This window comes from Nocardioides marmorisolisilvae, from assembly GCF_003725775.1.
Lineage (GTDB): Bacteria > Actinomycetota > Actinomycetes > Propionibacteriales > Nocardioidaceae > Marmoricola > Marmoricola marmorisolisilvae.
This window is the reverse complement of sequence record NZ_RJSG01000002.1, coordinates 1-449,586: the sequence shown is the minus strand read 5'-3', so window position 1 is coordinate 449,586 and position 449,586 is coordinate 1. Positions and strand designations below refer to the sequence as shown.

At 69.2% G+C, this 449,586-nt stretch carries 451 protein-coding genes, 3 tRNA genes and 1 riboswitch (1 of these 455 only partly in view); of the genes, 192 read left to right on the top strand and 262 right to left on the bottom strand.

Annotated elements, in window-relative coordinates; translation table 11 throughout:
- Positions 1-88, bottom strand: partial view of a dienelactone hydrolase family protein gene (locus tag EFL95_RS05910; RefSeq protein WP_221176337.1) — the start only. The gene continues 656 nt to the left of window position 1, outside the view; the window shows 88 of its 744 coding nt (coding positions 1-88); it begins with the start codon at positions 86-88; the stop codon falls past the left edge of the window.
- Positions 89-93: 5 nt separating this feature from the next.
- The gene (locus EFL95_RS05905; protein ID WP_123233121.1) at positions 94-486 is read right to left on the bottom strand and encodes a DUF5709 domain-containing protein; all 393 of its coding nucleotides are present in this window, start codon (positions 484-486) and stop codon (positions 94-96) included.
- 73 nt (positions 487-559) lie between these two features.
- Here EFL95_RS05905 and EFL95_RS05900 point away from each other — a divergent pair, with 73 nt between their 5' ends.
- The 6 genes from EFL95_RS05900 (at position 560) to EFL95_RS05875 (ending at position 6,853) form a co-directional block, all read left to right on the top strand.
- Entirely contained in the window at positions 560-997 is a 438-nt protein-coding gene (locus EFL95_RS05900; RefSeq protein ID WP_123233120.1) for a hypothetical protein, read from the top strand.
- Positions 998-1,170: 173 nt separating this feature from the next.
- Positions 1,171-1,776 carry an RNA polymerase sigma factor gene (locus EFL95_RS05895; RefSeq protein ID WP_221176336.1) on the top strand — a complete coding sequence of 202 codons (606 nt, stop codon included), beginning with the start codon at positions 1,171-1,173 and terminating at the stop codon, positions 1,774-1,776.
- Positions 1,776-2,285, top strand: coding sequence for a hypothetical protein (locus EFL95_RS05890; RefSeq protein WP_123233118.1), 510 nt, complete (start codon positions 1,776-1,778; stop codon positions 2,283-2,285). Before EFL95_RS05895 ends, EFL95_RS05890 begins: the two co-directional genes overlap by 1 nt.
- Before the next feature lie 9 nt (positions 2,286-2,294).
- Complete coding sequence (locus EFL95_RS05885) at positions 2,295-4,082, top strand: S8 family peptidase (protein ID WP_123233117.1); 1,788 nt, start codon at positions 2,295-2,297, stop codon at positions 4,080-4,082.
- 6 nt (positions 4,083-4,088) lie between these two features.
- The gene (locus EFL95_RS19830) at positions 4,089-6,524 is read left to right on the top strand and encodes a CHAT domain-containing protein (RefSeq protein WP_123233116.1); all 2,436 of its coding nucleotides are present in this window, start codon (positions 4,089-4,091) and stop codon (positions 6,522-6,524) included.
- Positions 6,521-6,853, top strand: coding sequence for an AAA family ATPase (locus EFL95_RS05875; RefSeq protein ID WP_246004823.1), 333 nt, complete (start codon positions 6,521-6,523; stop codon positions 6,851-6,853). The genes EFL95_RS19830 and EFL95_RS05875 overlap by 4 nt, the downstream gene beginning before the upstream one ends.
- A 6-nt stretch (positions 6,854-6,859) precedes the next feature.
- Here EFL95_RS05875 and EFL95_RS05870 read toward each other — a convergent pair whose 3' ends face one another.
- Entirely contained in the window at positions 6,860-8,029 is a 1,170-nt protein-coding gene (locus EFL95_RS05870; protein ID WP_183407058.1) for an acyl-CoA dehydrogenase family protein, read from the bottom strand.
- A 99-nt stretch (positions 8,030-8,128) separates the two neighbouring features.
- Here EFL95_RS05870 and EFL95_RS05865 point away from each other — a divergent pair, with 99 nt between their 5' ends.
- Positions 8,129-8,542: a CoA-binding protein gene (locus tag EFL95_RS05865; protein ID WP_123233114.1), complete on the top strand. Its 414-nt coding sequence runs from the start codon at positions 8,129-8,131 to the stop codon at positions 8,540-8,542.
- Positions 8,543-8,557: 15 nt separating this feature from the next.
- Here EFL95_RS05865 and EFL95_RS05860 read toward each other — a convergent pair whose 3' ends face one another.
- Genes EFL95_RS05860 through EFL95_RS05835 form a run of 6 tightly spaced genes read right to left on the bottom strand, consistent with a single transcriptional unit; the run spans position 8,558 to position 12,947 of the window.
- Positions 8,558-8,998: a hypothetical protein gene (locus EFL95_RS05860; protein WP_123233113.1), complete on the bottom strand. Its 441-nt coding sequence runs from the start codon at positions 8,996-8,998 to the stop codon at positions 8,558-8,560.
- A gap of 2 nt (positions 8,999-9,000) precedes the next feature.
- On the bottom strand, positions 9,001-9,546 hold the full coding sequence (gene purE, locus EFL95_RS05855) for a 5-(carboxyamino)imidazole ribonucleotide mutase (protein ID WP_425463956.1): 546 nt from the start codon (positions 9,544-9,546) through the stop codon (positions 9,001-9,003).
- Positions 9,510-10,682 (bottom strand): 5-(carboxyamino)imidazole ribonucleotide synthase, encoded by a 1,173-nt coding sequence (locus tag EFL95_RS05850; protein WP_123233111.1) that lies wholly within the window; start codon positions 10,680-10,682, stop codon positions 9,510-9,512. The genes purE and EFL95_RS05850 overlap by 37 nt, the downstream gene beginning before the upstream one ends.
- Before the next feature lie 17 nt (positions 10,683-10,699).
- Positions 10,700-11,716, bottom strand: coding sequence for an adenylate/guanylate cyclase domain-containing protein (locus EFL95_RS05845; RefSeq protein ID WP_123233110.1), 1,017 nt, complete (start codon positions 11,714-11,716; stop codon positions 10,700-10,702).
- On the bottom strand, positions 11,703-12,212 hold the full coding sequence (locus EFL95_RS05840) for a PH domain-containing protein (protein ID WP_123233109.1): 510 nt from the start codon (positions 12,210-12,212) through the stop codon (positions 11,703-11,705). The genes EFL95_RS05845 and EFL95_RS05840 overlap by 14 nt, the downstream gene beginning before the upstream one ends.
- Positions 12,213-12,224: 12 nt before the next feature.
- Complete coding sequence (locus EFL95_RS05835; RefSeq protein ID WP_183407057.1) at positions 12,225-12,947, bottom strand: biotin--[acetyl-CoA-carboxylase] ligase; 723 nt, start codon at positions 12,945-12,947, stop codon at positions 12,225-12,227.
- Positions 12,948-13,099: 152 nt separating this feature from the next.
- On the opposite strand from EFL95_RS05835, the gene EFL95_RS05830 reads away from it, so the two are divergent.
- The 3 genes from EFL95_RS05830 to EFL95_RS05820 are packed head-to-tail and all read left to right on the top strand — an operon-like array spanning position 13,100 to position 15,525.
- On the top strand, positions 13,100-14,689 hold the full coding sequence (locus EFL95_RS05830; RefSeq protein ID WP_183407186.1) for an acyl-CoA carboxylase subunit beta: 1,590 nt from the start codon (positions 13,100-13,102) through the stop codon (positions 14,687-14,689).
- Positions 14,686-14,907 (top strand): acyl-CoA carboxylase subunit epsilon, encoded by a 222-nt coding sequence (locus EFL95_RS05825; RefSeq protein ID WP_123233106.1) that lies wholly within the window; start codon positions 14,686-14,688, stop codon positions 14,905-14,907. The genes EFL95_RS05830 and EFL95_RS05825 overlap by 4 nt, the downstream gene beginning before the upstream one ends.
- 21 nt (positions 14,908-14,928) lie before the next feature.
- Positions 14,929-15,525, top strand: coding sequence for a Maf family protein (locus tag EFL95_RS05820; RefSeq protein ID WP_123233105.1), 597 nt, complete (start codon positions 14,929-14,931; stop codon positions 15,523-15,525).
- A gap of 14 nt (positions 15,526-15,539) precedes the next feature.
- On the opposite strand, the gene EFL95_RS05815 is transcribed toward EFL95_RS05820, so the two are convergent.
- The 3 genes from EFL95_RS05815 to EFL95_RS05805 all read right to left on the bottom strand — a co-directional run bounded on the left by EFL95_RS05815 (position 15,540) and on the right by EFL95_RS05805 (position 18,327).
- The gene (locus EFL95_RS05815) at positions 15,540-16,076 is read right to left on the bottom strand and encodes a GtrA family protein (protein WP_183407056.1); all 537 of its coding nucleotides are present in this window, start codon (positions 16,074-16,076) and stop codon (positions 15,540-15,542) included.
- A complete protein-coding gene (gene rfbB / locus EFL95_RS05810) occupies positions 16,069-17,052 on the bottom strand; it encodes a dTDP-glucose 4,6-dehydratase (protein ID WP_123233103.1) in 984 nt (327 codons plus the stop codon). The genes EFL95_RS05815 and rfbB overlap by 8 nt, the downstream gene beginning before the upstream one ends.
- Positions 17,053-17,148: 96 nt before the next feature.
- On the bottom strand, positions 17,149-18,327 hold the full coding sequence (locus EFL95_RS05805) for an acyl-CoA dehydrogenase family protein (RefSeq protein WP_123233102.1): 1,179 nt from the start codon (positions 18,325-18,327) through the stop codon (positions 17,149-17,151).
- Positions 18,328-18,390: 63 nt separating this feature from the next.
- On the opposite strand from EFL95_RS05805, the gene EFL95_RS05800 reads away from it, so the two are divergent.
- The 3 genes from EFL95_RS05800 to EFL95_RS05790 all read left to right on the top strand — a co-directional run bounded on the left by EFL95_RS05800 (position 18,391) and on the right by EFL95_RS05790 (position 21,474).
- The gene (locus EFL95_RS05800; RefSeq protein WP_123233101.1) at positions 18,391-18,840 is read left to right on the top strand and encodes a hypothetical protein; all 450 of its coding nucleotides are present in this window, start codon (positions 18,391-18,393) and stop codon (positions 18,838-18,840) included.
- 2 nt (positions 18,841-18,842) lie between these two features.
- Positions 18,843-19,601, top strand: a complete 759-nt coding sequence (locus EFL95_RS05795; protein ID WP_123233100.1) for a hypothetical protein — start codon at positions 18,843-18,845, stop codon at positions 19,599-19,601.
- An 88-nt stretch (positions 19,602-19,689) separates the two neighbouring features.
- Positions 19,690-21,474: an acetyl/propionyl/methylcrotonyl-CoA carboxylase subunit alpha gene (locus tag EFL95_RS05790; RefSeq protein ID WP_425463955.1), complete on the top strand. Its 1,785-nt coding sequence runs from the start codon at positions 19,690-19,692 to the stop codon at positions 21,472-21,474.
- A gap of 3 nt (positions 21,475-21,477) precedes the next feature.
- On the opposite strand, the gene EFL95_RS05785 is transcribed toward EFL95_RS05790, so the two are convergent.
- Positions 21,478-22,083: a TetR/AcrR family transcriptional regulator gene (locus EFL95_RS05785; RefSeq protein WP_123233099.1), complete on the bottom strand. Its 606-nt coding sequence runs from the start codon at positions 22,081-22,083 to the stop codon at positions 21,478-21,480.
- 60 nt (positions 22,084-22,143) lie between these two features.
- Here EFL95_RS05785 and EFL95_RS05780 point away from each other — a divergent pair, with 60 nt between their 5' ends.
- Positions 22,144-23,352, top strand: coding sequence for an oxygenase MpaB family protein (locus EFL95_RS05780; RefSeq protein ID WP_123233098.1), 1,209 nt, complete (start codon positions 22,144-22,146; stop codon positions 23,350-23,352).
- A complete protein-coding gene (locus EFL95_RS05775; RefSeq protein WP_123233097.1) occupies positions 23,349-24,311 on the top strand; it encodes an oxygenase MpaB family protein in 963 nt (320 codons plus the stop codon). The genes EFL95_RS05780 and EFL95_RS05775 overlap by 4 nt, the downstream gene beginning before the upstream one ends.
- Here the strand turns inward: EFL95_RS05775 and EFL95_RS05770 are convergent.
- Genes EFL95_RS05770 through EFL95_RS05760 form a run of 3 tightly spaced genes read right to left on the bottom strand, consistent with a single transcriptional unit; the run spans position 24,253 to position 27,720 of the window.
- Positions 24,253-25,053, bottom strand: a complete 801-nt coding sequence (locus EFL95_RS05770; protein ID WP_123233096.1) for an SDR family NAD(P)-dependent oxidoreductase — start codon at positions 25,051-25,053, stop codon at positions 24,253-24,255. The two genes, EFL95_RS05775 and EFL95_RS05770, sit on opposite strands and share 59 nt — an antisense overlap.
- A gap of 24 nt (positions 25,054-25,077) precedes the next feature.
- The gene (locus tag EFL95_RS05765) at positions 25,078-26,298 is read right to left on the bottom strand and encodes a SpoIID/LytB domain-containing protein (protein ID WP_123233095.1); all 1,221 of its coding nucleotides are present in this window, start codon (positions 26,296-26,298) and stop codon (positions 25,078-25,080) included.
- 21 nt (positions 26,299-26,319) lie between these two features.
- Positions 26,320-27,720, bottom strand: coding sequence for an NAD(P)H-quinone dehydrogenase (locus EFL95_RS05760; RefSeq protein WP_123233094.1), 1,401 nt, complete (start codon positions 27,718-27,720; stop codon positions 26,320-26,322).
- Positions 27,721-27,765: 45 nt separating this feature from the next.
- On the opposite strand from EFL95_RS05760, the gene EFL95_RS05755 reads away from it, so the two are divergent.
- Genes EFL95_RS05755 through EFL95_RS05745 form a run of 3 tightly spaced genes read left to right on the top strand, consistent with a single transcriptional unit; the run spans position 27,766 to position 30,197 of the window.
- Positions 27,766-28,221, top strand: coding sequence for a gamma-glutamylcyclotransferase family protein (locus EFL95_RS05755; protein ID WP_123233093.1), 456 nt, complete (start codon positions 27,766-27,768; stop codon positions 28,219-28,221).
- Positions 28,222-28,230: 9 nt separating this feature from the next.
- On the top strand, positions 28,231-29,025 hold the full coding sequence (locus EFL95_RS05750) for a purine-nucleoside phosphorylase (RefSeq protein WP_123233092.1): 795 nt from the start codon (positions 28,231-28,233) through the stop codon (positions 29,023-29,025).
- A 5-nt stretch (positions 29,026-29,030) separates the two neighbouring features.
- Positions 29,031-30,197 carry a hypothetical protein gene (locus tag EFL95_RS05745; protein WP_148044986.1) on the top strand — a complete coding sequence of 389 codons (1,167 nt, stop codon included), beginning with the start codon at positions 29,031-29,033 and terminating at the stop codon, positions 30,195-30,197.
- On the opposite strand, the gene EFL95_RS05740 is transcribed toward EFL95_RS05745, so the two are convergent.
- Entirely contained in the window at positions 30,194-30,640 is a 447-nt protein-coding gene (locus tag EFL95_RS05740; RefSeq protein WP_183407055.1) for a cyclic nucleotide-binding domain-containing protein, read from the bottom strand. The genes EFL95_RS05745 and EFL95_RS05740 overlap by 4 nt on opposite strands.
- Positions 30,641-30,753: 113 nt before the next feature.
- Here EFL95_RS05740 and EFL95_RS05735 point away from each other — a divergent pair, with 113 nt between their 5' ends.
- From EFL95_RS05735 to tpx, 5 genes are read left to right on the top strand one after another with little or no spacing between them, the layout of a single operon-like run.
- Entirely contained in the window at positions 30,754-31,152 is a 399-nt protein-coding gene (locus EFL95_RS05735) for a MerR family transcriptional regulator (RefSeq protein ID WP_246004822.1), read from the top strand.
- Positions 31,153-31,195: 43 nt separating this feature from the next.
- The gene (locus tag EFL95_RS05730; RefSeq protein WP_123233088.1) at positions 31,196-32,188 is read left to right on the top strand and encodes an aldo/keto reductase; all 993 of its coding nucleotides are present in this window, start codon (positions 31,196-31,198) and stop codon (positions 32,186-32,188) included.
- A 46-nt stretch (positions 32,189-32,234) separates the two neighbouring features.
- Positions 32,235-33,038, top strand: a complete 804-nt coding sequence (locus tag EFL95_RS05725) for a crotonase/enoyl-CoA hydratase family protein (RefSeq protein WP_123234816.1) — start codon at positions 32,235-32,237, stop codon at positions 33,036-33,038.
- The gene (locus EFL95_RS05720) at positions 33,038-33,703 is read left to right on the top strand and encodes a DNA alkylation repair protein (protein WP_123233087.1); all 666 of its coding nucleotides are present in this window, start codon (positions 33,038-33,040) and stop codon (positions 33,701-33,703) included. The genes EFL95_RS05725 and EFL95_RS05720 overlap by 1 nt, the downstream gene beginning before the upstream one ends.
- Before the next feature lie 9 nt (positions 33,704-33,712).
- On the top strand, positions 33,713-34,207 hold the full coding sequence (tpx, locus tag EFL95_RS05715; protein ID WP_123233086.1) for a thiol peroxidase: 495 nt from the start codon (positions 33,713-33,715) through the stop codon (positions 34,205-34,207).
- Here the strand turns inward: tpx and EFL95_RS05710 are convergent.
- Entirely contained in the window at positions 34,200-34,658 is a 459-nt protein-coding gene (locus EFL95_RS05710; RefSeq protein ID WP_246004821.1) for an SRPBCC family protein, read from the bottom strand. The genes tpx and EFL95_RS05710 overlap by 8 nt on opposite strands.
- 23 nt (positions 34,659-34,681) lie before the next feature.
- On the opposite strand from EFL95_RS05710, the gene EFL95_RS05705 reads away from it, so the two are divergent.
- Positions 34,682-36,319 carry a phospho-sugar mutase gene (locus EFL95_RS05705; RefSeq protein ID WP_123233085.1) on the top strand — a complete coding sequence of 546 codons (1,638 nt, stop codon included), beginning with the start codon at positions 34,682-34,684 and terminating at the stop codon, positions 36,317-36,319.
- On the opposite strand, the gene EFL95_RS05700 is transcribed toward EFL95_RS05705, so the two are convergent.
- On the bottom strand, positions 36,316-36,939 hold the full coding sequence (locus tag EFL95_RS05700) for a hypothetical protein (protein ID WP_123233084.1): 624 nt from the start codon (positions 36,937-36,939) through the stop codon (positions 36,316-36,318). The genes EFL95_RS05705 and EFL95_RS05700 overlap by 4 nt on opposite strands.
- 61 nt (positions 36,940-37,000) lie before the next feature.
- On the opposite strand from EFL95_RS05700, the gene deoC reads away from it, so the two are divergent.
- The 9 genes from deoC (at position 37,001) to EFL95_RS05655 (ending at position 44,851) form a co-directional block, all read left to right on the top strand.
- Positions 37,001-37,957: a deoxyribose-phosphate aldolase gene (gene deoC, locus EFL95_RS05695; RefSeq protein WP_246004820.1), complete on the top strand. Its 957-nt coding sequence runs from the start codon at positions 37,001-37,003 to the stop codon at positions 37,955-37,957.
- Positions 37,958-37,959: 2 nt separating this feature from the next.
- The gene (locus tag EFL95_RS05690; protein WP_123233082.1) at positions 37,960-39,390 is read left to right on the top strand and encodes an aldehyde dehydrogenase family protein; all 1,431 of its coding nucleotides are present in this window, start codon (positions 37,960-37,962) and stop codon (positions 39,388-39,390) included.
- On the top strand, positions 39,387-40,262 hold the full coding sequence (locus tag EFL95_RS05685; RefSeq protein ID WP_123233081.1) for an aldehyde dehydrogenase family protein: 876 nt from the start codon (positions 39,387-39,389) through the stop codon (positions 40,260-40,262). The genes EFL95_RS05690 and EFL95_RS05685 overlap by 4 nt, the downstream gene beginning before the upstream one ends.
- A gap of 12 nt (positions 40,263-40,274) precedes the next feature.
- The gene (locus EFL95_RS05680; protein ID WP_246004819.1) at positions 40,275-40,868 is read left to right on the top strand and encodes an ATP-binding protein; all 594 of its coding nucleotides are present in this window, start codon (positions 40,275-40,277) and stop codon (positions 40,866-40,868) included.
- Positions 40,869-40,888: 20 nt separating this feature from the next.
- Positions 40,889-41,401, top strand: coding sequence for a mycothiol transferase (locus EFL95_RS05675; RefSeq protein ID WP_123233079.1), 513 nt, complete (start codon positions 40,889-40,891; stop codon positions 41,399-41,401).
- A gap of 80 nt (positions 41,402-41,481) precedes the next feature.
- Entirely contained in the window at positions 41,482-42,801 is a 1,320-nt protein-coding gene (locus tag EFL95_RS05670) for an HNH endonuclease signature motif containing protein (protein ID WP_123233078.1), read from the top strand.
- 53 nt (positions 42,802-42,854) lie between these two features.
- Positions 42,855-43,469 carry a TetR/AcrR family transcriptional regulator gene (locus tag EFL95_RS05665; protein ID WP_123233077.1) on the top strand — a complete coding sequence of 205 codons (615 nt, stop codon included), beginning with the start codon at positions 42,855-42,857 and terminating at the stop codon, positions 43,467-43,469.
- Positions 43,469-44,380 carry an oxygenase MpaB family protein gene (locus tag EFL95_RS05660; protein WP_123233076.1) on the top strand — a complete coding sequence of 304 codons (912 nt, stop codon included), beginning with the start codon at positions 43,469-43,471 and terminating at the stop codon, positions 44,378-44,380. The genes EFL95_RS05665 and EFL95_RS05660 overlap by 1 nt, the downstream gene beginning before the upstream one ends.
- A 48-nt stretch (positions 44,381-44,428) precedes the next feature.
- Positions 44,429-44,851: a hypothetical protein gene (locus tag EFL95_RS05655; RefSeq protein ID WP_123233075.1), complete on the top strand. Its 423-nt coding sequence runs from the start codon at positions 44,429-44,431 to the stop codon at positions 44,849-44,851.
- On the opposite strand, the gene EFL95_RS05650 is transcribed toward EFL95_RS05655, so the two are convergent.
- On the bottom strand, positions 44,820-45,902 hold the full coding sequence (locus EFL95_RS05650) for an adenosine deaminase (protein ID WP_123233074.1): 1,083 nt from the start codon (positions 45,900-45,902) through the stop codon (positions 44,820-44,822). The genes EFL95_RS05655 and EFL95_RS05650 overlap by 32 nt on opposite strands.
- Positions 45,903-45,936: 34 nt before the next feature.
- Between EFL95_RS05650 and EFL95_RS05645 the strand changes: the two genes are divergently transcribed.
- Positions 45,937-46,389 (top strand): MaoC family dehydratase, encoded by a 453-nt coding sequence (locus EFL95_RS05645; protein ID WP_123233073.1) that lies wholly within the window; start codon positions 45,937-45,939, stop codon positions 46,387-46,389.
- 21 nt (positions 46,390-46,410) lie between these two features.
- Here the strand turns inward: EFL95_RS05645 and EFL95_RS05640 are convergent, their stop codons facing one another.
- The 11 genes from EFL95_RS05640 to EFL95_RS05590 all read right to left on the bottom strand — a co-directional run bounded on the left by EFL95_RS05640 (position 46,411) and on the right by EFL95_RS05590 (position 60,612).
- Positions 46,411-47,706, bottom strand: a complete 1,296-nt coding sequence (locus EFL95_RS05640) for a thymidine phosphorylase (protein WP_123233072.1) — start codon at positions 47,704-47,706, stop codon at positions 46,411-46,413.
- A complete protein-coding gene (locus EFL95_RS05635) occupies positions 47,703-48,875 on the bottom strand; it encodes a cytochrome P450 (RefSeq protein WP_123233071.1) in 1,173 nt (390 codons plus the stop codon). The genes EFL95_RS05640 and EFL95_RS05635 overlap by 4 nt, the downstream gene beginning before the upstream one ends.
- The gene (locus EFL95_RS05630; protein WP_246004818.1) at positions 48,847-49,233 is read right to left on the bottom strand and encodes a cytidine deaminase; all 387 of its coding nucleotides are present in this window, start codon (positions 49,231-49,233) and stop codon (positions 48,847-48,849) included. The genes EFL95_RS05635 and EFL95_RS05630 overlap by 29 nt, the downstream gene beginning before the upstream one ends.
- Positions 49,230-50,504, bottom strand: coding sequence for an ABC transporter permease (locus tag EFL95_RS19825; RefSeq protein ID WP_123233069.1), 1,275 nt, complete (start codon positions 50,502-50,504; stop codon positions 49,230-49,232). Before EFL95_RS19825 ends, EFL95_RS05630 begins: the two co-directional genes overlap by 4 nt.
- Positions 50,501-51,589: an ABC transporter permease gene (locus tag EFL95_RS05620; RefSeq protein WP_123234814.1), complete on the bottom strand. Its 1,089-nt coding sequence runs from the start codon at positions 51,587-51,589 to the stop codon at positions 50,501-50,503. Before EFL95_RS05620 ends, EFL95_RS19825 begins: the two co-directional genes overlap by 4 nt.
- Positions 51,590-51,600: 11 nt before the next feature.
- Positions 51,601-53,121 carry an ABC transporter ATP-binding protein gene (locus EFL95_RS05615; protein ID WP_183407054.1) on the bottom strand — a complete coding sequence of 507 codons (1,521 nt, stop codon included), beginning with the start codon at positions 53,119-53,121 and terminating at the stop codon, positions 51,601-51,603.
- A 110-nt stretch (positions 53,122-53,231) separates the two neighbouring features.
- Positions 53,232-54,302, bottom strand: coding sequence for a BMP family lipoprotein (locus tag EFL95_RS05610; RefSeq protein ID WP_246004817.1), 1,071 nt, complete (start codon positions 54,300-54,302; stop codon positions 53,232-53,234).
- A gap of 179 nt (positions 54,303-54,481) precedes the next feature.
- A complete protein-coding gene (locus tag EFL95_RS05605) occupies positions 54,482-55,669 on the bottom strand; it encodes an amidohydrolase (protein ID WP_221176333.1) in 1,188 nt (395 codons plus the stop codon).
- Positions 55,670-55,683: 14 nt separating this feature from the next.
- Positions 55,684-56,673 (bottom strand): methylmalonyl Co-A mutase-associated GTPase MeaB, encoded by a 990-nt coding sequence (meaB, locus tag EFL95_RS05600; RefSeq protein ID WP_123233066.1) that lies wholly within the window; start codon positions 56,671-56,673, stop codon positions 55,684-55,686.
- On the bottom strand, positions 56,663-58,828 hold the full coding sequence (scpA, locus tag EFL95_RS05595) for a methylmalonyl-CoA mutase (protein ID WP_123233065.1): 2,166 nt from the start codon (positions 58,826-58,828) through the stop codon (positions 56,663-56,665). The genes meaB and scpA overlap by 11 nt, the downstream gene beginning before the upstream one ends.
- On the bottom strand, positions 58,825-60,612 hold the full coding sequence (locus EFL95_RS05590; protein WP_123233064.1) for a methylmalonyl-CoA mutase family protein: 1,788 nt from the start codon (positions 60,610-60,612) through the stop codon (positions 58,825-58,827). Before EFL95_RS05590 ends, scpA begins: the two co-directional genes overlap by 4 nt.
- 134 nt (positions 60,613-60,746) lie before the next feature.
- Here EFL95_RS05590 and EFL95_RS05585 point away from each other — a divergent pair, with 134 nt between their 5' ends.
- On the top strand, positions 60,747-61,757 hold the full coding sequence (locus tag EFL95_RS05585) for a glycosyltransferase (protein WP_123233063.1): 1,011 nt from the start codon (positions 60,747-60,749) through the stop codon (positions 61,755-61,757).
- Here EFL95_RS05585 and EFL95_RS05580 read toward each other — a convergent pair whose 3' ends face one another.
- The 5 genes from EFL95_RS05580 to EFL95_RS05560 form a co-directional block, all read right to left on the bottom strand.
- Positions 61,758-62,393, bottom strand: a complete 636-nt coding sequence (locus EFL95_RS05580; protein ID WP_123233062.1) for a hypothetical protein — start codon at positions 62,391-62,393, stop codon at positions 61,758-61,760.
- Complete coding sequence (locus tag EFL95_RS05575) at positions 62,390-63,109, bottom strand: ribbon-helix-helix domain-containing protein (protein ID WP_123233061.1); 720 nt, start codon at positions 63,107-63,109, stop codon at positions 62,390-62,392. Before EFL95_RS05575 ends, EFL95_RS05580 begins: the two co-directional genes overlap by 4 nt.
- 140 nt (positions 63,110-63,249) lie before the next feature.
- Positions 63,250-64,026 (bottom strand): succinate dehydrogenase/fumarate reductase iron-sulfur subunit, encoded by a 777-nt coding sequence (locus EFL95_RS05570; protein ID WP_123233060.1) that lies wholly within the window; start codon positions 64,024-64,026, stop codon positions 63,250-63,252.
- Positions 64,026-65,915 carry a fumarate reductase/succinate dehydrogenase flavoprotein subunit gene (locus tag EFL95_RS05565; RefSeq protein WP_246004816.1) on the bottom strand — a complete coding sequence of 630 codons (1,890 nt, stop codon included), beginning with the start codon at positions 65,913-65,915 and terminating at the stop codon, positions 64,026-64,028. The genes EFL95_RS05570 and EFL95_RS05565 overlap by 1 nt, the downstream gene beginning before the upstream one ends.
- The gene (locus EFL95_RS05560) at positions 65,915-66,631 is read right to left on the bottom strand and encodes a hypothetical protein (protein WP_246004815.1); all 717 of its coding nucleotides are present in this window, start codon (positions 66,629-66,631) and stop codon (positions 65,915-65,917) included. Before EFL95_RS05560 ends, EFL95_RS05565 begins: the two co-directional genes overlap by 1 nt.
- Positions 66,632-66,921: 290 nt before the next feature.
- Between EFL95_RS05560 and EFL95_RS05555 the strand changes: the two genes are divergently transcribed.
- The 3 genes from EFL95_RS05555 to EFL95_RS05545 all read left to right on the top strand — a co-directional run bounded on the left by EFL95_RS05555 (position 66,922) and on the right by EFL95_RS05545 (position 70,498).
- The gene (locus tag EFL95_RS05555; RefSeq protein WP_246004814.1) at positions 66,922-67,635 is read left to right on the top strand and encodes a succinate dehydrogenase cytochrome b subunit; all 714 of its coding nucleotides are present in this window, start codon (positions 66,922-66,924) and stop codon (positions 67,633-67,635) included.
- An 18-nt stretch (positions 67,636-67,653) separates the two neighbouring features.
- Positions 67,654-69,681, top strand: a complete 2,028-nt coding sequence (locus EFL95_RS05550) for a fumarate reductase/succinate dehydrogenase flavoprotein subunit (protein ID WP_221176412.1) — start codon at positions 67,654-67,656, stop codon at positions 69,679-69,681.
- A 73-nt stretch (positions 69,682-69,754) separates the two neighbouring features.
- On the top strand, positions 69,755-70,498 hold the full coding sequence (locus EFL95_RS05545) for a succinate dehydrogenase/fumarate reductase iron-sulfur subunit (protein WP_123233056.1): 744 nt from the start codon (positions 69,755-69,757) through the stop codon (positions 70,496-70,498).
- Between the two features lie 83 nt (positions 70,499-70,581).
- On the opposite strand, the gene EFL95_RS19410 is transcribed toward EFL95_RS05545, so the two are convergent.
- Positions 70,582-70,728 carry a hypothetical protein gene (locus tag EFL95_RS19410; protein WP_183407053.1) on the bottom strand — a complete coding sequence of 49 codons (147 nt, stop codon included), beginning with the start codon at positions 70,726-70,728 and terminating at the stop codon, positions 70,582-70,584.
- Between EFL95_RS19410 and EFL95_RS05540 the strand changes: the two genes are divergently transcribed.
- Entirely contained in the window at positions 70,727-71,653 is a 927-nt protein-coding gene (locus tag EFL95_RS05540) for a CAP domain-containing protein (protein ID WP_183407052.1), read from the top strand. The two genes, EFL95_RS19410 and EFL95_RS05540, sit on opposite strands and share 2 nt — an antisense overlap.
- On the opposite strand, the gene EFL95_RS05535 is transcribed toward EFL95_RS05540, so the two are convergent.
- Positions 71,650-72,195 carry a 2'-5' RNA ligase family protein gene (locus EFL95_RS05535; RefSeq protein ID WP_123233054.1) on the bottom strand — a complete coding sequence of 182 codons (546 nt, stop codon included), beginning with the start codon at positions 72,193-72,195 and terminating at the stop codon, positions 71,650-71,652. The two genes, EFL95_RS05540 and EFL95_RS05535, sit on opposite strands and share 4 nt — an antisense overlap.
- A gap of 4 nt (positions 72,196-72,199) precedes the next feature.
- Positions 72,200-73,219, bottom strand: coding sequence for a tryptophan--tRNA ligase (gene trpS / locus EFL95_RS05530; protein WP_183407051.1), 1,020 nt, complete (start codon positions 73,217-73,219; stop codon positions 72,200-72,202).
- Positions 73,220-73,282: 63 nt separating this feature from the next.
- On the opposite strand from trpS, the gene EFL95_RS05525 reads away from it, so the two are divergent.
- On the top strand, positions 73,283-74,416 hold the full coding sequence (locus tag EFL95_RS05525) for a GNAT family N-acetyltransferase (protein ID WP_123233052.1): 1,134 nt from the start codon (positions 73,283-73,285) through the stop codon (positions 74,414-74,416).
- Positions 74,417-74,423: 7 nt separating this feature from the next.
- Here the strand turns inward: EFL95_RS05525 and EFL95_RS05520 are convergent, their stop codons facing one another.
- Complete coding sequence (locus tag EFL95_RS05520; RefSeq protein ID WP_123233051.1) at positions 74,424-76,616, bottom strand: NADP-dependent isocitrate dehydrogenase; 2,193 nt, start codon at positions 76,614-76,616, stop codon at positions 74,424-74,426.
- A gap of 119 nt (positions 76,617-76,735) precedes the next feature.
- On the opposite strand from EFL95_RS05520, the gene EFL95_RS05515 reads away from it, so the two are divergent.
- The 4 genes from EFL95_RS05515 to EFL95_RS05500 all read left to right on the top strand — a co-directional run bounded on the left by EFL95_RS05515 (position 76,736) and on the right by EFL95_RS05500 (position 81,103).
- Complete coding sequence (locus EFL95_RS05515; RefSeq protein WP_123233050.1) at positions 76,736-77,371, top strand: MIP/aquaporin family protein; 636 nt, start codon at positions 76,736-76,738, stop codon at positions 77,369-77,371.
- Between the two features lie 63 nt (positions 77,372-77,434).
- Positions 77,435-77,869: a Fur family transcriptional regulator gene (locus EFL95_RS05510; protein ID WP_183407050.1), complete on the top strand. Its 435-nt coding sequence runs from the start codon at positions 77,435-77,437 to the stop codon at positions 77,867-77,869.
- Positions 77,870-77,896: 27 nt separating this feature from the next.
- Positions 77,897-80,029 (top strand): catalase/peroxidase HPI, encoded by a 2,133-nt coding sequence (gene katG, locus EFL95_RS05505; RefSeq protein WP_123233049.1) that lies wholly within the window; start codon positions 77,897-77,899, stop codon positions 80,027-80,029.
- Between the two features lie 78 nt (positions 80,030-80,107).
- A complete protein-coding gene (locus EFL95_RS05500; protein ID WP_123233048.1) occupies positions 80,108-81,103 on the top strand; it encodes a malate dehydrogenase in 996 nt (331 codons plus the stop codon).
- 19 nt (positions 81,104-81,122) lie between these two features.
- Here the strand turns inward: EFL95_RS05500 and EFL95_RS05495 are convergent, their stop codons facing one another.
- The 6 genes from EFL95_RS05495 to EFL95_RS05470 all read right to left on the bottom strand — a co-directional run bounded on the left by EFL95_RS05495 (position 81,123) and on the right by EFL95_RS05470 (position 86,728).
- Positions 81,123-81,965, bottom strand: coding sequence for a Gfo/Idh/MocA family protein (locus tag EFL95_RS05495; protein WP_221176331.1), 843 nt, complete (start codon positions 81,963-81,965; stop codon positions 81,123-81,125).
- 1 nt (position 81,966) lies between these two features.
- Entirely contained in the window at positions 81,967-82,275 is a 309-nt protein-coding gene (locus tag EFL95_RS05490) for a DUF3017 domain-containing protein (RefSeq protein ID WP_123233047.1), read from the bottom strand.
- Positions 82,275-83,129 carry a bifunctional methylenetetrahydrofolate dehydrogenase/methenyltetrahydrofolate cyclohydrolase gene (locus tag EFL95_RS05485; protein WP_123233046.1) on the bottom strand — a complete coding sequence of 285 codons (855 nt, stop codon included), beginning with the start codon at positions 83,127-83,129 and terminating at the stop codon, positions 82,275-82,277. Before EFL95_RS05485 ends, EFL95_RS05490 begins: the two co-directional genes overlap by 1 nt.
- A gap of 32 nt (positions 83,130-83,161) precedes the next feature.
- The gene (gene purH / locus EFL95_RS05480; RefSeq protein WP_123233045.1) at positions 83,162-84,739 is read right to left on the bottom strand and encodes a bifunctional phosphoribosylaminoimidazolecarboxamide formyltransferase/IMP cyclohydrolase; all 1,578 of its coding nucleotides are present in this window, start codon (positions 84,737-84,739) and stop codon (positions 83,162-83,164) included.
- A 40-nt stretch (positions 84,740-84,779) separates the two neighbouring features.
- Positions 84,780-84,857: riboswitch (ZMP/ZTP riboswitch) on the bottom strand.
- Positions 84,858-84,868: 11 nt separating this feature from the next.
- Positions 84,869-85,489, bottom strand: coding sequence for a phosphoribosylglycinamide formyltransferase (gene purN, locus EFL95_RS05475; RefSeq protein ID WP_123233044.1), 621 nt, complete (start codon positions 85,487-85,489; stop codon positions 84,869-84,871).
- Between the two features lie 9 nt (positions 85,490-85,498).
- A complete protein-coding gene (locus EFL95_RS05470; protein ID WP_123233043.1) occupies positions 85,499-86,728 on the bottom strand; it encodes a cell division protein PerM in 1,230 nt (409 codons plus the stop codon).
- 68 nt (positions 86,729-86,796) lie between these two features.
- On the opposite strand from EFL95_RS05470, the gene EFL95_RS05465 reads away from it, so the two are divergent.
- Both EFL95_RS05465 and kynU read left to right on the top strand, forming a co-directional pair.
- Positions 86,797-88,578 (top strand): SigE family RNA polymerase sigma factor, encoded by a 1,782-nt coding sequence (locus tag EFL95_RS05465; protein WP_123233042.1) that lies wholly within the window; start codon positions 86,797-86,799, stop codon positions 88,576-88,578.
- Positions 88,578-89,744, top strand: coding sequence for a kynureninase (gene kynU, locus EFL95_RS05460; RefSeq protein ID WP_123233041.1), 1,167 nt, complete (start codon positions 88,578-88,580; stop codon positions 89,742-89,744). Before EFL95_RS05465 ends, kynU begins: the two co-directional genes overlap by 1 nt.
- Here the strand turns inward: kynU and EFL95_RS05455 are convergent.
- A complete protein-coding gene (locus tag EFL95_RS05455) occupies positions 89,741-91,303 on the bottom strand; it encodes a phytoene desaturase family protein (RefSeq protein WP_123233040.1) in 1,563 nt (520 codons plus the stop codon). The two genes, kynU and EFL95_RS05455, sit on opposite strands and share 4 nt — an antisense overlap.
- 32 nt (positions 91,304-91,335) lie before the next feature.
- Complete coding sequence (locus tag EFL95_RS20000) at positions 91,336-91,944, bottom strand: TetR/AcrR family transcriptional regulator (RefSeq protein ID WP_123233039.1); 609 nt, start codon at positions 91,942-91,944, stop codon at positions 91,336-91,338.
- Positions 91,945-92,000: 56 nt separating this feature from the next.
- On the opposite strand from EFL95_RS20000, the gene EFL95_RS05445 reads away from it, so the two are divergent.
- Genes EFL95_RS05445 through EFL95_RS05435 form a run of 4 tightly spaced genes read left to right on the top strand, consistent with a single transcriptional unit; the run spans position 92,001 to position 93,092 of the window.
- Positions 92,001-92,504: a DUF2834 domain-containing protein gene (locus EFL95_RS05445; RefSeq protein WP_123233038.1), complete on the top strand. Its 504-nt coding sequence runs from the start codon at positions 92,001-92,003 to the stop codon at positions 92,502-92,504.
- 34 nt (positions 92,505-92,538) lie between these two features.
- On the top strand, positions 92,539-92,712 hold the full coding sequence (locus EFL95_RS19405; protein ID WP_183407049.1) for a hypothetical protein: 174 nt from the start codon (positions 92,539-92,541) through the stop codon (positions 92,710-92,712).
- 6 nt (positions 92,713-92,718) lie between these two features.
- A complete protein-coding gene (locus EFL95_RS05440; RefSeq protein ID WP_123233037.1) occupies positions 92,719-92,913 on the top strand; it encodes a hypothetical protein in 195 nt (64 codons plus the stop codon).
- Positions 92,913-93,092 carry a hypothetical protein gene (locus EFL95_RS05435; protein WP_221176330.1) on the top strand — a complete coding sequence of 60 codons (180 nt, stop codon included), beginning with the start codon at positions 92,913-92,915 and terminating at the stop codon, positions 93,090-93,092. Before EFL95_RS05440 ends, EFL95_RS05435 begins: the two co-directional genes overlap by 1 nt.
- A 56-nt stretch (positions 93,093-93,148) precedes the next feature.
- Here EFL95_RS05435 and EFL95_RS05430 read toward each other — a convergent pair whose 3' ends face one another.
- The 5 genes from EFL95_RS05430 to EFL95_RS05410 all read right to left on the bottom strand — a co-directional run bounded on the left by EFL95_RS05430 (position 93,149) and on the right by EFL95_RS05410 (position 97,282).
- Complete coding sequence (locus EFL95_RS05430; RefSeq protein WP_148044985.1) at positions 93,149-93,712, bottom strand: hypothetical protein; 564 nt, start codon at positions 93,710-93,712, stop codon at positions 93,149-93,151.
- Positions 93,709-94,479: a hypothetical protein gene (locus tag EFL95_RS05425; RefSeq protein WP_148044984.1), complete on the bottom strand. Its 771-nt coding sequence runs from the start codon at positions 94,477-94,479 to the stop codon at positions 93,709-93,711. The genes EFL95_RS05430 and EFL95_RS05425 overlap by 4 nt, the downstream gene beginning before the upstream one ends.
- 196 nt (positions 94,480-94,675) lie before the next feature.
- Positions 94,676-95,557: a succinate--CoA ligase subunit alpha gene (sucD, locus tag EFL95_RS05420; RefSeq protein WP_123233033.1), complete on the bottom strand. Its 882-nt coding sequence runs from the start codon at positions 95,555-95,557 to the stop codon at positions 94,676-94,678.
- A 15-nt stretch (positions 95,558-95,572) separates the two neighbouring features.
- Positions 95,573-96,739, bottom strand: coding sequence for an ADP-forming succinate--CoA ligase subunit beta (sucC, locus tag EFL95_RS05415; RefSeq protein WP_123233032.1), 1,167 nt, complete (start codon positions 96,737-96,739; stop codon positions 95,573-95,575).
- Positions 96,740-96,892: 153 nt separating this feature from the next.
- Positions 96,893-97,282 (bottom strand): cobalamin B12-binding domain-containing protein, encoded by a 390-nt coding sequence (locus tag EFL95_RS05410; RefSeq protein ID WP_123233031.1) that lies wholly within the window; start codon positions 97,280-97,282, stop codon positions 96,893-96,895.
- Between the two features lie 122 nt (positions 97,283-97,404).
- On the opposite strand from EFL95_RS05410, the gene EFL95_RS05405 reads away from it, so the two are divergent.
- Positions 97,405-98,337, top strand: coding sequence for a M23 family metallopeptidase (locus EFL95_RS05405; RefSeq protein WP_221176329.1), 933 nt, complete (start codon positions 97,405-97,407; stop codon positions 98,335-98,337).
- A gap of 3 nt (positions 98,338-98,340) precedes the next feature.
- On the opposite strand, the gene EFL95_RS05400 is transcribed toward EFL95_RS05405, so the two are convergent.
- Both EFL95_RS05400 and EFL95_RS05395 read right to left on the bottom strand, forming a co-directional pair.
- Positions 98,341-99,813, bottom strand: a complete 1,473-nt coding sequence (locus EFL95_RS05400) for a HAMP domain-containing sensor histidine kinase (protein ID WP_123233029.1) — start codon at positions 99,811-99,813, stop codon at positions 98,341-98,343.
- A gap of 3 nt (positions 99,814-99,816) precedes the next feature.
- A complete protein-coding gene (locus tag EFL95_RS05395) occupies positions 99,817-100,770 on the bottom strand; it encodes a response regulator (protein WP_123233028.1) in 954 nt (317 codons plus the stop codon).
- A gap of 184 nt (positions 100,771-100,954) precedes the next feature.
- On the opposite strand from EFL95_RS05395, the gene EFL95_RS05390 reads away from it, so the two are divergent.
- Positions 100,955-101,329, top strand: a complete 375-nt coding sequence (locus tag EFL95_RS05390) for a response regulator (protein ID WP_123233027.1) — start codon at positions 100,955-100,957, stop codon at positions 101,327-101,329.
- Positions 101,330-101,332: 3 nt separating this feature from the next.
- Positions 101,333-101,977, top strand: a complete 645-nt coding sequence (locus tag EFL95_RS05385; RefSeq protein WP_123233026.1) for a response regulator transcription factor — start codon at positions 101,333-101,335, stop codon at positions 101,975-101,977.
- A gap of 6 nt (positions 101,978-101,983) precedes the next feature.
- Here EFL95_RS05385 and pcrA read toward each other — a convergent pair whose 3' ends face one another.
- The 3 genes from pcrA to EFL95_RS05370 all read right to left on the bottom strand — a co-directional run bounded on the left by pcrA (position 101,984) and on the right by EFL95_RS05370 (position 106,179).
- A complete protein-coding gene (gene pcrA / locus EFL95_RS05380; RefSeq protein ID WP_425463963.1) occupies positions 101,984-104,422 on the bottom strand; it encodes a DNA helicase PcrA in 2,439 nt (812 codons plus the stop codon).
- Between the two features lie 65 nt (positions 104,423-104,487).
- Complete coding sequence (locus EFL95_RS05375; RefSeq protein WP_221176328.1) at positions 104,488-104,985, bottom strand: DUF4234 domain-containing protein; 498 nt, start codon at positions 104,983-104,985, stop codon at positions 104,488-104,490.
- A gap of 39 nt (positions 104,986-105,024) precedes the next feature.
- Positions 105,025-106,179 carry an MBL fold metallo-hydrolase gene (locus EFL95_RS05370; RefSeq protein ID WP_221176327.1) on the bottom strand — a complete coding sequence of 385 codons (1,155 nt, stop codon included), beginning with the start codon at positions 106,177-106,179 and terminating at the stop codon, positions 105,025-105,027.
- 111 nt (positions 106,180-106,290) lie between these two features.
- On the opposite strand from EFL95_RS05370, the gene EFL95_RS05365 reads away from it, so the two are divergent.
- From EFL95_RS05365 to EFL95_RS05350, 4 genes are all read left to right on the top strand, one after another.
- A complete protein-coding gene (locus EFL95_RS05365; RefSeq protein ID WP_123233023.1) occupies positions 106,291-106,680 on the top strand; it encodes a DUF2237 family protein in 390 nt (129 codons plus the stop codon).
- A 142-nt stretch (positions 106,681-106,822) separates the two neighbouring features.
- The gene (locus EFL95_RS05360) at positions 106,823-107,200 is read left to right on the top strand and encodes a YciI family protein (protein WP_123233022.1); all 378 of its coding nucleotides are present in this window, start codon (positions 106,823-106,825) and stop codon (positions 107,198-107,200) included.
- A gap of 116 nt (positions 107,201-107,316) precedes the next feature.
- A complete protein-coding gene (locus EFL95_RS05355) occupies positions 107,317-108,594 on the top strand; it encodes an RNA polymerase sigma factor (protein WP_123233021.1) in 1,278 nt (425 codons plus the stop codon).
- Positions 108,595-108,668: 74 nt separating this feature from the next.
- Positions 108,669-109,481 (top strand): alpha/beta fold hydrolase, encoded by an 813-nt coding sequence (locus EFL95_RS05350; RefSeq protein WP_123233020.1) that lies wholly within the window; start codon positions 108,669-108,671, stop codon positions 109,479-109,481.
- A 12-nt stretch (positions 109,482-109,493) separates the two neighbouring features.
- On the opposite strand, the gene EFL95_RS05345 is transcribed toward EFL95_RS05350, so the two are convergent.
- The 3 genes from EFL95_RS05345 to EFL95_RS05335 are packed head-to-tail and all read right to left on the bottom strand — an operon-like array spanning position 109,494 to position 112,767.
- Positions 109,494-109,763, bottom strand: a complete 270-nt coding sequence (locus EFL95_RS05345) for a hypothetical protein (RefSeq protein WP_123233019.1) — start codon at positions 109,761-109,763, stop codon at positions 109,494-109,496.
- Between the two features lie 9 nt (positions 109,764-109,772).
- Positions 109,773-110,201 carry a hypothetical protein gene (locus tag EFL95_RS05340; protein WP_148044983.1) on the bottom strand — a complete coding sequence of 143 codons (429 nt, stop codon included), beginning with the start codon at positions 110,199-110,201 and terminating at the stop codon, positions 109,773-109,775.
- A gap of 52 nt (positions 110,202-110,253) precedes the next feature.
- A complete protein-coding gene (locus tag EFL95_RS05335; protein WP_281272195.1) occupies positions 110,254-112,767 on the bottom strand; it encodes a nuclease-related domain-containing protein in 2,514 nt (837 codons plus the stop codon).
- A 57-nt stretch (positions 112,768-112,824) separates the two neighbouring features.
- Between EFL95_RS05335 and EFL95_RS05330 the strand changes: the two genes are divergently transcribed.
- The gene (locus tag EFL95_RS05330; protein ID WP_123233016.1) at positions 112,825-113,589 is read left to right on the top strand and encodes an enoyl-CoA hydratase-related protein; all 765 of its coding nucleotides are present in this window, start codon (positions 112,825-112,827) and stop codon (positions 113,587-113,589) included.
- Between the two features lie 53 nt (positions 113,590-113,642).
- Here EFL95_RS05330 and EFL95_RS05325 read toward each other — a convergent pair whose 3' ends face one another.
- The 3 genes from EFL95_RS05325 to EFL95_RS19400 form a co-directional block, all read right to left on the bottom strand.
- On the bottom strand, positions 113,643-115,535 hold the full coding sequence (locus tag EFL95_RS05325) for an RICIN domain-containing protein (RefSeq protein WP_123233015.1): 1,893 nt from the start codon (positions 115,533-115,535) through the stop codon (positions 113,643-113,645).
- Between the two features lie 147 nt (positions 115,536-115,682).
- Positions 115,683-117,917: a putative Ig domain-containing protein gene (locus EFL95_RS05320; protein ID WP_123233014.1), complete on the bottom strand. Its 2,235-nt coding sequence runs from the start codon at positions 117,915-117,917 to the stop codon at positions 115,683-115,685.
- A gap of 200 nt (positions 117,918-118,117) precedes the next feature.
- Positions 118,118-118,276, bottom strand: a complete 159-nt coding sequence (locus EFL95_RS19400) for a hypothetical protein (RefSeq protein WP_183407047.1) — start codon at positions 118,274-118,276, stop codon at positions 118,118-118,120.
- Positions 118,277-118,412: 136 nt separating this feature from the next.
- On the opposite strand from EFL95_RS19400, the gene EFL95_RS05315 reads away from it, so the two are divergent.
- Positions 118,413-120,431, top strand: coding sequence for a TolB-like translocation protein (locus EFL95_RS05315; RefSeq protein WP_148044982.1), 2,019 nt, complete (start codon positions 118,413-118,415; stop codon positions 120,429-120,431).
- Here the strand turns inward: EFL95_RS05315 and EFL95_RS19995 are convergent.
- Genes EFL95_RS19995 through EFL95_RS05305 form a run of 3 tightly spaced genes read right to left on the bottom strand, consistent with a single transcriptional unit; the run spans position 120,428 to position 122,944 of the window.
- Positions 120,428-120,556: a hypothetical protein gene (locus EFL95_RS19995; RefSeq protein WP_281272194.1), complete on the bottom strand. Its 129-nt coding sequence runs from the start codon at positions 120,554-120,556 to the stop codon at positions 120,428-120,430. The two genes, EFL95_RS05315 and EFL95_RS19995, sit on opposite strands and share 4 nt — an antisense overlap.
- Before the next feature lie 14 nt (positions 120,557-120,570).
- Entirely contained in the window at positions 120,571-121,794 is a 1,224-nt protein-coding gene (locus EFL95_RS05310; RefSeq protein ID WP_183407046.1) for a site-specific DNA-methyltransferase, read from the bottom strand.
- Positions 121,787-122,944, bottom strand: coding sequence for a site-specific DNA-methyltransferase (locus EFL95_RS05305; RefSeq protein ID WP_183407045.1), 1,158 nt, complete (start codon positions 122,942-122,944; stop codon positions 121,787-121,789). Before EFL95_RS05305 ends, EFL95_RS05310 begins: the two co-directional genes overlap by 8 nt.
- 241 nt (positions 122,945-123,185) lie before the next feature.
- Between EFL95_RS05305 and EFL95_RS05300 the strand changes: the two genes are divergently transcribed.
- The 7 genes from EFL95_RS05300 (at position 123,186) to EFL95_RS05270 (ending at position 129,955) form a co-directional block, all read left to right on the top strand.
- Positions 123,186-123,710 (top strand): TasA family protein, encoded by a 525-nt coding sequence (locus EFL95_RS05300; protein WP_221176326.1) that lies wholly within the window; start codon positions 123,186-123,188, stop codon positions 123,708-123,710.
- 89 nt (positions 123,711-123,799) lie between these two features.
- Complete coding sequence (locus EFL95_RS05295) at positions 123,800-124,462, top strand: signal peptidase I (RefSeq protein ID WP_123233011.1); 663 nt, start codon at positions 123,800-123,802, stop codon at positions 124,460-124,462.
- 215 nt (positions 124,463-124,677) lie between these two features.
- On the top strand, positions 124,678-126,504 hold the full coding sequence (locus tag EFL95_RS05290) for an Ig-like domain-containing protein (RefSeq protein ID WP_123233010.1): 1,827 nt from the start codon (positions 124,678-124,680) through the stop codon (positions 126,502-126,504).
- Complete coding sequence (locus EFL95_RS05285; RefSeq protein WP_123233009.1) at positions 126,504-126,923, top strand: hypothetical protein; 420 nt, start codon at positions 126,504-126,506, stop codon at positions 126,921-126,923. The genes EFL95_RS05290 and EFL95_RS05285 overlap by 1 nt, the downstream gene beginning before the upstream one ends.
- Before the next feature lies 1 nt (position 126,924).
- Complete coding sequence (locus EFL95_RS05280) at positions 126,925-127,617, top strand: response regulator transcription factor (RefSeq protein ID WP_246004813.1); 693 nt, start codon at positions 126,925-126,927, stop codon at positions 127,615-127,617.
- A gap of 3 nt (positions 127,618-127,620) precedes the next feature.
- Complete coding sequence (locus EFL95_RS05275) at positions 127,621-128,802, top strand: histidine kinase dimerization/phospho-acceptor domain-containing protein (protein WP_123233007.1); 1,182 nt, start codon at positions 127,621-127,623, stop codon at positions 128,800-128,802.
- Positions 128,789-129,955, top strand: coding sequence for a GAF domain-containing sensor histidine kinase (locus tag EFL95_RS05270; protein ID WP_183407044.1), 1,167 nt, complete (start codon positions 128,789-128,791; stop codon positions 129,953-129,955). The genes EFL95_RS05275 and EFL95_RS05270 overlap by 14 nt, the downstream gene beginning before the upstream one ends.
- A gap of 118 nt (positions 129,956-130,073) precedes the next feature.
- Here EFL95_RS05270 and EFL95_RS05265 read toward each other — a convergent pair whose 3' ends face one another.
- The 6 genes from EFL95_RS05265 to EFL95_RS19395 all read right to left on the bottom strand — a co-directional run bounded on the left by EFL95_RS05265 (position 130,074) and on the right by EFL95_RS19395 (position 134,014).
- Positions 130,074-130,289, bottom strand: a complete 216-nt coding sequence (locus tag EFL95_RS05265) for a hypothetical protein (RefSeq protein WP_123233005.1) — start codon at positions 130,287-130,289, stop codon at positions 130,074-130,076.
- 168 nt (positions 130,290-130,457) lie between these two features.
- Entirely contained in the window at positions 130,458-131,402 is a 945-nt protein-coding gene (locus EFL95_RS05260) for an alpha/beta fold hydrolase (protein ID WP_183407043.1), read from the bottom strand.
- Positions 131,403-131,485: 83 nt separating this feature from the next.
- Positions 131,486-132,073, bottom strand: a complete 588-nt coding sequence (locus EFL95_RS05255; RefSeq protein WP_123233003.1) for a TetR/AcrR family transcriptional regulator — start codon at positions 132,071-132,073, stop codon at positions 131,486-131,488.
- Positions 132,074-132,139: 66 nt separating this feature from the next.
- Positions 132,140-132,862, bottom strand: a complete 723-nt coding sequence (locus EFL95_RS05250; protein ID WP_123233002.1) for a superantigen-like protein SSL4 — start codon at positions 132,860-132,862, stop codon at positions 132,140-132,142.
- Positions 132,859-133,407 carry an RNA polymerase sigma factor gene (locus EFL95_RS05245; protein WP_183407042.1) on the bottom strand — a complete coding sequence of 183 codons (549 nt, stop codon included), beginning with the start codon at positions 133,405-133,407 and terminating at the stop codon, positions 132,859-132,861. Before EFL95_RS05245 ends, EFL95_RS05250 begins: the two co-directional genes overlap by 4 nt.
- A gap of 52 nt (positions 133,408-133,459) precedes the next feature.
- Entirely contained in the window at positions 133,460-134,014 is a 555-nt protein-coding gene (locus tag EFL95_RS19395; RefSeq protein WP_183407041.1) for a hypothetical protein, read from the bottom strand.
- Positions 134,015-134,189: 175 nt separating this feature from the next.
- On the opposite strand from EFL95_RS19395, the gene EFL95_RS05240 reads away from it, so the two are divergent.
- From EFL95_RS05240 to EFL95_RS05205, 8 genes are all read left to right on the top strand, one after another.
- Entirely contained in the window at positions 134,190-134,603 is a 414-nt protein-coding gene (locus EFL95_RS05240) for a TA system antitoxin ParD family protein (protein WP_123234806.1), read from the top strand.
- Positions 134,600-135,175: an ATPase gene (locus EFL95_RS05235; RefSeq protein ID WP_123233000.1), complete on the top strand. Its 576-nt coding sequence runs from the start codon at positions 134,600-134,602 to the stop codon at positions 135,173-135,175. The genes EFL95_RS05240 and EFL95_RS05235 overlap by 4 nt, the downstream gene beginning before the upstream one ends.
- Positions 135,176-135,219: 44 nt before the next feature.
- Positions 135,220-136,809, top strand: a complete 1,590-nt coding sequence (locus tag EFL95_RS19990) for a LuxR family transcriptional regulator (protein WP_281272193.1) — start codon at positions 135,220-135,222, stop codon at positions 136,807-136,809.
- Positions 136,810-136,988: 179 nt separating this feature from the next.
- Entirely contained in the window at positions 136,989-137,261 is a 273-nt protein-coding gene (locus tag EFL95_RS05225) for a DUF4242 domain-containing protein (protein WP_123232998.1), read from the top strand.
- Between the two features lie 209 nt (positions 137,262-137,470).
- Complete coding sequence (locus tag EFL95_RS05220) at positions 137,471-139,552, top strand: sensor histidine kinase (RefSeq protein ID WP_123232997.1); 2,082 nt, start codon at positions 137,471-137,473, stop codon at positions 139,550-139,552.
- Positions 139,549-140,247 carry a response regulator transcription factor gene (locus EFL95_RS05215; RefSeq protein WP_123232996.1) on the top strand — a complete coding sequence of 233 codons (699 nt, stop codon included), beginning with the start codon at positions 139,549-139,551 and terminating at the stop codon, positions 140,245-140,247. Before EFL95_RS05220 ends, EFL95_RS05215 begins: the two co-directional genes overlap by 4 nt.
- Positions 140,248-140,379: 132 nt before the next feature.
- A complete protein-coding gene (locus EFL95_RS05210; RefSeq protein ID WP_123232995.1) occupies positions 140,380-140,772 on the top strand; it encodes a response regulator transcription factor in 393 nt (130 codons plus the stop codon).
- Between the two features lie 67 nt (positions 140,773-140,839).
- Positions 140,840-141,295: an SRPBCC family protein gene (locus EFL95_RS05205; RefSeq protein WP_183407040.1), complete on the top strand. Its 456-nt coding sequence runs from the start codon at positions 140,840-140,842 to the stop codon at positions 141,293-141,295.
- Between the two features lie 9 nt (positions 141,296-141,304).
- Here the strand turns inward: EFL95_RS05205 and EFL95_RS05200 are convergent, their stop codons facing one another.
- From EFL95_RS05200 to EFL95_RS05185, 4 genes are all read right to left on the bottom strand, one after another.
- Positions 141,305-141,832, bottom strand: a complete 528-nt coding sequence (locus EFL95_RS05200; protein WP_123232993.1) for a hypothetical protein — start codon at positions 141,830-141,832, stop codon at positions 141,305-141,307.
- Positions 141,829-142,992 (bottom strand): serine/threonine-protein kinase, encoded by a 1,164-nt coding sequence (locus tag EFL95_RS05195; RefSeq protein ID WP_123232992.1) that lies wholly within the window; start codon positions 142,990-142,992, stop codon positions 141,829-141,831. Before EFL95_RS05195 ends, EFL95_RS05200 begins: the two co-directional genes overlap by 4 nt.
- A gap of 391 nt (positions 142,993-143,383) precedes the next feature.
- Positions 143,384-145,174 (bottom strand): bifunctional metallophosphatase/5'-nucleotidase, encoded by a 1,791-nt coding sequence (locus EFL95_RS05190; protein WP_123232991.1) that lies wholly within the window; start codon positions 145,172-145,174, stop codon positions 143,384-143,386.
- Positions 145,175-145,323: 149 nt separating this feature from the next.
- Positions 145,324-145,962: an SHOCT domain-containing protein gene (locus EFL95_RS05185; RefSeq protein ID WP_123232990.1), complete on the bottom strand. Its 639-nt coding sequence runs from the start codon at positions 145,960-145,962 to the stop codon at positions 145,324-145,326.
- A gap of 504 nt (positions 145,963-146,466) precedes the next feature.
- Here EFL95_RS05185 and EFL95_RS19185 point away from each other — a divergent pair.
- The gene (locus tag EFL95_RS19185; protein ID WP_148044981.1) at positions 146,467-147,243 is read left to right on the top strand and encodes a hypothetical protein; all 777 of its coding nucleotides are present in this window, start codon (positions 146,467-146,469) and stop codon (positions 147,241-147,243) included.
- Positions 147,244-147,357: 114 nt separating this feature from the next.
- On the opposite strand, the gene EFL95_RS05175 is transcribed toward EFL95_RS19185, so the two are convergent.
- On the bottom strand, positions 147,358-148,764 hold the full coding sequence (locus EFL95_RS05175) for an MFS transporter (RefSeq protein WP_221176325.1): 1,407 nt from the start codon (positions 148,762-148,764) through the stop codon (positions 147,358-147,360).
- A 203-nt stretch (positions 148,765-148,967) separates the two neighbouring features.
- Here EFL95_RS05175 and EFL95_RS05170 point away from each other — a divergent pair, with 203 nt between their 5' ends.
- A complete protein-coding gene (locus tag EFL95_RS05170) occupies positions 148,968-149,531 on the top strand; it encodes a TetR/AcrR family transcriptional regulator (RefSeq protein WP_183407039.1) in 564 nt (187 codons plus the stop codon).
- 74 nt (positions 149,532-149,605) lie between these two features.
- Positions 149,606-149,824 carry a hypothetical protein gene (locus EFL95_RS19180; RefSeq protein ID WP_148044980.1) on the top strand — a complete coding sequence of 73 codons (219 nt, stop codon included), beginning with the start codon at positions 149,606-149,608 and terminating at the stop codon, positions 149,822-149,824.
- Between the two features lie 10 nt (positions 149,825-149,834).
- Here EFL95_RS19180 and EFL95_RS05165 read toward each other — a convergent pair whose 3' ends face one another.
- Together EFL95_RS05165 and EFL95_RS05160 are read right to left on the bottom strand one after the other, a co-directional pair.
- Positions 149,835-152,825, bottom strand: a complete 2,991-nt coding sequence (locus EFL95_RS05165; protein ID WP_148044979.1) for an AAA family ATPase — start codon at positions 152,823-152,825, stop codon at positions 149,835-149,837.
- A gap of 88 nt (positions 152,826-152,913) precedes the next feature.
- Entirely contained in the window at positions 152,914-154,086 is a 1,173-nt protein-coding gene (locus tag EFL95_RS05160; protein WP_123232985.1) for a hydroxymethylglutaryl-CoA reductase, read from the bottom strand.
- A 228-nt stretch (positions 154,087-154,314) separates the two neighbouring features.
- On the opposite strand from EFL95_RS05160, the gene EFL95_RS05155 reads away from it, so the two are divergent.
- The gene (locus EFL95_RS05155) at positions 154,315-156,285 is read left to right on the top strand and encodes a DUF262 domain-containing protein (RefSeq protein WP_123232984.1); all 1,971 of its coding nucleotides are present in this window, start codon (positions 154,315-154,317) and stop codon (positions 156,283-156,285) included.
- Between the two features lie 37 nt (positions 156,286-156,322).
- On the opposite strand, the gene EFL95_RS05150 is transcribed toward EFL95_RS05155, so the two are convergent.
- The 8 genes from EFL95_RS05150 to nrdR all read right to left on the bottom strand — a co-directional run bounded on the left by EFL95_RS05150 (position 156,323) and on the right by nrdR (position 169,766).
- Positions 156,323-159,259: a type I restriction endonuclease subunit R gene (locus EFL95_RS05150; RefSeq protein WP_123232983.1), complete on the bottom strand. Its 2,937-nt coding sequence runs from the start codon at positions 159,257-159,259 to the stop codon at positions 156,323-156,325.
- A complete protein-coding gene (locus EFL95_RS05145; protein WP_123232982.1) occupies positions 159,259-160,428 on the bottom strand; it encodes a restriction endonuclease subunit S in 1,170 nt (389 codons plus the stop codon). The genes EFL95_RS05150 and EFL95_RS05145 overlap by 1 nt, the downstream gene beginning before the upstream one ends.
- Positions 160,425-161,918, bottom strand: coding sequence for a type I restriction-modification system subunit M (locus EFL95_RS05140; protein WP_123232981.1), 1,494 nt, complete (start codon positions 161,916-161,918; stop codon positions 160,425-160,427). Before EFL95_RS05140 ends, EFL95_RS05145 begins: the two co-directional genes overlap by 4 nt.
- Positions 161,915-163,417, bottom strand: a complete 1,503-nt coding sequence (locus EFL95_RS05135; RefSeq protein WP_123232980.1) for a type I restriction-modification system subunit M — start codon at positions 163,415-163,417, stop codon at positions 161,915-161,917. The genes EFL95_RS05140 and EFL95_RS05135 overlap by 4 nt, the downstream gene beginning before the upstream one ends.
- A complete protein-coding gene (locus tag EFL95_RS05130) occupies positions 163,414-165,369 on the bottom strand; it encodes an N-6 DNA methylase (protein ID WP_183407038.1) in 1,956 nt (651 codons plus the stop codon). Before EFL95_RS05130 ends, EFL95_RS05135 begins: the two co-directional genes overlap by 4 nt.
- A gap of 107 nt (positions 165,370-165,476) precedes the next feature.
- A complete protein-coding gene (locus tag EFL95_RS05125; RefSeq protein ID WP_123232978.1) occupies positions 165,477-165,977 on the bottom strand; it encodes an NYN domain-containing protein in 501 nt (166 codons plus the stop codon).
- A 207-nt stretch (positions 165,978-166,184) separates the two neighbouring features.
- A complete protein-coding gene (locus tag EFL95_RS05120) occupies positions 166,185-169,142 on the bottom strand; it encodes a vitamin B12-dependent ribonucleotide reductase (RefSeq protein ID WP_123232977.1) in 2,958 nt (985 codons plus the stop codon).
- 123 nt (positions 169,143-169,265) lie between these two features.
- Positions 169,266-169,766 carry a transcriptional regulator NrdR gene (nrdR, locus tag EFL95_RS05115; protein WP_123232976.1) on the bottom strand — a complete coding sequence of 167 codons (501 nt, stop codon included), beginning with the start codon at positions 169,764-169,766 and terminating at the stop codon, positions 169,266-169,268.
- Positions 169,767-170,121: 355 nt separating this feature from the next.
- Here nrdR and EFL95_RS05110 point away from each other — a divergent pair, with 355 nt between their 5' ends.
- The 3 genes from EFL95_RS05110 to EFL95_RS05100 all read left to right on the top strand — a co-directional run bounded on the left by EFL95_RS05110 (position 170,122) and on the right by EFL95_RS05100 (position 172,062).
- Positions 170,122-170,433, top strand: a complete 312-nt coding sequence (locus tag EFL95_RS05110) for a hypothetical protein (protein ID WP_148044978.1) — start codon at positions 170,122-170,124, stop codon at positions 170,431-170,433.
- A 121-nt stretch (positions 170,434-170,554) separates the two neighbouring features.
- On the top strand, positions 170,555-171,469 hold the full coding sequence (locus EFL95_RS05105; protein WP_123232974.1) for an ROK family protein: 915 nt from the start codon (positions 170,555-170,557) through the stop codon (positions 171,467-171,469).
- A gap of 5 nt (positions 171,470-171,474) precedes the next feature.
- Positions 171,475-172,062 carry a phosphoribosyltransferase family protein gene (locus tag EFL95_RS05100; protein ID WP_123232973.1) on the top strand — a complete coding sequence of 196 codons (588 nt, stop codon included), beginning with the start codon at positions 171,475-171,477 and terminating at the stop codon, positions 172,060-172,062.
- On the opposite strand, the gene EFL95_RS19175 is transcribed toward EFL95_RS05100, so the two are convergent.
- On the bottom strand, positions 172,059-172,922 hold the full coding sequence (locus EFL95_RS19175) for an aminoglycoside phosphotransferase family protein (RefSeq protein WP_148044977.1): 864 nt from the start codon (positions 172,920-172,922) through the stop codon (positions 172,059-172,061). The two genes, EFL95_RS05100 and EFL95_RS19175, sit on opposite strands and share 4 nt — an antisense overlap.
- 61 nt (positions 172,923-172,983) lie before the next feature.
- Positions 172,984-173,823 (bottom strand): class II fructose-bisphosphate aldolase, encoded by an 840-nt coding sequence (locus EFL95_RS05095; RefSeq protein ID WP_183407037.1) that lies wholly within the window; start codon positions 173,821-173,823, stop codon positions 172,984-172,986.
- A 340-nt stretch (positions 173,824-174,163) separates the two neighbouring features.
- Between EFL95_RS05095 and EFL95_RS05090 the strand changes: the two genes are divergently transcribed.
- Complete coding sequence (locus EFL95_RS05090) at positions 174,164-174,514, top strand: VOC family protein (protein WP_123232971.1); 351 nt, start codon at positions 174,164-174,166, stop codon at positions 174,512-174,514.
- A 24-nt stretch (positions 174,515-174,538) separates the two neighbouring features.
- On the opposite strand, the gene EFL95_RS05085 is transcribed toward EFL95_RS05090, so the two are convergent.
- Together EFL95_RS05085 and EFL95_RS05080 are read right to left on the bottom strand one after the other, a co-directional pair.
- Positions 174,539-175,696 carry a DUF2235 domain-containing protein gene (locus EFL95_RS05085; RefSeq protein WP_123232970.1) on the bottom strand — a complete coding sequence of 386 codons (1,158 nt, stop codon included), beginning with the start codon at positions 175,694-175,696 and terminating at the stop codon, positions 174,539-174,541.
- A 71-nt stretch (positions 175,697-175,767) separates the two neighbouring features.
- Positions 175,768-176,163, bottom strand: a complete 396-nt coding sequence (locus EFL95_RS05080) for a DUF3052 domain-containing protein (RefSeq protein ID WP_123232969.1) — start codon at positions 176,161-176,163, stop codon at positions 175,768-175,770.
- A gap of 116 nt (positions 176,164-176,279) precedes the next feature.
- On the opposite strand from EFL95_RS05080, the gene EFL95_RS05075 reads away from it, so the two are divergent.
- From EFL95_RS05075 to EFL95_RS05065, 3 genes are all read left to right on the top strand, one after another.
- Positions 176,280-178,250, top strand: coding sequence for a hypothetical protein (locus tag EFL95_RS05075; RefSeq protein WP_123232968.1), 1,971 nt, complete (start codon positions 176,280-176,282; stop codon positions 178,248-178,250).
- Between the two features lie 35 nt (positions 178,251-178,285).
- A complete protein-coding gene (locus EFL95_RS05070; RefSeq protein ID WP_123232967.1) occupies positions 178,286-178,969 on the top strand; it encodes a lysoplasmalogenase in 684 nt (227 codons plus the stop codon).
- A 366-nt stretch (positions 178,970-179,335) separates the two neighbouring features.
- Positions 179,336-179,569 (top strand): hypothetical protein, encoded by a 234-nt coding sequence (locus EFL95_RS05065; RefSeq protein WP_123232966.1) that lies wholly within the window; start codon positions 179,336-179,338, stop codon positions 179,567-179,569.
- Positions 179,570-179,701: 132 nt separating this feature from the next.
- On the opposite strand, the gene EFL95_RS05060 is transcribed toward EFL95_RS05065, so the two are convergent.
- Positions 179,702-180,061, bottom strand: a complete 360-nt coding sequence (locus EFL95_RS05060; protein ID WP_123232965.1) for a LysM peptidoglycan-binding domain-containing protein — start codon at positions 180,059-180,061, stop codon at positions 179,702-179,704.
- Positions 180,062-180,285: 224 nt separating this feature from the next.
- Here EFL95_RS05060 and EFL95_RS05055 point away from each other — a divergent pair, with 224 nt between their 5' ends.
- The 4 genes from EFL95_RS05055 (at position 180,286) to EFL95_RS05040 (ending at position 183,305) form a co-directional block, all read left to right on the top strand.
- A complete protein-coding gene (locus EFL95_RS05055; RefSeq protein ID WP_123232964.1) occupies positions 180,286-180,492 on the top strand; it encodes a hypothetical protein in 207 nt (68 codons plus the stop codon).
- Positions 180,493-180,607: 115 nt separating this feature from the next.
- Positions 180,608-181,195, top strand: coding sequence for a hypothetical protein (locus tag EFL95_RS05050; protein WP_148044976.1), 588 nt, complete (start codon positions 180,608-180,610; stop codon positions 181,193-181,195).
- 103 nt (positions 181,196-181,298) lie between these two features.
- Positions 181,299-182,012 (top strand): transcriptional repressor LexA, encoded by a 714-nt coding sequence (gene lexA / locus EFL95_RS05045; RefSeq protein ID WP_123232962.1) that lies wholly within the window; start codon positions 181,299-181,301, stop codon positions 182,010-182,012.
- 39 nt (positions 182,013-182,051) lie between these two features.
- Positions 182,052-183,305 (top strand): MFS transporter, encoded by a 1,254-nt coding sequence (locus tag EFL95_RS05040; RefSeq protein WP_123232961.1) that lies wholly within the window; start codon positions 182,052-182,054, stop codon positions 183,303-183,305.
- Here EFL95_RS05040 and EFL95_RS05035 read toward each other — a convergent pair whose 3' ends face one another.
- On the bottom strand, positions 183,306-183,809 hold the full coding sequence (locus EFL95_RS05035; protein ID WP_123232960.1) for a hypothetical protein: 504 nt from the start codon (positions 183,807-183,809) through the stop codon (positions 183,306-183,308).
- A gap of 97 nt (positions 183,810-183,906) precedes the next feature.
- Between EFL95_RS05035 and EFL95_RS05030 the strand changes: the two genes are divergently transcribed.
- From EFL95_RS05030 to EFL95_RS05015, 4 genes are all read left to right on the top strand, one after another.
- Positions 183,907-184,815 (top strand): carbohydrate kinase family protein, encoded by a 909-nt coding sequence (locus EFL95_RS05030; RefSeq protein WP_123232959.1) that lies wholly within the window; start codon positions 183,907-183,909, stop codon positions 184,813-184,815.
- Positions 184,812-185,726 (top strand): pseudouridine-5'-phosphate glycosidase, encoded by a 915-nt coding sequence (locus EFL95_RS05025; RefSeq protein ID WP_246004812.1) that lies wholly within the window; start codon positions 184,812-184,814, stop codon positions 185,724-185,726. The genes EFL95_RS05030 and EFL95_RS05025 overlap by 4 nt, the downstream gene beginning before the upstream one ends.
- A gap of 184 nt (positions 185,727-185,910) precedes the next feature.
- Positions 185,911-188,016, top strand: a complete 2,106-nt coding sequence (locus EFL95_RS05020; protein ID WP_183407036.1) for a fibronectin type III domain-containing protein — start codon at positions 185,911-185,913, stop codon at positions 188,014-188,016.
- A gap of 68 nt (positions 188,017-188,084) precedes the next feature.
- Positions 188,085-190,514 (top strand): fibronectin type III domain-containing protein, encoded by a 2,430-nt coding sequence (locus EFL95_RS05015; protein WP_123232957.1) that lies wholly within the window; start codon positions 188,085-188,087, stop codon positions 190,512-190,514.
- Positions 190,515-190,596: 82 nt separating this feature from the next.
- Here the strand turns inward: EFL95_RS05015 and EFL95_RS05010 are convergent, their stop codons facing one another.
- Positions 190,597-192,528, bottom strand: coding sequence for an ATP-dependent DNA helicase (locus EFL95_RS05010; RefSeq protein WP_246004811.1), 1,932 nt, complete (start codon positions 192,526-192,528; stop codon positions 190,597-190,599).
- A gap of 183 nt (positions 192,529-192,711) precedes the next feature.
- Here EFL95_RS05010 and EFL95_RS05005 point away from each other — a divergent pair, with 183 nt between their 5' ends.
- Genes EFL95_RS05005 through EFL95_RS04990 form a run of 4 tightly spaced genes read left to right on the top strand, consistent with a single transcriptional unit; the run spans position 192,712 to position 196,664 of the window.
- The gene (locus EFL95_RS05005) at positions 192,712-193,788 is read left to right on the top strand and encodes an ABC transporter ATP-binding protein (protein WP_123232956.1); all 1,077 of its coding nucleotides are present in this window, start codon (positions 192,712-192,714) and stop codon (positions 193,786-193,788) included.
- Entirely contained in the window at positions 193,785-194,969 is a 1,185-nt protein-coding gene (locus EFL95_RS05000; RefSeq protein ID WP_123232955.1) for an ABC transporter substrate-binding protein, read from the top strand. The genes EFL95_RS05005 and EFL95_RS05000 overlap by 4 nt, the downstream gene beginning before the upstream one ends.
- 25 nt (positions 194,970-194,994) lie before the next feature.
- The gene (locus tag EFL95_RS04995) at positions 194,995-195,861 is read left to right on the top strand and encodes an ABC transporter permease (RefSeq protein WP_246004810.1); all 867 of its coding nucleotides are present in this window, start codon (positions 194,995-194,997) and stop codon (positions 195,859-195,861) included.
- On the top strand, positions 195,858-196,664 hold the full coding sequence (locus tag EFL95_RS04990; RefSeq protein ID WP_123232954.1) for an ABC transporter permease: 807 nt from the start codon (positions 195,858-195,860) through the stop codon (positions 196,662-196,664). Before EFL95_RS04995 ends, EFL95_RS04990 begins: the two co-directional genes overlap by 4 nt.
- Positions 196,665-198,073: 1,409 nt before the next feature.
- On the opposite strand, the gene EFL95_RS04980 is transcribed toward EFL95_RS04990, so the two are convergent.
- Positions 198,074-198,796 carry a LemA family protein gene (locus EFL95_RS04980; RefSeq protein ID WP_123232952.1) on the bottom strand — a complete coding sequence of 241 codons (723 nt, stop codon included), beginning with the start codon at positions 198,794-198,796 and terminating at the stop codon, positions 198,074-198,076.
- Between the two features lie 72 nt (positions 198,797-198,868).
- Positions 198,869-200,611 (bottom strand): DUF2207 domain-containing protein, encoded by a 1,743-nt coding sequence (locus EFL95_RS19385; RefSeq protein ID WP_183407035.1) that lies wholly within the window; start codon positions 200,609-200,611, stop codon positions 198,869-198,871.
- Positions 200,612-200,732: 121 nt separating this feature from the next.
- Between EFL95_RS19385 and EFL95_RS19380 the strand changes: the two genes are divergently transcribed.
- Positions 200,733-202,229 (top strand): Ig-like domain-containing protein, encoded by a 1,497-nt coding sequence (locus tag EFL95_RS19380; protein ID WP_183407034.1) that lies wholly within the window; start codon positions 200,733-200,735, stop codon positions 202,227-202,229.
- 44 nt (positions 202,230-202,273) lie between these two features.
- On the opposite strand, the gene EFL95_RS04965 is transcribed toward EFL95_RS19380, so the two are convergent.
- Both EFL95_RS04965 and hflX read right to left on the bottom strand, forming a co-directional pair.
- Positions 202,274-202,834: a TetR/AcrR family transcriptional regulator gene (locus EFL95_RS04965; protein ID WP_148044975.1), complete on the bottom strand. Its 561-nt coding sequence runs from the start codon at positions 202,832-202,834 to the stop codon at positions 202,274-202,276.
- 42 nt (positions 202,835-202,876) lie between these two features.
- On the bottom strand, positions 202,877-204,370 hold the full coding sequence (gene hflX, locus EFL95_RS04960) for a GTPase HflX (RefSeq protein ID WP_123232950.1): 1,494 nt from the start codon (positions 204,368-204,370) through the stop codon (positions 202,877-202,879).
- A gap of 72 nt (positions 204,371-204,442) precedes the next feature.
- Here hflX and EFL95_RS04955 point away from each other — a divergent pair, with 72 nt between their 5' ends.
- Positions 204,443-204,655 (top strand): hypothetical protein, encoded by a 213-nt coding sequence (locus EFL95_RS04955; RefSeq protein ID WP_123232949.1) that lies wholly within the window; start codon positions 204,443-204,445, stop codon positions 204,653-204,655.
- 80 nt (positions 204,656-204,735) lie between these two features.
- On the opposite strand, the gene EFL95_RS04950 is transcribed toward EFL95_RS04955, so the two are convergent.
- Together EFL95_RS04950 and EFL95_RS04945 are read right to left on the bottom strand one after the other, a co-directional pair.
- A complete protein-coding gene (locus tag EFL95_RS04950; protein ID WP_123232948.1) occupies positions 204,736-205,512 on the bottom strand; it encodes an SDR family NAD(P)-dependent oxidoreductase in 777 nt (258 codons plus the stop codon).
- Positions 205,513-205,535: 23 nt separating this feature from the next.
- Positions 205,536-206,186 (bottom strand): winged helix-turn-helix transcriptional regulator, encoded by a 651-nt coding sequence (locus EFL95_RS04945; RefSeq protein ID WP_123232947.1) that lies wholly within the window; start codon positions 206,184-206,186, stop codon positions 205,536-205,538.
- A gap of 76 nt (positions 206,187-206,262) precedes the next feature.
- Here EFL95_RS04945 and EFL95_RS04940 point away from each other — a divergent pair, with 76 nt between their 5' ends.
- Together EFL95_RS04940 and EFL95_RS04935 are read left to right on the top strand one after the other, a co-directional pair.
- Positions 206,263-207,714 (top strand): DHA2 family efflux MFS transporter permease subunit, encoded by a 1,452-nt coding sequence (locus EFL95_RS04940; protein WP_123232946.1) that lies wholly within the window; start codon positions 206,263-206,265, stop codon positions 207,712-207,714.
- Positions 207,711-208,160 carry a PaaI family thioesterase gene (locus EFL95_RS04935; protein WP_123232945.1) on the top strand — a complete coding sequence of 150 codons (450 nt, stop codon included), beginning with the start codon at positions 207,711-207,713 and terminating at the stop codon, positions 208,158-208,160. The genes EFL95_RS04940 and EFL95_RS04935 overlap by 4 nt, the downstream gene beginning before the upstream one ends.
- Here the strand turns inward: EFL95_RS04935 and EFL95_RS04930 are convergent.
- The 4 genes from EFL95_RS04930 to EFL95_RS04915 all read right to left on the bottom strand — a co-directional run bounded on the left by EFL95_RS04930 (position 208,157) and on the right by EFL95_RS04915 (position 212,328).
- Complete coding sequence (locus EFL95_RS04930; protein WP_221176324.1) at positions 208,157-208,627, bottom strand: hypothetical protein; 471 nt, start codon at positions 208,625-208,627, stop codon at positions 208,157-208,159. The two genes, EFL95_RS04935 and EFL95_RS04930, sit on opposite strands and share 4 nt — an antisense overlap.
- Positions 208,628-208,692: 65 nt before the next feature.
- On the bottom strand, positions 208,693-209,520 hold the full coding sequence (gene dapF, locus EFL95_RS04925; RefSeq protein ID WP_123232943.1) for a diaminopimelate epimerase: 828 nt from the start codon (positions 209,518-209,520) through the stop codon (positions 208,693-208,695).
- 66 nt (positions 209,521-209,586) lie between these two features.
- Positions 209,587-210,111, bottom strand: coding sequence for a dihydrofolate reductase family protein (locus EFL95_RS04920; protein ID WP_123232942.1), 525 nt, complete (start codon positions 210,109-210,111; stop codon positions 209,587-209,589).
- 216 nt (positions 210,112-210,327) lie between these two features.
- Positions 210,328-212,328 carry a DUF7507 domain-containing protein gene (locus EFL95_RS04915; RefSeq protein ID WP_183407033.1) on the bottom strand — a complete coding sequence of 667 codons (2,001 nt, stop codon included), beginning with the start codon at positions 212,326-212,328 and terminating at the stop codon, positions 210,328-210,330.
- 181 nt (positions 212,329-212,509) lie between these two features.
- On the opposite strand from EFL95_RS04915, the gene EFL95_RS04910 reads away from it, so the two are divergent.
- On the top strand, positions 212,510-213,187 hold the full coding sequence (locus EFL95_RS04910; protein WP_123232940.1) for a hypothetical protein: 678 nt from the start codon (positions 212,510-212,512) through the stop codon (positions 213,185-213,187).
- Between the two features lie 2 nt (positions 213,188-213,189).
- Here the strand turns inward: EFL95_RS04910 and EFL95_RS04905 are convergent, their stop codons facing one another.
- Genes EFL95_RS04905 through EFL95_RS04895 form a run of 3 tightly spaced genes read right to left on the bottom strand, consistent with a single transcriptional unit; the run spans position 213,190 to position 216,231 of the window.
- On the bottom strand, positions 213,190-214,632 hold the full coding sequence (locus tag EFL95_RS04905; protein ID WP_123232939.1) for a sigma-70 family RNA polymerase sigma factor: 1,443 nt from the start codon (positions 214,630-214,632) through the stop codon (positions 213,190-213,192).
- A 53-nt stretch (positions 214,633-214,685) separates the two neighbouring features.
- Positions 214,686-215,600 carry a tRNA (adenosine(37)-N6)-dimethylallyltransferase MiaA gene (miaA, locus tag EFL95_RS04900; RefSeq protein WP_123232938.1) on the bottom strand — a complete coding sequence of 305 codons (915 nt, stop codon included), beginning with the start codon at positions 215,598-215,600 and terminating at the stop codon, positions 214,686-214,688.
- Positions 215,601-215,604: 4 nt separating this feature from the next.
- Positions 215,605-216,231 carry a hypothetical protein gene (locus EFL95_RS04895; protein ID WP_123232937.1) on the bottom strand — a complete coding sequence of 209 codons (627 nt, stop codon included), beginning with the start codon at positions 216,229-216,231 and terminating at the stop codon, positions 215,605-215,607.
- Positions 216,232-216,356: 125 nt separating this feature from the next.
- Between EFL95_RS04895 and EFL95_RS04890 the strand changes: the two genes are divergently transcribed.
- Positions 216,357-216,563, top strand: a complete 207-nt coding sequence (locus tag EFL95_RS04890) for an antitoxin (protein ID WP_123234802.1) — start codon at positions 216,357-216,359, stop codon at positions 216,561-216,563.
- A 141-nt stretch (positions 216,564-216,704) separates the two neighbouring features.
- Positions 216,705-216,845, top strand: coding sequence for a hypothetical protein (locus tag EFL95_RS19375; protein WP_183407032.1), 141 nt, complete (start codon positions 216,705-216,707; stop codon positions 216,843-216,845).
- A 3-nt stretch (positions 216,846-216,848) separates the two neighbouring features.
- On the opposite strand, the gene EFL95_RS04885 is transcribed toward EFL95_RS19375, so the two are convergent.
- Together EFL95_RS04885 and miaB are read right to left on the bottom strand one after the other, a co-directional pair.
- The gene (locus tag EFL95_RS04885) at positions 216,849-217,220 is read right to left on the bottom strand and encodes a hypothetical protein (protein ID WP_123232936.1); all 372 of its coding nucleotides are present in this window, start codon (positions 217,218-217,220) and stop codon (positions 216,849-216,851) included.
- 64 nt (positions 217,221-217,284) lie between these two features.
- Entirely contained in the window at positions 217,285-218,775 is a 1,491-nt protein-coding gene (miaB, locus tag EFL95_RS04880) for a tRNA (N6-isopentenyl adenosine(37)-C2)-methylthiotransferase MiaB (protein ID WP_123232935.1), read from the bottom strand.
- A 139-nt stretch (positions 218,776-218,914) separates the two neighbouring features.
- Between miaB and EFL95_RS04875 the strand changes: the two genes are divergently transcribed.
- The 4 genes from EFL95_RS04875 to EFL95_RS04865 all read left to right on the top strand — a co-directional run bounded on the left by EFL95_RS04875 (position 218,915) and on the right by EFL95_RS04865 (position 220,806).
- The gene (locus EFL95_RS04875; RefSeq protein WP_123232934.1) at positions 218,915-219,217 is read left to right on the top strand and encodes a DUF4333 domain-containing protein; all 303 of its coding nucleotides are present in this window, start codon (positions 218,915-218,917) and stop codon (positions 219,215-219,217) included.
- 29 nt (positions 219,218-219,246) lie between these two features.
- Positions 219,247-219,828, top strand: coding sequence for a DUF2238 domain-containing protein (locus EFL95_RS04870; protein ID WP_246004809.1), 582 nt, complete (start codon positions 219,247-219,249; stop codon positions 219,826-219,828).
- 40 nt (positions 219,829-219,868) lie between these two features.
- On the top strand, positions 219,869-220,006 hold the full coding sequence (locus tag EFL95_RS19370; protein ID WP_183407031.1) for a hypothetical protein: 138 nt from the start codon (positions 219,869-219,871) through the stop codon (positions 220,004-220,006).
- Between the two features lie 98 nt (positions 220,007-220,104).
- Positions 220,105-220,806 carry a L,D-transpeptidase family protein gene (locus tag EFL95_RS04865; RefSeq protein WP_123232933.1) on the top strand — a complete coding sequence of 234 codons (702 nt, stop codon included), beginning with the start codon at positions 220,105-220,107 and terminating at the stop codon, positions 220,804-220,806.
- Here EFL95_RS04865 and EFL95_RS04860 read toward each other — a convergent pair.
- The 5 genes from EFL95_RS04860 to EFL95_RS04840 all read right to left on the bottom strand — a co-directional run bounded on the left by EFL95_RS04860 (position 220,803) and on the right by EFL95_RS04840 (position 224,361).
- Positions 220,803-221,261, bottom strand: a complete 459-nt coding sequence (locus tag EFL95_RS04860; protein ID WP_123232932.1) for a hypothetical protein — start codon at positions 221,259-221,261, stop codon at positions 220,803-220,805. The two genes, EFL95_RS04865 and EFL95_RS04860, sit on opposite strands and share 4 nt — an antisense overlap.
- Before the next feature lie 67 nt (positions 221,262-221,328).
- Positions 221,329-222,021 carry a gamma-glutamyl-gamma-aminobutyrate hydrolase family protein gene (locus EFL95_RS04855; protein ID WP_123232931.1) on the bottom strand — a complete coding sequence of 231 codons (693 nt, stop codon included), beginning with the start codon at positions 222,019-222,021 and terminating at the stop codon, positions 221,329-221,331.
- 2 nt (positions 222,022-222,023) lie between these two features.
- A complete protein-coding gene (locus tag EFL95_RS04850) occupies positions 222,024-222,422 on the bottom strand; it encodes an MAPEG family protein (protein ID WP_123232930.1) in 399 nt (132 codons plus the stop codon).
- Positions 222,407-223,402, bottom strand: a complete 996-nt coding sequence (gene gshB, locus EFL95_RS04845; RefSeq protein WP_123232929.1) for a glutathione synthase — start codon at positions 223,400-223,402, stop codon at positions 222,407-222,409. The genes EFL95_RS04850 and gshB overlap by 16 nt, the downstream gene beginning before the upstream one ends.
- The gene (locus tag EFL95_RS04840; RefSeq protein ID WP_183407030.1) at positions 223,399-224,361 is read right to left on the bottom strand and encodes a glutamate-cysteine ligase family protein; all 963 of its coding nucleotides are present in this window, start codon (positions 224,359-224,361) and stop codon (positions 223,399-223,401) included. Before EFL95_RS04840 ends, gshB begins: the two co-directional genes overlap by 4 nt.
- 85 nt (positions 224,362-224,446) lie before the next feature.
- Between EFL95_RS04840 and EFL95_RS04835 the strand changes: the two genes are divergently transcribed.
- Complete coding sequence (locus EFL95_RS04835; RefSeq protein ID WP_183407029.1) at positions 224,447-224,866, top strand: MarR family winged helix-turn-helix transcriptional regulator; 420 nt, start codon at positions 224,447-224,449, stop codon at positions 224,864-224,866.
- Here the strand turns inward: EFL95_RS04835 and EFL95_RS04830 are convergent, their stop codons facing one another.
- On the bottom strand, positions 224,867-227,860 hold the full coding sequence (locus EFL95_RS04830) for an MMPL/RND family transporter (protein WP_123232927.1): 2,994 nt from the start codon (positions 227,858-227,860) through the stop codon (positions 224,867-224,869).
- A gap of 116 nt (positions 227,861-227,976) precedes the next feature.
- Here EFL95_RS04830 and EFL95_RS04825 point away from each other — a divergent pair, with 116 nt between their 5' ends.
- Both EFL95_RS04825 and EFL95_RS04820 read left to right on the top strand, forming a co-directional pair.
- Entirely contained in the window at positions 227,977-228,870 is an 894-nt protein-coding gene (locus EFL95_RS04825; protein WP_246004969.1) for a D-alanyl-D-alanine carboxypeptidase family protein, read from the top strand.
- Between the two features lie 55 nt (positions 228,871-228,925).
- Positions 228,926-230,263, top strand: a complete 1,338-nt coding sequence (locus EFL95_RS04820) for a M15 family metallopeptidase (protein ID WP_123232925.1) — start codon at positions 228,926-228,928, stop codon at positions 230,261-230,263.
- Between the two features lies 1 nt (position 230,264).
- Here the strand turns inward: EFL95_RS04820 and EFL95_RS04815 are convergent, their stop codons facing one another.
- Complete coding sequence (locus tag EFL95_RS04815) at positions 230,265-230,750, bottom strand: hotdog fold domain-containing protein (RefSeq protein WP_123232924.1); 486 nt, start codon at positions 230,748-230,750, stop codon at positions 230,265-230,267.
- 12 nt (positions 230,751-230,762) lie between these two features.
- Entirely contained in the window at positions 230,763-231,455 is a 693-nt protein-coding gene (locus EFL95_RS04810) for a GNAT family N-acetyltransferase (RefSeq protein WP_123232923.1), read from the bottom strand.
- Positions 231,456-231,489: 34 nt separating this feature from the next.
- Here EFL95_RS04810 and EFL95_RS04805 point away from each other — a divergent pair, with 34 nt between their 5' ends.
- Complete coding sequence (locus tag EFL95_RS04805) at positions 231,490-231,984, top strand: nuclear transport factor 2 family protein (RefSeq protein WP_123232922.1); 495 nt, start codon at positions 231,490-231,492, stop codon at positions 231,982-231,984.
- Between the two features lie 78 nt (positions 231,985-232,062).
- Here EFL95_RS04805 and EFL95_RS04800 read toward each other — a convergent pair whose 3' ends face one another.
- The 5 genes from EFL95_RS04800 to EFL95_RS04780 form a co-directional block, all read right to left on the bottom strand.
- Positions 232,063-232,602: a regulatory protein RecX gene (locus tag EFL95_RS04800; RefSeq protein ID WP_123232921.1), complete on the bottom strand. Its 540-nt coding sequence runs from the start codon at positions 232,600-232,602 to the stop codon at positions 232,063-232,065.
- Positions 232,586-233,659 (bottom strand): recombinase RecA, encoded by a 1,074-nt coding sequence (gene recA / locus EFL95_RS04795; RefSeq protein ID WP_123232920.1) that lies wholly within the window; start codon positions 233,657-233,659, stop codon positions 232,586-232,588. Before recA ends, EFL95_RS04800 begins: the two co-directional genes overlap by 17 nt.
- Positions 233,660-233,961: 302 nt before the next feature.
- Complete coding sequence (locus EFL95_RS04790) at positions 233,962-235,224, bottom strand: MFS transporter (protein ID WP_123232919.1); 1,263 nt, start codon at positions 235,222-235,224, stop codon at positions 233,962-233,964.
- Positions 235,224-235,418 (bottom strand): DUF3046 domain-containing protein, encoded by a 195-nt coding sequence (locus EFL95_RS04785; protein WP_123232918.1) that lies wholly within the window; start codon positions 235,416-235,418, stop codon positions 235,224-235,226. The genes EFL95_RS04790 and EFL95_RS04785 overlap by 1 nt, the downstream gene beginning before the upstream one ends.
- Positions 235,415-235,960 (bottom strand): DinB family protein, encoded by a 546-nt coding sequence (locus EFL95_RS04780; RefSeq protein ID WP_123232917.1) that lies wholly within the window; start codon positions 235,958-235,960, stop codon positions 235,415-235,417. Before EFL95_RS04780 ends, EFL95_RS04785 begins: the two co-directional genes overlap by 4 nt.
- Positions 235,961-236,010: 50 nt before the next feature.
- On the opposite strand from EFL95_RS04780, the gene EFL95_RS04775 reads away from it, so the two are divergent.
- Positions 236,011-236,514: a GNAT family N-acetyltransferase gene (locus tag EFL95_RS04775; RefSeq protein WP_123232916.1), complete on the top strand. Its 504-nt coding sequence runs from the start codon at positions 236,011-236,013 to the stop codon at positions 236,512-236,514.
- Here EFL95_RS04775 and EFL95_RS04770 read toward each other — a convergent pair.
- The 14 genes from EFL95_RS04770 to EFL95_RS04705 all read right to left on the bottom strand — a co-directional run bounded on the left by EFL95_RS04770 (position 236,511) and on the right by EFL95_RS04705 (position 251,714).
- Entirely contained in the window at positions 236,511-237,536 is a 1,026-nt protein-coding gene (locus tag EFL95_RS04770) for a hypothetical protein (protein WP_123232915.1), read from the bottom strand. The genes EFL95_RS04775 and EFL95_RS04770 overlap by 4 nt on opposite strands.
- A 24-nt stretch (positions 237,537-237,560) precedes the next feature.
- Positions 237,561-238,343: an ABC transporter permease gene (locus EFL95_RS04765; protein ID WP_123232914.1), complete on the bottom strand. Its 783-nt coding sequence runs from the start codon at positions 238,341-238,343 to the stop codon at positions 237,561-237,563.
- A complete protein-coding gene (locus tag EFL95_RS04760) occupies positions 238,340-239,113 on the bottom strand; it encodes an ABC transporter permease (protein WP_246004808.1) in 774 nt (257 codons plus the stop codon). Before EFL95_RS04760 ends, EFL95_RS04765 begins: the two co-directional genes overlap by 4 nt.
- A 47-nt stretch (positions 239,114-239,160) precedes the next feature.
- Complete coding sequence (locus tag EFL95_RS04755; RefSeq protein WP_425463954.1) at positions 239,161-240,099, bottom strand: ABC transporter ATP-binding protein; 939 nt, start codon at positions 240,097-240,099, stop codon at positions 239,161-239,163.
- Between the two features lie 189 nt (positions 240,100-240,288).
- On the bottom strand, positions 240,289-241,824 hold the full coding sequence (locus EFL95_RS04750; RefSeq protein ID WP_221176323.1) for a phosphate ABC transporter substrate-binding protein PstS: 1,536 nt from the start codon (positions 241,822-241,824) through the stop codon (positions 240,289-240,291).
- The gene (pstA, locus tag EFL95_RS04745; protein ID WP_123232910.1) at positions 241,821-242,990 is read right to left on the bottom strand and encodes a phosphate ABC transporter permease PstA; all 1,170 of its coding nucleotides are present in this window, start codon (positions 242,988-242,990) and stop codon (positions 241,821-241,823) included. Before pstA ends, EFL95_RS04750 begins: the two co-directional genes overlap by 4 nt.
- A complete protein-coding gene (gene pstC / locus EFL95_RS04740) occupies positions 242,990-243,994 on the bottom strand; it encodes a phosphate ABC transporter permease subunit PstC (RefSeq protein WP_123232909.1) in 1,005 nt (334 codons plus the stop codon). The genes pstA and pstC overlap by 1 nt, the downstream gene beginning before the upstream one ends.
- Positions 243,991-244,827, bottom strand: a complete 837-nt coding sequence (locus tag EFL95_RS04735) for a phosphate ABC transporter ATP-binding protein (RefSeq protein WP_123232908.1) — start codon at positions 244,825-244,827, stop codon at positions 243,991-243,993. The genes pstC and EFL95_RS04735 overlap by 4 nt, the downstream gene beginning before the upstream one ends.
- 34 nt (positions 244,828-244,861) lie before the next feature.
- On the bottom strand, positions 244,862-245,755 hold the full coding sequence (locus EFL95_RS04730; protein WP_148044973.1) for a sortase domain-containing protein: 894 nt from the start codon (positions 245,753-245,755) through the stop codon (positions 244,862-244,864).
- On the bottom strand, positions 245,740-247,917 hold the full coding sequence (locus tag EFL95_RS04725; RefSeq protein ID WP_123232906.1) for a type 2 periplasmic-binding domain-containing protein: 2,178 nt from the start codon (positions 247,915-247,917) through the stop codon (positions 245,740-245,742). The genes EFL95_RS04730 and EFL95_RS04725 overlap by 16 nt, the downstream gene beginning before the upstream one ends.
- Before the next feature lie 87 nt (positions 247,918-248,004).
- A complete protein-coding gene (locus tag EFL95_RS04720) occupies positions 248,005-248,403 on the bottom strand; it encodes a hypothetical protein (protein ID WP_123232905.1) in 399 nt (132 codons plus the stop codon).
- Between the two features lie 84 nt (positions 248,404-248,487).
- Positions 248,488-249,159, bottom strand: a complete 672-nt coding sequence (locus tag EFL95_RS04715) for a substrate-binding domain-containing protein (protein ID WP_123232904.1) — start codon at positions 249,157-249,159, stop codon at positions 248,488-248,490.
- A gap of 32 nt (positions 249,160-249,191) precedes the next feature.
- Positions 249,192-250,988 (bottom strand): hypothetical protein, encoded by a 1,797-nt coding sequence (locus EFL95_RS04710; protein WP_148044972.1) that lies wholly within the window; start codon positions 250,986-250,988, stop codon positions 249,192-249,194.
- Positions 250,989-251,150: 162 nt separating this feature from the next.
- Positions 251,151-251,714: a TetR/AcrR family transcriptional regulator gene (locus tag EFL95_RS04705; RefSeq protein WP_123232902.1), complete on the bottom strand. Its 564-nt coding sequence runs from the start codon at positions 251,712-251,714 to the stop codon at positions 251,151-251,153.
- A gap of 65 nt (positions 251,715-251,779) precedes the next feature.
- Here EFL95_RS04705 and EFL95_RS04700 point away from each other — a divergent pair, with 65 nt between their 5' ends.
- The 3 genes from EFL95_RS04700 to EFL95_RS04690 are packed head-to-tail and all read left to right on the top strand — an operon-like array spanning position 251,780 to position 254,444.
- Complete coding sequence (locus tag EFL95_RS04700) at positions 251,780-253,054, top strand: oxygenase MpaB family protein (RefSeq protein WP_123232901.1); 1,275 nt, start codon at positions 251,780-251,782, stop codon at positions 253,052-253,054.
- A gap of 2 nt (positions 253,055-253,056) precedes the next feature.
- On the top strand, positions 253,057-254,106 hold the full coding sequence (locus EFL95_RS04695) for a hypothetical protein (protein ID WP_246004807.1): 1,050 nt from the start codon (positions 253,057-253,059) through the stop codon (positions 254,104-254,106).
- Entirely contained in the window at positions 254,103-254,444 is a 342-nt protein-coding gene (locus EFL95_RS04690; RefSeq protein WP_123232899.1) for a DoxX family protein, read from the top strand. The genes EFL95_RS04695 and EFL95_RS04690 overlap by 4 nt, the downstream gene beginning before the upstream one ends.
- On the opposite strand, the gene EFL95_RS04685 is transcribed toward EFL95_RS04690, so the two are convergent.
- The 9 genes from EFL95_RS04685 to EFL95_RS04645 form a co-directional block, all read right to left on the bottom strand.
- Positions 254,441-254,764 (bottom strand): hypothetical protein, encoded by a 324-nt coding sequence (locus EFL95_RS04685; RefSeq protein ID WP_123232898.1) that lies wholly within the window; start codon positions 254,762-254,764, stop codon positions 254,441-254,443. The two genes, EFL95_RS04690 and EFL95_RS04685, sit on opposite strands and share 4 nt — an antisense overlap.
- 69 nt (positions 254,765-254,833) lie before the next feature.
- Positions 254,834-255,913 carry an MCE family protein gene (locus EFL95_RS04680; RefSeq protein WP_123232897.1) on the bottom strand — a complete coding sequence of 360 codons (1,080 nt, stop codon included), beginning with the start codon at positions 255,911-255,913 and terminating at the stop codon, positions 254,834-254,836.
- Complete coding sequence (locus tag EFL95_RS04675; RefSeq protein WP_123232896.1) at positions 255,910-257,028, bottom strand: MCE family protein; 1,119 nt, start codon at positions 257,026-257,028, stop codon at positions 255,910-255,912. Before EFL95_RS04675 ends, EFL95_RS04680 begins: the two co-directional genes overlap by 4 nt.
- Positions 257,025-258,197, bottom strand: a complete 1,173-nt coding sequence (locus EFL95_RS04670) for an MCE family protein (RefSeq protein ID WP_123232895.1) — start codon at positions 258,195-258,197, stop codon at positions 257,025-257,027. The genes EFL95_RS04675 and EFL95_RS04670 overlap by 4 nt, the downstream gene beginning before the upstream one ends.
- Positions 258,197-259,165: an MCE family protein gene (locus EFL95_RS04665; protein WP_123232894.1), complete on the bottom strand. Its 969-nt coding sequence runs from the start codon at positions 259,163-259,165 to the stop codon at positions 258,197-258,199. Before EFL95_RS04665 ends, EFL95_RS04670 begins: the two co-directional genes overlap by 1 nt.
- Positions 259,162-260,211 carry an MCE family protein gene (locus tag EFL95_RS04660; protein ID WP_183407027.1) on the bottom strand — a complete coding sequence of 350 codons (1,050 nt, stop codon included), beginning with the start codon at positions 260,209-260,211 and terminating at the stop codon, positions 259,162-259,164. The genes EFL95_RS04665 and EFL95_RS04660 overlap by 4 nt, the downstream gene beginning before the upstream one ends.
- Before the next feature lie 8 nt (positions 260,212-260,219).
- Positions 260,220-261,356, bottom strand: coding sequence for an MCE family protein (locus EFL95_RS04655; protein ID WP_183407026.1), 1,137 nt, complete (start codon positions 261,354-261,356; stop codon positions 260,220-260,222).
- Positions 261,353-262,177: an MlaE family ABC transporter permease gene (locus EFL95_RS04650; RefSeq protein WP_246004806.1), complete on the bottom strand. Its 825-nt coding sequence runs from the start codon at positions 262,175-262,177 to the stop codon at positions 261,353-261,355. The genes EFL95_RS04655 and EFL95_RS04650 overlap by 4 nt, the downstream gene beginning before the upstream one ends.
- A 4-nt stretch (positions 262,178-262,181) precedes the next feature.
- Complete coding sequence (locus EFL95_RS04645; RefSeq protein ID WP_246004805.1) at positions 262,182-262,973, bottom strand: MlaE family ABC transporter permease; 792 nt, start codon at positions 262,971-262,973, stop codon at positions 262,182-262,184.
- Positions 262,974-263,102: 129 nt separating this feature from the next.
- Here EFL95_RS04645 and EFL95_RS04640 point away from each other — a divergent pair, with 129 nt between their 5' ends.
- From EFL95_RS04640 to EFL95_RS04630, 3 genes are read left to right on the top strand one after another with little or no spacing between them, the layout of a single operon-like run.
- Positions 263,103-267,614, top strand: coding sequence for an ATP-dependent helicase (locus EFL95_RS04640; RefSeq protein ID WP_246004804.1), 4,512 nt, complete (start codon positions 263,103-263,105; stop codon positions 267,612-267,614).
- Positions 267,607-268,383, top strand: coding sequence for an Fpg/Nei family DNA glycosylase (locus EFL95_RS04635; protein ID WP_123232891.1), 777 nt, complete (start codon positions 267,607-267,609; stop codon positions 268,381-268,383). The genes EFL95_RS04640 and EFL95_RS04635 overlap by 8 nt, the downstream gene beginning before the upstream one ends.
- 43 nt (positions 268,384-268,426) lie before the next feature.
- Positions 268,427-269,365: a hypothetical protein gene (locus EFL95_RS04630; RefSeq protein WP_123232890.1), complete on the top strand. Its 939-nt coding sequence runs from the start codon at positions 268,427-268,429 to the stop codon at positions 269,363-269,365.
- Between the two features lie 91 nt (positions 269,366-269,456).
- On the opposite strand, the gene EFL95_RS04625 is transcribed toward EFL95_RS04630, so the two are convergent.
- Positions 269,457-270,098, bottom strand: coding sequence for a LuxR C-terminal-related transcriptional regulator (locus EFL95_RS04625; RefSeq protein WP_123232889.1), 642 nt, complete (start codon positions 270,096-270,098; stop codon positions 269,457-269,459).
- Positions 270,098-271,375 carry an ATP-binding protein gene (locus EFL95_RS04620; protein ID WP_123234796.1) on the bottom strand — a complete coding sequence of 426 codons (1,278 nt, stop codon included), beginning with the start codon at positions 271,373-271,375 and terminating at the stop codon, positions 270,098-270,100. The genes EFL95_RS04625 and EFL95_RS04620 overlap by 1 nt, the downstream gene beginning before the upstream one ends.
- Before the next feature lie 122 nt (positions 271,376-271,497).
- On the opposite strand from EFL95_RS04620, the gene EFL95_RS04615 reads away from it, so the two are divergent.
- Genes EFL95_RS04615 through EFL95_RS04605 form a run of 3 tightly spaced genes read left to right on the top strand, consistent with a single transcriptional unit; the run spans position 271,498 to position 273,424 of the window.
- Complete coding sequence (locus EFL95_RS04615; RefSeq protein ID WP_183407025.1) at positions 271,498-272,844, top strand: PspC domain-containing protein; 1,347 nt, start codon at positions 271,498-271,500, stop codon at positions 272,842-272,844.
- Positions 272,841-273,182 (top strand): hypothetical protein, encoded by a 342-nt coding sequence (locus tag EFL95_RS04610; RefSeq protein ID WP_123232887.1) that lies wholly within the window; start codon positions 272,841-272,843, stop codon positions 273,180-273,182. Before EFL95_RS04615 ends, EFL95_RS04610 begins: the two co-directional genes overlap by 4 nt.
- Positions 273,179-273,424, top strand: a complete 246-nt coding sequence (locus EFL95_RS04605) for a PspC domain-containing protein (protein ID WP_123232886.1) — start codon at positions 273,179-273,181, stop codon at positions 273,422-273,424. Before EFL95_RS04610 ends, EFL95_RS04605 begins: the two co-directional genes overlap by 4 nt.
- Before the next feature lie 64 nt (positions 273,425-273,488).
- Here EFL95_RS04605 and EFL95_RS04600 read toward each other — a convergent pair whose 3' ends face one another.
- Entirely contained in the window at positions 273,489-274,223 is a 735-nt protein-coding gene (locus EFL95_RS04600) for a MerR family transcriptional regulator (protein WP_246004803.1), read from the bottom strand.
- A gap of 161 nt (positions 274,224-274,384) precedes the next feature.
- Between EFL95_RS04600 and EFL95_RS04595 the strand changes: the two genes are divergently transcribed.
- Genes EFL95_RS04595 through EFL95_RS04570 form a run of 6 tightly spaced genes read left to right on the top strand, consistent with a single transcriptional unit; the run spans position 274,385 to position 281,654 of the window.
- A complete protein-coding gene (locus EFL95_RS04595; protein WP_123232885.1) occupies positions 274,385-275,524 on the top strand; it encodes an acyl-CoA dehydrogenase family protein in 1,140 nt (379 codons plus the stop codon).
- 22 nt (positions 275,525-275,546) lie between these two features.
- Positions 275,547-276,725 (top strand): acyl-CoA dehydrogenase family protein, encoded by a 1,179-nt coding sequence (locus tag EFL95_RS04590; RefSeq protein ID WP_123232884.1) that lies wholly within the window; start codon positions 275,547-275,549, stop codon positions 276,723-276,725.
- An 11-nt stretch (positions 276,726-276,736) separates the two neighbouring features.
- Positions 276,737-278,590, top strand: coding sequence for an AMP-dependent synthetase/ligase (locus EFL95_RS04585; RefSeq protein ID WP_123232883.1), 1,854 nt, complete (start codon positions 276,737-276,739; stop codon positions 278,588-278,590).
- A gap of 1 nt (position 278,591) precedes the next feature.
- Positions 278,592-280,196, top strand: a complete 1,605-nt coding sequence (locus EFL95_RS04580; protein WP_123232882.1) for a succinic semialdehyde dehydrogenase — start codon at positions 278,592-278,594, stop codon at positions 280,194-280,196.
- Complete coding sequence (locus EFL95_RS04575) at positions 280,193-281,062, top strand: oxygenase MpaB family protein (protein WP_123232881.1); 870 nt, start codon at positions 280,193-280,195, stop codon at positions 281,060-281,062. The genes EFL95_RS04580 and EFL95_RS04575 overlap by 4 nt, the downstream gene beginning before the upstream one ends.
- A gap of 22 nt (positions 281,063-281,084) precedes the next feature.
- On the top strand, positions 281,085-281,654 hold the full coding sequence (locus EFL95_RS04570; RefSeq protein ID WP_148044971.1) for a hypothetical protein: 570 nt from the start codon (positions 281,085-281,087) through the stop codon (positions 281,652-281,654).
- Positions 281,655-281,725: 71 nt separating this feature from the next.
- Here the strand turns inward: EFL95_RS04570 and EFL95_RS04565 are convergent, their stop codons facing one another.
- Entirely contained in the window at positions 281,726-282,685 is a 960-nt protein-coding gene (locus tag EFL95_RS04565; RefSeq protein ID WP_123232879.1) for a glycerophosphodiester phosphodiesterase family protein, read from the bottom strand.
- 77 nt (positions 282,686-282,762) lie between these two features.
- Positions 282,763-283,533 (bottom strand): DUF2510 domain-containing protein, encoded by a 771-nt coding sequence (locus EFL95_RS04560; protein ID WP_183407024.1) that lies wholly within the window; start codon positions 283,531-283,533, stop codon positions 282,763-282,765.
- A 31-nt stretch (positions 283,534-283,564) separates the two neighbouring features.
- On the opposite strand from EFL95_RS04560, the gene EFL95_RS04555 reads away from it, so the two are divergent.
- The 7 genes from EFL95_RS04555 (at position 283,565) to EFL95_RS04525 (ending at position 294,143) form a co-directional block, all read left to right on the top strand.
- Complete coding sequence (locus EFL95_RS04555; RefSeq protein WP_123232877.1) at positions 283,565-284,110, top strand: YbaK/EbsC family protein; 546 nt, start codon at positions 283,565-283,567, stop codon at positions 284,108-284,110.
- A gap of 73 nt (positions 284,111-284,183) precedes the next feature.
- A complete protein-coding gene (locus tag EFL95_RS04550) occupies positions 284,184-286,349 on the top strand; it encodes an MMPL family transporter (protein ID WP_123232876.1) in 2,166 nt (721 codons plus the stop codon).
- Positions 286,350-286,423: 74 nt separating this feature from the next.
- Complete coding sequence (locus EFL95_RS04545) at positions 286,424-288,160, top strand: ABC transporter ATP-binding protein (protein ID WP_183407023.1); 1,737 nt, start codon at positions 286,424-286,426, stop codon at positions 288,158-288,160.
- Positions 288,157-289,971 carry an ABC transporter ATP-binding protein gene (locus tag EFL95_RS04540; protein ID WP_123232875.1) on the top strand — a complete coding sequence of 605 codons (1,815 nt, stop codon included), beginning with the start codon at positions 288,157-288,159 and terminating at the stop codon, positions 289,969-289,971. Before EFL95_RS04545 ends, EFL95_RS04540 begins: the two co-directional genes overlap by 4 nt.
- Positions 289,972-290,016: 45 nt before the next feature.
- Complete coding sequence (locus tag EFL95_RS04535) at positions 290,017-290,406, top strand: hypothetical protein (protein ID WP_123232874.1); 390 nt, start codon at positions 290,017-290,019, stop codon at positions 290,404-290,406.
- A 73-nt stretch (positions 290,407-290,479) separates the two neighbouring features.
- A complete protein-coding gene (locus EFL95_RS04530) occupies positions 290,480-291,526 on the top strand; it encodes an LLM class F420-dependent oxidoreductase (protein ID WP_123232873.1) in 1,047 nt (348 codons plus the stop codon).
- Positions 291,527-291,614: 88 nt separating this feature from the next.
- Positions 291,615-294,143: a bifunctional FO biosynthesis protein CofGH gene (locus tag EFL95_RS04525; RefSeq protein ID WP_123232872.1), complete on the top strand. Its 2,529-nt coding sequence runs from the start codon at positions 291,615-291,617 to the stop codon at positions 294,141-294,143.
- On the opposite strand, the gene EFL95_RS04520 is transcribed toward EFL95_RS04525, so the two are convergent.
- The 3 genes from EFL95_RS04520 to EFL95_RS04510 form a co-directional block, all read right to left on the bottom strand.
- Positions 294,140-295,573: a sugar ABC transporter permease gene (locus EFL95_RS04520; protein WP_123232871.1), complete on the bottom strand. Its 1,434-nt coding sequence runs from the start codon at positions 295,571-295,573 to the stop codon at positions 294,140-294,142. The genes EFL95_RS04525 and EFL95_RS04520 overlap by 4 nt on opposite strands.
- 9 nt (positions 295,574-295,582) lie before the next feature.
- On the bottom strand, positions 295,583-296,362 hold the full coding sequence (locus EFL95_RS04515) for an ATP-binding cassette domain-containing protein (protein ID WP_123232870.1): 780 nt from the start codon (positions 296,360-296,362) through the stop codon (positions 295,583-295,585).
- Between the two features lie 101 nt (positions 296,363-296,463).
- Positions 296,464-297,591 (bottom strand): substrate-binding domain-containing protein, encoded by a 1,128-nt coding sequence (locus tag EFL95_RS04510; protein WP_221176322.1) that lies wholly within the window; start codon positions 297,589-297,591, stop codon positions 296,464-296,466.
- Positions 297,592-297,772: 181 nt separating this feature from the next.
- Here EFL95_RS04510 and EFL95_RS04505 point away from each other — a divergent pair, with 181 nt between their 5' ends.
- On the top strand, positions 297,773-298,948 hold the full coding sequence (locus EFL95_RS04505; protein WP_123232869.1) for an ROK family transcriptional regulator: 1,176 nt from the start codon (positions 297,773-297,775) through the stop codon (positions 298,946-298,948).
- 97 nt (positions 298,949-299,045) lie between these two features.
- Here EFL95_RS04505 and EFL95_RS20140 read toward each other — a convergent pair whose 3' ends face one another.
- The 3 genes from EFL95_RS20140 to EFL95_RS04495 form a co-directional block, all read right to left on the bottom strand.
- Positions 299,046-299,441, bottom strand: coding sequence for a DUF6281 family protein (locus tag EFL95_RS20140; protein ID WP_221176321.1), 396 nt, complete (start codon positions 299,439-299,441; stop codon positions 299,046-299,048).
- A 9-nt stretch (positions 299,442-299,450) separates the two neighbouring features.
- Positions 299,451-300,323, bottom strand: coding sequence for a matrixin family metalloprotease (locus EFL95_RS04500; protein ID WP_221176320.1), 873 nt, complete (start codon positions 300,321-300,323; stop codon positions 299,451-299,453).
- Positions 300,324-300,698: 375 nt separating this feature from the next.
- The gene (locus EFL95_RS04495; protein ID WP_123232868.1) at positions 300,699-301,970 is read right to left on the bottom strand and encodes a cytochrome P450; all 1,272 of its coding nucleotides are present in this window, start codon (positions 301,968-301,970) and stop codon (positions 300,699-300,701) included.
- Positions 301,971-302,158: 188 nt separating this feature from the next.
- On the opposite strand from EFL95_RS04495, the gene EFL95_RS04490 reads away from it, so the two are divergent.
- Entirely contained in the window at positions 302,159-303,415 is a 1,257-nt protein-coding gene (locus EFL95_RS04490; RefSeq protein ID WP_123232867.1) for a saccharopine dehydrogenase family protein, read from the top strand.
- A gap of 39 nt (positions 303,416-303,454) precedes the next feature.
- Complete coding sequence (locus EFL95_RS04485) at positions 303,455-303,721, top strand: hypothetical protein (RefSeq protein WP_123232866.1); 267 nt, start codon at positions 303,455-303,457, stop codon at positions 303,719-303,721.
- A gap of 8 nt (positions 303,722-303,729) precedes the next feature.
- Here the strand turns inward: EFL95_RS04485 and EFL95_RS04480 are convergent, their stop codons facing one another.
- The 11 genes from EFL95_RS04480 to EFL95_RS19365 form a co-directional block, all read right to left on the bottom strand.
- Positions 303,730-305,160, bottom strand: a complete 1,431-nt coding sequence (locus EFL95_RS04480; protein ID WP_123232865.1) for an ABC transporter substrate-binding protein — start codon at positions 305,158-305,160, stop codon at positions 303,730-303,732.
- A gap of 79 nt (positions 305,161-305,239) precedes the next feature.
- Entirely contained in the window at positions 305,240-306,223 is a 984-nt protein-coding gene (locus tag EFL95_RS04475) for a collagen-like triple helix repeat-containing protein (protein WP_123232864.1), read from the bottom strand.
- A 174-nt stretch (positions 306,224-306,397) separates the two neighbouring features.
- Positions 306,398-306,598 carry a tautomerase family protein gene (locus tag EFL95_RS04470; RefSeq protein ID WP_123232863.1) on the bottom strand — a complete coding sequence of 67 codons (201 nt, stop codon included), beginning with the start codon at positions 306,596-306,598 and terminating at the stop codon, positions 306,398-306,400.
- A gap of 2 nt (positions 306,599-306,600) precedes the next feature.
- Positions 306,601-307,332 (bottom strand): SDR family NAD(P)-dependent oxidoreductase, encoded by a 732-nt coding sequence (locus EFL95_RS04465; protein WP_123232862.1) that lies wholly within the window; start codon positions 307,330-307,332, stop codon positions 306,601-306,603.
- Positions 307,333-307,388: 56 nt separating this feature from the next.
- Entirely contained in the window at positions 307,389-307,979 is a 591-nt protein-coding gene (locus EFL95_RS04460; protein ID WP_123232861.1) for a TetR/AcrR family transcriptional regulator, read from the bottom strand.
- Positions 307,980-308,047: 68 nt separating this feature from the next.
- Positions 308,048-308,809, bottom strand: coding sequence for a trypsin-like serine peptidase (locus EFL95_RS04455; RefSeq protein WP_123232860.1), 762 nt, complete (start codon positions 308,807-308,809; stop codon positions 308,048-308,050).
- A gap of 42 nt (positions 308,810-308,851) precedes the next feature.
- The gene (locus EFL95_RS04450) at positions 308,852-309,178 is read right to left on the bottom strand and encodes a hypothetical protein (protein WP_148044969.1); all 327 of its coding nucleotides are present in this window, start codon (positions 309,176-309,178) and stop codon (positions 308,852-308,854) included.
- Complete coding sequence (locus EFL95_RS04445; RefSeq protein ID WP_123232858.1) at positions 309,157-309,348, bottom strand: hypothetical protein; 192 nt, start codon at positions 309,346-309,348, stop codon at positions 309,157-309,159. Before EFL95_RS04445 ends, EFL95_RS04450 begins: the two co-directional genes overlap by 22 nt.
- An 84-nt stretch (positions 309,349-309,432) precedes the next feature.
- Positions 309,433-311,223: an N-acyl-D-amino-acid deacylase family protein gene (locus tag EFL95_RS04440; protein ID WP_123232857.1), complete on the bottom strand. Its 1,791-nt coding sequence runs from the start codon at positions 311,221-311,223 to the stop codon at positions 309,433-309,435.
- A gap of 401 nt (positions 311,224-311,624) precedes the next feature.
- On the bottom strand, positions 311,625-312,866 hold the full coding sequence (locus tag EFL95_RS04430; RefSeq protein ID WP_123232855.1) for an ABC transporter substrate-binding protein: 1,242 nt from the start codon (positions 312,864-312,866) through the stop codon (positions 311,625-311,627).
- A gap of 151 nt (positions 312,867-313,017) precedes the next feature.
- Positions 313,018-316,197: a hypothetical protein gene (locus tag EFL95_RS19365; protein WP_183407022.1), complete on the bottom strand. Its 3,180-nt coding sequence runs from the start codon at positions 316,195-316,197 to the stop codon at positions 313,018-313,020.
- A gap of 336 nt (positions 316,198-316,533) precedes the next feature.
- Here EFL95_RS19365 and EFL95_RS19985 point away from each other — a divergent pair, with 336 nt between their 5' ends.
- On the top strand, positions 316,534-316,662 hold the full coding sequence (locus tag EFL95_RS19985) for a hypothetical protein (RefSeq protein ID WP_281272192.1): 129 nt from the start codon (positions 316,534-316,536) through the stop codon (positions 316,660-316,662).
- Between the two features lie 69 nt (positions 316,663-316,731).
- Here the strand turns inward: EFL95_RS19985 and EFL95_RS04420 are convergent, their stop codons facing one another.
- The 14 genes from EFL95_RS04420 to EFL95_RS04360 form a co-directional block, all read right to left on the bottom strand.
- Positions 316,732-317,121, bottom strand: coding sequence for a hypothetical protein (locus tag EFL95_RS04420; RefSeq protein WP_123232854.1), 390 nt, complete (start codon positions 317,119-317,121; stop codon positions 316,732-316,734).
- Positions 317,122-317,154: 33 nt separating this feature from the next.
- Entirely contained in the window at positions 317,155-318,711 is a 1,557-nt protein-coding gene (gene guaA / locus EFL95_RS04415; protein WP_123232853.1) for a glutamine-hydrolyzing GMP synthase, read from the bottom strand.
- A gap of 77 nt (positions 318,712-318,788) precedes the next feature.
- Complete coding sequence (locus EFL95_RS04410; RefSeq protein WP_148044968.1) at positions 318,789-319,205, bottom strand: hypothetical protein; 417 nt, start codon at positions 319,203-319,205, stop codon at positions 318,789-318,791.
- Positions 319,206-319,537: 332 nt separating this feature from the next.
- Entirely contained in the window at positions 319,538-321,259 is a 1,722-nt protein-coding gene (locus EFL95_RS04405) for a GMC oxidoreductase (RefSeq protein WP_123232851.1), read from the bottom strand.
- Entirely contained in the window at positions 321,256-322,857 is a 1,602-nt protein-coding gene (locus tag EFL95_RS04400; protein ID WP_123232850.1) for a succinic semialdehyde dehydrogenase, read from the bottom strand. The genes EFL95_RS04405 and EFL95_RS04400 overlap by 4 nt, the downstream gene beginning before the upstream one ends.
- A 67-nt stretch (positions 322,858-322,924) precedes the next feature.
- On the bottom strand, positions 322,925-323,605 hold the full coding sequence (locus EFL95_RS04395; RefSeq protein WP_123232849.1) for a hypothetical protein: 681 nt from the start codon (positions 323,603-323,605) through the stop codon (positions 322,925-322,927).
- A 7-nt stretch (positions 323,606-323,612) separates the two neighbouring features.
- Positions 323,613-324,014, bottom strand: coding sequence for a hypothetical protein (locus tag EFL95_RS04390; RefSeq protein WP_123232848.1), 402 nt, complete (start codon positions 324,012-324,014; stop codon positions 323,613-323,615).
- A 21-nt stretch (positions 324,015-324,035) separates the two neighbouring features.
- Complete coding sequence (gene ligD / locus EFL95_RS04385) at positions 324,036-324,992, bottom strand: non-homologous end-joining DNA ligase (protein ID WP_123232847.1); 957 nt, start codon at positions 324,990-324,992, stop codon at positions 324,036-324,038.
- 87 nt (positions 324,993-325,079) lie between these two features.
- Entirely contained in the window at positions 325,080-325,958 is an 879-nt protein-coding gene (locus tag EFL95_RS04380; RefSeq protein ID WP_123232846.1) for a siderophore-interacting protein, read from the bottom strand.
- A complete protein-coding gene (locus EFL95_RS04375; protein WP_123232845.1) occupies positions 325,958-326,773 on the bottom strand; it encodes an ABC transporter ATP-binding protein in 816 nt (271 codons plus the stop codon). The genes EFL95_RS04380 and EFL95_RS04375 overlap by 1 nt, the downstream gene beginning before the upstream one ends.
- Complete coding sequence (locus EFL95_RS19700; protein ID WP_246004802.1) at positions 326,770-327,801, bottom strand: FecCD family ABC transporter permease; 1,032 nt, start codon at positions 327,799-327,801, stop codon at positions 326,770-326,772. The genes EFL95_RS04375 and EFL95_RS19700 overlap by 4 nt, the downstream gene beginning before the upstream one ends.
- Positions 327,798-328,844 (bottom strand): FecCD family ABC transporter permease, encoded by a 1,047-nt coding sequence (locus tag EFL95_RS19695; protein ID WP_246004801.1) that lies wholly within the window; start codon positions 328,842-328,844, stop codon positions 327,798-327,800. Before EFL95_RS19695 ends, EFL95_RS19700 begins: the two co-directional genes overlap by 4 nt.
- Positions 328,841-329,884 (bottom strand): ABC transporter substrate-binding protein, encoded by a 1,044-nt coding sequence (locus EFL95_RS04365; RefSeq protein ID WP_123232844.1) that lies wholly within the window; start codon positions 329,882-329,884, stop codon positions 328,841-328,843. Before EFL95_RS04365 ends, EFL95_RS19695 begins: the two co-directional genes overlap by 4 nt.
- 117 nt (positions 329,885-330,001) lie before the next feature.
- Positions 330,002-330,370, bottom strand: a complete 369-nt coding sequence (locus EFL95_RS04360) for a cupin domain-containing protein (RefSeq protein ID WP_123232843.1) — start codon at positions 330,368-330,370, stop codon at positions 330,002-330,004.
- Positions 330,371-330,475: 105 nt separating this feature from the next.
- Between EFL95_RS04360 and EFL95_RS04355 the strand changes: the two genes are divergently transcribed.
- Entirely contained in the window at positions 330,476-333,592 is a 3,117-nt protein-coding gene (locus EFL95_RS04355) for an ATP-binding protein (protein ID WP_148044967.1), read from the top strand.
- Here the strand turns inward: EFL95_RS04355 and EFL95_RS04350 are convergent.
- From EFL95_RS04350 to EFL95_RS04325, 6 genes are read right to left on the bottom strand one after another with little or no spacing between them, the layout of a single operon-like run.
- A complete protein-coding gene (locus EFL95_RS04350) occupies positions 333,579-334,337 on the bottom strand; it encodes a class I SAM-dependent methyltransferase (protein WP_183407021.1) in 759 nt (252 codons plus the stop codon). The two genes, EFL95_RS04355 and EFL95_RS04350, sit on opposite strands and share 14 nt — an antisense overlap.
- Entirely contained in the window at positions 334,334-335,320 is a 987-nt protein-coding gene (locus tag EFL95_RS04345; protein ID WP_123232841.1) for a phosphotransferase, read from the bottom strand. Before EFL95_RS04345 ends, EFL95_RS04350 begins: the two co-directional genes overlap by 4 nt.
- On the bottom strand, positions 335,313-335,729 hold the full coding sequence (locus EFL95_RS04340; protein ID WP_148044965.1) for a hypothetical protein: 417 nt from the start codon (positions 335,727-335,729) through the stop codon (positions 335,313-335,315). Before EFL95_RS04340 ends, EFL95_RS04345 begins: the two co-directional genes overlap by 8 nt.
- Positions 335,730-335,776: 47 nt before the next feature.
- Positions 335,777-336,571: a 3'(2'),5'-bisphosphate nucleotidase CysQ gene (locus EFL95_RS04335; protein WP_123232839.1), complete on the bottom strand. Its 795-nt coding sequence runs from the start codon at positions 336,569-336,571 to the stop codon at positions 335,777-335,779.
- A gap of 18 nt (positions 336,572-336,589) precedes the next feature.
- The gene (pth, locus tag EFL95_RS04330) at positions 336,590-337,183 is read right to left on the bottom strand and encodes an aminoacyl-tRNA hydrolase (protein WP_123232838.1); all 594 of its coding nucleotides are present in this window, start codon (positions 337,181-337,183) and stop codon (positions 336,590-336,592) included.
- A 37-nt stretch (positions 337,184-337,220) separates the two neighbouring features.
- The gene (locus tag EFL95_RS04325) at positions 337,221-337,904 is read right to left on the bottom strand and encodes a 50S ribosomal protein L25/general stress protein Ctc (RefSeq protein ID WP_123232837.1); all 684 of its coding nucleotides are present in this window, start codon (positions 337,902-337,904) and stop codon (positions 337,221-337,223) included.
- Between the two features lie 452 nt (positions 337,905-338,356).
- Here EFL95_RS04325 and EFL95_RS04320 point away from each other — a divergent pair, with 452 nt between their 5' ends.
- Complete coding sequence (locus EFL95_RS04320) at positions 338,357-339,190, top strand: hypothetical protein (protein ID WP_148044964.1); 834 nt, start codon at positions 338,357-338,359, stop codon at positions 339,188-339,190.
- A gap of 61 nt (positions 339,191-339,251) precedes the next feature.
- Here the strand turns inward: EFL95_RS04320 and EFL95_RS04315 are convergent, their stop codons facing one another.
- Both EFL95_RS04315 and glmU read right to left on the bottom strand, forming a co-directional pair.
- Positions 339,252-340,223: a ribose-phosphate diphosphokinase gene (locus tag EFL95_RS04315; RefSeq protein WP_123232835.1), complete on the bottom strand. Its 972-nt coding sequence runs from the start codon at positions 340,221-340,223 to the stop codon at positions 339,252-339,254.
- A 62-nt stretch (positions 340,224-340,285) separates the two neighbouring features.
- A complete protein-coding gene (gene glmU, locus EFL95_RS04310) occupies positions 340,286-341,782 on the bottom strand; it encodes a bifunctional UDP-N-acetylglucosamine diphosphorylase/glucosamine-1-phosphate N-acetyltransferase GlmU (protein ID WP_123232834.1) in 1,497 nt (498 codons plus the stop codon).
- A 77-nt stretch (positions 341,783-341,859) separates the two neighbouring features.
- On the opposite strand from glmU, the gene EFL95_RS04305 reads away from it, so the two are divergent.
- The 3 genes from EFL95_RS04305 to EFL95_RS04295 are packed head-to-tail and all read left to right on the top strand — an operon-like array spanning position 341,860 to position 345,898.
- Positions 341,860-342,876 carry a hypothetical protein gene (locus EFL95_RS04305; RefSeq protein WP_123232833.1) on the top strand — a complete coding sequence of 339 codons (1,017 nt, stop codon included), beginning with the start codon at positions 341,860-341,862 and terminating at the stop codon, positions 342,874-342,876.
- A gap of 17 nt (positions 342,877-342,893) precedes the next feature.
- Positions 342,894-344,303, top strand: coding sequence for an NAD(P)-binding protein (locus EFL95_RS04300; protein ID WP_148044963.1), 1,410 nt, complete (start codon positions 342,894-342,896; stop codon positions 344,301-344,303).
- Between the two features lie 17 nt (positions 344,304-344,320).
- Positions 344,321-345,898 (top strand): HD domain-containing phosphohydrolase, encoded by a 1,578-nt coding sequence (locus EFL95_RS04295; protein WP_123232831.1) that lies wholly within the window; start codon positions 344,321-344,323, stop codon positions 345,896-345,898.
- Positions 345,899-345,902: 4 nt separating this feature from the next.
- Here EFL95_RS04295 and EFL95_RS04290 read toward each other — a convergent pair whose 3' ends face one another.
- The 3 genes from EFL95_RS04290 to EFL95_RS04280 form a co-directional block, all read right to left on the bottom strand.
- On the bottom strand, positions 345,903-346,715 hold the full coding sequence (locus EFL95_RS04290) for a class I SAM-dependent methyltransferase (RefSeq protein ID WP_123234789.1): 813 nt from the start codon (positions 346,713-346,715) through the stop codon (positions 345,903-345,905).
- 28 nt (positions 346,716-346,743) lie between these two features.
- The gene (locus tag EFL95_RS04285) at positions 346,744-347,124 is read right to left on the bottom strand and encodes a cupin domain-containing protein (protein WP_123232830.1); all 381 of its coding nucleotides are present in this window, start codon (positions 347,122-347,124) and stop codon (positions 346,744-346,746) included.
- A 98-nt stretch (positions 347,125-347,222) separates the two neighbouring features.
- Positions 347,223-348,791: a GMC oxidoreductase gene (locus EFL95_RS04280; protein WP_123232829.1), complete on the bottom strand. Its 1,569-nt coding sequence runs from the start codon at positions 348,789-348,791 to the stop codon at positions 347,223-347,225.
- Between the two features lie 162 nt (positions 348,792-348,953).
- On the opposite strand from EFL95_RS04280, the gene EFL95_RS04275 reads away from it, so the two are divergent.
- Entirely contained in the window at positions 348,954-349,883 is a 930-nt protein-coding gene (locus EFL95_RS04275; RefSeq protein WP_221176319.1) for a homocysteine S-methyltransferase family protein, read from the top strand.
- Here EFL95_RS04275 and EFL95_RS04270 read toward each other — a convergent pair.
- The 3 genes from EFL95_RS04270 to EFL95_RS04260 form a co-directional block, all read right to left on the bottom strand.
- Positions 349,872-349,950: transfer RNA gene (locus EFL95_RS04270), tRNA-Gln, on the bottom strand. The two genes, EFL95_RS04275 and EFL95_RS04270, sit on opposite strands and share 12 nt — an antisense overlap.
- A gap of 14 nt (positions 349,951-349,964) precedes the next feature.
- Complete coding sequence (locus EFL95_RS04265; RefSeq protein ID WP_123232827.1) at positions 349,965-350,957, bottom strand: 2-dehydropantoate 2-reductase; 993 nt, start codon at positions 350,955-350,957, stop codon at positions 349,965-349,967.
- Positions 350,958-351,014: 57 nt separating this feature from the next.
- Positions 351,015-351,854 (bottom strand): thioesterase family protein, encoded by an 840-nt coding sequence (locus EFL95_RS04260; protein ID WP_123232826.1) that lies wholly within the window; start codon positions 351,852-351,854, stop codon positions 351,015-351,017.
- A 116-nt stretch (positions 351,855-351,970) separates the two neighbouring features.
- Between EFL95_RS04260 and EFL95_RS04255 the strand changes: the two genes are divergently transcribed.
- Positions 351,971-352,927 (top strand): acyl-CoA desaturase, encoded by a 957-nt coding sequence (locus EFL95_RS04255; RefSeq protein ID WP_123232825.1) that lies wholly within the window; start codon positions 351,971-351,973, stop codon positions 352,925-352,927.
- On the opposite strand, the gene EFL95_RS04250 is transcribed toward EFL95_RS04255, so the two are convergent.
- Positions 352,924-353,499: a DinB family protein gene (locus EFL95_RS04250; protein ID WP_123232824.1), complete on the bottom strand. Its 576-nt coding sequence runs from the start codon at positions 353,497-353,499 to the stop codon at positions 352,924-352,926. The genes EFL95_RS04255 and EFL95_RS04250 overlap by 4 nt on opposite strands.
- A 97-nt stretch (positions 353,500-353,596) precedes the next feature.
- Here EFL95_RS04250 and EFL95_RS04245 point away from each other — a divergent pair, with 97 nt between their 5' ends.
- Positions 353,597-354,193, top strand: coding sequence for a TetR/AcrR family transcriptional regulator (locus tag EFL95_RS04245; protein WP_123234788.1), 597 nt, complete (start codon positions 353,597-353,599; stop codon positions 354,191-354,193).
- Position 354,194: 1 nt separating this feature from the next.
- Here EFL95_RS04245 and EFL95_RS04240 read toward each other — a convergent pair whose 3' ends face one another.
- Genes EFL95_RS04240 through EFL95_RS04225 form a run of 4 tightly spaced genes read right to left on the bottom strand, consistent with a single transcriptional unit; the run spans position 354,195 to position 356,463 of the window.
- On the bottom strand, positions 354,195-354,416 hold the full coding sequence (locus tag EFL95_RS04240) for a hypothetical protein (protein ID WP_123232823.1): 222 nt from the start codon (positions 354,414-354,416) through the stop codon (positions 354,195-354,197).
- 10 nt (positions 354,417-354,426) lie between these two features.
- Positions 354,427-355,116 (bottom strand): alpha/beta fold hydrolase, encoded by a 690-nt coding sequence (locus EFL95_RS04235; RefSeq protein WP_123232822.1) that lies wholly within the window; start codon positions 355,114-355,116, stop codon positions 354,427-354,429.
- A gap of 30 nt (positions 355,117-355,146) precedes the next feature.
- Positions 355,147-355,623, bottom strand: a complete 477-nt coding sequence (locus EFL95_RS04230; protein ID WP_123232821.1) for a hypothetical protein — start codon at positions 355,621-355,623, stop codon at positions 355,147-355,149.
- A gap of 12 nt (positions 355,624-355,635) precedes the next feature.
- Positions 355,636-356,463 carry a methyltransferase domain-containing protein gene (locus EFL95_RS04225; protein WP_123232820.1) on the bottom strand — a complete coding sequence of 276 codons (828 nt, stop codon included), beginning with the start codon at positions 356,461-356,463 and terminating at the stop codon, positions 355,636-355,638.
- Positions 356,464-356,546: 83 nt separating this feature from the next.
- On the opposite strand from EFL95_RS04225, the gene EFL95_RS04220 reads away from it, so the two are divergent.
- Positions 356,547-357,044: a MarR family winged helix-turn-helix transcriptional regulator gene (locus tag EFL95_RS04220; protein WP_123232819.1), complete on the top strand. Its 498-nt coding sequence runs from the start codon at positions 356,547-356,549 to the stop codon at positions 357,042-357,044.
- A 3-nt stretch (positions 357,045-357,047) separates the two neighbouring features.
- Here the strand turns inward: EFL95_RS04220 and EFL95_RS04215 are convergent, their stop codons facing one another.
- Positions 357,048-357,689, bottom strand: coding sequence for a LysE family translocator (locus EFL95_RS04215; protein ID WP_123232818.1), 642 nt, complete (start codon positions 357,687-357,689; stop codon positions 357,048-357,050).
- 4 nt (positions 357,690-357,693) lie between these two features.
- Positions 357,694-358,263: a carboxymuconolactone decarboxylase family protein gene (locus EFL95_RS04210; protein WP_183407020.1), complete on the bottom strand. Its 570-nt coding sequence runs from the start codon at positions 358,261-358,263 to the stop codon at positions 357,694-357,696.
- A gap of 77 nt (positions 358,264-358,340) precedes the next feature.
- On the opposite strand from EFL95_RS04210, the gene EFL95_RS04205 reads away from it, so the two are divergent.
- Positions 358,341-358,691, top strand: coding sequence for a winged helix-turn-helix transcriptional regulator (locus EFL95_RS04205; protein ID WP_123232817.1), 351 nt, complete (start codon positions 358,341-358,343; stop codon positions 358,689-358,691).
- A gap of 4 nt (positions 358,692-358,695) precedes the next feature.
- Here EFL95_RS04205 and EFL95_RS04200 read toward each other — a convergent pair whose 3' ends face one another.
- The 6 genes from EFL95_RS04200 to rsmI form a co-directional block, all read right to left on the bottom strand.
- A complete protein-coding gene (locus tag EFL95_RS04200; protein WP_123232816.1) occupies positions 358,696-360,525 on the bottom strand; it encodes an ABC-F family ATP-binding cassette domain-containing protein in 1,830 nt (609 codons plus the stop codon).
- A gap of 13 nt (positions 360,526-360,538) precedes the next feature.
- Entirely contained in the window at positions 360,539-361,435 is an 897-nt protein-coding gene (locus EFL95_RS04195; protein ID WP_123232815.1) for a 4-(cytidine 5'-diphospho)-2-C-methyl-D-erythritol kinase, read from the bottom strand.
- Entirely contained in the window at positions 361,432-362,292 is an 861-nt protein-coding gene (gene rsmA / locus EFL95_RS04190) for a 16S rRNA (adenine(1518)-N(6)/adenine(1519)-N(6))-dimethyltransferase RsmA (protein ID WP_123234786.1), read from the bottom strand. The genes EFL95_RS04195 and rsmA overlap by 4 nt, the downstream gene beginning before the upstream one ends.
- A gap of 117 nt (positions 362,293-362,409) precedes the next feature.
- On the bottom strand, positions 362,410-363,546 hold the full coding sequence (locus EFL95_RS04185) for a resuscitation-promoting factor (RefSeq protein WP_281272190.1): 1,137 nt from the start codon (positions 363,544-363,546) through the stop codon (positions 362,410-362,412).
- Between the two features lie 286 nt (positions 363,547-363,832).
- Complete coding sequence (locus EFL95_RS04180; RefSeq protein WP_123232813.1) at positions 363,833-364,705, bottom strand: TatD family hydrolase; 873 nt, start codon at positions 364,703-364,705, stop codon at positions 363,833-363,835.
- The gene (gene rsmI, locus EFL95_RS04175) at positions 364,702-365,553 is read right to left on the bottom strand and encodes a 16S rRNA (cytidine(1402)-2'-O)-methyltransferase (RefSeq protein WP_123232812.1); all 852 of its coding nucleotides are present in this window, start codon (positions 365,551-365,553) and stop codon (positions 364,702-364,704) included. Before rsmI ends, EFL95_RS04180 begins: the two co-directional genes overlap by 4 nt.
- A 49-nt stretch (positions 365,554-365,602) precedes the next feature.
- Between rsmI and EFL95_RS04170 the strand changes: the two genes are divergently transcribed.
- Both EFL95_RS04170 and EFL95_RS04165 read left to right on the top strand, forming a co-directional pair.
- Positions 365,603-367,381: a dolichyl-phosphate-mannose--protein mannosyltransferase gene (locus tag EFL95_RS04170; protein WP_246004800.1), complete on the top strand. Its 1,779-nt coding sequence runs from the start codon at positions 365,603-365,605 to the stop codon at positions 367,379-367,381.
- 7 nt (positions 367,382-367,388) lie between these two features.
- A complete protein-coding gene (locus EFL95_RS04165) occupies positions 367,389-367,763 on the top strand; it encodes a hypothetical protein (RefSeq protein WP_123232810.1) in 375 nt (124 codons plus the stop codon).
- Here the strand turns inward: EFL95_RS04165 and EFL95_RS04160 are convergent.
- The 3 genes from EFL95_RS04160 to EFL95_RS04150 all read right to left on the bottom strand — a co-directional run bounded on the left by EFL95_RS04160 (position 367,760) and on the right by EFL95_RS04150 (position 369,149).
- Positions 367,760-368,284: a ferritin gene (locus tag EFL95_RS04160; protein WP_123232809.1), complete on the bottom strand. Its 525-nt coding sequence runs from the start codon at positions 368,282-368,284 to the stop codon at positions 367,760-367,762. The two genes, EFL95_RS04165 and EFL95_RS04160, sit on opposite strands and share 4 nt — an antisense overlap.
- 22 nt (positions 368,285-368,306) lie before the next feature.
- Positions 368,307-368,573 (bottom strand): hypothetical protein, encoded by a 267-nt coding sequence (locus EFL95_RS04155; RefSeq protein WP_123232808.1) that lies wholly within the window; start codon positions 368,571-368,573, stop codon positions 368,307-368,309.
- Between the two features lie 69 nt (positions 368,574-368,642).
- Positions 368,643-369,149: a nitroreductase family deazaflavin-dependent oxidoreductase gene (locus EFL95_RS04150; protein ID WP_123232807.1), complete on the bottom strand. Its 507-nt coding sequence runs from the start codon at positions 369,147-369,149 to the stop codon at positions 368,643-368,645.
- A 58-nt stretch (positions 369,150-369,207) separates the two neighbouring features.
- Between EFL95_RS04150 and EFL95_RS04145 the strand changes: the two genes are divergently transcribed.
- A complete protein-coding gene (locus EFL95_RS04145) occupies positions 369,208-370,815 on the top strand; it encodes an AMP-binding protein (protein WP_123232806.1) in 1,608 nt (535 codons plus the stop codon).
- Here the strand turns inward: EFL95_RS04145 and EFL95_RS04140 are convergent.
- A complete protein-coding gene (locus EFL95_RS04140; protein WP_246004799.1) occupies positions 370,812-371,429 on the bottom strand; it encodes a TetR/AcrR family transcriptional regulator in 618 nt (205 codons plus the stop codon). The two genes, EFL95_RS04145 and EFL95_RS04140, sit on opposite strands and share 4 nt — an antisense overlap.
- Positions 371,430-371,558: 129 nt before the next feature.
- Here EFL95_RS04140 and EFL95_RS04135 point away from each other — a divergent pair, with 129 nt between their 5' ends.
- Positions 371,559-372,794 carry a lipase family protein gene (locus EFL95_RS04135; RefSeq protein ID WP_123232804.1) on the top strand — a complete coding sequence of 412 codons (1,236 nt, stop codon included), beginning with the start codon at positions 371,559-371,561 and terminating at the stop codon, positions 372,792-372,794.
- A gap of 58 nt (positions 372,795-372,852) precedes the next feature.
- The gene (locus EFL95_RS04130) at positions 372,853-373,110 is read left to right on the top strand and encodes a DUF3263 domain-containing protein (protein ID WP_123232803.1); all 258 of its coding nucleotides are present in this window, start codon (positions 372,853-372,855) and stop codon (positions 373,108-373,110) included.
- Here the strand turns inward: EFL95_RS04130 and EFL95_RS04125 are convergent.
- Genes EFL95_RS04125 through EFL95_RS04115 form a run of 3 tightly spaced genes read right to left on the bottom strand, consistent with a single transcriptional unit; the run spans position 373,107 to position 375,590 of the window.
- Entirely contained in the window at positions 373,107-373,754 is a 648-nt protein-coding gene (locus EFL95_RS04125; RefSeq protein WP_123232802.1) for a hypothetical protein, read from the bottom strand. The genes EFL95_RS04130 and EFL95_RS04125 overlap by 4 nt on opposite strands.
- Before the next feature lie 41 nt (positions 373,755-373,795).
- On the bottom strand, positions 373,796-374,977 hold the full coding sequence (locus EFL95_RS04120) for a sulfotransferase family protein (protein WP_123232801.1): 1,182 nt from the start codon (positions 374,975-374,977) through the stop codon (positions 373,796-373,798).
- A gap of 10 nt (positions 374,978-374,987) precedes the next feature.
- Entirely contained in the window at positions 374,988-375,590 is a 603-nt protein-coding gene (locus EFL95_RS04115; RefSeq protein WP_123232800.1) for a TetR family transcriptional regulator, read from the bottom strand.
- Between the two features lie 81 nt (positions 375,591-375,671).
- Here EFL95_RS04115 and EFL95_RS04110 point away from each other — a divergent pair, with 81 nt between their 5' ends.
- Positions 375,672-376,700, top strand: coding sequence for a quinone oxidoreductase family protein (locus EFL95_RS04110; protein WP_123232799.1), 1,029 nt, complete (start codon positions 375,672-375,674; stop codon positions 376,698-376,700).
- Here the strand turns inward: EFL95_RS04110 and EFL95_RS04105 are convergent.
- Both EFL95_RS04105 and EFL95_RS04100 read right to left on the bottom strand, forming a co-directional pair.
- The gene (locus EFL95_RS04105) at positions 376,697-377,188 is read right to left on the bottom strand and encodes a hypothetical protein (protein ID WP_123232798.1); all 492 of its coding nucleotides are present in this window, start codon (positions 377,186-377,188) and stop codon (positions 376,697-376,699) included. The two genes, EFL95_RS04110 and EFL95_RS04105, sit on opposite strands and share 4 nt — an antisense overlap.
- Before the next feature lie 60 nt (positions 377,189-377,248).
- On the bottom strand, positions 377,249-378,031 hold the full coding sequence (locus tag EFL95_RS04100) for an enoyl-CoA hydratase/isomerase family protein (RefSeq protein WP_123232797.1): 783 nt from the start codon (positions 378,029-378,031) through the stop codon (positions 377,249-377,251).
- Positions 378,032-378,173: 142 nt separating this feature from the next.
- Here EFL95_RS04100 and EFL95_RS04095 point away from each other — a divergent pair, with 142 nt between their 5' ends.
- From EFL95_RS04095 to EFL95_RS04070, 6 genes are all read left to right on the top strand, one after another.
- Positions 378,174-378,941 carry a hypothetical protein gene (locus EFL95_RS04095; RefSeq protein ID WP_123232796.1) on the top strand — a complete coding sequence of 256 codons (768 nt, stop codon included), beginning with the start codon at positions 378,174-378,176 and terminating at the stop codon, positions 378,939-378,941.
- A 103-nt stretch (positions 378,942-379,044) separates the two neighbouring features.
- Positions 379,045-379,578 (top strand): hypothetical protein, encoded by a 534-nt coding sequence (locus EFL95_RS04090; RefSeq protein ID WP_123232795.1) that lies wholly within the window; start codon positions 379,045-379,047, stop codon positions 379,576-379,578.
- A gap of 46 nt (positions 379,579-379,624) precedes the next feature.
- Complete coding sequence (locus EFL95_RS04085; RefSeq protein WP_183407019.1) at positions 379,625-380,086, top strand: acyl-CoA thioesterase; 462 nt, start codon at positions 379,625-379,627, stop codon at positions 380,084-380,086.
- Positions 380,087-380,251: 165 nt separating this feature from the next.
- On the top strand, positions 380,252-381,211 hold the full coding sequence (locus tag EFL95_RS04080) for a DUF5995 family protein (RefSeq protein WP_123232793.1): 960 nt from the start codon (positions 380,252-380,254) through the stop codon (positions 381,209-381,211).
- Between the two features lie 20 nt (positions 381,212-381,231).
- Positions 381,232-382,125, top strand: coding sequence for a sensor histidine kinase (locus EFL95_RS04075; protein ID WP_123232792.1), 894 nt, complete (start codon positions 381,232-381,234; stop codon positions 382,123-382,125).
- Positions 382,122-382,307, top strand: a complete 186-nt coding sequence (locus EFL95_RS04070; protein WP_123232791.1) for a DUF1059 domain-containing protein — start codon at positions 382,122-382,124, stop codon at positions 382,305-382,307. The genes EFL95_RS04075 and EFL95_RS04070 overlap by 4 nt, the downstream gene beginning before the upstream one ends.
- Positions 382,308-382,371: 64 nt before the next feature.
- On the opposite strand, the gene EFL95_RS04065 is transcribed toward EFL95_RS04070, so the two are convergent.
- The 8 genes from EFL95_RS04065 to EFL95_RS04030 all read right to left on the bottom strand — a co-directional run bounded on the left by EFL95_RS04065 (position 382,372) and on the right by EFL95_RS04030 (position 388,741).
- Positions 382,372-383,346: a glycoside hydrolase family 26 protein gene (locus EFL95_RS04065; RefSeq protein WP_183407018.1), complete on the bottom strand. Its 975-nt coding sequence runs from the start codon at positions 383,344-383,346 to the stop codon at positions 382,372-382,374.
- A 190-nt stretch (positions 383,347-383,536) separates the two neighbouring features.
- Positions 383,537-383,612 (bottom strand) — tRNA-Ala (locus EFL95_RS04060).
- Between the two features lie 48 nt (positions 383,613-383,660).
- Positions 383,661-384,470, bottom strand: a complete 810-nt coding sequence (gene sepX, locus EFL95_RS04055) for a divisome protein SepX/GlpR (RefSeq protein WP_148044961.1) — start codon at positions 384,468-384,470, stop codon at positions 383,661-383,663.
- Positions 384,471-384,553: 83 nt separating this feature from the next.
- Positions 384,554-385,105, bottom strand: a complete 552-nt coding sequence (locus tag EFL95_RS04050) for a GNAT family N-acetyltransferase (protein ID WP_246004798.1) — start codon at positions 385,103-385,105, stop codon at positions 384,554-384,556.
- A 38-nt stretch (positions 385,106-385,143) separates the two neighbouring features.
- Positions 385,144-385,626, bottom strand: coding sequence for a MogA/MoaB family molybdenum cofactor biosynthesis protein (locus EFL95_RS04045; RefSeq protein ID WP_123232787.1), 483 nt, complete (start codon positions 385,624-385,626; stop codon positions 385,144-385,146).
- On the bottom strand, positions 385,611-386,108 hold the full coding sequence (gene moaC / locus EFL95_RS04040; RefSeq protein ID WP_123232786.1) for a cyclic pyranopterin monophosphate synthase MoaC: 498 nt from the start codon (positions 386,106-386,108) through the stop codon (positions 385,611-385,613). Before moaC ends, EFL95_RS04045 begins: the two co-directional genes overlap by 16 nt.
- On the bottom strand, positions 386,108-387,349 hold the full coding sequence (gene glp, locus EFL95_RS04035; RefSeq protein ID WP_123232785.1) for a molybdotransferase-like divisome protein Glp: 1,242 nt from the start codon (positions 387,347-387,349) through the stop codon (positions 386,108-386,110). Before glp ends, moaC begins: the two co-directional genes overlap by 1 nt.
- A gap of 9 nt (positions 387,350-387,358) precedes the next feature.
- Complete coding sequence (locus EFL95_RS04030) at positions 387,359-388,741, bottom strand: UTP--glucose-1-phosphate uridylyltransferase (protein WP_123232784.1); 1,383 nt, start codon at positions 388,739-388,741, stop codon at positions 387,359-387,361.
- A 27-nt stretch (positions 388,742-388,768) separates the two neighbouring features.
- On the opposite strand from EFL95_RS04030, the gene EFL95_RS04025 reads away from it, so the two are divergent.
- The 4 genes from EFL95_RS04025 to mscL all read left to right on the top strand — a co-directional run bounded on the left by EFL95_RS04025 (position 388,769) and on the right by mscL (position 390,807).
- Complete coding sequence (locus EFL95_RS04025; RefSeq protein ID WP_123232783.1) at positions 388,769-389,350, top strand: 5-formyltetrahydrofolate cyclo-ligase; 582 nt, start codon at positions 388,769-388,771, stop codon at positions 389,348-389,350.
- A gap of 47 nt (positions 389,351-389,397) precedes the next feature.
- The gene (locus EFL95_RS04020; protein WP_123234785.1) at positions 389,398-389,700 is read left to right on the top strand and encodes an FmdB family zinc ribbon protein; all 303 of its coding nucleotides are present in this window, start codon (positions 389,398-389,400) and stop codon (positions 389,698-389,700) included.
- Between the two features lie 51 nt (positions 389,701-389,751).
- Positions 389,752-390,390: an SAF domain-containing protein gene (locus tag EFL95_RS04015; RefSeq protein ID WP_123232782.1), complete on the top strand. Its 639-nt coding sequence runs from the start codon at positions 389,752-389,754 to the stop codon at positions 390,388-390,390.
- A 69-nt stretch (positions 390,391-390,459) separates the two neighbouring features.
- Positions 390,460-390,807, top strand: a complete 348-nt coding sequence (mscL, locus tag EFL95_RS04010) for a large conductance mechanosensitive channel protein MscL (RefSeq protein WP_123232781.1) — start codon at positions 390,460-390,462, stop codon at positions 390,805-390,807.
- A 12-nt stretch (positions 390,808-390,819) separates the two neighbouring features.
- Here mscL and EFL95_RS04005 read toward each other — a convergent pair whose 3' ends face one another.
- The 3 genes from EFL95_RS04005 to EFL95_RS03995 are packed head-to-tail and all read right to left on the bottom strand — an operon-like array spanning position 390,820 to position 393,129.
- A complete protein-coding gene (locus tag EFL95_RS04005; protein ID WP_123232780.1) occupies positions 390,820-391,020 on the bottom strand; it encodes a hypothetical protein in 201 nt (66 codons plus the stop codon).
- Positions 391,017-391,931 carry an NAD-dependent epimerase/dehydratase family protein gene (locus EFL95_RS04000; RefSeq protein ID WP_183407017.1) on the bottom strand — a complete coding sequence of 305 codons (915 nt, stop codon included), beginning with the start codon at positions 391,929-391,931 and terminating at the stop codon, positions 391,017-391,019. Before EFL95_RS04000 ends, EFL95_RS04005 begins: the two co-directional genes overlap by 4 nt.
- Positions 391,932-391,980: 49 nt before the next feature.
- Positions 391,981-393,129, bottom strand: a complete 1,149-nt coding sequence (locus EFL95_RS03995; RefSeq protein WP_123232778.1) for an LCP family protein — start codon at positions 393,127-393,129, stop codon at positions 391,981-391,983.
- Between the two features lie 182 nt (positions 393,130-393,311).
- Here EFL95_RS03995 and EFL95_RS03990 point away from each other — a divergent pair, with 182 nt between their 5' ends.
- From EFL95_RS03990 to EFL95_RS03975, 4 genes are all read left to right on the top strand, one after another.
- Positions 393,312-394,415 carry a ferredoxin reductase gene (locus tag EFL95_RS03990; RefSeq protein ID WP_123232777.1) on the top strand — a complete coding sequence of 368 codons (1,104 nt, stop codon included), beginning with the start codon at positions 393,312-393,314 and terminating at the stop codon, positions 394,413-394,415.
- 75 nt (positions 394,416-394,490) lie between these two features.
- Positions 394,491-395,714, top strand: a complete 1,224-nt coding sequence (locus EFL95_RS03985) for a fatty acid desaturase family protein (protein WP_123232776.1) — start codon at positions 394,491-394,493, stop codon at positions 395,712-395,714.
- Positions 395,711-396,013 carry a hypothetical protein gene (locus tag EFL95_RS03980; RefSeq protein WP_123232775.1) on the top strand — a complete coding sequence of 101 codons (303 nt, stop codon included), beginning with the start codon at positions 395,711-395,713 and terminating at the stop codon, positions 396,011-396,013. The genes EFL95_RS03985 and EFL95_RS03980 overlap by 4 nt, the downstream gene beginning before the upstream one ends.
- Before the next feature lie 39 nt (positions 396,014-396,052).
- Positions 396,053-396,125 (top strand) — tRNA-Arg (locus tag EFL95_RS03975).
- A gap of 25 nt (positions 396,126-396,150) precedes the next feature.
- Here EFL95_RS03975 and EFL95_RS03970 read toward each other — a convergent pair.
- Together EFL95_RS03970 and EFL95_RS03965 are read right to left on the bottom strand one after the other, a co-directional pair.
- Positions 396,151-396,753, bottom strand: coding sequence for a TetR/AcrR family transcriptional regulator (locus tag EFL95_RS03970; protein WP_123232774.1), 603 nt, complete (start codon positions 396,751-396,753; stop codon positions 396,151-396,153).
- Between the two features lie 84 nt (positions 396,754-396,837).
- Positions 396,838-398,379: a calcium-binding protein gene (locus EFL95_RS03965; RefSeq protein ID WP_123232773.1), complete on the bottom strand. Its 1,542-nt coding sequence runs from the start codon at positions 398,377-398,379 to the stop codon at positions 396,838-396,840.
- Between the two features lie 191 nt (positions 398,380-398,570).
- Here EFL95_RS03965 and efeU point away from each other — a divergent pair, with 191 nt between their 5' ends.
- Genes efeU through efeB form a run of 3 tightly spaced genes read left to right on the top strand, consistent with a single transcriptional unit; the run spans position 398,571 to position 401,901 of the window.
- The gene (efeU, locus tag EFL95_RS03960; RefSeq protein WP_123232772.1) at positions 398,571-399,434 is read left to right on the top strand and encodes an iron uptake transporter permease EfeU; all 864 of its coding nucleotides are present in this window, start codon (positions 398,571-398,573) and stop codon (positions 399,432-399,434) included.
- A gap of 29 nt (positions 399,435-399,463) precedes the next feature.
- Positions 399,464-400,621: an iron uptake system protein EfeO gene (gene efeO, locus EFL95_RS03955; protein WP_246004797.1), complete on the top strand. Its 1,158-nt coding sequence runs from the start codon at positions 399,464-399,466 to the stop codon at positions 400,619-400,621.
- Positions 400,618-401,901 carry an iron uptake transporter deferrochelatase/peroxidase subunit gene (gene efeB / locus EFL95_RS03950; protein ID WP_123232771.1) on the top strand — a complete coding sequence of 428 codons (1,284 nt, stop codon included), beginning with the start codon at positions 400,618-400,620 and terminating at the stop codon, positions 401,899-401,901. The genes efeO and efeB overlap by 4 nt, the downstream gene beginning before the upstream one ends.
- Positions 401,902-402,003: 102 nt before the next feature.
- On the opposite strand, the gene EFL95_RS03945 is transcribed toward efeB, so the two are convergent.
- The 3 genes from EFL95_RS03945 to EFL95_RS03935 are packed head-to-tail and all read right to left on the bottom strand — an operon-like array spanning position 402,004 to position 405,711.
- Positions 402,004-403,173, bottom strand: a complete 1,170-nt coding sequence (locus tag EFL95_RS03945) for a saccharopine dehydrogenase family protein (protein WP_123232770.1) — start codon at positions 403,171-403,173, stop codon at positions 402,004-402,006.
- 13 nt (positions 403,174-403,186) lie between these two features.
- Positions 403,187-404,227: an SMP-30/gluconolactonase/LRE family protein gene (locus tag EFL95_RS03940; RefSeq protein WP_123232769.1), complete on the bottom strand. Its 1,041-nt coding sequence runs from the start codon at positions 404,225-404,227 to the stop codon at positions 403,187-403,189.
- On the bottom strand, positions 404,224-405,711 hold the full coding sequence (locus EFL95_RS03935; protein WP_123232768.1) for a flavin monoamine oxidase family protein: 1,488 nt from the start codon (positions 405,709-405,711) through the stop codon (positions 404,224-404,226). Before EFL95_RS03935 ends, EFL95_RS03940 begins: the two co-directional genes overlap by 4 nt.
- Before the next feature lie 56 nt (positions 405,712-405,767).
- Between EFL95_RS03935 and EFL95_RS03930 the strand changes: the two genes are divergently transcribed.
- Genes EFL95_RS03930 through EFL95_RS03915 form a run of 4 tightly spaced genes read left to right on the top strand, consistent with a single transcriptional unit; the run spans position 405,768 to position 408,352 of the window.
- A complete protein-coding gene (locus EFL95_RS03930) occupies positions 405,768-406,436 on the top strand; it encodes a TetR/AcrR family transcriptional regulator (protein ID WP_123232767.1) in 669 nt (222 codons plus the stop codon).
- Entirely contained in the window at positions 406,433-407,110 is a 678-nt protein-coding gene (locus EFL95_RS03925) for a class II aldolase/adducin family protein (protein WP_183407016.1), read from the top strand. The genes EFL95_RS03930 and EFL95_RS03925 overlap by 4 nt, the downstream gene beginning before the upstream one ends.
- The gene (locus tag EFL95_RS03920; protein WP_123232766.1) at positions 407,110-408,045 is read left to right on the top strand and encodes a carbohydrate kinase family protein; all 936 of its coding nucleotides are present in this window, start codon (positions 407,110-407,112) and stop codon (positions 408,043-408,045) included. The genes EFL95_RS03925 and EFL95_RS03920 overlap by 1 nt, the downstream gene beginning before the upstream one ends.
- Positions 408,046-408,082: 37 nt before the next feature.
- The gene (locus EFL95_RS03915; protein WP_123232765.1) at positions 408,083-408,352 is read left to right on the top strand and encodes a DUF2277 domain-containing protein; all 270 of its coding nucleotides are present in this window, start codon (positions 408,083-408,085) and stop codon (positions 408,350-408,352) included.
- Here EFL95_RS03915 and EFL95_RS03910 read toward each other — a convergent pair.
- A complete protein-coding gene (locus EFL95_RS03910) occupies positions 408,340-409,032 on the bottom strand; it encodes an iron-dependent transcriptional repressor DtxR (RefSeq protein WP_123232764.1) in 693 nt (230 codons plus the stop codon). The genes EFL95_RS03915 and EFL95_RS03910 overlap by 13 nt on opposite strands.
- Positions 409,033-409,044: 12 nt before the next feature.
- Complete coding sequence (locus EFL95_RS03905) at positions 409,045-409,425, bottom strand: hypothetical protein (RefSeq protein ID WP_123232763.1); 381 nt, start codon at positions 409,423-409,425, stop codon at positions 409,045-409,047.
- Between the two features lie 182 nt (positions 409,426-409,607).
- Here EFL95_RS03905 and EFL95_RS03900 point away from each other — a divergent pair, with 182 nt between their 5' ends.
- A complete protein-coding gene (locus tag EFL95_RS03900; RefSeq protein WP_123232762.1) occupies positions 409,608-410,249 on the top strand; it encodes a response regulator in 642 nt (213 codons plus the stop codon).
- A gap of 112 nt (positions 410,250-410,361) precedes the next feature.
- On the opposite strand, the gene EFL95_RS03895 is transcribed toward EFL95_RS03900, so the two are convergent.
- The 9 genes from EFL95_RS03895 to EFL95_RS03850 all read right to left on the bottom strand — a co-directional run bounded on the left by EFL95_RS03895 (position 410,362) and on the right by EFL95_RS03850 (position 420,617).
- The gene (locus EFL95_RS03895; RefSeq protein ID WP_221176318.1) at positions 410,362-413,286 is read right to left on the bottom strand and encodes a GAF domain-containing protein; all 2,925 of its coding nucleotides are present in this window, start codon (positions 413,284-413,286) and stop codon (positions 410,362-410,364) included.
- Positions 413,283-413,741: a chemotaxis protein CheW gene (locus tag EFL95_RS03885; RefSeq protein ID WP_123232761.1), complete on the bottom strand. Its 459-nt coding sequence runs from the start codon at positions 413,739-413,741 to the stop codon at positions 413,283-413,285. The genes EFL95_RS03895 and EFL95_RS03885 overlap by 4 nt, the downstream gene beginning before the upstream one ends.
- Positions 413,741-415,999, bottom strand: coding sequence for a chemotaxis protein CheA (locus EFL95_RS03880; RefSeq protein ID WP_123232760.1), 2,259 nt, complete (start codon positions 415,997-415,999; stop codon positions 413,741-413,743). The genes EFL95_RS03885 and EFL95_RS03880 overlap by 1 nt, the downstream gene beginning before the upstream one ends.
- Before the next feature lie 91 nt (positions 416,000-416,090).
- Positions 416,091-417,056, bottom strand: coding sequence for an SGNH/GDSL hydrolase family protein (locus EFL95_RS03875; RefSeq protein ID WP_123232759.1), 966 nt, complete (start codon positions 417,054-417,056; stop codon positions 416,091-416,093).
- A gap of 66 nt (positions 417,057-417,122) precedes the next feature.
- Positions 417,123-417,359 carry a carbon storage regulator CsrA gene (gene csrA, locus EFL95_RS03870; protein ID WP_123232758.1) on the bottom strand — a complete coding sequence of 79 codons (237 nt, stop codon included), beginning with the start codon at positions 417,357-417,359 and terminating at the stop codon, positions 417,123-417,125.
- 88 nt (positions 417,360-417,447) lie between these two features.
- Positions 417,448-417,846, bottom strand: a complete 399-nt coding sequence (gene fliW / locus EFL95_RS03865) for a flagellar assembly protein FliW (protein ID WP_123234781.1) — start codon at positions 417,844-417,846, stop codon at positions 417,448-417,450.
- Positions 417,847-417,854: 8 nt separating this feature from the next.
- Positions 417,855-418,745, bottom strand: coding sequence for a flagellar hook-associated protein FlgL (flgL, locus tag EFL95_RS03860; protein WP_123232757.1), 891 nt, complete (start codon positions 418,743-418,745; stop codon positions 417,855-417,857).
- Positions 418,745-420,136, bottom strand: coding sequence for a flagellar hook-associated protein FlgK (gene flgK, locus EFL95_RS03855; protein ID WP_123232756.1), 1,392 nt, complete (start codon positions 420,134-420,136; stop codon positions 418,745-418,747). Before flgK ends, flgL begins: the two co-directional genes overlap by 1 nt.
- Position 420,137: 1 nt before the next feature.
- Positions 420,138-420,617: a flagellar protein FlgN gene (locus EFL95_RS03850; protein ID WP_123232755.1), complete on the bottom strand. Its 480-nt coding sequence runs from the start codon at positions 420,615-420,617 to the stop codon at positions 420,138-420,140.
- Positions 420,618-420,813: 196 nt separating this feature from the next.
- Here EFL95_RS03850 and EFL95_RS03845 point away from each other — a divergent pair, with 196 nt between their 5' ends.
- The 6 genes from EFL95_RS03845 (at position 420,814) to EFL95_RS03820 (ending at position 425,738) form a co-directional block, all read left to right on the top strand.
- Positions 420,814-421,656 carry a sigma-70 family RNA polymerase sigma factor gene (locus EFL95_RS03845; protein WP_123232754.1) on the top strand — a complete coding sequence of 281 codons (843 nt, stop codon included), beginning with the start codon at positions 420,814-420,816 and terminating at the stop codon, positions 421,654-421,656.
- Positions 421,657-421,684: 28 nt separating this feature from the next.
- Positions 421,685-422,719 (top strand): acyltransferase family protein, encoded by a 1,035-nt coding sequence (locus tag EFL95_RS03840; protein WP_123232753.1) that lies wholly within the window; start codon positions 421,685-421,687, stop codon positions 422,717-422,719.
- Between the two features lie 64 nt (positions 422,720-422,783).
- On the top strand, positions 422,784-423,566 hold the full coding sequence (locus tag EFL95_RS03835) for a flagellin N-terminal helical domain-containing protein (RefSeq protein ID WP_123232752.1): 783 nt from the start codon (positions 422,784-422,786) through the stop codon (positions 423,564-423,566).
- Between the two features lie 85 nt (positions 423,567-423,651).
- Positions 423,652-425,013: a flagellar filament capping protein FliD gene (gene fliD / locus EFL95_RS03830; RefSeq protein WP_123232751.1), complete on the top strand. Its 1,362-nt coding sequence runs from the start codon at positions 423,652-423,654 to the stop codon at positions 425,011-425,013.
- A gap of 16 nt (positions 425,014-425,029) precedes the next feature.
- Complete coding sequence (fliS, locus tag EFL95_RS03825) at positions 425,030-425,419, top strand: flagellar export chaperone FliS (RefSeq protein WP_246004796.1); 390 nt, start codon at positions 425,030-425,032, stop codon at positions 425,417-425,419.
- A 1-nt stretch (position 425,420) separates the two neighbouring features.
- Positions 425,421-425,738: a hypothetical protein gene (locus EFL95_RS03820; protein ID WP_123232749.1), complete on the top strand. Its 318-nt coding sequence runs from the start codon at positions 425,421-425,423 to the stop codon at positions 425,736-425,738.
- Between the two features lie 3 nt (positions 425,739-425,741).
- On the opposite strand, the gene EFL95_RS03815 is transcribed toward EFL95_RS03820, so the two are convergent.
- Positions 425,742-426,191 carry a molybdenum cofactor biosynthesis protein MoaE gene (locus EFL95_RS03815; RefSeq protein WP_246004795.1) on the bottom strand — a complete coding sequence of 150 codons (450 nt, stop codon included), beginning with the start codon at positions 426,189-426,191 and terminating at the stop codon, positions 425,742-425,744.
- A 46-nt stretch (positions 426,192-426,237) separates the two neighbouring features.
- On the opposite strand from EFL95_RS03815, the gene EFL95_RS03810 reads away from it, so the two are divergent.
- The 4 genes from EFL95_RS03810 (at position 426,238) to EFL95_RS03795 (ending at position 430,827) form a co-directional block, all read left to right on the top strand.
- Complete coding sequence (locus EFL95_RS03810; RefSeq protein WP_123232748.1) at positions 426,238-427,590, top strand: zinc-dependent metalloprotease; 1,353 nt, start codon at positions 426,238-426,240, stop codon at positions 427,588-427,590.
- A complete protein-coding gene (locus EFL95_RS03805) occupies positions 427,587-428,135 on the top strand; it encodes an NUDIX hydrolase (RefSeq protein WP_123232747.1) in 549 nt (182 codons plus the stop codon). Before EFL95_RS03810 ends, EFL95_RS03805 begins: the two co-directional genes overlap by 4 nt.
- The gene (locus EFL95_RS03800; protein ID WP_123232746.1) at positions 428,135-428,962 is read left to right on the top strand and encodes an alpha/beta fold hydrolase; all 828 of its coding nucleotides are present in this window, start codon (positions 428,135-428,137) and stop codon (positions 428,960-428,962) included. Before EFL95_RS03805 ends, EFL95_RS03800 begins: the two co-directional genes overlap by 1 nt.
- 65 nt (positions 428,963-429,027) lie before the next feature.
- Positions 429,028-430,827, top strand: a complete 1,800-nt coding sequence (locus EFL95_RS03795; RefSeq protein ID WP_123232745.1) for a phosphatidylglycerol lysyltransferase domain-containing protein — start codon at positions 429,028-429,030, stop codon at positions 430,825-430,827.
- Position 430,828: 1 nt separating this feature from the next.
- Here the strand turns inward: EFL95_RS03795 and EFL95_RS03790 are convergent, their stop codons facing one another.
- The 3 genes from EFL95_RS03790 to EFL95_RS03780 form a co-directional block, all read right to left on the bottom strand.
- Positions 430,829-431,344, bottom strand: a complete 516-nt coding sequence (locus tag EFL95_RS03790) for a M48 metallopeptidase family protein (protein WP_123232744.1) — start codon at positions 431,342-431,344, stop codon at positions 430,829-430,831.
- Between the two features lie 26 nt (positions 431,345-431,370).
- Entirely contained in the window at positions 431,371-432,411 is a 1,041-nt protein-coding gene (locus EFL95_RS03785) for a PHP domain-containing protein (protein WP_123232743.1), read from the bottom strand.
- Positions 432,412-432,672: 261 nt separating this feature from the next.
- A complete protein-coding gene (locus EFL95_RS03780) occupies positions 432,673-433,479 on the bottom strand; it encodes an enoyl-CoA hydratase/isomerase family protein (protein WP_123232742.1) in 807 nt (268 codons plus the stop codon).
- Between the two features lie 228 nt (positions 433,480-433,707).
- On the opposite strand from EFL95_RS03780, the gene EFL95_RS19360 reads away from it, so the two are divergent.
- From EFL95_RS19360 to EFL95_RS03770, 3 genes are all read left to right on the top strand, one after another.
- Entirely contained in the window at positions 433,708-433,866 is a 159-nt protein-coding gene (locus EFL95_RS19360) for a DUF5679 domain-containing protein (RefSeq protein WP_183407015.1), read from the top strand.
- Between the two features lie 170 nt (positions 433,867-434,036).
- Positions 434,037-434,927, top strand: coding sequence for a hypothetical protein (locus EFL95_RS03775; protein WP_148044960.1), 891 nt, complete (start codon positions 434,037-434,039; stop codon positions 434,925-434,927).
- Positions 434,924-436,249, top strand: a complete 1,326-nt coding sequence (locus EFL95_RS03770) for an ABC1 kinase family protein (RefSeq protein ID WP_123232740.1) — start codon at positions 434,924-434,926, stop codon at positions 436,247-436,249. Before EFL95_RS03775 ends, EFL95_RS03770 begins: the two co-directional genes overlap by 4 nt.
- A gap of 42 nt (positions 436,250-436,291) precedes the next feature.
- Here the strand turns inward: EFL95_RS03770 and EFL95_RS03765 are convergent, their stop codons facing one another.
- The 4 genes from EFL95_RS03765 to EFL95_RS03750 all read right to left on the bottom strand — a co-directional run bounded on the left by EFL95_RS03765 (position 436,292) and on the right by EFL95_RS03750 (position 440,040).
- Entirely contained in the window at positions 436,292-436,663 is a 372-nt protein-coding gene (locus EFL95_RS03765; RefSeq protein ID WP_148044959.1) for a hypothetical protein, read from the bottom strand.
- Entirely contained in the window at positions 436,660-436,821 is a 162-nt protein-coding gene (locus EFL95_RS19355; RefSeq protein ID WP_183407014.1) for a hypothetical protein, read from the bottom strand. Before EFL95_RS19355 ends, EFL95_RS03765 begins: the two co-directional genes overlap by 4 nt.
- A gap of 419 nt (positions 436,822-437,240) precedes the next feature.
- Positions 437,241-437,516: a WhiB family transcriptional regulator gene (locus EFL95_RS03755; protein WP_123232737.1), complete on the bottom strand. Its 276-nt coding sequence runs from the start codon at positions 437,514-437,516 to the stop codon at positions 437,241-437,243.
- Between the two features lie 436 nt (positions 437,517-437,952).
- Entirely contained in the window at positions 437,953-440,040 is a 2,088-nt protein-coding gene (locus EFL95_RS03750) for an ATP-dependent DNA helicase UvrD2 (RefSeq protein WP_183407013.1), read from the bottom strand.
- A gap of 65 nt (positions 440,041-440,105) precedes the next feature.
- Between EFL95_RS03750 and EFL95_RS03745 the strand changes: the two genes are divergently transcribed.
- Positions 440,106-440,396, top strand: coding sequence for a mycoredoxin (locus EFL95_RS03745; protein ID WP_123232736.1), 291 nt, complete (start codon positions 440,106-440,108; stop codon positions 440,394-440,396).
- Here the strand turns inward: EFL95_RS03745 and EFL95_RS19170 are convergent.
- From EFL95_RS19170 to EFL95_RS03710, 8 genes are all read right to left on the bottom strand, one after another.
- Positions 440,356-440,622, bottom strand: coding sequence for a hypothetical protein (locus EFL95_RS19170; RefSeq protein ID WP_148044958.1), 267 nt, complete (start codon positions 440,620-440,622; stop codon positions 440,356-440,358). The genes EFL95_RS03745 and EFL95_RS19170 overlap by 41 nt on opposite strands.
- A gap of 14 nt (positions 440,623-440,636) precedes the next feature.
- Positions 440,637-441,035 (bottom strand): DUF5990 family protein, encoded by a 399-nt coding sequence (locus EFL95_RS03740; protein WP_123232735.1) that lies wholly within the window; start codon positions 441,033-441,035, stop codon positions 440,637-440,639.
- A gap of 39 nt (positions 441,036-441,074) precedes the next feature.
- On the bottom strand, positions 441,075-441,971 hold the full coding sequence (gene nudC / locus EFL95_RS03735; protein ID WP_246004794.1) for an NAD(+) diphosphatase: 897 nt from the start codon (positions 441,969-441,971) through the stop codon (positions 441,075-441,077).
- A complete protein-coding gene (locus EFL95_RS03730) occupies positions 441,968-443,875 on the bottom strand; it encodes a M3 family metallopeptidase (protein ID WP_123232733.1) in 1,908 nt (635 codons plus the stop codon). The genes nudC and EFL95_RS03730 overlap by 4 nt, the downstream gene beginning before the upstream one ends.
- A gap of 42 nt (positions 443,876-443,917) precedes the next feature.
- A complete protein-coding gene (locus tag EFL95_RS03725; RefSeq protein ID WP_183407012.1) occupies positions 443,918-444,370 on the bottom strand; it encodes a class F sortase in 453 nt (150 codons plus the stop codon).
- Positions 444,371-444,603: 233 nt separating this feature from the next.
- The gene (locus EFL95_RS03720; RefSeq protein WP_123232731.1) at positions 444,604-446,388 is read right to left on the bottom strand and encodes a hypothetical protein; all 1,785 of its coding nucleotides are present in this window, start codon (positions 446,386-446,388) and stop codon (positions 444,604-444,606) included.
- 95 nt (positions 446,389-446,483) lie between these two features.
- On the bottom strand, positions 446,484-447,584 hold the full coding sequence (locus tag EFL95_RS03715) for a glycosyltransferase (RefSeq protein ID WP_123232730.1): 1,101 nt from the start codon (positions 447,582-447,584) through the stop codon (positions 446,484-446,486).
- 8 nt (positions 447,585-447,592) lie between these two features.
- Entirely contained in the window at positions 447,593-448,024 is a 432-nt protein-coding gene (locus tag EFL95_RS03710; RefSeq protein ID WP_148044956.1) for a DUF6941 family protein, read from the bottom strand.
- Between the two features lie 61 nt (positions 448,025-448,085).
- Here EFL95_RS03710 and deoD point away from each other — a divergent pair, with 61 nt between their 5' ends.
- Positions 448,086-448,796 (top strand): purine-nucleoside phosphorylase, encoded by a 711-nt coding sequence (deoD, locus tag EFL95_RS03705; protein ID WP_123232728.1) that lies wholly within the window; start codon positions 448,086-448,088, stop codon positions 448,794-448,796.
- Between the two features lie 52 nt (positions 448,797-448,848).
- Here the strand turns inward: deoD and EFL95_RS19690 are convergent, their stop codons facing one another.
- Positions 448,849-449,115: a hypothetical protein gene (locus tag EFL95_RS19690; RefSeq protein WP_221176317.1), complete on the bottom strand. Its 267-nt coding sequence runs from the start codon at positions 449,113-449,115 to the stop codon at positions 448,849-448,851.
- Positions 449,116-449,586: the final 471 nt, after the last annotated feature.

Here is a 449,586-nt window from a genome sequence, read left to right as displayed (position 1 = left end):
GGACGCCCGGGTGGTCGGCATCGTCGTCAGGTCGGCCCGAGAACGCCTCGACCGAGGCGGTGCCGACCGGGATGGTGAAGGTGGTCACGCTCGTCAGGTTAGAGGACCACGGTCCGGTTCTGTCTCGGGTCCGACTTCGTCCTCCTCGACGACGTGCACGGCGGCCTCCTCGGCGCTCGCGCCGGCTCCGTCGATCCCGACGTCCTCGGCCACGGAGTCCTTCTCGGTGTCCGCGGCCAAGCCCTCATCGGGCGCCACCAACCGCCCGGCGCGCGGGTCGGCCCGCCCCGGGTCGTGGTCCGCCTCGGCGTACGGGTCGGGTTCGGGTTCCTCCGCCGCCAGCCGGTCGTCCAGGCTCGGCTCCGCTCCGGGATCGCGGCGCAGGTTCGCCGGCTCCCGGTCCGGGGGCGAGTAGCCCTCGTCGAGCACGTCCTCGACACCCCGGTCCTCCAGGGTGTCCTCGGGTTGAAGCTGGTCCTCCGTCATGCCTGCGCAATACCCGGGACACCGAGTCTCAACCGAGATGTATCAACCCCCTCGGCTCCGCCTCTTGACCGGTGTGAGCCAGCACCCCGCCACCCAGAGGACGACCGAGTGGGCCAACGCCCTGGACGTCGCCCACCCCGCTGACGTCAGCGACGACAACGTCGTCGACCTGACCCTGGTCATGCACGACCACGAGAGCGTGCGGACCGCCATGTTGCAGACCCCGAACGAGGTCGGCACCTGGTCGCTGGAGTACCTCGGGCCCGGGTTCCACGTGCAGCTGCGGATCGCGCGCCGCAACCGGCAGGCCCGGTTGGACGGGTGGATGTCGCCGGCGCGACCCGTGAAGGTCCTGCTGAGCACCCTGCTGCACAAGCCGACGATCCTGGAGGCCGAGGTCAGCGAGAGCGGCCGCTTCGAGTTCCCGATCGCGCCGACCGGCGCCTGCCGGATGAGCTTCGCCACCGATGGACCAGGGCGGCACCCAGCCACGCCGCCCTTCTGGATCTGACGGCCGCCGTGCGGAGGATTTCGGGCACCTGCGGGGATATGCCCGGGTTTGGACCCACGGCGGTCGTCGCCCACCTCGCCAGCCACCGCAGAAACAGTGGCCCCTCACGTTCAGCACGCACTAGATTTTGCGCTGGATGTATCAACCGGCACCGCAGGTGCCTCGTTGGGGGCGTGGTCACCATTTCCGAAGGTTCCGGCACCGAGAAGAGCGCCGAGGGGGGCGCGCGCTGGAGCGCGTCCGCGGCCGCCTTCACGGCCTGGCGGGACGGCGACCGCGAGGCTCTCGACGAGCTGGTGCGCCTGCTCTCCCCCACGCTGTGGCACGTCGTGCGTGCGACCGGCCTCGACCGCGCCAGCGCCGAGGACGTCGTGCAGAGCACCTGGCTCGCCCTCGTCGACAAGGCCGACACCATCGCGAACCCGATGGCGGTCGCCGGCTGGCTGTGCACCACGGCCCGCCGTGATGCCTGGAAGATCAGCAAGAACTTGCGCCGCGAGCTCGCCACCGAGGACGACTCGCTCGGCTGGTCGCTGCCCAGCATGGAGGGTCCCGAGGCCGGCGTCGTGCTCCGTGAGGACCACGCCCGACTCCGCACCTGCCTGACCCGGCTCAACGAGCGCTGCCAGGCCTTGCTCCGGATGCTGGCCGCAGGCCCACGTCCGGACTACGCCGAGGTCTCCGACGCCCTCGACATGCCGGTCGGCAGCATCGGCCCGACCCGGGCCCGTTGCCTCGACAAGCTGCGCGTCGAGCTGCTCGCGGAAGGAGCGGTGTGATGGCTGACGAACCGCTCACCCCGGAGGAGTCCGCAGCGGACGCCGAGCTCCTCGACGCGATCTCCGATCTCTGGGACGTGCTCGACCCGCCGCCCGAGGACCTTTCCGAGGGCGTGCTCGCCCGCATCGAGACCAACGACCTCGACGCCGAGCTGCTCACCCTCGTCGAGTGGGACAAGGAGCTCTCCGGCGTCCGCTCGGTGACCATGCTGCGCGCCCCCGACGAGGTCGGCACCTGGTCGCTGGAGTACCTCGGGCCGGGCTTCCGGGTCCAGGTCCGGATCTCCCGCAGCGCCCGTCAGGCCCGCCTCGACGGCTGGGTGCTCCCGGCCCAGCCGATGACGGTGCACCTGACCTCGATGGGCAAGAACAGCACCAGCGACGAGACCCGGGTCAGCGACTCGGGCCGCTTCGAGTTCCCGGTCACGCCGACCGGTGCATGTCGACTCACCTTCATCTCGGATCCCAGCGGCAGCCGTCCGCTGGTCACCCCTCCCTTCTGGATCTGAGGTTCCGTCATGGCCGCCAAGAAGACTGCTGCGAAGAAGACTGCCTTCAAGAAGACCGTCGCCAAGAAGACCACCGCGAAGAAGACCACCGCGCGGGCGTCGAAGAAGACGGCATCCAAGCGGCCGACCGCTGCTGACATCGACCGCGAGCTGAACCGGCGCATCGCGGCCCGGGAGCGGGCGGAGAGGGCGCGGATCGCTGCGTTCGAGGCGCTGTCCCCGCGCATCCTGAACACGGTCACCGCGCTCCAGGCCAACGGCAAGGCGCCGATGCCGACCGCGTACGCCGGCACGCGCGTCCTGGTGTCCCGCAGTGCGATCACTCCGGAGCTGATCGCCGAGCTGACCAACGTGGCGACCGGCCTCGGCTGGACGCTGGACGCGCGGGACGCGGTGAACCCGCCGAAGCAGGCGCACCGCGCAGCTCTGGGGGTCGCGCGTCTCGAGCTCGGCGTACCGAACGACGGCGTGCTGAAGAAGCCCGACGCCTGGGCCTTCATGCAGGCCGTGAAGTCCAGCCGGAAGAAGGTCCTCAAGGCCGCGAGCGTCGGCCTGGACCACGTCATCTCGATCGGCGACGTCGCCGGCAACCCGTACAACGTCGGGAACCCCTACAACGTGGGCAACCCGTACAACGTCGGGAACCCGTACAACGTCGGGAACCCCTACAACGTGGGCAACCCGTACAACGTGGGCAACCCCTACAACGTCGGGAACCCGTACAACGTCGGGAACCCGGCGCCCCCGAGCCCGGGCGTGGCCGCGTACGGATACCCGGGGACGGGCGGTCGGCAGCCCGTGGCGTACGTCGGCCCGAAGCCTGCCCGCAAGCCCAACGCCGACTACAAGAACAAGAACCAACGTCGGCCCGTGGTGGCGATCCTGGACTCCGGGTGCGGCAAGCACCCGTGGCTGGACGGCATCGTCAACACCGACGTCAAGCTCGACGGCAAGCCGATCGGCTACACCGACAAGCGCACCAACCCCGAGCTGCACGCCGACCTGGTCGGCCCGGCCGACGGCGTGATGGATACCTACGCCGGACACGGCACCTTCATCGCCGGCCTGGTCCGCCAAGCGAACCCGGACGCCGACATCGTCTCCTGGCGCATCACCCCGTCCGAGGGTCCGATCGTCGAGAGCGACCTGATCGACGCGCTCGCGGACATCGCCGAGCTCGCGCGCCGACACCGCGACGGCGAGCGTGGCGGTCACCCGATCGACGTGCTCAGCCTGTCGCTGGGGTACTACCACGAGTCCGCCGACGACGTGGATTTCGACAGCACCATCTACGCACCGCTGCGCCTGCTCGGCGAGTGCGGCGTCGCCGTGGTCTGCTCGGCCGGCAACGACTCGACCACGCGTCCCGAGTACCCCGCCGCCCTGGCCCCGTGGACGAACGGGAAGGGCATGACCAAGCCGGAGAAGGACGTCATCCCGGTCGTCTCGGTCGGCGCCCTGAACCCCAACGGGTCGGACGCGATGTTCAGCAACGCCGGACCGTGGGTCCGCGCTCACGCGCCCGGCGCCTCGGTGATGAGCACCGTCCCTGCGTTCAACAGCGGTTTCCAGCCGATGTCCCAGCTCACTCTGGACGGGCGGGTGCGGCAGTCGCCGGACGTCGACGACTTCCGCAACGGGTTCGCTCTCTGGAGCGGAACGTCGTTCGCCGCTCCGCTCTTCGCCGGCTGGATGAGCGCCGAGATCGACTCGATCGGTCTGCGCGGCGACCACCGCAAGGCCGCGATCGCGCGGATCTGGCCCCTGGTGACGCGGGGAGCGAAGATCAAGCCATGAGGACCCGTGGACGCTGAGTCCCTGCACCAGGACGCCGTCGTTGCCGTCAACGCCGGCAAGTGGGGTTTGGCGCTCGAGATCATCGCCCAGGCTCGGGACCTGACCGACGACGAGAACCTGCTGAGCAGACTCGACATCACCGCGACGTACAGCATGGCCGAGACCGGCGACCACGCCGGCGCCGTCGCGCTGTGCAGGGACGTGCTCACCCGAACCGGGATCGAGACCCTCACGGCCGGGCTCGCCGAGTCGCAGCTCGGCCTGCTCTACATGCGCAACGCCGAGCCGAACGCTGCCCTGGGTGCGTTGGACCGGGCCCTGGAGGCGCTGGCGGGTGAAACGCTCTACCGCGGTCGTGCCCTGTTGAACCGCGGGACGGTGCACCTGGACCGACGCGACCCGAACGCAGCAGCGACAGACCTGGCAGAAGCCGCAGAGCTGCTGCTGCGCGAGGGCGACGTCATGGGTCATGCGAAGGCCCTCTTCAACAACGGCTACGCCGAGCTCCTGCGCAACGACCTGGTTGCCGCGATGCGGGGCATGGACGAGGCCTTCGAGACCCTCGCCGCCGATTCGCCGGTGAACCGCGCGATCGGCCAGCAGGACCGGGCCGAGGTGCTGCTCGCCTCGGGTCGGGCTCGGGAGGCCGCCGAGGCGCTCGAAGCTGCAGCCGAGGCGTACGGAGCCGAGAAGCTGCGCCGACTCCAGGCCGAGTGCGAGCTCATCCTCGCCCGGACGCTGGTCGCCGACGAGCCGGAGCGCGCCAAAGCCATCGCGCTGCAGGCCGCACGCCGGTTCGAGGCCGAGAAGCGCGAGGTCTGGGCTGCGCGCGCACGGGCGATGGCCACCGTCGCTGACATCGAGGCCGGCAGCAAGGCACCCGCGACGTTGCGTCACGCCGACGAGCTCGCCGAGGTCCTGCGCAAGGCCGGCTACCGGGAAGAGGCAGACCGGCTCGCCCTGCACGCCTCCCGCCTCTCGATCCGCCGCGGCGACATGGCCGACGCATCCACGCGCATCGCGAAGGTGCGGACCACCGAGTACTCCCCGGTCACCACCCGGCTGCTCACGCGCGAGGTGCGGGCCGAGCTGGCAGCCGCGCAGGGCCAGCCCACCAGGGTCCGCACCTATGCCCAGCAGGGCCTCTCCGCCCTGCACACGTGGCAGGCCACCTTCGGCAGCTTCGACCTGCAGTCCTCGTCGGTCGGCCACGGTCAGCACCTGGCACGCCTGGGACTCCGGGCCGCGATGGACGACGGCTCCCCCGAGGTCGTCTTCGAGTGGTCGGAGCGGGCGCGCGCCCTGGCCTCGCGGGTGACCGCCCTGCGTCCGCCACCCGACCCGGCGCTCGCCGCCGACCTCACTGCGCTGCGCGTCACCGATCCCAAGGATGCGGCCGCAGTCCGCGCCCTGAAGGACCGGATCCGGTCGCACTCGTGGTTCGCCGCGGCCGGCACCATCGGCGAGCCCGTCGAGCTCGACGCCCTGCGCGCCCGCCTCGCCGAGGACAACGCAGCCCTGGTGGCCCACATCGTCCTCGACGGCCAGCTGACCGCGCTCGCCGTCACGACCGACTCGGCGGCGATCATCCCGCTCGGCGAGGCAGAGCCGGTCCGCACGCTGCTCGACCGCGTGGCCGCCGACCTCGACTTCGCCGCGCAGCACCGCAGCGACGAGCTGGCCGCTCCGGTGCGGGCGTCGCTGCGCACCGATCTCTCCGCGCTGGCCGACGTCCTGGTCCGGCCGCTGCTCGCGACGATCGGCTACCGACGCCTGGTGCTGACACCCTCCGCCATGCTGGCCGGCACTCCGTGGACCTGCCTGCCCGGGCTGATCGGTCGCCCGCTCACCATCCCGACCTCGGCGACGCGCTGGGTCGAGCAGACCGCGGTGAAGGCGGTCCCGCCCCGGATCGCCGGGTTCGTCGCCGGCCCCCGGCTCGAACGCGCCGAGGAGGAGATCCAACGCTCGGCCGGCACCTGGCCCACGGCCCAGGTGCTCTCCGGGGACACCGCGGACTCGGCCCGCGTCGGCTGGCTCGCCTCCCAGGTCGACCTCTTCCACGTCGCCGGCCACGGCCTGCACCCGGGCGACCACCCGCTGTTCTCCGCGATCGAGCTCGCCGACGGACCCTGGTTCGGCCACGACGTCGACCTGCTCCCCCGTACGCCGGAGCTCGTCGTGCTCTCCGCCTGCGACCTCGGCCGGGTCACGGTCCTGCACGGCGAGGAATCGGTCGGCATGACCGCCGCCTGGCTGCACGCGGGAGCGCGGACGGTGATCTCGTCCCCCGCCCTACTCGCTGACGAGCTGGCCTGCGAGGTGTTCGCCTCGTGGCACCGGTTGGTGGGCGCAGGAACAGCGCCCGCCGACGCGCTCGCTCAGGTGTGCGCGTCGACCGACGAGGTGGTGCCGCTGCTCAGCTTCGGAGCGGGCTGGTGAGCGAGGAGGACGACCGGGAAGCGGTCATCGCCCGACTTCTGGACGACGGTGCGCTGACCATCGACGCGGATGTCTACCGAATCGACCTGAGCGCCGTGGTGAGCAAGTACATCGGTGAGACCGAGAAGAACCTCCGCAGGCTCTTTGACGCTGCCGAGAAAGGCGGCGCCATCCTCCTGTTCGACGAAGCAGATGACCTGTTCGGGAAGCGCACCGGCGTGAAGGATTCGCCCGACCGCTACGCGAGCATCGAGCTGAGCCCCCTGCTCGAGCGGATCGAGGTCTTCGACGGCATCGTCCTGCTCAGGAGGTGGCCGGACGACGACTGATCAGGTTCAGATCTCGGCCTGCACGCCGGCCAGCAGCTGGCGGGCCATCACGATCCGCTGGACCTGGTTGGTGCCCTCGTAGATCTGGGTGATCTTGGCGTCGCGCATCATCCGCTCGACCGGGTAGTCCCGGGTGTAGCCGTAGCCACCGAGCACCTGGACCGCGTTGGTGGTGACCTCCATCGCCACGTCCGAGGCGAAGCACTTGGCCGCGGCACCGAAGAACGTCAGGTCGGAGTCACCGCGCTCGGAGCGACCGGCGGCGGCGTAGGTCATCTGGCGAGCCGCCTCGACCTTCATGCCCATGTCGGCGAGCAGGAACTGCAGGCCCTGGAACTCCGAGATCGACTTACCGAACTGGCGGCGCTCCATCGCGTACTCCAGGGCGTAGTCGAGGGCACCCTGCGCGACGCCGACGGCCTGGGCCGCGATGGTGACGCGGGTGTGGTCGAGGGTGCGCATCGCGGTCTCGAAGCCGGTGCCCTCGGCACCGATCAGGCGGTCGGCGGGGATCCGGACGTTGTCGAGGTAGACCTCCTTGGTCGGAGATCCCTTGATGCCCAGCTTCTTCTCGGGGGCTCCGAAGGAGACGCCCTCGTCGGTCTTCTCGACCACGAACGCGGAGATGCCGTGGGTCCGGGAGTCGGGGTTCGTCACCGCCATGACGGTGTAGTACTCGGACTCGCCGGCGTTGGTGATCCAGCGCTTCACACCGTTGAGCACGTAGTGCTCGCCGTCGCGGACCGCGCGCGTCGTCATGCCACCGGCGTCCGAGCCGGCGTCGGGCTCGGAGAGGCAGTAGGAGAACCCGCCCTCACCCTTGGCCAGCTTCGAGAGGTACGTGGCCTTGAGCTCTTCCGAACCCGAGATCTGCACCGGCAGCGAGCCGAGCTTGTTCACGGCGGGGATCAGGCTCGAGGAGACGCACACGCGGGCGATCTCCTCGATGACCAGCACCGTGGCCAGCGCGTCCGCACCGGCGCCGCCGTACTGCTCGGGCACGTGCGGGGCGTGGAAGTCGGTCTCCAGGAGCGCCTGCGCGGCCTCGACCGGGTAGCGCGCCTCCTCGTCGACGGCCGCCGCGTGCGGGGCGATCTTCGCCTCGGCGATCTCGCGGACCGCCTTGCGGATCTCGCGGTGCTCCTCGGACAGGCCGTACATCGGGAAGTCAGACATGGGTTCGATTCTAGGTTCGCAGTGAACGCTCATTAACCGGCTCCGGGGTGATATCCGTCTCCCGGGAAGCCTTCGTCGCGACCTGTTGTTGTCATCAGAGTGAGCACCGACTGGCAGGAGCAGAAGTACGTCGACCTGATGCTGGACGAGCTCGAGACCTGGGCGATCGTCGGGCTCTCCGGAGATCCGTCACGGACCGCGTACAGGATCGCGCTGGCTCTGCAGAACGCCGGCAAGCGGATCGTCCCGATCCACCCGGACACCCCGGTCGTGCTCGGCGAACAGGGCTACGCCACGCTCGCCGACGTGCCTTTCCCCGTCGACGTGGTCGACGTGTTCCGTCGCTCCGAGGCCGCCGGTCAGTTCGTCGACGAAGCCATCGCCGTCGGTGCGAAGGGGGTGTGGCTCCAGCTCGGAGTCATCGACGAGGACGCCTTCGAGCGTGCCGCCGAGGCGGGACTGCCGATGGTGATGGACACCTGCCCGCTCATCGAGTGGGACAGGCGCCGCTGATCAGCTCCTCGGAGATCACCAGAACCGGTACACGTGCATCTTGAGGTCGCACCAGCCCGCTGCTCCGTCCGGGCGCAGTCGCGCTGTTCGATGAGTGCCGTCGTCGGTGTCTCCCAACGTGGCCGCGGCGACCAGGAGTTCGGGAACGGGCGGGGCCTTGAGGCTTGAGTCCGCGGCCTCGCCGTACCGACCCCAAACAACGCGCCAGCCTCGCTGCTTCGGGTCGTCGATGACGACCGTGGTGTTCACGCCCGACGACTCCACCCAGATCGTCCCGGTGACCTTGGCTCCGGAACACGTCGTGGCGAACGACCTGACACCGGGATCCAACAGTTGCTTTCCTGCCCAGGTCAGGCCGAGGACAACCATCGTTATGACGACGCCGAGGACGAAACCTCGCAGGACCGGACGGCGACGCGTCGGGGCCGCGTCAGCCGGAGCCGCGGCGTCAGTCATGGTCAGAAGCCGGCGCGCCGCGGGGCGGCCTGGTCGCGGACGACCTTGCCCTTCTCGTGGGCGGAGTCGCGTAGCGTGGACTGGAACTCGGTCATCTTCTGCTGGAGATCCGGGTCGGTAGCTGCCAGGATGCGGACGGCCAGCAGGCCGGCGTTGCGGGCGTTGCCGACAGCGACGGCTGCCACCGGGACGCCGGCGGGCATCTGCACGATGGAGAGCAGCGAGTCCATGCCGTCGAGGTACTTCAGCGGCACCGGTACGCCGATCACCGGCAGCGGGGTCACCGAGGCGAGCATCCCGGGCAGGTGGGCCGCTCCCCCGGCGCCGGCGATGATCACCTGGATCCCACGACCGGCGGCGTCCTTGCCGTAAGCGAGCATCTCCTCCGGCATCCGGTGCGCGGAGACGACGTCGGCCTCGAACTCGATGCCGAACTCGGTGAGCGCCTCAGCGGCGTCCTTCATCACCGGCCAGTCGGAGTCCGACCCCATCACGATGCCGACGCGCACACTCATTCGCTTTCCTCTCCCAGCTCTCCTGCGAACCATGCTGCCGCATGACGGGCCCGTTCGAGGCAGTCCTCGAGGTCCTCGCCGTAGGCATTCACGTGGCCGACCTTGCGGCCCGGTCGCAGTCCTTTTCCGTACAGGTGCACGCGCAGCCGCGGATCGCGGGCCAGCGCGTGCGGGTAACCGTCGTAGAGACGGGCCGTGCTCGCCGAGTCCTGGCCGGCGCCTCCGAGGATGTTGACCATCACCGTCCACGGCGCGCGGGCGTCCGGCGCACCGAGCGGCAGGTCCAGCACCGCGCGCAGGTGGTTCTCGAACTGCGAGGTCACCGAGCCGTCCTGGGTCCAGTGCCCGGTGTTGTGCGGGCGCATCGCCAGCTCGTTGACCAGCACCCGGCCGTCGTTGGTCTCGAAGAGCTCGACCGCCAGCACGCCGGTGACGCCGAGCTCGCCGGCGACCCGCATCGCGATCTGCTGGGCCTCGATGGCCAGGTCCGGGTCCAGGTCAGGCGCCGGGGCGATCACCTCGCGGCAGATGCCGTCGCGCTGCTCCGAGGCGACCACCGGCCAGGCAGCGACCTGACCGGAGGGCGAGCGGGCCACGAGGGCGGAAAGCTCGCGGCGGAAGTCGACCCGCTCCTCGGCCAGGATCTGCACCCCGGTCGCGGCTGCTGCCTCGAACGGCTCGGCGGCGTCCTCGGCCGACCGGACGAACCAGACGCCCTTGCCGTCGTACCCGCCCCGGGTCGTCTTGAGCACGCAGGGGAAGCCGAACGCCTCGGCCTCGGCAACGTCCGCGACGATCGCGTTGCGCGGGCACGGGACGTCGAGGGCACCGAGCGCCGCCCGCATGACGCCCTTGTCCTGCGCGTGCACCAGCGCCTCGGGGCCGGGCCGGACGGCGATCCCGTCTTCCTCCAGCGCGTGCAGGTGCTCGGTCGGGACGTGCTCGTGGTCGAAGGTGACCGCGGCACAGCCCTGGGTGATCCGGCGCAGCGCGTCGAGGTCGCGGTAGTCACCGACCTCGTGGTCGACGATGACCTGGGCCGCGGAGACGCCGTCCGCCTCGGCCAGCAGCCGCAGCGGGATCCCCAGCGCGGCGGCGGGCTCGGCCATCATCCGGGCCAGCTGTCCACCGCCGATCACGGCGATCTTGGGCGCGAGCTCCTCAGGCACAGGGGTGACCCTATCGGTCAGTGTCGCGGCCTCGTACGACGCACCGTCACCGGCTCGATGTCGCCGAACCCGCGGATCGGGCGGGCCGGCAGCGGACGCGTCTCGAACTCGGTCGGCGGCAGCAGCTCGGCGGTTCGGGAGTCGATGATCACCCGGTTGCGCCGGGCCACCGCCGTGAAGCGAGCGGCCAGGTTCACCGGCGGGCCGTAGACGTCGCCCATCCGCATCACGACCGGGCCCGTCGCCAGCCCCAGCCGGACGTCGGGCAGCCGCTCGTCCCCTCCGATCACAGCGATGATGTCCAGCGCGATGTCGATGGCCTGGACCGGGTCGGACTCGATGAACAGCACCGAGTCACCCAGCGTCTTGATCACCCGGCCGTTGTGGTCGGCGATGACGTCGGAGCAGCGGGTCTCGAAGACCTCCACCAGCTCGCCGATCTCGTTCTCGTCCAGCTCGTTGGACAGGGCGGTGAAGGAGACCAGGTCGGCGAACCCGACGGTCGCCTGCGGGACGTGCAGGTCCTCGTCAGCCTGACCGAGCAGGTCGATCCGGCCCACGGCCGCGGCCAGGTGCCTGCGCCAGGCGTAGACGAGCAGCGCGTCGAAGTTCGGCACCTGACCTTCGACCAGGGCCAGCGCCGCCTTCATCGCCTCGGGCGAGGACAGGTCCTTCTGGGTGAACTCCTCCAGCGCGGTCGCCAGGGTCGCGGTCTGCCAATCCGCGAGCCGGGCCACGGTGTGGCCGATCGCGCGGACCAGGCGGAGCATCGTCTCGAAGTCGATCCCGGAGTCGGCGACCGTGTGCGCCACCAGCTCCAGCGCGTGCTGGTCAGCCAGGGTGAAGGCCACCTGGTTGGTGGCGTCGGGGAAGCCGAGGGCGCGCCACAGACGCCTGGCCTCGTCGGTGCTGATCCCAGCGGCAGCGGCGATCTCGCTGCCGAGCATGGACGGCGCCTCGCCGAGGATCGCGTTCTCGAGGTCGGAGACGGTCGGGCCGAGATCCGGCGACTCAGGCAGCTCAGGTCCCGTCATCGTGCTTGGGGTCCTGCTGGGCGCCACCGTGGAACAGCAGGTCGGAGAGCTGCAGCTGGCGCTTCTCGACCTGCGGCACGTCCGTCAGCTGCACGCGGCCCTGCTCGCTGGCGTCGGAGACGACCAGCGTTCCGCAGCCGAGGAGTCGGTCGAGCAGGCCCTTCTCGTAGGACACGTCGCTGATCCGGCTGAGCGGGATGTCGTGGCCGGTCCGGGAGATCACGCCCTGGTGGGTGGTCAGTCGGCGGTTGGTCACGGTGTAGGTGGCGGTCATCCACTTCAGGAACGGCCACAGCGTGTAGACGACGATGACCACGAGCGCGACGGCCGCGATCACGTAGCGCACGATCTTGTTGTCGATCTGGCCCATCCCGTAGCCGGCCGCACCGGCCACCACGATGAGGACCAGCGCCGGCACGAAGAGCGCCTTCACGTGCGTGCGCGTGGAGAAGACGATGCTCTCGCCCTCGTTCAGGAGCTTCTTGTTGATCGCCACGCGCCGATCATGTCACGCGGGACGGACGTGCACGACGTCTCCGGCACCAATCGTCCGGCTCCCTCCGGGGCCGTCCACGACCAGGCGGCCGCCGCGGTCCAGCCCGCTCGCCGTCCCGGAGAAGGTCTCACCGTCCGGCAGCTGCACGGTGACCTGGCGCCCGACGGTGTCGCACTCCGAGCGGTAGCGCTCCAGCACGGCCCCCGGCTCGGCGCGCAGCGCGTCCAGGATCGTGGCCAGCGCCGGAACCACCTCGGCGAAGACTGCGGTCCGGTCGACCGGGGAACCGGCGATCGAGAGCGACGACGCCGTGGGCACCGGCAGCTCGTCCGGGCCGAGCGCGACGTTGATCCCGATGCCGATCAGCGCCAGGGCCCGGCCGCCGGGTCCGGAGACCCGCTCGAGCAGGATGCCGGCGATCTTGCCCTGCCCGCCGTCGGGCGTGGGCACGAGCAGGTCGTTGGGCCACTTCACCGCGACCGGCAGCCCGCTGGCCGACCGGACCCCGTCCGCGGCGGCGAGCGCGACGGCCAGCGGCAGCAGCGGCCAGTCGGCGTCCGCGAGCCCGGGGTCGACCACCGCGGTGAAGGTCAGCGCGGAGCCCGGCGGCGTGTCCCAGGTGCGGTCGAGCCGGCCACGGCCTGCGGTCTGGTGGTCCGCGACCACCAGCGTGTCCGGCTGCGGGTCCGCGGCGGCGACCGCGTTGGTCGACTCGGCGGTCGGCAGCAGCCTCACCGCCCAGCCGGTGCCAGCCGCGCCCGTCAGGGCGTCGAGTTCGAGGGGTGACCGGGAGGAATCAGGTGTCGGCACAGGCACTACCCTGACCCAGGATCCACCCTTTGAGAAGGAGTCTTCGCGTGAGTGCAGTTCCCGGCCAGGGCACCGAGGTGCCGGCGGACATCGACATCCACACCACGGCGGGCAAGCTGGCCGACCTGGACCGGCGCATCGACCTGGCGGTGCACGCTGCCGGCGAGAAGGCGGTCGAGAAGCAGCACGCCAAGGGTAAGAAGACCGCCCGCGAGCGGATCGAGGCGCTCTTCGACGAGGGCAGCTTCGTCGAGCTCGACGAGCTGGCCCGGCACCGCTCGGTCGCTTTCGGGCTGGAGAAGAACCGCCCGTACGGCGACGGCGTGATCACCGGGTACGGCACCATCGACGGCCGCCAGGTCTGCGTGTTCTCCCAGGACTTCACCATCTTCGGCGGATCCCTCGGCGAGGTCTACGGCGAGAAGATCACCAAGGTGATGGACCTGGCCATGAAGACCGGGTGCCCGATCATCGGCATCAACGAGGGTGCCGGCGCCCGCATCCAGGAGGGCGTGGTCTCCCTCGGCCTGTACGGCGAGATCTTCCGCCGCAACGTGCACGCCTCGGGCGTCATCCCGCAGATCAGCCTGATCATGGGCAACTGCGCCGGCGGCCACGTGTACTCCCCCGCGGTCACCGACTTCACGATCATGGTCGACCAGACCTCGGCGATGTTCATCACCGGTCCGGACGTCATCAAGACCGTCACCGGTGAGGACGTCACCATGGAGGACCTGGGCGGCGCCCGGGCCCACAACACCAAGTCCGGCAACGCGCACTACATGGGCGCCGACGAGGACGACGCGCTGGAGTACACCAAGGCGCTGCTCTCCTACCTGCCGCAGAACAACATGGACGAGGTGCCGTCCTTCGACGAGGTCGCCGACCTGACGGTCACCGACGAGGACCTGGCGCTCGACACGATCATCCCGGACTCGCCGAACCAGCCCTACGACATGCACGACGTGATCAACACCGTGCTCGACGACGGCGAGTTCCTCGAGGTCATGCCGCTGTTCGCGCCGAACATCCTGATCGGCTACGGCCGGGTCGAGGGCAAGTCCGTCGGCATCGTCGCCAACCAGCCGATGCAGTTCGCCGGCACCCTGGACATCGACGCCTCCGAGAAGGCCGCGCGGTTCGTGCGCACCTGCGACGCGTTCAACATCCCGGTGGTGACCTTCGTCGACGTGCCGGGCTTCCTGCCGGGCACCGACCAGGAGTGGAACGGCATCATCCGCCGCGGCGCGAAGCTGATCTACGCCTACGCCGAGGCGACCGTCCCGCTGGTCACGATCATCACCCGCAAGGCCTACGGCGGCGCGTACGACGTGATGGGGTCCAAGCACCTCGGCGCCGACATCAACCTGTCCTGGCCGACCGGCCAGATCGCGGTGATGGGTGCGCAGGGCGCGGCCAACATCGTGCACCGCAAGACCCTGGCCGCGGTCGAGGCCGACGGCGGCGACGTCGAGGGCAAGCGCGCCGAGCTGATCCAGGAGTACGAGGACACCCTCGCAAACCCCTACATCGCGGCCGAGCGCGGCTACGTCGACGGGGTCATCCCGCCGCACGAGACCCGCGCCGAGATCGTGAAGGCGCTGCGGTTGCTGGCCACCAAGCGCGAGACGCTGCCGCCGAAGAAGCACGGGAACATCCCGCTGTGAGCACCGAGGAGTCCGGCTCCGCGCCGGTCCTGCGGGTCGTCAACGCCGACGCCACCCCGGAGGAGATCGCCGCGATCGTCGCGGTGTTCTCCGCGCTCGGGGGTGCCGCGCCGGCGGCGAAGAAGCCGGTGCCGGCGTGGGCGGCCAACGCCCGCAAGATGCGCGCCTCACACCCGCACGGGCGCTCCGGCTGGCGCGCCAGCGGCCTGCCGCGCTAGTTCGCGGCCATAATCGCGGGCATGACCGCTCCGATCCGACTGATCCTGGCCTCGGCCTCTCCTGCCCGGCTGGCGACGCTGCGGGCGGCCGGTCTGGACCCCGAGGTCATCGTCAGCGGGGTCGACGAGGACGAGGTCGAGCTGGACACCCCGGCCGAGTACGCCCTCAAGCTCGCCCAGCTCAAGGCGGTCGCCGTCGCTGCGGACCAGCCGCGGGCGCTGGTCATCGGCTGCGACTCGGTGCTGGAGTTCGAGGGCGAGATCTTCGGCAAGCCCGAGGACGCCGCCGACGCGACCGCGCGCTGGAAGCGGATGCGCGGCGGGACCGGCGTGCTGCACACCGGCCACTGCGTGATCGACACCCACCGCGAGGTCTGGCTCGGCCGCTCGGCGGCCACCCAGGTGCGCTTCGCGATGATCGACGACGAGGAGATCGCCGCCTACGTCGCGACCGGTGAGCCTCTCAAGGTGGCCGGCGCGTTCACCCTGGACGGCCGCGGGTCGGCGTACGTCTCGGGGATCACCGGCGACCCGCACAACGTGGTCGGGATCAGCGTGCCGCTGCTGCGCCTGATGTTCGACGAGCTCGGCTTCGTCTGGCACGAGTTCTGGAGCTAGGCCGCTCCGGCGGGCTACTCGCTGGTGCGAGCGGGCTCGACCTCGACGTCCAGCAGCTCACCGGTCGCCGGGTCCAGCACCGGCTCGGCCAGGTGCTCGACCACCAGCGGCGAGCGACCGGTGAAGACGAAGCGCCGGAACGCCCAGAACCGGAAGGCGTTGCCCAGCAGCGCCCCGATCACGTTGCCCGACATGTTGTCGGCGTAGATGCTGTCCCAGCCGATCACGTTGCGGCTGAGGAACAGGCAGGTCACCGGGATCACGAACGACAGCAGGTTGATGACCACGTAGTTCACCAGCCCGCCGCCAGGACCGGCCGCGTGCCGGTGCCGGAAGGCGTAGTAGCGCGCTCCGTAGTAGCTGACGAACATGCCCACGCTGTTCGCGACCAGGTACGCCGGGATCGGCTGGCTGTTCATGATGCCGTCGAACCAACCCTGGACGCCGTGCACGAGAGCGTTGAACAGGAACAGGGCGACCAGGGTCGCCACGGTGTTCACCGCGGAGAACCGGGCGACCTCACCGGTGATCCTCTTCAGCCGGTTACCCACGCGCTGACTCCTTGAGCGGCTCCCACCAGGCACGGTTCTCCCGGTACCACTCGATCGTCGCAGCCAGGCCCTCGGAGAACTGGACCTGGGGGCGGTAACCGAGCTCGGAGCTGATCTTCGAGATGTCGACCGAGTAGCGCAGGTCGTGGCCGGGGCGGTCCGCCACGTTCACGACCCGGTCCCAGTCCGTGCCGGTGGCCTCGAGCAGCAGCCCGGTCAGCTCGGCGTTGGTCAGCTCGGTGCCGCCGCCGATGTTGTAGATCTCGCCGTCGCGCCCACCGGTGAGCACCAGGTGCACGGCGCGGCAGTGGTCGTCGACGTGCAGCCAGTCGCGGACGTTCGCGCCCTCGCCGTACAGCGGGACGTCCTCGCCGTCGATCAGGTTGGTCACGAACAGCGGGATGACCTTCTCCGGAAACTGGTACGGCCCGTAGTTGTTGGAGCAGCGCGTCACGCAGACCGGGACCCCGTAGGTCTGGTGGTACGCCCGCGCGATCAGGTCGCTGGAGGCCTTCGAGGCGGAGTACGGCGAGTTCGGCAGCAGCGGCTGCTCCTCGTCCCAGGAGCCGACGGCGATCGAGCCGTAGACCTCATCGGTGGAGACGTGCACGAACTTCTCGACGCCGACGGTCCGGGCGGAGTCGAGCAGCGTCTGGGTGCCGACCACGTTGGTGGTCACGAACTCGTGGGCCCGGCGGATCGAGCGGTCGACGTGGGTCTCGGCCGCGAAGTGCACCACGGCATCGACGCGCGAGACCAGGTCGTCGACCAGCTCACGGTCGACGATGTCCCCCTCGACGACCTCGAGGCGCGGGTCCCCGGCGACCGGGTCCAGGTTCGCGCGGTTGCCGGCGTAGGTGAGCTTGTCGAGCACCAGGACCTGCTCGGGTTCGGTCTCGCCCCAGGCGCCGGACAGCACCGTGCGGACGTAGTGGCTGCCGATGAAACCGGCGCCACCGGTGACCAAGAGCCTCATGCTCTACCTCTCGCTTGCCGTCCCCCGACTCACGAGCACCGACTCTATCCGCCGACTCGGGCCCCTTGGCTGCAAGAACCCGTCTTTGACCTGCGGTTATTCCACGGGCAGGCCGAGGCCCCGGGCGATCAGCATCCGCTGCACCTCGGAGGTGCCCTCGCCGATCTCCAGGATCTTGGCGTCGCGGTAGAACCGGGTGACCGGGTACTCCTCCATGAAGCCGTAGCCGCCGAAGACCTGGGTGGCGATCCGGGTCGCGGTCACCGCGGACTCGGTGGCGTAGAGCTTGGCGATCGAGGCAGCCTGCTTGAACTCGGCCTTCGGGGCACCGGCGTCCTTCATCGCGGCGGCCTTGTAGACCAGCATCCGGCTGGCCTCGAGCATCACCTGGAGGTCGGCGAGCTGGAAGGCGACGCCCTGCTTGCGCCCGATCGGAACGCCGAAGGTGGTCCGCTCACCGGCGTACTCGACCGCCATGTCCAGGCACGCCTGGATGCAGCCGAGGGCGACGGCGGCGATGGCGACGCGGCCGTCGTCGAGGGTGGCCAGGAACTGGGCGTAGCCGCGACCACGCTTGCCGAGCAGGTTGGCCTCCGGGACGCGCGCGTCCTCGAAGGAGAGCGGGTGCGTGTCCGAGGCGTGCCAGCCGAGCTTGTCGTAGGCCTTCTCGGCCACGAAGCCCGGGGTGTCGGACGGGACGATGATCGCCGAGATCTCCGGCCTGCCGTCGACCTCACCGGTCCGGGCGGTGACCGTGACCAGCGAGGTCAGCGTCGAGCCCGAGTTGGTGATGAACTGCTTGGAACCGTTGACGACCCACTCACCGTTGTCGAGAACGGCCTTGGTCCTGGTCGCCGAGGCGTCCGAACCGGCACCGGCCTCGGTCAGCCCGAAGCCCGCCAGCGCGCGACCCGCGACGAGGTCGGGCAGCCACTTCTCCTTCTGCTCCGGGGTGCCGTACGCCAGCAGCGGCGTGATGCCGAGTCCGACGGCCGCCTCGAGCGTCACCGACATCGACTGGTCCACGCGGCCGAGCTCCTCGATCGCCAGGCACAGGCTGGTGAAGCCGCCGTCCTCGCCCGTCAGCCCCGCGCCGCCGTACTCCTCCGGCGCGATCAGGCCGAACAGCCCGAGGTCGCCCATCTTGGCCACGACGTCGGTCGGGAAGTGGTGCTCGCGGTCCCACTGGGCCGCGTGCGGCGCGATCTCCTTCTCGGCGAAGTCGCGGACCGTACGGCGGAACTGCTCGAGTTCGGGGGACAGCTGGAAGCTCATGGACCCATCGTAAGCCAGGAGGTTAACGTTTGTTAACCCGACGTCCCGCGTTAGCCTCCTCACGTGTTCAAGATCTTCCTCGCCCTGCACCTGCTCGCCGCCGTCTTCGCGATCGGCCCGCTGGTCCACGCCACCACGACCGCCTCGCGCGGCCTGCGCACCGGGGACGGAGCGGCCACCGCTGCCTCCGCACGGATCGCGACGCTGTACTCCTACGCCTCGGTCGGAGTGATCGTCTTCGGCTTCGGGCTGATGTCGATGGACAACCCGTACGGCCCGGGCAAGGTCGCGGACATGGGCGACCCGTTCATCTGGGGCTCGCTGGTGCTCTGGCTGGTCGCGCTCGGTCTGACCCTCGGCGTGATCGTGCCGACCCTGCAGCAGGCGACCGTGAACATCACCAACGGCGTGGGCGTCGACGGGCTGACCGCCCGGGTCGCCTCCTGCGGCGGGCTCGTCGGGCTGATCTTCGCCGCGATCATCTTCCTGATGGTCTACAAGCCGGGCAGCTGAGCTTGCGGCTGATCGCGGCGGTGGCCGCCGGGCTGCTGGTCCTCGCGGGCTGCGGCGGGTCGCCGGCGCACTCCCCCGGATCGGCGCCGTCGACGACCGCAGCTCGAAGCCTCGGCGAGGACGCGGTGCGCGAGGCACTGCTGACCCCGGAGGTCATCGGCACCGACTTCGTGGCGCGGTACTCGCCCTCGAACCCGGGGCTCAACGTGAACGACCGCGGTCCCGGGTGCCTCAAGCCCCTGGACGCGATCACCTGGGAGTCGGTTCCGGTGCGCGAGCAGCAGGTCGTGATCAGCGCCGGCTCGAACCACGACTACCCGATCATCAGGTCGTCGGTCGCGACCTTCGGCACCGAGCGCGAGGCAGCGGTAGCCGTCCCCGCCTTCCGGAAGGCGCTCGCGAGCTGCACCCGGGTCGACGCGGACGTCGACTCCCTCCGGTGGGTGCTCGAGGTGCGTCAGGACGACAAGCGCCTGGGCGGGGCGGTGGACGACGAGCTCAACGTCTCGGCCACCGGCTACCTCCGCTCCCGCGCCGCGAGGTTGACGATCAGCATGACCTCGAACGTGGTCCGGGTGGGCAACAACGTCACCCTGACCACCGTCGTCTCCGGCGACCGCTCCGTGGACGACAAGGCTGCAGCCGTGTGCACGGCCGCGGTCGAGCGCCTCAAGGCGGTGGTCGGCGGCAAGCCGGTTCCCGGCACCAGTCTCGGCTTCGAACGCTGGGACCCGGACGCTGCGCCCGGACAGGCGGCATGAGCCGGTAACTGAGACCCCGGCACGACCACTCCGAGCCGACCAATAGACTCCCGGAGGATTCGAGAAGACACCAGGAGTGAGCGTGCCCGTGACCGGTTTGCAGAAGGTTCTGATCGCCAACCGTGGTGAGATCGCAGTGCGCGTCATCCGCGCCTGCAAGGACGCCGGCATCGGCAGCGTGGCGGTGTACGCCGAGCCCGATCGCGACGCGCAGTTCGTCCGGCTGGCCGACGAGGCCTACTCGCTGGGCGGCGCCACCCCGGCCGAGACCTACCTCGACATCGCCAAGATCATCGACGTCGCGAAGACCTCCGGCGCCGACTCCGTGCACCCGGGCTACGGCTTCCTCGCCGAGAACGCCGACTTCGCGCAGGCCGTCCTCGACGCCGGCCTGATCTGGATCGGCCCCTCCCCCGCCGCGATCGAGGGCCTCGGCGACAAGGCCAAGGCCAAGCAGATCGCCCTGGCCGCCGGCGCGCCGCTGGCCCCGGGCCTGAAGGACGCGGTCAAGGACGCCGACGAGATCGTCGCGTTCGCGAAGGAGCACGGCCTCCCGGTCGCCATCAAGGCGGTCTTCGGCGGCGGCGGTCGCGGCCTCAAGGTCGCCCGCACGCTCGAGGAGATCCCCGAGCTCTACGAATCGGCGACCCGTGAGGCGATCAGCGCCTTCGGTCGCGGTGAGTGCCTGGTCGAGAAGTTCCTGGACAAGCCGCGCCACGTCGAGACCCAGTGCCTGGCCGACGCGCACGGCAACGTCGTGGTGGTCTCCACCCGCGACTGCTCGCTCCAGCGCCGCCACCAGAAGCTCGTCGAGGAGGCCCCGGCGCCGTTCCTGACCGACGAGCAGAACCAGCGCCTCTACGAGTCCTCGAAGGCGATCCTGCGCGAGGCCAAGTACGTCGGCGCAGGCACCTGCGAGTTCCTGGTCGCCGCTGACGGCACCATCTCCTTCCTCGAGGTCAACACCCGCCTCCAGGTCGAGCACTGCGTCTCGGAAGAGGTCACCGGGATCGACCTGGTCCGCGAGATGTTCCGCATCGCCGCGGGCGAGGAGCTCGGGTACGGCGACCCGGAGATCCGCGGCCACTCGATCGAGTACCGGATCAACGCCGAGGACGGCGGCAACAACTTCATGCCCGCCCCCGGCACGCTGACCAAGTGGAACCCGCCGCAGGGCCCGGGCGTCCGCGTCGACGGTGGCTACGCCGTGGGCGAGACCGTCCCCGGCGCCTTCGACTCCCTGATCGCGAAGCTCATCGTCACCGGTCGCGACCGCACGCAGGCGATCGAGCGCTCCCGGCGCGCGATCTCCGAGTTCGAGGTCGACGGCATGCCCACCGCCCTGACCTTCGATGAGGTCATCGTCAACGACCCCGCCTGGGTCGGTGCGTCCAACCCTTCCGGCGAGGGCTCGTTCGACGTCTACACGACCTGGATCGAGACCGACTTCAACAACACCATCACGCCGTACGGCGGCGCGGCCGGCGAGGCTGAAGAGGCCGGCGAGCGGCAGAAGGTCACCGTCGAGGTCGGCGGTCGCCGTCTCGAGGTCGTCCTGCCCGCTGGTCTCGGTGGCATCGGCTCGGCTGCTCCCGCGGCGGCCAAGAAGCCGAAGCGCGCGGCGGGCAAGAAGGCCGGCGCTGCGGCATCCGGCGACTCGGTGACCAGCCCGATGCAGGGCACCATCGTCAAGGTCGCCGTCGAGGAGGGCGCTGAGGTCGCCGAGGGCGACGTGGTCGTGGTCCTGGAGGCGATGAAGATGGAGCAGCCGCTGAAGGCGCACAAGGCCGGCACCATCACCGGCCTGACCGCCGAGGTCGGCGCCACCGTCGGCAACGGCGAGGTCCTCTGCGAGATCAAGTCCGCCGAGTAGCGCCTACGCGCTGAGTCCCAGCGCCAGCATCCCGGCCACCAGGTCGATCAGGTGGTCCTCGTCCAGCTCCGGCGGTCGCTCCAGCGCGATCCGCAGGCAGCTGTTCAGCGTGATGCCCATCGCCAGGTAGATCCGGGCGTCGAGCTCGGCGGCCGACAGGTGCGGCGCCTGCTGAGCGGCGTACATCCGGGTGAACTGCGCCAGCGTCCGCTCGATCTCGGGCAGCACGTTGGCCTGGGTGCCCATCGGCATCTCGTTGACCAGGGCCCGCGCCACAGCCTCGTGCCGCTGCAGCGAGCCGACCAGGGCGGCCACCAGTCCGCGGACGCCGACCATCGGCGGCTGACCGGAGGCGCGGACGATCGCGTCGGTGAGCTCGCGCATGATCTCGTCGGTCGCCCGGGCCCGGAGCTCGTCGAAGATCTCCTCCTTGTCGCCGAAGTACCGGTAGAGCGACCCCACGCTCACCTCGGCCTCGTCGGCGATCCGGTTGGTGCTCATCTGGGCGTATCCGGAGCTGCTCAGAACGCGAGTCGCGGCCTCGAGGATCTGCTCGACCATCGCCCGCGACCGCTCCTGGACGGGCGCTCTGCGGCGGGAGGTCGCCATCACGACACTCCGGGAAAACGCGAGTAGAACCTGAGCATTTACTCATCTTATCGTAGGAGCATGACCGCAGAGGCCACCGACGTCCGCTCCGTCCCCACGCGCTACGGCGCGGCCCGCGACTGGTCCGAGCGCTTCGCCAAGCCGATGTTCGCGCTCGCGGGTCCCCACGCGCGGATGCGCGGCGAGGAGCTGGAGGACCTGGTCGGCGGGCTGCTGAGCCGCGACCAGCTCGCCGACGACCTGGTTCGGGCCGTCCGCGAGGAGCACGCGCTGACGATGCCGCAGGTCCGCGCGGCGATGGCCGGCGGCCTCGACGCGGTCCCCGACCCCCACCCTGCTCTGGTCGCGTTCTTCGACCGCGTCGAGCACCGCCCGGACTGGGTCGACGACGCACTCCTCGAGCAGGGAGCTGCGGCGGCCCGTCGGATCGGGAAGGACGGCTTCGACATCCTCGCCTTCGGGTCACTGCTCGGTGGCTACCGCTCCGGCGGTGCCCTCCAGCCGCTGGTCCGCACCGGCCGCTTCGACGACACCCTGAACCGGGTCGGCGAGACCGGCCAGTGGTGGCTGGCCTGCACCGCCCCGGGAGGCATGGCGCGCGACGGCGAGGGATGGCGCCTCTCGGTGCACGTGCGGGTGATGCACGCCTTCGTGAACTACCAGCTCGAGCGCGACCCGTCCTGGGAGTGGGAGTTCCGCGGCGTCCCGATCAACGACCACGACCGCGCCGGCACCATCGGCTCCTTCAGCACCAGCTACCTGCTCCAGGCCCGTGCCCTCGGCATCCGGATCCCGCGCGAGGACGCCGCGGCGATCATGCACCTCTGGTCCTACGTCGGCTGGCTGATGGGCGTCCCGGAGCGGTGGCTGCCCCACACCGAGCGCCAGGGCCGGCGGGTGCTGGCCAACGTGATCGCCGGCTTCTCGGCCCCCGAGCCCGCCTCGGTCCAGCTCGGGTCCGGGCTGATCACCATGCACGACAACGCCCCTGGCATCAGCCCGCTGCGCCGCTGGTACGAGCGGGAGCGGTCGTTGAGCATGGCGACCTACCTCAACCTCGGCATCGGGATGAAGGACGTCGGCCAGCCGGCACGCCCGCCCTGGTACCCGGCGTACCGGGTGGCCTCCAACGTCTTCTGGTCGCACCTGGTCGGACGCCTCCCCGGCGGGAAGCGGATCCTGGACCGGCGCGCCGAGCGGGCCCTGGTCCGGATGGAACGACTCCAGTACGCCGGGAGCCGACCCCCGATCGCCGAGGTCCCCGCGTGACCGGGTACTTCCCGGAGACCTCGATCGCCGTCCGGGCCCTCCGGCAACGGGCGGTCGGCCTCACCTGGGGCCAGCGGGCCCTGGTCGTCGGCGCGACCCACCCGGTGCTCTTCGTCGGCACGGCCCAGCACACCACCCACCGGGAGACCCCGTGGACCCGGCTGGCGCTGACGGCCCGGTTGTTCGAGGCGGTGTTCCTCGGCAGCAAGGAGGAGGCCGACAAGGCGCTGCTGTTCACCGCACGTAAGCACGCGTCGGTGGTCGGGACCACCCAGGTCGATGGCGGCGTGCACGCCCCGCTGGGCACCCCGTACGACGCCGGGCGGGGCGACCTGATGTGGATGACGGCCGCGTTCGCCCTCGACTCCGTCGAGGTGATGCACGACCTGCTGGTCCGACGTCTCAGCACCGGCGAGCGCGAGGCGCTGCTGGCCGACTTCGTCGACTGGGCGTGCCTGTTCGGGATGCCCCGCGACGCCGCGCCGACGACGTACGCCGAGTTCCGGGCCCGGATGGACGCCCGCCTGGTCAACGGGGAGGTGTTCCTGACCGAGGAGGCCCGGCTGGTCGGCTCCTACCTCGCCGGAACCGCGGGCTACCCGCTGCCCGGGCCGGCGATGATCGGCTCACCGGCGCTGGCCACCGTGGTCGTCGGCAGCCTGCCGGTACCGGTGCGCGACCTGTTCGGGCTCCGTTGGACCCCGGCCCAGGAGCTGGCGTTCCGGACGATCGCCCGCGGCAGCAGGATCGCCCACGCTGCGCCGGGGCTGCCGCGGACCGCCCTGCTGTCCGGCCCTTCGAAGGACTTCTACCGCGCGGTCGCGGCGACCGAGCGGCACCACCTCCGGCACGGACGGGTCAGCATGCCCGGGGTCTCGGACGTGCCGGCCCCGTACGCCGCTACTGCAGGCCCGGGTGCTGCTTCGCGAGGATCGGGATCAGCAGACGCTTCGGGGTGATCTTGGCGAAGGCCGCGCCGGCCTTGTTGCCGACGCCGGGGATGACGACCAGCTTGCCGCTCGCCAGACCGTCGACCGCCTCCTTGGCGACCCGGTCGGCCGAGATCCACATGAAGGCCGGGAGTGCGTCGTCGGCCTGCTCCTTGGTGAAGCCGGCGGCCTCGCCGAAGCCGGTGTCGACCGGCCCCGGGCACAGCACCGTGACGGCGACACCGCTGCCCTTGAGCTCGCCGGACAGGCTCTGGCTGTAGGAGAGCACGAACGCCTTGCCCGCGCCGTACCCGGCCTGACCGGGCAGCGGCTGGAACGCCGCGGTGGAGGCGACGTTGAGCACCGCGCCGGTGCCGCGCTCGACCATGCCCGGCAGGAACCGGCTGCACAGGTCCACGACACTGACCACGTCGACCTCGACCATGTTCATCTCGGCCTCGGGGTCGCTCTTCGACACCGGGCCCAGCGTCGACAGACCGGCGTTGTTGACCAGGATGTCCGGGGTCAGGCCGAGCGCGGTGATCCGGTCGAGCAGACCTGCGCGGGCGGCGCGGTCGGAGAGGTCCGCGGCGAGCACGTGCGCGCCGGCCCCGAGCTCGTCGGCGAGCGCCTTCAGCTTCGACTCGGTGCGGGCGACCAGGACGACCTGGTGGCCACGGCGGACCAGGTCGCGCGCGATCTCGGCGCCGATGCCCGAGGAGGCGCCGGTGACGACGGCGGTGCGGTCAGGTGCAGGGGTGGGAAGGGCCATGGACGAACCGTAGAGCCCCGGGGGTCAGGGGGCTAGTTGGAACCAGGTCGAGCGGAGCCCGATCGCGAACCGCAGGTCCGAGCCGCCGACGACGATGCTGGCCTTCGTGCCGATCAGCCGGATGTCCAGCACGCGGCCGCCCCACTCGCCGTGCCCGTCCCGATCGACGACCTGGAGGTACTTCAGGGTCCCGATGTCGGTGCCCTTGTCCGAGGCGAGGGCCTCGAGCTTGGTCTGCAGGGTCGACTGCGAGGGCGCGTAGGTCCAGTTCGCGTACGGGTTGCTCCCGTACTGCTCGTAGGTGTCCTGCGCAGCGACCAGGTACGGCTTGGTGTCGCCGGCGACGGTCCAGCCGCCGTTCGAGGAGGAGAACTGCGTGTACGCCGGGCCGCCGTTGTCCGGCGCTCCGGCGTAGGTCAGGATCTTGCCGGCGGTTCCGACGACGGCCTGGTTGGTCCGGCTCGTCTCCGCGGCGAGGCCGCCGTAGACCTGGTAGTTCGTGGTGTCGTCGACGTTCCAGGTGTCGCTCGGCCCCGAGCTCGTCGCCTTCGAGTAGGCACCGAACGTCCGCGCGGCGATCGCCTGCGACTTCAGCGCCTCCATCGGCCAGGTCGGCGGCATCTCGGCGGCCACGACACCCTTGACGTAGCTGTCGAAGCTGGTGCGGTTGATGGTGTGGCCGTTGCGGCGCTGGATCGCGCCCCGGTAGCTCTTGTTGCCCCCGGGCATCTTCACCGTGATCGTGTACGCCGACGTCCGGAACTCCCCGTAGCCCGAGAGCGAGTGGCCACCAGGGAGGTAGCTGTGCCAGCCGTTCTTCGAGTAGCTCAGCTTGAAGCCCGAGCTCGCACCGCTGCCGGTCAACCGCCACGAGGTCGCGCCGATCGTGGTCGGCAGCTTGTAGGTCTTGCCGGTCGCGGAGTCGGTGATCGAGAGGCCGGCCTTGGGCAGCACGATCGTGTCGCTGTCGATGTCACCCTTCAGCCAGATCCGGATGTCCCCGCTCGCGTTCGAGAGCGTGGTCCCCGGGTAGTAGAAGTTCAGGATCGACGAGGCCTTCCACGCCTTGATGGCCCGACCGCGTGCGCCGTACTGGGACATGCCGCGTCCGTGGCCGAACCCGTGCCCCGTGAACGTCGTGGTCCCGTAGACCGAGACCTTGGGCTCGTCCGCGTGGGCGGGCGCCGCACCGAGGAACGTGGTGCTGACGAGAAGGGTGAGAACCAGAGTGAACCGAGAACGCATGCAGCCAGGGTAGGCGACCGCTCAACGCGGGTGGTGCAAACGCCGAGCCGCCTCCGCGACCGACCCGCTGTTGGACGGGTAGACGGTGAACGCGTTGGCCACCTGGTCGGCGGTCAGCGACTCAGCCACCGCGAGCGAGACCGGGTGGATCAGCTCGCTGGCCCGCGGTCCCACGACCACGCCGCCGACGACGATCCCGGTGCCCGGGCGGCAGAACAGCTTCACGAAGCCGTCGCGGACGCCCTGCATCTTCGCCCGCGGGTTGCCCGCGAGCTGCAGGGTCACCGACTCCGCGACGATCTCCCCGGCGTCGACGGCCTGCTGGGACCAGCCGACGGTTGCGATCTCGGGCGCGGTGAAGACGTTCGAGGAGACCTTCTTCAGGTCCAGCGGCGCGACCGCGTCGCCGAGGAAGTGCCACATCGCGATCCGGCCCTGCATGGCGGCGACCGAGGCCAGCATCAGCACGCCGGTGCAGTCGCCCGCGGCGTACACACCCCGGGCACTGGTGCGCGAGACCCGGTCGACCACGATGAAGCCGCCGTCGTCGGTCTTGACCCCGGCCGACTCCAGGCCCAGGCCCGCAGTGTTCGGCACCGAGCCGAGCGCGAGCAGGCAGTGCGACCCGGTGACCGAGCGGCCGTCGGTGAGCGCGACCGTGACGGTGTCGCCGTCGCGGGTGACCGACTCCATCCGGGACTTGCCCATCACGTTCATGCCGCGACGGGTGAGCACCTGCTCGAGCACCTCAGCGGCGTCGGCGTCCTCGCCGGGCAGCACCCGGTCCCGCGAGGAGACCAGGACGACCTCGATGCCGAGCGCGAGGTAGGCGCTGGCGAACTCGGCGCCGGTGACACCGGAGCCGACCACGATCAGCTTCTCGGGCATCTCGGTGAGGTTGTAGACCTGCTCCCAGGTCAGGATCCGCTCGCCGTCGGGCTCCGCGGTCGGCAGTGTTCGCGGGGCCGCACCGGTGGCCACCAGGACGGCGTCGGCGTCGATCTCCTCGATCACGCCCTCCTCGCCGGTGACGACCACGCGCTCGGGACCGTCGAGCCGGCCGCGACCCACGACGACGCGGACGCCCTCGCGCTCCAGCCGGTTCCCGATGTCCTCGGACTGCTCGGCGGCCAGGGCCAGAACCCGGGCGTTGACGCGAGCGAGGTCGACCTCGACCTGCGCTGCGGCCGAGGACGGGTCGGCGAGGCCGATGCCGAGCTCGGGAGCCGTGGCCATGTCGGTCATCAGCTCGGCGGTGGCGATCAGCGTCTTGCTGGGCACGCAGTCGGTCAGCACGGCGGAGCCACCGAGTCCGTCGGAGTCGACGACCACGACCTCGGCACCCAGTTGGGCCGCCACCAGGGCGGACTCGTAGCCGCCGGGACCGCCTCCGATGATCACCACTCGCGTCACGGACGCCATTGTGTCGCACGTCCGCGGACCTGCCGACTCCCCTACCCTTGACCCGTGACCCTGTACGCCGCCTACGGGACCAATCTGGATCCCGCGCGCATGAGCGAGCGGTGCCCGCACTCCCCGCTGCACGGGACCGGGTGGCTCCAGGGCTGGCGGCTGACCTTCGGCGGCGAGGACCACGGCTGGGACGGCGCCCTGGGCACGATCGTGCAGGACCCCTTCGAGCAGGTCTTCGTCGCGGTCTACGACGTCACCGACGAGGACATGGCCAACCTCGACGGCTGGGAGTCCGCGGACACCGGGCTCTACCGCAAGACCAAGGTCCGGGTCTCGACCCTGACCGAGGAGGTCGTGGCCTGGGTCTACGTGCTGGACGCCTTCGAAGGCGGGCTCCCCTCGGCGACGTACCTGGGCACGCTGGCCGACTCGGCCGAGGCCGCGGACGCCCCTGACGACTACGTCGCAGCGCTGCGACGCCGTCCGTGCCGGAGCACCTTCGGCGGTTAGAGTCCTGCGGTGACTTCCTACACCGAGCAGGCTGCCCAGGCCGCCGCCGTCCTGGCCGAGAAGACCGGCGTGGCCTCCCACGACATCGCCCTGGTCATGGGCTCCGGCTGGCTGCCGGCCGTGGACGCCCTGGGCGAGGCCGTCGCCGAGATCTCCACCACCGACCTGCCCGGCTTCGCCCCGCCCGCGGTCGCCGGTCACGCCGGCAAGATCCGCTCGGTGCGCAGCGGCGAGAAGAACCTGCTCGTGTTCCTCGGCCGCACCCACTACTACGAGGGCCTCGGCGTCCGAGCCGTCGTGCACGGCGTGCGCACCGCTGCCGCCGCCGGGTGCGGGGTGGTCGTGCTGACCAACGGCTGCGGCGGCCTGAAGCCGACCTGGACGCCGGGCACTCCGGTGCTGATCCGCGACCACATCAACCTGACCGCGACCTCACCGATCGAGGGTGCCAACTTCGTCGACCTGACCGACCTCTACAGCCCGCGGCTGCGGGCGCTGTGCCAGGAGGTCGAGCCGGGGCTCGACGAAGGCGTCTACGTCCAGTTCCCCGGCCCGCACTACGAGACCCCGGCCGAGATCGGCATGGTCCGTGCGATCGGCGGCGAGCTGGCCGGGATGAGCACGACGTTAGAGGCGATCGCCGCCCGCGAGGCCGGCATGGAGGTGCTCGGCATCTCGCTCGTCACCAACCTCGCGGCCGGGATGACCGGCGAGCCGCTGAACCACGCCGAGGTGCTGGAGGCAGGAAACGCAGCGGCCACCCGGATGGGCGAGCTGCTCTCCGCGATCGTGCCGCGTATCTAGTGGTGGTGTTCTCGGGCAGGCTCACGCTGGTCGCGCTGCTCGCGATCCCGGTTCTCACCGCCTGCGGTTCGAAAGCCGATCCTGCGGTGTCGCAGGGCGACCCGGTCGACGCCACCCCGCGCGCGCTCGCTGCGGTGCTGATCGACCACGTGCACGGCTCGGAGCCCCGGCGCGAGACCGGATCCTGGTCTGACTACGACGACCCGCTGAGCATCGGTGCCCAGGTCGACTACGGCGTCGACCCCGAAGGCAGCGAGTCGGGCCCGACCAGGACCGTGCGGATCGAGGTCGGCAAGATCGCGTCCTACGCGAAGGACGAGCGCGCGTTCCTGACCTGCCGTGACACCGACGAACGGTGCGAGCAGCACGAGGTCGACGGCGTCCCGCTGGTGTTCCGGTGGGATCGCGGCGCGGAGGAGGAAGAACCCGGAACCTACTCCTGGACCGTGGTCCGCGAGGACGAGGTCGTGCGCGTCGCCTACGAGGGCAGCGGGCTGTTCTCCGCCGACCCGCGCACCGTGGACCTGACGATCGACCCCGACGACCTGCGGGCCGCAGCGCTGGACCCGGCGATGAGCCTGCGCACGACGACCGGAGCGATCGCGGCCGGCGCTGTCCTGAAGGACTACTCCGGGCCGGAGCATTCCCCGGCGAAGCCCGTCGTGAGAGCCAGCACACCGGCCGAGCTGGCCGAGCAGTTCGAGGACCTGGCCCAGCTCAAGGCAACCTCGGTGAAGCCGTCCACCCGGACGGAGTTCGGACCGGACGCCGTGGGTGCCCATCTGTCCTACCCGGGAACCGATGCCTACGAGCCCTTCACCGTGGATGTCCTGACGACGGTCGGCACGGTGCCTCAGCTCGACCCGCCGCCGTGCGCGGTGCAGAGCCAGGCCACGGCCCGCCACGGCTGCTTCGGCCTGGACGAGCACACCTACGTGACCTGGACGCTTGCCGAGGGCGACCGTCCCGGCGTGCTGTGGATCATCAGCTCCCAGGAGAACGAGGACTTCAATCGGGTCGAGTCCAGCGGGATCCGCTTCCAGTCGACCGGCCTGACGCAGAACTTCTACACCGATGCGACGTGGACGGCACGGTTCCCGCTGCAGGTGTGGAGCAACGTGCTGTACCTGACGTTCCGGCCCGAGATCCGGATCGGTCAGGGCGCGGGCTAAGCGCTCTTGCGGTCGACGGCCTCGCCCACGAGGTCGCGGAAGTACCGGTGCTCGGCGCGCAGCTGCTCGAAGGCCGGGACGCTCAGGTGCAGCACGGTGGCCTCGGTCGCGGTGACCACGGTCGCCGAGCGCAGCCGGTTCCGGACGATGCCCAGCTCGCCGAGGATCTCGCCGCTGCGACAGCGACCCAGGTCCTCGCCGTCACGGCGGACGTCGACCTCGCCGTGCAGCAGCACGTAGGCCTTCTCCGGAGCGGTCTTCTCGGTCAGCAGCGCCCAGCGCGGGCGCACCGGGACGACGTGTCCCAGGTCGACCATCGCGGCCAGGAGGCTCTCCGGAGCCTGGGTGAGGCTAGGCACCGAGGCCAGCAGCCTCATCTCGGCGCGAACGTCACCGCGGGGTGCGGGGCCGTGGCTGGTCATGTAGCGGTGTCGGTAGCTCATCGGGGCTGTCCTGTCGGGAGGGGAACGTGGGACGCCCATCCAGAGCGCACGTCCCTGCCCCTGATACATCGCCGCCTTGACTTAGAGTGGGCTCGAAGGATCAGACTGGGCGGGTGACCACTGTGCAGACCCCGGGGACCACGTCCCTGAGCATCGCCGAGGCGGCCGAGCACACCGGGCTGACCGCGCACACGCTGCGCTACTACGAGCGCGACGGCCTGCTGCTGGAGTCCGTCGAACGCTCGACCTCCGGGCACCGCCGCTACACCGAACGCGACCTCACGTGGATCCAGCTGATCACCCGGTTGCGCTCGACCGGCATGCCGATCCGCGACGTCCGCCGGTACGCCGCGCTGGTGCGGGCCGGCGACGGCAACGAGGCCGAGAGGCTCGCACTGCTCAAGGCGCACCGCGAGCGGGTCGAGGTCCAGCTCGCCGAGGTGACCGGACACCTGCGCGCCATCGACGTGAAGATCGGCATCTACGAGGGCAAGCTGGAGAACATCGGCTGAACGGCCTTGACTTGGAGTGCGCTCTAAGGAGTTGGCTGAAGGCATGACTCTCTCCACACGCACTCTCGGGACCACCAGTCCCCTCACCGTCTCGACCCTGGGCCTCGGCTGCATGGGCATGTCGGAGTTCTACGGAGCCACCGACGAGGCGACGGGCATCGAGACCATCCACCGGGCACTCGACCTCGGGGTGTCGTTCCTCGACACCGCCGACATGTACGGGCCCTTCACCAACGAGATGCTCGTCGGCAAGGCCATCGCCGGCCGCCGCGACGAGGTCCAGCTGGCGACCAAGTTCGGCAACGAGCGGCTGCCCGACGGCACCCGGGTCGGCATCAACGGCAAGCCGGAGTACGTCCGGGCTGCGTGCGACGCATCGCTGCAGCGCCTCGGCGTCGACCACATCGACCTCTACTACCAGCACCGTGTCGACCAGAGCGTGCCGATCGAGGAGACCGTCGGTGCGATGGCCGAGCTGGTCGAAGCGGGCAAGGTGAAGCACCTCGGACTCTCCGAGGCCTCGGCCGAGACGATCCGCCGGGCGCACGCGGTGCACCCGATCACGGCGCTGCAGACCGAGTACTCGCTGTTCACACGCGACATCGAGGACGAGATCCTCGGCGTGATCCGCGAGCTCGGCATCGGCCTGGTGCCCTACTCCCCGCTCGGTCGCGGGATGCTCACCGGCAAGCAGGAGTGGACCACCCTGGAGCAGGGCGACGGCCGCGCCTCGGCGTACTTCCCGCGCTTCCAGGGCGACGCCCTCGAGGCGAACCTGCGCCTGGTCGACGAGATCGGCAAGGTCGCCGCGGACAAGGGCTGCACGCCGGGCCAGCTGGCGCTGGCGTGGGTGCTCGCCCAGGGTGACGACGTGGCGCCGATCCCCGGCACCAAGCGCGTCAAGTACCTGGAGGAGAACGTCGCCGCAGCCGACGTCGAGCTGACCGAGGCGGACCTGACCCGGCTCACCGAGGTCGTGCCGCGCGACGCCGTCCAGGGCGACCGGTACGGCGACATGAGCTCGATCGACCGCTGATCGGCCTCTGACGGCTCCCGGCGTACTGGCGGGTAACATGGTCGCCATGACCCGCCAGTACGTCGCCCACGAGATCGCCGACGGCATCGCGCACGTCCGCCTCACCCGTGCGGACAAACTCAACGCGCTCACCCTGCAGACGCTGGACGAGCTGATCGCGACCGCGAACGAGCTGCGCCGCGACCGCACCCTGCGCGCCGTGGTGATCAGCGGCGAGGGCTCCTCGTTCTGCGCCGGCCTCGACTTCGCCTCTGCGCTGAAGTCGCCCGCCGGCATCGTGAAGGCCTTCGTCCCGCTCCCCTGGCGCGGCACCAACGCGTTCCAGGAGGCCTGCTGGGCCTGGCGTCGCCTGCCGGTCCCGGTGATCGCCGCCGTCGACGGCCACTGCTACGGCGGTGGCGTGCAGCTCGCGCTGGCCGCCGACTTCCGGATCGCGACCCCGGACTCGGAGTGGTCCGTCCTCGAAGCACGTTGGGGTCTGATCCCGGACATGACCGGCGTGCGGTCGCTGGCCGAGCTGGTCGGCATCGACACCGCGAAGCGGCTCACCATGACCGCGCAGATGCTGTCCGGCAAGGAGGCCGCCGACCTCGGCCTGGTGACCGAGCTCGCCGCCGACCCGGTCGCTGCTGCGTTCGACCTGGCCGCCGAGATCAGCAAGCGCTCGCCGGACTCGGTGGCAGCGACCAAGCGACTGTTCAACCAGACCTGGACGTCCTCGCCGCGGGCGACCTTCGCCCGCGAGCGGGCCGAGCAGCTCCTGCTGCTCTCGCTCAAGAACACCGCGGCCGCCCGCAACGCCGCCTTCAAGAAGGTCGCTCCGGTCTTCGGCGGCCGCTTCCTGCGCTGATGCCGGCTGCCGCCATCGTCGGAGCGCTCCGGGACCTCGCGGACCCGGAGCTCGCCGGGCCGATGGCGGCGTACATGAAGGTGGCCGAGAACGGCGGCCTGCCGTTCCTGGGCATCCGCCGCCCGGTCGTACGGCGCACCACCCGCGGCCTCGCCCGGGGCTCCTCGCCCGCCGAGCTGCTCGACGCCGTCGAAGCGCTCTGGGACGGCGCCGACCACCGCGAGGAGCGCTACGCGGCCCAGGACCTGCTCGGCCTGGCCTGGACCCGCGGCCGCCTGGACCTGCTGGGGCTGCACGAGCACCACATCGTCACCGGCGCCTGGTGGGACCACGTGGACGAGACCGCCCACCGGATCTCCGATCTGGTCACCACCCACCCGGCCGAGCTCGCCCCGGTCCTGGTCCGCTGGAGCACCGCCGAGGACCGGTGGCTGCGCCGCTCCGCGATCATCAGCCAGCTCGGCCGCAAGGACGCGATCGACCTCGACCTGCTGGCCACGTTGATCGAGCCGAACCTGGCCGACCGGGAGTTCTTCATCCGCAAGGCGATCGGCTGGGCGCTGCGCGAGGTCGCCCGCTGGAACCCGGACTGGGTCCTCGCCTACGCCGACGGTCACGATCTCAGTCCGCTGTCCCGGCGCGAGGCGTTGAAGCACGTCCTGTAGAAAAGCCCTATGGCAACCATTGCGTTCGGTGACTCCACCGCTAACACTGTCGGCGACCTCCCCGCAGAGGGCTCGAAGGCTCCGTCCTTCACCCTGGTCGGCGCCGACCTCGCGGAGCTCAGCTCCGCCGACCTGACCGGCAAGACGGTCCTCAACATCTTCCCGAGCATCGGCACCGGCGTCTGCCAGGCCAGCGTCCGGAAGTTCAACGAGCTGGCCGCCGGCCTGGAGGGCACCACCGTCCTCAACGTCTCGATGGACCTCCCGTTCGCGCTGGCCGGCTTCTGCGGCGCCGAGGGCATCGAGAACGTCACCGTGGCCTCGGGCTTCCGGTCGACGTTCGGCCAGGACTACGGCATCACCCTGACCGACAGCAAGTTCCAGGGCCTCTACGGCCGCGCGGTCGTCGTCGTCGATGCCGACGGCACCGTGATCCACAGCCAGCTGGTCCCGGCCGTCGGCCAGGAGCCGGACTACGACGCGGCCATCGCGTCGCTCAGCTGACCCGTCCGAACTTCCTCGCCAGACCTTCCTCCGCGCCGGCCATCATCCGGTGGTGGTTCCAGCGGAGCAGGGGCTTGAGGACGTAGGACGCCAGGACGAACGAACGGTCCTCGGCGCGCACCCGCTGCTCGAAGTCGAGCCGGGTGCCGCCGGGGGCCGTTCGCACGTCCACCGGCGACAAGGTCCACTGCGCGTAGCCGCGGATCGGTCCGTCGATCGCGACCCGCAGCAACCACGGTTCGCGGCTCTCCGCGTGCAGGTGCAGCTCCAGGTCGTAGGGCAGCACCGAGCGGCACACCACCAGAGCGTCGTCCGGCCCGAGGCTGGCGACAGCACGGACCTGGGGCCACCACGACCCGAAGTACTCCAGGTCGACGAGCACGGCGTGCACGTCCTCGGGTGGGGCAGCCAGCACCATCGAGTGCTCGAAGTCGAAGTCCGCGACGCCCACACGAGGAGGCTAGTGTCGCGGGCATGACGGATGCACTGATCGAGGCAGCCCGGGCGTGGGCGGCCGAGGACCCCGATCCCGCCACCAAGTCCGAGCTCGAGGCCCTGATCGAGGCCGGCGACACCGAGGAGCTCGCCGACCGGTTCCGGGGGACGCTCGAGTTCGGCACCGCGGGTCTGCGCGGCGCGCTCGGCGCCGGCCCGAACCGGATGAACCGCGTCGTCGTGCTCCGCGCCGCGGCCGGCTTGGCGGCCTACCTGCGGGCCGAGGGCGCCGGCCCGGACGCCTCCGTCGTCATCGGGTACGACGCCCGCCACAACTCCGACGTGTTCGCGCGCGACACCGCCGAGGTGATGACCGGGGCCGGGTTCGCGGCCTACGTGCTCCCCCGGCCGCTGCCGACTCCGCTGCTCGCCTTCGCGATCCGCGATCTGGGCTGCGTGGCCGGCGTGATGGTGACCGCCAGCCACAACCCTCCGCAGGACAACGGCTACAAGGTCTACCTCGGCGACGGGAGCCAGATCGTCCCGCCGGCCGACGAGCAGATCGCCGCTCAGATCGCCGCGGTCGGCGCGCTCGCCGACATTCCCCGCGGCACGTCCGGGACGGTGCTCGGCGACGACGTGCTGGACCGCTACCGCAGCACCGTGGCGAGCCTGGTCGGTCCCGGCCCGCGGGACCTGAAGATCGTCTACACGCCGCTGCACGGCGTCGGCGGCCACACCGTCGCCCAGGTGCTGAGCGAGGCCGGCTTCGCGCACCCGCACCTGGTCGCGCGTCAGGCCCAGCCCGACCCCGAGTTCCCGACGGTGGCGTTCCCGAACCCCGAGGAGCCGGGCGCGATGGACCTCGCGATGGAGCTCGCGGCGCAGGTCGGCGCGGACATCGTGGTGGCGAACGACCCGGACGCAGACCGGTGCGCGGTCGCGATCCCCGGTCCGCACGGGTGGCAGATGCTGCGCGGCGACGAGGTCGGCGCGCTCCTCGCCCAGCACCTGATCAACCGGGGCAAGCACGGTGTCTACGCGCAGTCGATCGTCTCCTCCAGCCTGCTGGGCGCGATGGCCGCGGCGGCCGGCGAGCCTCATCAGGAGACGCTGACCGGCTTCAAGTGGATCGGCCGGATCCCCGGCCTGGCCTTCGGCTACGAGGAGGCGCTCGGCTACTGCGTCGACCCCGACCACGTGAAGGACAAGGACGGGGTCTCGGCCCTGCTGCTGGTCTGCGAGCTGGCCGCCGAGGCCAAGGCCGCTGGACGAGGCGTGCGGGACCTGCTCGACGACATCGCCCGGCAGCACGGCCTGCACGCCACCGACCAGCTCAGCGTCCGGTTCTCCGACCTCGCCCAGATCCCCGCGACGATGCAGCGCCTGCGCGAACAGCCGCCGACCAGCCTCGGCGGGCTCGACGTCCTGAAGGTCGACGACCTGGCCGAGGGCTCGGCCGAGCTGCCCCCGACCGACGGCCTGCGGTTCACGCTGGCCGACCGGGCGCGGGTGATCGTGCGCCCGTCCGGGACCGAGCCGAAGGTGAAGTGCTACCTGGAGGTCGTGATCCCGGTCGAGGCCGACACCGAGGACGGCGTCGACGCTGCCCGCATCGCCGCCGTGGGTCGCCTCGACGCGATCAGGGCCGGGGTCCAGCAGGCAGCCGGCCTCTAGACGACGTAGGTGACGGCGAACCCGATCGCGACCGCCGCGAACAGCACCAGCTCGGGCCAGGCCCAGCTGCGGCGTACCGGGTCCGTCGGCTGACCTGCATCCCGGGCGCGCTCGGCAGCAGCCAGGACCTGCTCGGTGACGAGGTCGGCGATCGCCTCGGGGCTGTTCGCGCTGGGGTGCTTGCGCTCGCGGCGCGGCGGGTCACCGAGTGCCCGTCCGGCGTCCGCGAACCCGTCGCCTCGCTTGATCACCTGACCACGCACCATGTTCCGGACCCGGCGGCCGACCCCGATCCCGTCGTACGGGGTGTCACCGAGGTGCACGCGGGTGATCGCCTTGACCCCGACCCGGGTGATCGCGGCCAGCGGCAGCTCCCAGGTGGAGACGGCGTTGCGCAGCAGCAGGGTGTTCGGCTCGCGCACGATCACCCGCGGCCGCAGCACGAAGCACCAGACCAGCAGCGCGACCACGCCCAGCACCAGGGCGAACCTGAGGGTCGCGTGCGTGGGACCACCGGTCAGCAGCGCGGCGATCGAGCCCAGGCAGAGCACCAGGCCGACCCAGCCGGTGAAGGCACCGGTCGTCGGCCCGTACTTCTGCTCGGTGATCGTGACTGCCACGGGCACAGCCTAGGCAGTCGTGCGATTAGCCGTCCTCCGGGCGGGCTCCTAGACTGACCGGGTGACGATCCTGAACTCAATGGCGAGTTCGGTGTCCGAGGCGACCTCCTCCGACGCTGCGCTCCGCCGCTTCCTGCACGGGCTCCCCGGCGTCGACCAGGTCGGTGCCGAGCAGCGCGCTGCGGGTCTCGGAACCCGGTCCATCAAGACCACCGCGAAGGCCTGGGCGATCGACCTGGCCATCCGGATGGTCGACCTGACCACCCTCGAGGGCAACGACACCCCCGGCAAGGTCCGCGCGCTGGCCAACAAGGCCATGCATCCCGACCCGCTGGACCCGACCTGCCCGAGCACCGCTGCCGTCTGCGTCTACCCGGACATGGTGGCGACCGCGAAGAAGACCCTCGGCAGCTCCGGGGTCAAGGTCGCCGCGGTGGCCACCGCCTTCCCGAGCGGCCGGGCCGCGATGCCGGTCAAGCTCGCCGACACCCGCGACGCCGTGGCCGCCGGGGCCGACGAGATCGACATGGTGATCGACCGCGGGGCGTTTCTCTCCGGGCGCTACCTGGAGGTCTTCGAGGAGATCGTCGCGGTCAAGGAGGCCTGCGGTGACGCCCACCTCAAGGTGATCCTCGAGACCGGCGAGCTGCAGACCCTCGACAGCGTCCGCCGGGCCAGCTGGCTGGCGATGATGGCCGGCGGGCACTTCATCAAGACCTCCACCGGCAAGATCCAGCCGGCCGCGACCCTGCCGGTCTCGCTGGTGATGCTCGAGGCGGTCCGCGACTTCCGCGAGGCGACCGGCCAGATGGTCGGTTACAAGCCGGCCGGCGGCATCCGGCACTCCAAGGACGCCATCAAGTACCTGGTGATGGTCAACGAGGTCGCCGGCGAGGACTGGCTGGACCCGGACTGGTTCCGGTTCGGCGCCTCCACCCTGCTCAACGACCTGCTGATGCAGCGCAACAAGCTCAAGACCGGCGCCTACTCCGGTCCCGACTACGTGACCTTGGACTGACGATGACCAAGTTTGAGTACGCACCCGCCCCCGAGTCCCGCGCGATCGTCGACATCAAGCCGTCGTACGGGCTGTTCATCGACGGCGACTTCGTCGACGGGCACGGCAAGTCGTTCAAGACGATCAGCCCGAGCACCGAGGAGGTGCTGGCGGAGATCGCCGAGGCCGATGACGCGGACGTCGACCTCGCCGTGAAGGCCGCCCGCCGCGCGTACACCCGGGTCTGGTCGAAGATGTCCGGCGCCGAGCGCGGCAAGTACCTCTTCCGGATCGCCCGGATCATCCAGGAGCGGGCGCGCGAGTTCGCGGTGCTGGAGTCGATCGACAACGGCAAGCCGATCAAGGAAACCCGCGACGTCGACGTCCCGATCGTCGCGGCGCACTTCTTCTACTACGCCGGATGGGCCGACAAGCTCTCCTACGCCGGCTACGGCCCGGACCCGCAGCCGCTGGGCGTGGCGGGTCAGGTCATCCCGTGGAACTTCCCGCTGCTGATGCTGGCCTGGAAGATCGCCCCGGCGCTGGCCTGCGGTAACACCGTGGTGCTGAAGCCGGCCGAGACCACTCCGCTGACCGCGCTGCTGTTCGCCGAGGTCTGCCAGCAGGCCGACCTGCCGCCGGGTGTCGTCAACATCGTCACCGGTGCCGGCGAGACCGGCCGGGCGATCGTCTCGCACCCGGGCGTCGACAAGGTCGCCTTCACCGGCTCGACCGACGTCGGCCGTGCGATCGCGAAGGCGGTGGCAGGGAGCAACAAGCGGGTCACCCTGGAGCTGGGCGGCAAGGCCGCGAACATCGTCTTCGACGACGCCCCGGTCGACCAGGCCGTCGAGGGCATCGTCAACGGCATCTTCTTCAACCAGGGCCACGTCTGCTGCGCGGGTTCGCGGCTGCTGGTCCAGGAGTCGGTGGCCGAGGAGGTACTCGCCAAGCTCAAGCGTCGGATGAAGACCCTGCGCGTGGGAGACCCGCTCGACAAGAACACCGACGTCGGCGCGATCAACTCCGCCGAGCAGCTGGCCAAGATCCGCGAGCTCTCCGAGATCGGGGAGGCCGAGGGCGCCGAGCGCTGGTCGCCGAAGTGCGACCTGCCGCAGAACGGCTTCTGGTTCCCACCGACGATCTTCACCGGCGTCAGCCAGGCCCACCGGATCGCGCGCGAGGAGATCTTCGGCCCGGTCCTGTCCGTGCTGACCTTCCGCACGCCCAAGGAGGCGGTCGAGAAGGCGAACAACACCCCGTTCGGCCTCTCCGCGGGCATCTGGACCGACAAGGGCTCCCGGATCCTCTGGATGGCCTCGCAGCTGCGCGCCGGCGTCGTCTGGTCCAACACGTTCAACAAGTTCGACCCGGCCTCGCCGTTCGGCGGCTACAAGGAGTCGGGCTACGGCCGCGAGGGCGGTCGCCACGGTCTGGAGGCGTACCTGCGATGAGCCCCTCTTCAACGACACAGCGACTGGACGTCAAGAAGACCTACAAGCTGTACATCGACGGGCAGTTCCCGCGCTCGGAGTCCGGACGCTCGTACGTCGTGAACGACAGCAAGGGCAAGTTCCTGGCCAACGCCTCGCAGGCCTCCCGCAAGGACGCCCGCGACGCCGTGCGCGCCGCGCGTGCTGCCTTCGGCGGCTGGTCCGGGCGGACCGCCTACAACCGCGGCCAGGTGATCTACCGGATCGCCGAGGTCCTCGAGGGGCGTCGCGACCAGTTCGAGGCCGAGCTGCGCGCCGCTGAGGGCATCAGCGCGGCGATGGCCCGCAAGTTCGTCGACGCCTCGATCGACCGCCTCGTCTTCTACGCCGGCTGGGCCGACAAGGTCGCCCAGGTCGTCGGGGGTGCGAACCCGGTCGCCGGCCCGTACTTCAACCACTCCGCGCCGGAGCCGTCCGGCGTGGTCGCGATCGTGGCACCCGACCGACCGCTGATGGGCCTGATCAGCGTCGTCGCGCCGGTGATCACCACCGGCAACACCTGCGTCGTCATCGCCTCGGAGAAGTACCCGCTGCCCGCGATCACCCTCGGCGAGGTGATGGCCACCAGCGACCTGCCCGGCGGTGTGGTCAACGTGCTCACCGGGTCGGTCGCCGAGATCGCGCCGTGGCTGGCCTCGCACCTCGACGTCAACGGCATCGACCTGACCGGCGTCGAGGACGCCGAGCTCGCGGCCGACCTCGAGGTCTCCGCGGCAGAGAACCTCAAGCGCGTCCGCCGGCCCGGGCTGGAGGATCTGGTGGCCCCGCCGCCGCTGGACCGGATGACGAAGTTCCTGGAGACGAAGACCGTCTGGCACCCGATGGGCATCTGAGTCTTGGCTCAGGTGATCGTTGTTGCTGGTCCGTCAGGCTCTGGCAAGTCCCGGCTCGCACGCCGGCTGGGCCTGCCCGTCCTGATGCTCGACGACTTCTACAAGGACGGCGACGACCCGACCCTCCCCTGCCTCGAGCTCGCCGGTGGCGCACCGATCGTGGACTGGGACGACGCCGGGTCCTGGAACGCCGAGGACGCGGTCGAGGCGATCGCCGCGCTGTGCTCCACGGGCACCGCGGACGTGCCGGTCTACGACATCTCCCAGAGTCGCCGTGTCGGGCACCAGGTGCTGAACCTGGAGGGCGCCGGCCTCTTCCTGGCCGAGGGCATCTTCGCCCAGGAGATCGTTGCCGAGTGCCGCAGCCGCGGCCTGCTGGCGGACGCCATCTGCGTCACCCAGCACCCGCTCGTCACCTTCACCCGTCGCCTGATCCGCGACCTCAACGAGCACCGCAAGCCACCGCTGGTGCTCGTCCGCCGCGGCCTGCACCTCGCGCGGCTCCAGGGCCGGGTGGTCTCCCGGGCCGTCTCGCTGGGCTGCCGGGTGGTCAGCCCGGAGACGGCGTACGCCGAGCTGAGCGGAATGCAGCAGCGCCTGTCCTAGGCCCGGCGTAGGTTCGGCGCATGACTCTCGGTCGCACCAACCTCATCGACGAGCTGAACTCCACCCGTAGGCACGTGCTCGGGATCCTGGACGGTCTCGACGAGGACTCCCTGAACCGCTCCGTGCTGCCGTCCGGCTGGACGTGTGCCGAGCTCGTCCAGCACCTCGCGCTCGACGTGGAGCGGTTCTGGTTCCGGCAGGTGATGGCCGGAGCCGAGACCGCTGAGCACGTGCCCGGCTCGCTGCAGGACCTGGAGAACGCCTGGAAGCTGGCTCCCGGGACTTCTGCGGCCGAGGTGATCGCCGGCTACCGCCGCGAGATCGAGCTCGCGGACGCCGCCATCGCCGACCTCGCCCTCGACGCGCCGCCCGGGTGGTGGCCGGACTTCTTCGGCGACTACCGGATGCACAGCCTCGAGGAGGTCATCCTGCACGTGATCGTCGAGAACGCTGCCCACGCCGGTCACCTCGACATCGTCCGCGAGCTCATCGACGGTCGGCAGTGGATGGTGCTGACGGACGAAGCCGAATGAGACCGAAGCGTGACCTGAGGAAGGCACTTTCCCCCTGTGGACAAGGGTTTTCGGTCGGTTCGGGCTCATAGAATTCTTGCATGACCTCGACGATCGACCTCGACACCGCAGCCGTTCTCGCGGCTGCGCGGGCCGATCGTGCCGAGGCCGATGCGGCCGAGTCACGGCTGCTGCAGCGGGCGCTCACCTGGTCGCAGCTGCACCAGGTGGTCGACCCCGAGAACACCACGATCGCCACCTACGGCGACTCCCCGGTCTCCCTGGCTGGCCAGGGCGCCCCGCACGTCTCCCACTTCGCTGTCCTGGAGTTCGGAGCAGTCCTGAGGATGAGCCGCCGCTCGGTCGAAACCCTCTTTGCCGAGGTCATCGAGCTGGGCCACCGGCTCCCGCTGACCTGGTCGCACGTCACCGCCGGAACGTTGCGAGCCTGGCGCGCCCGACAGATCGCCCACGCCACCCAGTCCCTGTCCCCCGAGGCCGCCGCGTTCGTCGACGCCCGGGTCGCCCCGGTCGCTGACCGGATCGGTCCCGCCGAGCTGCAGCGGCTCATCGACGCCGCGATCGCCCAGTTCATGCCCGTCCACGCCGAACAGATTGCCGCCGCAGCCGAAGAGACCCAAGACGTCGAAATCCTCTACGACCAGCCCTCGTACACCGGCACCTGCCGCATCCTTGGCGAGCTCGATCTCGCCGATGCCCAAGACCTCGAACAAGCCATCCAAGCCGGAGCCGACCAGCAGAAGCAGCTCGGCTCCGAGCTGCCCCTCGGAGCCCGACGCGCCAAAGCCCTGGGCAACCTGGCCCGTGGGGAGATCGTCTTCGACTACAGCTCCGGACTCCCCGACCCGGACAAGAGCTCAACGGAACCGATCAAGCCCCCCACCGTTGCCCCACGGCAGGTCATGCTCTACGTCCACCTCAACGCCGACGACACCGCCGTCGTCGAGAACGCCGGGCGCCACCTCGTCACCGTCGACCAGGCCCGCGAGTGGTGCCGCACCGCCGGCAACGTGACCGTCCGCCCGGTCATCGACCTCGCCCAGGAGATCACCACTCCCGGCTACCGACCCTCCGAGCGCCTCAACGAACAGGTCACCCTGCGCGACCGCTGGTGCCCCTTCCCGTTCTGCGAGCGCAACGCCCGGCACTGCGACAAGGACCACATCGAGCGCTACGACCCCAACGGCCCACCCGGCCAAACGACCTCCAGCAACCTCGGCCCACCCTGCCGCACCCACCACCGCGTCAAGACCTTCAGCACCTGGACCTACACCCGCGTAGGGCCCGACGCCTACCTCTGGCGAAGTCCGCACGGCTACGTGTTTCTCAAGGACAAGACCGGGACCCGCGACCTCACCCCGAGACCCGTCGAACCGCCCGGATCCAGCCGAAGTCCTTGACCTACCCCTGACAGAGTGAGAGAGTTTTCGTACTTTCTCTCACAGGGGTAGGGATGACCACCAGCACGGACCTCACCACCGCGGCCGACTCGGTCGACGACCGCGATCCGGTGCTGGATGCTGCCCTGGCAGCCTTCCTCGACTTCGGGATCCGGCGCACCAGCATGGGCGAGATCGCCCGTCGTGCCGGCATCAGTCCCGCCACCCTCTACCGCCGTTACGCGCAGAAGTCCGACGTCGTGATGGCCGTCGGGCTGCGCGAGGCCCAGCGCGAGCTCTCCTACGTCGACCACAAGGTCGACCCGACCGCTCCCGCCCTTGAGCAGCTTGTCCAGCTCTACAGCGCCGTCGCGCACCGGCTGCGCGACAACCAGCTGCTGCAGCGCGTCCTGGCCACCGAACCCGAGTCCGTCCTCCCCCGGCTAACGCTCGAGGCCGCCCCGCTGCTGGAGATCGGTCGCGGGTACCTCGCCGCGTTCATCACGCGGCTGCAGACCGACGGCCACCTGCCGGCGTACGACGTGAACCCGGTCGCGGACTTCCTGACCCGGGTAGCGCAGTCCGAGATCCTCACCCCGGCGACCACGCAGCTGACCGACGCCGAGACCCGCGCCTTCGTCCAGAACCACTTGGCCCCGTTCATCCGCCTCACAGAAGGAACCGCCTGATGACCGCCACCCTGCCTTCCAACACCGAGGCCGTCGAACCGGCCGAGCGCCCGCGGCGCTGCGCCGAGCCCGGCGGGATCCTCTGGGAGAGCGTCGGCATGGTCACCTTCTCCTTCACCACCGGGAGCGCGTTCCTGCTCCAGACGATGGAGCCGTCGATCGCCGCGGTGGTCGACAAGCACTCGACCTTCCGCACCGACCCGATCGGCCGCGGGCTGCGCAGCCTCGCCTCGGTGATGATGTGGGTCTACGCCGACGAGGAGTCGCTGCTCGAGGTCGAGCGCCTGCGCGAGCTGCACTCGACGCTCGACGCCGTCGACGAGAACGGTGTCCGGCACACCGCTCTCTCCTCCGGCCCGTGGGCCTGGGTGCTGCTCACCGGCGTCTACGCCTACTCCGTCGGCGAGAAGTACTTCGGCACCCACAAGGACGCCCCGGACGCCGAGGCCATGTACGAGGAGATGAAGCAGCTGATGCGCGGCTTCAAGGTCGCCGAGAAGGAGATCCCGCCGACGTACGCCGAGTTCGAGACCTTCTTCGCCAACAAGATCGAGGAGCAGCTCGACACCAACATCGTGGCGCGCGACTTCCTCACCGGTGTCCGCCGCCCGGCTCCCCCGCTCGGTACGCCGAAGGTCCTGCGCCCGGTCTGGAACGCGCTCATCAACCCCATCGGCTACCTGCAGTACCTCTCGGTCGTCGGCACGCTCCCCGAGGCCGCCCGTCGCAAGCTCGGCGTCACCTGGACCCGCCGCCAGGAGGCCCAGCTGCGGATCTTCGGCCGAGTGGTGGCGTTGACCGTGCCGCTGCTGCCCGAGCGGCTGCGCTACTTCCCGATCGCCTACGAAGCCCGACGCCTGGAGCGCGACAAGCAGCGGCTGCGCAAGGTGATCGACATCCGGCCGATCTGAGTACCTGCGCTCATGCGCACCGCCCCGGCGGTGCGTGATCGTCGAGGCATGGACAGAAACCAGTACGAGATCGTTCCGGGCACCCGGCTCGCCAACCGCTTCCTGTGGCTCGTCGTGGTTCCCACGGGGGCCTGCCTCGCCGTCTGGGCGGTGGTGATCCTGGGGACCTCCAACGCCCCGATCGGGTCGGCCATCCTCGCCGCGCTGTGCCCGGTGGCCGGCCTCGCGTGCGTCGTCGGATACCGGTGGCTCACGCGCGACGTGGTGAAGCTCGTCGCCTACCTCCCGGTCGCGCTCGGCGCCCTGGTGTTCGGGCCGTCGATCATCGAGCTCGGCTATGAGGTCGCCCGAGAGCCGGACGGGGCCTTCATCCCGGTGCTGCCCTACGGCGTGGGCTTCCTGCTCCCCTTCGTCGCGTTCGCCTGCGGCCTGGCCGCGTTCACCCGCGTAGAGCGGCGTACCCGGGCTTGATGACCTCGTTGATGATCTGCAGCCGGTGCTCGAACCCGAGGAACGCTGACTTCATCGCGTTGACGGTGACCCACTGCAGGTCGTCCAGCCCCCAGCCGAAGGCGTCGACCAGGGCGGCGAGCTCGTGCGTCATCGACGTACCGCTCATCAGGCGGTTGTCGGTGTTCACCGTGACGCGGAAGCGAAGCTTGGTGAGCAGCCCGATCGGGTGCTCCGCGATCGAGGCGGCGGCACCCGTCTGGATGTTGGAGTGCGGGCAGAGCTCAAGCGGGATCCGCTTGTCCCGCACATACGCCGCCAGCCGACCCAGCCGCGCCGAACCGTCGAGGTCGATGGTGATGTCGTCGACGATCCGGACGCCGTGGCCGAGCCGGTCCGCGCCGCACCACTGCAGCGCTTCCCAGATCGAGGGCAGCCCGAAGGCCTCGCCTGCGTGGATCGTGAAGTGGGCGTTCTCCCGCTGCAGGTACTCGAACGCGTCCAGGTGCCGGGTGGGCGGGTAGCCGGCCTCGGCACCGGCGATGTCGAACCCGACGGCGCCGGTGTCCCGGTGCGCGACTGCGAGCTCGGCGATCTGGCGGGAGTTGGCCTGGTGCCGCATCGCCGTGAGCAGCTGTCGCACGACGATCGTTCTGCCGGAGTCGGCGACCAGCGCCTCGCCCTCGTCGAAGCCCGCCTGGACCGCGTTGACGACCTCCTCCAGGGTCAGCCCGCCCTCCAGGTGCTGCTCGGGGGCGTAGCGGATCTCGGCGTAGACGACGCCGTCCGCCGCCAGGTCCTCGACCGCCTCGCGCGCCACCCGCTGCAGGTTCTCGGCCGTCTGCATCACCGCGACCGTGTGCTGGAAGGTCTCCAGGTAGCGCTCGAGCGATCCGGAGTCGGCCGCGTCCGTGAACCACTGGCCGAGCGCCTCGGCATCACCGGCCGGTAACGCGTGGCCGGCCTCGGCAGCGAGCTCGACGATCGTCGCCGGACGCAGTCCCCCGTCCAGGTGATCGTGCAGCAGCACCTTCGGTGCCGAGCGGATGACCTCCCTAGTAAGTTCTCCCATGCCGTCATCCAAGCACGAGAGGCCCTGGGACATCATGCGAACTTTCACCACCTTCGAAGAGCTCGAGGCCGCGGCCGGCGAGGAGATCGGCACCACCGACTGGGTCCAGATCACCCAGGAGCGCGTGAACCAGTTCGCGGAGGCCACCGGCGACCACCAGTGGATCCACGTCGACGTCGAGGCGGCGAAGGCGGGTCCGTTCGGCGGCACCATCGCGCACGGCTACCTGACGCTGTCCCTGGTGCCGTGGCTCGGCTCCCAGGTCTTCGACCTCGCCACTCCCGGCGCCAAGCTCAACTACGGCGTGAACAAGGTCCGGTTCCCGAACCCGGTGCTGGTCGGCTCCAGCGTCCGCGCCAAGGTCTCGGTCAAGGAGGTCATCGACATCCCGGCCGGCAAGCAGCTGACCCTGGGCTACGTCGTCGAGATCGACGGGCAGGACAAGCCGGCGTGCGTCGCCGAGACGGTCGTCCTGCTGCTCCCCTGAGACCTCCGACGCGGGGAGCCTTCAGCCCGCGGAGATCCGGTCGATGATCAACGGCGTCGCCTCGTACGGCGTACCGGCGGGCGACACGTCGTAGCCGCCGTCCAGGGCCGCCAGGGCGCGCTCGAAGCGCTCCGGCTCGTCGGTGTGCAGGGTCATCAGCGGCTGGCCCGCGGTGACGGTGTCTCCCGGACGGGCGTGCCAGACCACGCCGGCGCCGGCCTGGACCGGGTCCCCGAGCGCCGCCCGACCAGCACCGAGGCGCCAGGCGGCGAGTCCCACGGCCATGGCGTCCAGGCGGGTCAGCACGCCGTCCGCGGGCGCGGTCACCACGTGGTTCTCCCGGGCGACCGGCAGGGTCGCGTCCGGGTCGCCGCCCTGGGCCGCGATCATCGCCTTCCAGGCGTCCATCGCCGCGCCGGAGGCCAGCACCTCGGCCGGGTCCACATCGCTCTTCCCGGCGCCGGCGAGCATCTCCCGCGCCAGGGCCAGGGTCAGCTCGACCACGTCCGCCGGTCCGCCGCCGGCCAGCACCTCGACGGACTCGGTGACCTCGAGCGCATTGCCCGCGGTGAGTCCGAGCGGCGTCGACATGTCGGTGAGCAGCGCAACGGTGTTCGTGCCGGCGTCGGTGCCGAGGGCGACCATCGTCTCGGCCAGCTCACGGGCCTTCGCCAGGTCCTTCATGAAGGCTCCGGTCCCGACCTTCACGTCAAGCACCAGCGCCCCGGAACCCTCGGCGATCTTCTTGCTCATGATCGAGCTGGCGATCAGCGGGATCGCCTCGACGGTGCCGGTGACGTCACGCAGCGCGTAGAGCTTCTTGTCCGCCGGCGCGAGCCCGGCACCCGCGGCGCAGATGACCGCCCCGACGCTCTCGAGCTGGGCGTGGAACTCCTCGTTGCTGATCGCGGCGCGCCACCCGGGGATCGCCTCGAGCTTGTCCAGCGTGCCGCCGGTGTGCCCGAGACCGCGCCCGGAGAGCTGCGGGACCGCCACGCCGCAGGCCGCGACCAGGGGCGCCAGCGGCAGGGTGATCTTGTCGCCCACGCCGCCGGTGGAGTGCTTGTCCGCGGTCGGCCGGCTGATCGCCGACAGGTCCATCCGCTCGCCGGAGCTGATCATCGCGTCGGTCCACCGGGAGATCTCGTGGCGCGACATCCCGTTGAGCAGGATCGCCATCGCCAGCGCCGACATCTGCTCGTCGCGGACCACCCCGCGGGTGTAGGCGTCGACGACCCAGTCGATCTGGGAGTCGGTCAGCGGGTCACCGCCGCGCTTGGCGATGATCACCTCGACGGCGTCGTGCGGCTCGGTCATCGGGCGGATACCTCCACTGAGTGGTAGCCGCGGAGCACGAAGGTGCCCCGGGACTCGGGCTCGCCGACCAGGGTCAGCGAGGCGAACGTGTCGAACAGGTGCGTGACGGACTCGAAGAGCTCCATCCGGGCCAGCGGGGCTCCGAGGCAGAAGTGCACACCGACGCCGAAAGCGACGTGGTTGTTCGGGGTGCGATCGACCCGGAACTCCCCCGGCTGCGCGAAGACCTCCGGATCCCGGTTCGCGGAACCGAGCAGGACGGCGATCTTCTGTCCCGCCTCCACAGTGAGGTCTGCGACCTGCACGTCCTCGGTCGCGGTCCGCTCGAAGAGCTGCAGCGCCGAGTCGAAGCGCAGCATCTCCTCGACCGTCAGCGCGACGTCCTCACCCGGCCGCAGGCCGCGGCGCAGCATCGCCACCAGCCCGTTCCCGAAGACGTTCACCGACGCCTCGTGCCCGGCGTTCAGCAGCAGCACCACCGCTGCGACAACCTCGTCGTCGGTCAGCTCGGTCGCGACCAGGTCGGTGATCAGGTCGTCGGCCGGGGTCGCCCGGCGTGCCGTCGCGAGGTCCCGGACCAGCCCGGCGAAGTCCCCCGCGGCCTCGACGGCGGCGTCGACCACGGCCTGGGACGGCGACGGCTCGTACATCTTCACGATCGCCTGGGACCAGTCCCGCAGGTCCTGCACGTGTGAGGCCGGGACGCCGAGCAGCTCGGCGATGACGAGCACCGGGAGCGGCTCGGCGAAGGCGCCGATCACGTCGAACCCGGCCGGGTCGACCTCGGTGAGCAACGACGCGGCGAGCTCGCGCACCTGCGGCCGGAGCCGTTCGATGTGACCGCGTCCGAACGCCTGCGCGACGGGCCGCCGCAGGCGGGTGTGCTCCGGCGGCTCGTTCTCCATCATCTGGTTGCGGTGCAGCAGGTTGAAGGGCTCCAGATACTGCGCTGGCTTTCCGGGGGCCGGCTGCTTGTCGACCCACAGGCGCCCGAGCCGCCGGTCGCGCTGGACAGCGCTCACGCTGGCGTGGTCGAAAGCCAGGTACATGCCCAGTCCCTCGTGCCAGGCCACCGGGTGCTCGGCACGCTCGGCGTCGAAGAACGGGTACGGGTCGGCGATGACCTCGGCAGCGGTCAGGTCAAGCGAGGTCGTCGGCACCGAAGGCATCGGGCAGCACCTCATCCATCCGCTTCACGCCCGCCTTGGTCAGCACCTCGAGCTCCGGCCCGCCGTGCTCCCACAGCAGCTGGCGGCAGCGACCGCAGGGCATCAGCACCTCGCCCTCGCCGTTGACCGCGACGAAGTGGGTCAGCCGACCGCCACCGGAGAGCACCAGCTGCGAGATCATGCCGCACTCGGCGCACAGGGCCACCCCGTACGCCGCGTTCTCGACGTTGCAGCCGGTGACGAAACGGCCGTCGGTGGTCCGACCGGCAGCGCCCACCGGGAACTTCGAGTACGGCGCGTAGGCGTTGCGCATGGCCTTGGTGGCAGCGTCGACGAGCTGGTCCCAGTCGAAGTTCACCCGGCCGACCCCTTCCGGTAGATCTGGCCGTCCGCCTTGGGCATGCGTAGTCGTTGGGCGAACAGCGACACGGCGAGCAGGGTCGCGACGTACGGGGTCATCGAGGTGAAGTCCCGCGGGACCGTGTCGGTGACGGCGTACCAGACCAGGAACAGCGCCCCGAAGACGGCGATCATCACCGCGCCCACGTACTTGCGCTGGTAGAGCCGCCAGAGCGCGAACAGCAGCAGCCCGATGCCGATCAGCAGCAGCAGCGCGTGGATCGTCGACGGGTCGCGGAGCCGGAGGCTGTCGGTGTAGCCGAACATCAACGACCCGATCAGGCCGCCGCCCGGACGCCAGTTGCCGACGATCATCGCGGCCAGGCCGATGAAGCCGCGGCCGTTGGTCTGGTTGGTGTGGAAACCGGGTGAGGAGACCATGGCCAGGTAGCCGCCGCCGAGACCGGCCAGGCCTCCGGAGACGAGCACCGCGGCGTACTTGTGCAGGATCACGTTCACGCCGAGGCTCTCGGCCGCCTGCGGGTTCTCACCGCAGGAGCGCAGGCGTAGGCCGAAGGTGGTGCGCCACAGCACGATGCCGGTCACCGCGACCAGCGCGAAGGCCAGGTAGGTGACGATCGAGACCTGGGTGGTCGCCGCGGCCACGAACGCCGCCACGTCGGAGACCACGAACCAGTGCTTGTCGGCCAGGTCCGAGGCCGCGTTGGACAGCCACGGGATGTGGTCGAGCACCGGTGGTTTCTGGATGCCCGTGAGCTGCTGGGCGCCGCCGTGGCCGTACTCGGAGTTCAGGTCGGAGAAGAACGCCTCGGCCAGGAACGTGGTGAGGCCGAGCGCGATCGTGTTCAGGGCGACGCCGGAGACGATGTGGTCGACCCCGAACGTGACCGTCGCGATGGCGTGGATCAGGCCGCCGAGGACACCGAAGCCGATCGCGCCGAGCAGGCCGATCGTCGGGCCGTACCAGTAGGTGCAGTACGCGCCACCCCAGGTGCCGAGCAGCATCTGACCCTCGAGACCGATGTTGACCACACCGGCGCGCTCGCTCCACAGGCCGCCGAGCGCGGCGAGCAGGATCGGGCAGGTCGCCGTGATGGCGGCCGCCAGGCTGCCCGGCGAGTCCAGCTCGTTGGCACCGGTCGTGACCCGGACCGCGGCGACGAGCGCCAGGGTGAACAGGCCCATCACCAGGTAGAGCTTCCAGCGGGAGATCCCCGCACCCGCGCGGACGGCGTTCCCCACGGCCTTGACTGCGGTCGGCGTGCTCATGCGCGGGCCTCCGCTCCGAGGGCGACCTTGAGCTCACGTTGCTCGTGGGCGGCCATCCATCTCCTCACGACCTCGTAGGCGACCACGACCGCGAGCACCACCACACCCTGGGTGATCTGCACGATCGACGGCGAGATGTCGGCGACCAGGGCCAGGGGGTTGGCCTGCTCGGAGAGCCAGGCGAACAGCACCGCGCCGAAGGCGATGCCGAGCGGCCGGTTGCGTCCCAGCAGCGCCACCGCGATGCCGGTGAAGCCGAGCTGGTGCTGGAACGGCGGGCCGTAGTAGTCGGCCTGCCCGAACAGCGCCGGCATCCAGACCAGTCCGGCGATCGCACCGGAGATGAGCATCGAGATCAGCACCATCCGCTTGACCTTCACGCCGGAGGCGATGGCGGCGTTCTCGTTCTGCCCGGTGGCACGCAGGTCGAAGCCGAACCGGGTCCGGCTGATCACGAAGGACATCGTCAGGCCGGCGAGAACCGCGAGGATGGTCAGCGTCCAGATGGAGCCGTCCACCGCGTCCCACGGGGTCCAGCCGGCGAGCTGGCTCGACTCGGGGATCGGCGTGGTGCGCCGCCCCTGGCCGTACTGCTGGCCGTGGTTGTTGAGCAGGTAGCCGATCAGCGTGCCCGCGATCGCGTTGAGCATGATCGTCGAGATGACCTCACTCACGCCACGCGTCACCTTGAGCAGACCGGCGATCCCGGCCCAGAGCGCACCGGCGACCATCGCGGCCAGCACCGCGGCGACCACGTTGAGCTTGCCCGGGAAGAAGCCGGTCCCGGCGACCACGGCGCCGACGAACGCGCCGACGGCGTACTGGCCCTCGACGCCGATGTTGAACAGGTTCATCCGGAACCCGATGGCCGCGGCCAGCGCCGCCAGGAACAGCATCGAGCTCTGGTTGGTGATGTTGACCAGGTTGCGGTGGCTGGGCACCGTCAGGATGACGTTCCAGAAGTCGCTCACCGACGCGCCCGCGATCACCACCACGATGCTGGTGACGATCACCGAGACGACCACAGCGATCAGCGGCGCGAGCAGGGCCTGGGCGAGGGTGCGCAGCACCTTGGTGCCGTTCACGCTCGGCCCGTTCACGACTTGCCTCCCGTCATCGCCTCGCCGAGATCCTGCGGCGTGACCGTCCGCGGGTCGAACCGACCCACCAGCTCACCGCGCAGGATCACCTCGATGGTGTCGGACAGGCCGATCAGCTCGTCGAGGTCGGCGGAGATCAGCAGCACTGCCAGGCCCTCCCTGCGGGCGCGCTTGATGTGGTCCCAGATGGCCGCCTGGGCGCCGACGTCGACGCCGCGGGTCGGGTGCGAGGCGATCAGCAGCACCGGGTCGCCGCTCATCTCGCGGCCGACGATCAGCTTCTGCTGGTTGCCGCCGGACAGCGCCCGGGCGTGGGTGGTGATCGAAGGTGTGCGGACGTCGTACTCGGAGACGATCCGCTCGGTGTCCGACTTCGCGTCCCCGGCCGCGATCAGGAAGCCGTTGCTCGACGGCTTCCGGGTCTGGTGGCCGAGCACCCGGTTCTCCCACAGCGGCGCATCGAGCAGCAGGCCGTGGCGGTGCCGGTCCGCGGGGATGAAGCCGATGCCCGCCTCGCGCCGGTCCCGGGTGTCCCAGGAGGCGATGTCCTTGCCGTCGAGCTGGATCGTCCCGGTGCCCTTGCGCATCCCCATGATCGTCTCGACCAGCTCCTCCTGGCCGTTGCCCTCCACGCCGGCGATGCCGAGGACCTCGCCGCGGTGGATCTGGAAGGAGATCTTCGACAGCAGGGCGCGGTCGTTCTCGTCGACCAGGCCCACGTCGTTCAGGTCCAGCAGCACGTGGTCGGTGACCGTCGACTCCTCGGTCTCCGGCGACGGCAGCTCGGAGCCGACCATGAGCTCGGCGAGCTGCTTCTTGGTGGCGGTCTTCGGGTCGGCCTCCCCCACCGTCTCGCCGCGGCGCATCACGGTGATGTCGTCGGCGATCGCCAACACCTCGTCCAGCTTGTGGGAGATGAACAGCACCGAGTGCCCGGAGTTGCGCAGCTCGCGCAGGTTCACGAAGAGCGCGTCCACCTCCTGGGGAACCAGCACAGCGGTGGGCTCGTCGAGGATGATGATCTTCGCGCCCCGGTAGAGGACCTTGAGGATCTCCACGCGCTGGCGCTGGCCGACACCGAGTCCCTCGACCAGGACGTCGGGGTCCAGGCCGAACCCGTAGGCGTTGGAGATGCGCTGGATCTCCGCGCGCGCCTTCTCCCCGATGCCGAACAGCTTCTCGGCGCCGAGCACGACGTTCTCCAGCACGGTCAGGTTGTCGGCCAGCATGAAGTGCTGGAACACCATCCCGATGCCGACCTTGATCGCGTCGGTCGGCGAGGAGAAGTGCACCGGCCGGCCGTCGACCTCGATGGTGCCGCCGTCCGGCTTCTGGACGCCGTACAGGATCTTCATCAGCGTCGACTTGCCGGCGCCGTTCTCGCCGATCAGCGCGTGCACGGTGGCCGGACGGATGGTCAGGTTGACGTCGTGGTTGGCGACCACCCCGGGGAACTGCTTGAGGATGTCGCGTACGACGATCCCGCCCGTCGGCGTCTCGGTGGCAGCAGCGCTCACAGAACCTCCTGGTCGCGGAAAGAGCCCAGAAATGATCCGAGCCCGGATCCAAACGTAGCGTCTGGATCCGGGCCCGGCGTCACCTCACGGGTGAAACTTCCCGGTCGGGACTACGGCTTGACCGGAACCTTGATCTCGCCCGACTTGATCTTCGCGGCGAGGTCGTCCAGCTGCGACTTGATGTCGTCGACGAAACCACCCGAGGTCGAGTAGCCGACGCCGTCGTGCGCCAGGTCGTAGGTCTGGTAGCTGGTCAGCGGCTGACCGTCGGAGACCGACTTGATCATGTTGAAGGTGGCCACGTCGACCCGCTTCAGCATCGAGGTGAGGATGTGCGGCTGCTCGTTCGCCGGGGCGGTGAGGTACTGGTCGCTGTCCACACCGATCGCCCACTTGCCGTCACCGGCGTCGGCGGCGGCCTCGAAGACACCCGAGCCCGAGGCACCGGCGGCGTGGTAGACCACGTCGGCACCGGCCTGGTACTCGGCCGCAGCGGCAGCCTTGCCACCCGCCGGGTCACCGAAGCCGGACAGGTCGGTCTCCTCGATGTACTTCACGTCGACCTTGATGTCGGCCTTCACGGACTTGGCGCCCGCGACGTAGCCGGCCTCGAACTTCTTGATGAGGTCGTTGTGCACGCCACCGACGAAGCCGATCTGGCCGGTCTTGGACTTCAGGGCCGCAGCGGCACCCACGAGGTAGGAACCCTCGTTCTCGGCGAAGCCGAGGTAGGCGACGTTGGCGTTCGGCTTGGTGTCGGGGTCGAAGCCGTCGATCACGCCGAAGTTGATGTTCGGGTAGTTCGGGGCGACCGCGTTCACCGCGTCGCTGTAGGCGAAGCCGACACCGATGATCGGGTTGAGGCCGGCGTCAGCCATGTCCTTGAGGCGGGTCTCGCGAGCGGACTCGGCCTCGCCGTCAGCGGCTTCACCGGTGACACACGTGGCCTTGAGGTCCTCGACGGCCTTCTTCAGGCCGGCGTAGGCGGAGTCGTTGAAGGACTGGTCACCGCGGCCTCCCACGTCGTACGCGAGGCCCACCTTCGGTCCGTCGCCCTTGGCGGTCTTGCAGACGTCCTGGTTGGCGTTCGACTTGCCGTCGTTGCCGGTCTTGTCGTTGTTCTTGCCACAGCCGGTCAGCGCCAGGGACGCGACGACGGCGACGACAGCGATCTTGCTCAAGCGGCGCAAGATGCCCTCCTCGGGTGTTGGGGCGCACCGCATCGGCACGCCGCGGATTCGCCGTCACCCTATGTGCGGGGACGCGGTGGCGATAGGACGATTCGAAGGTCTGCCTGCTTTGTTATCTATCGGTGACCATCACGTGCAGAAATAGGGTCTTTCACCGCGAATCTTGCGGGTCAAAGGTCCCGGGTGAGGGCTCCGAGGGCCGCCACGGCGAGCACCTTGGCCGCGATCGCGACCGCACGGTCGTCCACGCGCAGGTTCCCCTGGTGCAGGTCGTACGTCGGACCGCCGGGGGTCCTGGTGCCCAACCGGGCCATCGCGCCGGGGACCTGCTCGAGGTACCAGGCGAAGTCCTCACCGCCCAGGCTCTGCGTCGTCGGCAGCAGCCCGTCGGCGCCCACCACGGTCTCGATCGCCTGCCCGAGCAGCACCGTGGAGGCGTGCTCGTTGATCACCGGAGGGACGCCGCGCACGTAGATGACCTCGGGCTTCACCCCGTAGGGCTCGACCAGCTGCTGGATGATCTCGGTGACCAGCGTCTCGGCGTCCGCCCAGGCCACCGCGTCGAGCATCCGGACGGTGCCGGCGGCACGGCCGATCGCCGGGATGACGTTCATCGCCGACCCGGCGCGGACCAGGCCCCACACCACGCTGACCCCGGCCCGCGGGTCGAGGCGGCGGGACAGCACCGCGGGCAGCTCGGTGATGAGCTTGCCGAGCGCGAAGGTCAGGTCCTCGGTCAGGTGCGGGCGCGAGGTGTGACCGCCGTTGCCGGTCAGGCGCACGTCGAGGGAGTCCGCGGCTCCGGTGATCGGCCCCTCGCGCAGCCCGAGGCTGCCGACGTCGACCCCGGGGTCGCAGTGCAGGCCGAAGATGCTGGTGACCCCGTCCAGGGCGCCGGCCTGGATCGCGGCCAGCGCACCGCCGGGCATGATCTCCTCGGCCGGCTGGAAGACCAGGCGGACCCGGCCGGGCAGCTCGTCGGCGACCGAGGCCAGCGCGATGCCCGCGCCGAGCAGGCCGGTGGTGTGCACGTCGTGGCCGCAGGCGTGCGCGACGCCCTCGACGGTGCTGCGCCACGGGTCCTCGGTCAGGTCCGGTACCGGCAGGGCGTCCAGGTCGGCCCGCAGCGCGACGACGGGTCCCTCGTTCGACCCGATGTCGACGAGCACCCCGGTGTCGCCGATCGGGACCGGGGACAGGCCGGCGGCGGTGAGCCGGTCGAGCACGCGGCGCGAGGTGCGCTGCTCGTTCCAGGAGAGCTCGGGGTTGGCGTGCAGGTCGCGCCGGATCTCGACGAGCTCGCCGGACAGCTCATCGGCGCGCGCCAGCACGCGCTCGGTGAGAGTCAGGTCGGCCACGAGCCTGAGGTTACTCAGTCCTCGTCGTACGCCGCGAGCAGGCGGTCCGCAGCGACGGGTGCGGTCAGGTCGCCGCTGAGGACCTCGGTGCGGATCTGCTCCCGGATCGCCTTGACCCCGGGCGAGCGTCGCAACCGCTCGGCGAGCTCGTCGCGGACCAGCGCCCAGGTGAACTCGAGCTGCTGCTCGGCCCGCTTGGCGGCGAGACCGGCAGCGCCGAGGTGTTCGCGGTGGTCGGTGATCCGCGTCCAGACGTGGTCGACGTCGCGGCCCTCGAGGCCCGAGCAGGTCAGCACCGGCGGGACCCAGTTCTCTCCCCCGGCGTAGACGAGCCGCAAGGCGCCGGCGAGCTCCTTGGCCGCCGACTTCGCCTCGATCTCCCGGTCGCCGTCGGCCTTGTTCACCGCGATCACGTCGGCGATCTCGAGGATGCCTTTCTTGATGCCCTGGAGCTGGTCGCCGGTGCGGGCCAGGGTCAGGAACAGGAAGGTGTCGACCATGCCGGCGACGGTGACCTCGGACTGGCCGACACCGACGGTCTCGACCAGGATCACGTCGAAGCCGGCGGCCTCGAGGACCAGCATCGCCTGGGTGGTGGCCCGGGCGACGCCGCCCAGGGTGCCGGCGCTCGGTGAGGGCCGGATGTAGGCGTTCGGGTCGGTCGAGAGCTGCGCCATCCGGGTCTTGTCGCCGAGAACCGATCCGCCGGTGCGCACGCTGGACGGGTCGACCGCGAGGACGCCGACCTTGAGGCCCTGGCCCGTGAGGTAGGTGCCGAGCGCCTCGATGAACGTCGACTTGCCCACGCCCGGGACGCCGGAGATGCCGACGCGGACCGTCGGGCTGTCCGAGCTCGGCGCGAGCGCCGTCAGCAGCTCGCGCGCCTTCTCCCGGTGGTCGGCCCGCGAGCTTTCGACGAGGGTGATGGCGCGGCTGACGTCACCGCGCCGGCCGGCGCGGATGCCCTCGGCCAGCGCCCGGACGTCCACGGTGCTAGTGACCAAGCTGCTTCGAGAGCTTGTCCAGCAGCTCGAGCGCCGACTGGGCGATGACGGTGCCTGGCGGGAACACCGCCGCGGCGCCCATCTCCTTCAGCGTCGGTACGTCGTCCGGCGGGATCACGCCACCGACCACGACCATGATGTCCTCGCGCCCGAGGTCGGCCAGCGCCTGCTTCAGCGCGGGGACCAGGGTGAGGTGGCCGGCAGCCAGCGAGTTCACGCCGACGATGTGCACGTCCGCGTCGACCGCCTGCTGGGCGACCTCCTCGGGCGTGGAGAACAGCGGTCCCACGTCGACGTCGAACCCGAGGTCGGCGAAGGCGGTGACGATGACCTTCTGACCGCGGTCGTGGCCGTCCTGTCCCATCTTCGCGACCAGGATGCGCGGGCGACGGCCCTCGTCCTCGGCGAACTTGTCGGTGGCGGCGAGCACCTTCTCCACGTCCTCGTTCGAGCCGGACTCGCGCTTGTACACACCGGAGATCGTACGGATCACGGCCTGGTGACGGCCGTAGGACTTCTCCATCGCCTCGGAGATCTCGCCGACGGTCGCCTTGGCGCGGGCCGCGTCGACGGCCAGGGCGAGCAGGTTGCCGTCCAGCGATCCCTTGCTCGCGCCGCGGACGGCGGACTCGGTGATCGCGTGCAGGGCAGCCTGGACGTCGTCCTCGTTGCGCTCGGCGCGGAGCCGCTCCAGCTTGGCGATCTGCTGCTTGTAGACCTCGTTGTTGTCGACCTTGAGAACCTCGAGCGGGTCCTCGTCGGCCAGCCGGTAGGTGTTCACGCCGATGACCTTCTGCTCACCGGAGTCGATCCGCGCCTGGGTGCGCGCGGCGGCCTCCTCGATGCGCAGCTTCGGGATGCCCTGCTCGATGGCCTTGGCCATGCCGCCGGCCGCCTCGGCCTCGACGATGTGCGCCCAGGCGCGGTTCGCGAGGTCGTGGGTGAGCTTCTCGACGTAGTACGAGCCGGCCCACGGGTCGATCGTGCCGGTGGTGCCGGACTCCTGCTGGAGCAGCAGCTGGGTGTTGCGCGCGATCCGGGCCGAGAAGTCGGTCGGCAGCGCGATCGCCTCGTCCAGGGCGTTGGTGTGCAACGACTGGGTGTGGCCCTGGCTCGCGGCCATCGCCTCGATGCAGGTGCGCTGGACGTTGTTGAAGACGTCCTGCGCGGTCAGCGACCAACCGCTGGTCTGGCTGTGCGTGCGCAGGCTCAGCGACTTCTCGTTCGTCGGGTCGAACTGGGCGACCAGGCGGGCCCAGAGCGCGCGGGCCGCACGCATCTTGGCGATCTCCATGTAGAAGTTCATGCCGATGGCCCAGAAGAAGCTCAGTCGCGGCGCGAAGGCGTCGATGTCGATGCCCGCGTCGAGACCCGCGCGGATGTACTCAACGCCGTCGGCCAGCGTGTAGGCGAGCTCGAGGTCGTTCGTCGCCCCGGCCTCCTGCATGTGGTAGCCGGAGATCGAGATCGAGTTGAAGCGCGGCATCTTCTGCGAGGTGTAGGCGAAGATGTCGGAGATGATCCGCATGCTCGGGGCCGGCGGGTAGATGTAGGTGTTGCGGACCATGAACTCCTTGAGGATGTCGTTCTGGATGGTCCCTGCGAGCTGCTCCGCCTTCACCCCCTGCTCCTCGGCCGCGACGATGTAGAGGGCGAGCACCGGGAGCACCGCACCGTTCATCGTCATCGACACCGACATCTCGTCCAGCGGGATGCCGTCGAACAGGACGCGGGTGTCGTAGATCGAGTCGATCGCCACGCCGGCCATGCCGACGTCACCGCGGACCCGCGGGTGGTCGGAGTCGTAGCCGCGGTGGGTCGCCAGGTCGAACGCGACCGAGAGGCCCTTCTGACCGGCGGCCAGGTTGCGGCGGTAGAACGCGTTGGACTCCTCGGCGGTCGAGAAGCCGGCGTACTGGCGCACCGTCCAGGGCTGGGTCGTGTACATCGTCGGGTACGGCCCGCGCAGGAACGGGTTCAGGCCCGGGAAGGTGTCCAGGGCGTCGAGGCCATCGAGGTGCTCGGGGCCGTAGACGGGGAGGACCGAGATGCCCTCGGGGCTCTCCCAGCTCTCGGTGGTCGAGCTCGTCCCCGTGTTGGTTGAGCCTGTCGAAACCCCGAGCGGGAGCCCGGCGAAGGAACTAGGAACGCTCATGCCAGCTTCTCCCGGGTCCGGTTGAGGAAGTCCAGGGTGTTCACGCCCATCGCGCAGCTGTCGTCGGTCTCGACGCCGTCGACCGGCTTGCCGGCCAGGATGATCCAGCGGGCGCCCGCCTCGCGCAGGGCTGCGACCAGGTCCGCACCCCACTCGGCGTACGCCTTGTCGGCGCCGGTCAGGCAGACGACCGGCTGGCGGCCGTCCGGACCCTGGTAGGCCGCCACGACCGCGGCGACGTCGTCGTTGCGACCCGGGTTGACGGTGGCGATGCCACCGGCGGCGAGCAGGTTGCTCGCGAACGTCGCCCGGGCGGTGTGCGCAGCGACGGTGCCCATGGTGGCCAGGAAGACGGTCCCGGCCGGGTTGTCGCGCAGGGCCTCGAAGTCGTGACCCCAGGAGCGGACCGCGCGGGCGCCCGCGGCGTACGGGCGTCGCTCGGGCAGCGTCTCGTCCAGGTTCGGGAACTCGGAGAGCCCGGTCAGCGGGCGCTTGCGCAGCGCGATCTGCAGCTCGCGCTCGGTCACGACCTCGTCGATCCGGGCCTGCAGCGAGCCATCGGCGATCGCGGCTGCGGCGCCGCCCGCTGCCTCGAGCGTGCCGAGCTCGGCCCAGCCCGCGACCGCCAGATCGTCGGTGAGCTTCTCGATCGCGTAGGCACCGCCGGCCGGGTCGGAGACCTTGGCCAGGTGCGACTCGTGGATCAGCAGCGCCGAGGTGTTGCGGGCGATCCGGCGGCTGAAGGCGTCGGGCAGTCCGAGGTGCGCGTCGAACGGCAGCACCGTGAGGGCGTCCGCGCCACCGACACCGGCGGAGAAGGCCGCGACGCAGGTGCGCAGCATGTTCACCCACGGGTCGTACTTGGTCATCATCGGCCGCGAGGTGACGGCGTGCTGGCGCTGACGCCGGTCGCCCTCGACGCCGCTGAGCTCGAGCACGCGGTCCCAACCGCGGCGCGCGGCACGCAGCTTCGCGATCGTCGGGAACTGCTCGTCGGTGGCGGCGTAGCGGAATTCGATCAGCGCGGCTGCGGCCTCGACCGAGTGGCCGGCTGCGACCAGGGCCCGCAGGTAGGCGGCGCCGACCGCGAGCGACCAGCCGAGCTCCTGGACGTCGGAGGCACCGAGGTCGTGCACGGCGGTGCCGTCGACCACGAGGGCGCGGCAGCCGAGCTCACCGGCCGTGGCGGCCACCTGGGCGACCACGGAGTCCACGTCGACGTCCGCTCCACGCAGGCGCGCGCCGAGCGGGTCCGCGCCGAGGTTGGTGCCGTCGGCGAGCGTCGTACCGGACGCGACGGCGGCGAAGGCGGAAGCAGCGGCGACCGGATCGTCGGAGTCGAGGATGACCGGCGCGACGTCGAGCAGCACGCCCTTGAGGGCCGCGGCGAGGTCGTCGGTGGCAACACCGCCGGCGCCGACCTCCAGCCAGACGGAGGTGACCCCGTTGTCGAGGTCGGTCTGCACGTCGTTGGCGGTCAGGGTGGCGTCCGGGTCGGCGAAGTAGCCGCGGACGTCCCACTCGCCGGCCCGGTCGGGGCGACCGGCAGTGGTCAGGTTGCCGACCAGCGCGGGCGTGCCGAGCGGGGTGATCGCGATCCCGTCGAGGGTGCGGCGGGTGAGCTTGTCCCAGACCAGCGCGTCGGCGTCGCCCTCGGCGATCCGGCCGGACTTGCGCAGCACGCCGGCGGCGAGCTTCTCCCAGTCCTCGCGGGTGTGCTCACGACCGGTCGCGAGCGCGACCGTCGGCGCGTCCTGGGGCGCATCCTGAGGCGTGTGCGTCATGGTTCGCAGGATAAGTGCCGCGCGCGGTCACCCTCTACGCGATGGTCGTCCGTGAGATGTAGTTCACTCCCCCGTTCACGTGACACTCACCGGGTGTTCAACATCGGTCCAGCAGGCCCGGTCACGCTCGAGACATGCGCATCCTGCTGGTAGCCGACACCTTCGCCCCGGCGATCGACCCGGTCGCCGATGCTGCGCGTCACGTCACCGACGCGCTGGTCAGCGGTGGGCACGAGGTCCTCGTGGTGACCACGACGCCCGGACAGGGCACCTACCGCGGCGCGACGGTGCTGCGGACCAAGACGCTGCTGCCGGTGGCCGAGGTCCGGGCCGCAACGGAGCAGTTCGCTCCCGACGCCGCCTGGTTCCTCGCCCCGCGCGCCATGGGCGCCGCCGCGATGCGGGCCCTCGAGCCGAGCTGCGTCCCCATGATCGTCGTCGACCCGACGCCGCTGCACCCGCGCGCCGGCACCGTGCTGGCCACCAGCCGCTCGACCGCCCGCGTCCTCGCCGCGGCCGGCATCAAGGCCGGCGTGTGGCTCCCCGGGGTGCGGACCGACGAGCACCACCCGGGTCTGCGCTCGACCGAGCTGCACGACCGGTGGGCCAAGGTCGGGAAGCCGGAGGGCCCGCTGACGGTCGTCGGGTACGTCGGCCCGGTCGGCCTACCGACCAGCAAGCGCGTCCGCCGCCTCTCCCGCATCGCTGCGCTGGACGGCGTCCGCCTCGTCGTCCTCGGCTGCGGTGCCGGTACGGCGACCTTGAAGGACGCGGGCGCGAAGATCATCGGCGACAGCAACGGCCTCGAGCTGGCCCGCGCGATCGCCTCCCTCGACGTCCTGGTCCAGCCGCGCAAGCAGGACAGCAGCCTGGGCCCGGTCCGCAAGGCCTTGGCCAGCGGCGTCCCGGTGGTCGCCTTCGACAGCGGCGCCACCGCCGACGTGGTCCGCGACCGCGAGACCGGCCTGCTGGTTCGCTCCGGCACCGGCGGCCTGGTCACCGCGGTCGGGCGCCTCGCCTCAGACGAGGTGCTGCGGGCCCGGCTCGCGGCCAACGCCCGCGAGTCGGTCAGCGACCGGACCTGGTTCGACGCGGTGGCCGAGCTGCTGGCGCACTCGTCTCCGCGTCACGCCACCGCGGTCTGATCAGCTCCGCCCGCAGACGGATCGGATGAGGTCAACCGCGCGGGTGACCTTCGGGATGGTCCCGGCGCCGTCGTTGTAACCGTCCGGGTCGTCGAGGTAGTCGACGAGCTGGCCCGCCGGCGACCAGAGCTTCTTGGTCTGGGACATCACCACGGCGCTCAGCCGTTCCTGAAGCTCCCACGTCGTCCGATCGTCCCGATCACCCTGGGCGCGGTGCCCGAAGTCGAGGGTCCGCTGCACCAGGTCGCCCTTGCCGACCAGGATCGCGCAGGCTCCGGCGGTCGTGGCCGGGTCAGGGGTCCGGTCGGACGCCTCGGCCCGCGACCACGAGCACCGGTCGGCGAAGAAGAACTCGCCGCGGTGCAGCACGATCCGGTGCACGTCCCCGACCAACACGGCACCGCCCACGTAGTCGTCGGGATCGCCCGAACCCTCGATGTCGAAGTCCCGCGTCCTCGCGACGTAGCCGAGGCACTCGCCCGGGTCGGAGGTGATCCAGACCCCCGGTTCGATGTCCTTGCCCACCTCGTACGGTCCGGAGTCGCGCACGTGGGTGTGAGCGGATCCAGCCGGGTCAGGCGACGTGCCACATCCGGCGAGCACGACGAGGGCGGCGACCAGCGCCCCGACCCTCACGACCGCACCTGGGAGCCCAGGTAGTGGTCGACCGCCTCGGCCACGACGGCGTCGACCGACCGTCCGGTCCGCTGGGCGAGCTCAGAGACCCTGGCCGCCTGGTCCTCACCGAGGGTGAGCTGGACACGACCGGGGCGTGGCGTCTCGGCGTGATGACCGAACTTCGCCAGCGCGATGGTGACCAGCGTGCCGAGCACGTCGAGGATCGCGGCCACGCCGAACTCGCGCCAGATGTCGTTGCCGTCGATCGCGCCGGTGATCATCCCGCTGACGATCACCGCGACCACCACGGCGAGCACGACCGTTCCCCAGAGGACCAGGCGCAGCGACTCCCGCGCACCGGCCAGGGCCAGCAGCAGGCAGATCTGCGAGAGCGTGACCGCCGCGACCACGCCCACCCCGAAGACCTTGAGCTCCTGGTCCGGGACGTGGTTCCAGTCCTGCCAGACCAGGTGCAGGGCCGTCGCCGTGGGCACCGCGGTGGCGATCGCGCCGATCAGGCCCACGGGCCCCCAGCGCGTGCCGGAGGTGGCGAGGTCGCACAGCGTGCAGATGCTGGCGCAGCCGACGATCAGGGTCGTCAGCAGGATCTTGCCCTGGGTCTCGCCGAAGTCACCCGCGCCGAGGAGCGCCGCGATGCCCATCAGGGCCGCGATGGAGAAGGAGCCGATGGTCAAGGTGGCCGCCACACGGCGGAAGGTGCTGGTCTCGATCATGGGTCCAGCCTGTCCCAGCGATCGCATCCGTCGCATGAGTGCAGGTACTCATTTCCGACCCGTTCCTTGCAGAACGACCCGATGCAACCGGTCGGGGGTGCTGGTTTCACGTCTTGCCTAGGGAAACCAGCACCGCCGCCTCAGACCTCGGTACGCCCCTCGCGGTCCTTGTCCCGGATCCCGATCTTCGAGCCGAGCCAGACCAGCGGGTCGAACTTCTTGTCGGCCACGCGCTCCTTCATCGGGATGATCGCGTTGTCGGTGATCTTGATGCCCTCGGGGCAGACCTCGGTGCAGCACTTGGTGATGTTGCACATGCCGAGGCCGGCGGCACCCTGGGCCAGCTCACGCCGGTCGTGGGTGTCCAGCGGGTGCATGTCGAGCTCGGCGTACCGGAGGAAGAAGCGGGGGCCGGCGAAGGCGGGCTTGTTCTCCTCGTGGTCACGCACGACGTGGCAGGTGTTCTGGCACAGAAAGCACTCGATGCACTTGCGGAACTCCTGGCCGCGCTCCACGTCGACCTGGGCCATCCGGCGCTTGCCGTCCGCGTCGCGCGGCGGCAGCTTGGCGTACGGCAGCTCCTTGGCCTTCTCGTAGTTGAACGAGACGTCGGTGACCAGGTCGCGGATGACCGGGAAGGTCCGCATCGGCGTGACCGTGATGGTCTCGTCCTCCTCGAAGTCCGAGAGCCGGCACATGCACATCAGCCGCGGCTTGCCGTTGACCTCGGCGCTGCACGAGCCGCACTTGCCGGCCTTGCAGTTCCAGCGGACCGCGAGGTCGCCTGCCTGAGTGCCCTGGACGCGGTGGATCGCGTCCAGCACGACCTCGCCCTCGGACACCTCGACGGGATAGTCCTTGATCTCGCCGCCGTCCTTGTCGCCGCGCCAGATCCGCAGCTTCAGGGTGTAGGCCATCAGTTCTTCCCCTCCTCGGGCTTGGCTGCCGCGTCGAAGTACTTCGTCAGCTCCTCGGGCATCACCGGGAGCGGCTTCTCGGCCAGGTCGACCCCGGTGCCGGCGGCGTTGAGGGTGACCACCAGGTTCTTGGTGCCCCAGACCGGGTCGGTCTTCGGGTAGTCGTTGCGGGTGTGACCGCCGCGCGACTCCTGGCGGGCCAGCGCCGCCTTCGCGATCGACTCGCTGACGATCAGCATGTTGCGCAGGTCGATGGCCAGGTGCCAGCCCGGGTTGTACTGCCGGTGGCCCTCGACCTTCATCGTCTTGGCGCGCTCCTTGAAGCCCTCGATCGCGACCAGCGACTGCTCCAGCTCGGAGCCGTCGCGGATGATGCCGACCAGGTCGTTCATGGACTGCTGCAGGTCGGTCTGGATCGAGTACGGGTTCTCGCCACCCTCGACCTCGAACGGCGCCAGGGCGCTGGCCTGCGCGGCGGCGACGTCCGCGTCGCTGACCTTCGGCCGGTTGGCTCCCAGTCCGTTCGCGTAGGCGGTCGCGGCGTCGCCGGCGCGCTTGCCGAAGACCAGCAGGTCACCGAGCGAGTTGCCGCCGAGCCGGTTCGAGCCGTGCATGCCGCCGGAGCACTCGCCGACGGCGTACAGGCCGGTCACCGAGGACTCCTGGGTGTCGGCGTTCACCTCGACGCCACCCATCACGTAGTGGCAGGTCGGGCCGATCTCCATCGGCTCGGAGGTGATGTCGACGTCCGCCAGCTCCTTGAACTGGTGGTACATCGACGGCAGCCGCTTCTTGATGAACTCCGGCGTGCGCCGCGAGGCGATGTCGAGGTAGATGCCGCCGTGCGGGGTGCCGCGGCCGGCCTTGATCTCGGAGTTGATCGCGCGGGCGACCTCGTCACGGGGCAGCAGCTCGGGTGGGCGCCGGTTGTTCTTCTTGTCCTCGTACCAGGCGTCGGCCTCCTCGACGGTGTCCGCGGTCTCCGCCTTGAAGAAGTCCGGGATGTAGTCGAACATGAACCGCTTGCCCTCGGAGTTCTTCAGGATGCCGCCGTCACCGCGCACCGACTCCGTCACCAGCAGGCCCTTGACCGAGGGCGGCCAGACCATGCCGGTGGGGTGGAACTGGATGAACTCCATGTTGATCAGCGAGGCCCCGGCGCGCATCGCGAGCGCGTGGCCGTCGCCGGTGTACTCCCAGGAGTTCGAGGTGACCTTGAACGACTTGCCGATGCCGCCGGTGGCCAGGATGACCGTCGGGGCGTCGAAGACGATGAAGCGGCCGGACTCGCGCCAGTAGGCGAAGCAGCCCGCGATCGCGTCGCCGTCCTTGAAGAGGTCGGTGACGGTGCACTCCATGAACACGTCGATGCCGAGCTCGACGGTGCGCTGCTGGAGGGTGCGGATCATCTCCAGGCCGGTGCGGTCGCCGACGTGGGCGAGCCGGGCGTACTTGTGACCACCGAAGTCGCGCTGGCTGATCAGCCCGTCGTCGGTGCGGTCGAACAGCGCGCCCCAGTCCTCGAGCTCCATGACCCGCTCGGGGGCCTCCTGGGCGTGCAGCTGGGCCATCCGCCAGTTGTTGAGCATCTTGCCGCCGCGCATGGTGTCCCGGAAGTGCACCTCCCAGTTGTCCTCCGGCCAGCGGTTGCCCATGGCGGCCGCGATGCCGCCCTCGGCCATCACCGTGTGGGCCTTGCCGAGCAGCGACTTGCAGACCACGGCGACCTTCGCGCCCGCGTCGTGCGCGGCGATCGCAGCCCGCAGGCCCGCACCTCCGGCGCCGACCACGACCACGTCGTAGGTGTGCCGTTCCATGCCACCGGCAGCATCCCCGTCCAGGGCGTTGCCGGTCATCGGGTGACGGCCTTCAGCAGGTGCCGCGGTCATCAGAAGAACCTCGCTTCGGAGATGGTGCCGTTGGACAGCAGGTAGATGTAGAGGTCGGCGAACGCGACCGAGAACAGGGAGTACCAGGCGAACTTGGCGTGGTGGACGTTGATCTTCGAGACCCAGGTCCAGAGCTTGTAGCGGACCGGGTGCTTGGAGAAGTGCCGCAGCCGGCCGCCGACCGCGTGCCGGCAGGAGTGGCACGACAGCGTGTAGAGCCAGATGAAGACGACGTTGACCAGCAGGATCAGCGTGCCCAGACCGACGTGGCCGCTGCGGTGGCCGTCGACGCCGAACTTCTGGAACGACAGCACGACGTCGTAGGTCAGGATCACGCCGACCACGATCGCGGCGTACCAGAAGTAGCGGTGGATGTTGTTCAGGATCAGCGGCAGCCGGGTCTCACCGGTGTACTTGGTGTGCGGCTCGGCGACGGCGCAGGCCGGCGGGGAGAGCCAGAACGCCCGGTAGTAGGACTTCCGGTAGTAGTAGCAGCTCATCCGGAATCCCAGCGGGAAGATCAGGATGATCAGCGCCGCCGAGAGCGGGAAGCCGTTGAACGGGGTGCCGAAGTCCGCCGCCGAACCGCACTTGTCGGTCAGGCACGGCGAGTAGAACGGCGACAGGTAGTCACCGACCATGTAGTGCCCCTGCTCCGGGTTGCCGCCGGCGAAGGCGCGCCACGTCGCGTAGACGACGAAGGAGCTGAAGACCACGAAGGTCGTGAGCGGCGCGAGCCACCAACGGTCCGTCCGTAGCGTCTTGACACCGATCGCAGCCCTGGTGGGCCCGTTGACTCCAGCGGGTGCCTTCGTCGACGCCATTCCTACCTCCGTCATGTGTTCCGGCTCACGTCCGGAGTTGACTATGTATGCAAAGGGCCGGAGTTGGAAGAGGGCACGACGGACCTGGTGGAACAGGTTTCATTGTTTTCCGTGGGACTGGTGGGAGAAAGATCACTCCCTACGGGTCAGTAGGGCCCGGTGACCAGCGATACGGTGCCAGCGTGGCAATCCAGAATTCCGGGCCCACCCTTGTCCAGGGTGCCCGAGCAACGCAGAGCACCATCTTCCTGAAGATCCTGATGGCTGCCAGCGGCGCCGTCTTCATCGCCTTCGTGCTCCTGCACATGTACGGCAACCTCAAGGCCTTCAACGGCCACGACGCCTACAACGAGTACGCCGAGCACCTGCGCGAGCTGGGCACCCCGATGCTCCCCCACAGCGGTGCGCTGTGGATCATCCGGGCGGTGCTGATCCTCTCGCTGGTCGTGCACGTCTACTGCGCGGCAACCCTGTGGAAGCGCGCCAAGAAGGCCCGCACCGTGCGGTACCAGGTGAAGAAGCACACCGGCGCGATCTTCGCGAGCCGGATGATGCGCTGGGGCGGCGTCACGCTGCTGCTCTTCATCATCTGGCACCTGCTGAACTTCACCATCGGCAAGGTCAACGTCACCGGCGGCGCCACCAACGACCCGTACAACCTGGTCGTCGACTCGTTCAGCACCTGGTGGCTGACGGTGATCTACCTGGTCGCGATGGCGATGCTCGGAGCGCACCTGCACCACGGCATCTGGAGCGCCACCCAGACCCTGGGTCTGACCAACTCCGACCGCACCCGCAAGCTGGCCAAGAACTCGGCGTTCACGCTCGCCGTCGTCATCGCAGGCGGGTTCTCGCTCGTCCCGATCTTCGTCCTCGCCGGCGTCATCAACAAGTAAGGCAGCTCCATGACCGACATGCCGGACACCACCCTGACTCCGGACCCCTCCCACGTCGCCGAGGGACACCCGAGCAGCGATGACGCCGCGGGCTACTACACCCCGGGTACGCCGCTGACCGACACCAAGGCGCCGGGCGGCCCGATCGCCGACCGCTGGCAGACCCGCAAGTTCGAGGCCCGCCTGGTCAACCCGGCCAACCGCCGCAAGCTCGACGTGATCATCGTCGGCACCGGTCTGGCCGGCGCCTCCGCGGCCGCGACCATGGGCGAGGCCGGCTACAACGTGAAGTCCTTCTGCTACCAGGACTCCCCGCGCCGGGCGCACTCGATCGCCGCCCAGGGCGGCATCAACGCGGCCAAGAACTACAAGGAGGACGGCGACTCCGCGCACCGTCTCTTCTACGACACCGTCAAGGGCGGCGACTACCGCTCGCGCGAGTCGAACGTCTACCGGCTGGCCGAGGTGTCGGTGAACATCATCGACCAGTGCGTCGCCCAGGGCGTCCCGTTCGCCCGCGAGTACGGCGGCCTGCTCGACAACCGCTCCTTCGGCGGCGTGCAGGTCTCCCGCACCTTCTACGCCCGCGGCCAGACCGGACAGCAGCTGCTCATCGGCGCCTACCAGGCCCTCGAGCGCCAGGTCGCGGCCGGCACCGTGGAGACCTTCACCCGCCACGAGATGCTCGAGCTGATCGTGGTCGACGACGGTGACGGTCCTCGGGCCCGCGGCATCATCGTGCGCGACATGGTCACCGGCGAGATCGAGACCCACCTGGCCGACGTGGTGGTGCTCGCCAGCGGGGGCTACGGCAACGTCTTCTTCCTCTCCACCAACGCGATGGGCTGCAACGTCACCGCGGCCTGGCGCGCGCACCGCAAGGGCGCCTACATGGCGAACCCCTGCTACACGCAGATCCACCCGACCTGCATCCCGGTCACCGGCTCCCACCAGTCGAAGCTGACGCTGATGTCGGAGTCCCTCCGCAACGACGGCCGCATCTGGGTGCCGAAGAAGAAGGAGGACTGCGACAAGGACCCGCGGTCCATCGCCGAGGAGGACCGCGACTACTTCCTGGAGCGGATCTACCCGAGCTTCGGAAACCTGGTCCCCCGCGACATCGCCTCGCGCGCCGCCAAGTACATGTGCGACGAGGGCCGCGGTGTCGGTCCCGAGGTCGACGGCGTCCGCCGCGGCGTCTACCTGGACTTCCAGGACGCCATCGCCCGCCTGGGCAAGGAGGGCGTGGAGGAGAAGTACGACAACCTCCTCGACATGTACGAGCGGATCACGGGCGAGAACCCGTACGAGGTGCCGATGCGCATCTACCCCGCCGTGCACTACGTGATGGGCGGCCTGTGGGTCGACTACGACCTGCAGTCCACGATCCCTGGCCTGTTCGTGACCGGTGAGGCCAACTTCTCCGACCACGGCGCCAACCGCCTGGGCGCCTCGGCGCTGATGCAGGGTCTGGCCGACGGCTACTTCGTGCTGCCGCACACCATCCGCGACTACCTCGCGGACGCGCCGTTCGAGAAGATCCCCGAGGACCACCCGGCCGTCGTGGAGGCCAAGCAGGCCGTCACCGAGCGGATCGAGCACTTCCTCACCGTCAACGGCACCCGCAGCGTCGACTCGTACCACCGCGAGCTCGGCAACATCATGTGGGAGTACTGCGGCATGGAGCGGACCGAGGACGGGCTGAAGAAGGCCATCGACCTGATCCGCTCGCTGAAGGACGACTTCTACCGCAACGTGAAGGTGCTCGGCACGGCCGACAGCCTCAACCAGAGCCTGGAGAAGGCCGGCCGCGTCGCCGACTTCTTCGAGCTCGGCGAGCTGATGTGCATCGACGCGCTGAACCGGCGCGAGTCCTGCGGCGGTCACTTCCGGGCCGAGTCGCAGACCGAGGACGGCGAGGCGCTGCGCCACGACGACCAGTTCGCGTACGTCGCCGCCTGGGAGTTCGCCGGCGAGAAGCCCGTGCTCCACAAGGAAGAGCTGACCTACACCGCCATCGAGATGAAGCAGCGGAGCTACAAGTGAGCGAGCGCAGCGAGCGAACCATCCAACACAGCGAAACCGGTTTCACTGAAGCCGATGCGAAGCGAGGCCTTCTGTGAAACTGACTCTCAACATCTGGCGGCAGACCGACGCCAACGACGCGGGTGCGATGCACACCTACCAGGTCGACGACGTCTCCCCCGACATGTCGTTCCTGGAGATGCTCGACGTCCTCAACGAGGACCTCAACGCGAAGGACGAGGAGCCGATCGCGTTCGACTCCGACTGTCGCGAGGGCATCTGCGGCATGTGCAGCCTGATGATCAACGGCGAGCCGCACGGCCCCGAGGTCACCACCACCTGCCAGCTGCACATGCGCTCGTTCAAGGACGGCGACACCATCACCATCGAGCCGTGGCGGGCGAGCGCCTTCCCGGTGCTCAAGGACCTCTGCGTCGACCGCAGCGCCTTCGACCGGATCATCCAGGCCGGCGGCTACATCTCGGTCAACACCGGTTCGGCTCCCGAGGCGCACTCGGTGCCGGTGCCGCGTGACGACGCCATGCGCGCCTTCAACGTGGCGACCTGCATCGGCTGCGGCGCCTGCGTGGCGGCGTGCCCGAACGGATCGGCCTCGCTCTTCATGGGCGCAAAGATCACCCACCTCGGCGAGCTCCCGCAGGGACAGCCGGAGCGGGACAGCCGGGTGACCAACATGGTCGCCCAGCACGACCACGAGGGCTTCGGCGGCTGCACCAACATCGGCGAGTGCGCCGCGGCGTGCCCCAAGGAGATCCCGCTCGACGTGATCAGCCAGCTGAACAAGGACCTCCGGACCGCCATCAAGCACGGTCACTGACGGCCGATCTGCACCTCACTGAATACCGAACTCGGTCCGGACCCCCAGGACCGGACCGAGCCCGAGTAGGGACTAAAGTACCATTATTCGGGACCAAACTGGTCAAATCGGACATTTAGGGCATATAGTTCTTCCATGAGGGAGAACACTGGACGACGGAACGTCAGACGCGCCGGCACCATCGCGAGTGCCACGGCCGTGATTGCATCGATGGTGACGGGGCTGGTCATGACGACCTCCTCCCCCGCCGGCGCCTCCGACGGGGGCAGCACCGCCTACCGGACGACCTACCGCTGGAGCGGCGCGGTCAACACCGGCAGCAAGACCGCGGTGAACTCGGCGTACTGGTCGCAGTACGCCCCCAAGTACAACGTGCTGGTCGACTGGCTCGGCGGCAGCATCCTGGGGTGCCTGCCCGGCCTGACGTCCTCGACGACGAACTCGGCCACCCTGAGCGCGCTGAACTACGTGCGCTCGCTGGCCGGCCTGGCCCCGGTCAGCTTCTCCTCCACCCTGAACGCCAGCGCCCAGCGCGCGGCACTGATCATGGCGGCCAACAACGCGCTCAGCCACGCGCCGAGCAGCGGCTGGAAGTGCTGGAGCTCCAGCGGTGCGGCCGCGGCCGGCAGGTCCAACCTCGCGCTCGCCTACCCGTCCCTGCGGGCCGGCCAGATCATCGACCTGTACATGGACGACAAGGGCGACAGCAACGTCGCCGTCGGCCACCGCCGCTGGATCCTGAACCCGTTCTCGACCGTGATGGGCAGCGGCACCACCGACACCGCGAACGCGCTCACCGTGATCGGGCCGACCAGCTCCTCGCGGCCGAACCCGCGCTACGTCGGCTGGCCGACCGCCGGGTACTTCCCGAACGCGCTCGAGCCCGGCGGCCGCTGGTCGCTCTCGTCCGGCTCGAAGGGCACCAGCTTCCAGTACGCCCGGGTCTACGCCTACAACCACGACGGCGTGCGGATCCCGGTGCGCAAGTACTCGGTGCACAGCGGCTACGCCCAGCCGACGATCGTCTGGCAGATGCCGTCGTGGATCGGCAAGTCGGGCACCTACAAGATCACCGTCACCGGCATCAAGCGGTCCGGTTACTCGGGGACGACGTCGACGTCCTACACGGTTCGGCTGTTCACCCCCAGCCACTAGTCGGCTGGGGGGTGGGCTCCTCCCTCGTGCCTGCCCCCCAGCTCGAAGGCCTGGGTCGGCTGCCAGCCCTCCACCTCGTCGTGCACGTAGAGCCAGAACTCGGTGACGTCGAAGTGGGTGCGGTAGCCCGACAGGTCCTCGAAGGCGTGGTCGAGCTGCTCGGCCGGGAGATCGTGCGCGACGGTGACGTGCGGGTGGTAGGGGAACGCCACCTCCACGGCCAGCGGTCCGGTGCGGATCGCCTCGGCCAGCAGCTCGCACCCCGCGATGCCCTCGACCACGCCGATGAACACCACCGGGGAGACCGGCCGGAACGTCCCGGTGCCGCGCAGGCTCACCCGGTAGGACTGGTGCTCCCCGGCAACCCGGGCCAGGTGCTCGCGGATCGCGTCGAGGTCGCCCTCGGCCACCTCGGTCGGCGGCACCAGGGTGATGTGGGTGGGGATGTGCCGGGCGGTCTCGTCGCCCAGGGACACCCGGTACTCCTGGAGGGACAGCCCTTCAGGCTCCGGGACCGCTACCGAGACCCCGATGGTCAGCACGCGCCTAGCCTCGCAGGAATCCGACGTGCTCGTACACATCCGCGAGCGTCCGGGAGGCGACCTCACGGGCCTTCTCGGCGCCGCGACGCAGGATCGCGTCCAGCTCGGCGGTGTCCGCCAGCAGCTCGGTGGTCCGGTCGCGGAACGGCGTCACGAAGTCGACCACGACCTCGGCCAGGTCGCCCTTGAAGTCGCCGTACCCCTTGCCCTCGTAGGCCTTGACCAGGTCGTCGATGCTGCGCCCGGTCAGCGCGGAGTAGATGTTCAGCAGGTTGGAGACGCCGGGCTTGTTCTCCTCGTCGAAGCGGACGACGGTCTCGGAGTCGGTCACCGCGGAGCGGATCTTCTTCGCCGAGACCTTCGGGTCGTCGAGCAGGTCGATGATCCCGGTCGGCGAGGACGCCGACTTCGACATCTTCTTGGTCGGGTCCTGGAGGTCGGTGATCTTCGCGGTCTCCTTGAGGATGTAGGCCTCGGGGAGCCGGAAGGTCTTCTTGTAGCGGTGGTTGAACCGCTGGGCCAGGTCGCGGGTCAGCTCGAGGTGCTGGCGCTGGTCCTCCCCGACCGGCACGTACTGCGGCCGGTAGAGCAGGATGTCGGCGGCCTGCAGGATCGGGTAGGCGAACAGCGCGACCGAGGCGGCACCCTCGCCGCCCTTGGCCGACTTGTCCTTGAACTGGGTCATCCGGCGGGCCTCGCCGAAGCCGGTCATCGAGTTCAGCACCCAGGCCAGCTCGGCGTGCTCGGGCAGGTGCGACTGCACGAAGATCGCCGAGCGCTCGGGGTCGATCCCGGCCGCGATCAGCTGGGCGGCGGCCACCCGGGTCCGGGTCGCCAGCTTCTTCGGGTCGTGCTCGAGCGTCAGCGCGTGCAGGTCGGCGATGAAGAAGAACGGCTCGAAGTCGTCCTGGAGCGCGACCCACTGCCGCAGCGCACCCAGGTAGTTGCCGAAGTGGAACGAGTCCGCCGTCGGCTGGATGCCGGAGAGGACGCGCGGCTTGGTCGCAGGGGGCTGATCGGGCATGAGGGACATTGTTCCAGTTCCGGGTAGCGGTTTTCGCCCGGGTGCTCCGCCTAGGATCGCCGCGTGGATCCCCGGTCGCGTGTCCCGACCCTCACCGACGGCGTCGTTACGCTCCGCGCGCACACCGATGACGACGTCGAGTCCGTCCTGGAGCAGTCCCTGGACCCGGCCAGCCTCACCTGGACCAACATCCCGATCGGCTACACCCGCGACGACGTGAAGCGCTACGTCCGCGAGCTGCTCCCCGGAGGCTGGGAGACCGGCCGGGAGTGGGCCTTCGCCGTCGAGGTCGCCGGCACGTACGCCGCCACGGTGCTGCTGCGCGACGAGGGCGAGGGCCGCGCCGAGATCGCGTACGCCGCCCACCCGCGCTCCCGGGGCACCGGGTCCGTCGATCGGGCGCTGCGGTTGCTGCTCGCTTGGGGGTTCAGCCCCGAGAGCGAGGGCGGCCGCGGTCTGCGCACGGTGATCTGGCGGGCCTTCGTCGGCAACTGGGCCTCCCGCAAGACCGCCTGGCGCCTCGGCTTCAGCTGCGACGGCACCGTCCGCGACGCGATGGTCTACCGCGACACCCTGGTCGACGGCTGGATCGGCACGTTGCTCGCCACCGACGAGCTCGCGCCCCGCAACGCCTGGCTCGACGTGCCCCGCATCGTGGGTGCCGACGTGGTGCTGCGGGCGCACGCCGAGCACGACGCCGAGCGCGCCCAGCAGGCCTGCTCGGACGAGCGGACGGCGTACTGGCTCGGCAGCCTGCCGACGCCGTACACGCTCGAGGACGCCGAGGCGTACGTGCGCTCACGCCCCGAAGGCATGGCAACCGGTACGGCGCTGCACTGGGCGATCGCCGACCCGGCCACCGACGACCTGCTCGGCAGCATCTCGATCATGGACCTGACCGGACAGGCCGGGCCGGAGGTCGGGTACTGGGCGCACCCGGACGCGCGCGGTCGCGGCGTGATGACCGCCGCGGTCCGCCTCGCCGTCCGGCACGCGTTCATCGACGAGGTCGACGGCGGCCTGGGCCTGGACAAGCTCCGGCTGGTCTCCGCGGTCGACAACACCGCGTCTCGCCGGGTGGCCGAGGCCAACGGCTTCCGCGAGGGCGGCATCGAGCGGCTGGGCACGGTGTGCCGCGACGGCCGGCACGACACCGTGGTCTACGACCTGGTGCCGGCCGACCTCCGCGTCAGCTGATCCGCGCTCAGAGAGCGGCGAGCGCCTCGTTGAGTGTCGTGGACGGACGCATCACGTTGTTCGCCTTGTCCTCGTCCGGGCGGAAGTAGCCACCGATGTCGGCGGGCGAGCCCTGGACCGCGAGCAGCTCCTCGACGATCTTCTGCTCGTTGCCCACCAGCGCGGCCGCGAGACCGGCGAAGGCCTCGGCCAGCTCGGCGTCCTGGGTCTGCCCGGCCAGCTCCTGGGCCCAGTACAGGGCCAGGTAGAAGTGGCTGCCGCGGTTGTCGATGGTGCCCAGCCGGCGACCCGGGGACCGGTCCTCGTTGAGGAAGGTGCCGGTGGCCCGGTCCAGGGTGTCGGCCAGGATCTGCGCCCGGGCGTTGCCGGTCACGCCGGCGAGGTGCTCGAAGCTCGCGGCCAGCGCGAAGAACTCGCCCAGGCTGTCCCAGCGCAGGTAGTTCTCCTTGACCAGCTGCTGCACGTGCTTCGGCGCCGAACCGCCGGCCCCGGTCTCGAACAGGCCACCGCCGTTCATCAGCGGGACGATCGAGAGCATCTTCGCGGAGGTGCCGAGCTCGAGGATCGGGAACAGGTCGGTGTTGTAGTCGCGAAGCACGTTGCCGGTCACCGAGATGGTGTCCTCTCCCTTGCGGATCCGCTCCAGCGAGTACGCCGTGGCCAGCTCCGGGGACAGGATCTTGATGTCCAGGCCGGAGGTGTCGTGCTCGGGCAGGTACTCGTTGACCTTGGCGATCAGGTTGGCGTCGTGGGCACGGGCCTCGTCCAGCCAGAAGATCGCCGGCGAACCGGTGGCCCGGGCGCGGCTGACGGCCAGCTTGACCCAGTCGCGGATCGGGGCGTCCTTGGTCTGGCAGGCGCGCCAGATGTCGCCGGCCTCGACGTCGTGCGAAAGCAGCACGGTGCCGTCCGAGGCCAGCACCCGGACGGTGCCGTCGACGGCGATCTCGAAGGTCTTGTCGTGCGAGCCGTACTCCTCGGCCGCCTGCGCCATCAGGCCGACGTTCGGGACCGAGCCCATCGTCGCGGGGTCGAAGGCGCCGTGCTTGCGGCAGTCCTCGATGACGGTCTGGTAGACCCCGGCGTAGCTGGAGTCCGGGATCACCGCGAGGGTGTCGTCCTCGTTGCCGTCCGGGCCCCACATGTGGCCCGAGGTGCGGATCATCGCCGGCATCGAGGCGTCGATGATCACGTCGCTGGGCACGTGCAGGTTGGTGATGCCCTTGTCGGAGTCGACCATCGCCAGCCGCGGGCCGTTCGCGATCCCGGCCTCGAAGGCGGCCTTGATCTCGGCGCCGTTGGGCAGCGCGTCCAGGCCGGCGTAGATCGCGCCGAGGCCGTCGTTGGCGGACAGGCCGGCCGCGGCCAGGTCGTCGCCGTAGGTGGCGAACACGTCGGCGAAGAAGGCCTTCACCACGTGGCCGAAGATGATCGGGTCGGAGACCTTCATCATCGTAGCCTTCAGGTGGGCGGAGAACAGCACGTCCTCGGCCTTGGCCTTGGCGATCGCGTTGACCAGGAACGCACGCAGGTGCGCGACCTGCATCGCGGTGGCGTCGACGACCTCACCGGCGAGCACCTTCAGTCCGTCCTTGAGCACCGTGGTGGTGCCGTCGGAGGCCTCGAGGACGATCGAGAGGGTGTCGTCGGCGGCGATGACCACGGACTTCTCGTTGGACTTGAAGTCGTGCTCGCCCATGGTGGCGACGTTCGTCTTGGAGTCACCCGACCAGGCGCCCATCGAGTGCGGGTGGGTCTTCGCGTAGTTCTTCACCGAGGCCGGTGCGCGGCGGTCGGAGTTGCCCTCGCGCAGCACCGGGTTCACGGCGCTGCCCTTGACCTTGTCGTACTTGGCGCGGGCGTCCTTCTCGGCGTCCGACTGCGGGTTCTCCGGGTAGTTCGGGATGTCGAAGCCCTGGCTCTGCAGCTCGGTGATCGCGGCCTTGAGCTGCGGGATCGAGGCGGAGATGTTGGGCAGCTTGATGATGTTCGCCTGCGGCGTCTTGGCCAGCGCGCCGAGCTCGCCCAGAGCGTCGTCGGCCAGGCCGAACTGGGCCAGGATGCGGGCCGCGACGGAGATGTCCCGGGTCTCGACGGCGACACCGGCGGTGCCGGCGTACGCGGAGATGATCGGGAGGAAGGAGTGGGTCGCGAGGAGCGGAGCCTCGTCGGTGTACGTGTAGATGATCGCGTCGGTCACCCCAGAACGCTATCGGCCCGACTCGCCGCGCTCAATGTCGGGTCGGACGCGCCCGAACCGAGAAGATTGTCGGTGGCCGTACGCACTCCCCTGCAGCGCGCTGCTGAAAGGAACATGTCATGTCTGATTCCGCACGGAAGTACGTGACCGAGCTGATCGGCACCTTCTTTCTCGTCTTCACCGTGATCTCGGCGGTGAGCACCAAGGCCGAGCTCGCTCCGCTCGGCATCGGCGCCGTCCTGATGGTGATGATCTTCGCCGGTGGCCACATCTCCGGTGCCCACTACAACCCGGCCGTCTCGATCGCCGCGTTCGTCCGCGGTCGCCTGGACTCTTCCGACCTGGCGCCGTACATCGTGTCCCAGCTGATCGGCAGCACGCTGGCCGCACTGCTCGGGCTCTGGATGTTCGACAACACCGCTCCGGACAAGTGGACGGGCAAGCCGCTCGGGATGGCCCTGGTGGTCGAGATCCTGTTCACCTTCGCCCTGGCCTACGTGGTGCTGAACGTGGCCACCTCCAAGGACCACCCGGACAACTCCTTCTACGGGCTGGCGATCGGTTTCACCGTCGCCGCCGGTGCGGTCGCCGTCGGCGCCATCAGCGGTGCCGCGTTCAACCCGGCCGTCGCCTTCGGCGTCTCGCTCACCCAGCTCTCGCCGTGGGCCAACATCTGGGTCTACTGGCTCGCCCAGGTGATCGGCGGCATCCTGGCCGGCGTGACCTTCAAGGCGCTCAACCCGAGCGACGCCTGATCCACTTCGCACACCCTCCCTCCTTTTCTTGACTCATTCAAGAAAAGGAGGGAGGGTGTTGCTGTGCCCGACTCCCCCGCCGCACCGGACTTCTCCGCACAGCTGCGCAGCGCCGCACTGCGCGTGACGCAGCCGCGGGTCGCGGTCCTGGCCGCGGTGCACGAGCACCCGCACGCGAGCACCGATGCACTGATCGACGCCGTTCGGGGAACCCTGCCCGACGTGTCCCACCAGGCCGTCTACGACTCGCTGCACACGCTGACCGCGGCCGGGCTGGTCCGCAAGATCCAGCCGTCCGGCTCCACGGCCCGCTACGAGTCCCGGATCGGGGACAACCACCACCACGTGGTCTGCCGCTCCTGCGGCGCCGTGGCCGACGTCGACTGCTCGACCGGCCACGCCCCCTGTCTCACCGCATCGCAGAGCCACGGCTTCGTCATCGACGAGGCCGAGGTCATCTACTGGGGACTCTGTCCCCAGTGCTCGACCGCTGTTTGATCCCAACCCCACTCGGAAGGTTGCACCATGTCTGAAAGCGAGAACCCCGTGCTCGACGCTCCCACCACGGAGTCGCCGGCCCCGCGCACCAACAAGGACTGGTGGCCCAACGCCCTGGACCTGACCGTGCTGCACCCGAACCACCCGAAGGGCAACCCGCTGCCCGCCGACTTCGACTACGCCGCGGCCTTCGCCGGCGTCGACGTCGAGGCGCTCAAGGCCGACGTCACCGAGGTGCTCACCACCTCCCAGGACTGGTGGCCGGCCGACTTCGGCCACTACGGCGGCCTGATGATCCGGCTGTCCTGGCACGCGGCCGGCACCTACCGGATCGAGGACGGCCGCGGCGGTGCCGGCGACGGCAACCAGCGTTTCGCCCCGCTGAACTCCTGGCCCGACAACGGCAACCTGGACAAGGCCCGCCGGCTGCTGTGGCCGGTGAAGAAGAAGTACGGCCAGTCCGTGTCCTGGGCCGACCTGCTGGTGCTCGCCGGCAACGTCGCGCTGGAGTCGATGGGCTTCACGACCTTCGGCTTCGGCTTCGGGCGCGAGGACGTCTGGGAGCCGGAGGAGGTCGACTTCGGCGGCGAGGGCGAGTGGCTCGGCGACGAGCGCTACTCCGGGGACCGCCAGCTGGCCAAGCCGCTGGGTGCGGTCCAGATGGGCCTGATCTACGTCAACCCCGAGGGCCCGAACGGCAACCCGGACCCGCTGGCCTCGGCCCGCGACATCCGCGAGACGTTCGCCCGGATGGCGATGAACGACGAGGAGACCGTCGCGCTGATCGCCGGCGGCCACACCTTCGGCAAGACCCACGGCGCCGGCAACCCCGACCTCGTCGGCCCCGAGCCCGAGGGAGCGCCCATCGAGCAGCAGGGCTTCGGCTGGAAGAGCACGCACGGCTCCGGCAAGGGCGCCGACGCGATCACCTCCGGCCTGGAGGTCACCTGGACCGACAAGCCCACGCAGTGGAGCAACCGCTTCCTGGAGATCCTCTACGGCTACGAGTGGGAGCTGGCCGAGAGCCCGGCCGGCGCCAAGCAGTGGGTGGCCAAGGACGCCGAGGCGATCATCCCCGACGCCCACGGCGGCGCGAGCAAGAAGCCGATGATGCTCACCAGCGACCTGGCGCTGCGCTTCGACCCGGCGTACGGCGAGATCTCGAAGCGCTTCCTGGACAACCCCGACGAGTTCGCGCTGGCCTTCGCCAAGGCCTGGTACAAGCTGCTGCACCGCGACCTGGGGCCGGTCACCCGCTACCTGGGCCCGTGGGTCGCCGAGCCGCAGCTGTGGCAGGACCCCGTTCCCGCGCACGAGGGCGCCCTGATCGGCGACGCCGAGATCGCCGACCTCAAGGCCGCCGTGCTCGACACCGGCCTGAGCATCCAGCAGCTGGTTTCCACCGCGTGGGCCTCGGCGGCGACCTTCCGCTCCACCGACAAGCGCGGTGGTGCGAACGGGGCGCGGCTGCGCCTGGCCCCGCAGAAGGACTGGGCGGTCAACGCCGGCACCGGCGAGGTGCTCGACGCCCTGGAGAAGGTGCAGGTCGACTTCAACGGCCGCGGCGGCGCCCAGGTGTCCCTGGCCGACCTGATCGTGCTGGCCGGTTCGGCGGCGGTCGAGAAGGCCGCCGCGGACGCTGGTACTCCGGTGACGGTGCCGTTCCACCCGGGTCGGACCGACGCGACCCAGGAGCAGACCGACGTCGACTCCTTCGCGGTGCTCGAGCCGCGGGCCGACGGCTTCCGCAACTACCTGCGTGCGGGCGAGAAGGTGCAGCCCGAGAAGCTGCTGGTCGAGCGGGCCTACCTGCTCGGCCTCAACGCACCGCAGCTGACCGCGCTGGTCGGTGGTCTGCGCGCCCTCGGCGTCAGCGAGGGTGGCCACGGCGTCTTCACCGATCGGCCCGGGCAGCTCACCACCGACTTCTTCACCAGCCTGCTCGACACCGTGAGCACCTGGAAGGCGTCGGACGAGCACGTCTACACCGCCGAGGACGGCCGCACGGCCACCGCCGTCGACCTGATCTTCGGCTCCAACTCGGTGCTCCGGGCGCTGGCTGAGGTCTACGCCTCGAACGACGGCGGGCAGAAGTTCGTGTCCGACTTCGCCGCCGCCTGGGTCGCGGTCATGGAGGCCGACCGGTTCGATCTGGCCTGACCGCGTCTCAAGCGGTACCCGCACGAACCGACGCCGGCGCACCTGCGCTAGCGTCGGTTCGTCGTATCCGCCTCTTCCATGGAGTCTCACGTGACCGCACCTCTCAAGGTGGCCGTGACCGGCGCTGCCGGCCAGATCGGCTACAGCCTGCTCTTCCGCATCGCCAGCGGTGCCATCGCCGGTGACCGTCCCGTCGAGCTCCGCCTGCTCGAGATCGAGCCGGCCCTCAAGGCGCTCGAGGGCGTCGTGATGGAGCTCGACGACTGCGCGTTCCCGAACCTCGCCGGCATCGAGATCGGCCACGAGCCGGAGAAGATCTTCGACGGCGTGAACCTCGCCCTGCTCGTCGGCGCCCGTCCGCGCGGCCCGGGCATGGAGCGTGGCGACCTGCTCTCGGCCAACGGCGCGATCTTCACCGCCCAGGGCAAGGCCCTGAACGCGGTCGCCGCCGACGACGTGCGCATCGGCGTCACCGGCAACCCGGCCAACACCAACGCGCTGATCGCGCTGAAGAACGCCCCGGACATCCCGTCGGAGCGCTTCTCCGCGCTGACCCGCCTGGACCACAACCGGGCGATCTCGCAGCTGGCCGCCAAGACCGGCGCGGCCGTGACCGACATCAAGAAGGTCACCATCTGGGGCAACCACTCGGCCACCCAGTACCCGGACCTGTTCCACGCCGAGATCGGTGGCAAGAACGCCGCCGAGGTCGTGGGCGACCAGGCCTGGGTGGAGGACTACTTCATCCCGACCGTCGCCAAGCGCGGTGCCGCGATCATCGACGCCCGGGGTTCGTCCTCGGCCGCCTCGGCCGCGTCCGCGACCTGCGACGCCGCCCGCGACTGGCTGAACGGCAGCCCGGCCGGCGACTGGGTCTCGATGGCGGTCGTCTCCGACGGCTCCTACGGCGTCCCGGAGGGTCTGGTCTCGTCCTTCCCGGTCACCACCTCGGGTGGCAACTGGGAGATCGTCCAGGGCCTGGAGATCGACGACTTCTCCCGCGCCCGGATCGACGCCTCGACCGCCGAGCTCGCCGAGGAGCGCGACGCGGTGACGGAGCTGGGTCTGATCTGAACCAGCTCGACGCGAACAGCTACCGACGCGGGTCCAGGGCAACCTGGGCCCGCGTCAGTACTTCCACGACCTGGCGGCCGAACCGCACGTCGACCCGGTGCCGGGTCTCCCCCGAGCGGATGTTCGCGACCAGCTCGCTGACCGCGCGGGAGTAGGCGTCATGCACGTCCCGGGTGTGCTCGGGCTGCTGGAGCCACCCGTCGGCGCCGTAGAACTCGACGGTGATCCGGGTCGTGCCCGGCGGCATCGTCAGGCTCAGCGACATCCGGCTGGTGGCACCGCTGTCGTGGGTGAGCACCAGGTGCACCAGATCTCCGGCACCGCGCGTTCCCGTCACCTCGGCGACCGGGCCGAGCGCGGTGATCAGCTGGGCCAGCTGGTGCGGGCCGACGTCCCAGAGCGCGCCGTGCTGCTGGCGCCACACGGATCCGGCGTACGGGCTGTCGCTGCCGGCCTGGGCGCTGAGCCAGTCGGCGCGACCGCCGAGCGGAGCTGAGGCGGCGACCTCGCTCAGCCATTCCTCCCACGGCGGCACGAACCGCTGGGTGAAGAACACCACCGAGGACAGGTCCCGGGCATCCACCTCGGCGACCAGTGCGTCCGCGGCGGCCAGATCCAGGGCGATCGGCTTCTCCAGCAGCAGGTGCTTGCCTGCCCGAGCGGCGCGCAGGGCGATCTCGGCCTGCACGGACGGCGGCACCGCGAACGCGACCGCGTCGACCTCGGCGAACCGGGCCTCGTAGTCGGAGTCGCGGCCCCACATCCCGACGAACTCGACGTCCGGGTGCGCAGCCAGGCCCGCGGCATGCACCTCGCGCGCCCAGTAGCCGGTGCCGACCAGTCCGAAGCGGAGCGGTTCCACGTCAGAGCCCGGGCTGGTCCGGGATGTTCGCGGCGAGCACGATCAGTGCGATGCCGACCCCGGCCAGGGCGGTCACGTCGAACCACTTGCTCCGCACCCGCAGCATCCCGGCCTCGCGCTCGTCGAGCAGCACCCGCGACCCGGAGGCCACCACGAAGGCCGCCCCGACCAGGGCGATCCCGCGGCGCCAGGGGCCGAACGCGACCAGGCACAGGCCGGCGATGGTGAGCCCGACCAGGATCAGGTAGATCAGTCCGCCGACCGTCGAGGGTCGACGGCGTCGCTCGGTCTCGGTCGCAGGCGGGGTCATCAGGCCGACAGGCTCTTCTCGGCGATCGAGACCACGTTGGCCAGCAGCATCGCCCGCGTCATCGGGCCGACCCCGCCCGGGTTCGGCGAGACCCAGCCGGCGACGTCCCAGACGTCGTCCGCCAGGTCACCGGCGATCTTGCCGTCGACGCGGGAGACGCCCACGTCGAGCAGCGCGGCGCCCGGCTTGACCATGTCCCCGGTGATGATGCCGGGCACGCCCGCCGCAGCCACGACGATGTCGGCGTTGCGCGTGTGGGCGGCCAGGTCCCGGGTGCCGGTGTGGCACAGGGTGACGGTCGCGTTCTCCGAGCGGCGGGTGAGCAGCAGGCCCATCGGACGGCCGACGGTGACCCCACGGCCGACCACGCAGACCTCGGCACCGGCGATCTCGACGCCGTGGCGACGCAGCAGCTCGACGATCCCGTACGGCGTGCAGGGCAGCGGCGCCTCCTTGCCGAGCACCAGCCAGCCGAGGTTGGTCGGGTGCAGGCCGTCGGCGTCCTTGGCCGGGTCGATCAGCCCGAGGACCCGGTTCTCGTCGCGGCCCTTCGGCAGCGGCAGCTGGACGATGTAGCCGGTGCAGGCCGGGTTGGCGTTGAGGCCGGCGACGGCCTCCTCGATCTCCTCCTGCGTGGCGGTCTCGGGCAGGTCCACCCGGATCGACTCGATGCCGACCTCGGCGCAGTCCTTGTGCTTGCCGTTGACGTACCAGCGCGAGCCCGGGTCGTCACCGACCAGGACGGTGCCCAGGCCGGGCACGATCCCCTTCTCGCGGAGCGCCGCGATCCGGGACTTGAGCTCGTCCTTGATCGCGGCGGCGGTGGCCGAGCCGTCGAGGGTCTGTGCGGTCACAAGCGCATCCTGCCTGTCGTTCCTGTGAGAGATCAGTGGAAGAAGTGCCGCGTGCCGGTGAAGTACATCGTCACGCCATGCTGCTTGCAGAGCTCGACGGTCAGCTCGTCGCGGACCGAGCCGCCCGGCTGCACGATCGCCTTCACGCCGGCCTCGATGAGGATCTGCGGACCGTCCTCGAACGGGAAGAAAGCGTCGGAAGCGGCGACCGAGCCACGCGCCCGCTCCTCTCCCTCGACCAGGCTGTTCGCGCGCTCGACGGCGAGCTTGCAGGAGTCGACCCGGTTGACCTGGCCCATGCCGATGCCGACCGAGCCGCCGTCCTTGGCGAGCAGGATCGCGTTCGACTTGGCCGAGCGGCACGCCTTCCAGGCGAAGGCCAGGTCGGCGAGGGTCGCCGCGTCGGCGGGCTCGCCGGTCGCGAGCGTCCAGGACTCGACGTCGTCGCCCTCGGCGTCCACGTGGTCGACGGTCTGCATCAGCAGGCCGCCGGAGATCGGCCGGGTCTCGACCGGGGACCCGCCGACGGTGGTCGCCACCAGGATCCGGATGTTCTTCTTGCCCTGGAGGATCTCGACGGCGCCGTCCTCGTAGCCCGGGGCGACGATCACCTCGGTGAAGACGTCCGCGACCTGCTTGGCCATCTCGACGGTGACCGGGCGGTTGGCCGCGATCACGCCGCCGAACGCCGAGACCGGGTCGCACTCGTGCGCCCGGCGGTGCGCCTCGGCGATGTCCTCACCGACGGCGATGCCGCACGGGTTGGCGTGCTTGATGATCGCGACCGCCGGCTCGGCGAAGTCGTTCGCGGCGCGCCGGGCGGCGTCGGTGTCGACGTAGTTGTTGTACGACATCTCCTTGCCGTGCAGCTGCTCGGCCTGGGCCAGCCCGGCCGGGCCGAAGCCGTTCAGGTAGAGCGCGGCATTCTGGTGCGGGTTCTCGCCGTAGCGCAGCACCGCGGCCTTGTCGTAGGTGCCGCCGATCCAGGCCGGGAAGCCGGTGCCCTCCGAGGAGTCGACCAGCACGCTGCCCATCCAGCTCGCCACGCCCACGTCGTACGTCGCCGTGTGGACGAACGCCTTGGCGGCCAGCGCCTTGCGCTCCTCGTAGGTGAAGCCACCGTTCCTGGCGGCCTCGAGCGCGCGGCCGTAGTCGGCGCCGTCGGTGATGATCGCGACGCTCGGGTGGTTCTTCGCAGCGGCGCGGACCATGGAGGGACCGCCGATGTCGATCTTCTCGATGATCTCCTCGACGGTGCCGCCGGCGGCGACCGTCGCGGCGAACGGGTACAGGTTCACGACCACCAGGTCGAAGGGCTCGACGCCGAGGTCCGCCAGCTGCGCGACGTGGTCGTCCAGGCGGCGGTCGGCCAGGATGCCGGCGTGCACCCGCGGGTGCAGCGTCTTGACCCGGCCGTCCAGGCACTCCGGGAAGCCGGTCAGGTCCTCGACCTTGGTGACCGGCAGGCCCAGGCCCTCGATCAGCGACGCGGAGCCGCCGGTGGAGACCAGCTCGACGCCGGCCTCGGCGAGGCCGCGGACCAGGTCCTCGAGGCCGGTCTTGTCGAAGACGGAGACCAAGGCGCGCTTGATCGGGATCTGGTCGTTCATCGTGACTCCTGGGGCTGTGACAGGGGTGGGGCGGTCGGGCTGAGGGCACCCAGGCGTTCGATGCGGCCTCGACTCACTCCCTGGTGGTTGCCCACCTGCGCCAGTCGTGTGCCGCGATCCTATGTGTTTTCAGGAGCCGAATCGAACCCGGCGCCCGGTCACGGAGATCCCCTCGCGCGCCATCCGTCCCACGTTCTCCACGAGCATCTCCCGTTCGGCGACCTTGATCCGCTCGTGCAGGCTCTCGACGTCGTCGGCATCCTCCACGGGGACCACCGCCTGGGCGATGATCACGCCGGTGTCCACGCCCGCGTCGACCACGAACAGGGTCGCGCCGGTCACCTTCACGCCGTACTCGAGGGCGTCTGCCGGACCGCTGACGCCGGGGAACGAGGGGCACAGCGCCGGGTGGGTGTTGACCACCTTGTTCTCGAACCGGCCCAGGAAGTCCGCGCCCACCAGCTTCATGAAGCCGGCCAGCACGACCACGTCCGGCTCGAAGGCCGCGACGGTGTCGGTCAGGGTGTGGTCCCAGTGCTCGCGGGAGGTGAAGTCGCCGACCTTGCGCACGAACGTCGGCACTCCGGCCCGCTCGGCACGGGCGAGACCCTCGATGCCCTCGCGGTCCGCACCGACGGCGACCACCTTCGCGCCGTACGCCGGGTCCTCGCAGGCGTCGAGCAGGGCCTGCAGGTTCGTGCCGGCGCCGGAGACGAGGACGACCAGGCGGGCAGGGACGTTGTCAGGCACGGGAGCAGGCTACCGGGGGCCTGCGCCCACCTCGGCCGGCCGTCTGCGGCGTGACCACCACTCGTGGACGACGGCGCCGATCAGGCCGCCGACCATCATCGTGCCGGTCGCGAAGACCAGGACGCGGGCCGTCGGCGCGCCGATGTCGGCCATCCGACCGGTCCCGGCCGGACCGCCGGCGAACGAGATCGCGACGGTGATCAGCACGCCAGCGAAGAAGCCGGCCGCCGCACCGCGCAGGGCGGCCAGGTCGAGCGGCTGCGACTCGCCGTCGCGCCGGCCGATGCCTGCGCCGATCGCCGCGGCGAGTGCCGGCACCGCCATCAGCACGACCAGCCACCCGGGAGTCGGGCCATCGCCGGGAAGTGCCGCCAGCACCGGGAACGCCGGAACGGCCCCGAGCGAGACTGCGGTCGGCGAGACCGTGGTGCCGGTGCCGATCGCGAAGCCTGGCCCGAGCAGGTAGGAGCTCCCGAGCAGCGCCAGGTTCGGCGCGACCAGCGCCATCACCAGCGTGTAGGTCAGCGCGTCACCGGTGGAGAGGTCGAGCTTGGAGAGGATCTCGGAGGCCTCGTTGAAGGAGAAGAGCAACGAGACCGCGACCAGCACCGCGCCGGAGGCGAGCAGCAGTAGGGCACCGCAGACCGCGCCGAGCGCGACCTCGCGGATCCAGGCGGGCACCTGGTCGAGCCAGAAGTCGAGCCGACCGGTGCCGACGCCCTGACCGAGCCCGCCTGCCAGTGCGGAGATGAGCAGGGCCCCGAGAACGGTGCGCGACATCCCCGGGGTGGCCCCGGTCGTGGTGGCCAGGGTGCAGACGATCACCGCGATCACGACGTAGGCGCCGGCGAACGTGGCCACGCCCCCGACGAGCACCCGGTCGTCGGTGACGGTGTGCGCGTTCCGACCGGCCCAGCGACCGCACCGGAACGCGACCAGGACCAGCATCATCGTCAGCGCCAGCGGGGTGAGCCCGAGCGGCAGGCCGGTGAGGGTCAGGTGCGAGCCGTGGCCCATCAGCCAGGCGTCCGAGCCGACCCGGAGCGCGTCCTTGGTGTTGCCGTGCGCGCCGCCGTCGGCGAGGAACCAGGCGGTCAGCGCCAGCGACATGCAGAGCACCAGGGTGATCCCGACCGCCATCGCGCCGCCCATCGCCGCGGTCGCGCTCAGCGGCCGTCCCGGCTCGGGGGTACGCGGGGCGGGCTCCCGCCGCAGGCGGATGGTTACGTCGTCGGACATCGCCCGCCCATCCTCACCCATGGGGGATTGGCATCCCCGCCGCACACGCGGGATAACCTCGACCTGCCATGCCAACAGCCGAGGAATTCGACGAGTTCTACGTCAGCACCCGTCGCGGGCTCGTCCTGCAGACGTTCGCCCTGACCGGGGACCTCTCGGCCTCGCGCAGTGCGGTGCGGGACGCGTACGTCGCCGCCCGGCACCACTGGGACAAGGTCGGCAAGGACGCGGACCCCGAGGCCTGGGTCCGCCCGCGCGCGATGTCCGCCGCCGTGCGCCGCCACACCGCCCGGCCCTGGCACAAGGAGCGGCACCTCGACCCCGAGCAGGCCCGGACCCTCGAGGCGCTGCACGAGCTCAACGACTCCCAGCGCAGGACACTCGTCCTGACCCACCTCAGCCCGCTGCGGGCCGAGGACGTCGCACGCGAGGTCGGACTGCCGCTGGCCCGGACCGCCGACCTGCTGGAGGAGGCGACCAACACCGTCGCCGACGGACTCGACTGCCCTCCGGCCGAGATCGCCCAGCGACTCGACGACCTCGGTTCGGTCGCCGACTCGGTCAAGCTGCCGCGCGCCTCGATCGTGCGCCGCAACGGCGTCCGGCGACGCCGGAACTTCGCTGCCATCGGCGCCGTCCTGATCGCCGCGACCACCATCGTGGCCGGCAGCTTCGTCCTGGTCACCGCCCCGGCGGCACCGGCACCGAAGGCCGACACCCTGGTCAACACGCAGATGCTGCTCACCGCCGAGCAGCTCGCACCGCTCACACCCAAGCAGGCCTGGTCCGAGGTCTCGACGGGTGACAACACCAAGGGCAGCGGCAAGAACAACGTCTGCCAGACCTCCCGGTTCGCCGACGACGAGGGCTTGGGCACCTGGGTCCGCAAGTTCACCGCGGCCGGCAGCCCGACCCAGAACCTCGTGCAGACCGTCGAGATCTCCAACTCGCCCGGAGCCGCCCGGCAGGCCTACGACACCACCCTCGGCTGGTACGCCGGGTGCACCGTCGCCCGCCTCCAGCTCGTCGACGCCTACAAGGTCGCCGGCGTCGGAGACCAGGCCCAGGTGCTGCGCCTGCGGATCCCCGCCAAGCGGGACAAGGTCTTCGTGGTCGGCATCGCCCGCACCGGCGCGCTGACCACCTCCACCGTGCTCGACTCCAGCGCCAGCACGCCGTTGGCGGCCAGCCGGCTCGCCGCGACCCTGGCCGCCTCGGTGCGCGACCTGTGCAAGTCCAAGGTGGCCGGCACCTGCGTGGGCACGATCAGGACCAGCGCGACACTCCCGCCGCCGTCGGGCGAGACGGCCGGCATGCTCGCCGTCGCCGACCTCCCGGTGATCCCCAAGGTCGACGACGCCTGGGCCGGCACCGACGCCTCCTCGGCAGCGACGAACCCGGCAGCGACGCCGTGCGACAAGGCGAACTTCGTGAAGAGCGGGGGCAGCAAGGCGCAGACCCGCACCTACCTGATCCCCGCGGCGAACCTGCCGCAGCGCTTCGGCCTCACCGAGACCATCGCCACCTTCTCCTCCCCCGCCGCGGCCGAGAAGTTCGTCAGCACCATCGCCAAGCGGATGAAGTCCTGCCCGCACGACGAGCTCAGCAGCACCGTGACCAAGGCGGTGATCCACCAGGCCGGACCCGGCTCGACGGCGTACGCGCGCTGGCGGCTCCAGAGCCAGGTCAACAAGAAGAACGTCCGGATCAGCTACTGGATGGGCGTCGCCCGGGTCGGCAACGCGGTCGCGCAGGTGACGCTGACCCCGGTCGGCAGCTACGACATCACCGGGACGCAATTCACCGCGCTGCTGAAGCGGGCCCGGGACCGTCTCAACGAGGTCAGCTGATGAGCGGGTTCCACCTCCCCGAGGGCGTGATCTACCTCGACGGCAACTCGCTGGGCGCACTGCCGGCCGGCGTACCGGGGCGCCTGGCGGACGTGGTGGAGCGCGAGTGGGGCGAGGGACTGATCCGCTCCTGGAACGACGCGCGTTGGATGGAGCTGCCGGCCCGGATCGCCGACCGGATCGCGCCCCTGGTGGGTGTTCGTGGGGAGGACGTCCACGTCGGTGAGTCCACCAGCGTCTCCTTGTTCAAGACGATGGTCGCCGCTGCTCGGCTGCGCCCGGACCGCACGGTCCTGGTGGTCGAGCCCGGCACGTTCCCGACCGACGGCTACATCGCGGCGGGCGTCGCCGACCTGCTCGGCCTGGAGCTGCGCTGGTGCGACCCGGCCGACCCGACCGCCGCGCTCGGCGACGACGTCGCGCTGCTCTCGCTGACCCACGTCGACTTCCGCTCCGGCGCGATGTTCGACCTGCCGACGATCACCGCCGCAGCCCACGCAGCGGGCGCCCTGATGCAGTGGGACCTGTGCCACTCGGCCGGCGCGGTCCCGGTCGACCTGACCGCCGCCGATGCGGACTTCGCCGTCGGGTGCACCTACAAGTACCTCAACGGCGGACCGGGCTCCCCGGCGTACACGTGGATCAACCCGCGCATCCAGGGCCAGGTGCGCAACCCGATCACCGGCTGGATCGGCCACAGCGCGCCGTTCGCGATGGCGCGCGACTTCGACGCGGCGCCCGGCATGCGCGGCTGGGCGACCGGCACCCCGCCGGTGCTCGCGCTCTCGGCCCTCGAGGCGGCGCTGGAGGCGTTCGACGGCGTCTCGGTCGCCGACCTGCGCACCCGCTCGCTCGAGCTGACCGACCTCTTCATCGCCCAGCTCGACGAACGCGTCACCGGGATCGAGATCGTCACCCCGCGCGAGCACGCCCGCCGCGGCAGCCAGGTCTCGTTCCGCCACCCGCAGGCCTACGGCATCGTGCAGGCGCTGATCGCGCGTGGCGTCATCGGCGACTTCCGCGACCCCGACATCGCCCGCTTCGGGTTCGCCCCGCTCTACCTGACCACCGACGACGTGCGCGCCGCGGTCGACCACCTGGTGGCGGTGCTGGAGAACGAGGAGCACCTCGACCCGGCGTACGCCGAGCGCAACGCGGTCACCTAACCCCGGTCGGTCAGCACCGCCTGCGCCGCGTTGTAGCCCGGGATGAACGTGATGCCCGGGCCGCCGTAGCAGCCGGCGCTGCCCAGGTAGAGCCCGGCGATGCCGTGCGGCTGGTCGACGTACCCCTTCGGGCCCGGCCGGTACGGGCCGAGCAGGTCGGGGTGGATCAGGCCGTGGCAGTAGTCGCCGCCGGGGGCGCCGAACATCGTGCCCATGTGCTTGGGCGTGAACGTCGTGTGCTTGAGGATCAGGCTCTCGAAGTTCGGCGCGAACCGGCTGATCTTCTCGATCACCCGCTGTCCCATCTCGGCCTTGAGCCGTGCGTACTCGGACGGGTCCTCCTCGACCGGGAACCAGAGTGAGAACGCTGAGGCCGCGGCCTTGCCGGGCGGGCAGAGCTCGGGGTCGGAGGCCGACGGGATCTGGAAGGCGACCGCCGGGTCGGCGGGGACGATGCCGCGCCGGCTGTCCTCGAACTGGCGCTGGAGGTCTTCGGGGGTGGCGAAGAACCCGATCGCGCTCTGCATCTTCGGGTCGTTGAGGAACTCGTACGGCGCCACGAACTCCGGGACCCCGTCCAGGGCGAAGTGCATCTGCACGTACGAGCCGCGGTGGTCGATGTTGGCCAGCCGGGCGCTCAGACCTGCCTCCACCGACCCGTCGGTGGCGAGCGTGTTGAGGGTCAGGTCCGGGGCGACAGCCGAGACGACCGTGCTGGTGGCGATCCGCTCACCGTCGGCCAGCACGACCCCGACGACCTGGCCGTCCTCGACGACGAGCTCGGAAACGGCAGCGTCCAGGCGGAGCTCGCCGCCGGCGTCGGCGTACTGCTTCTCGAGGTGCTGGGTGAGCACGCCGATGCCGCCCTTGAGCTTCTTGGTCAGCACGGTGTTCTCGTCCGGCACGGCCATGCCGAAAGCCAGGCCGGCGGCGCTGCCCGGGCTGGAGGGTCCGCGGTAGGTCGAGTTCACGGCCAGGAAGGCGAGCATGCCGCGCAGGGCCGCGTGCTTCTCCTTCTCGGGCAGGTAGCGGTCGAGCACGTCGGTGCACGAGCCGAACAGCATCTCGGTGATGCTCGCGCGCTCGGCGTCCGTGGTGGCGCACGCGTACATCTCGTCGATGCTCTTGGGCAGCGTGCCGGCCTCAAAGCGGCCCAGCGCTCGGGTCGGTGCCGCGCTCCACCCGGTCATCTCGGCCATGCCGAGCAGGACCTCCATGCCGTGGACCTCCATCATGTGGTTCGCCGCGGCCTCGAGGTCGGTGTAGTAGATGAGCGGGGTGGTCGCCTCGTCGATCAGCGAGACCGACATGACCTCGAGGTCGACCTGCGGCAGCTCGTCGAGGCCGAGCTCCTTACTGACCACGGCCGAGGTCGGCAGCTGCACCGAGCCGGCGATCTCGAACTTGTAGCCGTCGAAGAGCTCCACGGTCGAGGCCATGCCCCCGGCGTAGCGCTTGGACTCGAGGCAGAGCGTGCGCAGCCCGGCACGCTGGAGCAGGACTGCGGCGGTCAGGCCGTTGTGGCCCGCGCCGATCACGATCGCGTCGAAGTCGGTCATGCCGGGAGACTCACATGGCCTCCCAAGTTTCGTCAATAGTGACGAAACATTCCATCGGCACCAAGCCCGCTCTCCAGCGCGGCCAGGGTCGCCTGGGTGACATCGGCGAGATCGGCCATCGACCGGGACTCGCGCTGCATCCAGACCTCCATCGCGCCGAACACTGCCGCGGCGATCACGCGTGAGGTCACAAGCACGTCGAGCCGGCGGTCCGGATCGGCGCCCCGCTCCAGGTGCTCGGTCACCGCGTCGGCCAGGTCGGCCTCGACCTGGTGCAGGTGGCCCACGATCCGCTCGGGGTCGAGCTCCTCGGCCCGGAACGCGGCCATCTGCGTCAGCGCCTGAACGTCGTACGGGAAGGCGAAGATCGCCGCACGCACGGACTCCAGCACCGGCTCCCCGGCCGGGCGGCCGGCCAAGGCCTTGCGGAACCACTGCAGCCCGGTGTCGTAGTCGGCGAACAGCAGGTCGTGCTTGGACGGGAAGTGCCGGTAGAAGGTCCGCACGGTGACCCCGGCAGCCTCGGCGATCTGCTCGGCCGAGGTGGCCTCGACACCCTGGGACGCAAACAGCTCGGTGGCGGCACGTCGCAGCGCTACGCGGGTGCGCTCGCTGCGGACGGTCTGCGGGTTCCGGGCCACCTGCGCATGCTATGTCACTGTTGACAAAACTTGGGAGCCACAGCGACGGTGTCCGCATGGTCTCCCTCATCGTCCACGGCCTGCTCGGCATCGGCACCGTGGTTCTCATCGTCCGTTCGAATCCGGCGATCTTCCGCCGCACCGCGACCGGGCCGCTGCTCTCGAACCTGGAGCTCGCGCTCTACGGGATCGGCATCGCCTCGGTGATCGCCGGCTGGTCGTTCAACGTCACTTTCGTGCTCGACAACACCGACGGCTGGTTCAACAACCCGTTCGTCGGCGACGGCAGCTGGGCGCAGTACATGCAGCTGATGTTCGACAATCCGGCTGCCGGTTCCGCGGGCATCGACTTCTCGATCGCGAACGTGCTGATCCTCCCGATCGTGGCCGTGGTGTGGGGACGACGTCAGGGCATCAACAAGCCGGTGCTCTACTTCGTGGTCACCCTCTTCGCCAGCTTCACCTTCGGCTGGGCCTTCTTCGCCGCCACGCTTGAACGGCAGCGCCGCTTGGCCCAGGACGACACGGTTCCGGAAACCGTTGCGAAAGTCGGGGCTTGAGCGCACGCTGAAGTCCTAACGAAAGAGGTGGCCCATGTTCTGGCTCATCGTCGGAGCAGTCATCGTTGTCGGGTTCGCGCTGGCCTGGTGGTCCAGCGGGCGCTCGAAGGGAACCCTGCGGATGGATCCCCAGGAGGCGATCCGGCGCACGCAGGGCGAGGTCGCGACCGACCGTGCCTCGCACCAGGGCCCGAACCCGGTTCCGTAGGTCGGCATGTTCCTCACCGTCGTGGCGCTCCTGGGCGCCCTGCTCGTGATTGCGCTCGTCCTCGCCTGGCGCGCTGATCGGCGCGGCACCGGACGCGACAAGCACATCCGCCCTCCGGGCGACGACTCCGCAGTCGGACGGGCGAAGGCGTCCCGGTGGAACCGCGGCCTCGGCGGCATGGGACCAGGACGGGGGCCGTGATGTTCTGGCTGATCGTCGGGATCGCCTTCGCTGTGGTGCTCACCCTCGCGTGGCTGCACGACCACCGCCGCAGCGGTCACAAGTACATCCCGCCGCCGACCAACGACTCGGCGGTCGGCGACGCCAAGGCGATGCGCTACTTCCGCGTCATGGGTGGGATGGGGCCGACCAAGCGCTGAGGAACGACGCAGGCCCCCCGGTTTCCCGGAGGGCCTTCGGCTCAGTTTGAAATCGATCACCTGATCCAGCGACAACCCAAGCACTCATCGGTGATTTCGCCGGTGACGGCATCAATGATCGCGCTGTAGCCCGGCACAGACCGAGGCGCGGCCGCAGGGCTGCCGTCGGTAAGGACATTCGTGTCCAGGGATACGACCCAGACCGGACGCGACTCGTCGATCTCTGGCGATCGAGACTGACCCGCCAGGGAAGCAGCAGCGGATCCGCTCATCTTCTCCGCAACACCGGGTGCCGCAGAGCTGCCTGCCATCTTGCGAGCGATCGCCAACGCTTCCGCCTGGTCGACCGATCTGGAAGTGTCAGCCGGCTCGGACAACGGCCCGTGGTCGCCCGAATCAGCAGCCGGGTTGCACACGACCTCGCGCTGCATGCAGGTCAGCAGCTTGGGGTCGTTGATGCCCGCATAGCCGAGAGGCACGGGGGCATTGCCGTGTACGGGTACTCCCGCATCGACCGTTGGGTCAGACATCGAATTCGCAGCGACCGGGATCAGTACGCCGGCAAGCACGATCCCGCAGATCGAGGCAACACGTCGTGTCGAGAACCGTCCAGCCTTCATCCCTTTGCCGCCTTCCACACGTCGTACTCTCCTGTGGCGTACCCGGTCATGCAGGTCGCACCTGTGCTGGTTCCGGAGCAAGGCTGATCCCTCCAATGGCGTTCGTATGAGTAGTGAACGAACGCTCCCGCCGCGTTCATGTACTCCAGCGGAGAGTGATTGGCCAGCCCGCTGGAGGTGGTGGTATTTAGCGCGGTGGTTTCCAGGCCGTTCTCGATCTCGTAGCCGGTCGCGCTGTTCTGGTACGTGGCCTGTCCCTTGAGGTTGTAGTCGACATAGACGTTCCATCTGGTGTGATCGGACGTTGAACGCAGAATCTCGTAGGTGTGCTCACCGTTGGGAGCTGCAGGCGTGGTCAGCGTGTGCCGCATCTCTGCGCCGGACGAGGTGAATTCTGCCCAGTAGCGGGTGTACTTGACGCAACTACAAGGAACCCAATAACCGCGCCGGATCCCTAGTTCGACCCACTGCGAGCCGTCGCTGTGGGTGTACAGCCACATTGCTTGATTGGTATGCACCGGATTAGACGAGCTAGCACCACTGGCCTCGAGCGCAACATCGACGAAGTCGTCGAACGCACCGTAGAAGCGCTCGTTGTTCTGGCCGTTGACGCACTTGACCGACCCATAGTTACCGCCGTGGGTGCAGGCCGTACCCGAGCCAACCGCAAAAGCGCCGGGAGCGACCGCCAGGGAGATGAAGATCGCGAGCGCCAAGGCACGCCCGGCTCTCCTGAGATGGAGTGTGATGCTGATCGGTTTCGACATGTGACCCCTTGCGTTCCGGACCTGGTGCGCCACGGTGCACGACCTCGGTCAGGCCCTTGGCTCGGGCCCTGAAACGCCGACGGTCCAGCGGGCGAATACTTACGCCCCAGAACGACGAAGGCCCCCCGGTTTCCCGGAGGGCCTTCGTCTCGACTCTGCTCGACGGACGAGCGTTCTGCTCGACCAGCGAGCGAGGTCAGAGGTTCTTCATGATCTCCCGCATCAGCTCGGCGGTCTCGGACGGCGTCTTGCCGACCTTCACGCCGGCGGCCTCGAGGGCCTCCTTCTTCGCCTGCGCGGTGCCCGAGGAGCCCGAGACGATGGCGCCGGCGTGGCCCATGGTCTTGCCCTCCGGGGCGGTGAAGCCCGCGACGTAGCCGACGACCGGCTTGGTCACGTTGGCCTGGATGTAGGCCGCGGCCCGCTCCTCGGCGTCGCCGCCGATCTCGCCGATCATCACGATCGCCTTGGTCTCCGGGTCGTTCTCGAAGGCCTCGAGGGCGTCGATGTGCGTCGTACCGATGACCGGGTCACCGCCGATGCCGATCGCGGTGGTGAAACCGAAGTCCCGCAGCTCGTGCATCATCTGGTAGGTCAGGGTGCCCGACTTCGAGACCAGGCCGATCGGCCCGCGGCCCGCGATGGTGTGCGGGGTGATGCCGGCCAGCGACTGCTCCGGGCTGATGATGCCGGGACAGTTCGGGCCGATCATCCGGGTGGACTTGCCCTCGAGGTATGCGAAGACCTCGGCGGAGTCCTGGACCGGGACACCCTCGGTGATGACCACCAGGAGCGGGATCTCGGCGTCGATCGCCTCGATGCAGGCGTCCTTGGTGAAGGCCGGCGGCACGAAGGCGACGGACACGTTCGCGCCGGTCTCCTTCATCGCCTCGGCGACGCTGCCGAAGACCGGCAGCTCCTTGCCGCCGAGCTCGACCGACGTACCGGCCTTGCGAGCGTTGACACCGCCGACGATGTTCGCGCCGGACTCGACCATCAGGGTGGTGTGCTTGGCACCCATCCCGCCGGTCATGCCCTGGACGATGATCTTGCTGTCAGAGTTCAGGTAGATCGCCATGTTCGTTCAGTCTCCTCAGGCGTTCGCCAGCTCGGCGGCCTTGTCGGCCGCACCGTCCATGGTCGCGACCACGGTGACGAGCGGGTGGTTCAGCTCGTTCAGGATCGCGCGGCCCAGGTCGACGTTGTTGCCGTCGAGGCGGACCACCAGCGGCTTGGACGCCGCGTCACCGAGGATCTCCAGGGCACCCTTGATGCCGTTGGCGACCTCGTCGCACGCGGTGATGCCACCGAAGACGTTCACGAAGACCGACTTGACCTGCGGGTCGTTCAGGATGACGTCGAGGCCGTTGGCCATCACCTGGGCGTTGGCGCCACCGCCGATGTCCAGGAAGTTGGCCGGCTTCACGCCACCGTGGTTCTCACCGGCGTACGCGACGACGTCCAGCGTCGACATGACCAGGCCGGCACCGTTACCGATGATGCCGATCTCGCCGTCGAGCTTCACGTAGTTCAGACCCAGGTCCTTGGCCTTCGCCTCGAGCGGGTCAGCCTCCTCGCGGATCTCGAAGGCCTCGTGGTCCTCGTGACGCACCTCGGAGGCGTTGTCGTCCAGGGAGACCTTGCCGTCCAGCGCCTCGAGCTTGTCGCCGGCCAGGCGGGCCAGCGGGTTCACCTCGACCAGGGTGGCGTCCTCCTCGACGAACACCTCCCACAGCTTCTGGACCATCTCGATGGCCTGGTCGCGCAGCTCGGCCGGGAACTTGGCGTCGTCCACGATGAACGCGGCCTTCTCGGCGGTCACGCCCTCGAGCGCGTTGATCGGGATCTGGCGCACGGCGTCCGGGTTGGTCTTCGCGACCTCCTCGATCTCGACACCACCCTCGACGCTGGCGATGCAGAGGTAGGAGCGGTTCGACCGGTCCAGCAGGAAGGAGAAGTAGTACTCCTCCTCCGGCGGGGTGGCCGGGGTGACCAGGACACGGTTGACCGTGAGGCCCTTGATCTCCATGCCGAGGATGTTGCTGGCGTGCTCGAAGGCCTCGTCGGCGGTCTTGGCGAGCTTGACGCCGCCGGCCTTGCCGCGGCCTCCGGCCTTGACCTGCGCCTTGATGACGGTGACTCCACCGATCTCCTCGGCGGCGGCGCGAGCGGCCTCGGCGGTCTCGACGACGACCCCGAGGGTCGTGGCTACGCCGTGCTTGGCAAAGAGCTCCTTTGCCTGGTACTCCATCAGATCCACGGTCTTACCCATCCTTGATCGATGTCTAGGGAGCGCCGAAGAGAGTTCAGGCGCACCGCTGACCATAAACCCGCCCGAGGCGGGTCAGCGATCCAGGGTCGGGAGATGGACTGTGGGATGCGCTACACGCGCAGAGCCCCGACGGGAGCCTTCTCAGGCGTCCGGGAACTCGGCCGCGACCCAGTCGGTGATCTCGGTGGTCGTGGCTCCCGGGGTGAACACCTTGGCCACGCCCAGCTCCTCGAGCACCGGCAGGTCCTCGTCGGGGACGATGCCGCCGCCGAAGACCACGATGTCGCGGGAGTCGCGCTCGTCGAGCAGCTCGATGAGCCGCTTGAACAGCGTCATGTGGGCACCGGAGAGGACCGAGAGGCCGATCAGGTCGGCGTCCTCCTGGATCGCGGTCTCGACGATCTGCTCCGGCGTCTGGTGCAAACCGGTGTAGATCACCTCGTGTCCGGCATCCCGCAGCGCGCGGGCGACGACCTTCGCCCCACGGTCGTGGCCGTCCAGGCCCGGCTTGGCGACAACGATGCGCAACATGGGGCAGAGGCTATCGCCCCGGGACCGTCATTTAGTAGGAAGTCCTACTAGTTACAGGAGTGACTCGTCGCACGTTCCCTCGTTGAACTCCCCGAGGTGGGCTGGTCCGGATTTCACCCCTTGTGATCGTTCCGTTACAGTTCACCGGTCATCTGCAGAACTCTCTGGGCCACAAGCACTCCGAGCGACGTAAGGACACCATGGGCAACCACCGGGCAGACCGCCGCGGCTCCGAAGGGACCGCCAGCGAGTCGACCCCGGTTGCGGGTGCCCGCGCCGCAGGCCGTCGCAAAGCGACCCGCCGCCAGGCCAACCCGTTCCGCAAGATCCCGGCCGTGCCGACCATCGTCGGCGCGGTCGCCATCATTGCGGCCGCCGGCGGTGCCGTGGGCATGGGTGGCGGCCAGCTCGACGGCAGCCAGAGCCTGCAGCTCTCGGCCGGCGCAGCAGACGCCTTCAACGGCACCGACGCCTTCAACTTCACCGGCGAGGACCCGCGCGCGCAGGCGATCAGCCGCGACGCCGACCGCCTCCAGCAGGCCCAGCAGGCCGCCGCGGACCTGAAGGCCTCGGTGAACCAGCAGTCCGAGCAGCGCAACGCCGAGCTCGCCTCGCTCGCCAAGTCGGCGCAGAACCGGGCCGACGAGATCGCCAAGAACCTCTGGGTGCTGCCGACCGTGGGTTACCACCTGACCGCCCGCTTCGGTCAGTCCAGCGGACTGTGGTCGCACAACCACACCGGCCTGGACTTCGCCGCCCCCACCGGTACGCCGATCTTCGCCATCGCCAACGGCGTCATCACCTTCACCGGCTGGGACGGCTCCTACGGCTACAAGACCGTCGAGACCCTGCCCGACGGCACCGAGATCTGGTACGCCCACCAGTCGGCCATCGAGGTCAGCGTGGGCCAGAAGGTCATCCAGAGCGCCGAGATCGGCAAGATCGGCAGCACCGGCAACGTCACCGGCCCGCACGTGCACATCGAGGTCCGCCCCGGCGGCGGTGACCCGGTGGACCCGTACCCGGCGTTCGTGTACCACGGCGTCACGCCGTAGCTCTCAGGTCGGCTCGACCCGCGGCACCGACCCGCTGACCTTGGTGCCCTGTCCCGGGACCGAGTCGACGAGCATCGACCCGTTCAGCGCACCGATCCGGTCGCTCATGTTCTGGAACGAGTCCTGGGACACCGTCTCGGGATCGAACCCGCGGCCGTTGTCACGCACCTCGAACTGCAGGCTGCTCCCGCGTCCGTCCAGCCGCACCCAGATCTTGGCGCCCTCGCCGGCGTGCTTGGCAGCGTTCTGGATCGCCTCCAGGCAGCAGAAGTAGATCGCTGCCTCGACCTCGGTGGCGTAGCGGCCGAACTCCCGGCACTCCAGGCGCGACATCTGCGCCCCACCGACGCTCTTGAGCGCCGCCGGAACGCCATCGGAGACCAGGATCTCCGGGTAGACGCCGTGGGCGAGGTCCCGCAGCTCCTTGAGCGCCTGGCTCAGGTCCACGCGCGCCTCGGCCAGCATCGCGGCGGCCGCCTGAGGATCGTCGTGGAAGATCCGCTCGATCATCCCGAGCTTGAGGTTCAGGAGCAGCAGGCTCTGCTGGGCCCCGTCGTGCAGGTCGCGCTCGACCTTGCGGCGGGCCTGGTCCGAGGCGACCTGCACCCGCGTCAACGAGGCGCGGAGCCCGTCCGAGGTCGTCTGCAGGGCGCTGATCATCGAGTTGAACGTGGCAGCCAGCTCGCCGAGCTCGTCGGCGCTGGACACCGGCACCCGGAACTCGTGGTCACCGGCGGTCACGGCCCGGGCCCCGGCGATCAGCTGCCGGACCGGATTGCGCACCGCCATCGTGGCCGGGATCGTCACGGTGAGCAGGAACACGATCGCGACCGCGATCGACAGGCCGTACGTGCGCAGCAGGGCTCCGGGGTCGCCGGGCGTGATCGTCAGGGCGCCCACGACCGAGCCGCAGGTCGTGCTGAGCACCCCGAGGTACAGGGCGAGCCGCGGCGCCAGACCGAGGTCGGCGTGCGCCGGTCGGTCGAGGTTCAGCGTCTTCGCCGCGATCAACCCGGTCATCGTGGACGCAGCGGCGTAGATGCCGGCGGCAGCGGTCGCGATCGTGATCAGTGCCCCTCCGGCGGTCCCGGCCAGGGTGACCAGCGTCCAGTCGTCGGCCGCGACCGCGTAGGTGATCATCAGCGCCGGCACCGTCAGCGGGATCAGCCTCGGCGCGACCGCGCGCACCAGGCGGATCGGGAACTCCAGGAGCAGGCCACCCTCCCCCGACACGTTCTCGCCGATGTCCCGCCGGAAGGCCGCCATGCTCCAGATCGTGGAGACGATCAGCACGGCGAAGATGATCGAGGCGCACACCAGCGACCGGACCAGGCTCAGGCCCAGGTAGCGGCTCTGCAGGCTGAGTCCGACGGCGGTGGCGATCGGCACGATCATCCACATCAGGCGGAACAGCGCGTCGACCGCTCCGCGACGCTCGTACAAGCCGACGAGCCAGGCCTCGATCCCCCGTTCCAAGGCCTAGCCCGTCAGCTCCGCAACAACGTCCGGATCGATCGCAGATCCGCCCTGGGCCACCGTCCGCACCGCCTCAGCCAGCTCGGAGACGTCGCCCACCCGGTCCTTGAGCAGGTAGCCGATGCCGTCGCTGCCGTCGGCCAGCAGCCGGGCGGCCGCCTTCGCCTCGACCTGGGCGGACAGCACGAGGATGCCGGTGCCGGGGTGCTCGGCCCGGATCCTGGCGGCGGCGTCCAGGCCTTCGGTGGTGTTCGTCGGAGGCATCCGTACGTCGACGATGACCACGTGCGGTCGGATCACGCTCAGGCTGTCGAGCAGGCTCTCGGCGTCCCCGACCTGCAGCACGATCTCGAAGCCCTCGTGCTCCAGGACGCTCGCGATGCCCTGGCGGAGCAGCGCGGAGTCGTCGGCCAGCGCCACCCGGAGTGCGCTGTCGCCCTCGTTGTCCCAGCCCACCTCGCAGACCTGAAGTGGCGCCGGCAGGCCCTTCAGGTCGAAGTGCCCGAGCGTCGTGAACTGGTGGATGCCACTGGTCGCACCGGCCAGCAGGCGCAGCAGCTCGGAGCACAGGATCTGGCTGCCCCCGGCTGCCCCGCACAGCCGGCTCGCCTCGATGACCGGGATGCCGAAGTAGTCGCCCGCCTCGACGGTCACCTCCCCTGCGCTGAGGCCGATCCGCATCACCAGTGCATGTTCCTCGCGCTCCCGATCGCGGGACATGGTCCGTTGGAGCGTGACGGCGCACGCGATCCCGTCGGCCGCGCTCTCGAAGACGGCCATGAAACCGTCACCGAGCGTCTTCACCTCCTGGCCGTGGTGGACGGCCAGGACGTTGCGCACCTTGGCGAAGTGGCGCGCACGGATCGCATCGGCGGTCGCAGCGGAGACCCGCGCGATCGTCTCGGTGGAGCCGACCAGGTCCGTGAAGAGGACCGTGGCCGTCCGTGAGCTGACCATGTACTGACGATCCCATCCGTGATGCCGGTCACGCAGCGGTGCGGGCACCGAAATCGCACTCGGTGCTGGCGCTGAGATATCCGGTCGCCCCGTGAGCCCCCGGTGTGCACGGGAGCCCCACACCTTCAAAGATCAAGTGCCAGCACTGATTACTTCAATGGCCTAGACGGGCCATCATGGCGACATGAACGGAAATCCCGGGCGCAGTCTGCTGATCGTCGACGATCACGCCCAGTTCCGCCGGTTCGCCCGGTCGGTGCTGAGCGCCGACGGCTTCGATGTGCGGGGCGAGAGCGAGGACGGCGAGTCCGCCATCGAGGACGTCCAGCGCCTGCACCCCGACCTGGTGCTGCTCGACGTGCAGCTTCCCGGGATCGACGGGTTCGAGGTCGCCGAGCGACTCCACGCACTCGCGGACGCGCCCGCGGTCATCCTCACCTCCAGCCGGGACGCCGCCGACTACGGGTCGCGGCTCCAGGACGCCCACGTCCTCGGGTTCGTGCCGAAGTTCGAGCTTTCCGGAGAAGCTCTGGACGCGCTGACCGCGAAGCTCGGGTGAGCAGTGCGCGCGGTCGTGGCCGATGACTCGGTGCTGTTCCGCGAGGGCCTGGTCCGACTCCTCACCGAGTACGACATCGAGACCGTCGGGCAGGCCAGCAACGCCGAGGACCTGCTGACCCTGGTCGCCGCGCACGAGCCCGACGTCGCCGTCGTCGACATCCGGATGCCTCCGACCCACACCGACGAGGGACTCCTGGCCGCCCAGGAGATCGGCGAGCGCCACCCCGGCATCGGTGTCGTGGTGCTCTCGCAGTACATCGAGTCGGCGTACGCGGTGCGGCTGCTCAAGGACGGCGGCGCCGGCCGCGGCTACCTGCTCAAGGACCGGGTCGCGGACCTGGACACCTTCATCGCCTCGATCCGGCAGGTGGCCGAGGGCGGCTCGGTGGTGGATCCCGAGGTGGTCAACGTCCTGGTCGGGCGGTCGGCCGAGGGCTCGTTGCTCGACCGGCTCTCCGACCGCGAGCGGGACATCCTGGCGCTGATGGCCGAGGGCCGCTCCAACCAGGGGATCTGCGACCGGCTGTTCCTCAGCACGCGCACCATCGAGAGCCATGTGCGGACCATCTTCCGCAAGCTCGACCTGCCGCAGGCCGAGGACGGTCACCGTCGGGTGCTCGCGGTCCTCGTCTACCTCAACGGCTGAGAGACGCTAGAGCTTCTCGACCGGCGCGTACCGCAGCAGCAACCGCTTCACGCCCTCGGACCCGAAGTCGATCGAGGCCACCGCCTTCTCGGCCGCACCCTCGACGCTGATCACGGTGCCGAGGCCGAACGAGTCGTGCTGCACCCGGTCGCCCGGGTCGAGCGACGGGACGTCGCGCCCCGCCATCGCCTTCTTGGACGCGTCGGCGCTCGCGGAGGCCGAGCTGAAGCGCGAGGCCATCTGCTGGCGCCCGCGGCCGGTCAGCGAGCCGCCGCCGTAGCTGGAGCCGCCCAGGTCCTGACGGGTCCAGCTGGTCTGCTCGGCGGCCGTGCGCTTCCAGTCGACCAGGTCGACCGGGAGCTCGTCGATGAAGCGCGACGCCGGGTTGTGCGCGGGGGCGCCCCAGGCCGAGCGGACGATCGCCCGGGAGATGTAGAGCCGCTCGCGTGCCCGCGTCAGGCCGACGTACGCGAGCCGGCGCTCCTCCTCCAGCTCGGGTTTGTCCCCCAGCGAGCGCATGTGCGGGAAGACGCCGTCCTCCAGACCGGTGAGGAAGACGATCGGGAACTCCAGACCCTTGGCCGTGTGCAGGGTCATCATCGTGACCACGCCCGGGGCGTCTTCGCCCTCGGGGACGTCGGGGATCTGGTCGGAGTCGGCGACCAGCGCGACCCGCTCCAGGAAGTCGGTCAGCCCCGGCGGCGGCGCGTCCGGGTCCGGCTCGTCGGCCGGGTCGGCGCTCGGCCCGACCTGGGGGTCCTCGGCGAACTCGCGGGCCACCGCGACGAGCTCGGCGAGGTTCTCCACCCGGGTCTCGTCCTGCGGGTCGTCGGACTCCTCGAGCTCCTTGAGATAGCCGCTGCGGGTCAGGGTCTGCTCGAGGATCACGTCGACCCGCTCCCCCGCGACCACCATCGACTGCAGCTGCTCGATCAGCTCGACGAACGACCTGATCATCGTCAGCGACCGGGTCGCGATGCCCGGTGCCTGGTCCGCCTGCTGCAGGCCCTCCCAGAAGGTGATCCGCTCGCGGGTGGCGTAGGCGTCGATGCAGGCCTCGGCCCGCTCGCCAATGCCGCGCTTGGGCACGTTCAGGATCCGGCGCAGCGAGACCAGGTCCGCCGGGTTCGCGATGGTGCGCAGGTAAGCCAGCGCGTCCTTGACCTCACGACGCTCGTAGAAGCGGACACCGCCGACGACCTTGTAGGGCATCCCGACCCGGATGAACACCTCCTCGAACACCCGGGACTGCGCGTTGGTCCGGTAGAAGACCGCCACGTCCTTGGCACGCGCCTTGCCCTCGTCGGAGAGCCGGTCGATCTCCTCGGCGACGAACCGCGCCTCGTCGCGCTCGTCATCCCCGACGTACCCGGTGATCTTGGCCCCGTCGCCGGCGTCGCTCCACAGCTTCTTCGGCTTGCGGCCCTCGTTGTGCCCGATCACCGAGTTCGCCGCGGTCAGGATCGTCTGCGTCGAGCGGTAGTTCTGCTCGAGCAGCACGGTCTCCGCGTTCGGGAAGTCCTGCTCGAAGTCCATGATGTTGCGGATGTTCGCGCCGCGGAACGCGTAGATCGACTGGTCCGCGTCACCGACCACCATCAGCTCCGCCGGCGGCACCCGCTCGGCGCCGCTCTCGGCGGTGGTGAGCTCTTCCATGCTGTCGGCGCAGAGCTCGTGGATCAGCGCGTACTGGGCGTGGTTGGTGTCCTGGTACTCGTCGACCAGCACGTGCCGGAACCGTCGCCGCCAGTTCTCCCGTACCTCGGGGAACGCCCGGAACAGGTGCACGGTCATCATCAGCAGGTCGTCGAAGTCCAGCGCGTTCGCCTGGCGCAGCCGCTCCTGGTAGATCCGGTACGCCTCGGCGTACGTCTCCTCCTGGGTGTTGCGGGCGTCCTTCGCTGCTTCCTCGTGGTCCTGGAGCTCGTTCTTCGCGTTCGAGACCCAGTTCAGGATGGCCCGCGGCTGGAAGCGCTTCACGTCCAGGTCGAGGTCGCGGCAGACCAGGGTCATCAGCCGCTTGGAATCGGCCGCGTCGTAGATCGTGAAGTTCGACTTGAACCCGAGGTTGGCCGACTCCTTGCGCAGGATCCGGACGCAGGCGGAGTGGAAGGTGCTGACCCACATGATCCGGGCACGGCCACCGACCAGCTCCTCGACCCGCTCACGCATCTCGGCCGCGGCCTTGTTGGTGAAGGTGATCGCCAGGATCGAACCCGGGTGCGCACCGCGCTCGGAGATCAACCAGGCGATCCGCCGGGTCAGCACCCGGGTCTTGCCCGAGCCAGCACCGGCGACGACGAGCAAGGGGGCGCCCTCGTGCACCACGGCCTGGCGCTGCGGCTCGTTCAGCCCGGCCAGCAGTTCGTCGCGGCTCGGCCGGCGTCGCTTCTGCGAGGGCTCCTCGGCCTCGACGGACGGGAGGCCGGGAATCGGGAACTGCATGCTCATGTCCGGGCAAGACTACGGCCCCGGACCGACGGTCCGGGGCCGCAGTGCACGTGCGTTGATCAGGCGGGAGCGCCCATCGACTTCCAGTACTCGTTCAGAGCGCCGTTGACCTTCACGAACCAGACGATCAGGCCGATACCGAGAAGGAAGCAACCGGGGATGTACCAGAGCCCGGTGACGGCGGAGACCGGCTTCTGCTGGCCGCGCAGCTCGTACATCTTGCCGACCTCGTCGGCGGTAATGAAGGCCATCACCGGCGCGATGATGAACGCGATGACGAACGCCAGCGGGCCACCCAGGCCGTTGCCGGTGTGGGCCTTCATCTCGTCGTGGGTCTTCCACCACCAGACGTATCCGTAGATGCCGAAGGTGACGATGAACAGGAGGATCGACAGGCCCGTGCCACGGACCTTGCCGATCGGGCCCGGACCCATCGGGACCGGGGCGCCGTACGCCGGCGGGGCCGGCGGCGCGGGAACGTACTGCGTTTCAGGCGCCGACGGGGCCGGAGGTGCCGGCGGCGGGGGCGGCGGAGGCGGCGGTGTCTGATCAGTCATGCCGACACCGTAGACCGCGGCCACCCCCGTTGTGGGGATCTAGGAGGCCCGTATCGCCTTCGCGGAAGCGCGCCACCAGTCGGCGGTGGGGATGTTGTCCGTTTCGAACCGTTCGCCCGGGCGCGGTAGTGCGACGGTGACGCCCTTGGCCGCGGCTTCCTCGACGAGCCACTCGACCGGGGCCGCCCAGCTGTGGAAGGCGAGGTCGAAGGTCGCCCAGTGGATCGGCAGCAGGATCCCGCCGCGCACGTCGAGGTGGGTCTGCACCGCCTCCGGCGGGTTCATGTGGATGTCCGCCCAGCGGGCGTCGTACGCGCCGATCGGCAGCACGGTCAGGTCGAACGGGCCGTGGTCGGCGCCGATGTCCTTGAACGCCGGGGTGTAACCGGTGTCGCCGCCGAAGAACACCCGCCTGCGCGACTCGGCCGGGCCGGCGGCCGCGACCCAGGAGGACCACAGCGTGTGATTGCGCGTCAGGCCGCGTCCGGAGAAGTGCCGCGCCTCGGTGCAGGTCAGCGTCAGGTCGGTGCCGTCGGCCGAGGGCAGCACGTGCGACTGCTCCCAGTCGAGCTCGATGATCCGGTCGTCCGGGACGTTCCAGCGACGCAGGTGCTGGCCGATGCCGAGCGGCACCACGAACGGGACCGACTGGTGCTCGGTCAGCCAGTCGATGGTCGCGGTGTCGAGGTGGTCGTAGTGGTCGTGCGAGATCAGCACGGCCGCGAGCTCCGGCAGCCCGTCGAGCTCCATCGGCACCGGGTGGCTGCGCTTGGGGCCGACGGTCGCCGACGGGGAGACCCGGTCGCTCCAGACCGGGTCGAGCAGCACCCAGTTGCCGGCGATCTCCAGCAGCACGGTGGCGTGGCCGAGCCAGGTCGCGGCCAGGTCGGCGGCCTGGGCGGGCAGCTCGGGGGTGACCAGCGGTACCGGGGCGGCCGGGCGACCGACGTCGCCCTTCTTCGCGAACTCGATCGCCATCGAGCCCTGGCCGCCGACCTCGACGACGTAGGACGGCAGCCGGTTCTGGAAGGCGCCGTCCTTGTACTGGGGCGAGTCGTCGTACTTCCCGGTGATGGCACCCGGCATCGCGCCCATCGCGCGGCGCAGACCACGGGTGGCGTTGGTGACCGGGGAGACCAGGGCCGCGGACATGCCGACGGCGGTGGCCAGGAAGGGGACCTTGAAGCGACTCACGGTTCCATTGTGTCCCCATACCGGTTGCTTTCCCCCGCAAGCGCCGCCAACGGAATCCGAACGACGGACGAACACTGCCGAACCGTCCGTCCCGTCTGAGAAGGTCGGTGTATGAGCAAGAAGAACGTCCTCGGAGGCGAGCTCCAGCCGTGCGGCACCGATCCGCTCACCGGTTTCTACCGCGACGGCACCTGCACGGTCGGGCCTGAGGACTTCGGCGTGCACGGGGTCTGCGCGGTGATGACCACCGACTTCCTGGCCCACCAGCAGCAGGTCGGCAACGACCTGGTGACCCCGCGCCCGGAGTGGCAGTTCCCCGGCCTGGTGCCCGGCGACCGCTGGTGCGTGGTGGCCGCGCGCTGGGAGCAGGCGTACGCCGACGGGATGGCGGCCCCGGTCGTGCTGGCCTCGACCACCGAGAAGGTGCTCGAGGTCGTGCCGTTCGAGCACCTGGCCGAGCACGCGGTCGACGTCCCCGACGATCCGAGCGCGCTGGGGTGAGCCCGGGTCTGGACCTGGCGCCGGCGAACAGGTATCTCTACAGACTCCAGAAAAAAGTCTCGGGGTCGATGTCGAAAGCGCCGTGACCCGTCCGACGTACGTGCACAAGAGCAACCCCCCTCAAGCAGAAGGACTGATCAAGATGCCGCGTTTCATGGGATTGGTACGGATGGACGGCGACCAGGGCATGCCCCCGCAGGCGCTGTTCGACGCGATGGACGTCTACATCGGCGAGCAGGCCCAGCAGGGCCACTTCCTCGACGGTGGCGGGCTGTTCGGCCTCGAGGACGCCGTGAACTTCGTGGTCCGCAAGGGTGAGTACACCCGGGTCGACGGCCCGTACGCCGAGGCCAAGGAGGTCGTCGGAGGCTGGGCGCTGCTCCAGTACGACACCCTCGAGGACGCCATCAAGGGCCAGGAGGAGTTCGCCGAGCTGCACGCCAAGCACTGGCCCGAGTGCTCGATGGTCGCCACCCTGCGCCAGATCTCGGACGAGGCTCCCGAAGCCTCCGACGCCTGACGAAGGTCCGTTCGTCGAGACAGATTTGTTCGTCGAGACGGGTCTTGTTCATCGAGCTTGTCGAGATGCCGTGAGCGTCTCGACAAGCTCGACGAGCGGACTCGTAGGCTGGCCGCGTGCCAGCCGATGCCACTGCCGACGCGATCACCGCCACCTGGCGTGAGGAGTCGGCACGCCTGGTCGGCGCCCTGACCCGGATGACCCGGAGCGTGGAGCTGGCCGAGGACCTCGCCCAGGACGCGCTGGTCGCTGCCCTCGAGCAGTGGCCCGACCAGGGCATCCCGTCGAACCCTGCCGCATGGTTGATGACCACCGCCAAGCGCCGCGGCATCGACCACATCCGTCGTGCGGACACCCTGCGCCGCAAGACCGAGGAGATCGGTCACGCCCTGGGAGAGGAGGATCCGATGCCGGACCTCGACGCCCAGGTCGACTACATCGAGGACGACGTCCTCCGGCTGATCTTCCTGTGCTGCCACCCCTCGCTGACCCCGGAGTCGCGCGCCGCGTTGACGCTGCGGATGGTCGGCGGACTGACCACGACCGAGATCGCCCGCGGTTTCCTCGCCGCCGAGAGCACGATGAGCCAGCGCATCTCCCGCGCCAAGAAGACCCTGACCGAGGTCCAGGCCGAGTTCGAGCTGCCCACCGGCGCTGACCGCGAGAAGCGGCTCGACGACGTGATGGCCGTGATCTACCTGATCTTCAACGAGGGCTACAGCGCCACCGCCGGCGACGACTGGATGCGCCCCGAGCTCGCGAACGAGGCGATGCGACTGGCCCGGATGCTGGCCCACCTCGCACCGGAGGAGCCGGAGGCGCACGGGCTGCAGGCACTGCTGGAGATCCAGGGCTCGCGGATCCCGGCCCGCACCGACGACGCGGGCCAGCCGGTGCTGCTCGAGGACCAGGACCGGACCCGCTGGGACCAGCTGCTGATCAAGCGCGGGCTGACCGCGCTCCAGCAGGCCGAGCTGCTCGCCGCCCGCGGCAAACCCGTCGGTCGGTACTACCTCCAGGCCGCGATCGCCTCCCAGCACGCGAAGGCGGCCCGTCCCGAGGACACCGACTGGCGCCAGATCGCGATCCTGTACGACGTCCTCGCCCAGGCCGCGCCCGGACCGGTCGTCGAGGTGAACCGAGCCGTCGCGCACGGACGGGCGTTCGACGCCGGCGCCGGGCTCGCCGTCCTGGAAGCCCTGGCCCCCGACGCGCTGGGCGACTCCCCCCTGATCCCGAGCGTCCACGGCGATCTGCTCTCCCGCGCCGGCCTGCACGCGGACGCGGTCGAGGCCTTCACCGAGGCCGCGCGGCGCACCCGCAACGAGGGCGAGCGCACCTTGCTGGAGAAGCGCGCTGCAGAAAGTCGCCGAGCCATGTCGAAGTCCGGCTGAGCCGTTCGACGTACGGGCAGGAACCAGCCTCGGTCGTCGAGCTTGTCGAGACGCCGCTACCCCCAGGAGTACCGATGACCACCACCCAGTTCGCCACGTCGGCCGACGGCACCCAGATCGCCTACGAGTCGGTCGGGCAGGGCCCGGCTGTCCTCATCGTCGAAGGAGCGCTCTGCTCACGCGCGATGGGCGGCTACAAGGAGCTCGCCCCGCAGCTCGCGAAGACCTTCACCGTCACCGGGTACGACCGGCGCGGACGCGGCGAGAGCGGCGCCGGCGAGTCCGCGTACGAGCCGCAGCGCGAGGTCGAGGACCTGATCGCTGTTCTCGAGGCGATCGGACCGGACGTTTTCGTCTTCTCGGCCTCCTCCGGCGCGGCGCTCGCCCTCGAGGCGGCCCGCCAGGGAGTGAAGATCCGCGCCCTCGCGGCGTACGAGGCGCCCTTCATCGTCGACGACACCCACGCGCCCAACGACGCGGACCTGCCGCAGCAGCTCGAGGCGCTCATCGCCCAGGACCGTCGCGGCGACGCGGTGAAGAAGTTCATGAAGGTGGTCGGCGCCCCGGCTCCGATGGTCGCGGTCATGTCACTGCTCCCGGTCTGGAAGAACCTCAAGGCCGTCGCCCACACGCTCCCCTACGACCTGACGATGGTGGTCGGCTTCCAGCAGTCGAAGCCGCTGCCGGACGGCTACTACTCCGACGTGGCCGTGCCGACGATGGTGATCGCCGGCGGGAAGAGCCCCGAGTACATGCGCAACTCCCAAGCCGCGATCGCCGCGCAGGTCCCCGGCGGGCGCCTGGAGACGCTGCCTGGTCAGACGCACATGATCCGGGCCAAGGCGACCGTCCCGGCGCTCCAGGAGTTCTTCGGCCACGCTGGTTGAGCCTGTCGAAACCTACTCGGGCGGCCCGATCATCACGTCGCCCACCTCCGGGCTGTCCAGGACCCCACCCCGACTGCTCCACGACAACGCGGAGAACAGCGAGCGTCCCGACAACGCCGACCCGATGCTGGCGATGGAGCCGATCGAGAAGGCCGACGCGATCGAACCGATCGACCCCACCGACAGGATCGACCCGGCGCTGCCGATCGAGAGGATCGACCCCTTCGACCCGATGGACAGGATCGAGTCCTCGGACCGGAACGACAGCCAGCTCTCCGCCATGGCGCGATGCTAACGACGCCGGGCTGGCAGGCGGAAGCGTTCGACCACCTGGCTGTGCGCGAGGTGGACCGGCCAGACCGGCGGTCCGAGCTCCTCGGCACCCCGGGTCAGGAACCGACCCCAGGCACGGTCGCTGACCGTCCACGGCGCTCCACCGGCGCGGCTCATCAGCATCGCGACCGAGCCACCGCCGCCGGGGCCGTCGAGGATGCCGCGGCACAGGTCGACGAGCTCGTCGAGACCGACCGCGTACGGCCCGTCGGCCACGTCATCGATGGTGATCAGCGGACCGGACGGACGCGCCCGGGCGTCGATGAACAGCAGCCAGATGCTGCGGACCCGCAGCGGCTCCCACGCCACGGTCCGCTGCCACAGGGCGGTCAGCGCCGTCGTCGACGCGAGCGGGGTCTGGTCCTGGGGCGGTCGGCGCACACTCACGCGGACATGGTGCGGATTCCGGCCACCAGGGCGCGGCCGGAATCCACAACGCCTACTTGGTGCCGGTCACCGCGTTCCAGAGGTGGGCCTGCTCGGACTTCGCGAACGTCACCTGGACCGAGCTGATCTCGCGACCGTTCTGGATCGCGAAGACGACCATCCCGTTGATCAGCCGGCCCGGCACCAGGGTCACGCGCGACCCCAGCACCTTGCCGGAGCGCACCCGGGTGACCTTGCCGTCGGGAGCGTGTGTGATGCCGAGGGTGTCAACGACCCGGACGGCGGTGGCCACCGGCATCGACCAGTTGGTGCTGCCCTGGCTCGTCGCCCGGATCGGTACGCCGACCAGGTGGCGGCCCTTGCCGGCGCTGATCCCGTTCGCCGACTTCACGTCCAGCGGGATCCCGGCCATCATCTCGATCGCCGGGTGCGAACCGGTCTGGGCGACGATGGTGGTCTGACCCAGGCTCGGCGGCGCCGGGGTGACGAAGAAGGACTTGCCCCAGGCGTAGGCGTCCGGGAGCCGCGGCGCCACGCCGAAGATCACCGCGATCACGGCGGCGGCGACGACGGCCGGCATCAAGGAGATCCGACGCTTCTTGGTCGGCTCCTCCTCGACCGGCTCCTCGGCTGCCTGAGCGGCCGCCGGCACTGGGGCCTGCGCACCGAACCAGGCCGGCAGCGAGCTGCGGACGGGCTCGTCCTCCTTGAGGGCGGTCTCGATCTCGGCGAGGTCGAACTCCGGCTCCTCGTCCTTGCGCGCGAACGCGGCGCTGACCATCTTGATCGCCGACTTCATGTCCACCCGCTTCGCGGCGGGGCCGATCGGGCGCCAGATCGGGTCGCTGGAGTCGCGGCCGCGGGTCTGCCGGGCAACCGGTGCAGCCTCGGGCTCGATCGCGACGGGCTCTTCCTCGACCTCGACGAAGGCCACCGGCTCCTCGACGTAGGGGTCGGGCTCGACGACCTCGTCCTCGTACGTCTCGACGGCGACCGGCTCGACGGCGACCGGCTCGACGGTCCGCTTGACCCGCGCCGGGGTTGGGCGCACTCGCTCCGCCTTCTCGGCCTGGATGCGCGCTGCCTCGGCCCGGGCTGCGTCCAGCGCAGCGGCCTCGATCCGGGCTGCCTCCTCGGCGGCCAGGCGCTCCGCCTCGACGCGCTCGGCCTCGAGCCGTGCGGCCTCTGCTGCAGCCAGACGCTCGGCCTCCAGGCGGGCGGCCTCCTCGGCCGCTACACGCTCGGCTTCCAGACGCGCTGCCTCCTCGGCAGCCAGACGCTCAGCCTCAAGCCGCGCAGCCTCCTCGGCAGCCAGACGCTCAGCCTCAAGCCGTGCAGTCTCCTCGGCAGCCAGACGCTCAGCCTCAATACGAGCCGCCTCTTCCTCAGCGAGTCGTGCGGCTTCTTCAGCGGCGAGGCGCTCGGCCTCAACACGAGCCGCTTCCTCAGCAGCGAGCCGCTCGGCTTCAACACGAGCCGCTTCCTCGGCAGCCAGACGCTCAGCCTCAATACGAGCCGCCTCTTCGGCCGCGAGCCGCTCCGCCTCAAGCCGGGCAGCCTCTTCCGCGGCAACACGCTCGGCCTCAACACGAGCAGCCTCTTCGGCAGCCAGACGCTCAGCCTCAAGTCGCGCAGCCTCTTCCGCGGCAACACGCTCTGCCTCAACACGAGCAGCTTCCGCAACGGCCAGACGCTCAGCCTCAAGCCGCGCAGCCTGTTCAGCGGCGACACGCTCGGCCTCGACGCGCTCGGCCTCGACGCGCTCAGCATCAGCGCGCTCCGCCTCCGCCCGAGCAACCTCGGCCTCATCGATAACCGGCTCGACCAGCGGCGCCACGACACTCAGCTCGACCGGACCTTCGTCGTCCGCGGCGGACCGTCCGAAGCTCAACAGCCGCTTGCGCACCTTGACCCGGTGCTTCGGCTCGACCTGGGGCGCGTCGGGGACGCTCGTCACGGCACGCGCGACCGTCTGCCGCCCTAGCGTGCCGGTCAGCGTCCGCATCACCTCGTTGGCGGCGACAGCGTCGAGCACCTTCGGCTGGCCGTTGAGCAGCTCGAGGATGTTCTCGGTCGAGCACACCGCGACCTTGGTGACCACGCCGGCGACCTCGTCGGGCCGCTGGAAGCACAGGATCGGCACCACCGGGCGTCCGCCGATCGCCTCACGCAGCGCGAGCGCGGCAGCGGCGACGTCCTCGACGTGCGCGTACTGGGAGACGCCCGCGACCAGCAGGCTGTTCTCCCCCATCCGGATCGATCCCGAGCCACCGACCGTGTTGATCACGTAGACCCCGGACGGTCCAGCCAGCACGTGGTCGATCGGCACCTCGACCTCACCCGGGACCGCCACGTCGTGGAGCACGAGCCAGCCGACCGCACGGAGCAGGTCGAGCCCGGCGATTGCCGCCGCTCGATCGTCCCCTCGTTCAGCTTTCCGCGCCCCCGAGCGCCCGGTCCGCTCCGCCGATTCGGCGTGAACTGACACGTCAAACCCTCCCCGTAAAATCCCCTTTTCGTAGGTTAAGGCATATTTCGGACAAATGTCGATGACTTGGAGGGTCATCTCGCCCCCATCCATCGGGACTAGTCCCCCACGCCGGGAGCCCTAGCCTGGTCCCTTGTGAGTACCGACGAGCTCCTGGTGACCCGACGCGAGGGCGTCGTCGAGGTCGTCTTCAACCGTCCCGAGCGCCGCAACGCGTTCACGAGCGCTATGTACGCCGACATGCGCGCCCTGTGCGACGAGCTGGCGCAGACCCCCGAGGTCCGCGTCCTGGTGCTCCGCGGCTCGGGCGGCAAGGCGTTCGCCGCCGGCAACGAGATCTCCGACTTCCTCGACCGCGAGGTGGTCGCCTACGAGGAGAGCATCCGCGAGCTGCTCGTCGCCCTCTTCGAGCTCCCCCAGGTCACCATCGCTGCCGTCGAGGGCGCCTGCGTCGGCGGCGGCCTGGCGGTCGCCACGCACTGCGACCTGCGGATCGCCACGCCCGACGCCAAGTTCGGCTACCCGATCGCCCGCACGCTGGGCAACGCCCTCTCGGCCTCGATCGTCTACCGCTGCGCCAGCGTCTTCGGTGAGTCCCTGACCCGGGAGATGCTGTTGACCTCGCGGTTGACCACCGCCGATCGCGCCCACGCCGTCGGCGCGGTGATGTCGGTCGTCGAGGACCTCGACGCCGAGCTGACGGCCGTGGTCGACGGCCTGCTGGCGGCGTCCGGAGTCACGATGCGCGCGACCAAGCGCCAGCTCGCCGCCAGGGCCGCGCTGCTCGAGGCCGAGCCCGACTTCGACGCCGAGCTGCTCACCGAGGTCTACAGCGGACCGGACTTCGCCGAAGGTGTGCGCGCGTTCCTGGCCAAGGAGCGCCCGGCCTTCGGTTCCTGACACGCGAAGGTGCGGGCCGCCCCCGCGGCCCGCACCTCCGGCTCCTCCCGCCGTCAGGAGACCTTTTTGAACGTCCAGGCGAAGGTATTGCCCGTGTGCACCAACCGGTTGTCAGTGCCTTGGGGCGCCAACGCGAAACCGCTGGTCTGGTTGATCAGCGCATAGCCGGTACCGCTTCCGACCAACGTCCAGCGCTGGTTGATGCCGCTGGTGCAACCCCACTGGATCACCGGCTTGTCGGCAACGGTCCGCACCGCCTCGTTGTCCAGGCACTTCTGCGAGGCCACGTTCCTGAGCTGGTAGACGCCTGGTGAGACCTCGATGACCTGCCACTGGGTGTTGGTGGTGGCATCGCCCGCGACAGCGATGGCCTGGGTGTTGGACGACGCCGTCGTCGGGCCTTGGTTGGAGACCAGCAACCCGCCGCTCACGCTTCGGATCTCGTACGTCGCCCCCTTGACCAGCGTCCCGGTGTACCCCTGGCCGACGACCACCGCGTTCGAGGTCGCGGTGCGGTCCTCGTAGCTCTCCCGGGATCCCGTCACCTGTGCCGTGATCTGGTGCCCGTGGCTGCCGGCCGGGATCTGGTACGTCGGCCCCGCACCGACCACGGTGCCGTTGTCGAGCCACTGGACCCGCCCCAGGGTCGCGTCATCGGCCCAGCCGGAGGTGGTGGCGGTCAGCGTGCTTCCCTCGTCTCCCTTGTTGTTGATCGCGACGGCGCCGGAGTCCTGCACGAACAGCGGGACGTTCGGGTTGGTCAGCGTGATCCGAACCTGGGCGACGTCGTCAGCCGTACCGTTGAGCTGCATCGAGGTGACGCTCAGCTTCACGCCGCCCTGCTCGAACGGCACCTCTCGCGGATCGGCCGTCAGTGCGTAGCGGTAACCGGCGTGGTCGAGCTGCGGGTAGGTCTGCAGGGTCGACTCCCCGGAGAGGTAGTCGACACCCTTCGAGTTCGTCTTCACGTCGACCTGCTCGACCGTCACGCCGCGGTTCCAGACGAAGGCACCCGAGGTGAACCAGGTCATGTACTGGGACTTCTCGTCGGCGCCGAACCCGTTGCGGAAGTCGATCCAGTACTTCTTCCACGGGTCGGTCGGGTCGACGACCGAGACCCCCCGCAGTCCGTTCTGGCTGCTACGAGGGTGCAGGTCGAAGACCAGCGTCCGGGTGCGCTGGTTCTCCGGGAGCGCGAAGGACTGCAGTTCCCCGGGCGCGGCGACGCCCAGCCGGTCGCGCTCGAACGAGCTCAGCGCCGGCTCGTCGGGACCTTCGGAGCTGGACCCGCCGGGGAAAGAACCAGACATCGGCGCGTAGTTGTTCGCGTAGCCCTTGCGGACGCACCCGTCCACATCGGTGCACTTGATCGCGTTGGCGTGGTCGAGGCCGAAGTTGTGGCCCAGCTCGTGCACGACCGCCTGGAACAGGTTGTTGGTGGTGAGCGAGAGGAAGACGCCGCCGGTCGTGTTGAACCCGCCTCCCAGCAGGCCGAACCCGTCGTGGGTGCAACCAGGCGGAACGATCACCATCACATGTTCGGCAGTCGTCATCCCGCCGTCGATGTTGATCCCGTGCAGCTCCGGGATCTTCGCGGCGGCGTCGTGCAGGATGTCTCCCGCGTGATCGCAGTCGTAGCTGGTCGCGAAGTCCAGGGTCGGCTTGCGCGTGAAGGCGATCCGGTTGTCGGTCGCCGTCTCCCAGTAGCGCAGACCACGATCGACCTGAGCCTCGATCGCCTCCTTGGTGAAGACTTTCGTCTTCCCGTCGTCGAACGTCTTGGTGTAACTGCCCAGGTTGGTGACCCGTACCAGGTACAGAGTCTCCTTGATCGGGGCCGGGGCCGCGGTTGCGTCCGCGACGGCCTGAGTGGTGAGCCCCAGAGGCAACGGCGCTAGCGCCGTCAGCAGGGCCGAGGCCAGCAGAGCCTTCTTCGATGTGTTCACAACACCCTCCCTTGGTGTGAGTGATATCGGCTGATTCCTCAGCGCGCCGGACGGTCTCGATCCTTTATGTCCCTTTTGTCCAACGCGTTGGCGTACAGACGCAGAAGGGCCGGCCCGCTTACGCGGACCGGCCCTTCTTTTTGGTGACTACTTGCTGATCACCACGGTGAACTGCTGGGTGATCACCGCGCCCTTGGAGTCGGTGACCCGGAGGGTGAACTTGAAGGTCCCCGCCTTGTTCGGCTTCCCGGACAAGGTTGCAGTGGTGCCGCTGAAGACGAACGACGTGCCACCCGGCAGGCTGCCCGAGGTGCGCAGCCACGAGTAGTTCGCGGTTCCGCCCGTGATCTTGATCTGGGTGCTGTAGGCGGTCCGAGCCTTGCCACTCGGCAGCGTCGGACCGGTCACCCAGGCCAGCGGCGTGGCCGCCGGGGCGATCGTCACGGTCACCGTGGCCGACCCGTTGTTGCCACCACTGCTCGCGATCGCCGTGAACGTGAAGGTTCCGGCCGCGGTCGGCGTACCGGACAGCAAGCCGGACGCGCTCAGACCCAGCCCCGGAGGCAGGGAGCCGGACGAGGACCAGGTGAAGCTTCCCGTGCCACCGCTGGCGACCAGCTGCTTGGAGAACGCGGTGCCGACCGTGCCCGAGGCGGACTGGTTCTGGACCACCACCGGCGGGATCGGTGCCGGGTCGACGGTGATCGCCCCGGCCTGCGACGCGGTGCCGCCGACGTTGTCGGTGACCTTGAACGTCGGCGTGTAGCTGCCCGCCGTCGTCGGCGTACCGGTGACGGCGCCCGTCGAGGCGTTGATGCTCAGGCCGGCCGGGAGTCCGGTGGCGCTGAACGTGTACGGCGCGGTGCCGCCCGAAGCCGAGACGGGGCTGGCGGCGTAGCCGGTGCCGACAGTCGCGTTGGCCATCGTGCCGACGGCGATGCCCAGCGGCGTCCCGGTGGTGGGCTGCCCGGTCGCCAGGCCGACCGTGTAGTTGCCGATCGACGCGTACGCCGAGTAGCCGCCGGCCACCGCCGGGTCGCCCTGGCCGGAGCCCTGGATGGTCGCCGTGTACGTCGCACCCGTCGCCGGGGCGTCGAACGTCGCGCTCGCCCCCATGCCGTTGGCCAGGTTGCCACTGGCCACCGTGGTCGTCGGGTTGGACGAAGCCACCACGACGCCGTTGGAGTCGAGGATGTTCAGCTGCACGTCGAGGTCGGAGAACAGCGTCCCGGCCACGTTCACGGTCGTCGTACCGGCCGCCGTGAAGGTGTAGCGGTCCACGTCCGTGGCGCCCGTGATGATGCCGTTGGCCGAGGCGCCGTTGGCCAGCGCCAGCGGTCCGGACGCGTCCTCGTCGGTGCGCACCGGCGCGCCGGTCGCGATCTGCGCCAGGTCGTCCTGCTGGTTGTTGGCGCCCGGGTACTCGCCCTTCGACCACTGCGTCACCGGCTGGTAGTAGCTCGCGCCCATGATCGGAGCCCACGGCGCGGAACCGGTGTAGTAGCCCGAGCTCGCGGTGCCGTCGTGGTTCAGGCCGAAGTTGTGGCCGACCTCGTGGGCCGTGGCCTCACCGACGTTCTTGCCGTTCTTGCCGGTGCCGTTCGAGAAGATCAGCGCCGGCTGGTAGTAGCCGTGGTTCGTGCCCGAGGTGTTGAAGACACCGACGTAGGCGATGCCGCCGCAGCCGCACTGGGTGTAGACGGTGCCGCCGTTGGTGATCAGCGCACGGGTGCCGTAGACGGTGTCGCTCGAGCTGGTGCGGTCGATCGCCGCGGCGCCCGGATCCTTAAGGGTGACGTTGACGTCGAAGGCTGCATAGTCCTCGGCGACCGACTGCCAGATCTTCTGGATCTCGGTGAGCTCGGCGTCGGAGAAGTTGGTGTCGACGGTGCTGTCGATCGAGTACGGCTCGAAGGTCAGCGTGCTGCCGTAGGTCTGGTTCCAGGCAGTGCCGGTGATGGTGCCGCCCTTGACGTCCAGGTAGATGGTGCGGTTCGAGCCGGGCTTCGACTCCAGCGTGAACGTGTCCGCCAGCGGGACGCCGGCCAGCGGCGCGGACGCAGCCATCGCGGCAGCGCCGGCCTGCTGCTGCGCGGCGCTCGCGGTGTTCTCGACGTAGTACGCGGTCGCGCACTGGTCGAGCCACAGGGTCTTGTCGGACTTCGCGGTCTTGGCGAAGTTCTTCATCCGGCCGGCGTTGCGCGCCTCAGCCTTCTTGAACGCGGCCGGGTTGCTCTTGGCGACGTCGCCGGCACGCGATGCCTTGCTGAGCTCCTGGGTACACCGTGCCGACGAGGCGGCTTGGGCGGGTACGGCGGTGAAGGTGCCGACGGCGGCCAGCAGGCCGGCGATTCCGAGCGCGACGGTACGGCGAGAGGTCATGGCGATTACGTCCTTCGGGTCCCAGAAACATGAGGGCGTTCTGGACGAAAGGTACGACCTGGGGACGCTTGTGGATAGAGAAACCGAAAGTGTCGATAACGCCGTTCAGCCGACCCTGGGCCGATATGGGCTTGGAGACCTGGTGAGACTCCCCTGCGAGTCCCACCAGGCGTCGAAGCCCACCTCGACGGGCTCGGCGCCTAGCGCAGCTCCGCCTGCTGGACCGGAACCGGCCGGTCCGGGTCGCTCACCGCGCTGGCGAGCAGCGCCGCGGCCACGAGCACCGTCCCGAGGACCTGGATGCTGATCTGGCACCAGAACGGAACGTTCGACGAGCGGTGACTACCAATACGTCGCATGCCCATGGACTACCCGGGCAGGGCCGACCCCACGCGCACGAGGGCTTGTTATCCACAGATGTTCGGATCCCTATTACGCAATTGTGGGAACTTAAAGGAATATCAGGGCACTCGTCCTGTTCCCCTGGAGGTCCTGATGCTTCTCTCACCCGCTCGCGCAGTCCGGCTGGCCGGACTCACAGTTCTTGTCTTCAGCCTGGCCCCGTTCACGTCGGCGCAAGCGGCCACTTGCCGCCCCGGCGGCTACACCGAGGCAGGAACCTGCGCTCCGGTTGTCGCCGATCCTCCGATGACTGCCTCGCAGCGCTCCCAGCAGCAGTCGAAGGATTCGCAGCTGGCAGCCATGAACGGGTCGACGTCCGGTTCTTCCGGTGCTGTCCAGCCGTACTCGACCAATCCGGGAGAAGGTGGCGACCCCCCGGTGTCGTACAAGCTTCCCGAGGTGCAGATGATGAGCATCTATCGAGAGGGCCAGGGCAACGGCAAGAAGGCGTATACCTGTGGACCGAGCGCGACGCGCAACATGGTGTCCGCGATGTACCGGTACAAGACCGGTGCCTACAAAGACTTCACCGAGCAGGCCTTTGCAAGCTGGGAGGGCACAAAAGAAGGCGTCGGAACATCCCGCGCAAACGTCGCTAGTGCCCTCAACGCTAACTTCAGCAGCTTCGGCCACTGGACAACCTCGCGGCCAACCAGCGCGACGTCCTACTTCAACACCGTCACGATGGACACCTATTCGTTCCACCAGTCCGTGATCGCAAACATCGACACCATGTACCTGTCGTTCTTTCCGACCAATCACAACTTGAAGCACTTCGACTTCGTCTACGGCTACGAGATGGTCGGCTCGACCCACTATCTCTGGATCGGCGAGGAGTGGGACCCGGTTTACATCTACGGGCAGTCGAACTACCAGTCGTACGGTAAGCACCGTGAACTGCTGACCAATCGCGTTCACCGCGATCACGACGGACTCCATCCATGGAATCGTTTCGTGAGAGCCAAGAGCGCGCATTGTCTGTTGATCGCGTTCATCCTGATGGGATTGAGCGGATGCGACCGGGGTCACGGCCCGCCGAAGCACGCGCTTCAGTCACAGAACCCTGAAACCACCGATCGTGGAGTTGTTCGCCCACCGATTGCGCGGACAGTCAAACAAATCGACCTCGGGGGCTCCGTGGGGGCGATCAGCGGAGACTCGAAACGGCTCGTGTATCCGTCCCGACAGGAGGGCGACCTGGACCGGGCATCGGTCATGTCTGTCGATCTGACGACGGGTAAACGCAGGCGGGTAGCACATTCGGCGTTTCCTCACGGCTATGTCGGCTGGGCCGGGGTGTCAGGCTCCTGGACCGTTTTCGTGGATCAGTCCAAGGCGCAAGGCGACGGCGACATGGACGTTCTTTGGCGAGTCGTAGCCGCCAATCCCGAGACTCACCAGCTGTTGACCCTGCTCAGCAACGGGCAAACACCAGACCCGTGGGTGCCGTGGATGAGCGCCGGCGACGACTACATCGCCTGGTCGTCGGCCGAAAGAGACGGCAAACGAACGGCGCACGAATGGCTGTGGCGTCATGATTGGAGTTCGCCAAGAACTGTGATGCGTCATGCAGTTCTCACCCCTGGCACTGAATCGGTGAGCGGCGACTCGTTGATCTACCTCGGCCCAAGTACGGGGCCCCACCGACAGCCCGAGGTGGGTGGCGACTGTTGGCAAGTTCCTCTCGCGGGAGGGTCTCCGACTCCGCTCACTCACACCGGACTCGCGATGGGATGCGCCGCCAACGACACCTGGCTCGTTTGGACGCAACACATCGACCCGGAAACGAAGTCACCCCCGCCCGATGGCATCTTCGACGATCCGTATGAAATCTGGTCTGAGCCGATCGGAGGAAAACCGATGCTCTTGCACCACGGCTACAGCGCTGGATACTGGCCGATCGTCGCTGGCCATTTCACAATCTGGGGCACGCAGGACGGCAGACGGGTTGTGCAAGACCTGGGAGACCCGCGATCGGTCCTGTTCCTCGCCCGTACCAACTATTGGGACCTCGGAGCGGCGCTAGACCGATCGCGATTTGCACTTCCAAACGAGAACAAGCCCGATGATCACGCCGTCGTCGACTTAGTCGACGTTGCCCGGAGAAGCTAGCGCATCGCGGCCTGCTGGACCGGGATCGGGCCGTCCGGGTCGGCGACCGCGTTGGTCAGAGTCTGGAAACCGGGCTGGGCCAAGCCGAGGAAGGTTCGAGAGCTTCCTTCCGGGTTCTGAGCCACGCGGTAGCGGTAGCTCAGTCCGCTACGAGTTTCAGCGTCCTTGGAGGTAATGCCTCGACGTCATCTGCCGCGGCCCGCACCCGCGCCAAGCCAATCTCGGCGACGGTGCTGAAACCCGCCAGCGCGGCGCCGGTGCCGGCCGCGACCGGATGGTCGGAGGTGACCAGCACGTAGCTGACATCCCGACCGGTCTCGGCCCGCCAGGACAGCACGGCATCCCCCGTCGTACCGGAGCCGGCGAAGAAGTCGAGCACGACATCGCCGTCGCGCAGGTCGGAGATGTGCAACAGGTAGTGGATCAGCTCGACCGGCTTCGGGTTCTCCAGCACCACCGAGCCGAGCAGTGCCTTGAGCCGTTCAGTGCCACGCGTCGACGGGATCTCCAGGTAGTTGCCGGCGTTGGTGGTCTGCTTGGCGACCTCCAGCTGCTCGATCTTCCAGCGCCCTCGGATGATCCGGCCGCGCAGCTCGCCGGCATCGATCCGTTCCGCGGTCGTCGGCACGCCGTTCTCCCAGAAGCCCTCCTCCCCCGTCGCGTCGGTCGGGTGCACCGCGATCGCCCCTGGGCTCTCGGTCAGCGAGACCGAGCCGTCGGGTAAGACCCAGAGCGGGAAGAACTGCTTGGGCCGGTAGCGCCGCTGCCACTGGCCTCCCGCCTTGCGGAAGTCACGCCAGCGCGCGGTGCCGTGGTTCTCGTTCGGCAACCCCACCAGCCGAAGCTGGGCAGCGTCGCGGGCGAAGCAGACGACGTACTCGACCTGGTTGATGATCGCGTTCTTGGCGACCTGTCCCCCGGTTCCGCGCTTGCGCCAGTTGAGGATCGTGATGAAGTTCTTCTCCCCGAAGACCTCGTTCATCACGGTGACCAGGTGGTGCAGCTCGTGGTCGTCGATCGAGACGGCGATCAGGCCGTCGGGCGTGAGCAGGTCACGGGCGCGCACCAGCCGCGGGTAGATCATCGAGAGCCAGCTGGAGTCGCGGTAGTCGTCGCCGTAGACCGGGTCGTTGCCGGTGTTGTACGGCGGGTCGACGTAGATCAGCTTCACCGCGTCGGCGTACTCGGGGGTGAGCAGCTTGAGGACCTCGAGGTTCTCGCCCTCGATGAACACGTCACCCAGTGACCGTTCGACGGTGTCCAAGCGACCGTTCGGCGTACTCAAGTGACCTTTCGGCGGGGTGTGGGCCAGGGCGAGGGCGTCCTTCTTGCCCGGCCAGGTCAGGCCGTAGGTCTCAGCCAAGGCGCACCACCGTCGGCTCCGCGCCCGCGACCGCGCGCAGGCGGGCGGCAGTGATCTCGTCCAGCGTGGAGAACCCGGCCTTGGCCGCGGCCGAGTCGCCGGGCACCGGGTCAGTCGACTGCACCGAGATCGACCGGCGCTTGCCACCGTCGGCGCAGTTCTCCAGCAGCACGGCGTGCGCGGTCGAGCCGGAGCCGGCGAAGAAGTCGAGGACCAGGTCGTCCGGTCCGGTGAACAGCTGCAGCACACGCCGGATCAGCCGGGTCGGCTTCGGGTTCTGGAAGACGCCTCCCAGCCCGAGGTCCTTGAGCTCGGTGTTCGCCTCGTGGGTGTTGCCGACCTCGGTGTGCAGCCACAGCGTGGTCGGGGTGACCCGTTCGGCGAGGTCGGCCAGATAGGTCTTCCGGTTCGGCTGCGCCTGCCCGTCCCGGCCGAACCAGATCGCGCCCTCGGCTTCGAGCAGATCCAGTCGTTCGTGACTGAACCGCGGGAAGGTGCCCGGCAGCGGCGACCACACCACCCCGTTGCTGAAGGTGTGGGTGAAGTCCGGGTCGTTGCCGCTCTTGGCGTGGATCGGCGTCGCCTTCCACGGACCGCGCGGGTCGCCGTCCGGGTTCGTGTAGGCGGAGTTCTGCGCCTCCGAGCGCGGCTCCCCCTGCATCGCGAGCTGCTCGAGGTCGCGGGCGTAGACGAAGAGGTACTCGTGGTTGTCGGAGAAGAACCGGGCGTCGTTGGCGCGGGTGTACTTCTTCTGCCAGACCACGTCGGCCACGTGGTTCTCCGCGCCGAAGACCTCGTCGAGCAGCAGCCGTAGCGTGTGCGACTGGTCGTCCCCGATCGAGACGACGATCGCGCCGTCCTCGGTGAGCAGGTCGCGAGCGAGCAGCAACCGCGGGTAGATCATCGAGAGCCACTCGTCGGTGCTGAAGCTGTCGGCGTACACGAAGCGGCGGTGGGTGTTGTACGGCGGATCGATGTAGATCAGCTTCACCGCCCCCGCGTGCGCCGGCGCGAGGAGCTTGAGCGCGTCCAGGTTGTCCCCGGCGATCAGCAGGTGATCCGCCTCGGGGATCTCGACCGACGCCTGGGGCGGGGCGGTGGAGAGCGCGGCGGCGGCGTCCTTGCCGGGCCAGTCCAGGGCCACACCCATCCGCTCACCTCCGCTCCAGCGTTGTCCCGCCGAGCGTAGTGCGGCGCGCGCCTCGAGCGGCTCGTCCACACGTGGGCAACAGGACCGTTCCTGACTGGTACCGGAGTGTGGAAATAGCGAGCAGTTCGCGTTACCAACCCGTGGATCTGGCCTCCGTAGCGTTCTGGTCATCGGGAAAAACCCGCCAAGAACCTTCACAACAGCAACCGACCGGTTGCCACCAACAAGGAGCCAGATCGACATGAAGAACACCCGCAAGCTGCTCGTCCCGCTCGCCACCCTCGCTGCCGCCGCCGCTGTGGCCGTCGGCTCGGGCGCCACCTTCACGAGCACCAGCGGCAACACCATCTCCGCGGTGACCGCCGGCACCCTGACGCAGTCGAACAGCAAGGCCGACCAGGCGATCTTCAACCTGTCGAACATGAAGCCGGGCGACACGGTCACCGGCACGCTGACCCTGACCAACACCGGCTCGCTGGCCGCCGCGTTCTCGCTGGTCGAGGTCTCCTCGGCCAACACCTTCGCCGGCAGCGACCTGACCCTCGACATCACCGACACCACCACCGGCACCTCGGTCTACTCCGGCACCTTCGGCGGTCTCGTCGACGGCGCGAAGACGGACCTGGGCACCTGGGCCTCCGGCGCGGCGCACTCCTTCAAGTTCGTCGTGAAGCTCGACACGAACGCCGGCAACGGCGACCAGGGCAAGACCGCCAACGCGGTCTACCGCTGGGACTCGGTCCAGCTCAACGGCCAGGACTTCTGATCGAAGAGGCCGGGCGCGCACAGGGGACGCGCCCGGCCACTTCGACCACTCCCCTGATCCAGAACCCGCATCACGAGTAGGAGCCCGCGATGAGCAATCACCTCCAGATCACCCCCGTTCGCCGCGCCAGCGGCTGGGCGATCAACACTGCGGTCCTGCTCGTGATGCTGGCTGGTCTCGCGTGGGTGGCGCCGAGCCTCTTCGGCTACAGCCGCTACGTGATCACCGGCGGTTCGATGACCGGCACCTACGACATCGGCTCGGTCGTCTTCGAGAAGAAGACCCCCGTCGAGGACCTGAAGGTCGGGGACGTCATCACCTACATGCCGCCCGCCGACTCCGGCGTGAACCACCTGGTCACGCACCGGGTGATGAAGATGGAGCCGGCCGAGGGTGGCGGAGTGCTGTTCACCACCAAGGGTGACAACAACCCGGACCCCGACCCGTGGCACTTCAAGCTCCTCGGTCAGGAGCAGCCCGTCGTGCAGTTCAGCGTCCCGAAGGCCGGCTGGGTGTTCATCGCCCTGGCCGACCGCACCACCCGGATGCTGTTCATCGGCGGCCCCGCAGCACTCATCGCACTGGCTGCTCTCGGGCAGCTGCTCAAGGAACTTCGTGGCTCCCGGATCTGGGAGGAGAAGGCAGCCGCGAAGGCGCCCGAGACGCGGCGACGGGTCCTCATCCCGCCGCAGCGCACAGCGCCGGCCGCGGGTGGTCACGACGAGCTCCAGGAAGCCCCTGAGCTCGTCTGACCCCCCGCGGTCACCCCCTGGGGGGCTGCAGGTCGGTCGCCGCGACCTGCACAGGGTTCCACCGTCCCGCGCGCACCCGGCGCGCGCGGGACGGTGGTCTTTTCACGCCACCGCGACAGCTGTTACCGAGTTGTGGAACTCCAGCGCCCGCTTGTTGCCGGGCCGTGTACCGCGACTTTCTAGCGTTGAACCAACGACTTCCCGAAGGAGAACCGATGTCCCGCCGCCCGCTCACCCTGATGGCCCTGATGGCCGTCCTGGGCGTGGCCGTCTTCGGGATGCCGAGCCTCTCCGGCGCGACCTTCACCTCCACCTCGCGCAACACCGCCAGCAGCATCAGCGCCGCCTCCGACTGGGTGCCGCCGACGGTGACGATGATCAACCCGGGCACGACGGTCAGCGGCACCGCCGCCACCATCGCCGCGAACGCCTCGGACACCGGTTCGGGCATCGCGAGCGTCGTCATCCAGTACCTCGCCCCGGGCGCCTCGACCTGGACCACGATGTGCACCGCGTCCGGCTCGCCGTACTCGTGCAGCTGGAACACCAAGCTCGTCGCGGACGGCAGCTACGACCTGCGCGCGATCGCCACCGACAACGCCGGCTACCAGACCACCTCGGACACCGTCACCACGCAGGTCGCGAACAACCTGCTGCTGGTCCTCAACGACCCGGGCGACGTCGTCAAGGGCAACGTGACCCTCAACGCCGCGATCTACAACCCCGGCTCGCTGGTCTACGTGGTCTCGGTGCAGTACCTGGTCACCGGCAGCACGGGCAGCTGGAAGACGCTCTGCACGATGACCGTCACCGCGCCGTACACCTGCACCTGGGCCACCGCCACCGGCTACACCCAGGGCGAGTCCTACGACCTGCGGGCCGTCGCCACCAGCGGCACCACCACCGTCTACTCGGCCACCGTCACCGACGCGCTGATCGACAACGTCGCCCCGGTGACCGCGATGACCGACCCCGGTACGCCGCTGCGCGGCACCGCGACCTTCACCGCGACCGCATCGGACGCCGACACGTCGGTGACCAGCGTGCAGATCCAGTACCAGAAGAGCGGCACCGGCACCTGGACGACCATGTGCACGCTCTCGGTCGACCCGTACACCTGCCGCTACGACACCACCAAGCTCTCCGACGGCGTCTACTCGTTCCGCTCGTTCGCCACCGACCAGGCCGGCAACACCACGGCCTCCACGGTGATCGCGAGCCGCACGGTCGACAACACCGTCTCCTCGGTCTCCATGGAGGACCCGGGCGCCTACCTGTCCGGCACCGTCACCCTGACCGCCACCGCTGCCTCCACCGCCGGCGTCACCTCGGTCCGCATCGACCGCGCCCCGAACGGTTCGAGCACCTGGACCACCGTCTGCACCGACACCACCTCGCCGTACAGCTGCAGCCTGAACACCACCACGCTGGCCGACGGTCTCTACGACTTCCGCGCCACGCTGGTCGACGGCGCCGGCAAGACCACGGTCTCGACCACGATGGCCGCCCGCCGCATCGACAACACCCCGCTGAAGGCGTACGACGTCCAGGCGACGAACGGTGGCGCGAAGGTCGGCCGCCTGGATGCCGGCGACAAGCTCACCTTCACCTTCACCGACCAGGTCAACCTCGCCTCGATCATGACCGGTTGGACCGGTACGTCGACCGCGGTCAGCCTGCGCCTGCGCGACGGCAACGCGGTCACCTCCGGCCTGGGCGGCAGCAACGACACCGTGGACGTCCTGAGCGGCTCCACCGTGCTGAACCTCGGCTCGGTGAACCTCAAGGGCAACTTCATCAAGAACAACAAGACGGCTGTCTTCGCCGCCACCATGGTGGCCTCCACCGCCACGGTCAACGGCACCAGCGCGACCGTCGTCACCGTCACGGTCGGTGCGATGACCAGCGGCGGCAGCCTGCGGACCGCGACCTCGAGCCAGGCCTCCATCTGGACCCCGTCGGTCTCCGCACTCGACACCAACGGCCGTCCCTGCTCCGCGGCTCCGGCCACCGAGCTCGGCACGAACGACAAGGACTTCTGATGAGCACCACCCTCCGCCAGCCCGCGAAGCGTCGCGCCGTGCGCCTGACCCGTACATCGCGCTTCGCCGCGATCGCCACCGCCTCGATGGCCGGCTCGGCGCTCGGGGAGCTCGCGGGTGGCAGCACCCACGGTTACAGCGTGCTGCTGGTCGGCGCACTCGCCCTCGGCGCCCTGGTCGCGGCCGGACGGATGTGGCAGCGCAACTGCTTCGAGTCCCGGTTCGCCGTCGTCGTCCTCTCCGGCCTCATCGTGGCCGGCCAGGCGATGGTCGCGTTCATCGGCAGCCCGAGCACCGGCAGCGTCTCCTGGACCCCGGCGGCCACCATGGTCGTGGTGTTCGCGTTCCTTGCCGTCGCCCTCGTCGTGGCCGATGCGCGGGAGCGTCCGGTGCGGCCGGAGCACCCCTATGCTCTCTGAGGTGACCCACCTCATCCTCGTCGTCGAGGACGACGACGGCATCGCCGTCCCGCTGGTCCGCACCCTCGAGCGCGAGGACTACCAGGTCGAACGGGTCGACACCGGCACCGCCGGTCTCGAGCGCGCCGCCGCCGGCGACATCGACCTGGTGCTCCTCGACCTCGGCCTGCCCGACCTGGACGGCCTGGACGTGTGCCGCCAGCTGCGCAGCAACGGCTACGAGGGTGGCGTGATGATCCTGACCGCGCGCGGCGGCGAGCTCGACCGGGTGGTCGGCCTGGACGTCGGCGCGGACGACTACCTCGGCAAGCCGTTCGCGCTCGCCGAGCTGCTGGCACGCACCCGGGCACTGCTGCGTCGCGCCGGTCGCGGCACCGGTACTCCGGCACCGGCTGAGGCAACCACCGAGAGCGGCATCCGGGTCGACCGTGGCTCGCGCCGGGTCTGGGTCCAGGACGCCGAGATCTCCCTGACCTCCAAGGAGTTCGACCTGCTCGCGCTGCTCGACTCCGAGCGCGGCACCGTCTTCACCCGCGAGCGGCTGATGGACGAGGTCTGGGACGAGAACTGGTTCGGTTCCACCAAGACCCTCGACGTCACCATCGGTCGGCTGCGGCAGAAGCTCGAGGAGAGCAAGGCACCGGTCGCCATCGTGACGGTGCGCGGCGTCGGCTTCAGGCTCGAAGAGAGCTGAGTCGTGCGTGAGCGCCTGGTTGCCGCATTCGTAGGCCTGACCGTCCTGGTCGTGGCCCTCTACGGCATCCCCCGCGCTTACTTCCTCGCCGACCTGGTCCGCACCCAGGAGCAGCACCGCGTCGACCGGACCGTCGAGCTGGCCCGGGTCGCCATCGACGAACGGGTTGCCGCGCACCAGAAGGTCACCCCCGCGTTCCTCGACCGCCTCGCCGATGAGGACGAACGGATCCGGATCGACACCGGAGGCACGCTGATCGACTCCACCGACGGACCGAGGTCCGCGAAGGGCAACGTCACCGCTTCGGCGAAGCTCGCGAACGGCGACACCGTCTGGGTCCTGCGTTCTGCTGACGCTGTCGACGCCGAGATCGCCCGGGCGCTGCTGCCGCTGGTGGTCCTGGGCCTGGTGCTCGCGGTCCTGGCCGGAGCCGCCGGGTTCGTGATCGCCCGGCGGATGTCGCGGCCCTTCCAGCAGCTCGCCGAAGCGGCGCGCGGACTCGGCGCCGGACGGTTGCACCCGAACCTGCCGGCGTACCGGGTGCCGGAGGCGCAAGCGATCGGCGAGGCCCTGCGCTCCAGCGGCGAGAAGCTGGACGCACTGCTGACCCACGAGCGCGAGCTCGCGGTGCACGCCTCGCACGAGCTCCGCACGCCGGTGACCGCGCTCAAGCTCGAGCTCGAGGACCTCGCGCTGTGGCCGGAGACCCCGGAAACGGTCTCGGCCCAGCTGGGCAAGGCGACGGCCGAGCTGGACCGGCTCTCCGAGGCGATCGCCGAGCTGCTGGCCTCCTCGCGCGAGGTGCTGTCGTCCGAGGAGATCGACCTCGACCTGGACGCTCTGCTCGCCGACACGGTCGAGCGGCTCAACAACGCCGGCATCGCCGTGATCCACGACCCGAGCGGACCGATGCCGACCCGCCTCGACCCGCAGCCGCTGATCCGGGTGCTCGCGATGGTGATCACCTCGGGCCAGGGCGCCGCGTTCGTGTCCGCGACCGACCGCAGCACCCACCTCGAGGTGCGCGTCGGCTGGTCCGGCACTCCGCCGAAGAGCGCATCTGCTGCCACCAACGAGCTCGCCGCCTCGATCGGCGGCAACCTGTCCCTCGACGGACAAGCCATCACCCTGCGACTGCCCAAGCGGGCGGTCTCGTCTCGGAAGGATGACGATGTCGATCGCTGACGCGCAGCTCGAGGAGTACGGCGTCCTGGAAGAGCCGGGCGGTCGCGACCTGCAGGCGCTGGTCGACATCGCGGCGACGATCTGCAACGTGCCGACCGCGGCGATCAACCTGATCAGCACCGGACACCAGCACCAGGTCGCGACCTCGGGCTTCGACCCCTCGGTGTGCCTGCGCAGCGACTCGATGTGCGCCGCGGTGCTCGACGACTCGAGAACGGTGATCGCCGAGGACGCCAGCAAGGACCCGCGCTTCGCCGACAACCCGTTCGTCACTGGAGTGATCGGCGACGTCCGGTTCTACGCCTCTGCCCCGCTCGACACCCCGTCCGGAGTGCGCATCGGCCGGCTCTGCGTCTTCGACGAGGTCCCGCGCCCGCTCGACGAGGACCAGGCCGAGGTGCTGCACGTGCTCGCCGAGCGGGTCGTCGACGTGCTCGAGCTGCGGCTCCGCAGCCGTCAGCTTGAGGAGGCCCGCGACGAGCTGCACCGCTCGAACGAGCTGCTCAGCATGTTCGCCAGCCAGGTGAGCCACGACCTCCGCACTCCCCTGACCGCGGTCCTCGCCAACGCCGAGCTGCTCGCCGGCGAGCCCGTCGTGCAGGCGGACCGCGAGATCGAGCAGCTGGTCACCGCCACCGTGGCCGCCGGCCACCGGATGGCGACCCTGATCGAGACGATCCTCGGCTACGCACGCGTCGGCGCGGCACTCGAGCGGACCGACGTCTCCCTGACCGCCCTGGTCGAGCACGCCATCAGCGACCTCGGGCCCGCGCTGCGCGACCGCGGCGCCGAGCTGGTCTTCGAGGATCTGCCAACCGTGCTCGCCGATGAGCAGCAGCTGTACGCCGTCCTGCTCAACCTGATCTCCAACGCCGTGAAGTTCACCCCGGCCGGCACCAAGCCGCGCGTCGTCGTGGCCGCCTCCCGTGGGGGCCAGACGTGGCGGATCTCCGTCACCGACAATGGCCGCGGCATCCCGGCCAACCAACGCGACGGGCTGTTCGAGCTCTACGCCCGCGGCGACAGCACCGTGGACGGCACCGGCATCGGTCTTGCCACCGCGCGCCGCGCTGTCGAGGCGCACGGCGGCGAGATCGGGATCGACGACGCCGACGGCGGCGGTACGACGGTCTGGTTCACGCTCCCGGCCTAGCGGTGGTTTAGGTGCGAGGAGCGCTCAGACCCTCGCGGTGGTTGAGGTGCGAGGAGCGCTAGCGACGAGCCTCGAAACCCGGCGACCCGGACCCACTGGCGGTCAGGACGCCAACGATTCAACGACTCTCGCGCCCAAGACGAATGATGTCGACGATCTCGTCGGTCGTGACGTCTTCGCGCCTGCCGTCCTTGGCGGCCTTCCGCAGGGTCTCCGCGATCGGCGGCTTAGGTCCCCCATCAGCCTGCTCGCTGAGCAAGTACGCGGACACAGACATCCCCAATGCGGCAGCCCGTGAGCGCAGTTCAGCTACCGGATCGTCAGAATCGACCATGACGGAATTCTGATCGTTTTGCGCAGGTCCTTGCCGCGTGAGTCCACAGCAGCCGTCAGGCCGCCGGATCGACCTTCAGGTCGAAACCGTTCTCGAACGGCCATCCCGGCGGCGTGCTCGCGAGGAACTCGTCGACCCATGCTTCCAACCAGCTGCCCTCGCTGCCGTTCATCCCGCTACCTCCATCCAGTCGTCGTCCTGCCCGGACGTTTTGTCGCCATCGCCGCCGTCGGTTGTTGAGCTTGTCGAAACAAACTCGACGACCCGCTTGATCACCTCGGGGTCGCGCAGCACCTTGCGGTGGCCCAGCCCCTCGGTCCCCATGAACTCCGCACCGACCGCGCTCGCGAACGCCTTGGCGTCGGCGTACGGGGTCTGCCGGTCGTCGCGGTCGTGCACCACGAACGTCGGCAGCGGCTCGTCCAGGTAGCGCGACTGCAGCGTCGCGTCGAACTCGGTGACCGGCAGCCCGGTGAAGTCGCGCGTCGCTGCCTCCATCGCGGCGCGGGTCCGCGGTCCGAACCCGAGCGCGGCCTGGAAGCCGTCGAAGAGCGACATCGCGTCGGTCATCGGCGCGATGAACACCAGACGGTTCGTGCCGAGCCAGCCGAAGCGCAGGTCCAGGTACGTCGAGATGGTGCCCAGCGAGTGCGCGATGACGGCCTCGGCCGGACCGAACTCGTCGAAGACCGCGTCCAGCGCACGGGCGAACTCGATGCCGTGAGTGCGGCGCTCGCCGGTCCGCTCGACGATGCCCGAGTCGCCGTGCGAGGGGGCGTCGAACATGACGACCTGGTACCCGGCCTCGACCAGCGGCTCGACCAGGGCACCGAACTGTGCGCCGCGTCCGCCCCAGCCGTGCATCAGGTAGACGGTCTTCGGAGCCCGCGCAGTGGTTGGTTGAGCTGCTTGTGCTGGTTGAGCCTGTCGAAACCCCTCACCCCAGACCTGCCCGACGACCGTCGCGCCCTGCGACAGCACCGAGAAGGACCGGCCTCCGGCCGGTACCGGCAGGTCACCCATCCGCGGGGGCGCGGTGAACCAGAGGTCGTTGGCGACCCGGCCCGCATAGCCGGGTGCGACGTGCTCGGCGTACTTGAAGAACGCCTGCATGGCTAGATTCCTGATACGAACGGTCGTGCTTTTCTGTAGTCCGGTCATTGCCCTGTCCTTCTCTCTCGAAAATTGGGTGGTGGTTAAGCGGCTGCGTCAGCCAGGAGGTTCTCGAAGCCGGCCCGCAGCTTCTCCTCCGCCTTCGGGTCCTGGAGCAGGCGCGAGAGGTGGTGGAACGCGTAGATCAGGCCCTGGAGCGAGAAGCCGAACTGCTCGACGTCGAGATCGGCGCGGAAGTCGCCCTCGGCGATCCCGGTCCGTACGACGACCTGGATCGTCTCGGCCCAGTCCGACTGGTTGCGCACGAGCGCGTCGTGCAGCGCGCCCGGCTGGTCGTCGAATTCGATGGATCCGGTCACAAAGACGCAGCCGCCCTCGAGCGCCTGGGTCTCCCAGACCAGCCAGTGGTCGAGCATCGCGCGGACCCGCTGGACGCCCCGCGGAGTGGCCAGGGTCGGGCGGATCACGATGTCGGTGAACCTCTCCCGGCCGCGCTCCAGCGTCTCGAGCTGGAGGGCTTCCTTGGACTTGAAATGCGCGAACAGGCCGGACTTGCTCATCCCGGTCTGCTCGGCCAGCTGCCCGATGGTGAGCGCGTTGAAGCCGATGCGGGACGCGATGCCCACGGCTTCGTCGAGGATGGCGAGCTTCGTCGCCTGGCCCTTGCTCATGTCCCGAGAATAGAACGATCGTTCTTTTCTCGTCAATGCCTTTTCAGTGATCAGTTCCGGGCCGGCTCAGTCATCGAGTCCATCCCCGCCGCCGTCGTCTCCGGAGCTAGTGCCGGAACCGCTGGAGGTCCCGCTGCTGGAGTCGGACCCGCTGCCGGACCCGCTGCCGGATCCGCTGCCGGATCCACCGCCGCGCTCGCCGTCGTCGCTGCCCGGGCCGCTCGATCCGCCGGATCCGTTTGATCCGCGGGAACCGTCGTCGCTGGTCGAGGAACCGGAGGTACTCGTTCCCGACGACTCGTGCTCGTCGTCCGACCCGCTCGACGTCGTGTCGTCGCCGCGGTCCCCGCTCGTTCCCGAGCCGTCGTCGGACCGGGTCGACGGGGTCGGCCGTACGACGGGGCCACCGGAGGGCTGGGGCGCCTGAGCCGGTCCGGAGTGCTCGGCGGGCGGGGTCGGGGCGACCGGCAACGGCCGTGGCGCCTTGGCATCGTCAGCCGGGGTCGGCAGGTCGAACGGAGTCAGCGTGCGGACCACGCCCGCCACAATGCGTTGCGCCGGACCCGGCAGCGAATTCGCGGCAGCGGTCCCGACGGTGCCGCCGAGCACGGCCGCGCTGACCAGGGCGATGACGGCAGCCTTGCGGCCGGTCCGAGTGATCGGCACAGCCCCGGCGAACAGCGCAGCGAGGTCGTCCCCGATGGGCGGCGGGGGTCCGTCGCCCAGGGAGCGCAGCTCGTCGAACAACCCGGCCAGAGCCGGATCGTCCAGAAGATCGATGTCGGTCATCGCCCCACCTCATCCAGGTCCTTGGGTGCAGACTCGCTGGTGCTCACGAGTCCGCGCAGCGCGAGGACCGCACGCTGCTGAAGCTTCTTGACCCGCGCCTCGGTCGTCCGAAGCGCGAGTGCGGTCTGCGCGACCGACAGGTCGCCGAGGACGCGGAGCATGACGACGGTCCGCTGCTCGTCGGGTAGCAGGGCCAACAGTTGGCTGGCCTCCCCGTCATCCATACCCGCGAGGGCCTGCTGCTCGGCCGACGAGTCGGCGCGTCCGTCGTGCTCCGCGTCGTACTCGGAGTGCCGCGGCTGCCGCGCCTGCCGCCGCAGGTCGTCGACCGCCCGGGAGTGGGCGATCGTGAACGTCAGGGCCCGGAATCCGGTCCACCCGCCGGTCAACCGGTCGAGCCGGGTGAACACCGCCAGGAACACGTCGTTGGTCAGACCCTCCGGATCCTCGGCGCCCCGCAGCCGCAGGTAGGCGACGATCTTCGGCGCCAGGGCGTCGTACAGCCGACGCAACGCGACGCCGTCGCCCGAGGCGGCGTCGCGCACGTCGTCATCGAGCTCCGGCGTGCTCCGGAGCCCGTGTCGCTGGGTCCGGTTCTCAGTCGTCGCCGCCGCCGGAGTGGTCGCCGCCGTCGCTCGAACCCGAGGAGTCACCCGAGTCAGGGCCGTCGGTCTCACTCTGGTCGCCGGAGTCGTCCGATCCGGGCGAGTCCGTCTCGGAGCTGTCGCCGGCATCCTCGCCCTGGTCGTCGCCCTGGTCGTCACCCTGGTCGTCGCCGGCGTCCTCGCCCTGGTCATCGCCGTGGTCATCGCCGTGCGAGGCGTGGGTCGGCGGGTTCGACGGCTGGTCGACCTGGTTGTCGTCGCCCTGGTCGTTCTGGTCGCTCTGATCGCTCGAGCCATCCGGCGTGTCGGTGGCGTCCGGGGTGTCGGTCGGCTCCGGGGCCTCGGTCTCGGGGGTCTCGGTGTCCGGCGCCTCGGGCGACTCGGTCGCCGGAGCGTCCGGTGTGGTCGCATCGGGTGCGTCGGTGTGCTGGACGACCTTGTTCGCGTGGTGCGCCGGCGCCGCGGTTGCCGCCGCCACCCCGGTGACCAGGGCCGCGCTGGAGATCGCCGCTGCGACGGCGATCCGCTTCCTCGTGCTGAGCTTCATGTGTTCTCCCCTTGGTTCGCTCCGAACTTGCATCGGGTGAACCGATCCCCACTCAAGGGACGGACCCCAACTATCTCACCAAATGAGACAAATAGGGCACGCAGACAGGACCTGCTCGGTGTAGCAGACTGCTACACTTCAAGTACCTGAGATCTCCGGAAGGGACGTGATGACGATGGCCACGACAGCCACGACTCCGACCCGGTTCGACTCCGACCTCTTCGCAGCGGCCAAGGCCGCCGGCGGGCGGGCGCATCGCAGCGCAGCCCAACAGCTGGCGCACTGGGCCCGCCTGGGCCAGGAGCTCGAGGCGTCGGCGGGCGTCTCGCAGCGCGACATCGACCGGGTGCTCGCCGGCCAGATCCAGTACGACGAGGTCGGGACGCACACCCAGGCCGCCGTCCGCACCGCGTGGCGTGAACAGCTCGAGGACGACCTCGCCGCGCTCGACCTGCGGGCACGCTTCGAGGCTGAGGGCCGCACCCGCTGGTCCGAGGCGGATGCAACAGGTGAGGTCACCGTCGAGATGCCGGCACCGAAGAAGCCGGCGAAGAAGGTGGCATCCCGCTCGCCGAAACGAGCTCGGTGACCACACCGGTCCTGCACCTGCTCGCAGGGTCGAACGGATCCGGCAAGTCCACCTTCGCCGATCTGCTCGTGGCCCGGACGCATCTTCCGTTCGTCAACGCGGACCTGATCGCCGAGCAGCGGTGGCCGGGCGACCGCGACCGACAGGCCCGGGAGGCGACGACGGTCTCGGCGCTGGCCGCAGGCGAGAGAGAGCGGTTGCTGGAGGCCGGGCGCTCGTTCGTCACCGAGACGGTCTTCAGCCACGAGAGCAAGGTCGATCTGGTCAGGAGCGCCGTCGCGCACGGTTACACGGTCCATCTGCACGTGATGCTGGTGCCTGTCGAGCTCGCCGTCGCGCGCGTCGCCGACCGTGTCGAGTTCGGCGGCCACCACGTGCCTGAGGCGAAGATCCGCGGCCGCTTCGACCGCCTGTGGGCGCTGGTCGCCCAGGCGCGCGACCTCGTCGATCGGGCTGACTTCTACGACAACTCCAGCATCGACCGGCCGTTCCTGCGGGTCGCCGCCTTCGAGTACGGCCAGGAGATCGGCACGTCGACCTGGCCCATCTGGACACCGGCCGCCCTCCGCTGATCATGAGCCTGCCGTCTCGCCCTCCGCAGTGTCAGAATCCCCAGGTGGGGACACGGGCCGAGGCCGATGAGCTGCGCCGCCGACGCGACTGGTCGGCGGCGTACGAGGCGTACGCCGGCATCCAGCCGCAGGACGGGCCGGTCACCGAGGGCCTGGCCGAGTCGACCTGGTGGCTGGGCAACATGGAGGAGGCGATCCGCCTCTACGCCGACGCCTACCGGTTGCACGTCGACGCCGGTGACCTCGAGTCCGCCGCACGCACCGCGGTGCTGCTCTCCATCCACTGCCGGCTGGTCGGTGAGTCGGCCCAGAGCGCCGGCTGGGACTCCCGGGCACAACGGGTGCTCGAGGACCTGCCCGAGTGCGCGGCCCACGGCTACCCCCTCTACCTCGGCACCGCCGGCCTGACCGGCTCGGACCTCGACGCCGCGGATGCGTCGGCGCGCCGGATGCAGGACCTGGGCCGCAACCACGGCGACCCGAACCTGGTCGCGCTCGGCGTCTACTTCGAGGGCCGGATCCGGATCAAGCAGGCCCGGGTGGCCGAGGGCCTGGCACTGCTCGACGAGGCGATGGTCGCCGCGCTGTCCGACGACCTCGACACCTTCTGGACCGGCGCCATCTACTGCGGGCTGATGGACGCCTGCAACGAGCTGCGCGACCTGCGCCGCGCGAGCGAGTGGACCGAGGCGACGCGTCGCTGGTCCGACCCGCTGCCGCTGGCCTCCCTCTACCCGGGCATCTGCCGGGTGCACCGAGCCCAGGTTCTCCAGAGCCGCGGGTCGTGGGCCGAGGCTGAGCAGGAGGCGCTCGGCGCGTGCGAGGACATGGCCGGCATCGACGTCTTCGCCGTGGCCGATGCCTACTACGAGGTTGGCGAGGTACGGCGGGTGCGCGGTGACCTAGCCGGCGCCGAGCAGGCCTACCACCAGGCGCACGACCACGGTCGTGACCCGCAGCCCGGGATGGCGCTGCTCCGACTCGCCCAGGGGCGACCCGACGAGGCGGCCGCCTCGATCTCGGCGGTGCTGTGCGCCGGCGGACGCAGTCGGCTCGACCGGGCGTCCCTGCTCGCAGCGCAGACCACGATCGCGCTGGCCTCCGGTGACCTCGACCTGGCCGAGGAGGCGTCCGGCGAGCTCGCCACCACCGCGCACGACTTCGACTCCCCCGGCCTGCGCGCCGACTCCCACCGCTCGTGCGGCTCGGTGATGCTCGCCCGCGGCCGGACGATGGAGGCGCTCGCCGAGCTGCGGCTCGCGTTCAACGCCTGGAACCAGCTCGACGTCCCCTACGAGGCGGCCCGCACCCGGATGCTGCTCGCCCAGGCGTACCGGGCCTGCGGTGACACCGATGCCGCGGTGCGCGAGGAGTCCGCCGCGCAGGCATGCTTCGAACGGCTCGGCGTACTCACCGTCGAGACGTCCGACTCCCCCGACGGGCTGACCGCGCGCGAGATCGAGGTGCTCCGCGTGCTGGCCACCGGCAAGAGCAACAAGGAGATCGCCGAGGAGCTGTTCCTCTCGCCGAAGACGGTGGCGCGGCACTTGTCGAACATCTTCGCCAAGACCGGAGCCACCTCGCGGGCCGCCGCCACGGCGTACGCGTACGACAGCGGCCTGATGGCTCGCTGACCTCGCTGGTTGAGGTGCGAGGAGCGCCAGCGACGAGCCTCGAAACCCGGTGGGTCAAATGACCCATGTGACTTCGCACCCCGAAATGGGTCGTGCGCCCGATGAGCGGCACCCGCCTGGGTTCGTAGTTTCGTGATCAGTCGATCGGAGAACGCCGGTCACGAAACAAGGAGAATGCAATGCCGAAGTACGTCATCGAGCGCGAACTCCCGGGTGCCGGTCAGCTGTCTGCCGACGAGCTGCACGCCATCTCGGTGAAGTCCAACGAGGTCCTGGCCGGTATGGACGGGCGGGCCAAGTGGCAGCAGAGCTACGTCACCGACGACAAGATCTACTGCGTCTACTTCGCCGACAACCCCCAGGCCGTACTCGAGCACGCTGCTGCCGGCGGTTTCCCCGCCAACAAGGTCAGCCTCGTCGCGAGCGTGATCGACCCCGGCTCGGGCGAGTGACCGCTCCATCGGCGGTTGAAGTGCTGGCGCCCTGGCGCGAGCCTCGAACCCCGGTGACCTCACGTCTGAAGGTCGGTCGGCCCTGCCGACCGACCTTCAGCCCGTCCGGACACCCTCCGTGCTCCGCCCCGGCAGCGCTTGACTAGTCCGGTTTGCCCGTCTTGGGCCTATCGAGGACGCCGTGGTGGTTTCGGACCTACGGTTGCTCCATGGTCGCCGGGGAGGGCGGCATCGCGAGGAATGCCGAACCGTTGGAGGGATTCAGCCGCGCAGTGGCCCGGCTGGTCCTTCTGCTGGCGTGCGGGGTGATCCTCGGCTGGTTCCTGGGAATCCGCACCCTGACCTCGGTCGTGCCGAACTACAACACGATGAAGTTCAACACCGCCGTGTGCCTGGCGGTCCTGGCGTGCGCCCTGCTGGTACGACGGCGTGCCTTGGCTTGGGCCGGCGTCGCCCTGGTCGTGACGATCGCCGGCCTGAGCCTGGTGGAGATCGTCGCCAGCACCAGTTTGGGGGTCGACCAGCTCGTGGTCGCGGACCACAGCAGCAGCCCCACGGCCGCACCGGGCCGGATGGCGCCCGCGACCGGTCTCGCTCTGCTTGCCCTGGCGCTGGCTCTGGGCCTTCTGCTGATCCGGCGGACCCGGGATGCACAGGTACTCCTCGTCGTCCCACTGGCGATCAGCCTCACCGCTCTTCTGGGCTACGTGTTCGGGGTCGAGCAGCTCTACCGTGTCGCCAGCCTGTCGAGCATCGCGGTGCACACCGCCGCAGGCATCTTGTTGGTGTCCCTGACGATCGCCAGCAGGGTTCCTGGCGGAGCTCTGCCGTGGGCGATCCGGGGGCGCGGTCCCGGTGCGGCGATGGTTCGCCAGACCGCACCGGTCATCACCGTGGGTCTGATCGCCCTGGGGCTGGCGCGCAAGCACCTCGGCGACGCCGGAGCCTTCGGGGAGCACTTCGGGATCGCCCTGATGGTGATGCTCGGGATCGTGATCGCCGTCGGCGCCACGGTGCGGGCCGCTCTTCACCTCGAGATCGCCGATGAGCAGCGAAGTGCCGCGGAGCAGTCGCTGCGCGAGCTCAACCTGACTCTGCGCGAGGGCCGGGACGAGGCGTGGTCGCGCGCGGAAATGTTGGGGGACGAGCTCGCGGCCGAACGAGGACGATTCGACCGGGCCATCTCCGCGACCGACGCGGTCATCTGGACCGTCCAGATCGTCACACCGCAGGACCTGCACCCGGCCTACGTCAGCCCCAACATCGAGCGGGTCTTGGGTGCGCACCTGTTGAGGGGCGAGACGGCGCCGGAGGCGCTGCGCCGGCTGGTCGACGAGGACCAACGCGAGGCCGCGACGCGTTTCGAGCAAAGTGTGCGGCTCGGCAACGCCGCCGAGATCGAGCTGCGACTCTCGGTCGCCGGACGCGCCAAGTGGGTCCGGGTCTCCGGCCTCCCACGGTTCGAAGGATCGCTCACCTTCTACGACGGTTTCTTGAGTGACACCACCGAGCAGCACACCATTGCCGAGCAGCGGGAGATGCTGCTCGCTCACGAGCAGCTGCAAGTCGAGAAGCTCTCCGAGCTCAACCGCGTGCGGGACGAGTTCATCGCGATCGCCGGGCACGAGCTCCGCACGCCGGTCGCGGTCATCCTCGGCTACCTGGAGATGCTGGCAGATCCACGCACGGACGAGCAGACACGACGAGACGGCGTCGAGGTCATCACCCGCCGCGCGCACCAGCTGAGCGAACTGGTCGAGCGGGTCTTCGACCTGGCCCGGATCGACGCCGGCGCGATGGATTTGGTCATCGCGCCGGTGTCGGCCGACGGCCTGCTGACCAACCTGATCGCCGAGCACCAGGCGGCGGCCGAGTCGAGCGGGATCGCGCTGAGCGTCGAACCCACCACTGCTGTGATGCTCGGCGACGCGGCGCGGCTCCAGCAGGTCTTCGACAATCTGGTCTCGAACGCACTCAAGTACACCCCGCGCGGCGGCGCGGTGCGGATCGAGGCGACGAGCAGGGCCGACGAGGTCGTCATCACCGTCGCCGACAACGGCATCGGGGTCGAGCCGGACGAGCTACCCCACCTCTTCGACCGCTTGTTCCGCTCGGCCGGGGCACGGGAGTCGCGGATCCCAGGCACCGGCCTCGGGCTAGCCGTGGCGAAGGCACTGGTCGAGGGCCATGGTGGCACCCTCTCGGTCGTTCCGAACTCCCCGAGCGGGTTGGTGTTCTCGGTAGCGCTGCCCAACGCCCGTAGCCCCCTGGTCGCCGGGGATGCCCGATGACGGCCCACGCCCTGGTCGTCGAGGACGATCCCGACCTGCAGAACCTGCTGCGCAGCGTCATGACCAACGCGGGCTTCGAGGTGGCCGTCAGCTCGACCCGGGCCGAGGCGCTGGCCGCCGTCCAGGACCGCGAACCGGAACTGATCACCCTCGACCTGAACCTTCCCGACGGGGACGGCCTGACCCTGTGCCGTGAGCTGCGCCAGGTCACCGATGCCTACGTCATCATCCTGACGGCTCGCAGTGAGTCGAACGTGGTGCTGCTCGGTCTGGAGAGCGGGGCCGACGACTACCTCCGCAAGCCGTTCTCCACCCTGGAGCTGAATGCGCGCGTGAACGCACTGCTGCGTCGACCGCGAGTGCTGGAAACCGCTGGACGCTCGAGCACGGGCGGTGTTCTGGCGCACGGAGACCTGGTCATGGACACCGACAGGCGCACCATCGAGGTCGGCGGCAGCGAGCTCGGGCTGACCAAGCTGGAGTACGACCTGCTGGCAGCGCTGGCTGCCCGTCCGGAACAGTTGGTGTCCCGCGAGGAGCTCATGATCGAGCTCTGGGGAGCATCCTGGCGCGACCGACACCTGGTCGACGTGCACGTCGCCAACCTGCGCCGCAAGATGCGGCCCGCCGGGTCCCGCGTGCAGATCCTCACCGTGCGCGGTCTGGGCTACCGGCTCCACGAACCCGCCTCCTGACGAGGCTCCTTGACGATTTCTTGAGGAACTCTTGCGTCTCTGTACGGCGCGACCACGTCGGGTTCTCTCCTACCGTCGTTCCAGTGGGAGGACGGTGACCAAGCACCGTCTCCGGGAGACGAGGTGGGGCAGATGGTCAGCATCGTGGTGATCGACGACGACGAGGACCTGCGGGACCTGATGGAGCTGCGGCTCAAGGCCAGCGGCTACGACGTGCACCCGGCGGGTGACGGGCTGATGGGACTGGAGCTGATTCGTTGGCGCCGACCCGACCTGGTCGTCGTCGACTGGACCATGCCGCGGATGGACGGCATCGCGATGTGCCGGGAGATGCGCAACGACCCGGCGCTCGCCGAGATCCCGGTGCTGATGGTCAGCGCCCGCACCACGGCAGCGGACCGGCGCGTCAGCATGGCCGCCGGGTGCACCGCGCTCCTACCCAAGCCGTTCAGCCTGAGCAGGCTCGCGGACACCGTCCGGAGCCTGTTGGACAAGGACGAGCCGCTGGTCGGGTGCCGCTGCTGATCCCGTCGCGCGAAGTTGGGGAATTCACCCCATGCCCGGACCCGTGCCCAGGCGGCACGGTGAACCCATGGGAATCATCGAGTTCGAGCTCCAGAAGGTCGTGAACGCACCGGCCGACCAGGTCTTCACCCGCTTGGCCGACATCAACGGCCACAACGACTGGATGCCCGCCAAGGGCAGCATCCGCAAGCACTCCGAGCAGACCTCACCCGGGGCTCCGGGTCCTGGGACGACGTACGTCGACCAGACCAAAATGGGCGAGGCCCCCGGCGAGATCGAGGTCTTCGAGCCGTCGCGCCGGCTGGTCTACCACTGGTGGGACCAGGGTCGCGGCGGGCGGCTGAAGTACGAGGGCTGGCCGGCGTACACCCTTGAGGAGCAGGCCGACGGCACCACCTTGGTCCGGCACGACGCCCGGATCCAGACCTACGGGATCTACAACCTGGCCGTCCCGATGTTCCGGGTGATGGCGAAGAAGGAACGGACGGTCACGCTCGGAGCGCTGGCGGCTTCGTTCGACTGACCAAACGCTTCACGGCGTCGGCGGGGTCAGGACGGCCGGCGACGCGGTGCTCGTCGGGGTCGGCGAGGGGTCGGGCGTCGGTGTCGGGGTCGAAGCGGAGCTCGCCGTCGGCGTGGGAGCGATCAGTCGTTGATCGCCCTCCTGGTTGTCGGACTTCTTGTGCTTGTCCTCGTGCTTCTTGGGCGGGCCCTTGCGCTCCGGCTGCTTCTGCGGAGTCGGCGTCGGAATCGGGGTGACCGTCGGCTTCGGCTTGGGCAGCTCGGCCAGCAGCGCCCGGGCCGCGGAGATGATCCGGTTCGCGGCGGCGTCCGAGAGGGTGCCGTTGCGCTGCGCAGACTCGGCACCGGTGATCATCGAGTACAGCGCCCGGCGTGCGGCCGAGTACTGGTGGTGAGCCAGATAGCCGTCGACCTTGCCCAGGGTCGTGTTCAACGCCGGCACCTCGTCGGCCGCCGTGAGCGCGGCCTGGGCTCCGCAGCCGCTGAGCACCAGCGCGCTCCCGAGGATGATCGAGGGAAGGATCGTGCGGGCCTTCATCGCGCCGCTCCGTTCAGAGCGTCGTGCAGGTCGGACAGCGGACCCTGGTACTGGGCCGGCACGTTCGCCGGAATGCCGTTGTCGGACTTCGTGTCGTTGCCGCCGTTCAGCAGGACGACGAGCGCGATCACGATCGCCACGCTGATCACCGCCAGCACACCGATCTGCCACCACAACCAGTTCCGGGTGTGCGCGGGGTCCACCAAGTAGGTCGTGGCGCGCTCGACGGGCCCGTCGACGTACGGCGCAGCACCGGTGGTCGCCGCGGCGTCGAGGGCGCCGAGTTCCAGCACCGCCGTGTGCTCGACCTCGGACTCGTCTGGAGTTCGTTGAGCTTGTCGAAACGCGGTTCCGGTTCCCTCGAAGGGAGTGGACGAGAGCAGGTCGGCCACCTCCACCGCATTCGGCCTGTTCTCCGGGACCCGGTGCGTCATCTGCTGGATCAGTTCACGCCACTCCGGCGAGAGCGAGTCCGGGATCGCCGGGGCCGCGTTCAGTCGCGCGACCGCCGCCTCGACCGGCGTACCGGGGTAGGCGCGCTGCGCCGTCAGCGACTCGAGCAGCACCAGTCCCAAGGAGTAGATGTCCAGCGCCGGGGTGAGCTCCTCCCCCGTCACCTGCTCCGGTGACAGGTACGCCGGGGAGCCGATCGCGTCCCCGGTGCGGGTGTGGTGCTCGGTCGCGCCCACCAGCCGGGCGATACCGAAGTCGGCGAGCAGCGCTCGGCCGTCGCCGCAGAGCAACACGTTGCTCGGCTTCACGTCGCGGTGCACGACGCCCTGGCCGTGCGCGTACGCCAGGGCACGGGCGACCTGGGCCCCGAGAGCAGCCACCTCGTCGGAGTCGAGCGGGCCGACCGAGATCCGCGCGGACAACGTCGCATCCTCCACGAGCGTCATCACCAGGTACGGCCGTTCTCCCCGGATACCGGCGTCAAGCAGCGTGATCAGGCCAGGGTGGTCGAGGCCGGCCAACGTCCGGGCCTCGTCGATGAACCGGGTCCGCTGGAGCGGGTCGGTGACCTCGCGCAGCACCTTCACCGCGACCTGCCGCCCCAGCACCTCGTCGGTGGCGCGGTACACGTCGGCCATCCCGCCGGTCCCGATGCGTTCATCGAGTCGGTACCGGTCGTCCAGCATGGTGGACTGATCGATCGTCATGCGGGTTCCTCTTCCCAAGGGCCGGGTGCCGAAACACCCGTACCCCTCCGCGGCATGGTTCACCCCTCCTGAGCGTGTGTCGCGAGCCACCCTGACCCTGGCGCGTTTGGCCGTGGACCGCGGTCAGCACACGGCGAGCCCGCGCAGGCGTTTGAGGGTCGCGGGCGCGGGCACCGGAGGGTCAGGTTTCGCGAGCCTGCCTCGCGATCGAGAGATGGGACGCCGTCACGCCATGAGCCTGCACCCCGACGAACCCAACGAGGGCCCGCTGGTCGAGCCCGACCAGGACCCGATCCCGCCCGGCGAGGACCCCTCAGACGACCCGAGCCCGGAGCCTGACCTGGTCTAGGACCGGTGCCACCGGGCCCGAGGGCCCGGTGGCGACCGACGCCTACGCGATCTTGGTGATCCGGTTCATCGGCCCCGGCGCGATCGGCCCGGTGGCCAGGTACGCCGTCAGTGCGTCGACGTCGAAGCCGGGAGCGTAGACCCGGTTCGTCGACGGACCAAAGTTCGTGAATCCGTCACCGCCGTTGGCCACGAAGTCGTTCGTCGAGACCCGGTACGTCGCCGCCGGATCCATCGGAACCCCGTTCAGCTGCATGTTGCTGATCCGGTCACCGAGCGCCCGCGTCGTGTCGTAGGAGTACGTGAACCCGGCCGAGACCTGCAGGAACTTGGTGCTGCCCTGGCCGGCGTACCCGGTGAACTGCTGCTCAAGAACCTCCTTGAGCTGGGCTCCGGTGATCGACACCGTCACCACGAGGTTGTTGAACGGCTGCACGCTGAAGGCCTCCCCGTACGTCACCTGCCCTGGCGCCTCTCCTCCGGGCGAGAACGCATAGCTGAGGCTGGCGCGGATGCCGCCGGGATTCATCAGACCTATCTGGGCTCCGGCTGATTGCGTCCGGGCGAGCATGCCGTCGGCGATCACGTCACCCAGCGCGCTCTCACCGGCGGCGTTCGACGCGTTCGTGATGTCGGCGGTGATGCCGCCCACCACCTGGTTCGCGAGCGGTGCCACTGCGGTTCGGTACTTGTCGGCGATCACCTTCGCCGGACCGTCGACGAGCGCCGGGTTCTTCACGAAGACGCCGGACGCGTCCTTCTGGTAGGTGCCGTCGGGGTTCTTGATCCCGTTCTCGACGATCGAGTTCACCGCGGAGGCGGACACGAACTGCTTGCTCGTGTGCCCCAGGGTGAACGTGACATCGGTGAGTAGGGTGCCGGCCGAGCCCGCGCTGGTGACCAGCGAGTTCTTGCCCGAGGAGTTCGGCAGGTTGCACACGTAGGAACGGTGGGTGTGGCCGCTGATCACGATGCCGAACGCCGGGTCGAGCCGCTTCACGATGTCGGTCACCGCGCCGCTGAAGTTCGCGCACCCGTTCGGGTCGGCCGCGGCAGGCGGCGGGTTCTGCTGGCCACCCTCGTGCAGCAGCAGGACGAACGCCTTCACGCCCTCGGTCTTGCGCAGCAGCTTCGCGTACTTGTTTGCCGTGTCCGCCTCGTCGAGGAAGTTGACGGTCTGGATGCCGGCCGGGTTCACGATCGACGGGGTGCCCTCGAGGGTCTCGCCAATGAACGCGATCTTGGCGTTGCCGACCTTCTTGATCACGTACGGCGCCAGGATCGGCTGCCCGGTGACCTTGTCGACCACGTTCGCCGCCAGCATCGGGTAGTTGGCACCGGCGAACCCGTCGCCGTCCTGACAGCCGTCGACCGGGTGGCAGCCGCCGTTCTGGAGCCGCTTCAGCTCGGTGACGCCCTCGTCGAACTCGTGGTTGCCGACGCTGGTGACGTCCAGGCCGAGCGAGTTCATCTCCTCGACCGCCGGCTCGTCGTGGAACGCCGCGCTGACCAGCGGGCTGCCGCCGACGATGTCACCGGCAGCGACCGTGTAGACGTACGGCGTCTTGGTCTTGTCGGTGGCCCGCTGCGCCTTGACGGCGTGGGCGAGGTACTCGACACCGCCCGCCGGTACGCCGTTGACCAAGCCGCCGCTGCCGGAGGGCGGGTCGATGTTGCCGTGGAAGTCGTTGAAGGCGAGCAGGTGGACGGTGGTGTCCTTCGCTGGAGCACCCTTCGCGCTCGCGGTCGGCGTGCCAGCCAGCGCGCTGGCTCCGGTGATCGCCAGGGCGGCTGCTGCCGCGACGGCGAGCAGGCGTGGACGGTTGGTCTGCATTGACGCACTCCCTCGTGTCAGCCACCCCCGCCGGGCAACACCTTGCCTTGGATCGGCGGTGATGTGAAGGCCGGACGGGTGACGAGGCGCGGAACGCGGAGCCAACTCCCATGGGAAGTAGTCCGGAGCACGAGCTTCCTGCGCTTGAGTCAGAAGCGCTTGAGAAGTTCAGCCTTCTTGTCCGAAAACTCCGTGTCCGTAATCAAGCCTTGGGCGTGAAGCGAGGCAAGCTTGGCGATCTGCTCGGCCGGATCAGGGGCAGGCGCACCGCTGTCAGCCTCCGCGGCTTGCCTGCGTCGCGCGAAAGCTGTGGACGCGAGGTCGGCGATCTTCCCTGCCATGCCGGCTGCCGGAGGAGCTTCCTCCGATTCGGCGGGCGTCTCCGGGATCACCTGACAGTCCTTGAGCAAGATGCTGAGCACCATGAACTGCTTCTCGGGAAGCTCGACGACAGACTGCTTTCCATCGGCCCAGACGACGCGAAGCGTGTGTCCGGAGTCGAACGCCGCTCCCAGGCTGGCTCCGACCGCCTTGCCGACGGCTCCCGGGAGTGCCGCTCGTGCGGCTGCTTGGCCCATTGCGCCGGCGAGGCCCTTTCGGGGGTCCAGTTCTTCCCACTCAGTGATGGTCTCGGCGTTGATCTTGTGCCGCTTGAATGGGTTGGACGAATGCTGAATCGACAGGTCCCCGTTCTTGGAAAACCCGCCCCTCCCGGAGAACACGGTGCCGCCGGCAAGGTGTCCACCAACGACACGACCCTGGCCCGTCAGCTCCTGATATAGCGCCATGCGAGGACTTTAGGACAACTCCAGAGGTGGCCGTCGCAAACGTCGGCAACCTTGTCCCTCCCGTTGTCCCCTCAGGACAAATACGGAGACGGACGGAGGTTTCGTCGTCACCGTCGTGAACGTGGATGAGCGTGCTCTTCACTGTCCTTACTGGAGATCAACAAAGCGGCGAGAATCGCCCCGGCTACGGCGAAGCAGGCCCCGACGGTTAGCCCTGCGGGCGTTTCGGCACTTTCTCCATCCAGATCGCTCTCATCGGGAGCGCCTCCCGGAATCCACAGCGTTTCGTCCTCAATCGTCAGCCGACGACATTAACTTGAGCCTGAGTCGAGCTGGGAGTTCTAGATGGTTCACAAATATGGCCGCGAAGCGACCTCCGTATTCGACCTCCTTGGACGCGATGAGGTCGACCTGACAGCGTCGCTTGGGTGGACTCTTTCGCGTTCACCGGCGCTCCTAAACGAGCTGTTGAGGCACGTAGGCGTCCAGGCCAAGGCCGAGGACGTGACCGTCACTCTGGAAGAGGTCGTCTCTGGAGGGCGAACCGACATTGAGTTGACGGCCCCAGGGGCGCGGATCATCGTCGAAGCCAAACAGGGCTGGCTCCTGCCGAGCGAAGACCAGCTGCGGCGATATCACCCGCGCTTCCACGGGTTCGATCAGCAGATCTTCGTCACGCTTTCCGATGCATCGGAGCGATGGGCCACGACCGAACTGCCAAAGCAGGTCGAGGGAACTCCAGTCGTCCATCTCTCCTGGGACACCGTCCGAAGCCTGGTCAAAACCAGCCAGGGCTCTGTTGCTGGTAGGCAACGGCTATGGCTTGACGAATTGGAGGAGTACATGGGCAAGACGACGTCTTCAGTTCCATTTGAAGATCAGTGGGTGTTCTGCGTGGTCGTGTCGAACTCGCCGTTCGGCCACCGCACCTTTCGCGAGTACGTGACCAACGAACGCGTGTACTTCCACCCGTACGGCACGAACGGCTGGCCGAAGATTGCGCCAAACTTCCTGTGCTTTCGGTGGAACGGTGTCGTCCAGCAGGTAAATCGTGTCGCAAGCTTCGAAGTCGTTCCGACTCTGACCGAGCGCTGGCCATCTGTCGCGGGAGAGGAAGGCGATGGCGCGCACATTGTCTATGAGCTAGGCCCTGACATTCCTATTCCATCAATCAGCACCAAAGGCACCTTTGCAACAGGTCGGGTTTGGTCGTTGCTCGACCAACTTTTGGTCAGTCCAACTCTGGCAGCAGCTGTGAGTGCCAGCAAGGCAGCGCGTTAGAGGATTCAAGAGTCCTTCGCATAGGTCCGTACTCCGCCTGCGGGCAGGGGCCGGTCCTGGGTGAAGTGGAGGCGATACCGAAGACTCTCTCGGTACCGCCTCCACTCTCTATCGCTACGCCGCGACCGGCTCCAGCGCACCGCTCCGCGCAGCCTCGGCGTGCTCCGCACTGTCCTTGCTGGAGATCAGCACAGCAGCGAGGATCGCACCCGCCACCGCGAAGCAAGCCCCGACTGTGAACGCGTCCGAGAACCCGTTGGTCAGTGCGGTCGCCTTGTCGGCACCGGTCTTGAACGCGTCGTTGGTCGACGCGTTCGCGATCGAGGCAAGGATCGCCAGGCCGAGCGCGCCACCGACCTGCTGGGCGGTGTTGATCAGACCCGAAGCCAGGCCGGCTTCGTGCGCCTCGGTCCCGCTGACAGCGGCGATCGTGACCGGCACGAACGAGAACCCAAGGCCGATTCCGGCCAGGATCGACGGTCCGAGGACGTCGACGGCATACGAGCCGTCCGGGCTGATCTGGCTGAACCAGGCGAGCGCCACGGCCACGAACACCATGCCAACGATCAGCATGTTCTTGAACCCGACCTTGGTCACCAGGGCGCTGGCTGCACCGGCAGCCAGGATGATCGCGATCGCCAGCGGCAGGTAGGACAGGCCGGCCTTGAGCGCGGAGTCTCCCAGCACCTGCTGCAGGTAGAGCGTGATCAGGAAGAACATCGAGAACAGCGACATTCCGATCAGGATCCCGACGAGGTTCGCACCGCGCAGCGTGCGCTTGCGGAAGATCGAGAACGGGATCAGCGGCTTGCGGGTGCGCAGCTCGATGACCACGAAGGCGACCAGCAGAACCGCAGCACCGATCAGGCGCAGGATCGTGTCCGTCGAGCCCCAGCCGACCTTGATCGCGTCGACCATGGCGTAGACGAGGAGTGCCGAGCCGGCTGAGACCGTCACCGCACCAGGCAAATCGAGCGTGCGGTCGCTCTCCTCTTCCGAGGTCGACTCGACCAGGCGCTTGGGCGCCTGCCACACGATGAACAGGCCGATCGGGACGTTGACGAACAGAACCCACTCCCAGCCGGCCCACTCGGTGAGCACGCCGCCGAGGAGCACACCTGCTGCGCCACCAGCTCCGGCCACCGCACCCCAGATGCCGAGAGCGTTGTTGCGCTCCTGACCCTCCTCGAAGGTGGTGGTGATGATCGAGAGGGCTGCCGGCGAGGCGATCGCAGCACCGAGGCCCTGGACCGCACGGGCGGCGATCAGCCAGGTCTCGTTCTGGGCGAAGCCGCCGGCCAGCGAGGCAAGCGCGAACAGGGTCATGCCGATCATGAACACGCGGCGGCGGCCGAGGTAGTCGGCCAGACGCCCACCGAGCAGCAGGAAGCCGCCGAAGGTGAGCGTGTAGGAGTTCACGACCCAGGACAGGTCGTTCTGGGAGAAGTCGAGCGCCTTGCCGATGGACGGCAGGGCGACGTTGACGATGGAGGCGTCGATCACGACGACGAACTGGGTCATCGCCAGCAGCGCGAGAGCAAGGTTCCTCGCCCGCGGCGTTGAAAGGTCTGGCTGGAACATTCTGAAGTCTCCTGAGGTTATCTGGAACCGTAGTTCCGGTTCCGATTGAGACGTTACGGAACCTGGATTCCGCTTGTCAACGGATTAACGGAGGTAGGATTCCGGATATCGCTGACAGCGAACGCTCACCACTAAGGACATCAGTGACCACCGACATTCGCCCTCTGCGCGCCGACGCCAGGCGCAATCTCGAGCGGATCCTCGCCTCCGCGCGCGCGCTTTTCGCCGAGCGCGGACCGGGCGCGCAAATGGAGGACATCGCGGCCCACGCCGGCGTCGGGATCGGCACGCTCTACCGCCGCTTCCCCACCAAGGAAGCCCTGGTCACCGAGCTGGTCCGAGAGCGCTTCCAGGAGTTCGCGGGCATCGCCGCCGAGTGCGAGGACATCGAAGGCCCGTACGACGCCCTGGCGACGATGATGCGCCGGCACGGCGAGGCCGTCGAGCACGACATCGCCTTCCAGCTCGCGATGATGCAGCTCAACGAGTTTGAGTGGCAGGGCATCGAGGACGACAAGGCCGCCCTGAACGCCGTCGTCTCCCGGATCATCGAGCGGGCGCAGGCGGCCGGCGAGGTCCGTGACGACCTCAAGGTCGAGGACTACGGGATGGTGATGTGCGGCATCACGGCGACCATGCACTTCATGAGCGGGACGCACGAGTGGCGGCGGCACCTTGACCTGATTTTGGCTGGCCTGAGGGCCTGAATGGTGCCGACCCAAGAACTGTCCGCAACACTACGTCGTTGCGGATCATCACTAGAGGTGCGTCCAATTGCCGAATGGAACCGTTCGCGGACCGCTTGGAAGCCGATCCCGAAGACTGGATCTTTGACGTGCTTTCAGTTGAGCTGCTCCGGTCGGACAATCTTCCCCGTCGTAGTCGCGTCATTGTCTCGCGGGCAGAATATCCAAACTGGGTCATCGCCTCCGAAACTGCTGCTCTGATTGTTGCGGCCGTCCATCGGTCCACGCCGATACGTGTCGACCCCGTCTATTGAGGTGTGGCCGTCACTTAGGATTTCCCCGCTGGCGCGTCGCGCGTCTGGGGCGCCTCTGCGACGCGTCTCTTTTGTCAAACGTCGCGCTCCGCACTAGCGCTCTGGCCTTTTCTGTCCCGTCCAACTCCAGGTCAACTACCAGCCGGGCTCCGACGCTCACACTATTCCAGTCCCTTCGGTCTTCGAAGATCCTTGCCGAGAGATACACATCAAGCCCTGTGTAAGAATCCACCGCGAACCCGAAGTTCCTCCCGGGTTCGCGCTTCACGACTTCGACTTGACGACCCTTAAGCGCGGCGGCGTCCGCCTCGGTGCCGGGTGCGAGCGAAACGTAGGTTGCCCTCATACCCCGCGGACCCGGTTCGGCGTTGAATGCAACGGCAGCTCCCCGCTTCATGAACAACAGATTGTTGCGCGGTTTCACGGCTGTGAAATGAAAGAAGACGTCACCCAGCGCACTCGAAATGAAGCCAAAGGGCTTGCCCTTCGTAAGGTCCTTGATCGAACCGAGACTTCTTGTCCCAGCCGCTTGTGGTCCCTCATCGATCTGCCCGTCTAGCAGGTCGACGAGCCTTGTTCGATGTGGGCTGTCAGCGCCTTCAAGTTCGAGAAGGGCTGAGGCCCGCTGCACGATCCCTGCATAGGAATTGGCGTACTGGAGGGCCTCGCGGTGCTCGATTGCAAGCGCAAGTAGCCTGTCGAGCACGTGTCGCAACTTGGTCCGCGACGTTGCCCTGACGGCAATAGCCAGACCCTCTTGAATGCACTCGGCGGTCGTCTCAATCATGCGAGTGTCGCTGATGCCAACTCGCAAAAATGACGCGCCGAGATCGGCGGCGTTGCAGCACTCTTCGATAGCTTGTCGCGGCGAGGCGGCCTCACGCGCCAGAATCTCCGCTCTACGCCTCCGCGCTTCCATCATCTGGGTCGCTGCTATCCTCTGGGGCTTGCCCGTTGCAGTCGCGACCAACGGCTCGAGCATGGAGATTGCAGTGTCGAGCTCGCCCAGGAACATGTGTAGAGCGGCCACCTGAACGCTTGTCTCAACAGTGTCGAGAATCTGGTCAGCAAATCTCGCGTGGGTGAGTGCTTCCGCACTCTCTCCTTCGTTCCGGGCGAGGTGCCCCGCGAATATATGTGCGACCCGAGCTCGGTGTAGATCATCAGGCGCCTGTTCGAGGGCGCGACGGTAGGCGACTGTTGCCGCCGCTGACCGTCCTGCGTTTGCAAGTATGAAGCCTCGTACGCGCTCGACTTCAAAGTAGCCGGGGCTGAGTTCCGCCGCCTGATCAACCATGCCGAGACAGGTCTCAAAGCCCTCAGGTCCCCGCCTCAATCGGCGCAAAGCGTGCAGGGCATCGCGAAGGACGAGGGCTGCAGGTTGGTCGACCTCGTTGATCACAAAGACTGTTGCCGGCGCAAGAGGGGCCCTGCCCTCATCCAACCTACGACGCTCCTCTGACGCGTTGATGAGGCGCTGCTTACGCTCGATAGTCTCCCCAGACGTATCTGCCGGTCCGAATCTAGCGATGTAACGAGCGGCAGTATCGGTCACCACAAATGCTTCGCCGATGTCAGCGGTCAACGCAACGGAACGAACCAGTGCACGCCTTTGCAGCCCATGCACGTCTCGTCGCAGTTCATCTGGACCGGCGTCTAGATACAGGGACAACTCTTGGACGGTGACAGGGTGTTCAAGTTGGAAGATCGCCTGAGCGACCTCGCGTTCCTCATCCGTAAGTGCGTCCCAGACATTCGCAACACAGAAACGCAATAGATCGTCTTGATTCTCAAGGATCGCTTCCGGTCGCTGTCCTGCTTCAACCGAAAGGACGAACCACCGGATCGCCAATGGATTGCACGCAAGGCGTCGCACTACCTTTGTCGCCTGCTCCGGCTGCATTGCGTAGAGCGCTTCAAGGTCCCGTGCTCGAGCGGTTCGCCGCAAAAGGTCGACAGCATAAGACTCGTCGAGCGGGCCTATCGGGAGCGTCCGCTCGATCTGTCCCAGACCAACCCGACTGGTGAACAGGAATCGAGTCGATGCAGGCAACGCTTCAATGAGCTGTATAGCTTCATCGCCACTAGCCGTCTCCAGATTGTCCACACACAGGAGGACCGTGAGACCTTCCAAGACGTCCGCTAGATCTGCGATAGTTCCGGCAAAATCCTCTTCCAGAGGTTCGGCAATTTCTCGAACGATCTCAGCGAAGCTTGTAAGCGGGGCTCGCAACTGAGCAATACCTGAGGCTGTCAGGCGCTCGGTTTTGAGCGATGTCCACAGTATGGCGTCGAATGGACATGCAGGATCGTCGGCCAAGTCGTAGAGCGTTTGAACTGCCAGAGCCGTTTTCCCGATTCCCCCGGGACCCAGGACCGTGATCGCTGGATAGCGAGCATCCGTGAGTAGTTTGCGAAGGCGATTAATGTCTCCTCGGCGACCTAGTAGGCCCGTTTCGTCGTACTCCGGAAGGGGCAGGTTGTGAAGAGTTCGAGCAACATCCGTGAGATGGTGCTGCGGGATCGAAGGACTCCAATCTGGATCCTGATGAATTGCCTTGGAAATGCGTGCGACGTTGGGGAGAGGCACGCCATGGGCCGTTGCCTCACCGAGCGCCGCAAGAAGGCGATCCAGGTCGTCAGGTAGCAACGGTTTAAAATGCATCACCCGATTCCGGGCTGGGACAGCCCCCTTTAATGCGCCCGTAGACCGCTTCAGGGCGACACCCAGATCGACAGGAAGCAACTCTCGTCTCTCGTTCAGAAGATCGATCTCGTCTCCGAGATCCAGGTAGTGAACGAGCTCGGCACCTGCAGTCTCCGCGTCGGGGTCGTTAAGCCGATTTGTCACTGCCTTATCCGAGTACGAACCAAGATCGACAACTCCGTCGGCTTCAAGATAGTGCTGGATGTGGTTTCGGAGATCTGTCTCAAGAGCCTCTATAAGAGCGTAAAGACGGTACCGATCGATCTCGGCTGCTCCAGGGATGAACGAAGTCACGTCACGAGCGTAGAAGGCGCGAGACGATCTGGTCGACGAATCGGTACGACTTTCGATGTCGCCATGCCTTGCTTCCTAATGAGCTGGTCTACGGCCGATTGCGCCCCAGGTCGTCGTGCGCCTGCACCCACTCCTCGGCCACGACGGCAGATCCCAACGACAGCTCGCCGGCGAGCACCGTCGCGGCCATGATCTCGGCCAACTTGTAGACCTTGCCCGCGCCGTAGCACCCCAAGATGTCGAGGCACTCCCGCTGCGTCGCCAGCCCTGTCCCTCCGCCATAAGTCGCGATAATCAGCGCCGGGATAGTGATCGAGGCGTAGAAGTCGCCGTTCGGCAGCAACTCCGAGAAGCCGTAGAGCGCCGAGGACTCCGCGATGTTGGCCACGTCCTGCCCGGTCGCGATGAACATCGCGGTCAGCCCGTTCGCGCTGTGGTTCCCGTTGTTGTTCGTCACCGACATGATCGAGCCGAGCTGGCCGCGCATGCGGGCGGCGTACAACTTGTCGGTGCTGACGTGCATCTGCTCCTCGACCAGCGTGGCCGGCAGGGTGATCTCGGCGACGACCCGCTTGCCGCGGGTGTGCAGCATGTTGACGACCGAGGTCTTCTTGTCGGTGGCGAACTGGCCCTCGAGCAGGAAGTGCAGCTCGCCCGGGTAGTTCTGTTTGATCCAGGCGCACGCCGCGAAGGTGGCCTTGCCGGTCATGTTTTGCCCGGCCGCGTCCCCGGTGGTGTAGTTGAACCGGGTGTAGAGCAGCTTGGAGACCGGGAACTTCTGGATCCCGATCAGCTTGCCCGAGCTTGTGGTCGTCTGCGCCGCCGCGGCGATCGGCTCGAAGTTCGCATCGAGCCACTCCGAGAACGCCTTGGCCTCGCGCGCGTTGTTGAAACTGAAGACGGGCGCTCGCTGCATCTTGTCGTCCAGGACGGTGGTAGTGATCCCACCGGCCTCGCGGCACAGCTTCATCCCGCGGCTGTAGGAGGCAACCAGGGTGCCTTCGGTCGTCGCCAGCGGTACGAAGAACTCGCCCTGGGCGTGTTCGCCGTTGACCAGGACAGGGCCGGCCAGTCCGATCGGCACCTGGGCGACTCCGAAGAAGTTCTCGACGTTGCCCGGCAGCGTGCACGGGTCGAGCGAGTAGTGCGTTACATGCTCGGCCGGGCTATCCGTCTGATCCCTAATGAACTCCTGGCGCGCCTTGATCGCGGCCCGGCCGTAGTCGTTGTCGCGTTCGCGCGGAATCCTGATGGAGTTCATGAGGAGGAGGATCCCACGTCCCCTCATCTAAGCATCGGACCGACGTGAGCTCATCGGCTCACCGAGCCACGTTGACCCAGGCTCGAACGACGGGGTAACGGACGCGTACGGGCCCGCCCTCGGCCCGATACTCGCGATTCTCACGTTTTCAAGACGCGCCAAACTGCCTTCTGCAAGCCTGGACTCAGCTTTCCAACGCACGGGCCGCGGGAGAGAAAGGCATGTTTGATGCAGGTTGCTGAGCTCGACCTCGAAAAACTTTTGACCTCCAGTACATGGGAAGTACCCGTCTTTCAACGTTCGTATCAGTGGGACGACGAGTTGTTGGAACAACTTTGGCTGGACATCGGTGAGCTCTACCGCTCGCCGCGGGCAGCAAAGCATTTCATGGGCATCCTCCTTACCGAAGGCCCGCGCCAACACCGCTCCTATCCGACACTAGATTCGAACGACCTGATCGACGGCCAGCAGCGACTAATCACTCTCTTCGTCCTCTTCTCTGCGATGCGCGACCACTTTGGAGACGCACCGCGTCGAGCGGATTCGTATGCAAGCCTTCTGCTCGCTCAGACGTCACCGGTGTTGCAGGAACGGCTTGTCGCTCAGCGAGCGGACAGGGAAGCGCTTCAAGCGTGTATACGCGGCGAAATGAAAGACTCGATCAAGGGCCGATTCTTGGCTTCGCGCGTATCTGACGCGTACTGGTACTTCCGCTATCAGCTGCAGGACGGCGAGCGGACGCTCACAGACTCGCCAGCAGCTTCACTTCGGCTAAGAAGGCCTCGAGGTCGGGCAGCGGGTAGCGATGTTTCGGTCACCTTTGAACGGCATCGGCGAAAGGGAATCGATGGCGCGAAGTTGAAGCGCGCTTTGCTCAAGAAGCTGAACTTTGTGCGCATATCAATTCAAAAGGGAGACGAGCCTCCCGCATCTGTATTCGAATCCATAAATGGCCTACGACTCGACCTTTCGCAGTTTGACCACATCAGAAACGCGCTATTCGTTCGACTTGGGACGGAGGCGGAGCCGCTCTTTTTCTCTGAGTGGGAACCGATGGAGAAGCGTCTTGAATCTGTTGCATCGCGCTTCGTTGGCGCACGACGAACCAAGATTGGCGACCTATTCCTTCAATCCTATCTCGTCTCCGAAGGTGTTCGGGCGACCCAGAACGACATCTTCGGCTCGGTCACAGCGCGACTACAGAGGGATGAGCAAGGTCGAACTGGGATTGCAGCGGCGAAGGGATTCCTCGCGGATCTCCTGGATGCGCTTCCCCTCTTCGACGCTGCTGTAGCGGTCCCGAGTCCAGACTTGTTGGCGTCCCAGCCAACGCCGATCGCATCGAACCAGTTTGTGTTGCCTCCCAAGATGGCGCGCCGAGTTGAAAACATTCAGGTGCTGTCCGCCGGGCCTCCAGCACCCTTCGTGATGCTCATCATGCGTCTTTACGCCAACACGTCTGGTCCGAAGCTGACTGGACTCCAGGCAGCTCGACTTCTCCGACTGGTTGAGACGCTCCTTGTCCGTCAGACCCTCGCGGGGATCAACTTGAGTCCACTTCGCGGATGGTTCACCGGTCTAACCGCCAAGCTGGCCATCGACATCCGGAAAGCAAAGCCGGCCGACACCTACAGCATCATCGACCAAGAACTTCGCACGCGGCTCAATGCTCCGGACTTCTGCCCGGACGATGACACCGTGATCGACGCGATGCGAGACGACCCGGATGCGTTCAATGGGCTGGGCAGCGATGTGACGTTCCTGCTACTGCGCGGGATCAATGACGCCCTGGTGGGTTCTGATGCCACAGAGATGACACGAGCCCAGTGGCAAGTGGAGCATGTCTTTCCGCAGAGCATCTCGAGCCTGGAACGATTGAAGAAGTCGGCTTGGGCAAACGAGGTTGATGCTTGGGGGCTCGACCTGGAAGCTCGGCGCCGCCTTATAGACTCGCGGCACCATTTAGGGAATCTCACCCTGCATCGCTTGAATCAGTCCCTGAGCACGAAGAGTTTCGCTCTCAAGAAACCAACTCTGCAAAACGAGTCCCTGACAATCTCTTCCGGTGGCTCCGTCAAGAACCTGAGCATCGTGAAGCGTCAGAAGTGGCGAGGCAACGAAATAGATCAGCGTTCGGATGCACTGCTATCTGAAGTCTGCAAGGCTTGGCCGAAGCCAAAGGCGCCGCGCAAACGCTAGTGCAGATACTCCTTGATCGGGGCTTTCGCCCACTGGATCAGTAGTACTCGCGCACGTAACCCAAGGCTCTCTCGTACACGTCGCCGTCACGAATTTTGAACTGCACGTAGAGCGTTTGCCGAAGAGCCTTGCGAACCTCTTGGTCGCCTGCGATGGTCGACTGCCAGCCCACGAACCGTACAGCGCGGACGACCTCATCAATGCGGTCCACCACGTTGGAGACGATGATCGGAGTCTCGTCGCCCTTTAACGCGTCAAATAGCTCCGTGAGGGCCGCCTTGCCCCTCTCTTCGCGGGGAACTTCTTCCTCGGCCTTTTCGGCCGCAACGGTGTCCTTGGCCAGGTCCAGAAGCTCGCGGAGGAAGTCGAGGCTGGACTGCTGGATGTCGGCGTACTTCTCACGCAGGGCGTTGAGCCGCTGGCCGAGTTCGATGAAGACCGGGTTGTTCAAGTGGCGAGCGATCCGTGCCGTGATCTGCTTCTCGATCTGCTCGACAGGCACGTCCTTCCTGGCGCCTGCCATCAGGTCTTCGATCGTCTGCGCGTCTAGAACGACTGTCTCGTCACCCTGCGGGATCTCAACCTGGATGTTCTCGTTGATCAGCTCGATCGTCTTGGCGCCCAGAGCGTGCCAGACCAGGCGTCCGGTGATGTCAGCCGGCCGTACGGACTCATAGACGTCGGTGAGCCACTTGTAGTCGTCACGGAAGGACTTCAGCATCGGGTCGGGGCTCAATGCCTCCCACAGCTGGGACACCACGCTGTATGCGGAGCCGAACGCGTCCTTGGTGACGTCGTCGGCGATCGCCGCCTGCGCCTGGATCAGCCCTTCGTAACCTCCGATCGAGCGGTCGACGCCCGGGAAGAAGGCGATCGCTGTGGCCATCGCCGGTGCAAGCTGGTTCTTCAACTCCGCGATGTTGGAGATGACCTGCTGCACAGCGGTTTCGTCGAAGGCGAGCGACTTGGCTACGTCGTCGAAGATGCCGAGGTAGTCGACGATCAGGCCGTGGGTCTTGTTCGGGGGGTAGACCCGGTTTGTCCGAGTGATGGCCTGAAGCAGCGTGTGCTCCTTGAGCGGCTTGTCGAGGTACTGGGTCTGGAGGATCGGCGCATCGAAGCCCGTCAGCAGTTTCGCGGTGACGATGATGATTTTCAGCGGGTCAGCAGGGTCGTTGAACCTGGCCACTACCTGCTCCAGCTCATCGGCGCCCGGAGTCCATGCCGACCAGGAGGGTGGGTCTGTTCGCGACTTGGACATCACGATTGTCGACGCCTCGAACGGCAGCATCGTGTCCAGTGCTTCCTTGTATGCCACGCACGACGCCTTGTCGTAAGCGACGAGCTGCGCCTTGAAGCCCTCTGGCTCCACCTTGGCGCTGAAGTGTTCGACCACGTCAGCTGCAACCTGGCGGATCCGGTCCGGTGCCTTGATAAGCACCTCGATGGATGCCGCCTTCTTCGACAGCGTGATCTTCTCGCTCTCGGTCAGGTTGCGATCCGCCGCGAGCTCCTCGAAGGCGGCGTCGATCTTCTCCTGGTCGAGGTGGATCTCGGACAGGCGGGGCTCGAAGTGCAGCGGCAGCGTGGCACCATCACGGATCGAGTCCTGGAACGAGTAGCGCGACAGGTAGCCTCCCTCGTCCTCCGCTGACCCGAACCACATGAACGTGTTGCGGTCCCGCTTGTTGATCGGCGTGCCGGTCAGTCCGAAAAGGAACGCGTTGGGCAGTGCCTCGCGCATTTTCTGCCCGTAGTCGCCTTCCTGGGAGCGGTGCGCTTCGTCGACCATCGCGATGATGTTCTGGCGGTCGTCGAGGACTCCGTCTGCCTCCCCGAACTTGTGGATCGTCGTGATGATGACCTTGCGCGCACCCTGGCTCAGAAGCGTCTGCAGTTCCTTGCGAGAGTCAGTTGACACGAGTCCGGGCACATCGGAAGCGTTGAACGTCCCAGTGATCTGGGTGTCGAGGTCGATCCTGTCAACCACGATCAGGATCGTCGGATTCGTCAGCTCCGCCATCGCGCGGAGCTTCAGGGCGCTGAACACCATCAGCAACGACTTGCCGGATCCCTGGAAGTGCCAGATCAGACCCTGCTTGATCTTGCCGTGAAGAACGCGCTGAACAATCAGATTCGTGCCCTGGAACTGCTGGAACCGGGCAATGATCTTGATCTTGCGATGCTTCTTGTCGGACGCGTAGATCGTGAAGTACCGCAGGAAATCCAGCACCGCGGCGGGTTTAAGAACGCCGTTCACCGCGTCCTTGACTACCTCCAGCCCCACCTTCGCGGGAGCGTCCGGATCGGATTCATCATCACGCCACGGCCCCCACAGCTCGACCGGCATGCCAACGGTGCCGTAGCGGAAGTCCTTGCCCTCGGTGGCGAAGGAGAACACGTTAGGCACGAAGAACTGCGGCACACTCTGCTCGTAATCGTCGTGAACCTGCGCGGCACCGTCGATCCACGTGTACGCCGACCGGATGGGCGTCTTCGCCTCCCCCACGACAAGGGGGAACCCATTGCACCACAGCACAAAGTCGAAGCGCTTCCCGACCCGGCCTTGCTGCATCGGGACCTCAGTCGAAACCACCCAGTGATTCGACGAGTCGTCATAGAGCTGATCGAAATCAATAAGCCGCACAGTAATGTGCTCACCTGTCGGCCCGAACGGCATCGACTTCTGGCCGGTAAGCCACGCCACGAACTCCTCGTTCGCGACAACGGGGTGCGGGCTGGTGCGGGCCGAGATCAGGATCGCTCGGAGGTTGTAGATCACTTCGTCGGCCTTTGCCGGATCAGCGGCGATCTCGGGATTCAGTCGGATCAGCGCCGTCTTGACGGCGCCCTCGAGAAGCACTTCGTCAGCCCGGCGAGGCAGCTCGTTGCCCGCGACGAACTGAACATCGGGAGATGTCACTAGATCGCGAACGAAGTCGCGCACGGTGTTGCCCTCGTTGAACAGCGCCATCAGTTGCCTCCGAAGACGTCGGCCGAAAAGCTCGATTGGAGCTGCTTAATGGACCTGATCTCCGAACCAACCTGCTCTGCGGCAAGGCGCATCGAGCGAAAGTCATCCACGATGGCCGTACGCTCGGCCGCGCTGCTGGGAAGGGGCAGCGTGAATTCGCGAAGCGCCTTCAGTCCGACTTCGCGAATGGTTGTGCCTTTTGCGACACGATCAAGCTCCGATTGCGTCCGTTGGGCCATCAGGACCTCAAATAGGTAGCCGGCGCTCACCTTCTCGAAGTCCGGCGCAATCTTGGCCACGCCTTGAGCGATATTGCAGCCGTCGAGCTCGGTCGGGACGATGTGACAGAGACCAATCTTGCTTCGGAGGGCCATGACGATGTCTCCGGACCGCATGAGAGACGCACGATTGCTCGCAGCAAGGTCCGTCCCCATCCGCAACATGCCCTCACTGGTCAGGCCATGTTGGGTCATGTCACTTACGCGAACATAGGGCACGCCACCTTCGATGTTCCCGCCCTTCTCGCGGACGCCGTCAGTAATCGACTCGCGTACGAGGTCCACCAGAGGAGTTCGGCCGTCGCGTGACTCCACGTCCGCCAACACCACGTCAGCCCGTGCGACGTGTGCAGCCCCAAGGCAACTCCGCAAATCCCGGGCCGCCTGTTGCGCGTTCTCGAGGGCCCACAAGAGGTCGGCGATCCGCCTCTGCTCGTCGATTGCCGGTATTTGGAACTCGAAGTTGGCGAGGTCACGCCAGTTGGTGCGCGGCGACAACGAGCCCGCCGAGGTGCCGAGGGCGTGATCGAAAAACTGGTTGGACTGAACAACGAATGGCAAGAAGTCGCCGAGCAGCTGGCTCTCGTCGGCTTCGAAGGTGTAGATGTCACCGGAGCAGATAGCGTCGAACTCGGCGTAAGCCACTTTGCGCTGGTAGGCGCGACGCTTTCCGAAAAGCGTCTGGCCCGGTTTGACTCGTCGAGTGAAGGTGGTGCCGTCCTCGACGGCGCCCCAGCGCTTGATCCGTAGCTCGCCAGGGTCCATGTGTTCCATCGCGATAATGCGGTCGATGCCTGATCCGCTCGGATCACGCACGGTTTGGTTGGCGTTGTTGACGACGTCTCCGAAGGCGACGCGCCCCCAAGTGGACTTGTCGAGGTTGAGGCTCACGCGGTCACCTCCGGACGCAGAAGGGCGAGAACGTCGGTGATCGCAGTCTCACACTCGTCAGCAGCTGCCCGCCACACCGAGAGCGCGTCGGTGACATCGATCTGCCCGCCACCGTCGGCTGCCTTCGCGCCCGCGACGTACAGCGGGATAGCCAGGCTAAAGCGCTTGTCTGCGATCTCGTCGAGGGTGGCGAGCTTTGCGAACTGATCGGTGTCTGCGAAGCTCTGGTAGGCGCCGAGGATCTTCTGCTGGTGGGACTCGCGCAGGAAAGACTGCGCCTGTTCGCGAGCGACCTCGCTGATGGCGTTGATGAACAGGACCTTACCCTTGCGCTCAGCTGGCTTGCTGGCGCGGAGAGTGACGACCACAGCTTCCATCGGGCTGTTGTAGAACAGACCGGCACCCAGGCCGAGGACGCATTCGATCAGGTCGGATTTGATCAGCTCTTTACGCAGTGCGGCTTCCTCACGTCGGAAAAGGACGCCGTGAGGGAAGAGGATCGCGGCGCGACCATTCCTGGGTTCGAGGCTCTTCGCGATGTGCTGGAAAAACGCAAAGTCGGCGCGGCCCTGGGGTGGAACGCCCCACACGTTGCGGCCGTAGGCATCCGAGGCGAAGGCCTCGCGGTTCCAGGCCTTGATGGAATAGGGCGGGTTGGCGAGAACGACATCGAACGTCTCCAACTCTCCCATCTTGTTGAGAAAGGCCGGACGCGCGAGGGTGTCGCCGTGCGCGACGTGTCCATCGGTGATGCCGTGCAGGAACAGGTTCATCCGCGCGATGGCAGAGGTCCCGTAGTTGAGCTCCTGCCCGAAAAGCCGGACGCTGCGCCACTCCTTACCCTGGCGCTTCAGCTCGGCGACAGCGGAAATGAGCATGCCTCCGGTCCCACAGGTCGGGTCGTAGACCGACTCGCCCGGCTGCGGCTTGAGCATCAACGTCATCAAATGCACCAACGTGCGGTTGGTGTAGAACTCCTGAGCCGTGTGGCCAGAGTCGTCGGCGAACTTCTTGATCAGATACTCGTACCCGTTACCGAGTTCGTCCTCAGGCAGGTTCGTGATCGACAGAGTCTTAGTGGAGAAGTGCTCGATCAAGTCCGCCAGCGTGGAGTCGGGCAGCAGGTTCTTGTTGCCCCAATCGCCGTCGCCGAAGACGCCAGGAAGGGTGTCGGGGTTGGCGGACTCGATCGCTCGCATCGCCTTGAGGATTGTGGCGCCGATGTTCTCGGCGACGGAGCGGATGTCGTCCCAGTGGCAGCCGTCGGGGATGGCGAAGCGGTGATTCTCCGGGAGGTCGGCGAGGTCTTCGTCGCCGTACGTTTCCATCGCAGCGGCGTGTTCTTCGTCGTACACGTCGGAGATCCGCTTCAAGAAGACCAGGGGGAAGATGTACTGCTTGTAGTCGCCGGCGTCGATGAGGCCGCGCAGCACGATCGCCGCGCCCCACAGGTAGGACTCGAGCTCCCGCTGGGTGATCTGCTTGCTCATGCGCTCAACCCCCATTTCGCCAGCTGCGCTTCGAGAGCAGAGCGCGTCTGCTGCGCATTGGCGTGGGCCGCTTCGAGGTTGGCAAGCGCGTCGCCCAGGGTGAGCTTCTCGCCGGCGTCGGCCGGTGCGACATAGAGCGGGATGTTGAGGTTGAAGTCGTTGCCCTCGATCTCCTCCAGCGTGGCGACGTGGGCGCGCCCGTCGAGGTCGGCGAACCCGGTGTACGCCTCGAAGAGCTCGCTCCCGTGCTCAGGCTCCAGGGTGTTTTGGTTGCGGCCCTTCTTCATCAAGTTCTCGCCGTTGATGAAGAGCACCGTGCCCCTGCGGGCGGTGGGCTTGTTGTGGCGCAGGATCAGGACACACGCGGCGAGGCTGGTGCCATAGAACAGGTTCGGCGCGAGTCCGATGACGGCCTCGATCTTGTCGGCTTTGAGGACGTGGGAGCGGATGCGCGCCTCGGCTCCCTGGCGAAACAGAGCGCCCTGCGGGAGGACGACCGCAACTCGTCCGCTCTTAGGGTTGGCAGAGGTGAGCATGTGCTGGACCCAGGCCCAGTCGGCGTACCCCTTCGGCGGGACGCCGCCGAGCTGGTTGCGGCCCCACTTGTCGCTCGTCCACTCGGCGTCGCCCCACGCCTTGAGCGAGAACGGCGGGTTGGCGACAACGCAGTCGAACTGGGCGAGGTGGTTGCCGGCGTAGAAGGCTGGATTGCGCAGCGTGTCTTCGCGGATGATCTTGAAGTCCTCGACACCGTGGAGCAGCAGGTTCATCCGTGCGATCGCGGAAGTCGCGAGCACCTTCTCCTGGCCGTAGAGCTTGCCCCAGAGGGTCTTGGGGCTGCCGCCAGCAGCTTTCACATGCTCGATCACCTCGATCAGCATGCCGCCCGTCCCGCACGCCGGGTCGTAGACGAACTCGCCCTCTTGGGGGTCGAGGATGTTGATCAGCAGGCCGACGACCGAGCGCGGGGTGTAGTACTCGCCAGCTTTCTTGTTCGAGGCGTCGGCGAATCGCTTGATGAGGTACTCGTAGGCGTTGCCGAATACGTCCGGCGCTACGTTCGCGTTGCTCAGGGTCTTGGTCGAGAAGTGCTCGATCAGGTCGGCCAGCTTGCGGTCGGGCAGCTTGTCCTTGTTGGTCCAGTTGGCGTTGCCAAAGATGCCGTACAACGTCTCCGGGTTGGCCTTCTCGATCTCGCGGAACGCGGTCTGCAAGGCGGTGCCGATGTTCTCGGTCTTGTTCCGCACGTCCGACCAATGGTTGCCCTCGGGAATGGAGAATCGGTGGTTCTCGGCAAACGCCGCGAATTCGTGGTCGCCGCCGGATTCCTCTATCGCGCGGTCGAACTCCTCGATGTACACGTCGCTGATCCGCTTAAAAAACATCAGCGGGAAGATGTATGCCTTGAAGTCAGCCTGGTCGATGCTGCCCCGCAGAAGGTCTGCTGCACGCGCGAGATATGCCTCGAGCTCAGCGAGGTCGATTAGACTTTCCCTCACTTGTCCTCCAATTGCCGAGATCGAACACTGAACGCTCCGACGAAGTCGGACGTGTCTAGTGGAACGTTGTAGCGGAGGGCGTTGAGGATCGCGTCATTTACTTCCGTCGCGTGTGCGTTCAGCGCAGCGGCGTGCTCCTGGATGAGACCTACGGCCACCCGAGCCAGGGCTACCTTCGCCTGGTCCTCAACTGGAATCAGAGGAATCTCAAGGTCGCGAACCTTTGCACGTTGAATGGTCGTACCGGACTGCAGCCGCGCATTCCACGATCCGGTGATGACGCTAGCCAGATAGTGAGGACCGAGAACCGCTCGATCCAGGATCCGCAGCCGGTCAACTCCGGTCGACGGAAGGTGACCGCCAGTTTCATCCACGAGTGCACGTATCTCGTTCATGGACGTGACCAGCACGTCCCCCTCTTCAGTGAGGTCTCTGTGATCAAACGCCGGAAGGTCGTCGATAGAAGGCAGACGGCGAGACTTTACGTCAGAAGCTCTGGCGATCCTCTTGGCGGCAAGTTCGCCCACTTCACGACTCTTGTCTGGGCGGCCGGGACGCAACTCGACGACGCCGTTTCCGATGAGCTCTTGCACTGTAGCCATACGCGGCTTCGGTAGGTTGGCGAGTTGCTCAAACGCCAGTGACGAGTTGCTGATCCAGTTGATGGCCTGAGCCATTTTCCCAGAAGCGTCCGTGAAGGATGCGGCGATGGCAGCAGAGTCTGGCGCTGCAGCGGCGATCCAGTTCACTGGCGCCAGAACAGCGTCGGCCGCTAGCAACTCCCTCACTGGCACAACCGCATGCGGAACCTCGATCGCGACGGCGCCTTCACTATTGAGCCAGCCAGCGACCTCGTCTTCTACATCGCGCACTTCGCTGGCGTCGATTAGAAGCACGTCTCTTGCAGCCCTCGGGGGCCTAACGACCCAGAGTGCCGGGCCAACGGACGTATGCGGCAGCATTTTCGAAGGCAGGCCAACGACCGCCTCGATGCAGCCTGCGGAAAGTAGGTTCATGCGAACGTGGCGCTCGACGCCTGACCTAAATAGGGCCCCGGGGGCAGTAAGAATGAATCCGCGGCCCTCCGGAGTCAAGTGTGCGATTGCGTGTTGCACCCAGGCGAGGTCGGCCGCCACCTTGGGGGGAACGCCAAACGCAAAGCGCGGATCTGCGACCTTTGCGGTTGGGTCCCAAGACATCCCGAACGGAGGCTCGGCAAGCACGATATCTGCAAGCAATCCAGGAGTCGGGTCGGTCGCCAACACGTCACCAAGGACCAGGTCGATGTTCAAATTCCGAAGGTACGCGCGTTGCGAGGCAACCCCAAGCGCCTCGCGGTTGATCTCGGAACCAACGAGGCGCAGACCACCGTTAATGGTCCCGATGCTCGTCAGCACATTCGCGATTCCGCAGGCCGGATCGTAAACAGTCCCGGCCGGAATCATCAGCCCCAGGCTCGAGAGCAACTTCGACGTGCGAGATCCGACAAACCCTGTGTCCGCCCCTCCCTTGATTTGCCATCGTGCAAGCCTCTCCAGAACGAAGTCGACAGCAACCGGGAGTTTCCTCTCTTCGAGCTCTGCGATCGCCCGGACGAGACGTGCAACGTTCGGATCATTCATCGGCACAGAAGTGGGCGGAATTTCAACGCCACGCAGGCCCTCTACGTTCTGCAGCGTGGCCACCGCGCGCTCGAGCCGGTCAGAAAGATTGTCCAATCCAGCAGTGGCGACCTGTTCGAAACCAGCCGGATACGCCGCCCTCAGTGTTGCCAAAAGCAAGACGAGATCACCGAGGTCGTACGGTGGGGCGAGGTGGCGAATCGAGTTCAGAACTGACCAGATTCTTTCGCCTCCGGATTCCTCCGCAATGGCATGTCCGCGCTCCTGGAGCCACAGAACGACCTCAGCTCGGTCAAAGAGCGGCTTGTTCTCGCTGCCAGATACCGCCACGGGGAAGTCCTGGTGACGCTTTCGCCAGTTCGAGACGGCCCCACGACTGACTCCGACCATGTCCGCTATGTCACTCGGAGACAAGAGGCCCTGACTGCTGTCGAGGCTCAAGCGACACCCCCAAACTCGCCAACGTTCATATCAACAAGGACGGTCTGGTCTGCCGCAAGCCGCAGTCGCTTCGAGCACGCATCGTTTCGAGACACAACAGTGACGAATACCCCGGCTTCACGGAGCACCAGAACCGCGTCCGTGAAAATGCCATCTCCACTGACGATGACCACCTCGTCGAATCGCTCCTCGATGTGCTCATCCTTCAGGACTTCGAGCAGCGCCAGGTCAGCCCCGTCCTTCCCGGAGCGAACGACCATCCGTGGCCCTCTCCAACCGATGCCCGACGACAGTAGACCTACATGGCTGGTGCCGATGATTACCTGTTCGCCGGGACGCATGGCCACTGCGGACGTAACACATCGATGCGCGGCAGCCGCCTGAGCCTGCGTGATACCGGCTCCCCCGACAAGGTTTTCGATGTCGACAACAATGAGGCGGCGACCTCGCAACACGCGCTTCTTAAGCGGGAGCGCCACCGCCTCTCGTGAAACCATTTTGCCCTCCAAGCATCTGTGAATCAAGTTGTCATCAACTCTATGTCTGGATTGGCCATCTGTCAAGCGTGGATCGGATTCACAACCTCTAGCCGACCTCGTGCAGTACACAGTACGACGACTCCGCACAACCTCCTGCCGGTTTAGGCCCGTCTAAACGCGGGACGGGCCCGGCTCAGTGAGCCGGGCCCGTCCGCTTCATCGCGATCAGCTGCAGCCGCTGGTGCTCCCGCAGCCCTCGCACACGTAGCAGCTCCCGGCCGGCCGCATCTTCGTCCCGCAGGTCATGCAGAGCGGGCTGTCGACGGCGGTGCCGGTGATCTTCTCGAGGAGCTCGGCGGAGGTGTGGGCTTCCTTGGGGGTTTCGACAGGCTCAACCAGCGCGGAAGCGGGCTCAACCGACGAAGCATCGGCGGCCGAGTCCGAAGCGTCCTCGCGGACGTACGGGTTGGCCTTGACGATCTGCGCCAGGGTCGGCACCTCGTTCTCCTGGATTTCGACAGGCTCAATCACCGAGGACTGCTCGATCACGTGCGCGATCAGCTCCTCGGCGGAACCGGTCTCCTCGACCGGCTCGTAGGAGCCGGTCTCGAGGTGACGCTGGCGCTCCTCGGCGGAGTAGATGCCGAGCATCGAGCGCTCCTCGAAGGACAGGTAGTCCAGGGCCAGCCTGCGGAAGACGTAGTCCATCAGGGACTGCGACATCCGGACGTCCGGGTCGTCGGTCATGCCGCTCGGCTCGAAGCGCAGGTTGGTGAACTTCGAGACGTAGGTCTCCAGCGGCACGCCGTACTGCAGGCCGATGCTGACCGCGATCGAGAAGGCGTCCATCACGCCGGCCAGGGTCGAGCCCTGCTTGCCGAGCTTGAGGAAGACCTCGCCGAGCTCGCCGTCGTCGTGCGCACCGGAGGTCATGTAGCCCTCGGCGCCGCCGACCGTGAAGGACGTGGTCCGCGAGACCCGGCTCTTCGGCAGGCGCTTGCGGAACGGCTTGGGGACCTCGACGACCTTGATGGTCTCCGCGACAGCCTCGCCCTGGTCCTTCTTGGCCGAGTCCGACTTGCCGTCGGACAGCGGCTGGCCGACCTTGCAGTTGTCCCGGTAGACCGCCGTGGCCTTCAGGCCGAGCTTCCAGGACTGCAGGTAGATGTCCTCGATCTCCTCGACCGTGGCCGTCTCCGGCAGGTTCACGGTCTTGCTGATCGCGCCCGACAGGAACGGCTGGGTCGCGGCCATCATCCGCACGTGGCCCATCGGGGCCAGCGCCCGCGCGCCCATGGCGGTGTCGAAGACCTCGTAGTGCTCGGTCTTCAGGCCCGGGGCGTCGATGACGTGACCGTTCTCGGCGATGTACTCGACGATCGCCTCGACCTGCTCCTCCTGGTAGCCCAGCTTGCGCAGCGCCCGCGGGATCGTCTGGTTGACGATCTGCATCGAGCCGCCGCCGACGAGCTTCTTGAACTTGACCAGCGAGAAGTCCGGCTCGATGCCGGTGGTGTCGCAGTCCATCATGAAGCCGATGGTGCCGGTTGGCGCGAGCACGCTCGCCTGCGCGTTGCGGAAGCCGTTCTTCTCACCGGTCTTCAGCACCTCGGCCCACGCCTTGGTGGCCAGCTTGTGGACCTGCGAGTCCGCAACCCCGAGGGTGCGGACCACGTCGTTCGCGGCCTGGTGCTTGCGCATGACCCGCTTGTGGGCCTCCGCGTTGCGGGCGTAGCCGTTGTAGGCACCCACGACGCCGGCCAGCTCGGCCGACCGCTTGTACGACGTACCGGTCATCAGCGAGGTGATGGTCGCCGCCATCGCCCGGCCACCCTCGGAGTCGTAGCCCAGACCCATCGCCATCAGCAGCGCGCCGAGGTTGGCGTAGCCGATGCCGAGCTGGCGGTAGTCCACCGTGGTCTTGCCGATCGACTCGGTCGGGAAGTCCGCGAAGCAGATCGAGATATCCATCGCGGTGATGATCAGCTCGACGGCCTTGGCGAACAGCGGGGCGTCGAAGGTGTCGTCGTCCTTGAGGAACTTCAGCAGGTTCAGCGACGCCAGGTTGCAGCTGGAGTTGTCCAGTGACATGTACTCCGAGCACGGGTTGGACGCCGTGATCCGGCCGGTCTCCGGGTTGGTGTGCCAGTCGTTGATGGTGCCGTCGTACTGGATGCCCGGGTCGGCGCACTCCCACGCGGCCTGGGCGATCTTGCGCCACAGGTCACGGGCGTCGACGGTCTCGATGACCTCGCCGGTGCTGCGCGAGCGCAGACCGAACTCGGTGCCGTCCTCGACCGCGCGCATGAACTCGTCGCTGACGCGGACCGAGTTGTTGGCGTTCTGGTACTGGACGCTGGTGATGTCGGCGCCGCCGAGGTCCATGTCGAAGCCGGCGTCACGCAGGGCGCGGATCTTGTCCTCCTCGCGCGCCTTGGTCATCACGAACTCTTCGATGTCCGGGTGGTCGACGTCCAGGACGACCATCTTGGCCGCCCGGCGGGTGGCGCCACCGGACTTGATGGTGCCGGCGGACGCGTCCGCACCGCGCATGAAGGAGACCGGCCCGGAAGCCGTTCCTCCGCTCGACAGGAGCTCCTTGGAGGAACGGATCCGGGACAGGTTGAGTCCGGCGCCCGAGCCGCCCTTGAAGATGAAGCCCTCTTCCTTGTACCAGTTCAGGATCGAGTCCATCGAGTCGTCGACGGACAGGATGAAGCACGCGGACACCTGCTGGGGAGAGGCGGTGCCGACGTTGAACCAGACCGGGGAGTTGAAGCTGAAGTACTGGTTGACCAGCAGCCAGGTGAGCTCGTGCTCGAAGAGCTCGGCGTCCTTGACGGTGGCGAAGTAGCCGTGGTCCTCGCCGCCCTTGCGGTAGGTGAGCACGACGCGGTCGATGAGCTGGCGCAGGCTCCACTCACGGGCGTCGGTGCCGACCGCACCGCGGAAGTACTTGGTGGTGACGATCGTGGAGGCGTTCACGCTCCAGGTGTCGGGGAACTCGACACCGCGCTGCTCGAAGACGGTCTCGCCGGTCTTCCAGTTGGTCTGGACGACGTCGCGACGCTCCCAGTTGAGCTCGTCGTAGGGGTGCACGCCCTCGGTGCTGAAGACACGTTCGATCTTCAGTCCCTTCGAGGTACGACGGGTCCCGGCCTTCGGGTTGGCGGTCTCGGTCATGCGGTGTTCCCCTGTCTTCGGCTTCGTTGTCTTCATCGGCGGTGGTGCTGGTGCTGCGTTGTTTCTCTGCTTGGTGGCCCCGGCGCGGTCGCTTCCCCACGAACACGCCGGGGCTGACTGTGGTCAGCCCGTGGGCTGAGGTGATCGCTCACCATCTGGGTGGTTGAGCTCCGTCGAAACCCGCTCGGCGCGGAGCATCGCGATCTCGGTCTCGAAGTCGTCAGCCGACTCGAAACCGCGGTAGACGCTGGCGAAGCGGAGGTAAGCCACCTCGTCCAGCTCGCGCAGCGGGCTGAGGATGGCCAGCCCGACCTCGTGGGCGGGCACCTCGGCCCACCCGCCGGCGCGCAGCGTGTCCTCGACGGTCTGGCCCAGGCGGGCCAGGTCGTCCTCGGAGACCGGGCGGCCCTTGAGCGCCTTGCGGACGCCGGAGACCGCCTTGTCACGGTTGAACGGCTCGCTGCAGCCGTTGCGCTTCAGCACCGTCAGCTGCATCTGCTCAACCGTCGTGAACCGCTTCTCGCAGGCCGGGCAGGTACGCCGGCGGCGGATCGCGGAACCGTCCTCGGCGACCCGGGAGTCGAGGACCCGGGTGTCGGTGCTGCGGCAGAACGGGCAGTGCATCTGGATCCTCTCCTCTCGTCCTTCCGACCCTGTGGAAAACGACTCTCCACTTAGGTAAAACCGGGCGCTGTAGCTGTGGATTCCGAGGTAAAACCCCGAATTCTGTGGACAAGCCACCTGTTCCTGTGGAACTAGATGTGGACAGAACTACAACGTTGTAACACTAGATGTAGGGGTACGTTAGACCTCGGTCCGTGACCCACGCAACATTTCGATCAGAAATCTTCAGAAGTTGCCCAACTATCTGCAAACGCGCAGGTCAACGGGCCTGAGGCGGCAAGTCACCGGCGTGTCATTCCAAAGTCCCAGCCCCCACCGACAGTTCTCTTTGCCCGGTTCGGACAGAATGCGCGTCGTGAGCAAGCACTACGGCGACCCTGTGGAGGAGCCCCCGCGCGTAGTGCATCGCAACCGGCTGCTGAAGCTCGGCCTAGGGGTCACGCTGGCCGTCGTCGCCTGGGGCTACCTGGTCTCCGCGGCGATCCATTTCGGGGGCCAGGGCCGGGACGGTGAGAGCGGTGCTTGGGTCTTCATGGCGTTCGCGACGATCGGCGCGACGGCCTGCATGTTCGTGATGCTGATCCTGGCCAGCAAGGTGCTCTCAACGCTGCGCGGTGAGGTGCCGATCCGCCCGGCTCCGGGCGGCGGGAAGCGCGCTAGGCGCTAACTCGTGCCAACCTCCAACACAGCCTCACGCGATCGGCGCTGGAGGCGGCAGTCCTTCGACGAGTCCGTAGCCGTAGCGCGGAACGTAAGGTGCCCGCGCCTTCGACCAATATGCTCCCCGCGTGTCAGATGAATGTGCCATCGCCATCGATATCGGCGGCACCACGACAAAGATCGCACTCATCCGTCGGAATGGCGCCATCGAAAATCAGGTCAACCTGCCCATGGCCGGTTTCGCATCGGTCGAGTTCTTCCTGCGTGAACTCACCCAAGCCGTAGCCGGCCTCCCAAGCGACACCGGGTACGTAATGGAAACCATCGGTGTTGCATGCCCAGGACCCGTCAACCTACGCGGCCAGACCGGCGATCTCGCGACGCTGCCTTTCCTATCCAACTGCGACCTCCGGTCGCTTCTGTCGGGGGCACTGGAACGCGCGGTTCGTGTCGATCACGACGCAAAACTCGCGGTTTATGCGGAGTTTCACACCCGCGAACCGGCGAGTCCCAACTTGTCCTCAATCGTGATTGGCACTGGTGTCGGCGTTGGAATGATTTGTGACGGCCGCGTCATTCGCGGAGAAGACAATGCCGCGGGCGAACTCGGACATGTGGGCTACCCAGCCGCGTCTGCACTACCTCAGGTCAGCGGATGCCAATGCGGCCGGATTGATTGCCTCCATAATGCTCTAGCGGCACCAATTATCGCCCGCCGGCTCGGCGTCATGATCGGCACTGTGGTCGAACCGTCAGCGGTCTTTCGTTTGGCAGCGTCAGGTAACCCGCACGCCGGCGTCGCTCTTGACGAAGCAGCCCGCGCGCTTGACTGGCTGTGCCAAACAATCACCCTGGGCACCGGGATCCGAGAGCACGTGGTTACCGGAAGTTTTGGCCACCCCTTAACCGACGTCCTTGCCCAGGACCAGGCGCGGCAGAAGGAGCAGATGTTCGCGTACAAGGTGCAATCATCACGTCTCATGGAAGTTGCATCTCTGGTAGGCGCAGGACTCTCTATTCTTTTGGCACCGGAGCTGCGCTAGCAGCCATGCCGACCATCGCGAGATCGGAGAAAACTTTGGAGATTGCCGGTTTCGTACTCAGCGTGGCTGGCCTACTCGTCGGCCTGGTGGGTTTGACCGCTTGGCGGCTAAGGATTAGTCGGCCTCGAACGTTTCGGCGAGTACTAAAGGCGATCAAGAAACTCGAACCCGAGATTCGCGCTTACAACCCTGATGTGGTGGTCGGGCTCGCTGACGGACTGGTTGTGGCAGCCATCTTGGTACTGAACTTCAAGATCGATCAGCTACTTGCTATCGAAGCCCCCGTCCGAGCGCAGGGCGATATGCGACAGACTCAGTTCTATAGAACGTTCCCGGATCTCAGTGGCAGGAAGGTCCTGATCGTCGACCTTCACATCTACACAGGGAGCAATCTGAAGGCAGCCGTCGACCTTGTGCGCCTTAGCCAGCCTGACCAGATCAAGACTCTTGTTCTGTTTAGACACGATGTCCAGAACCGAGCGATTGAGCCGAACATGGTCGCTCAAGACGCACCGGGCACAAAGGCCAAAGTGCCGTGGAGCATGACGCCCGAGCACCGTGAGACCTACTTGACCAGCGGACCGAAAATCTAGCTCCGATCCGCGAGCAGTTGCTTGCCAACATCTAACGCACCCTGCGCGAGCAGCGCAAATCTCTCAGGCTCGTGCAAGTGGTGCGGCAGGAGACAGACCGCATGGACACTCTCGGCGACGAGGGCATCCGACAGCGCCCCGACTCCCCAACGATTGACGATTTCGGAGCAGATCCACCGATATTGCCAACTATGTCTGTTTGCGCTTGAGTCAACGGGTTCTCCGCCCGACATGATGCGGTCATAACCTAGGTGAACACTCTGAAGCAGCTTTCCCAGGTCATATGAGATGGGCAGTTCATCAAAGCTCGCCGGATCAACGAAGAGCGCCGAACGCGTCGAGCGGTTCACCCAGATGTTGCCGAAATGCGCATCGCCCGGAACTGGCCCTCGCCCGAGGTGAGCCCAGCTGACGGCCGACAGAGCGGCGGCCACGTTCTCGAATGCCTCGTTCGCAGTTCTAAAAGTGACGTCCGATACCTGGCCTCGCGTCGCAGTCAACAGCTCGGCCCAACGTTGGGACAAGCGCTCGACATACGCGATTTCATGAGCAACGAAGCCGTCATACGTAAGGGGCACCCGGCAAAGTCCAGAAATAGCAGCATCGAGATCAGCCGTACTCAGACTGCCGTCTAGCAAGAGTTGATCGAGAGGCTCATGGTCAACAATCTCAAGGGTCAAGTAATAGTGGGCATCGAAATCCGTCAGCGTGCCAGAGGCGAGAACAGGGGGACCTAGGCCAAGGAGGTACAGTTCGCGCACTCTCAACGACTCCGTATGGAAGCCTTGTCCGAATCCGACTTTGAGGAAGCCGCGGCGATCTCCGTCTGAAACCCAGGCATTGATGGTGCCGCTGTTCACTCGCAGCTTTGATGAGAAGAGGGGTGGGTCTCCAAGCGCCGAGAGAGCCGCTTGAAGAGCGTCAGCGTACGGATCCATCGAGCCCGGCCGTTATGGCTTCCACCCGCTCAACAACCCAATCGCCCAGGTTGCCGGACACCCATGCCATTGGGTCGCGAAAGTCGTCCCCATCGAACTCGGCCTTTGCAAGAAGTGACGAGTACGCCGTCCGATACTCCGGACCGATGTTGATCTTTGCTGCGCCTGCCGCAGCAGCTGCGTGAAGTTCCAGGTCGGTCCTAAAGTCCGCGCCATGGAGGGTGAGGGGCACAGGACTGACAGCGTGAAGCAACGCGATGCGGTCAACATCAAGAGAGGGCAGAACGGTGTCGGGAGCAGAACGCAGATGGAAGTTGTTGACAGATACGCCGAGCAAATCGCAGCCACTCAACTCGACGAACATCTCGACCTCGTCGGCACTGGTGAGTGATGAGGTAAACGGCGACTCACCGACGAGCCCGATGGCCCCCTCCACGAGTACATGAGCTGGAAGCAGACGCTTGGCTGAACGGATCCAATCAATGTTCTCCTCTACCCCGCGCTCACTGCCGTCGATCATGACGATGTCAACAGTTCCAACGAAGTCGCGGTGTCCCAAAACGTCTTCCAGATCGGCAGATGATGAGACGTGATCGACTGTGATCGCCAAGTCGGGCACTTCTGACTTCAGCACCCCGGAAATCGCGCTCCAAAACCGTGCCCCCGTGTAGGAAATCCCACGCTTAGACAAGAGCATCCCCACCGATCCGGGGTGTTTTCGTGCGGCCGATAGGAGCGCACGAGCGTCCACCAGGTCGTTTGCACTGAAGTGCACCGACGAATGGCGCACGAACCCTGCGAGCAAGTCAGACTTGGAAGCCACGGCCGCAAGACTAACCACGAAGAGCCCAATGAATCGGTGCTTCGAATCACCGGCTCACTCTTTTCTTCCGCTCCAAAGAACCTGACTCAGAGCGCGGGCCGCTCACGCGCGACGTCTACCTCAACCGGTGGGATTCGCGCGCCTTGGATGGCCCTCGAGCGGCGCCTGCGAGGGCCGGACCTTTGTCGGCCGGAGCCCCCCCGGTCAACCAATCCCACAGTAGCTTCACATCAACCGCCCTAAGTTCGCCTTCGACGAACTGTCGATTCAGCCCTAGGTCGTCCGTCATCGACGTGAAGCCACCCACCCGGGCGGCTCACCCGAGACCGGAGGTCACGCCATGCACCCCATCGTTCACGCCGAGATCCGCTCGTCCGACCCCGACGCCACCCGCGCCTTCTTCGGCGACCTGTTCGGGTGGACCTACCCGACCGAGGGCGCCTACCCGGGCTACACGTTCGTCGACACCGGCGTACCGGACGCGCTCTACACCGCGATCAGCCCGCTTCAGGACGACGGCGACCTGGTGACGTTCTTCGTGGGCGTCGAAGACATGGAGGCAGCCGTCGCGAAGGCTGTTGTTCTCGGCGGCAAGGTCGTTCAGGAGCCGACCGAGGTCCCGGGTGTCGCGTTCGCGCTGATCGCCGACCCGCTCGGGCACATCGTCGGGCTGGCCCAGCAGCTCGGCTGAGCCGCCCGGATCGGGCCGACGCGCTCAGGGCAGCGGTTTCCCGAGTTCGCTGATATCGGTCCCCGCCTCGGGAAGGGCTACGACCGACTCGATGACGCCGGCGAAACCGTTCGTTGCTGCGTCGAAGGCCTTGAGGTTCTTCGGGACGTAGCGTCCTTCCAGGTAGTGGTTCACGACGCTGCTGGCGACGCGAACGCCTAACGCCCGCTCGTTGGTCAGGCGGCGCCGGCCGCCGTCGAAGGCGTCCGTCCTCCCGATCCCGAGCTTCCATTTCGCCTTGAGCAGCGCGTTGTCGATCTTGTACGTCGCTTTCAACGGGTCGTGCAGGAAGGGGTCCTCGCCGCTGTTGATGTAGAGGTTGAGCAAGGGGACGTCGAAGACGAGGCCGGTGGCGTGCGCCTCCTTGACCATCCAATACAAGGTCGTGTCGGACAAGCCCGTCCTGCGGTAGCCCCCGCCGATGTCGGAGTGCACGCCCTCGAACCAGACCTGCTTCACGTCCTGGGGCGGTGGCACCTGGGCTCCCGGCTTGATGACCGGGGCCTCCCAGAGCGTGGGCTCGAACTTCAGCCTGGTCTCATCGATCGCGAGGGCATGTCGAGCCCGCAGGACCTGATTGCTCAGCTGAAGCTCGTGGAAGTGAGGCGCGAACTTCTGGAACCCCGGTACGCCGAGAGCGCCGACGGTATCGAAGACGCCGAGGAAGTTCACCTTGGCCGAATGGCAGTGGTCGTGCCGGAACTCATCGATGCTCTCGCCCAGAACGCCTTCCGAAATCGCAGCGCGTTCGTACAACTTGACTACGTCGGACAGTCGGTTCTGGACCAGCGCCAAGCGAGTGAGCAGCCCGACGCGTCCGATCATCCCCGCGAGCGAGCGCGCAGTGAACGCGCCGCGGCTGAACCCGAAGATGTAGATCTCGTCGTCCGGCTCGTAGTTCAGCGCCAGGAACCGGTAGCACGCGATGACGTTGCGCATCAGGCCGAATCCGAACGCGCCCCCGAGGAACTTGTCCGCCTTGTAGTCCCCGGTTCCAACCCCGCCGAGGTAGTAGACGAGTTGCTGCTCGCCGGCAGCATCCGGGTCGATCTGGACCGTGCGGGCGATCTTCTCGATGTTCGTGATGTTTTCGCTGTCCGGCTTGTTCCAGGTGCCGTCGCAGCAGACCACCAGGCGCTTCATGTCTACGAGACTCCCCGACCAGACGGCTCTCGTCCACAACCTGACTCCGTGGGTCGTGCTGGAGACCAGCCTCAGGTGCGGTCGCTCAACCGCCGTACGAACTTCAACCCCGACCAGATCTCGTCCACCGCGCACACCTTCACGTCGACGACCCCGGAATCGAGGCCGATCTGGCGCACCAGGTTCTCGTCCAGGTCCGAGGTGTAGCCGAGCTTGGCGGACGCCTTCTTCGGCCAACAGACCCAGATCATCCCGGCCTGGGTGGTGTGTTCGATCAGCACCGGCAGCCTCGCCGCCAGCCGTTCGGGCGAGGTGTGGAAGGTCAGGGAGATCTCCATCGACTTCGGCAGGCGGGCAGTGGTCGGGCAGGAGAGGAAGAACCCGTTGGGGGCGCCGTCGAGGTAGACGCGTTGTCCGTCCTTGACGCCCAACTTCTTCTCGAGCGAATTGCCTGAGTACCCCGCCATGGCCACACGGTAGGCGACCGGGAGCGCCCGCTAGACCGGTTGCTCATTTCGCCACGAGTTACGGAACTGGCGTGCTTTGATTCGTCCGCCCTACCGCCGCACAACACGAGGAAGACATGAGCATGCAGGATCCGGGAACCAGCGCTCAAACCGACGAGGACTTCGCCGTCCCCGTCCCCCGCGCTCCAGGGAAGGGCCGCCGCTACGTGGCGTCCTTCGCCGCCGCCGCGCTCTCGCTCGGCGCTGTTGGCGCCGGCGTCTGGGCATGGCGGTCCTTCATGGACCAGGGCGCTCAGCCTGCCGAAGCGCTCCCGGCCAACACGCTGGCGTACGCCGCCCTGGACCTCGATCCCCCGGGCGGCCAGAAGGTCGAGGCGTTCAAGACGCTCCAGAAGTTCCCTTCGATCAAGAAGGAGCTCGGCCTGGACAGCGTCGACGACGTGCAGAAGTCGGTCGTCGACGAGATCACCTCAGACAGTCACTGCGGCATGAGCTACAGCACGATGAAGCCCTGGCTCGGTGACCGGATGGCTGTTGCCCTCGTGCAGGAGAAGAACCCCGAGGGGGTTGTCGTTCTGCAGCTGGCTGACGCCGACAAGGCGAAGGCGAGCCTCGCCGCCAAGACCAATGCCTGCCACTTCGGCTTCGCGATCAACGGCGACTGGGCAATCCTCGCCCGCAGCACGACCGTCGCCGAGGAGGTCAAGAGCGCGGCCTCCCCCGGGAGCACGTTGAGCGACCACGCCGACTACAAACGCCTCACCAAGGCGGCAGGTGACCCCGGCCTGGTCACTCTGTACGCGGCCCCCGAAGCCGGCCAGGCCCTGCTCGACGCGGTCGACAAGGACCCCTACTCCGCGATCGGAGTGATCGCGATGGTGAACGCCGGGCTGGACCCGGTCACCTCGTTCATCACCACCTTTGGCCTGCTTTACGCCGTCGTGCCCGAGGGCCCTTTCTCCTCCTCGTCGGACGACTACGGAAGCTCCGACTACGCGCCGCACATGACCCCGGCGCAGAAGAAGGAGCAAGCTCGCCTCGACGAGCAGTTCGCTCACTACGACGAGCTCACACCGGCGCAGCGGAAGGCGCTCGACAAGGAGCAGCAGAAGTTCTTCGAGGAGCTCTTCGGTCCTAACGGGGAGAACATTCCCGGGATGAACGACGGCGACAGCTCGAGCAGCTCGAGCTCGGGCGGCGTTCGGTTCAGTGGTTCCGGACCGATCGAAGTTGGACCGGGCAACTCGGCTCCGATCAGGACCGGCGCCCGCTCCGACGACGAATTCCCGACCCCGACCATCAACCCCGCACTGCGCGAGGCCCTGAAGAACTTCAAGGGGCTTGGCGGAGTCGGCCGGATCACTGACGGAACAGTCGAGGTCGAGATCGTCGGCGACCCGCTGAAGGGGACCGCGGCCTCGATGTATGACGGGGACAAGGCCGACAGCCTGGTCTCCGACCTCCCGAGCGATGTCGCGGCAGTCTTCGGAGCCGGACTCGCCCAGGGTTGGGTCGACCTGCTGTTCGACCAGATCGACAACCAGTTCATGTTCGGCGGCAGCAGCCAGGGCACGGCCGCGAAGTCGTTCGAGAAGGCCACCGGGCTCACCGTGCCGACCGACCTCGAAGCGCTCGGTGGTGACGGAGTCAGCATCATCGCCGGGTCGGGCGTGAACCTCGACGACATCGCCGTGAAGCCCGAAGACGAGCCAGTCGCCGCCCGGGTCACCGGCAACCCGGACAAGGTCGAGGCCGCCCTGGACAAGCTGCGGAAGCACCTGGGCAGCGGCGGGGACAAGATCCTCTCCCACCGCGTCGGGAGCGACGTCTTCATCAGCGCAAGTGCCGATTTCCTCAAGCAGCTGGAGAAGTCCGGCGACCTGGCCGGGACCGACACGTTCAAGAAGGTTGTTCCGGACGCCGACCACGCGGCCAGCATTCTGTTCATCAACTTCAACGCCGGCGACTGGCTCGCCAAAGAGGCGGGAAGGGACAAGGCTGACGTCGCGCCGCTGCGCGCGTTCGGCCAGTCGGTGACCAAGAGCGATGGCGTGCAGCACATCCGGATCCGGCTGAGCTTCGACTGATCGTGGAGCACGGGCTGAGCGACTAGATTCAGCCCGTGCTCACCTCTCGCAAGCTCAAGCTCGCCTTCCTCGGCCTGGCTGCTGCTGACACCTGGCTCTCCGGCTCGGCCGACCACCGCCTGCACAAGGCACGCGTGCTGACCAAGCCGCTGCTGATGCCGACGCTGATGGCGTCGCTGATCACCGACGAGCGCGCCGCGAACTCGCCGCTGCGGACCAGCACCCTGATCGCCCAGGCCGGTGGTTGGGGTGGGGACCTGTTCCTGATGGGCGACGGCTCGTCGAACTTCGTGAAGGGTGCTGGGTCCTTCGCGGTAGGCCACACCGCCTACATCTCCGGCTTCCTGGCCAACCGCAGCAAGACCCGACGGCCCGGGCCCAAGGCCGTGGCCGCACTGTGGGCGACTACCGCACCGGGCATGGTCTTCGGGGCTTCGCGGCTGGACCGGAAGCTCGGACCGGCGATCGCCGGCTACTCCGGGATGCTCGCCGGCACCGTCGCCGCGGCAACCCAGCTCGACCCGGCCCTGCCGAAGTCAGCGCGCCGCGCGACCATCACCGGGGCTGCGCTGTTCATGCTCTCGGACTCGTTGCTCGGCACCCGGAAGTTCTTGCTGAAGAACCCGCCGCCGCGGCTCGAGTCGGCTGTGATGGCGACGTACACGGCGGCCCAGTTCCTGCTGAGCGAGGGCGCGGCGCGGGCCGGGTCGCCGGCGTAGGGAGCGGACATGACGACGGAAGCGGGCCGGCGATGCCAACGATGCGATTTCGCCTGGTACGCCATGCCCCCGGGTCGAAACCCGGGGAAGCCTCGATTCTTTGACGAGACGGGCTCGTTCTGGACAGACGGACAAGCACGAATGGCTAGGCGTACTGCGAACTTCGATCGGCACCTGAAGGCGAAAGACGAATGGGACCGCTGCCCGAACTGCGGGTCGCGCACGGTCAAGACCGACAACAGCCGCGATTTTCGCCCCACTGGCTCGATCACTCCTGCGGCGCCGATGCCCGGATCAGTCCCACCTGCGAGCACCCCGACCCCCGCACAGTCCACCCCTGAGCCGCCTGTTCACTCTGGTCCAACCATGTGGCAGCGATTGGCGGCCTTCCACGGAAAGCATTGGCGCATCATCTGGGCGGTGATATTCGCAATCGCACCTCTCGGATCGATCGGTGACGACACGACCTATACCGGCAGCACAGCGGAGAACATTCTGAAGTTCATCGGCATCCTGACCGCATGCTGGCTGGCCGCGGGGATCTTCTTTGCGCTCTTCCTCCGTCAGCGCAAACAGCAGAGCGTCCAAGACCACCGGTAGCGAGTGCCTTCAACGCCGGGCGGACAACAACAAAGGGTGGGCCAGCGCTGGCCCACCCTCTGTGCTTCCCACACTGCCGACGACCCGGGTCGAGGGAGCCATCGGACGTATTCAGTTATCGAAGGCGCTTCCTTACTGAACGGGGAGCGCAAGCTTCTGGCCGACCTGGAGGCCGCCGCCTGAGAGCGAGTTGAGCTGCTGGATCTGGTGGACCATCTCGCGGATCTTGCCGGGCTTCGCCAGGTCGCCGGCGATCCCGTACAGGGTGTCGCCCGGCTGGACCTCGACGATGCGGACCTGCGGGGGCGCGCCACCCTCACGAGAGGCGGTCGCCCAGCCGCTGAGGCTGAGGGAGACGATCATGGCGATCGCGAGGAAGGCGAGCAGGAAGACCACACGGCCACGACGGGTCAGCCGGACGGTCGAACGACGGGCCAGTCGCGGTGCGACCGGAGCCGAGACGAATGCGGGAGAGATGCTCAGCGTGCTCATGGGGACTACCTCCTGGGGAAGATCCGGTCCGTTGACCGGTGGTCGGTTCTCGCGACCCCTCTGTTTGTGTTTGATCTAGTTCTACGGCTGACCACCGACACTTCTCGGCGGCCGGTCGATCAGACGTTCGATCGAACACATGTACGAAGTTAGAGCAGGTGTTCGAACAAGTCAAGAACATATGTTCGAACACCGACATTCCTGATCGGCGTACCGTTCAGGGCGTGAGTGAGCGCAAGAGCTGGTTCCGGCGGATGGCGGAGGCGTTCCGGCCGTTGGGCGATGTGGCTGACACTCTGCGGCCCCTCGAGGGGTCTGCCGCCTACCCCGAGCCGCCACGGCTGGTGGTCCCCGAGGACCTCAAGCGCGCCATCGACGAGGAGAACCTGAAGAAGGCTCGCCGGAAGGCACGCGAGGGCAAGCGCGACTGAGGTCCCTGTCCGATTCGGGCCCTTTCGGGCTGCCTGACCCGGGTCTAGCGTCGAACGCCTCGGGCTGTTCCACCCCGGGCGGCCCGTTGGGAGGGGAGGCCCGATGTTCATTCAGATGGTTCAGGGAGAGTGCTCGCGGCGTACCGAGATGCGCACGCTCGTCGAGAGCTGGTGCTCCGGCATCGCCGACGAAGAAGGCTGGCTCGGCGGGACCTACGGGTTCACCGACGACAACCGGTTCGTCGGCATCGTCCGGTTCACCGACAGCAGGTCCTGCATTGCCGCGGCTCAACGACCTGGGGCAGCCGCGTTCTGGGCGGAGGCGCTCGAGCTCCTCGACTCCCCCGTCGACATCCACCAGTCCGACGACGTCACCCTGATGTTCGACGGCGGCGCCGACGACGCCGGCTTCGTGCAGGTCCTCACCGGCCAGCTCAAGGACGCCGCCCAGATGCGCTACCTGATGGCCGACCAGGACATGACCGCGATGCTGCCCGCGTCCCGGCCGGAGATCCTCGGCGCGACCCTGGCGATCAGCCAGGACGGCACCTTCACCGAAACGATCGCGTTCACCGACGAGGCGCTGGCCCGCCAGGGCGAGACGATCCGGATGCCCGAGCAGGTGCAGCGGACGCTGAACGACGCCGTGGCCGACGTCGCCTACCTCGACCTGCGCAATCCCTGGTTCGCATCCCACCGTTGACCGGGGGCGTGAGGCGCCGCGCGGAAATCGCCGCCGCGCGGCGCCGACACGCCGTTCGAACACATGTTTGAACTCAGAGCCCTTTTAGGTCTACCGTCGATCCATGGCGACCGATGGCAACAACATCTCCGAACTGCCCGACGCTCCCCCGGACGCGACGGGTCTGACGCCGCGCCAGCAGCGGATCCTCACGACGCTGCGCGACGCCATCGAGCTGCGCGGCTACCCGCCGAGCATCCGCGAGATCGGCGAGGAGGTCGGGCTCGCGAGCTCTTCCAGCGTCGCCCACCAGCTGCGCGTGCTGGAGCAGAAAGGCTTCATCAAGCGCGACCCGAACCGACCGCGCGCTCTCGAGGTGTTCCTGCCCGAGCTGATGGCCGCTCGCCGCTCGATCTCTGGCGCCGACGACGTCGACGTCACCGACATCGGCGACTTCATGCCGACGGCGGTCAACGTCCCGATCGTCGGTCGCATCGCCGCCGGTGGGCCGATCCTGGCCGAGGAGCAGGTGACCGACGTCTACCCGCTGCCCAAGGACCTCGTCGGCGAAGGCACCCTCTTCATGCTCGAGGTCGTCGGTGACTCGATGATCGACGCCGCCATCTGCAGCGGTGACTTCGTCGTCGTTCGCCAGGCGCAGACCGCCGAGAACGGCGACATCGTCGCCGCGCTGCTCGACGGCGAGGCGACCGTGAAGACCTTCAAGCGCAAGGACGGCAACGTGTGGCTGATGCCGCACAACGAGGCGTTCGAGCCGATCGACGGCAACAACGCCACGATCCTCGGCATCGTCACGGCGGTCCTCCGCAAGGTTTAACCAGTGGCAGGTCGGAGACCTGCTGACTAGGTTCGAAGCGTGACCTCGGAGGTACTCGCACCGCTGACCAAGCGAGGCGTGCCTATCGATCCGACGCTTCGAGTACTCGCCGCTGGCACCTTCGTGAACCGCGCCGGCAGCGGCGCACTGGTCACCGTCTTCGCGCTGTTCTTCACCCGCAAGGTCGGGCTCGAGCCGTCGCAGATCGGTGTGGCGCTGAGCGTCGGCGCTTTCGTCGGGATGCTCACCCAGGTGCCGTTCGGGCACCTGGGCGACATCCGCGGTCCGCGCGAGGTGATGCGCGGGCTGATGTTCGTCACCGGCTTGCTGTCCCTGACCCTGCTGGTCATCCGCGACTTCTGGTTGCTCATCTTGCTGATGGCCGTCTTCACCGGGGTCGAGGCCGGTGCGAACGGAGTCCGCAACGGCTACATCGCCCGGATCGCCACCGGCGGGCAGGGCGTCCGGTTCAAGGCGTACCTGCGCGCGATCACCAACGTCGCCATCGGCATCGGCGCACTGCTCGGCGGCCTCGCTCTCGCCGTCGACGAGACCTGGGCCTACCTGTCCGTGATCGCCCTCGACGGCATCGGCACGATCGGCGCCGGACTCCTCTACGCCTCGCTCCCCCACATCCCGCCGGCCCCGGAGCGTGCCGAGGGCGAGCCTCGGCTCGGCGTCCTGCGCGACCTCCCGTACGTCGTGGTGACACTCCTCGCGGGGATCATCGCGATGCACTTCGTGATCATCGAGGTCGGCATCCCTCTCTGGGTTGCCGAGCACACCGCAGCACCCAAGTCGATGGTCGCGGTGCTGCTGGTGCTCAACACAGCAGCCGTCGCGCTGTTCCAGGTCAGGCTGGCCCGCGGCTCCGACAAGGTGATGTCGTCGGTGAAGCTCGCGATCTACGGCGCAGCCATGATCGCCGGCGGCTTCGCGATCATCTCCTTCGCGAGCGGCGTCGGCCGTACGGCGGCGATCCTGATCCTGCTCGTCGGTTCCGGCGTGCACGTGGTCGGCGAGATGCTCACCAGCGGTGCGAGCTGGGGCGTCTCGATGGGCCTGGCACCCGTCGAGCGACAGGGGCAGTACCAAGGCTTCGCCGGGCTCGGCTTCTCGATCGCAAACGTCGCCGCTCCGACGCTGACCACGTTGCTCTGCATCGAGTGGGGTCGGCCGGGGTGGTTCATCCTCGGCGGATTGATCCTCAGCGCGGCTCTGCTCAACCAACCGGTGTGTGCCTGGGCGCTGCGGACGCGCGAGAAGTACGGCGCCGCGACCGCGTCCGGTTGATCAGACCGAGACCCAGCAGTAGAGCGTCTCTCCGCTGCCCTCGCGGACGAAGTCGGCCAGGTCGATCAACCACTCGGCAAGGTCGGAGGGATCCGCGTCGCCCCAGAACTCCTCGGTCTGCGACCACGGCACGGCGACCTCGCGGAGTCGGGTCTCGGTTGCTCGTTCGAGTGCCCGGGTCAGCGCGTCCGGGAGCCGGACGACGAGACCCTCGCCTCCGTCGCGGCTGGCGATGACGAGGTCGATCGCATCGTGCTCGTCGAAGAGCTCGTCGATGTCGCGCCCGGTGAGCAGAGCCTCGAGGCTGCTCAGCTGGACGGTCGGCTCGATCCCGTTGCCGTCCAGGACGGAGTAGGAGATCGCCGACCGGGTGTCGGGTGCGCGCCGGCCGAAGAGCTCGGCCGACTCCTCGGCCGCGTCCGGGGGCGCGCTCGGCCCGCCCGTGCGATCGATCGTCTCGGCCGCCGCGTCGTCGTCCGATGCCATGAAGTACTCGGTGATCACGGACCAATCATCCACACATTCGGCGACAGCGGGTTTCGAGGCTCGTCGCTGCGCTCCTCACACCTCAACCGACCCAGGGCAGCCGTAGGGTTTCCCCGTGAGCGGAACTGTGGTCGTCGTCGGCGGCATCAACCTGGACACGCTCGCGCGCATCGAGGCTGACACCGTTCGCGGGAGCAGCAACCCGGGCCGCACGGTCACCGCTCCCGGCGGTGTCGGGCGCAACGTCGCGGAGAACCTGGCCCGGCTCGGATCCCCCGTCACGCTGGTCGGGACCGTCGGACGTGACCACGCCGGCGACCTGCTGCTTCAGGCGCTCGGCCGGCACGACATCGACACCAGCCGGGTCCAGCGTCACCGCACGATCCGGACCGGCACCTACACCGCCGTCCTCACCTCGACCGGCGACCTGGACATCGGCGTCGCGGACATGGCCGCGACCGAGAGCATCGTCCCGGCCGACCTCGGCGGCAGCCTGCTGGCCGACGCGAGCTGGCTGGTCCTCGACGGCAACCTGCGCACCGACACGATCGCCCACGGGCTCCGGCTCGCAGCCGCTGCCGGCGTACCGGTGGCTCTGGACCCGGTCGGGGTCGCCAAGGCCGCACGGCTCGGGCCGATCCCGGGTGTCCACACCTTCACTCCGAACGCGGCCGAGCTTGCCGCCTGGGCCGGGACCGAGGACATCTACGAGGCGATCGCCGCCGCCTTCGCCCAAGACATCCAGGCCCTCTGGCTGCGGGCAGGCGCCGCGGGCAGCACGATCCACCGTCCTGACCAGGACGCCGTCACCATCGCCCTGAACCCGGCCGAGGTGGTCGACGTGACCGGCGCCGGCGACGCAATGCTGGCGGCGTACGTGCACCGGATGAGCCAGGGAGACGACGTCGAGACCGCGACCTGGTTCGCGACCGCTGCCGCGTGGCTGACTGTCCAGTCCCCCAGCGCCGTGCGCGATGACCTGACCGAAGCATTGGTGACGAAGACCCTCGAGGAGCAGCGTTGATCGACCTGGCCATCACCGACGAGGTGCGCACCGCCCTGGCCGAGAACCGGCCGGTCGTCGCGCTGGAGTCGACGATCATCAGCCACGGGATGCCCTACCCGGCCAACGTTGCGATGGCGCGCGAGGTGGAGGAGATCATCCGCGAGCACGGCGTCACTCCGGCGACGATCGCGGTCCTCGACGGCGTTCCTCGGATCGGCCTGGACGACGACGGGCTCGAGCTGCTCGGCTCCGGAGAAGGCACGATCCGCAAGGTCAGCATCCGCGACCTGCCGTACGTCGTCGCGCGCGGCGAGCACGGCGCCACCACCGTCGCAGCGACCATGCGGCTGGCCAGCCTGGCCGGGATCCGAGTCTTCACCACCGGCGGCCTCGGTGGCGTGCACCGCGGGGCGGCGAGCAGCTTCGACGAGTCAGCCGACCTCACCGAGCTCGCGCTGACGGCGGTCACCGTGATCTCCGCAGGCGTGAAGTCGATCCTCGACATCGGCCTGACGCTGGAGCGGATGGAGACCCTTGGTGTCCCGGTGCTCGGGTACCGCACCGACGACTTCCCCGCCTTCTATACCCGCACCTCCGGGTACGCCGTCCCGCTGCGCGTTGACTCCGCCGAGGAGATCGCGGCCCTCATGAAGGCCAAGGACGAGCTCGGCATCGCCGGCGGGATCAGCGTCGCGAACCCGATCCCCGAGGCGGACGAGATCCCGCACGAGCGGATCGACGCGATCATCGAGCAGGCCCTCGGCGACCTGGACCGGCTCGGGATCACCGGCAAGGACACCACGCCCTACCTGCTGGGCCGGATCGTGGAGATCACCGGCGGGGACTCGCTCACCGCGAACATCGCGCTGGTGAAGAACAACGCCCACCTCGGGGCCGAGATCGCGGCTGCGTTCTCGAAAATGTCCTGATTGCGAAGATTGGATTTGTCGGCACTTTTCGGGGCACCATGGGCATATGACTCTGGGGCGAGCGTTTCTCGTGGCTGCCGTGTGCGCGGCTACGGCGGTTGCGTCACCGGGTTTCGAGGCTCGCGCTAGCGCGCTCGCACCTCAACCAACGAAGGCAGCCGGCGCGCTCGCACCTCAACCAACGGTGCCCACTGCACAGTCGTGGCTGACAGCCGACGAGATGGCCAAGCCGCACGCCCGCCTCGCCCAACAGGCAGACGCCAGCCAGGCCGCCGTCGACGCGGCGCTCTCCCTGCACAGCCGCTCCAGCTCGAGCAAGAAGATCTACCTCGACTTCGACGGCTTCAACGTCGCCGCCGGCACCGCCTGGGCGAGCACCATCTCCACCGGCAACAAGGGCGGCTTCAGCCTCGACGGGTCCGCGAACCCGGGCTTCACCCAGACCGAGCTCGACTACATCACCAAGGTCTGGACGATCGTCGCGGAGAAGTACTCCCCGTTCGACCTCGACGTCACCACCGAGAACCAGAGCGACGACGCGCTGACCCGGACCAGCGCCGGGGACACCGCCTACGGCACCCACGTCGTGTTCACCGACGACCAGACCGCCCGGCCCTCCGGTTGCGGCGTCGCCGGGTGCGCGGGCATCGCCTGGGTCGGGGTCTTCGACAACGTCGAGACGCTGAACAAGTACGAGCCCGCCTGGGTCTACACGACGCTGAACTTCGGCTCCGGCGATGTGCAGCAGACCGCCGGTCAGGCCGCGAACTCTGCGGCCCACGAGGTCGGTCACACCCTGGGCCTGCACCACGACGTCACCAACGCCCAGCCGAGCGGCTACTACGGCGGCCACGACATCTGGAGCCCGATCATGGGTTCCTCCAGCCGCGCGGTCCAGCAGTTCGACGACAACGGCTACCCGGACGCGGCCACCCCCGGACAGGTTGACCCGACCGACGGCACCACCGCGGACCCGGACGACTTCGACGTGATGACCAAGTCCGGGATCAGCTACCGCCCCGACACCGAAGGCGGAGCGCTCGGTGCGCCGTACACGGCGGACGGGGTGATCACGACCGACGCGGACACCGACACCTACACGGTCAACCGTTCCGCATGCACAGGCGCGGTCACGGTCGCCGCGACCGGCATCGGGATGGGTCAGACGCTCGACCTCAAGCTCACCATCGGCGGACCGAGCGGCACCCTGACCGACTCCCCCACCACCGGGTCGGTCTCCACCCTCCCGAACACGCCCACCGGGATGGACGCCTCGGTCAACGTGCCGAGCGCCTCCAGCGGGACGATGTCGATCCAGGTCGAGGGCGTCGGCGACGCGACCTCCGGCTACTCCGGGTACGGAAGCGTCGGGCAGTACCACCTCGCGGTGACGGGTTGTCAGTCGAGCGGGGCGATCGCCCCCACCGCGCCGACGTCGGTGACCACCACCCCGAACGCGCACACCACGACCGGGTCGGTCTCCTGGAGCCCGCCGAACGACCCGGGCACCTCGCCGGTGACCAGCTACACCGTCTCCGGCGTCCCCGGCGGCCCGTACGTCGTCAACGCGCCGACGACCAGCAAGTCGCTGACCGGGCTCAACCCGGGAACGACGTACACGGTCGGCGTCACCGCCTCGAGCAACGACGGCACCTCGCCGGCGGCGACCAAGTCGCTGCGCGTCGCGACCTGGGCGCCGACCGCGACTCCCGGTCTCACGCTGACGCCGCACAAGTCGAGCGTCGACGTCGCCTGGACCGCGCCGTCGAACCCGGGCAACGCGATCCCGACCGGATGGCACGTCACCCTCTACAGCGCCAGCCACGTCGCCCTGCTCACCGCACCGGAGACTCTGGCCACGACCGGTACGACGATCACCGGACTCTCGCCGGGCAGCTACTCGGTCGAGGTCTACCAGGACGCCACCTCCGACGACGGGACCAAGTCGGCGACCGCCTCGAAGTCGTTCAAGACCCTCACGGCGCCGAGCGCCCCGAAGATCGGGACGGCGGCCTCCGGCGCGAGCGGCGGGGCCGTCAACGCGCTGGCCCGCTGGGGTGCGCCGTCGAGCACCGGTGGGTCGGCGATCACCGGTTACCGGGTCTACGCCTACAAGCTGAGCTCGAAGGGCACCGTGGTCAGTTCCAAGTACTCAGCGATGCTCGGGGCGAGCACGCGCAGCTACCGCTTCACACTCTCCGCCGGGACGTACAGGTTCCGGGTCGCTGCCTATAACGCCGTTGGAAAGTCCTCGTACTCGGCGTACTCAGCGAAGGTTTCCGCGCGATAGCGCGGTGTTCCTCAAAATTCATCGGGGTTCCGGCACCAACTCGACCCGGATGTTGCAGGATTCTCCGCATGCGCATCTCTCGGTGGACGTTGGGGCCTGCACTCGCCCTGTCCCTCTCCCTCATCACGTACCCGGCTGTCGGTCAGAGCTCGACGCCGACCAACCCGTCGCCCGCGAAGGTGGCCGTCCACGGCAAGGCGACCGCTCTCGCCAAGCCGTCGGTCAAGCTCGACGGCCCCAAGCGCGGCAAGGCCGCACTGAAGGCGCTCGGGAGCCAGCTCTCCACGGCCGCGAAGATCAACGGCAAGAGCACCGCGAACCTGCAGCGCGTGCTCGGCCACGACCCGACGGCCTGGCTCAACCCGGAGGGCCGGCTGTTCTACGCCGACAAGTTCGACCGCCCCAAGCTGTCGGCGCGCACCACCACCGGTAGCGCGGCCGCGTCCGTCCCGCCGGCGCCGAAGCCGCTGAGCCAGACGTTCCTGCTGCACAGCATCCCGGGCGGCGCCGACCACACCATCTACCTGGACTTCAACGGCGTCTCCCTGAGCAGCAACAGCGACTGGACCCAGGTCGGCTGGAAGACCGGCACCTACCAGGGCTTCAGCCTGGACTCGGACTACTCCACGTTCTCCGACGCCGAGAAGGCCTACATCCAGCACGTCTGGGACGTCGTCGCCGAGAAGTACTCGCCGTTCGACATCGACGTGACCACCCAGGACCCGGGCACCGCGGCGTACAACCGCGCCGGCTCCGGTGACCCGACGTACGGCGACCACGTGGTCTTCACCGACGTGAAGACCGGTAGCGGCGCCAAGCCCAAGGCGGTCTGCCCCGACGGCTGCGACGGCATCTCCTTCACGGGCTCGTTCGACGACGTGAACGACAACTCGAACGCCGGCGAGCCGACCTGGATCTACACCGACTCCTACGACTGGTACTCCGGGATGGCCGGCGAGATCGCCTCGCACGAGATCGGCCACACCCTCGGCCTCGAGCACGACGGCCTCGGGACCGGCGACGGCGACTACGGCTCGGGCAACGACGCCTACTACCAGGGCAGCGACCTGTGGTCCCCGGTCATGGGCGCCGGCGTCGGCGCGCTGCAGCAGTTCAGCAAGGGCGAGTACGCGAACGCCTCGAACACCGAGGACGACTTCGCGGTCATGCAGACCCACGGCGTCTCGCTGCGGACCGACGACCACGGCGGCCTCGACACCCCGACCGACCTGGGGTCCCAGCTGACGTACGACGTGCACGGCGTGATCGAGAGCGCAGCGGACACCGACGTCTTCAAGATCACCCGGTCGTGCGGGACCAACACGCACTTCCGTCTGGTCGGTGAGGGCGGCGACCAGACGCTTGACCCGCACGTGATCGTCTGGAACAGCACCGGCACCAGCCAGCTCTTCGACAGCGCGGCCTGGATCTACGCGGACACGACCAGCTACCCGCGCGGCCAGCGCGGCCAGGTCGCCCAGTTCCAGACAGCGCTCGCCGCGGGCACGTACCTGGTGCAGGTCGAGGGGACCAACCAGGGGACCTTCGCTGACGGTGGTTTCTCCGACTACGGCAGCGTCGGCCAGTACGAGCTCACGGTCAGCGGTTGCGCCGGCGTGACCGGTGCGGCTCCGGACGTCCCGGCGTCGCTGACCGCGACCCAGACCCCGAAGACCGGCACCGTGACCCTGAACTGGGACGCGCCGCCCTCCCCGGGTGACGGCCCGGTCACGTCCTACCGGATCACCGGTGGCCCGTCGGGTCCGGTCAACGTCGCCTCCACCGACCGTTCCGTCGTGCTCACCGGGCTCGACCCGGGCGTGAACTACGAGTTCGGCGTCGCCGCGGTGAACGCATTCGGTCCCGGGCAGCCGTACACGCTCGAGTACCAGCTGCAGACCTGGGTGCCGACGACGGCTCCGAAGATGACGGCCACGGCCTACGGCACCACGGTGACGCTGAAATGGACCGAGCCGTCCAACGCCGGCCGGGCCGTCGGTGACCACTGGCAGGTCAACGTGTTCGTCGGATCGAACGCGGTCGACTCCTTCCCGGTGGAGTACGGGAGCCCAGGCGTGAAGTACACCGGCGTCCCGCCGACCCGCCTCACGATGACGGCGCAGCTGTACTACACCGCCGACATCGGCACCCGGAGCCCGACCGTGAAGAAGACCTTGGACGTCGGCCCGTCCACGCCGCACATCGGCACCGCGTCCAGCGGGGCCAGCGGTGGGGCGATCAACGCGGTCGCCCGTTGGGGAGCTCCCACGGCGCTGCGCGGCTGCAAGATCACCTACTGGGTGGTCGCGGCGTTCAAGGTCAGCAGCACCGGCCACACCGCCACGAACCCGTCGTACGTGTCCGGGCACAAGTCGTCGAGCACCCGCTCGCTGACGGCGCCGCTGTTCGCGGGCAAGTACCGGTTCCGGGTGCAGGCGGCCGCCTGTGGAGGCTTCACGAACGTGTCGTCGGCCTCCAACATCGTGACCGCGCGCTAGCAGCTCCGAACGGGGTTTCGACAGGCTCAACCAGCTCGCTGGTTGGGCCTGTCGCGTGCTGGTTGAGCTTGTCGAAACCGCTCTAACGCCCGCTGAGCCGGGTCAGCGCCTTGCTCACGACGTCCGGGTCGGTGGTCATCCACATCGGCGGCAGGCTGGCCCGCAGGAAGCCGCCGTACCGGGCAGTGACCAGGCGCGGGTCCAGGATCGCCACGACACCGCGGTCGGTGGTGGTCCGGATCAGCCGGCCGGCGCCCTGGGCCAGGAGCAGCGCCGCATGCGTCGCGGAGACGGCCATGAAGCCGTTGGCCCCGGCCTTGTCCGCGGCCAGCGCCCGTGCGGACATCAGCGGGTCGTCGGGGCGCGGGAACGGCACCCGGTCGATCAGCACCAGCTGGCAGGTCTCCCCCGGCACGTCCAGTCCCTGCCACAGCGACAGTGTGCCGAACAGGCAGGTGTGCGGGTCCCCGACGAACTGGCGGGCGAGCTCGGGCAGCTGGGCGTCGCCCTGGCAGAGCGTGGTCAGGTGCGGCAGGCGTTCGCGGACCTCCTCGGCCGCCGCCTCGGCGGCGCGGCGACTGGAGAACAGCCCCAGCGTGCGGCCGTCGGCGGCGTCGACCAGGTCGACGATCTCGTCGAGCTGCGCCTTCTGGAGGCCGTCGCGTCCCGGTTGGGGCAGGTGCTTGGCGACGTACAGGATCGACTGCTGGCCGTAGTCGAACGGCGAGCCGACGTCGATGCCCTCCCAGCTCTCGCCCTCGGCCTTGGGGCTCAGCCCGAGCGAGCCCGCGACGACACCGAAGTCGCCGCCGAGCTTGAGGGTGGCGGAGGTGAACACCGCAGTCTTGTCGGCCAACAGCTTGTCGCGCATCGGGCCGGCGACCTCGAGAGGCGCAACGCAGAGCCGGTTGCCGCCCCGCTTCGCCTCGGCCTGGGCGACCCAGAGGACGTCGCGGTCCGAGGCCGCGGCCATCCGCTCGGCGGTCTTGAACAGCTCCTGGGTCCAGCCCTTGGCCTGGGTGATGCCCGCGTCGTCGCCGGTGTCTTTCGGGAACGCGCTGACGCACGCCCGAGCAGCGTCGCGCACCAGGATCAGCGCGTCGGACAGGTCCTGCGGGATCGGGTCCAGCCGTCCCGACGGAGCCGCGTCGACCGCGAGCCGCAGCGCATCGGCGGCGTCGGCCAGGTCGTCCGCCTCGCCGTCGGTGTGCTTCACCGCGCGACGGGCGGTCCGCTCGACCTCGTTCGCGGACAGCTCGTCGGTGGCGGCCTGGGTGACCCGGGCGGTCAACTCGTGCGCCTCGTCGATGACCACGACGTCGTAGTCCGGGATCATCGGCACGCCCTCGATGGCGTCGATGGCCAGCAGCGAGTGGTTGGTGACGATCAGCTGCGAGCGGGCCGCCTTGTCGCGAGCGCGCTCGGCGAAGCACTCGGTGCCGTAGGGGCACTTGGCCGCCCCCAGGCACTCGCGGTGGCTGACGCTGACCTGGCGCCAGACCCGGTCGGTGTGCCGGGGGGCATGGTCGCGCTCGCCGGTGCCGCCGCCCTTGGCCTCGTCCTCGATCCACTCGCGCATCGCGACGACCTCGGCGCCGATGGAGCCCTCGGGCAGGTCGACGAGGGTGCCCTGGTCGTCCGGGACGCCCTCGCGGACCCGGTGCAAGCAGGCGTAATTCGAACGGCCCTTGAGCACCGCGTACGTCGCGTCCTCGTGCAGCACCTCGGAGGCTGCCTCGACCAGCGCCGGGATGTCCCGCTCGACCAGCTGGTGCTGGAGCGCGAGCGTCGCGGTGGCAACCACCACCCGGTCCTTGTGCAGGAGCGCGGGCACCAGGTACCCGAGCGACTTGCCGGTGCCGGTTCCCGCCTGGACGAGCAGGTGCCGGCCGGACTCCATCGCGTCGACGACCGCCTCGGCCATCTGGATCTGACCGGGTCGTTCCTGCCCGTTGACCGCCTCGACGGCCGCTGCGAGCACCTCGCGGACGGACGGGCGATCGGTTTCGGGCACGGGGGAACCTTACGTCCCTTCCTCATCGAGCCTGTCGAGATGTCCGCAGGTCAGCGGGTGGTTTCGACAGGCTCAACCAACACAACCCATCAGGCTCAACCAACAAGGCGCGGGGTCACCGTTGCGTCTCGGTCTAGCGCGGATGCTTGTCGTTCAATGGTCTGCCCCCATACCTTCTGATTCATGCGAGACGGTGCGGTTTCGCCATCGATCCGGTTGACGGATCTGGCCAAGTCCTTCGGATCCGTGCGCGCGGTGGACGGGGTCAGCCTCGAGATCGCGGACGGTGAGTTCTTCTCCATGCTCGGACCTTCGGGTTCCGGCAAGACCACCGTGCTGCGGATGATCGCCGGGTTCGAGCAGCCGACGGCCGGCTCCATCGAGCTCGCAGGGCAGTCCGTCACCGACCTGCCGCCGTTCGCCCGCGACGTGAACACCGTCTTCCAGGACTACGCGCTCTTCCCGCACATGAGCGTGGCCCAGAACGTCGAGTACGGCCTGCGGGTCAAGAAGGTGAAGAAGGCCGAGCGCCGTGCCCGGGCCGCCGAGGCCCTGGAGACCGTGCGCCTCTCCCACCTCGCCGACCGTCGACCCACGCAGCTCTCCGGCGGCCAGCGCCAGCGCGTCGCCCTGGCCCGCGCCCTGGTGAACCGACCCAAGGTGCTGCTGCTCGACGAGCCGCTCGGCGCCCTGGACCTCAAGCTGCGCCGCGAGATGCAGATCGAGCTCAAGCAGATCCAGCGCGACGTCGGCATCACCTTCGTCTTCGTCACCCACGACCAGGAGGAGGCACTCACGCTCTCCGACCGGATCGCGGTCTTCAACGACGGCCGGATCGAGCAGGTCGCCACTCCGCGCGAGCTCTACCAGAACCCGAAGAGCTCGTTCGTCGCCGCCTTCGTCGGCACCTCCAACATGCTCACCGGCCCGGCCGCCCGCGCGGTGTTCGGCCGCGAGGGCACCCTCAGCATCCGGCCCGAGAAGATCCACCTCGGCGACGTACCGGACCCGGGCGCGTCCACCGTCACCGGAACCGTGCGGGAGGTCGTCTACCTCGGCTCGGCCAACCACTACGTGGTCGACGTCGACATGCCCTGGGCGGGTGATGCCCCCCAGCTGGTGGTGATGCGCCAGAACTTCCACGACTCCGACGACCAGCTGAGCAGGCGCGGCGAGAAGGTCCGCCTGGCCTGGTTGCCGGAGCACGTGATCGAGCTCCCGGGAAGCAGTGAATCCACACCGATTGAGGAGACCGCATGAGATCCGTACGCACACTGGCCACCGCTGCCGCCGTCGGGGCGATGATCCTGACGTTCGGGGGTTGCGGTTCGTCAGACGACAACAAGTCGAGCAACGGCGGCGCGACGTTCACCCCGCCCGACCTGCCGATGAAGAAGTCGCTCGGCAAGGGTGAGGGTGCGGTCAGCATCCTGGCCTGGGCCGGGTACGCCGAGAAGGAGTGGGTCACTCCCTTCGAGAAGGCGACCGGCTGCAAGGCCACGGTCAAGTACTTCAACACCTCCGACGACGCCGTGAACCTGATCAAGAGCGGCGACTACGACGTCGTCTCGGCCTCCGGTGACGCGAGCCTCCGGATGATCGCCGCGGGTTCGGTCGAGCCGGTCAACACCGACCTGGTGCCGAACTACAAGGACGTCTACCCGTTCCTCAAGGACCGGCCGTGGAACTCGGTCAACGGCCAGATGTACGGCATCCCGCACGGCTACGGCGCCAACCTCCTGATGTGGAACAAGAAGGACGTGAACCCGGCCCCGACCGACTGGAGCGTCGTGTTCGGCCCGGACGCGGCCAAGTACAAGGGCAAGGTCACCGCGTACGACTCGCCGATCTACATCGCCGACGCCGCGCTGTACCTGATGAACACCAAGCCCGACCTCAAGATCAAGGACCCGTACGCCCTGGACCAGAAGCAGCTCGACGCCGCAGTCGCGCTGCTGAAGGAGCAGAAGAAGAACGTCGGTGAGTACTGGTCGGACTACGCCAAGGAGCAGTCGGCCTTCGAGACCGGCGACACCGTGGTCGGCACCACCTGGCAGGTCATCGCCAGCGCCGTCGACCCGAAGAAGGCCGACGTCGAGGCGATCCTGCCGGACAGCGGTTCCACCGGCTGGTCGGACACCTGGATGGTGGCGACGAAGTCGAAGCACAAGAACTGCGCCTACCTGTGGATGAACGACATCATCAGCCCGAAGGCGAACGCTGCCGTCGCGCAGTACTTCGGTGAGTCGCCGTCCAACCCGAAGGCGTGCGAGTTCGCTGCGAAGGGCTTCTGCGACACCTACCACGCAGGTGACGCGGCGTACGCGGCGAAGATCCACTACTGGAACACGCCGACCGCGGCGTGCCTGGACGGTCGTAAGAACGTGAAGTGCACCGACTACCAGCAGTGGACGCAGGCCTGGACCGAGGTCAAGGGATAGCCACCTGACCGCGACCCCAGCACCGGTGCAGGACGTCCCGCGCAAGCGGGGCGTCCTGCACCGCCATCCCCGGCTCCGGCTGGGACTGCTGCTCTCTCCCCCGATGCTCTGGCTCGGGGTCGCCTACCTGACCTCGCTCGCCGTCCTGCTGATCACCGCGTTCTGGACGACGAACACCTTCACCACCGAGATCGAGCGCGTCTGGAACCTCGACAACTTCCGCCAGCTCTGGAACATCGACGTCTACCGGACGATCACGATCCGCACGCTGTGGATCGCGGTGCTGGTCACCGTGGTCGACGCACTGATCGCGTTCCCGATCGCGTTCTTCATGGCCAAGGTCGCCTCCCGCCGCTGGCAGCGGGTACTGCTGATCGCCGTCCTGATGCCGCTGTGGGCCTCCTACCTGGTCAAGGCTTACGCCTGGCGCGCGATGTTCTCCGGCACCGGCCCGCTGAACTGGGCGCTCGACCCGATCGGGCTACACCTCGGCTACGGCCTGACCGCCACGGTCATCACGTTGGCTTACCTCTGGCTCCCCTACATGATCCTGCCGATGTACGCCGGGCTGGAGCGCGTCCCCGACTCGGTCCTGGAAGCCTCGGCGGACCTCGGAGCCAAGGGCGGTACGACGATCCGCCGCGTGGTGCTGCCGATCCTGTGGCCGGCCCTCTTCGCCGGCTCGATCTTCACCTTCTCGCTGACGCTCGGTGACTACATCACCGTCAAGATCGTCGGCGGCACCAACCAGATGATCGGCAACGCGGTCTACGACAGCGCCCTGACCGGCAACAACCTGCCGTTCGCCGCAGCGCTGGCCTGCGTGCCGGTCGTCATCATGCTCGTCTACCTGGCCGCGGTCCGGCGGACCGGAGCCCTGGACAACCTATGACCATCTCCCGGACCACCAAGATCGTCCTCGGCGTGCTGACCGCGCTGGTGCTGGCGCTCGTCTACCTGCCGCTCGGCATGGTCATCCTCAACTCGTTCAACACCTCCAGCTCGTTCAGCTGGCCGCCGAGCGGTCTGACGACCAACTGGTGGCACGCCGCCTGGCACAACCCGGACGTGCGCGACTCGCTGCGGCTCTCCCTCGAGGTCGCCGCGATGTCGACGGTGATCGCGCTGGTGCTCGGCACGATGGCGGCCCTCGCGCTGGCCCGCTACCGGTTCTTCGGCCAGGACGCAGTCTCCTTGCTGATCATCCTGCCGATCGCGCTGCCCGGCATCGTCACCGGCCTGGCGTTCCAGAACCTCTTCCGCAGCATCCTGAACATCGACCTGGGCTACTGGACGATCGTGGTCGCGCACGCGACGTTCTGCATCGTCACGGTGTTCAACAACGTGCTCGCGCGGCTGCGACGCGTCGGCGGCAACCTCGAGGAAGCCTCGATGGACCTGGGCGCCGGCACGTTCACCACGTTCCGGCTGGTCACCTTCCCAGCGCTGCGCTCCGCGTTGCTGGCGGGCGGCCTGCTGGCCTTCGCGCTGAGCTTCGACGAGATCATCGTGACCACGTTCACCGCCGGCGGCGGCACCCGCACGCTGCCGCTGTGGATCTACGACCACATGTTCCGACCGAACGACGCCCCGGTGGTGAACGTCGTCGCCGCCGCCCTGCTGGTGCTGTCGATCGTGCCGATCTGGCTCGCGCAGCGGCTCAGCCAGGGCGAGGAGATGGTCGGCGCCCGCTGACCAAGTGCCGCGTCCGCTCGGGTTCCCGCAGTCCAGCCGTGTGTGAACCTGCGGTTATCCACAGGCGCGATTTCTCGTTGCCCGCCGCCGTCTCGACTCTTGCTACGTTCCCGGATCTCATCCAGTCGTTCGACTGAATGAGTTCGTCCACGAAAAGGAGACGCGGGGGATGTTTGGTCCGAGACTAGGTTATCGACGATGGCTTCTTCCAGTGATTGCGCTGGCCGCGGTCGCGGGGTCCGTCGGAGCATCGTTCGCATTGTCCAGCGCTGACCGGGACCCGGTGCGCACCGCCGATCAGGTCTACTCCAAGAGCATGTCTTTGGAAACGATTTCCAAACTCTCGCAAGGAAAGCCGGGACAAGTCGCTCCGCCCTGTCCGGATGAAGAGACGGTGAACGAGCTCAAGATCCGGAACCTTCCCATCGGACCCTGCGACCCATTGCCGGAACCAGGCCAACCAGTCGTGCTCCCGAAAGAGGGTTCCACGACACCACCGTCTGAGGATGGACCGAATGCTGTTCTCTGCGGCCGCGTCATGGCGGGGGCGTTGAGCGTCACCTTGCCCTGCAGTGCCGGTCTCCGCGTGCTCGAGACCTCCTACCCAACGGTTGCCGGCGAGAAGTGCGCTCGCGTCTCCTGGATTCCGCAGACGGGCGCCAGTCCCATCGTCGACACCCTCTGCCCAAGCAGCCCGAAGGCCACGAGCGGGGCGGCACTCACCGCTGCCGATGCTCATTCCCCGACGAGCAGCGTCGGTGTTCGATGATGCGGCGACCGGCGTTCATTTCCGTCGCGACCGTCGTGATGCTTGCAGTGTCGATGGCAAGCTCTGCCGCTGCTAACCACTGGAACCACGACCCTGGCCACAATGTCCACTGGACCAACAGCAGTCCTTCCTTCCCTCGCGGCTACGTCTACTGGGCGGACCTCACGGGCCCGGAGTGGCCTGTGTACTCGGCAGCCATCGAGTGGGACCGCTCCACGAGGCTGGACGCGGTCTACGTTGGGGCGGGCTCGTCGTGTCCGAGTACTCCGCACTGCGTCACGGTGAGGCAAACCGCGCTCGGCACTTCGTGCAGCGGCACGCTCGGTCAAACGAACGTTTCGTACTACTCGGCGACCGGCCATTTGGAAACGTCGACTCGCGTCGACCTTAGTTCCGCTTGCTCGACGTCAAGCGCGTCCAAACGGCGAACCATCACGTGCCACGAGCTCGGACACTCGATCGGCATGGACGAACAGAGGACCGCTGACGACAGCTGCATGGTGGACCCGTACGTCACGCCGCACACACTCCCTAGCGCGCATGACTTCCAATCGATCGCAACCGTCTACAACCACGACGACTAAGGCCGTTCATGGGAAAGGCCGGCCCGATCCGTGAGGATCGGGCCGGCCTTTATCGATCAGGCCGGCGGTGCGCTCGGCGGCTCGGGAGCGGGCGGCGGCTCGGAGGCAACGGGCGGCGCCGCGGGAGCAGCCGGAGCTGCCGGGGCCGCGGGAGCAGCCGGAGCAGCCGGAGCGGCGGGTGCGGCCGGCGGCGGCGGCGCCGCGGGCGGCGTACTGGTGCCGAAGTCCACGGTCGGCGGAACGTTCTGGCCGGCCGGGGCTTCGTAGAACTGGCGGGTGCCGACGCCGGCCATTCCGGAGAAGAACATCCACGGGATCGTGCGCACCAGCTTGTTCAGCGTCGCGACCGCGTCGTTGTAGTACTGACGCGCGAACGAGATCTGGTTCTCGGTGTCGGTCAGCTGCTTCTGCAGGTCGAGGAACTGGACGTTCGCCTTGAGGTCCGGGTACGCCTCGGCAACGGCGTTGACCTTGACCAGCGCCTGCTGCATCGCGGCGTCGGCGGCGGCCTTGGCCGGCACGTCGTCGCTCTTGGCGGCCGCGGCCAGACCGGCCCGGGCGGCGGTGACCTCGTCGAAGACGGCACGCTCGTGAGCGGCGTACCCCTTCACGGTCTCCACCAGGTTCGGGATCAGGTCGGCACGACGGGTCAGCTGCACGTCGATGCCACCGAGCGCTTCCTGGGCGCTGATGTCCGTGCTGCGCAGCTTGTTGAAGCCCGTGATGCCGAAGATGACCAGCAGCACCAGGACGACGACCACGATGATCGCGATCAGCATCGCTTACTCCCTCTGTTTGGGTTCACACCATCTAACTAGAACTTGGATCGGTTTGGTTCCCCAGCAACCGCTCTACCAGGACCCGCCGCCGCCCCCGCCGCCTCCGCCGCCACCGCTGAAGCCACCACCGCCGCCGCCCGAGGACGACGAGGACTGGGTCGCCTCGTAGGAGGAGATCGCGGAGTTCACGGTCGAGTCGAAGCTGTCGACCATCTGGTTCACGTAGTTGCCGGTGTGCGCGCCGTAGTACACCGGGAGCCAGCTCGGCGCGGGCGGCTCCTCACCGGTCTCCACGCGGTACTTCTTGGCCCACTCGTCGGCGCAGTCGAAGGCCACCGCCCACGGCAGGTACGCCGTGTAGAGGTCCTTGCGGCCGGAGAAGTCGAAGCGGTCCTGCGCCGACGGTGTCGACAGGATGCGCTTGAACCCGCCGACCCGCGACCAGACGTCGCGACCCGCCGGGGTGCGCTTCGTGCCGGCGCCGGAGAAGCCGACCGCGACCGCGCCGACGGCGAACAGGCCCGGGACCAGCGCCAGGATCGACATGTTGAACGGATTCCACGCGCCGAGCGCGATGGTGGCCGCACCGAGCACGATCAGCACGAAACACCCGGCTCCGCCGAGACCGCTGGTGATCATCAGCCCGGAGGTCTTCGCCCACGCCTTGGTGTTGGCATCGAAGGAGGCGAGCGTGTTCTTGAGCTTGAGGCCGGCCGAGACCGACTTCGACGAGGCGCTGAACGACTGGCCCGCGCCGACGACGTTGAGCTGCGAGCCGACGAGCTGGGTGACGCCGTCGACCTTGTTCCAGGCGTCCGCGTCCTCGGTCCCGGTCAGGCTCCAGGACTTGTCGGCCTGGTCGAGCTTCACCGCGCCCTTCTCGGCGGCGTACATCATCGTCGCCACGAACGCCTTGCGCTCGACCTTCTCGGTCAGCAGGTACGCCGCCTGCGCCGGACCGATACCGTCCGGCGGCGCGTACATCAGCGGGAAGGACGGGTCCTTCTCCTTCGTGGACTGGCTCAGCGCCGTACCGGCTCCGCCGAGCAGCACCGAGGCGACCAGGACGATGCCGAGCAGCACCGGGTGGGTGCCCAGGATCGGGTCGTACTTGTCCGCCCACGGCAGCGAATCGGTCGACGGGGTGGGAACGTCCTGGTCGACCTTGATGGTGACCGGGGTGTGCGGCGCCAGCTCGCCGGTCTTCACCTCGAGCTTCTTGGTCCCGCTCCCCTCGGCCGAGCACGGGGTGCCCGTGCCCAGACCCACCGCGCACTTGAGGTTCTCCCCGTCGGCGGGCAGGGTCACCACCAGGTCGGACTTCGCGATCGGCATCAGCCAGCCGGACGGGATCAGCTGCCAGTAGAACTGCGACTTGGCACCGTGGAAGCCCGGGGTCATCGCGCCCTCGATGACGTAGCTGATCCGGTAGTCGTGGGTCCCGGTGAACGTGACGCCCGCGCTGCCGATCTTGATGTTGCGGTACCGCCCGCGGCTCTCCTTGAGCACCTGGAAGGGCTCAGGGTTGCCGTCGCGGGTGACGCGGATGTCGGTGGGGATGAGCCGGTTCTTGGTGACGTTCGGGTCGCGGGTGTCGAAGAACCGGAAGATGCCGTGCCGGTACTCCGGGAACGTCACCGTCAGGTCCTCGGTGACCTGGAGCCTGCCGTCCGCCTTGAGCGTGAAGTCGGCGAGGTAGTTGTCGATCCGCGCGGTCTCGTTGGAGTCGCCGCCGGAGCTGAAGTCGATCGCGCCGCAGGCCACGACCGCGGCGAGCACCAGGAGTCCGAAGATCGTGGCCACGAGACGCTTCATGGCGCTGACCCTACGAGATCGGGGGGCCGAGATGGTCTAGATCACAGTCCGGTTTCGCGTGATGCATCCGGAGTTCGCCCGTGAGACACCGAACACCACTACCTCACAAGGAGAACTCACCATGACCCGAGACCTGTGGAGCCGGAAGGCACGGTTGGCCATGGCCACCCTGCTGGTCGGCGCTTGGGGATCACTCGCGACGGTCATCACGCTCGGCCCCGCTGGCGCAGCCGACCCGTGCACACCGACGCAGCACTCCGACGCGATCAAGACCTTCACCCTCGACGACACCACCCTCCAAGGCAGCCAGACCGTGCGCGTCGACTTCACGGGCGCGCTCCCGGACGGTTCGTGCGCCGGTGACACGGTGGTCATCACCGCCCCGTCGAACTTCCCGTTGCGCAACGGCACGACGCCCCTGCTCGATGCCGACGGCGTGCAGCTGGGCACGATGACGGTGGCCGACGACAACGTCGTCACGATCGTCTTCAACGACTACGTGGAGACGCACGACAACGTCACCTTCGGCGGTCACTTCTACGGCAGGCTCACCGGCGGGCAGCCCGAGCAGGGGTACGACCTGCGCTGGGATCTCGGCGACGGGCAGTCGATCGCGACCCCGGTCACCACCAACACGTGCACCGGGTGCACGGATCCGCGGACGAGGGGCCAGAAGTCGGTCGCCCTCACGGCCGATCATGAGATCCACATCTTCTTCGACTCGCCGATCACCACCGCGGCCGACCAGGTCGTCACGTTCACCGACGTCGTCGGCCCCGGCCAGCGGATGGACTGCACCCGGTTCAGCGGCTCCGTCGGGACGATCGCTCCTTGGGGGAACCTCGTGCTCACCGGGAGCGCTCCGTTCACCCTGGTCTCCTGCGACGAGGCCGGCTTCACCGCCACGATGACCTCGACCGCAGCTGGTCAGTACCTCGACCTGCAGGGGTATGCGATCACGACGGAGGACCGCGCGACGTACCCGGACTCCGGAACGGTGACCCAGAACGGACACACCGACCAGGTCAGTGCGGTCGCGCGTGAATACACCGTCGGCGCCAACGGCTCCGGCGACGTCAAGCCGGGCGACGAGAGCGAGGAGCCGACGCCGACTCCGACCGACACCCCGACCACGGACGTCCCCACCCCGACCGACACCCCGACGACCGACACTCCGACCACGGACGTCCCCACCCCGACCGACACCCCGACGCCGACCGACACTCCGACCACGGAACCTCCGACGCCGACGGACTCGCCGACGACCGGCGAGCCCACAGGCGAGCCGACGACCGAGCTGCCGACCGACGGCCCGGGCACCGACCTGCCCACGGACGGGCCGGCGACCGATCCCACCTCGTTGCCCGGAGGGAACGAGTCCACACCGCCGACCACCGAGCCCACCGACCCGACTGAAAGCCCGAACACCGGAGGCTCCACGCCGCCTCCGCCTTCGGAGAGCCCCAACCAGCCGGAGATCAACGTCGGCGGCGGCAACCTGCCGCCAACCGGACTCGGCTCCAACACCGCAGCTCTCGCCACCGGTGGAGCAGCCCTCCTCGCAGGAGGCGTCGTCCTCGTCTGCGCCAGCCGTCGTCGTCGCGTCAACCCGAGCTAGCGGCGACGACTGAGCCCGCCGTCCCCGCACCAGGGGCGGCGGGCTCACCCCTTTCCGGAGATCAGTCGCCTCAGGGTCGCGCGCAGCGCGTGCTCACCGGCCTCTCCATCCGCGACTCCCGACAGCTCGAGGCTGACCAGGCCGTGGACCGTGCTCCACAGCTGGCGCGCCAAGACGCCTGGGGTCTCCGCGCCGACGCCGCTGTCCAACGTCCTGGCCGCTGCCGCGGTGAGCAGGTCGAGGGTCCCCTTGGCCTGCTCAGCACGATGGGCGCTCTCGCCGTTGGCGGCGTACATGATCGAGTACAGGTGCGGGTTGTCGACGGCGTTCGCCCGGTAGGCGACGGCCAGCGCGATCAGGTCAGCCGCCGGGTCCGCGCTCGCGGCGACCGCGTCCAGACGAGCCGCCTGCCGGTCGAACCCTTCGGTGACCACGGCTTCCATCAGCTCGGGCATGGACCCGAACCGGGTGTAGACGACCATCGTGGAGACACCCAGGGAGCTGGCCAACCGGCGCGTGCTCAGCCCGCCCAGGCCCTCCTCGGCGAGGATCCGGGCCGCGGCCTCGATGAGCTGGTCCCGGGTAGCAACTTCCGCACGTGCCATGTACACACCGTTGCCACAACGGGCCCAGAGCAAACGCTCCGGTTACTCGCCCTCGGTCAGACCCGCGAGCGTGTAGAGCTCCAGCTCGCCAGCGATGGCCTCGCTGACCCGGGCATGGACGAGCGTGCCGTCAGCGGTGTGCTCGACACTCAGCACCTCGGCCTTGTCGTGCAGCCGGCTGACCAGGTCACCGCGGCTGTAGGGAAGCAGCACCCGCAGCTCGACCGCGCCGACGGGCAGGTCTGCCTCGATCGCCGCGAGCGCCTCGGCGATGCCCTCGCCCGTCTTCGCCGAGCAGACCACCGAGTGCGGCTCGCGCTGCAGCAGTCGCGCGATGACCATCGGGTCGGCCGCGTCGGACTTGTTGATCACGATCAGCTCGGGGATGTTCTTCGCGTCGATCTCGGCGAGCACCTCGCGGACCGCAGAGATCTGCCCCTCCGGATCGGGGTGCGAGCCGTCGACCACGTGCACGATCAGGTCGGACTCGGCGACCTCCTCGAGCGTGCTGCGGAACGCCTCGACCAGCTGGTGCGGCAGGTGCCGGACGAACCCGACGGTGTCCGACAGCGTGTAGATCCTGCCGTCCGCGGTCGTCGTGCGGCGCGTCGTCGGGTCCACGGTCGCGAACAGCGCGTCCTCGACGAGGACGCCGGCGCCGGTGAGTCGATTGAGGATCGAGGACTTGCCCGCGTTGGTGTAGCCGGCGATGGCCACGCTCGGGATCGCGTTGCGACGGCGCTCGCTGCGCATCGTGGTCCGGGTCGTCTTCATCCCGGCCAGGTCGCGGCGCAGCTTGGCGATCTTGGTGTTGATCCGGCGGCGGTCGTTCTCGATCTTGGTCTCACCGGGACCACGGCTACCGATGCCGGCACCGCCGGCGACCCGACCACCGGCCTGACGGGAGAGGCTTCCACCCCAACCACGCAGACGCTGCTTCATGTAGTTCAGCTGGGCCAGCTCGACCTGCGCCTGGCCCTCCTTGGACTTCGCGTGCTGGGCGAAGATGTCGAGGATCAGCGCGGTCCGGTCGACGACCTTGACCTTGATCTTGTCCTCGAGGTTCCTCAGCTGGCTGGGCGCGAGCTCGCCGTCCATGATCACGGTGTCGGCACCGGTGGCCTCGACGATCTCGCGGACGCCCTCGACCTTGCCGCGGCCGATGTAGGTGGCCGGGTCCGGCTTGTCGCGGCGCTGGTAGACGTTCTCGAGCACCTGCGAGCCGGCGGTCTCGGCGAGCGCGGCCAGCTCGGCCATCGAGTTCTCGGCGTCCTCGACGCTGCCCTCGGTCCATACGCCGACGAGCACCACGCGCTCCAGGCGGAGCTGGCGGTACTCGACCTCGGTGATGTCCTCGAGCTCGGTGGACAGGCCGACGACCCGACGCAGCGCGTGCCGCTCGGCGAGGTCCATGGACCCGGTGGTCTCTTCGGGGTCCGGCTCGTCGTACGGGTCGGTGGTCGGGGTCTCGTCGTCCCAGCTGTCGGTGTCCGCCAGCTCGTCGTCGAGATTGAAGTCGTCAGGTGCGTTCGTCATACAGGTTCAAGGGTAGGCCCGGACCTCAACAGGTTTTGAATGAAGTCCGCGTACGGCGGGTAGGTAAGCAGAATGGGCGACGACGAGGACCTGACCAGCACGATCGAGGAGCAGCTCGCCGAGGAGTCGCGCGACGACCCGCAGACCCAGCCGAGCTCAGAGGAGACCCAGCCCCTCTCGGCGCAGGACCTCAAGGATCCGGCGGTCGAGCCGCACTCCGAGGACGAGATCGCCGAGGAGAACGCGGAGTCCGCTCTCGACCAACCCTCGGACGACGTGTCGTGAACCGCTAGGAGGCGGGCGCACGAACGCCCGGCAGACCCCTTACGCAGAGGGTCGGCCGGGCGTTCGGATGAGTTCAGTGCCTACTTCGGAGGCATCCGGATGCCGCCGTCGACGCGGACGACCTCAGCGTTCATGTAGGAGTTGGTGATCAGCTCGACGACCATGCTGGCCAGCTCGTCACCGATGCCGAGGCGCTTCGGGAAGAGCACGTTCTGACCGAGGTTGGCCTTGAACGCCTCCGACTCCGGGCCCTCGCCGTAGATCGGGGTGTCGATCAGGCCGGGGGCGATGGTGTTCAGGCGGATGCCCGAGGAGGACAGGTCGCGCGCCACCGGCAGGGTCATGCCGACCACGCCGCCCTTGGACGCCGAGTACGACGCCTGGCCGATCTGACCGTCGAACGCGGCCACGGAGGCCATGTTCACGATCGCGCCGCGACCGCCGTCGGCGTCCGGCTCGTTCAGGCTCATCGCGGTGGCCGCGAGGCGGACCGCGTCGAAGGTGCCGATCAGGTTGATCGCGATGACCTTCTTGAAGGCGTCCAGGTTGTGCGCCGAGTCCGGGTTGCCGTCGCGACCGATGGTGCGCTGGGCCCAGCCGATGCCGGCCGAGTTGACCAGCGCCCGCAGCGGGGCGAGCTCGACGGCGGTGTTGACCGCGTTCTGGATCTGCTCGGTGTTGGTGACGTCGACCGCGACGAACGCGCCGCCGATCTCCTTGGCGATGGCCTCGCCCTTCTCGGCGTTCAGGTCCGCGATGACGACGACTGCACCCTTGGCGGCGAGCTGGCGGGCAGCGGCCTCGCCGATGCCCGAAGCGCCGCCGGTGACGATTGCACTGGCTCCGTTGATGTCCATGCGGGCGATACTAGGGCTCCGCGTCAGACTCCGGTCAGGTGGTCGGATGGCGGGAAGCAACGCCGGAACAACGCCTTCGCCTCGGGGCTGCCCGTGACGATCATCGCGGACAGACCGTCGAGATCGGCGCCTCGGTTGATCTCGAACAGGGCGGCGGCGGTGCCGGTGAAAGTCAGGTCGGGCTCCTGGGTCTGGTCGGCCCGGGCCAGCTTGCCGTCGCGCACCTCCAGCCAGTGCTCCTCACGGTCCAGCACGAACCGGACACGCAGGTTGGCGCCGACCGCGCCGACGGGGTCGAAGAGCGCCCCGCTGCCGCCGAAGACCGCGACCCGGGGCCGGACGTCGGCCGCGCTCGGCGCGTCCAGGTAGGGCATCCCGAACTTGGCCAACGCCCGCAGCACCGGGCGGATCCGGACGCCGTCCTTGGTCAGCCGGTAGACGGAACGGGCGGCTGGCGCGGGCAGCTCGACCTGCTCGACCAGGCCGACGCCCTCGAGGTCGCGCAGCCGGTCGGTCAGCAGGTTGGAGGCGATGCCCGGCAGCGCCGTGCGCAGGTCGGTGAACCGCTGCTCGCCGAAGGAGAGCTCGCGCAGGATCAGCAGGGTCCACCGATCGCCCACCCGGTCCAGGGCGGTGGCGATGGTGCAGTACTGGTCATAGGTCTTGCTGGCCACGTGACGTACCTTACGTTGGTTGCTTCTTTATTCTAATTAGTTGATTTTTTAAAGCAACTCCTTCTACCGTCGGACCATGACTCCAGACACCCCGACGGCAAAGACGCCGGTCAACCCGTGGGCCGTGCTCGGCGTGGCCAGCCTGGCCGCGTTCATGGTCTTCCTCGACACCCAGGTGCTGTTCGTCGCCTTCGACGACATCCGCAGCTCGTTCCCGACGGTGTCCTTCGCGACGATGTCGTGGACCCTGTCGGCGTACACGATCGCGCTGGCCGCGGCCCTCGTCCCCGCCGGCCGCCTGGCCGACCGGTACGGGCGCAAGCGCGTCTTCACGATCGGCCTGGTCGCCTTCACCCTCGCCTCGGCGCTGTGCGCGGTGGCGAACTCCCCCGCGCTGCTGGTGATCTTCCGGGTGGTGCAGGCCCTCGGCGCCTCGGCGCTGGTGCCTGCCTCGCTGGCCATCGTGCTCTCGGTCTTCCCCTCCGAGAAGGTGCCGGCCGCCGTGGCGATCTGGGGCGCGATCGCTGCCCTCGCCGCCGCCGTCGGCCCGACCATCGGCGGTCTGCTGGTCAACCAGTGGGGTTGGCGCTCGGTGTTCCTGGTGAACGTCCCGGTCGGCATCGTCGCCTTCCTGCTGGCCCGGCGCGTGATGCCGGAGTCGCGCGAGTCCCAGCACGGCGCCCGCTTCCCCGACCCGGTCGGCATCCTGCTCCTCGCCGGTGCCCTCAGCCTGCTCGCGCTCGGCATCGTCCAGAGCAACCAGTGGCACTGGGGTTCGACGCGGACGATCATCGCGCTCTCCAGCGGCGTGATCGTGCTCGGCGCCTTCGTCGTGCGGACCCTCGACCACCCGCACCCGGCGCTCGACCTGACCTTGTTCGGCGCCCGGTCGTTCCGCTGGGCCAACATCGCCACCGCTGCCTTCACCATCGGCTTCACCGCGATGTTCTTCGCCCAGGTGCTGTTCCTGACCCAGGTCTGGGGCTACGGCATCGTCAAGACGGGCGTCGCGATGATGCCCGGCCCGGCCGTGGTGATGATCCTGGCGCCGTACTTCGGCCAGCTCGCCGGCCGCATCGGTCAGCGCAGCCTGCTCGTGCCCGGAGGACTGATCTACGCCTCCAGCGGCATCTACTTCATCCTCGTCGTCACGGTCGAGCCGCACTGGACCCGGGAGATGCTGCCCGGTGCCCTGCTGGCCGGTCTCGGCGTCTCGCTGGTGATCCCGCACCTGACCAGCGCAGCTGTGCAGGGCCTGCCGGCGGACCGCTTCGGAGCGGGTTCGGCCGTCAACCAGGCGATCCGTCAGCTCGGCGCGACGTTCGGAGTGGCGCTGACGGTCGCGCTGCTCGGCAACCTCACCCCGGAGACCGTGCTCGACAAGTTCCACGACGTCTGGTGGATGCTCGTGATCTCCGGCGTGGTCACCTCGGCGGCAGCGTTGGCGCTGCCCAAGGTCGCCCGCGCAGCAGCCCCGGCGACGCTCGACCCGACCCCCACGACCGAGCCGATCGGAGAAGCAGCATGACCGCGGTAACCCTGGAGGACATCGCCCGGATGTCCGGGCTGGAGCAGCTCGAGCTGTGGCGCGACGGCGCGTTCCCCGTCCCCACCATCGGCGACCTGTTCGGGTTCGCGATGACCGAGCTCACCGACGGGCAGGTGTCGTTCGAGATGACGCCGGACGACCGGCTGCTCAACCCGCTCGGCACGATCCACGGCGGCGTGACCGCGACGCTGCTGGACTCGGCGATGGCGTGCGCGGTGCACAGCACCTTGGCGCCTGGGTCGAGCTACACGACCGCGCAGCTCAACGTGCACTACCTGCGCGCGATGTCGCCGGGCTACGGCCCGGTGCGGGTCACGGGGACCGTGGTTCACCGCGGCCGCAAGCAGAGCACGGCGGAAGCACGGCTCGTGGGACCGGACGGGAAGCTGATCGCGCACGGGACGAGCGCGTGCCTGATCCTCTAGGTCTGGGCCAGACGCTCGCGAAGACCGGCCGCCATCCCGGCGATCGTCAGGGCGTCGAAGAACTCCCCGACCGACTCGGCCAGCCACCGGCGCTTGATCGGCGCCAGCCGGAGCCGGAAGAACACCCGGGTCAGCCCTGGGCCTTGCTCGGTCAGGGTGATCGACCAGGTCAGCCGGGTGCGCCCGCGCTGCGAGCCGTAGACGATCGAGCGTCCCGGGTCCAGGGCCAGGACCTCGAACGTCTCGTGGGCACCTCCCCAGTCCGGTACGACGTCGCCGACGGCGAGCCCTTGCCAGCGGGGCTCGACGTGACGGAGCGCTCGGCGCTTCCGGGGCAGAACCCTCTCGATACGGCGCCGCAGGTACCAACCGGAGCGCTGCTTCCCGAGCTGGACCAGCCACGGCCAGAGCACCTCGGCAGGAGCCGCGAACGTAGCGCCGCGGTCCATGACCACATCGGCAGGCACGACGACCTCGTCACCAGGGCGCGGTGCTGCGCGCTCGGCCTCCGTCACGGCGACCGAGGGAAACATCAGAGGTCGGTCATTCCTTCGGCCACGAGGACGGCCGGGCCGGTCATCAGGATCCGGTCGTCCTCGGTCCAGACGATGTCGAGACTCCCACCCGGTACGTCGACCTGGTACGACGTCCCCCGCTCGGCACCGTCGGACAGCGCTGCGGCGACCATCACGGCACACGCTCCCGTCCCGCACGACCGGGTCTCGCCCGATCCGCGCTCGTGCACCCGGAGAGCCACGTGGTGGTCGCCGCGGCGTACGACGAACTCGAGGTTCACGCCCTCGGGGAAGTGACCGTGGTCGTAGTCGGGCTCGGTCAGCAGCGAGCCGGCGTCGTCCAGGGAGTCGACGAAGGCGACCGCGTGCGGGTTGCCCATGCTGATCCGGGTGGCGGCCCAGGAGCGGTCGTCGATCGACACCTTGGTGTCGCCCAGGACCTCGGGCTTGCCCATGTCGACGGTGATCTTGTCGCCCTCGAAGGTCAGCACCTTGATCCCGGCCCGGGTCGCGATCTTCAGCGGTTCGCGCGGGTCGACGTCGGCGTGGGTGACCAGGTAGAGGCCGAGGACGCGGATTCCGTTGCCGCACATCTCCGACAGCGAACCGTCGCTGTTGCGGTAGTCCATGAACCAGCGCGCCTCGCCCCGAGCGGCCACCGCCGCGGGGTCCTCGGTCGCGTCGGTGCGCACGACCCGGATCACGCCGTCGCCGCCGATGCCGGCGCGGCGGTCGCAGATCCGCGCGACCTGCTCTGCAGTGAGCTCGTGGCGGCCGTTGGCGTCGGGGATCAGCACGAAGTCGTTCTCGGTGCCGTGTCCCTTGACGAAGGCGTAGTCGTTCACAGGGTCAAGTCTAAGTGGGTCGTTCACGGCGTTTCGACAAGCTCAACGACCGCGGTCAGCAGGACATCAACGTTTCACGCGCAGCCTGCGGCACGAGAACTCGCCGTTCTGGTCGTGCTCGATCTGCTCGAACTCGATCCGCCGCGGCAGCAGCGGCGCCCCGGCTCCCAGGGTGAGCGGCGCGTACTGGATCCAGATCTCGTCCAGCAGGCCGTGGTCGGCGAACTGTCCGACCAGCTCTCCCCCGCCGACGACCCACACGTTCTTACCCGCGGCCGCCTCGACCATCTGCGCGTGGATGGCGGTAACCGGCTCGGACGTGAACCGGATGTCGTGCTCGGTCGCCGGGAACGTCCGGTGGGTGAAGACCCAGCAGGGCATGTCGTAGTACCACTCGCCCGGCGCGTGGTCGAGCAGCCACTGGTAGGTCGTCGCGCCCATGCACAGGGCGCCGATCTCCGCGATGAACCCGTCGTAGCCCTGCGGCCCCTTCGCGTCGACGTCGCGGGTCAGCAGCCAGGCGAGCCCGTCCTCCGGCTCAGCGGCGATGAATCCGTCCAGGCTCGAGGCCGTGTAGTACTGGGTGAGCATGCGGCGAGCCTGTCACCGACCGCCGACATCGAGAAGACCACAGGACGCGCCACCCGTATGGGGTTCGGGTGGCGCGCCCTGGGCCGGTGGTGCGAGCTCGGTTCCTCCCAACCGGGCTCACCCCACGTGATCGGGCCGATCAGGCGGAGCCCTAGATCCTCACTTCCGAGGCTCGACCCCTGAGCACCTCGGCCCGTCGGTCCGGGGAACGCCACGTCAAGGACGTCCCCTGGCCGTCAGTGCGACCGGGATCCGGTCGCCGATCATCGTCGTCACGGTGCTGGTGGACGACTGGAGCGTGCTCCCCACGATGTTCAGCCCCTCGGCGTGCGCCCCGAGCTCGAGCTGGCCTGCAGTCACGTCCGCGTCCGAGACGACGTACGGGGCGTGGGCGACGCAGGTCGTGCTGACCGCTTGGGCGAGCTGCGTCTGAGGGCACACCACCGCGCCGAGAACCGCGCTGACGAGCATCACGTTGTGGAGGGTGAAGCCCGACAGGTTGGTGACGTCGTACGCGTAGATCACGGTGTCGCCCGCGCTGAGCCGGCCGTCGCCGTCGACGTCCTGGATCGCCTCGATCCGGCCGGCGACCGCGATCGGGTCGACCGAGATGGGCGTGAACAGACCGGGCGGTGTGACCGGGTTCGCGGCGATGTACACGATGCAGGACGTCGCGGTCTCCGGACGGGCCTCGACCTGGAACCCGCCGGCTGCGTTGGTCACGGCGATCGGCACCCCGGTGCCGAGGTCGTGGCAGGCGGCGTTCTGTCCGCCCTGGGTCACGACGTGGTACCCGCTGGCCACGGACGGCGAGACCGCGAGGGCGGCTGACGAGACCCCGGACCCGAACCCGATCGGGAAGGTCACCGCACCGGTCCCGTCCTCGGTGGTCGTGACGGTGCTCGGCAGCCCGCTCACGCCGCTTGTCGTGGTCGAGGTGGTGACGCCCCAGCCGGCACCGACGGGGGACGCGCCGGAAACGTCCTCCCCCGAGTTGCCGGCTGGGACGAGCTCAGTCACGACCGACAGCGAGCCTTGGCACAAGCTGGTCGCCAGGTCGTGAAGTGCGGCGCCGGCGGCCGCGTAGTCCGCCAGCGCGAACCGGTCCGCTTGAAGTGGGTTGCTGCCGTCGTACAAGGTCGGGCCGGAGATCGGAGCAACGCCGATGCCGGAGCCGACACCGATGGCGATGACGCGGGTGCCCTTCGCCTTGAGCGCGTTGGCGGACGCGATGCCGTACTCGAGCTCCTTGAACCGGGTGGCCTTCACCGACCGGGTCACCGGGCGCGGGTCGCCGTACAGGTCGGGGTTGCCGTCGGTGATGATCACCGCGACGTCGTAGTGCTCGGGCGCGCTGGCCGCTGCGAACAGGCCACGGTCCCAGCTGGTGCCGGTACTGATGCCCCAACCCGCGTACTGCTGCTTGAACACCGACGCGCCGTCCGCGGTGGAGATCGAGGTCAGCTCGGCATGGTTGGGCCCGGCGTTGGCACCCGGAGACAGGGCTGCGAATGAGAAGGCAGCAGCCCTGCTCCGGGTACCGGTCAGCGCGTCGACGAGGCTGTCGGCCGCGTCGACGAGCTGTGGCATGGCCGATCCGACCGAGCTCGAGGTGTCGAGGATGATCGCGACGTCGAGGCCGCACCGGTCCACGACCGCCGGGTTGTCGCGCTCGAGCAGGGAGACGCCGCTGGAGGCGGTGGCGACGTCGAGGTTGTCGGTCGTCGCGGGCGCGTACATGAAGTCGGACGTCGACACGTAGGTCGACCCGGCGCGCAGCTCGGGCCCCGTGAGGAACTGGTAAGCCGTCGTCTGGGTGCCGCCGGCCGCGGTGTGCGTGCGCAGGCTCGTGGCGGTCGACCAGCCGGCCGGTGCGCTCAGCTGCTTCACCGTGAACCGGGCGTCGCGGTGGGCGCCACCCACCTGGGTGTCGGGGACCACGAACGAGCAATCGCCGTCGGCGTCCGAGATGCAGCTCGCCCAGGGCGCGGAGATCGGCGAGCCGTCGGTCGGCGCCGCGAACAGGCCGAGGCGGGCGCCGGCGAGCCCGCTGATCGCCGCATCGGCGGGTCCGGTGTCGGTGATGGCGCCGGAGAGGCGGTCGCCGCCGACCCGGACGGTGATCACAGCCTCGTCGGCGCCCGGCGCGGGCACGACGGCCTGCACACCGAGAGGTGCGAGCGCGACCGCGACGCCGATGCCGGCGATCAGGGCCACTGGGCTGCGAAGCTGCAAGGGGAGGCTCCGGGGATCTGGCCGGCCGGGACCGGCTTGGTGAGGACTACCCGGTAGAAACGGCCCACGCACGCTGTTATTACGCGGGAAACCGGACTTTTTCGGTACACGTGTGCACCGACCTCGGCGCGTAATGGTTCGAACGGCGGCTCGTCGGGTGGGCATGCGCGCCACCGACCGAACTCAGCACACTCCCCTGGCTCTGCCGTCCAGCGGCCTGGCCGGCCCGGCGGTCCGCGAAGCCGCCCGCCAGTACGTCCGCGACGGCGAACCGCTGGCGACGTTCCTCGGCGACCTCGAAGTCGCCTACCAGGTCCTCAATCTCCCGCCGCCGAGCCTCGACCTGGTGAAGCAGGCAAGCATCGCCTGGGCCGACGAGTTCCTCGGGAAGCTGGACGGCCTCGCCTGCGAGGACCCGCTCACCGGGATGTCGAGCGCCCAGCACGCGCGGGTGCACCTGCAGTCGCTGTACCGCTCCTGCGCGGATCGAGGCGAGCACCCCGACGACGCCCACGCCCTGGTGATCGTCAGCCTCGTCGAGGCCTGCCCCACGCCCGAGGCCGACGTGCTCGAGGCCGCCTTCCACCAGTCGCTCCGGCTCGCCACGATCTCCGACACCCTCCGCTCGACCTTCGCCCGTTGCGACGTGGTCGCCGCCCTGGACCACGGGCGGGTGCTCGCCGTGGTGAGCCGCGACGACTCCCTGGCCCACCGCGCCGACGAGCTGGCCTGGCTGCTCCGGCGCCGGCTGCCGGTCAGCAGCGCGCCGCGCGTCCTGGTCGAGCCGATGCCTGTCGCTGCGGACCAGGCGCTGGCCCTGCTCGACGACCTGAACGCCTGAGCTCAGCCGACGCTGATGTCGGCGATCGCGGGGTCGCCGCCATCGCGCGCGATCGAGACCCGCAAGCTCACCGGACCAGCGGATTGCACGTCGAACCCGAGGTCGAAGGCGGCGGCTCCGGCTGGAAGGTGGCAGATCAGTCGGCTCGACCCGGACCCCTCACACGACCACGCGCCGTACCCGGCTTCGCGGTGCACGTGGAAGGCCGACCACGATGCAGCGCTGACCACCAGGGTCAGGTCGCTCGCCTGAGCGCCGGGCGCCGAGATCGGAACGCCGACGTGGAACCAGGATGGGGTCGAGGTGGTCAGCTGCATCCACGACGGCGAACCCAGCGCGACACCGGCCCCGCTCGTCGTGGTCGTGCCCTGTTCGTACGCCGCGGTGTGAGCGACCGTGCCTGCGGCCGGGCTCGGCGTCGGCGTCGGCGTACCGACCGCCGGTGTCGGCTGGCGCGAGGGACCGGAGTGACTCGGCTCCACGATCCCGGGACCGCTCGGCCGTCGACCGCTTTCGCTCCCCGGCGCATCGTGGTGCGGCCAGGCGAGAACGAGTACGGCCGCTGCGGCGGCGGTCCCGACGGCGGTCGCGATCCGGCCGAAGTGCTGGATCCCGAACGGGGCGGACGGGACTGCCGGCGGCGTGACCTCACCGAGCGCTCGATCCAGGTATCCGGCGGTGGTCGCACCGAGCAGCGCGACGACCAGGATCCCGCGCAGGCTCGCGTTGACCTCGTCGAGCTCGAGGGCCGCGGTCGCGCACTGCCGGCACTCGTCCAGGTGCTCCTCGATGGCCTCGCGCTTGCGCCCTCGGAGCCCGCCGCGCACGTACTTCGGCAACGCCTCCCGCACCTCGGCGCACTGCTGCTCGGCCGTCAGCTTCAGGTGCTCGGCGAGGTAGGCCTGGCGCAGGCCCTCGCGGGCGCGGAAGGTCAGCGCGGCGACCGCGTTCGGAGCGACGCCGAGGTAGGTCCCGGCGTCCTCCAGCGAGACGCCCTCGACGGTGGTGTACCAGAGCGCGACCTGCCAGCGCTCCGGGAGCGAGGCGAACGCCTTCTTCACCAGGGAGTGCTCGAAGTGGTCGTCGAGACCGTCACCGAGCGCGAACTCCTGCTCGAGCGGGCCGAAGTCCGGCAGCGACGTCTGTCGCGAGTGGTGGCGGATGTGGTCGATGTAGAGGTTCCGCACCGTCGTGTAGAGGTAGGAGCGGAAGACCAGCGTCGGTCCGCCGCCGCGCTGGAGCAGGTCGATGATGCGCAGGAACGCGTCCGAGACGAGGTCGGGGGCAAGCGTGCGACCGGCGATCGACTCCGCGAAGGACATCGCGGCGCGGTGGTGACGGCGGTAGAGCTCGTCGATCGCGACGTTGTCCCCCTCGCGGATCGCCGCAATCACCTCGGCGTCGCTGCGCGGGTCAGCGTCCGGTGCAGGTTCCAGAGCAGGCATGTCTCGAAAGACGCACGAAGTGACGCCTCATTACGCCGCAATCGACGTGATTTTCAGCCGATGCGGCCGACGGCCTCCAGCGCTCGCTCGACGCGCTCCGGGTCGTCGTACGCGACCCAGGTGATCCGGGGGTCCTTGCGGAACCAGCTGTCCTGGCGCCGGGCGAACCGGCGGGTGCCCCGGGTCGTCTGCTCCCGCGCCTCCTCCTCGGTCAGCTCGCCGTCGAGGAGCGCGAGCACCTGGCGGTAGCCGATCGCCCGGGAGGCGGTCAGACCGTCCCTGAGCCCGGCACCCTCCAGCCGCCGCACCTCGTCCACCAGGCCGCCCGTCCACATCGCCTCGACCCGCTGCGCGATACGTGCGTCCAGGGCTTCGCGGTCGATGTCGACGCCGATCTGCACGGTGTCCGGGTCGCGGTAGGTCGCCTCGGGCAGGGTCGCGGTGAACGGTTCGCCGGTCAGCGCGATCACCTCCAGCGCGCGGACGATCCGCCGGCCGTTGGTCGCGATGATCCCCTCGGCCGCCTCCGGGTCCAGCCTGGCGAGCTCGGCGTGCAGCGCCTCCGGTCCCTCGGTGGCCAGGCGGTCGGCGTACCGGGCGCGGAGCTCGGGGTCGGTGCCGGGGAACTCGAAGACATCGAGGATCGCTCGCGTGTACAGGGCCGAGCCGCCGACGAGTACCGGAACGACTCCTCTGCTGCGGCAGTCGTCGATCACCGCGTGCGCCCAGGCCTGGAACTCGGCGACCGCGGCCGGTTCGCTGACGTCGAGCAGGTCGAGCAGGTGGTGCCGGATGCCACGGCGCTGGGCCGGCGGCAGCTTCGCCGTCCCGATGTCCATGCCGCGGTAGACCTGCATCGCATCGGTGTTGACCACCTCGCCGCCGAGCCGCTCGGCAAGGTCCAGGGCCAGGTCGCTCTTGCCCGATGCAGTGGCGCCGACGACGGCCACGATCGGGAGGTTCGGCATGGGGTCAGTCTGGCAGGTAGAGCCGCTCGGGTTCGGGGGCGACCACGCGGGCGTAGAGCTGGTCCCAGGCGTAGAGGATCTTCGGTCCGGAGTGCCAGGAGGAGACCGACTCGATCGTGTCGAACCGGATCCAGCGTCGCGATTCGGTCGGGCTGGCGCCGGGCAGGCAGCCCGGGGTGAGGGACAGGGTGAGCACCCGGGCCGCCGTCGCGAAGCTGACCGTGCCGGAGCAACCCGCCGGCCTGGGCGCGAGCTGCACCTGCCGGGTGAGCGCGGTCGAGGTCGGGTCCTGCGTCCACGCGCCGGAGAGCCGGCTGCCGTCGCTGCCGCGGATCTCGAACCGGATTCCCCACCGCGAGGAGCTGTCCGGGTTCCAGTCCTTCGCATAGGTGAAGTGCGCCCGGATGCCGTCGTACCCGACCTCGGCCGCGATGCTGGTCAGATCCACGTTCGGCGGATCCTCGAGCTCCTCCGCGGTGCTCTCGGCGTCGAAGGCGGCGTCGGGCACCGAGAAGCTCGTCGGGTAGGTCTTCACGGGTTCGGCGAGTGGCTCGGGAGCCTCGTGCCCGCACCCGGCGAGCACTCCGACGGCCAGCGCGCACGCCAGCCACGACACGATCCGACGACCCACTGCGACCTCCGCTCACGGCACCGCAGGACGCGGCTCGCTTGCGGACGGAGAGCGGACGGGAGTATTACGGCACCTAGGTGCGGGTCCCCATGGGGTGGACCCGCACCCTCTCGAAGGGAGCGGACATGGGATTCCTGGACGACGCCAAGTCGAAGCTGAAGGACGCGGTCGACAAGCACGGCGACAAGATCGCCGACGGCCTGGAGAAGACCGGCGGCATGATCGACAAGAAGACCAAGGGCAAGTACAGCGACAAGATCACCAAGGGCGTCGACAAGGCCAAGGGTGCGCTGGACGGGCTCGACGGCAAGAACGACGACATCAAGGACTGAGTTTCCGCTCGGGCCGATCGGGGCAATCGCGTCGTATGAGCGAAGCAGCGAGCGACCCCGGGCCCGGCCCCGGAACCGCAGGTCGACGAGGACCCGGACCCCGGGAACGAGGCCGGTGGGACCGACGCGGTCGAGGAAGCGGTGCCGTTCCCGCCGGTCACCCCGGACAGTCCGTTGTCGGCCCAGATCGATGACGAGGACATGCCCTCGGCGATCACCGAGCCCGAGGAGCCGGACTCCGAGGCGAATGTCGAGAACCCGAGCACCGAACCTTCGGCCTGAGCATCAGACGGCGAGGCTCGGCACCGGGTGCGGCCAGGTCACCGCGTTGGTCTCGGTGACCGCCTGGACCGAGACCGTGATCCGGGTCGGCACGTCGGCCTTCAGGGAACGCAGGTAGGTCCGGACGACGTCGTCGAGCCCGGGCGCGAGGTCCAGCCACGGGCCTGCGTCGCAGGAGACCTGGACCCGCACGGTGCGAACGCCCTCGGCGTCGGCGGACACCACCGCGTAGACCGGCAGCCGGTGCACGAACACCGCACAGGGAGCCGCGGCATCGGCCGTCGCCGCGTCCACGACAGCAGCCAGGGTGCGACCCAGGTCCGCGTCGGCGGCGATCGGAAGGTCGTCAGGCAGGTAGAGATCGACAACGGGCACGGGGAGCCACCTCTCGGGCGTCGGCAGTACCCCGGTCAGACGCGCAAAGCGCCCTGGGATTACGTCAGCCGCAGACCGGGGCGTCCGGCAGCGGAGCCGGTACGCCGACGCCTGGCATCCCGAGCCCGACACCAGCCTTGCTGGTTGAGCCCGTCGAAACCCTGGCCTCCCAGGCGTCACCGGCCCGCGTACGCCGCACCGACAGCACCGGGCCGTCGGCGATCAAGTACGTCGGCGAGCCGTAGGTGACCCGGGCCTCGACCACGTCGCCAGGGCGGACCTCGAGCTCACCACCGTCCGGGGCGATCGGCGTGAAGTGCACCAACCGGTTGTCGCGCGCACGGCCGGAGAGCCGGTGCGTCTCGGTGTCCTTGCGGCCCTCGCCCTCGGCCACCATCAGCTCGACGACCTGGCCCTCGAACTTCCGGTTCTCCTCCCAGGAGATCTCCTGCACCAGGGCCTGCAGCCGCTGGTAGCGCTCGTTGACGACCTTCGGGTCGATCTGGTCGGGCAGGTCCGCGGCCGGCGTACCGGGGCGCTTGGAGTACTGGAAGGTGAACGCGTTCGCGAAACGGGCGGCCCTGACGACGTCCAGGGTGCCCTGGAAGTCCTCCTCGGTCTCCCCCGGGAAGCCGACGATGATGTCGGTGCTGATCGCCGCGTCCGGCATCGCGGCGCGGACCCGGTCGATGATCCCGAGGAAGCGCTCGGCCCGGTAGGAGCGCCGCATGTCGCGGAGCACCTTGTCCGAGCCGGACTGAAGCGGCATGTGCAGCTGGTGCATCACGTTCGGGGTCTCGGCCATCGCGGCGATCACGTCGTCGGTGAACGAGGACGGGTGCGGCGAGGTGAACCGGACTCGCTCGAGGCCCTCGATCTGCCCGCAGGCCCGGAGCAGCTTGCCGAACGCGAGCTTGTCGCCGAACTCGACGCCGTAGGTGTTCACGTTCTGGCCGAGCAGGGTCACCTCGGTGACGCCCTCGGCGACCAGCGCCTCGATCTCGGCGAGGATCTCGCCAGGCCGGCGGTCCTTCTCCTTGCCGCGCAGCGCCGGGACGATGCAGAACGTGCAGGTGTTGTTGCAGCCGACGCTGACCGAGACCCACGCGGCGTACGCCGACTCGCGCTTGGTCGGCAGGGTCGACGGGAAGACCTCGAGGGACTCGAGGATCTCGACCTGGGCCTCCTCGGCGACGCGGGCACGCTCGAGCAGCACCGGCAGCGAGCCGATGTTGTGGGTGCCGAAGACGACGTCGACCCAGGGCGCCTTCTGGGTGATCGTGCTGCGGTCCTTCTGCGCCAGGCAGCCGCCGACCGCGATCTGCATGCCGGGTGTCTTCGCCTTGATCGGCGCGAGGTGCCCGAGGTTGCCGTAGAGCTTGTTGTCCGCGTTCTCGCGCACCGCGCAGGTGTTGAAGACGACCACGTCGGCCTGCTCGCCCTCGGGGACGGCCAGGTAGCCCGCGCCCTCGAGCAGGCCGGAGAGGCGCTCGGAGTCGTGGACGTTCATCTGGCACCCGTAGGTGCGGACCTCATACGTGCGGGACTCAGACATAGCCGCACAAGAGTACGGCTTGGGCTAGTCCATTCCGGCATCTCTGCCCGATGGCCGTGACGAACCGGCTCCGGGGCTGGCACGTTGTCCGGGTGCGCTCGGGCAGCCCGGGCGACGCCTACCCTCCCAGGAGCTCGTCATGACCCGTCGCCTCACCGCCGTGGCCCTCGCTGCCGGTCTCACCGTCGCCGTCACCGGTTGCACCAAGTCGGTCCCCGCCAACGACCTGGAGAAGCAGGTGAAGTCCGGTCTGACGAAGTCGGTCGGCCAGGCACCCGACTCCGTCGACTGCCCCAAGGACCTGAAGGGCAAGGTCGGCGCCACCGCGCGCTGCACCCTCAAGGCCGAGGGCAAGACCTACGGGCTGACCGTCACGGTGACCTCCGTCGACGGCGGCAAGGTCAAGTTCGACATCAAGGTCGACGACTCACCCAAGTCGTGAGAGGTGCCGCCGACCGGAATGATCGGCCGGTGACCACCCGCCGCCCGGTGCTGCTCGCGGTCCCGATCACGATCCTCGTCCTGACCGTCGTCCAGCTGGCGGTCGCGGAGTGGTGGCCGGGCATCGACCGCTTCGCCGACAAAGCGTTCGGAGCACGCCTGATCAGCTATCCACTGCTGATGCTGATCGCGCCCGCGTTGTGGTGGGTGGCTTCCAGGCGCCGGCGGCAGTCCGAGGCGCCGCCGTACGGGGCGTTCTCGCTGATCATGCTGCCCTTCCTCATCGACGTGAGCGGCAACTCCGCCGACCTGTACGACGCCATCGGCTGGTGGGACGACCTGAACCACTTGGTGAACTGGTTCTTCCTGCTCAGCGGCATCGGGCTGCTCATCGGGCGCTCGGTGCGCCCCACCTGGGCGCTGGCACTCCTGGTCACCGGACTCGGCGCGGTGCTCGCGATCGGCTGGGAGCTCGGTGAGTGGTACACGTTCATCCGACACGGGACCGAGCTGGACACCGCGTACGAGGACACCCTCGGTGACCTGACGCTGGGAACGCTCGGAGCGTCCGTGGCCGGGCTCGTCGTCGCCAGGCGCCTCGCCAGAACCTGACCGGAGCACCGCGGCCAGCGGCGTCCTGGACAGCAACTGGATGTGGGACTACCTCCCGGACGGCTCGGTGGCACCGGACGCCGTCCCCGGGTGGCCGACCCTTTCCGGTTACGACATGACCACGGGCTGGGGTACGCCGAACGCTGCGGCGTACATCCACGGCCTCGCGGGTCACTAGGGATCAACCGAACAGCCGAGCCCGCCGTGGAAAGTCCGCGGCGGGCTCGGCCGTCTCCCAGGTACGCTGATCCCCCGCTCAACGATCAGAGGAAGTCCATGCGCCGCGCAGTTCTCGGGTGTCTCGCCATTGTCGGCGCGTTCGTTCTCGCCACCTCGACGGTCGCACCGTCCAACGCCTCGGACTGGTTCCGGCACACGCAGTGGCGGTTGAACCACTTCGGCTGCGACGCCGGCCCGACGACCGGTTCGCCGAACGACCACACCACTGCCGGGATCATCCGCTTCCAGGCGGCGAACTGGCTCTCCCAGACCGGCACGCTGACCGACGCGACCAAGGCCAAGCTGCTCACGTCGACCTCGGTCCACTGCGACAACCGTCCGGTCCCGTCGAACTCCGGCACCGGCCGGCGGATCGTGATCAGCCAGAAGCAGAACTGGATCTGGCTGGTCCGCGAGAGTGGCGACATCGCTGCCCAGGGCGGCATGATCGACAACCCGAAGATCGTCAGCGTCGGCACCTACCACAGCGGGTCCAAGTGCGGCCGGCCAGCCAAGATCCTGCACAACCGGTCCTACGACCTGAAGCTGCAGCTGGACTACTTCACGCGGATCATCGCGTGCGGCGTCGGCATCCACCGGGTGCCCACGTACGTCGGCACCGGCAAGCAGATCCACCCGGACTGGATGCTCGGCACCAACATGATGACCAGCCACGGCTGCACCCGGGTGAGCAACGAGACCGCGAAGCACATCTGGTACTTCGCGGACCCGGGCACCAAGGTGGTCGTGGTCCGCTAGCGCGGCTTCTCGTCGCCGAGCTCGAGCATCTCGACGACCGTCTCCGGCAGGTCTGCGTCGTCGGTCTCGCCGTACCAGTCGTCGATCTGCTCGTCGTTCCCGCCACCCCCGTGGGCGGAGTCACGGCTGACCGCGGTCGGCTCGTTGGCGAACGACTCCCGCAGCGGCTCCGGTTCGCGCTCGGGCGCCGGCTCGACGTCGATCGCCAACTCGGTCGCCTGCTCGGGCGGGTCGATCAGGTCGTAGTGCACGACGTCCTCGTGGGCGACGTTCTCCTCGACGGGCGCGGCCAGCGGACCCGGGAGGTACCCGGGGATGACCGGACCCTTCTCCCCTGCGGCGACCCGGATCACCGAGGCTGCGATGCCACGCATCAGGCCAACGGCCCACGCGGTCGTCTTGAGGGGGTGCTTGGCAGCGTCGACCACCGGGTCGACGACGTTTCCGGGCTTCATCCATCGCCTCCGTCGTTCGGTCACTCCCCTCAGATGTGCCCGAACGTCGGCGCCACAAACGGTGTCCTCACGCGGTGAGGACCCGGGCCTGTCCGACCAGCCAGCCGAAGAGCGCCGGTCCGGTCGGGTCGGTGAGGAGCTCGTGGGCGTGGAGCTCGGGATGCCACTGGACCCCCAGGACGGACCAGCCGGTGGTCGTCGGTTCGAGGGCCTCGGTGGTGCCGTCGTGCGACCAGGCGGTCGCCGTCCAGGACGGTCCTGGGTCGAGGACCGCCTGTCGGTGCAACGCCGAGGTCTGCGCAACCGGCCCGAGGAGGTCGGCGATCAGCGAGCCCGGAGCTGTGCGGACCTCGTGGCCGTCGACGGGCAGGCGGTGCTCGAGCCCGCCCCGCAGGGTGCCTCCGAAGGCGACCGCGAGGATCTGCATCCCGCGGCAGACCCCGAGCAGCGGCACCCGGTCCGCGGCTGCGGCGTGCACGACGGCGATCTCCTCCTCGTCGCGTTGCGGGTCGACATCCTCGGCCGGGCCGCTGCCGCCGTACCGGGCGGGGTCCACGTCTCCCCCTCCGGTGAGCACCAGGGCGTCGACGAGGTCGAGCAGCTCCGGCGCGTGGCGCGGCGGCAGGATCAGGGGTCGCCCGCCGGCCGCGGTGATCGCGTCCACATAGGTGGGCGGGGTGCCGGTCACGGGCAGGTCGCCGAAGGGCTTCGGGACCCGGTACCCGTGACCGACCACCCCCACCACGGGCTTCCTGGTCATGGTCAGAGCGACGCGATCGCGGTGACGGCCAGCGCCAGGCCGGAGAGGTAGGTGAACATCGCGCCCGAGTCACGGACCGGTCCGTGCTCGGCGAGACTCTTCGAGCTGAGCATCCCGAAGGCGTGCACGTAGCGGGCAGCGGTCGCCACGATCGCGACGACGTTCAACCAGGTGCCGCTGGTCAGCGTCGAGCAGACGATCAGCAGGCCGATCAGGGTGGGGACGTACTCGGTGGCGTTGCCGTGGGCGCGCTGGGCGATGAACAGCCGGTCGGTCGGGTCGGTCGACATCTGGGGGCCGCCGGACTTGCCGCGCATCGCGCGGTGCCGGGTCACGTTGGCGCCGAGAACGAAGACCAGGGCGCCCATCAGGGCGATGCAGATGATCATGGTGTCAGACATGGGTGGAACTCCTTCAGGAGGGTGTTTTCGTGGTGGTGGGTGAGCCGGCGCATGATCACGCCGGAGAGGTCGGTGCCCAGCAGGGCATCCGTCTTGTGCATCCCGCCCGGACAGGTCACGTTGACCTCGATCAGGCGGCCGTCGATGACGTCGAGCCCGGCCAGGGCCAGGCCGTGACGGGCGAGAAGCGGCGCGAGCGCTGCGGCGATGCGCTGGTCCTGCTCGTCGACGTCGGCAGGCGCGCACGGCGGGCCGATCCGGAAGTCGTCGTCGCTCGGGCGTCGCAGCACCGCACCGACGATCTCGCCGTCGAGCAGGAACAGCCTCTTGTTGCCGCCGTCGACCTGCTCGAGGTAGCGCTGGGCGATGACCTGGCGGGTCCCGGTGCGGGTCGCGGACTCGAGCAGGGCCCGGGCGCCCCGATCGTCGCGGACCAGCCAGACGTCCAGGCCGGCGAAGCCGTCGACCGGCTTGACCACGCAGGCACCGTGCTCGGCGACGAAAGCGCGCAGCTCGGCGGCATCGGTGCTCACGAGCGTCGGCGGGCACAGATCGGGAAGGAGCAGTGCCCCCAGCTTCTCGTGGAAGGCGCGGATGCCCTCGGGGCGGTTGACGACCCGGACGCCGCCGGCCTCGACCAGATCAAGCAAGTACGTCGTGTGCAGGTAGCGGCCCTCGACCGGCGGGTCGATCCGGAGCAGCACCAGCTCGACCTCGGCGACGACATCGAGGGTGGTGCTCGCGTTGACGGCGTACCAGGTGGGCTCGACGAGCCAGCGGTGGTCACCGCCGCGGACCCGGGGCGCCAACGTGATCCGCTGCGCCCGGGCGCGGACCCTGCCGTCACGGGCGGACAGGTCTTCGGGAGTGCAGATCCAGACCTGGTGGCCGAGGCGCTGAGCCGCGTCCATCAGGCCGACGCTGGCGTCGATCTGCGGGTCGAGGCTCGCCATCGGGTCGGCCACGACGAGGACGCTCATGCCGCCACCGCCCGGCGGTCGCCCCCGAGCAGCCAGGCCCCCAGCTCCAGGTCGAGCGTCCCGACGGCGGCCGCCGCCCAGTGCTCGGCGAGCCGATCCTGCTCGCCAGCGAGAACGGCCAGGGCGCTGCGACGGCGCTCGTCGTCGTACAGGAGCCCTGCGAAGCCTTCGACCAGCGCCTCGACCTGGGCGGCCGGGCGGGCGTCGGGGAAGCGGACCTCCAGGTACGAACCGCGCGGGCGCACCGGCGGGAACAGGGTGGTCAGGTGGTCGGCGACTCCCCCGTCGACGAAGACGCGGGCGCCGGCGGCGAAGTCCGCGTACGCCGCGACCGGGTCGCGGCCGTGCAGCAGCCGGTCGTCGAACGCAGTCCGCGACGGGTCGACCTCGAGCCAGGTGGCCAGCCGGCTCTGCGGTCCGGTGGCCTTCGCGGTGGCGGCGGCGAGGAACGGGCCGGCCAGGTTCAGCACCCGCCACTGCTCGAGGCCCTCGCGCCCGGCCCACCAGTCCAGGCAGACCTGGGTCGAGGCGGTCGAGCGCATCATCCGGCGACCGGCGGCGCCGATGCTGTCGAGGTGGCGCTCCATCGCGTCGTACCGGGGCGAGAGCAGGTGGCGCGGGGTGTTCGGGTCCTGGCCCCGCACCGGCCGCGCGCAGATCGCGATGCCGTGAGCCATCAGGTCGTCCGCCAGGGCGTCGGTAACCCGGGCCAGCTGGGCGGCTGCCGCCGCCGGGGTCTCGGCCGGCGGCAGGCTCAGCTCGACCTGGCCGCCCGGCTCGAACGTCACCCAGCGCGCGTAGTCGCGACCAGCGACGGCCTCGAGCACGCGCTTCGGGGCGACGCTGGCGCCGCCGAAGACGTCCATCGCGAAGAGCTCCTGCTCGATCGCGACGCGGGTGCTGCGACCGGTCCGGGCGAACAGCGGGGCGACTGCTTCGAGAATCGGCGTGCGGTTCATGACTGCTCCTGATAAAGTAAGGTTACCTGTCAAATATTGGAAGGCAGCCTTACAAATGTCAAGAGGTCTCGAGCGGCCGAATTTCTTGCCGCTGATCGCACTCGCCGAGAAGTCCGCGCGCGCCCTGCGCGACGACATGGTCACGACCGCGCACTCCCGCGGCTTCACCGAGCTGCAGCCTCTGCACAACCCGGTCTTCGCCACGCTCCCCCCGGAAGGCGCCCGCGCCGTCGACATGGCACACCGCGCCGGGATCACCCGGCAGTCGATGGGCGAGGCGATCCGCGACCTCGCCGCGCACGGGATCGTCGAGATGGTCCCCGACCCCGCCGACGGGCGCGCCAAGATCGTGATGTTCACCGAGTACGGCCGGAAGGTCGCCTCCAGCGGCTACAGCCACATCATCGAGATCGACGCCCTGGTCCGCGAGAAGTTCGGCGACCGGGACGTCGATGCCACCTACCGGGTGCTCCAGGGTGTGATGGAGCTCCTCGCGGAGGAGTAGCTAGGCCTCGGCCTTGGACGGCCACCACAGCCGCGGACCGACCAGTGCCGCGAACGCCGGCACCACCATCGTGCGCACCACGAAGGTGTCGATGAGCAGACCGATGCCGACGGTGAAGCCGAGCTGGACCAACGTCGTCACCGAGCCGCTCATCATCGCGAACAGGCTGGTGGCGAAGATGACCCCGGCGGCAGTGATGACCCCGCCGGTGAGCGCGACCGCCCGGGCGATGCCGGCCCGGGAGCCGTCCGGCGACTCCTCGTGCATCCGCTTGATCAGCAGCAGGTTGTAGTCGGCCCCGACCGCGACCAGCAGCACGAACGCGATGCAGGCGACCGTCCACTCCAGCGGCGTACCGCCGATGATCTGCCAGGCCAGGACCGCCAGGCCCATCGTCGCCGCGTAGGAGAGCAGCACCGAGGCCAGCAGGAAGACCGATGCCACGAGGCTGCGGATCAGCAGCAGCAGGATCAGGAAGACCGCGATCATCGCGACGATCGCCACCAACCGGAAGTCCGAGCTCGACAGCTTCTGGATGTCGGCGTTCGTGGCCGACATGCCGGTGATCGCGACGTTCGCGTCGGCCAGCTCGGTGCCCTTCAGGCCGCTGCGCACCGCTGCCGAGATCTTCGCGCTGCGGTCGGCCGCGGCATGGCCGAAGGCGTTGGTGTCCCCCAGCACGATGAGCCGAGCGACCTTGCCGTCCGGAGACAGGTAGGCGCCGCTGGACAGCGCGAACCGATCGTCCTTCAGCGCGCTCGGCGGGAGGTAGAAGCCGCCACCACCCGTTGACCTGGTCGCCGCCGCGGTCGACTTCAGGTACGCCGCGGCCGCCGCCAGACCCGACTGGAGCTGGGCGACCGAGCCGGTGAGCTGCTTGGTGCCGCCGGCCACCTGGTCGCTCGCGCCGGCGACGCGATCCGTGCCGGAGGCGAGGTCGTCCAGGCCGTCGGCCAGTGTCTGCTGGCCGGCCTTCAGGCTGGCGGCGCCGTCGCGTGCGGAACCGAGTCCGCTGCGGATCTGACGCAGCCCGGTCTGGAGGTCGACGGTGCCGTTGGCGAGCTTGCGGGCGCCGGTCTCCGCCTTCTTCAGGCCGGGGATCAGCTGGTCCCGCTCGCCGGTGTAGATCTGCTGGATACCGTCGCGGGCGCCCTTGCAGTACGGGTCCAACCCGCAGGTCAAGCTCTTGCGCAGCGCCTGGTACGCCAGCCCGAGGCCGTCGACGGCGAGCTGGGTCTGGTCGACCGCGGTCGCGAGACCGTCGGCGAGCGCCTGTGCCCCGGCGCGCAGCTGGGTGCTGCCGTCGACGGCGTCGTCGCTGCCCGCGGCCAGCTTCTCCAGGCCACCGTGCAGGGACTCGACACCGGCGAGCACGCGGTCGGCCCCGTCAGCCGCCGAGCTCGCACCGCTGGCCAGCTGGTCGGCGCCGTCGGCGAGCTGGGCCGCACCGTCGCTCAGCTTGGTGGCGTCCTTCGCTCCCCCGGCGAGCTGGTCCTTCGCATCGGCGAGCCGGTCGCCGATGAGGCCGGCCTGGTAGCCGACCGAGGCCTGGGTGATCGTCGTACCGGTCGGGCGGGTGACGCCGCGCACCGAACCGACACCGGTGACCCGCGCGACGTTGGCCGAGGCCTGCTCGAGGGCGGCCAGGTCCTTCGGGTTGCGCAGGTCGTGGTCCGCGGTGACCAGCACGAAGTCCGGGAGCGCCTCGTTGACCGGGTAGTGGGCGTCCATCAGCGCGTAGCCGTCGTTGCTGTCGGTGTCCTTCGGCTGCACGGAGCGCTCGTCGTAGCTCGGCTTGAACGCGGGCAGGAACGCGGCGAGCAGGACCAGCGGGATCAGCCCGCCGGCCAGCGCCAGACCGGGCCGGGAGACGACCCGCTCGCCCCAGCGCGCCCAGCCGCCCTCGGCGCTGTTGCGCTCGCGCGGCTCGAGCAGGCCGCGGGTGCCCATGATCGCGATGAGCGGCGGGATCAGGGTCAGCGAGATCCCGAGCGCCAGCACGATGCTGACCGCGATCGCCGGGCCGGTGGTGCGGAACAGACCGACGTGCGCGAGCGCCAGGCAGGCGTTGGCCAGGATCACGGTCAGCGCCGAGCCGATGATCACCGCCGAGACCCGGCTGGCCGCGACCCGCGCTGCCTCGCGGGGTTCGACGCCCTTGCGGCGCTCCTCGTGGAAGCGGCTAATCAGGAAGATCGCATAGTCGGTGGTCGCCCCGAGCACGATCGCGGTGAGGAACGAGCCGGTGAAGGTCGAGACGTGGAAGACGTGGTGGTCGCCGAGGAACGCGACCGTGCCGCGGGCCGCGGCCAGGGCGACGCCGATGGCGCCGAGGATGAACCCGGTGACGACGACGGAGCGGTAGATCAGCATCAGGATGATCGCGATCATCACCAGCGTCACGGCGGTGATCGTGACGATGCTGTGCTCGACGTTGACCACCATGTCGGTGATGGTCGCGCTGGCGCCGGTGACCTTCACGTCGAGTCCGGCCGGCTTCCCGATCTCGGCGTCGTCGCGCACCGCCTCGACCTGACCGACCGAGGTGGGAGCGCCGGTGTAGCCGGAGAGGCCGATCTGGAAGTACGTCGCCTCACCGTCCTTGCTCTCCAGCGCCTTGCGCAGGGTCGGCGAGCTGATGTCCTGGACGTAGGTGACGTGCTTGGTGTCGGCGCGCAGGCGGTCGGCCAGCTTCACGACGTACTGACGGTCCGCGGCGGTCAGGCCGCCGTCGCGTGCGGCGACCAGCACGATGAAGCTGCGGCTCTTGCCGTTGCCGAAGGTGGTGTCCATCGCCTTGACCGCGCGCAGCGACGGCGCGGACTCGGGCACGAACGGCGTGCTGTCCTTCGCCACGACCGACTCGATCTGCGGCACCTGCACGTTGACGGCGATCACGAACAGCAGCCAGCCACCGATCATCCAGGGAGCCCGGGAGATGGTGAAGCGCGCCAGCCTGGCCAGCGTTGACGACTCGGGACCCTCGGGGCTCATGGGGAGAAGTGTTCCGAGAATCCGGCGCAGCCGCCTCCTACCGCAGAACGAATGAACGCATGGGCTGCGTCACACGCCAGCGAACTCCTCGATGCGGTGGCAGAGTACGCAGGGTGATGCGATCGGGCGCGTTCAGCAGTTGGGCGCGGACCCTCGCCGTCGGGCTGGTCGCGACCTCGGCGTTCCTGGCGCCCGCACCGGGAGTCGCGGAGACCGCGCCCATCCCTCGGGTTCCTGCCGGAGTGACGGCAGCGGGCGCGATCCTCATCGACCAGGCCGACGGATCCGTGCTGATGGGACGCGCCATCTACACCGAGCGCCCGATGGCCAGCACCACCAAGATCATGACCGCCGTCGTCGTGCTCGAGACGCCGGGACTCGACCTCGACGCACGGATCCCGGTCAAGTCGGTCTACCACCGGTACGCCGTGTGGAAGGACGCCAGCACCGCTCACCTGCACACCGGCGACAGCCTCACGGTCCGCCAGCTGCTCTACGGCCTGCTGCTGCCGTCGGGGAGCGACGCGGCCTACGCCCTGGCCGACAGGTTCGGCCACGGGAGCACCCGGACTGCCCGCACGGCCGAGTTCATCAGCCGCATGAACGCCAAGGCGGCCGAGCTCGGACTGAGCCGAACGCAGTTCGGGTCGTTCGACGGTCTGGCACCGACGAGCACCAACCACATTACGCCGCGCTCGCTGGCCCGGCTGGCGTCGTACGCGTTGGGCAACGAGCAGTTCGCCGCGATCGTGCGCACCCGGACGACGAGCGTGCCCGGCTGGACGGCGTCGGGTGGCCGGCGGATCTACACCTGGGAGAACACCAACCAGCTGCTCGGCCGGTACTGGGGCGTCATCGGCGTCAAGACCGGGACCACCACACCTGCGGGCGCGTGCCTGGTCTTCGCCATCACCCGCGGCGGGCGCACCCTGGTCGGCGTGGTGCTCCACTCGGCCAGCGGCGATGCCCGGTACCGGGACGCCCGGCTGATCCTCGACGCGGCTCGCTGACCCTCCGACGTGGCCGTGATCGCTTGAGGCGGGCCGCGTCGGGGTAGGAGAAGGCGTGCTCGGGCATCCTCTGCGCGTTCTCGCGCCCCTCGTCGTCACCCTGCTCGCTCTGGGCCTCCTGGGGACCGCCGCTCCGGCCGGTGCCGCCTCGGCGGACGATCCCCAGCTCGTCCTCACCGCGCCCGGCACAGCCCGGATAGGACGCACCATGACGGTGCAGGCGGCGTTCCAGGACGACGACCAGCGCGTGACGTCCGGCCTGGGCGTGAGCCTGCAGCGCCAGGGCGACGGCGGAGCCTGGACGACGATCGCGGACGGCGTCACCGCCTCGGACGGGACCGCCGGCCTCAGCGTCGTACCGGTCGCCGGGCCGCAGCAGCTGCGCGCCCGGATCTCCGTCGGCGACCTTCAGGTCACCAGCGTCCCGGTCAGTCTCGAGGGGATCATGGTCTCCAGCGACGTGCACCTGCACGGGTCGGACAGCGTGGTCGACGAGCAGAGCGGGCACCTCTCGGTGCTCTGGCTCGGCTCCGACGGGTACGCCGTGAAGGGCCGGGTCGCCGTCTACTTCCACAAGAGCGGCCAGCCGTGGACCCGGCTCGGGTCGGTCATCACCAGCGCGGGAGGCCGGGCGTACCTGACGATCTCGCCGCGCTGGGACACCTCCTACCAGCTGCGCGCCGAATCCGGTCCCGGCTGGAGATCCGACACGTCGCCGACCTGGAAGGTCGACAACCGTCCCCCGCTGCGGCCGGTCACGCTCCCGTCCGGCGCCTCCCGACCGCACACGCTGCTGGCGCAGTACCGGGCGTCCGGGGACGGCCCGAACATCGCCGTCCACCTGATCTCCGACACCGTCTGGAAGCGGATGTTCGGGCGCAGCTGGCACCCCGGCTGCCCGATCGGCCGCGGCAGCCTGCGCTACGTCACCGTCAACTACTGGGGGTTCGACGGGTACCGGCACCGCGGCGAGCTGGTGGTCCGCGACGCCGCGGTCAGCAAGTTCAAGGTCGCCCTGACCAAGCTGTACGACGCTCAGGTCCCCATCCGCTCGATGTACCTGCCCGACCGCTTCGGCAGGAACCCGAGCTCGCCGGGCGCCAACGACCTGCAGTCGATGAAGCACGACAACACCTCGGCCTTCAACTGCCGCGGCGTGACCGGCGACCCTGGGACGATGTCGCCGCACTCCTACGGACGGTCGATCGACATCAACCCGTGGGAGAACCCCTTCCACTCCCACGTCGGCTGGTTGCCGACGAAGTGGTGGGCGCACAAGCAGGCCGGGAAGTACGCGTGGAAGTACCGGAGCAGCCTGGTGGTGAAGCTGATGACGTCAGCCGGGTTCCGGTGGACGTATGCGACGACCGACTCCCAGCACTTCGACGGCTAGGTCAGTCCTTCTTGGGCTTCTCGGTGACCCAGAGCTTGATGACGCCCTCGATCACGACGACCCCGTCGGTCCGCACACCCTTGACCCGGACGTGCAGGTCGGGGTTGTCGCTGGTCCACTGCTCCGGGTCGGTCTCGGCGATGCAGGTGATGTCGGTGGTGGCCTTCGCCGTGTAGGAGATGTCCATCCCCTTGGGGATCCAGCGCTTGTTCTTCGGGATCGTCGACTCGGCCAGGGCACCCATCGCCGCCTCGAGGCCGTTGCACAGCGCGATCGCGTGCACGGTGCCGATGTGGTTCTGCACCGAACGACGCTTCGGGATCACCAGCTCGGCGTGGTTCGGCTCGACCTTGGTGAAGCGCGGGTGGATGCTCGCGAAGTACGGCGCCTTCTGGGCGAACAGGAACGAGAACGCTCGCTCACCGACCAGCGGGCCGACTATCGGCAGCGTGGTGGTGGTCTTGTAGAGGTCTGCGACGTTGGGCATACCTCGATGTTACTACCGGGTAACCGGATTGAGACCCATGACCTGCGCCACATCGAGCGAGTGGCCGACCACCGTGTCGACCCGGCCCCCGTCAGCCGGCTCGTCGAACCAGACGCCCGGGGTGAACCCGAGCTTCACCAGCACCCGGAGCGAGGCCTTGTTGCGATGGTCGGGGGCCGCGAAGAACTCCGACGCACCCGGGTACGCCGGCCAGACGATGTCGCGCAGGTAGACCCAGAGGATCGCCGTCCCGATCCCCTTGCCGACGAACGCGGCCTCGCCGATCGCGTAGTCGAAGCCGATCGCGTCCGGGCGCGAGCACACCAGCGCGTACTCCGGGTAGTCGGAGATCCGGTAGTCCTGGCCGAACCCGATGGAGCGCCCGTTGACCTCCCAGACCCACAACCGGGTCGGCTCTTCGCCCCGGAGCGCCGGGCCGTAGTAGGCCGCGACCTGCTCGGGCGTGCGGTGCTCGTCCCACCACTTCGCGACGTGCGGCTCGTTGACCCAGCGGGTGACGTCCGCGAGATCGCCGACGGTCATCGGGCGCACCGAGATCCGATGCTGGGGGTCGGTGCGGAACTTCATCGGCTCCGCGGAGAGGTCCTCGGCGAGTACCGGCCCGACCTCGGGGCAGCTCCGATCCGCGAGCGCCGCCCAGGGCTCTCCCGGCTGCGCATCGGCACGGAGAACCTCGAAGTGCATTCCCACATTCTGCCGTGAGTGGTTTGATGACGGCGTGAGCGAAAACGAGAACGTGTTGCAGTCTGCCTTCCAGCGCTACCTCGACAAGGTCGAGGAGATCTGCCAGACGAAGGACTGGTCGGCGTTCGCCGACATGTTCTCCGAGGACGCCACCTACTGCGAGCACGTCTACGGCGACTTCAAGGGCCGCGAGGAGATCCGGGCCTGGATCGTGAAGACGATGGTCGACGAGTTCCCCGGCAACGAGATGATCGGCTTCCCGCCGTCCTGGTACGTCTTCGACCCGCCGACCAACCGGGTCATCCTCGACGTCCGCAACATCATGCGCGACCCCGGCGACGGCTCGGTCCACGAGGAATCGAACATCACGATCCTGACTTTCGACGACGAGGGCAACCTCATCCGCGAAGAGGACATCTACAACCCGGCCAAGTTCGCGACCATGACCCGCGAGTGGTGCCGGGTTGCCGACGCGCACGGTGAGCTCAGCGAGCCCGGCAAGCGTCTGTTCGCCGCTCTCGGCGGCTGAAGACCCACAGTTCTGAGCGATATGGCTGTGTTTCGCGGACAGAACCGACCACTTCGCTAAGAACTACGCCGGTGGTGGCTAGAGACCCTGGTGCTCGGGGTCGTTGAGGTCGGCACCAAGCTCCTCGCGGACAACCTTGAAGGCCGTTCCGCTGGAGTAGCCCTTGCGGGCGAGCATGCCGACCAGCCGCCGGACGGCGACCTGCTCGTCGAGGCCGCGCATCGAGCGGAGCTTGCGCTGGACCAGCAGCCGGGCGGCGTCGACCTCGTCCTTGGCGTCGACGGTGTCGAGCGCGGCGCGGGCCACCTCGTCGTCGATGCCCTTCTTGCGCAGCTCCTGGGCCAGGGCCCGCTTGGCCAGGCCGCGGCCCTCCTGGCGCTGGGCCACCCACTCGTGGGCGAAGGCTGCGTCATCGACGAGCCCGACCTCCTCGAAACGGTCGAGGAGGCGGGTCGCGATGTCGTCCGGCACGTTCTTCTGCGCCAGCTTCTTGGCCAGGTCCGACCGGCTGCGAGCGCGACCGGTCAGCTGGTCGAGCAGGATCTTGCGCCCGACCGACTCGGGGTCGGCCTCCGGCCCAAGATCCTGCTCGTCGACGGGATCAGAAATCGATGCCATCCGGGTCGATGACCTTCTCGTTGAGGTCCGACGGGGCGTCCACGGTCGGGCCGATGCCGAGCTTCTCGAGGATCCGCTTCTCGATCTCGTTGGCCAGGTCCGGGTTGTCCTTGAGGAACTGCCGCGAGTTCTCCTTGCCCTGACCGAGCTGGTCGCCCTCGTAGGTGTACCAGGCGCCGGCCTTGCGGACGATGCCCTGGTCGACACCGACGTCGATCAGGCCACCCTCGCGGGAGATCCCCTTGCCGTACATGATGTCGAACTCGGCCTGCTTGAACGGCGGCGCGACCTTGTTCTTCACGACCTTGACCCGGGTCCGGTTGCCGACCATGTCGGTGCCGTCCTTGAGGGTCTCGATCCGGCGCACGTCCAGGCGCACCGAGGAGTAGAACTTCAGCGCCTTGCCACCGGTGGTGGTCTCCGGCGAACCGAACATCACGCCGATCTTCTCGCGCAGCTGGTTGATGAAGATCATCGTGGTGTTGGAGTTGTTCAGCGCACCGGTCATCTTGCGCAGCGCCTGGCTCATCAGGCGGGCCTGCAGGCCGACGTGGCTGTCACCCATCTCGCCCTCGATCTCGGCGCGGGGCACGAGCGCAGCGACCGAGTCGACGACGATCAGGTCCAGCGCGCCGGAGCGGATCAGCATGTCGGCGATCTCGAGCGCCTGCTCACCGCTGTCGGGCTGGGAGACCAGCAGCGCGTCGGTGTCGACGCCGAGGGCCTTGGCGTACTCCGGGTCGAGCGCGTGCTCGGCGTCGATGAAGGCCACGATGCCGCCGGCGGCCTGCGCGTTCGCGACCGCGTGCAGCGCGACCGTCGTCTTACCGGAGGACTCCGGACCGTAGATCTCCACAACGCGACCGCGCGGGAGGCCGCCGAGGCCGAGTGCGATGTCGAGGGAGATGGATCCGGTCGGAATGACCTCGAGGGGGGCGCGGACCTCGTCACCGAGGCGCATCACCGTGCCCTTGCCGTAGTTCTTCTCGATCGTGGCCAGGGCCATGTCGAGCGCCTTGTCCTTGTTGCCGTCCCGCTCCTTGCTCGGTGCCGCCATGTTCCTTGTCCTGTCTCTCGAGGTCCTGCGCGCCTGTCTTCGGCGGTCGTGTCCCGCCAGACGCTAGAGACGGCCACCGACACTCACCTCGACCCGTGCTGGGCCTGTGGAAAGCGGCCGGTCGTTCCCGCCTGTGGACAACAAACTAGCCGAACAGGTGTTCGATCGGAGGAACTGAGGCCCGGCGTGTCGTGCCCTCCTCCAGAGAGGGCATGACGAGACGGGGCGTCCCTGAAGGGGAGGGAATTAGCGGACGCCCCGCCCGTCCGGACCGCTACCCAGGGCGCCCGGGGGCGAAACGGTCAGCTCGCCAGCGCCGCGCGCCGCACCAGCCGGCCGGCGTACACCGCAGCCGCCAGCCCCATCAGGGCGAACAGCGAGGCGAAGCCGGCCAGCGTCGAGAAGCCGTACTCCCCGACGATGACGCCGGAGGCGCCTCCGCCGACCGCGGCGGCCAGGCTCATCACCAGGTCGGCGGTGCCCTGGACCTGGGTGAGCGCGGCCAGCGGCGCCTGCTCGGCCACCAGCGTCGACGCGGAGACCGTGGCCATCGACCAGCCGAGCCCGAGCAGGAAGAGCCCGCCAAAGATCGAGTGGCTGGTGCCCTCGGGCGACATCCCGGAGAACAGCAGGGCGAGCAGCAGCACCACTCCCCCGGCGGCGAGCACCGTCGCGGCGCTGGTCCGGTCGACGGCGAAGCCGATCACCGGCGCGAACGCGAACATGCCGAGGACGTGCAGGCTGATCACGAACCCGATGATCTTCAGCGAGGAACCGCCGTGCTCCATGTGCAGCGGGGTCATCACCATCACCGAGATCATCACCGCGTGCGCCGCCGCCAGGCCGGTCATCGCCGCGACCAGCACCGGGCGCTCGCGCAGCACCTCCCGCACCGGGCGGGGAGACTCGGCGGCCGCCGTACCGGCGCTCACGGCGTCCGCGTGCACCCGGCGGGCGAGCAGGAGCGGGTCCGGACGCATCCGCACCCAGATGACCAGCGCGGCGATCAGCATGCCGACGGCACCGATGGCGAACGGCCCCGCGGTCTTGGGGATGTCGAGCCGGCGGGCCAGATCGGCCGCCGGTCCGGTCAGGTTCGGGCCGAGCACCGCGCCGATCGTGGTCGCCCAGACCACGACCGCGAGCGCGCGGCCGCGACCATCAGGTGGTGCCAGGTCGGTGGCGGCGTAGCGGGAGGCGTAGTTCGCCGAGCTGGTCGAACCGAGCAGCACAGCACCGACGAGCAGCACGGGCATCGAGTGCCAGACACCGGCGAGCACGGCCAGCGTCGCCCCGCTCGCCCCGAGCAGGTAGCCGGTGACCAGCCCCGCGCGACGACCGCGCACGGCCATCAGTCGCGCCAGCATCCAGGAGGCGCCGGCAGCGCCGAGGACCTGGGCGGTCTGGGTGGTACCGGCCAGCTCGTCGGAGCCGGAGAGGTCGCGCGCCAGCAGCGAGGCCGTCGCGATGCCGATGGTGATGCCCAGAGCACCGAACGCCTGCGCGCCGACGAGGGTGGCGACGGTCCGCCGCTGCGCAGCCGGGACGTCGACCGTGGTGACCATCAGCGCTCCCGCGCCGGGAGCTCGAGCACCGCCCACACCGCGCGCCACACGGTCTTCGGCGAGACGCCGGCGTCGAGGGCCTCCTGCGCGGTCTTGCCGCCGAGCTCGGCGATCACGTGCATCGACGCCCAGGACTTCGCGTACGCCGGGCCGAGCGCCTGGTCCATCCGGTCCCAGAACTCGGTGTGCCTCACGGGGCGGCCGGGGAACCGGCGGCCGGGCCACCGATGTCGTAGAGGTGGTGCACCACGTCGTGCAGGTAGTAGATGCCGAGCGTCTCGACGGTGAAGACCGAGCCGTTGCTGCGTCGGCCGACGCGCTGCCACTGGTCGCCCCGGACCCCGGCGTAGACGGCCGCCATCTCGGCGGCGGCTTCGACGAGGGCGACCGAGACCTCGGCCGGGTCCTGCTCGTCGTACCGGCTCTCGATCGCGGTGACGTCCTGGTCCCAGTTGGCGAACTGCGGGTCGTCCTGCTCGAGCATCAGCCGGGCGCGCTCGGCGAAGAGGACGTGCACGTCGCGGACGTGGCAGGCGTACTCGAGCCGCGACCAGATGTTCGCCGACGGCCGCACGGCGGCGTCGGCGTCGTCCAGGGCGCCGTACCAGCCGCGGGTGTTCTCGTGGATCAGCTCGGGCAGCTTGCTGACGTCGACGGCCTTCGGGTCGAACCCGCACTCCGGGCACGGGTCGGTGAGGACCCAGGTCCAGTCCTTGGTGTCAGGTTCGATGGCCACGGCGCCATACTGCCGCACGCGGCGGTCGGGTCGATGGGATTATTCGGTCCATGGGAGTGCGTGTGGTCGAGATCCGGGACGCCGTGGTCGCGGACCTGGAGATGGTGGCCGAGATCTACAGCCACGAGTCCCTCTACGCCTACTCCACGTTCGAGACCGAGGAGCGGCCGGCCGCCACCTGGGAGCACAAGCTCGAGACCGGTGACCCGTTCGTGGTCGCCGTCGACGGCGGGGTGGTGCTCGGGTTCGCCTACGCCTCACCGTTCCGCGAGCGGCCGGCGTACCACCTGACCCGGGAGACCTCGGTCTACCTGCACCGTGCTGCCCGGCGCGAGGGTCTGGGCTCCCGCCTGTACGCCGAGCTGCTGACCCGCCTGCGCGCGGCCGGCTTCCACACCGCGCTGGCGCTGATCGCCCTGCCGAACCCGGGCAGCGTCCGGCTGCACGAGCAGCACGGGTTCGAGCTGGCCGGGACGATGCGCGAGGTCGGCGACAAGCAGGAGCGGATGATCGACGTCGGCATCTTCCAGCTGATGCTCCACGACGAGTCCTAGCCGAACTTGATCGGCACCCTCGCCTCGGTGAGCGTCGAGGTGTACGGCACCCCGTTCGACGCGGTCTTGGCGGTGCTGCCGCCGAAGACCAGCGATCCCGACCGGACCGATCCGGGGATCTCGAAGGTGAGCACCGACGAACCGGCCGCCGCGGGACTGCTCACGTCGTAGCTGTTCCCCTCGTCGTCGACGAAGTGGACCTCGGGGGCGGCGAACGCGTAGCGCTGGGTCTTGCCCGGGTAGGCGTAGGAGGCGGTGACGAGCAGAAACGCCTTGCCCGGCGCGCTGGGGCGCTCCTCGCCGTAGAAGAACCGGCGCTGGGCCGAGACCACGGTGGCGTCGCGGGTGAACTGGTTGACCAGCGCGCCGTTCGGCTCGCGGAAGTCGATGTCGGTGTTCTCGGTCAGCGCGACGCTCTTGTTCAGGTCGAGCTTCTTGGTGCCGTTCTTCTGCGCGAGCAGCGCGATGTTCCTGCTGCCCGGGTCGTCGTCGAGCAGCGAGATCGTCTGCTTGTAGCCGGAGTCCTCGACGACCAGCCGCAGCGAGCTGGTGCCCGCCGGGACGGCGATCACGAAGGTGTCGCCGTCGGTGGGCACGTCCTTCACCAGCCCGTCGGCCTGGATCTGCGGCTTCAGGGTGGTCCACGGCTTGCACGGCGGGTTCTCGCACCCCCAGTCGGCGAGCGTGAACACGACCAGGCTGCCGCCGTCCGGCGCACGGCGCTCGCCGTCCTTGGTGTCGATCGAGTCGGGCTCGGAGGAGCCGACCACGGCGACGCCGGCGTTCTGCGAACCGATCACGAGCGGGTCCTCGAGCTTGGACGGCGTCGCCTTCGGGAGCTCCTCGAGCGTCCCGGGTGCCAGCGGCTCGAGCCGGGAGTTCGCCGACGGCGTCGAGCCGGTGCCGCCGTCGATGCCGAGCTGCGAGCCGATCAGCGCGCCCAGCAGGACGGTGCCGACGAGCACGGCGGTGTACAGCGCAGCCTGGCGTCGCCAGCCGTCGAGCTGCCACCACTTCTCCACGAGGGAAGCGTAGGGAACGCAGCCCTAGGACAGGAGCAGCTTGTCCAATCGGCGGCCCACGATGACCAGCCCGACCAGGCCGAAGACCACCAGGTAGACGACCGAGATCAGCGAGGCCGAGGTGATCGACCCGGTGGTCAGCTCGCGGATCAGCACCACCGACCGGTACAGCGGGGTGCACTGGACGATCGCGGCGATCCAGCCCGGGAAGGCGCTGAGCGGGAAGAACGTGGCCGAGAACAGGAACAGCGGCAGCTGGCCCAGCGTCACGTAGTCGAAGTCCTGCCAGGAGCGCATGTAGGTGGTCAGCGCCATGCAGATCCCGCCGAAGGCGAGCCCGATGAGCAGCGCCGCCGGCAGCGCGAGCACGGCCCACCAGGAGTGCACCAACCCCATCGCGACCATCACCAGCAGGAACACGCCTGCGTAGATACCGCCGCGCAGCAGCGACCAGGACAGCTCGCCGCGGGCGACGTCGCTGGTGCGCAGCGGGGTGGCCAGCATCTGGTCGAAGAGCTTCGTGTACTTCAGCTTGAAGAAGAAGTTGTACGTCGAGTCGAGCAGCGCGCCGTTCATGGCCGAGGCCGCCAGCATGCCAGGGGCCACGAACTCGGCGTACTTGATGTGCTCGCCGTTGAACTCGAAGCCGTGGACCAACTGGCCGACGCCGATGCCGATCGAGAACAGGTAGAAGACCGGCTCGAGGAAGCCGGACACGAAGATCCACCAGGCCGACCGGTAGGCGATGTAGTTGCGCTCGATCAGCAGGTTGGTGGCTTGCCGAGCGCCGAGGAGCGAGGTCGTCACGAGATCAGCCGCCGTTCCAGGCCGCGCACCGCGAGCACCCAGCCGACCGCGGCCAGCGCCACCAGGTAGACGACGTGGATCAGTGCCGTCGAGCCGTCCACGGTGCCGAGCACCAGCATCCGGGTCAGGTCGACCACGTGCCACAGCGGCGTCGCCTTGGCGAGCCACTCCATCCAGGTGTCCAGGTTGGAGACCGGGAAGAAGCCGCCGGAGAACAGGAACATCGGGATCAGGCCGAGCCGGAAGATCAACGAGAAGCCGCTCTCGTCCTTCAGGCGGGTGGTCAGCGCGTAGACCGGGGCAGCGAACGCGACCGCCGCGAGCAGCTGGACGAGGAACGCCAGGATCACGCCGGTGAACGACTCGAAGACCCCGAAGGGCGCCATCACCGCGAGGAAGACCGCGGAGACGGTGGCGACCCGGAAGACCACGAAGCCGAGGTGGGCCAGCACGACCTCGCTGACGGTCAGCGGGGTGGCGATCATCCCGAAGTAGATCCGCTGCCACTTGATCATGCCCATCACCGGGTAGGTGACCTCGCCGACGACGGTGTTCATGCCCTGGGCAGCGAGCAGGCCCGGTGTCACGAAGGCGAGGTAGGAGGTCGCGCCTTCCAGCTTGGACGGGTCGCCCTTGATGAAGCCGCCGAGCAGCACGCCCATGGCCACGATGTAGAGCAGCGGGGTGATGAACGAGGAGACCACCGAGCTCTTCCAGGTGCGCAGGTAGAGGGTGGCCCAGTAGTCGGCCTGCCGCCACGCGCGGCGCACGTCCAGCGAACTGGACTCCCGACCGGCGGTTCGATCCGCGAGCGCCATCAGTCGACCAGCGTCCGGCCGGTGAGCCGCAGGAAGACGTCCTCCAGGGTGGAGCGGCGGACCAGCGACATCACCGGCTCGAGACCGCGCTCGTGCACCTTCGCGATCGTCTCCTCCCCGTCCGCGCTGTAGAGCAGCAGCCGGTCCGGGAGCACCTCGACCCGCTCGGCCAGGTCCTCGACCTTGGGGGCGACCAGCTCGTTCTCCCCGATGCCGAAGCGGAGCTCGGCGACCTCGCGGGTCGAGTACTCGCGGATCAGGTCGGTCGGGGAACCCTCAGCGACGATCAGGCCCTTGTCCATCACGACGAGCCGGTCGCAGAGCTGCTCGGCCTCGTCCATGTAGTGGGTGGTCATCACCAGCGTGACGCCCTGCTGCTTGAGCCGGAACAGCCGGTCCCAGACGACGTGCCGGGCTTGCGGGTCCAGGCCGGTGGTCGGCTCGTCGAGCAGCAGCACCTCGGGCTTGTTGATCAGCGAGCGGGCGATCGTCAGCCGACGCTTCATGCCCCCGGACAGGTCGTCGACCTTGGCGGTCGCCTTCTCGGTGAGCTGGACGAACTCGAGCAGCTCCTCGGCGCGTTGCTTCACCTCGGTTCGCGACAGACCGAAGTAGCGGCCGTAGATGACCAGGTTGTCGCGGACGTTGAGCTCGGTGTCGAGGGTGTCCTCCTGCGGGCAGACCCCGATGCGCGCGCGGATCTCGGGACCGTCCTTGGCGGGGTCGAGCCCGAGGATCTTCAGGCTGCCGCCGGAGACCGGCGAGACGGCGGCGATCATCCGCATGGTCGAGGACTTCCCGGCGCCGTTGGGCCCGAGGAAGCCGAAGTACTCCCCCTTGCGGACCTCGACGTCGATGCCGCGCACTGCCTCCACAGTGCTGCCACCCGCGACGAAGGATTTGCGCAACCCGGACGCGTAAATCATTGGTTCGCTCACCTGCTCGACCCTAGACGCGGGTGCCGACAAGGGACAGCGGGTTGTTCCGACGGGACAGTTCGACGTACCCGAGCGACCGTTCGACGTACGCGAGCGACCGTTCGACGTACGCGAGCGACCGTTCGGCCAGCCCTCACGACCGGCACCGCGTCTGACCAGGACGGGCGCCGGCCGTGAGGAGTTCAGGGATCAGCGCGCTCGTGCGCGGCCGATCAGCACCGGAGGCACCAGCACCACCAGGAGCAGCAGCCCGGCTGAGATGCCGTAGAGCAGCCGGTTGCGGTTGCGCTCGGCGCGGGCGTCGGCGAGCGAGACCGGGATCGCCGTCGCGGCCGCGGGTCCGCCGGCCCCTGCCTGCGGTTGGCCCCCGGACAACGGGTCACCGGTCGGCTGGGCGTCGGGGGCGACCGCCTGGGTCGGCGTACCGGTTCCGGGCTGCGCGGTGCCACCGGTGCCGGACGTACCGCCGGTCCCGTTGCCGCCGGTGCCTCCCGGCGCCGAGGCGCAGGTCGCTCCGACCTTCGAGCACTTGTCCGGCATCGGAGCCGTCGTCAGGATCCGCAGCGCCGGGTTGTTGCACTGGCTGATCGACGGCGGGGCGACGAAGCCCGGGATCCGCTTGACCTGCTTGAAGCCGGCCTCGACCAGGTTCTTCGGCAGCGGCGAGTAGCCGAGCTTGTCGGCCTTCTGCTGCCCGGCGCAGAGGAAGTAGTTGATGAACGTCGAGAGCGTCTTGCCCTTGTTCACGTTGAACGGGGCCTGCGTCGTGGTCGGCACGATCATGTACGAGTACGACGACATCGGGTAGGTGCGCGGGTCCGGGTTCGTGTAGACGCTCTCCAGGTTCTGGGTCAGGTTCGCGTTGATCTTCGCCTTGGTCAGCGCGACGGCCACGTTGCCAGCAGTCGGCTGGGCGAAGTAGCCGGCCTTGTTGAGCAGGCTGACCACCGGGAAGTCGATCCGCTTGGCGTAGGCGTACTCGACGTAGCCGATCGCGCCCGCGCCGTACTGGGCGGAGACGTAGTTCGCCACGCCGTTGGAGCCGACCTGAGCCTTGGAGGCGCCGAACTGCGGGTAGAAGGACACGCTCGGGCAGGCGCTGCCGCTCAGGTGCAGCTTGGAGCGGATGAACGGGCAGTAGATCGACGACGCCTGGCTGCGCATGTAGAGCGCGAACTGGGCCGAGGCACCCGCACCGTCGGAGCGGACGACCGGCACGATCGGGATGTTCGGCAGCGCCCGTCCGTAGTCCTTCGTGATCGCCGGGTCGTTCCAGCGGGTGATCTTGCCGGTGAAGATCTTGGCCAGCGTCGGGCCCGACAGCCGCAGGTCGCGGACCCGCTTGCCCCCGACCGTCAGGTTGTACATGAACGAGGTACCGCCGGCGACGATCGGGAGGTAGGCGTACTTGCGCTCCGGGACCTCGGCCTGCTGACCGGGCTCGGGCGGGTTCTGGAACGGGATCTCGGAGTTGGCGAAGTCGACGGTGGCCTGGATGAACTGGGAGCGGCCGTCGGTCGAACCGGTGCCGGCGAAGTTCACGACGACGCCGCTGGCCCGGATGTCCGCGCGCCAGGCGTCCACGGCCACCTGCGACCAGGTCGACCCGGCACCGGAGATCGGCACGTAGCTGTCGGCGTGCGCGGGCGCCGGGTCCAGCCCGAGGCTGACCACCAGCAGCGCGAGGAGCACGGCAGTACGCCGGCCCGGACGAGGCTTCTTCACAGGAGGTTCCCTTCGACGAGCTGGCGGCGTGCGAGCCGGGCCGAGAGGCGACGCTGCTTGCGCGCGCTCACCTGACCCGGGGCGCGACCGCCGAGGATGCGGGCCGTCGCGAAGAAGATGACGACCAGGACGAGCAGGACCACGGCAGCACCGAACGCGCGGGCGATCGCGACGTCGAACGGCTGCCGGGCGAGGTTGAACACGAACAGCGGCAACGAGACCTGCGGCCCGTGGAACGGGTCGTAGTTGAGCGCGTTGGTGTAGCCCGCGACGAGCAGCACCGGCGAGGTCTCGCCGATGACCCGGGCGATGCCGAGCAGCACCGCGGTGATCAGGCCGGGGCGAGCGGTCGGCAGCACCACGCCCTTCACGGTCTGCCACCTGCTCGTGCCGAGTGCGAGGGATGCCTCGCGCAATCCGTTCGGGACCAGCCGGAGCACGACCTCGGCGGTGGTGATCACGACCGGGATCATGCTGACCGACAGCGCGAGCGAGGCCGCGAACCCGCTGCGCGGCAGGCTCACCCGGTCGCCGAGCAGCGGCAGCCAGTGCGGCAGGTCGAAGCCGATGATGAACATCGCGTAGATGAACAGGCCGGCCACGATCGTCGGGATCGCGCTCATCGCGTGCACCACCGTGCGCACCGTCCGGGCCAGCCGACCGCCCACCTCGTTGAGGTAGACCGCGGTCGCGATGCCGACCGGCACGCTGATCAGGATCGCCAGCGCGACCTGCTCGAAGGTGCCGATCATCGCCGAGTAGATGCCGCCCTTGGTGAGACCGTCATCGGGCCCCACCAGAGCCAGGGTGTCGGTGTAGAAGTTGGTGTGCGCCAGCGCGCCCTTGCCGCGGATCGTGATGAACACGACGATGCCGGCGAGCACGGCGACCAGGACCGCTCCCGCGGTGGCGACCAGCGCTCCGACGACGCGGTCGACGACGCCGACCCGGTCCAGCGTGGTCGCGCTGATGACGGCGTACATGGTCAGGAAGAGCGCGTACCAGGAGACGGCGAAGCCGAGCGGGCTGGTGACCGGGAGGATCCGCTCGAACAGCATCCAGGTCAGCGCGAACGAGCCGGCGACCGCGCTGCCGAGGTGGAACAGCTGGTCCGGGTTGAGCCCGCCGGTGCGGATCCGACCGGGCGCGGGGAGGTTCGTGCTCATCAGATCTCCGTCGCTGCGCCGGACCGCGAACGGCTGATGACGAACCCCGCCGCGGTATTGATGAGCAGGGTGAACAGGAACAGCACCAGACCGCAGGCGAGCAGGCCGGAGAGGGCGGTGCCGCTGGACTCGGTCGAGCGCAGCGCGATGTGCGGCGCGATCGAGTTGGTGCCGCTCTGCAGCGGATGCGTGGTGAAGTCGAACATCGGCGAGATGATCAGGAACACCACGATGGTCTCGCCGAGCGCGCGACCCAGGCCGAGCATGATCCCGCCGATGATGCCGCCGCGGCCGAACGGCAGCACGACGGTGCGGATCATCCCCCACTTGGTGGCGCCGAGGGCGATCGCTCCCTCGCGCTCGCTGACCGGCGCCTGGGAGAACACCTCGCGCATCACCGAGGTGATCGTCGGCAGCACCACGGCGCTGACGGCGACCCCGGCGATGAACGCCGAGGACGAGTACGACGAGAGCGTGTCGGGGTTGTCGACGCGCAGGAACGGCAGTACCGGGCCGAACGTGTCGGAGAGGAACTTGGACACTTCGAGCAGGTGGCCCTGGAGCCAGAAGAAGCCCCACATCGCGTAGACGACCGCCGGGACCGCGGCCATCAGGTCGGTCAGCGTGATCAGCAGCTTCTTCAGGCTGCGCGGCGCGTACTCGCTGATGAACAGCGCGGCCCCGAACGCGACCGGCACCGCGACGGCCAGGGCGATGAGCGCGATCAGGATCGTGCCCCAGAGCAGGGAGGCGACGCCGAACTTGTTCACCTCCGGCAGCCACTGGTGCTCGGTGAGGAAGTGCCACTTCGCGACCTTCAGCGCCGGCATCGCCCGCAGCAGCAGGAACAGACCGATCAGGCCCATCACCACCAGGGTGGAGACCGACGCGGTGCGGACCGCGCCGACGAAGATCCGGTCCGAGCGCGGCGGGACCGGGTGGATCTCGCGGCGCTCGTCGCTGCGCGGGGGTGGTGGCGGTGCGTGCTCGAGGAGGGCGCTCATCCGAACCGACCGTTCACGTAGTCCGAGGTGCGCTCGTCGCGCGGGTTCTCGAAGATGTCCGCGGTCGAGCCCTGCTCGACGATGTGGCCCGGCTGGTTCTCGGCGGCCAGGAAGAACGCGCAGCGGTCGGAGACCCGTTGGGCCTGCTGCATGTTGTGGGTGACGATGACGACCGTGACCTCGTGGGCGATCGCCGCGATGGTCTCCTCGACGCGGCGGGTGCTGGTCGGGTCGAGGGCCGAGCAGGGCTCGTCCATCAGCAGCACGTCCGGGGAGACCGCGAGCGCGCGGGCGATGCACAGGCGCTGCTGCTGACCGCCGGACAGCGAGCCACCCGGGGCACCAAGCCGGTTGCGGACCTCGTCCCACAGGCCGGCGCTGCGCAGGCTGTGCTCGACCAGGTCACCGGCCTCGGCCGCACGGCCCTTGCCGAACCCCTTGCCGGCGAGCTTGAGCCCGGAGAGCACGTTGTCGTGGATGGACATCGTCGGGAACGGGTTCGCCTTCTGGAACACCATCCCGATCCGACGACGGCTCTCGATCGGCGGCATCGTCGGGGCGTAGATGTCGTCGCCGTCGATGAGCACCTCGCCGGAGAGGCTGGCGCCGGGGACGAGCTCGTGCATCCGGTTCAGGATCCGCAAGAAGGTCGACTTGCCGCAGCCGGACGGTCCGATCAGCGCGGTCACCTGCCCGGCCTTCATCTCCAGGTCGACACCCTCGAGCACCTGGTGGTCGCCGAACCAGGCGCCCACGTTGCGCGCGCTCAGGGTCGCCGGCGTCCCGGCGCTCGTCGGCAGCGGCGGGAGCGGAGTGGTCAGGGTGTCGGTCATGGTGCTCACCTTCGGTCAGGGGTGCGGTCGCGGGTCAGAGGGTGTTGGGGAGCAGCACGGCCACTCCTTCGAAGAGGTTCCAGAGGACGAAGAGCACGACCGGCACGGCGCCGATCCACACCGCCCGGTGCCCGAACCGGAGCGCCAGCCGGGTGGTCGCCCACGCGACGACCAGCAGCAGCTGGGTCCAGAGCAGGACGAAGATCGCGCGGTCCCAGGTGCGCTGGCCGGGCGCCTCGCCGTCGCGGGCGACCGGCGTGGTGGCTGCCGGGTACGGCGTACCGACCAGGGCTGCCGAGACGACGATCTGGCGCGTCGGGGTCAGCGCCGGGTCCGAGGTCACCAGCGTGATCCGCGAGGCCGCGGCCGGGACGGTGCTGGTCGGGTCGTCGGAGTGCCGGACCACGTCCACCGTGAAGACCGCCTTGCCGAGCCCGGTGACGACCGTGATCTCGTCCCCCACCTTCAGCCGCGCGAGGTGGCGGAACGGGGCCCCGAAGGTCGCCCGGCGGCCGACGATCAGCGAATTGCCGGTCGCCCCGGGGAACGCGGTGTCGCTCTTGAGCCCGGGCCCGTCCACGGTCTGCTCGCTGGTGCTGCCCTGGAGCAACGCCTGGTGCAGGTCGAGCGCCGGGATCTCCAGGACGCCGATCGGCGTCCCGGCCGCGACCACGCCGCTGACCGGCGCGATTCCGTCGGCGAGCTGCTCACGGATCTTCGAGTACGCGACGTCCTGGGCGCGGTTGGCCTGCACCGAGCTGCCGAGGAGCAGGAAACCGACGAAGGCGAGCAGCACCAGGCCCACGGTCGTGAGCATCCACGCGGACAGAGCCGCGTAACCCAGCGGCACGGGCAGCGCCCGACGTGCCGGCGCTAGCTGCGCGCGCTCGGCAGGGCGGACCGGCGGCGGGGTCAGTGTCGCAACCATGCCGGCCCCTTCCCGACCTTCCGCAGCAGCGCGACCGACGGGCCGGCCAGGCTGGCGAGCAGCCCGATCCCGACGAGCACCGGCAACGCGAGAAGCCGGCGGACCAGCGGTTGCGGCAGGGACGTGGTGCTGGCCGCCAGCTGCTTCACGTCGTCGACGCCGGGCTCGGCGACGGCGGCGGGCGGAGCGGCGTCGACCGGCGGCGCGGCGACCGGTTCGGTCGGGGTGTCGGTGCCGGTGGGCGTCGTCGTCGGGGTCGGGTCGGCAGCGGGTGCCTGGTAGCCGGCCTTCAACGCGTGCTGGGCGGCCTCGATCTTGGTGCGCAGCGCGGACGGCAGCGGGACGTAGCCGGCGGGCAGCCTGCCGATCTCGTCGCCGGGGACCTGACCGGCACCGGCGGCGTAGTCGAGGAAGGTGCTCACCGAGGTGCGCACGCTCGTGGTGGCCTTGGTCGACGCGGCGGCGCTGATCAGCAGGCTGAGCGGGTAGATCGCCTTGTCCTTGCTGGCCAGGTCGACGGTGCGAGTCACCTGGTCGGCATTCGGCTTCGAGTGCGCGAGAGCCGCGAGCACACCGGCGTTGGTGGGCGCGACGTACGCGCCGCCAGCGTTCAGCAACCGTGCGGTCGAGAGCCGGAAGTCAGCAGCCGAGGCCGCGTCGATGATCCCGATGACCTCGCGGCTGCCCGGGTTCTGCCGCGGCGGCTTGCTGATCACCGAGACGCCGTTCTCGATGCTGGTGATCGCGCCGGGGAACTGCGCGATCGAGGTCTGCCGGGCCAGCGCGTCGAGCTCCTGGATCGGCTGGAAGAAGTCGGACTGGGCCTGGTCGAGGACCGGGAAGGTGTCGAACGGCAGCGCGATCTTCTTGTAGTGGGTGTTGACGTGCATCCCCCACGGGTCCGGCTTGCCGTTGATGAAGGCGCGCGCAGCCGGGTCGGCCTCGATCCACCGGGTGAGCGCCTGGGTGGTGTCGGAGATGTCGGCGAGCAGCAGCGGGTGGTTGCCCGGGGAGCCGTCCGGCCAGTCGATGCCCGGGTTGAGCGCGAGGAACTCGGGGTCGTGGAACAGGTTGAACGGGTTGCCGGTGACCGCGTCGTTGCCGCCGGTCCGGTAGGAGGCCGTGATCAGCTTCGCGACCAGTCGGGCGTTGAGCTTGAGGTCGCGCACGGGTCGGCCCTCGGCGTCGTCGATCTGGTAGGCGACCACCAGTGACGAGGCGGCGACCGGCGCGTAGACGACGCCGTGGTCCGAGGCTGCCTCGGCGTTCAGGGGGTCGATGACCAGGCCGACGTCGGTCGAGCTGCCGGCCACGTCGGTGCGGGTCTGCGGCTCACCGATCGCGGTGTAGTCGATCCGGACCGCGCCGCTGCTCAGCGTGCAGGTGCGGGCGCGCCAGCTGGCCAGCAGCCGGGCGGCGACCGGGCTGCCCTCGACGTCGACGGACTTCCCGGTCAACGGGCAGGAGACGTCCAGGGGCAGGAAGCTCAGCGGGATCACGGTCCGGTTCGCCCAGGCCCACGGGGCGTCCAGCGAGAGCTCGGTGGCGCCGTTGCCGTCGGCATCGCCGTAGTTCGGCACCACCACGATCGAGCACGGGGTGTCGTCGGCGCAGCCCAGGGCCGCGGACTCGCGTCGGGTGAAGAGCTGGATGGCGACCTCGCCACTGCCGTCGGGCGCGGTCACGGTGTCCTGCCAGTTCGAGGGCCCGTCCGGGTTCGCGTCGTACGCGTTCTGCTGGCCGGGGTAGGTGAACGCCGGCACCGCCGGGACGGCCGGGTGATCCGCGGTCGCCGCGACCCCGCCGAAGCCGGGCGAGCCGTAGCAGTCGCTCGAGGAGCTCGGGTTCGCGCCGCGGCACTGGTAGACCCGCACCGGCCGCTTGGTGCTCACGTCGTAGGAGTCACCGGAGTTGCTCAACCGCGTGGCCGAGCTCGACTGGAAGCCGGTCCAGCTGACCGCGACGGTCTGGTTGACCAGGTTGGAGACCTTGCTGACCGTCACCTTCGCGCTCGCTCCCGCGCCCGGCGCCGCGACGGTCACCGAGCCGGGGACGTCCGCCGCACCGGCGGCCACGGGCGGCACCAGCGAGAGGACGAGGACCGCGAGGACGCCCAGCAGGGCGCCCAGAGATCTGCTTGTGCGGCGAAGCGGGGTGGTCATGGTCGGTGCTCCAGCTCGATCAAGGTGGTCAGGTTCGATCGCAGTGGCCCGGGGCCGCCCAGGAGGGCGGGCGGCCCCGGACCCGTACTACGGGTTCTCGGAACCGCAGTGGTCACCCAGCGGCGTGTTGCCGTAGGGCACCAGCAGGGCGTCCTGGTTGGTGCACAGGTAGCCGCCGGGGCCGAAGATCGCCGAGAGGGCGGCGAAGTTCGGGTCCGCGGTGCGCACGGCGTTGAAAAAGAACCGGGCGAACGACGGGTTGGCGGCGGTGAAGGCCGGGTTCAGCACCTGGTACTGGCCCGAGGTCACCGTCGGCGCGACGGCGGTGTCGGCCACGTTGGTGACGATCAGCCCGAGGTCGGCGCCTCCGCGCAGGTCGCGGATGCCGGGGACCTCGTTCTCCTGGGCGGCCCACTTCGTGATCGCGTACGGCGCGATGCCCTGCGGGTCACCCTGCAGCGTCCGGCCGTCGTTCTGCTGCGACATGATCTGCCGCGAGCCGGCCGCACCGACCGCACCGCACCCGGCGGCGACGTCGTTGACGCCGTTGGTTACGCCGATCGCCTGCAGCTAGAACGTGTACGTCGCCGCGCTGGCCGGCTGCACGTACAGGTGGATGTCGCCCGCCTGGCCGCCGACCTGGCTCCAGTCGGTGATCTGGCAGGTGTAGATCCCCTTCAGCTGCGCCTTCGTCAGCGGGGCGGTCGGGGCGTAGGCGTTGCCGATGGTGGCGTAGCCGACCGCGTCCTGGCTCTGCGCGAAGAACGTCAGTGCCGCCTCGGTGCCGTCGGTCTTCTTCGCCCGGCTGGCCCGCACGAAGTCGACGCAGTAGGTGGTGCCGTCGACGGTGGACTTGTTGTTCTTGAGGATCTCGGTCAGTCCGCCGTTGGCGCCGTTGGGGCGGACCAGCGAGCAGCCCGGCTTCGTGTTGATCGTCTCGCCGGCGGCGCTCGTCTTCGGGTTGACCGCGTCGTAGGAGGCGATCACCGGGTCGGTCGCGCTGGGCCGGTTGTTGTAGGCGTTCGCGAAGTTGTTCGTCAGCTCCGCGAAGGCGTCCGCTCCGACGCCGGCGAAGACCTGGGTCTGCGTCTTGCCGGTCGGGGCGTCACCGACGGTGCCCGCACCGGTGTCCGGGTTGTAGTTCGGGTCGGCGGTGGCGATCCCGGTGGCGCCGATCGTGAGGATCGCGGCCGCCGCCAGGGCGACCCCGATCCGCCCGAGGCCGGAGGTGTTCTTGCGCATGGAAGTTCCTGCTCTCTTCGAGGTCTCGGAGGTCACTTGACGACCTGCACGGCGGCTGCGTACACGTACTTGCCCTTCGAGGCGGACCGCTTGGTGCCGGCCACCTTGATGACGAAGGAGTGCTTCTTCAGCGCTCCCGTGAAGGTGAAGGTCTTCGTGTACTTCGAGGTGCTGGTCCCGTAGAGGTCGATCAGCGTGCTCTTGCCGTCGACGATCAGGTAGACCTTTCCGGCGGTCGTCCGCTTCTGGAACGTGAGCACCAGCTTCGAGCCGTAGACGTAACCGGTGATCGAGCGCTTGGCGGTCGCGGTGTACAGGCCCTTCTTGTCCGGCGAGTACGTCGTCGAGAACGTCGCCCAGGTGCCGGCCCGCTTGAACAGCGTGTTGCGGATCGCGTAGGTCCCGTAGCCCACCGAACCGGTCGGCGCCGTGATCGCGACCGTCCGGGTCTGCGTCACCGTCGTGGTGCCGTCGGTGGCACTGAGCTCGAGGGCGTAGCTGCCGACCTGCTTGCCCGTGGTCGGGATCGAGGCGGTCCAGACGTTGCCGGCGCCCTTGGTCGCCGCGACCGGCGTACCGGTGCCGAGCTTGAAGGTCACGCCGGTGACGGCGCCGAGCACGTTGGCCGAGGCGCTGATCGCGGTTCCGGCGGGCACCGAGGCCGAGGCGGCCGGGCTCCGGTAGAACGCGACCGGACCGTTGGTGCCGGTCGGGGCCAGCGCGACGCCGCGGAACTCGGTGTTCGCACCGGCCGTGGCCAGCGTCGTCGGGGCGCCGGCGGTGAGGGTGCCGGTCGCCGCCGAGGAGTCCGTCTTCGCGAGCAGGGCGGTCGGCGTGGTGATCGCCAGCTCGACGGCGCCGTTCGGGTTGGTGCCGGTCTTGTTCGCCACCAGGCCCTGGATGCCGGGGACGTCGATCGAACCCTTGGCGACCCAGTTGGTGCCGTTGAAGGAGTACTTGTCGAGCGTCCCGTTGCGGTTGGACGCGTTCGCGACGTACAGGGTGTCCAGGGTGGTGCCGGCGTACCCCGTGCCGTCGATGCGATCCACGAACGCGTACCCGTAGGTCAGCAGGTTCGCCGGGATCGCCTCGTTGGTGGTCGGTGCCGCCGGCAGGTCGGCGAACGACGCCGAGGACGTCGGTACGCCGGAGCCGACGATGCTGAGGCGGTGAGTGAGCAGGCCGCTGGTGAACAGCTGCCCGGACTGCACGCTCAGGCCGTTGAGGTTGTCGCTGGCACTGCCCGCGATCACCGCGGGGGTGCCACCGAACGCGGCGCCGACGATGCCGGACTTGTCGCCGGTCGCCCAGTAGCGGCTGCCGTCGGTCACCGCGGACCGGATGATCGTCGGCGCCTTGGAACCGGTGAGCACCGTGCTGGTGTCGACCCCGCCGTTGGCATCGACGATGCCGACGACGCGACCGACGGTGTTCTTGTCGCTCGCGGTCAGGCTGGTGCCGGACGGGCCGGTGGTGCCGGGCGTCGCGGCGTAGCCGGTGACGGCCAGGTAGTGACCATCCGCGGAGCGGGTGAGCTGACCCTCGGAGCGCGACAGGCCGGCTGCCGTCAGCGGCTTGTTGCCGTCCGCGGTCGTGGTCGGGAGCGCGAGGCTGGCGAAGGGCGCGCCGCCCGCGGCGTGGAAGCTGTCCAGGAAGACCGGAGCCGCGGCGTTGGTCAGCCCGGCCGAGCCGTTGCCGACGCGGTAGACGACGAGGTCGCCACCGGTCCAGGTGTCCGCGTGGGCGCTGCTGGTGGCCAGGAACGGGACGGCTGCGACCGCCAACGCACCTGCTGCGGTGAGTCCCGCGAGCCTGAACGATCTACGCACGAAGATGCCTCTTTCATGAGGAGGTGATCATGAGGTTGTGATTGTGTGCCCGAGAGAGTTTCTTAAGTTATTTAGTAGACAATAGTGGGTAAGAGAACGCGTTGTGGCAAATCGCCACAACGCGTTGTCTCGAATCTCGGGACGCGCGTCCCGCAGAATGGGCTAGCGGGCGGCCTCCCCCGCCAGGAACGCGACCAGGTCCTCGATGTCGTCCGCCGTCGGCTGCGGCAGCGAGTTCTGGCCGTGGGCGAACCCGATGCCGGCGTACACGAGCAAGCCGGCCCGCATCCGGGCTCCCTCGGGCGTGTGACCGAGGTCCACCAGCGCCGCCTGGACCAGCTCGAAGACGAACTGGTCGGACTCCACGATCATCGCGGCGACCTTCGCGTCGCTGCGGGCCCACTCGCGCAGGGCCCGCTCCACGCTGAACGACGGGCCGTCGATGAGCCGCAGGGCCATCGCCCGGATCCGCTCCAGCGGCGGCAGGTCGTCGAGCGCGGACAGGCTGCCGAGCAGGGTGCGGGTCTCGGCGCACCAGCGCTCGGCGATGGCCTCGAGCAGCGCGTCGAGGTCGGCGAAGTGCCAGTAGAAGCTGCCCTTGGTGACCCCGAGCTCCTTGCAGAGCCGGTTGATCTTGATGGCGCCGACGCCCTCGTCCATCACCAACGCCAGGGCGCGCTCGGTCCAGTCCTCGATCGACAGGCGGGAGGAGGCACTGGCGGTCATTGAACAACCTTAGCGAGGAGCGGAGCGCTTGCTGACCCCGTCACCATACCCTAAGGTATGGAGTTATGACCGCCGAGATCAGCGACGTCTCCAGCTCCCGGGAGTGGCGCGCCCCGACGCACTTCCGCTACTGGGAGGCGCGCAACGAACCCGCCTGGCTCAAGCGCGAGAAGCTGGTCAAGAAGCTGTTCAAGCACGACCTCTTCCCCACCGACGAGCACGCCCGGTTCCTGCTCGACGACCTGTACGGCGGGGACCCGGTCGCTGAGCGTTTCGTCGCCGAGGTCTTCTTCGGCCCAGCCGGCCACCAGAAGGGTCGCCAGATGCTGACCCAGGCCCTGGCCGAGGGCATCGAGTCGGTCCCGGACGCGCCGCAGTCGATGATCGACCTGTTCGCCGACTTCAACACCGTCCCCGACTGGGTCGACCGCGAGCAGGTCGAGCTGGGCGCGGAGATCTGGCGCCGCTGGGGCACGATGCTGTTCAACGTCGCCGGCGTGATCACCCTGGAGATCTACACCGAGGCCGGCGTCGCCACTCCGCTGTCGCTGGCCGGCGGCTACGCCGGGGACAACGCGCTGCGCCGCTTCCTGGAGTCCTGCAAGTTCTGGATCGACACCTCCGAGGCCGAGGCGCTCTTCACCCCGGGCTCCGCCGGCCGCACCACCGCGATGCTGGTCCGGGTGATGCACGTCGCGGTCCGCAAGCGCGTGGCCGACCACCCCGAGTGGGACGACGAGCTCTGGGGCCTGCCGATCAGCCAGACCTACATGATGCTGACCCAGATCGGCGGCTCCATCGCCCCCGCGATGGCGCTGTGGGTGCTCGGCTACCAGACCACGCCCAAGGAGATGCGGGCGCTGCTGCACTTCAACCAGTACCAGGGCCACCTGCTCGGCGTGCAGCCGCAGTGGCGCCCCACGACCGTCCGCGACTGCCTCCAGGTCCTCGCGATGTCGACCGCGGCCCGCTCCTACGACTCCGGCGAGCACGGCAAGGAGCTGATCGAGTCCTTCCCGGCCGCGTTCGCCCCGCGCCCCGGCCAGTCCCGGCTCCAGCGGCTGCGGTCGGCGTACAACTTCCGGATCATCGCGGCGTACTGCGGCGTCTGGATGGCCCCGGCCACCCGCAAGCCCTACGACCTGCCCCGGGCCTTCCCGTGGACGTTGATCCTGATCGCCCGTTGGCCGCTGATCACCGTGACCGAGCTGCTGCGCCGGCTCCCGGGCCTGCGCGGCCTGCACAACAAGCTGATGGTCAAGCACCGACTCGGTTGGTACGAGGCCCAGATGGAAGGCCGCGAGGCCGCGTTCGACGCCAGCTCGGCACTGAGGAGATGACTGTGACGATCGTCGAGGCCTGGAACGGCCCCGGACCCAAGGACGCGGTGCTCACCGAGGTCCAGCCCAGCGACCACGGGCTGCACGCCTCGACCAGCAAGCTCGCCTTCGAGCACTGGTACTTCGACGCCCGCCTGGACACCGGCCACACCGTGGTCGCGTTCATCACCAAGCGTCGTCCCGAGGAGCCGCCGTGGGCCAAGCCCTCGGTCGAGCTGCTGATCTACTCCCCCGACGGCACCAAGCGGCAGGTCCGGGCGCACTACCCGAAGACCGAGTCGAGCTTCGCCAGCGATGACGTCGACGCCCAGGTCGGCCCGAACAAGTGCTGGGTCGACCGCTCCGGTGCACTGCCGGTCCAGCACGCCTACCTCGCCGAGGAGGACGTGGTCTTCGACCTCCAGTTCCACAACGAGCTGCCGAGCTGGATGCCGGGCAAGGGCGAGACGCACTACAGCCCGAAGGAGCACTTCGGCTGGGTCGTCGCCGCGCCGCGCGCCCGGGTGACCGGCACCGTGCGGATCGGCGACCAGACCCTGGACGCCGCCGGCATCGGGTACGCCGACCACAACTGGGGCGCAGGCGACATGAAGCGGATCATCGAGCGCTGGCACTGGGGTCGTCTCTACCTCGACGACTACTCCTTCATCTATGCCAACGTGATGACGCAGAAGCGGTTCGACCACCACCGCTCGCAGCCGGTGATGCTCGCCAAGAACGGCGAGATCCTGCTGAGCACCGGCGAGGTCGAGCTGACCGAGGGCCCGATGGTCTTCCACGAGAACGCGAACCGCGAGTACCCGACGTGGGTGCGGATCAACGCGCCGGGCCAGTTCGACCTGCGCCTGGACGTCGAGCGGATCATCGACTCCCAGGACCTCCTCGACGAGGTCCCGGTGATCCGGCGGATCAAGCCGCTGATCCGCAAGCTCGTCGGCCGCCCCGGCTACTTCCGGTTCGACTCGCGCTTCGAGCTGACCGTGCACGAGGACGGCGGCAACACCGTGACCCGGACCGGCAACACCCTGCACGAGATGGTCGCGCTGGCGTGACCGTCCCCGAGGTCGGCGCGCTCGCCCTGGCCGCGATCTTCGGCGCCGGCGGGCTGCAGCAGCTCGCCGGCGTCGACTCCATGCAGGTCCTGGCCAAGCGGGTCGACCTGGAGTACGGCGTCATCCGGGTCGCCGGGTTCTTCCAGACCCTCGGAGCGCTCGGGCTCGTCGCCGGGGTCTTCGTCGCGACCTGGATCGGCATCGCCGCCGGCTGCGGCCTCGCGCTCCAAGCCCTGCTCGGCTGCGGCGCTCACCTGCGGGTCCGGGAACCCGTGCTCGCCTACGCGCCGGCCGCCGTGCTCGGCGCCGCCGCTCTCGCCGTGGCGCTGACCCTCTAGAGCTGAAGGATCGCGGCCGCGACCAGGATCGCGCCGGAGACGACCTCGGGCTCGTGCAGCTCCCCGTCACCGAGCACGTCCCGAGCGGCCGCGCGCACGGCGGCCGTCGGGTCGACGTCGACGAGGGCGTGCGCCAGGACCGTCGCCGCAGCACGGGTGTCGTGCTCGTCGAGACCCTCGAGTGCCAGACCGTTGTGCAGCATCACGGCGGCCTCGCCCATCAGCTCGCGGGCCAGGTCGAGGTCGACCTCGGGGCGCACGGCGGTGACGTCCTCGGCAGCCGCGAGGAAGGGGTCGAGCAACGGATTGGCATCGGCCATGCCGCGAGCGTTCCAGGGCTGATCCGGTGCGGGCAACCAGGTTTCGACAGGTTCGACCAACGGGTCCTGCTAGTGACCGGCGACCCCGCGCGGCACCGAGGACGGCGTCCGGCAACCGATGTCGTCCGGTAGGTCCGAGACGGTCGGGTCCAGCGGCGAGCGCCAGTCCGCGGCCGGGATGTACCCGGTCCGGCACGGCTGCGGGGTCAGTCCGCCCACGAAGGTGAAGTGCGCGCGCCCGTCCCGACCGGGGGTCTGGGCGCTGGCCAGTGCCCACGGGATGGCGACCAGGGTCTCCTCGATGCCGTCGCGGTGCGCATCGAGGAGGCCGGAGATGTCGACGATGTGCGCGAGCAGGTCGGGCAGCTCGGGCGAGAGCCCGTCGGCCAGCAGCTGCAGCTCGCGAGCCGCCCGGGTGCCGTCGGCGAGCACCAGACGGACGTCGCGGTCGCGGTTCGCGAGGACACCGCTGGTGCGGGCCAGGGAGTCGAGGTAGTCGGCGATCGTGCGCGCCTGCAGGTCCTGGGTACCGAGCACGGTCGCGCCCGAGCGCAGCAACGCCTTCGTCGCCGGGAGCGAGGTCTGCGCGGCGTTCAGGATCGTGCGGCTGTTGGTCAGCAGCGCCGCCAGGTCGTTGCCCTCGCCCCCGAAGGCGGTCGCCGACTCGTCGACCACGGTGGCGAGGTCGTCGACGTCGATCGACTTCAGCAGCCGGTCGGTCGCCACGATCAGGTCCTGGTCGCGCACCGGTGTCGTGGTCTGGGCGGTCCGGATCACCGAGCCGTCGTGGAGGTAGGGGCCGTGGTCGGTGTGCGGGACGAGGTCGAGGTACTGCTCACCGACGGCCGAGCGGTTGTGCACCTCCGCGGTCAGGTCCGCGGGGATCTTCCAGCGGTCCTTGATCTGGATCCGCGCGATCACGCCGTCGGTGCGGAAGTCGAGCCGCTGGACCCGTCCGACGGTGAAGCCGCGGTAGGTCACCTCACCGCGCTGGAACAGGCCGCCGCTCTCCTTGAGGTGCACCGAGACCGAGTACGTCGTGGGCAGGAGGGCATCGGTCAGGCCGGCGTACCGGGCTCCGGCGTTGATGACGGCGAGCCCGCCGATCACCAGGAAGACCCAGAGCCGGATCCGGGCGCCGCGGCTCATCGTCCGGTCCCGGTGAGCGAGGCGATCAGGTCGAGCACCGCACCGACGGCGCCCTGGACCGGCGACGTCGTGGTGGTGGTCCCGGACCTGGGCGGGGTGAGCGCGCCGGGCAGGTTCTGCAGCTTCTCGTCGTCGCCGGTCGCGTTGCCGAGCAGGGTCAGCGGCGAGAGGTCGACGAGCACGTCGAGATTCACGTAGTCGCCCTTCACCGCCTTCAGCACCTCGTCGGGGAACGGGAAGCTGAGGACCGTCTCGAGCACCCGCGGCACCGCGTCCCCGGCCTTCTGCAGCTGCTGGAGCACCGGCTCGAGCGCCTTCAGGTCAGCGACCAGGTCGTCGGTGGAACGCCGCAGCAGCGAGCTGGTCACGGTGCCGAACTCGGAGAGCCGGTTGAGCATGGTCACCAGCTGGGTGCGCTGCTGGGCCAGGCTGTGCACCGCCGGCGTGATCGTCGCGACCGCCGCAGCGATCGTCGTGCGGTCGCGGGCGATCTGGCCCGAGAGCCGGTTCACGTTCTCCAGCGTGGCGATGATCGTCGAACGGTTGCGGTCCAGCGTGGTGACGAACTGGTCGAGCTCGCGCAGGAAGGCCTTGGTGCTGCCCTGGTCGCCGAACGCGGTGCCGAGCTCGTGGGTGATGGTCTGCAGCTGCGCGACGCCACCGCCGTTGAGCAGCAGCGACAGGGCGCCCAGCACCTCCTCGACCTCGCGCCCGCGGCTGGTGCTCGCCAGCGCGATGCGGTCACCGTTGCCGAGGTGGCCGGTGGCGTGCGCAGGCTTGGCGAGCTCGACGTACTTCTCCCCCAGCAGGCTGGTCTGCGCGATCCGGGCGGTGGTGTTCGCCGGCAGGTCGAGGTCGCCGCGCAGCTCCAGGGTGACCCGCGCCTGCCACCCGTGCCGGCCGACCTTCGCGACCTTCCCGACGGTGACGCCGTCGTACTTCACCGTCGCGTCCCGGGCCAGGCTGAGCACGTCGCTGAAGTCGGCCGTGACCGTGATCGGGTGCGAGCCCACGTCCGGGCCACCGGGCAGCGGCAGGTCGGACATCCCGGCGAACCCGCAGCCGCCGGTCAGCAGCAGCGCACTCATCAGCGCACCGGTCAGGAGGCGCTTCACAGCAGGCCTCCCATCGAGGTCAGGCTGGCCAGCGGCCCGCTGAACAGACTCGTCCGGCCGCTGGTCGCCGGTGCGGTCGGTGCTGCCGGCGGCGTCGGCAGGGAGTCGAGCCCGCTGCGCAACGGCGTGGTGTCGAGGAACTGGTGCAGCGCGGTGCACAACGGCTGGACCTTCGAACCAGCCTGCTTGACCAGCGCGTCGCAGACCACCTGGTCGAGGATGCGGGCGATCTCGCTGAAGTTCGCCCGGGTGCGCACCGCCTGGGCCTGCGGGTCGTAGGTCTCGGTCAGGTCGGTGAACGCCAACGGCGCGATGGTGAGGATCTCGGTCAGCGCCTGGCGCTCGTTGACCAGCGCCTGGGTGACCGAGCTGAGCCGGCCGACGTCGGTGACCAGCGCGCTGCGGTTCTGAGCGACGAACGTGGAAACCTCGCCCAGCGAGCGGGCCAGGCTGGCCAGCAGGGCCGAGAGCTGGTCGGAGTCCGCGGCGAGCGAACCGGTGACCGAGCTGAGCTCGGTGTTGAAGCGTTGTACGTCGTCGTCGTAGGTGGCGAGCGTCCCGCTGACCGACGCCAGGTGCGTGACCGTGCCGGACAGGTTGCCCGAACCGCGGGCGATGGTGCCGCTGGCGTCGGCGAGTGCCTGGAGCGCGTTCCGGGTCGCGGCCCCGTTGCCGTCGAGCAGGTGCGCGACGGTGCCGAGCGCTCCGGACAGTGCCCCGTTCTTGTTGGCCCCGTCGGGCCCGAGGGCGGTGACCAGGTCCTGGGTGACCTCGAGCGAGCGGTCGAGCTCGACCGGTACCCGCGTGCGCTGCTCGGGGATCACGGCACCGGAGGCGAGCACCGGACCGTCGACGTAGCCGGGAGTGAGCTGGACGAACCGGTCGGCGATCACCGACGGCGCGATCACGACGGCCTTCACGTCCTTGGGCAGCCGGTACTTGGCGTCGTAGGACATGTCGACGCGGACCGCGGTGCCGTGCGGGGTGATCCGGGTGACCTCGCCGATCCGCATCCCCATCACCCGGACGTCGGAGCCCTCGAACAGGCCGACGGTGCGGTCGAACTCGGCCGAGACGGTCCGGGTCTGGTGCCCGCCGAGGATGATCAGCGCGCCGGCGAGCAGCACCAGGACCAGCAACGTCATCGCGGGGATCACCCGCCGGCTCATCACGGGGCGTCCTTCGTGACCGAGTCCGGCAGGTTGGCGATGTAGGAGTCGAACCACGGGCCGCTGCCGATGGTGTCGACGAAGACCCGGGCGAACTTGGCGACGGCGTGCAGCGTCGCCTCGACGTCGTGCTGACGGCGCTCGAGCTGCGCGGTGACCTGACCGAGCGCCGCGAGCGCAGGGGCCAGGGTCGCCTGGTTGTCGCGCACCAGGCCGTGCAGCTGCACGGCGAGCGCGTCGGTGTGCACGATCAGACCGTGGATCGCCTCCCGGCGTCGGTCGAGCTCGGCGAGCAGCAGGCCGGCGTCCCGGACGAGGCCCGCGATGTCGCCCCGGCTGGAGTCGAGCGAGGCGGTCAGCTTCTCCGAACGCGACAGCAGCGCCGAGACGTCGGCGTCGCGGTCCGCGATCGTGCGCGCGATCGTCGAGAGCCCGCGGACCGACGCGCGCACGTCGGGCGCGGCGCCGCGGAAGGTGGTGGTGATCGAGGACAGCGCCGTCTCGAGCTGCTTCGTGTCGATCGGCGCCGTGGTCTCGGTGAAGTCGCCGAGCGCTGCCGTGACGTCGTACGCCGGTCGGGTCCGGCTGACCGGGATGGTGCCGGTCAGGGTGCCGCCGCCGGCCGGGATCACCTGCAGGTACTTGCTGCCGAGCAGGTTGCCGACCTTGATCCGCGCAGTGGTCCGCGACCCGAGCTTGATGCCGTCGGCGACGGTGAAGCGCACCTCGATGTGGCCGCGACCCATCGCGAGCCCGCGCACCTCGCCGACCCGGACCCCGGCGACCTCGACCCGGTCGCCCTTCTCGATCCCGCTGGCGTCGACGAAGTCTGCCCGCACCTCGCGACCGCCGTGCCCGATCACCGGCAGCCGGCCGGCGTTCATCGCCGCGAAGATCAGCAGTGCGGTGATCGCCAGCCCGATGGCTCCGGCGTACGCCGGGCGACGCGGGGTCGTCCGGGCGCTCACGACTGGCACCTCTTCGCGGTGTCGACGACGTGCACCTGCTCGAGCGCCGCGGTCAGCCAGTTGTCGGTGGCCGGGACCCCGGTGGCGAGGTGGATCCGGACGCCGCAGACGTAGTAGTTGAACCAGGACCCGTACGCCGCGGTCGCGGTCAGCCGGCGCAGCTTGTCCGGCAGGTGGTTGAGCGCGTGGTCGATCTCGGCATGGCCGGTCGGCGAGGACAGCGTCTCCATCACGGCCTGGAGGGCTGCGATGTCGGCCTTGATCGACGGGCGACCGCGCGCCAGCAGCGTGGTCGAGAGCCGGGTGAGCTCGTCGATGTGGCCGATCGCCGCCCCGACGTCGGTGCGCTGGGACGCCAACCCGCCGGCGAGCTGGCGCAGCTGGCCGATCAGCTCCTCGAGCTGGGTGTGGTGGTCGGCGATCGACCCGACGGCACCGTTGAGGTTCTGCACGACGTCGTTGATCAGCTGGTCGCGCTCGGCCAGGCCGGTCGTCAGCGAGGCGGTCTTGGCGATCAGGTGCTGCACCGTCGAGCCGTCGCCCTGCAGGGTGCGCACGATGTCGAGGGTGAGCTTGTTGACGTCGCTCGGCGAGAGCGCGACCAGCAGCGGCTTGAACCCGTCGAGCAGGTCGTCGAGGTCGAGAGCCGGCTGGGTGCGGTCGGTGCCGATCACGCGGCGCGGCGACTGCTGTGGGCCGCCGTCCCCCTCGGTCACCGCGAGGTAGCGGTTGCCGGCCAGGTCCAGGTAGCGGATCTCGGCGCGCGAGGTGGTCAGCAGCGGCAGGTCCTTCGCCACGGTGAAGCTGACCTCCGCCTTCGCGTCCGGCGTCACCGAGACACCGGTGACCTTGCCGACCGCGACACCCGCGACCCGGACGTCGTCACCCGGCACGAGCCGGCTCGCCGACGTGAAAACCGCCCGGTAGCCGGTGGTGGCGGTGTGCGAGCCGAACGGGCGGATGGTGGCGGCGATCGTGACCGTCACCACCAGCGCCACGACGGCGAAGATCCCGAGCCGGATCGCGGCGCCCCGGGTGCTGGGCATGGCGGTGCTCATCGCGCACCGCCGGGCATCAGCAGTCCGGCCAGGCTGGTGTCGCCGGCGCCGTCGTTCAGGTTCACCGCGCCGTACGGGATGGGCGCCACCGGCAGGCCGCGACAGGCGGGCCCGGTGCCGAGGTCGCCGAGCACGAGCGCGTCGGCCGGCGTGTAACCGCGAGCCTGGGCCCCGATCGTGAAGTGTCCCTGGAAGGACCCGTTGCGGATCTGCTTGGCCGACTCCGCCTCGACCTGGAGGAATCCGCCGATGGTGCAGACGAGCTCGGGCGAGTACTCGGCGAGGAGCTCGGAGATCGGCCTGGCCAGCTGCGCACTCTCGGCGAGGCGGTCGGCGTTCGCCTTCACCAACGAGGTCCCGCTGGTGGCGGCTCCGGTCACCGCCGCGATGAAGGCGGAGACCGTGTCGGGACGCGCGGTCAGCGACCGCGAGGTGACGGTCGCGTTGCGCAGCAGCGCCAGGAAGTCGGGCGCGTCGACGGCGTACTGGCCGCTGACCCGCTGCAGCAGCGCCAGGTCGCGCTCGAAGGTCGGGGTCTGCTCGTTCAGCTCGCCGAGGTAGCGACCGCCGGCGTTGAGCAGGTCGGCGAGGTCCTGACCGTGGCCGGAGAGGCCGTCGGCCAGGCCGCCGAGGGCGGCCGAGAGCTGCTCGGGGTGGACGGCGCGCAGCACCGGGTCGAGGTCGTCGAGGACGTCGGTCAGCTCGACCGCCTCGGCACTGCGGTCCTCGGCGATCACCGAGCCGTTGACCAGGTGCCCTGCCGCGGTCGTCGAGCTCGAGGACAGCTCGACGAACTTCTGCCCGAACAAGGTGGTCGGCAGGATCCGGGCGACCACGTCGCGCGGGATCCGGCGGGCATCGCCGCTGTCGATCTGCAGGCTGACCCGGACCCCGTTCGGGCCGCCGTCGACCGCGGAGACCCGGCCGACGATGGCGCCGTTCATCCGGACGTCGCCGCCGACGTTGAGCTGCTGCCCGGCCTGGCGGGCCTTGACGACCACGGTGACGTGGTCGGTGAACACGTGCTGGTACGACGCGATCGAGACCCAGACCAGCAGCGCGATGACGAGGACGTAGAGCAGACCCACGGCCTCGAGACGACGAGCCGGTACGCCGGCCTGGAGCGCCTTCACCCGGTGATCCGAACGGTGGTGCTCGAACCCCAGATGGCGAACGAGATGAAGAAGTCGCTGACGGTGAGCACCACGATCGAGGTGCGGATCGCCTGCCCGACGGCGATGCCGACACCGGCGGGACCGCCACCGGCGAAGAAGCCGTAGTAGCAGTGGATCAGGATGATCACGATCGCGAAGACGAAGACCTTGAGGAACGACCAGCCCACGTCCGCGGGTGAGAGGTACTGGCTGAAGTAGTGGTCGAAGGTGCCGTGCGACTGCCCGAAGTAGCTGACGGTCACCAACCGCGTCGCCAGGTAGGAGGCGAACAGCCCGATCGCGTAGAGCGGGGTGACGGCCAGGACCGCGGCCACCATCCGGGTGGTGACCAGGAACGGGATCGAGGGCACCGCCATCACCTCGAGGGCGTCGACCTCCTCCCCGATCCGCATCGCACCGAGCTGCGCGGTGAAGCCGCAGCCGATGGTCGCGGCCATCGCCACCCCGGCGATCAGCGGTGCCGACTCCCGGGTGTTGAAGTACGCCGAGAGGAACGCGGAGAAGTTGGTCGCGCCGATCTGGTCCAGCGTCGAGTGGCTCTGCAGCCCGACCTCGGCGCCGATCGCGAAGGACAGCGCGATCATCACGCCCACGGTGCCGCCGACGACGGCCATGCCGCCACTCCCGAGGGCGATGTCGGCGAGCACCTTCATCGTCTCGCGGCGGTAGCGGGTGAACGCCCGCGGTGCCTGGGCGACCGAGCGGCCGTAGAACTCCAGCTGGTGTCCCAGCCGTCGCAGGGACGCACGGGTGCTGTCGATCGGGTCGAGGATCGCCACGGCGTCAGCCGCCCTGCGGGTAGAGCTGGAAGTAGGCCACGCTCATCAGGTAGTTGGCACCGAAGAGCAGCAGGAACGTGACGACCACCGACTCGTTGACCGCCTGGCCGACGCCCTTGGGCCCGCCCTTCACGTGCAGGCCCTTGTAGCTGCCCACCACCGCGGCGATCGCGCCGAAGACCAGGCCCTTGAGCAGGCTCGCGTAGAGGTCGGGCCGGGTGGCCAGTGCCCGGAACGACTCGACGTAGACCCCGGACGTGCCGTGCTGGAGGACGACGTTGAAGAAGTAGCCGCCGCCGATCCCGACCCCCATCACCAGACCGGTGAGGAGGACGGCGACCGCCATCGCCGCGGCGACCCGCGGCACCACGAGGCGGGTGATCACGTTGACGCCCAGGGTGCGCAGGGCGTCGATCTCCTCGCGGATCATCCGGCTGCCGAAGTCGGCGCAGATCGCCGACCCGCCGGCACCGGCCAGCAGCAGCGCCGTCGCCAGTGGAGCGCCCTCGCGCAGGATCGAGACCACCGAGGCGGCGCCGGCGAAGCTCTGCGCGCCGAGCTGCTGGGTCAGGCTGCCGACCTGGAGCGCCACCACCGCGCCGAGCGGGATCGAGACCAGGGCGGTCGGGACGATCACCACGCGCGCCAGCTGCCAGCCCTGGTCGATCGCCTCGCGCCAGTGGAACGGCGGGCGGAAGAAGCCGCGCAGGACCTCGCCGACGAAGCCGAAGAAGAGGCCCAGGGAGTCGAGGATCGTGAGCGTGCGCCCGCGCACGCGAGCGACGGTGTCCGACACGTATCGCTCCTTCGGGCCCGGGGTCGTGATGGGTACCATACCCCTGGGTACGGTGGTTTTGTCCAGTACTCAGATCAACGAGCCAGCGGCCGGATCGGCACTGTCGGAACGCTGCGACATGATGACTCGGTGGAGCAGTTCAGCGAGGCGACCCGAACCTGGTTCGAGGCTGCCTTCGCCGCGCCCACCCCCGCACAGACCGGTGCCTGGGACGCGATCTCCGCGGGGCGGCACGCGCTGGTCGTCGCCCCGACCGGCTCCGGCAAGACCCTGGCCGCGTTCCTGTGGTCGATCGACCGGATCGCGACCGAGCCCCGACCGGCGGAGAAGCTGAAGCGCTGCCGCGTTCTCTACGTCTCCCCGCTCAAGGCACTGGCCGTCGACGTCGAGCGGAACCTGCGGGCACCGATGGCCGGGATCCGGCACACCGCAGAGCGGCTCGGCAGCGAGGTCCCGGAGATCACCGTCGGCGTGCGTTCCGGCGACACCAGCGCCGGAGACCGCCGCAAGCTGCAGACCACTCCGCCGGACATCCTGATCACCACGCCCGAGTCGCTCTTCCTGATGCTGACCTCGCAGGCGCGGGAGTCGCTGCGCGGCATCGAGACCGTGATCGTCGACGAGGTGCACGCCGTCGCCGGCACCAAGCGCGGCGCGCACCTGGCCCTGACCCTCGAGCGGCTGGACGCACTGCTCGATCGGCCCGCCCAGCGGGTCGGGCTCTCCGCGACGGTCCGCCCGATCGAGGAGGTCGCCCGGTTCCTCGGCGGCACCGCTCCGGTCGAGGTGGTCGCGCCGCCGTCGGAGAAGACCTGGGACCTGAAGGTCGTCGTCCCGATCGAGGACATGACGGCGCTCGACACTGACGACGAGTCGCCGCGGTCCGGCTCGATCTGGCCGCACGTCGAGGAACGCGCCGTCGACCTGATCGAGGCGCACACCTCCACGATCGTGTTCGCCAACTCGCGGCGGCTGGCCGAGCGGCTGACGGCGCGTCTCAACGAGATCGCCGACGCCCGCTCCGGGGTGGTTGAGCCTGTCGAAACCCCGGTACGAACGCCGGCACAGATGATGGCCCAGTCCGGCCAGTCGAACGGCGCCCCCGCCGTCATCGCCCGCGCCCACCACGGGTCGGTGTCCAAGGAGCAGCGCGCCGTCATCGAGGACGACCTCAAGCGCGGCCGCCTCCCCTGCGTCGTCGCCACCTCCAGCCTCGAGCTCGGCATCGACATGGGCGCGGTCGACCTGGTCATCCAGATCGAGTCGCCGCCGTCGGTGGCCAGCGCGTTGCAGCGCGTCGGTCGTGCCGGCCACCAGGTCGGTGAGACCTCGCGCGGCGTGCTGTTCCCCAAGCACCGCGGCGACCTGGTGCCGACGGCGGTCGCGGTCGAACGGATGCGGTCGGGCGGCATCGAGGCGATGCGGATCCCGACCAACCCGCTGGACGTGCTTGCCCAGCAGGTCGTGGCCGCGACGGCCCTCGAGCCGTGGAACGCCGACGATCTCTTCGACCTGGTGCGTCGCACCGCCTCGTTCGCGGGTCTCCCCCGGAGCGCCTACGACGCCACTCTCGACCTGCTCTCCGGCCGCTACCCGAGCGACGAGTTCGCCGAGCTGCGGCCGCGGATCGTCTGGGACCGGATCACCGGCACCCTGACCAGCCGCCCGGGCGCGCAGCGGCTCGCGGTGACCAGCGGCGGCACCATCCCGGACCGCGGCATGTTCGGCGTCTTCCTCGTCGGGGAACGGGCCAGCCGGGTCGGTGAGCTCGACGAGGAGATGGTCTACGAGTCCCGGGTCGGCGATCTGTTCACGCTCGGCACCAGCACCTGGCGGATCGAGGACATCACCCACGACCGGGTGCTGGTCTCCCCTGCCCCGGGGCAGCCAGGCCGCCTTCCCTTCTGGACCGGCGACGGTCTGGGTCGGCCGGCCGAGCTCGGTGAGGCGATCGGCGCCTTCACCCGCGAGGTCTCGGCGCTCAGCCCCAAGGACGCGGTCAAGCGTGCCCGCGACGCCGGGCTCGACGAGTGGGCGGCCGACAACCTGATCGCCCTGCTCGCCGAGCAGCGCGAAGCCACCAACGTGGTGCCCCACGACCGCCAGCTGGTGATCGAGCGCTTCCGCGACGAGCTCGGCGACTGGCGGCTGGTCGTGCACTCCCCGTTCGGCACGCCCGTGCACGCGCCCTGGGCCTTGGCCATCAACGCGCGGTTGCGCGAGCGCTACGGCGTCGACGCCCAGGCGATGGCCGCTGACGACGGCATCGTGCTGCGCATCCCCGAGACCGATCAGGACCCGCCCGGTGCGGAGCTGATCGCCTTCGAACCCGACGAGATCGAGCAGCTGGTCACCACCGAGGTCGGCGGGTCCGCCCTGTTCGCCGCCCGGTTCCGCGAGTGCGCCGCACGGGCTCTGCTGCTGCCGCGTCGCGACCCCGGCCGTCGTTCTCCGCTGTGGCAGCAGCGCCAGCGCTCGGCCCAGCTGCTCGAGGTCGCCTCCCGCTACCCGTCGTTCCCGATCGTGCTGGAGACCGTGCGCGAGGTGCTCCAGGACGTGTACGACGTCCCGGCCCTGGTCGGCGTGCAGCGTCAGATCGCCGAACGCCGGATCCAGCTGGTCGACGTCGCCACCCACCGCGCCTCACCCTTCGCCCAGTCGCTGCTCTTCGGCTACGTCGCCGCGTTCATGTACGAGGGCGACTCCCCGATCGCCGAGCGCCGGGCCGCAGCACTGACCCTCGACCAGGGCCTGCTCGCCGAGCTGCTGGGCCGCGCCGAGCTGCGCGAGCTGCTCGACCCCGAGGTGCTGGCCGAGGTCGAGGCCGAGCTGCAACGCACCGCCGAGGACCGGCGCGCCCGCGACGCCGAGGGGCTCATCGACGTCATCCGGCTGGTCGGGCCGCTCTCCACCCAGGAGCTCGCCGCCCGTTCGCAGGTGGAGGTCACCGACGCGCTCGCACTGCTGAGCCAGGCCCGCCGGATCGTCGAGGTCCGCGTTGCCGGAGAGGCTCGCTGGGCCGTCGTCGAGGACGTCGGCCGACTCCGCGACGGGCTCGGGGTCCCGGTGCCGCCCGGTACGCCGGACGCGTTCGTCGACCCGGTCGAGGATCCGCTCGGTGACCTGATCGCCCGCTACGCCCGCACCCATGGTCCCTTCACCACGAACGAGGTCGCCGACCGGCTCGGCCTCGGGGTCGCGGTGGCCCGCCAGACCCTGATCCGGCTCTCCAGCCAGGGTCGGGTGCTCGAGGGCGAGTTCCGTCCGACCGGCGCCGGCAGCGAGTGGTGCGATGCGGAGGTCCTGCGCAAGCTGCGACGACGCTCACTGGCCCGACTCCGCCACGAGGTGGAGCCGGTCGAACCCAGCACCCTCGGACGGTTCCTCCCGGCCTGGCAGCACGTCGCGGCCAGCGGGTCCCGCGGGCTGCGCGGCCCGGACGGCGTACTCGCGGTGGCCGAGCAGCTCGCTGGCTGCGCGGTACCGGCCTCCGCACTCGAGTCGCTGGTGCTGCCGGCTCGGGTCGTGGACTACCAACCCGCGTTCCTCGACGAGCTGACCGCCGCGGGCGAGCTGCTCTGGGCCGGGCACGGCGGGATCACCGGAGCCGACGGATGGGTCTCCCTGCACCCCGCCGACACCGCCCCGCTCACCCTGCCTGCTCCGTCCGAGCTCGAGGTCGGTCCGGACCACCAGGCCGTGCTGGACGTGCTCGCCGGCGGCGGCGCCTTCTTCTTCCGCCAGCTCTCCCAGCAGCTGGCGAGCACCGACGACGGTGCGCTGGCCTCTCTGGTCTGGGAGCTCGTCTGGTCCGGCCGGGTCGGCAACGACACCCTGGCTCCGCTGCGCGGACTCACCCGGTCCGGCGGGGGCAGCCACCGGGTGCGGCGTACGGCACCGCGGGCGCGGGTGAGCCCCGGGGGCCGGGCGCGGATGCCGTCGCGGACCGGACCCGCCGACATGGCCGGGCGCTGGTTCCTGCTGCCCGACGTCGAGACCGACCCGACCCGGCGGGCGCTCGCCGCGGCCGAGGGTCTGCTCGAACGGCACGGTGTCGTGACCCGCGGAGCAGTGATGAGCGAACGGACGCCGGGCGGTTTCGCCTCGGCGTACCGGGTGCTGGCCGGGTTCGAGGACTCCGGCCGCGCCCGACGCGGCTACTTCGTCGAGAGCCTCGGCGCCGCCCAATTCGGCACCGCCGGCGCGATCGACCGGCTTCGCACCCACGGACCGACCGACTCCGACGAGAAGCCTGTCGGCGTCACCCTGGCCGCCACGGACCCGGCGAACCCGTACGGCGCCGCCCTGCCCTGGCCGGTTTCGACAGGCTCCACCACCGAGTCCCGGGGCCACCGACCCGGGCGCAAGGCCGGCGCCCTGGTGGTGCTCGTCGACGGCGAGCTCGCCCTGTACGTCGAACGCGGCGGTCGCACCTTGCTGACCTTCTCGGACGAGGACGCGATCACCGCAGTAGCGATCAACAGCCTCGGCACCGCGGTCCGTCGCGGCGCGTTGGGCAAGCTGACCGTCGAGAAGGCCGACGGGGCCGGCATCCTCGGCCCGGACTCCGCCGAGATCAGGCTCGCCCTGGAGGCTGCCGGGTTCGTCGCGACCAGCAAAGGACTGAGGCTGCGTGCCTGAAGGTGACACCGTCTACCAGACGGCGCGACGGCTCGACGCACTCAGCGGCCAGGTGCTGACGGCCAGCGACTTCCGGATCCCGAGCCTGGCGACCAGCGACCTGTCCGGACGGACCGTGCTCGAGACGATCAGCCGCGGCAAGCACCTGCTGATCCGGTTCGAGGACGGGATGACCCTGCACTCGCACCTGAAGATGGAGGGCGCCTGGGACGTGCAGGCCGTCGGCGGCAAGCGGCGCCGACCCGAGCACGAGATCCGGGCGATCCTGCGCACCGAGAAGACCGAGGCGATCGGCTACTCGGTGCTGCTCGACCTGGTGCCGACCCCCGGCGAGTCCAGCGTCGTCGGGCACCTGGGGCCGGACCTGCTCGGACCCGACTGGGACGCCGAGGAAGCAGTCCGCCGGCTCCGGCGCCTGCCGCACATCCCCGTCGGCGAGGCACTGCTCGACCAGCGCAACCTGGCCGGCATCGGCAACATCTACCGCGCCGAGGCCTGCTTCGTCGCCGGGTTCGACCCGCACACCCCGGTCGCCGACGTCGACAACCTGCCGCGCCTGGTCGCGATCGCCCAGCGGATGCTGGAGATCCACAAGGACCGCCACAGCCGCGTCACGACCGGGGACAAGCGGCCCGGACGTCGGATGTGGGTCTACGGCCGGCGCGGCCCGTGCCTGCGCTGCGGTACCCCGATCCGCACCGGGGAGCTCGGTCCGGAAGGTCAGGAACGCACCGTCTGGTGGTGCCCGTCCTGTCAACCGGCGCGCTGAGACCGTCCCCCGCTGGCGTGCTCCGACCGGGCACAATGACGGAATGGAAGCGGACGACCTCGCGTCTGCGGACGACCTGTGGTGGTCCTGGGCGGTCCTGGCGATCAGCGATCGCCTGCCGCCCGGCGCTGAGGTCGCGCTCGACCCCGAGGAGCACGTCCTCTCCTACGACTACGGCGGCTCCTGGGCCCGGATGCAGCGCATCGGCGGCGGGCGGGCGGTGCTGTGGGGCCTCGCGGACGGCTCGGTCAAGGACGCGATCTCGGAGCACCTCGACCCGCTCGGCGGCGCCCCGGACTGGGCCAGCTCGAACGCGGTGTGGCGCTCGATCCGCACCAGTACGCCGGGCTTCCTGGCCTGGTACTCCCGCGACGGCTGGGACACCAGCACGTCCGGCATGTTCGACGGCGTCATCGACCTGCTCAGCCCGTTGCTGCGCGGGGACCCGCACGACGTCGCGGCCGCCCGGTCCGGGGAGCTCGGCGACCCGCTGCTGCTCGCAGCCCAGGGCGTGGCCCACGTCGCCGCGCAAGGCGCGATCCGCAACCGGCTGAAGTCCCAGATCCACCGGCAGATGCGCGACACCGACGAGACCGACCGCGGCCTCCCGGTCCGACCGACCCTGCTGGCCCGCTGGCACCGGGTCAGCGAACCCGGCATCGACTTCGAGCACGTGGTGCTCGTCGACCAGGGCGACCTGGTCCCGTCGTCGATCGACCCGCGCCTCAACGAGACCTTGTTGGTCAGCCTCACCAACGTGCTCAAGGAGCTGCACCGCGACGAGGCCGGCGAGGAATCAGGCGCCTGGCTTGCCGCCCGGGTCCGCGTCGCCGCCGGCCGGATCACCCTGGACCGGGCGTTCGACAGCCTGCCGTCGTGGTTCGACGCGAAGGGCCCGACGCTGCGTGCCCTGACCTGGGAGATGAAGCAGCGCAGCGCGGCCTGGCGCCCGGCGTGGGCGACGCTGCTCCCGCCCGACTAGCAGGAGCGCCTAGAGCAGCCTGCGCTCGCTGGCCCCACCCCCGGCAGGGTCTAGAGCAGGCGTCTCTCGTTGGCCCCACCCCCGGCAGGGTCTAGAGCAGGCGTCTCTCGCTGGCCCATCGCGTCAGCTCATGGCGCGAGGACAGCTGCAGCTTCCGCAGCACCGAGCCCATGTGCGTCTCGACGGTCTTGATCGAGATGAACAGCTCGCCGGCGACCTCCTTGTACGAGTAGCCGCGGGCGATCAGCCGCATCACCTCGCGCTCCCGCTCGGTGAGCCGGTCGAGGTCCTCGTCGACCGCGGCGACCTCGATGGTGCCGGCGAAGGCGTCGAGCACGAAGCCCGCCAGCCGCGGCGAGAACACCGCGTCCCCGGCCGCGACCCGGTCGATCGCGTCGATGAGCTCAGCGCCGGTGATGGTCTTGGTGACGTAGCCGCGCGCGCCGGAGCGGATCGTGCCGATCACGTCCTCGGCGGCATCGGAGACCGACAGCGCGAGGAACTTGGTGTCGACCGCCTTCCCCGTCGTACGCCGGATCACCTCGGCGCCACCGCCTCCGGGCAGGTGCACGTCGAGCAGCACCACCTCGGGCTGGCCGGCGATCACCGCGGCCACGGCCTGGTCGACATCGGCGGCCTCGGCGAGCACCTCGACGGCGTCGCCGAGCTCGGCGCGGACGCCGGCCCGGAACATCGCGTGGTCGTCGACGATCACGATGCTGTGCTTGGCCATCAGCTCTCCCGGATCGGTTGGGTCAGTCGGATCTCGGTCCCGGATCCGACGTTGCTGCGCACCGCGGCGGTGCCGCCGTGGCGACGCATCCGCTCCAGGATGCTGTCACGCAGCCCGTGCCGGTCGGCGGCGACCACGTCCGGGTCGAAGCCGACGCCGCGGTCGCGCACGAACACCTCGACCGAGCCAGGCCGTGCCTCGGCGTACAGGTCGACCTTGTCGGCGCCGGAGTGCCGGGCCGCGTTCACCACGGCCTCGCGGGTGGCGAGCACGAGTGCGCGCAGGTCCTCGGTGACGGTCACGTCGCCGACGCAGACGACCTCGACCGGGACGCCGTACGCCTCGTCGACCTCGCCGGCCAGGGTGCGCAGCGCTGCCTCGAGCGTGGTCGGGTCACCGCCGGAGGAGTCGAAGAGCCAGGAGCGCAGGTCACGCTCCTGGGCGCGCGCCAGGCGGGCCACGGTCGTCGGGTCGTTGGCCGACTTCTGGATGAGCGCGAGGGTCTGGAGGACCGAGTCGTGCAGGTGCGCCGCGACGTCGGCGCGCTCCTGGGAACGCACCCGCTCGGCGCGCTCCTCGGAGAGGTCGGAGGAGAGCCGGAAGAGCCACGGTCCGACGATGAAGCCGACGCCGAGGATGCCCAGCGTCGCGGCGAGGCCGACGTCACGCGCAGCCCCCCAACCGCCACCGCCGACGGAGAACAGGGTGATCGCGCCGATCACCATCACCATGCCGACGATCAGGCGCACGTAGGCCGACGCACCGCCGGTTCCGACGACCGCCTTGAGCACGCTGATCCGGCCGGTCGAGTCGACCCACCGTTCCTTCTGCGCCTCGTCGGCCTGGCGCCACAGCACCGCGACACCACCGAGGCCGAGGAGCACCGGCCACAGGAACGTGCCCTTGCCGGTCGCCATCGTGAACAGCACCGCCAGGCCGAGGCCGATGGCGCCCAGTGCGATCAGCGGCCCGTAGTCGGCCAGGCGCAGCTTGCGACCGGGACGCTTGCCCTGCCGGCCGGCGGCGGCCAGACCGGGCGCGGAGTCGTCGAAGTGGCGCTGCACCGGCAGGAACATCCACAGGCCCGCGTAGAAGAGCAGTCCGAAGCCGCCCATCACGGTCATCAGCACGAACGCGGCCCGGACCCAGAGCACCGGCAGCCGCAGGTGCTCGGCCAGGCCGGCCGCCACGCCGCCGATGAACGCGTCGTCAGCACTGCGGTACGCCTTGGGCGGCGCTCCCTGCTGCGCGATCGGTCCGTACGACGGGTGGGTCATGGAGACCATCGTGGCATCCGGTCACCTGAGGGGACATCAGGTGCGACCCCTGACCGGGCATCAGCCAGGATCAGGGCTGTCCCCGATACCGGCGGGGGCGTGCGGAGACCACGATGGATGACATGAACGAGACCACCACCGACCCGGGCACCCCTCCGGGCCCCGCGCCTTCGGGCTTCCCGCGGCCACGACCGTCGACCCAGGACCTGGACCGACTGCGTCGGAGCGTCGACGACCGCTACATCGCTGGTGTCGCCGGCGGGCTCGGGCGCCACTTCGGCATCGACCCGACCGTCATCCGCGTCCTGCTCGCGGTGCTCACCTTCTTCGGCGGCGCCGGCGTGCTGATCTACGCCGCCTGCTGGATGTTCGTGCCCGAGGAGGGCAACGAGCGCGCCCCGATCCACGTCAGCAACGAGCCGCGGAAGCTGTTGATCCTCGCGGCCGTCGGGGTCGGTCTCCTGCTCGCGATGGGCGACGCGTTCAGCGGCGGGTTCCACACCGGCTGGTCGGTGGCGAGCCTGATCGTCATCATCGCGATCGTGCTGATCTTCCGGGACCGCACCGACGGGCGGAAGGCCTTCCGGATCGCGCAGAAGCAGGCGTGGGCCGAGCACCGTGCCCGGGTGGCCGCCGGCCTGGCGCCCGCGTACGAAGGTGCGCCGTTCACACCGCCCGCCACCCCTCCGACCACCGCTCCGTACACCCCGCCGACTGCGAACCCGGCCGAGGCGTACGCGACCGAGGCCACCACGGTGCTCCCCGACTACGCGACGATCCCGCCGACACCGCCGGCTCCCCCGGCGCCGCCGTCCTGGCAGCCGCCGCAGCCGGCGTACATCCCGCCGCGGCCCAAGCGCACCGGAATCCTCTGGTTCTGGCCGACCCTGGCCATGATCGCGATCGCGCTCGGTGTGGTCGGCGTCTACGACGGGAGCCACCACGTCGACGGCGGGGTCTACCCGGCCGTGGCGGTGGCCATCACCGGCGTGATGCTGCTCGTCGGGTCCTTCGTCGGGCGACCGGGTGGACTCTTCCTGATCGGCCTGGTCTCCAGCGCCGCTCTGGCGATCTCCGCAGCCACAGGCGGCTTCGACTTCAGCGGCCAGGACCTCGAGGTGACCCCGAAGACCGCCGCCGACGTGCAGCCGACTTACCACGGCACCAACGGCCAGGTCACGCTGGACCTGACCGAGGTCTCCGACCCGCAGAACCTGGCCGGACGCACGCTGAAGGTCACCATCAAGGCCGGCGAGATCCGCGTGCTCCTGCCGCGCACGGTCAACGCCGACGTGAACGCCGACTTCAGCTTCGCGGGCGGGATCGACATCCCCGGCTACTCCGGGGGCGGCATCCAGGACTCCGCAGAGCGTCAGCTCGTCGGCGCGAAGGCCGGCAAGGCCGCGCCGATCAAGCTCGACCTGCACGCCACGATGGGACACATCGAAGTAGAGGTGGAAAACCGATGAAGCGCACCGTCAGCACCCCGCACCTGGTCCTCGGGATCATCTTCGCCGGGATCGCCACGCTCTGGTTCGTCGGAGCCGCGACCGACGCGAAGTTCCACGACACCGCGCCGGGCTTCCCCCTGGTCCTGATCGGCGCCGGCGTCATCGGCCTGGTGGCCAGCCTCACCAACTCGCGCACCCGCAAGCAGGCGCTCGCGGCGACCGCGGAGGCCAGCGTCGACGAGGTCGACGACACGGCGACCGAGACCGAGACCGGGACCGAGACCGAGAACAACGACACCGCCGTCATCGGCGGCGACACCGAAGCAACCACCGTCATCCAGGAGGACAACCGATGAGCGAGCAGCAGCAGGCCCCGTACGCCGGCCCGTACCAGGCGCCGTACCCGGCACCCGCGACCCGACAGCTCACCCGCATCCCGAGCGAGGGCATGATCGCCGGCGTCTGCGCCGGCTTCGCCCGGTACGCCGGGGTGGACCCGACCCTGGTCCGCGTCCTGGCCGTCGTCGCCCTGTGCGTCGGCTTCCCGGCCGTGTTCGTCGGCTACCTGGTCGCCTGGGCGATCATGCCGCGCGCGTAACGACCGCAACCCGCGTCACCGGGTTTCGACAGGCTCAACCAGCACCTGGTTGGGCCTGTCTGCCTTACCGGCTGAGCGACCGGGTGATCACCTGGTTGGCGGCCCGCTGGAACCCGCTGACGACTGCTTCGAGCGTCAGCTGGCGAAGGCGGGCCATCGTGTGCTCGAACTCGGCCTTGTCCGCCTCGCTCTTCGGGCTCTCCAGGTAGGGCGTGAGGACCCGGTCCTTGAGCACGGCGGTCAGCTCGTCGGCGAGCTCGGCCATGTGCCGGTTGATCGCTTCGCCGGCCTCGACCATCGAGTCGACCGGGATCGGCAGGTCGAGCACCTGCAGACCGACGCCGAACGCGGGCAGGATCTCGAAGCGGCCGTCCTCGACCTCCTCGATCGACATCATCGCGGTCAGCCGCTGCAGGGCATCGGCGTCGAGCTTCCGCCCGGCCCGGGCCTCGAGCTGGCGTTTGGTGACGACCTCGTGGCCACCGGTCTTCCAGCTGGTGAGCATCGCGCGCTGCACCGCCAGGTCCTCGACCGAGGCGTCAGCAGGGATCTTGGCCAGGTACTTCTCGATCGCCGCGAGCGTGAAGCCGTGGTCCTGCAGCGCGCGGATCAGCTCGAGGCGGGCGCGGTGCTGCGCGGAGTAGTAGGCCATCCGGCCGCGCCGGATCGGTGGGGGCAGCAGACCCAGACCCGCGTAGTAACGCGTGGTCCGCACGGTCATCCCGGTGATCGAGGCGAGCTCGTCGACGGTGTACTCGACGTCCTCGGCGACCAGGTCGGACTCCGGTTGTGCGCTCACTCCCGTCCCCTTCCTCGTGGTCGTCGGGCGACTGGCACGGTCGGACTGTAACAGTAGAACTGGCAGATTCGTGGTCTGAATCACAGCGCCCTTGTATCGTGACAGTATTGCTGTAACAGTTGGCTTGTCACCATTCACTTCCCGAAAGGCGCCCGCCTGCCATGCGCGACATCTTCACCGCCGAGCACGAGGACTTCCGCAGCACCGTTCGCACCTTCTTCGAGAAGGAGGTCGCGCCGAACAACGAGCAGTGGGACAAGGACGGGATCGTTCCGCGCGAGCTCTGGCTCAAGGCCGGCGAGCTGGGACTACTGTGCTTCGACGTCCCCGAGGAGTTCGGCGGCGCCGGCATCGACGACTTCCGGTTCAACGTCATCGTCTCCGAGGAGCAGGCGCGCTGCGGCGCGAACGGCCCCGGGTTCTCGGTGCACAGCGACATCATCGTCCCCTACCTCTCGCACATCGCGAACGACGAGCAGAAGGCGCGCTGGCTGCCGGGCTGCGTCACCGGCGAGACGATCACCGCGATCGCGATGACCGAGCCGGGCGCGGGTAGCGACCTGCAGGGCATCCGCACGACCGCGGTCGACAAGGGCGACCACTACGTGCTGAACGGCTCCAAGACGTTCATCTCCAACGGCATCAACGCCGACCTGGTGATCGTCGTGGCCCGCACCGATGCCGCCGCCGGCCACCTCGGCTTCAGCCTGCTCGTCGTCGAGCGCGGCATGGAGGGCTTCGAGCGCGGCCGCAACCTGGAGAAGATCGGCCTGCACGCCCAGGACACCGCCGAACTCTCTTTCACCGATGTCGTCGTGCCGAAGGAGAACCTGCTCGGCGAGGAGGGCCAGGGCTTCATCTACCTGATGCAGAACCTGCCCCAGGAGCGGCTGATAATCGCCGCCCAGGCCGCGGCCGCCTGCAACTACATCGTGGACCTCTGCCTGGACTACGCGAAGACCCGTGAGGCCTTCGGCAAGCCGATCGGCAAGTTCCAGCACAACCGGTTCCTGATCGCGGAGATGGCGACCGAGGCCAAGATCATGCAGGTCTTCGTCGACGACTGCCTGCGCAAGCACCTGGACGGCAAGCTCGACTCGGTCGACGCCTCGATGGCCAAGTACTCCGCGACCGAGCTGCAGAACAAGCTCGTCAACCAGGGCGTCCAGCTGCACGGCGGATACGGCTACATGATGGAGTACCCGATCGCCCGGGCCTACCTCGACAGCCGGATCTCGACGATCTACGGCGGCACCACGGAGATCCAGAAGGAGATCATCGGCCGCTCGCTCGGCATCTGAGCCGGAGAGAGGACTACATCCCATGGACTTCGACCTTCCCGAGACCGCCCTCGCCGTCCGCGACGGCGTCGCGGCCGTCGCCGCCAAGTACGACAACGCCTACTGGTCCCGCTGCGAGGAGGAGCACCGCTTCCCCGACGAGGTCTTCAAGGACCTCGGCGACGGTGGCTGGCTCGGCCTCTGCATCCCCGAGGAGTACGGCGGAGGCGGCCAGGGCCTGCTCGAGCTGGCGGTCGCCAACGACACGCTCTGCGCCTCGGGCGGCACCCAGGGCACGTTCATCTACGTCACCACGCCCGGCTTCGGCGCGATGACGCTGGTACGCCACGGCAGCGACGAGCAGAAGCAGCGGATCCTGCCCGGCATCGCCGACGGCAGCATCCAGTTCTGCTTCGCGCTGACCGAGCCGGACGCCGGCTCGAACGCGATCGAGATCACCACCGCGGCCCGCCGCGACGGGGACGACTTCCTGATCAAGGGCCAGAAGGTCTGGATCTCCAACGTCGAGCGCGCCGACTGGATGGTCGCGGTCACCCGCACGATCCCCGCCGCCGAGGCCAGCCCGCGCACCGCCGGCTTCACGCTGTTCCTGATCGACGTCAAGGAGGCGCTGGCCGCCGGCACCCTGAGCTACACGCCGATCCCGAAGATGGGCAGCAACATCCTGTACTCGTCGCAGGTCTTCTTCGACGACGTGCGCGTGCCCGCCGAGAACGTCCTCGGCGAGGTCGACCACGGCTTCGGCGTGCTGTGGGACGTGCTGAACCCGGAGCGCATCCTGGCCGCGGCCGGCGGGGTCGGCTCGGCCGACGCCGCGCTGGACGTCGCCGCCCAGTACGCCCGCGAGCGGGAGGTCTTCGGCCGCCCGATCGGCGCGAACCAGGCGATCCAGTTCCCGCTCGCGCAGATCAAGGCCAAGACCGAGCTCGCGCGCCTGATGACGTACAAGGCCGCCTGGCTCTTCGACAACGGCAAGATGTGCGGCGACGAGGCCAACGTCGCCAAGCTGACCGGGGCCCAGGTCGCCTGGGAGGCAGCCGACCAGGCGTTCCAGACCCTCGGCGGGATGGCGTACTCCAAGGAGTACCCGATCGAGCGGATGTTCCGCGACGCCCGCATCGGCAAGAACATCCCCGTCTCGGAGCAGCTGGTCCTTGCCCACATCGGTACCTCGATGCTGGGCTTGCCGAAGTCGTACTGAAGGAGTCCTGCATGACCGACGTCCTCGCCGAGCGCGCCGAGATCGACGCCCAGATCGCCGGCAAGACCATCGCCAGCGCCTTCGCCGACACGGTGGCCGTCCAGGGTGACAGCCCGGCGTACTCCGACAAGATCGGGATCGCCGAGGGGTCGACCGAGTGGCGCACCTTGAGCTGGAACGAGCTCCGCGAGACCGGCCTGACCCTCGCGGCGGCGCTCGTCGACCTCGGCGTCCAACCGGGCGACCGGGTCGCGATCATGGCGACCAACCGCAACGAGCACGTGCTCGCCGATGTCGCTGCCCAGCACGCCGGAGCGGTCGCGGTCTCGATCTACAACACCCTCTCCCCCAGCCAGGTCGCCTACGTGGCCGGGCACTCGGCGCCGACCGTGGTCTTCCTGGAGAACACCGACCACGTCGAGCGCTGGCAGCAGGCCCTGAACGAGATCAAGCCGCTCGCGGTCATCGTCATGGACCCCGACGCGCAGTTCGGCGACGCCCTCACCTGGTCCGAGCTCCTCGCCCGCGGCGAGGCGGTCCGGTCCACGCACGCAGACGAGGTCGACCGTCGCTGGCAGGCGATCGACGCCGGCGACCCCGTCACGTTCGTCTACACCTCCGGCACCACCGGCAATCCGAAGGCCGTGGTGCTGACCCACCGGAACATCCTGTTCGAGGCCGCCAGCACCGACAAGACGGTGAACAGCGAGGGCGAGCACATCGCCCTGTCCTACCTGCCGTACGCGCACGTCGCGGAGCGGGTTCTGGGCATCTACCTGCCGCAGATCAACGGCGCTCACCTGTACCTCATCGCGGACCCGAAGCTGCTCGTCGGTGCGCTCGGCCAGGTCCGCCCGACGCGGTTCTTCGGCGTCCCGCGGGTCTGGGAGAAGATCCAGACCGGGATCAACGGCCTGCTGGCGATGGAGCCCGACGAGGCCAAGAAGCAGGCCGTCGCCGATTCGATGGCGATCGGTCTGGAGTACGTCGAATCGCTGCAGTACGGCAACACCACCAGCCCCGAGCTGCAGGCGAAGTTCGACGCCGTGAACGCCGCCGTACTGACCCCGATGAAGGCCGCGCTGGGCCTCGACCGGGTCGAGTGGGCCGGCAGCGCGTCGGCCCCGATGCCGCTGGAGACCGCGAAGTTCTTCGCTGGCCTGGGCTTCTCGATCTACGACATCTACGGGATGAGCGAGACCAGCGGGGCTGTCACCGCCTGCGGGCCGCAGGCGTTCCGGCTCGGCACCGTCGGGCGCGCCCAGCCCGGCATCGAGGTCAAGCTCGCCGAGGACGGCGAGGTGCTGGCCCGCGGACCGGTCGCGATCGAGAGCTACTTCGAGAACCCGGAGGCGACCGCCGAGCTGCTCGACGCCGAGGGCTGGGTGCACACCGGCGACATCGGCACCCTCGACGAGGACGGATTCCTGCGGATCGTGGACCGCAAGAAGGAGCTGATCATCACCTCGCAGGGCAAGAACATCTCGCCCTCGAACATCGAGAACTACCTCAAGGAGAGCCCGCTGGTCGGGCACGCGCTCGCCTACGGCGAGGGCAAGCCGTACGTCGTGGCGATCCTGACCCTGGACCCGGACGTCGCACCGATCATCGGAGGCAAGCTCGGGCTCGAAGGCACCCTCGCCGAGCTGTCCGAGAACCCGGCGATCCTGGGCATCGTCGGCCAGGCCGTCGAGGCCGCCAACGAGCGCCTCTCCCGTCCCGAGCAGGTCAAGAAGTGGACGCTGCTCCCGGTCGAGTGGACCGCCGAGTCCGCCGAGCTCACCCCGACCCTGAAGCTCAAGCGCCGGGTCGTGCACACCAACTACGCCGACGAGATCGACGCGCTCTACACCAGCGGGGACTGACATGACCACGATCGTCGAGAACCACCTGCGCCACTCCGACATCCCGGTCGCCCGACCGGCCTGGGTCACCGACGAGGTCATCGCCGGCCTCGCCGCGCTGATCTCCCGCGACCCTGCGGGCACCGGCACGACGAAGGCCTACGCGCCGTACGACTCGATGCTGATCGCCGAGCTACCCACCAGCAGCGCCGAGGACGTGGCCGCCGCCGTCGCCTCCGCCCGAGTGGCCCAGCAGTCCTGGAAGCAGCGGCCGATCCGCGAGCGCGCCGCGGTGATGCTCGCCTTCCACGACCTGTTCGTCGCCGAGCAGGACCAGCTGATCGACCTGATCCAGTGGGAGATGGGCAAGGCCCGGTTCACCGCCTGGCAGGAGATCCTCCAAGTCGCCAACATCACCCGGCACTACGCCCGCAAGGGTCACAAGTACCTCGGCGCGACCTCGGTGCGCGGCGCGGTCCCCGGTCTGACCAAGGTGGCCGAGACCCGGGTGCCCAAGGGCGTCGTCGGGATCATCTCGCCGTGGAACTACCCGTTCTACCTCGGCGTCGGCGACGCCGTGCCGGCGCTGCTGGCCGGGAACGCGGTCGTCTCCAAGGCCGACTCGCAGACCGCGCTCACGCTGCTCCTCGCGCGCCAGCTGATGGCGCGCGCCGGACTCCCGACCGACCTGTGGCAGATCGTGGTCGGACCGGGCAGCGTGGTCGGCACCGCGCTGATCGACCAGGTCGACTACATCGGCTTCACCGGCTCGACCGCGACCGGTCGGACCGTCGCCGAGCAGGCCGGCAAGCGCCTAATCGGGGCGTCGCTCGAGCTCGGCGGCAAGAACCCGCTGATCGTGCGCAAGGACGCCGACATCACCAAGGCGGCCGAGGGCGCGGTGGTCTCCTCCTTCGCGAACACCGGCCAGATGTGCATCCACACCGAGCGGGTGCTGGTGCACGCCGACGTCTACGAGACGTTCCGCGACGAGATCGTGCGCGCCACCCGGGCCCTGCGGCTGGGTCAGAACTTCGACTACACCGTCGACATCGGCTCGCTAGCCTCCCCGGCGCAGCTGGCCGCGGTGGCCGACCACGTCGAGGACGCTCGTGCGGCGGGCGCGACGATCCTGACCGGCGGTCGCGCGCGGCCCGACCTCGGCCCGCTGATGTACGAGCCGACGATCCTCGAGGGCGTCACCGAGCAGATGGCGGTCTGCCACGAGGAGACCTTCGGCCCGGTGATCTCGCTCTACCCGTTCAACACCGACGACGAAGCGATCGCACTGGCCAACGAGGGCAGCTACGGCCTGTCCGCGAGCATCTGGTCCGGCGACGTGAAGAAGGCGCGCGCGATGGCCGCCGAGATCCGTTCCGGCTCGGTGAACATCAACGACGGCGCTGCGGCCGCTGCCGGTTCGATCGAGGCCCCGATGGGCGGCATGGGCGACAGCGGTCTCGGACGTCGTCACGGCGCCGAGGGCATTCGCCGCTACACCGAGGCGCAGACGGTGGCCGAGCAGCGCCTGATGCCGCTCGGGCCGCCGCCGTCGATGACGCTGGAGAAGTTCGTCGCGATGACCAACGCGCAGCTGAAGATGCTGCGCAAGCTGCGCGTCCGATGACCGCCGAGCCCGTCGACCCGCGTCGGTTGAGCTCGTCGAAACCCAGTGACGTGTCCGCCGACTTCGACATCGAGGCCCAGATGGCCGGCGCCGCGGGCATGCTCGCGGCCGCGGCCAACGTGATCATGCAGCTCGGCAACCCCGGCGTCGGCCACGGCGTGGCCGAGAGCAAGGTCGACGACGGCAACGTGCTGCTGCACCCGTGGAAGCGGCTGCGCACGACGCTGAGCTACCTGGTGGTCGCCCTCTTCGGCGACGAGGCCACCGTCGCGGCGTACCGGAAGGCGGTCAACAAGCAGCACGCCCAGGTGCGTTCCGGCCCGGACAGCCCGGTGAAGTACAACGCCTTCGACGTCGACCTGCAGCTGTGGGTGGCCGCCTGCCTGTACGTCGGGTTCCGCGACGCCCGGGTGCTGTTCCTCGGCCCGATGGACTACAAGACCGACCTGGACCTCTACCGCTACTGCCACCGCCTCGGCACCTCGCTGCAGGTGCCGATCGAGGCCTGGCCGACCGACCTCGAGGCGTTCGAGAAGTACTGGCAGGACGGGGTCTCGAAGATCCACTACGACGACGTCGTGCGGGACCACCTGATGAAGGTGGTCAACCTGCGGATGGTCCCCCGGTGGATGCAGTGGGGCAACGCGTCGGTGAACCGGTTCTTCACGATCGGCATGCTGCCGCCGGAGTTCCGCACCGCGATGCGGCTGGAGTGGAGCCCGAAGCAGCAGCGCCGGTTCGACCGCTGGATCGGGCTGTTCCGGTTCGTCAGCCGCCTGACCCCGACGTGGGCGCGCAACTTGCCGATCAAGCTTCAGCTCGCCGAGGTGCGTTTCCGCATCCGTCGCGGCTGGCGTCTCGTCTAGTCCCGGCACTACCGTTTCCCCTGTGGGGACTGACGATTGGCGTGATCAACCGCCGCTGACCAACGCCGTGGTGACCTTCGCCGGAGCACTCGTGTCGCTGAGCACCGACGGGCTGAGCTACACGGTCCGGATGACCGGCAAGGCTGAGACGTTCCTGGACGAGGCGATCGGCTTCATGCAGGACGCCCGTCCGCTGGTGGTCGCGCTGACCGAGGCAGTCGACACCGGGATGATCGACGACGTGCGGCGGGTCATGCGGATCACCGAGACCGCGATCAACCAGGTCGCCCTGGTCAGCAAGCGCCTGGACCAGGCCGCGAGCCAGCTCGCCAAGCTGGTCCCCTCCGTCGACCGCACCGCGACCAGCATGAAGAGCCTGCTGCCCGCGATCGAGAGCCTGCCGCAGACCCAGGAGGACATCCGGGTCGCCCGCGAGGCCGTCCAGCACGTCGAGGCGCTGGTGAACGCCACCCTCGGTCAGCTCGATGCGATCCCGGGGGCGAAGCTGGCCAAGGGCGTCAGCAGCGGGGTCGTGGGCGCGGCCGGCGGGGTCGTCGGCACGCTGACCGGCCGGAGCAAGCCCACCGACTGACCTGACAGGTGAACCTGCCGGCGCCTCACCTGCGCCGACAGGTTCACCCCTCAGTTCAGACACCGACCGGGTCAGTGCGCGAGCGGCAGTCCCGGAAGTCGGTTGCGGCCGACGATGGCGACCTCGGGGACATCGGTGATCAGCCCGTCGATACCGGCGGCGAACAGCATCGCCGCTTCTCCGGCCGCGTCGCCGTGGCCGTGGGGTGCGGAGCCGATCCGCAGGTTCGACGGCAGGTGCTGGTTCTCCGGACGGTGCGTCCAGACGAGCACCTCGAGGCCGCGGCGGTGGGCCTTCTCGACGAGCTTGGACGGATCTCCGACCCGCCCCGCCACGTCCTTGGGCAGCACCGCCTTGCGCCGTACGCCGATGCCGTCGGCGTACTCGGCCACCCGGCCGAGCTCGCGCGGCGTCGGGCTCTTCTCGAAGAGCCGGTAGCGCCGCGGTGAGTCCACGCCACGGATCGCCTCGTCGTCGAAGCTCATGAACGTCAGGTCGGTGGCCACGTCGACCCCGGCCTCGGCGATCAGCTCGGGGAGCCAGAGTCCGTGCGCCCGCAGGTGCTGGGGCGACTTCAGCTCGAGGTGCATCCCGAGGCGGCGTCCCGAGCGCGCCGCCTCGAAGTCTCGCAGCTCGATCACCTCGGCGACCGTCGGCACCGGCCAACGACCGTCGAACGCGGCACTGGTTGCGCGCTTGCGCGGCCACCGCTCCCGGGTGCGCAGCTCGCGCAGCTCGAAGAAGTCAAAGTCGTGCACGAACCATCCGGTGAGCGTCTCGCCCTCGACCTCGAGGGTGCGCTTCCGGTCGGCGTACGCCTTGTGGTCCGCGACATCGGTCGTCGTGGACAGCTCGACGTCGTGCAGGCAGACCAGGACCCCGTCCCGGGTGGCGACCACGTCGAGCTCGACCGAGTCGGCGCCGAGACCGAAGGCGAGCTCGTAGCTGCCCAGGGTGTGCTCGGGCCGGTGCGCACTTGCGCCCCGGTGCGCGATCACCGCGGGGATCCGCGGCGTCCGACGTGCTGCCATGTCCGCAACGATCGGCGGGCTGGGTGGACGCCCGGTGTCGGGAAGGTCAACCCTCGCTGGCGGCTAGGTTGCGGCTTCTACTTGTACTTCCGCATGTCGCCGGTGACGTCACGGTCCCGATCGACCGCCAGGCAGCGCTCCCTGCGGTCATCGAGGCGCCAGCGCAGCTCGGTCGGGAAGAACGAGACCACGTGGAGCAGGGTCTGGTCAGTGCCCAGCCACTCCTGGAGGGCAGTCCGGCAGGCATCCAACGAGGACTCTCGAAGAGCAGTGCCGCCGGGGTAGGGGCCCGCGGGCGCATTCAGGATCGTGAACACCTGCCCGTTGTGCGGCTGGTCGCACGGCACCAGTTCAACGTTCTGGAAGGTCCCGTCGACGACTCGCGGGAGCACCACGCAGTCCCCCTCATGGAGGTCCGCGGGCGAGATCTTGCCGGACTGCGTCACGGCCCCTGTGGCATCGCGGGTCACGTCGTGACCGACTCCGACCACGATCAGAATCACGACGGCGCCGATCCACAACGCGGAGAAGGCCAGGCCGAGGATGGCCGGCACCGGGCCGCGCCGGGTTCGCTGCTTGAACCGGACCAGTCCGATGATCCCGAACGGGATCGACAGGATCAGGACACCGGGGATCGACAGCACGAGGGAGGCGATGCCGAAGCCGTCGCGCTCCGGCCGGGGCAGGCCGTACGCGCCGGTCGGCGCGTACGGCGAGTACATCGGGGGCGCGAACGCCGGGGCCGCCGCTGGCGGCACCGCCTGGGTGTGCTCAGTCCAGGCCGCGCCGTCCCAGTAGCGGAGGTTCCCGTCCTCGGCCGGGTACCAACCTGGCGGCGCGCTCGTCATGCGCGGCATCCTAGGTCGTAGCGTTCGGGGCATGACCGGAATTCACACCCTCGGCAAGCTCACCACGGTCCCTGCCCTCGAGCACCTGCACCTCGTCGCGGAGCCGGTCGCGGCGCTGCTGCGCACCTGGAAGCACGCGGGCGAGGTCGGCGTCGTGGAGATCGACCCCGAGCACGCGGACACCGCCGGCACGGTCGACGTGTACGGCGTCCCGTGGGAGGCCGGCGCCAACTGCGTGGTGATCATGGGCAAGCGCGAGGGCGAGGAACGGGTCGCGGCGTGCGTCGTCCGTGGCGACACCAAGGCGGACGTGAACAACCGGGTGAAGCGGCTGCTCGACGTGCGCAAGTGCTCGTTCCTGGCGCACGAGCGCGCGGTCACCGAGACCGGCATGGAGTACGGCGGGATCACGCCGATCGGGGTCCCCACGGACTGGCGGGTGTTGGTGGACGCCCGGGTGCCGGCCACCGACCTGGTGCTGATCGGCTCGGGGATCCGCGGCTCGAAGATCATCCTGCCGGGGCGCCTTCTGGCCGAGCTCCCGGGTGCTGAGGTGATCGAGGACCTGGCTGTCTAAGCGGACCGAAGTCCGTCGAAGATCAGGGAAAACCCGGAGGCGTTCTGTCCGTACCTGATGTTTGGATAAGAACATGCATCGACAGATCGCCGGCAGGCTGACCGGACCCGTGACCAAGTGGCTCGTCCTCGTGGGGGTGCTCGTCGCCACCGTCGGGCTGTCGTCGCTGGGCGCCAAGCTCAACGACGTCAAGAACAACGAGGCCTCCTCGTGGCTGCCGGGGTCCGCCGAGGCCACCAAGGTGACCAACGAGCTGTCCAAGGACGTCAACCCCAACGACATCCCGACGCTGGTGGTCTACCAGCGCAAGGACGGGCTGCGGCCGAGCGACTTCGCTGCCATGGACGCCCAGGGCGAGAAGATCGCCGCGATCAAGGGCGTCACCAAGCAGGGGGTGCTGACCCCGAACAAGGCCAAGGCGCTGGCTGCCCAGGGAGTGAACGTCCCGAAGCTGACCTCGGCGGACGGCCAGGTGGCCTACACGTACTTCGTCTTCAACTTCGGCAAGGACGGCTGGAACAAGATCCCGAAGCCGGCCGACAAGATCCGTGACTTCACCAAGATCGACGGGGTCAAGGTCTACCTCGGCGGTTACGGAGGACAGGCCTCCGACTTCGCGTCGTCCTTCGACGGCTCCCACACCCAGCTGATCCTGATCACCTTCGGTGTGGTCATCCTGATCCTGCTGCTGACCTACCGGAGCCCGATCCTGTGGTTGCTCCCGATCATCGGAGCGGCCGTCTCGTACCAGATGGCCGGTGGCGTGGTGTACCTGCTCGCCAAGTACGCGAACCTCACGGTCAACGACCAGAGCCAGTACATCCTCGGCATCCTGGTGATCGGCGCGGGCACCGACTACGCGCTGCTCCTGGTGGCGCGGTATCGCGAAGAGCTGCGCACCCATGAGAACCGCCACGAGGCGATGGGCTACGCCCTGCACCGAGCAGCGCCGGCCGTCATCGCGAGTGCGGCCACCGTGGTCATCGGCCTGATGTGCCTCTCCTTCGCCGACCTCAACTCCACTGCCGGACTGGGCCCGGTGCTCGCGGTCGGCGTCGCGGTGACGCTGCTCGTGATGATCACCCTGCTGCCGGCTCTGCTGGTGATCTTCGGGCGCTGGGTCTTCTGGCCGAAGCGCCCGAGCTTCGGTTCTGACGAGCCGACCTCGCACGGCCTCTGGGCCCGGACCGGTCAGCGGATCTCGAAGGCGCCGCGCCGGGTCTGGGTGATCACCGCGACGCTGCTGGCGATCTCCTGCCTCGGCCTGTTCAAGCTCGACGCCACAGGCCTGACCACCGAGCAGTCCTTCACCCAGACCTTCGACTCGGTGCTGGCTCAGAAGGCGTTGTTCGCGCACGACCTGGCCGACAACTCCAACACGCTCCAGGTCGTCGCCAACGACGACAAGATCAAGGACGTCGAGAGCGCGGTCGTCGCGGTCAAGGGCGTCGGCAAGCCGACCGACATCAAGTCCCTCGGCGGCGGTCGTTCCTGGTTCGAGGCGAGCATCAACCAGGACGTCTCGTCCCCGGCAGCCTTCGACATGGTGAAGAAGGCGCGGTCGGTCGCTCACGGCATCGACGGCTCGAACGCTCTGGTCGGCGGCGGAGCCGCGCTCTACCTGGACACCAAGATCGCCTCGGACCGTGACAACAAGGTGATCATCCCGCTGGTGCTGCTGGTGGTGTTCCTGATCCTGATGCTGCTGCTCCGGGCGGTCGCGATCCCGTTGATCCTGATGGCGACGGTGATCCTGTCGTTCGGCGCAGCGCTCGGCATCTCGTCGCTGATCTTCCACTACGTCTACGACTTCGCCGGAGCCGATCCGACGTTCCCGTTGTTCGCGTTCGTGTTCCTCGTCGCCCTGGGCATCGACTACAACATCTTCCTGATGACCCGGGTCCGCGAGGAGACGGCCGACCACGGCACCCGCAAGGGCTCGCTGATCGCGCTGTCCTCCACGGGTGGCGTGATCACCTCGGCCGGCCTGGTGCTCGCGGCGACGTTCATGGTGCTCGGCACCCTGCCGTTCGTCTTCCTCGCCGAGCTCGGCACGGCGGTCGCGCTGGGCGTCCTTCTCGACACCTTGATCGTGCGCTCGGTCCTGGTGACGGCGCTGAACCTGGACCTGGGAGGCGGCATCTGGTGGCCGAGCAAGCTCGACCGTGACCCGCCGATCAACCCGACGCCCGCGGCTGCTGCGGCCGAGGTCCCGGAGCCGGAGACAGCAGGGGTCTGAAGATTCTTTTGAACCACCGAGGGCCGGCCGGAAAACCATTCGACCGGCCCTCGGTGGTTTCGTAACGTTGCTGGGTGCGCGACCTACCCCTCGATCATCCCGGCACGGCGGACTCGCGCACCCCGTGGAGCTTCCTCCGGTGGGTCCTGAAGGGTCAGTGGGACTCCGTCGCGGTCGCCATGGTCTTCGGTGTCATCTGGATGACCTGCTCGGCAGTCGTGCCCGCCGTGATCGGCAAGGCGATCGACGCCGGGGTCACCGGACGCGACTCCGGCGAGCTGTGGAAGTGGTCCGCGATCCTGTTCGGCGTCGGCGTCATCCAGTCGGCCAGCGGCATCATGCGCCACCGCTACGCGGTGCTGAACTGGCTGACCTCGGCGTACCGGGTGGTGCAGCTGGTCACCCGGCAGGCCACCCACCTGGGCGCGACGCTGTCCAAGCGCGTCGCCACCGGCGAGGTCGTCGCGATCGGCACCAACGACCTGTCCCACATCGGCAACGCGATGGACGTGCTCGCCCGGGCGATGGGTGCCTTGGTGTCCTTCGTGGTGGTCGCGGTGATCCTGCTGCAGACCTCGGTCACCCTCGGCCTGGTCGTGCTGATCGGCGTCCCGGTGCTGCTGCTCCTGCTCGGCCCGCTGCTCAAACCGCTGCAGCAGCGCAACCTCGAGCAGCGCGACATGATGGGTCACCTCTCCAACATCGCCACCGACATCGTCAGCGGCCTGCGGGTGCTGCGCGGCATCGGCGGCGAACGGATCTTCCACGACCGCTACCGGACCGAGTCGCAGAAGGTCCGTCAGGCCGGCAACGCCGTGGCCCGGCTGCAGTCGGTCCTGGACGCGCTCCAGGTCTTCCTGCCCGGCGTCTTCGTCGTGGTGGTCGTCTGGCTGGGCGCCCGGTTCGCCGTCCAGGACAAGATCAGCCCCGGTGAGCTCGTCGCCTTCTACGGTTACGCCGCCTTCCTGGTGCTGCCGCTGCGCACCGCGACCGAGGCTGCCAACAAGTGGATCCGCGCCCACGTCTCGGCCCGCCGGATCGTGAAGGTGCTCGCCCTCCAGCCGGAGATCGAGGACCCGCGCCTGGCCGCCGACGCACCGGCCCCCGACAGCGAGCTCGTCGACGTGAGGAGCGGGCTGCGGATCCGCCCGGGCGTGCTCACCGCGGTCGTCTCCGAGCCTGCCGGTGACGCTGCCGAGGTCGTCGACCGACTGGGCCGTTTCGCCGAGGGCGACGTGATCTGGGGCGGGGTCCGCCTCGACACCCTGCCGCGCGCCCTGGTCCGCGAGCGGATCGTGGTCTCGGACACCAGCGCGATCCTGTTCGCAGGTCGCCTGGCCGACCAGCTCGCGGGCATCCGCGCCGCCGACCCGGACCGGGACGAGCGGCTGGCCCGCGCACTGCACGCCGCCGCGACCTCCGACGTGCTCGAGGCCCTGCCCGAGGGTCTGGACACCCTGGTCGCGGAGAAGGGTCGCTCGTTCTCCGGCGGCCAGCGCCAGCGCCTGATCCTGGCCCGGGCCCTGGCCCGCGACCCGGAGGTGCTGATCCTGGTCGAGTCGACCTCGGCGGTCGACGCGCACACCGAAGCGCGGATCGCCGAGCGCCTCGTGGGCAACCGGGCGGGCCGCACCACGGTCGTGACGACCTCCAGCCCGTTGATGCTGAGCCGCGCCGACGTCGTCGTCTTCCTCGAGGGGGGCCGGGTCGTCGCCGAGGGCCGCCACGCCGACCTGCTGACGTCCTCCCCGGCGTACCGGGCTGTGGTCACCCGCGAAGAGGCCGAGGACGTCGAGGAGGTGGCCCGATGAGCAAGCAGACCTACAACCGGCGCGAGCTGGCCGCCGAGGTCGAGCGCCGCAAGCAGGCTCGGATCAACGGCGACCGGGAGAGCCTGCCGGTCGCCGACCAGGCCGAGGTGAAGCGCTACCTCAAGCACCTGCTGCGCCGGCACCCGCGGGCGATCGGGATCGCGCTCGGCCTGCACGTGCTCGCCGCCGTCGCCGGCCTGGCGGCGCCGCGCCTGCTCGGCGGCCTGGTCCAGGACGTGCACGACGGCACCACGGTCGGGCACGTGGACCGGATCGCGCTGGTGCTCGCCGTCTTCCTGCTCGCCCAGACGGTCCTCACCCGCTACGCCCGGCTGCGCTCGCAGGTCTTCGGCGAGCAGGTCCTGGCCGAGCTGCGCGAGGACTTCGTCGGCAACGCCCTGGCGCTGCCGATCGGAGTGGTCGAGAGCGCCGGGTCCGGCGACCTGCTGACCCGCACGTCCCGCGACGTCGACCAGCTGGGCTGGTCGGTGCGCTGGGCGATCCCTGAGTGGCTGATCGCGACGGTCACCGCGATCGTCACGCTCATCGGCGCGGTGCTGGTCGGCTGGTGGGTGCTGATCCCCTGCCTGCTGGGCGTGCCGCCGCTGGTGATCGCGCTGCGCTGGTACCTGGCCCGCGCCAAGGACGGCTACCTGTGGGAGGGCGAGACCTACTCGGTCATCAACGCCTCCCTGACCGAGACGGTCGAGGGCGCGCGCACCGTCGAGGCCCTCGGTCTGCAGCAGAGCCGGATCGATCAGGTCGACGACGACATCGCCGAGTCCTTCCGCGCCGAGCGCTACACCCTCGGCCTGCGCACGGTGTTCTTCCCGACCGTGGAGACGGCGTACCTGATCCCGACGGTGGCGACGCTGCTGTTCGGCGGCTGGCTCTACCTGCACGGGCACGCCAGCCTCGCGGACGTCACCGCCGCGACGCTCTACGTGCAGGCGCTGATCGACCCGGTCGACCGGGTCATCTCGATCATGGACGAGCTCCAGGTCGGCAGCGCCTCGCTGGCCCGCCTGCTCGGCGTCGCGAAGGTGCCCGAGGATCGGGTCGCCACCGGCCGCCAGCCGATCGACGAGAAGATCGATGCCGCCGAGGTCCGGTTCAGCTACACCGAGGGCCGCGACGTGCTGCACGGCATCGACCTGTCGGTCGGGATCGGCGAGCGGATCGCGATGGTCGGCCCGTCCGGTGCCGGCAAGTCCACCCTGGGTCGGTTGCTCGCGGGCATCCACCCGCCGCGGACCGGCAGTGTCACGGTCGGCGAGGTCGGGCTGACCGAGCTGCCGCTGGCCGAGCTGCGCGGCCACGTCGCGCTGGTCACCCAGGAGCACCACGTCTTCGTCGGCACGCTGCGCGACAACCTGGCGCTGGCTGTCGACGAGGAGGCCGGCGACGACCGTTTGCTGGCCGCGCTCGACTCCGTCGACGCGGGTGACTGGACCCGGGCCCTGCCACACGGCCTGAACACCGTCGTCGGCTCGGGCGGCCTCGACCTCTCCCCGGCCCAGGCCCAGCAGCTCGCGCTGGCCCGGCTGGTGCTGGCCGACCCGCACACGCTGGTCCTCGACGAGGCAACCTCGCTGATCGACCCGCGGGCCGCACGGCACCTGGAGCGTTCGCTGGCCGCGGTCCTGGAGGGTCGCACCGTGATCGCGATCGCCCACCGGCTGTTCTCGGCGCACGACGCCGACCGGGTGGCGGTCGTCGAGGACGGCCGGATCAGCGAGTTCGGGTCGCACCACGAGCTGGTCCAGGCCGGAGGCTCGTACGCCGACCTGTGGAGCTCCTGGCACCAGTAGGCGGGTTCTCTGGACGCTGTCGGTGGGCCGGGTTAGCGTGCCGACGTGCGTCGGGCTCCCCACGAGAACGTCGCGACCGTGCTGGTCGCGCCCTCGGCCCTGCCCGACCTCGAGCTCGCGCTGATGAGCCTGGACCTGCGCGCCTGGCCGGTCCGGACGGCGCCGATCTGCTCCGACGGCGCCCGACAGGAGTTCCAGCTGCGCCGCCGGCTCGTGGAGAGCCGTCGCGGCGCCTGGGACGACGCCGCGGCGTGGACGCCGATCTGGATCTCGTTCGGCGAGAGCTGGCGGAGCGGAGAGGACCCGCTCCCCTGGGCGGCCCACCAGGCGCTGTGGGACCTGCTCGCCGAGTACGCCCCTCAGGTCCGCTACGCCAAGCGCCTGGGCGGCGTACCGAAGCTGTCGTTGCCGCAGGACGTCAGCCACACCGGCTAGAACCTGTTCCTGATACCCAGGTCACACGGACCCGCTCTGGCGCGGTGATCGTGACAGTAATACTGTCACCGTCATGAAGATCTCCACGATGCTGATGTACGACGGCAACCCGCGGACCGCGGCCGACCAGGTCGTCGAGCTCGAGCGTGCCGGACTCGACACCGTCTGGGTCGCCGAGGCCTACGGGTTCGACTCCCCGACCCTGATGGGTTACCTCGCGGCGAAGACCGAGACCGTCGAGATCGGCTCCGCGATCATGAACATCTACTCGCGCACCCCGGGCGCCCTGCTGCAGACCGCGGCCGGCCTGGACAACGTCTCCGGCGGTCGGGCGATCCTCGGTCTCGGCGCGTCCGGCCCGCAGGTCATCGAGGGCTTTCACGGCGTCCCGTACGCCAAGCCGATCGCCCGCACCCGCGAGATCATCGAGATCATCCGCGCCGGCATGAAGCGCGAGCCGCTCACCGCCGACGGCGAGTTCCAGCTTCCGCTGGACAAGGAGCACGGAGCCGTCACCGGCCTCGGCAAGCCGCTGAAGCTGCTCACCAAGCCCGAGCGCGACACCGTCCCGATCTACGTCGCCGCCCTCGGCCCGAAGAACGTCGAGCTGGCCGCGGAGATCGCCGACGGCCTGCTGCCGCACCTGTACTACCCCGAGCGCATCGGCGACGTCATGGGCGCCCCGATCAAGGCCGGCACCGAGAAGCGCGACCCGAGCCTGGGCGGGCTGAACATCGTCGCCGGCGGCATGCTCGCGATCGGCGAGGGCCCGGAGACCAAGGCGCTGCTCGACTTCGCCCGCCCGATCTTCGCGCTCTACATCGGCGGCATGGGCGCCAAGGGCAAGAACTTCTACAACGACCTCGCGTGCGCCTACGGGTACGAGAAGGAAGCCACCGAGATCCAGGAGCTCTACCTCTCCGGCAAGAAGAAGGAAGCCGAGGCCCTGGTCCCGCTCGAGTGGCTCGAGGCAGCCAACTTCGTCGGCCCGAAGTCCTACATCGCCGAGCGTGTGGCCGCCTTCGAGGAGACCGGCGTGACCAGCCTGAACGTCACCCCGGTCGCGATGGACGGCAACAACGCCGGCGTGATCGCGCAGCTCAAGGAGATCGTGGGCTGACCCACGGAATAACCTGTCGGGGGATTCTCGTTGACCACTCTATGACTTTGGTCGGCGCAGGATCCCCCTGCTGGTTAGCCTGTTCCTGATGACTGCCACTCCCCAACAAGTCCGCCGCGCGCTCGCCCGCGCCGAGCGTGGTGCTGCCCTGGACCAGGCCGAGGCCGTCGCGCTGCTCACCGCCCGCGGCGAGGACCTCGAACGGCTGACCGCGGTCGCCGCCCGGGTCCGGGACAAGGGCCTGGAGGACGCCGGCCGCCCTGGCGTCATCACCTACTCCCCCAAGGTCTTCATCCCGGTGACCCGGCTGTGCCGGGACAAGTGCCACTACTGCACCTTCGTCGCGACCCCGGGCCAGCTGACCCGGTCCGGGGAGTCGATGTACCTCTCCCCCGACGAGATCCTCGCGATCGCCTCCGAGGGCGCCCAGCTCGGCTGCACCGAGGCACTGTTCACCCTGGGTGATCGGCCCGAGGACCGCTGGCCCGAGGCCCGGCAGTGGCTGGACGAGCAGGGCTACGACTCGACGCTCGCCTACGTCCGGGCGATGGCGATCCGGGTGCTCGAGGAGACCGGGCTGCTCCCGCACCTGAACCCTGGGGTGATGTCGTGGGAGGAGATGAACCGGCTCAAGCCGGTCTCCCCCTCCATGGGGATGATGCTCGAGACCACCTCCCGACGGATCTTCGAGACGAAGGGCGAGGCCCACTACGGCTCGCCGGACAAGGACCCCGAGGTCCGGCTGCGCGTGCTCGAGGACGCCGGCCGGCTTGGCGTCCCGTTCACCACGGGTCTGCTGATCGGGATCGGGGAGGACCTCGAGGAGCGCGCCGAGTCGATCTTCGCGCTGCGCAAGGTCGCCCGGCAGTACGGCAACGTGCAGGAAGTCATCATCCAGAACTTCCGCGCCAAGCCGGACACCGCGATGCGGCACACCGACGACCTGGCCCTCGACGAGTACGTCGCGGCGATCGCGGTCTCCCGGATCGTGCTCGGGCCGAAGGTCCGGGTCCAGGCTCCGCCGAACCTGGTCGACCTGGAGGAGTGCCAGGCCCTCCTCGGCGCCGGCGTGGACGACTGGGGCGGCGTCTCGCCGCTGACCCCGGACCACGTGAACCCCGAGCGGCCCTGGCCCTCGCTCGACCGGCTGCGCGACATCACGGCCAGCGCCGGCTTCACCCTGAAGGCCCGACTGACCGCGCACCCCGAGTACGTGCTGGCCGGCGAACCCTGGATCGACCCGCGGGTCTCCGGCCACGTCGCCGCGCTCGCCGATGACGACGGCCTGGTCAAGGGCGGCGTCCGGCCGGTCGGTCTGCCGTGGCAGGAGCCGGACGGCGGCTTCGCCTCGGTCGGCCACGTCGACCTCCACCTGGACGTCGACACCATCGGTCGGGCCAAGGACCGCCGCAGCGACTTCGAGAACGTGTACGGCGACTGGGACGAGCTGAAGGCCGGGATCACCACCTCGGTCCCTGAGGAGGTTGCGAAGCAACCGTCTCGAAGGGCGACAAGCTCAACCAGCGAGGGGTTGGCTGCACTGAAGGCGGCCGAGAAGGACCCGGGCAACCTCTCCGACGAGCACGCGCTGACCTTGATGACCGCCGAGGGCGACCTGCTGGCCCAGGTGATCCGCCTGGCCGACGACCTGCGCAAGGAGGTCAAGGGCGACGAGGTCACCTACGTGGTGAACCGGAACATCAACTTCACCAACGTCTGCTACGTCGGCTGCCGGTTCTGCGCGTTCGCGCAGCGGCGTACCGACGAGGACGCGTACTCGCTCTCCCTCGACCAGGTCGCCGACCGGGCCGAGGAGGCCTGGAACCTCGGTGCCACCGAGGTCTGCATGCAGGGCGGCATCGACCCCGAGCTCCCCGGTACGGCGTACTTCGACATCGCCGCGGCGGTGAAGAAGCGCGTGCCCGGGATGCACGTGCACGCGTTCTCGCCGATGGAGATCGTCAACGGCTCCTCGCGCACCGGGCTGTCGTTCGAGGACTTCCTGATCAAGGCCCGCGAGTCCGGCCTGGACACCATCCCCGGTACGGCGGCCGAGATCCTCGACGACGAGGTCCGCTGGGTGCTGACCAAAGGCAAGCTGCCGACCAAGACCTGGGTCGAGATCGTCACCACCGCGCACAAGGTAGGCATCCGGTCGAGCTCGACGATGATGTACGGCCACGTCGACAACCCCAGGCACTGGGTCGGGCACCTCAACGTGCTCAAGGGCATCCAGGATGAGACGGGTGGCTTCACCGAGTTCGTGCCGCTGCCGTTCGTGCACCACTCGGCGCCGATCTACCTGGCAGGCGTGGCCCGTCCCGGCCCGACGCTGCGGGACAACCTCGCCGTGCACGCGATGGCCCGGATCCTGCTGCACGGCCGGATCGACAACATCCAGACCTCGTGGGTGAAGCTCGGCACCGACGGCACCCGGGCGATGCTCAACGCCGGCGCGAACGACCTCGGCGGGACGCTGATGGAGGAGACCATCTCCCGGATGGCCGGCTCGGAGCACGGCTCCGCCAAGACCGTCGAGGAGCTGGTCGAGATCGGCGCCGGCATCAACCGACCGGTCGTCGAGCGCACCACGACGTACGGGTCCCCGACCCGCTAGCTGCGGGCAGCACGCCTCCGCGAGACCGCGTCGACCGCGGCGGCAGCCAGCAGCACCGCACCGGTGATGACCTGCTGCCACTGCGCACCCAGGCTGGGCTTGAGGCCGAGTCCGTTCGGGATGATCGTGATCACCAGCGCGCCGATCACCGCATCGCGCGGCTTGCCGCGACCACCGAACAACGACGTACCGCCGATGACCGCGGCCGCGACCGAGAACAGCAGCACGTTGCCGGAGCCGAGGTCCAGGGACGCCGAGGACTGCGAGGAGGCGAGCATGATGCCGCCGAGCGCGCCGAACGCCGAGCAGATCGCGAACGCCGTCACCTTCATGTGCACCACGTCGATACCGGCGCGACGAGCGGCCTCGGCGTTGCCGCCGGTGGCGTAGAGGTGCCGGCCCCAGGTGGTCCGCGTCAGCGCGATCGTGCAGGCGATCATCAGCACGATCACGATCGCCGCGGGCACCGGGATGCCCTCGATGATCTTGAACGTGTTCGTGTTCCGGTTCGTGCTCAGCCATGCGGTGATGAGGATCGCCACGACCGCGATCACGCTTCCGCGCAGCAGGACCAGCGACAGACCGTCGCGTGCCAGCTCGGCCTTCCTGGCCCGCAGCGACTCGAACGCGGTGACGGCGACGAAGCCCCCGACCACCACGATGGTGAAGACCCAGCTCCACGTCACCGAGAGGTTGCCGTAGGTCAGGTTGTGCCAGAAGTTGTAGTTCGAGGTGTTCACCGGCTGGCCCTGCAGCGCGAACTGCAGCACGCCCTGCCAGGCGAGGAACAGCGCCAGGGTTGCCACGAAGCTCGGGATGCCGACCTTGGCGACCAGGTAGCCGTTGAAGACGCCGATCGCGGTGCCGATGCAGACCGCGGCGACCAGGGCGAAGCCGAGCTTGTCGGTCAGGCCGGCCACGATGATGACGAAGCCGATCAGGATGACCGCGCCCGCGCTCCAGGCCTTGAGCCAGATCGAGAGCCCGATCGCGCCGAGCAGGCCGATCAGCAGCCCCCAGTACAGGCCGGAGGGCAGGTCGTCGTGCAGATTCCCCCCGAAGACACCCACGGCCGCGATCGCCGCGCAGGTGCCGCCCGCGGTGCCGGCGGAGAGGTCGATCTCACCCAGCAGCAGCACGAACACCAGGCCGAGCGCGATGACCGCGATGTAGGCACCCTGGCCGGGCAGGTTGCCGAGGTTGTTCTTGGACAGGAAGCGGTCGCTGACCTGCATGAAGATGATGCCGAGCAGCACCAGGCCGAGCACCGAGGGCAGAGCCCCCGGCTCACCGGTGCGCAGTCGGCCGACCCAGTCGGAGAACGCGTCCTTGATGGATCGCTCCTCGACGTCCAGGGAGAAGTCACTGGCACGGTTCGCGGTGGGCAGCGTGCCGGCGTCGACGTTGGTGCTTCCGATCTGATCGCTCATCACGGCCCCCTAGATGCTCTCGTTCGCGGTGGCGGCGGCGAGCCCGACGTCCCCGCTGCGGCCGGCAGTGATCAGCTCGACGATCTGGGTCGTGCTGGAGTCCTTGGTCATGACCTCGGCGGCGACGCGGCCGAGGTAGAGGGCGACCACGCGGTCGGCGACCTCCATGACGTCGTTCATGTTGTGCGAGATGAGCACGACCCCGCGGCCCTGGTCGGCCAGCCGGCGTACGAGGTCGAGGACCTGGCGCGTCTGGGCCACTCCGAGCGCGGCGGTCGGCTCGTCGAGGAAGACCACCTTGGAGTTCCACAGCACGGCCTTGGCGATCGCGACGGTCTGGCGCTGGCCACCGGAGAGGTTGGCCACCGACTGGCGTACCGAGGAGACCGTCTTGACCGAGAGGCTCTCCAGCGTTTGCCGGGCCTGCTTCTCCATCTCGCCGTCGGAGAGGAACGAGCCGAAGCTGCGGATCTCCCGGCCGAGGAACATGTTCTGGGTGATGTCGAGGTTGTCGGCCAGTGCGAGGTCCTGGTAGACGAACTCGATGCCGAGGCCGGTGGCGATGCGCGGGTCGGTCAGCTGGACCGGATTGCCCTCGAAGAGCACCTCACCGGTGTCGATCCCGTTGATACCGGCGATGCACTTGACCAGCGTGGACTTGCCGGCGCCGTTGTCCCCCACCAGTGCGGTGACCTGACCCGGATAGACGTTGAAGTCGACGTCGCGGAGGACGTGGACGGGGCCGAAGCTCTTGTTCAGCTTGCGGACCTCGAGGATCGGGTCGGTCATCTGCGCTCCTGACGTGCCCGAGAACGGGCTGGTGAGTGGCTCTGTCCGTGATCATGGCCGGGCAGCATGCTGCCCGGCCATGATCACGCGTGGGACAGGGATCAGGAAAGCCCTGCCTTGGTGCAGACGGACTCGATGCCCTTGCAGATGTCCGCTGCCTTCAGCGCACCGGCGTCGATCACGTCCTGGACGTTGTCCTTGGTGATGACCGTCGGGGCCAGCAGCAGCGCCTGCAGGTTGTGCGAGGCCGACTGCGGGTCGTCGAACTTCACCAGGGTCAGGCCGGCGGAAGCCGGGTCGTCACCCTTGATCAGCGCGATGGCCAGCTTGGCGGCCGCGTCGGCCTCCTGCTTGACGTCCTTGAAGACGGTCATGCCCTGGGTGCCCTGGAGGATCCGCTGCAGACCCGCGATGCCGGCGTCCTGACCGGTGATCACGACCTTGCCGGACAGACCCTTGTCCTTCAGCACGCCGTCGACAGCACCGGCGATGTCGTCGTTCGCGGCGACGACGCCGTCGACCTTGCCACCGGCTGCGGTGAGCGCCTGCTGGAAGGCAGGAGCCGCGTTCTCGACCTTCCAGCCCTTGACCACGGCCTCCTGGGTGATCTTCAGCTTGCCGGCCGCCTGCAGCGGGTCGAGCACGGTGTGCGCGCCCTTCTTGAACAGGACCGCGTTGTTGTCCACGTCGGTGCCGCCGTCCATCATGATGATGTTCGGGTTCTTGACGCCCGCGGCGTTGAGCTGGTCGACCATCGTCTGCGCCTGCAGCTCGCCGACCTTCTCGTTGTCGAAGGAGACGTAGTACGGCGCGGTGCCGCCCAGGTTCACCCGGTCGTAGTCGATGACCTTCACACCTGCGTCGTTGGCAGTCTTCTCGACACCGGCGCCGGACGCGGCGTCGATCGAGTCGATGATCAGGACCTTCACGCCCTCACCGATCATGCTCTGCGCGAGGCTGGCGAACTTGTTCTTGTCGCCCTGGGCGTTCTGGATGTCGGCCTTGATGCCGGCGTCGTCGAATGCCTTCTGGAGCAGCGGCTTGTCGTAGAGCTCGTACCGGGTCGAGGAGGTCGTGTCCGGCAGGATCACGCCGACCTGGACGCCGGAGCTGCTGCCACCGTTGTCCTTCTTGTTGTCGTCAGAGCTGCTGCCGCACCCAGCAAGGGCGCTGACCGCGATGACGGCTGCGGCGCCGGTGATGGCGACGCGACGGATGAGTGGTGTCACGGGGGTTCCTCCTGGAGGGTGGGGGCTTGGCAGGCGCCGGGAGCCCGGTACGGCTTCTCTGAGTGTGCTGCGTCACAGGGTAGTCGTCAAGACTTGAACGCAAGTTGTCCAAATTTCCTGCAAACACGCTGCTAGCACGTATCTCTTGACGATTACGCATTCCTTGTCGCACAGTTCATCCATGTCTTCCGACGCAGGCGACGCCGCGCGAACCGCCCCCGGTTCAGCCGCAGCCCTGCGGATCGCGAACCAGCGACGGGTCCTCGCGGTACTCCTCGACAGGGGTACCCAACCGGCGACCCAGGCAGACATCACGCGGGAGACCGGACTGGCCGCCGGCACCGTGTCGACCATCGTTCGCGAGCTCGCTGCCGCTGGCGTGGTGAGCACCGTCGCGGGCTCCGGGCGACGCGGTACGACGGTCCGGCTGGCCCGGGGCGCAGGCCTGGTCGCGGGCGTCGACTTCGGCCACAACCACGTCGCGGTCGCACTCGGCGACATGTCCGGCGAGGTACTCGGCGAGGACCGACGCACCCTCGAGCCCGGTCACCCGTACGCCGAGGGTCTGCAGGCCGCGAGCGACATGCTCGACACGTTGCTCGCCGCTGCCGGGGCCGAGCGTTCCGAGCTCCGCAACATCGGGATGGGCCTGCCCGCCCCGCTCTCCGACGGCGTCGTGATGAGCTCGGCCATCGAGCCGGGTTGGGTCGGGGTGAACGCACGGGACGAGGCCTCCCGGGTGTTCGGCGTCGACGTGCTCATCGAGAACGACGCCAACCTCGGTGCACTCGCCGAGCACCGCCACGGCCACGGACGCGGCCACGCCAACGTCGTGTTCGTGAAGGTCTCCTCCGGTGTCGGCGCCGGCCTGATCCTCGACAACCAGCTCTTCCGTGGCACCGCCGGAACCTCCGGCGAGATCGGCCACCTGACCCTGAACGACCAGGGCCCGCTGTGCCGGTGCGGCAGCCGCGGCTGCCTCGAGGCGTACGCCGCCAGCGGCACCGCCCTGACGATGATGCACGACCAGATGCCCGAGGCCGGGGTGGACGAGATCATCGAGGCCGCCAAGCAGGGAAACGTCTCGGCGCTGCGCGTCTTCGAGGACGCCGGCCTGCACCTGGGCTGGGGCCTGGCCACCGTCACCAACCTGCTCGACCCGGGCGTCATCCTCGTCGGTGGCGACATGTCGCACGCCGGCGAACTGCTTCTGGAGTCCGCTCGCCTAGGGCTGCGCCGACACGTGCTCGCCGGTACGTCGACGACACCGGTGCTAGTCGCCGAGCTCGGCGACCGCGCCTCGATGGTGGGGGCGCTGGTCCTCGCGATCGACGCGACCGACCTTCTCCCGGCCTGATCGGGCGCTTTGCTACACGAGCGTCGTGGGATTTGCTCTCCGGGAGCCGTGAGGTGGCAAACGGCGCTCGCTGAGGACGATCACCCGAGGTGCCCGCCTAATTTGAAACCTTGGAAATGAAGTCCGAGATTGTCTGAGCGTCAGCCGGGGATGACTCTTCACGTACGTACAACGTGAGCCCGGCGCTCGGGTCATCGACCAGCAGCCCCAGATTGGGATCCAGCCCAGTCGCTACAAATGCATCCATGACCGGTCCGGCAGTCCGTCCTCCATCACTGCAACCGAGGGACACTGCGCGCCCAATCGCCCGGCCCTTCTTCACCAGACCCGCCGCTTGCGCGACGAATACTTGGCTGTCGAACTTCACCCGCTGGGCGCAGGAAGCCTCGCGATGTCCGTCGCTCCCGGAGTTCGTCTCGCCGCAAGCGGAAAGGCAGAAGGTGCTGACGACGACAAATGCGACAAGAGGTGAAATGCCTGATCGAGTTCTCACGGTCGTTTCCTAGTAGAGAGCCCTCAGCCCCATGACATCACCGTAGCCAAGGCTGCGAGCGAAGGTCCGGCATTCATAGGTGACTGGGTGCATGGTGAGCCAGTTGGTGTACGAAGCATCGGGTCCGGTCGCGTGTGCCAGGCCGAACGCGTGTCCGGCTTCGTGGGTACCTACGGACTCGATGTCATATTTTCCGCACTTGGTCGAACTCGAGGGACTCGTCGTGAAGTCGTAATCTGTGGTGTTGAAGCGAACGTCCGCTTCCTTCATGTCCCCACCGGACGCCCACCAGCAGGTCTCGGCAACGGTGCCAGAGTCGAGATTTCCTGCGTCCCACGTACTCGTGCCGTCTCGAGCTGTGCATTCCCCAGAACTGTTGATGTCCGCTTCGGTCGTCGTGTATCCCATGTAGGTCTGCGCGGCGCTGACCTGATCCGAGAGTCCGCAGCTATTGGTGCTGCCGGTGATGTTGTCCATGATGTCTGCAAAAGCGGAGTGTGCCTGAGCCTGGGTCAGAGCGCCGGGTTGAGCGCCGTCCCCGACCCACCACTCGTACGGGTCACCCTGTTTGGATGTGTACCACGCAGCGCTCTTTTGGGAGCAACCACGATCGGTGCCCGTAGGTCCTTCGCTGCCCGCGAGGATGTTCGAGGAGTCTGAGCCCGTGGGCCTCGGCTCGATGGCTTCCGGATAGGTGATCGTTCCGTCGCTCAGGACGCTGACCTGGAAGTCGTCGTCGGCGGTCGGATACTCGGTCGTTCGAGCCATCCCGACCGTCACGCCCGGCTCTGGAATGGTTAGCCCGTTCCCGTTTTCGTCGTACAGAACGCGACCTACAGCATCACACTCGATGACCGACTCCCCTTGTGGCAGGTCCGACACCTCAAGATGGGAATTCGGCAGGTCACAGCCTTCGCTATCGCCGATCGCCGGACCCGCGGCTATCGCGAATGCCCCCGCAGTACGAGTTAGTGCCAACGCGCACGCCACCCAGCGGGCGGCCTTCGCACGGTAGCCGTCGACCTCAGATCCGTCGCCATGACATTCTCCTCAACGACCGGCCGGATCCTGGACGCCCGGTGCGCCAAGATGGCTTGTTGTCGTTGACGACGTAGACCTGGCTGAGTCCTTACGCCGCGCCCTGCTCCATCTGACACCGGCGAACTTCCAACGCAGTCGTTTGAAAGACCGACAGCCAGTTGCCCAGCAGTGCCGCGACGGAGACCGGCAGTAACGCAGCAAACTCAGCTTGCGCGCTCACCCAAGCGTGACCGGCAAAGCCTCAATGCCGTAGACGATCGACTTGGCGTGGAACTGCAGCTGCTTCGGGTCGACGGCCAGCGCCATGTTCGGGAAGCGCTTGGCGAGAGCCGGGTAGGCGGCCCGCAGCTCCATGCGTGCGAGCTCGGCACCGACGCAGCGGTGCAGACCGTGGCCGAAGGCGACGTGGTTCGAGGACTCCTTCATCGGGCAGAGCTCCTCACCCGGCGTCGAGCGCGGGTCGCGGCTAGCGGCGGGCAGGTGGGTCAGCATGACCGAGCCCTTCTTGATCCGGTGGCCGCCGACGACGACGTCCTCCTTCACGAACCGCGGGAAGGCGATCTGCACGACCGAGAGGTGGCGCAGCAGCTCCTCGACGATGTCCTCGACGCTGTCGGGGTCCTCGGCCAGCGACTTCCACAGACCCGGGTGCTGGAGCAGCACCAGGGTGCCGAGCGCGAGCATCGAGGCGCTGGTCTCCAGGCCGCCGGTGAACGCGCCGTCGGCGAGGCCGCCGAGGTCGAAGTCGTTGATCTCGTCGCCGTGCTCGCGGACGATCTGGCCGATCAGGCCGGGGCCTGGGTCGTGGCGCTGGCGCGCGGTCTCGGCAAGCAGGAACTCGCGTGATCCGCCGATGGCACCGACCGCGCCGGCACCGCCCTCGGTGATGTCGAAGCGCGCGCTGGCCAGGGTTCGGAAGGTCTCCCGCTTCTCGGCGGGCAGGCCGAGCAGGTCGCAGATCACCTGGAACGGCACCGGGAATGCGAAGGTCTGAGCCAGGTCGACGACGCCGCCGTTGGCCGCGGCCGCCGCCTCGGTCTCGTCGAGCTGGGCCTCGATGATCTCCTCGATCTTCGGCTTCAACCGCGCCAGCCGGCGCATCGTGAACTCGCCCTGGAGGAGCTTGCGCTGCCGGGTGTGCTCGGGCGGGTCGGTGAACCCGAGCCCGCCGATATCGCCCTTCTCCACGTCACCGCTGGCGCCCATGTAGGGGCGGATGTCGGTGGAGTGGTTGACGTTGCCGAGCACCTCGCGGGCCTCGTCGTACCCGGTGATCATCCAGACCTCGAGGCCCATGATCGAGGTGAGCCGGGTGACCGGGTCCTTGGCCCGGGCCGCGGTCACGCGCGGGTTCGGGTCCACGCCGTCGCGCAGCAGCGGCCACGCGAGCCGGTTCGGGATCTTTTCCAGCTTGGTGAGGTCGAGGCCGCCGGTGCGCGCGATGACGCGCTTCATCACGGCGGACTTCGCCTGGGAGAGGAGGCTCATGGGTCGTCGAGGGCCCTTTGCTAAGACGGGTGCCTGGCAGCTGCTGGAGGAATCTGCTTGCAGCATGCTACCGAGCGCCTGAACCTCCCCTGAACACCACCGCCGCCGGGTAGTCCCACTGGCGGATGTCCCTGCCGGAGCCGTTGTGCCAGGATCGAACATCCTTCAGCACCACCCCAGGAGTGCAGATGTCCGATCAGTCCCGTGAATTCGACGTCATCGTCTTCGGAGCCACCGGCTTCGTCGGCGAGCTGACCGCGGAGTACCTGGCCCAGAACGCCCCGCTCGGGACCCGGATCGCGCTCGCCGGCCGCAGCGAGTCCAAGCTCTCCGAGCTCCGCAAGCGTCTTCCCGCCGCGGCCGAGCGCTGGCCGCTGATCGTCGCGGACGCCGACTCTCCCAGCTCCCTGGACGCGATGGTCGCCCGCACTCGGGTGATCGCGACCACGGTCGGCCCCTACCTGAAGTACGGCGAGGCCCTGGTCGGCGCGGCTGCCTCGGCCGGCACCGACTACATCGACCTGACCGGCGAGGTCCCGTTCGTGCGCTACGCGATCGACAAGGTCGACGAGGTCGCGCGCGTCACCGGCGCCCGGATCGTTCCGAGCTGCGGCTTCGACTCGATCCCCTCCGACATCGGCGTCTGGACCCTGTACCGCAAGATCACCGACGACGGCGCGGGCGAGCTCACCGCGACCACCAACGTGGTCACCAAGATGCGGGGCGGCGCGTCTGGCGGCACCGTCGACTCGATGCGGGTGATCACCGGACTCGCTCGCGACCCCGAGGCCCGCAAGGTGCTGATGAACCCGCAAGCGCTCTCCTCCGGTCCCGGCGACATGCCGCAGGCGCACCGGAGCTCGGAGCCCAGCGACATGCCGATCATCAGCGCCGAGACCGTGGACCCGTCCCTGAAGGGAACCCTCGGCCCGTTCTTCATGGCCAGCTACAACACCCGGATCGTGCGGCGCTCGAACTTCCTGCTCGACGGTGCCTACGGCAAGGACTTCCGGTACGGCGAGGCGATGGCGCTGGGCAAGAACAAGCTGGTCGGTCGGGTCGCGGCCGCTGGTGTCTCGGCAGCGGTCGGCGCACTCTTCACCGGACTGGCGTTCAAGCCCACGCGGCGGGTCCTGGACCGGATCCTGCCCAAGCCCGGCGAGGGCCCGAGCGAGGAGTCGCGCAACAAGGGCTTCTTCGAGCTGCAGGCCTTCACGAGGACCACGACCGGCAAGCGCTACCGCTCGATCACCGCGGCCTCCGGCGACCCCGGCTACAAGGCCACCGCGATGATGTTCGGCGAGTCCGCGCTGGCGCTCGCGCTGGACCGCGAGGACCTGCCGGAGCGCTACGGAGTGCTGACCCCGGCGAGCGCGATGGGCGACGCGCTGGCGAAGCGGCTGCGCGCAGCGGGCATGAAGATCGAGGCCGACGTTCTCGGCTGACCGCGCGCCCCGAGCCGCCCGCTCTGACACACTCGCGGCATGGAACGGATCATCGCTCGGGTGCTGGTCGTTTTTGCCGTCGGTTTCGCTCTCATCGCGCTGGTCGTCGCTGGCTACGACGGAGGCTGCGGATCGCTGTTCAGCGCGACCTCGTGCGACCATCACCCCACCGGCCAGGTGATCGCGACGATCATTCTCGTAGGGCTGGCGCTGACGTGTGGCGTCGCGGCGTACGAGGCGTACGTATCCGGTCCCCGTCCTCCCGAGGAGCCACCGACGATCTACCCCGGGGGCGCGCAGGTCTGAGAATGCCGCTACCGGATCACCGTCGAGCCGTGGCAGATGTAGTCGTTGCCGATCGTCACCCAGCGGCCGTCGTGCGCGCGCAGGAACCGCCAGCAGCTCGAGTTCTTCTTGGGCCCGACCGGCTGCGGTGCGTGCAGGCCGTGGTCGGTCCACAGGCTGACCGCGCGGATGCGGCGTACCAGGTTCGCGCGGGTGAGGTTGCTGCCCAGCGCTTGGGCCTGCTCGGTGAACAAGCGCGCCGCTGACCAGGCGTAGAGGCCGAAGTACGACGGCACCGCACCCGGCGCGACCTGCTGCAGCCAGGCCCGGTACAGCTTCATCTCCTGGTTCCCGCCGGCCGCCTCGAACGGCAGGAAGTTCACGTAGATGTACGCGCCCTCGACAGCACTACCGCCGGTCTTCAGGAAGCTCTGGTTGTAGGCCGTGGCGTCCTGGACGAAGACGTCGGGCTTGAACTGGTAGGTCTGCATCGCCTGGGCCATCCGCACGGCCTGGTCGGAGGAGCCGATGAACTGGACCAGGCGCACGCCCTTGTCCTTCATCGCCTGCACGTACGGCGCGTAGTTGAACTCGGCGACGTCGAAGGTCGTGTCGTAGACGAACTTCATGCCGCGCTTCTCCTCGGCGAGCTTGGTGTACTTCGCCGTCTCGACGGCCGCGGCTTCGCGGACGTAGATGATCGCCGACTTCTTCGCTGCGGCACCGTGCCGGGAGACCAGGAAGTCCGGGATCGCGTTCTGGAAGGCGTGCAGCTCGGTGGCCTGCGCGCCGAAGCAGGTACGACAGTCGTTTCGGGTGTCGGAGACCGACTGCGACCGGATGTCGGGCAGCCCGCACTGGTCAGCGGTCGCGGCCCCACCGGAGTCGAACGCCGACATCGAGCCGACCGCGGCGAAGGCCTTGTCGCAGGCAGTGACGTAGGCGCGCTGGTCACCGCCGGCGTCGGTCCGGGTGTCGAGGTCGAGCACCTGGAGCTTGCGTCCGCACAGGCTGGAGTGCGCGTTGAAGTAGGCCGCGAAGGCACGGGTGGCCTGCTGCGCGGAGTTGAAGATGCCCGGCACCGGGCCGGTGATGTCCGAGGCGTTGGCGATCGTGACGGTGGTGTCCGTGATCCCCGTCTGCTTGGCCAGTGCGGTGCACGCAGGGGCACTCGGGTTCAGCCCCGAGCCCTGGTCGTTCGTCTTGGTCTGTCCGGGGTGCTCCGCGACCGGGAGCAGCCCGCCCGGCACCGTGCTCTTCGGACCCTGCGTCGACGTCGGCGCGGAGACCACCGGCCCGGGTGCCGAGACCGTGCTCGTGGTGCCCTGGGCGTTCCCGTGCAGGGCCGCGTTGGCCCGTACGGCAGTCTTCGGATCGAGCGCCGACCCCCCGCATCCCGCCGCCGTCAGGGCGAGCACCGCCGCCCCCGAGACGAGGGTCAGGCGGTGAAACGGAGTCACCCTTCGTTTCTACACCTGAGGTCCCGCCGATCGCGGCAGGTTTACGTCTCGGGGGCGGCGTCGCCGATCGATTTGTCCCCTACTGGGCCGGAATGATCACACCTTCCAGGTCGCAGGCGTGCGGGAGCACGGTTGCCTGAGCCGAGATGGTGAAGTTGTACGTCAGCGCGAAGGTCAGGCCATCAGAGCCACTCACGATCGCGGGACTGCTCCACTGGTTGCGCAGGTGGCCGGCGGTAACCGTGTTCCCCGCGATCAAGGTCGTACCGCTGGCGTTGTTGAGGCCGAGGGCCTGGGTGCCAGTCGCGCCCGCGCTGTCCTCCAGCCACGGGTTGGTGCCACGGGTGTTGAACAGCACGCCGCTCGGCGGGGTGACGTAGATGCCGAGCGCGGTGTTGGTCGTCCCGTTGGTCGGGTTGCACACCGCCGCAAAGGTCCAGCCGTTGTACGTGGCCACGGTCTTGGTGGTGGCCGTGTCGGTGATCAGCCGCATCGACAAGCCGCTGCCACCTGCGGGCCCGGTGTCACCCTTGGGCCCGGTGTCGCCCTTGGCACCCGGAGCTCCCGGCGTACCCGGAGCTCCCGGCGTACCCGGAGCACCGGTGTCGCCCTTCGGCCCGGTGTCACCCTTCGGGCCCTGGGCTCCGCCGCCGGCGTACCCGGCGATGGTGGTGGTGACGATGACGGACCCGGTGCTCTGGTTCTCGAACCGCACCGAGTTCTTCAGCCCGACCTGCGCGACCGTGGTGGCCGAGACGGTCTGCCCGGCTGTCCAGCTCAGGTCGACGACGCCGTCGGGGTTGCCGGTCGGGTAGACCAGCAGGTTGCCGGCGGCCTTGCCGCTCTTGACCGAGATGGTCAGGTACACCGAGGACGCGTACGTCGGCACCGTGGTGGTGCCGCCGGTGGCGACCTTGTCGAGGACCGCGTGGGCGGCCATGGTCTGGTTGGTGGCCAGCTTGAACGGCGTGGCCAGCGGCACGAAGCCGTCCGGCAGACCGCCGTCGGCCTGGGCCGAGCTGGTGGCGAACATCGCGATGGCGGCGACGGCGAGTGCGGCCATCCACTTCTTCGCGGTGCGGGTTCGCGGCCTGGGTGCAGCATGCAGCGACATCATGGTCTCCCTCAGAATGCCCCCGCGGGCGCGACGCTACCGGGCGCGGGCGGCGCTTGCGGGACGAATCCTCAAACCGGTCGGACCGGCGCCGGGACCGCCATCAGGTCCCGGCGCCAGCCCCTAGTGAGCCTTGAGGTACTCCTCGAACGTCAGGCCCGCGACCCCCCAGTTGTCCACGGGGACCTCGTCGATGACGACGTGCGTCGTCGCCGGGTTCTTGTCGAGCACGTCGACCAGCAGGTCGGTCACGCCGCGGATCAAGGCCGCCTTCTGCTCCGGCGTGACGCCCTCGTCGGTGACCCGGATGTTCACGTACGGCATGGTCAGCTCCGTCCTGCGACGTAGCCGCCGTCGACGCGCAGCACGTGGCCGGTGGTGAAGCTGGAGTCGAGCAGGAACAGGATGCCTGCCGTGGTCTCGTCGACCTCGCCGATCCGGTTCAGCAGGTGGAGTGCGCCCATCGTCTCCCCGGCGCTCGGGTCGTGCATCGGCGTCCGGATGATGCCGGGCGCGATCAGGTTGACCCGGATCTGGTGCGGGGCGAGCTCCGCGGCCAGGGCCGTCGTCAGCGTGTGCACGGCACCCTTGCTGACCAACGGGGCCGAGGACGGGAAGCCGGTCAGCGCGTGGTCGACGAACACCGTGCCGATGTTCACCACGCTGCCGCCACCGCCCTGGGCGATCATCTGCCGCACGGCCGCCTGGGTGGTGAAGAAGGTGCCCTTCAGGTTGCCACCGAGGAACTCGTCGAGGTCCGACTCCTCGACGTCGACGAACGGCTTCGCGCCGAAGCTGCCGGCGCTGTTGACCAGTGCGTCGACGCGCCCGAAGGCGTCGACCGCGGCCCGCACGAGGGACTCGCCGACCTTGGCCTGCCGCACGTCGCCGGCCACGGCCACGACCTGCCGGTCGCCGCCTACCTGGACCACGGCCTTGGCGAGCTTCTCCTCGTCGCGACCGTGCAGAACCACGTTGTCCCCGCGCTCGACGAGCGCCCGGGCGAGGTCGAGACCGATCCCGCTCGAGGACCCCGTGACGATCACAGTTCGTGCCATCTTTTTTCTCCTCTCAATCAAGACGACCAGTCGTCTTCTAATGAACTCAAAAAAAATTAGGGCCGGAAGTAGCCGTCCAGCAGGCGGTCGAGGGTGCGGCGTACCGGAGCCAGGCTCTTGTCGATCTTCATCCGGATCACGGCGCCCTCCCACGACTCCAGCAGCATCTCGGCGAGCTCGAGGGCCGTCATGTCGTCGCGGACGAGGCCCTGCGTCTGGCCGGCCGCGATCAGGTCGCGGATGCCGTCGCGCCACCCGTCGAACGCGTCCCGCAGGGCACGCCGGGTCGCTTCGCTCCCGTCGAGCTCGCCGGCGAGGTTCGCCAGCAGGCAGCCGCCGACGAAATCGGTCCGCTCGAAGTCGCGCATCTGCAGCTCGAAGAACCGGCGCAGCGACTCGACCGGCGTCTTCGCACCGTCCTGCGCCTCGACCAGCTGGCGCGAGCAGGTGTCCGCGTAGTGGCCGATCACCGCGACGCCCCAGTCCTCCTTGCTCGCGAAGTAGTTGTAGAAGGACCCCTTCGGCACGCCGACCTCGTCCAGCACCTGCTGGATCCCGGTGCCGTGGAAACCCCGCTCGAGGAAGTTGGTGACGCTCGCGTCCAGCAGGCGCCGGCGCGTTCCGTCACTGAGTCGAGGTCGAGGCATGCCGAAACAATACGACCGGTCATTTTCAAACGCAATCGCTTTTGTTGTCGCCGTCGTCACACGGCGGATCAGCAGGCGTTCGCGGTGAACCCGATCGGCACCACGTCGCCGGCGCCGCCGGCTACAGCCCGCGCGAACAACGCCTGCACGCTCGCCCCGAACGGAGTGCTGTACTCGACGTCCGGCGCGCAGCCGCCCTGCTCCAGCCCTCCGATGACACCGACCAGGTGTCCGTCCTGCGCCCAGGGTCCGCCACTGGTGCCGTCCCCGAAGCCGGCGCAGCCGATGCTCGAGTACCCGTCGACCAGGGCCAGCGGAGCGGTGCAGGTCACCGGCCGGCCACGGCTGCCCATTGGGTACCCGCTCACCGTCACCGGGGCACCGGCGATCGGCGTCCCGAGCGGCTGACCCGGTACGACGTCCTCGAGCTGCTTGCCCGCTCGCGGCGCCACCCGCAGGATCGCGATGTCGTGGCGCGGGTCGAAGGACTTGGTCCACTCGGGGTCGATGTAGATGCGCTGCACCGTCCAGGTGCCGGCGGGCAGCACGTTGTCGTGCAGCAGTGGCGCGAACTCGATCCCGACGCCGGTGCCGAACACGCAGTGCGCGGCGGTCGCGACGAGGTTCTTCGACGGCGAGTGCAGCACGCTCGCCGAGCAGAAGTGCGGACCGCCGAGCAGCGGCAGCAGCCCGAGCAGGCTCGGGTAGAACACGGCTCCGGTCGCCGGCACGGTCTCCACCGGTTGGGCCGTCGGACCGTCCGCGCGCGCCGGCACCGCCAGTGCCAACGCCACCAGGATCCCTGCCGCCACCGCCGCCATCCGTCGCATGCGCGGAGGCTAGTGACGGCCTCCGGGGGCGTCAACGGATGGCTAGTCCGGCGAGCTCCCGTCGTGGGTGAAGCGCACGGCCTCCGACGTCGGCCAGCCCGTCTCCAGGTAGGTCTGCACACAGGCCAGCGCATGCTCGCGCTCCCCCTGCCACGAGTAGACGTAGCCGAGCGGATCGGTCCAGACGAGGAACGCGACCGACTCCCCACCGCTGAAGGCGACGCTCGATCCGTTCTCGTGCTCGAGCAGCACCGAGCAGCGCGCCTCGTCGACCAGCGCGTTGAAGTCGCCGAGGCACGCGACGTCGAACGCGCGCTCCTCGCCTTCCTGGTCGACGTAGGACGCGATCACTTCCTGTTCCTCCGCCATGCACGGAACCGCGACACCGGTGGCAGGAAGAACAGGATCACCATCGTGATGACCAGCAGCACCTTGCTGCCCGTGGCGATGAACACCAGGATCCCGAGGACACCGACCACGAAGGACGCGACGTTCTGCTTGAGCAGAGCCCAGTCACGGTGCCGACCCTGGTGGTCCATCAGCACACAGTAGAAGTGCGAAGACCGGGGCGACCGGACAAACCGGGCCGCGACGACCCCGCGTCTAGACCGCGTTTCCCCAGGTCAGGAGGCGAGTGCGCCGGCGCCCGGCTGCGGCGCGGGCACCACGCCCGGCTCCTCGCAGCGCAGGAACTGGCCGGTGCGCTCGGCGCCCAGCACCTCGGTCGGGACACCCTCACGAATGACCGGACGACCGGCGACGATCACCACCGGCACGGTCGCGTCGTTGCGGTTGACCATCCGGGACAGGTTCCCGAACTGCTCCACCGGGCTCTCGGCGTACTCCTCGAGGCTGGCGTCCAGCTTGGTCGGGTCGATGACGACCAGGTCGGCCCGGTCGCCCTCGCGCAGGTGGCCGGCGTCCAGGCCGTACCAGTCGGCGAGCTCGCCGGTCAGCCGGTGCACCGCGTGCTCGACGCTCATGAACGGGGCGCCGGCCTTCTCGGCCTCGACCACGTGCTTGAGCAGCCGCAGGCCGCAGTTGTAGAACGCCATGTTGCGCAGGTGCGCGCCGGCGTCGGAGAAGCCGATCTGCACGCCCGGGTCCTTCGCGAGCTTCTTGAGGAACTCGGGACGGTGGTTGGAGATCGTGGTCCGCCAGCGCAGCGCGGTGCCGTGCTCGAGGACCAGGTCGAGGAACGCGTCGACCGGGTGCAGGCCACCGCGGTCGAGACCGACCTGCCCGAAGGACTTGCCGACCACCGAGGCGTCCGGGCACTCGACGATCTCGGCATCGAAGAAGTCGCGGTGCCACACGCGCGGGCCGTACTTGGAGTCGTAGTCCTTGCGGAACGTGCGGCGGTACTCCTCGTCGCGCAGCAGCTCGTTGCGGGCGAACTCCTCGGACAGGTGCAGCGCCGCGGCGCCGGAGCCGAACTCCTCGAAGATGACCAGGTCGATGCCGTCGGCGTACACCTCGAACGGCACCGGCAGGTGCTGCCAGCGGAAGTTGCCGCCGAGCTTGTTCACGACGGTCGCGATCGGACCCATGATCTTGATGACGAACGGCAGCGCCTTGATGTCCGCGGCCGACAGCAGACTGGTCTTCAGCTTCTTGCGTCCGATGCCGAGCGAGGACAGTGACTGGCTCAGGATGTTGAGCGGGTTCTTGATGTTCGGGCCGGACTGGAGAACACGGTCGCGCTTGCGCAGGATCGCGTTGAGCCGGCGCAGCTCGCGGGCCTTGGCGAAGGTCGAGGGCAGCGTGCGGGAACGGCAGGTGTCGCCGTCGAGCTTGTCGAAGAGCAGCTGCTGCGAGCTCATCCCGATGAAGCCGGCGTCCAGCGCCTCGGTGAGCCAGGCCTCCATCCGGGCCTGCTCCTCGCGCGTGGGCCGGACGCCCTTGCGGGTGGCGCGGTCCAGCCCCATCGTCGCGGTGCGCATGTCGGAGTGACCGACGAACGCCGCGAGGTTCGGCCCGAGCGGCAGGGACTCCAGCGCCTCGACGTACTCGGACGCATTGGTCCAGGTCTTGTGCCGGGTGACGCCGTCGATGACGTGGCGGCGCGGGATCGCCTCGACCCGACCGAACAGGTCTCCGGCGTCGACCGGGTCGACGTGCACGGTCGACAGCGAGCACGAGCCGAGGAAGATCGTGGTCACGCCGTGGCGCAGCGACTCGACCAGCGACGGTCCGCCGAGCACCTCGATGTCGTAGTGGGTGTGGATGTCGACCATGCCGGGCAGCACCCACTTGCCGCCGGCGTTGATGACCTCGGTGCAGCCGGTCTCGTCGAGCGCCTCAGCCGAGACGGTGGCGACCCGTCCGTCCTTGATGCCGAGGTTGCGCTGCTGTGGCTCGGCGCCGGTCCCGTCGAACCACAGGCCGTCGCGGACGATCACGTCAAAGGTCATGCACGTATCGAACGGGGGTTTTTGACACGTGTCAAGAGTCGCCCTCACTCGTGTTGCGGGCCGGTTCGAGGCGACTGGTCAGACCGTCGCCGCGGTCGACTCCCAGACCTCCCGGCCACCCGAGGATTCCCACTCCGCCCAGGCCGCTGCGTATCCGTCCTCGAGACCGGCCTGGACCGAAGCCGAGCGGGGCGCCCCTGCCCCAGTGACCTCCGACCTCGTTCGATGCTCAACGGCCTGGGCACGTTCGACCAGCTCGTACGGCTCTTCTGGCAGTGTCACCGCCACCTTGCGAACGGCCACGCCACCTCCTAGGTATGACTTCATCGAACTGTGACCCTAGGCAGAAACCGACGAATCCTGTGCCCGCGGTTCACAGGCCAGCCAACAGCGGACCGCTACTAGGGCGTCGGCACCACAGTCCGGCCGTTGCACACGTACGCCGTGCCGCCGACCGCGACCCACGTACCGGCGTCGAGCCGGAGCATCCGCCAGCACGGGGTGACGACCTTCGAGCCGACGTTCTGGCTCGCGTGAGCACCGGAGTCGGTCCACGCGTGCACACCGCGCACCGCGGTCACCAGGTTCGCGCGGCTGAGGCGACCGCCCAGCGCTCGGGCCCGGTCGACGAACAGCCGAGCCGCGGACCAGGCGAAAAGCCCGTCGATGCTCGGCGACGCCCCGGGATGCACCTTGCGGAGGTAGGTGATGTAACGACGAAGCTCCGTGTTGCTCGCCGCCTCGGAGAACGGGGTGATGTCGATCGGGACGTAGGTGCCGTCGACGGCCGCGCCTCCATCAGTGACGTACGGCTTGATGCCGTAGGTCCGTGGGTCGGTCTGGAACAGCGGCGCGTACGACGCATCCTTCATCGCCTGCGCCAGACGCACGGCCTGCTGGTACGGGCCGACGAACTGGACGAGCTGGACGCCATGGCTCTTGAGCTGGGTCACGTACGGGCCGTAGTCGAAGGCGGCCACGTCGATGCCGGTCGAGTAGACGAAGTTCATCCCGCGCTTCTGCTCCGCGGAGAACATGGTGGCTGCCTTCGCGGCGTAGGCCTGCGCGTTCAGGTACACCAGACCGACCGCCTGCGAGGCCGCGTGCTGGTGGCCCAGGAAGAAGTCAGGGATCGCGTTCGGGAACGCGTCGTCCTGGGTCGCCTGGACGCCGAAACAGGTGGGGCAGTCGTTGCGGTCCGTGGACGCCGAGGTCGAACGGATGTCGGGGAGCCCGCAGTTCTGGGTCGTCCAGGACCCGCCGTTGTCGAAGAGCGACCACGAGCCCACCGCCGCGAATGCGTGCTTGCACGCCGCGGCGTACGCGGTGCCGTTGCCCTTGGCGTCCGTCTGGGAGTCGAGGGTGTAGATCCGGAGCTTGCGGCCGCAGATCGACTGGGAGGCGTTGAAGTAGGAGACGAATGCCTTGACCCCGTCGAGCGCCGGGCGCCCCAGGTTCGGGACCGGCCCGGAGAGGTCGGCGACGTTCGCGATGGTGATCGTCGTGCTCGTGACTCCGGTGCGGTTCTGGAAGCCGGTGCACGACCCCGCCGCGGCCGAGGGGCTGGTGGGTACGGCCGCGAACGTCGCCGTCAGAGCAGCGAGCACGGTGAGTACACCGAGGCGTCTGCGCGCTCGGACCACGGGGACCTCCTGAGTCGTCGTTCCTCCCCGCGTTCTACACCGGACCGACCCGACCGCGCGCGACTTTCAGAACTCGCTCAGGATTCGCACGCGGGACGACAGGCCGGACGCCCGCCAGAACCTGGCGGGCGTCCGGTCCTTCCCGTGCCGGTCAGCAGAAGTGGATGAAGCTTCCGCTGAGGAGATCGATGTCGTCGAAGACCGGGATGTCCACGTCCAGGTGCGGGCTGTCGATGCAGCTGAACGTGCCGGTGCTGTGCGTCGTGAGGTCGTCGTAGTCGATGCACGTCGGCAGGCAGTAGTCGACGAACAGGATCTTGTCCTGCGCCTCGATACCGGAGCTGTCCGAATCGGTGTGGTACTCGATCAACGGGTCGTCCGCGTCGTCCTGGTAGTACTTCACGTTGCCGCTGATCAGGGTGTTGTCGGTGTCGAAGTAGGCGTAGGCCCGACCCGCGGTGCAGGCCGTGCAGTCGAACGACCGGAACCCGGCACCCACCTGGACCTTGCCGAACCGCAGGTTCGAGATCACCAGACGCGACTTCTTGGCCGAGCTGTCCAGGCAGGTGCCCGGGTCGGACTCGTCGAAGCAGTACGTGCCGTCGACCCGGAAGCGGGTCGGCCAGGCATTGCCCGACAGATCCGTCGGGACCAGCGAGAAGTCGAGCAGCGCCGGTGGCATCAGGAATCCGAAGTAGGTGTTCGGGACGAAGCTCGCCTTGCAGGCCTTGTTGTCGCCCGAGAAGCAGACGGTCACGTCCGGAGCGATGTTCTGCAGGTTCGCGTCGATGTAACCGCCGGCCAGGTTGGTCTGCAACGTGATCGAGTTGATCTGCGTGTTGGTCGTCGCCCGGTAGTGCACGCTGACCTTGTTCGACATGTCGAGGTTGATCGTCGCCGGGGTCGGGTTCGAGATCGTCCCCTGGAGGAACTTCCCGTCGTCCTGGATGAACGTGTAGTCGAACGGATCCGGTGCGATGGAGTAGGAGATGATCTTGTTGGCATCGGTGATCTGGACGAACGTGTCTCCGATGTTGTGGATGTCAGCGGTGAACTGCCCGGTGTTCAGGTTCCCGTACGCCGTCTGGTGCCCGGCGATGCTGTTGTGCGGGCCGCTGGCTGACGGGTAGAGCTGCAACAGGATCCGCCCGATCTTCTGGTTGTTCGGCGGATCGTTCTGACCGCGCGGTGCGAACGAGAAGGTCGTTCCGTTGTGGCTCGAGAACACCGCCCGCATGTGGCTCGGGATGTCGTCGACCTGGGCGTGCAGGGTGTCGATGCCCAGCGGCAGCGCTGTCCCGTCAGCCACGTTGTACAGCCCGCTCGCGTCGACCGTGATGTGGTCGATGTGCTGGCCGTGCGCGTCGTAGTCCAGGACGGTCGTGTCGTCCGAGACCTGGTCGAGGCTGAAGTCGATGTTCGACGGGACCTTGTCGATCGTCCCGTTGACCTTCAGGTTGTGCGTGGCATCCGCCAGGTTCGCGTACAGGTTCAGCACCTGCGGCGAGTTGGTCTGCAGGTTGCCGCTCATCGGGTCGGCCTTGAAGGAGACCGACTTGATGCCGAGGATGCGCGCGTACGCCCGGTACAGCGACCCGGTGTCCTCGTACGACGCGTAGTCGCCCGCCGGCGTTGACGGCACGCCCGCTCCGTCACTGGCGAGGAGCTCGACCGAGCCGATGCCGTTGCCGGAGGCGTTGAACGTCACGCCCCCGTCGGCCTGGGCGTAGTCGACGTTCATCACCGCGGGCAGGTCCTTGACCGTCACGTCGACACGCGTGGCCTTGGCGAAGAACGGCGTGCTCTTCGTGCCGTGCAGGTGGATCTCGTCGATCCCGGTGCCGTGGCCGTCGAAGCCGATCTCGCCGGCATCGGAGTCGATGGAGACCGTCGTGTCCGCGGGGAGACCCTTCAGGTACCCGTCGAGGTGGACCGTGGAGACGTCGTCGTCGAACGTCAGCGGGATCAGCGCAGGAGCGGTCGCGAACTTGACCTCACCGGTGATCGGCCCGGCCTGGTCGAGCTGCACCGACTGCAGGTCGTTCAGCTGGAGACTGCCGCCGAAGACCGCGTTGCTGACCCGGTGGAACTTCGCGAAGGCCGACGTGCTCGGGTCGAGCGCCCCGACGTCACCGCCCTGGGCGAAGCGCGCCTGGATGCGGTCGAACTTCCCGCCCTGGGTCGCGCCGACGAAGGTGTTCTCGTCGGCCTGGTCGAACCGGATGTGGGCAGGGATGCCCCAGGCGTCCAGTGCCGCGGCGGTCTTGATGTTGCCGTTGAGCTTGTCGCGGTAGGTGCCGGTCACCTTGGCGATCGGCGCCGAGGCGTCGTACGTCACGGAGTTGCTGCCGGCCGGGCCGGAGGTGTGCACCACGTCGATCGTCGAGGGCACCGCGTCGACGGTGGCCGTGATGTTCTGCTCGTGGTTGCCCGGCGTCAGGATGTCCATCTTCGCGTCGAGCGCCGTCGGCGTGGTGTTGACCGAGATCTGCTGTCGGTCGTCGGCCAGCTTGAGCCTGGTCTTGAACGACGCGGGCACCGGCGAGAACTTCGCGTTGCCGCGGTACGTCGTGGTCGGAGCGTCCGCGTTGTCGCCGGAGAACATCTCCCCCATCGTGGCCAGCGCGAACGGCGGGTTGGTGACGTTGAGGTCGAGACCCAGGTCCAGCGTCGAGGCGGAGATGCCCAGGATGCTGGCCTTCGCGACCCAGCGACCCGCGGTTCCCACCGAGGTGCCGTCCTCACCGAAGCCGACGAAGGTCGGCGTCCCGCTGGTCGGGAGCAGTGCGATCGCCTCGACCGAGACGCGCGCGTTGACCGGGAAGCCCAGCTGGCGCTGGATCTGCAGGTTGAGTCCGTTCGGCGGCAGGTTCGCGGTCAGGGTGCCGTAGAAGTCGGGAAGCAGGCCGGCGCCGTCGACGTCGAGCGGCGTCGGCACCGTGGCGAGCGCCTTGGTGTAACGGACGATCGGCGGCCCGGAGGGCGGGTAGTAGGTCGTCTTGTAGACGTAGCCGAGCACGCTGATCGAGCAGACGATGGCCGGCAGCGCGTCGACGATCGGGCCGACGACCGGAACCGGGTGCGTCACGTCGGCGACGCCCTGGACCACCGGGCAGAGGATCGACTGCAGCAGCTTCAACGGGGAGTTGCCGAAGGCAGTGGCGAGCGGTCCCGTCGGGTCAGCGGCCACCGGCATGGGAGCGACCGCAGGTGCGGTCGCCGCGACCGGCACGGCGGCAGGAAGAGGAGCGGCGGACGCGGACCGGCCCGGCAAAGCGACGATCGCTGCGGCGAGCGCGAACGCGCCCACGAGTGTGGTGATCTTGCGCATGGTGCGCCTCCGAGGTGGGTGCATGAGCACCATCGGGAAACGCCTAGAGCTCCCCGAGCGGGCACTCGCCTGATTGGCAAGTTAGCGAGCCGTTCGGCCAGGCAGACATGGCACGAACGGGGCAGTCCAGAATGCGCGGAAGATCGCAGTTGGTACGAGATGGGCCAAAGGTGCAGTCAGCCCCGACCCGCGCGCAGCGGTGTAGACCGGACCACCGCGGGCGCGCCCTGAAATGGCACCATGGCCGTTCTCGGAAATGAACGGCACGGGGGTGCTCAGATGGAACAGAACCACGACGATCGGCGAGGCCGAGGACGGCCTTCACTGCGCGAGGGCGTGCAGACCTGCCAGGTCTCGGCGCGCGTGCCCGGCGACGTGCGCAGCAAGCTGCAGGCGCAGGCCGACGCCGAGGGCAAGCGGCTGAGCGACGTCGTGCGTGAGGCTCTCGAGGCCTACGCCGGCTGAGGCTCCGGCCGCCGGAGCTCACCTCACCCGAACGATTCGACGACGAACGCTCGTTGTTGTTGGCGAGAACTAGTTGCAGACGGGGTCGTCGACCTGGGGAGCCGTGCCGACGCCGGTCGGCTCGAACTCGATCGTCACCGTGCACCCGTGATCGTCGACCGTCAAGGAACGACCAGGGGCGTAGTCCTCGTAGGTTCCATCGCCGTCATCGACCTCGCCTGAGTGCGCTCGGATGACGTCGGTGAAGTCGAGATCCCGGTACGCCGTCTTGGTGGACGCGCTCTCGGTCTGGAAGGCCCTCGCCACCCGAGCAGCGAACTTCGCCGCGGCGGCAGAGTCGGGATAGGTCCCCCGGGACGTCGTGTTCGTCTCGTGGGCGGAAGCACCGCAAGCCCCCAACGTGGCCGCGAGCATCAGCGCTGCACCGGTCAGCGTCGCGCGTTGCCAGCTAGCAGCCATCCATTGATCCTGACAGGAAACGGTGGAGGTGGCTCACTCCCACTCGATGGTGCCCGGGGGCTTGGACGTGATGTCCAGGACCACCCGGTTGACCTCGTCCACCTCGTTGGTGATCCGGGTCGAGATCCGCTCGAGCACCTCGTACGGGAGCCGGCTCCAGTCCGCCGTCATCGCGTCCTCGCTGGAGACCGGACGCAGCACGATCGGGTGACCGTAGGTCCGGCCGTCACCCTGGACGCCCACCGAGCGGACGTCGGCGAGCAGCACGACGGGGAACTGCCAGATGTCGTGGTCGAGGCCCGCGGCTGCGGTCTCCTCGCGGACGATCGCGTCCGCTGCGCGCAGGATCTCGAGGCGCTCGGCCGAGACCGCGCCGACGATGCGGATCGCCAGGCCGGGGCCTGGGAACGGGTGCCGTCCGACGATGGCCTCGGGGATGCCGAGCTGACGGCCGACCTGGCGGACCTCGTCCTTGAACAGGGTGCGCAGCGGCTCGATCAAGCTGAACTCGAGGTCGTCGGGAAGTCCGCCGACGTTGTGGTGGCTCTTGATGTTCGCAGCACCCTCGCCGCCACCGGACTCCACCACGTCGGGGTACAGGGTGCCCTGGACGAGGTACTTCACCGGCGGTCCCGGGGTGGCGAGCACCTCGCGCTCGGCGGCCTCGAAGACGCGGATGAACTCGCGCCCGATGATCTTGCGCTTCTCCTCCGGGTCCGTGACCCCGTCGAGGAACCCGAGGAACTGGTCCTTGGCGTCGACGACCTTGAGGTCGACACCGGTCGCCAGCACGTAGTCCTTCTCGACCTGCTCGGCCTCGCCCTGGCGGAGCAGGCCGTGGTCGACGAAGACCGCGGTGAGCTGGTCGCCGACGGCGCGCTGCACGAGCGCTGTGGAGACCGCGGAGTCGACGCCACCGGACAGCGCGGAGATGACCCGCGCGTCACCGACCTCTGCACGGATGCGCTCGACCTGCTCCTCGACGATGTTGACGCTCGTCCAGGTCGGCCGGCAGCCGGCGATGGTGTGCAGGAAGTGCTCGAGCACCGCCTGGCCGTGCTCGGAGTGCAGCACCTCGGGGTGCCACTGGACGCCGGCCAGCTGGCGCTCGACGTGCTCAAAGGCGGCGACGGTCGCGCGCGGCGAGCGCGCGTTGACGGTGAAACCCTCCGGCGCGGCCGTGACCTCGTCGCCGTGGGACATCCAGGAGACCAGCGTCTCGGGCAGGCCGTTGAGCAGCGTGCCGGGCTCGAGCACCTCGACGTTCGTGCGGCCGTACTCGCGCTGACCGGTGTGCGCGACGCTGCCGCCGAGCGCCTGGGCCATCGCCATGAAGCCGTAGCAGATGCCGAAGACCGGCACCCGGCCATCGACGAGGCTGCCGTCGAGCTGAGGTGCGCCGTCCTCGTAGACCGACGACGGTCCGCCGGACAGGATGATCGCCTTCGGGTTCTTGGCGAGCATGTCCTCGGCGGACATGGTGTGCGGCACGATCTCCGAGTAGACCTTGGCCTCGCGCACCCGGCGGGCGATGAGCTGGGCGTACTGCGCCCCGAAGTCGACGACGAGAACGAGGTCGTGGTCGGTCAAGTCCCGGCCCTTCCAGTGGAGGTTAGGGGCTGAGTCTATCCGTGCAGGACCGGACCCCGTACGCCGTCCCAGCCGGGTCAGTAGCAGAGCTTGTGCACCGCGGCGACGGCCTTCGTCAGCGCAACGAGATCGGCGGATCCCAGCACACGGGTGCCGTCGTCGAGGTCCTTGATCTTCCCCGGCAGTCCGGCGACCACCTCGACGAGGGCGCGGAACCGGGCGAAGTCGTCGTCCGAGAGCCCGGGGGTCTGTCCGGCAGTCACCGCCGCGCCGCGGACCTTGACGAGGACCGTGTCGCTCTCGATCCCATCACCGTCGGTCGGCGCTTCCGCCAGGAGCTCCTTCGCGTGCCGGGTGTCCGCGTCCCCCACCGACAGCACGTACCCGCGGCAGGCCATCGTGTGGGCCTCGCCAGAGCTGGGGACAACGTTGGAGCCGCAGGCGGCCAGCGGGAGCACGAGGACAGGGAGCAGCAGGGCCCGAGAGAGTTTCATGCGCTGGACCGTAGCGGCTCGGGCGTGGTGTCTCGCGCAGACCCCCGGACACGAATCAGGGCCCAGCCGGGGAGCGACGGCAGAGTGCTGGGCATGGGCCCAGGCTCCCCGGACACGAATCAGGGCCCAGCCGGGGAGGGAGGGAGGCTGGGCCCTGATTGTCCACGTGGTGTGAACCGTGTCGAGATCGGGCCTGGGAGGGAGCGATGCACCCGATCTGTACTGGTAAACGAGTCCGTTCAGGCGGGGTTATGCGTTACCTGAAGTTTTTTTCGGGACAAATCGGTCCCGTTCTCAGGGAGAGGTTTCGACAGGCTCAACCAGCACGGGGGTCAGGAAACCGCGACGATCGGCAGGTGCAGGGCGCCGGGGGCCCCGCTCGGGACCGCCGGGGAGTTCGGCTCGACCGCGCCGACCTGCTGGTACGCCGTACCGAGGGCCGGGCGCGGGTCCTCCTCGCCCTTGTTCGGCCAGAACGACATCGCCCGCTCCGCCTGGGCGGTGATCGTCAGCGACGGGTTCACCCCCAGGTTCGCCGAGATCGCCGAGCCATCGGCGATGTGCAGGCCCGGGTGGCCGTAGACGCGCTGGTACGGGTCGACCACCCCGGACTCGACCGAGTCGCCGATGGTGCAGCCGCCGATGAAGTGCGCGGTCAGCGGGCGGTTGAACGGCTCGCCGATCGAGCCGCCGGCGGTGCCGTCGACGATCTCGGCCATCCGCTCGACGGCCTCGTTGCCGACCGGGATCCAGGTCGGGTTCGGGGTGCCGTGACCCTGCTTGGAGGTCATGTAGCTGATGTTCGTGCCGGGGATCTTCTCGGTGAAGGTCGTGATCGAGTTGTCGACCGTCTGCATCACCAGGGCGATCACGGTGCGCTCCGACCAGTGCTTGAAGTCGTAGAGCTCGCGGATGTTCGCCTTCTGGTTCCACATCTCCTTGAGCCACTTCTGCCAACGCGGCGTCGGGCCCTCTCCGTCGGTGAGCACGGTCTGCATCATCGACATGAAGTTGCTGCCCTTGCCGTAGCGGACGGGCTCGATGTGGGTGTGGTCGTCGGGGTGGAACGACGAGGTGATGGCCACGCCGCGCGAGTAGTCGACGGTCGAGCCTGAGGGCGCGATCGCGCCGAGGATCGACTCCGAGTTCGTCCGCGACAGGTAGCCGAGCCGGTCGGACAGACCGGGCAGGTGACCCTCGTCCTTCATCTTGTGCAGCAGCCGCTGGGTCCCCAGCGACGCGGCCGCGACCACGACCTGCTCGGCGGTCAGCGTCCGGGTCGAGCGCGGCGTCGCCCGCAGGGCCTTGGTGAACTTGATGGTGACGTCGTACCCGCCGCCGCTGCGCGGCTTGAGACGGGTCACGGTGCTCAGCGGCATCACCCGGGCGCCCAGCTTCTCGGCCAGGTACAGGTAGTTCTTGACCAGGGTGTTCTTGGAGTTGTGCCGGCAACCGGTCATGCACTCGCCGCAGGCACGGCAGGGCACCCGGTCCGGGCCGGCGCCGCCGAAGAACGGGTCGGCGACGGTGTCGTGGTGGGTCTCGCCCGGTCCGCCGAAGAAGACGCCGACCGGCGTCGGGTGGAAGGTTTCCCCCACGCCCATGTCCTTGGCGACCTGCTCCATGACGTCGTCGGCCGCAGTGCGGAGCGGGTTCTCGACCACGCCGAGCATCCGCTTGGCCTGGTCGTAGTACGGCGCCAGCTCGGCCTTCCAGTCGGTGATGTGCGCCCACGACGGGTCGCGGTAGAAGGCGTCCAGCGGTTCGTAGAGCGTGTTCGCGTAGACCAGCGAGCCGCCTCCGACGCCCGCGCCGGAGACGATCATGCAGTCCTTGAGGGCGTCGATGCGCTGGATGCCGTAGCAGCCGACCTCGGGCCGGAAGAGGTAGCGCTTCACGTCCCAGGAGGTGTCGGCGAAGTCGGCGTCCTCGAAGCGGGCACCGGCCTCGATGACCGCGACCTTGTAGCCCTTCTCGGAGAGCCGCAGCGCGGAGACGGATCCACCGAAGCCCGAGCCGATGACGATCACATCGAAGTCGAAGTCCTTGCTCATGCGCGTCCCATCTTCTTCATCAGCCGCAGGCTCAGCGTCATCGTCTTGGCGTACTGCTCGTCGTCCAGGCCGAACTGCGGGCTGAACCGGAGCAGCGCCTGCGAGGCGACCGCCTGGGTCTCGGTGTAGCGGTGGATGCCTTCGCTGCCCTGACGGCGACCCATGCCGGACTCGCGCATGCCGCCCATCGGGGCGTCGATGCTGGCGAAGGTGGCCCCGAAGGCCTCGTTGATGTTCACGGTGCCGCACTTGATCTGGCGGGCGATGATCCGGGCCCGCTTCACGTCACGGCTGTAGATCGAGGCGTTCAGCCCGTACTCGCCGTCGTTGGCTCGCTTGATCGCGTCCGCCTCGTCGGAGAAGCGGTACAGGCTGATCACCGGGCCGAAGGTCTCGTGGCCGAAGCAGGTCATCTCCGGGGAGACGCCCTCGAGGATGGTCGGCTCGTAGAAGTACGGGCCGAGGTCCGGGCGGGCCTTGCCGCCGGCGAGCACGGTGGCGCCCTGGGCCACGGCGTCGTCGACGTGCGCAGTCACGGTGTCGAGCTGGTCCTGGCTGATCAGCGAGCCCATGTCGCTGCCCCACTCCAGGCCGGCGGACAGGTTCATCGCCTTGGTCGCGGCGACGAACTTCTCCTTGAACTTGTCGTAGACCTGGTCGGCGATGAACATCCGCTCGGTCGAGACGCAGAGCTGACCGGCGTTGGAGAAGCACGCCCGGACCGCACCCTCGGCGGCCTTGTCCAGGTCGGCGTCGCGCAGGATCAGGATCGGGTTCTTGCCACCGAGCTCGAGAGAGCAGCCGATCAGGCGGTCGGCGGCCTGCTTGGCGATGATCTTGCCGGTCGCGGTCGAGCCGGTGAAGCAGATGTAGTCGGAGCGCTCGATGATCGGCGTGCCGAGCTCGCGGCCCGGGCCGGCGACGACGTTCCAGAGGTCCTTGGGGAAGCCGGCCTCCTCGAGCAGCTGGGCCCCGAGCAGGGCGGACAGCATGGTCTGGGCGTCCGGCTTGGTGACCACGGCGTTGCCGGCCAGCAGCGCCGGGATGCCGTCGCACAGCGCCATCGTGAACGGGTAGTTCCACGGCGAGATGATGCCGACGACGCCCTTGGGGACGCGGTTGACCTCCGCGCGGGTCAGGCCCGGGATGACACCGAGGCGACGCTCGGTGTCGAGGTGCTGGTGCGCGGTGCGGGCGTAGTAGCGCGCGGTGAGCGCGATGTGCAGCGGCTCGTCGAAGGCGTGCTTGCGGGCCTTGCCGGACTCCCAGCAGATGAGGTCGATGATCTCGTCCTGGCGGTCCAGCACGAGGTCGTGCAGCCGCAGCAGGATCTCGGCGCGGTGGTCCAGCGACGTCCGTTGCCAGCTCTGCTGCGCACGCCGCGCGCGGGCGAACGCCTCCTTGACGTCAGCCTCGTTGGACTGCGGGATCACCGCGAGCGGCTTGCCCGTGGCCGGCGCGTACGCCGTCACCCCGGTACCGGTGGTGGCGATGAGGCGGCCGGTCAGTGCGGCCACGTACTCCGGCTCGAACGCGTACGACGCCCGCGGGTCGTGCTCGGGGTCAGCGGGAAGCTGGGTGGAGGGGTTCACGCTCATGGACGGAGCGTAAACCCAGGGGTAACTTTACACAACGGCGGATCTGTAAACTGGACAGCCGGTCCTGTCACTTGAACGTGAAGTAGATGAACTTCCCCGAGTTGGCGTGGTTCAGGCTGTCGCCGAAGAACCGCGCGCGCACCCGGTAGTGCACCCCGGAGGAGTGCTTCCCGGTCCACTGCCAGGTGACCACGCCGTTGGAGTTCTCGTACTTGCAGGCGCTCAGGCCGACGACCTTCCAGGTGGTCGATTCCTTGCGCCAGACCTCGTGCTTGATGCACCGGTACTTGCGCGCCGGCGTGGTGTCGCTGCGGAACGTCGGGTGGGCGGTCGTGGCGAACACCGCGTACGAGCCGGACTGCTGGTAGTACCCGGCGATCGCGCTCTGGAGCTGGGCACGGACCGGGAGCGAGAGCGTCTGGCTCGGCGAGGTCGCGTCGGCGACGTACACGTCGATCTTGGTGTCGATGTACATGTACACGGCGTAGTGCTTGGTGCCCGAGTAGACGCTGGTGTCGTCCAGCACCTTGCTCGTGTGGTTCGCGAAGCGGGCCACCACCTTCAGGTGGGTGCTCGCGCCGGCGTTCGAGACCGTGACCGAGACGTCCGCCGTCTGACCGGCGACGTAGATCGACTTGTTCGTGTGCGCCGCGACGCTGGGCGGCGGGTCCTCGGCGAACGCGGGCAGCACCGATGTCGACAGGACCGAGACCAGCGCCACGACCAGGAGGCGCCCCCAGAGCTTCATGACCTGATCAACGCAAAACGGGCGTTCGGGTCACGGCTCGGGTCGCCCGGCGCTCGGCAAGCCAGAGGCCGAGCGGGAGACCGGGGAGCACCGCGATCGCCGGTCCTGCGACGCTCCAGGAGTCGTCGCCACCACTGCCCCACAGCAGCGATACGAGCAGGAGAAGCAGCCAGAACGTCAGATATATCGCCACGATCCGCCCGACCGCTCGGGCCCGCTCCCCCAGCGGGCGCGGACTGAGGACGTACCAAAGGCCGCCGAGCAGCACCCCGCCGACGAGGTAGATGCAGACTGCGGCAGGCGATCCGACGGCGTCCTCCAGAGGACCGGAGAAGCTCGAGACGGTCGACCCGACCGCGCCGACGACCAGCCACGCGTATTGCTGGCGCAGCGGCCAGGTCCGTTCCATGCCCCGATCATGCCCGACGGATCACCCGGCGTCGTCGGGTTCCGGCGGGGTCTCCTTGCCCTCGGCCTCGTCGCGGTCGGCCCACTCGAGCAGCGGCGCGATGTCGAAGACGTGGTCGTCGATGTCGTGGTGCAGGTCGCCGAGCTCGGCGTACCGGTCGGGCATGGTGGCGATGGTGAAGTCGTTGGGCTCGCAGTCGTCGACCTCGTCCCAGCGGATCGGCGCGCTGACGGTGGCGAGCTCGTTGCCGCGGACCGAGTACGCCGCCGCGATGGTGTGGTCGCGGGCGTTCTGGTTGTAGTCGACGAAGAGGTCCGTCGGGTCGCGGTCCTTGCGCCACCAGGTCGTGGTCACCTGGTCGTTGCGCCGCTCGACCTCGCGGGCGAAGGCGAGCGCGGCACGGCGTACGACCTTGTGGTCGCCGTCCGGCTTGATCCGCACGTAGATGTGCATGCCCTTGCCGCCGCTGGTCTTCGGGTAGCCGACCGCGCCGAGCTCGTCGAGGATCTCGTGGGCGGTGTGCGCGACGCGCTGCACGGTGGCCCAGTCGCAGTCGTCGCCCGGGTCGAGGTCGATGCGCCACTCGTCGGGGATCTCGACGTCGGCCTTGCGGCTGTTCCAGGGATGGAACTCGACCGTGCTCATCTGCACGGCCCAGACGACCTGTGCGATCTCGGTGACGCAGAGCTCGTCGGCGGTGCGCTTCCAGCGCGGGAAGAAGACCTGCACCGTCTCCATCCAGTCCGGGGCACCCTTGGGCAGCCGCTTCTGGTGCACCTTCTCGCCGGTGACGCCGGTCGGGAAACGGTGCAGCATGCAGGGCCGCTCGCGCAGCGCGTTGACGATGCCGTCGCCGACGGACAGGTAGTACTCGACGAGGTCGAGCTTGGTCTCACCGCGCGCCGGGAAGTAGACCCGGTCCGGGTTGGAGATGCGCACGACCTTGTCGTCCACCTCGAGCTCGATGGCCTCACCCATGCAGGTGAGGCTACGCGCGCGAGCGGAGCCGCACCGAGCTTGCTCGTGTGCCGGCGGAGCGAGAAGCGTTGAGGAGCGAAGCGACGATCAGCCGCGCATGGCGACACCTTCGCGCCAGTAACCCATGAACGCGACCTGCGCCCGCGGCATCCCGAGCTCCCCGACCAGGTGGCGGCGCAGCCTGGTGACCATGCTCGACTCCCCCGCGATCCAGGCGTAGCGGTCGTCGACCGCGGCTGACTCCAGCGGTTCGCCCGAGGACGAGTGCACCGGCGTCTCCCACAGGTCCGGGTCGATCTCGACCTCACCCTCGACGGCTGCGAAGCCCAGGTGCTCACCGACCGCGGCCACCGCCAGGTCACCGACCGGCCGACCGTCGCGGGGCAGCCAGTGCACCATTACCCCCGCGACCTCGGGCAGCGGAACGATGTCGCCGGCCAGCGGGACCTCGAGGAAGACCGTGCCGTCGGTTCCGTCGGGGAAGGCCCGCAGGATCTGGGTGATCGCCGGCAGTGCGGTCTCGTCGCCGACCAGCAGCACCCGCTTCGCCCCGCCCGGAGCGAACTCGATGCCGCCGTACGCCGCACCCTTGCGGGGCAGCACCGCGAGCAGCTCGTCGCCCTCGCTGGCGCCGAGCGCCCAGTCGGAGCCGGGGCCGTGCGCGCCGGGGTGGATCACGAAGTCGACCTGGAGCCGGGCGTCGAGGCCGGCACCGAAGGTGTCCGCGACGGTGTACGTGCGCACCGAGCCGCGTGTCTCCTCGGGAAGGGCGGCGAAGTCGGACCACCAGCTGTCCTGGCTGAGCTCGGGAAGTCCGTCCGAGCCGGGGAAGAGCAGCTTGATCCGCTGGTCGTAGAACGGGCCTTCGACCCCGAACTCGGCCAGGTCTCCCCCGGCCAGCTCGATCCGGGCATAGGACGGCGAGGGGCGCGAGACGGCCGCGACGCGCAGACGGGCGAGCAGCATCAGACCATCACCTCCGTCAGTGCGTGGTGGCGACCTTGCGGCACCACGAGAGGCGTCCCGGAGACCGGGTCGGTGATCACCAGCGACTCAAGCGCGAACACTGCTCTCACCAGCTGCTCGGTGACGACGGCGGCCGGCGGACCGGCCGCGACCACGGCACCTCCGCGCAGGGCGATCAGGTGGTCGGCGTACCGGGCGGCGAGGTTGAGGTCGTGCAGCACCATGGCGATGGTCGTGCCTCTCTTCCTGTTCAGGTCGGTGAGCAGGTCGAGCACCTCGACCTGGTGGGTGACGTCGAGGAACGTGGTGGGCTCGTCGAGCAGCAGGATGTCGGTCTGCTGCGCCAGCGCCATCGCGATCCAGACCCGCTGGCGCTGACCGCCGGACAGCTCATCGACCGACCGGTCGGCCAGGTCCTCGACGCCGGTCGCGGCCAGCGCCTCGGCAACGGCGCGGTCGTCCGCGTTCGACCAGCGGGCCAGCATCTTCTGGTGCGGGTGCCGACCGCGCGCGACCAGGTCCGCGACGACGATGCCCTCGGGCGCGACCGGCGACTGCGGCAGCAGCCCGAGCGTCCGGGCGACCTCGCGGGTCGGCAGCCGGTGGATGTCACGACCGTCGAGGACGATCCGGCCCTCGCTGGGGCGCAGCAACCGCGACATCGCGCGCAGCACCGTGGACTTGCCGCAGGCGTTGGCACCCACGACGACAGTGATCTTCCCGGGCGGCAGCGCCACGTCGAGCGCGGTCACGACCGGCAGGTCGCCGTACGAGAGCGAGACCCGTTCGATGGCGAGGTGATGCTCGGTGGTCACAGGGATCCTCCTGACTTGTTGGTCCGGGCGAGCAGGTACACGAGGTAGGGCGCACCGAGCGCCCCGGTGACGACGCCGACCGGGTAACGGGTGCCGAGCGCCCACTGGCCGACCTGGTCGGCGAGCAGCACGATCAGCGCGCCGACAAGTCCGGCAGGCACCAGCAACGAAGCCCCGGGGCCGACCAGCCGGGCCGCGATCGGCCCGGCGAGGAACGCAACGAAGGCGATCGGCCCGGCGGCTGCGGTCGCACAGGCGATCAGCAGCACGGCAGCGACGATCGAGACCAGCCGCGTCCGCTCGACCGGTACGCCGAGGGCGGCAGCCGTGTCGTCACCGAGCTCCAGCAGCGCCAGCGGTCGGCCCTGGGACAGCAGCACCGGGGTTGCCGCCAGGACCGCGACCAGCAGCGGGATGACGACGTCCCAGGACGCGTGGTTGAGGCTGCCCGTCAGCCAGCGCATGGCGACCTGGAGGTCCCACTGCGAGGCGCGCAGGAGAACCCAGGAGATGACGCTGTGCAGCATCGCCGCGATCCCGATGCCGACCAGCACCAGACGGGTGCCGACCACGCCGTCCTTCCAGGCCAGCAGGTAGATGAGCAGCGCGGTGACCAGAGCCGCGACCACCGCGACCACCGAGACGGTCGGTCCGGAGTAGCCGAGGACGACGATGGCGAAGACGCCGGCCGCCGAGGCTCCCTGGCTGATGCCGATGATGTCCGGCGAGGCGAGCGGGTTGCGCAGCATCGTCTGGAACGTGACGCCGCCGATGCCGAACGCGAAGCCCGCCAGCACGGCCAGGGATGCGCGCGGCAGGCGCAGCTCACCGACCGTGAACGAAGCGCCCGGAACGACGTCGCCGACGATGACGTGCCAGACGTCGATCAGCGGGTAGTAGGTGTGCCCGACCATCAGGCTGACCGCGAAGATGGTCACCACCAGGGCGGCGAGCACGGCGACCACGGCGCCGCGGCGACGGACCCGGCGTCGTCGGCCGACGACCAGGTCGGCGAGGACGGCGCTCACAGCGCACGCACCTTGGTGCGACGAACCAGCCAGATGAAGAAGGGGGCGCCGAGCAGGGCCGCAACGATGCCGACGTCGACCTCGGCCGGCCGGGCGATCAGGCGACCGAGCACGTCGGCGGCGGTGAGCCAGCCGGCGCCGAGGAGCACCGAGGTCGGCAGCAGCCAGCGGTGGTCGACGCCGACGAGCTGGCGGCACAGGTGCGGCACCAGCAGCCCGACGAAGGCGATCGGTCCGGCGATCGCGGTCGCCGCACCGCACAGGATCACCGAGCCGGCTCCGGCAACGAGTCGGGTCCGGGTGACGTCCTGTCCGAGGCCCGCGGCGACGTCGTCGCCGAGCGCCAGCAGGTTGAGACCGCGGGCGGAGACCAGACAGATCGCCAGGCCGACAGCGAGGAACGGCAGCGCCAGGCCGATCCGGTGCCAGTCCGCGCCGCCGACGCCGCCGATCTCCCAGAAGCGGAACTCGTTCATCACGTCGATCCGGGGAAGCAGGATCGCGCTGACCAGCGACGAGCAGGCGGCCGAGGTCGCGGCCCCGGCCAGGGTGAGCTTGAGCGGCGTCGGCCCTCCACGGCCCATCGAGCCGAGCAGGTACACCAGGACCGCGGTCACCGCTGCGCCGCCGATCGCCACCCACAGGTACGACGCCGGGTCGGCCAGGCCGAGGAAGGCGATCCCGGTGACGACCGCGAGCGCCGCGCCCATCGTGATGCCGAGCAGGCCGGGATCCGCCAGCGGGTTGCGGGTGATGCCCTGCATCACCGCGCCGGCGAGCCCGAGAGCCCCGCCGACGAGGAGAGCGAGCACCGTTCGCGGGATCCGTTTCACGACGGCGGCCGAGCCGATCGTCGAGTCGTCGCCGGAGAGCCCGAGAACGATGTCGTGCCATCCGGTGGTGCGGACACCGATGGCCACCGACGCGATGGCGGCCAGGCAGACGAGGCCGATCGCGACGAGGAGGAGCGTGGTCCGAGGTGCCACCCGCTGCCGTGTGGCGGCGGCAGCGGGCAGCACCTCGAGCTCGTGGGTCAGGCTCACGCCTTGTCGGCCGCCGCGGCGAGGAGGTCGAAGTAGCGGTCGATCCCCCAGCCGATGGAGAGCGGCGACGGGTTCGCCGACGCGGCCAGCGGCGTCGAGTCCTGCAGGATCGCGACGGCACCCTTCTTGATCGCCGGGATCTTGCCGATCAGCGGATCCTTCTGGAGCGACGCGAGCGTCGAGCCGTCACCCTGGCCGTAGCCGACGAACACGTCGACGTCGTCGAGCTCGGAGGCCTTCTCGGAGCTGACCGTCTCGTAGAACGTCTTCGACTTCGCCGAGCGCGCGGCGACCAGCTCGGGAGCCGGCAGACCGAGATCGAGCAGGAAGCCCGGACGGGTGTCGTGCGTGGTGTAGAACCCGATCTGGCTCATGTCCTTCGGGTCGACGTAGCTGAACAGGAACTTCTTGCCCTCGATCGAGGGGTGCGCCTCCAGCGAGGTCTGGATCTCGCCGTCGAGCTTCTTCACCAGGGCGTCACCCTCGGCCTTGAGACCGAGCGCTTCGCTCTCCATCTCGATCATCTGGTTCATCGTGGTGGCCCAGGGCAGACCGGGCTCGGCGATGGTCGGGGCGATCTTGGAGAGCTTCTCGTACTCCTCCTTGGTCAGCCCCGAGTACGCCGCGAGGATGACGTCCGGGCGGGTGTCGGCGACGGCCTCGAAGTCGATGCCGTCCGACTCGTCGAAGAGCACCGGCGCCTTCGCTCCCAGGTCGTTGAGCTTGTCCTCGACCCACGGCAGCACGCCGTCGCCGTCGTCGTCGCCCCAGGCGGCCTTGCTCATCCCGACCGGGACGATGCCGAGCGAGAGCGGCACCTCGTGGTTGGCCCAGGCGACCGTCGCGACCCGGGTGGGCTTCTTGGTGATCGTGGTCTCGCCGAAGGCGTGCTTGACGGTCACCGGGAACGCGCTGGTGTCGCCGGTGGCGTCAGCGCCCTTGGTGTCGTCGCTGCTCGAGCCGCAGGCGGCAAGGGCGCCGGCCAGGGTGACAGCGAGGACCGCGGCGGCAGCACCGGCGCGGGAGAAGCGTGGAAGCATCGGGTCATCCTTCTACGTAGTTAGGTATGCCTAACCATAGTAAGGGTGACCTTAGTTGGCTACGTGGTCCTGCTCACGTGGTGAGCCCGGGTGCGCGGACGCACCCGGGCTCCCGCCTCACTTGGCGTAGTTGCTGGCGCCCCACCAGTCCACGAGGACCACGGTCTCGTCCCCGACCACCCAGGCGTCGTGGCCGTGCGGGACCGAGACGACGTCGCCCGGGCGACCGTCGTACTCGGTGCCGTCCTCCATCCGGATCTTCAGGTGGCCGGAGAGCTGGAACTGGAAGTGCGGCGCCTCGCACAGGTCGGTGCCGGCGATCGGCTTCACGTGCTCGGACCAGCGCCAACCGGGCTCCAGCGTCAGCCGGCCGATGTCGGAACCGGCGACCGAGACGATGTCGACCTTGCCGCGCTCGAACGAGCGGGTCTCGTCCGGGGTCCCGAAGTTCTTCTGATCCGCCTTCGTGCTCGTGCTCGTGCTCATGGTGTTCTCCCTTGGTCTCCTCGAGCCGCTCTCGGCTCTGGAACGACCCTGCCGCCGCGACCTTGCAGCCCGGTTGCAGCCGGGTCGCGGCGATAGGCTCCGCACGTGGATGCGCTGTCGGTGCGTGTGCTCGGTGAGCTGTCGATCGACGGCCTCGACGTGAGCGCCGTGGTCGATCGCAAGGCCAGGCTGCTGCTCCGGCTCCTCGCGATGGCGCGCGGGCGGGCCGTCGAGACCGAAGCGCTGGTCGACGCCCTGTGGGACGAGAAACCACCGGCGAAACCCGCCGACCAGGTCGCCGTCCTGTCCAGCCGCCTGCGCCGGGCGCTGGGCAGTACCGCGGTGGAGCACGGGGACCACGGCTACCGGCTCCGCTACGACTGGCTCGACCTCGACGAGCTGGCCCGCCTGGTCGCGGCGATCGAGGATCGAACCACCAGCGGCACCACCGCCTCCGCCTCGGCAGCGGCCCGGGTGGCGATCTCGCTGCTGCGCGGGCCGCTCCCGGTCCCGGCGACCACGGCCGACTGGGTCCTGGCCGACCACGCCGCCGCCCAGCGGATCGTCCACCGTGCCCGACGTGCCGCCGCCGGCGCGCTGCTCGCCTCCGGCGACTGGCTCGACGCCCTCGACCTGGCATCGGCGGCCGTCCAGGAGGACCCGTACGACGAGGACGCAGTGCGCCTGGTGATGCGTGCCCACGCAGCCGGCGGACGGCCGGCGGCGGCGCTGGCGACCTTCGCGTCGCTGCGCGAGCTCATCGCCGAGGAGCTCGGTGCCGATCCCGCGCCCGAGACGGAGGACCTGCACGAGGCGATCCTCCGCGGCGAGCTCGCAGCGACCGCCAGGGTTGTTGCCCCGACGACGGTGGTCGGCCGCGCCAGCCAGCTCGCGCACCTCGACGCCCTGGCGAACCGGACCTCCGCGGGGGTGCGCATCGCCGTCGTGGTCGGCGAGGGCGGGATCGGCAAGACCACCCTGCTGCGGACCTGGTCCGAGGCCCGCGCGGAGGCCGGCGACACCGTCCTGTTCGGAACCTGCGGGACGCTGGACGCCGCCACTCCCCTGGACGTGCTGCTCGCCGCGATCGGCGAGCACCTGCGTCGCAGCGACGACCCCGGCGCGCTGCTCGCCGAGGACGCCGCGGTCCTCGGCCCGCTGCTCGGCCTGGAGACCAGCGAGGACGGGCGCGCGGGCTCGATCCCCGACGGCGCGCTCGGCCTCGCGACCCTGTACGCCGCCACCAGCGGCGTGCTCGCCCGGATCGCCGGCGAGACCGGGGCGATCGTGGTGCTCGACGACGCACACCTCGCCGGGCCGACCCTGGCGGACTGGGCGCGCTTCGTCGAGCGGCGCCGGGCCGGCCTGCTGATCGTGGCCGCCGTGCGCCCGGCCGAGGGCACCCCGTTCCCGGCCAACGAGGTGGTCAACCTCGGGCCGCTGGACCGCGCCGCAGTCGGCGAGCTGGTCGGCGCCGACCGCGCCGAGGACCTGCACGAGCGCTCGGGCGGGCACCCGCTGTTCCTCAGCGAGCTCGCCGCCGCAGGCGAGGGTGACCTGCCACCCTCCCTGGTCGCCGCGATCGAGAAGCGCTGCGACGACCTGGGCAGCGGTGCCGACCTGATCCGCAGCGCCGCGGTCCTGGGCGACGAGCTCGACGTGGACCTGCTCGCCTCGGTGCTGGGCCGCCAGCCGCTGGAGGTGCTGGTCGACCTGGAGACCGCGACCGACCGCAACCTGCTGGTCGAGGACGCGGGCCGCTTCCGCTTCCGGCACGCCCTGGTCCGCCAGGCCCTGGCCGACAGCGCGCGGGGCAGCCGGGCCGCGCTGCTGCACCGCCGGGCGAGCACGGTGCTCGCCGAGCGGGCCGACTCCGACCCGGTCGTGGTGGCCGAGCACGCCCGTCTCGGCGGCGACACCGCGTTGGCCGCCCGGTCCCTGCGGGAGGCGGCCGCCCGCGCGGCGGACCGGTTCGACCACTCCACCGCCGAGACCCTGCTCGACCAGTCGCAGCGCCTCGCCCCGGACGACCAGACTCTGCTGGCCCGGGCTCGCATCAAGATCCGTCGCGGGCACTACGCCGACGCCGAGGCGGACGTCGCCGCCACGGCGTCCAGCGGAGCCGAGGGCCACCAGCTGAGCGCCTGGGCGGCGTACTTCGACCGGCGGCTCGACGACGCCGTCCGCTTCGCCCACGACGGTGAGGTCACCGCCGAGGACCCGGCCGTCCGCGCCCGGTGCCAGGTCATCGGCGGACGCACCCTGCACGCCCGCGGTCAGCTGGACGCAGCCGAGGACCTGCTCCGGAAGGCGGTCGATGCGACCTCAGGGACGGACCGGCTGACGTCCTCGGCCTGGCTGGGAGCGCTGCTGGCCCACCGCAGCCAGGCGCCGGGCGCGATCGAGCTGATGCGACCGGCGACCCGGCCCGGTGTGCACGTCGACCACACCTCCGCCACGATGCACGCCTGGCTGTTCACCGGGCACGCCCACGCCGCAGCCGGTCGCGCGCACGACGCCCTGGCTGCGTTCCGGCAATACACCGAGGAGGTCGAGCGACGGCAGGTGCCACGTTTCGGCGGCCGGGGGTCGAACAGCGCGGGCTGGGTGCTGCGCAACGTGGGGGCGGTCGACGAGGCCCGCGACGTCCACCTCGAGGCGCTCGAGTACGCCGACGGCCTGGGCACGCCGGAGGTCCGGGTCGCAGCCCTCGAGGACCTGGCCGACGACCGACTGCTCGCCGGCGACGCCGATGCTGCGGCCCGCTACCTGCAGGACGCCGAGGCGGCCATGACCGGAACCCTGGTCTTCGGGTGGAGGCTCGAGCTGAAGCTGGCCCTGCTCCGCGGACGGCTGTCGCTCCTGACCGGAGACGCCGAGGCGGCCGTGGAGCAGGCGACGGCGTTGATCGCCTCGGCCGACGCGATCGGCGTTCCGCGGTACTCCTCGGTCGCGCGCCTGCTCGCCCACCAGGCGCGGGCCGGGCTCGGCGAACCGATCGATCTCGACGACGTCGCGCGCGACCTCGAGGCGGCCCAGGACAGCATCGGCGTCGAGGCGTGGTGGTGGGGCGGGGACACGGCGGCCGCGCTCGGGAACGCGACCCTGCTGACCCGGGCCGAAGCTCTCGCCGATCGTCTCGCCACCACGAGCGACCACCCGGACGTGCTGCGCGCCGAGGCCGACCGCCGTCTGCAGGCGTGGCGGCTCAGGATGCGCTGAGCGCCAGCATCGGCACGACCACCGGTGGCAGGCCGACCGCCGCCTCCTCGGATCGGACCCGCATCCGCTCCCGGGTCTCGGCGTCGAGGCCGGCCACGAACGGCGCCAGGTGCGCCATCCCCCAGCGCCACTCCACCATCGCCGCCGGGTCGGTGATCCCGGTCGGGACCTCGATCCGGTTCACGGTCACCTGGGTGTACCCGGCCTCCTCGGCCAGCCTTCCCAGCTCGACGGGGTCCTTCACCTGGTCGTTGGTCACCTGGACCGCGGCGTACCAGTCCGGCGCGACGAAGCCGACCTGCGCCATCACCTCGTCGACGACGGTCTTCGCCGGGTGGTCCCAGCTCCGGTCGAAGCTCGAGGCCACGATCGCGGTCGCCACCCGGCGGCACTCGCCGAGGCCGCGCACCGGGTCGTCGAGGTGGTTGATCACGAAGGCCGCGACCACCAGGTCGAACGATCCGTCGGCGAACGGCAGCCGGTTGGCGTCGGCTTGGACCCCGATCCGGCCGACACCCTGGCGCAGCATCTCGGCGGCCCGGTCCGTGGCCACGACCGAGGCAGCTCCGCGCCCCAGCGCCGCGCGGCCGGCGATACCGGTCCCGGCTCCCAGGTCGAGCACCCGGGCTCCGGCCACCGGGACCGGCGCCACCTCCAGCAGGGCGTCCGCCGTCGCGCCGTACAGGCGACCGGGGCCCTGGTCCCAGGACGCCGCCGCTACGTCGTACGCCGCGAACTCGCTCACAGCAGGTGCGCGTTCTCGAGCACGCGGTCCTCCCACCAGGCCAGCTCCTCGTCGTACCCGCCGAGAGCTTTCTCCCAGCCGAAGTGCACCAGCGCACCGATCAGCGCGAGGCCGAGCTGGCGGTCCCACCAGGGCCGCGTGTCGACGCCGCGGCGGTGCAGCGCGTCGCGGTAGATCTCGAGGGCCTGCTCCTTGCTGACCGGCAGCCGGCGGCAGTTGATCGCCAGGTACCAGGCGACGTCCGCGAGCGGGGCACCCCGGCCCGGCAGCTCCCAGTCGAACAGGATCGTCCGGCCGTCGTCGTGGGTGCCGAGGTTGTCGAGCTTCCAGTTGCCGTGGATGAAGGTCTGCGGTGTGTTCTCCATCGCCGCCACCAGGGGTCGCGGGTCGTGAGCCAGCGGCAGCACGACCGCGGCGGCCCGGGGGGCGACCTCGCCGAACAACGGCCACCCCCGGGCGACCAGCTGCGGCACCAGGTGGTCCGAGCCGAGCTCGGCCTCTGCTTCGGCCATCTGCGGGGAGAGCTCGAGGTAGCGGCGCTCGGGCGTGACGACATCAATCGCCTCGGCGCTCGCCCAGAAGTGCACGTGCATGGCGGCCATGTGGTCCAGGAAGCCCTCGTTCTGGGCCGCCGGGATCGGGTCGTCGCCGACCGGCACCAACCACGGCGAGACGTCCCGCATCAGCAGCACGGCCTTGGCGCCCAGGCTGGCCACCCCGACGATCGGGCTGTCGATCTCCGGCGGCAGTGCGTGCAGCAGTCCGCGCCGCCACACCTCGACCGGGGCCGTCGCCGGGACCTGCGCGACGCGGATCGTCCAGTCGACGTCGGGGTCGAGGTACTTCACGACGTAAGGCGCACCGTCGATGGTGACCCGGTCCAGAGCAGCGCCGGACTTGCCGACGCTGTCGATCGCGGTGAGTCCGTCGGCGCCGGCCAGCAGCTCCTCGACCGAGTCGAGCACCGTCCGGGGCTCAAGCATCCGCGGCCTCCATCTCGGCCATCAGACCCGCCGGCCACCGACCCCCGCAGAGCACGGTGTCCGCGACGATCCGGTCGTCGACGACGTCCAGGACGTGCAGGTGGTGCGCCGTGTGCGGAACCCCGTCCTCCTGCCAGGCCAGCAGGTAGTCGACGACCTCGCCCGTCGGGATCGGGATCCGGCGCAGCGTCTCGAACTCCCCGGGATCGGCGAACCAACCCCGGTACGTCGCCCGCAGGTCCTCGACGCCGCGACGGTGCATCCGCCAGTTCGGGACGGTCGCGTCCAGCAGGACGTCGGACGCCCAGGCGTCGCACTCGTCGATGGTGGCGTTGCGGACCGCGTCCAGGAACCGGTCGACCGCGGGAAGTGGCTGGAGCATCGCTGCCTCGCTTCGGGTTGGTGTCATCGTGTCACCCGAGGTTCTCGTCCGGCGGTTGCAGCCGCCTTGCAGCGCTAGTCGGTCCCGTGCTTGGCGATGAACTCCAGGATCGGCTCGGCCAGCTCGGGCCGGCACACGATCAGGTCGGGCAGCAGCACCTCGTCCTGGTTGTAGAGCAGCTCCGACCCGTCGATGCGGCTGGTGAACAGCCCGGCGGCACGGGCGACCGCGACCGGCGCGGCCGAGTCCCACTCGTACTGACCACCGGCGTGCACGTAGGCGTCGGTGACGTCGCGAGCCACCGAGATGACCTTCGCTCCGGCCGAGCCCATCGGCACCAGCTCGGCGCCGATCTCGAGCGCGAGCTCCTGGACGAAAGCCGGCGGGCGGGTCCGGGAGACGGCGATCCGCGGCCGGGGAGCGGTGCGCGCCGGGACCAGCGGTGGCTGGCCGGTGTGGAAGGTCTTCCCCATCGCGGGCTGTGCGACGGCGCCGGCGACCAGAGCGCCTTCCTGCCACAGCGCCACGTGGACCGCCCAGTCGTCGCGCGGCGGCTCGGAGTACTCGCGGGTGCCGTCGACCGGGTCGATGATCCAGACCCGCTTCGCCGTCCGCCGGTCGTGCTGGCCGCTCGTGCCGCGATGCTCCTCCTCGGAGAGGACCGCGTCGTCGGGCATGTACTGGGCGAACAGCTTCATGAGCAGCTCGTGCGAGGCCAGGTCGCCGGCGTCCTTGAGCGCCTTGCCCTCCAGGCCGCTCTCGCGGACACCCAGCAGCAGTGAGCCTGCGGCGGTCGCGGCCCAGGCTGCGAAGAGGTGGTCGTTCTCGAGCGCCTCCGCGGGCGGCGTACCGGGGTCGAAGTCAGTCACGCAGCCGACCCTAGGGCCTCAGCGGTTGAAGCGTTGCTGCGTCTCGTCCAGACCCTTCTCGATCAGGCACTCCACCGCGTCCGCGGCCGAGTCGATCTGGAAGGGCAGCTCCTTGCGCTCGACCGTCGAGTAGTTGCCGAGCACGAAGTCGGCCGGGTCCTGGCGCCCGGGCGGGCGGCCGATACCGGCACGCACCCGGTAGAAGTCGCCGGTGCCGAGCGAGGCACGCATGGACTTCAGGCCGTTGTGGCCGTTGTCGCCGCCGCCGAGCTTGATCCGGAGCGTGCCGAAGTCGATGTCCAGCTCGTCGTGGATCGCGATGATGTGCGCGGCGTCGACGCTGTAGAACTTCGCCAGTGTCGAGACCGGTCCCCCGGACTCGTTCATGTAGCCCCGGGCACGACCCAGCACCACCTTCGGCGCCGGAGCACCGGGCGGCGCGAGCCGGCCCTCGAGGACCTCGGCGCGCCCGGACTTGTGCGACTTCAGGCTGCCGCCCATCCGGCGGGCCAGCTCGTCGACGACGAGGTACCCGATGTTGTGCCGGGTGCCGGCGTACGTCGGGCCGGGGTTGCCCAGCCCGACGATCAGCCAGGTGTCAGAGTCACTCACGGCGTCTCGACCGGCTCGACGACCCTGGGAGGCCGACTCACTCGGAGTCGGCGGATCCCTCAGCCGGAGCGTCGCCCTCGGCCGGAGCCTCGTCGCCGGCGGCCTCGTCAGCCGGAGCGTCGTGCTCGATGCCGGCCTCGGCCTCAGCCTCGGCGAGCTCGGCCTCCACCTCGGCGGCCGAGACGGCCTGGGTGATGTTGACGATCAGCTGCTCGGAGTCGCTCACCAGGACCGAGCCCTTCGGCAGCGTCAGCTGGCCGGCGAGGATCTGGGTGCCGACCTCGGCGCCCTCGATGTCGACCTCGATGGCCTCGGGGATGTGGGTGGCCTCGGCCTCGAGGGTGACCACGTTGTTCTCGATCTGGACGAAGGTCTCCTTGGCGGCCTCACCGGTGGTGTGGACCGGGACCTCGACGGTGACCTTCTCGCCCTTCTTCACGGCGACGAAGTCGACGTGCTCGAGGAAGCCCTTGATCGGGTCGGCCTGGACCTGCTTGGTCAGCGCGAGCTGGACCTTGCCGTCGATCTCGATGTTCAGCACCGCGTTCGCGCCACCGTGCTTGATCGCCATCAGGGTGTCGTGGCCCGGCAGGGTCACGTGGATCGGGTCGTTGCCGTGACCGTAGATGACGGCCGGCACCTTGTTCGCGCGACGGATCCGGCGGGCAGCGCCCTTGCCGAACTCGCTGCGGGTCTCGGCGATGATGAGGTCTTCGGACATGGTGGGGCTCCTGGAGTAGAGGAAGTTCTGTGTCGGGTGGCTGCCCGGGGTGGATCGGTCCGGAGACACACGGTGTCGGATACAGACATGCACCGCGCGCCGACGGGGCACGGTGCATGGATTCACGAACCGACCGCGTCGATCACGGAACATCCCTGTCGGGACCGCTCCCTCGCCGAGGCAACCGGAAAATCTTAGCGGCCCCTTGCAGACAAGGGAAATCCAGTCGGTTGCTACAGGAGCGTCGTGGCCGGGGTGTTTCCACAGCGCTCACGTAGCAACGCAGGTGGGGCTGGGAAATCGGCCAGCGTCGGGCCATGTCTGAATGGAAACTTCGCGCCGCCCGACCTGTCTTGGTCCACCCCGTTTCGATCGATCCTGACGGGAGATCCGGGCCTACCCCCGGACAGGCGCGGGGTCCCTTTTGGCGCCGGACGTCTCCCGGGCTCTACGTGCCGTCCGATGCCGACGCGGGTCTCGTCGAGCAGCGTGTCCTCGAGGCGTCCGGTCGGCTTCCTGCAGCCGGAGCGGTCACGGGGTGGGCAGCGCAACGAATGCTCGGGGTCGGCTACGCAGACGGGCTGGCGACCGACGGCCGGACCGTGCTCCCTGTTCCGGTGGTCGTGCCGCCTGGGACCGCCCTTCGAGCGTCACCTGGCATCGAGGTGCACCGGGAACGTCTGGACCCCACTGACGTGACGAGGGTGTACGGCGTTCCGGTCACGACCGGGGTGCGCGCGACGTTCGATGCTGCCCGTCGCGCAGCCGGCCTCCGGAACGCCGTGGTTGCGATCGACATGGCCGTCGCTGCGAACGTCGTGACACTGCCGACGTTGCGCGCCTACCTAGCGACGATGTCGGGCTGGACCGGGCTACCTCAGGCCAGGCGGGCAGCCGAGCTGGCCGACCCGCGGAGCCTCTCACCCCGAGAGACGCTGCTCCGCCTGACCTGGCGGTTGGATGCAGGTCTCCCGGAGCCGAGGTGCAACTGGCCGATCGCGAACGGGAGCGGCAGGCGCATCGGGAGGCCGGACCTGCTGTGCGAGGAGTTGGGCGTCATCGGAGAGTACGACGGGGCGGACCACCGGTCGCAAGCGAGACACCGCGACGATCTCCGTCGGGACGACCAGTTCCGGGCGGTCGGGCTCGAGCCGTTCCGGGTGGTGGGTGCCGACCTCCACGACAAGCAGCTCGTGGTGGCCCGCATCCGGGCAGCTGTCGAGCGCGCCCGTGCGTCCACGACCGCCCGGACATGGCTCGTGAAAGCAGATCCCGGCCCGCTCTAGCCCGGCTTGCTACAGCAGGGCTGCCGAACCGATCACCAGACGACGCTGGCGTAGCAAACGATCAGGCGTGGCCGTCGAACATGCTGGTGACCGAGCCGTCCTCGAAGACCTCCTTGATCGCGCGCGAGAGCAGCGGCGCGATCGAGAGGCAGGTCAGCTTGTCGAACTCCTTCTCAGGAGCCAGCGGCAGCGTGTTGGTGATGACCACCTCGACGGCCGGGGAGTTCTTCAGCCGGTCGACGGCCGGGTCGGAGAGGATCGCGTGGGTGGCGGCGATGATCACGCCGGCCGCGCCGTCGTTCATCAGGGCCTCGGCGGCCTTCACGATGGTGCCGCCGGTGTCGATGATGTCGTCGGTCAGCACGCACATCTTGCCGGTGACGTCACCGACGACGCGGTTGGCGACCGTCTCGTTCGGGCGGTCGATGTTGCGGGTCTTGTGGATGAACGCCAGCGGAACGCCGCCGAGCCGCTCGGCCCAGCGCTCGGCGACCTTGATCCGGCCGGCGTCCGGCGAGACCACGGCCAGCGGCTGGTCGCCGTACTTGTCCTTGATGTAGTCGGTGAGGATCGGCAGCGCCATCAGGTGGTCGACCGGGCCGTCGAAGAAGCCCTGGAGCTGGTCGGCGTGCAGGTCGACGGTGATGATCCGGTCGGCGCCCGCGGTCTTGAACAGGTCGGCCATCAGCCGGGCCGAGATCGGCTCGCGGCCGCGGTGCTTCTTGTCCTGGCGGCTGTAGCCCCAGAACGGCATCACCACGGTGATCCGCTTGGCCGAGGCGCGCTTGAGGGCGTCGACCATGATCAGGTGCTCCATGATCCACTCGTTCACCGGAGCGGTGTGGCTCTGGAGCACGAAGGCGTCGCACCCGCGGACGGACTCCTCGTAGCGGATGTAGATCTCCGAGTTGGCGAACTCGTACGCCGAGGTCGGCACCAGCGGCGTACCGAGTGCATCGGCCACCTCGGCGGCCAGCTCGGGATGGGCCCGACCGCTGAAGACCATCAGGTTCTTCTCGGTGGCTTTCTTCATACCGCTCACGCTGCGCCGCTCCTCAGGGGTGTCCGGGTGATCAGGTCCGGTCGCTCCGATTCTCACTCACTCGTGGCCGCGTCCCCAACATCAGGCGTCGGCGTGCCAGCATCTGGACGAACTTCTGCGCCCTCGGCCCCCATCGCCGCCTCGGCCGCCTTCGCCTGGTCTGTACCGGGGCGCTTGGCCTGGGCCCACTCGTCGTAGTGCCGCTGCGGCCCGCTGGTCACCGCCAGGGTGCCCGGCGGGATGTCGCGGCGGATGACCGAACCGGCCCCGGTGGCCGCGCCGTCGCCGACCGTCACCGGCGCGACGAAGGTGTTGTTGCTGGCGGTCTTGGCGTGCGCGCCGATCGTGGTGCGGTGCTTCTTGACGCCGTCGTAGTTGGCGAAGATCGTGCCGGCGCCGATGTTCGCGCCCTCCCCGATCGTCGCGTCGCCCACGTAGGAGAGGTGCGGCACCTTGGCGCCGTCGCCGATCTGGGCGTTCTTGGTCTCGACGAACGCCCCGATCTTGCCGCCGGCACCGAGCTCGGTCCCGGGTCGCAGGTAGGAGAACGGGCCGACGTTCGCGCCCGCGCCGATGACCGCGAGCTCGCCGTGGGTGCGCACCACCTTGGCGCCGGCGCCGATCTCGACGTCGCGCAGGGTCGAGTCCGGGCCGACGACCGCGTCCTCGGCGACCACGGTCGTGCCGAGCAGCTGCACGCCGGGAAGGATGGTGACGTCCGGCTCGAGCTTCACGTCCGCGTCGATCCAGGTGCTGCTCGGGTCGATGATCGTCACGCCCGAACGCATCCAGCGGTCCAGGATCCGGCGGTTCATCTCGGCGGCCAGGGTGGCGAGCTGCGCGCGGTCGTTGACGCCCTCGGTCTGCATCACGTCCTCGAGGACGAAGGCGCCGACAGTCCGGCCGTCGCCGCGCGCCAGCGAGACGGTGTCGGTCAGGTAGTACTCGCCGGCCGCGTTCTGGTTGCCCAGCCGCGGGAGCACGCCGTCGAGGAAGTCCGCGTCGAAGGCCAGGATGCCGCTGTTGATCTCGGCGATCGCGGCCTGCTCCTCACTGGCGTCCTTCTGCTCGACGATCGCCTCGACCCCGCCGTCGTCGCCGCGGACGATGCGTCCGTAGCCGTGCGGGTCAGCGACGATCCCGGTCAGGATGCTGATCGCGTCGGTGCCGGCGCGGTGGAACTCGACGAAGGCTCGCAGGCTCTCACCCTCGAGCATCGGCATGTCGCCGTACGCGATGAGCACGGTGCCCGAGCGCTGGTCGGCGGGCAGCGCCTCCCAGGCCATCCGGACCGCGTGGCCGGTCCCGTCCTGGGTCTCCTGGACCGCGAGCACGATCCCCGGAACGAGCTCGGCGACGTGCGCAGAGACCTGCTCGCGCTGGTTGCCGACGACGGCGACGATGCGCGCCGGCTCCAGGGCCGAGGCAGCGTGCAGGACGTGCCCGATCATGCTGCGCCCGGCGATCTGGTGCAGCACCTTCATGGTCTTCGACTTCATCCGGGTACCGCCGCCGGCGGCGAGGACGATGACCGTCAGGTCAGTGGACACGAGGCCTCCTCTTCTCACCTGCGACCCTACCGAAGCCCGCGTGCGCCGGACGCCTCCCAGTTCTCTAGAGTCGAGCCATGCCCCAGACCGTCGCCGACCGCCTGCTCGACGCCCAGATCGCCTGGCTGGTGGGGCAATTGACCGGGCCCGAGCTGCCCGAGGTGCTGGCGCAGGACGTCGACACGCTGCTCGCCATCGGGTCGCGGATCACCGTCGGCGAGTTGACCAGCGCCGAGGAGATCAAGCCGATCGCCCGACTGATCGCCGCGACGGTGCCGGCCAGCACCGCGGCGAGCACGCTCGTCGAGACCGCGGCCGACGTCCTGTACGACGGCCCGGCGGAGACCTTCACGCTGTCCGACCTGATCGATCGCGACCACGTCGCGAGCCTGGCCGACGAGGCCCTGGGCAACGTCGAGCTGGTCGAGAAGCTGCTCGACGACCTGACCCGGAGCCCGCTGGTGGCCACGCTGGCGTCGCGGTTCGTGGGCCGGATCGTCAACGACGTGGTGCAGATGAACCAGGCGGTCGCCGACAAGATCCCGGGCGTCGGCTCGCTGGTCTCCTTCGGCACGAAGGCCGCCGGCCAGATGCTCGGTGCCGCCGACAAGTCGCTCCAGCAGGTCCTCGGCGACACCGCCGGCAAGGGCGCCAGCTTCGCCATGCGCCGGCTGAACAAGGTCGTCGTCGAGACGCTCAAGGACCCGACCACCCGCGACGCGGTGCTCGAGGTCTACGACCTGTACGCCGACGAGCCGGTCGCCCGCCTCAAGGACATCGGCACCCGCGCGGACACCCAGCGGGTCGCCGGCCTTATCCAAGACATCGTCATCGCCGGAGCACCGACCGAGCCGGTGAGCGCCCTGCTCGATGCGCTGATCGACGGCTTCTTCCGCGTCTACGGCGAGACGCCCGCGACCGAGCTCGTCACCGACCTCGGCCTGACCCGCGACGACCTGGTCGAGCACGCGGTGGCGATCGTCCCGGGGTTGCTCGCGAACGCGCACGCCAAGGGTGAGCTCGAGCCGCTGGTGCGCACCCGCCTCGAGCCGTTCTTCGCCTCCCCCGAGGTTGCCGCGATCCTGGCGGACTGAACCGGCACCGTTAAGCGGTGGCGCTCGCTGCCACCTTCCAGGATCGTGTCCGGATGCACCTGTCCACCGACTACCTGGTCGTCGGCGCGGGCTTGTCCGGGCTCGCCTTCGCGGACTCCCTGATCACCCACGACCCCGAGGCCGAGCTGGTCGTCGTCGACCGGCGGACGCAACCCGGTGGGCACTGGGCCGACGTCTACCCGTTCGTCCGGCTCCACTCCCCCTCGGCCTACTACGGCGTCGACTCGATGCCGCTGGGCAGCAACCGGATCGACGTCGACGGGCCCAACGCCGGCCTCTACGAACGCGCGACCGCCACCGAGCTGCAGACCTACTTCGCGGACGTGGTCGAGAAGCTGGCCGCCACCGGCCGGGTCCGGGTCCTGCTCGGCCACGAGAACCTCGACGACGGCCACCTCCGCGACCTGGCCACCGGCGAGGTGCACGAGCTCGAGGTACGCCGCCGGGTGGTCGACGCCGGCTACCTCGAGGTCTCGGTCCCGGCGACGCACACACCGTCCTTCGACATCGCCGACGACGCCTCTTTCGTCCCGGTGCACCTGCTCGGCGACCACGTCGAGTCATCGAGCTACACGGTGCTCGGCGCAGGCAAGACCGGGGTCGATGCGGTGCTGTGGCTGCTCGACCACGACGTCGACCCCGAGCGGATCCGCTGGGTGAGGCCGCGTGAGGCCTGGTTCATGGACCGGGCGCGCTTCCAGCCGCTCGACCTGGCCGTCGACAGCCTCGAGGGTTTCGCCGCCGACGCGCACGCCGGAGCGACGGCGAAGGACCAAGACGACCTGCTGGGCCTGCTGGAGGACGCCGGTCGGCTGACCCGGCTCGACCCGACGATCCCGGCGACCATGTGGCGCGGCGCGATGCTGAACGACCACGAGCTCCAGCGCGCCCGCACCGTCACCGACGTCGTCCGGCTCGGCCGCGTGCGTCGCCTCGAGCGCGACCGCATCGTGCTCGACCAGGGCGAAGTGCCGACCGGCGGCGCGCTGCACATCGACTGCACCGCCCACGGCCTGCGCAACGCCCCGCCGACGCCGATCTTCGCCGACGGGCGCATCGTGCTTCAGCAGGTGCGCCACAAGACGCCGCCGTACAACGCGGCGCTGCTCGGCTTCGTCGAGGCGAAGCGGGACGACGACGAGACCAAGAACCGGCTCTGCCCGCCGAACCACTACACCGTCGGCGTCGACGAGTGGGCCCGCACTGTCGCGCGCACCTGGCGCACCGAGGGCAGCTGGCGGACCGAGCCCGACCTGCAGGCGTGGGTCGCCGGCACCCGCCTCAACCTGCTTGCGTCGCTGCCGCAGCACCTCGGCTCCGAGCGTGCTCAGCAGGCGCTGGCCCGGTACGTCGGGCACGTCGGCGACGCGGTGGCCAACCTGGAACGGATCGCTGCGGGCTCCTGAGCCGTACGATCGGCCTCATGGAACGCGGCAGCGATCCCGGGGGCGTGCGACTGGCGGAGCTGGTCGCCGCGCTGTCGCTCGGCATCGACCTGGGTTTCAGCCAGCCGATGGAGCACGTGCTGCGGCAGTGCCTGATCGCGCTGCGGCTCGCCGAGCTGGTGGGCCTCGACGACGACACCCGGGCGTCGGTCTACTACTCGGCGATGCTGGTCAACGTCGGCTGCCACTCCGACGCCCACGAGCAGGCCAAGTGGTTCGGCGACGACCTGGAGATGAAGGGCGACAAGTACCTCTACGGTCTGCGCGGCCTGCGCGGCGCTGTGGCGATGCTCAGCCGGATCGGATCCGGCAGCGACACCACGATCGGTCGCTTGCGCGTCGGCCTGGAGTTCGCGACGTCGGGCTACAAGGACGTCGACGACATGATCGTCAACCACGCCACCCTGGCCTGCCGGCTGGCCGACGAGCTCGCGCTCCCGGGCGAGACCCCGAAGGCCCTCGGGGCGTCGTACGAGATGTGGGACGGGCACGGCTGGCCCGGCGAGATGCGCGGCGAGGAGATCCCGGTCGCGTCCCGGATCGCCACGCTGGCCGAGTTCGTCGAGGTCGCCCACCGGGTCCACGGCGTCGAGGCGGCCCGCGAACTGGCCCGTCGGCAACGTGGCAAGCAGTTCGACCCGGCGATCGCGGACCTGTTCCTGGCAAAGGCCGACGACGTGCTCGCCGGGCTCGACGACGTGGACAGCTGGGAGGCGGTGATCGAGGCCGAACCAGCCCTGGGCGTCCGGCTCGATGACGCCGGCTTCGACAGCGCCCTCACGGCGATCGCCGACTTCGTGGACCTGAAGTCGCCGTACACCCTCGGCCACGGGCGCGCGGTCGCCGAGCTGGTCGACGCCGCGGCGGTGCAGCTCGGCATGCGCGATCCCGACCGCAACCTGGTCCGCCGTTCCGCGCTGGTGCACGCGTTCGGCAAGCTCGGCGTTTCGAACGCGATCCTCGACAAGGCGACGCCGCTGGGGGCCGGCGAGCGCGAGCGGCTGCGGATGATCCCGTTCGTCACCCACCGAATGCTGCGCCAGTCGCCGGCGCTGTCCCAGCTCGGCGCGATCGCCCTCCAGCACGCCGAACGGCTCGACGGATCCGGGCACCCGAACGGCCTGTCCGGCGCGATGATCTCCCGCGAGGCGCGGCTGCTCGGGGCAGCCGACGTGTACCAGTCACTGCGCGAACCGCGGGCCTACCGCGAGGCGCTGAGCCCGGACGAGGCCGCGACCCGGTTGCGGTCCGAGGTGCGCGCCGGCCGCCTGGACGCCGACTGCGTCGAAGCGGTGCTGGCCGCCGCCGGCCACCGCGTCTCGAAGCGTTCCGCCGGACCGGCGGGACTCACCGCACGGGAGATCGACGTGCTCCGGCTCATCGCCCGCGGGATGTCGACCAAGGACGTGGCCGAGCGACTGGTCATCTCCCGCAAGACGGTGAGCAACCACGTCGAGCACATCTACACCAAGATCGGCGCCTCGAACCGGGCGACGGCGGCGCTGTTCGCGACCCAGCACGGCCTCCTCGTCGCTGAGGAGACCGTGCCGGTCTGACCGGTCAGAGCGCCGGACGAGCGAGCACCTGCAACCAGCTCGCCTCGCCCTCGATCGAGGCCCCGAAGTGCTGCTGCAGAGCTTCGGCGGCGATCCCCGTCGCAGAGGCGAGGTCGAGGTCCGGGTGCCGAGCGATCTCGGCGCTGATCGGAGTGCCCTGGCAGAACGCAACGGCGACGTCGGCCGGGTTGCCGCGGTTGACCCCGGCGATGACCTCGATCTCCGCGGTGAAGCCGGCGTCCTGGAGATCTGCGTGGAGCCGGTCCTGGTCGGAGTGCCCGTACGGGGTGCGGGCGAAGAAGTCCGGCGGGTCGGCCACGGCCGCAGCGAACGCGTCCCGGATCACCCGCGGGATCTCGTTGTGCTCCAGGGAGTCCCAGACGTTGAACGCGAACAGTCCGTCCGGCCGCAGCACCCGGCGCGCCTCGGAGTACCCAGCGACCTTGTCCGGGAAGAACATCACCCCGAACTGGCAGGCGACGGCGTCGACGGACGCGTCGGGGACGTCGAGCGCCAAGGCATCCGCCTGCTGCCAGCGGACGCCGGGGGCGTCGGTGCGCTCCCGCGCCTGGTCGAGCATGTCCTGGTTGAGGTCGGTGGCGAGGATCGCGGCCTGCGGCAGCCGGCTCGCCAGCGCCCGGGTCAGCACCCCGGTGCCCGCGGCCGTCTCCAGCACGTCGGCGGGGCCACCCGCTGCGACCGCGTCGGCGAGCCGGGCTGCCGGCTCCGCGAAGATCAGCGGAACCAGCAGCCGCTCGTAGATGTCGGGGATCGACCCGACGAAACCGACGTCGCCCGAAGGCACCTCCGAGCTCATGGCCGCACCGTAGTCCCGAACCGAGACCTCAGGCACCCTGCATCGCCGCCATGTTGGCCTCGATGACCGCGTTGACCGCGGCTGCCTGGTGCTCGGGGCTGATGAACAGCAGGTCGGTCCCCGGCTCGATGACCGGCGTGTGCCCGGGCTCGACGTAGAACGCGTCCCCGGTGCTGAACGACTCGGTGCTGCCGTCGAGGTGACGGAACGTGACCGTTCCGCCGACGACGTAGCCCCAGTGCGGGCAGTTGCACAGGTCGTTCGGCAGACCCTTGAGGAGGGGCTCGAGCACGCCCTGCTCGGTGAAGCTGAGGAACGCGAACTCGTACCCGGCGGAGACCTCCGAGCTGATCGTCCCGATCCCGATGTCTTGCTGCTTGGCCGCGGTGGCCTGGGAAACCTTCGGCATGGTTCTGATCCCTTCGATCGACGTACCGCTTCTGCGGTGCTTCTCAACCTAGGAATCGGGTGCTGTGCGGGCATGGGGCGAAGACCCCATCTTCGCGGTCAGATGATCGTGCCGACGTCGCTGGCCACGATCCGCTTCATCGCACGCTCGGCGACGGCAGCGATCGTCATCGACGGGTTGCAGGCCGCGGCGGTCCCGGGCAGGAGAGCCCCATCCATCACGTAGAGACCGCGCTGCCCCTGCACCCGGCCCTCGAAGTCGCAGACCGAGCCCATGCTGGCGCCGCCCATCGGGTGCCAGGTCCACGGCAGTGCGAGGTTGGTGTCGACCAGCACCGACGGCCCGGCGATCGCCTTGACCTTCGGGCCGATCTTGGCCTGGATCGCGCGGTCGGCCTCGTGCTCCCACTTCAGCACGGCCTTGTCGAGCAGCGGGTTGTAGACGAAGTGACCGCGAGCCTTGGAGACGCCGTAGCCGACCATGATCGTGGCGTTGACCGGGAAGCCCGGACCGCCGAGCAGGACCGGCGGGATCGACGCCTGGATGACCGTGTTCGCGGTCGCGGCGTCGCCCCAGTCGAGGTTGCCGAACACGACCGGACCACCCTGCGGCGAGGCGAGCTTCTCGGTGAACGGGCTCCACGCGTAGATCCGGTCGGCGTTACTTCCCCACCCGGTGCCGAGGCCGTCCGGCAGGTCGGTGATCTGACCGGTCGCAGCAGCCCGGACGAGCAGGTTGGAGGTGCCCATCGTCCCGGCGCCCATGACGAGCGTCGGTGTGGTGATCACGACCGTTTCCTGGAGCCGGGCGTGCACGTCCGTCCGCGACACCACCACCTGCCACTGACCGGTCGCCGTCCGCGAGATGTCGGTGACCCGGTGTAGCAGCCGGACCTCGAGGTTGCCGGTCTGCTCGGCCTGCCGCAGGTAGGTCACGTCGAGGCTGTTCTTGCCGCCGTTGTTGACGCCGAGCGCGCAGTCGCCGTTGGTGTACGACGGCTTCATCTCGCCGTTCAGCTCGCGCAGCGCCCAGGTCCAGTCGATCGGCATCGGGATCTTGCTCACCGGGAAGCCGAGCGCTTCGGCCCGCTTCTTCCAGATCCTCGGCGTCAGGTACGTCGGGCTGTTCACCAGTGCGTCGGGAGCGACCTGGGCACCGAGCATCTGCCGCACCACCGGGTAGTGCTCGGTGTGCATCTCGTCGTAGTCGAGGGCAGCGGGGAACTCCTCCTCGAAGACGTTGCGCGCCGGCTCCAGCGTCATGCCCTGGTAGGTCAGCGAGCCGCCGCCGTACCCGCAGCCGCTGACCACGGTCATGGTCGGTGCGACCACCGCACGCAGCAGGCCTGCGTAGGCCAGCGGGCCGAGGAACGGCTGGTTGAAGAGGACCGGCGCCGAGTCGTAGAACAGCACCCGCTCGTCGAGCGTGCGCAGGGTCGGGAAGGTGTTCGCGTTCGGGCCGGTCGGCCAGGCGCGGCCCTGCTCCAGCAGGGTCACCGGTACGCCGGCGCGGGTCAGCCGCAGCGCCGAGACGGCGCCGCCGAAACCGGACCCGATGATCACCACGCGGCGGTTGATGCGGGTGACCGGCGCGGCACTTGCCTTCGGGCCGAGCGCCACCAGGCCGGCCGTGATCGCCGAGCCCTTCACGAAGGTACGTCGCTTCATCGCAGAACTCCTGGGAGAGGGTGATTGCGACGCTAGCGATCAGGGCGGCCAGCCCCCACCGGCCCGATCGGGCTATTGAAGTTGTGCATCGACCTGGGTTTCAGAGCAATTGCTCGCCGAACGCCCTGGACCAGCCCCACCCGGTCTGTTGGGATGAACGCCATGGACCAGTCCGACATCCTCGACGGGACGCAGTGGGTCACCGACGGAGGCCTGGAGACCGACCTGCTCTTCAACCATGGCATCGACCTCCCGGAGTTCGCCTCGTTCCCGCTGCTCGACGACACCGACGGCCGAGCCGCGCTGATGCGTTACTTCGCCGAGTACGCCGCGATCGCCGCGGCCGCCGGAAGCGGGCTGATCCTGGAGACCCCGACCTGGCGGGCGAATCCCGACTGGGCGACGCTGCTCGGCTACGACGCAACGGCGCTCGACCGGGTCAACCGGGACGCGGTCGGCCTGGTCCGCTCCGCGGCGGACCGCTCCGGGGTCGAGCACGTGCGGCTCAGTGGCGTCGTCGGCCCGCGCGGCGACGGCTACATCGCGGCCGGCGCCAACGCCGATGCTGCCGCCGAGTACCACTCCGCCCAGGTCCGGTCGTTCGCCGAGGCCGGCGTCGACCTGGTGCACGCCATGACGATGACCGAGTCCGCCGAGGCGATCGGCGTGGTCCGCGCGGCGCGGGCTGCCGGCGTACCGGTCGCGGTGTCGTTCACGGTCGAGACCGACGGCAGGTTGCCGGACGGCAGCACGCTGGCCGGGGCGGTCGACGAGCTCGAGGCTTCGGCCCCCGCGGACTGGTACGGCGTCAACTGCGCCCACCCGACACACGTCCTCCCCGCGATCGACGGCGGCAGCTGGACCGATCGCCTGCGGTTCTTCCGCCCCAACGCCTCGACGATGTCCCACGAGGAGCTCGACGCGATGGAGGTCCTGGACCCCGGCGACGTCGACCTGCTGGTGTCCTCGGCCGCCGACCTCCGCGGCCAGGCGACGTTGTTGTCGGTGATCGGCGGGTGCTGCGGGACCGACAGCAGTCACGTCGCCGCGCTCTGGGGCGTGCACGCCCCGAACCGAAAGCTCCCCGGGTAGGAGTCGAACCTACGTCGCTAGTCCTGATTCAAAGTCAGGCGGGCCCTGCCGGCAGACCAACCGGGGAATGTAGGACTCAGGTTATCGGTGCAGCGCGGAACGGAGCTCGGCGCCGCTCCAGTCCCGGCGTCCACCTTGCTCGGCCTGGCGCACCAGCGCGACGACCTTCTCGTTGACCGGGGCCGCACGTCCGACCTGCGCGGCCAGGCGCAGCACCTCGCCGTTGATCCAGTCGACCTCGGTGGTCCGGCCGAGCTCCAGGTCGTCGGCCATCGACGAGCGTGCGATCGGGTCGATCTCCAGCATCGTCGAGGCGACCCGGGTGAACACCGCGTCCGGGACCTTGAGCAGCATCGGCAGCAGGTTCGGCGGCAACGGCGTGATCTTGGCGGGCTTGATGCCGGCCGCTTTGAGGATGCCGAGCGTCTCGGTCTGAGCCGCCGCCAGGCACACCCGGTAGTCGCGCTGGCTCAGCTCCTCCTTGAGCGGCAGGCCGGAGAGCGCGTTGATGGCGTTGTTCAGGTTGAGCAGCAGCTTCGCCCAGAGCACCGCGGGCATGTCGTCGTGCAGCGTCAGCGGCAGGCCGGCCGCTGCGAACACCGGCTCGTACGCCGCCAGTCGCGGGTCGCGCGCGGCCTCGAGCTCCCCCTCGGACCCCTGGTGGAAGACGCCCTCACCCCGCTGGACGACGTTGAACGGCACCATCCCGGCGATCGTGCGGCCGCCGCCGAGAGCAGCATCGAGGACCTCGGCGTTGTGCACGCCGTTCTGCAGGCTGACGACGACCGCGTCCGGACGCAGGACCTCGGCAAGCTGCGCCGCGACCTCCTCGGTCGCCGCTGACTTCACGGTGACCAGGACCAGATCGGCCCCGGCAGCTTTCAACACCTCGGTGTTGAAAACGGGCGAGGGCACCGACAGGTCGGCGCCCCGGTAGTCGGTCAGCCGCAAGCCGCGCTCAGCGACCTCGTCGGCGATGCGCTGGCGCCCGACGAAGACGACGTCCGCGCCGGTCGCGGCCAGGCGTCCGCCGACGTAGCACCCGATGCTGCCGGCTCCGACGATCGCGATCACGGGGTCAAGATAGCGAGCGGCTCGGAGGTTTCGACAGGCTCAACCAGCGCAAGCCGCTCAGGCGCTGGGGATCGACTCGCCGGTGAAGTCGTGCTGGGTGAAGTCGACCGCGCGCCGGGCGTTGGAGATCGAGGTGACCGTCGTCGTCCCGATCGGGCCCTCGCGGTCGAAGACCACCGCCGATCCGGTGGCGATGCCGTCGTGGGCGTAGCGGCTCACGGTGGTCAGCCCGATCTCCTGGCTGACCGGCACCCGCGAGATCGCGAGGGTGATGTCGGTGTTGATGTACTGCACGCCGCCGGTGCCCCAGTTGGTGATCATGCTGGTGGAGTCCGCAGCGCCGGCCAGGCCCTGGAAGGGCGTCGGGGTCTCCCCCAGGACGATCGGCAGCGAGGTCTGCCAGGTCGCCTTGCGGTCGCCGTTCTGGTGCTCGGCGAAGTTCTGCGACCAGCCGACGCCCTCGCTGTAGAAGATCGGGACCCGTGGCTCGTCGGAGACGGCGGCGATCTCCAGCGGCGGCGGCTGCGGCAGGTCCGAGGGCGTCCAGACCTCGCCGTCCGGGTTCTCGGTCGCCTTCAGGAAGAGCGCGCTCGCGCGGGCGACGACCACACCGTCCTGGGCGAGCTCGGCATCGAGCAGCATCAGCCGAGCGCCCTCCCGGACAACCCGGGAGGACAGCCGGCACGGTCCCATGCTCGGCGCCTTGAACAGGTCGACGGTGAACCGGGCCGGGCGCAGGTCGTCGCGGCCGGCGGCGGCCACCTCGGTCTCGACCTCGCGACCGAGAGCACCGGCCGTGGCGACCCCGTGCATCTGGTCCTCGCGCCACAGGCTGCGCGCCAGGTCCTGCGGAACCAGCAGGTCGCCCTCGGCGCGGAACAGTGCGAACTCAGTCATGCGGGCATTCTTCCGGCGCTGTTCACCGGACCGCTGACTGGACCACCTTTCGACGTGCCGAGCCGTAGGTTACGGTTGCGTAGGTAAGTCGACCCTTGCACGGAGGAAACACCCGCATGACCGCAGTCCTGGACGAGCACGTGACCCACCACGCCACCCTCGGCGGTGAGACCCAGTCCCGGACTGAGCAGGTCGCGCTGGGACTGTTCATCGCGGTCCCGTTCCTGGCACTGCTCGCCGCTGTTCCGGTGGCCTGGGGCGGCTGGCTCGGCTGGACCGACGTGGCGATCGCCGTCGGGATGTACTACTTCACCCTGCTCGGGATCACGGTCGGCTTCCACCGGCTCTTCACCCACAAGTCCTACCGGCCCAACCGGGCCGTCAAGATCGGGATCGCGGTGGCCGGCTCGATGGCGATCCAGGGCCCGCTGGTGCGCTGGGTGGCTGACCACCGCAAGCACCACAAGTTCTCCGACCGCGACGGCGACCCGCACAGCCCCTGGAAGTACGGAACGTCGGTCGGCGCGCTGATCAAGGGACTCTGGCACGCGCACATGGGCTGGCTCTTCGACGAGGAGCAGACCAACCAGCGCAAGTACGCGCCCGACCTGCTCAAGGACCGGGACCTCGTCAGGATCTCCAAGAACTTCTGGGCCTTCGTGCTGATCTCGATGCTGCTCCCGGCCGTGCTCGGCGGCCTGATCACCTGGTCCTGGCAGGGAGCGCTGACCGCGTTCTTCTGGGGCTCGTTGATCCGGGTCGGCCTGCTGCACCACGTCACCTGGTCGATCAACTCGATCTGCCACGCCATCGGCAACCGTCCCTTCGTCTCGCGCGACAAGTCGGCCAACGTGTGGTGGCTGGCCATCCCGTCCGGCGGCGAGTCCTGGCACAACCTGCACCACGCGGACCCGACGTGCGCGCGGCACGGGGTCCTCCGTGGCCAGGTCGACATGTCCGCCCGGCTGATCTGGGTGTTCGAGAAGCTCGGCTGGGTCAAGGAGGTCCGCTGGCCGGTGGCCGAGCGGATCCAGTCGAAGCTCGTCAGCGCGCAGGCGCCCGCTGCGGCCTAGCGGAACGTCTCCGCGGCGGCCTGGATCGTCGCGACGTAGTCCGACCAGTACGTCGCATCGCCGATCTCCTCGGCGTCGCCCTGCCCCGGTGCGTTGTCGATGATCTCGCGCAGGATGTCGGCGTGCCCGGCGTGGTGCGCGGTCTCGTCGACCATCCGGATCAGCAGCGTGCCCAGGTCGGTCGCACGACGCTCCTCGGGCCAGTGCGGCACCGACCCCGGAGCATCCAGGTCGAGCGCCTCGATGGTGGCGTCGCCGTGCCGGCAGGCCTGGTCGTAGAGGTCGAGGATGTAGGCGCGGGACTCCTCCGGCCGCACCCACATGTCCGCGTTCTCCCAGACCGAGTTGTCGGCCACCCACGGCAGCGGCGCGAACGACGGCGGACGTCCGAACGACGTGCCGAGGTAGACCTCCTCGCAGCCGACCAGGTGCTTGACCAGGCCCAGCAGGTTGGTGCCGCTGGCGGTGATCGGTCGGCGGGCGTCGTACTCGCTCAAGCCCTCGAGCTTGGCCACCATCACGCCCCGGGTCACCTGCAGCTTCTCGTGCAGCTCCGCCTTGAGATCGGTCATGAGCCGACGATAAGGCCATGCCCGGACACTCTTCCGCTGGCAGGATGACCGGGTGCCCACCCGCGACGACCGATCGAAGAAGCCCGCGCGCAGCCGGATGACGGCTGCCGAGCGGCGCGAGCAGCTGATCGAGATCGCCCGCACCGTCTTCTCCGAGAAGGGCTTCGACGGCGCCTCGGTCGAGGAGATCGCCGCGAACGCCGGCGTCTCGAAGCCGGTCGTCTACGAGCACTTCGGCGGCAAGGAAGGCGTGTACGCCGTCGTGGTCGACCGGGAGGTGCGCCACCTGCTCGGCATGATGCGCGAGGCGCTGAGTGACGGGTCGCCCCGACTGCTGCTGGAGCAGGCCGCGGTCGCGCTGCTCGACTACATCGAGCAGTCCTCCGAGGGCTTCCGGATCCTGGTGCGCGACAGCCCGCTGGGGTCCTCGAGCGGTTCCTACGTCTCGATCATGAGCGACATCGCGAGCCGCGTCGAAGGCATCCTCATCGACGAGTTCAAGAAGCGCGGGTACGACGCCAAGGCCGCCCCGATGTACGCGCAGATGCTCGTCGGCATGGTCGGGCTGACCGGCCAGTGGTGGCTGGATACCCGCAAGCCGGCCAAGGAGGTCGTCGCGGCCAATCTGGTGAACCTGGCTTGGAACGGGCTCTCCGGCCTGGAACCGAAGCCGGAGCTGCGCAGCTGGGAGTGAGTCAGCGTCGACCGAGCTCGCCCAGGCGTTTCCAGGTGAGCCAGTAGTCGACGAGGACCACCGAGCACACCACCACGCAGCCGATCCACGTCAGCGGCTGCGAGCTGGAGGCGACGAGCAGTACGGCGAAGCCGAGGATCAGTACGACGTCAGCGACCGCCACCGCCTGGTGCAGCCTGGTCCGCTCGCCCCACGCCAACCAGCGACCCTGCATCTCAGCCATGGGAGCGATGCTAGGCGGAATCCAGGATCGCGGCCGTCACCGCTTCGGGCTGGGAGAGCGCGGCGAGGTGACCGCCGGGAACGACCTGGACGTCGATACCGAGGCGGTCGCGCGCGACCCGTCGTTGCAGCGACAGCGGAAAGAACCGGTCGTCGGCTCCCGCGAGCACCCGCGTCGGCACGTCCGGCCAGGCATCGATCGCGCACGGCGAGACGAACACCGCCTCGACCTCCTCGCGCTGGAACTCCTCGCCCTCAGCGGCGACCACCGGGTCGACGTCGTGCAGGAAGTAGGCGTCCAGGTCGTAGGGGTCGTCCGGCCATCCCCCGGCCGCGGCGGCAGCCTTGCGCTCGGACTCCGAGTCGACGTTGCCCCACCATGCGCCCGGCGTCTCGCCCGGAGCCGGGACCATCGCGTTGAGGAGCACCAGCGCCCGCGGTGGGCGCCCAGATCGGACCAGGTGTGCCGCCGTCATCACGGCGGTGAACCCGCCGAGCGACTGGCCGACCAGGACGACGTCCTCGGCATAGGCGCAGGCGGCGTGGGCGAGCTCGACGTACTCGGGGAGCCCGGCCGCATCGTCGTCGGCCGGCAGGTCGAGCGCGACTGCGGTGTGGCCGGCGGCCTCGAGCAGCGGAACCACCCGGCTCCAGTACCAACCGGCGCCACCGGCTCCCGGGATCAGCACGACGTGACTCATGGGTCCATCCTGCCCGGGGTCTCCGACAACCTACTGGTGCCGCATGATCTCGCGGACCACGTGGCTGACTCCGTTCTGGACCAGGAGCCCGATCAGCAGGTCACGCTGCGGGTGGGACAGCAGGCCGTCCTCGACGGTGAACAGGATCTTCCCGAACCCGCCGTGCCGCGACGATGCCCACACCTCGTCCGGGCTCGCAGCGGGCACGGCCTGCCAGGTGCCGGCACGGAGCACCTTGTTCTTCGCGCCGCACAGGAAGGTCTCGCCGTTGGCCAGGACGAGCTCGGTGGCGTTCGGGAACATGATGCTCTTGGTGGTCGACGCCGTCGCCACCTGCGCCCCAGTTGCGTCCGTCACCACGCCGGGCGCCAGCGAGAACCGTCCGCCGGGGGTGTCGATCGTGGTCGGCTGCTGGTACACGGCGGTGATGTCGGCGAGGACCGTTCCGTCCGGCCCGGTGGCCGTGGTCCGCCCGCCCTTGTCCTTGATCTTCAGCTTCGTGGTCATCGGCCCTCCTGGTCACGCCCGAGCACCGGAGCGGTGCAGCCACCGGCCACTCTCCTCCTCACCGACGCGGGCCACAACGAACTCCCCGCGGAACGGCATCAGCACGCGGCCGTCCTCCTCCGGGTAGGCCTCGCGCAGCCGGCGCTTGAGCTCGGCCTCGTACGACGCCCGCAGCTCCGGCTCCGCATCGAGCGCCTCGAGCACCGGACGCGCACCGGTCCCGCTGATCCAGCCGAAGACCGGGTCCTCGCCGCGCAGCTCGTGCAGGTAGGTCGTCGACCAGGCGTCGACCTCGCAGCCGAGGTCGGTCAGCGCACGCCAGTACGTCGCGTAGTCGAAGGCAGCGGGGGCATCGACACCGGCGGTGAGTGCGGCGTACGGCTCCTGCGCGGCGAGCTCCGCGCGGATCGTGTGGGTCCGCTCGGAGAGGTTCCCGGGCACCTGGAAGGCGAACCACCCGCCGTGGCGCACCTTCGCCACGAGCGAGGGCAGCAGCTCGAGGTGGCCCGGCACCCACTGCAGGGTCGCGTTCGAGACCAGCACGTCGACCGGCTCGGTCGGTGCCCAGGTCCGCACGTCGCCGAGCTCGAACCCGATCCGGGCGCCGTGGTCGTCACGAGCACGCTCGATCATGGCCGGGCTGGTGTCGATCCCGGTGACCCGGGCGCGGCTCCAGCGGTCGGCCAGGAGCACCGTCAGGTTGCCGGGCCCGCAGCCGAGGTCGACCACGACGGACGGTTCGGCGGCGTCGATCCGGGCGATCAGCTCGAGGAACGGGCGCCCCCGCTCGTCGGCGTAGACGAGGTAGCGGTCGGGGTCCCAGGTGTGGGTGCTGTTCATGTCGCCTCCAGATATCTTGACATCAAGAGACTTTCCTCTCCCATTCTCTCGATGTCAAGAATCTTTTTCACTAAGATGCCTCCATGGCACCCGATTCCAGCGACGAGGTCGACGACCTCGTCCTCGCCTGGCGACGCGAGCGCGCCGACCTGGACCTCGCGCCGGTCGAGGTGTTCAGCCGGATCAGCCGACTGGCACGCCTGCTCGACCTGGCGAGGCGCGACGCCTTCACCGCGCACTCGATCGAGACGTTCGAGTTCGACGTGCTGGCGGCGCTGCGTCGCGCTGGCCAGCCGTATCAGCTCAGCCCCGGCCAGCTGCTGCGCGAGACCATGGTGACCAGCGGGACCATGACCAACCGCATCGACCGGTTGACCGAGCGCGGCTTCGTCGAGCGCTCCCCCGACCCGAACGACCGCCGCGGCGTCCTGGTCGGCCTGACCTCCGCCGGCAAGGAAGCCGTCGACGGCGCCTTCGAGACCTTGCTCTCCAGCGAGCGCGACCTGCTCGGCGAGCTCTCCACGACCGAGCGCCGACAGCTCGCCGACCTGCTCAAGAGGTTGATGCAGCCGCTGCGCTGACGTTCAGCGCTCGCCGGTCAGCGCCAGTCCGACGCCCAGGCCGATCATCGAGAAGCCGCCGACCGCGCCCATCCGCTCGCCGCGCTTCGGCGAGGAGTTGAACCAGCTGCGCAGCTGGGAGGCGATGACGGCCCACAGGCTGTCGGAGAGCAGGCCGATGGTGGTGGCGAGCAGGCCGAGCAGCAGCATCTGCAGCTGGAGGTGGCCCTCGCCGCGATCGATGAACTGCGGCAGCACCGCGGCCAGCATCAGGTAGCCCTTGGGGTTCGTGGCGCCGACCAGGTAGCCCTGGCGGATCGCCTTGGCCCAGGTCATCGGCGTACCCGACACCTCGGCCCCGTCACCGGCGAGGAACTCCTTGCGGCGGCGTACCGCCTCGATCCCCAGCCAGACCAGGTACGCCGCACCGGCGAGCTTGAGCACCGTGAACACGACGATCGACTCCTGGACGATCACGCCGAGGCCGGCCGCGACCAGCACCACGATCGTGATCAGGCCGAGGGTGTTGCCGAGCACCGAGGCGAGCGCGACCCGGCGCCCGTAGGACAGGGCGCGTCCGACGACGAACACGACGCTGGGTCCGGGGATGACGATGATGACGAGCGCGGCGAGGCCGAAGGTCACCAGCTGGTCGAGCGAGATCACCCGCTCACGGTAGTGGCGAACCGCCGAGCAGGCGAGGCGCTTTCTCCTCCGGATCGACCCCGGCGGCGTTCGCCGCGTAGCTGATCGCGTGGTACCAGCCGCAGAGCAGCAGGGCGTCGAGGATCTCGGCCTCGTCGAACTCAGCAGCCAGGTGGGTCCAGAGCGAGTCGGTGAACGTGCTCGTGCGGTGCAGCTGGTCGGCCAGCAGGATCAGCAACCGGTCGCGCGACTCGTCCCAGCACGGGTCAGCCGCGCTGCCGTGCGCGAGCGACGCGGCCTGCTCCTCGGTGATGCCGGCCTTCTCCGCGAAGAAGGCCACGTGCACCCCGAGCTCGTACTCGCACCCGCATCGGGCACAGGTCCTGTCGATGAGGATCTCGCGGTCGCGCAGCGAGAGGCTCAGACCCCGGCTGAGCTCGTAGGTCCCCCACTCCGACATCGCCCGGGCCATCGGCAGGTTGCGCACGAACGTGCGGAACAGCCCGATCGGCGGCACGCCCGGCGGCATCATCCGCTCGAGCTGGGCACCGACCTCGGCGTCGTACGGGGGTGACAGGGGTTCGATCCGCGGCATGGTCGTCTCCGTTTCTGTTTTCGAAACAATGTGAGAGACGGTAGTGTTTCGATTGTCGAAACACAAGGAGGTATGCGATGCCCACCCCCCGGCCCACCCCCCGGCCCAGCCCCCGGCCCGGTCAGGACGTCCGCGGATCGTCCACCGGCCGCCCGCTGCTCGCCGCGATGGACCTGCTCGGTCGCCGGTGGTCGCTGCGGATCCTGTGGGAGCTGCGCGACGGACCGGTCGGCGCCCGGGCCCTGCGGGAGCGCTGCGACGGGATGTCGAGCAGCGTGCTCTACACCCGGCTGGACGAGCTCACCGATGCTCGGCTCGTCGAGAAGGACGACTCCGGCGAGTACCGGCTCACCGAGATCGGCGCCGGGCTGAACAAGTCCTTGCAGCCCCTCGACAGCTGGGCCCGCCGTTGGGCCCAGCGGTTCTGACGAACTACTCCAGGACCGCGGCCGCCTCGAGCCACTCCAGCTCAAGAACGTCCTTCTCCTCGGCGAGCTCGGACAACTCGGCCGAGACCTTGCCGAGCTCCGCGTAGTCGCTCGCCGCGGCGGCCATCCGCTCGTTCAGCTCGACCTCACGCTGGGCGATCCGCTCCAGCTGCTTGTCGATCCGGGCGACGACCTTGCGGGCCGCACGCTCCTCGGCCGAGCCGGGCTTGGCCTTGGGGGCCGACACCGTGCCGGCTGCTGGCCCCGAGCCTGTCGAGGGTGAGCTTGTCGAAGCCTCCGCAGGCGCAGAGGTGACCGCGGTTTCGACAGGCTCAACCAGCAAGGTCGCCCGTCGCCGCTCCAGGTACTCGTCGACGCCGCCGGGCAGCATCCCGATGCCGCCGTCTCCCATCAGCGCCCAGACCGAGTCGGTCACGCGCTCCAGGAAGTAGCGGTCGTGCGAGACCACGATCAGCGTGCCGGGCCAGCCGTCGAGGAAGTCCTCGAGGACCGCCAGCGTCTCGATGTCGAGGTCGTTGGTCGGTTCGTCGAGCAGCAGCACGTTCGGCTCGGAGAGCAGCAGCTTCAGGAGCTGGAACCGACGGCGCTCACCACCGGAGAGATCGCCGAGACGGGCGGTCAACCGATCCCCGGTGAAGCCGAACCGCTCCAGCATCGAGGTCGCCGAGATGTCCTGACCGCCGGCGTTGCGGGTCACCCGGCGGACGTCCTCGATGGCGCCGAGCACGCGCAGCTCGGGATCCTCCGCGGTGACGTCCTGGGTGAGGTGCGCGAGCGCGACGGTGCGGCCGTGCTTGACCCTGCCGTGGGTCGGGTTGAGCAGCCCGGAGACCAGCGAGAGCACCGAGGTCTTGCCGGCGCCGTTGACGCCGACGATGCCGACCCGGTCCCCCGGACCCAACCGCCAGGTGGCGTGCTTGAGCAGGGTCCGCTCACCGCGGACCAGGTCGACGTCCTCGAGGTCGATGACGTCCTTGCCGAGTCGTTGGGTGGCGAACCGCTCCAGCGCCAGCCTGTCGCGCGGCGGCGGCTCGTCCTCGATCAGCGCGTTCGCCGCGTCGATGCGGAACTTCGGCTTCGAGGTCCGCGCCGGGGCGCCACGACGCAGCCAGGCCAACTCCTTCCGCATCAGGTTCTGGCGACGCTGCTCCCTCGCCGCGGCTTGGCGCATCCGCTCGTTCTTGGCGAGCACGAAGGCCGCGTAGCCGCCCTCGTAGGTGTCGATGACGCCGTCGTGGACCTCCCAGGTCTGCTCGCAGACCTCGTCGAGGAACCAGCGGTCGTGGGTGACCACCACCAGCGCCGACGAACGGCGCTTCAGGTGGTCGGCCAGCCAGGCGACCGCCTCGACGTCGAGGTGGTTGGTGGGCTCGTCGAGGATCAGCAGGTCGTCGGGCTCCAGCAGCAACCGGGCGAGCGAGCAGCGCCGGCGCTCTCCACCCGAGAGCCCGTGCACCGACCGGTCGAGCTCGATCCCGGCGAGCAGCACCTCGACGACCTCGCGGGGGGTCGCCTCGGCCGCCCACTGGTGGTCTGCCTTGCCGGCGAGGACGACCTCGCGCACCGAGTGGTTGTCGTCGAGCAGGTCGCGCTGATCGAGGTAGCCGAGGTGGAGACCGCGCGACCGTGAGACCCGCCCCGAGTCCGGCTCCTCGCTGCCGGCCATCAGGTTGAGCAGCGTCGTCTTGCCGTCGCCGTTGCGCCCGACGATGCCGATCCGCTCACCGACGCCGACACCCAGGCTGATCTCGTCGAGGAGGATCCGGATGCCGTAGGACTTGGTGACCTTCTCGAGGTTGACGAGGTTGCTCACGCCAGCACCGTGCTCATGCGTAGTCCACCAGGTGCACGCCGGCCACCGGCCCGGTCGCGACGACGACGCGCTCGTAGCCCTGGTCGAGCAGGGCCTCGCGGATGTGGTGCGCGGAGTCCTGGTCCGCGACCAGACCCAGGTACGTCGGACCCGAACCCGAGAGCAACCGAGCCCTGACCCCGGAGCCGACCAGGTCGTCGGCCGTCTCGCGCAGGGCGGGGCGCAGCTCGAGCGCCGGCGCCTCGAGGTCGTTGTGCAGCGCGTCGGCCAGCGCGTCCAGGTCACCGCCGGCGAGCGCCGCGAGCACCGCGCCGGAGCCGACCGCGGCCGGCGTCGGCAGCGCGTCGAACGCCCGGTAGACCGCAGAGGTCGAGAGTCCCTCGTCGTTCGGGACGACCACCCACCACCAGGTACCGGCGTCGGGCACCTGCTCGACGAGCTCGCCCCGACCGGTGCCGTGCGCGGTGCCGCCGAGCAGCGAGAAGGGCACGTCGCTGCCGAGCTGGGCAGCGATCGCGAGCAGGTCGTCGTCGGAGGTCTGCAGGTCCCAGAGCCGGTCGAGAGCGACCAGCGTCGCGGCAGCGTCGGCGCTGCCGCCGGCCATGCCACCCGCGACCGGGATGCCCTTGCTGATGCCGATCGCCGCGGCCCGCTCGATCCCGTGGTGCGCAGTGAGCAAGCGGCCGGCCTTCACCACGATGTTGCTGTCGTCCAGCGGTACCCCGGAGACGTCGACATCCCCGATCGGCGAGACGTCGACGGACCAGACGGCCGAGGTCGAGACCGTCACGTCGTCGTACAGGCTCACGGCCAGGTAGACGGTGTCCAGCGGGTGGTAGCCGTCCTCGCGCTTGGCACCGACGCCGAGGTGCAGGTTGATCTTCGCGGGCGCCCGCACGGTGACGCTCATGCGAGGGCCTCAGCGATCCGGACGAAATCGTCGATGAGGAGCTGCTCGCCACGGGTCATCGGGTCGATGCCGGCGGCGGCAAGGGCGGCCTCGGCAGCCTCGGCGGACCCGGCCAGCTCGCGCAGCGCCGGACGCAGGGCCTTGCGGCGGTGGGCGAACGCGGCGTCGATGACGGCGAAGACCTGCTCGCGGGTGGCTGTTGTGCTCGGGGGCTCTCGGCGCGTCCAGGCGACGAGGCCGGAGTCGACGTTCGGGGCCGGCCAGAAGACGTTGCGCCCGATCGCCCCGGCGCGGCGCACGTCGGCGTACCAGGCGGCTTTCACCGACGGGACGCCGTAGACCTTCGAGCCCGGGCCGGCGGCCAGCCGGTCGGCGACCTCGGCCTGCACCATCACCAGTCCGCGCTCGAGCGAGGGAAGCAGGCCGAGCAGGTGCAGCAGCACCGGGACCGAGACGTTGTAGGGCAGGTTCGCGACCAGCGCGGTCGGCGATGGACCGGGGATCTCGGTGACGCGGAGCGCGTCGGCGAGCACGACCTCGAAGGCGTCGACCTGGTCGGGCGCGTGGGCCGCGATGGTGGCGGGCAGGGCGCCGGCGAGCAACGGGTCGACCTCGATCGCGACGACCCGGCGCGCCACCGCGAGCAGCGCCAGGGTCAGCGACCCGAGTCCGGGGCCGACCTCGAGGACGACGTCGTCCGCGGTGATCCGGGACTCCGCGACGATCCGCCGCACGGTGTTGCCGTCGATGACGAAGTTCTGGCCGCGCTGCTTGGTGGGTCGCAGGTCCAGCCCCGCCGCGAGAGTGCGGATCTCAGCCGCGCCCAGCAGCGTCGGCACAGCAGGGCGGTCACTCACGTCGAGAAGGGTACGGCGCACGACGACTTCTGCCGTAAACGGGTTTCGACAGGCGCAACCAGCCAGTGCCGGTTGAGCCTGTCGAAACCTTGGATGCTGCGCTGTCCAGCTGGTGGGTCAGAAGCCGGCGCCGCAGTGCGGCCAGGCTCCGTAGCCACCCGAGGCGGCAACGAGTCGCTTGGCGACCGCGATCTGCTCCTCGCGGCTGTGCTGGTCCGGTCGACCGGTGCCGCCGTACGCACGCCAGGTGCCCAGGTTGAACTGGAGACCGCCGTAGTAGCCGTTGCCGGTGTTCGCGGCCCAGTTACCACCGGACTCGCACTGGGCGATCTTGTCGAACACGGTGTCGCCGGTGGCGTAGTTCTTGGCGACCGGACGGGCCTTGGTGCCGACCTTGACCACCGAGTTGGTCGGGGCCTTGAGCACGGTCTGCTTCAGCACGGTCCGCTTGTAGACCTTGCCGTTGCGCAGCGTGATCCGGTAGGTCACGTCCCGGTCACCGGCGGTGCCCTGCTTGATGGTCTTGCGCTCGCCGACGTACATCGTCGAGTCGCGCTGCTCGGTCACCGGCGGCGCCATCCGCTCGTGGGCGACGTGCTTCTGGACCTTCTTCACGCGGATCAGCACGACCCGGCTGCCGGCCTTGAGGGTGCTGTCCAGGCCCGGCTTCACGATGTCGTTCTTGCCGACCTTGACGTGCATCTTCTTGAACAGCGCACGCGCGTTCGGGACCGCCACCTTGAGCTTCTTGGTGTGGGTCGTGCCGATCTTGACCTTCAGGGTCTTCGGCATGCTGATCACCAGGGCCATGCCCTCGCGGTCGATCGACGCCGAACGGCTCGTCGACAGCGCAGCGTTGCCGTAGCGCAGGCCGAGCTGGTCGAGCGCGGTGCTGACCTGGGTGGCCGTGGTCCAGTAGGTCTTCTTGACCCCATCCACGTTGACCGTCAGCGGACGGCTGTAGCGGACCGAGATCTGGCTGCCGTCACTGACGGCCGAGTCGAGGGACGGGACGACGACGTCCCGCTTGTGCAGGTGGATGTGCTGACCTGCGAGCACGTCCGCGACCGAGTCGCCGAACGTGTGGACGGTCTTGGTCTGACCGTCGACGATGAGTTTCACGTCGGTGGTGGCGGCTGCGTAGCCGGCGGTGGTGGCGACCACGGCGACGGCAACGGTGGCAACGAGGCCTGCCTGCCACTTCCTGCTGTTGGTGATGCGAGTAAGGGCGTCCTTGAGGATCTGGGGGCGCACGATGCTCCGATGTTCGAAGTTCCCGGGCCGCGGACGGATATCGCTCAAGGGCAAGGGAAGTTCGAGCCCCCGTTTGCTGCGATGTCCGGGTTGTACTGCTTTTCCGCTCCCGGCCAACAGGGAAAACCCTGCCATTGCTAACAGCCTGTTAGCAAACTGCAAGCAGCCGTTTACGCGGGAGCAGGTGGGTCAGGTCACGTATTTGCGCCCGATTTAGGTTGCTTTGTGACATCGCACACATTCCGGAATCTTGACGTCAAGCAAGCGGCTCAGCGCCTCACTAACCTCAGGCGCCCCAGGTGCCGCCGAACGCGGTCTCGGTGTTGGCGTCGATGGCCCGGCAGAGCTCGGCCAGGTCGGCGCCGCGCACCGCGGCCATCGCGCGGACGGTCAGCGGCACCAGGTAGGAGGCGTTCGGGCGACCGCGGTGGGGTTCGGGGGTCAGGTACGGCGCATCGGTCTCGACCAGGATCCGGTCCGCCGGTGCCGCCAGCAGCGCGTCGCGCAACGGCTGGGCGTTCTTGAACGTGACGGTCCCGGCGAAGGAGAGGTACGCCCCCCGCTCCAGGCAGGCCGCCGCGAACTCCGCGTCACCGGAGAAGCAGTGCATCACCCACCGGTTCGGGGCGCCGGTCTCGTCGATCAGCCGGAGGACGTCGGCGTGCGCGTCGCGGTCGTGGATCACCAGGGTCTTGTCGAGGTCCTGGGCCAGCTCGATGTGCCGACGGAAGGACCGCTCCTGGGCCTCGCGGCCCTCCGGCCCGGTGCGGAAGGTGTCGAGACCGGTCTCCCCCACGGCCCGCACCCGCGGGTCGGTGGCCAGGTCCGCGATCTCGGCGAGTGCCTCGTCGAGCCTGCCCGCGGCGTCCAGGCGCGGCGCCTCGTTCGGGTGCAGCGCGACCCCGGCCACGATCGCGTCGAACTCGTTCGCCGTCTCCCGCGCCCAACGGGCACCCGGCAGGTCACAGCCGATCTGCACGATCCGCGGTACGCCGACCGCGGCCGAGCGGGCCAGCGCCTGGGCGACCGGAACCGGCTCGTCGGGTGCGGCGTACGGGGCGATGTCGAGGTGGCAGTGGTTGTCGACCACCGGGTGCGGCAGCGGCTCGGGGTCGACCGGCCGCTCGCCGTTGCGCCCGCCAGTTCGGGTGGCGCTCATGACTTGTGCACCAGGTCGTACACGTCCCGCTTCGGTACGCCGGCCCGCTTGGCGACCTCGGCGATGGCGTCCTTGCGGGTCGCTCCGCCGGCCTCGGCGGCGGCCACCAGCGCGACCAGCGTCGCCGGGTCGTCGACCGGTCCGGCTTCGGGTGCCCCCTGGACGACCAGGGTGACCTCGCCGCGGACGCCGTCCTTCGCCCACGCGGCCAGCGCACCGAGCCCGTCGCGGACGACCTCCTCGTGGGTCTTGGTCAGCTCGCGGCAGACCGCGGCCGGCCGGTCGGCACCGAACGCGGTCGCCATCGCCTCCAGGGTCGCCTCGGTCCGGTGCGGCGCCTCGAAGAACACCATCGTGCGCTGCTCGTCGGCCAGCGATGCCAGGCGTCGTGACCGCTCACCGGCCTTGCGCGGCAGGAAGCCCTCGAAGCAGAACCGGTCGACCGGCAGGCCGCTGACGGCGAGCGCGGTCAGCACGGCGGACGGCCCGGGGACCGAGGTCACCTCGACCCCGGCCTCCAGCGCCGCGGCCACCAGCCGGTAGCCGGGGTCCGAGACGCTCGGCATCCCGGCGTCGGTGACCAGGACGACCCGGCTGCCGCTGGTGAGCAGCTCGAGCAGCTGCGGCGTACGGCCCTGCTCGTTGCCCTCGAAGTACGAGATGACCCGGGCCCCGACCTCGATGCCCAGGTCGCTGGTCAGCCGGCGCAGGCGGCGGGTGTCCTCAGCGGCGATGACGTCGGCGCCGACCAGCTCGGTGGCCAGTCGCGGGGGTGCGTCCTCGACCCGCCCGATCGGGGTCCCGGCCAGCACCAGCACGCCCCTCCCCGCAGACGCCGACGCACTCATGGGGACGATCATGTCAGCCGGTGCCACCGCACCTCGTAGTCTGGCCCCCGTGGATCACCCCGACCGGCGCGACGTGGCGACGCTGTCCCGCACCGCACGCGGCGAGGCCGTCCCGACCGCGACCGAGCGCGCGCAGCCGCGAGCGTGGGACCCGGACAAGGTCATCAGCTGGGCGGCGACCACCTTCGTCGCGCTGATCGCGACGTTCATGCGGATCTACAAGAACGACGAGCACGGCAGCGGCAAGTTCCTCTTCGACGAGACGTACTACGCCAAGGACGCCTGGTCGCTGGTGCACCACGGCTACGTCACCAACTACGTCGACGACGCCAACCAGAAGATCCTCGACGGCAACATGCACGGGATCTTCACCAACGACCCCTCGATGGTGGTGCACCCCGAGGTCGGCAAGTACCTGATCGGCCTGAGCGAGCTGATCTTCGGGATGACCCCGCACGGCTGGCGGATGGCCTCGGCGATCGTCGGCGGCCTGATGGTCTTCGTGATGATCCGGTTGGCGCGGCGGGTCACCGGCTCCACCATGCTCGGCCTGGTCGCCGGCATCCTGATGACCTTCGACGGCCTGCAGTTCGTGCTGTCCCGGCTGGCTCTGCTGGACATCTTCGAGGCCTTCTTCGTGCTCTGCGCGATCAGCTGCATGGTCGCGGACCGGGACTGGTTCCGAGAACGGCTGGCCGAGCGGATCGACGTCGCGGCCGTCGACAAGTACGAGAAGGCACGGCGCTCGGGGACCGTCGAGGAGAAGACGACCGGCAACCACCACGCCCTCTTCGCGCTGCTGAACCTGGTCCTGCCGCGGTCGCTCGCACACCACGCCTACGACGTCCAAGGGCCGTGGGGGCCGCGGATCTTCTGGCGCCCATGGCTGCTCGCCGCGGGCATCTTCTGGGGCCTGGCCTGTGGCACCAAGTGGGGCGCGATCTACCCGCTGGCCGCGTTCGGCATCCTCTACTGGCTGTGGAGCGCGGGAGGTCGCCGCTCCTTCGGCATCCGCTGGTCGGTGCTCAAGTCGGCGATCACCGACGCCATGCCCGGCCTCGCCTACCTGGTCCTGCTGCCGTTCGTGATCTACCTGGCGACGTGGACCGGCTGGCTCATCCACCACGGCACCTACGAGGAGCACCTGTCCAACACCCAGTACGCGCCGTACTGGGGCTCCTACATCCAGACGAAGTCCCCGGGCTTCCTCTCTGAGGCCGTCCGGTCGCTGCGCGACCTGTGGCACTACCACCAGGCCGTCTGGAACTTCCACACCCACGGGCTCAACGACGCGACGCACCCGTACCAGTCGAACCCCGAGGGCTGGCCGGTCATCAACAAGCCGGTCGGGGTCGATGCCCAGCTCAACATCCAGCCGGGGCACCAAGGCTGCGACGCTGCGCCCGGCGCCACGTGCCTGCGTCAGGTGATCCTGCTGGGTACGCCGGTCCTGTGGTGGTTCAGCGCAGCGGCGTTGGTCTGGTCCATCGTTGTTTGGATCGGGCGGCGCGACTGGAGGTACGGGATCGTCGTCGCCGGCGTGCTCGCCAGCTGGCTGCCGTGGTTCAAGTACGACCAGCGCCCGATCTTCAGCTACTACTCGATCGTGTTCGAGCCTTTCCTGATACTCGGGGCGGTGATGCTGCTCGGCGAGATCCTCGGCCGGGCGGATGCGAGCAAGCGACGACGGATGATCGGTGCCTTCGTCGGCGGCACCGTGGTGGTCGCGGTGATCGCCAACTTCGCCTGGTTCTTCCCCGTCTACACCGACGGCCTGCTCACCAACGCCGAGTGGGTCCAGCGCATCTGGTTCAAGAAGTGGATCTGAGGTAGCCGTGCCCTCGAAGCCCACGTTCGACGACGCCCGACCCGACCCGCGGCTCGACCACGTCCGCGGTCGGGCGGCCGAGCTCCTCGCCGACGGCGAGGTGGCCGGTCACCTGCTGGTGGAGACCGAGTACGGCGCGAACCGGATCGGCGGCCGGCTGTGGTGGCAGCGCTGGGCCACCCCGCACGAGTTCGCCATCGTGCTCACCGACTTCGGGAACGACCACGCGCACAGCGCCTGGGTGCAGCCGGAGGACTTCGACGTGTTCGACCAGTGGGAGACCGACGGGTTCGACGAGCACGGCACCCGGTTCACCGTCCGCTGGCTCGACGAGGAAGCCTCAGCGCGCGTGCACACCGAGGTCTTCGGCCACCACCACTAGACGCCGGCGACCGGCGGGGCGGTCGGGTCGGCGCCCTCGCCGCCCTGCTCGCGGCGCATGTACTCCTCGATCGCGTTCACGTCGTCCTTGGCGCGGGTCACCACGGCGAGCAGGTCGTTCATGGTCGCGACCTCCTCGACCTGCTCCTTGATGAACCACTGCATGAACTGCTCGGCGGCGAAGTCGTTCTCCTCGCGCGCGGTACGGGTCAGGGCGAAGATCTGCTCGGAGACCCGCTTCTCCTGGGCCAGGGCCAGGTCGACCGGAGCGATGATGTTCTCGAAGGCGGTGGTCGGCGCCTCGACGCCGGGGATCTTGACCTCGCAGTCGGTGTCCAGCAGGAACTGCACCATCATCATGGCGTGGTCGCGCTCCTCGAGCGCCTGGCCGTAGAAGAAGGCTGCCATCTGCGGCATCGTCAGCGCGTCGTAGTGGATGGCGCACGCGACGTACTGCTGGTGGGCGGCGAACTCGTTGCCGATCTGCTCGTTGAGCTGGGCTGCGAAGCGAGGTGCGGTCAACGTCGGGTCCTCCCGGTTCGGGTCAGGCAGCCTTCTTGCCCGACTTCTTCTGCTTGCGCATCACGGCGACGAGCTCGGCCTTCTTGACCTTGCCGGACTTCACGCCCGACTTCTTGGCCGCCTTCTTGCTCAGCGGCTTCCCGCAGGCGTCGACGCGGACCAGCTCACGCTTGTGCACACCGTATCCGGTGGGGAGGGTGCCCTCCTTGAGCATGCGGATGGGGCAACGGTCGCAACGCGACTTCGACACGCAGCACTCCGTCTTCGGAAGCTTGATGGCCTTGCCCATGCGAGGACGGTAACACCAACCAAGGCATGCCTTACCTAAGGTGTGCCCTGGCTCACATGGTGAGCGCACTCACTCCGACGGGGTCAGCCGGAAGACCCGGATGTGGCGGTCGGTGCGGCCGCGGTACGAGGCGTAGGCGGCGGTCACCTCAACCATCAACTGGTACGCCGCCTCGGCCTCGTCCCCGGTCAACAGCTCAGCGGTGACGGGGATCCGCTGCCCACGTACGACGATCGTGCCGGCCGCGCTGGCCATCAGATTGCCGGTCCAGGCAGGGTGGTGCGCCTGCCCGAAATTCGAGCCGACCACGATGGCTGCGCCGCCGTCGCGGGCGAAGAGCAACGGGCTGACCCGGACCTGTCCGCTCTTCCTGCCCACGGTCTCCAGCAGCAACAGCGGCGCCCCGACCGGGCCGAGCGCAGTGTGCCGTCCGTTCGACCGGATGAGCAGCTTCCGGTCCAGGGGCATCATCGTCCGGATCGACCAGGATCCGAGCCGCGTAGCGGCGAATCGCTGCAGCCCCTTCGAGAACGCGGAGTCCCGCGATCCCCAGATCTCGTCAGGAATCTCGACCATGGGGGCAGTCAAGTGGAAGACTGCCGCAGGCTCAATCCCCGCGACAGCAAGGAAGCAGATGCCCCCCTCCGCGATCTCCCGTATCGGTCTCGAGGCCCGCGCCCTCACCGTCCTCGCCCGCGCCGGCGCGGTCGGCGTCTCGTCGCCCGCGAAGACGCTGGACATTCTGCGCACGCTGACCGGTTTCGGGCCGTACGGAGCTGCCGTCCACCTGGCCGCGGTCCGGCACCCCGACAACCCCGCGGTCACCGACCCGCGCGGAACCATCAGCTACCAGGAGATGGACGAGCAGATCAACCGGCTCGCCAACGCGTTCCTCGCCCAGGGCCTCAAGCCCGGCGACGGCGTCGCGATCCTGTGCAAGAACCACCGCGCCCCGCTGATCGCCGGCTTCGCGGCCTCGCGGGCCGGCCTGCGCAGCCTGTGGCTGAACACCTCCTTCGCTCCGCGCCAGGCGACCGAGGTCTGCGAGCGCGAGGGCGTCGACGTCCTGATCTACGACGAGGACTTCGCCGAGATCGTGGCCGGGGTGAACCCGGCTCAGGGCAAGTACGCCGTCAGCGTCGCGGGCCCGGGTCCGGACGCGCTGGACGAGCTGATCGCCTCGGGTTCGCCGGTGATGCCGAAGCCGCCGGAGAAGCCCGGCCGCATCGTCCTGCTCACCAGCGGCACCACCGGTACGCCGAAGGGCGCGCCGCGCCCGGACCCGAAGGGCTTCGCGCTGCCGGCGGCGGTGCTCGAGCGGATGCCGATGCGCGCCAGCGAGACGACGGTGATGGGCCCGCCGATCTTCCACGGCACCGGGATGCTGATCGCGATGATCACGATCTCGCTGGGCTCGCGGCTCGTGCTGCGCCCGAAGTTCGACGCCGAGCAGATGCTCGCCGACATCCAGGACACCAAGGCCTCCACGATCTGCGTGGTGCCGGTGATGCTGCAGCGGATGCTCGAGCTCGGGGACGAGAAGGTCGGCTCCTACGACCTCAGCTCACTCAAGTGCGCGTTCACCGCCGGCGCCCAGCTACCCGCTGCGGTCTCCGAGGCGTTCCAGGACACGATCGGCGACGTCATCTACAACCTGTACGGCTCGACGGAGGTCTCCATCGCGAGCCTGGCCACCCCGCACGACGTCCGACACGCACCGAAGTCCGTCGGCCGCCCGGCGCTCGGGGTCACGATCCGGATCTACGGCGACAAGGACCAGATCCTGCCGCAGGGCGAGACCGGCCGGATCTTCGTCGGCACCACCGCGCCGTTCGAGGGCTACACCGGTGGCGGCGGCAAGGCGATCATCGACGGCCTGATGGCCACCGGCGACGTGGGCCACTTCGACGAGCAGGGGCTGCTCTACATCGATGGCCGCGACGACGAGATGATCGTCTCCGGCGGCGAGAACGTCTTCCCGCGCGAGGTCGAGGAGCTGCTGATCACCCTCGACGGCGTCGCCGACGTGGCGGTGCTCGGGGCCGAGGACGCCGACTTCGGCCAGCGGCTGCGGGCGTTCCTGGTGCTCGATCCGGGAGCGACGGTGACCGAGGACCAGGTCAAGGACTTCGTGAAGGAGAACCTGGCCCGCTACAAGGTCCCGCGCGACGTGCTGTTCCTCGAAGAGCTGCCGCGCAACCCCACGGGCAAGATCCTCAAGCGGGAGCTCGCCAACCTCTAGCGAGCGAGCAGGTCGAGCGCGAGCTCGGTCAGCTGCGCCTCCAGGGCGGCGCTGTCCTCGCGGTCCTCGCGCAGCGTCCAGTCGTAGACGATCGCGTTCGCCGCGCCGGTCAGCGCCAGCGTGGCGAACCGGAAGTCGCGGTCGACGAGCTCGCCGCGCTGGACCGCGGCAGCACCCTCGCTGACCACCAGGTCGACGAGCAGCTCGCGGTAGGAGAGCCGACGCTGCTCGATCAGCGGGCTGGCGCCCATGATCTCCACGAAGGCGATCCGGGCGGCGCGGATGTCCTCGACCATCGGGCCGACGTAGGCCAGGAACGCCTTCGGGATCCGCTGCATCATCGGCTCGCCCTCGGTGGCCTCGAGGGAGGCGACGGCGGAGTCGAGCGACTGCTTGGTGATCGAGTCGTAGACGTCGAGGAAGGCGGCTTCCTTGTTCTCGTAGAGCTGGTAGAAGTGCCGGCTCGAGACCTTGGAGGCGGCGCAGAGCTTCTCGACCGAGACGGCCGCGTAGCCCTGGGTGCCGATCAGCTCGCGCCCGGCTGCGAGCAGGCGCGACCTGCGTTCCGCGTCCCGCTCGGACGCTGACAGGCCCGAGTAGGTACGACTGGTCACGGAACTCTCCCCTCCCAGAGATGCCGACATCGTAGGGCTGCCGGGCCCGAGAATTAAATGAAAAGAAGTCTTTTCATATTAGTGAATCCGGGTTAGCCTCGTTCCACCCACCCGACGTCAGGACCTCCGATGAAGCGACTGCTGGCCCTCCTCGCCACCTCCGTGCTCGCCGCCACCGCACTGGTCGCGGGTTCGACCGCGAGCGCCTCCGCCCTGCCGGTGCCGGAGGACGACCCGTTCTACGCGGTCCCCGCCAACATCGCCTCGTACGCCGACGGCGCGGTGATCGCATCGCGGAGGATCACCGCGATCGCCTACCTGCTGCCGATCCCGGCCGACGCCTGGCAGATCCTCTACAAGACCAACGACTCCCACGGCGTACCGACCGCGACCGTCACCACCCTGATGGTGCCGCGCACCGCCTGGAAGGGCGCGGGCACCCGACCGCTGGTCTCCTACCAGACCGCCGAGGACGGGGTCGCCGGCAAGTGCGCCCCCTCCTACGGCTTGCGCGGCGGGCTGATCGGCACCCGCAATGCCTCGGATGCCGAGAGCGGGCTGATGCTCTCGGCGCTGAGCAACGGCTGGGCGGTCGCGGCCCCCGACTACGAGGGCCCGGACTCGCAGTTCCTCGCCGGGAAGATGGAGGGCCAGGCGATCCTCGACGGACTGCGCGCCGCGCTCGCCTTCTCCCCCGCCGGCCTCTCGCCCAGCACCAAGCTCGGGATCTGGGGCTACTCCGGCGGCGCGTTCGCCACCAGCATCGCCAGCCAGCTCCAGGCGAGCTACGCCCCAGAGCTGAACGTCTCCGGAGTCGCGCTGGGCGGCGTGGTCGCGGAGATCCGCAAGACCATCGACGACTTCAGCGGCTCGGCCGTCGGCGGCGCCATCGCGATGGGCGTCAACGGCCCCATGAAGGCCTTCCCGGAGTACAACCTCGGCCAGTACCTGAGCGCATCGGGACGCGCCAAGGTCGCGGCGGCCTCCGGCGACTGCATCGCGGACGCGGTGGCGCGCTACCCGTTCCTCTCGATCAAGCAGATCGAGGCGTTCCCCGGAGCACTGGACGTGCCGGTGGTCGCGAACCTGCTGCACGCCAACAGCCCGCTGGGCATCCCCGGTACGCCGACCGCGCCTGTCTACGACTACCACGCGACCTTCGACGAGCTGGCTCCCGTCGGCCCGGACCGCGAGCTGATGCACCGCTACTGCGACTCCGGCCAGGTCGTCGAGCACGTCGAGCACCTGCTCGCCGAGCACATCAGCGAGACGGTCTCCGGCGCTCCCGGGGCGCTCACCTTCTTCTCCCAGCGGTTCGCCGGGCAGGCACCGAAGAACACCTGCGCGACGATCCCGGCTCCCTGATCGCAGAGTTAACCCACCCGAAACCCGAGGCCGACCGGGGCCATGGCAGGCTCGTCCCGTGGACGACCTGACGGAGCGCCAGCTGGAGATCCTCGAGTTCGAACGCCAGTGGTGGCGGTACGCCGGCGCGAAGGCCGTCGAGATCGAGCGGCAGCTGGAGATGACGCCCGTCGCCTACTACCGGGCGCTCAACGCCGTCATCGACCTGCCAGCCGCGATGGAGCACGACCCCACGCTCGTGCGACGGCTCCAGCGGGCCCGCACCCTGCGCCGCCGACGTCGCTCGGGGCGTGCGTTCCGGATCGCCGAGGCCTAGGTCGGGCCGATCAGCGGCCCGGTGGACGGCACGAAGCAGGAGCCGATCAGCGACCAGGTGCTGCTGATGGCCTTGCCCGAGCTGCTCAACGGCTTGACCCTCAGGTAGCCGTAGTTGCCCCGGGTCACCGCGAGCCGGATCGTCCGCCGGGAGACGACGTGCGTCTGCAGACCGACCTGGAACGTCGGGCTGCTCGCCTGCTGGACGAGGTACTTCGCTGCCCCGGCGTACGGGTTCCAGCGCCAGTCGACCGCAGCGCCGGCCGGAACCGCCGTGCCTTTCGGCTGCGGGACCGCTCCGGCGAGCCCGGGGACGATCTTCGAGCGGCTGGACGTGGCGCCGCCCACGACGGCGCGCACCGCGACGAAGTAGGTGTGGCCCGAGGTCAACCCGGCGTGCTTGAAGATGCGGCTCGTCGTGGTGGTGGAGCTCGCGTGAGCCATGCTCGCGTAGCGCGAGAACGACACCTTGTACGACGTCGCACCTCCGACCGCGCTCCAGGCCCAGGTGACCTGGCTCGCCCCGGCCCCGGAGACCCAGACCCCCGGTGCGGAGATCGCCGTCGCGGCGAGGACCGGCGCCGGCTGCACGAGCACGGCGGCGACGGTCAGGCCGGCGAGAACGGTGACCAGGGTCTTCCGCATGGCCTCACCGTAGCCGCGGTCGCCGCTCGTCGCAGCCCCCGCTAGTCGAGACGTTCGGACTCGACCCCGAAGAACTCCTGGTACTCCCGCGCGCGCTCGCGGAACTCGCCCTCGTCCAGCCCGGTCTCGGCGAACGAGTAGCGCTTGAGGCTGCCGCCCTGGTCACCCGGGTGCTCGGCGAGGAAGGCGCGCATCCGGCCCTCGGCCTCGGCGCTCAGCTCGATGCCGATCTCGTCGTAGATGCGCGCGATCGCACCGACCAGGTCGTGCCGGATGTCCTGGTAGCGCACGTCGACGACCTGGCCGGTCTTGAAGATCCCGTCCTTGCGCGCCTGCAGCGCCCGGTCGAGGCCGACCATGATGTCGTCGCCGTACTGGGCCGCCAGCCGGGTCACCTCGAAGGAGTCGCTGGTCATCTCGCGCAGGCTCGCGCCGAGGGCGCTGATCGAGGCGATCACCTTGAGCGGGTCGCGGTGGTTCTGGATCACGATCGCGTCCGGGTACTCCGCGAGCAGCGCCGGCAGCGACCACAGGTGCGCCGGGGACTTCAGCAGCCAGCGCTCCCCGTGGTGCTCGGACTGGAGGTGCTGGAGGAAGCGCCGGTGCCACGCGTACGCCGGAGCCATGTCCGCCTCGTGCAACAGCCAGCGGTTGTAGTTCGGGACCTCGAACTGGAGCGAGTGCTGCATGGACTTGAAGTCGCTGGTGAAGATCCGCACGTCCTCCTGGGCCAGCTTCGCGCCGAGCTCGTGGAACGCGGCGAAGCCGGGGATGAAGGAGTCGACGAGGTCGAACTGCGCCTGCGCCTCCTCGATCCGCGGGTCGGTGTCGTAGGTCGCGGACTGCGGCGGCGGCACCGGTCGTTCGACCTCCCAGCTCAGCGGCGCGCGGTTGGCCGGGTCCTGGGCCATCAGGTCGAGCAGGATCGTGGTGCCGGTGCGCGGCTGACCCACGATGATGATCGGTCGCTCCACCTTCTGGTCCGCGACGGCCGGGTGCTCCTTGCGCCAGGCCTCGATCCGCAGCCGGGTGGCCAGGTCGCCGACCACCCCGTCCTCGGCGACACCGACCCCGATCTCGTTGAGCTCGGCCGGCCCGGCGAGGTCCTCGAGGAAAAGGTCGAGGCCCTCCTGCCAGCTCGTCGAGGCGAAGTCGTCGCTGCCGGCAGCCTCGATGGCTGCCGCGACGAGGCGGTCGCGTCGCTGTGCGGTGGTCTCGGTCATGAGGACTCCTTCATCGGTCGTCGGGAAGACGCAGGTCGAGCGTCGCGAGGTACTTCTGGGTGAGTGCGGGAAGGTCGCCGGTCCCGCCGTCGTCGAGCCACTCCCCCCACGCGAGACGGGCGGCGGCCATCGTCATCGCGCCGAGCATCCGCGGGCGCGGGTCGCCGTCGCGCAGGTCCGCGAAGCGGGGTGCGACCGCGTCGGCGATCGCGGTCTCCCAGTCGACGTACAGGTGCAGCGTCCAGGCGAACATCGCTGGCGACGAGCGGCTGAGCATCGCCTGCTCGTAGAACATCGCGCGGTGACGGGCGAAGTCGCGCCCGAGCTCGGCGTACGCCGCCCGGACCGCGTCCGCAGGCCCGAGCCGTGGATCGACCTCGCGCAGCACTCCCGCGAGGACGTACGCGCCCGCGCCGGAGAGCCCGTGCGCGACGGCGAGCTCCTTGGAGTCGAAGTAGCGGAAGAACGTGGCCCGACCAACCTCCGCCTCGGCGGCGATCTCGTCCACGGTGGTCGCGGCGATGCCGTGCTCGACGGCCAGGCGCGCGGCGACGTCGGCGATCCGGGCGCGGGTCGCACCCTTCTTCCGTTCACGCACACCCTGGACAGTCATGGTGACGAAGATGATACTTAGTATCACTTTTCTGTCTACAGTTTCGACAGGCTCAGCACCAGCAACCACCAGGGAGAACGAATGCGCGCGCTGCAGGTGAACCGGCACGGGGAACCGCTCGAGGTGCTCTCGGTCAACGACGTCGAGGTTCCCGAGCCAGGACCCGGCGAGGTGCTGATCAAGGTCGCCGCGGCGGCGCTGAACTTCAACGACATCCTGCGCTGCCAGGGCGGCCTGGTCTCGGTACCGAAGGAGCCGCCGTTCACCCTGGGCATGGACGTCTGCGGCACCGTCGAGGCGGCGGGCGACGGTGCCGAGCAGTGGATCGGTCAGCGCGTGGTCGGCGTCTCCAAGGACGCCTTCGGCGGGATCGCGGAGTACACCACCGCTCCGGCGTCCGGCGTCTTCACTGCCCCGGCCTCGCTGGACGACGAGACGGCGGCTGCCTTCCTGCTCCCGTTCCACACCACCTACCTGGCGCTGCACGTGCGGGCGAAGCTGAAGAGCGGCGAGACGCTGCTGGTGCACTCCGGCGCGAGCGGGCTCGGCACCGCGGCGATCCAGCTCGGCGTGGCCGCCGGTTCGCGGGTGATCGCGACCGTCAGCTCGGAGGAGAAGGCCGAGCTGTGCCGCGAGCTCGGCGCTGACCTGGTCATCGACCACACCACCGAGGACTTCGCCGAGGCCGTGCTCCAGGCGACCGACGACGTGGGTGCGGACGTCGTGTGCGACCTGGCCGGCGGCGACTTCGTCGGGAAGTCCTGGACCTGCGTGGCCCGCGAGGGTCGCTACCTGCCGGTGGGCTTCACCGACGACGACCAGAACGGGATGACCGGACGGCCGCTGCGGATGGCGAGCATCGGCAACTTCTCGATCGTCGGCATCCTCGGTGCCTGGGTCGACCAGATCGACCCCGGCATGCGTCGCTTCGGCTTCAATCCGTTCACCCGCGAGGAGGGCGACCGCGTGCACGCCGCGCTGGTCGAGCTCGTCGACACCGGCGCGGTGCGCCCGCACGTCGGCCGGGTCGTCGGCATCGAGGACGCCGCGGCCGCCCTGGCCGACCACCAGCAACGGCGGTCGGTCGGGCGGACCGTCGTCCGGCTCTAGGGCAGCGTCAGCGTCCCGTCGGCCGTGATCTGCGCGGTGCTGGTCAGGATGTCGGCGCCTCCGACGAGCGTGCCCTGACCGGTCGCGCCGGCGTAGCGTCCGGTGCCGTCGGTGACCGTGTAGACGCCGGTGCCGTGGAAGGTGCCGACCCCGTTCGGGCACCCCACGTCCTTGCTGGTCAGCGTCAGCGTTCCGTCGGGGCCGCTGATCTGCACGACGTTGGTGTTGGCCAGTCCGGCCAGGCAGGTCAGGCCCAGCCCGTTGACCGTCGCGACCGCGTGCACGGTCGTCGCGCCCATCTGGTCGGCGGGCCCGGCGAGGTCGAAGACGAACTTGTTCGGCAGCACGACCTTGACGGCGCCGGTCCAGACGGCGTGGAACGAGGTGGTGGTGCTCGCGGAGGCGGGTGCGGCCTGACCGACGAGGCCGGCCCCCACCAGGGAGAGGAAGCCGAGTGCGGTGGTCGCGGTGCGGAGGATGATCTTCATGGGTCCATCACAGCCCGGACGCGCCTCCGGGAGCATGGGGCGTTCTCCCCATCTCCGAGGTCAGTCCGGCAGGTCTGAGACCCGATAGGTCCAGCGCGGCGCCCGCCGCTCACGCCACGCGGCCGGTCCTTCGGCGGCGTCCGGGTGCGCCATCAGCAGTCGGTGGGCGGCGGTCTCCCGCGCCTCGGTTTCGGCCTGAGAAAGGTCGGACCAGAGGATGCGCTTGCTCAGCGCGAGCGATGCGGGGCTGACGTTGAGGGCGACGTCGCGCGCCACCTCGATTGCGACGGGCAGCACCTCCTCGGCCGGCAGAGCCCGGGAGGCGATGCCCCACCCGACGGCTTCAGTCGCGGTGAAGGACCGTCCGGTCAGCATCACCTCGGCCGCGACCGCCGTACCGGCGAGGTGGCGCAGCGTGTAGTGGCTGCCTGCGTCGCCGAGCATCCCGCGCCGCACCTGCGGGACCGCGAGCTTGGCTCCCTCGGCGACGAACCGCAGGTCGCACTGGAGCGCGAGGGTCAGGCCGATCCCGATCGCGTGCCCGTTGATCGCGGCGACCACGAGCTTCGGCACCTCCATCGGCGCAGGCGTCACCGGTGAGGCCGAGAACGCGTCATGCGCGTCGAACGTGCCCGAGCCGGCCGCGAGGTCGGCCCCCGCGCAGAACGCCCGGCCCGCTCCGGTGAGCACCACGACCCGTACGTCGTCATCGGCGGCGACCTCCGCCAGCGCATCCCCCAGCTCGACCGCGGTCGCGCCCGAGAAGAGGTTGAGGTCGTCGCCCCCGTCGAGGGTGAGGACCGCGACGCCGTCCTCGGTGCTCGTGCGCACGGATGTGGCCATGGCTGAGTGTTGCACCCCGGCGCCGGTGGTCTAGAACCCCGGCGCGACCCCTCCACACGGCCGATTCGGTGGTCCTAACCTCGGATCGGGGACGCACGACCGCACCAGTCCGCATTTCCGTCCGTACACGGAGGACCGACCGATGGTTGCTACTGCACTCGGCAAGACATCTCAGAACAACACGATCGCCGGCAGGACGTTCAAGGCGTCCGCGTGGACGGTCGGCCACCTTCAGCAGACCCTGGAGGCGCTCAAGGAGAAACAACCCGACGCGCAGCTGGTCATCTCACAGACCTGCTACAGCCCGGGTTTCAAGAAGTCGGCGGGCACGCACGACTTCGACGGCGCCTTCGACGTCAAGATCCTGAACATGTCCTGGTCGAGCGCTCAACGGTTCCTCCGAAGTCAGGGATGGGCCGCGTGGCACCGCACGCCGCCGGCGTTCAAGGAACACATCCACATGGTCACGATCCCGCCCGGACTGTCCGGACGGCCGAGCGCGGCACAGGTCGGTGCTGCCTACAAGAAGCTCGGTCTCAAGGTTGGTCACTACATCGACGGCGGTCTCACCTCGACGGGCAAGACGTACACCAGCAGCCAGATCAAGGATTACTTCGCGCACGCGGACGGCCTGGCGGGCCCGCACACACCGGACACCGACAAGTCGTGGCACCCGAAGGACATCTCCAAGACCATCTACCAACCGGAGGACGACATGGACAAGAAGGAACTGCTCGAGGTCCTGAACAGCAAGGACGGCCAGGCCGCCATCTCGAACGCCCTGGTCAAGAAGCGCCTCGCCCCCAAGAACGGGCCGAAGAACGGCCGGACGGTCGAGGACAGCATCAACAAGATCTACGACCTCCTGGTGAGCATGGACGCGCGCTTGAAGAAGCTCGAGAAGGGCTGATCCGAGCACGCCGAACGGCCGTCGTCACGACCCCGTTCGACCTATATCTGCGCCCGCTCCCGCTTCCTAGACTTCGGCCACCAACCACTTCCGGGGAGCGACCATGAAGCCAACCACCCGTGCCGTCCTGCCTGCCTACCTGATGGCCGGCGCCGCCCTGTTCTTCGCCGTCGGAGGTCCGGCGTACGCGAGCACCCTCATCACCGGAGCCAACATCAAGGACAGCTCGGTGACCGGCGCCGACATCCAGAACGGCTCGCTGACCGGTTCCGACGTGAAGTCCAGCTCCCTGACCGGGACGCAGGTCAAGGACGGCGGACTGACCGGCAAGGACGTCCACGACGGCTCGATCGGTATGGCCGACCTCTCGCCCGGGACGCAGGCCGCGCTCACCACCTCGGCCTGCCCCGCCGGCCAGGTGCTGCGCTGGACCAGTCTGAACGCGACGAACGGAACCTTCACCAGCGCCGACCACTTCCGGATCGGTCGCTGCTACGGCACCGGTCCCGCGGTCAAGGCCGACGGCATCCTCCAGGACCCCGAGCAGTGCGACGACGGCAACCTGGTCGGCGGCGACGGCTGCGACAGCAACATGAACTGGGAAGGCCCGGAGTCGCTCAACACCAAGCTCCCCTGATCGGGCGGTGCCACGTCCGCGGAGCGGGCCTGACAGGATCGGCGCCGTGACCGGCGAACGATTCGAGTGCGAGATCCAGGCCCGCTTCCGCGACATCAACGTCGGCGGCCACGTCGACAACGTCGAGGCCGTCCGGGTCATCGACGAGGCCCGCATCCAGTTCTTCATGTTCGCTCCCGTCCTCGGCGAGGGGCAGGGCCTCCTCTGCCGCAAGCCCGCCGGCATCACCGACCTGATGGGCGCGCAGCGGGTCGACTACCACTCCGAGATGCGGTTCGTGCCGTACTCGCCCTTCCTGGTCCGGATCTGGGTCTGCCACATCGGTCGCACCTCCTTCATGGTCGCCACCGAGATGCGCACCGCGGCCGACCACCCGCCGGCTCTGGTCGCCGAGTCGACGTTCGTCTTCTGGGACCGCTCGACCGGCGCTGCCTGGCCGATGAACGACGAGGTCCGGGCCGACCTGGAGCGGTTCGCAGGACCCGGCGTCGACCTGCGCAGCCGCTGACCAATCTCTTCTGACCACCCCTCCACCGTTCGGCGTGGCCCGAGCCACCCATAAGGACTAGTGACAAACGTCCTAAATAGGACAAGAGTCCTGTTCTACGCAAACAACGCTCTTGGGAGGGGTGCGATGTACGCGAGGTTCTTGCTACGCCGTGGGCGGATCTGGATGGGGGTCCTGACCGCCGCGGTACTCAGCTCTTTCGTCACCGTGGGCACCACGGCTCCGGCCCACGCCGACCTGCTGCCCTACGTCCCGTGGTCGTCGTACCTGCCGGGATGGACCGACCAGTACGTGCCGAGCAGTGACAACGACTGCGTCGCCGGCCGCCCGAGCTGCCTGAAGGGCACGCTCAAGGAGCAGAGCCGGATCGCCGACGACACCGCGGCCAGCTGCAGCCACAACGCGGTCTTCGCGCGGGCCTACGTCCGCATGACCCAGCTCTACGGCTACACCCGCGACATCCCCGGCTACTACCAGGACGTGCCGTACTTCAACCACGTCGACGCCGTCTTCGCGCGGTACTACACCGACGCGTACTACAACTGGCAGGGCGGGAACCGTACGGCGGTGCCGCAGGCCTGGCTGACCGCGTTCGACGCCGCGAAGAACAAGAAGGTCAGCGGCACCGGTGACCTGCTGCTCGGCATGAACGCGCACATCAACCGCGACCTGCCGTACGTGATGGCAGCGGTCGGACTGGTCGCGCCGGACGGTTCGAGCCGCAAGCCGGACTACGACGCCGTCGAGGCCTGGCTGTACGACGCCACCGCACCGCTGATCGCGGAGTTCGCGCAGCGCTTCGACCCGGCGATGGACGACACCCAGGACCCGTTCGGGATCGGCAACTGGGCGCTGTTCCAGCTGGTCTCCGCCTGGCGCGAGAACGCCTGGCGCAACGCGGAGGCGCTGGTCAACGCACCCACGCCCGCAGCCCGGGCCCTGGTCGCGGCGAACATCGAGAACGAGGCCAATCTCGCGGCCCAGGGAATCCTGACCAGCCAGTCCTACCTGCCTCTGGTGCAGTCTTCCGCGTCACGAGACGCCTACTGCGCCGTCCATAAGTCAGACGCTCCTCCCATGCCCTACGCGTTCGGTAACGCAACGGCCTGGGGGTACGCGTACTGATCAACGAGGAGTCCACACCCATGTCCGAGGCACCGATCCTGCGCCGGCCGCTGCTGGTGCGGCCGACGCTGGCGGTCGACCAGGTCGAACCGCGGGTGACGGCTGCCTCCAGCTCGGACCTGCGCGTCGCGATGGTGCTCGAGGTGCTGGGCGGTCGGACCACCGAGAGCGTCGCCCAGGAGTGGGACATCGAGGCCCAGATCGTGCACCGCTGGGTCCGCGACTTCCTGGTCGCCGGAGCCGCTGCGGTGACCAACCGTCCCGACACCGAGGACGCTCGGCAGCGGGACCGGTTCCTGGCCGCCTTCGCCCACGAGCTCCGCTCGCCGGTGACGGTCGCCAAGGGCTGGGCGATGGAGCTGGCCGAGGAGGAAGTGCCGCCGGAGGAGGTCGCGGACGCCGTCGAGCACCTCAACGACGCCCTCGGGCGCCTCTCGGAGAACATCTACGACGTCGAGCTGGCCGCGAGCGTCTCGCTCGGCCGCGTGCGGGTCGGCATCGAGCAGGTCAACCTGCCGGCGATCTGCCGCACCCTGCCGGGACGGCCGGAGATCGCCGAGGGTGCCGACCTCGACGTGTACGCCGACCCGATGCTGATGGCCCGGATCCTGCGCGACCTGTGGACCACCGCGCACCGCGACCCGGCCCCGGCGTCGGTCTCCCTCGAGGTGGCCGAGGTCGGCACCTGGACCGAGATCCGCGTCGTACGCCGGGGCGAACCGATCAGCCCGCTGGTCCTCAAGGCGCTCTTCGACCCGTTCGGCTCGAACGACGACAACACCGGCGTGACGCTCGGCCTCTACCTGGCCCGCGCTCTCACGGTCGCTCACGGCGGCGTGCTCGGCGCCGAGGGCGACGACGACATCACAGTTTTGTACACGCGCATCCCGCGCGACCTAGGAGGAAAATCATGAAGTACTCGCTTTCTTGCGGAGACGCTGTCCCGGGCTGCTCGGCCCGTTTCGAGGAGGACAGCAAGGAGCGGATCCTCGAGCTCGTCACCGTGCACGCCATGCAGGACCACGGCGTCCCCGAGGTCGGCCCGGAGATGCTCGAGGCGATCGCCGGCAACATCGTCGAGGTCGTCAGCGCCTGAGTGTGTGAAAGCAGGAAGGCCGCCCCTTTGGGACGGCCTTCCTGTTGTTTTCGAGCTCAGTTGGTCAGAACTCGACCTGCATGTACGGGTCAGCAGCGACAGACTTGAAGGCGACGCCCGACTGGGCATGCCCCTCGATGCGCCAGTTGTTCTTGTCCGCGTCGGTGCCGGTCGTGTCGAAGTAGAGGCAAGCCCGAATCCCGGGCAACGAGTTCTTCAGGTCGCTCGCCATTCGGTTGATCCAGTCCGCGGGTGTCGCGACTGCGCCAGTAGCGTGGTGAACGCCAGTTTCCGCAATCATCATGGGCTTGCCGTGCAGCTCGCCAAAGTCGTGGAACGCTCCGAACATGGTGGGCAACGTCGCGTAGCTGTTCCAGGGACGCGCGTACCCGTCCGCGCCGACCCAGTCGACGTAGTCATCGCCCGGGTAGTACGACAGTGCGTCAGCTGCGCCGTCCTTGTACGCCTGCCACGTCGGACAGAAGACGAAGCGAACGTTGGTGGCACCCTCATCCTGGAACAGGCCGTAGACGCGCCGCATCGCACTGCGATAGGTGGGCTTATCCACGTAGTACCCCCGAGTGTCGAGGTCCATCTCCCACGTGAAGCGCAAGAACGTCAGTTTGCCGAGAGCCTTCAGATTCTGAGCCTGCGTTCGAATCTTGAGGTCGTTGTCGCCGGCGTTGGTCGCTGCGACGGTGCTCATGGGACCCGCCCCCCAGGTGAGGAGTGGAGTTCGCTGAGCTGCAATGTCCCGCGCAAGCGCGTCCTTGACCTTCCCGTCGTACGGGGTGTCCCACTGCTGAAAGTTGTGGCCGATCCGCAACGTGCGATCAATGACCGCTTCCAGGCTCCACGGCTCCGAGATGCCTGGGTTGACGTCGAGATCTGCCTTGACGTAGGCACCGAGAGCACACCGACCAGGCATTCCGATCTTGACGGCCTCGGCAGCTCCTGCGGTGAACAGCTGCGTCGCGCCGAGAGCGACGGCGGCGCCGCCTGCGAGAACGGTTCGGCGGCTGAGAGTTGGATTGGACATGGGGACTCCTTCCGAGATGTCCCCGGAGTATGTCCCAGCAGGTTGCCCCATCAGGTGAACACGAGGGGCCTCGGAGCAAACACTTTTCGATGGACCAGGTGCGAACCGGCTGCTGTCCCCGACCATGGCCGTCTCGGTCGGTTCAACATCAAGGTACTGAAACCAAAAGACCGCCCGGAGGCGGCCTTCTTGGTGGAGCTGAGGGGATTCGAACCCCTGACCTTCTCATTGCGAACGAGACGCGCTACCAACTGCGCCACAGCCCCAAGTGCAGAGGAAAAGTTACCACCGGCTCCGGATTAGTCCGAATCGGGTTAGGCCCCGGCTGCCTTGGGCGTGTCGATGACGTCGACCTCTGCCTCGACCTCCGCCTGGAGCTCGGCCTCGCGGGCCAGCTCGCTGTCGGCGGCGTCGTGGCCGGACGAGGTGATCCCGGTGGTCGCCGCAGTGATCTCGATGGTGCGCACCGTGCGGCGGGCGCGCGCCTTGTTGACGTACGTCGGCAGCGTGACCGGCAGCGGGTCCCAGAGGCCGCCCTCGTCGAGGACCGGCTCGCCGACGACCTCGGCGAGCTCGTCGCGGGACAGGCCCTGGGTGTCCTCGCCGTCGAGGTCGGCGACGGTTTCGACAGGCTCAACCACCACGGAGGCGGGCTCCTCGGCGTCGTCCTCGATCTGCTGGACGGGCGCAGAACGGCGTACCGCTTGCTGCGCCCGGACTGTGAGCCGGGCGGTCACGAGGAACGCGGCGATCAGGATGACCGGGATCGCGATCGTGAAGCTCGGCGTGTAGGAGAGGAAGCTGGTCACCGAGACCACGGCCAGCGTCGAGATCAGCAGGGCCAGGACCCGGCGACGACGACGGGCGGCGTTGCGCGCTGCCTCGCGGGTGAGGGTGGGGCGGGTTTCGACAGGCTCAACCAACGAATCACTGGGCTCGGCCACGCGGGCGGTGTGGGCGCGGACAGTCTGGACGACGCCGCGGCCGACGACCCTGACGGAGTCGGAGAACTCCTCGACGCTGCGGCGCCGGTCCTCCTCGTCGTGGTGCCGAAGGGCCTTCGGCAGCAGGTAGACGGCCCATCCGATGGCGAGAGCCACGAAGATCATTCCTGACAGGTCCACACGGCAGAGCGTAGGAGCGCCACGGTTCCGCGTGACGCAGGCGCATCGGTGTGTCGCGAGATCACTCCTGTGACTCCTGAGAATCAGGAGTGGTCGAGCCGGTCCACCAGCCCCTTCGGTGCGTCCTCCTTGCAGATGGCGAAGAGCCGGTGGTCGCGCCAGTCGCCGTCGATGTGCAGGAAGCGCGGCGCGAACCCGATCTCGGTGATGCCGAGCTTCTCGACGACCCGCAGCGACGCCGCGTTCTCGGGCCGGATGGCCACCTCGACGCGGTGCAGCTTGAGGACGAAGAAGCAGTGGTCGACGGCCATCGCGACCGCGCGGGTGATCAGGCCGCGGCCGGCGTAGCGCTCGTCGATCCAGTAACCGATCGAGGCGAACTGCGCGGAGCCACGGGTCACGTTGTTGATCGTCAGCTGACCGACGAACCGGCCCTCGTACTCGACGGCGAACGGCAGCTGCCGTCCGGCCCGGGCCTCGGCGTGCATCGTGCGCACCATCGATCCGAAGGTCCGTGGCCGGGCCTCGGCACCCGGGGGCGTGGTGGCGTCCCACCGGCTCAACCAGACCAGATTGCGCTCGCGGACCAGGCGCCACGCCTTCTTGTCCCGGACGGACAGCGGGCGCAGCCGCAACGAGCCGTGCTCGAGCTCGGCCGGCCAGCCGCGCGGGCTCAGTGGTCGCTCCCGATGATCTGGTCGACCGCGTGGCGCAGGAGCGGGACGACGACGGCCAGACCGTCGCGCACTCCCCCGGTCGATCCCGGCAGGTTGATGACCAAGGCTTCGCCCGAGATCCCGGCCAGGCCGCGCGAGAGGGCCGCGGTGGGGATTCCGTTCGCGACCCCGAAGGCCCGGATGGCCTCGGCGATACCGGGGACCTCGCGGTCCAGCAGCGGACGGGTCACCTCAGGCGTGCGGTCCGTGGGCGTGAGTCCGGTGCCGCCGGTGGTCAGCACCGCACGGGCACCTCTCGCGATAGCAGCCCGGATCGCCTCGGCGACCGGTTCGCCGTCCGGAACGACGGCGGCCTCCTCGACCTCCCAGCCGTCGGCGCGGAGCGCCTTGACGATGAGCGGACCGGTGGTGTCGGCGTAGACGCCGGCGGCGGCGCGGTTGGACGCGACGACCACTCCGGCCTTCAGCTGCGCTCCCATGGTCCGCTCTTACCGCCCGTCTTCGACTCCACCCGGACATCGGTGATGACCGCAGCCTTGTCCACGGCCTTCACCATGTCCACCACCGTGAGGGCGGCGACCGAGACGGCGGTCAGCGCTTCCATCTCCACCCCGGTCCGGTCGGAGGTGCGCACGGTGGCCGTGATCGCCACGGCGTCGTCGAGGACCTCGAGGTCGATCTCGACCCCGGAGATCGCCAACGGGTGGCAGAGCGGGACGAGGTCCGGGGTCCGCTTGGCCGCCATGATCCCGGCAACACGGGCCACGCCGAGGGCGTCACCCTTGGGCACGCCCTCGCCGCGCAGCAGCGCCACGACCTCGTCCGAGACCAGCACCCGCCCCGAGGCGGTGGCGACGCGCGCGGCGACCTCCTTGCCGGAGACGTCGACCATCCGGGCTGCCCCGGACTCGTCCACGTGGGTCAGGCGCGGTCCGTCGGACCCGGTGGAGTTCTCGGTCATCAGTAGTCCCGGTCCAGCAGGATCACCGGCACGTCGGAGCCCTCCTTGGCGAGCGTCAGGTCCTCGCCGAGCACGATCAACGCGTTCGACTGGGACAGCCCGCCCATCAGGTGCGAACCCGCGCCGCCGACCGGCGTCACCGTCGAACCACCGACCTTCGGCTCGAAGAAGCCGCGCAGGAACTGGCGGCGACCCGGCATCGAGGACACCGTCGAGGTGATCTGCGCCCGCACGAGCGACCGGCTGTACGGCGTACGGCCCATCATCTTGCGCAGCGCCGGGGCCACGAACATCTCGAAGGACACGTACGCCGAGACCGGGTTGCCGGGCAGCGTGAAGATCGGCGTCGAGTCCTCCCCGACCACGCCGAAGCCCTGCGGCTTGCCGGGCTGCATGGCGACCTCGTGGAAGGAGACGGTGCCCAGCCGGGACAGTGCCTCCTTGACCACGTCGTGCGTGCCCTTGCTGACGCCGCCGCTGGTGACCACCAGGTCGGCGCGGACCAGCTGGTCCGAGAGCGCCTCGACGAAGGTCTCGGGGTCGTCCGGCGTCGCGGTCACCCGGTAGGCGATCGCGCCGGCCTGCCGGGCTGCGGCAGCGAGCAGGTAGGAGTTCGAGTCGTAGATCCGGTCCTTGCCCAGCACCTCGCCGGGCTCGACGAGCTCCGAGCCGGTCGACATGATCACCACGCGCGGACGCGGACGGGTGGAGACCCGGCCGATGCCGACGCTGGCGAGCAGCCCGAGGCGACGGGCGTCGAAGCGGTCGCCGGCCTTGAGGAGCACGTCGCCCGCCTTGATGTCCTCACCGGCCCGGCGGATGTGCTGGCCCTCGACGGGCGCCTGGCTGATCAGCACCTTCACCACGCCGTCGTCGGTGTGCTCGACCGGCACGACGGCCGTGCAGCCGGTCGGGATCGGCGCACCGGTCATGATCCGGACGGCCGTGCCCGGGGACATCGCGAAGATGGTCGTCTGCCCGGCGGCGATCTCGCCGACGACCGGCAGATGCACCGGCTTCTCGGGGCTGGCCTCGGCGACGTCCTTGAAGACGACGGCGTACCCGTCCATCGCGGAGTTGTCGAAGACCGGCAGCGAGATCGGCGAGATGATGTCCTCGACGACCGGCAAGCCCATCGTCTCCAGCAGCGGTTGGTCGTAGGCCGGGAGCTCGGTGATCCGATCGAGGATCAGCTCCAGGTGCGCGTCGACGCTGATGGGCTCGGGTCCGGGGGAAGCCATGGCCCCAACCTAGTCGGTCAGTACCGTGCCCGACTCGACGCGCCCGTGCTCGCCGGAGAGCTTCACCGAGCCGATCACGGTGACGTTCTCGCCGAAGGTCCAGTCGCCGTCGACGATCAGCGACTCGGCCTGGCGCAGCGACGGCGCACCGGACTTGAAGCGCTTGTCGAAGTCGCCGACGAGCTTGTAGACCCCGTCGAGATCGATGAACGGAACCACGTCCGCGGCCTGGTCGAGCACGAAGTCCGTGCCGATGTCGTAGACGTCCGAGCGCAGCACCAGCAGGTCGTTGGTGGTCTTCACCGGCACGTAGCGCCCGCGCGGCACCTCGATCGTCTGCGCCCCGGCGAAGATCTCGATCGCAGCACCGAGGGCGGCCTCGATCTGGATGACCGACGGGCTCTTCGGGTCGCCCGGGTCCACGTTCTTGACGTTCCGGATCAGCGGCAGGCCCATGATGCCGTGGCGGCTGGCGAGCTCGTCGCGCAGCGCGACCAGGTTGATCCAGATGTTGTTGGTGCTCATGTACTTGTGCCGGTCGAGGTCGCCGAGCGCGGCCCGGTCGGCCTCCAACGTCTGCGCCGACTCCCGCAGCACGATCCGGCCGTCGGTCTTGCGGATGGCGAAGTGGCCGCCCTTGCGGTCCGAGGCCGTACGGCGAACCGCCTCGATCGCGAACGGGGAACCGGAACCCGCGAACCAGCCGGCGACTTTGGGGTCCGGGGTCGCGCCGAGATTGTCGGCGTTCGAGACGAAGATCTGCTGGTAGCCGGCCTCGATGAGGGCGTCGATCAGACCGGTCGAGGTCATCGCCGTGTAGATGTCGCCGTGCCCGGGCGGGCACCACTCCAGCTCGGGGTCCTTGGTCCACTCGACCGGGGTCAGGTCCGAGGCCAGCAGCTTCGGCTCCTTGTTCTGCAGGAACTCCAGCGGCAGGCCCTCGACGGCGAGGTCCTCGTAGCGGGCCAGCGCCGCGCGGGTGTCCGCGCTGGTGCGGAAGCTGTTCATGAAGATCAGCGGCAGCGTCGCGTCGTGCTCCTGGCGCAGGTGCAGCACCTGGCGGGCGATGATGTCGAGGAAGGACAGACCCCGGCGCACGCAGAGCAGCGACTTCGCACGCTCCATGCCCATGGAGGTGCCCAGGCCGCCGTTGAGCTTGATCACCGCGGTGCGGCGCAGCGCCTCGGCGCCGGCGGCCGGGTCGACGGCCACGTCGTCGAGCGACGGCATGTCGTGCGGGTCGATGGAGGACTCCGGGATCATCCCGGTCTCGCCGAGCTCGAGCAGCCGGAAGTAGTGCGCGAAGACGTCGATCGCCAGCGGGTCGACGCCTGCGGCGGCCATCTTCTCGCGCGCAAGCGCGAGCCCTGGGCCGCTTCCTGAATCCTTCATGAGAACGATCGTAGGGTTGTTCCTGCCATGGAACACATCGAGGCCGGAAAGCTGGCACTGCGGGACCAGCTGGTCACCGCTCGCGGACGCCTTCCGCTGGCCGTTCTGGCCGACCGGGCGCACGCCGTCAGCGACCGGCTGATGGCCTGCGACGAGGTCCGCCGGGCCGCCACCGTTGCGGCGTACGTGTCGGTCGGGCGGGAGCCGGGGACCGGCGTCCTGCTCGATGCCCTGGTCGCCGCCGGCAAGCGGGTGATCCTGCCGTTGCTGCTCCCGGACAACGACCTGGACTGGGCCGTGTACGCCGGGCCGGAGTCGCTCGCGGCGGCGCGGCGCGGGCTGCTCGAGCCGGTCGGCGAGCCCCTGGGCCTGGAGGCTGTCGCCACCGCGGACGTGGTGATCGTTCCCGGCCTGGCGGTCGACCCGACCGGGCTGCGCCTCGGACGCGGCGGCGGCTCCTACGACCGGGCGCTGGGACGGGTCCCGGTCGGCACGTTCACCTGCGTGGTGCTCAACGACGCCGAGCTGCTCGCGTCGGTCCCGGCAGCGCCGCACGACCGCCGGGTGACCGCGGTCGTCACGGAGGAACGGCTGGTCAGGTTCCTGTAGTATTGGCACTCGACACCACCGAGTGCCAGACCACCGAGGACCACGCCGTGCCGACCTACCAGTACTCCTGCACCGACTGCGGACACTTCTTCGAAGCAGTCCAGAGCTTCAGCGACGACTCGCTGACCGTCTGCCCCGAGTGCGACGGCAAGCTGCGCAAGGTCTTCAACGCCGTCGGCGTCGTGTTCAAGGGCTCGGGCTTCTACCGCAACGACAGCCGCGGCTCGACCAGCTCGAGCTCCCCGGCGGCGAGCGAGTCCTCCAGCACCAGCTCGTCGAAGTCCGAGAGCTCGTCCTCCACGGGCGGCGGTTCTGCGTCCACAGCCGCGGCGTCCCCGGCTTCTGCCTGACCCCTGTGGATCGGGCCGACCCCGGTCGGCTCCCCTCCCTACGGTGACCGGATGCGGCCACTGCTCGAGCTCCTCTCCGACGCGCGTCGTCGCGTCCTGATCCACCGGCGCGCGATCGCGGCCGTCTGTGCCGGTCTGGCGGTCTGGATCGCGCTGCACACGCTCACCGCCGAACCGCCGGCCGGAGAACTCGTGGTGACCGCGGCTCACGACCTCACCAGCGGCAGCACCTTGGGGGCGGACGACCTGACCCGCACCCGTTTCCGACCGGGCAGCACGCCCGACGGGTCGTTCGGCTCTCCTGAGCGCCTGGTCGGGCGCACCCTGCTGGCACCGCTGACCCGGGGCAGTCCGCTCACCGCGCGCCAGGTGCTCGGGCGCAGTGCCCTGGCCGGCTACCCCGACGACGTCGCGATCGGGCTGCGCATCCCCGACGAGGACGCAGCCGCACTGCTGGACCCGGGCGATCGCGTGGACCTGGTCGCCAGCGACCCGCAGGGCGAGCGCCCGACCGAGACGCTCGTCCACGACGCCGTCGTCCTGGCCCTGCCCGAACCCGATCCGGACGCCGTCAGGCTCGGCAGCGAGGGAGCCGGACGCCTGGTGCTGTTCGCGGTGCCGAAGGTAGGCATCGAGCACGTCGCGGCGATGGGCAGTTCGCACTTCCTGACGGTGATCTGGAACCGGTAGCGTCGCTACGTACCGAAATAGGCCGGTTCCGGCCGTTCCTCCCACGCATCCAGCAGAAGGAGCATCCTGATGAGCGGATTCAAGGCATTCGTGCTGCGCGGCAATCTCGTCGACCTGGCCGTGGCGGTGATCATCGGCGCTGCCTTCGGCACGGTGGTCTCGTCCTTCGTCGCCTGGCTGACGAACAAGATGCCCAAGAGCGCCTCGGAGTACTTCAGCAACGACCCGAAGAGCTTCGGCGCCTTCCTCAACGCGATCATCGCGTTCGTGATCCTGGCGGCGGTCGTCTACTTCCTGGTGGTCATGCCGTACACCAAGGCGCGCGAGAAGTTCTTCCCGCAGGAGGCCGCCGGCAAGCCGGCTGACGTGGCCCTGCTCGAGGAGATCCGCGACCTGCTCGCGGCCCGCCAGTCCTGAACCCGAGCTGAGTCAGTCCTGACCGGACTGCCCGTGGTGCGGCGGCACCTGCCGCTTCAGCCAGTCGTCCTTCGACGACTCGGTGTCGCCGCCCCGGGCGTCCTGGTCGTCCCGCGTCTGCTCGGGGAGCACGTCGCCGAACACCTCAGCGAGGCGGCGCTTGCGGGCAGCACGTTCCTCGGCCGAGAGCTCCGGTTCCTCGGCCCGGCTCACCGCACCGGCTCGACGCCGAGTGCGACGTCGAGCCAGGACGCGTCGAACGCCGGCCGGCTCGGCTGCCACCCGGTCTGGGCGGAGAAGTGGTCGGAGGAGATCCTCAGCGACCGCGTCATCGGCTCGACCCGGGCACCGGCCAGCCGTCGCAGCACTGGCCCCATGAACGAACCCTCGTCCGCGCCGGCCGCCTTCGCGAATCCCTCGACGAGGTCCGAGCGCAGCACCGGCGCCGCCCCCACGTTGTAGACACCGCTCGGCGCGTGCAGCGCGGCGAGGACCGCGGACCCGACGTCGTCGGTGTGGATCAGGTGCGACCACTGATCGGGCCGGCCGATCCCGACCGGGCGTCCGTTGGCAGCCGCCCGCAACCAGAACCGGGTCTGGGCGTCGTCGCCGACGACCGAGCCGAAGCGCAGCAGCACGCCCGCCCGGAACCCTCCTGCGTAGTCCTGCACGTGCGACTCACCGACCGCGATCGGCTCGGTGGCCGGGGTGATGTCGATCGGGTCGCGCTCGGTGATCCAGCGGTCTCCGCCGTCGGCGTACACGAAGCTGGCGCTCTCCTGCACCACCCGCCGGACCCCGGCGGTCCGCGCAGCAGTGGCGACGTTGGCCACCGCCTTGGTGCGCAGCTGGTCGTTCTGGCGCCAGGCGTTCGGCCAGATCGTGGCGTAGCCGACCGGGATCGCTGACGCGAGGTTCACCACGGCGTCGGCGCCCTCGTAGACACGCACCAGCGCATCGGTGTCGAAGAGGTCAGCCTGGACAGGACGCGCGCCCAGGCGCTCGATCGCCGCGAGGTTCGCCTCGGAACGGGCGATCACCTCGACGTCGTGGGCAGCGTCGAGCAGCGCCCCCACGGCCGATCGGCCAAGGACGCCGGTCCCTCCCGACACGACTACCTTCACCCGGCCCATCTTGCATAACGAACCGGTAACGCACAACTCGTTCGGCAGATCAGGTGCAGAGGCCGGCGGCCTGGGCCTCCGCGTCCCTCTCGGCCTGCGACTTCGTCGGGTGCGAGGACGGCGAGCCGGTGCCGCTCGGGCTGTTGGAGCCCGACGGGGTGCCGGTCGGCGAACCGCTGGGGGTCGAGCTCGGCGACTCCCCGGAGCCGGGCGAGATCGCGTCATCGCCGAACGAACCGAGCGGGCGGTCCTTCTTGATCAGGTACCAGAGGCTCTTCGCCTCCGGCTTCCACTGGACCCGGTTCGGGTCCTGCGTCCAGGGCTCCCACGGCACGGTGACGAACTGGACGTGGTTCAGTCCGATGCCCTTGAGCGACTTGCCCAGCGAGCTCAGCGCCTTGAGGCTGGCGAAACCGGGGTCGGTCGAGAGCGACTTGGTGGCGGCGTTCAGGAAGTTGTAGAGCCGCACCGGGTTCGTCAGGGTGCCGGCCGAGACGGCCTTCTTGATCATCGCGGAGATGAACGACTGCTGCCGCTTCATCCGGCCGATGTCACCGGTCGGGGCACCGATGTCGTGGCGCACCCGGACGTAGTCGAGCGCCTGCTGGCCGGTGACCTTGTAGGTGCCGGCCGGCAGGTTGATGTTGCCGACCGTGTCGTTGACGGCCTTCGGCACGCAGATGGTCACGCCGCCGATCGCGTTGACCATGTTCTTGAAGCCGACGAAGTCGACGACGACGTAGTGGTCGATCCGGACCCCGGTCAGCTGCTCGACCGTCTTGACCGTGCACGTCGGCCCGCCGATGGCGTACGCCGCGTTGAACTGGGTCAGGCCGCCCGGGTCGATCCCGTGGCCGCCCTTCTTGTAGCAGGCCGGCCGCTCGACCATCGCGTCGCGCGGCAGGCTGACGCCGTAGGCGAACTTCCGGTTGGCCGAGAGGTGCAGCAGGATCGTGGTGTCCGAGAGGCCCGGCGTCTGACCGCCGATGCCGACGCCGTTCGCGCCCTGCCGGGTGTCCGAGCCCATGACCAGCACGTTGAGGGCCTTGGGCACCTCCTCGACCGGCCGGTCCTTGTTCAGGTTGCCCGGGTCGGTGATGACGCTGATGTTGCCCTCGAGGTGCTTGTAGGCGACCACGACGACGGTGGAGACCAGCATCAGGAAGACGCCGACACCGATGCCGATCCGCTTCCACACCCGACGGGACGTCGGAGTGCGTACGCGATGGCGCGGTTCAACCTCCGACACGTTTCAGACCCCTTGACTCCACGGGTCCGGCCCGCGTCCTGGTACGAGAACCTCCATTCTGGCCGGTTCGCCAAGCACACCCCAAATCGTCCAGTGAATAGGTGTGCACTGAAGGGGTACTCGCTCAGGTCATGACGGCCACCTCCACCACGACACCTGCGGAGCGCCCCCGCCTGACCTGGGACCGGGTCAGGCGCGCTGTCGACACGCTCACCACCCCGCTGCTTCCGGACGACTACCTGAATCTCGTCAACCCCTTGTGGACCACCCGCGAGCTCCGCGGGCGGATCGAGGAGGTGGTTCCCGAGACCGAGGACGCAGCGACGCTGATCATCCGCCCGGGCTGGGGCTGGCGCTTCGACCACCACCCCGGCCAGTACGCCGGCATCGGGGTCCAGGTCGAGGGCCGCTGGCAGTGGCGCTCGTACTCGATCAGCTCGGCCCCCCAGCAGCGCGGCCGGACCATCGCGATCACCGTGCGCGCGATGCCCGAAGGCTTCATCTCCTCGCACCTGGTCGGCGGTCTCACCCCGGGGACGATCGTGCGGCTGGCCCTGCCTGACGGCGACTTCGTGCTGCCCGACCCGCCACCCGCCAAGCTGCTCTTCCTGGTCGGAGGCAGCGGGGTCACCCCGGTGATGGCAATGCTGCGCACCCTGGACCGTCGCGGCTCCCTGCCGGACGCGGTGCTGCACTACTCCTCCCCGACCGAGGAGCGGATGATCTTCAAGGAGGAGATCGAGCGCCTCGCCGCGAGCCACGACCGCCTCACCGTGCACCGGCTCTACACCGACACCGAGGGCATGCTCGAGCTCGCCGACCTCGACCACCTCTGCCCCGACTGGCGCGAGCGGGAGACCTACGCCTGCGGTCCCGGGCCGATGCTGGACGCGATCACCGAGCACTTCGAGGCAGCCGGCATCGAGGACCGGCTGCACCTGGAGCGGTTCAGCATCGCGCTGGGCGGCGACGGCGGCGAGGGCGGCTCGATCACCTTCCGCAACACCGGGAAGACGGTCGAGTCCGACGGAGCCACCACCGTCCTGGAGGCCGGCGAGCAGGCCGGCGTCGGGATGCCGTTCGGCTGCCGGATGGGCATCTGCCACACCTGCACCCTGACGCTGGTCAGCGGCTCGGTCCGCGACCTGCGCAACGGCGAGGAGTTCAACCAACCCAACGAGCCCGTGCAGACCTGCGTCACCACCGCGGTCGGCGACTGCACGCTCGACATCTAGCGCTGGTCGAGGTGCTCCGGAGCGAGAACGAGCGGAGGAGCCTCGAAACCGGGTGAGACGAAAAGGAGACTGAAGATGGCGATCAGCGACGTCCAGGAGTACATGCACCTCACCGACGACGAGATCGAGCAGCTCGGCCGCGAGCTGGACGCGATCCGAGCGGAGGTCGAGGAGTCACGCGGTGCCGCCGACGCGGCGTACATCAACCGGCTGATCCGGATCCAGCGCGGACTCGCCGTGGCCGGGCGGCTCACGCTGATGCTCGGCACCCAGTCGAGGAAGACCCGGGTCCCGGCCGTCCTGGCCGGCACCACGTTCCTCGGGCTGCACAAGATCCTCGAGAACATGGAGATCGGGCACAACGTGATGCACGGCCAGTGGGACTGGATGAACGACCCCGAGATCCACTCCTCCAACTGGGAGTGGGACACCGCGCAGCCGGCCGAGCAGTGGAAGCACAGCCACAACTACGTGCACCACCAGTTCACGAACGTGCTCGGCTACGACAACGACATCGGCTACGGGATCCTGCGGATGGCCCGGGAGCAGACGTGGTCGCCGTACAACCTCGGCCAGCCCGTCTACAACCAGCTGCTGTCCACCTTCTTCGAGTGGGGCGTCGCTTTGCACGACCTGGACATCGAACGGATCCGCCAGGGCGAGAAGGACCCGAAGGAGATGAAGCGGCAGCTGAAGCAGATCTTCCGCAAGGGGCGGCGCCAGATCCTCAAGGACTACGTCGTCTACCCGGCGCTGGCCGGCAAGCAGTGGAAGACCGTCCTGAAGGCGAACGCCACCTCGAACATCATGCGCAACCTGTGGTCCTACGTGATCATCTTCTGTGGCCACTTCCCCGACGGAGCGATGCACTTCACCGAGGAGGAGATCGAGGACGAGACCCGGGCCGAGTGGTACCTGCGCCAGATCCTCGGCGCAGCCAACTTCAAGGGCGGCCCGCTGCTGCACATCATGTCCGGCAACCTCGGCTTCCAGATCGAGCACCACCTGTACCCGGACCTGCCCAGCAACCGGTACGCCGAGATCTCGGTGCGCGTGCAGGAGCTCTGCGAGAAGTACGACATCCCGTACACGACCGGCCCGCTGCACCAGCAGTACGGCCAGGCGCTGCGCACCATCATCAAGCTGTCGGTACCGAACTCGTGGACCTCCAGCGACAAGCCGGAGCCTCCGACCCCGACCCGGGACCGGCGGCGACGTTCGGACGAGGAGCGCCCCGCGCGCATCCAGCAGCTCGGCGTCTGGTCGCGCCGCACCTCGAAGGAGCACCAAGCGTCGTGATGCTCACCGAGGCCTTCCGGATCCGCGACAAGAAGTGGGCGGTGCAGTGCGCCCTGTCCCGCATCTGCGGCTGCTGCGCGATGACGCTGGGTCGCCCGATCGCCTTCCTCGGCACACCGGAGGAGGTGGCCCGCAACGCGTTCCACCTGCCACCGATGCACGTCAGCTGCGCGCAGCAGCTGCGCGCGGGGCCGCGTGGCGAGCCAGACTGGGACCTGGTCACCACGGCCGGGTTCGAGGTCGTCCGGCCCGACGCGCACGACAAGCAGCTGCGGTTCGAGCCGAACTCAGTGTTGTGAGGCGCGCGGGCCGGGACGCCCTAGACTGCTGCACCGCACGCCCCAGTAGCTCAGTGGATAGAGCAGCCGCCTCCTAAGCGAAAGGTCGCAGGTTCGACTCCTGCCTGGGGCACCCACCGCGTTCCGGGCTGGGGCCGTCAGTCGGGCGGTCCGGCCGCCAGCAACCCGCGCACTGCGTGCTCGATCGCGTACCGCGCGAGCTTGTCGTTCGGCTTGTCGGCCGCCATGAAGATCCGCGCCGGGATGTCGACGACGCAGTTGCGCATCAACCGCTTGGCGTCCTTGTCGCTGCGCCCCCAGACCTCCTCGGCCAGGTCGGCGATCAGGGTGGCAGCACTGGCGCGGTGCCGGCGCAGCTCCTTGATCACCTCGTCGGGCACACCCTCCGCCGTCAGGGAGTCGGGTCGGCTTCCGAACAGGACCCGCACAGCCGCTCCTTTCACCTCGGCGTAGGCGCCCGTTGCCAGGGCCGCCGCCACCACCGCGTCCTCGGCGGTGCCGGCATCGCGGGCTTCCTGGATCCGTTCGCGCTGGAACAACCGGAACGACGCAGCCTCGCGAGCCCAGATCTGGGCGAGCAGGTGGGTCCGGGAGCTGAAGTGGTGGTAGATCGCTCCGTTGGAGACGCCCGAAGCCGCACTCAGCGCCCGGATCGTGACGCCAGCCTGTCCTTCGGCGACCCAGATCCCGCGGGCATGGTCGAGCAGCGCGTCGATGTCGACGACTTGCGGTCTGGCCATGATGGCTACTTCCTCGTCCGGGTGCGAGCGGAGCGGGTACACCGAACCCTACGGTCCCGCATACCCACTCCCTCGTACCGCAACTCAGATCGACGACTTCGACTCGCAGCTGATCCCGGTGTCGGTGCCGGTCCCGCCGCTGCACACGTCGGTGTTGGTGCCGCCGTCCAGCCGGTCGGCGCCGCTGTCGCCGTACAGCTTGTCGTTGCCACCGGAGCCGTAGAGGCGGTCGTTCCCGCTGCCCCCGCGGATCACGTTCGTTCCGGTGGTGCCCTTGAGGACGTCGGAGTACTTGCTGCCGGTCAGGTTCTCGACCCCGTACGCCGCGTCGTGCCCGCTGCCCCCGGTGTTCTGCGCGCTGGCAGAAGCCAACGAGAACGTGATGCCCTTGCTAGCGGTCGCGAAGGAGAGCGTGTCGGACCCGGTGCCGCCGTTGATGTCGTCGTCACCCGAACCCGGGTCGATGCTGTCATTGCCCGCGTCGCCGCTCAGCTGGTCGTTCCCCGCCCCGCCCGAGAGCTTGTCGTTCCCCGTGCCGCCCTGCACGCCGTCTGCACCGTTTCCGCCGGTGACGGTGTCGTTGTCCTCGTTCCCGAAGAGCGAGTCGTCACCGTCCTGACCAATCACCGTGTCCGTGCCGCTGTTGCCCTCGACGTGGTCGTTGCCAGCACCGCCGTCGACGTGATCGTTTCCGCTACCGCCGAGCACGTAGTCGTCACCCTCTCCGCCATCGACGGTGTCAGCGCCGGCGTTGGCCACCACGAAGTCGCGGCCTCCGAGTCCCCGGATCCGGTTCGCGTCGACGGTCCCCCAGAGATCGTCGCTGAACTCGGACCCGGTCACGTTCTCGATCCCGGCCAGCCCTGCCATCGCCTCGTGGGTGTCCTGGCTCGTGGTGACGTCGAGGTGCACCTCGATGGCAACGGTTGCGTGCGCGAAGCTGATGGTGTCGCTGCCCGGTCCCCCGTCGTACACGTTCGGGCCCGCGGCGGTATAGAGCGTGTCGTCGCCCTCCTCGCCGAAGAGCGCGTTGTCCGTGGCATCGCCCGAGCTGTCCGGGGTCATGGCGTAGAGGACGTCGTTCCCGCCGAGGCCGTGCAACGAGTCCGAGCCGCCGCCGCCGATCAGGACGTCCGCCTGCGCGCTGCCGGTGAGGATGTCCCCGCCGGTCGTGCCCGCGACGATCTCGAAACCGTCGACGGTGTCGGTTCCTTCACCCACCACGTTGCCCGTGGAGAGGTTCGCGTTCACGAACGTGGTGCTGCCCTCGAAACCCAGGGTGTCGCTGCCGTACGAGCCGGCCAACGTGTCGTCACCGGGGCCGCCCACGATCTTGTCGTTGCCGCTGCCCCCGTCGATCCAGTCACCGTCGCCCTCGCCGTAGATGACGTCGTTGCCGCCCCCGGCGCAGATCGTGTCGTTGCCCGCGCCGGCCTCGACGAAGTCCGAGCCCGGCGTACCGAGCACGACGTCGCTGCCCGCCGTCGCGGCCTGGCCGAGACTCAGGTCGACGGTGACCGCCTTTCCGTGGCAGGTCGCCGCGGCCGAGGCCTGCGGGACGGTGAAGGCCACGGCCGCCGAGGCCAGCGCGGCCGCACCCAGGATGCGGATCGAGATGCGGTTCATGAGGGGGTTCCTTTTCGAGATCGCGTCGTTGCAAGTTTTAGAGCAAGTGCTCTGAAACTACGACAGGAGTCAGCAGGAGCGCAACCCCAAGCGCCTGTGACGCGGACCACGGCGCGACCGGATTGGCACCAGCCCGACGCCAGGTGTTTACTACTTAGGCAAGGCTTACCTTTAGATCCGGAGATTCACCCGTGCTCGCCAACTACCTGATCGGCCTCCGCGAGGGACTCGAAGCGTCCCTCGTCGTGGTGATCCTGATCGCCTACCTGGTCAAGAGCGACCGCACGAACCTGCTCCCCCGGATCTGGGCCGGCATCAGCGTCGCGATCGGCGTCTCGCTCGCCTTCGGCGCGCTGCTCACCTGGGGCCCGAACCGCCTCACGTTCAAGGCCCAGGAGGCTCTCGGCGGATCGCTGTCGATCATCGCGGTCGGCTTCGTGACCTGGATGGTCTTCTGGATGGCTGCGCACGCCCGCGGTCTCTCCGGCGAGCTGCGCGGCAAGATCGACGCCGCCGCCGACGCGAGCTGGATCAGCCTGGTCGTGATGGCCGCGCTCGCCGTCGGCCGCGAGGGCCTGGAGACCGCCCTGTTCCTCTGGGCCGCCACGGACGCCACCAGCGGCACCGGGTCGACCACCGACCCGCTCATCGGAGCACTGCTCGGCATCATCACCGCGGTCGTCATGGGCTACGCCTTCTACAAGGGCGTCCTGAAGATCAACCTGTCCAAGTTCTTCACCTGGACCGGAGCCATCCTCATCGTGATCGCCGCCGGCGTGCTCGCCTACGGGTTCCACGACCTGCAGGAGGCCAGCATCCTGCCGGGCATCAGCAACCTGGCCTTCGACATCAGCTCGACGATCGACCCGAACTCGTGGTTCGGCACCCTGCTCAAGGGCACCTTCAACTTCCAGCCCGACCCGACCTGGCTCCAGGTCGGCGCGTGGCTCGTGTACCTGATCCCGACCATGACGATCTTCCTGGCGCGTGCGCGCACCAGGGCCACCCCGCCGGCAGCGTCGCCGGCCGCCACGCCCACCCCCGTGGCGCACTGATCAACCTTCCCTTCCGAGAGGCACCCCCTGTGAAGCTCCTGCCCCTGACTGCTGCCTGCGCGGTCCTCGTCCTGCCGCTGACCTCCTGCGGCCTGTTCGAGTCCAACAAGTCCGACACGGCCGGCGGCACCATCACGGTCACGTCGACCGACGCGAAGTGCGACGTCTCCGCGGCCAAGGCTCCGTCCGGCACGGTCTCGTTCAAGGTCAAGAACAGCGGCTCCAAGGTGACCGAGTTCTACCTGCTGGGCGAGGACGGCCTGCGGATCGTCGGCGAGGTCGAGAACATCGGCCCCGGCCTGACCCGCGACCTGGTGCTCACCGTGCAGCCGGGCAAGTACTTCACCGCCTGCAAGCCGGGCATGGTCGGCAAGGGCCTCCGCGCCGCGTTCACCGTGACCGACTCCGGCAAGGACACCTCGATCAAGGGCGTCGACCAGGCGACGATCGACCAGGCACTGACCCAGTACGCCGGCTACATCAAGGACCAGACCGGGCAGCTGGTCACCGCCACCCAGGCGTTCATCGACGCCTACAAGGCGGGCGACGACGCCAAGGCGCGGACCCTCTTCCCGCAGGCGCGCACGTTCTGGGAGCGGACCGAGACCGTGGCCGAGTCCTTCGGTGACCTCGACCCGAAGACCGACCTGCGCGAGGCCGACCTCGAGCCCGGCCAGAAGTGGACCGGCTGGCACGCCATCGAGAAGGACCTGTGGCCGCCGGCGAGCGGGTACACCGCGTTCACGACCGCCGAGCGCGCGACGTACGCCGATGACCTGATGAAGAACGTCAACACCCTCAACACCCGGGTGCAGACGCTGAAGTACACGGTCGACCAGATCGCCAACGGCGCCAAGGGCCTGCTCGACGAGGTTGCCACCGGCAAGATCACCGGCGAGGAGGACATCTGGTCGCACACCGACCTGTGGGACTTCCAGGCCAACGTCGACGGCGCCAAGGTCGGCTACGAGACCCTCAAGCCGCTGCTGGACGTGAAGGACAAGGCGCTCTCGGAGACGCTCGCGACCCGGTTCGCCGCACTGCAGAAGCTGCTCGACCAGTACCGGAAGGGCGACGGCTTCGTCTTCTACAACACGGTGAACGAGGAGCAGCGCAAGCAGCTCTCGGACGCGGTCAACGCCCTGTCCGAGCCGCTCTCGAAGATGGCAGGAGCGCTCACCCTGTGACCGAGCAGGACTCCACCGAGCCCACCACGGGCAACGTCTCGCGCCGGCGACTCCTCGGAGTTGCCGGCGCAGGCGCGCTCGCAGGCGGTGCCGCGATCGCCGGTTGGCAGGTCGGGCACGGCGACTACGAGGAGCCGCAGCCGACGACCTCGCTCGCCTACGACTTCCACGGCGAGCACCAGGCCGGCATCGTCACGCCGAGCCAGGACCGCCTGCACTTCGCATCCTTCGACGTGACCACGGACTCGAGCGACGACCTGATCGCGCTGCTGAAGGCCTGGACCGAGGCCGCCGCGGCGATGACCGCCGGCAAGACCGTCGGCGCCGGCCAGGTCGCCAACTACGACTCTCCGCCCTTGGACACCGGCGAGGCGCTCGGACTGCCGGCGTCCGGCCTGACGCTGACGTTCGGGTTCGGGCCGACCCTGTTCGAGAAGGACGGCAAGGACCGCTTCGGCCTCAACAAGCGCCGCCCGAAGGCCCTCAAGCGCCTCCCGCACTTCCCGGCCGACAACCTCGACCCGAACCGCACCGACGGCGACCTCTGCGTCCAGGCCTGCGCGAACGACCCGCAGGTTGCCGTGCACGCCATCCGCAACCTCGCCCGGATCGGCTTCGGCACCGTCGCGGTGCGCTGGAACCAGCTCGGCTTCGGGCGGACCTCCTCGACGTCGACGACGCAGGCCACCCCGCGCAACCTGATGGGCTTCAAGGACGGCACCGCCAACCTCAAGGCCGAGGACAGCGCCGAGATCGAGAAGTTCGTCTGGGTCGACCCGGCCGACGACGCCGGCGCGGACTGGCTCGCCGGCGGGTCGTACCTGGTCGCCCGGCGGATCAAGATCCACATCGAGCCGTGGGACCGCACCTCGCTGAACGAGCAGGAGAACCTGATCGGCCGCGACCGCGCCCACGGCGCACCGCTGTCCGGCGGCACCGAGTTCACCGAGCTCGACCTGAAGATCAAGGGCACCACCGGCCCGCTGATCCCGATGGACGCGCACGTGCGGCTGGCGCACCCGACGCAGAACAACGGCACCCGGCTGCTGCGTCGCGGCTACAACTTCACCGACGGCACCGACGCGCTGGGCCGCCTCGACGCGGGCCTGTTCTTCATCGCCTACGTGCGCGACCCCGACAAGCACTACATCCCGATGCAGAACCAGCTCTCCAGCAAGGACGGGTTGATGGAGTACCTCCAGCACACCGGGTCCGGGCTGTGGGCGGTTCCGCCCGGGGTGAAGAAGGGCGAGTACGTCGGGCAGGCGCTGTTCAGCTAGGGGTCGGAATCCCTAGGCAAGACGTGAAACTTGCAGAACGACCCGATGTTTCGGGTCGATCGCGAAGTTTCCCTAGGCAGGACGTGAAACCGACCGACCCGCTCAGACGACCTCGAACGTGATGCCGGCCAGCTGCAGGCGGGCGAGCAGGTTCTCCCCCATCGCGGCGGCGGTGGTCACCTGCCCGGCCGTCGGCGGGTTGTCGTCGTACGCCAGGCACAGCGCGGACTCGGCGAGCATCTTCGCGGTCTCGGTGTAGCCGGGGTCGCCGCCGGAGACCCGGGTGTGCACCTTGGTCCCGCCGGCCTCGCCGACGAAGTCGACGGTGAACCACGACTTCGCGCGCCTGGCCTCGGAGGGGCCTTCGCCCTGCTTGATGCGCTTCTTCAGCGCCTCGCGGACCGGGCCGACGTTCGCGGCGGCCACCAGCGTCCCGACGCCGACCGCCGCCCCGACGGTGTAGCGCAGCGTCTTGAGCCCGGCGAAGTGGCTGTAGGTGAAGTCGGGGCCGTAGAGGTCGAGCACGTTGGCCGACCGGGTGACGATCAGCGGGTCGATGGTCGGCATCGGCAGCAGGTAGTAGCCGAGGTCGCTGTCGCGTCCGGGCATGCCCTGCTCCCAGTGCACCTTGCGGTCCGCCGGGCGACCCTCCTTCTTGCGTCGCGCCCGCAGCGCCTTCTTGGCTGCACCCTGGCGCGACATGGCACCGAGGGCGGAGTGGAAGGTTCCGCCGGAGAACTGCGCACCGCTGCGGACCACGCCGCGGATGCTGGCCTTCTCACCGGCGGGTAGCTGCTTCATCGTGAAGTAGGCACCGAGGTCGTGCGGGATCGAGTCGAACCCGCAGGCGTGCACGATCCGTGCCCCCGAGGCGACGGCGGTCTCGTGGTGGGCCAGGTAGGCCAGGTCGACGAACTCGGGCTCGCCGGTCAGGTCGACGTAGTCGGTGCCGGCGGCAGCGCACGCGGCGACCAGCGGGTCTCCGTGCTGGAGGTACGGACCGACGGTGGTGATGACGACCTTGGTGCGCGCCGCGACGGCGACGAGCGAAGCGGGGTCGCCGGAGTCGGCGTGCAGCAGCTCGAGGTCGGCACAGGCCGGGTTGATCGCAGCCAGCCGCTTGCGCACGGCCTCGAGCTTCGCGGTGTTGCGGCCGGCCAGCGCCCAACGGCACCCGGCCGGCGCGTGCTCGGCCAGGTAGGCGGCGGTCAGCTCGCCGGTGAAGCCGGTCGCTCCGAAGACGACGATGTCCAGATCACGCGTGTCAGCCACGATCGAAGCCTACTCAGGACAGCGTGGACGCCTTCGGCCGGTAGATCGCCGCTCCGGGCTCGCCGAGCTCGACGTCCAGGATCGCCAGGTGGTCCTTGTTGCCGGCGATCGGCGACTGGTTCGCGACCAGGACGCGGGTGCCGAGGAACGTCGCGTTGGACGGGCCGTCGAACGGCACCGGGGACCCGTTCGCCCCGGACAGCGCGGCGCCGAACCGACGGATCTCCGTGCCGGTCGACGACAGCTCGACGAGCTGGTTGCTCAGGCCGACGTTGGCGACGTACACGTGCCCGGACCGGGCGGTGCCGAAGCCGTCCGGCAGGTCCGCGGTCCGCGAGCGCCAGAAGACGCCGAGCGTGCCCGGCTTCCCGGCGACGACCGGGATCCGGTAGAGCTTGCCCGCTGCGGGATTGCCCGGGCCACCGGTCTGCTGACCGATCAGGAAGTCGTGGCTGCCCGGCCGGTACACGATGCCGGTGGTGCCGAAGCCGACGCCCTCGAGCTCCTTCGAGGCGAACCAGACCTTGGCCGCACCGCCGCCGGCGGGGACCCGCCAGATCACGGCCTGGCCGTAGTCGGTCACGTAGAGCGCGCCGCCCGGACCCCAGGTGGCGTAGTTCGGCACCGGCTTGCCCTTGACCGTCGCCAGGTCGGCCAGGGTCGCCTGCTTCGTGAAGCGGCCCGTGGTCGGGTCGAGCGTCAGCACGGAGGCAGTCGAGGTCTCCAGCAGCACCAGGCGTCCGCGGGCGTCCGCGTTGGCGACCTGGACGCCGTGCTCGGCAGCGAGGTCCTGGCCGGGCACGGCCCAGGAACGCAGGAGCTTCCCTGCGGCGCTCCACTCGTAGACGCGTGAGCGGCTACCGCCGGCCGGGTCGTCGTAGCTGGCGGCGTACACGCGGCCGTTGGGGTGCACGAAGACGTACGCCGCCTTGGCGCCGGCCGGCATCGCCGCGAAGACGCGGGTGTCGCCACGCAGCCGGCTGGACGCGCCACCGACCCCCGGGACGGTCAGCACCAGGAGGGCGGTCAGGACGACGAGGAGCAGGCGCCTCACAGCTTGGCCAGGACCTCGGCCGCGGCCCGCTCGCCGGCACGGCAGGCGCCGTCCATGTAGCCGGTCCAGTAGGTCGAGGTCTCGGTGCCGGCCCAGTGCACGCGGCCGAACGGGCGGCGGATCGCCGGACCGAAAGCGGTCATCGTGCCCGGCGCCATCACGGCCACCGGGGCGCCGCGGGTCCAGGTCTCGTGCGGCCAGTTGTGCTCGGTGTACTCGATCGGCTTGAGCGCCTTCGGGCCGAACATCTGCGCGAAGCCCTCGAGCACGGCCTTCTTGCGCTCGGCCTGCGGCAGGGTGCCGTACTTCTGCCAGGTCGCGCCGCCGACGAAGGAGAGCAGCACGCCGACGCTGGCGTCGTTCGGGGAGTTGTCGAAGACCGTCCGGGTCGCGCCGCTGTCGGCGACACCGGACCCGGAGAGCCCGTCGGCGCGCCAGAACGGCGTCGAGTAGACGGCGTCACACTTCATCAGCCGGCCCATCTTCATGTGGGTCAGCAGCGCGTGCCGCTGCGCCGGGAGCTGCGGGTACCAGTCGATGTCGAGCACCAGCGGCGGCGGGCAGGCCACGATGACCTGCTTGCAGGTGACGTTGCCCCGCGAGGTCTTCACGATCGCCTTGGTCGAGCCCTGGTCGATCCGGTGCACCGCCGCGTCCAGCGCGACCCGGGTGCCCAGCCGCTGGGCGACCTTGAGCGGCACCAGCTGCGAGCCGCCGATGAACCGGCTCTCCTGCGCTCCGCCGGTGGTGTTGGCGTTGAGCTCGAAGGTGCCCTTGGTGGCCTCGTTGCCCGAGCACGCGATGTAGTGGATGACGAACAGCAGCGAGAGCTGGTCGGGGTCGGCGCCGAAGCCGGGCTGGGTCCACGCCGCGATCAGGTTGAGGATGCCGGCCTTGTTGACGGCGTTCTTGCGGATGTAGTCACCCAGCGTCATCGAGTCCCACTCGGCGGCCTTGGGGTGCGTCCACGGGGCGTCGACGTTGATCTCGGAGGCGAACTTGTCGAGCTGCTTGAGCAGCAGCGCGGCGTCGAGCAGCACCAGCGGGTCCGGGGGCACGGTGCCGGTGTAGAGCTGCTTCTTGCCCTGCGCGGAGATGTAGACGTTCTTGCCCTGCACGTACTCCTTGAAGGTGTGCACGCCCATCTCGGCGGCGAGCGCCTTGATGTGGTCCTGGGTCGGGCCGACGAACGCGCCGCCGGCCTCGATCACCGCCCCGCCCTTGAGCGTGTGGTTCAGCAGCCGGCCGCCGACGCGGTCACGGGCCTCGACGACCAGCACCGAACGGCCCTTGGCGGCGACCTTGCGGGCCGCGACCAGGCCGGAGAGACCGCCGCCGACGACGACCACGTCGACGTGGCTGGGCAGCGATCCCTGGAGGGTGGCGGCGGTGACCGACTCCTCGAACCCGGCGACCGCGAGGGTGGCCAGACCTGCGGCAGCGCCGCCCCGGAAGAGAGTCCGTCGATCGAGCTCGAACGTCATTGCCACCCCTAACGTGAACATGTGTCAGATTCGGGTTTGAATGCTACAGTCCCGACATGGCACCTGTCACCCCCTCCTCAACGACACCGACCCCTGGTTCGGTACGTCGACGGGTGCCGACCCAGATGCGCTCGCGCGAACGGGTCGAGAAGATCCTCGACGTGGCCTCCCACATCGTGGTCTCCGGAGGCGTGGAAGCACTGACCACCCGCTCGATCGCCGAGGCCGCGGAGATCCCGGTCGCGTCGGTCTACCAGTACTTCGCCGACCGTGACGCGATCCTGCTCGCCCTGGTCGAGCGCGACACCGAGGAGATGGACGAGCAGGTCCGCACCGACCTCGGCGCCCTGACCACCCTCTCCATCGCGAGCCTGGTCGAGACGACCATGCGTGCCTACACCGCGGTCTACGCGCGCCGGCCCGACTTCCTGGAGATCTGGGTGCGCGGCCGCTCGAACAGCGCGGTCAACGACTTCGGACGCCAGCACAACCGGCGTACGGCGGCCGAGCTGCGCGAGTTCGCCATCGCCGCCGGTCTCGCCAAGCCCGAGACGCCGCTGGCCGCCACCGAGCTTGCCGTGGAGATCGGCGACCGCGTCTTCCAGCTCGCCTACGAGACCGACTCCGAGGGCGATGAGTTCCTGATCAATCAGGGCATCGCGATGGTCACGGCCTACCTGCTGAACTACGCGACCCCGGCCGGCATCGAGGGCGTCAGCGCGTGAGCGCCGACCTGGCCGACCTCCGCGCCGAGGTCGCCGCGGCCGCTCGCCGGCTCGCCGCCGAAGGACTGCTGATCGGTACGGCGGGCAACGTCAGCGCCCGCGACCCGGAGACCGGACTGATCGCGATCACCGCCACCGGGGTCGTGCTCGGCGACTGCACCCCCGACCAGGTCAGCGTGGTGGACCGGAGCGGAGCCCTCGTCACCGGGGACCTCGAACCGACCTCCGAGCTCGACCTGCACCTGGCCGTCATCACGACGTACGGCGCCGGCGCGGTCGTGCACACCCACGCCCCCAACGCCACCGCCATCGCCTGCGTGCGCGAGGACCTGCCGGTGCTGCACTACCAGCAGCTCGCGCTCGGCGGCACGGTCCGCGTGGCTCCCTACGCGACGTTCGGTACCGCCGAGCTCGCGGCCCACGTGGTTGCGGCGCTGCAGGACCGCAGCGGCGCACTGATGGCCAACCACGGCGCCGTCACCCACGGCAGCACCCTGACCAAGGCCGTCGAGAACGCGCTGCTGCTCGAGTGGTGCTGCCGCCTGTTCCGGCACGCCGCCGCCCTCGGCACCCCGCGCGAGCTCGACGAGCAGCAGCAGCTCGCGGTCATCGAGGCCGCGATCGCCCGCGACTACGGAACCCCGCGCCCGGCCCGGGCCGAGGAAGGATCCTGATGACCCAGCAGACGATCGCCGCCGTCGGCGTGCACGTCCTCGACACCCACGCCCTTCGGGTGGAGTCGATCCCGGAGGCCTCGGACGGTGCACTGGTCGACACCATCCGGATGTCAGCGGCGGGCACCGCCGGTGGCACCGGCCTGGTGCTCCAGCGCCTCGGCGCCGCGGTGCACAGCATCGGCGCGGTGGGTCACGACCCGATCGGCGACACCCTGCTCGCCCTGCTCGGCCGCGAGGGCATCGACACCACGCGCATCGTCCGGCTTCCCGACGTGCAGACCTCGGCCAGCGTGATCCCGGTGCGGCCCAACGGCGACCGGCCCGCCTGGCACTGCATCGGCGCGAACGGCGCGCTCACCCTCGAGCACATCGACCTCGGCAGCATCGAGGGCCTCGACCACGTGCACCTCGGCGGCCCTGAGTTCCTCGGCGGCCCGGCGGCCGGCGAGCTGCTCGCCGACGCGAAGTCCCGCGGCGCCAGCACCTCGGTCGACGTACTGGCTCCGGGCGACCCGGACCTGCTCGCCTGGATCAGCGACTGCTTCGCCCACACCGACTACCTGCTGCCCAACGACGAGCAGGTGCTCGGCTTCACCGGCGAGACCTCGCTGGAGGCCGGCGCCAAGGCGCTGGTCGCCCTCGGCGTCGGCTGCGTCGCCGTCACCCAGGGCGCCAAGGGCGCGCTGGTGGTCACGGCCGACGAGGTCATCGAGGTGCCGGCGTTCGCCATCGAGCCCGTCGACACCACCGGCTGCGGCGATGCGTTCTCAGCGGGCTTCCTGCGCGGCATCTCCCTCGGCCTGGACCTGCGCGGTGCGGCCGAGCTCGGGTGCGCCGCGGCGGCCCAGGTGGCCCAGGGCGTCGGCACCGACCACGGCGACTACGACCTCGAGAGCGTCCGGGCGTTCGCGGCGAGCGCTCCGCGCAACTGACCTGCGGCACGTCGCCGCTGCGACGTACGGTGAAGGCATGTGCCGCAACATCCGTACCCTCCACAACTTCGAGCCCCCGGCCACCAAGGACGAGGTGCACGCCGCCGCTCTCCAGTACGTCCGCAAGATCAGCGGGTCGACGAAGCCGTCGCAGGCCAACCAGGCTGCGTTCGACGAGGCCGTGCTCGAGATCGCGCACGTGACCCGGCACCTGCTCGAGCACCTGACCACGACCGCGCCCCCGAAGGACCGCGAGGTCGAGGCTGCCAAGGCTCGCGCCCGGGCGGAGATTCGCTACGCGCGCTGAAGCGTGACGAAGATGTGCTGAGCGGCCTCGTCGAGGATCTCGGCCTGCTCGCCACCGCTGCCGAGCATGACGCCCTCGGCCGTCGCGACCGCGGCCACCGACTCACCCGGCTGGGCGCCGACGCGGCGCAGCACCGACATCAGGGTGGCGTCCTTCTGCATCTCCTCGGAGATCCGGCGCACCTGGACCCGGGCCGTCTCGGCACCGGCGACGTCGGCCAGCGGGCTGACGCCGTCCATGAACTCCTCGCCGGTGTGGTCCTCGCCGAGCTCACCCAGACCCGGGATCGGGTTCCCGTACGGCGACTCGGTCGGGTGGTCGAGCAGCTCGAGCAGACGTCGCTCGACGTCCTCGCTCATCACGTGCTCCCAGCGGCAGGCCTCTTCGTGGACGAGCTCCCAGTCCAGGCCGATCACGTCGACCAGCAGCCGCTCGGCCAGCCGGTGCTTGCGCATGACCCGGGTGGCGGCCTCCATGCCGGCCGGAGTCAGCTCGAGGTGCCGGTCGCCCTCGACGGTCAGCAGGCCGTCGCGCTCCATCCGCGCCACGGTCTGGCTCACCGTCGGTCCGCTCTGGTGCAGGCGCTCGGCGATGCGCGCACGCAGCGGGACGATGCCCTCCTCGACGAGCTCGAAGATCGTGCGGAGGTACATCTCGGTGGTGTCGATCAGGTCACTCACCTGATCATTGTGTCACCGGTCGAGAAGTCGCTGCGCCACCCGTCGCTGCACCGGGATCCGGTGGGCGGCACCGGAGCGGGCCAGCATGTCCGCGATGTCGTGCACCGAGACCGGGCCGTTGGCCCCGCCGCGCGGGCGGGCGTCGATCTCGCCGATGAGGCGGGCCTCGGCCATGTCGGCCGGGACGCGACCCCCGAGGATGAGCCGGTAGCGGGTGTCGGAGAGCTCGAAGTCGATGTCGGCGACGACCGCGGTGCGGTACTCCCCGCCGGAGAGGACCAGGACGCGCTCGCCGTACTCGAGGCCACGGGCCAGGCCGGTCTCGTCGTGCATCACGACCAGCGACCGGCTCCGTCGGGTGAAGTCCGACAGCTCGGTTTCGATGAGTTCCATGATCGCCCTCCCCTGTGTCGCCCGGGTTGGCGACTTCAGGATGTTCAACGACTCCGATTGTGTCTGGTTACGCCCTATTTGGGGATCTTTGCCCGATCCCGGTCTATACCGTTTGCCCGTTTTCGGGGTTCTATCCAGACATATGCTGCGAAGAGGGCATTCGGGGCGATAGAAATGGTGTCGTGACCACCCCCCTGCGCGTCTTCCTCCTCGACGACCACGACATCGTGCGTCGCGGCGTACGCGCGCTCCTGGAGTCCGACGGGGACGTCACCGTGGTCGGCGAGGCCAGCACCATCGCCGAGGCCACCCGGATGATCCCGGACCTGAGCCCGGACGTGGCGGTCCTCGACGCCCGCCTTCCCGACGGCTCCGGCATCGACCTGTGCGCGACGCTGAAGTCGCTCGCGCCGACCGTGCGCAGCCTGATCCTGACCAGCTACGACGACGAGGAAGCCATCGTCGCGGCCATCCGCGCCGGAGCCGCCGGCTACGTGCTCAAGGAGGTCGAGGGCGACTCGCTGCTCAGTGCGGTCCGCACCGTCGCCTCCGGCCAGTCGCTGATCGACCCGGTGATGGCACGCCGGGTGATCCACTGGATCGAGCAGTCCAACACCGGGCCCGAGGAGCTCTCCGGCCTGACCGAGCAGCAGCTGCGGATCCTCGGCCTTCTCGCCGAGGGTCTGACCAACCGGGAGATCGGCCTCCAGCTCTACCTGGCCGAGAAGACCGTGAAGAACCACGTCACCCGGATCCTCGCGACGCTCGGTGTACAGCGTCGTACCCAGGCCGCTCTGCTGGCCAGCCGCCTGCTGCCGCGATAACGCTGGTTGAGGCGCGAGCGCTCTAGCGCGAGCCTCAACCACCGAGGCAGACGAAAGCCCCGGAGCGTTCGGTGACCGCTCCGGGGCTTCGTCGTTCGTCCGTCCGAGTTCCCTAGACGGTGAACTTCTCCACCAGGCCCTTGAGCTCGGAGGCCATGCCGGAGAGGTCGGTCGCGGACTGCAGGGTGTTCTGAGCGCCCTGGCGGGTGTCCTCGGCAGCGCTCGCCACCTGGGTGACGTCCTCGGCGATGCCGTTGGCTCCGGCGGCCGCCTCGGTCACGCTGCGAGCGATCTCGTTGGTGGTGGCCGTCTGCTCCTCGACCGCCGAGGCGATCGTGGTCTGGATGTCGTTGATCCGGCCGATGACCTCGGAGATCTCCGCGATCGCCGAGACCGCACCCTGGGTGTCGGCCTGGATCGCCTCGATCTTCTGACCGATGTCCTCGGTCGCCCGAGCGGTCTCCTTGGCCAGCTCCTTGACCTCGTTCGCGACCACGGCGAAGCCCTTGCCGGCGTCGCCGGCCCGTGCCGCCTCGATGGTGGCGTTGAGCGCGAGCAGGTTGGTCTGCTGGGCGATCGAGGTGATCACCTTGATGACCTGGCCGATCTCCGCCGAGGACTCGCCGAGGCTGGCGACGGTGCCCTGGGCCGAGCTGGCCACGCTGACCGCGCCGGTGGCCACGGTGGCCGCCTCGGTGGCGTTCTTGGCGATCTCGCGGATGCTCGCGGTCATCTCCTCGGCCGCGGTGGCGACCGTCTGGATGCTCGCCGAGACCTGGACCGAGGCACCGGAGGCACTGGCCGCCCGGTCGGAGGTGACGGTCGCACCGTCGCCCATGCCCTGGGCCAGGATCGTCAGCTGCTCGGAGGCGACCGCCAGCGTGTCCGCGGTGGACCCGATGTTGGTCATCGACCCGCGCAGGGTCTCCAGCAGCGAGCCGAGGCCGGCCGCGAGCTGGCCGATGGCGTCGTCACCGGCGACCGGGATCTCGCGGGTCAGGTCACCCTCGGCGGCGCTGCGCACCACTCCGAGGACCAGGTCCACCTTGCGGGCCAGGTCGGCAGCGGCCTCGCGGTCGGCGTTCTCCTTCTCCAGGCGCTGCACGGCCTGGGAGACGAGCCGGCCCACGTTGCGCAGGGCGTCGAGGCGCTGCTCGCTCGGGTGCAGGGTCTCGGTGGCGAAGAAGTCCATCGTGCCGACGACCTCGCCCGCGACCGTGATCGGGAAGCAGACGCCCGACTTCACGCCGACGGCCTGGGCGACGGGCGCCCGGACGCAGTCGGTCATCTCGCCGATGTCCTGGGTGAAGTACAGGTCGGCGCTGGCCCAGGTGCGACCGGAGAGGCCCACACCCTTGGCGAAGGACGCCTCCAGGGTCACCTTGCGGAACTCCGGACCGGCGTCGCCGGACTCCTGGACGAACTTGAGCTTCTCGTCGGCCGGGTCGATCTTCCAGAACGAGCCGTAGGCCCACCCGAAGTCGTTGCGCACGGTGTCCAGCGCGAGCTGCACGGCCTCGTCGACCGAGGTCGCCGAGCTGAGCGAGGACAGCACGTTGTTGACCGCCGAGGTGTCGGCGGCTGCCTCACGGTCTGCCGCCTCCTTCTGCACCCGGGTGATCGCCTGGCTCACCAGACGACCGACGTTGCGCAGCGCGTCGAGGCGCTGCTCGCTCGGGTGCAGCGTCTCGGTGGCGAAGAAGTCCATCGTGCCGATGACTTCGCCGGCCACGATGATCGGGAAGCAGACCCCGGACTTCACTCCGACCTTCTGCGCGACCGGAGCTCGCACGCAGTCGGTCATCTCACCGATGTCCTGGGTGAAGTACAGGTCGCGGGTCTTCCAGGCCCGGCCCGAGAGGCCGACGCCCTCGGCGAACGAGGCGGCCAGGGTGACCTTGCGGAACTCCTCGCCCGCGTCGCCCGACTCGAGCACGAACTTCAGCTTCCGGTCGGACTCGTCGACCTTCCAGAAGGAGCCGTAGGCCCAGGCGAAGTCGTTGCGGACGGTGTCGAGCGCGGTCCGCACGGCCTCGTCGACGGTGGTGGCCGAGGTCAGGCTGGCCAGCACGTTGTTGACCGCAGCGGTGTCGGCGGCGGACTCGCGGTTCGCCGCCTCCTTCTGCACTCGCTCGATCGCCTGGGAGACCAGGCGGCCGACGTTGCGCAGGGCGTCGAGGCGCTGCTCGCTCGGGTGCAGGGTCTCGGTGGCGAAGAAGTCCATCGTGCCGACGACCTCGCCGGCCACGATGATCGGGAAGCACACGCCTGACTTCACGCCGACCTTCTGCGCAACAGGGGCACGCACGCAGTCGGTCATCTCGCCGATGTCCTGGGTGAAGTACAGGTCCCGGGTCTTCCACGCACGACCGGACAGGCCGACGCCCTCGGCGAACGAGGCGGCCAGCGTGACGGCGCGGAACTCCTCGCCGGCGTCGCCCGACTCCAGGGCGAACTTCAGCTCGCGGTCGGACTCGTCGACCTTCCAGAACGAGCCGTAGGCCCAGCCGAAGTCGTTGCGCACGGTGTCCAGGGCGGTCTGCACGGCCTCGTCGACGGTGCTGGTGCCGGTCAGGCGGGTCAGCACGTTGTTGACCGCGGCGGAGTCGGCAGCGGCCTCGACCGAGTCGCGCTCGGCCTGGACCCGCTCGGTGACGACCTCCCAGGTGACCATGGCGCCGGTGCGGTTGCCGTCGGCGTCGTGCATCTCGGTGACGAGGAGGTCGACCAGCTCAGGGCCGAAGGTCAGCCGGGAGCGGTGCGGGAGCTCGGCCTCGAAGTCGAAGGACGGGTCCAGGACCTCCAGGCTGGAGTGCAGCACGTCCGCAGCAGCGACCGGCAGGTGGGCCTCGAGGGCGACCAGCGCGTTGCGCGAGGCCGGGTTGAGGTAGCTGATCACGTAGTCGAGATCGGTCGCCATCAGGTTGGTCGGCGCAGCGTCGGCCAGCGAGAACGTGGCCGCCTCGGTGCTGCGCGTGGTTTTGCGCGAACGTCCTGCCGCCGACCCGTTGACCGGGGCGGTGTCGAGCTCTGTCATGGGGTTCCTCCGGTGGTTTCGGGCACAACCGAGACGTCGGCTGCACGATCGGCGTCGAGGACGAGCAGGATCGAGTCCGGGAGCGCGAGCACCCCGTGGACCACGTCCTGCACGACTGACGGCACGTTGGCGGGAGCGGGCTCGAGCTCGAGCCCGCTGGTGTCGATCACGTCCCCGATGTCGTCGACGAGGAGGCTGACCACCTCGCCGCGGCTGCGGACGATCACGTTCATGGGAAGGGCGTCGTCGGCCCGGGGCGGGAGCCCCAGCCGGCAGCGCAGGTCGAGCGCGGTCACGATCTGCCCGCGCAGGTTGATCAGGCCCTGGATCGCCTCAGGAGCGGACGGGACCGCGGTCAGCTGCTGGTAGCGGAGGACCTCCTGGACGCACTCGACGCCCACCCCGAAGAAGAGACCGTCCACCCAGAAGGTGCAGTACTGCGACTGCTCGCCCATCACGCACCCACTCCCGACAGCGCCACCACGGCGTCCAGGTCGACCAGGTCGGTCACCCGGTCCTGGATCACGGCCGAGCCCAGGACGCCGGCACGGCGGCCGACGTCGCTGCACACGACGGTCGTCTCGACCACGTCGAGCACCCGGTCGATGACGATGCCGACCCGGCTGCCGCCGGACTCGTGCACCACCACGGAGACCTGCTCGTCCTCGCTCGATCCCTCGCTCAGCCCGATCGCGCCGGCCAGCCGCACCAGCGGCAGGATGCCGTCGCGGTACTGGACCGCCTCGGCACGACCCGAGCGCTCGATCCGGTCGGTCGGGAACTCCTCGAGCCGGGAGACCTCGCGCAGCGGCAGCGCGGCGCGTCGCCCGCCCGCGACCTCGAGCACCAGCAGCGCGGTGCTGTCCTCGTCGATCGCGGCGCGGTTGTCCCGCGTCGTCGGCGCGACGTTCTGGGCCAGGGCGTGCGCGTGAGCGATGCCCGGCACGTCCAGGATCAGCGCGACCCGGCCGTCGCCCATGATGGTCGCCCCGGCGTACGTCGGGAGCGCCTTGAGCTGGCGACCGATCGGCTTGACCACGATCTCCTGGGTGTCGTGCACCTCGTCGACGCAGATGCCGAAGCGCAGGTCGTCGGCCTGGACCACGACCACGGTCAGCGCGGAGGCGTCCGGACGCGGACGACCGAGCACCTCGGCCATCGAGATCAGCGGCAGCAGGTGACCCCGCAACCGCAGCAGCGGCGCACCGGCGAGCTCCTCGACGTTGTTGGCCAGGTCCTCGCCCTCGAGACGGACCAGCTCGACGAGGTTGGCCTGCGGGATCGCGTAGCGCTCCTCGCCCTCCCCGACGACCAGCGCCGGGATGATCGCGAGGGTCAGCGGGATCCGCACGCGGCAGGTCGTACCGAGCCCGACCTGGCTCTGCATGTCGACGGTGCCGCCGATGCGCTCGATGTTGGTGCGCACCACGTCCATGCCGACGCCCCGGCCGGAGACGTTGGTGACCTCGGCTGCGGTGGAGAAGCCGGGCCGGAAGATCAGGTTGATGATCTCCCGGGTCTCCATCCGGGCCGCCTGGTCGCGGGTGATGACCCCGCGCTCGATCGCGACCCGGGCGATGGTGTCGGGGTCAATGCCCTTGCCGTCGTCGCTGATCTCCACGACCACCTGGCCGGACTCGTGGAAGGAGCGCAGCAGCAGCCGGCCCTTCGGGTCCTTGCCGGCGGCGGTGCGGACGGCGGGAGTCTCGATGCCGTGGTCCAGGGCGTTGCGGACCAGGTGGGTCAGCGGGCCCTTGAGCGCCTCGAGCAACGAGCGGTCGAGCTCGGTCTCGTGACCCTCCATCTGCAGGTCGACGTCGCGACCGAGCTGGTGGGCGAGGTCGCGGACGATGCGCGGCATCTTCGACCAGACCTGGCCGATCGGCTGCATGCGGGTCTTCATGATCCCCTCCTGCAGCTCGCTGGCAACCAGGTCGAGGCGCTGGGAAGCACGGACCAGCTCGACGTCCTCCGAGCTCTCGGTGCGCTGGAGAACCTGGTTGCGGGTCAGCACCAGCTCGCCGACGAGCTGGACCAGGCTGTCGAGCAGGTCCACGTCGACCCGGACCGAGGAGTCCACGACGCCGCGGTGCTCGGGAGCGTCGCCCTCAGCCGGTACGTCGGCAGCAGGGGTTTCGACAGGCTCAACCAGCACGGGCTCGGGCTCAACCAGCACGGGCTCGGGCTCAATCGGCACGACCTCGGGCACGACCTCGGCGACGACCTCGGCCGGTGGGGCGGCCGGAGGCGCGTCGTCGATGGTCGTGGCGGCTGCTCCGGGTTCGTCCGGCTCAGCCGAAGGCCCCTCCCCGGCCTCCGACGAACCTTCCAGGACGGCCCGGAGCGCCGCCACGACTGTCTCGACGTCGACGTCATCGGCCGCGTCCGTGCCGGTGCTCTCGACGCTGTCGAGGAGCGCGCGCACGGTGTCGACCATGCGCAGCAGCACCTCGGTGGTGCCGGCGTCCATGACCCGCTCCCCGTCGCGCAGACGGGACAGCAGGTTCTCGCCGACGTGGGTCAGCTCCTCGAGGCGGTTGAACGCCAGGAAGCCGCTGGTCCCCTTGATCGTGTGGATGGTGCGGAAGATGCTCGACAGCAGCTCCCGGCTCCCCGGTTGCTGCTCGAGCTCGACCAGGTCACGGTCCAGCTGGTCCAGGTTCTCGTGGCTCTCCACGAGGAACTCGGCGATGATCTCGGCATCGTCGTCCACAGGCCCTCCCTCTGACGGGGGCACTGATCGGCACCCGTGAGAGGGACCTGAGGAAACCGGCCGCTGGCCGGACCAGTGGTCCCGAGGCGGACTAGCCCAGCTGCTTCATCACCGAGCGGAACTGGCTGGCCGCACCTGCGGAGTTCGGGTGCGCCGGGATCGCGATCGCCGGCCCGTTGAGCGAGACCACGCCGAGCCCCTCGACGTACCGGACGGTCGGCAGCTGGCAGACGTCGTGGCCGTGGGAGTCGGCGTAGGTGTCCACGAACTCGGCACCACCCTCGGCAGCGGCCTGCTTCACCATCGCGTTCAGCTTCAGGAACGTGTCGTGCAGGTAGGCCATGTCGGAGTTGGTGATCGGGACGAGCGGGTAGCAGCCCTTGGCCGGGATCGCGTCGAGGTAGTCGAGCATCAGGATCCGGGCGTTCGGGGACCGGCGGTGGATCTCGGCGAGAGCGGCGACCAGCTTCGGCTCGGAGGCGGCGATCCGCTCGGCCAGCAGGTCGTGCCCGTCCTTGACGAAGTTCTGCTTGCAGCCGCCCAGCGGCAGGCCCGATCCGAGGAACGGGATCGAGAACGGCAGCGAGAGGCCGCTGAACGCCGAGGTGTTGGTGGGCAGCAGGTTGATGCAGCTGACCGCTGCGCCCGCGAAGCCGGCGTCGTTGCCACCGATCCCCACGGTCACCAGGTCGGTGGTCGGGGTGAGCCGGTCGAACTGGGCCGGGTTGGTGCCGCCGAGCGGGAGGCCGGTCTGCGGGGCGTAGAAGTCGTCGGTGGTCGCAGAGCCGCAGGTCGCGTCGGCGAACTTCGCCACGCCCAGGGCCTTGGCGACCAGCTTCGGGTAGTTCACCTTCGACTGCGCGCAGTCGATCGGCGCGTAGGTCTTGTCGGGAAGGCCCTCGAGGTTCGCGATCACCACGTCGGCGGACCAGGAGTCCCCCAGGGCGACGTACTCGTTGTAGTGCGGGCCGTCGGCGCCCGCAGGGCTGATCGTCGCCAGCGGGAGGGCCAGGGCTGCGACGGCGCAGCCTGCCAGGGCAAGGCGGAGACGGGACATGGTGAGACCTCGTTTCGAGCGGCTGTCCCCTCAACTAGGGAGCGGCCGTGAGGTCACGCCGGGTGACTAGTCCGCTTCTCCGCGCAGCGCCTTCGACAGGTTCGCCACCGCGTCCTCGCTCGGCGAGGCCGCCTCGCGGTTGCTGGTCTCGAGCTGCTCGAGCAGCTCGGCCCGGTGCACGGTCACCGACCGGGGCGCGTCGATGCCGACCCGGACGATGTCGCCCCGCACCTCGAGGATGGTGACGGTGACGTCGTCGCCGATGACGACGCTCTCGCCGACCTTGCGGCTCAGGACCAGCATGGAGCAGAGGCTACGCGAACGAGCGGAGCAAAGTGCGAGCTTGCTCGTATCTTTGAGTAGCGAGGAGCGTTGAGGAGCGCAGCGACGATCACGCCAAGAGTGGTGCTGCGATGGGCAAGTCCGGGTCATCGAGGATGACCTGGCTCGCCCGCCGGGTCGCGGTGTTGACCACGACCGGCGCCAGCAGGTTGGCCGTGGTGCTGCCGAGCGAGTCGCCCGCGTTGAGCACCAGCAGCACGATCACGTCGTCTCCCGCGGTGATCTGGAGGTCGTCGACCACGTCGTCGTCGACCTCCGGCGCGTAGTCCGGGAAGAACGCCACCGGCGGCACGACCAGGAACCGCAGCGACGGGTCGTCGAGCGAGCGGAGCTGGCACAGGATGCCGTCGTCGTCGAGCTGCACCAGCGCGAACCGGCGGTGGTCGGGGAAGCCCGGGAGCGGGTGCACCAGGTCGATGACCGGGATCTCGGGCGTGAGGACGGGCATGGTCGCGATCATCTCAAGAAGTCCAGGAGGCTCGGCTGCATCACCTTCGAGGTGGCAGCAAGGGAGGCTTGGTACGCCGTCTGCTGCATCTGCAGGTCGACGATGGTCTTGGGGAGGTCGGCGTTCTCGACGCTCGACAGCGAGGTGCTGAGCTTCAGCTCGTCGTCGGAGGATGCCTGGATGGCGGCCTCGACCCGGAGCTGCCGGGCTCCGACGTCCGTCTGCGTCGTGGTGATCTGGTTGCGGTCGGCGTCCAGTGCGCTGATGCTCGCGCTGATCCCGGCCTGGTCCCCGGCGCGAAGGGCGGTGGACAGCGCGGAGAGGTGGTCGAAGACCGAGCTGCCGGTCGCGCCGAACGCCTGCTGGCCGTCGACATCGACCCGGATCGTGGTGCCGGCCGAGACGGTCCGGTTCACCGCTCCCGCCGTACCGATGTAGGTGCCGGTCGCGTCGTAGGCCTTCGGTCCGGCGGTGACGCCGCCGAAGACCGGACGCCCCAGGTAGCTGGAATTGGCGGTGTCGATCAGGCCGGAGCGGATCTGGTCGACCTCGGCGGCGAGCGCCTCGCGAGCCGTCGGCCCCGAGCTGCCCGAGTTCGCGCCCTGGAGCGCGAGGTCGCGGGCGCGCAGCACCTGGTCGTTGGCACTGGTCAGCGCGGAGTCGATCTGGCTCAACCAGCCGTCGCCGTCGTTGGCGTTGCGGCCGTACTGCTTCACGTCCGCGATCGAGGAGCGGATCCGCATCGCCGAGGTGGTGTCGGTCGGCGAGTCCGACGGCCGGTTGAGCACGCGGCCGGTCGAGAGCTGCTCCTGGAGCTTCGAGAGCCGGCTCAGCCCGGACTGCAGCGCACCCACTGAGCGCTGGTTGAGCATGTGCTGGGTCACCCTCTGGATTGCCATCAGTGCGTCACCCCGGTCCGGTTGATCAACGTGTCGAGCACCGAGTCCAGGGTGGTCATCACCCGGGACGCGGCCTCGTAGGCGTGCTGGGCGGCGAGCATCGAGACCGTCTCCTCGTCGAGGTTGACCCCGGACAGCTGCTCGCGCGAGCCGTCGACCTGGTCGGTGAGCACCTGCTGGTTCGCGGCCAGGCGGGTCACCGAGGCGACGGTGGTGCCGAAGCCGTTGATCAGCCGCTGGTAGGAGTCCTCGACGCCGGTGGCGCCGGCCAGGGCCGTGGCGTTGGAGGCATCCAGCCCGCCGCCGGGGATGCCCGAGGCGGCGAGGTCGGCGGGCGAGGACAACGCGACGGCGATCGTCGAGGCGGCGCTGCCCGGGGTGTAGCTGAACAGCGGCTGGCCGGGGTTGCCGTTCTTGTCGAAGCCGGCCTGGTGCTGGGTGTTGATCTCGTCGGCGAGCTGCTGGGCGATCGCGTCCAGGCCCTGCGTGTACGCCGGCAGGGTGGTGTTCAGCAGGTCGGTGACGCCACCGATCTCGCCGAGCATCCCCGCCGGGACCGCCGTGGTCCCCGAGGAGTCGGTGATCGAGAAGCTGATCGGGTTGCCGTCGGAGTTGCCGGAGCCGTCGATGCCGGCGGCGACGTTCAGGGTGCCGGCGGTGTTGCCGGTGACCAGCGGGACGCCGTTGACCGCGAAGTCGAAACCGCCGTCAGCACGCCCGGTCGCGGTGCCGCCGGTGAGCTCGGAGAGCCGCATCGCCAGCTGGTCGCGCTTGTCCAGCAGGGTGCCGGCGTCGGTGCCGTTGAGGTTCGCGACCGCGATGCTCTTGTTCGTCGCGGCCAGGTCGCCGGCCACCGTGTTCACCTCGGCGACGTCGGCGTTGATCCGGACCCGCTGGTCGCCCGCCTCGGTCGCGATGTTGCGCGCCTGGATCTGGATGGCGTTGGCGAGGGTGGCTGCCTTGCCGAGCACCGCCGAGCGGGCCGCGTCGCTGCCCGGGTTGTTGGCCAGGTCGTGCCAGGCCGAGCGGAAGTCCGCGATCGCGGCGGCGACGCCGGTGTCCCCGGGCTCGCCGATGCCGGACTCGACCCGCTCGAGCACCGACTGCCGGATGTCGAGGTAGCTCTGGTTGCCGTGCTCACGGCGGGCGCGGACGTCGAGCAGCGCGTCCGACATCCGATCGATCGAGGAGACCCGGACCCCGTCCCCGGCGCCCGTGTAGCGCGACCACATCGCCGGCTGGTCCGGCGTACCGACGGACGCGCCCTGGATGGTGCGCCGGGTGTAGCCGTCCGTGCCGACGTTGGCGATGTTGCTGCTGGCCACGTCCATCGCGACGCGGTTGTACTGCAGCGCACTCAGCGCCGTGTTGAGGCCGGAGAAGGTCGACATGTCACAGGCTCCAGTCGACCAGCCGTCGACGCTGGTCGCTCACGGTCACCGCGGCACCGTCGGAGCCGTAGCCGTCCGCCCCGCCGTCCAGGCTCATCAGGGTCTCCCGGGCCGAGCGGTAGCCGGCGGTGATCAGGTCGCGGTTGGCGTCGGCCAGGGCACTGATCTCGGCGGTGATGGTCACGAAGGCCTCGTGGTGGTCGGCCAGGATGCTGCGCCACGGCTCGTCGCAGGCCTCGGAGAGAGCCCGCAGGCTCGGGTTCTCCGAGAGTCCGATCGAGGCGGCGACCTGGTCGGCGGCGATGGAGCGGAGGATCTCGGTCTCCCGGATCGTGGTCAGCACGCTCTCGACCTCGCGCGCGGAACGCATCAGCCAACGGGTGCGGCCGCTGGCCAGCACCATCTGCTCCTGCTCCAGCTTGTAGAGCAAGGAGTCGAGCAGCTCGCGCTCACGCCACAGGATCTGTGACAGCTTTTCCATCCGGGCCTCCGAAGTCGTTGGCTCTCCCATCGGCGGGGAAAGCGCGACCTGAGGCGTTTCGGAGGGATAATCGGGGTGTGCCTGACCCCATCGGGTCACGCCGCGCCGGGTCGAAGGTCCCGACATGCCGGACTAACCAGTCAATAACGGGACATACCCCTATCAAAACGGACATTTCTCCGTAATCGTTGTCGGCATGAGGGAGAACGCCGACACCGAAGAGCGGGACGCGCTGATCACCAGCAGCATCCCAGTCGTCACCCACATCGTCCGCGAGACCATGGGCCGGGTTCCCAGCCACGTGAGCCGCGACGATCTCACTTCCGCCGGTCTGGCGGCGCTGGTGCAGGCCAGCAAGTCCTTCGACGCCTCGCGGGGAGTGCCGTTCGCCCGGTACGCCGCGACGCGGGTCCGAGGAGCGATCCTCGACGAGCTGCGCGGCATCGACTGGGCCTCCCGCTCGGTCCGCCGCCGGGCCCGTGACCTGGACGCCACCCGCGCCCAGCTGGCCGGCATCCTCGGCCGCTCCCCCAGCACGGCCGAGGTCGCCCAGGCCGTCGGCATGACCCTGGACGAGATCGCCCGCAACGACGAGGACATCGCCCGGGCGCAGGTGCTCTCCCTGCAGGGTGCGCAGGACGCCTCGCTGGACGACCTGCTCCCCTCCGCCGGCCCGACGCCTGAGCAGCTCCTCGAGCACCGCGAGCGCCTGGCCTACCTGGTCGAGGCCGTCGCCGAGCTCCCCGAGCGGCTGCGGATCGTCATCTCCGACTACTTCCTCGAGGAGCGCCCGATGGCGGAGATCGCCGCCGAGCTGGGCGTCACCGAGTCCCGGGTCTCGCAGATGCGGGCCGAGGCGCTGGTGCTCCTGCGCGACGCGCTCAACCACGAGCTCGACCCGACGCTGCTCAAGCCGCACGCCCGGCCGCAGGGCTCGGCCAACCGTCGGCGCGAGGCCTACTTCGCCGCCGTCGCCACCCGGCACGCCGCCTCGGTGCGGCGCCCGGTCGGCGTGACCGCCCTCGACGAGACCGCGTAACGCTGCTCGGATCGGGTACGGCTCCGGGATGCCGAACACCCGTGAGCGAGGCCTCGACGCCGTCCGCGTCCTGGCGATGGTCGCCATCGTCGCCGGACACCTCTGGACGACCTCGGCCTGGGTGCGCCCGGTCCTCTACACCTGGCACGTGCCGGTCTTCTTCTTCCTGACCGGGTTCCTCTGGAACGAGCGCCGCGGTCTGCTCGCCGAGGTCCGCCAGCGCACGCTGACGGTGCTGCTCCCGTTCACCGCCTGGGTGGTGCTGCTGACCCTGGTGGTCAACCACGGCCGGTTCTGGCCCGCCCTGCACGAGGTCGCGCTGGAGGCGTGGCACGCCGACGGCTTCGTCCGCCCGTTCTGGGCCTTCTGGTTCGCGCTCGCCCTGTTCTTCTCCACGCTGCTCTACCGGGCGATCACCCCGCTGCCGTGGACCGCACGGGTCGCCGTGGTCATCGCAGCGACCGTCGCCGTCGCGACCGCGGCCTCCACCGGCCACCACCTCGCGCTCGACCTGGGCCAGGGAGTCCTCGGCACCGGCTGGATCCTCGCCGGCCACGCGCTGCGCGCGACGAGCCGCCGGGCGCAGCGACGCTGGGGCGAGTGGCACGACCTGCGCTCCTACCGCGCCGCCCTCGGCGCGCTCCTCCTCGTGGGTGCCGCGCTCGGCATCGCCGCCTCCCCGACCGCGCTCGACGTCGACCTGGGACGGCTCGACCTGGGCGCCCCGGTGGTCAGCGTGCTGGTGTCACTCGTGATCTGCGCCGGCCTGGTCCTGCTCGGCAGCGCCGTGCCCGGGAGCTCGGTGCCGGCGATCACCACCGACCTGGCCCGGGCCGCGCTGGTGGTGATGCTGGTGCACCTGGCCGTGATCGACCAGGTCGGCGCCCTGGCGCACCGTTCGGTCGGCGAGCTGGTCGTCGTGCTCGCCGCCGCCTGGGGAATCGGCCTGGTCCTCCTCGGCGTACCGAGGACCTGGTGGCTCACCGGCCAGCGGGAGCGGCCCGCGGCCCCGCTGAAAACTTCCCAGCGAATTCCTCAACCGGCCCCAGCGCACGCCGAATGACTACCCGGATGGCCAAGGACGGCCTCCCGACAAAACTGACTCACTATTCCAGGAGGGAAACATCATGAGTCTCCGCATCAACCAGAACACCGACGCTCTCAACGCGTACCGCAACCTGTCCGTCACGCAGGGGCAGATGTCCAGCTCGCTGGAGAAGCTGTCGAGCGGCTTCCGGATCAACCGGGCCGCCGACGACGCCGCCGGCCTCGCCATCTCCGAGGGCCTGCGCTCGCAGGTCGGTGGCCTGCAGGTCGCCGTCCGCAACGCCCAGGACGGCATCAGCGTCGCGCAGACCGCTGAAGGTGCGCTCACCGAGGTCCACTCCATGCTGCAGCGCATGAACGACCTCGCGGTCCAGTACAACAACGGCACCCAGAACACCGACTCGCAGGCCGCCCTGCAGTCCGAGTTCGACGCTCTGAGCGCCGAGATCGACCGGATCCAGACCTCGACCAAGTTCAACGGCGTCGCCCTCTTCGGCGGTTCGGCCAACACGAGCTTCCAGGTCGGCACCGACCCGACCGACGTCCTCGACGTCGACCTGTCGGGCCAGGTGGACACGTCCGCGCTGGACATCACCGACAACACCACGGTCACCGACGCGATCACCGCGACGTCGACCCTGCGTGGCTCGCTCGGTGCGGTCCAGAACCGGTTCGAGCACACCATCAACAACCTCAACGTCGCGGTCGAGAACCTGTCCGCGTCGGAGAGCCGGATCCGCGACACCGACATGGCGTCGGAGATGGTGAACTTCACCCGCGCGCAGATCCTCTCCCAGGCCGGCACCGCGATGCTGGCCCAGGCGAACCAGGCTCCGCAGAGCGTTCTCAAGCTCCTGCAGTGAGTCCTAGCCAGGCGTGAACCCCGGGTGGGGGTGAGACCCACTCCCACCCGGGACCGCCGGCACCAACGTGAAAGAGGTCTGAGCAGTGGCCAGCAGCATCTCCACCAGCACCGGCACGACGAGCGTCAGCGGCCTGGTCAGCGGCCTGGACACCAGCTCGATCATCAGCCAGCTGATGCAGGTCGAGGCCCAGACCCAGACCAACCTGAAGTCGAAGGTCACCACCGAGCAGTCGAACGTCAAGTCGCTCCAGGACCTGAACAGTGCCTTCGCCGCGCTGGCCACCCAGGCCGCCACGCTCGCCAAGCCGACCTCGTGGAACCCGGTCTCGGCGACCAGCTCGAGCACCCTGGTCGGTGTCACCGCCGGCCCCGCCGCGACCACCGGCCAGCTCTCGTTCACCGTGGGCAACGTCGCCACCGCGCACCAGCTGCGGTTCACCGGTACCGCCGCGCTCAGCTCGGCCGTCACCACCGGATCCACCCAGGTGACGATCGACCACCTCGACGGCACCACCCAGGACATCGACACCGGCGACGGCACGATGCAGGGCCTGATCAACGCGATCAACGCCGGCGGCACCGGCCTCAAGGCGAGCACGGTCAAGCTCGACGACGGCACCTACCGGCTCCAGGTCACCTCGGTGGCCACCGGGGCAGCCTCGGACTTCACGCTGACCAACACCGACGGCTCCGACCTGCTCGGCGGCGCGAGTGTCACCGCCGGCGTCGACGCCGCCCTCACGATCAACGGCGACACCGTGCACTCGGCCTCGAACACCTTCACCGGTGTCGCGAACGGTCTCTCGATCACCCTGGACCCGTCGGTCGCCGCGGGCACCGCCGTCACCGTGAAGGTCGCCCAGGACACGACCTCGATGACCAGCCAGGTCAAGAGCCTGGTCGACGCGATCAACGCGGCGCTGACCAAGATGGACGGACTCACCGACTACGACGCCACCACCAAGACCTCCGGGCCGCTGGCCTCCGACGGCAGCGTCCGCTCGATCGCCAACAGCCTGCTCGACGCCGTCTACCCGACCGACGGCACCAGCCTGGCCGGCGTCGGCATCCAGCTCGACCGCTACGGGAAGCTCACCTTCGACCCGGACGCCTTCACCGCGGCGTACAACGCGGACCCGGCGGGCACCGCGGCGAAGTTCACCACCACCGCCGGCGGGTTCGCCGACCGGGTCCAAAAGGTCGCGAAGTCCGCCAGCGACCCGATCAGCGGCACCATCACGAACTCGATCAACGGACGCAACAGCACCATCAAGCAGCTGCAGGACAGCATCACGGACTGGGACACCCGGCTCGCGCTTCGCCAGGACACCCTGACGAAGCAGTTCACCGCCATGGAGACGGCGTTGCAACAGCTGCAGAGCCAGCAGAACTGGCTGACTTCGCAGCTCTCGTCACTCTCTGCCAACAACTCATCGGGAAGCTAAGGAAGGCACCCACATGATGACGAACGCACGCGCGGCGTACACGGAGGCATCCGTCGCAACTGCCAGCCCCGCCAGACTGCTGGTGATGCTCTACGAGCGGCTGGTGCTCGACGTTCAACGAGGGCTGGAGGCGCAGCAACGCGGCGACTTCCAGGAGACCCACCGGCAGCTGACGCACGCCCAGGACATCGTGATGGAGCTCCAGGCCAGCCTGAAGGCCGACCAGTTCCGCGGCGGCTACGACCTCTCGGCCCTGTACGGGTTCCTGCACCGCCAGCTGGTGATGGCGAACATCCACAAGGACGCCTCCATCACCGACGACTGCCTGGCACTGGTCACCGACCTGTGCGAGACCTGGCGCCAGGCGGCGCTCGAGTCGGTCTCCGGTCCGGCAAGGACGGCGTGAGATGGACCGGGATCGGGCCCGCGCAGTCTGGGAGGCAGAGCTCGAGCGACTCGAGCTCGACGTGATCTCCATCGAGCGGCTGCTCCGCGGGCTGGAGAGCGCGCCGATCGAGCCCTGGCGTCCGCCGGCGGTGCTCGGCGCGATGCCGGTCGACCTGGCCGCCAAGGCGCGCGAGCTGCTCGCCCGTCAGCTGGCCGCGACGACCGCGCTCAGCTCAGCGCTCGCCCAGGCCCAGAAGCAGGTCGCGTACGCCGACCGCGTCATCGACATCACCGGCCGCTCCCCGGTCGAGCCGGTGTACTTCGACCTCGAAGCCTGACGATCAGTCGGGAGTCCCGACCCACTCCTCGGTGCCGTCGGTGAAGACCTGGTGCTTCCAGATCGGCACCCGCTCCTTGAGCCGGTCGATCAGCGCCCGCGAAGCGGCGAACGCCTGGTCGCGGTGCGCGGCCGATACGGCCGAGACGACCGCCAGGTCGCCGATCCCCAGGACCCCGACCCGATGCACCGCCGCGAGGGCGATCGCGTCGAACTCGGCCGCTACCTCAGCGGCCACCTCGGCCAGCCGGTCGAGCGCCGTCGGGTGTGCTGAGTACTCCAGCCGGACCACGCCCTGACCGTGGTCGTGGTCGCGGACCGCGCCGACGAACACGTTGAGCCCACCCGCGGCCGGGTCGGAGACCGCGGCGATCACCTCGGCGACGTCCAACGGCGCATCGCGAACGTCGAGCAGGCGCACGACGTTCCCGGTTCCGGTGGATGCGGAGGTCACACGACTGACTCTAGGGGTGTCGCGGTGTGCCCGGTAACTTGGAGGTATGAGCGACAACGCCGGCCACACCCCTGACGAGCCGGAGGACAACACCCCGAACCCCTTCAAGGGCACGCCTTTCGAGTCCGTGTTCGCCTCCTTCGGCGCGAGCGGCGGCATGCCCGACCTCAGCAACCTCGACCTGAGCGCGCTGATGGGCCAGATGCAGTCCCTGATGCAGCCGTACGACGGGCCGGTGAACTGGCAGCTCGCCACCGACATCGCCCGCCGTACCGCAGCCGCCGAGCCCGACCCCAGCCAGGACCGCGGCGCGCACACCCGCGTCGCCGACGCGCTCCGGCTCGCGGACCACTGGCTCGACGAGACCACCTCGCTGCCCTCGGGCATCACCACCACCGCGGCCTGGAGCCGGGCCGACTGGATCGAGGAGACCACCGGCGTCTGGAGGGTCCTGGTCGAGCCGGTCGCCGAGCACGTGGTCGGTGCGATGAGCAACGCGCTGCCTGAGGAAGCCCGTGCGATGGCCGGTCCGCTGATCGGCATTATCGGGAAGGCCGGCGGCGCGATGTTCGGCTCCCAGGTCGGCCAGGCGCTGGGCGAGCTCTCCGGCGACGTGCTGACCGCCTCCGACATCGGACTGCCCCTCGGACCGGCGGGCAAGGCCGCCCTGGTCCCGCACAACGTGGCCGCGTTCGCCAAGGGCCTCGACGTCCCCGAGGACGACGTGCTCCTCTACCTGGCCCTGCGCGAGGCGGCCCACCAGCGGCTGTTCGCGCACGTGCCGTGGCTGCGCCAGCACCTGATCGCGGCGGTCGAGGACTTCGGTCGCGGCGTCACCATCGACATCAGCGGCATCGAGGAGACGCTCGGCCAGCTCGACCCGAGCAACCCCGAGGCGATCAGCGAGGCCATCAACGGCGGGCTCTTCGAGCCGAAGCAGCAGCCGTCCCAGACCGCCGCCCTCCAGCGCCTGGAGACCACGCTCGCGCTGGTCGAGGGCTGGGTCGACGAGGTCGTCGGCCAGGCCACCGCCGAGCGGATGCCGAACGCCGGCAAGCTCCAGGAGGCGATCCGGCGCCGCCGTGCCGCCGGTGGACCGGCCGAAGAGACGTTCGCCGCGCTGGTCGGCCTCGAGCTGCGGCCGCGCCGGCTGCGCGACGCCTCCGCGCTGTGGGGCTCGCTGCGCACCCGCCAGGGCCAGGACGCCCGCGACTCGGTCTGGGCCCACCCGGACCTGCTGCCGAGCGCCGCCGACCTCGACGACCCGCTGGGCTTCCGCGAGGACCTCGGCAGCGACGTGCCGGACGTCGACGACGAGGCCTTCGACAAGGCGCTGGCGGACCTGCTGGAGAACGAGAACCCGGACGCTCCCGAAGAGCCGGGACCCCGCGAGGCATGAACGACCTGCACGCGGACGCCCTGCGCGTCCTGTCCGGGTGGACCGCGCCCTCGGCCGAGCAGGACGCCTGGCGATCCGAGTACGTCGCGCACCTGGAGTCCCAGCCCGACGGCTTGAAAAAGGCCTGCTTCCCCGACCACCTCACCGCAGGAGCGCTCGTGCTCAACGCGGACGGCTCCCAGGTGCTGCTGAACCTGCACGGCAAGGCCCAGCGCTGGTTCGCCTTCGGCGGCCACCTGGAGCCCGAGGACACCACGCTGGCCGGCGCGGCGCTGCGCGAGGCGACCGAGGAGTCCGGCCTCGCCGACCTGGTCATCGACCCGGAGCCCGTGCACCTCTCGCTGCACACCGTCGACTTCTGCAATCCGCGCGGACCGGTGCGGCACCTCGACGTACGGTTCCTGGCCCGGCTCGGCGGTGACTCCCAGCCGGTCGTCAGCGACGAGTCGCTCGACGTGCGCTGGTTCTCCTCCGACGACCTGCCGACCGACGAGCCGGACATGGTCGACCTGATCCGGCTGGCCCGGGAACGCCAGCGGGCCTGATGCCGACCGTCGCGCTGCCCACGCACGAGCTCGCCTACGAGACCCGGGGCGACGGCCCGCCGGTGCTCCTCATCGGCGGGACCGGTGAACCGATGATCGCCTGGGAGTTCAGCGGCCTGGTCGACGCGCTCGTCGCCGCGGGCCACCAGGTGATCTGGTACGCCGCCCGCGGCGTCGCCCCCTCCGGCTGCCCGCCGCTCCCCTGGTCGGTGACCTCGATGGCCGAGGACGCCAGCGCGCTGCTCGACCACGTGGGGATCACGACCTGCACGGCCATCGGCTACTCCCTCGGTGGGTGGACGCTGGAGGAGCTCGTCCGTCGCGAGCCGCAGCGGATCACCCGCGCCGTCCTGCTGGCCAGCGCCGGCAGCCCCGCCGACGCGACGATCCGCGACGCCTGGACCGCTGCGGACCACGCGTTCGTGGACGCGGGTGGGCGGATCCCGGAGGAGTTCACCCGGCTGATGACGCTGATGACCTCCCTCGGCGGGCCCGAGCTGAGCGACCCGGCCCTGGTGGCCGAGTGGTGGGAGCTGCTGGGCGACCAGCAGGAGCAGTGGACCGGCGAGGGGGAGCTCGGCCAGGCCCAGGTCGCGAAGAGCTGGATCGAGGCCGGCGGCACGACCGGCGCCCCCTGGCCCGGCGTACCGGCGGCACTCGTCCACTTCGAGCACGACCCCCTCTACCCGCCCGCCGGAGCCGAGGCTGTCGCTGCGCACCTGGGCGGAGCCGAGGTCCAGATCGTGCCCGGCACGGGTCACGCCGGACTGTTCAACCAGGCGGAGGCGACGGTCGCCGCCCTGCTGCGCGCCGTGGCTTCTTCCTGAGATCTCGCTCACCTGCGGCGGGATCCGCGTTCGAACAGCCACTGCACAGGCGTAACGTGAAGTGAGTGAGCAGCTGGTTCTCCTCCCTGCGATCTCCGCTGTGGGTCAGCCGGATCGTGTTCGTCGTCGGCCTCGTCAGTCTCCTGAGCGCCTACCTCCCGAGCATCGCCGTCCGCACGCGGTTGATCGACTCGATGGTCCCCGACGCCTTCCCGGCCGCGGCCACCACCGGTGGCGCGGCCATCGGCGTCGTCCTGCTGGTGCTCTCGCGCGGCCTGCGTCGCGGCAAGGCGCGGGCGTGGACGGTGGCGCTGCTGCTCACCTCGCTCGCCGCGGCGATCCACCTGCTTCGCGGCCTCCAGGCCGAGCAGGCCTTCCTCTGCATCCTGCTGATCGTGCTGCTGGTGGCCTCGCGCAAGAACTTCACCGCCCGCCCGGACCCGCGCTCGCTGCGCCGGGTGGTGGCCATCCTCGTCGCCGGCCCACTCATCGGTACGGCGCTGGGCTGGCTCTGGCTCGCGGTCGACAGCGACGGCCAGGTCCCGGGCACCAGCAGCGGCGACCGGCTCGCCCAGGCAGCGCTGGGACTGCTCGGCATCCCCGGTCCGGTCGACTTCACCTCCACGCGCTCCCAGGCGGTCGTCACCGTGGGCCTGGCCGTGCTCGGCGCGGCCGTGCTGGTACTGGCGCTGGTCAACGCGATGGTGCCCTCGGGAGGCCCGCACCGGCTGACGCCGGAGGAGGACGAGCAGCTGCGCGACCTGCTCACCGAGTGGGGCTGGGTCGACTCGCTCAGCTACTTCGCCACCCGCGACGACCGTTCGGTCGTGTTCAGCCCGACCGGCCGCTCCGCGGTGTCGTACCGCGTCATCGGCGGCGTCTCGTTCGCGGCCGGTGACCCGCTCGGCCACCCCGACGACTGGCCGCAGGCCGTTGCCGCCTGGCTGGAGGAGGCCCAGAACTTCGGCTGGGCGCCGGCCAACCTCGGCTGCAGCGAGCGCGGTGCGCACGTCTACCACCAGGCCGGGCTCGAGGTGCTCGAGGTCGGCGACGAGGCGATCCTCCGGGTCGAGGAGTTCACCCTCGAGGGCCGTCCGATGCGGATGGTCCGCCAGGCGATCGCGCGGGCGACCCGCGCCGGTCTCACGGCCTCGGTGCACCGCGTCTCCAGCCTGACGCAGGCCGAGAAGGAGGAGCTGCGGGCGCGGGCCATCGACTGGCGCGACGGCTCGATCGAGCGCGGCTTCGCGATGGCCCTGGGCCGCTTCGGCCAGGCGCGCGACGACGACGGCATGGTGGTCATCGCGCGCGACCAGGAGTCCGGGGCCGCGGTCGGCTTCCTCTCGTTCGTCCCGTGGGGCGACGACGCGCTCTCGCTCGACCTGATGCGCCGGCACCCCGACGCCGTCAACGGCATCGTCGAGCTGATGGTCTCCACCCTGATGGCCGACGCCGAGCAGGTCGGGATCACTAAGGTGTCGCTGAACTTCTCGGCCTTCCGCAGCGTCTTTGCCCGCGGCGAGCGACTCGGTGCCGGTCCGGTGCTGCGCGCCTGGCGGGCGGTGCTGCTGTGGGCCTCGCGCTTCGCCCAGATCGAGGCGCTGTACCGCTCGAACGTGAAGTACCGGCCCGAGTGGGTCCCGCGCTACCTCGTCTACGGCGACGTCACCGACCTGCCGCGCGTGGCCACCGCGGTGCTCCGCGCCGAGGCGCTCGTGGTCGCCCCCGACTGGTACCGACGGATCAGCCGCAAGCCGTCGCGCGCGGGTGCGGTCGAGGAGATCCCGGCCGTGGACGCCGGCGTCGGCGACCCGGACCTGGCGCTTCCCGCGTCCGCCGAGGACGAGTCCGCGGCGCGCCGGTAGGTCAGTCGCAGGAGTCGAGCTCGAGGCTGGCCGCGGCGGCCACACCCTCGAGGTAGCCCTTGGCGCGCTCGGACTTCTCGAACTTGTCGACCCAGTGCCAGAAGCGGGCGTTGTGGTTCGGCTCGAGCAGGTGCGCCAGCTCGTGCAGGAGCACGTAGTCGACGACCCAGACCGGCATCGACTGCAGCCGGTCGGAGAGCCGGATGGTCTTCTCGCCGGTGGTGCACGAGCCCCAGCGGCTGTTCATGTTGTCGACCCAGCGGACCGAGGCCGGCACGGCCTTGCCGTGCAGGTAGTCGCGGGAGAGCTCCTTGGCCCGCTTCATCAGCTGCTCGTCGGTCCTGCGGCCACGCTGGCCGGACTTCTCGAGCTTGCCGAGCATGGTGTCGACCCACTCGGCTTCCTCGGCGCGGGTGAACCGGGCAGGGATCATCACGATCACCTTGCCGTCCTTGCGGTACGCCGACACCGTCCTGGTGCGCTTGGCAGAACGCCGGACCTCGACCTCAGGCCTCATGGCAGGACGGTACCGTCCGGCTCCCCCTAAATCCGGCTTTGCGCCCACGACACCAGGCGGTCCCTAGACCACGTGTTGACGATGCGGTCGGGATCGAGGCCCAGCTCCTCGGCGCGCGCGCAGCCGTAGACCTGGAAGTCCAGCTGACCCGGTGCGTGCGCATCGGAGTCGATCGAGAAGAGGCAGCCGGTGTCGATCGCGAGCTTCAGCAGCGTGGTCGGCGGGTCGCGTCGCTCGGGGCGGGCGTTGATCTCGACGGCCACCCCGTTCTCGGCGCACGCGGCGAAGACCTTCTCGGCCTCGAACTCCGACTGGGCCCGGGTGCCGCGGTTGCCGGTGACCAGACGACCGGTGCAGTGGCCGAGCACGTTGGTGAACGGGTTCTGCACGGCAGCGATCATCCGACGCGTCATCGCGTACTTGTCCATCGCCAGCTTCGAGTGCACCGAGGCGACCCGGACGTCGAGCTTCGCCAGCATCTCGTCGGTCTGGTCGAGCGCCCCGTCGTCGAGGATGTCGACCTCGATCCCCTTGAGCAGGGTGAACCCGCTTCCACCCAGGTGCGCGTTGACCGCCTCGACGACCTCGAGCTGCTTGTTGAGCCGCGAGATCGACAGGCCGTTGGCGACCTTGAGCCGCGGCGAGTGATCGGTGAGCACCAGGTACTCGTGACCGAGCTCGATCGCGGTGAACGCCATCTCCTCGATCGGCGAACCCCCGTCGGACCAGTCGCTGTGGCTGTGCAGGTCGCCCTTGAGCGCGGCCCGGATGTTCTCGCCGCCGTCGACCAGCGGTCCACCGACCTCGTCCTCGAGCTTGGCCAGCCGCGCCGGCGTAATGCCCTGGACGGCGGCCTCGATCACCTCGGCCGTCGAGGCACCGATCCCGGGGAGCTCGCGCAGCGTGCCGGCCGCGACCCGCGAGGCGACCTCGTCCGGGTCCAGCGGGAGCAGCACGTCCGCGGCCCCGCGGAAGGCCTTGACCTTGTAGGTCTCCGCACGGCTGCGCTCGAGCAGGAACGCGATCCGCCGCAGGGCGGCGACCGGACCGGCGTCGTACGAGGACATGAGCGCGATTCTGGCACCACCGGCCCCAAGCCCGGTTCTGAGCGCAAAGGTCGGAACTAGAACGTGATCCACAGCACATCGGGGGATGTCCACACAGTTTCCACAGGGTTATCCACAGGCCGTGGAGAATCTGTCCGATTGCTGCATTGACCGCGCTCGGAGCGCGCCCCTAGCGTGACGCCCAGAAAGGGCCCTCGGTCATCTTTCGGAGAGTGTTCGCAAGGGGAAGGCAAACACTCGAAGAAGCTGGCCGAGGGCCTTTTACACGCCCCGGAAGTTCGGCGTCCGCTTCTCCCGGGCGGCGCTGACGCCCTCCTGCAGGTCCGCGGTGGCCAGGGTGATCGGCTGGGCCAGCGCCTCCCACTGCACGGCGCTCTCGAAGTCGCGGTGGCCGCCGTCGCGCAGTGCGACCTTCGTGTAGCGGCTCGGGATCGGGGCCGTGCCAGCGATCTGCTCGGCGATGGCCTGCACCTCGGCGTCGAACGACTCCTGCGCGAAGACCTGGCTGACCAGGCCGATGCGCAGCGCCTCCTCGCCCTCGACGGCGCGACCGGTGAGCAACAGCTCGCGCGCAGCCGCGTCGCCCACGGCGTTCGGGAGCAGGTAGGTGGCCGCCATCCCCGGGTGCATCCCGAGGCGTACGAACGGCACCGACATCTTGGCGCCCTGCGCGGCGTACCGGATGTCGCAGGCCAGGGCCATGCAGAGACCGGCGCCCACGGCGTGGCCGTTGATCGCGGCGATGGTCGGCACCTCGAGCTTCCGGATCGAGAGCCAGGCTCGGTAGAACGCGATCATCCGGGTGCGCAGGTAGTCGACCTCGGCGTCCGGCTCCCCCGCGATCCACGCGGGATTGCCGCCCGAGCAGAAGGCGCTGCCCTCGCCCGTGACGACCACGACCCGTACGTCGGGATCAGCCGCGAGCTCGTCGATCGCACGCGTCCAGGACTCCGTCATGCCGTCCGACATGGCGTTGCGCTGGGCGGGGTTGTCGAGCACGAGACGGGCCACTCCGGGACTCGGACGCTCCAGGCGCAGATCGATCAGGGACTCACTCGAGGACGACATGCTCCGGAGGCTATCGCCGCCGGTGTCCTCCGAGCGGGCCACGGGACCTTTCTCACACGGACATTTCGGACACGCGACACGCTCAGGACACGCTCACGTAAGCGCACCCGGTGCGTGGTTTACGCGTGCGCGTGGTCTAGGGTCGAATTGGTCCTGAACGGACCCCGGCGGGTCTTCCCCAAGATTCTCGCCGCGACGACCACAGCAACAGGGATCAAGGAGGCCGTCATGGCGGAGAGCTGGAGCGGCGAGTTTTACTGCGTGAAGTGCAAGGAAAAGCGTGAGGCCGAGGGTCACATCGAGGTCAACGACAAGGGCACCAAGATGGCCAAGGCCACCTGCCCGGTCTGCGGCACCAAGCTGAACCGCATCCTCGGTCGCGCCTGAGCATCCGCTCAGTCCGACAAACACCCAAGCTTGCAAAGGCGGCGGGAGCCCCACCTCCGGGTGGGCGCCCCGCCGTTTTGCGTTCTCAGGAGCCTCTGAGCGCCTCCCGAGCGCAGGTCTGTGGAGCGCTCGAACGGCAACGTCGGGCTCCGCTCCTAGCATCCGGCGCCATGAACGAGCGCCTGCCTGAGCCCCGCCCCGTGATCGCCCCCGGTCTCGTCGTCCTCGCCCGGCCCGACGGCGAGCTCCAGATCGGGCTGACGCCCCGGCACCGGCTGCTGGTCACGGACTCCACCCAGACCCGCCGCACCCTGACCGCGCTCGCCCGCGGGGAGGCGCTCAACGACAGCGCGCGTCGGCTCCTGCCGCGTTTGCAGCCTGCGCTGCGGGACGGCGGCAGCCTCGTCCAGCCCGGGATCCCCGCGGCCGAGACCGCCGCGCTCAGCCTGCGCCACCCGCACACGGCGCCCTCGCGGCTGGCGGCCCGTCGTGGCACCGCGATCACGGTGGCCGGAGACCTCGCCCTCGACCCCCGCCCGCTGCTGCGTGCCACCGGCCTGGGCACCGCAGACCGTCCCGAGCGCTCGGTCACGCTGCTGCTCTGTGCCGGCGAACCCGACCGGGCCTCCTTGGACGTGCTCCTGCGCGAGCGCCGGCCGCACCTGCTGCTGCGCGCCGTCGAGGGCGAGATCCTGCTCGGTCCCTTCGTCGATCCGGGACGGACCGCCTGCCTGCGCTGCGTCGACCACCACCACGCTGAGGAGGACCCGCTGCACCCGCTGCTGGTCAGCAGGGCCGCACGACTGCTCAGACCCCGGGACCTGCCTGAGCCCGTCGACGCTGCCGTCGCGGCGATGGCGCTGGGGTGGGCGGTCCGCGACCTCGTCCGGTACGCCGAGGGCGACCCGATCAGCACCTGGTCGGCCACGGTCCGGCTCGGACCGGACGAGGTCGACCTCGCGCCGCGGGCGTGGATGCCGCACCCGGCGTGCGGCTGCGGGTGGGCTCGTTCCGGGGAACTGCCGGGCGCTCACGATCGATCCAGCACAATGGGTGCATGAGCGAGCTCCCTCGGAAGGCTGTGGCCCGGACGGCGCGTCTGGCCGCGCTCCCGCTCGGGTACGCCGGGCGCAGCGCGATCGGGCTGGGCAAGCGGATGGGCGGCAAGCCGGCCGAGGCCGTGATGACCGAGCTCCAGGCGCGCACCGCCGAGCAGCTCTTCCGCACGCTCGGTGAGCTCAAGGGCGGCGCGATGAAGCTCGGCCAGGCGCTCTCGATCTTCGAGTCGGCGCTGCCCGAGAACGTGGCCGCCCCCTACCGCGACCAGCTGACCAAGCTCCAGGACTCCGCTCCCCCGATGCCGACGATCACCGTGCGGCAGATCCTCAAGGACGAGCTGGGCGCCGAGGCGGGCCGCCTGACCGACCTCGATGCCGAGCCGGCGGCCGCCGCCTCGATCGGCCAGGTGCACCGCGCCCGCTGGGACGGCGAGGACGTCGCGGTGAAGGTGCAGTACCCCGGTGCCGGGGACGCACTGCGCAGCGATCTGCGCCAGCTGGCGCGCGTGGCCAAGACGCTCGGCCCGATCTTCCCGGGCGTGGACGTGAAGCCGCTGATCGCCGAGCTCCAGGCGCGCACCGAGGAGGAGCTGGACTACCGGCTTGAGGCCGAGGCCCAGTCGGTGTTCGCCGCGGCCTACGACGGCGACCCGCACATCGTGGTCCCGCGCGTGCTCGCCGGCAACGAGAAGGTGCTGGTGACCTCCTGGATGGAAAGCCCCGCCTCGCTCGCCCAGGTGATCCGCGAGGGCACGCCCGACGAGCGCAACCACTACGGCGAGCTGTTCGCGCGGTTCCTGTTCGGAGCACCGGCGCGGACCGGGCTCCTGCACGCCGACCCGCACCCGGGCAACTTCCGACTGCTGCCGACGAAGGACGGCTCCCCGGGGAAGCTGGGCGTGCTCGACTACGGCGCCGTCGCACGGCTGCCGGAGCGGACGCTGCCGCCGTCGCTGGGCCACTCGCTGCGGCTGGCGTGCGAGGACGACTACGACGCCCTGGTGACCCAGTTCCGGGCCGAGGGCTTCATCCGCGAGGGCATCCGGATGGACGCCGACAAGCTGCGCTCCTACCTCGCGCCCCTGGTCGAGCCGGGCCGGGTCGAGGAGTTCACGTTCTCCCGGGCCTGGATCCAGGAGCAGTTCCGCCGGCTCAACGACCCCAAGGGCGACGCCTACGCGACCATGCTGCGGCTGAACCTGCCGCCGTCCTACCTGCTGATCCACCGCACCTGGGTCGGCGCCGGCGGCGTGCTCAGCCAGCTGGGCGCGACCGTGCCGCTGCGCCAGATCCTGCTCGAGACGCTGCCCGGGTTCGGTTCCTGAGGAGGTTGCGCAGCAACCGCCTCGAAGGACGCTGACTAGGGGTCAGTGCAGGATGTAGGAGCCCGCCGCGCGGCAGGCTTTGTCCAGGCCGACGATCGACTGGTAGACGCCGTCCTGGGCGCCGTCGAACTTCGGTCCGCGACCGGCTGCGGCCAGGGTCTTCGCAGCCGAGATCACCGGGTCGAGGGCGTCCCGCGCCTGGGAATCGCCGACCTTGCGCAGCGAGGCGAGGTGGTCGACGTAGGCGGTCTGGGAGGCCGGGTTGGAGGCGACCAACCCGTCGTAGACCTGGTGGGCGCCCGGGCAGATCGCCTCGAGCGTCACGTGGCCGCCGGGATCGGCCTTCTGGTGGGGCTTGGCGGAGCCGCAGCCCGTCGCGAGCAGGAGCAGCGCGACCAGGACGGCGCGGCTCACCACCACTCGCTGTCGAGCTTGGACTCCATCGCGCGCAGGTGCTCGCGCGAGCAGGTCTCGCAGAACCACTGGGGACGGCCGCGCTCGACGGCCGAGGTCCAGGTCAGCGGCGGCGGGTCGGACTCGGAGACCGCGCCGCAGAACGAGCAGGCGAGCATGGGCCCACGGTAGCCGGATCGAGGTGTCCGGACATGACGAAGGCCGGGCCGACAGCGAGCTTGTCGCTGTCGACCCGGCCTTGCTGTTTCCCGCGATCGAACGAGAAGTCAGGTACTTCGGTCCCTGAGGAGGTTGTTCTGCAACCGTCTCGAAGGGTGCTCAGATCACGCGGGCCAAGGCCAGACGCGCCTGTGCAGCGGCGCGCTCAGCCTTGCGGGAGAGGCGCCTAGCGGCCGCGAGCTGCTGCCCGCGACGCGCACTCTGCGCCTGCTGGAGGCGCGAGCTCATATGCTCTCGCGCCAGCTCCTCTGCAAAGAGGTTGCTCATGATGGTGCTCCGTTCAAAAGTTTGGTTCATGGTGGTCTTCTCTGTGTCCCCGTTAGTTGGTGCTCTCGGCGTCAGGTGCTGACGCAGCCGTTCAGGCTGCGACCTCGTTCTTGCGCGGGCGTCCTCGGGGGCGCTTGCGGGGGATCACCACTCCTTGGAGGAACAGTTCCCCACCCCAGACGCCCCAGGGCTCACGCCGCTCGAGTGCTCCTGCGAGGCACTCGGCGCGAACGGGGCAGTCAAGGCACAGGGCCTTGGCCAGCTCGACGTCGGTGGGCGATTCGGCGAAGAACAGGTCCGAGTCGTTCACCCGGCACGGAAGCAGTTCCTCGTCGACACCTTTCGGGTCCAGAACGCTGATGCTCATGTGTCACCTCCTTCATCTCTATCGATCGCGGTTGTGAAGCTGAAAATCTCTGTGAGAAACACGAAGGCCGCGGATCCCTTGGTTTGGGATTCCGCGGCCTTGGAGGTGCCGGTCGATGAGCGTGGACTCATGTGACTGGTGGACTCCAAGGCAGGTGTCCCTTAACCGGGGTGGCCTGGACGGCATCTGCGTGACGCTTGAGCGTGGCCGTGCCGGCGTAGAAGCCGGAGGCCATCGGGCGCACGTCACCCATGCCAAAACCGTGAGCGGGCACGATGGACGTAGACCGGATCACGGTGTTGCGCCAGGACTGGCAAGTCGTTGCGTTCATTGGTCGTGCACCTCCTCTAGGTTTCGGGCGCCGGCGTTGTCAGAGCCGTGTGTGCGCGTTGTTTGCGTTTGCACAAGGTACGCCGGGGATAACACAGCGCGCAAACTATTTATGGACAGGATTTTTTCCTGCGAGAACGGCCAGAAGATCGTCACCGTACTTCTCGAGCTTGGACGGGCCGATTCCGTTGATCCGCAGCATTCCGGCCCGGTTCGACGGCTTCACCTCGGCGATCGCCTCCAGGGTCGCGTCGGAGAAGACCACGAACGCGGGCACCTCCTCGGCCTCGGCCCGCCCCCGACGCCACGTCTTGAGGGTCTCGAACAGCTCCTCGTCGTACGGGATCGGGCAGTCGGCGCAGAAGCCCCGGTTGCGCTCGCGCGCGCTGGCCAGCGGCTTCTGGCAGAGCTTGCAGGTAGCCGCCTTGCCGCGGCGGCGCGACTTCGCGGCCGTCGGTGAATCAGCCCGGTCCATGATCGAGGCCGGGCGCAGCGAGGCCAGGAAGCGGGACGGCTTGCGGCGGGCCTGGCCACCGGGGTTCCGGGCCAGCGACCAGGAGATCATCAGGTTCTTGCGGGCGCGGGTGATGCCGACGTAGAGCAGCCGGCGCTCCTCCTCCACGGCTGCCGGGGTGTCGGCGTAGGTGATCGGCATCGAGCCCTCCTGCATGCCGGCCAGGAAGACCGCGTCCCACTCCAGGCCCTTGGCGGTGTGCAGGGTGGCCAGCGTGACGCCCTCGGCGACCGGAGCGTGCTGCTCGTTGGCGCGCCGGTCGAGCTCGGCGACGAGGCCCTCCAGGGTCGGGGCCAGCTCGGCGGCCGCGTACTCCTCGGCCTGGGAGACCAGCGCCATCAGCGACTCCCACCGGTCGCGGGCCTGCCCGCGGGCCGTCGGCGCCTCCGGCGTCCAGCCCATGCCGGCCAGAACACCGCGGACCTGGTCGAGCAGGCCTTCGCGGGCCGCCTCACCGGCGCGCAGGCTGGCGCGCAGCAGCGCCAGCGCCTGGCGGACCTCGGGACGCTCGAAGAAGCGGGCGGCCCCCCGGACGACGTACGGGATCGAGCGGGCGGTCAGCGCCTCCTCGAAGGTCTCGGACTGGGCGTTGATCCGGAACAGCACCGCCATCTCCCGCAGCGGGGTCCCGGCGGCCTGGAGGCGGAGGATCTCGGTGGCCACGGCGTCGGCCTCAGCGACCTCGTCGGCGGCCTCACGCCAGGCGAGGTCGGCGCCGCTCGGCTGCTGGGCGCGCAGCTCGACGGCGCCGGTGCTGGTGCCGTGAAGCAGACCGTTGGCGGCGGCGATCACCTGAGGGGTCGAGCGGTAGTTGCGGACCAGCTCGACGTTCGTGGTGCCCGGGTACTTCTTGGCGAAGTCGGTCAGGTACGACGAGCGGGCACCCGCGAACGAGTAGATCGTCTGTGCCGGGTCGCCGACCACGCACAGCTCGTCACGCCCGCCGAGCCACAGGTCCAGCAGCGCGGACTGGATCGGGCTGACGTCCTGGAACTCGTCGACGACGAACCACTTGTACTGGCTGCGCACCTGGGCGGCCACCCGCTCGTCCTCGGCCAGCAGGGCGGCGCCGATGAGCAGGACGTCCTCCATGTCCATCCGGCCCTGCTCGCGCTTGAGCTCCTCGTAAGTGGAGAAGACGTGGCCGACCGTCGCGGCGTCCAGGCCGTTGACCTCACGGCCATGCTGCGGCGCGATCGCCTCGTAGTCGTCGGGCCGGACGTTGCTGACCTTGGCCCACTCGATCTCGCTGGCCAGGTCGCGCAGCCGGGCCTGGTCGGTCTCGACCCGGTTGCGGCGGGCCGCTCCGGCGACGACCGGGATCTTGGACGCGGTCAGCTCCGGTGGCTCCCCGCCGTACACCCGCGGCCAGAAGTAGCGCACCTGGCGCAGGGCTGCGGAGTGGAACGTCCGGGCCTGGACCCCGGGAGCGCCGAGGCCACGCAACCGGGTGCGCATCTCCCCCGCCGCCCGTGTCGTGAAGGTGACCGCGAGGACCTCAGCGGGGTTGTAGACGCCCGTGGCCACGCCGTACGCGATCCGGTGGGTGATCGCCCGGGTCTTGCCCGTGCCCGCACCGGCCAGGACCCGCACCGGCCCTCGCAGCGCCTCAGCCACCTGGCGCTGCTCAGGGTCCAGGCCCTCCAGCAAGCGGTCGGTCAGGAGACGTTCGGAGCTCACGGGAAGGTTTCACCTCTGGTCCTGGTTGGAATACCTGAAGCCTAGTTGTGAGGACGGACAAGCAGATGTCGGACCAGACCACTGACCACAGCGCTACCGAGGAGCGGGTGGGCCAGTTCACGATGTACTCCACCCCGTGGTGCGGTTACTGCCACCGGCTGAAGAGTCAGCTGGACCGCGAGGGCATCGAGTTCACCGTCGTCGACATCGAGCAGGAGCCGGCCGCCGCCGACCTGGTGATGCGGGTCAACAACGGCAACCAGACAGTCCCGACCCTCGTCTACTCGGACGGCACCGCGCAGACGAACCCGTCGGTCATTCAGGTGAAGGCGAAGCTGGCCGAGCTCGGCGCCTGAGCGGCCACGGGAAGCGCGTTTCTCGTCCGCTCCAGAGGTAACGGACCTCCGAGAGCAGCCGGACGAACCAGTAGTCGAACGCAGCCGCGAACAGGAAGCTGAAGACGAAGCCTTCCCAGGAGTGGGTCCGAAGCACCAGCGTGCTCACGGACGCGGCGCAGAAGCCCACGAGCACCAGGGCGAGCACGTCGACAGCCTTGAGATAGACCGGGCGACGCTTGCTCACAGCTGCAGCGTAGATCAGACCCACTCGAGCGCGGGCGGCTTCAGCCGGGCGCACCGCGGCATGCCGGCGTGGTCGGTCAGGTGGACGCGAGCCGTGACAGTCCCAGCGTTCGGGTCCGGTACGTCGGCCAGCATCAGCTTGGCCCGGCGGAACATCGTGAACGCGTCCCCGGAGCCTTCACCCCAGGTCAGGTAGACGAACCGCTCACCGCGACGGCCGTGCACCGCCGGCCCCCGGAAGTCGACGCCGTCGTCGGTTTTCAACACCTGGATGTTGAGGTCCCAACGTGCGCTGTCGGCATCACCCCGGACCAGGCCGTCGGGATCCTTGCGGATCTGCACGCCCACGTGGACGTCCTGGTAGCTGCCGCAGCTCGCGCCCGGCAGGTGGTGACCCTCAAGAATCAGCTCCACGTCGTCACCTGGGTTTCGACAGGCTCAACCTGCGAGGGGTCACCACTGCCCCGGGAGCGGACCGCCGTACCAGTGCTCGATGAGCGACCGGGAGATGGAGATGCCACCGGGCAGCACCAGCGTGCCCGCCTCGGCCTCGGCCTTCATCTGCTCGCGCGTGAACCAGCGGGCGTCCTCGATCTCGAGGCCGTCGACCGAGATGTCGGCCGAGGTCGCCTTCGCGATGCAGCCGATCATCAGGCTGCGCGGCAACGGCCAGGGCTGGCTGCCGAAGTACTCGACGTCGCCGACCTTGATGCCCGACTCCTCGTAGACCTCGCGACGTACGGCCTGCTCGATGGATTCCCCCGGCTCCACGAAGCCGGCCAGGGTCGAGTAGCGACCGGGCGGCCAGGACGGGTGCCGGCCCAGCAGACAGCGGTCGTCGGGGGCCTCACCGTCCGCGACCACCATGATCACCGCCGGGTCGGTGCGCGGGAACTCCTCGCGACCGCAGTCGGTGCAGCGCAGCACGTGGCCGAGCTGCATCGGCTCGTACGTCCCGCCGCAGCGGATGCAGTGCCGGGTGGCCCACAGCCACTCTGCGATCCCGATCGCGTGCACGATCAGGGCCGCCTGCTCGCCGGTGTCGTCGGCGAGCGCCGGCACCAGCCCGCGCAGGGGCATCCAGGACTGGTCGGCATGGCTGCCGTCGATGATCACCGCGAACCAGACGGTCCCGTCGCGCTCGCCGAGCAGCACCTTCGTGCCCTCAGGCGCCTGGCTCGGCGGGACCCAGGCGAGTCCGGCGTCCACGACCTGCACCCGGGTTCCGGCCACGACCAGGACCCTCGTGTTCTCGTCATCGGCCCACACCTCGGCGAGCCAGGCCTCGTCCGTACGGCGCTCGGCGACCCGGTCGTGCGGGTGCCGCGACAGCGCGATCTCGACGGTCACCGGTTCATCCACTCCGCGAAGGCCTCCGCGTTGTAGGGACGGCCGAGGAACTCCGCGACCAGGTCAGCGGCGTCCGCCGAGCCGCCAGCGGCCAGGATGGTGTCCCGGTAACGGGTGGCTCGCTCGGCGTTGAACAGGTCGTCGGGGTCGAAGGCGCTGAACAGGTCCTTCGCGATCACCAGCGACCACATGTAGGTGTAGTACGCCGAGGTGTAGCCGTCGAGGTGGCCGAAGCCGGCGTGGAAGTGCGTGTCGGGCAGCGGCGTGATGAGGCTGTACTGCGGGTAGAGCTCCTCCATCCGCGCTGTCAGGTCGTCGGGCACCTCGAGGTGGAAGCGGTAGGAGATCGCCGCGTAGAGCATCTGGGTCCGGGCCAGGAAGCCCTTCCCGAACTCGTCGGCCGCCCGCATCGCCTCGACCAGCTCGGTCGGGATCGGGGTGCCGGACTCATCGGTGGCGAACATCTGAAGGACCCGGGCATCCCAGGCCCACTCCTCGAGCATCTGCGAGGGCGCCTCGACGAAGTCCCACTCGGTCGCAACCCCGGAGAAGCGCACCCACGGGTGCCGACCGGCCAGCGTGTGGTGCATCAGGTGGCCGAACTCGTGGAAGAGCGTGACGACCTCGTCGTGGTCCATCAACCCGCGCGGGAAGTTGCAGACCAGGACACCCTCGGGCAGGTGGCGGTCGCCCACGCCGGAGACCAGGTCGAACTGGGCTGCGTGGTTGTACTTGCGGTCCCGCGGGTGCAGGTCGAGGTGGATCCGACCCAGGTGCTCACCGTCGAGGTGCACGTCGTAGGAGGTGACCTCCTCGTGCCAGGTCGGGGCGTCCACCGGCTCGTAGACCAGGCCGAAGAGGCGCCCGGTGACGTCCAGCAGGCCCTGGTGGACCTTGGCGAAGTCGAAGTACGTGCGGACCTCTTGGGCATCGACGCCGTACTGCTCGCGCTTGACCGCCTCGAAGCAGTAGCGCCAGCTCGCCTGGTCGATGTCGGCGATGCCGTCCTGGGCGCCCCGCTCGGCGAGGACTGCGCGCTCGCGGCGACCGGCATCCCCGGCGTCGGAGGTGATCTGCTCGACGAACTCGGCGATGGCCGCACCCTTGCCGATCATCTTGACCTCGGCGTCGTAGTCCGGCCAGTCGGCGTAGCCCACCAGGTGAGCCTTCTCCCGGCGCAGCTCGAGCAGGTCGTGGAGGACCTCCTCGTTCACGGGGTAGGCGAGGTTGAAGTACTCCATCGCGACGGCCTTCCGGGCTTCGGCGTCGCGGCTGTAGGTCATGAACGGGATGACGTCCGGGTACTCAGTGGTGATCGCCACCAGACCGTCCGTGCCCGGCTGGTGCTCAGCGATGAAGTCCTCGGGCAGACCGTCGAGCGCCTCCGGAGCCACGCGCGCCGTACGCCGGCCGTCGCGGATGTTGCGGCTGAACGCCTGGCTCAGCTCGGTCTCGCGTTCGTTGAGGGCTCGCAGCCGCTCGCGGGTCTCGTCCTCCTGGTCGACCCCGGAACGACGGAAGGAACGCAGCGCGTCCCGCAGCACCCGGCGGGCGCCCGCCTCCAGTCCGTCCTCGGACAGCGACGACAGCTGGTCGAAGACTTCGCGGTCCAGGAGCAGGTCGTTGGCGAACCGTCGGACCTCGATCTCGATCTCCTCGGCCAGCTCGATCACCGCCGAGTCCGGGTGCACCGAGGAGAGCAGGCTGGTGACCGCCGAGGCGTTGGCGAGCGAGATCGAGGCGTCGTTCCAGAGCTCGAGGATCGCCACCTCACCCGCGGTCGCGGTCTTGAGCGCCGCGATCTGGTCCCCCGCGGTCCGCAGCGACCCACGAGCCCGCTCATCGAGCCAACCGGCCCAGTCCTCGTCGCGGGTGGGTAGAGCCAGGGGAGACAGGGTCGTCATGCTTCGCAGGCTAGCCCGTGAGCCCCTGCCGGGTCCGGTGAGTTACCTCACCGCAGTCACCACCAGGTTCGACGTGTAGTGGAACCCTCCCTGAGGAGTCGTGACCCGGACGGCACAGGTGACCAGGTTGAGCTCCCTCCGGGAAGCCGCGGAGAACATCGCGGCGGGCAGACCCTGGGCGCGTGGAACCAGCCTGATCCGGACCACCCGGAAGGACGCGGTGTCCCCGCTCGGGGTGGTCCAGAAGATTCTCGCGCCCAGCTTGATCCGGATCAGAGGGTGAAGCGCACCGGGCCGGTCGTGCTCGTCGGAGACGTGCCCGGCCAGGACACTCGCTCCCACCACGTCCCCGGCCCGCGCCGTGCTGGTCAGCCAGCCGACCCGCTCGACGTCGTTCGGCACCGCCATCGCGGTCCCGTCCAGTCCGACGGCGTCGATCGGTGCCGCGATGCCCAGGCTCGGGATCCGCAGCGTCCCGCCGGCTCCGGGCCGCACGAGCGCCGCCGGGGCACGGTAGGTGCGGGTCAGGTACCGCGGCCTCGGATGGAACGTCGGCGCCGACGCAGGCGCTGACGCGGGCGCCGCCACCGGTCGAACCGAAGCTTTCGGCGCCGTGCCTGGGTCGGTCGGGTGCGACCAGACGAACGGGACTCCGAGGAGCGCGACCGATGCCGTCGAGGCCCCGACCAGCGCCGCGGTCCGCCGCAGCCTCGCCCGGCCACGGTGCTTCACCGCCGCCCTCGGCTGGCCGGGCCCGACGGGATCTCCGGCACGACCGGGGTCGCGGGACGAGTGACCAGGACCGTCTCCGACGCCTCGCCGGGCTTCGTCCGCACGGCCGTGGTCGTGGTTGTCGCGGCCACGTGCTCGGTGTAGGTGAAACAGCCCGGGACACCGACCTTCACAGCCGTGGTCAGGTAGCGACCGTCGCGGGGCGCTTTGAACGACCCCGACGCGGCAACCTTCGCCTTCGACCAGCTCAGGCGGGCGCACGATCCACTCCGTGGAGCAACCGGTCCGAGCAGCTGCCAGCCGACGGTGATCTCGGACTTGGCCGTCAGCCCAGAGATGTCCACCAGGTCGCGCAGTGGATCTCCGACCCGCACGTGCTGGGAGGAAGCAACGGTGTGCACGGTCGGCCTCCTGGGGGCGAGGGTCTTCGGCCTCTCCACGACGGTGGTCTCGTCGGCGATCCCGCACGGCGTCGTCACCGGATTGGCCAGGTCGTCGCCCGGCATCGACTCGGTCCACACGTAGTAGCCCGGGTCGTCGATCTTCACCGTCGGCGTCGTGAAGGTGCCGTTCTTCGCGACCTGGAAGGTGACCTCGCCGGTCTTGGCCTCGGCGGTGCACGACTGGGCGGTCGGTCGGGAGGGGAACGGCCCGAACAGCGTCGCGGTGACCTGTTGGGTCGAGCCCGATGGCAGCCCCGAGACCGTGACGAGGTCGGCGAGCGACGTGCCGGGCAGGGCAGTGGGCGCGGACGTCCGGGTGGTCACGGTCGGGGTCCCCTTCACGATCTCGGTCTCCACCTTGGCCTCGGCCGCTGTGCGGTTGCGCTGACCGATCCAGCCGCGCTGGACACCGTTGTCGGCCGCCGTCGAGCCACCGTGGGTGTGCCAACCGTCCAGCCGCAGCAGCTCGCCGTTGCCTGAGGGCGCCGAGGTGGTCGCCTTGATGGACGCCTGGCCGACCGCCGTGGGAGTCACCTTCACGGTCACCGCGCTGGTCTTGGTGGTCACCGATGACGGGCAGGTGATCGGGCCGTAGCAGGCCAGGGACACCTTGAGCCCGGGGATCGGGTGGTGTCCGGCCGAGAGCACCGAGACCTGGTACTCCTGGGTGTCGCCGAGCTCGATCTGGGTCTGCTTGCCGCCGTCGAGCACCAACGTCCCAGGCCCTCGGTAGCGCGAGGCGTCATCCCACATCGAGCGCGCGATCGTCAGCATGCTGCCCGAGAGCCCTCCCGTCGGCGCGGCCACCGTGCCGCCGACCTTGAGCCCCGGCTTGTAGACGACCGTGCCGTCGGGCCTGATCGCGTCCGACATCACCTCACGGATGATCAGGGCGATCGCCGCGTCCTTGCCGTCGCTGCCGGTCGAGCCGTTCGGAGCCTGGGTCGAGATCAGGTAGTTGAGCGCAGCGACCTCAGCAGCCCCGATCTTCTTGCCGAGCTGGTTCATCAGCGGATTGGTGTCGACCACCGACGCACTGCTCACGATCCGCGAGTCGTAGAGGTAGTCGATGCAGAAGAAGACCTTGCCGTTGTCGGCCTTGTAGCTGCCGATCCAGGTGTAGCCGGTGCCGGACTTGGCCGTGTACTTCAGGCACATGCCGTTGACGAGGTTCGGGTCGAACTTCTTGCAGGTGGTCTTGGAGACCTCGGTCGCGGCCGAGGCGAACGGCGGGCCACCCGGCGAGGCGAAGGTCAGGACCAGCGACCCGAGCAGGACGAGGAGGACGCTGACGATGATCGAACGTTGGCGCAGGGCGCGATGACGAGGTGTGGGCATGGCGCCACGGTCGCTGGCGTCGCCACCCGTCGACGACCCGTCGTACCGGCCCTGTGGACCACGGGGTCCTCAGGTCGGCCTGTGGGCCGGAAACGTCAGACCTGGAAGCCGAGCCCCTGGGCGGCGAACCGCTTGTTGTCGCGGATCCGCTGGCGCTGCTCCTTGGGCGCCCGCCCGTTGTCGAGCAGGTCGTTGCACGCCTGGAGGGTCAGGTCGTACTCGCCGAGCCAGTACGCCGCGACCGCCAGCTCGTCGACGAGCTTCCACTCGTACCAGTCCCGCTCGACGAAGAGCACGTCCTCCGAGATCGGCAGCGCCAGCGCCCGCTCGACGAACATCTTGGCCGAGGGCCACCGGTCCCCCAGCTCGCGGCAGTACACCGCGAGGTCTCCGAGCGCCTCGACCCGCGAGGGACGCGCGTCGTGAGCGCGCAGCAGCCGGTCGATGACCTCGGCCGGCGGACGCCCCAGGCCCTTGGCGAGGCGTCCGGCCTGCAGCAGCGACCAGTAGACCTCCTGGTCGAACCCGCCCATGGCTGCGCGCGCCTCGTACGCCGCCAGCGCCTTCTCGGTCTGCAGGGAATCCCGCAGGCTCTGCGCGAGGTAGAACGCGTAGCGGGTGTTGTCGGGCTCGTCGATGAGCGCCTGCTCGAGGACGATGACGTCGGCGGAGTACTTGTCGACGTCGCTCTGCTGGCTGCGCGCACCGTCGCGGGTGCACTCCATGACCAGCCCGTCGAGGTAGCCGACTGTGTGCGGGCGACCGATGCTCAGGTACTCGTGGATGACCCCGACGTAGTGCCACGGCAGGTCGCTGCGCAGCAGGATCGGCAGTCGGTAGATCAGGTTCCCGAGGTTGAAGTCGACGTCGTAGGCCTCCTCGGTGAACTCGGGCCGCACATAGCGGTCCGGCACGTGGAGCTTGTCGTCGGCGTCCACGAGGAGCAGGTAGTCGCCGTGCTCCTTGGCCAGGTCGATCGCCTGCTGCCGGTTGTGCGCGAAATCGACCCAGGGCCGCTCGTGCAGCTCACCGGGGACGCCGGCCAGGTGCTCGCGGATCACGTCCTGGGTGCCGTCGGTCGAGCCGGTGTCGACGATGCACCAGGTGTCGTACATCGGCCGGGCGATGTCCAGGCAGCGACGGATGATGCTGGCCTCGTTCTTGACGATCATCGTCAAGCAGATCTGCTGCGACATGGCGGGCCCTAGCTCTGCGCGACCGCTTCGACGCGGAAGAAGATCCGGCGGAGGTCGTCACCGTCCAGGCTGCACACCAGCTCGTAGCCGCCGAGCTCGGCCAGCGGCACCCCCTGGAAGTTGAAGGCGAAGGAGATCGTCTGGTCGTCGATGACGGGTGCGTTGCTGCCGTTCAGGTGCAGCTCTCCACCGACGGTGCCGCCGGCTGCCTCACCGAAGAGCCGCGCCGGCTCGTCGTCCTCGGTCTCCAGCCGCAGGCCCAGCACGTGGTTGCCGGCGGCCTGCGACGGCGGCACGGTGACCGTGCCCGCGACGCTGAAGTTGACCACGTAGGGACCGGGTCCGTCCGGCACGTACATGCGGTCGATCCCGCCGCCGTTGATGAACAGCTTGTCGCCGGACACCTGGCCGTAGTCGCAAAGCACCACATCGAGTTGCATGGTGGCGAGCCTAGTGGGACCGAGGTGACCCGCACCGGCGTTCGGCGACTACGTTGAGCCCATGAGCACCCATATCGGCGCCCAACCCGGACAGATCGCTCCGACCGTGCTGCTGCCCGGCGATCCGCTGCGTGCGAAGTGGATCGCGGAGACCTTCCTCGAGGACGCAACCTGCTACTCCGAGGTTCGCGGCATGTTCGGCTTCACCGGAACCTGGAACGGCCAGCCGGTCTCGGTGCAGGGCTCCGGGATGGGTCAGCCGTCGATGGCGATCTACGTCAACGAGCTCTACAACGAGTACGACGTCCAGCAGATCATCCGCGTCGGCTCCTGCGGCGCCCTCACTGCCGACATCGCGATCCGCGACGTCGTGATCGCCTCAGGCGCCTGCACCGACTCGAGCATGAACCGCCACCGCTTCCTGGGCCTGGACTACGCGCCCGTGGCCGACTTCGACCTGCTGAGAGCCGCTGTGGACGCTGCCAGGGCACGCGAGGACATCACGACCCATGTGGGCCTCATCTACTCGTCCGACAGCTTCTACAACCCGCGTGCGGCCGAGCTGGGCAAGCCGCTGGTCGACCACGGCGTGCTCGCCGTGGAGATGGAGGCCTCGTCCCTCTACACATTGGCGGCGTCCTACCAGCGCAAGGCGCTGGCGATCTGCACCGTCTCGGACCACATCGTCACCGGTGAGGAGACGACGGCCGCTGAGCGGGAGCAGACCTTCGGCGCCATGGTCGAGGTCGCGCTGGCCGCTGCGCTGGGCTGAGAACAACGAAGGGCCCGGCCAGAGGCCGGGCCCTTCGTTTGCTTTGCTGCCCTTACTGGGCGCAGATCGCGTAGGCGGTAATCGTCGGCATGTTGTTGTTGTTCGAGTTCACCGTGATGATCGCCTGGGCGGTCCAGGTGCCAGCGACACCCGGAGTGCTCGCGTAACTCTGCGAGACCGCAGCCTTTGCGGCCGAGCCCTGCGTGATGTTCGCCCCGCCACCGATCAGAGTCCTACCAGCCGGGCAAGACACGGTCGACGTAAACAAGGTTCCGACGCCGGGGTTGTTGGTCGTACTGGCCGGCGAAGAGTCGACCACCTGGGTAACGGTGGCCAATCCGGAAGAACCCGTGGCGCCGGTCGCACCCGCTGCACCGGTAGCACCCGTGGCACCGGTAGCACCCGTGGCACCCGTCGCACCGGTAACACCTTGCGCACCCGCCTGGCCCGTTCCGCCCGTTGCACCAGCCGAACCGGTCGAACCGGCCGCGCCTGTCGCACCGGTTGCACCCGTGGCGCCGGTCGCACCGGTCACACCCTGGGCGCCGGCCTGACCGGTCGCACCAGTAGCTCCGGTAGCTCCGGTGTTACCGGTGGCACCCTGAGCACCAGTCGCGCCGGTGTTGCCCGTCGCACCCTGAGCACCCGTGGCTCCAGTGTTGCCCGTCGCGCCCTGGGCGCCGGTGGCACCGTCGTTGCCGTTCGTGCCGTTGTTGCCCGTAGCACCGGTCGCGCCGGTCGCGCCGGTAGCGCCGTCAGCACCCGTGGCACCGGTAGCTCCGGTCACACC

Coding starts and splice junctions, on each gene's coding strand:
- EFL95_RS03770 (WP_123232740.1), top strand. CDS start 434,924: ATGAGCGAGCTCCCTCGGAAGGCTGTGGCCCGGACGGCGCGTCTGGCC.
- EFL95_RS04100 (WP_123232797.1), bottom strand. CDS start 378,031: ATGGCCACATCCGTGCGCACGAGCACCGAGGACGGCGTCGCGGTCCTC.
- EFL95_RS03805 (WP_123232747.1), top strand. CDS start 427,587: ATGAACGACCTGCACGCGGACGCCCTGCGCGTCCTGTCCGGGTGGACC.
- EFL95_RS05350 (WP_123233020.1), top strand. CDS start 108,669: ATGACCACCACCCAGTTCGCCACGTCGGCCGACGGCACCCAGATCGCC.
- EFL95_RS04815 (WP_123232924.1), bottom strand. CDS start 230,750: ATGCCCAACGTCGCAGACCTCTACAAGACCACCACCACGCTGCCGATA.
- EFL95_RS04285 (WP_123232830.1), bottom strand. CDS start 347,124: ATGCCGAAGGTTTCCCAGGCCACCGCGGCCAAGCAGCAAGACATCGGG.
- EFL95_RS04315 (WP_123232835.1), bottom strand. CDS start 340,223: ATGAAGAAAGCCACCGAGAAGAACCTGATGGTCTTCAGCGGTCGGGCC.
- EFL95_RS03820 (WP_123232749.1), top strand. CDS start 425,421: ATGGACCGGGATCGGGCCCGCGCAGTCTGGGAGGCAGAGCTCGAGCGA.
- EFL95_RS04030 (WP_123232784.1), bottom strand. CDS start 388,741: ATGAAGGATTCAGGAAGCGGCCCAGGGCTCGCGCTTGCGCGCGAGAAG.
- EFL95_RS05265 (WP_123233005.1), bottom strand. CDS start 130,289: ATGGTCGATTCTGACGATCCGGTAGCTGAACTGCGCTCACGGGCTGCC.
- EFL95_RS05295 (WP_123233011.1), top strand. CDS start 123,800: ATGAGCAATCACCTCCAGATCACCCCCGTTCGCCGCGCCAGCGGCTGG.
- EFL95_RS04440 (WP_123232857.1), bottom strand. CDS start 311,223: ATGACCTTTGACGTGATCGTCCGCGACGGCCTGTGGTTCGACGGGACC.
- EFL95_RS19410 (WP_183407053.1), bottom strand. CDS start 70,728: ATGACCAGCCCCGTCACCATCGATGCAATCACGGCCGTGGCACTCGCG.
- EFL95_RS05250 (WP_123233002.1), bottom strand. CDS start 132,862: ATGACCGACATCGATCTTCTGGACGATCCGGCTCTGGCCGGGTTGTTC.
- EFL95_RS04725 (WP_123232906.1), bottom strand. CDS start 247,917: ATGACCACCCCGCTTCGCCGCACAAGCAGATCTCTGGGCGCCCTGCTG.
- EFL95_RS05590 (WP_123233064.1), bottom strand. CDS start 60,612: ATGACGCACACGCCTCAGGATGCGCCCCAGGACGCGCCGACGGTCGCG.
- EFL95_RS05435 (WP_221176330.1), top strand. CDS start 92,913: ATGTTCTGGCTGATCGTCGGGATCGCCTTCGCTGTGGTGCTCACCCTC.
- EFL95_RS04400 (WP_123232850.1), bottom strand. CDS start 322,857: ATGAGCGTGAACCCCTCCACCCAGCTTCCCGCTGACCCCGAGCACGAC.
- EFL95_RS19395 (WP_183407041.1), bottom strand. CDS start 134,014: ATGAAGCTCAGCACGAGGAAGCGGATCGCCGTCGCAGCGGCGATCTCC.
- EFL95_RS04775 (WP_123232916.1), top strand. CDS start 236,011: ATGGGAGTGCGTGTGGTCGAGATCCGGGACGCCGTGGTCGCGGACCTG.
- EFL95_RS04450 (WP_148044969.1), bottom strand. CDS start 309,178: ATGGCGGAGGAACAGGAAGTGATCGCGTCCTACGTCGACCAGGAAGGC.
- EFL95_RS04875 (WP_123232934.1), top strand. CDS start 218,915: ATGACCCGTCGCCTCACCGCCGTGGCCCTCGCTGCCGGTCTCACCGTC.
- EFL95_RS04095 (WP_123232796.1), top strand. CDS start 378,174: ATGGTTGCTACTGCACTCGGCAAGACATCTCAGAACAACACGATCGCC.
- EFL95_RS04670 (WP_123232895.1), bottom strand. CDS start 258,197: ATGAGCCGGCGGGTGATCCCCGCGATGACGTTGCTGGTCCTGGTGCTG.
- tpx (WP_123233086.1), top strand. CDS start 33,713: ATGGCAACCATTGCGTTCGGTGACTCCACCGCTAACACTGTCGGCGAC.
- EFL95_RS19355 (WP_183407014.1), bottom strand. CDS start 436,821: ATGCTCGCCTGCTCGTTCTGCGGCGCGGTCTCCGAGTCCGACCCGCCG.
- EFL95_RS03720 (WP_123232731.1), bottom strand. CDS start 446,388: ATGCCCACACCTCGTCATCGCGCCCTGCGCCAACGTTCGATCATCGTC.
- EFL95_RS05300 (WP_221176326.1), top strand. CDS start 123,186: ATGAAGAACACCCGCAAGCTGCTCGTCCCGCTCGCCACCCTCGCTGCC.
- EFL95_RS04860 (WP_123232932.1), bottom strand. CDS start 221,261: ATGAAGCCCGGAAACGTCGTCGACCCGGTGGTCGACGCTGCCAAGCAC.
- EFL95_RS04980 (WP_123232952.1), bottom strand. CDS start 198,796: ATGCTGATCGCGATCATCGTGGTCGTCGTCCTGGTGCTGCTGGTCATC.
- EFL95_RS04135 (WP_123232804.1), top strand. CDS start 371,559: ATGAAGCGACTGCTGGCCCTCCTCGCCACCTCCGTGCTCGCCGCCACC.
- EFL95_RS05065 (WP_123232966.1), top strand. CDS start 179,336: ATGTGGCAGCGATTGGCGGCCTTCCACGGAAAGCATTGGCGCATCATC.
- pstC (WP_123232909.1), bottom strand. CDS start 243,994: ATGAGCGCCCTCCTCGAGCACGCACCGCCACCACCCCCGCGCAGCGAC.
- EFL95_RS03985 (WP_123232776.1), top strand. CDS start 394,491: ATGGCGATCAGCGACGTCCAGGAGTACATGCACCTCACCGACGACGAG.
- pstA (WP_123232910.1), bottom strand. CDS start 242,990: ATGAGCACGAACCTCCCCGCGCCCGGTCGGATCCGCACCGGCGGGCTC.
- EFL95_RS04610 (WP_123232887.1), top strand. CDS start 272,841: ATGAAGCGCACCGTCAGCACCCCGCACCTGGTCCTCGGGATCATCTTC.
- EFL95_RS03935 (WP_123232768.1), bottom strand. CDS start 405,711: ATGACGTTCGAGCTCGATCGACGGACTCTCTTCCGGGGCGGCGCTGCC.
- EFL95_RS05820 (WP_123233105.1), top strand. CDS start 14,929: ATGACCGCTCCGATCCGACTGATCCTGGCCTCGGCCTCTCCTGCCCGG.
- EFL95_RS04015 (WP_123232782.1), top strand. CDS start 389,752: ATGCGGCCACTGCTCGAGCTCCTCTCCGACGCGCGTCGTCGCGTCCTG.
- EFL95_RS05470 (WP_123233043.1), bottom strand. CDS start 86,728: ATGTCCGACGACGTAACCATCCGCCTGCGGCGGGAGCCCGCCCCGCGT.
- EFL95_RS05000 (WP_123232955.1), top strand. CDS start 193,785: ATGAGATCCGTACGCACACTGGCCACCGCTGCCGCCGTCGGGGCGATG.
- EFL95_RS04150 (WP_123232807.1), bottom strand. CDS start 369,149: ATGGTCGAGATTCCTGACGAGATCTGGGGATCGCGGGACTCCGCGTTC.
- EFL95_RS04965 (WP_148044975.1), bottom strand. CDS start 202,834: ATGGCACGTGCGGAAGTTGCTACCCGGGACCAGCTCATCGAGGCCGCG.
- EFL95_RS19370 (WP_183407031.1), top strand. CDS start 219,869: ATGTGGGACTACCTCCCGGACGGCTCGGTGGCACCGGACGCCGTCCCC.
- EFL95_RS05155 (WP_123232984.1), top strand. CDS start 154,315: ATGCAGGTTGCTGAGCTCGACCTCGAAAAACTTTTGACCTCCAGTACA.
- EFL95_RS05195 (WP_123232992.1), bottom strand. CDS start 142,992: ATGACGATCGATCAGTCCACCATGCTGGACGACCGGTACCGACTCGAT.
- katG (WP_123233049.1), top strand. CDS start 77,897: ATGTCTGAAAGCGAGAACCCCGTGCTCGACGCTCCCACCACGGAGTCG.
- EFL95_RS04580 (WP_123232882.1), top strand. CDS start 278,592: ATGACCACGATCGTCGAGAACCACCTGCGCCACTCCGACATCCCGGTC.
- EFL95_RS05050 (WP_148044976.1), top strand. CDS start 180,608: ATGGTTCAGGGAGAGTGCTCGCGGCGTACCGAGATGCGCACGCTCGTC.
- EFL95_RS03930 (WP_123232767.1), top strand. CDS start 405,768: ATGGCACCTGTCACCCCCTCCTCAACGACACCGACCCCTGGTTCGGTA.
- glp (WP_123232785.1), bottom strand. CDS start 387,349: ATGGCTTCCCCCGGACCCGAGCCCATCAGCGTCGACGCGCACCTGGAG.
- EFL95_RS03800 (WP_123232746.1), top strand. CDS start 428,135: ATGCCGACCGTCGCGCTGCCCACGCACGAGCTCGCCTACGAGACCCGG.
- EFL95_RS05365 (WP_123233023.1), top strand. CDS start 106,291: ATGAGCAAGAAGAACGTCCTCGGAGGCGAGCTCCAGCCGTGCGGCACC.
- EFL95_RS05445 (WP_123233038.1), top strand. CDS start 92,001: ATGGTCTCCCTCATCGTCCACGGCCTGCTCGGCATCGGCACCGTGGTT.
- EFL95_RS04620 (WP_123234796.1), bottom strand. CDS start 271,375: ATGACCCACCCGTCGTACGGACCGATCGCGCAGCAGGGAGCGCCGCCC.
- EFL95_RS05805 (WP_123233102.1), bottom strand. CDS start 18,327: ATGAGCTTCCAGCTGTCCCCCGAACTCGAGCAGTTCCGCCGTACGGTC.
- EFL95_RS04220 (WP_123232819.1), top strand. CDS start 356,547: ATGGCACCCGATTCCAGCGACGAGGTCGACGACCTCGTCCTCGCCTGG.
- EFL95_RS19360 (WP_183407015.1), top strand. CDS start 433,708: ATGGCGGAGAGCTGGAGCGGCGAGTTTTACTGCGTGAAGTGCAAGGAA.
- trpS (WP_183407051.1), bottom strand. CDS start 73,219: ATGCCCGATCAGCCCCCTGCGACCAAGCCGCGCGTCCTCTCCGGCATC.
- EFL95_RS05760 (WP_123233094.1), bottom strand. CDS start 27,720: ATGGCGTCCGTGACGCGAGTGGTGATCATCGGAGGCGGTCCCGGCGGC.
- EFL95_RS05570 (WP_123233060.1), bottom strand. CDS start 64,026: ATGGCCTACACCCTGAAGCTGCGGATCTGGCGCGGCGACAAGGACGGC.
- EFL95_RS05085 (WP_123232970.1), bottom strand. CDS start 175,696: ATGAAGCGCCTGGTGGTCTGCTGCGACGGCACCTGGAACAAGCCGGAC.
- EFL95_RS05725 (WP_123234816.1), top strand. CDS start 32,235: ATGACCCGCCAGTACGTCGCCCACGAGATCGCCGACGGCATCGCGCAC.
- scpA (WP_123233065.1), bottom strand. CDS start 58,828: ATGAGCGTTCCTAGTTCCTTCGCCGGGCTCCCGCTCGGGGTTTCGACA.
- recA (WP_123232920.1), bottom strand. CDS start 233,659: ATGGCGGCACCGAGCAAGGAGCGGGACGGCAACAAGGACAAGGCGCTC.
- EFL95_RS05785 (WP_123233099.1), bottom strand. CDS start 22,083: ATGGCGACCTCCCGCCGCAGAGCGCCCGTCCAGGAGCGGTCGCGGGCG.
- EFL95_RS04345 (WP_123232841.1), bottom strand. CDS start 335,320: ATGCTTGAGCCCCGGACGGTGCTCGACTCGGTCGAGGAGCTGCTGGCC.
- EFL95_RS05765 (WP_123233095.1), bottom strand. CDS start 26,298: ATGCGTTCTCGGTTCACTCTGGTTCTCACCCTTCTCGTCAGCACCACG.
- EFL95_RS04680 (WP_123232897.1), bottom strand. CDS start 255,913: ATGAGCCGCGGCGCCCGGATCCGGCTCTGGGTCTTCCTGGTGATCGGC.
- EFL95_RS05100 (WP_123232973.1), top strand. CDS start 171,475: ATGCCGACCATCGCGAGATCGGAGAAAACTTTGGAGATTGCCGGTTTC.
- EFL95_RS04850 (WP_123232930.1), bottom strand. CDS start 222,422: ATGTCTGACACCATGATCATCTGCATCGCCCTGATGGGCGCCCTGGTC.
- EFL95_RS03775 (WP_148044960.1), top strand. CDS start 434,037: ATGAACGAGCGCCTGCCTGAGCCCCGCCCCGTGATCGCCCCCGGTCTC.
- EFL95_RS04390 (WP_123232848.1), bottom strand. CDS start 324,014: ATGGAACGGACCTGGCCGCTGCGCCAGCAATACGCGTGGCTGGTCGTC.
- EFL95_RS05425 (WP_148044984.1), bottom strand. CDS start 94,479: ATGTCGAAACCGATCAGCATCACACTCCATCTCAGGAGAGCCGGGCGT.
- EFL95_RS03785 (WP_123232743.1), bottom strand. CDS start 432,411: ATGTCCTCGTACGACGCCGGTCCGGTCGCCGCCCTGCGGCGGATCGCG.
- kynU (WP_123233041.1), top strand. CDS start 88,578: ATGAGCGGGTTCCACCTCCCCGAGGGCGTGATCTACCTCGACGGCAAC.
- EFL95_RS05395 (WP_123233028.1), bottom strand. CDS start 100,770: ATGGTCAGCTCACGGACGGCCACGGTCCTCTTCACGGACCTGGTCGGC.
- EFL95_RS04405 (WP_123232851.1), bottom strand. CDS start 321,259: ATGAGCAAGGACTTCGACTTCGATGTGATCGTCATCGGCTCGGGCTTC.
- EFL95_RS04105 (WP_123232798.1), bottom strand. CDS start 377,188: ATGAAGATCATCCTCCGCACCGCGACCACCGCACTCGGCTTCCTCTCC.
- EFL95_RS05635 (WP_123233071.1), bottom strand. CDS start 48,875: ATGCCTTCGGTGCCGACGACCTCGCTTGACCTGACCGCTGCCGAGGTC.
- EFL95_RS05060 (WP_123232965.1), bottom strand. CDS start 180,061: ATGAGCACGCTGAGCATCTCTCCCGCATTCGTCTCGGCTCCGGTCGCA.
- EFL95_RS04525 (WP_123232872.1), top strand. CDS start 291,615: ATGACTGCCACTCCCCAACAAGTCCGCCGCGCGCTCGCCCGCGCCGAG.
- EFL95_RS04155 (WP_123232808.1), bottom strand. CDS start 368,573: ATGGGCAAGGCCATCAAGCTTCCGAAGACGGAGTGCTGCGTGTCGAAG.
- EFL95_RS05390 (WP_123233027.1), top strand. CDS start 100,955: ATGAACGGAAATCCCGGGCGCAGTCTGCTGATCGTCGACGATCACGCC.
- EFL95_RS05845 (WP_123233110.1), bottom strand. CDS start 11,716: ATGACGGGACCTGAGCTGCCTGAGTCGCCGGATCTCGGCCCGACCGTC.
- EFL95_RS03895 (WP_221176318.1), bottom strand. CDS start 413,286: ATGACAGAGCTCGACACCGCCCCGGTCAACGGGTCGGCGGCAGGACGT.
- EFL95_RS05215 (WP_123232996.1), top strand. CDS start 139,549: ATGACGGCCCACGCCCTGGTCGTCGAGGACGATCCCGACCTGCAGAAC.
- EFL95_RS05690 (WP_123233082.1), top strand. CDS start 37,960: ATGACCAAGTTTGAGTACGCACCCGCCCCCGAGTCCCGCGCGATCGTC.
- EFL95_RS04560 (WP_183407024.1), bottom strand. CDS start 283,533: ATGACGAGCGCGCCGCCAGGTTGGTACCCGGCCGAGGACGGGAACCTC.
- EFL95_RS04550 (WP_123232876.1), top strand. CDS start 284,184: ATGCATCGACAGATCGCCGGCAGGCTGACCGGACCCGTGACCAAGTGG.
- EFL95_RS03920 (WP_123232766.1), top strand. CDS start 407,110: ATGACCCAGCAGACGATCGCCGCCGTCGGCGTGCACGTCCTCGACACC.
- EFL95_RS05550 (WP_221176412.1), top strand. CDS start 67,654: ATGCCGGACACCACCCTGACTCCGGACCCCTCCCACGTCGCCGAGGGA.
- EFL95_RS04250 (WP_123232824.1), bottom strand. CDS start 353,499: ATGACCGATCTCAAGGCGGAGCTGCACGAGAAGCTGCAGGTGACCCGG.
- EFL95_RS04565 (WP_123232879.1), bottom strand. CDS start 282,685: ATGGCAGCACGTCGGACGCCGCGGATCCCCGCGGTGATCGCGCACCGG.
- EFL95_RS04420 (WP_123232854.1), bottom strand. CDS start 317,121: ATGGCTGCTAGCTGGCAACGCGCGACGCTGACCGGTGCAGCGCTGATG.
- EFL95_RS03730 (WP_123232733.1), bottom strand. CDS start 443,875: ATGACGACCCTGTCTCCCCTGGCTCTACCCACCCGCGACGAGGACTGG.
- EFL95_RS04955 (WP_123232949.1), top strand. CDS start 204,443: ATGGGCGACGACGAGGACCTGACCAGCACGATCGAGGAGCAGCTCGCC.
- EFL95_RS04605 (WP_123232886.1), top strand. CDS start 273,179: ATGAGCGAGCAGCAGCAGGCCCCGTACGCCGGCCCGTACCAGGCGCCG.
- pcrA (WP_425463963.1), bottom strand. CDS start 104,422: ATGCAGTTCCCGATTCCCGGCCTCCCGTCCGTCGAGGCCGAGGAGCCC.
- EFL95_RS04360 (WP_123232843.1), bottom strand. CDS start 330,370: ATGAGCACGAGCACGAGCACGAAGGCGGATCAGAAGAACTTCGGGACC.
- EFL95_RS05090 (WP_123232971.1), top strand. CDS start 174,164: ATGCACCCCATCGTTCACGCCGAGATCCGCTCGTCCGACCCCGACGCC.
- EFL95_RS05665 (WP_123233077.1), top strand. CDS start 42,855: ATGACCACCAGCACGGACCTCACCACCGCGGCCGACTCGGTCGACGAC.
- EFL95_RS04070 (WP_123232791.1), top strand. CDS start 382,122: ATGAAGTACTCGCTTTCTTGCGGAGACGCTGTCCCGGGCTGCTCGGCC.
- sucD (WP_123233033.1), bottom strand. CDS start 95,557: ATGGCGATCTACCTGAACTCTGACAGCAAGATCATCGTCCAGGGCATG.
- EFL95_RS04205 (WP_123232817.1), top strand. CDS start 358,341: ATGCCCACCCCCCGGCCCACCCCCCGGCCCAGCCCCCGGCCCGGTCAG.
- EFL95_RS05640 (WP_123233072.1), bottom strand. CDS start 47,706: ATGACCGAGCCGCACGACGCCGTCGAGGTGATCATCGCCAAGCGCGGC.
- EFL95_RS05285 (WP_123233009.1), top strand. CDS start 126,504: ATGAGCACCACCCTCCGCCAGCCCGCGAAGCGTCGCGCCGTGCGCCTG.
- EFL95_RS05375 (WP_221176328.1), bottom strand. CDS start 104,985: ATGACTGATCAGACACCGCCGCCTCCGCCGCCCCCGCCGCCGGCACCT.
- EFL95_RS04705 (WP_123232902.1), bottom strand. CDS start 251,714: ATGACCGCCAGTGCCTCCTCCCGCCTGTCGATCGAGGACTGGACCGAG.
- EFL95_RS04855 (WP_123232931.1), bottom strand. CDS start 222,021: ATGACCAGGAAGCCCGTGGTGGGGGTGGTCGGTCACGGGTACCGGGTC.
- EFL95_RS03715 (WP_123232730.1), bottom strand. CDS start 447,584: ATGTCGCAGCAGATCTGCTTGACGATGATCGTCAAGAACGAGGCCAGC.
- EFL95_RS05240 (WP_123234806.1), top strand. CDS start 134,190: ATGGCCACGACAGCCACGACTCCGACCCGGTTCGACTCCGACCTCTTC.
- EFL95_RS04585 (WP_123232883.1), top strand. CDS start 276,737: ATGACCGACGTCCTCGCCGAGCGCGCCGAGATCGACGCCCAGATCGCC.
- EFL95_RS04825 (WP_246004969.1), top strand. CDS start 227,977: ATGCGATCGGGCGCGTTCAGCAGTTGGGCGCGGACCCTCGCCGTCGGG.
- EFL95_RS05190 (WP_123232991.1), bottom strand. CDS start 145,174: ATGCAGACCAACCGTCCACGCCTGCTCGCCGTCGCGGCAGCAGCCGCC.
- EFL95_RS04065 (WP_183407018.1), bottom strand. CDS start 383,346: ATGTCCAATCCAACTCTCAGCCGCCGAACCGTTCTCGCAGGCGGCGCC.
- EFL95_RS04115 (WP_123232800.1), bottom strand. CDS start 375,590: ATGACTGTCCAGGGTGTGCGTGAACGGAAGAAGGGTGCGACCCGCGCC.
- EFL95_RS05175 (WP_221176325.1), bottom strand. CDS start 148,764: ATGACCCAGTTCGTCGTCGTGATCGACGCCTCCATCGTCAACGTCGCC.
- EFL95_RS05150 (WP_123232983.1), bottom strand. CDS start 159,259: ATGGCGCTGTTCAACGAGGGCAACACCGTGCGCGACTTCGTTCGCGAT.
- EFL95_RS04255 (WP_123232825.1), top strand. CDS start 351,971: ATGACCGCAGTCCTGGACGAGCACGTGACCCACCACGCCACCCTCGGC.
- EFL95_RS04455 (WP_123232860.1), bottom strand. CDS start 308,809: ATGCGACGGATGGCGGCGGTGGCGGCAGGGATCCTGGTGGCGTTGGCA.
- EFL95_RS04910 (WP_123232940.1), top strand. CDS start 212,510: ATGCGCGCCACCGACCGAACTCAGCACACTCCCCTGGCTCTGCCGTCC.
- EFL95_RS05685 (WP_123233081.1), top strand. CDS start 39,387: ATGAGCCCCTCTTCAACGACACAGCGACTGGACGTCAAGAAGACCTAC.
- EFL95_RS19180 (WP_148044980.1), top strand. CDS start 149,606: ATGGAACCGTTCGCGGACCGCTTGGAAGCCGATCCCGAAGACTGGATC.
- flgK (WP_123232756.1), bottom strand. CDS start 420,136: ATGTCGACCTTCTCCGGCCTCAACACGGCGCTGAGTGCGCTGCAGTAC.
- EFL95_RS04195 (WP_123232815.1), bottom strand. CDS start 361,435: ATGAGCGTCACCGTGCGGGCGCCCGCGAAGATCAACCTGCACCTCGGC.
- EFL95_RS04230 (WP_123232821.1), bottom strand. CDS start 355,623: ATGACCACGAAGCTGAAGATCAAGGACAAGGGCGGGCGGACCACGGCC.
- EFL95_RS05905 (WP_123233121.1), bottom strand. CDS start 486: ATGACGGAGGACCAGCTTCAACCCGAGGACACCCTGGAGGACCGGGGT.
- EFL95_RS04800 (WP_123232921.1), bottom strand. CDS start 232,602: ATGGCATCGATTTCTGATCCCGTCGACGAGCAGGATCTTGGGCCGGAG.
- EFL95_RS05360 (WP_123233022.1), top strand. CDS start 106,823: ATGCCGCGTTTCATGGGATTGGTACGGATGGACGGCGACCAGGGCATG.
- EFL95_RS04145 (WP_123232806.1), top strand. CDS start 369,208: ATGCCCCCCTCCGCGATCTCCCGTATCGGTCTCGAGGCCCGCGCCCTC.
- miaA (WP_123232938.1), bottom strand. CDS start 215,600: ATGCCGAACCTCCCGATCGTGGCCGTCGTCGGCGCCACTGCATCGGGC.
- mscL (WP_123232781.1), top strand. CDS start 390,460: ATGAGCGGATTCAAGGCATTCGTGCTGCGCGGCAATCTCGTCGACCTG.
- fliW (WP_123234781.1), bottom strand. CDS start 417,846: ATGCCCGTCCTCACGCCCGAGATCCCGGTCATCGACCTGGTGCACCCG.
- rfbB (WP_123233103.1), bottom strand. CDS start 17,052: ATGAGGCTCTTGGTCACCGGTGGCGCCGGTTTCATCGGCAGCCACTAC.
- EFL95_RS04625 (WP_123232889.1), bottom strand. CDS start 270,098: ATGGCCAAGCACAGCATCGTGATCGTCGACGACCACGCGATGTTCCGG.
- EFL95_RS05005 (WP_123232956.1), top strand. CDS start 192,712: ATGCGAGACGGTGCGGTTTCGCCATCGATCCGGTTGACGGATCTGGCC.
- EFL95_RS05210 (WP_123232995.1), top strand. CDS start 140,380: ATGGTCAGCATCGTGGTGATCGACGACGACGAGGACCTGCGGGACCTG.
- EFL95_RS03835 (WP_123232752.1), top strand. CDS start 422,784: ATGAGTCTCCGCATCAACCAGAACACCGACGCTCTCAACGCGTACCGC.
- EFL95_RS04520 (WP_123232871.1), bottom strand. CDS start 295,573: ATGAGCGATCAGATCGGAAGCACCAACGTCGACGCCGGCACGCTGCCC.
- EFL95_RS04940 (WP_123232946.1), top strand. CDS start 206,263: ATGACTCCAGACACCCCGACGGCAAAGACGCCGGTCAACCCGTGGGCC.
- EFL95_RS05255 (WP_123233003.1), bottom strand. CDS start 132,073: ATGAGCAAGGGCCAGGCGACGAAGCTCGCCATCCTCGACGAAGCCGTG.
- EFL95_RS05540 (WP_183407052.1), top strand. CDS start 70,727: ATGACGACCTCCTCCCCCGCCGGCGCCTCCGACGGGGGCAGCACCGCC.
- EFL95_RS04830 (WP_123232927.1), bottom strand. CDS start 227,860: ATGAGCCCCGAGGGTCCCGAGTCGTCAACGCTGGCCAGGCTGGCGCGC.
- EFL95_RS04460 (WP_123232861.1), bottom strand. CDS start 307,979: ATGCCTCGACCTCGACTCAGTGACGGAACGCGCCGGCGCCTGCTGGAC.
- EFL95_RS03875 (WP_123232759.1), bottom strand. CDS start 417,056: ATGTCCCGTCTCCGCCTTGCCCTGGCAGGCTGCGCCGTCGCAGCCCTG.
- lexA (WP_123232962.1), top strand. CDS start 181,299: ATGGCGACCGATGGCAACAACATCTCCGAACTGCCCGACGCTCCCCCG.
- EFL95_RS04505 (WP_123232869.1), top strand. CDS start 297,773: ATGTCTTCCGACGCAGGCGACGCCGCGCGAACCGCCCCCGGTTCAGCC.
- EFL95_RS05455 (WP_123233040.1), bottom strand. CDS start 91,303: ATGACCGACTTCGACGCGATCGTGATCGGCGCGGGCCACAACGGCCTG.
- EFL95_RS19380 (WP_183407034.1), top strand. CDS start 200,733: ATGACCCGAGACCTGTGGAGCCGGAAGGCACGGTTGGCCATGGCCACC.
- EFL95_RS03965 (WP_123232773.1), bottom strand. CDS start 398,379: ATGAACCGCATCTCGATCCGCATCCTGGGTGCGGCCGCGCTGGCCTCG.
- ligD (WP_123232847.1), bottom strand. CDS start 324,992: ATGGGTGAGGCCATCGAGCTCGAGGTGGACGACAAGGTCGTGCGCATC.
- EFL95_RS04715 (WP_123232904.1), bottom strand. CDS start 249,159: ATGCGCAAGAACACCTCCGGCCTCGGGCGGATCGGGGTCGCCCTGGCG.
- EFL95_RS04225 (WP_123232820.1), bottom strand. CDS start 356,463: ATGAACAGCACCCACACCTGGGACCCCGACCGCTACCTCGTCTACGCC.
- EFL95_RS05870 (WP_183407058.1), bottom strand. CDS start 8,029: ATGTCTGACTTCCCGATGTACGGCCTGTCCGAGGAGCACCGCGAGATC.
- EFL95_RS04080 (WP_123232793.1), top strand. CDS start 380,252: ATGGGGGTCCTGACCGCCGCGGTACTCAGCTCTTTCGTCACCGTGGGC.
- EFL95_RS04630 (WP_123232890.1), top strand. CDS start 268,427: ATGGAAGCGGACGACCTCGCGTCTGCGGACGACCTGTGGTGGTCCTGG.
- EFL95_RS04530 (WP_123232873.1), top strand. CDS start 290,480: ATGAAGATCTCCACGATGCTGATGTACGACGGCAACCCGCGGACCGCG.
- EFL95_RS05645 (WP_123233073.1), top strand. CDS start 45,937: ATGCGAACTTTCACCACCTTCGAAGAGCTCGAGGCCGCGGCCGGCGAG.
- EFL95_RS05205 (WP_183407040.1), top strand. CDS start 140,840: ATGGGAATCATCGAGTTCGAGCTCCAGAAGGTCGTGAACGCACCGGCC.
- EFL95_RS05515 (WP_123233050.1), top strand. CDS start 76,736: ATGTCTGATTCCGCACGGAAGTACGTGACCGAGCTGATCGGCACCTTC.
- deoD (WP_123232728.1), top strand. CDS start 448,086: ATGAGCACCCATATCGGCGCCCAACCCGGACAGATCGCTCCGACCGTG.
- EFL95_RS05660 (WP_123233076.1), top strand. CDS start 43,469: ATGACCGCCACCCTGCCTTCCAACACCGAGGCCGTCGAACCGGCCGAG.
- EFL95_RS05410 (WP_123233031.1), bottom strand. CDS start 97,282: ATGTTGCGCATCGTTGTCGCCAAGCCGGGCCTGGACGGCCACGACCGT.
- EFL95_RS05305 (WP_183407045.1), bottom strand. CDS start 122,944: ATGGGTGTGGCCCTGGACTGGCCCGGCAAGGACGCCGCCGCCGCGCTC.
- EFL95_RS04245 (WP_123234788.1), top strand. CDS start 353,597: ATGACGGCTGCCGAGCGGCGCGAGCAGCTGATCGAGATCGCCCGCACC.
- rsmI (WP_123232812.1), bottom strand. CDS start 365,553: ATGAGTGCGTCGGCGTCTGCGGGGAGGGGCGTGCTGGTGCTGGCCGGG.
- EFL95_RS03790 (WP_123232744.1), bottom strand. CDS start 431,344: ATGAGGCCTGAGGTCGAGGTCCGGCGTTCTGCCAAGCGCACCAGGACG.
- EFL95_RS04660 (WP_183407027.1), bottom strand. CDS start 260,211: ATGCCCAGCACCCGGGGCGCCGCGATCCGGCTCGGGATCTTCGCCGTC.
- EFL95_RS03905 (WP_123232763.1), bottom strand. CDS start 409,425: ATGGAACTCATCGAAACCGAGCTGTCGGACTTCACCCGACGGAGCCGG.
- miaB (WP_123232935.1), bottom strand. CDS start 218,775: ATGTCTGAGTCCCGCACGTATGAGGTCCGCACCTACGGGTGCCAGATG.
- EFL95_RS04445 (WP_123232858.1), bottom strand. CDS start 309,348: ATGGACCACCAGGGTCGGCACCGTGACTGGGCTCTGCTCAAGCAGAAC.
- EFL95_RS05465 (WP_123233042.1), top strand. CDS start 86,797: ATGCCAACAGCCGAGGAATTCGACGAGTTCTACGTCAGCACCCGTCGC.
- EFL95_RS03885 (WP_123232761.1), bottom strand. CDS start 413,741: ATGGGCGAGCAGTCGCAGTACTGCACCTTCTGGGTGGACGGTCTCTTC.
- EFL95_RS05565 (WP_246004816.1), bottom strand. CDS start 65,915: ATGACCGCGGCACCTGCTGAAGGCCGTCACCCGATGACCGGCAACGCC.
- EFL95_RS05260 (WP_183407043.1), bottom strand. CDS start 131,402: ATGCAGGCGTTCTTCAAGTACGCCGAGCACGTCGCACCCGGCTATGCG.
- EFL95_RS03810 (WP_123232748.1), top strand. CDS start 426,238: ATGAGCGACAACGCCGGCCACACCCCTGACGAGCCGGAGGACAACACC.
- EFL95_RS04490 (WP_123232867.1), top strand. CDS start 302,159: ATGTCCGATCAGTCCCGTGAATTCGACGTCATCGTCTTCGGAGCCACC.
- EFL95_RS05500 (WP_123233048.1), top strand. CDS start 80,108: ATGGAGTCTCACGTGACCGCACCTCTCAAGGTGGCCGTGACCGGCGCT.
- hflX (WP_123232950.1), bottom strand. CDS start 204,370: ATGACGAACGCACCTGACGACTTCAATCTCGACGACGAGCTGGCGGAC.
- EFL95_RS05860 (WP_123233113.1), bottom strand. CDS start 8,998: ATGACTGACGCCGCGGCTCCGGCTGACGCGGCCCCGACGCGTCGCCGT.
- EFL95_RS04700 (WP_123232901.1), top strand. CDS start 251,780: ATGACCGCCGAGATCAGCGACGTCTCCAGCTCCCGGGAGTGGCGCGCC.
- EFL95_RS04290 (WP_123234789.1), bottom strand. CDS start 346,715: ATGAGCTCGGAGGTGCCTTCGGGCGACGTCGGTTTCGTCGGGTCGATC.
- EFL95_RS04555 (WP_123232877.1), top strand. CDS start 283,565: ATGACCGGAATTCACACCCTCGGCAAGCTCACCACGGTCCCTGCCCTC.
- EFL95_RS05220 (WP_123232997.1), top strand. CDS start 137,471: ATGGTCGCCGGGGAGGGCGGCATCGCGAGGAATGCCGAACCGTTGGAG.
- EFL95_RS05585 (WP_123233063.1), top strand. CDS start 60,747: ATGCGCATCCTGCTGGTAGCCGACACCTTCGCCCCGGCGATCGACCCG.
- EFL95_RS05780 (WP_123233098.1), top strand. CDS start 22,144: ATGACCGCAGAGGCCACCGACGTCCGCTCCGTCCCCACGCGCTACGGC.
- EFL95_RS05675 (WP_123233079.1), top strand. CDS start 40,889: ATGACTCTCGGTCGCACCAACCTCATCGACGAGCTGAACTCCACCCGT.
- EFL95_RS05885 (WP_123233117.1), top strand. CDS start 2,295: ATGGCCGCCAAGAAGACTGCTGCGAAGAAGACTGCCTTCAAGAAGACC.
- EFL95_RS05720 (WP_123233087.1), top strand. CDS start 33,038: ATGCCGGCTGCCGCCATCGTCGGAGCGCTCCGGGACCTCGCGGACCCG.
- EFL95_RS05575 (WP_123233061.1), bottom strand. CDS start 63,109: ATGATCGAGACCAGCACCTTCCGCCGTGTGGCGGCCACCTTGACCATC.
- EFL95_RS05125 (WP_123232978.1), bottom strand. CDS start 165,977: ATGGTTTCACGAGAGGCGGTGGCGCTCCCGCTTAAGAAGCGCGTGTTG.
- EFL95_RS04495 (WP_123232868.1), bottom strand. CDS start 301,970: ATGAGCCTCCTCTCCCAGGCGAAGTCCGCCGTGATGAAGCGCGTCATC.
- EFL95_RS03755 (WP_123232737.1), bottom strand. CDS start 437,516: ATGAGCATCAGCGTTCTGGACCCGAAAGGTGTCGACGAGGAACTGCTT.
- EFL95_RS04410 (WP_148044968.1), bottom strand. CDS start 319,205: ATGAAACTCTCTCGGGCCCTGCTGCTCCCTGTCCTCGTGCTCCCGCTG.
- EFL95_RS04685 (WP_123232898.1), bottom strand. CDS start 254,764: ATGGCCGATGCCAATCCGTTGCTCGACCCCTTCCTCGCGGCTGCCGAG.
- gshB (WP_123232929.1), bottom strand. CDS start 223,402: ATGAGCGTCCTCGTCGTGGCCGACCCGATGGCGAGCCTCGACCCGCAG.
- EFL95_RS04865 (WP_123232933.1), top strand. CDS start 220,105: ATGCGCCGCGCAGTTCTCGGGTGTCTCGCCATTGTCGGCGCGTTCGTT.
- EFL95_RS05670 (WP_123233078.1), top strand. CDS start 41,482: ATGACCTCGACGATCGACCTCGACACCGCAGCCGTTCTCGCGGCTGCG.
- EFL95_RS04275 (WP_221176319.1), top strand. CDS start 348,954: ATGGACCAGTCCGACATCCTCGACGGGACGCAGTGGGTCACCGACGGA.
- EFL95_RS04950 (WP_123232948.1), bottom strand. CDS start 205,512: ATGGACATCAACGGAGCCAGTGCAATCGTCACCGGCGGCGCTTCGGGC.
- EFL95_RS04810 (WP_123232923.1), bottom strand. CDS start 231,455: ATGCACTTCGAGGTTCTCCGTGCCGATGCGCAGCCGGGAGAGCCCTGG.
- EFL95_RS04475 (WP_123232864.1), bottom strand. CDS start 306,223: ATGGCCGCACTCGCCGTCGCCGCCATCGCGATGTTCGCCACCAGCTCG.
- EFL95_RS04240 (WP_123232823.1), bottom strand. CDS start 354,416: ATGGCTGAGATGCAGGGTCGCTGGTTGGCGTGGGGCGAGCGGACCAGG.
- EFL95_RS04075 (WP_123232792.1), top strand. CDS start 381,232: ATGTCCGAGGCACCGATCCTGCGCCGGCCGCTGCTGGTGCGGCCGACG.
- EFL95_RS05730 (WP_123233088.1), top strand. CDS start 31,196: ATGACTCTCTCCACACGCACTCTCGGGACCACCAGTCCCCTCACCGTC.
- EFL95_RS04045 (WP_123232787.1), bottom strand. CDS start 385,626: ATGGGAGCGCAGCTGAAGGCCGGAGTGGTCGTCGCGTCCAACCGCGCC.
- EFL95_RS04305 (WP_123232833.1), top strand. CDS start 341,860: ATGCCCCAGACCGTCGCCGACCGCCTGCTCGACGCCCAGATCGCCTGG.
- EFL95_RS04990 (WP_123232954.1), top strand. CDS start 195,858: ATGACCATCTCCCGGACCACCAAGATCGTCCTCGGCGTGCTGACCGCG.
- EFL95_RS04380 (WP_123232846.1), bottom strand. CDS start 325,958: ATGCTGCTCGCCCGTCTGCGCGTCGCGGCCGTCTCGCGCCCCTCGCCG.
- EFL95_RS04395 (WP_123232849.1), bottom strand. CDS start 323,605: ATGAAGCTCTGGGGGCGCCTCCTGGTCGTGGCGCTGGTCTCGGTCCTG.
- EFL95_RS05080 (WP_123232969.1), bottom strand. CDS start 176,163: ATGGCGGGGTACTCAGGCAATTCGCTCGAGAAGAAGTTGGGCGTCAAG.
- EFL95_RS03845 (WP_123232754.1), top strand. CDS start 420,814: ATGAGGGAGAACGCCGACACCGAAGAGCGGGACGCGCTGATCACCAGC.
- EFL95_RS04905 (WP_123232939.1), bottom strand. CDS start 214,632: ATGCCTGCTCTGGAACCTGCACCGGACGCTGACCCGCGCAGCGACGCC.
- EFL95_RS19385 (WP_183407035.1), bottom strand. CDS start 200,611: ATGAAGCGTCTCGTGGCCACGATCTTCGGACTCCTGGTGCTCGCCGCG.
- EFL95_RS19825 (WP_123233069.1), bottom strand. CDS start 50,504: ATGAGCACGCCGACCGCAGTCAAGGCCGTGGGGAACGCCGTCCGCGCG.
- EFL95_RS05335 (WP_281272195.1), bottom strand. CDS start 112,767: ATGACCCTCCAAGTCATCGACATTTGTCCGAAATATGCCTTAACCTAC.
- EFL95_RS05890 (WP_123233118.1), top strand. CDS start 1,776: ATGGCTGACGAACCGCTCACCCCGGAGGAGTCCGCAGCGGACGCCGAG.
- EFL95_RS04295 (WP_123232831.1), top strand. CDS start 344,321: ATGGAACGCGGCAGCGATCCCGGGGGCGTGCGACTGGCGGAGCTGGTC.
- EFL95_RS04260 (WP_123232826.1), bottom strand. CDS start 351,854: ATGACTGAGTTCGCACTGTTCCGCGCCGAGGGCGACCTGCTGGTTCCG.
- EFL95_RS04590 (WP_123232884.1), top strand. CDS start 275,547: ATGGACTTCGACCTTCCCGAGACCGCCCTCGCCGTCCGCGACGGCGTC.
- EFL95_RS04340 (WP_148044965.1), bottom strand. CDS start 335,729: ATGACACCAACCCGAAGCGAGGCAGCGATGCTCCAGCCACTTCCCGCG.
- EFL95_RS04365 (WP_123232844.1), bottom strand. CDS start 329,884: ATGCTTCCACGCTTCTCCCGCGCCGGTGCTGCCGCCGCGGTCCTCGCT.
- EFL95_RS04090 (WP_123232795.1), top strand. CDS start 379,045: ATGAAGCCAACCACCCGTGCCGTCCTGCCTGCCTACCTGATGGCCGGC.
- EFL95_RS05225 (WP_123232998.1), top strand. CDS start 136,989: ATGCCGAAGTACGTCATCGAGCGCGAACTCCCGGGTGCCGGTCAGCTG.
- EFL95_RS03745 (WP_123232736.1), top strand. CDS start 440,106: ATGTCGGACCAGACCACTGACCACAGCGCTACCGAGGAGCGGGTGGGC.
- EFL95_RS05320 (WP_123233014.1), bottom strand. CDS start 117,917: ATGACCTCTCGCCGTACCGTCGCGCTCGGAATCGCCGGCCTGCTGGCC.
- EFL95_RS05705 (WP_123233085.1), top strand. CDS start 34,682: ATGACGGATGCACTGATCGAGGCAGCCCGGGCGTGGGCGGCCGAGGAC.
- EFL95_RS05185 (WP_123232990.1), bottom strand. CDS start 145,962: ATGGCGCTATATCAGGAGCTGACGGGCCAGGGTCGTGTCGTTGGTGGA.
- EFL95_RS05315 (WP_148044982.1), top strand. CDS start 118,413: ATGCTTCTCTCACCCGCTCGCGCAGTCCGGCTGGCCGGACTCACAGTT.
- EFL95_RS03710 (WP_148044956.1), bottom strand. CDS start 448,024: ATGCAACTCGATGTGGTGCTTTGCGACTACGGCCAGGTGTCCGGCGAC.
- EFL95_RS05015 (WP_123232957.1), top strand. CDS start 188,085: ATGCGCATCTCTCGGTGGACGTTGGGGCCTGCACTCGCCCTGTCCCTC.
- EFL95_RS04470 (WP_123232863.1), bottom strand. CDS start 306,598: ATGCCGTACGTGAACATCCGGGTCACCGACGAGGGCGTCACGCCGGAG.
- EFL95_RS04280 (WP_123232829.1), bottom strand. CDS start 348,791: ATGAAGCGACGTACCTTCGTGAAGGGCTCGGCGATCACGGCCGGCCTG.
- EFL95_RS05270 (WP_183407044.1), top strand. CDS start 128,789: ATGTCGATCGCTGACGCGCAGCTCGAGGAGTACGGCGTCCTGGAAGAG.
- EFL95_RS04210 (WP_183407020.1), bottom strand. CDS start 358,263: ATGCCGCGGATCGAACCCCTGTCACCCCCGTACGACGCCGAGGTCGGT.
- EFL95_RS04325 (WP_123232837.1), bottom strand. CDS start 337,904: ATGTCCGAAGACCTCATCATCGCCGAGACCCGCAGCGAGTTCGGCAAG.
- EFL95_RS05490 (WP_123233047.1), bottom strand. CDS start 82,275: ATGACCCCGCCTGCGACCGAGACCGAGCGACGCCGTCGACCCTCGACG.
- EFL95_RS05345 (WP_123233019.1), bottom strand. CDS start 109,763: ATGGCGGAGAGCTGGCTGTCGTTCCGGTCCGAGGACTCGATCCTGTCC.
- EFL95_RS05140 (WP_123232981.1), bottom strand. CDS start 161,918: ATGAGCAAGCAGATCACCCAGCGGGAGCTCGAGTCCTACCTGTGGGGC.
- EFL95_RS05120 (WP_123232977.1), bottom strand. CDS start 169,142: ATGACCGAGACCGCCAACCCGAAGGCCGGGACCCGTCGTACCTCGAAG.
- EFL95_RS04595 (WP_123232885.1), top strand. CDS start 274,385: ATGCGCGACATCTTCACCGCCGAGCACGAGGACTTCCGCAGCACCGTT.
- EFL95_RS04615 (WP_183407025.1), top strand. CDS start 271,498: ATGAACGAGACCACCACCGACCCGGGCACCCCTCCGGGCCCCGCGCCT.
- purE (WP_425463956.1), bottom strand. CDS start 9,546: ATGGTTCGCAGGAGAGCTGGGAGAGGAAAGCGAATGAGTGTGCGCGTC.
- EFL95_RS05075 (WP_123232968.1), top strand. CDS start 176,280: ATGAGCATGCAGGATCCGGGAACCAGCGCTCAAACCGACGAGGACTTC.
- EFL95_RS05160 (WP_123232985.1), bottom strand. CDS start 154,086: ATGAACTCCATCAGGATTCCGCGCGAACGCGACAACGACTACGGCCGG.
- EFL95_RS05440 (WP_123233037.1), top strand. CDS start 92,719: ATGTTCCTCACCGTCGTGGCGCTCCTGGGCGCCCTGCTCGTGATTGCG.
- EFL95_RS04540 (WP_123232875.1), top strand. CDS start 288,157: ATGAGCAAGCAGACCTACAACCGGCGCGAGCTGGCCGCCGAGGTCGAG.
- EFL95_RS03970 (WP_123232774.1), bottom strand. CDS start 396,753: ATGGCCAGACCGCAAGTCGTCGACATCGACGCGCTGCTCGACCATGCC.
- EFL95_RS03840 (WP_123232753.1), top strand. CDS start 421,685: ATGCCGAACACCCGTGAGCGAGGCCTCGACGCCGTCCGCGTCCTGGCG.
- EFL95_RS19405 (WP_183407049.1), top strand. CDS start 92,539: ATGTTCTGGCTCATCGTCGGAGCAGTCATCGTTGTCGGGTTCGCGCTG.
- EFL95_RS05200 (WP_123232993.1), bottom strand. CDS start 141,832: ATGAAGGCCCGCACGATCCTTCCCTCGATCATCCTCGGGAGCGCGCTG.
- EFL95_RS04125 (WP_123232802.1), bottom strand. CDS start 373,754: ATGCGGAAGACCCTGGTCACCGTTCTCGCCGGCCTGACCGTCGCCGCC.
- EFL95_RS04180 (WP_123232813.1), bottom strand. CDS start 364,705: ATGAGCGCCACCCGAACTGGCGGGCGCAACGGCGAGCGGCCGGTCGAC.
- EFL95_RS05430 (WP_148044985.1), bottom strand. CDS start 93,712: ATGAAGGCTGGACGGTTCTCGACACGACGTGTTGCCTCGATCTGCGGG.
- EFL95_RS04920 (WP_123232942.1), bottom strand. CDS start 210,111: ATGCTCACCCAGTACTACACGGCCTCGAGCCTGGACGGATTCATCGCC.
- EFL95_RS04485 (WP_123232866.1), top strand. CDS start 303,455: ATGGAACGGATCATCGCTCGGGTGCTGGTCGTTTTTGCCGTCGGTTTC.
- EFL95_RS03990 (WP_123232777.1), top strand. CDS start 393,312: ATGACGGCCACCTCCACCACGACACCTGCGGAGCGCCCCCGCCTGACC.
- EFL95_RS04465 (WP_123232862.1), bottom strand. CDS start 307,332: ATGGCACGAACTGTGATCGTCACGGGGTCCTCGAGCGGGATCGGTCTC.
- EFL95_RS04720 (WP_123232905.1), bottom strand. CDS start 248,403: ATGTCGCAGCAGAACGACGGCCGGACGCTGCAGGGTGACCCGCAGGGC.
- EFL95_RS04730 (WP_148044973.1), bottom strand. CDS start 245,755: ATGGTTGCGACACTGACCCCGCCGCCGGTCCGCCCTGCCGAGCGCGCG.
- EFL95_RS04735 (WP_123232908.1), bottom strand. CDS start 244,827: ATGACCGACACCCTGACCACTCCGCTCCCGCCGCTGCCGACGAGCGCC.
- EFL95_RS03915 (WP_123232765.1), top strand. CDS start 408,083: ATGTGCCGCAACATCCGTACCCTCCACAACTTCGAGCCCCCGGCCACC.
- EFL95_RS04120 (WP_123232801.1), bottom strand. CDS start 374,977: ATGACCGAGACCACCGCACAGCGACGCGACCGCCTCGTCGCGGCAGCC.
- nrdR (WP_123232976.1), bottom strand. CDS start 169,766: ATGCACTGCCCGTTCTGCCGCAGCACCGACACCCGGGTCCTCGACTCC.
- EFL95_RS04575 (WP_123232881.1), top strand. CDS start 280,193: ATGACCGCCGAGCCCGTCGACCCGCGTCGGTTGAGCTCGTCGAAACCC.
- EFL95_RS04935 (WP_123232945.1), top strand. CDS start 207,711: ATGACCGCGGTAACCCTGGAGGACATCGCCCGGATGTCCGGGCTGGAG.
- EFL95_RS19365 (WP_183407022.1), bottom strand. CDS start 316,197: ATGCGCAAGATCACCACACTCGTGGGCGCGTTCGCGCTCGCCGCAGCG.
- EFL95_RS04235 (WP_123232822.1), bottom strand. CDS start 355,116: ATGAGTCACGTCGTGCTGATCCCGGGAGCCGGTGGCGCCGGTTGGTAC.
- EFL95_RS19400 (WP_183407047.1), bottom strand. CDS start 118,276: ATGCGACGTATTGGTAGTCACCGCTCGTCGAACGTTCCGTTCTGGTGC.
- EFL95_RS05650 (WP_123233074.1), bottom strand. CDS start 45,902: ATGGGAGAACTTACTAGGGAGGTCATCCGCTCGGCACCGAAGGTGCTG.
- csrA (WP_123232758.1), bottom strand. CDS start 417,359: ATGCTGGTCCTGAGCCGCAAGGTCGGCGAGAGCGTCGTCATCGGCGAC.
- fliS (WP_246004796.1), top strand. CDS start 425,030: ATGACGAACGCACGCGCGGCGTACACGGAGGCATCCGTCGCAACTGCC.
- EFL95_RS05770 (WP_123233096.1), bottom strand. CDS start 25,053: ATGGCCCTTCCCACCCCTGCACCTGACCGCACCGCCGTCGTCACCGGC.
- EFL95_RS05290 (WP_123233010.1), top strand. CDS start 124,678: ATGTCCCGCCGCCCGCTCACCCTGATGGCCCTGATGGCCGTCCTGGGC.
- purH (WP_123233045.1), bottom strand. CDS start 84,739: ATGAACGACCAGATCCCGATCAAGCGCGCCTTGGTCTCCGTCTTCGAC.
- EFL95_RS04840 (WP_183407030.1), bottom strand. CDS start 224,361: ATGAACCGCACGCCGATTCTCGAAGCAGTCGCCCCGCTGTTCGCCCGG.
- EFL95_RS03850 (WP_123232755.1), bottom strand. CDS start 420,617: ATGGAAAAGCTGTCACAGATCCTGTGGCGTGAGCGCGAGCTGCTCGAC.
- EFL95_RS05655 (WP_123233075.1), top strand. CDS start 44,429: ATGGACAGAAACCAGTACGAGATCGTTCCGGGCACCCGGCTCGCCAAC.
- EFL95_RS04515 (WP_123232870.1), bottom strand. CDS start 296,362: ATGACCGACCCGATCCTCGAGGTCCGCAAGCTGAACAAGAGCTTCGGC.
- EFL95_RS04025 (WP_123232783.1), top strand. CDS start 388,769: ATGGAACACATCGAGGCCGGAAAGCTGGCACTGCGGGACCAGCTGGTC.
- EFL95_RS04110 (WP_123232799.1), top strand. CDS start 375,672: ATGCGCGCGCTGCAGGTGAACCGGCACGGGGAACCGCTCGAGGTGCTC.
- EFL95_RS04790 (WP_123232919.1), bottom strand. CDS start 235,224: ATGGTCACCACGGTCGACGTCCCGGCTGCGCAGCGGCGGACCGTCGCC.
- EFL95_RS03780 (WP_123232742.1), bottom strand. CDS start 433,479: ATGTCGTCCTCGAGTGAGTCCCTGATCGATCTGCGCCTGGAGCGTCCG.
- flgL (WP_123232757.1), bottom strand. CDS start 418,745: ATGGCAATCCAGAGGGTGACCCAGCACATGCTCAACCAGCGCTCAGTG.
- EFL95_RS04890 (WP_123234802.1), top strand. CDS start 216,357: ATGGGATTCCTGGACGACGCCAAGTCGAAGCTGAAGGACGCGGTCGAC.
- moaC (WP_123232786.1), bottom strand. CDS start 386,108: ATGACCGAGAACTCCACCGGGTCCGACGGACCGCGCCTGACCCACGTG.
- EFL95_RS05740 (WP_183407055.1), bottom strand. CDS start 30,640: ATGAGCTACCGACACCGCTACATGACCAGCCACGGCCCCGCACCCCGC.